General features: G+C 61.2%; 407 protein-coding genes, 1 tRNA gene and 19 pseudogenes. 230 read left to right on the top strand and 197 right to left on the bottom strand.

Features of this window, described 5'->3' with window-relative positions; all coding sequences use genetic code 11:
• Window positions 1-136 precede the first annotated feature (136 nt).
• From ACMHLQ_RS11165 to ACMHLQ_RS11185, 5 genes are all read left to right on the top strand, one after another.
• On the top strand, window positions 137-3,217 hold the full coding sequence (locus ACMHLQ_RS11165; RefSeq protein WP_415404869.1) for an ABC transporter transmembrane domain-containing protein: 3,081 nt from the start codon (window positions 137-139) through the stop codon (window positions 3,215-3,217).
• Window positions 3,214-4,119, top strand: a complete 906-nt coding sequence (locus ACMHLQ_RS11170; RefSeq protein ID WP_415404870.1) for a lysostaphin resistance A-like protein — start codon at window positions 3,214-3,216, stop codon at window positions 4,117-4,119. Before ACMHLQ_RS11165 ends, ACMHLQ_RS11170 begins: the two co-directional genes overlap by 4 nt.
• A gap of 57 nt (window positions 4,120-4,176) precedes the next feature.
• Complete coding sequence (accD, locus tag ACMHLQ_RS11175; RefSeq protein WP_415404871.1) at window positions 4,177-5,103, top strand: acetyl-CoA carboxylase, carboxyltransferase subunit beta; 927 nt, start codon at window positions 4,177-4,179, stop codon at window positions 5,101-5,103.
• Window positions 5,100-6,380 carry a bifunctional folylpolyglutamate synthase/dihydrofolate synthase gene (locus tag ACMHLQ_RS11180; protein WP_415404872.1) on the top strand — a complete coding sequence of 427 codons (1,281 nt, stop codon included), beginning with the start codon at window positions 5,100-5,102 and terminating at the stop codon, window positions 6,378-6,380. Before accD ends, ACMHLQ_RS11180 begins: the two co-directional genes overlap by 4 nt.
• 138 nt (window positions 6,381-6,518) lie before the next feature.
• The gene (locus ACMHLQ_RS11185; protein ID WP_415404873.1) at window positions 6,519-7,100 is read left to right on the top strand and encodes a hypothetical protein; all 582 of its coding nucleotides are present in this window, start codon (window positions 6,519-6,521) and stop codon (window positions 7,098-7,100) included.
• An 11-nt stretch (window positions 7,101-7,111) separates the two neighbouring features.
• On the opposite strand, the gene zapE is transcribed toward ACMHLQ_RS11185, so the two are convergent.
• Window positions 7,112-8,167, bottom strand: a complete 1,056-nt coding sequence (gene zapE, locus ACMHLQ_RS11190; RefSeq protein ID WP_415404874.1) for a cell division protein ZapE — start codon at window positions 8,165-8,167, stop codon at window positions 7,112-7,114.
• 136 nt (window positions 8,168-8,303) lie between these two features.
• On the opposite strand from zapE, the gene ACMHLQ_RS11195 reads away from it, so the two are divergent.
• Complete coding sequence (locus ACMHLQ_RS11195; RefSeq protein ID WP_415404875.1) at window positions 8,304-9,545, top strand: MFS transporter; 1,242 nt, start codon at window positions 8,304-8,306, stop codon at window positions 9,543-9,545.
• A 1-nt stretch (window position 9,546) separates the two neighbouring features.
• Here ACMHLQ_RS11195 and ACMHLQ_RS11200 read toward each other — a convergent pair whose 3' ends face one another.
• From ACMHLQ_RS11200 to mbfA, 7 genes and pseudogenes are all read right to left on the bottom strand, one after another.
• Entirely contained in the window at window positions 9,547-10,461 is a 915-nt protein-coding gene (locus ACMHLQ_RS11200; protein ID WP_415404876.1) for an alpha/beta fold hydrolase, read from the bottom strand.
• Window positions 10,458-11,367 (bottom strand): annotated as a pseudogene (locus ACMHLQ_RS11205) (ornithine cyclodeaminase family protein). Before ACMHLQ_RS11205 ends, ACMHLQ_RS11200 begins: the two are co-directional and overlap by 4 nt.
• Window positions 11,364-11,984 carry an HAD-IA family hydrolase gene (locus tag ACMHLQ_RS11210; protein ID WP_415404877.1) on the bottom strand — a complete coding sequence of 207 codons (621 nt, stop codon included), beginning with the start codon at window positions 11,982-11,984 and terminating at the stop codon, window positions 11,364-11,366. Before ACMHLQ_RS11210 ends, ACMHLQ_RS11205 begins: the two are co-directional and overlap by 4 nt.
• Window positions 11,981-12,430 (bottom strand): YaiI/YqxD family protein, encoded by a 450-nt coding sequence (locus tag ACMHLQ_RS11215; protein WP_415404878.1) that lies wholly within the window; start codon window positions 12,428-12,430, stop codon window positions 11,981-11,983. The genes ACMHLQ_RS11210 and ACMHLQ_RS11215 overlap by 4 nt, the downstream gene beginning before the upstream one ends.
• Entirely contained in the window at window positions 12,427-13,257 is an 831-nt protein-coding gene (gene fghA / locus ACMHLQ_RS11220; protein ID WP_415404879.1) for an S-formylglutathione hydrolase, read from the bottom strand. Before fghA ends, ACMHLQ_RS11215 begins: the two co-directional genes overlap by 4 nt.
• Window positions 13,258-13,352: 95 nt before the next feature.
• Window positions 13,353-14,276: an AEC family transporter gene (locus ACMHLQ_RS11225; protein ID WP_415404880.1), complete on the bottom strand. Its 924-nt coding sequence runs from the start codon at window positions 14,274-14,276 to the stop codon at window positions 13,353-13,355.
• Window positions 14,277-14,304: 28 nt separating this feature from the next.
• Complete coding sequence (gene mbfA / locus ACMHLQ_RS11230; RefSeq protein ID WP_415404882.1) at window positions 14,305-15,279, bottom strand: iron exporter MbfA; 975 nt, start codon at window positions 15,277-15,279, stop codon at window positions 14,305-14,307.
• Between the two features lie 139 nt (window positions 15,280-15,418).
• On the opposite strand from mbfA, the gene ACMHLQ_RS11235 reads away from it, so the two are divergent.
• On the top strand, window positions 15,419-16,036 hold the full coding sequence (locus tag ACMHLQ_RS11235) for a TetR/AcrR family transcriptional regulator (RefSeq protein ID WP_415404884.1): 618 nt from the start codon (window positions 15,419-15,421) through the stop codon (window positions 16,034-16,036).
• 76 nt (window positions 16,037-16,112) lie between these two features.
• Window positions 16,113-17,771: a Y-family DNA polymerase gene (locus ACMHLQ_RS11240; RefSeq protein ID WP_415404885.1), complete on the top strand. Its 1,659-nt coding sequence runs from the start codon at window positions 16,113-16,115 to the stop codon at window positions 17,769-17,771.
• Window positions 17,772-17,794: 23 nt separating this feature from the next.
• Here the strand turns inward: ACMHLQ_RS11240 and ACMHLQ_RS11245 are convergent, their stop codons facing one another.
• Entirely contained in the window at window positions 17,795-18,376 is a 582-nt protein-coding gene (locus ACMHLQ_RS11245) for a HupE/UreJ family protein (RefSeq protein WP_415404887.1), read from the bottom strand.
• Window positions 18,373-18,894, bottom strand: a complete 522-nt coding sequence (locus ACMHLQ_RS11250) for a hypothetical protein (RefSeq protein ID WP_415404889.1) — start codon at window positions 18,892-18,894, stop codon at window positions 18,373-18,375. Before ACMHLQ_RS11250 ends, ACMHLQ_RS11245 begins: the two co-directional genes overlap by 4 nt.
• Before the next feature lie 376 nt (window positions 18,895-19,270).
• Between ACMHLQ_RS11250 and ACMHLQ_RS11255 the strand changes: the two genes are divergently transcribed.
• Window positions 19,271-19,966 carry a hypothetical protein gene (locus tag ACMHLQ_RS11255; RefSeq protein WP_415404891.1) on the top strand — a complete coding sequence of 232 codons (696 nt, stop codon included), beginning with the start codon at window positions 19,271-19,273 and terminating at the stop codon, window positions 19,964-19,966.
• Window positions 19,967-20,017: 51 nt separating this feature from the next.
• A complete protein-coding gene (locus tag ACMHLQ_RS11260; protein ID WP_415404892.1) occupies window positions 20,018-22,804 on the top strand; it encodes a VWA domain-containing protein in 2,787 nt (928 codons plus the stop codon).
• Window positions 22,805-22,863: 59 nt separating this feature from the next.
• Here ACMHLQ_RS11260 and ACMHLQ_RS11265 read toward each other — a convergent pair whose 3' ends face one another.
• The 3 genes and pseudogenes from ACMHLQ_RS11265 to rrtA form a co-directional block, all read right to left on the bottom strand.
• Complete coding sequence (locus tag ACMHLQ_RS11265) at window positions 22,864-23,373, bottom strand: prepilin peptidase (RefSeq protein WP_415405271.1); 510 nt, start codon at window positions 23,371-23,373, stop codon at window positions 22,864-22,866.
• Between the two features lie 15 nt (window positions 23,374-23,388).
• Window positions 23,389-23,606: pseudogene (locus tag ACMHLQ_RS11270) on the bottom strand (prepilin peptidase); the annotation flags it as partial.
• Between the two features lie 4 nt (window positions 23,607-23,610).
• Window positions 23,611-24,255 carry a rhombosortase gene (gene rrtA / locus ACMHLQ_RS11275; protein WP_415404893.1) on the bottom strand — a complete coding sequence of 215 codons (645 nt, stop codon included), beginning with the start codon at window positions 24,253-24,255 and terminating at the stop codon, window positions 23,611-23,613.
• 192 nt (window positions 24,256-24,447) lie between these two features.
• Between rrtA and gspG the strand changes: the two genes are divergently transcribed.
• Genes gspG through ACMHLQ_RS11320 form a run of 9 tightly spaced genes read left to right on the top strand, consistent with a single transcriptional unit; the run spans window position 24,448 to window position 29,622 of the window.
• Window positions 24,448-24,834, top strand: coding sequence for a type II secretion system major pseudopilin GspG (gspG, locus tag ACMHLQ_RS11280; protein ID WP_415404894.1), 387 nt, complete (start codon window positions 24,448-24,450; stop codon window positions 24,832-24,834).
• Window positions 24,822-25,136, top strand: coding sequence for a prepilin-type N-terminal cleavage/methylation domain-containing protein (locus ACMHLQ_RS11285; protein ID WP_415404895.1), 315 nt, complete (start codon window positions 24,822-24,824; stop codon window positions 25,134-25,136). Before gspG ends, ACMHLQ_RS11285 begins: the two co-directional genes overlap by 13 nt.
• 17 nt (window positions 25,137-25,153) lie before the next feature.
• Entirely contained in the window at window positions 25,154-25,300 is a 147-nt protein-coding gene (locus tag ACMHLQ_RS11290) for a hypothetical protein (protein WP_415404896.1), read from the top strand.
• 29 nt (window positions 25,301-25,329) lie between these two features.
• On the top strand, window positions 25,330-25,686 hold the full coding sequence (locus ACMHLQ_RS11295; RefSeq protein ID WP_415404897.1) for a hypothetical protein: 357 nt from the start codon (window positions 25,330-25,332) through the stop codon (window positions 25,684-25,686).
• Window positions 25,683-26,303, top strand: coding sequence for a type II secretion system protein GspJ (locus ACMHLQ_RS11300; RefSeq protein WP_415404898.1), 621 nt, complete (start codon window positions 25,683-25,685; stop codon window positions 26,301-26,303). The genes ACMHLQ_RS11295 and ACMHLQ_RS11300 overlap by 4 nt, the downstream gene beginning before the upstream one ends.
• On the top strand, window positions 26,300-27,226 hold the full coding sequence (gene gspK, locus ACMHLQ_RS11305) for a type II secretion system minor pseudopilin GspK (RefSeq protein ID WP_415404899.1): 927 nt from the start codon (window positions 26,300-26,302) through the stop codon (window positions 27,224-27,226). The genes ACMHLQ_RS11300 and gspK overlap by 4 nt, the downstream gene beginning before the upstream one ends.
• A gap of 35 nt (window positions 27,227-27,261) precedes the next feature.
• A complete protein-coding gene (gene gspL / locus ACMHLQ_RS11310; RefSeq protein WP_415404901.1) occupies window positions 27,262-28,383 on the top strand; it encodes a type II secretion system protein GspL in 1,122 nt (373 codons plus the stop codon).
• A 1-nt stretch (window position 28,384) separates the two neighbouring features.
• The gene (gspM, locus tag ACMHLQ_RS11315; RefSeq protein WP_415404902.1) at window positions 28,385-28,882 is read left to right on the top strand and encodes a type II secretion system protein GspM; all 498 of its coding nucleotides are present in this window, start codon (window positions 28,385-28,387) and stop codon (window positions 28,880-28,882) included.
• The gene (locus ACMHLQ_RS11320; protein WP_415404903.1) at window positions 28,879-29,622 is read left to right on the top strand and encodes a hypothetical protein; all 744 of its coding nucleotides are present in this window, start codon (window positions 28,879-28,881) and stop codon (window positions 29,620-29,622) included. The genes gspM and ACMHLQ_RS11320 overlap by 4 nt, the downstream gene beginning before the upstream one ends.
• A 10-nt stretch (window positions 29,623-29,632) precedes the next feature.
• Here the strand turns inward: ACMHLQ_RS11320 and ACMHLQ_RS11325 are convergent, their stop codons facing one another.
• Window positions 29,633-30,157, bottom strand: a complete 525-nt coding sequence (locus ACMHLQ_RS11325; RefSeq protein WP_415404904.1) for a hypothetical protein — start codon at window positions 30,155-30,157, stop codon at window positions 29,633-29,635.
• 159 nt (window positions 30,158-30,316) lie between these two features.
• On the opposite strand from ACMHLQ_RS11325, the gene ACMHLQ_RS11330 reads away from it, so the two are divergent.
• From ACMHLQ_RS11330 to ACMHLQ_RS11345, 4 genes are read left to right on the top strand one after another with little or no spacing between them, the layout of a single operon-like run.
• The gene (locus ACMHLQ_RS11330) at window positions 30,317-31,132 is read left to right on the top strand and encodes a hypothetical protein (RefSeq protein ID WP_415404905.1); all 816 of its coding nucleotides are present in this window, start codon (window positions 30,317-30,319) and stop codon (window positions 31,130-31,132) included.
• Window positions 31,122-33,065 carry a type II secretion system secretin GspD gene (gspD, locus tag ACMHLQ_RS11335; protein ID WP_415404906.1) on the top strand — a complete coding sequence of 648 codons (1,944 nt, stop codon included), beginning with the start codon at window positions 31,122-31,124 and terminating at the stop codon, window positions 33,063-33,065. The genes ACMHLQ_RS11330 and gspD overlap by 11 nt, the downstream gene beginning before the upstream one ends.
• 2 nt (window positions 33,066-33,067) lie before the next feature.
• Window positions 33,068-34,525 carry a GspE/PulE family protein gene (locus ACMHLQ_RS11340; RefSeq protein WP_415404907.1) on the top strand — a complete coding sequence of 486 codons (1,458 nt, stop codon included), beginning with the start codon at window positions 33,068-33,070 and terminating at the stop codon, window positions 34,523-34,525.
• Window positions 34,522-35,739: a type II secretion system F family protein gene (locus tag ACMHLQ_RS11345; protein ID WP_415404908.1), complete on the top strand. Its 1,218-nt coding sequence runs from the start codon at window positions 34,522-34,524 to the stop codon at window positions 35,737-35,739. The genes ACMHLQ_RS11340 and ACMHLQ_RS11345 overlap by 4 nt, the downstream gene beginning before the upstream one ends.
• A gap of 17 nt (window positions 35,740-35,756) precedes the next feature.
• Here the strand turns inward: ACMHLQ_RS11345 and paaK are convergent, their stop codons facing one another.
• Both paaK and paaI read right to left on the bottom strand, forming a co-directional pair.
• Window positions 35,757-37,058: a phenylacetate--CoA ligase PaaK gene (gene paaK, locus ACMHLQ_RS11350; protein WP_415404909.1), complete on the bottom strand. Its 1,302-nt coding sequence runs from the start codon at window positions 37,056-37,058 to the stop codon at window positions 35,757-35,759.
• Entirely contained in the window at window positions 37,055-37,489 is a 435-nt protein-coding gene (paaI, locus tag ACMHLQ_RS11355; RefSeq protein ID WP_415404910.1) for a hydroxyphenylacetyl-CoA thioesterase PaaI, read from the bottom strand. The genes paaK and paaI overlap by 4 nt, the downstream gene beginning before the upstream one ends.
• Before the next feature lie 113 nt (window positions 37,490-37,602).
• Here paaI and ACMHLQ_RS11360 point away from each other — a divergent pair, with 113 nt between their 5' ends.
• Window positions 37,603-37,950, top strand: a complete 348-nt coding sequence (locus ACMHLQ_RS11360; protein WP_415404911.1) for a DUF2794 domain-containing protein — start codon at window positions 37,603-37,605, stop codon at window positions 37,948-37,950.
• Between the two features lie 95 nt (window positions 37,951-38,045).
• Here ACMHLQ_RS11360 and ACMHLQ_RS11365 read toward each other — a convergent pair whose 3' ends face one another.
• The 3 genes from ACMHLQ_RS11365 to ACMHLQ_RS11375 all read right to left on the bottom strand — a co-directional run bounded on the left by ACMHLQ_RS11365 (window position 38,046) and on the right by ACMHLQ_RS11375 (window position 40,667).
• Window positions 38,046-38,825 carry a C40 family peptidase gene (locus tag ACMHLQ_RS11365; RefSeq protein WP_415404912.1) on the bottom strand — a complete coding sequence of 260 codons (780 nt, stop codon included), beginning with the start codon at window positions 38,823-38,825 and terminating at the stop codon, window positions 38,046-38,048.
• Window positions 38,822-40,201: a leucyl aminopeptidase family protein gene (locus ACMHLQ_RS11370; RefSeq protein WP_415404913.1), complete on the bottom strand. Its 1,380-nt coding sequence runs from the start codon at window positions 40,199-40,201 to the stop codon at window positions 38,822-38,824. Before ACMHLQ_RS11370 ends, ACMHLQ_RS11365 begins: the two co-directional genes overlap by 4 nt.
• Window positions 40,202-40,277: 76 nt before the next feature.
• Window positions 40,278-40,667 (bottom strand): hypothetical protein, encoded by a 390-nt coding sequence (locus tag ACMHLQ_RS11375; protein WP_415404914.1) that lies wholly within the window; start codon window positions 40,665-40,667, stop codon window positions 40,278-40,280.
• A gap of 159 nt (window positions 40,668-40,826) precedes the next feature.
• On the opposite strand from ACMHLQ_RS11375, the gene ACMHLQ_RS11380 reads away from it, so the two are divergent.
• From ACMHLQ_RS11380 to ACMHLQ_RS11390, 3 genes are read left to right on the top strand one after another with little or no spacing between them, the layout of a single operon-like run.
• Complete coding sequence (locus ACMHLQ_RS11380; protein ID WP_415404915.1) at window positions 40,827-41,477, top strand: carbonic anhydrase; 651 nt, start codon at window positions 40,827-40,829, stop codon at window positions 41,475-41,477.
• A gap of 38 nt (window positions 41,478-41,515) precedes the next feature.
• Window positions 41,516-42,493 (top strand): sodium-dependent bicarbonate transport family permease, encoded by a 978-nt coding sequence (locus ACMHLQ_RS11385; RefSeq protein ID WP_415404916.1) that lies wholly within the window; start codon window positions 41,516-41,518, stop codon window positions 42,491-42,493.
• A 4-nt stretch (window positions 42,494-42,497) separates the two neighbouring features.
• Entirely contained in the window at window positions 42,498-42,809 is a 312-nt protein-coding gene (locus tag ACMHLQ_RS11390; RefSeq protein ID WP_415404917.1) for a P-II family nitrogen regulator, read from the top strand.
• 268 nt (window positions 42,810-43,077) lie between these two features.
• Here the strand turns inward: ACMHLQ_RS11390 and ACMHLQ_RS11395 are convergent, their stop codons facing one another.
• The 4 genes and pseudogenes from ACMHLQ_RS11395 to ACMHLQ_RS11410 all read right to left on the bottom strand — a co-directional run bounded on the left by ACMHLQ_RS11395 (window position 43,078) and on the right by ACMHLQ_RS11410 (window position 47,592).
• Complete coding sequence (locus ACMHLQ_RS11395) at window positions 43,078-43,284, bottom strand: hypothetical protein (protein ID WP_415404918.1); 207 nt, start codon at window positions 43,282-43,284, stop codon at window positions 43,078-43,080.
• Window positions 43,285-43,617: 333 nt separating this feature from the next.
• Entirely contained in the window at window positions 43,618-45,231 is a 1,614-nt protein-coding gene (locus ACMHLQ_RS11400) for a DUF4139 domain-containing protein (RefSeq protein WP_415404919.1), read from the bottom strand.
• A 98-nt stretch (window positions 45,232-45,329) separates the two neighbouring features.
• Window positions 45,330-46,353 (bottom strand): annotated as a pseudogene (locus ACMHLQ_RS11405) (aspartate-semialdehyde dehydrogenase).
• 66 nt (window positions 46,354-46,419) lie between these two features.
• Complete coding sequence (locus ACMHLQ_RS11410; protein ID WP_415404921.1) at window positions 46,420-47,592, bottom strand: MFS transporter; 1,173 nt, start codon at window positions 47,590-47,592, stop codon at window positions 46,420-46,422.
• A gap of 109 nt (window positions 47,593-47,701) precedes the next feature.
• On the opposite strand from ACMHLQ_RS11410, the pseudogene ACMHLQ_RS11415 reads away from it, so the two are divergent.
• Window positions 47,702-48,828, top strand: a pseudogene (locus ACMHLQ_RS11415) (DUF3095 domain-containing protein).
• On the opposite strand, the gene ACMHLQ_RS11420 reads toward ACMHLQ_RS11415, so the two are convergent.
• From ACMHLQ_RS11420 to ACMHLQ_RS11430, 3 genes are all read right to left on the bottom strand, one after another.
• Window positions 48,825-49,592, bottom strand: a complete 768-nt coding sequence (locus ACMHLQ_RS11420) for an HpcH/HpaI aldolase family protein (protein WP_415404922.1) — start codon at window positions 49,590-49,592, stop codon at window positions 48,825-48,827. The pseudogene ACMHLQ_RS11415 and the gene ACMHLQ_RS11420 overlap by 4 nt on opposite strands.
• A gap of 167 nt (window positions 49,593-49,759) precedes the next feature.
• Window positions 49,760-50,464: a winged helix-turn-helix domain-containing protein gene (locus tag ACMHLQ_RS11425; RefSeq protein WP_415404923.1), complete on the bottom strand. Its 705-nt coding sequence runs from the start codon at window positions 50,462-50,464 to the stop codon at window positions 49,760-49,762.
• Window positions 50,436-50,717: a hypothetical protein gene (locus ACMHLQ_RS11430; protein WP_415404924.1), complete on the bottom strand. Its 282-nt coding sequence runs from the start codon at window positions 50,715-50,717 to the stop codon at window positions 50,436-50,438. Before ACMHLQ_RS11430 ends, ACMHLQ_RS11425 begins: the two co-directional genes overlap by 29 nt.
• Window positions 50,718-50,882: 165 nt before the next feature.
• Here ACMHLQ_RS11430 and ACMHLQ_RS11435 point away from each other — a divergent pair, with 165 nt between their 5' ends.
• The 4 genes from ACMHLQ_RS11435 (at window position 50,883) to ACMHLQ_RS11450 (ending at window position 54,908) form a co-directional block, all read left to right on the top strand.
• Entirely contained in the window at window positions 50,883-51,389 is a 507-nt protein-coding gene (locus ACMHLQ_RS11435) for a hypothetical protein (protein ID WP_415404925.1), read from the top strand.
• A gap of 134 nt (window positions 51,390-51,523) precedes the next feature.
• Entirely contained in the window at window positions 51,524-52,159 is a 636-nt protein-coding gene (locus ACMHLQ_RS11440; RefSeq protein WP_415404926.1) for a ribonuclease HII, read from the top strand.
• A 112-nt stretch (window positions 52,160-52,271) separates the two neighbouring features.
• On the top strand, window positions 52,272-53,372 hold the full coding sequence (locus tag ACMHLQ_RS11445; protein WP_415404927.1) for a site-specific DNA-methyltransferase: 1,101 nt from the start codon (window positions 52,272-52,274) through the stop codon (window positions 53,370-53,372).
• 141 nt (window positions 53,373-53,513) lie between these two features.
• Window positions 53,514-54,908, top strand: coding sequence for an adenylate/guanylate cyclase domain-containing protein (locus ACMHLQ_RS11450; protein ID WP_415404928.1), 1,395 nt, complete (start codon window positions 53,514-53,516; stop codon window positions 54,906-54,908).
• On the opposite strand, the gene ACMHLQ_RS11455 is transcribed toward ACMHLQ_RS11450, so the two are convergent.
• A complete protein-coding gene (locus ACMHLQ_RS11455; protein ID WP_415404929.1) occupies window positions 54,885-55,790 on the bottom strand; it encodes a LysR family transcriptional regulator in 906 nt (301 codons plus the stop codon). The genes ACMHLQ_RS11450 and ACMHLQ_RS11455 overlap by 24 nt on opposite strands.
• Window positions 55,791-55,911: 121 nt before the next feature.
• Between ACMHLQ_RS11455 and ACMHLQ_RS11460 the strand changes: the two genes are divergently transcribed.
• The 5 genes from ACMHLQ_RS11460 to ACMHLQ_RS11480 are packed head-to-tail and all read left to right on the top strand — an operon-like array spanning window position 55,912 to window position 60,732.
• Entirely contained in the window at window positions 55,912-56,511 is a 600-nt protein-coding gene (locus ACMHLQ_RS11460; protein ID WP_415404930.1) for an amino acid synthesis family protein, read from the top strand.
• A 21-nt stretch (window positions 56,512-56,532) separates the two neighbouring features.
• Window positions 56,533-57,285 carry an alpha/beta fold hydrolase gene (locus tag ACMHLQ_RS11465; protein ID WP_415404931.1) on the top strand — a complete coding sequence of 251 codons (753 nt, stop codon included), beginning with the start codon at window positions 56,533-56,535 and terminating at the stop codon, window positions 57,283-57,285.
• The gene (locus tag ACMHLQ_RS11470) at window positions 57,272-58,186 is read left to right on the top strand and encodes a flavin reductase family protein (RefSeq protein WP_415404932.1); all 915 of its coding nucleotides are present in this window, start codon (window positions 57,272-57,274) and stop codon (window positions 58,184-58,186) included. The genes ACMHLQ_RS11465 and ACMHLQ_RS11470 overlap by 14 nt, the downstream gene beginning before the upstream one ends.
• Window positions 58,187-58,196: 10 nt before the next feature.
• Window positions 58,197-59,231: an LLM class flavin-dependent oxidoreductase gene (locus ACMHLQ_RS11475; RefSeq protein WP_415404933.1), complete on the top strand. Its 1,035-nt coding sequence runs from the start codon at window positions 58,197-58,199 to the stop codon at window positions 59,229-59,231.
• 19 nt (window positions 59,232-59,250) lie between these two features.
• A complete protein-coding gene (locus tag ACMHLQ_RS11480; RefSeq protein WP_415404934.1) occupies window positions 59,251-60,732 on the top strand; it encodes an aldehyde dehydrogenase in 1,482 nt (493 codons plus the stop codon).
• Window positions 60,733-60,737: 5 nt separating this feature from the next.
• On the opposite strand, the gene denD is transcribed toward ACMHLQ_RS11480, so the two are convergent.
• On the bottom strand, window positions 60,738-61,709 hold the full coding sequence (gene denD, locus ACMHLQ_RS11485) for a D-erythronate dehydrogenase (RefSeq protein ID WP_415404935.1): 972 nt from the start codon (window positions 61,707-61,709) through the stop codon (window positions 60,738-60,740).
• A pseudogene (locus ACMHLQ_RS11490) lies at window positions 61,706-62,583 on the bottom strand (NAD(P)-dependent oxidoreductase). The gene denD and the pseudogene ACMHLQ_RS11490 overlap by 4 nt, the downstream one beginning before the upstream one ends.
• Before the next feature lie 115 nt (window positions 62,584-62,698).
• On the opposite strand from ACMHLQ_RS11490, the gene ACMHLQ_RS11495 reads away from it, so the two are divergent.
• Genes ACMHLQ_RS11495 through ACMHLQ_RS11510 form a run of 4 tightly spaced genes read left to right on the top strand, consistent with a single transcriptional unit; the run spans window position 62,699 to window position 67,029 of the window.
• Window positions 62,699-63,442: an SDR family oxidoreductase gene (locus ACMHLQ_RS11495; RefSeq protein WP_415404936.1), complete on the top strand. Its 744-nt coding sequence runs from the start codon at window positions 62,699-62,701 to the stop codon at window positions 63,440-63,442.
• Window positions 63,439-65,238, top strand: a complete 1,800-nt coding sequence (locus ACMHLQ_RS11500; RefSeq protein ID WP_415404937.1) for an IlvD/Edd family dehydratase — start codon at window positions 63,439-63,441, stop codon at window positions 65,236-65,238. Before ACMHLQ_RS11495 ends, ACMHLQ_RS11500 begins: the two co-directional genes overlap by 4 nt.
• A gap of 17 nt (window positions 65,239-65,255) precedes the next feature.
• Complete coding sequence (locus tag ACMHLQ_RS11505; RefSeq protein ID WP_415404938.1) at window positions 65,256-66,098, top strand: fumarylacetoacetate hydrolase family protein; 843 nt, start codon at window positions 65,256-65,258, stop codon at window positions 66,096-66,098.
• The gene (locus tag ACMHLQ_RS11510) at window positions 66,091-67,029 is read left to right on the top strand and encodes a 2-hydroxyacid dehydrogenase (protein ID WP_415404939.1); all 939 of its coding nucleotides are present in this window, start codon (window positions 66,091-66,093) and stop codon (window positions 67,027-67,029) included. Before ACMHLQ_RS11505 ends, ACMHLQ_RS11510 begins: the two co-directional genes overlap by 8 nt.
• A 6-nt stretch (window positions 67,030-67,035) precedes the next feature.
• Here ACMHLQ_RS11510 and ACMHLQ_RS11515 read toward each other — a convergent pair whose 3' ends face one another.
• Together ACMHLQ_RS11515 and ACMHLQ_RS11520 are read right to left on the bottom strand one after the other, a co-directional pair.
• On the bottom strand, window positions 67,036-67,533 hold the full coding sequence (locus ACMHLQ_RS11515) for an SRPBCC family protein (protein WP_415404941.1): 498 nt from the start codon (window positions 67,531-67,533) through the stop codon (window positions 67,036-67,038).
• Window positions 67,526-67,879: an ArsR/SmtB family transcription factor gene (locus tag ACMHLQ_RS11520; protein WP_415404942.1), complete on the bottom strand. Its 354-nt coding sequence runs from the start codon at window positions 67,877-67,879 to the stop codon at window positions 67,526-67,528. The genes ACMHLQ_RS11515 and ACMHLQ_RS11520 overlap by 8 nt, the downstream gene beginning before the upstream one ends.
• 54 nt (window positions 67,880-67,933) lie before the next feature.
• On the opposite strand from ACMHLQ_RS11520, the gene ACMHLQ_RS11525 reads away from it, so the two are divergent.
• Window positions 67,934-69,022, top strand: a complete 1,089-nt coding sequence (locus tag ACMHLQ_RS11525; protein ID WP_415404943.1) for a mandelate racemase/muconate lactonizing enzyme family protein — start codon at window positions 67,934-67,936, stop codon at window positions 69,020-69,022.
• Window positions 69,023-69,317: 295 nt separating this feature from the next.
• Here the strand turns inward: ACMHLQ_RS11525 and ACMHLQ_RS11530 are convergent, their stop codons facing one another.
• Genes ACMHLQ_RS11530 through gpmI form a run of 3 tightly spaced genes read right to left on the bottom strand, consistent with a single transcriptional unit; the run spans window position 69,318 to window position 73,307 of the window.
• A complete protein-coding gene (locus ACMHLQ_RS11530; protein WP_415404944.1) occupies window positions 69,318-70,658 on the bottom strand; it encodes a S41 family peptidase in 1,341 nt (446 codons plus the stop codon).
• A gap of 7 nt (window positions 70,659-70,665) precedes the next feature.
• Window positions 70,666-71,799 carry a murein hydrolase activator EnvC family protein gene (locus ACMHLQ_RS11535; RefSeq protein WP_415404945.1) on the bottom strand — a complete coding sequence of 378 codons (1,134 nt, stop codon included), beginning with the start codon at window positions 71,797-71,799 and terminating at the stop codon, window positions 70,666-70,668.
• The gene (gene gpmI, locus ACMHLQ_RS11540) at window positions 71,796-73,307 is read right to left on the bottom strand and encodes a 2,3-bisphosphoglycerate-independent phosphoglycerate mutase (RefSeq protein ID WP_415404947.1); all 1,512 of its coding nucleotides are present in this window, start codon (window positions 73,305-73,307) and stop codon (window positions 71,796-71,798) included. Before gpmI ends, ACMHLQ_RS11535 begins: the two co-directional genes overlap by 4 nt.
• Window positions 73,308-73,430: 123 nt before the next feature.
• On the opposite strand from gpmI, the gene ACMHLQ_RS11545 reads away from it, so the two are divergent.
• Complete coding sequence (locus ACMHLQ_RS11545) at window positions 73,431-73,937, top strand: DUF3291 domain-containing protein (RefSeq protein ID WP_415404948.1); 507 nt, start codon at window positions 73,431-73,433, stop codon at window positions 73,935-73,937.
• A 122-nt stretch (window positions 73,938-74,059) separates the two neighbouring features.
• On the opposite strand, the gene ACMHLQ_RS11550 is transcribed toward ACMHLQ_RS11545, so the two are convergent.
• The gene (locus ACMHLQ_RS11550) at window positions 74,060-77,032 is read right to left on the bottom strand and encodes an error-prone DNA polymerase (protein WP_415404949.1); all 2,973 of its coding nucleotides are present in this window, start codon (window positions 77,030-77,032) and stop codon (window positions 74,060-74,062) included.
• A gap of 203 nt (window positions 77,033-77,235) precedes the next feature.
• Here ACMHLQ_RS11550 and ACMHLQ_RS11555 point away from each other — a divergent pair, with 203 nt between their 5' ends.
• From ACMHLQ_RS11555 to ACMHLQ_RS11565, 3 genes are all read left to right on the top strand, one after another.
• On the top strand, window positions 77,236-77,703 hold the full coding sequence (locus ACMHLQ_RS11555; protein WP_415404950.1) for a DUF1203 domain-containing protein: 468 nt from the start codon (window positions 77,236-77,238) through the stop codon (window positions 77,701-77,703).
• Between the two features lie 68 nt (window positions 77,704-77,771).
• The gene (locus tag ACMHLQ_RS11560; protein WP_415404951.1) at window positions 77,772-77,951 is read left to right on the top strand and encodes a zinc-finger domain-containing protein; all 180 of its coding nucleotides are present in this window, start codon (window positions 77,772-77,774) and stop codon (window positions 77,949-77,951) included.
• An 80-nt stretch (window positions 77,952-78,031) separates the two neighbouring features.
• The gene (locus tag ACMHLQ_RS11565; protein ID WP_415404952.1) at window positions 78,032-78,613 is read left to right on the top strand and encodes a DUF2459 domain-containing protein; all 582 of its coding nucleotides are present in this window, start codon (window positions 78,032-78,034) and stop codon (window positions 78,611-78,613) included.
• 8 nt (window positions 78,614-78,621) lie between these two features.
• Here the strand turns inward: ACMHLQ_RS11565 and ACMHLQ_RS11570 are convergent, their stop codons facing one another.
• The gene (locus ACMHLQ_RS11570; RefSeq protein WP_415404953.1) at window positions 78,622-79,371 is read right to left on the bottom strand and encodes a methyl-accepting chemotaxis protein; all 750 of its coding nucleotides are present in this window, start codon (window positions 79,369-79,371) and stop codon (window positions 78,622-78,624) included.
• A 104-nt stretch (window positions 79,372-79,475) separates the two neighbouring features.
• On the opposite strand from ACMHLQ_RS11570, the gene polA reads away from it, so the two are divergent.
• Both polA and ACMHLQ_RS11580 read left to right on the top strand, forming a co-directional pair.
• Window positions 79,476-82,265 carry a DNA polymerase I gene (polA, locus tag ACMHLQ_RS11575; RefSeq protein WP_415404954.1) on the top strand — a complete coding sequence of 930 codons (2,790 nt, stop codon included), beginning with the start codon at window positions 79,476-79,478 and terminating at the stop codon, window positions 82,263-82,265.
• Between the two features lie 17 nt (window positions 82,266-82,282).
• Window positions 82,283-82,705 carry a hypothetical protein gene (locus ACMHLQ_RS11580; protein ID WP_415404955.1) on the top strand — a complete coding sequence of 141 codons (423 nt, stop codon included), beginning with the start codon at window positions 82,283-82,285 and terminating at the stop codon, window positions 82,703-82,705.
• Window positions 82,706-82,952: 247 nt separating this feature from the next.
• Here the strand turns inward: ACMHLQ_RS11580 and ACMHLQ_RS11585 are convergent, their stop codons facing one another.
• Both ACMHLQ_RS11585 and ACMHLQ_RS11590 read right to left on the bottom strand, forming a co-directional pair.
• Entirely contained in the window at window positions 82,953-83,531 is a 579-nt protein-coding gene (locus ACMHLQ_RS11585; RefSeq protein WP_415404957.1) for a hypothetical protein, read from the bottom strand.
• Window positions 83,532-83,899: 368 nt separating this feature from the next.
• The gene (locus ACMHLQ_RS11590; RefSeq protein WP_415404958.1) at window positions 83,900-84,637 is read right to left on the bottom strand and encodes a hypothetical protein; all 738 of its coding nucleotides are present in this window, start codon (window positions 84,635-84,637) and stop codon (window positions 83,900-83,902) included.
• A 291-nt stretch (window positions 84,638-84,928) separates the two neighbouring features.
• Here ACMHLQ_RS11590 and ACMHLQ_RS11595 point away from each other — a divergent pair, with 291 nt between their 5' ends.
• Window positions 84,929-85,561, top strand: a complete 633-nt coding sequence (locus tag ACMHLQ_RS11595; RefSeq protein WP_415404959.1) for a hypothetical protein — start codon at window positions 84,929-84,931, stop codon at window positions 85,559-85,561.
• 443 nt (window positions 85,562-86,004) lie between these two features.
• Here ACMHLQ_RS11595 and ACMHLQ_RS11600 read toward each other — a convergent pair whose 3' ends face one another.
• The 3 genes from ACMHLQ_RS11600 to ACMHLQ_RS11610 form a co-directional block, all read right to left on the bottom strand.
• On the bottom strand, window positions 86,005-86,232 hold the full coding sequence (locus tag ACMHLQ_RS11600) for a DUF2798 domain-containing protein (RefSeq protein WP_415404960.1): 228 nt from the start codon (window positions 86,230-86,232) through the stop codon (window positions 86,005-86,007).
• A gap of 75 nt (window positions 86,233-86,307) precedes the next feature.
• Window positions 86,308-87,060: a hydroxypyruvate isomerase family protein gene (locus ACMHLQ_RS11605; protein ID WP_415404961.1), complete on the bottom strand. Its 753-nt coding sequence runs from the start codon at window positions 87,058-87,060 to the stop codon at window positions 86,308-86,310.
• Window positions 87,061-87,095: 35 nt separating this feature from the next.
• Window positions 87,096-87,797: an SDR family NAD(P)-dependent oxidoreductase gene (locus ACMHLQ_RS11610; protein WP_415404962.1), complete on the bottom strand. Its 702-nt coding sequence runs from the start codon at window positions 87,795-87,797 to the stop codon at window positions 87,096-87,098.
• A gap of 295 nt (window positions 87,798-88,092) precedes the next feature.
• Between ACMHLQ_RS11610 and ACMHLQ_RS11615 the strand changes: the two genes are divergently transcribed.
• Together ACMHLQ_RS11615 and ACMHLQ_RS11620 are read left to right on the top strand one after the other, a co-directional pair.
• The gene (locus ACMHLQ_RS11615; RefSeq protein WP_415404963.1) at window positions 88,093-88,503 is read left to right on the top strand and encodes a hypothetical protein; all 411 of its coding nucleotides are present in this window, start codon (window positions 88,093-88,095) and stop codon (window positions 88,501-88,503) included.
• A 13-nt stretch (window positions 88,504-88,516) separates the two neighbouring features.
• A complete protein-coding gene (locus tag ACMHLQ_RS11620) occupies window positions 88,517-89,464 on the top strand; it encodes a GGDEF domain-containing protein (protein WP_415404964.1) in 948 nt (315 codons plus the stop codon).
• Between the two features lie 161 nt (window positions 89,465-89,625).
• Here ACMHLQ_RS11620 and ACMHLQ_RS11625 read toward each other — a convergent pair whose 3' ends face one another.
• On the bottom strand, window positions 89,626-90,201 hold the full coding sequence (locus tag ACMHLQ_RS11625) for a DUF1285 domain-containing protein (protein WP_415404965.1): 576 nt from the start codon (window positions 90,199-90,201) through the stop codon (window positions 89,626-89,628).
• A gap of 68 nt (window positions 90,202-90,269) precedes the next feature.
• Here ACMHLQ_RS11625 and ACMHLQ_RS11630 point away from each other — a divergent pair, with 68 nt between their 5' ends.
• From ACMHLQ_RS11630 to ACMHLQ_RS11645, 4 genes are read left to right on the top strand one after another with little or no spacing between them, the layout of a single operon-like run.
• On the top strand, window positions 90,270-91,277 hold the full coding sequence (locus ACMHLQ_RS11630; protein WP_415404966.1) for an AAA family ATPase: 1,008 nt from the start codon (window positions 90,270-90,272) through the stop codon (window positions 91,275-91,277).
• Window positions 91,274-92,155 carry a DUF58 domain-containing protein gene (locus ACMHLQ_RS11635; protein WP_415404967.1) on the top strand — a complete coding sequence of 294 codons (882 nt, stop codon included), beginning with the start codon at window positions 91,274-91,276 and terminating at the stop codon, window positions 92,153-92,155. Before ACMHLQ_RS11630 ends, ACMHLQ_RS11635 begins: the two co-directional genes overlap by 4 nt.
• The gene (locus ACMHLQ_RS11640; protein ID WP_415404968.1) at window positions 92,152-94,917 is read left to right on the top strand and encodes a DUF4159 domain-containing protein; all 2,766 of its coding nucleotides are present in this window, start codon (window positions 92,152-92,154) and stop codon (window positions 94,915-94,917) included. The genes ACMHLQ_RS11635 and ACMHLQ_RS11640 overlap by 4 nt, the downstream gene beginning before the upstream one ends.
• Window positions 94,914-96,956 (top strand): hypothetical protein, encoded by a 2,043-nt coding sequence (locus ACMHLQ_RS11645; RefSeq protein ID WP_415404969.1) that lies wholly within the window; start codon window positions 94,914-94,916, stop codon window positions 96,954-96,956. Before ACMHLQ_RS11640 ends, ACMHLQ_RS11645 begins: the two co-directional genes overlap by 4 nt.
• Here ACMHLQ_RS11645 and pbpC read toward each other — a convergent pair.
• From pbpC to ACMHLQ_RS11660, 3 genes and pseudogenes are all read right to left on the bottom strand, one after another.
• Window positions 96,953-98,901: pseudogene (gene pbpC, locus ACMHLQ_RS11650) on the bottom strand (penicillin-binding protein 1C). The gene ACMHLQ_RS11645 and the pseudogene pbpC overlap by 4 nt on opposite strands.
• A gap of 38 nt (window positions 98,902-98,939) precedes the next feature.
• Window positions 98,940-102,545 carry an alpha-2-macroglobulin family protein gene (locus ACMHLQ_RS11655; protein WP_415404970.1) on the bottom strand — a complete coding sequence of 1,202 codons (3,606 nt, stop codon included), beginning with the start codon at window positions 102,543-102,545 and terminating at the stop codon, window positions 98,940-98,942.
• Window positions 102,536-104,323, bottom strand: coding sequence for a PAN domain-containing protein (locus tag ACMHLQ_RS11660; protein WP_415404971.1), 1,788 nt, complete (start codon window positions 104,321-104,323; stop codon window positions 102,536-102,538). Before ACMHLQ_RS11660 ends, ACMHLQ_RS11655 begins: the two co-directional genes overlap by 10 nt.
• A 149-nt stretch (window positions 104,324-104,472) precedes the next feature.
• Here ACMHLQ_RS11660 and ACMHLQ_RS11665 point away from each other — a divergent pair, with 149 nt between their 5' ends.
• Window positions 104,473-106,650, top strand: a complete 2,178-nt coding sequence (locus ACMHLQ_RS11665; protein WP_415404972.1) for a response regulator — start codon at window positions 104,473-104,475, stop codon at window positions 106,648-106,650.
• Here ACMHLQ_RS11665 and yaaA read toward each other — a convergent pair.
• The 3 genes from yaaA to ACMHLQ_RS11680 all read right to left on the bottom strand — a co-directional run bounded on the left by yaaA (window position 106,638) and on the right by ACMHLQ_RS11680 (window position 109,851).
• On the bottom strand, window positions 106,638-107,408 hold the full coding sequence (gene yaaA / locus ACMHLQ_RS11670; RefSeq protein ID WP_415404973.1) for a peroxide stress protein YaaA: 771 nt from the start codon (window positions 107,406-107,408) through the stop codon (window positions 106,638-106,640). The genes ACMHLQ_RS11665 and yaaA overlap by 13 nt on opposite strands.
• Window positions 107,409-107,437: 29 nt before the next feature.
• The gene (recQ, locus tag ACMHLQ_RS11675) at window positions 107,438-109,480 is read right to left on the bottom strand and encodes a DNA helicase RecQ (RefSeq protein WP_415404974.1); all 2,043 of its coding nucleotides are present in this window, start codon (window positions 109,478-109,480) and stop codon (window positions 107,438-107,440) included.
• An 83-nt stretch (window positions 109,481-109,563) separates the two neighbouring features.
• Window positions 109,564-109,851: a YggT family protein gene (locus ACMHLQ_RS11680; RefSeq protein ID WP_415404975.1), complete on the bottom strand. Its 288-nt coding sequence runs from the start codon at window positions 109,849-109,851 to the stop codon at window positions 109,564-109,566.
• 123 nt (window positions 109,852-109,974) lie between these two features.
• On the opposite strand from ACMHLQ_RS11680, the gene ACMHLQ_RS11685 reads away from it, so the two are divergent.
• The 6 genes and pseudogenes from ACMHLQ_RS11685 (at window position 109,975) to ACMHLQ_RS11710 (ending at window position 114,955) form a co-directional block, all read left to right on the top strand.
• Window positions 109,975-110,544 (top strand): acyl-CoA thioesterase, encoded by a 570-nt coding sequence (locus ACMHLQ_RS11685; protein WP_415404976.1) that lies wholly within the window; start codon window positions 109,975-109,977, stop codon window positions 110,542-110,544.
• Window positions 110,545-110,557: 13 nt separating this feature from the next.
• Window positions 110,558-111,070, top strand: coding sequence for an AAA family ATPase (locus ACMHLQ_RS11690; RefSeq protein WP_415404977.1), 513 nt, complete (start codon window positions 110,558-110,560; stop codon window positions 111,068-111,070).
• Window positions 111,071-111,144: 74 nt separating this feature from the next.
• The gene (locus ACMHLQ_RS11695; protein WP_415404978.1) at window positions 111,145-112,557 is read left to right on the top strand and encodes an MFS transporter; all 1,413 of its coding nucleotides are present in this window, start codon (window positions 111,145-111,147) and stop codon (window positions 112,555-112,557) included.
• Window positions 112,527-113,455 (top strand): annotated as a pseudogene (gene mepA, locus ACMHLQ_RS11700) (penicillin-insensitive murein endopeptidase). Before ACMHLQ_RS11695 ends, mepA begins: the two are co-directional and overlap by 31 nt.
• A complete protein-coding gene (locus ACMHLQ_RS11705; RefSeq protein WP_415404979.1) occupies window positions 113,428-114,261 on the top strand; it encodes an esterase-like activity of phytase family protein in 834 nt (277 codons plus the stop codon). The pseudogene mepA and the gene ACMHLQ_RS11705 overlap by 28 nt, the downstream one beginning before the upstream one ends.
• Before the next feature lie 64 nt (window positions 114,262-114,325).
• Window positions 114,326-114,955 carry a queuosine precursor transporter gene (locus tag ACMHLQ_RS11710; RefSeq protein WP_415404980.1) on the top strand — a complete coding sequence of 210 codons (630 nt, stop codon included), beginning with the start codon at window positions 114,326-114,328 and terminating at the stop codon, window positions 114,953-114,955.
• 241 nt (window positions 114,956-115,196) lie between these two features.
• Here ACMHLQ_RS11710 and ACMHLQ_RS11715 read toward each other — a convergent pair whose 3' ends face one another.
• Complete coding sequence (locus ACMHLQ_RS11715) at window positions 115,197-115,586, bottom strand: STAS/SEC14 domain-containing protein (protein ID WP_415404981.1); 390 nt, start codon at window positions 115,584-115,586, stop codon at window positions 115,197-115,199.
• A 77-nt stretch (window positions 115,587-115,663) separates the two neighbouring features.
• Between ACMHLQ_RS11715 and arfB the strand changes: the two genes are divergently transcribed.
• Window positions 115,664-116,086: an alternative ribosome rescue aminoacyl-tRNA hydrolase ArfB gene (gene arfB / locus ACMHLQ_RS11720; RefSeq protein ID WP_415404982.1), complete on the top strand. Its 423-nt coding sequence runs from the start codon at window positions 115,664-115,666 to the stop codon at window positions 116,084-116,086.
• Here the strand turns inward: arfB and ACMHLQ_RS11725 are convergent.
• The gene (locus tag ACMHLQ_RS11725) at window positions 116,083-116,262 is read right to left on the bottom strand and encodes a hypothetical protein (RefSeq protein ID WP_415404983.1); all 180 of its coding nucleotides are present in this window, start codon (window positions 116,260-116,262) and stop codon (window positions 116,083-116,085) included. The two genes, arfB and ACMHLQ_RS11725, sit on opposite strands and share 4 nt — an antisense overlap.
• Window positions 116,263-116,362: 100 nt before the next feature.
• On the opposite strand from ACMHLQ_RS11725, the gene ACMHLQ_RS11730 reads away from it, so the two are divergent.
• On the top strand, window positions 116,363-117,370 hold the full coding sequence (locus ACMHLQ_RS11730; RefSeq protein ID WP_415404984.1) for a DMT family transporter: 1,008 nt from the start codon (window positions 116,363-116,365) through the stop codon (window positions 117,368-117,370).
• Here ACMHLQ_RS11730 and ACMHLQ_RS11735 read toward each other — a convergent pair.
• The 3 genes from ACMHLQ_RS11735 to pncA all read right to left on the bottom strand — a co-directional run bounded on the left by ACMHLQ_RS11735 (window position 117,367) and on the right by pncA (window position 120,255).
• Entirely contained in the window at window positions 117,367-118,083 is a 717-nt protein-coding gene (locus ACMHLQ_RS11735; protein WP_415404985.1) for a hypothetical protein, read from the bottom strand. The two genes, ACMHLQ_RS11730 and ACMHLQ_RS11735, sit on opposite strands and share 4 nt — an antisense overlap.
• A 128-nt stretch (window positions 118,084-118,211) precedes the next feature.
• Window positions 118,212-119,504 (bottom strand): nicotinate phosphoribosyltransferase, encoded by a 1,293-nt coding sequence (gene pncB / locus ACMHLQ_RS11740; RefSeq protein ID WP_415404986.1) that lies wholly within the window; start codon window positions 119,502-119,504, stop codon window positions 118,212-118,214.
• A gap of 154 nt (window positions 119,505-119,658) precedes the next feature.
• The gene (pncA, locus tag ACMHLQ_RS11745) at window positions 119,659-120,255 is read right to left on the bottom strand and encodes a bifunctional nicotinamidase/pyrazinamidase (protein WP_415404987.1); all 597 of its coding nucleotides are present in this window, start codon (window positions 120,253-120,255) and stop codon (window positions 119,659-119,661) included.
• Between the two features lie 87 nt (window positions 120,256-120,342).
• On the opposite strand from pncA, the pseudogene ACMHLQ_RS11750 reads away from it, so the two are divergent.
• Window positions 120,343-121,274: pseudogene (locus ACMHLQ_RS11750) on the top strand (rhodanese-related sulfurtransferase).
• Window positions 121,275-121,303: 29 nt separating this feature from the next.
• On the opposite strand, the gene ACMHLQ_RS11755 reads toward ACMHLQ_RS11750, so the two are convergent.
• Window positions 121,304-122,518 (bottom strand): MFS transporter, encoded by a 1,215-nt coding sequence (locus ACMHLQ_RS11755; RefSeq protein ID WP_415404988.1) that lies wholly within the window; start codon window positions 122,516-122,518, stop codon window positions 121,304-121,306.
• A gap of 127 nt (window positions 122,519-122,645) precedes the next feature.
• Between ACMHLQ_RS11755 and ACMHLQ_RS11760 the strand changes: the two genes are divergently transcribed.
• From ACMHLQ_RS11760 to ACMHLQ_RS11780, 5 genes are all read left to right on the top strand, one after another.
• A complete protein-coding gene (locus ACMHLQ_RS11760) occupies window positions 122,646-123,485 on the top strand; it encodes a flagellar motor protein MotB (RefSeq protein WP_415404990.1) in 840 nt (279 codons plus the stop codon).
• Window positions 123,486-123,588: 103 nt separating this feature from the next.
• Window positions 123,589-124,893, top strand: a complete 1,305-nt coding sequence (locus ACMHLQ_RS11765; protein WP_415404991.1) for a flagellar hook protein FlgE — start codon at window positions 123,589-123,591, stop codon at window positions 124,891-124,893.
• 44 nt (window positions 124,894-124,937) lie between these two features.
• Entirely contained in the window at window positions 124,938-126,392 is a 1,455-nt protein-coding gene (gene flgK, locus ACMHLQ_RS11770) for a flagellar hook-associated protein FlgK (RefSeq protein ID WP_415404992.1), read from the top strand.
• A 2-nt stretch (window positions 126,393-126,394) separates the two neighbouring features.
• Window positions 126,395-127,402: a flagellin gene (locus tag ACMHLQ_RS11775; RefSeq protein ID WP_415404993.1), complete on the top strand. Its 1,008-nt coding sequence runs from the start codon at window positions 126,395-126,397 to the stop codon at window positions 127,400-127,402.
• 5 nt (window positions 127,403-127,407) lie between these two features.
• Window positions 127,408-128,499, top strand: coding sequence for a flagellar basal body P-ring protein FlgI (locus tag ACMHLQ_RS11780; protein WP_415404994.1), 1,092 nt, complete (start codon window positions 127,408-127,410; stop codon window positions 128,497-128,499).
• An 850-nt stretch (window positions 128,500-129,349) separates the two neighbouring features.
• Here ACMHLQ_RS11780 and fliP read toward each other — a convergent pair.
• Genes fliP through fliF form a run of 4 tightly spaced genes read right to left on the bottom strand, consistent with a single transcriptional unit; the run spans window position 129,350 to window position 132,599 of the window.
• A complete protein-coding gene (gene fliP, locus ACMHLQ_RS11785; protein WP_415404995.1) occupies window positions 129,350-130,075 on the bottom strand; it encodes a flagellar type III secretion system pore protein FliP in 726 nt (241 codons plus the stop codon).
• A gap of 4 nt (window positions 130,076-130,079) precedes the next feature.
• On the bottom strand, window positions 130,080-130,373 hold the full coding sequence (locus ACMHLQ_RS11790) for a FliM/FliN family flagellar motor switch protein (protein ID WP_415404996.1): 294 nt from the start codon (window positions 130,371-130,373) through the stop codon (window positions 130,080-130,082).
• Window positions 130,357-130,965 (bottom strand): hypothetical protein, encoded by a 609-nt coding sequence (locus ACMHLQ_RS11795; protein ID WP_415404997.1) that lies wholly within the window; start codon window positions 130,963-130,965, stop codon window positions 130,357-130,359. The genes ACMHLQ_RS11790 and ACMHLQ_RS11795 overlap by 17 nt, the downstream gene beginning before the upstream one ends.
• Window positions 130,965-132,599, bottom strand: a complete 1,635-nt coding sequence (fliF, locus tag ACMHLQ_RS11800; RefSeq protein ID WP_415404998.1) for a flagellar basal-body MS-ring/collar protein FliF — start codon at window positions 132,597-132,599, stop codon at window positions 130,965-130,967. The genes ACMHLQ_RS11795 and fliF overlap by 1 nt, the downstream gene beginning before the upstream one ends.
• A gap of 121 nt (window positions 132,600-132,720) precedes the next feature.
• Between fliF and fliL the strand changes: the two genes are divergently transcribed.
• The 10 genes from fliL (at window position 132,721) to ACMHLQ_RS11850 (ending at window position 142,580) form a co-directional block, all read left to right on the top strand.
• Complete coding sequence (gene fliL, locus ACMHLQ_RS11805; protein WP_415404999.1) at window positions 132,721-133,209, top strand: flagellar basal body-associated protein FliL; 489 nt, start codon at window positions 132,721-132,723, stop codon at window positions 133,207-133,209.
• 9 nt (window positions 133,210-133,218) lie between these two features.
• Window positions 133,219-133,593 (top strand): hypothetical protein, encoded by a 375-nt coding sequence (locus tag ACMHLQ_RS11810; RefSeq protein WP_415405000.1) that lies wholly within the window; start codon window positions 133,219-133,221, stop codon window positions 133,591-133,593.
• Window positions 133,593-134,198 carry a MotE family protein gene (locus tag ACMHLQ_RS11815; RefSeq protein ID WP_415405001.1) on the top strand — a complete coding sequence of 202 codons (606 nt, stop codon included), beginning with the start codon at window positions 133,593-133,595 and terminating at the stop codon, window positions 134,196-134,198. Before ACMHLQ_RS11810 ends, ACMHLQ_RS11815 begins: the two co-directional genes overlap by 1 nt.
• Window positions 134,199-134,265: 67 nt before the next feature.
• The gene (motA, locus tag ACMHLQ_RS11820; RefSeq protein ID WP_415405002.1) at window positions 134,266-135,135 is read left to right on the top strand and encodes a flagellar motor stator protein MotA; all 870 of its coding nucleotides are present in this window, start codon (window positions 134,266-134,268) and stop codon (window positions 135,133-135,135) included.
• A complete protein-coding gene (locus ACMHLQ_RS11825) occupies window positions 135,135-137,453 on the top strand; it encodes a hypothetical protein (protein WP_415405003.1) in 2,319 nt (772 codons plus the stop codon). The genes motA and ACMHLQ_RS11825 overlap by 1 nt, the downstream gene beginning before the upstream one ends.
• A 71-nt stretch (window positions 137,454-137,524) precedes the next feature.
• On the top strand, window positions 137,525-138,238 hold the full coding sequence (locus tag ACMHLQ_RS11830; protein ID WP_415405004.1) for a transglycosylase SLT domain-containing protein: 714 nt from the start codon (window positions 137,525-137,527) through the stop codon (window positions 138,236-138,238).
• A complete protein-coding gene (gene flhA, locus ACMHLQ_RS11835) occupies window positions 138,231-140,327 on the top strand; it encodes a flagellar biosynthesis protein FlhA (protein WP_415405005.1) in 2,097 nt (698 codons plus the stop codon). Before ACMHLQ_RS11830 ends, flhA begins: the two co-directional genes overlap by 8 nt.
• On the top strand, window positions 140,324-141,094 hold the full coding sequence (locus tag ACMHLQ_RS11840; protein ID WP_415405006.1) for a flagellar biosynthetic protein FliR: 771 nt from the start codon (window positions 140,324-140,326) through the stop codon (window positions 141,092-141,094). Before flhA ends, ACMHLQ_RS11840 begins: the two co-directional genes overlap by 4 nt.
• Window positions 141,091-142,176, top strand: coding sequence for a flagellar type III secretion system protein FlhB (gene flhB / locus ACMHLQ_RS11845; protein ID WP_415405007.1), 1,086 nt, complete (start codon window positions 141,091-141,093; stop codon window positions 142,174-142,176). Before ACMHLQ_RS11840 ends, flhB begins: the two co-directional genes overlap by 4 nt.
• A gap of 2 nt (window positions 142,177-142,178) precedes the next feature.
• The gene (locus ACMHLQ_RS11850; protein ID WP_415405008.1) at window positions 142,179-142,580 is read left to right on the top strand and encodes a hypothetical protein; all 402 of its coding nucleotides are present in this window, start codon (window positions 142,179-142,181) and stop codon (window positions 142,578-142,580) included.
• Between the two features lie 6 nt (window positions 142,581-142,586).
• Here the strand turns inward: ACMHLQ_RS11850 and ACMHLQ_RS11855 are convergent, their stop codons facing one another.
• The 9 genes from ACMHLQ_RS11855 to ACMHLQ_RS11895 are packed head-to-tail and all read right to left on the bottom strand — an operon-like array spanning window position 142,587 to window position 147,138.
• Window positions 142,587-143,072 (bottom strand): flagellar basal body-associated FliL family protein, encoded by a 486-nt coding sequence (locus tag ACMHLQ_RS11855; protein WP_415405009.1) that lies wholly within the window; start codon window positions 143,070-143,072, stop codon window positions 142,587-142,589.
• A 9-nt stretch (window positions 143,073-143,081) separates the two neighbouring features.
• Complete coding sequence (gene flgH / locus ACMHLQ_RS11860) at window positions 143,082-143,792, bottom strand: flagellar basal body L-ring protein FlgH (protein ID WP_415405272.1); 711 nt, start codon at window positions 143,790-143,792, stop codon at window positions 143,082-143,084.
• Between the two features lie 38 nt (window positions 143,793-143,830).
• Window positions 143,831-144,244 carry a flagellar basal body P-ring formation chaperone FlgA gene (flgA, locus tag ACMHLQ_RS11865; RefSeq protein ID WP_415405010.1) on the bottom strand — a complete coding sequence of 138 codons (414 nt, stop codon included), beginning with the start codon at window positions 144,242-144,244 and terminating at the stop codon, window positions 143,831-143,833.
• Window positions 144,244-145,029 carry a flagellar basal-body rod protein FlgG gene (flgG, locus tag ACMHLQ_RS11870; RefSeq protein ID WP_415405011.1) on the bottom strand — a complete coding sequence of 262 codons (786 nt, stop codon included), beginning with the start codon at window positions 145,027-145,029 and terminating at the stop codon, window positions 144,244-144,246. The genes flgA and flgG overlap by 1 nt, the downstream gene beginning before the upstream one ends.
• A 10-nt stretch (window positions 145,030-145,039) precedes the next feature.
• Entirely contained in the window at window positions 145,040-145,759 is a 720-nt protein-coding gene (locus tag ACMHLQ_RS11875) for a flagellar hook-basal body complex protein (RefSeq protein ID WP_415405012.1), read from the bottom strand.
• Between the two features lies 1 nt (window position 145,760).
• Entirely contained in the window at window positions 145,761-146,030 is a 270-nt protein-coding gene (locus ACMHLQ_RS11880; RefSeq protein WP_299140038.1) for a flagellar biosynthetic protein FliQ, read from the bottom strand.
• 1 nt (window position 146,031) lies between these two features.
• Window positions 146,032-146,316 carry a flagellar hook-basal body complex protein FliE gene (gene fliE, locus ACMHLQ_RS11885; RefSeq protein WP_415405013.1) on the bottom strand — a complete coding sequence of 95 codons (285 nt, stop codon included), beginning with the start codon at window positions 146,314-146,316 and terminating at the stop codon, window positions 146,032-146,034.
• A 26-nt stretch (window positions 146,317-146,342) separates the two neighbouring features.
• Window positions 146,343-146,735 carry a flagellar basal body rod protein FlgC gene (gene flgC, locus ACMHLQ_RS11890; protein WP_415405014.1) on the bottom strand — a complete coding sequence of 131 codons (393 nt, stop codon included), beginning with the start codon at window positions 146,733-146,735 and terminating at the stop codon, window positions 146,343-146,345.
• 10 nt (window positions 146,736-146,745) lie between these two features.
• Entirely contained in the window at window positions 146,746-147,138 is a 393-nt protein-coding gene (locus tag ACMHLQ_RS11895) for a FlgB family protein (protein ID WP_415405016.1), read from the bottom strand.
• 82 nt (window positions 147,139-147,220) lie between these two features.
• Between ACMHLQ_RS11895 and ACMHLQ_RS11900 the strand changes: the two genes are divergently transcribed.
• On the top strand, window positions 147,221-148,588 hold the full coding sequence (locus tag ACMHLQ_RS11900) for a FliI/YscN family ATPase (protein ID WP_415405017.1): 1,368 nt from the start codon (window positions 147,221-147,223) through the stop codon (window positions 148,586-148,588).
• Between the two features lie 109 nt (window positions 148,589-148,697).
• Here ACMHLQ_RS11900 and ACMHLQ_RS11905 read toward each other — a convergent pair whose 3' ends face one another.
• The 6 genes from ACMHLQ_RS11905 to ACMHLQ_RS11930 form a co-directional block, all read right to left on the bottom strand.
• Window positions 148,698-149,486: a DUF1217 domain-containing protein gene (locus ACMHLQ_RS11905; RefSeq protein ID WP_415405018.1), complete on the bottom strand. Its 789-nt coding sequence runs from the start codon at window positions 149,484-149,486 to the stop codon at window positions 148,698-148,700.
• Between the two features lie 6 nt (window positions 149,487-149,492).
• Window positions 149,493-149,894 (bottom strand): flagellar biosynthesis repressor FlbT, encoded by a 402-nt coding sequence (gene flbT, locus ACMHLQ_RS11910; protein ID WP_415405019.1) that lies wholly within the window; start codon window positions 149,892-149,894, stop codon window positions 149,493-149,495.
• On the bottom strand, window positions 149,891-150,268 hold the full coding sequence (gene flaF / locus ACMHLQ_RS11915; protein ID WP_415405020.1) for a flagellar biosynthesis regulator FlaF: 378 nt from the start codon (window positions 150,266-150,268) through the stop codon (window positions 149,891-149,893). Before flaF ends, flbT begins: the two co-directional genes overlap by 4 nt.
• 71 nt (window positions 150,269-150,339) lie before the next feature.
• Entirely contained in the window at window positions 150,340-151,659 is a 1,320-nt protein-coding gene (locus ACMHLQ_RS11920) for a flagellin (RefSeq protein ID WP_415405021.1), read from the bottom strand.
• Between the two features lie 207 nt (window positions 151,660-151,866).
• A complete protein-coding gene (locus ACMHLQ_RS11925) occupies window positions 151,867-152,226 on the bottom strand; it encodes a flagellar biosynthesis protein FlgN (RefSeq protein ID WP_415405022.1) in 360 nt (119 codons plus the stop codon).
• Window positions 152,216-152,497: a rod-binding protein gene (locus tag ACMHLQ_RS11930; protein WP_415405023.1), complete on the bottom strand. Its 282-nt coding sequence runs from the start codon at window positions 152,495-152,497 to the stop codon at window positions 152,216-152,218. Before ACMHLQ_RS11930 ends, ACMHLQ_RS11925 begins: the two co-directional genes overlap by 11 nt.
• Window positions 152,498-152,613: 116 nt before the next feature.
• Here ACMHLQ_RS11930 and ACMHLQ_RS11935 point away from each other — a divergent pair, with 116 nt between their 5' ends.
• The gene (locus tag ACMHLQ_RS11935) at window positions 152,614-154,740 is read left to right on the top strand and encodes a flagellar hook-length control protein FliK (protein ID WP_415405024.1); all 2,127 of its coding nucleotides are present in this window, start codon (window positions 152,614-152,616) and stop codon (window positions 154,738-154,740) included.
• Between the two features lie 6 nt (window positions 154,741-154,746).
• Window positions 154,747-155,409, top strand: coding sequence for a flagellar hook capping FlgD N-terminal domain-containing protein (locus ACMHLQ_RS11940; protein ID WP_415405025.1), 663 nt, complete (start codon window positions 154,747-154,749; stop codon window positions 155,407-155,409).
• Here ACMHLQ_RS11940 and ACMHLQ_RS11945 read toward each other — a convergent pair.
• The 5 genes from ACMHLQ_RS11945 to ACMHLQ_RS11965 form a co-directional block, all read right to left on the bottom strand.
• Window positions 155,406-156,725: an NAD(P)/FAD-dependent oxidoreductase gene (locus tag ACMHLQ_RS11945; protein WP_415405026.1), complete on the bottom strand. Its 1,320-nt coding sequence runs from the start codon at window positions 156,723-156,725 to the stop codon at window positions 155,406-155,408. The genes ACMHLQ_RS11940 and ACMHLQ_RS11945 overlap by 4 nt on opposite strands.
• Window positions 156,722-157,540 carry an ABC transporter permease subunit gene (locus ACMHLQ_RS11950; protein ID WP_415405027.1) on the bottom strand — a complete coding sequence of 273 codons (819 nt, stop codon included), beginning with the start codon at window positions 157,538-157,540 and terminating at the stop codon, window positions 156,722-156,724. Before ACMHLQ_RS11950 ends, ACMHLQ_RS11945 begins: the two co-directional genes overlap by 4 nt.
• Entirely contained in the window at window positions 157,537-158,412 is an 876-nt protein-coding gene (locus ACMHLQ_RS11955; RefSeq protein ID WP_415405028.1) for an ABC transporter permease subunit, read from the bottom strand. The genes ACMHLQ_RS11950 and ACMHLQ_RS11955 overlap by 4 nt, the downstream gene beginning before the upstream one ends.
• On the bottom strand, window positions 158,409-159,536 hold the full coding sequence (locus ACMHLQ_RS11960) for an ABC transporter ATP-binding protein (RefSeq protein ID WP_415405029.1): 1,128 nt from the start codon (window positions 159,534-159,536) through the stop codon (window positions 158,409-158,411). The genes ACMHLQ_RS11955 and ACMHLQ_RS11960 overlap by 4 nt, the downstream gene beginning before the upstream one ends.
• 62 nt (window positions 159,537-159,598) lie before the next feature.
• On the bottom strand, window positions 159,599-160,681 hold the full coding sequence (locus tag ACMHLQ_RS11965; RefSeq protein WP_415405030.1) for a polyamine ABC transporter substrate-binding protein: 1,083 nt from the start codon (window positions 160,679-160,681) through the stop codon (window positions 159,599-159,601).
• A gap of 147 nt (window positions 160,682-160,828) precedes the next feature.
• Between ACMHLQ_RS11965 and ACMHLQ_RS11970 the strand changes: the two genes are divergently transcribed.
• Window positions 160,829-162,226, top strand: a complete 1,398-nt coding sequence (locus ACMHLQ_RS11970; protein WP_415405273.1) for an aspartate aminotransferase family protein — start codon at window positions 160,829-160,831, stop codon at window positions 162,224-162,226.
• Here ACMHLQ_RS11970 and ACMHLQ_RS11975 read toward each other — a convergent pair.
• Window positions 162,210-163,376 (bottom strand): M24 family metallopeptidase, encoded by a 1,167-nt coding sequence (locus tag ACMHLQ_RS11975; protein ID WP_415405031.1) that lies wholly within the window; start codon window positions 163,374-163,376, stop codon window positions 162,210-162,212. The genes ACMHLQ_RS11970 and ACMHLQ_RS11975 overlap by 17 nt on opposite strands.
• Before the next feature lie 181 nt (window positions 163,377-163,557).
• Here ACMHLQ_RS11975 and ACMHLQ_RS11980 point away from each other — a divergent pair, with 181 nt between their 5' ends.
• The 5 genes and pseudogenes from ACMHLQ_RS11980 to ACMHLQ_RS12000 form a co-directional block, all read left to right on the top strand.
• Entirely contained in the window at window positions 163,558-164,658 is a 1,101-nt protein-coding gene (locus tag ACMHLQ_RS11980) for an ABC transporter ATP-binding protein (RefSeq protein ID WP_415405032.1), read from the top strand.
• 80 nt (window positions 164,659-164,738) lie between these two features.
• Window positions 164,739-165,847: pseudogene (locus ACMHLQ_RS11985) on the top strand (extracellular solute-binding protein).
• A gap of 84 nt (window positions 165,848-165,931) precedes the next feature.
• Complete coding sequence (locus ACMHLQ_RS11990) at window positions 165,932-166,219, top strand: DUF1330 domain-containing protein (RefSeq protein WP_415405033.1); 288 nt, start codon at window positions 165,932-165,934, stop codon at window positions 166,217-166,219.
• A gap of 3 nt (window positions 166,220-166,222) precedes the next feature.
• Window positions 166,223-167,860: an ABC transporter permease gene (locus ACMHLQ_RS11995; protein WP_415405034.1), complete on the top strand. Its 1,638-nt coding sequence runs from the start codon at window positions 166,223-166,225 to the stop codon at window positions 167,858-167,860.
• 11 nt (window positions 167,861-167,871) lie between these two features.
• Window positions 167,872-168,750 (top strand): annotated as a pseudogene (locus ACMHLQ_RS12000) (ABC transporter permease); the annotation flags it as partial.
• Between the two features lie 99 nt (window positions 168,751-168,849).
• Here ACMHLQ_RS12000 and ACMHLQ_RS12005 read toward each other — a convergent pair.
• Both ACMHLQ_RS12005 and ACMHLQ_RS12010 read right to left on the bottom strand, forming a co-directional pair.
• Window positions 168,850-170,217 (bottom strand): lytic murein transglycosylase, encoded by a 1,368-nt coding sequence (locus ACMHLQ_RS12005; RefSeq protein WP_415405035.1) that lies wholly within the window; start codon window positions 170,215-170,217, stop codon window positions 168,850-168,852.
• 58 nt (window positions 170,218-170,275) lie between these two features.
• The gene (locus ACMHLQ_RS12010; RefSeq protein WP_415405036.1) at window positions 170,276-170,995 is read right to left on the bottom strand and encodes a helix-turn-helix transcriptional regulator; all 720 of its coding nucleotides are present in this window, start codon (window positions 170,993-170,995) and stop codon (window positions 170,276-170,278) included.
• Between the two features lie 94 nt (window positions 170,996-171,089).
• Between ACMHLQ_RS12010 and ACMHLQ_RS12015 the strand changes: the two genes are divergently transcribed.
• Complete coding sequence (locus tag ACMHLQ_RS12015; RefSeq protein WP_415405037.1) at window positions 171,090-171,782, top strand: glutathione S-transferase family protein; 693 nt, start codon at window positions 171,090-171,092, stop codon at window positions 171,780-171,782.
• Here the strand turns inward: ACMHLQ_RS12015 and rnr are convergent.
• The 5 genes and pseudogenes from rnr to dapE all read right to left on the bottom strand — a co-directional run bounded on the left by rnr (window position 171,779) and on the right by dapE (window position 176,192).
• On the bottom strand, window positions 171,779-174,031 hold the full coding sequence (rnr, locus tag ACMHLQ_RS12020; protein WP_415405038.1) for a ribonuclease R: 2,253 nt from the start codon (window positions 174,029-174,031) through the stop codon (window positions 171,779-171,781). The genes ACMHLQ_RS12015 and rnr overlap by 4 nt on opposite strands.
• Before the next feature lie 32 nt (window positions 174,032-174,063).
• Window positions 174,064-174,411: a TIGR04282 family arsenosugar biosynthesis glycosyltransferase gene (locus ACMHLQ_RS12025; protein ID WP_415405040.1), complete on the bottom strand. Its 348-nt coding sequence runs from the start codon at window positions 174,409-174,411 to the stop codon at window positions 174,064-174,066.
• Window positions 174,366-174,611 (bottom strand): hypothetical protein, encoded by a 246-nt coding sequence (locus tag ACMHLQ_RS12030; RefSeq protein WP_415405041.1) that lies wholly within the window; start codon window positions 174,609-174,611, stop codon window positions 174,366-174,368. Before ACMHLQ_RS12030 ends, ACMHLQ_RS12025 begins: the two co-directional genes overlap by 46 nt.
• Before the next feature lie 17 nt (window positions 174,612-174,628).
• On the bottom strand, window positions 174,629-175,051 hold the full coding sequence (locus ACMHLQ_RS12035; RefSeq protein ID WP_415405042.1) for a GNAT family N-acetyltransferase: 423 nt from the start codon (window positions 175,049-175,051) through the stop codon (window positions 174,629-174,631).
• A pseudogene (gene dapE, locus ACMHLQ_RS12040) lies at window positions 175,048-176,192 on the bottom strand (succinyl-diaminopimelate desuccinylase). Before dapE ends, ACMHLQ_RS12035 begins: the two are co-directional and overlap by 4 nt.
• Window positions 176,193-176,435: 243 nt before the next feature.
• Between dapE and ACMHLQ_RS12045 the strand changes: the two are divergent.
• Window positions 176,436-178,037, top strand: a complete 1,602-nt coding sequence (locus ACMHLQ_RS12045) for a Hint domain-containing protein (protein ID WP_415405043.1) — start codon at window positions 176,436-176,438, stop codon at window positions 178,035-178,037.
• On the top strand, window positions 178,034-179,113 hold the full coding sequence (locus ACMHLQ_RS12050) for a Hint domain-containing protein (protein ID WP_415405044.1): 1,080 nt from the start codon (window positions 178,034-178,036) through the stop codon (window positions 179,111-179,113). The genes ACMHLQ_RS12045 and ACMHLQ_RS12050 overlap by 4 nt, the downstream gene beginning before the upstream one ends.
• Here the strand turns inward: ACMHLQ_RS12050 and ACMHLQ_RS12055 are convergent.
• Together ACMHLQ_RS12055 and dapD are read right to left on the bottom strand one after the other, a co-directional pair.
• Window positions 179,110-179,475: a hypothetical protein gene (locus tag ACMHLQ_RS12055; RefSeq protein ID WP_415405045.1), complete on the bottom strand. Its 366-nt coding sequence runs from the start codon at window positions 179,473-179,475 to the stop codon at window positions 179,110-179,112. The two genes, ACMHLQ_RS12050 and ACMHLQ_RS12055, sit on opposite strands and share 4 nt — an antisense overlap.
• Window positions 179,468-180,295, bottom strand: a complete 828-nt coding sequence (dapD, locus tag ACMHLQ_RS12060; protein WP_415405046.1) for a 2,3,4,5-tetrahydropyridine-2,6-dicarboxylate N-succinyltransferase — start codon at window positions 180,293-180,295, stop codon at window positions 179,468-179,470. Before dapD ends, ACMHLQ_RS12055 begins: the two co-directional genes overlap by 8 nt.
• A 121-nt stretch (window positions 180,296-180,416) precedes the next feature.
• On the opposite strand from dapD, the gene ACMHLQ_RS12065 reads away from it, so the two are divergent.
• The 10 genes from ACMHLQ_RS12065 to ACMHLQ_RS12110 all read left to right on the top strand — a co-directional run bounded on the left by ACMHLQ_RS12065 (window position 180,417) and on the right by ACMHLQ_RS12110 (window position 189,701).
• Entirely contained in the window at window positions 180,417-181,259 is an 843-nt protein-coding gene (locus ACMHLQ_RS12065) for a TIGR00730 family Rossman fold protein (protein ID WP_415405047.1), read from the top strand.
• A gap of 177 nt (window positions 181,260-181,436) precedes the next feature.
• Window positions 181,437-182,435 carry an ABC transporter substrate-binding protein gene (locus ACMHLQ_RS12070; protein ID WP_415405048.1) on the top strand — a complete coding sequence of 333 codons (999 nt, stop codon included), beginning with the start codon at window positions 181,437-181,439 and terminating at the stop codon, window positions 182,433-182,435.
• A gap of 58 nt (window positions 182,436-182,493) precedes the next feature.
• On the top strand, window positions 182,494-183,267 hold the full coding sequence (locus ACMHLQ_RS12075) for an ABC transporter ATP-binding protein (protein WP_415405049.1): 774 nt from the start codon (window positions 182,494-182,496) through the stop codon (window positions 183,265-183,267).
• Complete coding sequence (locus ACMHLQ_RS12080; protein WP_415405050.1) at window positions 183,264-184,139, top strand: ABC transporter permease; 876 nt, start codon at window positions 183,264-183,266, stop codon at window positions 184,137-184,139. The genes ACMHLQ_RS12075 and ACMHLQ_RS12080 overlap by 4 nt, the downstream gene beginning before the upstream one ends.
• The gene (locus tag ACMHLQ_RS12085; RefSeq protein WP_415405051.1) at window positions 184,139-185,404 is read left to right on the top strand and encodes a cytosine deaminase; all 1,266 of its coding nucleotides are present in this window, start codon (window positions 184,139-184,141) and stop codon (window positions 185,402-185,404) included. The genes ACMHLQ_RS12080 and ACMHLQ_RS12085 overlap by 1 nt, the downstream gene beginning before the upstream one ends.
• Entirely contained in the window at window positions 185,401-186,798 is a 1,398-nt protein-coding gene (locus tag ACMHLQ_RS12090; RefSeq protein ID WP_415405052.1) for an FAD-binding oxidoreductase, read from the top strand. Before ACMHLQ_RS12085 ends, ACMHLQ_RS12090 begins: the two co-directional genes overlap by 4 nt.
• A 3-nt stretch (window positions 186,799-186,801) precedes the next feature.
• Window positions 186,802-187,383 carry an NAD(P)H-dependent oxidoreductase gene (locus ACMHLQ_RS12095; RefSeq protein ID WP_415405053.1) on the top strand — a complete coding sequence of 194 codons (582 nt, stop codon included), beginning with the start codon at window positions 186,802-186,804 and terminating at the stop codon, window positions 187,381-187,383.
• 1 nt (window position 187,384) lies between these two features.
• Window positions 187,385-188,011 carry an NAD(P)H-dependent oxidoreductase gene (locus tag ACMHLQ_RS12100; protein ID WP_415405054.1) on the top strand — a complete coding sequence of 209 codons (627 nt, stop codon included), beginning with the start codon at window positions 187,385-187,387 and terminating at the stop codon, window positions 188,009-188,011.
• Window positions 188,008-188,928, top strand: coding sequence for an isopenicillin N synthase family dioxygenase (locus ACMHLQ_RS12105; protein WP_415405055.1), 921 nt, complete (start codon window positions 188,008-188,010; stop codon window positions 188,926-188,928). Before ACMHLQ_RS12100 ends, ACMHLQ_RS12105 begins: the two co-directional genes overlap by 4 nt.
• Entirely contained in the window at window positions 188,925-189,701 is a 777-nt protein-coding gene (locus ACMHLQ_RS12110; protein ID WP_415405056.1) for a creatininase family protein, read from the top strand. The genes ACMHLQ_RS12105 and ACMHLQ_RS12110 overlap by 4 nt, the downstream gene beginning before the upstream one ends.
• Before the next feature lie 3 nt (window positions 189,702-189,704).
• Here ACMHLQ_RS12110 and ACMHLQ_RS12115 read toward each other — a convergent pair whose 3' ends face one another.
• The 4 genes from ACMHLQ_RS12115 to ACMHLQ_RS12130 form a co-directional block, all read right to left on the bottom strand.
• Window positions 189,705-189,917, bottom strand: a complete 213-nt coding sequence (locus ACMHLQ_RS12115; protein WP_415405057.1) for a hypothetical protein — start codon at window positions 189,915-189,917, stop codon at window positions 189,705-189,707.
• Window positions 189,918-190,031: 114 nt separating this feature from the next.
• Window positions 190,032-191,207 carry a 23S rRNA (adenine(2503)-C(2))-methyltransferase RlmN gene (gene rlmN / locus ACMHLQ_RS12120; RefSeq protein WP_415405058.1) on the bottom strand — a complete coding sequence of 392 codons (1,176 nt, stop codon included), beginning with the start codon at window positions 191,205-191,207 and terminating at the stop codon, window positions 190,032-190,034.
• A gap of 171 nt (window positions 191,208-191,378) precedes the next feature.
• Complete coding sequence (locus ACMHLQ_RS12125; protein ID WP_415405059.1) at window positions 191,379-191,945, bottom strand: carboxymuconolactone decarboxylase family protein; 567 nt, start codon at window positions 191,943-191,945, stop codon at window positions 191,379-191,381.
• Window positions 191,946-192,080: 135 nt separating this feature from the next.
• On the bottom strand, window positions 192,081-192,563 hold the full coding sequence (locus ACMHLQ_RS12130) for an invasion associated locus B family protein (RefSeq protein ID WP_415405274.1): 483 nt from the start codon (window positions 192,561-192,563) through the stop codon (window positions 192,081-192,083).
• Window positions 192,564-192,798: 235 nt separating this feature from the next.
• On the opposite strand from ACMHLQ_RS12130, the gene ACMHLQ_RS12135 reads away from it, so the two are divergent.
• Window positions 192,799-193,791, top strand: a complete 993-nt coding sequence (locus tag ACMHLQ_RS12135) for an asparaginase (RefSeq protein WP_415405060.1) — start codon at window positions 192,799-192,801, stop codon at window positions 193,789-193,791.
• Between the two features lie 112 nt (window positions 193,792-193,903).
• Here the strand turns inward: ACMHLQ_RS12135 and serB are convergent, their stop codons facing one another.
• Window positions 193,904-194,782: a phosphoserine phosphatase SerB gene (gene serB / locus ACMHLQ_RS12140; protein WP_415405062.1), complete on the bottom strand. Its 879-nt coding sequence runs from the start codon at window positions 194,780-194,782 to the stop codon at window positions 193,904-193,906.
• 159 nt (window positions 194,783-194,941) lie between these two features.
• Here serB and ACMHLQ_RS12145 point away from each other — a divergent pair.
• The 4 genes and pseudogenes from ACMHLQ_RS12145 to ACMHLQ_RS12160 all read left to right on the top strand — a co-directional run bounded on the left by ACMHLQ_RS12145 (window position 194,942) and on the right by ACMHLQ_RS12160 (window position 199,399).
• Window positions 194,942-196,080 (top strand): annotated as a pseudogene (locus ACMHLQ_RS12145) (phosphoserine transaminase).
• 91 nt (window positions 196,081-196,171) lie between these two features.
• Complete coding sequence (gene serA, locus ACMHLQ_RS12150) at window positions 196,172-197,767, top strand: phosphoglycerate dehydrogenase (RefSeq protein ID WP_415405064.1); 1,596 nt, start codon at window positions 196,172-196,174, stop codon at window positions 197,765-197,767.
• A gap of 70 nt (window positions 197,768-197,837) precedes the next feature.
• Window positions 197,838-198,581 carry a Stf0 family sulfotransferase gene (locus tag ACMHLQ_RS12155; RefSeq protein ID WP_415405065.1) on the top strand — a complete coding sequence of 248 codons (744 nt, stop codon included), beginning with the start codon at window positions 197,838-197,840 and terminating at the stop codon, window positions 198,579-198,581.
• An 80-nt stretch (window positions 198,582-198,661) separates the two neighbouring features.
• Window positions 198,662-199,399 carry a metallophosphoesterase family protein gene (locus tag ACMHLQ_RS12160; protein WP_415405066.1) on the top strand — a complete coding sequence of 246 codons (738 nt, stop codon included), beginning with the start codon at window positions 198,662-198,664 and terminating at the stop codon, window positions 199,397-199,399.
• Between the two features lie 8 nt (window positions 199,400-199,407).
• Here the strand turns inward: ACMHLQ_RS12160 and tdh are convergent, their stop codons facing one another.
• The 3 genes and pseudogenes from tdh to ACMHLQ_RS12175 all read right to left on the bottom strand — a co-directional run bounded on the left by tdh (window position 199,408) and on the right by ACMHLQ_RS12175 (window position 202,285).
• Window positions 199,408-200,445, bottom strand: a complete 1,038-nt coding sequence (gene tdh, locus ACMHLQ_RS12165; RefSeq protein WP_415405067.1) for an L-threonine 3-dehydrogenase — start codon at window positions 200,443-200,445, stop codon at window positions 199,408-199,410.
• Window positions 200,445-201,629, bottom strand: coding sequence for a glycine C-acetyltransferase (locus ACMHLQ_RS12170; RefSeq protein WP_415405068.1), 1,185 nt, complete (start codon window positions 201,627-201,629; stop codon window positions 200,445-200,447). The genes tdh and ACMHLQ_RS12170 overlap by 1 nt, the downstream gene beginning before the upstream one ends.
• Window positions 201,630-201,725: 96 nt before the next feature.
• Window positions 201,726-202,285: pseudogene (locus ACMHLQ_RS12175) on the bottom strand (helix-turn-helix domain-containing protein).
• 96 nt (window positions 202,286-202,381) lie between these two features.
• Between ACMHLQ_RS12175 and ACMHLQ_RS12180 the strand changes: the two are divergent.
• On the top strand, window positions 202,382-203,563 hold the full coding sequence (locus tag ACMHLQ_RS12180) for an acetyl-CoA C-acyltransferase family protein (protein WP_415405069.1): 1,182 nt from the start codon (window positions 202,382-202,384) through the stop codon (window positions 203,561-203,563).
• On the opposite strand, the gene ACMHLQ_RS12185 is transcribed toward ACMHLQ_RS12180, so the two are convergent.
• The 3 genes from ACMHLQ_RS12185 to ubiE all read right to left on the bottom strand — a co-directional run bounded on the left by ACMHLQ_RS12185 (window position 203,560) and on the right by ubiE (window position 206,852).
• A complete protein-coding gene (locus ACMHLQ_RS12185; RefSeq protein WP_415405070.1) occupies window positions 203,560-204,444 on the bottom strand; it encodes a hypothetical protein in 885 nt (294 codons plus the stop codon). The genes ACMHLQ_RS12180 and ACMHLQ_RS12185 overlap by 4 nt on opposite strands.
• Before the next feature lie 64 nt (window positions 204,445-204,508).
• Complete coding sequence (gene ubiB, locus ACMHLQ_RS12190) at window positions 204,509-206,041, bottom strand: 2-polyprenylphenol 6-hydroxylase (protein ID WP_415405071.1); 1,533 nt, start codon at window positions 206,039-206,041, stop codon at window positions 204,509-204,511.
• A gap of 64 nt (window positions 206,042-206,105) precedes the next feature.
• Window positions 206,106-206,852: a bifunctional demethylmenaquinone methyltransferase/2-methoxy-6-polyprenyl-1,4-benzoquinol methylase UbiE gene (gene ubiE / locus ACMHLQ_RS12195; RefSeq protein ID WP_415405072.1), complete on the bottom strand. Its 747-nt coding sequence runs from the start codon at window positions 206,850-206,852 to the stop codon at window positions 206,106-206,108.
• Window positions 206,853-206,941: 89 nt separating this feature from the next.
• Between ubiE and mutM the strand changes: the two genes are divergently transcribed.
• Together mutM and ACMHLQ_RS12205 are read left to right on the top strand one after the other, a co-directional pair.
• The gene (gene mutM / locus ACMHLQ_RS12200) at window positions 206,942-207,793 is read left to right on the top strand and encodes a bifunctional DNA-formamidopyrimidine glycosylase/DNA-(apurinic or apyrimidinic site) lyase (protein WP_415405073.1); all 852 of its coding nucleotides are present in this window, start codon (window positions 206,942-206,944) and stop codon (window positions 207,791-207,793) included.
• A 73-nt stretch (window positions 207,794-207,866) separates the two neighbouring features.
• Entirely contained in the window at window positions 207,867-208,643 is a 777-nt protein-coding gene (locus tag ACMHLQ_RS12205; protein WP_415405074.1) for an enoyl-CoA hydratase, read from the top strand.
• 15 nt (window positions 208,644-208,658) lie between these two features.
• On the opposite strand, the gene ACMHLQ_RS12210 is transcribed toward ACMHLQ_RS12205, so the two are convergent.
• A complete protein-coding gene (locus ACMHLQ_RS12210) occupies window positions 208,659-208,844 on the bottom strand; it encodes a hypothetical protein (protein WP_415405075.1) in 186 nt (61 codons plus the stop codon).
• A gap of 165 nt (window positions 208,845-209,009) precedes the next feature.
• On the opposite strand from ACMHLQ_RS12210, the gene rpsT reads away from it, so the two are divergent.
• The 9 genes from rpsT to ACMHLQ_RS12255 all read left to right on the top strand — a co-directional run bounded on the left by rpsT (window position 209,010) and on the right by ACMHLQ_RS12255 (window position 218,512).
• Window positions 209,010-209,273, top strand: coding sequence for a 30S ribosomal protein S20 (gene rpsT / locus ACMHLQ_RS12215; protein WP_415405076.1), 264 nt, complete (start codon window positions 209,010-209,012; stop codon window positions 209,271-209,273).
• Window positions 209,274-209,769: 496 nt separating this feature from the next.
• Window positions 209,770-211,131: a chromosomal replication initiator protein DnaA gene (dnaA, locus tag ACMHLQ_RS12220; protein WP_415405077.1), complete on the top strand. Its 1,362-nt coding sequence runs from the start codon at window positions 209,770-209,772 to the stop codon at window positions 211,129-211,131.
• 180 nt (window positions 211,132-211,311) lie between these two features.
• Window positions 211,312-212,430, top strand: coding sequence for a DNA polymerase III subunit beta (gene dnaN / locus ACMHLQ_RS12225; RefSeq protein WP_415405078.1), 1,119 nt, complete (start codon window positions 211,312-211,314; stop codon window positions 212,428-212,430).
• Between the two features lie 62 nt (window positions 212,431-212,492).
• Window positions 212,493-213,593: a DNA replication/repair protein RecF gene (recF, locus tag ACMHLQ_RS12230; protein ID WP_415405079.1), complete on the top strand. Its 1,101-nt coding sequence runs from the start codon at window positions 212,493-212,495 to the stop codon at window positions 213,591-213,593.
• Window positions 213,590-214,210 carry a LysE family translocator gene (locus ACMHLQ_RS12235; protein WP_415405080.1) on the top strand — a complete coding sequence of 207 codons (621 nt, stop codon included), beginning with the start codon at window positions 213,590-213,592 and terminating at the stop codon, window positions 214,208-214,210. The genes recF and ACMHLQ_RS12235 overlap by 4 nt, the downstream gene beginning before the upstream one ends.
• Window positions 214,211-214,289: 79 nt before the next feature.
• Complete coding sequence (gyrB, locus tag ACMHLQ_RS12240) at window positions 214,290-216,707, top strand: DNA topoisomerase (ATP-hydrolyzing) subunit B (RefSeq protein WP_415405081.1); 2,418 nt, start codon at window positions 214,290-214,292, stop codon at window positions 216,705-216,707.
• Window positions 216,707-217,396, top strand: coding sequence for a nitroreductase family protein (locus ACMHLQ_RS12245; protein WP_415405082.1), 690 nt, complete (start codon window positions 216,707-216,709; stop codon window positions 217,394-217,396). Before gyrB ends, ACMHLQ_RS12245 begins: the two co-directional genes overlap by 1 nt.
• An 84-nt stretch (window positions 217,397-217,480) precedes the next feature.
• Window positions 217,481-218,050 carry a hypothetical protein gene (locus ACMHLQ_RS12250; protein ID WP_415405083.1) on the top strand — a complete coding sequence of 190 codons (570 nt, stop codon included), beginning with the start codon at window positions 217,481-217,483 and terminating at the stop codon, window positions 218,048-218,050.
• Window positions 218,051-218,170: 120 nt separating this feature from the next.
• A complete protein-coding gene (locus ACMHLQ_RS12255) occupies window positions 218,171-218,512 on the top strand; it encodes a DUF2853 family protein (RefSeq protein WP_415405084.1) in 342 nt (113 codons plus the stop codon).
• Between the two features lie 228 nt (window positions 218,513-218,740).
• Here the strand turns inward: ACMHLQ_RS12255 and ACMHLQ_RS12260 are convergent, their stop codons facing one another.
• The 5 genes and pseudogenes from ACMHLQ_RS12260 to tsaD form a co-directional block, all read right to left on the bottom strand.
• Window positions 218,741-219,139, bottom strand: a complete 399-nt coding sequence (locus tag ACMHLQ_RS12260) for a DUF1761 domain-containing protein (RefSeq protein WP_415405085.1) — start codon at window positions 219,137-219,139, stop codon at window positions 218,741-218,743.
• 60 nt (window positions 219,140-219,199) lie between these two features.
• A complete protein-coding gene (locus tag ACMHLQ_RS12265; protein WP_415405086.1) occupies window positions 219,200-219,619 on the bottom strand; it encodes an EVE domain-containing protein in 420 nt (139 codons plus the stop codon).
• Window positions 219,616-219,891, bottom strand: coding sequence for a YciI family protein (locus ACMHLQ_RS12270; RefSeq protein WP_415405087.1), 276 nt, complete (start codon window positions 219,889-219,891; stop codon window positions 219,616-219,618). The genes ACMHLQ_RS12265 and ACMHLQ_RS12270 overlap by 4 nt, the downstream gene beginning before the upstream one ends.
• A 1-nt stretch (window position 219,892) precedes the next feature.
• Window positions 219,893-220,858, bottom strand: a complete 966-nt coding sequence (locus ACMHLQ_RS12275) for an NAD(P)H-dependent glycerol-3-phosphate dehydrogenase (protein ID WP_415405088.1) — start codon at window positions 220,856-220,858, stop codon at window positions 219,893-219,895.
• A pseudogene (gene tsaD, locus ACMHLQ_RS12280) lies at window positions 220,855-222,038 on the bottom strand (tRNA (adenosine(37)-N6)-threonylcarbamoyltransferase complex transferase subunit TsaD). Before tsaD ends, ACMHLQ_RS12275 begins: the two are co-directional and overlap by 4 nt.
• On the opposite strand from tsaD, the gene ACMHLQ_RS12285 reads away from it, so the two are divergent.
• From ACMHLQ_RS12285 to ACMHLQ_RS12305, 5 genes are all read left to right on the top strand, one after another.
• On the top strand, window positions 221,947-222,333 hold the full coding sequence (locus ACMHLQ_RS12285; RefSeq protein WP_415405360.1) for a hypothetical protein: 387 nt from the start codon (window positions 221,947-221,949) through the stop codon (window positions 222,331-222,333). The pseudogene tsaD and the gene ACMHLQ_RS12285 sit on opposite strands and share 92 nt — an antisense overlap.
• Window positions 222,318-222,701: a uroporphyrinogen-III synthase gene (locus ACMHLQ_RS12290; protein WP_415405089.1), complete on the top strand. Its 384-nt coding sequence runs from the start codon at window positions 222,318-222,320 to the stop codon at window positions 222,699-222,701. Before ACMHLQ_RS12285 ends, ACMHLQ_RS12290 begins: the two co-directional genes overlap by 16 nt.
• A gap of 99 nt (window positions 222,702-222,800) precedes the next feature.
• A complete protein-coding gene (locus ACMHLQ_RS12295) occupies window positions 222,801-224,135 on the top strand; it encodes a COG4223 family protein (RefSeq protein ID WP_415405090.1) in 1,335 nt (444 codons plus the stop codon).
• A 13-nt stretch (window positions 224,136-224,148) separates the two neighbouring features.
• Window positions 224,149-225,618, top strand: coding sequence for a heme biosynthesis protein HemY (locus tag ACMHLQ_RS12300; protein WP_415405091.1), 1,470 nt, complete (start codon window positions 224,149-224,151; stop codon window positions 225,616-225,618).
• A gap of 136 nt (window positions 225,619-225,754) precedes the next feature.
• Window positions 225,755-226,864, top strand: a complete 1,110-nt coding sequence (locus tag ACMHLQ_RS12305; RefSeq protein WP_415405092.1) for a polysaccharide biosynthesis/export family protein — start codon at window positions 225,755-225,757, stop codon at window positions 226,862-226,864.
• 94 nt (window positions 226,865-226,958) lie between these two features.
• Here the strand turns inward: ACMHLQ_RS12305 and ahcY are convergent, their stop codons facing one another.
• Together ahcY and ACMHLQ_RS12315 are read right to left on the bottom strand one after the other, a co-directional pair.
• Window positions 226,959-228,347 carry an adenosylhomocysteinase gene (ahcY, locus tag ACMHLQ_RS12310; RefSeq protein WP_415405093.1) on the bottom strand — a complete coding sequence of 463 codons (1,389 nt, stop codon included), beginning with the start codon at window positions 228,345-228,347 and terminating at the stop codon, window positions 226,959-226,961.
• A gap of 85 nt (window positions 228,348-228,432) precedes the next feature.
• Window positions 228,433-228,726: an S-adenosyl-L-homocysteine hydrolase gene (locus tag ACMHLQ_RS12315; protein ID WP_415405094.1), complete on the bottom strand. Its 294-nt coding sequence runs from the start codon at window positions 228,724-228,726 to the stop codon at window positions 228,433-228,435.
• Window positions 228,727-228,797: 71 nt separating this feature from the next.
• Between ACMHLQ_RS12315 and ACMHLQ_RS12320 the strand changes: the two genes are divergently transcribed.
• On the top strand, window positions 228,798-229,394 hold the full coding sequence (locus ACMHLQ_RS12320; protein WP_415405096.1) for an HD domain-containing protein: 597 nt from the start codon (window positions 228,798-228,800) through the stop codon (window positions 229,392-229,394).
• A complete protein-coding gene (locus ACMHLQ_RS12325) occupies window positions 229,391-229,876 on the top strand; it encodes a GNAT family N-acetyltransferase (RefSeq protein WP_415405097.1) in 486 nt (161 codons plus the stop codon). The genes ACMHLQ_RS12320 and ACMHLQ_RS12325 overlap by 4 nt, the downstream gene beginning before the upstream one ends.
• A gap of 101 nt (window positions 229,877-229,977) precedes the next feature.
• Here the strand turns inward: ACMHLQ_RS12325 and ACMHLQ_RS12330 are convergent, their stop codons facing one another.
• Entirely contained in the window at window positions 229,978-230,532 is a 555-nt protein-coding gene (locus tag ACMHLQ_RS12330) for an ActR/PrrA/RegA family redox response regulator transcription factor (protein ID WP_415405098.1), read from the bottom strand.
• A gap of 85 nt (window positions 230,533-230,617) precedes the next feature.
• Window positions 230,618-231,238: an SCO family protein gene (locus ACMHLQ_RS12335; protein ID WP_415405099.1), complete on the bottom strand. Its 621-nt coding sequence runs from the start codon at window positions 231,236-231,238 to the stop codon at window positions 230,618-230,620.
• 74 nt (window positions 231,239-231,312) lie between these two features.
• Here ACMHLQ_RS12335 and regB point away from each other — a divergent pair.
• From regB to trxA, 8 genes and pseudogenes are all read left to right on the top strand, one after another.
• Window positions 231,313-232,711 (top strand): annotated as a pseudogene (gene regB / locus ACMHLQ_RS12340) (sensor histidine kinase RegB).
• An 86-nt stretch (window positions 232,712-232,797) separates the two neighbouring features.
• On the top strand, window positions 232,798-234,312 hold the full coding sequence (locus ACMHLQ_RS12345; protein WP_415405100.1) for a PAS-domain containing protein: 1,515 nt from the start codon (window positions 232,798-232,800) through the stop codon (window positions 234,310-234,312).
• Window positions 234,313-234,356: 44 nt separating this feature from the next.
• Window positions 234,357-234,830, top strand: coding sequence for a tRNA (adenosine(37)-N6)-threonylcarbamoyltransferase complex ATPase subunit type 1 TsaE (gene tsaE, locus ACMHLQ_RS12350; RefSeq protein ID WP_415405101.1), 474 nt, complete (start codon window positions 234,357-234,359; stop codon window positions 234,828-234,830).
• On the top strand, window positions 234,823-235,842 hold the full coding sequence (locus ACMHLQ_RS12355) for an aminoglycoside phosphotransferase family protein (RefSeq protein WP_415405102.1): 1,020 nt from the start codon (window positions 234,823-234,825) through the stop codon (window positions 235,840-235,842). Before tsaE ends, ACMHLQ_RS12355 begins: the two co-directional genes overlap by 8 nt.
• On the top strand, window positions 235,818-236,510 hold the full coding sequence (locus tag ACMHLQ_RS12360; protein WP_415405103.1) for a nucleotidyltransferase family protein: 693 nt from the start codon (window positions 235,818-235,820) through the stop codon (window positions 236,508-236,510). The genes ACMHLQ_RS12355 and ACMHLQ_RS12360 overlap by 25 nt, the downstream gene beginning before the upstream one ends.
• Complete coding sequence (addB, locus tag ACMHLQ_RS12365; protein WP_415405104.1) at window positions 236,503-239,433, top strand: double-strand break repair protein AddB; 2,931 nt, start codon at window positions 236,503-236,505, stop codon at window positions 239,431-239,433. Before ACMHLQ_RS12360 ends, addB begins: the two co-directional genes overlap by 8 nt.
• Window positions 239,430-242,762 carry a double-strand break repair helicase AddA gene (addA, locus tag ACMHLQ_RS12370; RefSeq protein WP_415405105.1) on the top strand — a complete coding sequence of 1,111 codons (3,333 nt, stop codon included), beginning with the start codon at window positions 239,430-239,432 and terminating at the stop codon, window positions 242,760-242,762. Before addB ends, addA begins: the two co-directional genes overlap by 4 nt.
• 38 nt (window positions 242,763-242,800) lie before the next feature.
• Window positions 242,801-243,121, top strand: a complete 321-nt coding sequence (gene trxA / locus ACMHLQ_RS12375) for a thioredoxin (protein WP_415405106.1) — start codon at window positions 242,801-242,803, stop codon at window positions 243,119-243,121.
• Between the two features lie 32 nt (window positions 243,122-243,153).
• On the opposite strand, the gene ACMHLQ_RS12380 is transcribed toward trxA, so the two are convergent.
• The gene (locus ACMHLQ_RS12380) at window positions 243,154-244,068 is read right to left on the bottom strand and encodes a hypothetical protein (RefSeq protein WP_415405107.1); all 915 of its coding nucleotides are present in this window, start codon (window positions 244,066-244,068) and stop codon (window positions 243,154-243,156) included.
• A 101-nt stretch (window positions 244,069-244,169) separates the two neighbouring features.
• Between ACMHLQ_RS12380 and hslV the strand changes: the two genes are divergently transcribed.
• Together hslV and ACMHLQ_RS12390 are read left to right on the top strand one after the other, a co-directional pair.
• A complete protein-coding gene (gene hslV / locus ACMHLQ_RS12385) occupies window positions 244,170-244,727 on the top strand; it encodes an ATP-dependent protease subunit HslV (RefSeq protein ID WP_415405108.1) in 558 nt (185 codons plus the stop codon).
• A complete protein-coding gene (locus ACMHLQ_RS12390; protein ID WP_415405109.1) occupies window positions 244,724-245,761 on the top strand; it encodes an aldo/keto reductase in 1,038 nt (345 codons plus the stop codon). The genes hslV and ACMHLQ_RS12390 overlap by 4 nt, the downstream gene beginning before the upstream one ends.
• A 56-nt stretch (window positions 245,762-245,817) precedes the next feature.
• Here ACMHLQ_RS12390 and ACMHLQ_RS12395 read toward each other — a convergent pair whose 3' ends face one another.
• Window positions 245,818-246,192, bottom strand: a complete 375-nt coding sequence (locus ACMHLQ_RS12395; RefSeq protein ID WP_415405110.1) for a DM13 domain-containing protein — start codon at window positions 246,190-246,192, stop codon at window positions 245,818-245,820.
• A 136-nt stretch (window positions 246,193-246,328) separates the two neighbouring features.
• Here ACMHLQ_RS12395 and hslU point away from each other — a divergent pair, with 136 nt between their 5' ends.
• The 3 genes from hslU to ACMHLQ_RS12410 are packed head-to-tail and all read left to right on the top strand — an operon-like array spanning window position 246,329 to window position 250,032.
• Window positions 246,329-247,636 (top strand): ATP-dependent protease ATPase subunit HslU, encoded by a 1,308-nt coding sequence (gene hslU, locus ACMHLQ_RS12400; protein WP_415405111.1) that lies wholly within the window; start codon window positions 246,329-246,331, stop codon window positions 247,634-247,636.
• Window positions 247,637-247,690: 54 nt separating this feature from the next.
• Entirely contained in the window at window positions 247,691-248,788 is a 1,098-nt protein-coding gene (locus ACMHLQ_RS12405; protein ID WP_415405112.1) for an alpha/beta hydrolase, read from the top strand.
• On the top strand, window positions 248,788-250,032 hold the full coding sequence (locus ACMHLQ_RS12410; protein ID WP_415405113.1) for an MFS transporter: 1,245 nt from the start codon (window positions 248,788-248,790) through the stop codon (window positions 250,030-250,032). Before ACMHLQ_RS12405 ends, ACMHLQ_RS12410 begins: the two co-directional genes overlap by 1 nt.
• Here ACMHLQ_RS12410 and ACMHLQ_RS12415 read toward each other — a convergent pair.
• The 3 genes from ACMHLQ_RS12415 to ACMHLQ_RS12425 are packed head-to-tail and all read right to left on the bottom strand — an operon-like array spanning window position 250,015 to window position 252,292.
• Window positions 250,015-250,605 (bottom strand): Smr/MutS family protein, encoded by a 591-nt coding sequence (locus ACMHLQ_RS12415; protein ID WP_415405114.1) that lies wholly within the window; start codon window positions 250,603-250,605, stop codon window positions 250,015-250,017. The two genes, ACMHLQ_RS12410 and ACMHLQ_RS12415, sit on opposite strands and share 18 nt — an antisense overlap.
• Window positions 250,602-251,594 carry a murein transglycosylase A gene (locus ACMHLQ_RS12420; protein ID WP_415405115.1) on the bottom strand — a complete coding sequence of 331 codons (993 nt, stop codon included), beginning with the start codon at window positions 251,592-251,594 and terminating at the stop codon, window positions 250,602-250,604. Before ACMHLQ_RS12420 ends, ACMHLQ_RS12415 begins: the two co-directional genes overlap by 4 nt.
• 38 nt (window positions 251,595-251,632) lie before the next feature.
• Complete coding sequence (locus ACMHLQ_RS12425) at window positions 251,633-252,292, bottom strand: Tim44/TimA family putative adaptor protein (protein ID WP_415405116.1); 660 nt, start codon at window positions 252,290-252,292, stop codon at window positions 251,633-251,635.
• Window positions 252,293-252,407: 115 nt separating this feature from the next.
• On the opposite strand from ACMHLQ_RS12425, the gene ACMHLQ_RS12430 reads away from it, so the two are divergent.
• Together ACMHLQ_RS12430 and secB are read left to right on the top strand one after the other, a co-directional pair.
• Window positions 252,408-252,875: an FxsA family protein gene (locus tag ACMHLQ_RS12430; RefSeq protein ID WP_415405117.1), complete on the top strand. Its 468-nt coding sequence runs from the start codon at window positions 252,408-252,410 to the stop codon at window positions 252,873-252,875.
• 58 nt (window positions 252,876-252,933) lie between these two features.
• Complete coding sequence (gene secB / locus ACMHLQ_RS12435) at window positions 252,934-253,422, top strand: protein-export chaperone SecB (protein ID WP_415405118.1); 489 nt, start codon at window positions 252,934-252,936, stop codon at window positions 253,420-253,422.
• Window positions 253,423-253,463: 41 nt separating this feature from the next.
• Here the strand turns inward: secB and dnaQ are convergent, their stop codons facing one another.
• From dnaQ to ACMHLQ_RS12455, 4 genes are read right to left on the bottom strand one after another with little or no spacing between them, the layout of a single operon-like run.
• Window positions 253,464-254,150: a DNA polymerase III subunit epsilon gene (dnaQ, locus tag ACMHLQ_RS12440; protein WP_415405119.1), complete on the bottom strand. Its 687-nt coding sequence runs from the start codon at window positions 254,148-254,150 to the stop codon at window positions 253,464-253,466.
• Entirely contained in the window at window positions 254,143-254,736 is a 594-nt protein-coding gene (coaE, locus tag ACMHLQ_RS12445; RefSeq protein ID WP_415405120.1) for a dephospho-CoA kinase, read from the bottom strand. The genes dnaQ and coaE overlap by 8 nt, the downstream gene beginning before the upstream one ends.
• Entirely contained in the window at window positions 254,733-255,563 is an 831-nt protein-coding gene (locus ACMHLQ_RS12450; RefSeq protein ID WP_415405121.1) for a shikimate dehydrogenase, read from the bottom strand. Before ACMHLQ_RS12450 ends, coaE begins: the two co-directional genes overlap by 4 nt.
• Window positions 255,564-255,578: 15 nt before the next feature.
• Window positions 255,579-256,178, bottom strand: a complete 600-nt coding sequence (locus ACMHLQ_RS12455) for a Maf family protein (RefSeq protein WP_415405122.1) — start codon at window positions 256,176-256,178, stop codon at window positions 255,579-255,581.
• A 408-nt stretch (window positions 256,179-256,586) separates the two neighbouring features.
• On the opposite strand from ACMHLQ_RS12455, the gene hemJ reads away from it, so the two are divergent.
• The 7 genes from hemJ to ACMHLQ_RS12490 all read left to right on the top strand — a co-directional run bounded on the left by hemJ (window position 256,587) and on the right by ACMHLQ_RS12490 (window position 263,913).
• On the top strand, window positions 256,587-257,036 hold the full coding sequence (gene hemJ, locus ACMHLQ_RS12460; RefSeq protein ID WP_415405123.1) for a protoporphyrinogen oxidase HemJ: 450 nt from the start codon (window positions 256,587-256,589) through the stop codon (window positions 257,034-257,036).
• Between the two features lie 125 nt (window positions 257,037-257,161).
• Window positions 257,162-258,433 (top strand): transcription termination factor Rho, encoded by a 1,272-nt coding sequence (rho, locus tag ACMHLQ_RS12465; RefSeq protein ID WP_415405124.1) that lies wholly within the window; start codon window positions 257,162-257,164, stop codon window positions 258,431-258,433.
• Window positions 258,434-258,455: 22 nt separating this feature from the next.
• The gene (gene mnmE, locus ACMHLQ_RS12470; RefSeq protein ID WP_415405125.1) at window positions 258,456-259,739 is read left to right on the top strand and encodes a tRNA uridine-5-carboxymethylaminomethyl(34) synthesis GTPase MnmE; all 1,284 of its coding nucleotides are present in this window, start codon (window positions 258,456-258,458) and stop codon (window positions 259,737-259,739) included.
• Complete coding sequence (gene mnmG / locus ACMHLQ_RS12475) at window positions 259,705-261,612, top strand: tRNA uridine-5-carboxymethylaminomethyl(34) synthesis enzyme MnmG (protein WP_415405126.1); 1,908 nt, start codon at window positions 259,705-259,707, stop codon at window positions 261,610-261,612. Before mnmE ends, mnmG begins: the two co-directional genes overlap by 35 nt.
• A 44-nt stretch (window positions 261,613-261,656) precedes the next feature.
• Complete coding sequence (gene rsmG / locus ACMHLQ_RS12480) at window positions 261,657-262,220, top strand: 16S rRNA (guanine(527)-N(7))-methyltransferase RsmG (protein ID WP_415405127.1); 564 nt, start codon at window positions 261,657-261,659, stop codon at window positions 262,218-262,220.
• Entirely contained in the window at window positions 262,213-263,022 is an 810-nt protein-coding gene (locus tag ACMHLQ_RS12485) for a ParA family protein (protein WP_415405128.1), read from the top strand. The genes rsmG and ACMHLQ_RS12485 overlap by 8 nt, the downstream gene beginning before the upstream one ends.
• A gap of 3 nt (window positions 263,023-263,025) precedes the next feature.
• Window positions 263,026-263,913, top strand: a complete 888-nt coding sequence (locus tag ACMHLQ_RS12490; RefSeq protein ID WP_415405129.1) for a ParB/RepB/Spo0J family partition protein — start codon at window positions 263,026-263,028, stop codon at window positions 263,911-263,913.
• Here ACMHLQ_RS12490 and hemW read toward each other — a convergent pair.
• The 3 genes from hemW to rph are packed head-to-tail and all read right to left on the bottom strand — an operon-like array spanning window position 263,910 to window position 266,369.
• Window positions 263,910-265,055 carry a radical SAM family heme chaperone HemW gene (hemW, locus tag ACMHLQ_RS12495; protein WP_415405130.1) on the bottom strand — a complete coding sequence of 382 codons (1,146 nt, stop codon included), beginning with the start codon at window positions 265,053-265,055 and terminating at the stop codon, window positions 263,910-263,912. The genes ACMHLQ_RS12490 and hemW overlap by 4 nt on opposite strands.
• Window positions 265,048-265,659, bottom strand: coding sequence for an RdgB/HAM1 family non-canonical purine NTP pyrophosphatase (rdgB, locus tag ACMHLQ_RS12500; RefSeq protein ID WP_415405131.1), 612 nt, complete (start codon window positions 265,657-265,659; stop codon window positions 265,048-265,050). The genes hemW and rdgB overlap by 8 nt, the downstream gene beginning before the upstream one ends.
• Window positions 265,656-266,369: a ribonuclease PH gene (gene rph / locus ACMHLQ_RS12505; protein WP_415405132.1), complete on the bottom strand. Its 714-nt coding sequence runs from the start codon at window positions 266,367-266,369 to the stop codon at window positions 265,656-265,658. The genes rdgB and rph overlap by 4 nt, the downstream gene beginning before the upstream one ends.
• Before the next feature lie 97 nt (window positions 266,370-266,466).
• On the opposite strand from rph, the gene hrcA reads away from it, so the two are divergent.
• Together hrcA and ACMHLQ_RS12515 are read left to right on the top strand one after the other, a co-directional pair.
• Window positions 266,467-267,537, top strand: a complete 1,071-nt coding sequence (gene hrcA, locus ACMHLQ_RS12510) for a heat-inducible transcriptional repressor HrcA (protein WP_415405133.1) — start codon at window positions 266,467-266,469, stop codon at window positions 267,535-267,537.
• A 3-nt stretch (window positions 267,538-267,540) separates the two neighbouring features.
• Window positions 267,541-268,104 (top strand): nucleotide exchange factor GrpE, encoded by a 564-nt coding sequence (locus tag ACMHLQ_RS12515; RefSeq protein WP_415405134.1) that lies wholly within the window; start codon window positions 267,541-267,543, stop codon window positions 268,102-268,104.
• A 34-nt stretch (window positions 268,105-268,138) separates the two neighbouring features.
• Here ACMHLQ_RS12515 and mutS read toward each other — a convergent pair whose 3' ends face one another.
• Window positions 268,139-270,769: a DNA mismatch repair protein MutS gene (gene mutS, locus ACMHLQ_RS12520; protein WP_415405135.1), complete on the bottom strand. Its 2,631-nt coding sequence runs from the start codon at window positions 270,767-270,769 to the stop codon at window positions 268,139-268,141.
• A 123-nt stretch (window positions 270,770-270,892) separates the two neighbouring features.
• Between mutS and ACMHLQ_RS12525 the strand changes: the two genes are divergently transcribed.
• A complete protein-coding gene (locus ACMHLQ_RS12525) occupies window positions 270,893-273,148 on the top strand; it encodes an NADP-dependent malic enzyme (RefSeq protein ID WP_415405136.1) in 2,256 nt (751 codons plus the stop codon).
• The gene (locus ACMHLQ_RS12530; RefSeq protein WP_415405137.1) at window positions 273,148-274,026 is read left to right on the top strand and encodes a ribokinase; all 879 of its coding nucleotides are present in this window, start codon (window positions 273,148-273,150) and stop codon (window positions 274,024-274,026) included. The genes ACMHLQ_RS12525 and ACMHLQ_RS12530 overlap by 1 nt, the downstream gene beginning before the upstream one ends.
• Here the strand turns inward: ACMHLQ_RS12530 and msrA are convergent.
• Complete coding sequence (msrA, locus tag ACMHLQ_RS12535) at window positions 274,023-274,682, bottom strand: peptide-methionine (S)-S-oxide reductase MsrA (RefSeq protein ID WP_415405138.1); 660 nt, start codon at window positions 274,680-274,682, stop codon at window positions 274,023-274,025. The two genes, ACMHLQ_RS12530 and msrA, sit on opposite strands and share 4 nt — an antisense overlap.
• 124 nt (window positions 274,683-274,806) lie before the next feature.
• On the opposite strand from msrA, the gene ACMHLQ_RS12540 reads away from it, so the two are divergent.
• Entirely contained in the window at window positions 274,807-275,511 is a 705-nt protein-coding gene (locus tag ACMHLQ_RS12540) for an HAD family hydrolase (RefSeq protein WP_415405139.1), read from the top strand.
• Here the strand turns inward: ACMHLQ_RS12540 and ACMHLQ_RS12545 are convergent.
• The gene (locus ACMHLQ_RS12545; RefSeq protein WP_415405140.1) at window positions 275,504-276,721 is read right to left on the bottom strand and encodes an argininosuccinate synthase; all 1,218 of its coding nucleotides are present in this window, start codon (window positions 276,719-276,721) and stop codon (window positions 275,504-275,506) included. The genes ACMHLQ_RS12540 and ACMHLQ_RS12545 overlap by 8 nt on opposite strands.
• 116 nt (window positions 276,722-276,837) lie before the next feature.
• On the opposite strand from ACMHLQ_RS12545, the gene ilvA reads away from it, so the two are divergent.
• The gene (gene ilvA, locus ACMHLQ_RS12550) at window positions 276,838-278,064 is read left to right on the top strand and encodes a threonine ammonia-lyase IlvA (RefSeq protein ID WP_415405141.1); all 1,227 of its coding nucleotides are present in this window, start codon (window positions 276,838-276,840) and stop codon (window positions 278,062-278,064) included.
• On the opposite strand, the gene ACMHLQ_RS12555 is transcribed toward ilvA, so the two are convergent.
• Window positions 278,061-278,393 (bottom strand): Hpt domain-containing protein, encoded by a 333-nt coding sequence (locus tag ACMHLQ_RS12555; protein WP_415405142.1) that lies wholly within the window; start codon window positions 278,391-278,393, stop codon window positions 278,061-278,063. The genes ilvA and ACMHLQ_RS12555 overlap by 4 nt on opposite strands.
• 151 nt (window positions 278,394-278,544) lie before the next feature.
• On the opposite strand from ACMHLQ_RS12555, the gene ACMHLQ_RS12560 reads away from it, so the two are divergent.
• On the top strand, window positions 278,545-279,840 hold the full coding sequence (locus tag ACMHLQ_RS12560) for a PP2C family protein-serine/threonine phosphatase (RefSeq protein WP_415405143.1): 1,296 nt from the start codon (window positions 278,545-278,547) through the stop codon (window positions 279,838-279,840).
• Here the strand turns inward: ACMHLQ_RS12560 and ACMHLQ_RS12565 are convergent.
• Window positions 279,828-280,265, bottom strand: a complete 438-nt coding sequence (locus ACMHLQ_RS12565; protein WP_415405144.1) for an NUDIX hydrolase — start codon at window positions 280,263-280,265, stop codon at window positions 279,828-279,830. The two genes, ACMHLQ_RS12560 and ACMHLQ_RS12565, sit on opposite strands and share 13 nt — an antisense overlap.
• A gap of 78 nt (window positions 280,266-280,343) precedes the next feature.
• Here ACMHLQ_RS12565 and ACMHLQ_RS12570 point away from each other — a divergent pair, with 78 nt between their 5' ends.
• The 8 genes from ACMHLQ_RS12570 (at window position 280,344) to ACMHLQ_RS12605 (ending at window position 289,570) form a co-directional block, all read left to right on the top strand.
• Entirely contained in the window at window positions 280,344-281,330 is a 987-nt protein-coding gene (locus ACMHLQ_RS12570) for an Hsp33 family molecular chaperone HslO (RefSeq protein ID WP_415405145.1), read from the top strand.
• Window positions 281,275-281,922, top strand: a complete 648-nt coding sequence (locus ACMHLQ_RS12575; protein WP_415405146.1) for a CoA pyrophosphatase — start codon at window positions 281,275-281,277, stop codon at window positions 281,920-281,922. The genes ACMHLQ_RS12570 and ACMHLQ_RS12575 overlap by 56 nt, the downstream gene beginning before the upstream one ends.
• On the top strand, window positions 281,895-283,061 hold the full coding sequence (locus ACMHLQ_RS12580; RefSeq protein WP_415405147.1) for a CCA tRNA nucleotidyltransferase: 1,167 nt from the start codon (window positions 281,895-281,897) through the stop codon (window positions 283,059-283,061). The genes ACMHLQ_RS12575 and ACMHLQ_RS12580 overlap by 28 nt, the downstream gene beginning before the upstream one ends.
• A gap of 164 nt (window positions 283,062-283,225) precedes the next feature.
• Entirely contained in the window at window positions 283,226-285,070 is a 1,845-nt protein-coding gene (locus ACMHLQ_RS12585) for an ABC transporter ATP-binding protein (protein WP_415405148.1), read from the top strand.
• Window positions 285,067-286,899: an ABC transporter ATP-binding protein gene (locus ACMHLQ_RS12590; RefSeq protein WP_415405149.1), complete on the top strand. Its 1,833-nt coding sequence runs from the start codon at window positions 285,067-285,069 to the stop codon at window positions 286,897-286,899. The genes ACMHLQ_RS12585 and ACMHLQ_RS12590 overlap by 4 nt, the downstream gene beginning before the upstream one ends.
• 39 nt (window positions 286,900-286,938) lie before the next feature.
• Window positions 286,939-288,168 (top strand): class I SAM-dependent RNA methyltransferase, encoded by a 1,230-nt coding sequence (locus tag ACMHLQ_RS12595; RefSeq protein WP_415405150.1) that lies wholly within the window; start codon window positions 286,939-286,941, stop codon window positions 288,166-288,168.
• Window positions 288,169-288,180: 12 nt separating this feature from the next.
• On the top strand, window positions 288,181-288,957 hold the full coding sequence (locus tag ACMHLQ_RS12600) for an ion transporter (RefSeq protein WP_415405151.1): 777 nt from the start codon (window positions 288,181-288,183) through the stop codon (window positions 288,955-288,957).
• Between the two features lie 115 nt (window positions 288,958-289,072).
• Window positions 289,073-289,570, top strand: a complete 498-nt coding sequence (locus ACMHLQ_RS12605) for a L,D-transpeptidase family protein (protein ID WP_415405152.1) — start codon at window positions 289,073-289,075, stop codon at window positions 289,568-289,570.
• 141 nt (window positions 289,571-289,711) lie between these two features.
• On the opposite strand, the pseudogene ACMHLQ_RS12610 reads toward ACMHLQ_RS12605, so the two are convergent.
• A pseudogene (locus ACMHLQ_RS12610) lies at window positions 289,712-290,221 on the bottom strand (CAP domain-containing protein); the annotation flags it as partial.
• A 173-nt stretch (window positions 290,222-290,394) separates the two neighbouring features.
• Between ACMHLQ_RS12610 and ACMHLQ_RS12615 the strand changes: the two are divergent.
• On the top strand, window positions 290,395-290,988 hold the full coding sequence (locus ACMHLQ_RS12615) for a L,D-transpeptidase (protein WP_415405153.1): 594 nt from the start codon (window positions 290,395-290,397) through the stop codon (window positions 290,986-290,988).
• A gap of 138 nt (window positions 290,989-291,126) precedes the next feature.
• Window positions 291,127-291,306 (top strand): hypothetical protein, encoded by a 180-nt coding sequence (locus tag ACMHLQ_RS12620; protein WP_415405154.1) that lies wholly within the window; start codon window positions 291,127-291,129, stop codon window positions 291,304-291,306.
• A gap of 69 nt (window positions 291,307-291,375) precedes the next feature.
• Here the strand turns inward: ACMHLQ_RS12620 and hemH are convergent, their stop codons facing one another.
• Both hemH and ACMHLQ_RS12630 read right to left on the bottom strand, forming a co-directional pair.
• Window positions 291,376-292,437 carry a ferrochelatase gene (gene hemH / locus ACMHLQ_RS12625; RefSeq protein WP_415405155.1) on the bottom strand — a complete coding sequence of 354 codons (1,062 nt, stop codon included), beginning with the start codon at window positions 292,435-292,437 and terminating at the stop codon, window positions 291,376-291,378.
• A gap of 55 nt (window positions 292,438-292,492) precedes the next feature.
• A complete protein-coding gene (locus tag ACMHLQ_RS12630) occupies window positions 292,493-293,311 on the bottom strand; it encodes a methyltransferase domain-containing protein (RefSeq protein WP_415405156.1) in 819 nt (272 codons plus the stop codon).
• 21 nt (window positions 293,312-293,332) lie between these two features.
• On the opposite strand from ACMHLQ_RS12630, the gene ACMHLQ_RS12635 reads away from it, so the two are divergent.
• From ACMHLQ_RS12635 to ACMHLQ_RS12650, 4 genes are read left to right on the top strand one after another with little or no spacing between them, the layout of a single operon-like run.
• Window positions 293,333-294,058: a ComF family protein gene (locus ACMHLQ_RS12635; protein ID WP_415405157.1), complete on the top strand. Its 726-nt coding sequence runs from the start codon at window positions 293,333-293,335 to the stop codon at window positions 294,056-294,058.
• A 37-nt stretch (window positions 294,059-294,095) separates the two neighbouring features.
• Complete coding sequence (grxC, locus tag ACMHLQ_RS12640; protein ID WP_415405158.1) at window positions 294,096-294,353, top strand: glutaredoxin 3; 258 nt, start codon at window positions 294,096-294,098, stop codon at window positions 294,351-294,353.
• On the top strand, window positions 294,354-295,184 hold the full coding sequence (locus ACMHLQ_RS12645) for a carbon-nitrogen hydrolase family protein (protein ID WP_415405159.1): 831 nt from the start codon (window positions 294,354-294,356) through the stop codon (window positions 295,182-295,184).
• A gap of 5 nt (window positions 295,185-295,189) precedes the next feature.
• Entirely contained in the window at window positions 295,190-295,639 is a 450-nt protein-coding gene (locus tag ACMHLQ_RS12650; RefSeq protein ID WP_415405160.1) for a MarR family winged helix-turn-helix transcriptional regulator, read from the top strand.
• Here ACMHLQ_RS12650 and ubiG read toward each other — a convergent pair.
• Window positions 295,626-296,378: a bifunctional 2-polyprenyl-6-hydroxyphenol methylase/3-demethylubiquinol 3-O-methyltransferase UbiG gene (gene ubiG / locus ACMHLQ_RS12655; protein WP_415405161.1), complete on the bottom strand. Its 753-nt coding sequence runs from the start codon at window positions 296,376-296,378 to the stop codon at window positions 295,626-295,628. The two genes, ACMHLQ_RS12650 and ubiG, sit on opposite strands and share 14 nt — an antisense overlap.
• A gap of 49 nt (window positions 296,379-296,427) precedes the next feature.
• Between ubiG and pip the strand changes: the two genes are divergently transcribed.
• The 6 genes and pseudogenes from pip to infB all read left to right on the top strand — a co-directional run bounded on the left by pip (window position 296,428) and on the right by infB (window position 303,627).
• Window positions 296,428-297,399: a prolyl aminopeptidase gene (pip, locus tag ACMHLQ_RS12660; RefSeq protein ID WP_415405162.1), complete on the top strand. Its 972-nt coding sequence runs from the start codon at window positions 296,428-296,430 to the stop codon at window positions 297,397-297,399.
• Window positions 297,396-298,172 (top strand): ABC transporter substrate-binding protein, encoded by a 777-nt coding sequence (locus ACMHLQ_RS12665; protein ID WP_415405164.1) that lies wholly within the window; start codon window positions 297,396-297,398, stop codon window positions 298,170-298,172. Before pip ends, ACMHLQ_RS12665 begins: the two co-directional genes overlap by 4 nt.
• A gap of 136 nt (window positions 298,173-298,308) precedes the next feature.
• Entirely contained in the window at window positions 298,309-298,884 is a 576-nt protein-coding gene (rimP, locus tag ACMHLQ_RS12670) for a ribosome maturation factor RimP (RefSeq protein WP_415405165.1), read from the top strand.
• Complete coding sequence (gene nusA, locus ACMHLQ_RS12675; protein WP_415405166.1) at window positions 298,884-300,503, top strand: transcription termination factor NusA; 1,620 nt, start codon at window positions 298,884-298,886, stop codon at window positions 300,501-300,503. The genes rimP and nusA overlap by 1 nt, the downstream gene beginning before the upstream one ends.
• Before the next feature lie 22 nt (window positions 300,504-300,525).
• Window positions 300,526-301,166, top strand: a pseudogene (locus ACMHLQ_RS12680) (RNA-binding protein).
• Window positions 301,153-303,627, top strand: a complete 2,475-nt coding sequence (gene infB / locus ACMHLQ_RS12685) for a translation initiation factor IF-2 (protein ID WP_415405167.1) — start codon at window positions 301,153-301,155, stop codon at window positions 303,625-303,627. The pseudogene ACMHLQ_RS12680 and the gene infB overlap by 14 nt, the downstream one beginning before the upstream one ends.
• Window positions 303,628-303,957: 330 nt before the next feature.
• Here the strand turns inward: infB and mutT are convergent, their stop codons facing one another.
• From mutT to ACMHLQ_RS12700, 3 genes are read right to left on the bottom strand one after another with little or no spacing between them, the layout of a single operon-like run.
• The gene (gene mutT, locus ACMHLQ_RS12690; protein ID WP_415405168.1) at window positions 303,958-304,356 is read right to left on the bottom strand and encodes an 8-oxo-dGTP diphosphatase MutT; all 399 of its coding nucleotides are present in this window, start codon (window positions 304,354-304,356) and stop codon (window positions 303,958-303,960) included.
• Window positions 304,353-305,579, bottom strand: a complete 1,227-nt coding sequence (gene argJ, locus ACMHLQ_RS12695) for a bifunctional glutamate N-acetyltransferase/amino-acid acetyltransferase ArgJ (RefSeq protein ID WP_415405169.1) — start codon at window positions 305,577-305,579, stop codon at window positions 304,353-304,355. The genes mutT and argJ overlap by 4 nt, the downstream gene beginning before the upstream one ends.
• Before the next feature lie 3 nt (window positions 305,580-305,582).
• Window positions 305,583-306,422 (bottom strand): peptidylprolyl isomerase, encoded by an 840-nt coding sequence (locus ACMHLQ_RS12700; RefSeq protein WP_415405170.1) that lies wholly within the window; start codon window positions 306,420-306,422, stop codon window positions 305,583-305,585.
• A 175-nt stretch (window positions 306,423-306,597) separates the two neighbouring features.
• Here ACMHLQ_RS12700 and secA point away from each other — a divergent pair, with 175 nt between their 5' ends.
• The 3 genes from secA to ACMHLQ_RS12715 all read left to right on the top strand — a co-directional run bounded on the left by secA (window position 306,598) and on the right by ACMHLQ_RS12715 (window position 311,993).
• Window positions 306,598-309,297, top strand: coding sequence for a preprotein translocase subunit SecA (gene secA, locus ACMHLQ_RS12705; RefSeq protein ID WP_415405171.1), 2,700 nt, complete (start codon window positions 306,598-306,600; stop codon window positions 309,295-309,297).
• A 109-nt stretch (window positions 309,298-309,406) separates the two neighbouring features.
• Window positions 309,407-310,417 (top strand): hypothetical protein, encoded by a 1,011-nt coding sequence (locus tag ACMHLQ_RS12710; protein WP_415405172.1) that lies wholly within the window; start codon window positions 309,407-309,409, stop codon window positions 310,415-310,417.
• A gap of 22 nt (window positions 310,418-310,439) precedes the next feature.
• Window positions 310,440-311,993, top strand: a complete 1,554-nt coding sequence (locus ACMHLQ_RS12715) for a phosphate ABC transporter substrate-binding/OmpA family protein (RefSeq protein WP_415405173.1) — start codon at window positions 310,440-310,442, stop codon at window positions 311,991-311,993.
• Window positions 311,994-311,997: 4 nt separating this feature from the next.
• On the opposite strand, the gene radC is transcribed toward ACMHLQ_RS12715, so the two are convergent.
• The 4 genes from radC to dnaK form a co-directional block, all read right to left on the bottom strand.
• A complete protein-coding gene (gene radC / locus ACMHLQ_RS12720) occupies window positions 311,998-312,747 on the bottom strand; it encodes a RadC family protein (RefSeq protein ID WP_415405174.1) in 750 nt (249 codons plus the stop codon).
• A gap of 106 nt (window positions 312,748-312,853) precedes the next feature.
• Window positions 312,854-313,366 (bottom strand): GNAT family N-acetyltransferase, encoded by a 513-nt coding sequence (locus ACMHLQ_RS12725; RefSeq protein WP_415405175.1) that lies wholly within the window; start codon window positions 313,364-313,366, stop codon window positions 312,854-312,856.
• Between the two features lie 141 nt (window positions 313,367-313,507).
• Window positions 313,508-314,659, bottom strand: coding sequence for a molecular chaperone DnaJ (gene dnaJ / locus ACMHLQ_RS12730; protein WP_415405176.1), 1,152 nt, complete (start codon window positions 314,657-314,659; stop codon window positions 313,508-313,510).
• Between the two features lie 78 nt (window positions 314,660-314,737).
• Window positions 314,738-316,648: a molecular chaperone DnaK gene (gene dnaK / locus ACMHLQ_RS12735; RefSeq protein WP_415405178.1), complete on the bottom strand. Its 1,911-nt coding sequence runs from the start codon at window positions 316,646-316,648 to the stop codon at window positions 314,738-314,740.
• A gap of 190 nt (window positions 316,649-316,838) precedes the next feature.
• Here dnaK and ACMHLQ_RS12740 point away from each other — a divergent pair, with 190 nt between their 5' ends.
• Window positions 316,839-317,438 (top strand): alpha-ketoglutarate-dependent dioxygenase AlkB family protein, encoded by a 600-nt coding sequence (locus ACMHLQ_RS12740; protein WP_415405180.1) that lies wholly within the window; start codon window positions 316,839-316,841, stop codon window positions 317,436-317,438.
• Here the strand turns inward: ACMHLQ_RS12740 and ACMHLQ_RS12745 are convergent.
• Together ACMHLQ_RS12745 and ACMHLQ_RS12750 are read right to left on the bottom strand one after the other, a co-directional pair.
• Window positions 317,435-318,463 (bottom strand): fatty acid desaturase, encoded by a 1,029-nt coding sequence (locus ACMHLQ_RS12745; protein ID WP_415405181.1) that lies wholly within the window; start codon window positions 318,461-318,463, stop codon window positions 317,435-317,437. The genes ACMHLQ_RS12740 and ACMHLQ_RS12745 overlap by 4 nt on opposite strands.
• Before the next feature lie 253 nt (window positions 318,464-318,716).
• Window positions 318,717-318,851, bottom strand: coding sequence for a hypothetical protein (locus tag ACMHLQ_RS12750; RefSeq protein ID WP_415405183.1), 135 nt, complete (start codon window positions 318,849-318,851; stop codon window positions 318,717-318,719).
• A gap of 17 nt (window positions 318,852-318,868) precedes the next feature.
• Here ACMHLQ_RS12750 and ACMHLQ_RS12755 point away from each other — a divergent pair, with 17 nt between their 5' ends.
• On the top strand, window positions 318,869-319,726 hold the full coding sequence (locus tag ACMHLQ_RS12755; RefSeq protein WP_415405184.1) for a delta-class carbonic anhydrase: 858 nt from the start codon (window positions 318,869-318,871) through the stop codon (window positions 319,724-319,726).
• Window positions 319,727-319,732: 6 nt separating this feature from the next.
• Here ACMHLQ_RS12755 and ACMHLQ_RS12760 read toward each other — a convergent pair whose 3' ends face one another.
• The gene (locus ACMHLQ_RS12760) at window positions 319,733-320,371 is read right to left on the bottom strand and encodes a class I SAM-dependent methyltransferase (protein ID WP_415405185.1); all 639 of its coding nucleotides are present in this window, start codon (window positions 320,369-320,371) and stop codon (window positions 319,733-319,735) included.
• Window positions 320,340-321,164 (bottom strand): ABC transporter permease, encoded by an 825-nt coding sequence (locus ACMHLQ_RS12765; RefSeq protein ID WP_415405186.1) that lies wholly within the window; start codon window positions 321,162-321,164, stop codon window positions 320,340-320,342. The genes ACMHLQ_RS12760 and ACMHLQ_RS12765 overlap by 32 nt, the downstream gene beginning before the upstream one ends.
• Window positions 321,165-321,282: 118 nt before the next feature.
• Here ACMHLQ_RS12765 and cysQ point away from each other — a divergent pair, with 118 nt between their 5' ends.
• The 9 genes from cysQ to ACMHLQ_RS12810 all read left to right on the top strand — a co-directional run bounded on the left by cysQ (window position 321,283) and on the right by ACMHLQ_RS12810 (window position 331,480).
• Window positions 321,283-322,080: a 3'(2'),5'-bisphosphate nucleotidase CysQ gene (cysQ, locus tag ACMHLQ_RS12770; RefSeq protein WP_415405187.1), complete on the top strand. Its 798-nt coding sequence runs from the start codon at window positions 321,283-321,285 to the stop codon at window positions 322,078-322,080.
• Entirely contained in the window at window positions 322,080-322,880 is an 801-nt protein-coding gene (locus ACMHLQ_RS12775) for a 3-deoxy-manno-octulosonate cytidylyltransferase (RefSeq protein ID WP_415405188.1), read from the top strand. The genes cysQ and ACMHLQ_RS12775 overlap by 1 nt, the downstream gene beginning before the upstream one ends.
• Window positions 322,877-324,127 (top strand): glycosyltransferase family 2 protein, encoded by a 1,251-nt coding sequence (locus tag ACMHLQ_RS12780; RefSeq protein WP_415405189.1) that lies wholly within the window; start codon window positions 322,877-322,879, stop codon window positions 324,125-324,127. Before ACMHLQ_RS12775 ends, ACMHLQ_RS12780 begins: the two co-directional genes overlap by 4 nt.
• A 114-nt stretch (window positions 324,128-324,241) precedes the next feature.
• Complete coding sequence (galU, locus tag ACMHLQ_RS12785; protein ID WP_415405190.1) at window positions 324,242-325,135, top strand: UTP--glucose-1-phosphate uridylyltransferase GalU; 894 nt, start codon at window positions 324,242-324,244, stop codon at window positions 325,133-325,135.
• 15 nt (window positions 325,136-325,150) lie between these two features.
• Window positions 325,151-326,134 carry a UDP-glucose 4-epimerase GalE gene (gene galE / locus ACMHLQ_RS12790; protein ID WP_415405191.1) on the top strand — a complete coding sequence of 328 codons (984 nt, stop codon included), beginning with the start codon at window positions 325,151-325,153 and terminating at the stop codon, window positions 326,132-326,134.
• A gap of 16 nt (window positions 326,135-326,150) precedes the next feature.
• A complete protein-coding gene (locus tag ACMHLQ_RS12795) occupies window positions 326,151-327,293 on the top strand; it encodes a glycosyltransferase (RefSeq protein ID WP_415405192.1) in 1,143 nt (380 codons plus the stop codon).
• A 72-nt stretch (window positions 327,294-327,365) separates the two neighbouring features.
• On the top strand, window positions 327,366-328,352 hold the full coding sequence (locus ACMHLQ_RS12800) for a glycosyltransferase family 2 protein (protein ID WP_415405275.1): 987 nt from the start codon (window positions 327,366-327,368) through the stop codon (window positions 328,350-328,352).
• Entirely contained in the window at window positions 328,349-330,046 is a 1,698-nt protein-coding gene (locus ACMHLQ_RS12805) for a beta-1,6-N-acetylglucosaminyltransferase (protein ID WP_415405193.1), read from the top strand. The genes ACMHLQ_RS12800 and ACMHLQ_RS12805 overlap by 4 nt, the downstream gene beginning before the upstream one ends.
• Window positions 330,047-330,052: 6 nt before the next feature.
• A complete protein-coding gene (locus ACMHLQ_RS12810; protein WP_415405194.1) occupies window positions 330,053-331,480 on the top strand; it encodes a sulfotransferase family 2 domain-containing protein in 1,428 nt (475 codons plus the stop codon).
• 60 nt (window positions 331,481-331,540) lie between these two features.
• On the opposite strand, the gene ACMHLQ_RS12815 is transcribed toward ACMHLQ_RS12810, so the two are convergent.
• The 20 genes from ACMHLQ_RS12815 to ACMHLQ_RS12910 form a co-directional block, all read right to left on the bottom strand.
• A complete protein-coding gene (locus ACMHLQ_RS12815) occupies window positions 331,541-332,005 on the bottom strand; it encodes a PTS sugar transporter subunit IIA (RefSeq protein ID WP_415405276.1) in 465 nt (154 codons plus the stop codon).
• Between the two features lie 38 nt (window positions 332,006-332,043).
• Window positions 332,044-332,607 (bottom strand): ribosome hibernation-promoting factor, HPF/YfiA family, encoded by a 564-nt coding sequence (gene hpf, locus ACMHLQ_RS12820; protein ID WP_415405195.1) that lies wholly within the window; start codon window positions 332,605-332,607, stop codon window positions 332,044-332,046.
• A 229-nt stretch (window positions 332,608-332,836) separates the two neighbouring features.
• A complete protein-coding gene (gene lptB, locus ACMHLQ_RS12825) occupies window positions 332,837-333,595 on the bottom strand; it encodes an LPS export ABC transporter ATP-binding protein (protein ID WP_415405196.1) in 759 nt (252 codons plus the stop codon).
• Window positions 333,595-334,083 (bottom strand): LptA/OstA family protein, encoded by a 489-nt coding sequence (locus ACMHLQ_RS12830; RefSeq protein ID WP_415405197.1) that lies wholly within the window; start codon window positions 334,081-334,083, stop codon window positions 333,595-333,597. Before ACMHLQ_RS12830 ends, lptB begins: the two co-directional genes overlap by 1 nt.
• An 8-nt stretch (window positions 334,084-334,091) precedes the next feature.
• Window positions 334,092-334,688: a hypothetical protein gene (locus ACMHLQ_RS12835; RefSeq protein ID WP_415405198.1), complete on the bottom strand. Its 597-nt coding sequence runs from the start codon at window positions 334,686-334,688 to the stop codon at window positions 334,092-334,094.
• A gap of 10 nt (window positions 334,689-334,698) precedes the next feature.
• Window positions 334,699-335,667: a KpsF/GutQ family sugar-phosphate isomerase gene (locus ACMHLQ_RS12840; RefSeq protein ID WP_415405199.1), complete on the bottom strand. Its 969-nt coding sequence runs from the start codon at window positions 335,665-335,667 to the stop codon at window positions 334,699-334,701.
• A complete protein-coding gene (locus tag ACMHLQ_RS12845; RefSeq protein ID WP_415405200.1) occupies window positions 335,664-336,278 on the bottom strand; it encodes a ribonuclease D in 615 nt (204 codons plus the stop codon). The genes ACMHLQ_RS12840 and ACMHLQ_RS12845 overlap by 4 nt, the downstream gene beginning before the upstream one ends.
• A 42-nt stretch (window positions 336,279-336,320) precedes the next feature.
• Entirely contained in the window at window positions 336,321-337,004 is a 684-nt protein-coding gene (locus ACMHLQ_RS12850; protein ID WP_415405201.1) for a PaaX family transcriptional regulator C-terminal domain-containing protein, read from the bottom strand.
• A gap of 64 nt (window positions 337,005-337,068) precedes the next feature.
• On the bottom strand, window positions 337,069-339,084 hold the full coding sequence (paaZ, locus tag ACMHLQ_RS12855; protein WP_415405277.1) for a phenylacetic acid degradation bifunctional protein PaaZ: 2,016 nt from the start codon (window positions 339,082-339,084) through the stop codon (window positions 337,069-337,071).
• Window positions 339,085-339,093: 9 nt separating this feature from the next.
• Window positions 339,094-340,158 (bottom strand): 2Fe-2S iron-sulfur cluster-binding protein, encoded by a 1,065-nt coding sequence (locus ACMHLQ_RS12860; RefSeq protein ID WP_415405202.1) that lies wholly within the window; start codon window positions 340,156-340,158, stop codon window positions 339,094-339,096.
• A complete protein-coding gene (paaD, locus tag ACMHLQ_RS12865; protein ID WP_415405278.1) occupies window positions 340,155-340,616 on the bottom strand; it encodes a 1,2-phenylacetyl-CoA epoxidase subunit PaaD in 462 nt (153 codons plus the stop codon). The genes ACMHLQ_RS12860 and paaD overlap by 4 nt, the downstream gene beginning before the upstream one ends.
• Window positions 340,616-341,338, bottom strand: a complete 723-nt coding sequence (paaC, locus tag ACMHLQ_RS12870; protein ID WP_415405203.1) for a 1,2-phenylacetyl-CoA epoxidase subunit PaaC — start codon at window positions 341,336-341,338, stop codon at window positions 340,616-340,618. The genes paaD and paaC overlap by 1 nt, the downstream gene beginning before the upstream one ends.
• Complete coding sequence (gene paaB, locus ACMHLQ_RS12875) at window positions 341,335-341,619, bottom strand: 1,2-phenylacetyl-CoA epoxidase subunit PaaB (protein WP_415405204.1); 285 nt, start codon at window positions 341,617-341,619, stop codon at window positions 341,335-341,337. Before paaB ends, paaC begins: the two co-directional genes overlap by 4 nt.
• A 5-nt stretch (window positions 341,620-341,624) precedes the next feature.
• On the bottom strand, window positions 341,625-342,089 hold the full coding sequence (locus ACMHLQ_RS12880; RefSeq protein ID WP_415405205.1) for a DUF3291 domain-containing protein: 465 nt from the start codon (window positions 342,087-342,089) through the stop codon (window positions 341,625-341,627).
• Entirely contained in the window at window positions 342,086-343,063 is a 978-nt protein-coding gene (gene paaA / locus ACMHLQ_RS12885) for a 1,2-phenylacetyl-CoA epoxidase subunit PaaA (RefSeq protein WP_415405206.1), read from the bottom strand. Before paaA ends, ACMHLQ_RS12880 begins: the two co-directional genes overlap by 4 nt.
• 4 nt (window positions 343,064-343,067) lie before the next feature.
• On the bottom strand, window positions 343,068-344,270 hold the full coding sequence (gene pcaF, locus ACMHLQ_RS12890; RefSeq protein WP_415405207.1) for a 3-oxoadipyl-CoA thiolase: 1,203 nt from the start codon (window positions 344,268-344,270) through the stop codon (window positions 343,068-343,070).
• 112 nt (window positions 344,271-344,382) lie between these two features.
• On the bottom strand, window positions 344,383-345,666 hold the full coding sequence (locus tag ACMHLQ_RS12895; RefSeq protein WP_415405208.1) for a TRAP transporter large permease: 1,284 nt from the start codon (window positions 345,664-345,666) through the stop codon (window positions 344,383-344,385).
• A gap of 13 nt (window positions 345,667-345,679) precedes the next feature.
• Window positions 345,680-346,207 carry a TRAP transporter small permease gene (locus ACMHLQ_RS12900; protein WP_415405209.1) on the bottom strand — a complete coding sequence of 176 codons (528 nt, stop codon included), beginning with the start codon at window positions 346,205-346,207 and terminating at the stop codon, window positions 345,680-345,682.
• A gap of 77 nt (window positions 346,208-346,284) precedes the next feature.
• On the bottom strand, window positions 346,285-347,265 hold the full coding sequence (locus tag ACMHLQ_RS12905; protein ID WP_415405210.1) for a TRAP transporter substrate-binding protein: 981 nt from the start codon (window positions 347,263-347,265) through the stop codon (window positions 346,285-346,287).
• A 202-nt stretch (window positions 347,266-347,467) separates the two neighbouring features.
• Window positions 347,468-348,160 (bottom strand): GntR family transcriptional regulator, encoded by a 693-nt coding sequence (locus tag ACMHLQ_RS12910; protein WP_415405211.1) that lies wholly within the window; start codon window positions 348,158-348,160, stop codon window positions 347,468-347,470.
• A 183-nt stretch (window positions 348,161-348,343) separates the two neighbouring features.
• Here ACMHLQ_RS12910 and ACMHLQ_RS12915 point away from each other — a divergent pair, with 183 nt between their 5' ends.
• From ACMHLQ_RS12915 to ACMHLQ_RS12955, 9 genes and pseudogenes are all read left to right on the top strand, one after another.
• Complete coding sequence (locus tag ACMHLQ_RS12915; RefSeq protein ID WP_415405212.1) at window positions 348,344-349,087, top strand: SDR family NAD(P)-dependent oxidoreductase; 744 nt, start codon at window positions 348,344-348,346, stop codon at window positions 349,085-349,087.
• A gap of 24 nt (window positions 349,088-349,111) precedes the next feature.
• Complete coding sequence (locus ACMHLQ_RS12920; RefSeq protein WP_415405213.1) at window positions 349,112-349,423, top strand: cupin domain-containing protein; 312 nt, start codon at window positions 349,112-349,114, stop codon at window positions 349,421-349,423.
• A gap of 210 nt (window positions 349,424-349,633) precedes the next feature.
• Window positions 349,634-351,094 (top strand): UbiA family prenyltransferase, encoded by a 1,461-nt coding sequence (locus ACMHLQ_RS12925; protein ID WP_415405214.1) that lies wholly within the window; start codon window positions 349,634-349,636, stop codon window positions 351,092-351,094.
• A 6-nt stretch (window positions 351,095-351,100) separates the two neighbouring features.
• Window positions 351,101-352,408: an FAD-binding oxidoreductase gene (locus ACMHLQ_RS12930; RefSeq protein WP_415405215.1), complete on the top strand. Its 1,308-nt coding sequence runs from the start codon at window positions 351,101-351,103 to the stop codon at window positions 352,406-352,408.
• Window positions 352,405-353,157, top strand: a complete 753-nt coding sequence (locus ACMHLQ_RS12935) for an SDR family NAD(P)-dependent oxidoreductase (protein ID WP_415405216.1) — start codon at window positions 352,405-352,407, stop codon at window positions 353,155-353,157. The genes ACMHLQ_RS12930 and ACMHLQ_RS12935 overlap by 4 nt, the downstream gene beginning before the upstream one ends.
• A 10-nt stretch (window positions 353,158-353,167) precedes the next feature.
• Complete coding sequence (locus ACMHLQ_RS12940; protein WP_415405217.1) at window positions 353,168-354,103, top strand: NAD-dependent epimerase/dehydratase family protein; 936 nt, start codon at window positions 353,168-353,170, stop codon at window positions 354,101-354,103.
• Window positions 354,104-354,132: 29 nt separating this feature from the next.
• A pseudogene (locus ACMHLQ_RS12945) lies at window positions 354,133-355,212 on the top strand (NAD(P)/FAD-dependent oxidoreductase); the annotation flags it as partial.
• A gap of 247 nt (window positions 355,213-355,459) precedes the next feature.
• Complete coding sequence (locus ACMHLQ_RS12950) at window positions 355,460-355,786, top strand: GtrA family protein (protein ID WP_415405218.1); 327 nt, start codon at window positions 355,460-355,462, stop codon at window positions 355,784-355,786.
• Window positions 355,779-357,395: a hypothetical protein gene (locus tag ACMHLQ_RS12955; RefSeq protein ID WP_415405219.1), complete on the top strand. Its 1,617-nt coding sequence runs from the start codon at window positions 355,779-355,781 to the stop codon at window positions 357,393-357,395. The genes ACMHLQ_RS12950 and ACMHLQ_RS12955 overlap by 8 nt, the downstream gene beginning before the upstream one ends.
• A 38-nt stretch (window positions 357,396-357,433) precedes the next feature.
• On the opposite strand, the gene ACMHLQ_RS12960 is transcribed toward ACMHLQ_RS12955, so the two are convergent.
• Window positions 357,434-358,792, bottom strand: coding sequence for a DUF2793 domain-containing protein (locus ACMHLQ_RS12960; RefSeq protein ID WP_415405220.1), 1,359 nt, complete (start codon window positions 358,790-358,792; stop codon window positions 357,434-357,436).
• Window positions 358,793-359,071: 279 nt separating this feature from the next.
• Between ACMHLQ_RS12960 and ACMHLQ_RS12965 the strand changes: the two genes are divergently transcribed.
• Together ACMHLQ_RS12965 and ACMHLQ_RS12970 are read left to right on the top strand one after the other, a co-directional pair.
• Window positions 359,072-359,329: a hypothetical protein gene (locus ACMHLQ_RS12965; protein ID WP_415405221.1), complete on the top strand. Its 258-nt coding sequence runs from the start codon at window positions 359,072-359,074 to the stop codon at window positions 359,327-359,329.
• Between the two features lie 126 nt (window positions 359,330-359,455).
• Window positions 359,456-362,008: a glycosyltransferase gene (locus ACMHLQ_RS12970; RefSeq protein ID WP_415405222.1), complete on the top strand. Its 2,553-nt coding sequence runs from the start codon at window positions 359,456-359,458 to the stop codon at window positions 362,006-362,008.
• Here the strand turns inward: ACMHLQ_RS12970 and ACMHLQ_RS12975 are convergent.
• Window positions 361,950-362,795, bottom strand: coding sequence for an ABC transporter permease (locus ACMHLQ_RS12975; protein ID WP_415405223.1), 846 nt, complete (start codon window positions 362,793-362,795; stop codon window positions 361,950-361,952). The genes ACMHLQ_RS12970 and ACMHLQ_RS12975 overlap by 59 nt on opposite strands.
• 149 nt (window positions 362,796-362,944) lie before the next feature.
• Here ACMHLQ_RS12975 and ACMHLQ_RS12980 point away from each other — a divergent pair, with 149 nt between their 5' ends.
• Together ACMHLQ_RS12980 and ACMHLQ_RS12985 are read left to right on the top strand one after the other, a co-directional pair.
• The gene (locus ACMHLQ_RS12980; RefSeq protein ID WP_415405224.1) at window positions 362,945-364,504 is read left to right on the top strand and encodes a capsule biosynthesis protein; all 1,560 of its coding nucleotides are present in this window, start codon (window positions 362,945-362,947) and stop codon (window positions 364,502-364,504) included.
• 16 nt (window positions 364,505-364,520) lie between these two features.
• The gene (locus tag ACMHLQ_RS12985; protein ID WP_415405225.1) at window positions 364,521-365,174 is read left to right on the top strand and encodes an ABC transporter ATP-binding protein; all 654 of its coding nucleotides are present in this window, start codon (window positions 364,521-364,523) and stop codon (window positions 365,172-365,174) included.
• Here the strand turns inward: ACMHLQ_RS12985 and ACMHLQ_RS12990 are convergent.
• Together ACMHLQ_RS12990 and ACMHLQ_RS12995 are read right to left on the bottom strand one after the other, a co-directional pair.
• On the bottom strand, window positions 365,171-365,797 hold the full coding sequence (locus tag ACMHLQ_RS12990; protein WP_415405226.1) for a hypothetical protein: 627 nt from the start codon (window positions 365,795-365,797) through the stop codon (window positions 365,171-365,173). The two genes, ACMHLQ_RS12985 and ACMHLQ_RS12990, sit on opposite strands and share 4 nt — an antisense overlap.
• Window positions 365,798-366,259: 462 nt before the next feature.
• Window positions 366,260-369,799, bottom strand: a complete 3,540-nt coding sequence (locus ACMHLQ_RS12995; RefSeq protein WP_415405227.1) for a calcium-binding protein — start codon at window positions 369,797-369,799, stop codon at window positions 366,260-366,262.
• Window positions 369,800-370,240: 441 nt separating this feature from the next.
• On the opposite strand from ACMHLQ_RS12995, the gene ACMHLQ_RS13000 reads away from it, so the two are divergent.
• Together ACMHLQ_RS13000 and ACMHLQ_RS13005 are read left to right on the top strand one after the other, a co-directional pair.
• Window positions 370,241-375,055: a S8 family serine peptidase gene (locus tag ACMHLQ_RS13000; RefSeq protein WP_415405228.1), complete on the top strand. Its 4,815-nt coding sequence runs from the start codon at window positions 370,241-370,243 to the stop codon at window positions 375,053-375,055.
• Window positions 375,056-375,198: 143 nt separating this feature from the next.
• Window positions 375,199-378,192, top strand: coding sequence for a M10 family metallopeptidase C-terminal domain-containing protein (locus tag ACMHLQ_RS13005; RefSeq protein WP_415405229.1), 2,994 nt, complete (start codon window positions 375,199-375,201; stop codon window positions 378,190-378,192).
• A gap of 84 nt (window positions 378,193-378,276) precedes the next feature.
• On the opposite strand, the gene ACMHLQ_RS13010 is transcribed toward ACMHLQ_RS13005, so the two are convergent.
• The 3 genes from ACMHLQ_RS13010 to ACMHLQ_RS13020 all read right to left on the bottom strand — a co-directional run bounded on the left by ACMHLQ_RS13010 (window position 378,277) and on the right by ACMHLQ_RS13020 (window position 382,251).
• Entirely contained in the window at window positions 378,277-379,362 is a 1,086-nt protein-coding gene (locus tag ACMHLQ_RS13010; RefSeq protein WP_415401072.1) for a hypothetical protein, read from the bottom strand.
• Between the two features lie 61 nt (window positions 379,363-379,423).
• On the bottom strand, window positions 379,424-380,143 hold the full coding sequence (locus ACMHLQ_RS13015) for a Stf0 family sulfotransferase (protein ID WP_415401074.1): 720 nt from the start codon (window positions 380,141-380,143) through the stop codon (window positions 379,424-379,426).
• Window positions 380,144-380,361: 218 nt separating this feature from the next.
• Entirely contained in the window at window positions 380,362-382,251 is a 1,890-nt protein-coding gene (locus ACMHLQ_RS13020; protein WP_415401075.1) for a polysaccharide pyruvyl transferase family protein, read from the bottom strand.
• A 343-nt stretch (window positions 382,252-382,594) separates the two neighbouring features.
• Here ACMHLQ_RS13020 and ACMHLQ_RS13025 point away from each other — a divergent pair, with 343 nt between their 5' ends.
• Together ACMHLQ_RS13025 and ACMHLQ_RS13030 are read left to right on the top strand one after the other, a co-directional pair.
• Entirely contained in the window at window positions 382,595-385,192 is a 2,598-nt protein-coding gene (locus ACMHLQ_RS13025) for a glycosyltransferase family 2 protein (RefSeq protein ID WP_415401076.1), read from the top strand.
• Complete coding sequence (locus tag ACMHLQ_RS13030; RefSeq protein WP_415401077.1) at window positions 385,185-386,345, top strand: glycosyltransferase; 1,161 nt, start codon at window positions 385,185-385,187, stop codon at window positions 386,343-386,345. The genes ACMHLQ_RS13025 and ACMHLQ_RS13030 overlap by 8 nt, the downstream gene beginning before the upstream one ends.
• A 7-nt stretch (window positions 386,346-386,352) precedes the next feature.
• On the opposite strand, the gene ACMHLQ_RS13035 is transcribed toward ACMHLQ_RS13030, so the two are convergent.
• From ACMHLQ_RS13035 to ACMHLQ_RS13045, 3 genes are read right to left on the bottom strand one after another with little or no spacing between them, the layout of a single operon-like run.
• Window positions 386,353-387,270, bottom strand: a complete 918-nt coding sequence (locus ACMHLQ_RS13035) for a glycosyltransferase family 2 protein (protein WP_415401078.1) — start codon at window positions 387,268-387,270, stop codon at window positions 386,353-386,355.
• 2 nt (window positions 387,271-387,272) lie between these two features.
• A complete protein-coding gene (locus tag ACMHLQ_RS13040; RefSeq protein ID WP_415401079.1) occupies window positions 387,273-388,286 on the bottom strand; it encodes an NAD-dependent epimerase/dehydratase family protein in 1,014 nt (337 codons plus the stop codon).
• Window positions 388,287-388,301: 15 nt separating this feature from the next.
• Complete coding sequence (locus tag ACMHLQ_RS13045) at window positions 388,302-389,633, bottom strand: UDP-glucose dehydrogenase family protein (protein WP_415401080.1); 1,332 nt, start codon at window positions 389,631-389,633, stop codon at window positions 388,302-388,304.
• A 170-nt stretch (window positions 389,634-389,803) separates the two neighbouring features.
• Here ACMHLQ_RS13045 and rfbC point away from each other — a divergent pair, with 170 nt between their 5' ends.
• The 4 genes from rfbC to rfbA are packed head-to-tail and all read left to right on the top strand — an operon-like array spanning window position 389,804 to window position 393,180.
• Window positions 389,804-390,364 (top strand): dTDP-4-dehydrorhamnose 3,5-epimerase, encoded by a 561-nt coding sequence (gene rfbC, locus ACMHLQ_RS13050; protein WP_415401081.1) that lies wholly within the window; start codon window positions 389,804-389,806, stop codon window positions 390,362-390,364.
• A gap of 3 nt (window positions 390,365-390,367) precedes the next feature.
• On the top strand, window positions 390,368-391,408 hold the full coding sequence (rfbB, locus tag ACMHLQ_RS13055; protein ID WP_415401082.1) for a dTDP-glucose 4,6-dehydratase: 1,041 nt from the start codon (window positions 390,368-390,370) through the stop codon (window positions 391,406-391,408).
• 9 nt (window positions 391,409-391,417) lie between these two features.
• Window positions 391,418-392,281 carry a dTDP-4-dehydrorhamnose reductase gene (rfbD, locus tag ACMHLQ_RS13060; RefSeq protein WP_415401083.1) on the top strand — a complete coding sequence of 288 codons (864 nt, stop codon included), beginning with the start codon at window positions 391,418-391,420 and terminating at the stop codon, window positions 392,279-392,281.
• A gap of 14 nt (window positions 392,282-392,295) precedes the next feature.
• Window positions 392,296-393,180, top strand: a complete 885-nt coding sequence (gene rfbA / locus ACMHLQ_RS13065) for a glucose-1-phosphate thymidylyltransferase RfbA (RefSeq protein ID WP_415401084.1) — start codon at window positions 392,296-392,298, stop codon at window positions 393,178-393,180.
• A 9-nt stretch (window positions 393,181-393,189) separates the two neighbouring features.
• Here rfbA and ACMHLQ_RS13070 read toward each other — a convergent pair whose 3' ends face one another.
• The 4 genes and pseudogenes from ACMHLQ_RS13070 to ACMHLQ_RS13085 all read right to left on the bottom strand — a co-directional run bounded on the left by ACMHLQ_RS13070 (window position 393,190) and on the right by ACMHLQ_RS13085 (window position 399,724).
• On the bottom strand, window positions 393,190-394,608 hold the full coding sequence (locus ACMHLQ_RS13070) for a mannose-1-phosphate guanylyltransferase/mannose-6-phosphate isomerase (RefSeq protein ID WP_415401085.1): 1,419 nt from the start codon (window positions 394,606-394,608) through the stop codon (window positions 393,190-393,192).
• Between the two features lie 163 nt (window positions 394,609-394,771).
• The gene (locus ACMHLQ_RS13075) at window positions 394,772-395,896 is read right to left on the bottom strand and encodes an ABC transporter permease (protein ID WP_415401086.1); all 1,125 of its coding nucleotides are present in this window, start codon (window positions 395,894-395,896) and stop codon (window positions 394,772-394,774) included.
• A 3-nt stretch (window positions 395,897-395,899) separates the two neighbouring features.
• Window positions 395,900-398,649 (bottom strand): annotated as a pseudogene (rbbA, locus tag ACMHLQ_RS13080) (ribosome-associated ATPase/putative transporter RbbA).
• A 4-nt stretch (window positions 398,650-398,653) separates the two neighbouring features.
• Complete coding sequence (locus tag ACMHLQ_RS13085) at window positions 398,654-399,724, bottom strand: HlyD family secretion protein (protein ID WP_415401087.1); 1,071 nt, start codon at window positions 399,722-399,724, stop codon at window positions 398,654-398,656.
• A 280-nt stretch (window positions 399,725-400,004) separates the two neighbouring features.
• Here ACMHLQ_RS13085 and ACMHLQ_RS13090 point away from each other — a divergent pair, with 280 nt between their 5' ends.
• On the top strand, window positions 400,005-400,889 hold the full coding sequence (locus ACMHLQ_RS13090) for an MBL fold metallo-hydrolase (protein ID WP_415401088.1): 885 nt from the start codon (window positions 400,005-400,007) through the stop codon (window positions 400,887-400,889).
• A 17-nt stretch (window positions 400,890-400,906) separates the two neighbouring features.
• Here the strand turns inward: ACMHLQ_RS13090 and ACMHLQ_RS13095 are convergent, their stop codons facing one another.
• Together ACMHLQ_RS13095 and ACMHLQ_RS13100 are read right to left on the bottom strand one after the other, a co-directional pair.
• A complete protein-coding gene (locus ACMHLQ_RS13095) occupies window positions 400,907-401,374 on the bottom strand; it encodes a ClbS/DfsB family four-helix bundle protein (RefSeq protein WP_415401089.1) in 468 nt (155 codons plus the stop codon).
• Window positions 401,375-401,433: 59 nt separating this feature from the next.
• Window positions 401,434-402,279 carry a universal stress protein gene (locus ACMHLQ_RS13100; protein WP_415401090.1) on the bottom strand — a complete coding sequence of 282 codons (846 nt, stop codon included), beginning with the start codon at window positions 402,277-402,279 and terminating at the stop codon, window positions 401,434-401,436.
• A gap of 124 nt (window positions 402,280-402,403) precedes the next feature.
• Between ACMHLQ_RS13100 and ACMHLQ_RS13105 the strand changes: the two genes are divergently transcribed.
• On the top strand, window positions 402,404-403,336 hold the full coding sequence (locus ACMHLQ_RS13105) for a DnaJ C-terminal domain-containing protein (RefSeq protein WP_415401092.1): 933 nt from the start codon (window positions 402,404-402,406) through the stop codon (window positions 403,334-403,336).
• Between the two features lie 4 nt (window positions 403,337-403,340).
• Window positions 403,341-403,640: a chaperone modulator CbpM gene (locus ACMHLQ_RS13110; protein ID WP_415401093.1), complete on the top strand. Its 300-nt coding sequence runs from the start codon at window positions 403,341-403,343 to the stop codon at window positions 403,638-403,640.
• Between the two features lie 16 nt (window positions 403,641-403,656).
• Here the strand turns inward: ACMHLQ_RS13110 and ACMHLQ_RS13115 are convergent, their stop codons facing one another.
• Window positions 403,657-404,313, bottom strand: coding sequence for a hypothetical protein (locus ACMHLQ_RS13115; RefSeq protein WP_415401094.1), 657 nt, complete (start codon window positions 404,311-404,313; stop codon window positions 403,657-403,659).
• A gap of 54 nt (window positions 404,314-404,367) precedes the next feature.
• Between ACMHLQ_RS13115 and ACMHLQ_RS13120 the strand changes: the two genes are divergently transcribed.
• The gene (locus ACMHLQ_RS13120; RefSeq protein WP_415401096.1) at window positions 404,368-405,075 is read left to right on the top strand and encodes an endonuclease/exonuclease/phosphatase family protein; all 708 of its coding nucleotides are present in this window, start codon (window positions 404,368-404,370) and stop codon (window positions 405,073-405,075) included.
• Here ACMHLQ_RS13120 and ACMHLQ_RS13125 read toward each other — a convergent pair.
• The gene (locus tag ACMHLQ_RS13125; protein ID WP_415401097.1) at window positions 405,065-405,904 is read right to left on the bottom strand and encodes a universal stress protein; all 840 of its coding nucleotides are present in this window, start codon (window positions 405,902-405,904) and stop codon (window positions 405,065-405,067) included. The two genes, ACMHLQ_RS13120 and ACMHLQ_RS13125, sit on opposite strands and share 11 nt — an antisense overlap.
• 57 nt (window positions 405,905-405,961) lie before the next feature.
• Window positions 405,962-406,435 carry an Hsp20/alpha crystallin family protein gene (locus ACMHLQ_RS13130; protein ID WP_415401099.1) on the bottom strand — a complete coding sequence of 158 codons (474 nt, stop codon included), beginning with the start codon at window positions 406,433-406,435 and terminating at the stop codon, window positions 405,962-405,964.
• 151 nt (window positions 406,436-406,586) lie between these two features.
• Between ACMHLQ_RS13130 and ACMHLQ_RS13135 the strand changes: the two genes are divergently transcribed.
• The gene (locus ACMHLQ_RS13135; RefSeq protein WP_415401101.1) at window positions 406,587-407,768 is read left to right on the top strand and encodes a hypothetical protein; all 1,182 of its coding nucleotides are present in this window, start codon (window positions 406,587-406,589) and stop codon (window positions 407,766-407,768) included.
• Window positions 407,769-407,795: 27 nt separating this feature from the next.
• On the opposite strand, the gene ACMHLQ_RS13140 is transcribed toward ACMHLQ_RS13135, so the two are convergent.
• The gene (locus ACMHLQ_RS13140; protein WP_415401102.1) at window positions 407,796-408,470 is read right to left on the bottom strand and encodes a helix-turn-helix domain-containing protein; all 675 of its coding nucleotides are present in this window, start codon (window positions 408,468-408,470) and stop codon (window positions 407,796-407,798) included.
• A 161-nt stretch (window positions 408,471-408,631) separates the two neighbouring features.
• On the opposite strand from ACMHLQ_RS13140, the gene ACMHLQ_RS13145 reads away from it, so the two are divergent.
• On the top strand, window positions 408,632-409,393 hold the full coding sequence (locus ACMHLQ_RS13145; protein WP_415401103.1) for a response regulator: 762 nt from the start codon (window positions 408,632-408,634) through the stop codon (window positions 409,391-409,393).
• On the opposite strand, the gene ACMHLQ_RS13150 is transcribed toward ACMHLQ_RS13145, so the two are convergent.
• Window positions 409,360-410,910: a PAS domain S-box protein gene (locus ACMHLQ_RS13150; RefSeq protein ID WP_415401104.1), complete on the bottom strand. Its 1,551-nt coding sequence runs from the start codon at window positions 410,908-410,910 to the stop codon at window positions 409,360-409,362. The two genes, ACMHLQ_RS13145 and ACMHLQ_RS13150, sit on opposite strands and share 34 nt — an antisense overlap.
• Window positions 410,911-411,050: 140 nt before the next feature.
• Window positions 411,051-412,217: a site-2 protease family protein gene (locus ACMHLQ_RS13155; RefSeq protein ID WP_415401105.1), complete on the bottom strand. Its 1,167-nt coding sequence runs from the start codon at window positions 412,215-412,217 to the stop codon at window positions 411,051-411,053.
• 158 nt (window positions 412,218-412,375) lie between these two features.
• Here ACMHLQ_RS13155 and ACMHLQ_RS13160 point away from each other — a divergent pair, with 158 nt between their 5' ends.
• Window positions 412,376-413,413 carry a sodium:calcium antiporter gene (locus ACMHLQ_RS13160; protein ID WP_415401106.1) on the top strand — a complete coding sequence of 346 codons (1,038 nt, stop codon included), beginning with the start codon at window positions 412,376-412,378 and terminating at the stop codon, window positions 413,411-413,413.
• 23 nt (window positions 413,414-413,436) lie between these two features.
• On the opposite strand, the gene adhP is transcribed toward ACMHLQ_RS13160, so the two are convergent.
• Entirely contained in the window at window positions 413,437-414,465 is a 1,029-nt protein-coding gene (gene adhP, locus ACMHLQ_RS13165; RefSeq protein ID WP_415401107.1) for an alcohol dehydrogenase AdhP, read from the bottom strand.
• A 128-nt stretch (window positions 414,466-414,593) separates the two neighbouring features.
• Between adhP and ACMHLQ_RS13170 the strand changes: the two genes are divergently transcribed.
• Both ACMHLQ_RS13170 and ACMHLQ_RS13175 read left to right on the top strand, forming a co-directional pair.
• Entirely contained in the window at window positions 414,594-415,091 is a 498-nt protein-coding gene (locus tag ACMHLQ_RS13170; RefSeq protein ID WP_415401108.1) for a hypothetical protein, read from the top strand.
• Window positions 415,088-416,806: a PHA/PHB synthase family protein gene (locus ACMHLQ_RS13175; RefSeq protein ID WP_415401109.1), complete on the top strand. Its 1,719-nt coding sequence runs from the start codon at window positions 415,088-415,090 to the stop codon at window positions 416,804-416,806. The genes ACMHLQ_RS13170 and ACMHLQ_RS13175 overlap by 4 nt, the downstream gene beginning before the upstream one ends.
• On the opposite strand, the gene ACMHLQ_RS13180 is transcribed toward ACMHLQ_RS13175, so the two are convergent.
• On the bottom strand, window positions 416,791-417,156 hold the full coding sequence (locus ACMHLQ_RS13180) for a phasin family protein (RefSeq protein ID WP_415401110.1): 366 nt from the start codon (window positions 417,154-417,156) through the stop codon (window positions 416,791-416,793). The genes ACMHLQ_RS13175 and ACMHLQ_RS13180 overlap by 16 nt on opposite strands.
• Before the next feature lie 103 nt (window positions 417,157-417,259).
• Here ACMHLQ_RS13180 and ACMHLQ_RS13185 point away from each other — a divergent pair, with 103 nt between their 5' ends.
• Complete coding sequence (locus ACMHLQ_RS13185) at window positions 417,260-419,806, top strand: cation-translocating P-type ATPase (RefSeq protein ID WP_415401111.1); 2,547 nt, start codon at window positions 417,260-417,262, stop codon at window positions 419,804-419,806.
• Between the two features lie 2 nt (window positions 419,807-419,808).
• Here ACMHLQ_RS13185 and ACMHLQ_RS13190 read toward each other — a convergent pair.
• A tRNA-Leu gene (locus tag ACMHLQ_RS13190) sits at window positions 419,809-419,895 on the bottom strand.
• Window positions 419,896-420,099: 204 nt separating this feature from the next.
• Here ACMHLQ_RS13190 and ACMHLQ_RS13195 point away from each other — a divergent pair.
• Window positions 420,100-421,080: a complex I NDUFA9 subunit family protein gene (locus tag ACMHLQ_RS13195; protein ID WP_415401112.1), complete on the top strand. Its 981-nt coding sequence runs from the start codon at window positions 420,100-420,102 to the stop codon at window positions 421,078-421,080.
• Here ACMHLQ_RS13195 and ACMHLQ_RS13200 read toward each other — a convergent pair.
• Window positions 421,077-421,880: an undecaprenyl-diphosphate phosphatase gene (locus ACMHLQ_RS13200; protein WP_415401113.1), complete on the bottom strand. Its 804-nt coding sequence runs from the start codon at window positions 421,878-421,880 to the stop codon at window positions 421,077-421,079. The two genes, ACMHLQ_RS13195 and ACMHLQ_RS13200, sit on opposite strands and share 4 nt — an antisense overlap.
• Before the next feature lie 217 nt (window positions 421,881-422,097).
• Between ACMHLQ_RS13200 and ACMHLQ_RS13205 the strand changes: the two genes are divergently transcribed.
• The 4 genes from ACMHLQ_RS13205 (at window position 422,098) to gltB (ending at window position 429,428) form a co-directional block, all read left to right on the top strand.
• Window positions 422,098-423,540 carry an NAD(P)-dependent oxidoreductase gene (locus ACMHLQ_RS13205; RefSeq protein WP_415401114.1) on the top strand — a complete coding sequence of 481 codons (1,443 nt, stop codon included), beginning with the start codon at window positions 422,098-422,100 and terminating at the stop codon, window positions 423,538-423,540.
• A 208-nt stretch (window positions 423,541-423,748) separates the two neighbouring features.
• A complete protein-coding gene (locus ACMHLQ_RS13210) occupies window positions 423,749-424,204 on the top strand; it encodes a GFA family protein (protein WP_415401116.1) in 456 nt (151 codons plus the stop codon).
• Window positions 424,201-424,902, top strand: a complete 702-nt coding sequence (locus ACMHLQ_RS13215; RefSeq protein WP_415401117.1) for a hypothetical protein — start codon at window positions 424,201-424,203, stop codon at window positions 424,900-424,902. The genes ACMHLQ_RS13210 and ACMHLQ_RS13215 overlap by 4 nt, the downstream gene beginning before the upstream one ends.
• Window positions 424,899-429,428, top strand: a complete 4,530-nt coding sequence (gene gltB, locus ACMHLQ_RS13220) for a glutamate synthase large subunit (RefSeq protein WP_415401118.1) — start codon at window positions 424,899-424,901, stop codon at window positions 429,426-429,428. Before ACMHLQ_RS13215 ends, gltB begins: the two co-directional genes overlap by 4 nt.
• A gap of 75 nt (window positions 429,429-429,503) precedes the next feature.
• Here gltB and ACMHLQ_RS13225 read toward each other — a convergent pair whose 3' ends face one another.
• The gene (locus ACMHLQ_RS13225) at window positions 429,504-429,761 is read right to left on the bottom strand and encodes a hypothetical protein (RefSeq protein ID WP_415401119.1); all 258 of its coding nucleotides are present in this window, start codon (window positions 429,759-429,761) and stop codon (window positions 429,504-429,506) included.
• Between the two features lie 167 nt (window positions 429,762-429,928).
• Between ACMHLQ_RS13225 and ACMHLQ_RS13230 the strand changes: the two genes are divergently transcribed.
• From ACMHLQ_RS13230 to ACMHLQ_RS13250, 5 genes are read left to right on the top strand one after another with little or no spacing between them, the layout of a single operon-like run.
• Window positions 429,929-430,579, top strand: coding sequence for an SGNH/GDSL hydrolase family protein (locus ACMHLQ_RS13230; protein ID WP_415401120.1), 651 nt, complete (start codon window positions 429,929-429,931; stop codon window positions 430,577-430,579).
• A gap of 37 nt (window positions 430,580-430,616) precedes the next feature.
• A complete protein-coding gene (gene mtgA, locus ACMHLQ_RS13235; protein WP_415401121.1) occupies window positions 430,617-431,342 on the top strand; it encodes a monofunctional biosynthetic peptidoglycan transglycosylase in 726 nt (241 codons plus the stop codon).
• 58 nt (window positions 431,343-431,400) lie between these two features.
• Entirely contained in the window at window positions 431,401-432,066 is a 666-nt protein-coding gene (locus ACMHLQ_RS13240) for a glutathione S-transferase family protein (protein ID WP_415401122.1), read from the top strand.
• Between the two features lie 60 nt (window positions 432,067-432,126).
• A complete protein-coding gene (queG, locus tag ACMHLQ_RS13245) occupies window positions 432,127-433,170 on the top strand; it encodes a tRNA epoxyqueuosine(34) reductase QueG (RefSeq protein WP_415401123.1) in 1,044 nt (347 codons plus the stop codon).
• Between the two features lie 25 nt (window positions 433,171-433,195).
• Window positions 433,196-435,187, top strand: coding sequence for a hydantoinase/oxoprolinase N-terminal domain-containing protein (locus tag ACMHLQ_RS13250; protein WP_415401124.1), 1,992 nt, complete (start codon window positions 433,196-433,198; stop codon window positions 435,185-435,187).
• Between the two features lie 40 nt (window positions 435,188-435,227).
• On the opposite strand, the gene ACMHLQ_RS13255 is transcribed toward ACMHLQ_RS13250, so the two are convergent.
• The 9 genes from ACMHLQ_RS13255 to ACMHLQ_RS13295 are packed head-to-tail and all read right to left on the bottom strand — an operon-like array spanning window position 435,228 to window position 454,047.
• On the bottom strand, window positions 435,228-437,066 hold the full coding sequence (locus tag ACMHLQ_RS13255) for a hypothetical protein (RefSeq protein ID WP_415401125.1): 1,839 nt from the start codon (window positions 437,064-437,066) through the stop codon (window positions 435,228-435,230).
• Window positions 437,063-438,952, bottom strand: coding sequence for a hypothetical protein (locus ACMHLQ_RS13260; protein ID WP_415401126.1), 1,890 nt, complete (start codon window positions 438,950-438,952; stop codon window positions 437,063-437,065). The genes ACMHLQ_RS13255 and ACMHLQ_RS13260 overlap by 4 nt, the downstream gene beginning before the upstream one ends.
• Window positions 438,949-439,341, bottom strand: a complete 393-nt coding sequence (locus tag ACMHLQ_RS13265; RefSeq protein WP_415401127.1) for a hypothetical protein — start codon at window positions 439,339-439,341, stop codon at window positions 438,949-438,951. Before ACMHLQ_RS13265 ends, ACMHLQ_RS13260 begins: the two co-directional genes overlap by 4 nt.
• Complete coding sequence (locus ACMHLQ_RS13270) at window positions 439,311-440,855, bottom strand: hypothetical protein (protein ID WP_415401128.1); 1,545 nt, start codon at window positions 440,853-440,855, stop codon at window positions 439,311-439,313. Before ACMHLQ_RS13270 ends, ACMHLQ_RS13265 begins: the two co-directional genes overlap by 31 nt.
• Window positions 440,852-442,882: a hypothetical protein gene (locus tag ACMHLQ_RS13275; protein WP_415401129.1), complete on the bottom strand. Its 2,031-nt coding sequence runs from the start codon at window positions 442,880-442,882 to the stop codon at window positions 440,852-440,854. The genes ACMHLQ_RS13270 and ACMHLQ_RS13275 overlap by 4 nt, the downstream gene beginning before the upstream one ends.
• A gap of 4 nt (window positions 442,883-442,886) precedes the next feature.
• On the bottom strand, window positions 442,887-446,876 hold the full coding sequence (locus ACMHLQ_RS13280; RefSeq protein ID WP_415401130.1) for a hypothetical protein: 3,990 nt from the start codon (window positions 446,874-446,876) through the stop codon (window positions 442,887-442,889).
• Between the two features lie 28 nt (window positions 446,877-446,904).
• Entirely contained in the window at window positions 446,905-450,081 is a 3,177-nt protein-coding gene (locus tag ACMHLQ_RS13285) for a hypothetical protein (RefSeq protein WP_415401131.1), read from the bottom strand.
• Between the two features lie 43 nt (window positions 450,082-450,124).
• A complete protein-coding gene (locus ACMHLQ_RS13290; protein ID WP_415401132.1) occupies window positions 450,125-450,661 on the bottom strand; it encodes a hypothetical protein in 537 nt (178 codons plus the stop codon).
• Complete coding sequence (locus ACMHLQ_RS13295) at window positions 450,625-454,047, bottom strand: DUF6603 domain-containing protein (RefSeq protein WP_415401133.1); 3,423 nt, start codon at window positions 454,045-454,047, stop codon at window positions 450,625-450,627. Before ACMHLQ_RS13295 ends, ACMHLQ_RS13290 begins: the two co-directional genes overlap by 37 nt.
• Window positions 454,048-454,219 lie beyond the last annotated feature (172 nt).

Consider the following 454,219-nt stretch of genomic DNA (forward strand, 5'->3'; position numbering starts at 1 on the left):
AATAGCCATTGGCCCAAGCGCCTGCAAGCGCCGCGCGCGGTTGTAATGGCCCCTGCCCGGCACTAGGTTTCCCGAACGGCACGCGCCCGGTTGTATTGGCAACCGTCTGACAGGGGGTGGCCGAGCAGGACTTGCCATGGATTCCACCCTATTCGCTTTCATCTGGAAGCATTCGAAACGCGATCAGTTGATGTTGCTGGCGCTGACAGTCGTTACCTTCCCGTTCCTTTACGTGACGCTGGAATTGCCCAAGCGGATCATCAACGACGCCATTGGTGCGACCGACAACACCGTTGATGTGTTCGGGTTCGAAGTGACCCAGATCCAGTTCCTGCTGGCCTTGTGTTTCGGCTATCTGGGTGCGGTGTTGGTGCATGGCCTTCTCAAGATGCGCCTGAACACGATGAAGGGTGTCACGGCCGAGCGGCTGCTGCGCCGTTTCCGGTTCCAGCTGATCAGCCGCATGTTGCGCTTTCCCCGCAGCTATTTCCGCTCGACCAGCCAGGGCGAGTTGGTGAGCATGGTCACATCCGAAGCCGAGCCGATGGGCGGGTTGATGGGCGACATGGTGGCCCAGCCGGTGTTCCAGGCGGGGCAGATGCTGATCATCCTGGTCTTCCTGTTCCTGCAATCGGTGTGGTTCGGGATCGCCGGGATTGCGCTGATCCCCTTGCAGGCGTGGCTGATCCCGCTGCTGCAACGCCGTATCAACCTGCTGAACAAGGACCGGATCAAGCAGGTCCGCGCCTTTTCCGCCGAGATCGGGGAGAGTGCGGCCGGTATCTCTGACCTGCGCACCAATGGCGGCCTGCGCTACCGTTTGGCGCAGTTCACCGACCGGTTGGGCCGGATTTTCGAGCTGCGGTTCAAGATCTACCAGCAGAAGTTCTTTATGAAGTTTCTCAACAACTTCATCACCCAGCTGACCCCGTTCTTTTTCTATTCCGTGGGTGGGTATCTGGCCATCCGTGGCGACATCACCGTCGGCGCCCTGGTGGCCGCACTGGCCGCCTACAAGGACCTGTCGAGCCCGTGGAAAGAGCTGCTGACCTATTACAACCAGACCCAGGATATGGGCCTGCGCTGGGAGATCGTGACCGAGCGATTTGCCCCCCGCGACATGGTGGACGAGGGGCTGTTTGACGGGCAGCCCGAGACGATCCCGCATTTGCAGGGCGATATCGTTCTGGACAATGTCACCGTCCGCAACGCCGACAACACGCCCATTCTGGAACGCATTGATCTGACCATCCCACAAGGCGCGCGCGTGGCCGTGCAGGCCAAGAACCAGACCGAGCGCACGGCGCTGGCCGAATTGCTGACGCGCGAGGTGCTGCCCGCCCGTGGGACGGTCACCATGGCGGGCCATGATCTGTCAGAGCTGCACCAGGCCGTGATCTCGGCCCGGATCGGCTATGCCCATTCGCGCCCCTACCTGTTTGACGGCACGCTGGGCAGCAACCTGTTGATGCCGCTGATGACCAGCCCGAAATCCCTGACGGACGACACCTTGGGGCGTGACCGTTTCCTGACCGAGGCGCGCCGCTCGGGCAACAGCCTGGACCGTGTGGACGGAGACTGGGTCGATCCGGCACTGGCCGGCCTCAAGGACAGCGATGACATCCGCCAGTGGTGGTTTGAACTGGTCGAGGCGATGGGCATTGACGAGTTCATGTTCCGCCGCATGCTCAACAGCCGGATTGATGCCCAGATGCACCCGGCACTGGCCAAGGCCATTGTCGATCTGCGCCCCGCCGTCGAGGAATGTCTGCGCGAAAAGGAACTGATCGACGTTGTGTACCGGTTTGATCCTGACGAGTTCAACCCGGCGGTGCCTTTGGGCGGCAACCTGCTTTTTGCCTCGCCCTCGCGCGATATCAGCCAGCAGGGCCTTGCGTCGGATGCGCGGTTCATCAACCTCGTCTTCGAACATGGGCTGGCCGAACAGGGCATCGCCATCTCGCAGACCCTGATCGAAACGCTGCACCAGACCTTTGGCCGAGACGGCACGAGCCACCCGCTGTTCACCGCCCTCAACATCGAAGAAGAGATGTACGAGCAACTGGTCGACATTGCCGGGCGCCGCCGGGAACGCGGCGACGTGGCGCTGACCGATGACGAATTTGCGCTGCTGCTGACCGTGCCCTTTGCCTTTACCGCAGAACAGATCGGCCCGGCCTTTCCCGACAGCTTCAAAAAGGAAATCGTGCAGATCCGCAAAACCAACGGGGTGGCGTTGCGGGCCCAGACGCAGAACTTTTTCACCCCGATCGAGTATGACAACTACCTGCCGCGCCTGACTTTGCTGGAAAACGCGCTTTATGGTCGGATTTCCATGGTGGCTGGCACCAAGGGCGAGCTGATCGAGGACATCGTGGCCGAGTTGCTGACCGACAAGGGCCTGCGCCGTCTGGTGGCCGAGACGGTGTTTGACATTCCCACCGGCCTTGGCGGCACCAACCTGCCCACGATCTTTCACGAGCGCGCGGCCTTTTCCCGCGCCGGGATCAAGCGCCCGGATGTTCTTGTGCTCGACCGTGCGCTGGCCAGCCACAGCGCGGATGAGCGGCGCAAGACCCGCACCGCCCTGCGCAGCCTGTTGCCCGAGGCCACGCTGATCTTTCTCGAAGAAAAGTTCGAGAACCCGGATGCCTATGATCTGTTTGTCGAGATCAAGGATGGCGGCATCGATGGCGTGCATAAAAATGGTGATGACGAGGAGGGCGACGATCTGAGCCGCAAGGTGCGCGCCATTTCCAAGGCCGACCTGTTTGCGGGCATCGACGCGCGCAACCAGCGCCTGCTGGCCTTTGCCGCGCAGTGGTACGAGGCCGCGCCGGGCCAACGCATCTTTTCCATGAACGAAAAGGCGGATGCCGCCTATCTCTGCGTGGCGGGGACGGCGGTGCTGAGTTACGATTCAGAAGATGGCGAGGATCGCCCGGTGACCACGGTCGAGCCGGGGCGGTTGATCGGCGATCTGTCGATCATTCTGGACGAGCCGCGCCAGTTGCACCTGACCGCGCAGACCGACGTGACCTTTCTGCGTATCGGGGCAAACGAATTCCGCGCGGTGCTGGAAAACGACCCGAGCGTGCTGATGAGCCTGTTGCACACTGTTGCGGGCCACCTGACCGGGGCGGCGGACCTGTTGCGCCAGGCCAATGTGTCGATCCCGCAGGAAGAGGGGCCGCCCGCCCCGCCGATTGACGCGTGAGCGTCTGGTCCTTCGATTACCGCCCCCATGCGGGCTTTGTTGCGCCTGCGCGTGCCGCGCCGCAATTGTGGCGGTTGATGCTGGGGCTGGTTCTGGCCGCGGGCATCTTTCTGGCGCTGAGCCAGATGATTTTCGGCACGCTGTTCAGCCTGATGGAGCCGGAAACCGCCCGCGCCATCAGTGCGGATGGGCAGATCGGGCAGACCGCCAGTGGCATGCTGATCATCCTGTTTCAGCTGGGTCTGTTGGGGGTCAGCGCGGGCCTTGTCGTGATCATGGTGCACAAGCGCCGCCCCCTGTCCCTGATCGGCCCCCTGCCGCTGGCCCTGCGCCAGTTCGTGGCGGTGGTGATCGGGATGGCCCTGCTGACCGCCGCGATCTGGGTTTTACCGCCTTATGATTTTGGCGAGCCGTTGGTGCGCAACATGGAACTGGGCCGCTGGCTGCTGTTGCTGCCCTTTGCGCTGGCGGGTGTGCTGGTGCAGACCGGGGCCGAAGAGGTGTTCTTTCGCGGCTATATCCAGCAGCAACTGGCCGCCCGGTTCCGCTCGCCCCTGGTGTGGATGATGGTGCCTGCGGTGCTGTTCGGTCTGGGGCATTACCTGCCCGACAGTGCAGGCAGCAATGCGGGCACGATTGCGATCTGGGCCACCGTCTTTGGCATCCTGATGGCGGACCTGACGGCGCGGGCCGGCACGCTGGGCCCTGCCATGGCGGTGCACTTTGCCAACAACATCTCGGCCATGGTCCTGACCTCGGTTCCCGACGAGATGTCGGGCCTGGCCTTGTACGTCCTGCCCTTTGGTATTGCGGACGAAGCGCAGATGGCGGTGTGGCTGCCTGTCGACTTTGGTTTCATGCTGGTCAGCTGGCTGGTGGCCCGCGTCGCGATCAGGGCCTGATTGCATTTGGCCCGCGCCCGGATTATCTGACAGTCAGATGCGCAGCAGGAAGCCTACATGAACTGGATCACCAATTACGTCCGGCCCCGGATCAACTCGATCTTTTCGCGCCGCGAAACCCCGGACAACCTGTGGACCAAGTGCGATGAATGCGGCACCATGCTGTTTCACCGCGAGTTGTCGGACAATCTGAATGTCTGCACCAACTGCAATCACCATATGGGCATCACCCCGCGCGACCGGTTCACGGCCCTGTTCGACGGTGGCATCTTTACCCAGGTCGAGGTGCCCGCGCCTGTGGTGGACCCGCTGCAATTCCGCGATCAGAAGAAGTATCCCGACCGCATGAAGGCCGCCCAGAAGGGCACGGGCGAAGAAGAGGCGATGCTGGTCGCCGCTGGCGAGATCGGGCGCACGCCCATCATTGCCGCCGCGCAGGACTTTACCTTTATGGGCGGGTCGATGGGCATGTATGTCGGCAACGCCATCATCGCCGCCGCCGAAGAGGCGGTGAAGCTGAAGCGCCCCCTGATCCTGTTTTCCGCCGCCGGTGGCGCGCGCATGCAGGAGGGTATTCTGAGCCTGATGCAGATGCCCCGCACCACTGTCGCCGTGCAGATGTTGAAAGAGGCGGGCCTGCCTTACATCGTTGTCCTGACCCATCCGACCACGGGTGGCGTCACCGCGTCCTATGCGATGCTGGGCGATGTGCACATTGCCGAACCCAACGCGCTGATCTGCTTTGCCGGGCCGCGCGTGATCGAACAGACCATCCGGGAAAAGCTGCCCGAGGGGTTCCAGCGCGCCGAGTACCTGCTGGATCACGGGATGCTGGACCGCGTGACCACGCGCACCGAGATGCGCGACGAGCTGATCGGCATCACGCGGATGCTGATGGGTCTGCCCCCGGCGGTCAAAGGCGATTTGCCTGCCCCCGAGGTTGACGCGACCGAAGACGCTGAAGGCGACGCGCCCGCACCATGACGACACCCACATCCGACGCCATCCTTGCGCGGATGATGGCGCTGCACCCCAAGGTCATCGACCTGACGCTGGACCGCGTGTGGCGCCTGCTTGACGCCCTCGGCAACCCGCAGAACGATCTGCCCCCCGTGATCCACATCGCGGGCACCAATGGCAAGGGATCGACCCAGGCCATGATCCGTGCAGGGCTGGAGGCTGGAGGCCACCGCGTGCACGCCTACACCTCGCCCCATCTGGCGCGCTTTCACGAGCGGATCAGACTGGCGGGCACGCTGATCTCGGAACCCGACCTGACGGCGATGCTGGACGAGTGCTATGCGGCCAATGGTGGCGATGACATCACCTATTTCGAGATCACGACCTGCGCCGCCATCCTGGCCTTTGCCCGCACCCCTGCGGACTACACGCTGCTCGAGGTTGGCCTGGGCGGGCGGCTGGATGCGACCAATGTGATCGACGCGCCTGCGCTGACCGTCATCACGCCGGTGTCGATGGATCACGAGGCATTTCTGGGGGACACGCTGGCCGCCATCGCAGGCGAAAAGGCCGGGATCATCAAGCGGCGCGTGCCCTGCATCATCGGCCCGCAGGACGCGGCCGGGATGGACGTGATCGAGGCGCGCGCCGCGCGTCTGGGCGCCCCCGTTCTGGCCTATGGGCAACACTGGCATGCGAGCCCCGAGCGGGACGGGATGATCTATCAGGACGAGGTGGGGCTGCTGGACCTGCCCCGTCCGGTTCTGCCGGGCGATCACCAGATCCAGAATGCCGGGATGGCGCTGGCCGCCCTGCGCCACCTTGGCTGTGACGAGGCGGCCTGCCTTGCGGCGGTGACACGTGCCGAATGGCCTGCGCGGATGCAGCGCCTGCGCAGTGGGCCGTTAGCCGATATGGCGACTGACAGCGGGGCAGAGCTGTGGCTGGATGGCGGGCACAACCCGGCGGCGGGCACGGCCCTGGCCGCGCATCTGCGCAGCCTGCCCAAGCGGCCCACCTACCTGATTTGCGGGATGCTCAACACCAAGGACGCGCGGGGTTACCTTGCCCCCCTGGCCGAGGTGGCGGACGGGCTGACGGCCCTGTCGATCCCCGGAGAGGCCAACACCTTGCCTGCCGCTGACACGGCCAAGGCAGCAACGGATGTGGGCCTGACAGCGCAAGAGGCAGAGGACGTGGGCGCGGCCCTTGCAGCCATCCTGACACACACGCCACATGCCCGTGTGTTGATCTGCGGATCGCTGTATCTGGCCGGTGCAGTGTTGCGCGAAAACGCCTGATCGCGGGCAATTCGCCCCTTTCTACCCCTAGTAGACGCCACAGTATGTTGACCGGATACCGTCCGATTTGCTATATTTTGTGGAACAGAAGCCCGTGAATACAGGCGTATTACGCGGGTCAGCTTTGGGGGAAGCAGTATGTTCAGTCTTGGCAACAAGGCCGACCGGCAGGGTGAGCTGGACGCGCCGACCGAGGATACATCCTCATCCAACATCAAGATGCTGCTCATTGCGGTGGCCTTTCTGACGGTCACGATCGGGCTGATCCTGCTGCAACCCGGCACCGACCCTGACACTGTGACCGACTTTGCCGAAACCACACCGACACTGGATGTCGAGGAGGACGCTGGGGCGGGCGAAGTCAGCCGGTCCGATGCCTCCCTGTTGCAGATCGAAACGGTGTCAGCCTCCGAAGCGGTGAGCCGCCAGTTGCGCCAGCCGATCCGGCTGACCGACACAGATGCCAGCCGCAGTGACCTGCGCAGCCTGACGGCGGTGGTGCTGGCGGATTTCGGGCATGTGGTGACACAAGGCGACCGCTTGCATGCGCTGCTGGTACAGGCCCTGACCGAGGGGCAGTCGAATGCCTATATCGATGCGTTGCTGAACACGGCGGCGGCACGGGGAGAGTTCGAACCGCCACGTCAATTGGAGATGTCATCGGGGCGGCTGGATACGGAAACGCTGTTGATTGCCCTCGTGCGCTACGCGCGCGGCTAGGGGGTGGTGGGCTAGGCCGCCCAGTCGTCGCTTTGCATCTCGCGCAGGCGGGATGCGGTGCGTTCGAATTCAAACGTCCCCTCCCCTTCCAGATACAGCATTTCCGGCAGCGCGGCGGCAGAGGCGATCAGGCGCACACGCGCCTCATAAAGCGCGTCGATCAGGGTGACAAAGCGCTTGGCCTCGTTGAAATTGCTGCGCGAGAGACACGGGATGTCGTCGATCATCAGCACCTTGCAAGCATCCGCGACGGCCAGGAAATCGGCTGGCCCCAGTGGCTTGGCGCAAAGGTCGAAAAAGCTGGCCCGCCCCACCCCGTTGCTGAACTGCGGGATGGTGACCGTGCGCCCGGTCACTGTCAGGTCAAGCGGGCGGGCATCGGCCCCGGCGAGGTCAGTCCAGATCGCGTCCATCTGGGTGCGGGCAGTGCCGCCGAGTGGCGTGAAGTATGTAGGGCTGCCGGTCAGCCGGTCCTGCCGGTAATCGGTGGGCGAGGCGAGTTCGCGCACCACCATCCTGTCCTTGAGCAGCTCGATGAAGGGCACGAACAACTGCCGGTTCAGCCCGTCCTTGTAGAGGTCATCGGGCACGCGGTTTGACGTGGTCACCACCACGACACCGGCGGCAAACAGCGCCTCGAACAGGCGGCCCACGATCATGGCGTCGGTGATGTCGCTGATCTGCATCTCGTCAAAGGCGAGCAGGCGGACAGAGGCGGCCACGTCCGCTGCAACAGGTGCGATGGCATCGTCCACGCCGCGTTTGCGGGCAGCGTGCATGGCGGCGTGGATTTCCTGCATGAAGGCGTGGAAGTGGACGCGCCGCGCCGGTGCCTCGACATGGCTGACAAAGAAATCCATCAGCATGGATTTGCCCCGCCCCACGCCGCCCCACAGGTACAGCCCCTTGGGCGGCTCGGGCGCCTTGCGAAACAGAGAGCGTTTCACAGGCTCGGCCAGCGCGGCGCGAATGCGCTCGAATTCGGGCAGGGCAGCCGTTTGTGCGTCGTCGTGCTTGAGGTCGCCAGCGGCCACAAGGGCCTGATATTCGGTCATCAAATCGGTCATTCCCACGTTGGTAGCGCGCCCGTTCAGCCGTGGGAAGGTGCGATGGTTCAGCGTTTGTTATGTGACGCCAAGAATTCCTGATTTGACGGCACGCCCCGGCCCCGTACTGTCGGACCCATCAGGCAGGAGAGCCCTCATGCAAAGCCGCACGTCGCTGTTCACCCCCGTTTTGATCGTTGGGTGTGTCATCATCATGGTCAGCTTTGCGGTGCGTGCCTCCTTTGGTGTGTTCCAGATCCCGATTGCCGAAGAGTTCGACTGGGCGCGGGCCGAGTTTTCCATGGCCATTGCCATCCAGAACTTGGCCTGGGGCATTGGCCAGCCGATTTTCGGCGCGATTGCGGAAAAGATCGGGGACCGCAAATCGATTGTCATGGGGGCACTGGTCTATGTGGCGGGGTTGGTTCTGTCGGCGGCCTCTACCACGCCTCTGGAACATCAGCTTTATGCGTGGCTGATCGGTTTTGGCGTGGCAGGCACCGGGTTCGGCGTGATCCTGGCCGTGGTTGGCCGCGCCTCGACGGATGAAAACCGCTCGATGAGCCTCGCGATCACGGCGGCGGCGGGTTCGGCCGGGCAGGTGTTTGGCGCGCCCGTGGCGGAATGGCTGATGTCCATCATGAGCTGGCAAAGCGTCTTTCTGATCTTTGCCGGGGCGATCATGGCGTTGCTGTTCACGCTGCCCCTGATGCGCGTGCCCCCCATGGCCAGCAAGGCCGAGCTGGAGGAGAGCCTGGGCGAGATTCTGGTCAAGGCGTTTCGCGATCCGTCCTATACGCTGATCTTCCTCGGGTTCTTTTCCTGCGGCTATCAGGTGGCGTTCATATCCGCGCATTTCCCGGCCTTTGTGACCGAGCTGTGCGGCCCGATCATGCCTGGTGGGACGTTGGACAGCATGGGTATCTCGACCACCTCGGCGCTGGGGGCCGTTGCCCTGTCGCTGATCGGGCTGGCCAATATTGCGGGTACGTTGCTGGCCGGGTGGGCAGGCAAGCGGTTTCCCAAGAAATACCTGCTGGCGGGTATCTATGTGGGCCGCACCATCGTGGCCGCTGTGTTCATCATGTTCCCGATCACGCCCACATCCGTCATCCTGTTTTCGGTGACCATGGGCACGCTGTGGCTGGCGACCGTGCCGCTGACCAGCGGGCTGGTCGCCCATATCTACGGGCTGCGCTACATGGGCACGCTTTATGGTATCGTGTTCCTGTCGCACCAGTTGGGATCGTTCCTGGGCGTGTGGCTGGGCGGGCGGCTTTATGACCTGCGCGGAGACTACACGCTGGTCTGGTGGATCGGTGTCGGCATCGGAGCCTTCAGCGCCATTGTCCACCTGCCGATCCGCGAGCGCCCGCTGGGCCAGCCTGCCCCGGCCTAGCTTAGCCGCGCGAGGTGCGGAACGCCTCGATCACCTGATCGGTGTGGGTGTAGGTCAGCCCGTGCGCTGCGCCTTCGATGACCACCTGCTGTGCCTGCGGGTTCCATGCCGCTAGGATATCCTTGCTGGCCAGCGGGATCACCTCGTCCGCGTCGGCCCAGATCGCCAGCACGGGCACGCCCGCCGCAGCGATGGTGCGGTGCTGATCCTCGAGCGGGGACCGCAGCAAGCCGCGCAGGCTGGCCAGCACGGCGGGAAAATAGCCCCGTCGATCCGTCTCTGCATGTTGCAGCGCGTTGATGCCCTCGACGCTCGATGGCAAATCCTGTTCGCGCCGCAGCCCCTTGCGCAGCTCGAACGGGTAGGCCAGCAGAAACAGCCAATCCCCGATCACGGGCACATCGCGCACGAGCCGCAGCTTTGACCCCGCGATCTGGTGCATGCCTGCGGGTGCCAGCAGCACCAGCTGTTTGACCAGCCCGGGGTGCTGCGCGGTGAAATGCGCAGCAATCGCCCCACCCATGGAATAGCCCAGAACCGTCAGGTGCCCCTGCACCTTTTCGTGGCTCAGCAGGTCGGTCAGTTGCTGGACAAAGAACGCGCCATCCTGCGGGCCGCTGACCCGGTCCGACAGCCCGCGCCCATAGAGGTCATAGACCAGCACCCGGAACCCCATCAGCGCCAGCCCCTTGGCCATCCCGCGCCAGACGAACGAGGGCGTTGTCAGTCCATGGATGCACACGGCCACGGGCCCCCGCTCGGGGCCAAGCCATTCGTAATGCGTGGTGCCCTGGGACAGCAGGGCGAACTGGCCCGACGCGTCCTTGCGCGCGCGTTCGTCCACACCGCTGCGCATCCATTCGATGGTCAGCGGGATGGCGATCAGCCCCAGCAGGATCAGGACGGCCCACATCATTGCGCACGCCACCGGTCGAGGATGTAGCGGCTGGTCATCAGGTCGAGATGCGCGCCCCCCGTTCTTGAACAGGGTGATATCATCGTCCGCGCGCCGGAACGCGCCGAGGTCGTAATAGTCCGCCTGCAAATGGTCGCGCGTGATCGTCCCCGCCTCGAGCGGGATCTTGATTTCGCCGATATGTCCCACGGTGGTGTCATAGCTGTCGACAAATACGCGGGATCTCAGCAGGGCCGCATCGTCGACCTCGCGCATGTCGGGGCGGTAAGCGCCGATCAGGTCCACATGCTGACCCGGGCGCAGCCAGTCGCCTTTGATCAGCGGTTCGGTCGACATGGTGGCGGAGGTGATGATGTCGGCGGCCTGCACGGCCTCGGCCAGATCGTCCGCGACGGCCATGCCGGGGCAGTCGCTGACCATGGTGTCGGCATTGGCGCGGGTGCGGTTCCAGAGCGTGAATTGCGCGTGGGGGAAAGCCGCCGAATAGGCGCTGTGCAGCGCCCGGCCCACGGTGCCTGCCCCGACGATCAGGATGTTGCGGCTGTCGGGCCGGGCCAGACGGCGCGCGGCCAGCAGGCTGTCGCCTGCCGTCTTCCACTTGGTCACAAGGTGGAAATCCACAATCGCCTCGAGCGTGCCGTCGCTGTCGGAATAGAGGTTCACCCCGCCATTGATCATCGGCGCGCCACGCTGCGGGTTGCCGGGAAAGACCGTCGCGGTTTTCACCGCCATGCCCAGACCGTCGATCCATGCCGCGCGGCTGAGCAGCGTGTCGGGATCGCGATAAAGGAACGTATCGCCGATCTCGGCGCGTGGCAGGTCGTGCCCGGCGGCCAGCGCATCGGTCAGGCCGATCCAGTCCAGCAGCGCCTCGCCTTCGGCAAAGGGGATGAAGGGAAGGTTCATGCGGCCTCTTGTTCTGTCAGCAGCCCTTCGGCCACGAGGCGGTCGGCCCAGCCTTGTGGTCCGTCGAACAGGTGCGTGCGCCAGCCCCGCGCATCTGCGGCGGCGATGTTGTCGGCGCGGTCATCGGTAAAGATGAGGGCATCGCCAGACAGGCCGCTGGCCGCCTCGAGCCCATCGTAGATCGTGGCATCCGGTTTGATCACCTGCATGTGCCCCGAGATGAAATCGCGGTCGAACTGGCGCAGGAACGGGTAATGCGTGGCGGCGTAGTCATAGCTTTGAATGCCGAAATTCGTCAGCGAGAACACGGGAACACCCTTGGCCTGCAAGGCCCCCATCAGCCGCACCGAATGGTCGATGGCGGGCGAGGCCATTTCGATCCAGCGGTCGTGCCACATGCGGATTTCATCGCGCCAAGCGGGGTACTCCTCGGCCGCGGCATAGATCGTGTCGGTGAAATGGTGCCCCATATCGACCTTGTCGTTCATGCCGTGCAGATCGACCTCGGCAAACATGGCGCGGCGCCGGTCTTCGCCAATGACGCTGTCGTAGAACCGTTCGGGTTGCCATTCGATCAACACGTTGCCGATGTCGAAAACCACTGCCTTGATCGTCATCTCTGTGCCGCCCTCAATTCGCGTTCCAAGGCCTCCAGAAAACGCGATCTGTCGGCCTTGGTAAACCCTTTGCCGCCGCCTTGGCGGAAGGGGTCGGCGGCGCGCAGGTCGGCCATCAGGTCTCGGGTGGCGAGCACGTTGCCGATATTGGCCTCAGTCAGCGCCTCGCCGTTGTGTTTGAGAACGCGGGCCCCGGCGGCGACGCATTTGGCCGCCAGCGGGATGTCGCCCGTGATCACCACGTCCCCCGCGCCTGCCCGGTCGGCGATCCACATATCGGCCACGTCGGGGCCCGCATCGACGATCACATTCTCGACCAGCGGGTTCTGCGAGGGGCGCAGGCCACCGTTCGAGACGACCTTCATCGCGACCCTGTGGCGGGTGGCCACCTTTTCCGCCTCGGCCTTGACCGGGCAGGCGTCGGCGTCAACGTAGAGCGTGGTCACGCCCAAAGCGCCTCTGCGTGAAAGTTCACGTGATCCTCCATGAAGGTCGAGACAAAGAAATAGCTGTGGTCATAGCCCGGCTGCATGCGGAACTGCATCTGCTGGCGGCGCGCGGTGGCGGCCTCGGCCAGCGCCTCGGGCTTGAGCAGGTCAATGAACTGGTCCTTCGTGCCCGTGTCGATCAGCATCGGCCCGTCAAACCCGTTTGCACGCATCAGGACGGTGGCATCGTGGGGCGACCATGTGGCTTCATTGTTCCCCAAATATGCAGAAAGCTGCTTGCGCCCCCAGTCACTGGCAGTGGGATTCACGATGGGCGAGAAGGCAGAGACGGAGCGGTAGCGCCCCGGCAGCGACATCGCCATGGTCAGCGCGCCGTGCCCGCCCATGGAATGCCCGGTGATCCCTTGCCGGTCCATGTCGAGCGCGAACTGGTTGCCCAGCAGCTCGGGCAGCTCCGTCGTCACGTAGTCCCACATCTGGTAGTGCGCGGCCCAGGGCTCTTCGGTCGCGTTCACATAGAACCCTGCCCCCTTGCCCAGATCATAGCCGTCATCATCGGCCACATCCTCGCCCCGCGGCGAGGTGTCGGGGAACACCAGCGCGATGCCCTGTTCGGCGGCCCAGGCCTGCGCGCCCGCCTTGGTCATCGCGTTTTCGTGGGTGCAGGTCAGGCCGGACAGATACCACAGCACGGGCACGGGGCCATCCTGCGCCTCTTGCGGCAGGAACAGGCCAAAGGTCATGTCGCAGGAACAGGCGGTCGAGGTGTGGGTATAGACGCCTTGCGTCCCCCCAAAGCAGGCGTTTTCGGATTGGGTTTGCATAGGCGTATCCTTTCGTTGCCCCATCGCTACCCGGCCCGCGCGCGTGCGGCAAGATTCGGGCGCGTGCGGGGCAGGTATTTCTGCTTGGACAGCGGTCAGCTGATCCACGCAATCACGGCTGTGAGTGTGACCACGCTGAGGGCTGTCGAGACGAGGATCGCGGCAGACACCCGCTGCGGGGCCACGCCGTAATGCTGGGCGAGCATGTAGATGTTGCCCGCCACCGGCATGGCCGCGCAGGCGATGATCATGGCCGCCCCAAACGGTTCGACCCCGAACAGGAACAGCGCGGCAAAGGCGACAAAGGCCGGGTGCAGCACCAGTTTGCAAAAGCTGAGCCAGCCCGCGATCTCGATCCGCTCGGTCGATTTCGAGGCCAGCGAAGCACCGATAGCAAAGAGCGCACCGGGGGTGGCGGCCCCGCCAAGGATGCTGAGAAAATCGTTCATCGGCGCGGGGATCGGGATCTGGAAACCGGACCACAGCAGCCCCAGCGTCATCGCCACGATCATCGGGTTCTTGACCAGGCCAGTGCCGATGGTGCGCAGGATCGACAGCGACATCCGCCCGTCCCGCCCCACGGTGATCAGGATCACGATCAGGCTGGAAAACACGATCAGGTCCGTGGCCAGCACCAGCATGACGGGGCCGATAGCCTGCGGGCCAAACAGCAGCGCCAGCATGGGCAGACCCAGAAACCCGGCATTGCCGATGACCGCGCATTGCGCCTCGACCGCCGTTGTCTGCACGTCGAGCCCCCGTAGATAGCCCACGATCGAAGCGATGGCATAGACCACGGCGGTGCCCCACAGATAGGCGGCGACAAGCCGGGTGTCCCAGACCTGCGCCAGCTCCAGATTGGCAGCAAAGCGAAAGATCATCGCCGACAGGGCAAAGTAGAAGACGAACTTGGTCAGGTAGGCTGTCGCCTCTTCGGTAAAGAAACGCGTGCGCCCCGCCCAATAGCCAAGGCCGATCAGGGCGAAAAAGGGCAATGTCTTGAACAGGATCGGCAGCATGCATCAGGGATAGCGCGTGCCGCGCGCCCTATCCACTGCCGATCAGCACTCCGGCCGCAAAAACAAGTGCGCCGCCCACGACAACTTGCAGGGTGGCCCGCCAGAACGGCGTGTCCATGTACTTGTTCTGGATCCACGCGATGGCCCAAAGTTCGACAAAGACCACGAGGATGGCCGTAATCGTCGCCGTCCAGAAATCGGGGATGAGGTAGGGCAAGGCGTGGCCCAGACCGCCCACGGTGGTCATGATGCCCGAGGCAAAGCCGCGCTTGACCGGCGAGCCGCGCCCGGAGAGCTCGCCATCATCCGACGCCGCCTCGGTAAAGCCCATGGAGATGCCCGCGCCCACGGAGGCGGCGAGACCGACAAGGAACGTGGTCCAGGTGTCCTGCGTGGCAAAGGCGACGGCAAAGATGGGCGCGAGGGTCGAGACCGATCCGTCCATGAGGCCTGCAAGGCCCGGCTGGACGTAGGTCAGGATGAACTGGCGCTTGTTCTTGTCATCCTCGCGGTTGCGCGTGTCCTCATCGAGATGTTCGTTTTCCAGCGTCTCGGCCGTGCGTTCATGCCCTGCCTCGGCAGCGGCCAGATCGCCCAACAGCTTGCGCGTGGCCGCGTCGCTGGTGCGGGCCGCAGCGGAGAGGTAGAAACGTTCGGCGTCCCGCTCCATCGCCTCGGCTTCGGAGCGGATGCGATCCAGCGACAGGTTTTCGACCAGCCAGACCGGCCGGCGGGCGTAATAGCCCGACACGTGTTCGCGCCGGATCAGAGGGATGACATCGCCAAAACGGACGCGGTGCAGATCGATCAGGCGTTGGCGGTGCGTGTCCTCTTCGGCGGCCATGCCGTCAAAGATCGCGGCACTGGCCGGGTAGTCCGCGCGCAGCCGTTCGCCGTAGCCGCGATAGATGCGGGCGTCATCCTCTTCGGATGAGATGGCAAGGGCCAACACCTCTTGTTCCGTCAGGTCGCTGAACCTTTTGCGCTGGGTCGAAAATCGCATGTTTGCTCCACCAGTTTAGAACGATTCCAAGTCATGATGGCCCGACTGACACAAGTTGCAAGCGGGCTTTTGCGATTTTTCTTATCGAAACTGAACAGATCGGTTTATATTGTTGCTCACTCCTTAGGCAGGCCACGTAATGAATGACGCTACCCCCATAGTCCGCAAGGGCCGCAAATTTGACCAGGTGCTGGAGGGCGCGCGTGCGGTTTTCATGGCGGACGGCTTTGAAGGGGCGAGTGTGGACGACATCGCGAGGGCGGCAGAGGTCAGCAAGGCGACGCTGTACAGCTACTTTCCCGACAAGCGGCTGTTGTTCATGGAAGTCGCCAACATGGAATGCGCCCGGCAAAGCCAGACGGCTGTCGACACCATCGACAAGAGCCAGCCGCCGCGCGAGGTGCTGTGCCAGGTCGGGCGGCAATTCCTGAGCTTTATCACCTCGAAATTCGGTCAACAGGTGTTTCGCATCTGCGTGGCGGAATCAGATCGCTTTCCCGAGATCGGGCGGGCGTTCTACCAGTCCGGCCCGCAGCGGATGCGCACGGTGATGGGGGCCTATTTCCAGGAAGCGGTCGAGCGCGGCGAGTTGAAGATCGACGACCTGACGCTGGCCACCGACCAGTTTGGCGAGCTGTGCAAGGCCGACATCTGGCCGCGCCTGATGTTCGGGGTGATCGACAGTGTCAGCGATGAGGATATCGACCGGGTCGTAGATGCCGCCGTCGAGACGTTCCTGGCACGCTACGGCGCCTGATCCCTTTACGTGATGACTCGACTCGGGGTGGCGACTCGGCGTATTCAAGGTGGGAACAAAATGTGAACATTTTGAGATGCCCGACCGTCGTATCCTGTCCCTGTGGTTCCCGCGTCTGGGGGCCGAACGCCTGATCCGGCGTCAGCCGGTGCTGGCGGATCAGCCGCTTGCCGTGGTGCAGGAACAGCAGAACATGCAGCAGATCACGTCGCTGAACGGTGCCGCGCAGGCCTATGGACTGCAGGTCGGCCAGCCCGTGCGCGATGCCCATGCGATGTGTCCGGGCCTGCTGACCCATCCCCGCAGCCCGGCCGGAGAGTTGCGGTTTCTCGAGGCCCTGCAACGCTGGGCGGGCAAGTTCAGCCCCTGGGTCGCGCCCGAGGATGGCGATGCGCTGGTGGTTGATCTGACGGGCTGTGCGCATCTGTTCGGGGGCGAGGCGCAACTGATGCAGGTGGTCGAGGATGATTGCACCGATCTGGGCCTGAGCGTGCTGATGGGGCTGGCCGACACCCGTGGGGCTGCCTGGGCGCTGGCCCGGTTTGCCGGGCGCACGACGGGGTCGGACCGCACCGGCGACGCCATTGATCAAGAGGCGCGGGCCACCCGGTCGCGCGCGGGCAAGCGGCGGCACTGGACCAGGGGCGGGGCCGCCCCGGCTGTGCAGACCCGTGCGGGCAGCACCCTGCGCATTGCCCCGCCGGGGCAGACCTATGGCGCGCTCAGCCCTCTGCCCATTGCGGCGCTGCGGCTGGAACCCGAGATCGCGGCGCAACTGGCCCGCCTGGGGCTGCGCCGGGTGGGCGACCTGCTGGGCCAACCCCGCGCCGGGCTCGCGCGGCGGTTCGGGCGGGGGCTGGTGCTGCGATTGGATCAGGCGATGGGCAGCGCGCCCGAACCTGTGTCGCCTGCCAAACCGCCAGACCATTTTGCCGTGCGCATGACCCTGCCCGACCCCATCGGGCTGGCCGAGGATGTGATGGCGGGCATCGACAGGCTCCTCCCCCGCCTGTGCAAGGCGCTGGAGGAGAAGGGAAAGGGCGCGCGGCGGGTGGCGTTGCAGGCCTATCGCAGCGACCACGGCGTCGAGATGATCGAGGTCGGGCTGGCGCGGCCCAGCTTTGATCCCCACCGTATCCGCCCCCTGCTGGAAATGAAGATCGAAGAGATTGATGCCGGGTTCGGCATCGACATGCTGCGGCTGGTGGCCGTGCAGGCAGAGGCCGTCCATGACGTGATGGCCGTGGGGCATCTGCAGGCGGGCGCGGCGGTGCAGGCGCGGCTGAACAATGCCAATGCGCTGGACGATCTGATCGGGCGGCTGGGCGCGCGCGTGGGGCTGGACGCGATCCGGCGGCTTCATCCCGCAGACAGCCACATCCCCGAAAAATCGCATCAGGTTCTGGCCGCGGCCTGGTCAAAACCGCAGGACGGCCCGTGGCCCGCGCCCAGCAATCCGCGCCCGTTGCTGATGTGGTCGCCCGAGCCGGTGCATGCCCCCGCCGTCCCGCAGATGCCCGAAACCTTCCGCTGGCGGGGCCGCGATCTGACCCGCCTGCGCGCCATCGGGCCGGAACGCATCGCGCCCGAATGGTGGCTGGACGACCCCAACTGGCGCTCTGGCACGCGGGATTACTGGGTGACGGACACGGTCGACGGCCAGCGGCTGTGGCTGTTCTTTGGCCATGGCGGAGCGATGTCGCCCGGCTGGTTCTGCCAGGGCAGCTTTGCCTGAAGGTTACGCCGCAGCACGACAGATCAGGCCATCAGCCCCGCGCGCGTGACCACGTAAAAGAGCGCAAGGACAGAGATCGCAACCAAGACAGCCACGTGCACACCCCGTTCCACACGGGCCCCCAGCACGGTCTGCACGCCAAACGAGACGACCCCGGTGGCAACCACGATCATCAATTGCCCCAGTTCGATCCCCAGATTGAAGCTGAACAGCGACCAGACAAGTTGCGGGCTGTCGGGCCCGAGAATCCGGCTGAGCATGAGGGAAAAGCCAAAACCGTGGACAATCCCAATTCCGAAATACACCGCTGCCGCGCCCGATTTGCCCCTGAGCGCGCTGACAGCGGTATAGATCATGGACAGCGCAATGGTTGTTTCAACCGCCGGAATGAAAAGCGGCCACGCGGGCTGCAGCCCAAAAACGGTCGTGCCCAGTGTAATCGAATGCCCAAGCGTGAACGCAGTGACCAGAATGGCAAGCTGTCGCCAGGCAATGGCCCCTGCCGTCATCGTCCCCAGCGTCATCGCAACCACGAGGGCCATGTGGTCGATCCCTTCGACGATATGGCGCACACCCTGCTCGAGATAGAGAACGAACAGCGTCACGGTCGTGCGATCCAGAAGGAGGGGGATTGCAATTGACCGGGCATGTTGAACTGCACGTCATCCCCGCCCCGCAGATCAATCACGTGGTTGTCGATGTCCACATCCGCCGGGAATTCGGGATACCCCGCCAGCACTCTCAGTGCGCCCCCCGCATCCGGTGGCAGACTGATCGCCATTTCGACCCAGGCTTCACCAAAGGCAGGATCAAGCTGTGCGCTGGCCCGCGCGATCGACCTTTGCGCGCGCGTTTCACTGTCAAAGGCGTCCTGCGGCATACGCCCGATAATGCGATAGGCGCGCAAGCGCCCCGGGTTTGCGCCAGCCCCCCGATACCACAACAAGGACTTGCCCAGCCGTGCGGCAAACGCCTGTTTGTTCTGCGCGACAGCCTCGAGCGACAGCCACAGCCCGTAGGTGTCGTCGAATGTCTTGCCTGCATACAGAAATGGGGTCGCGACGGTCGTCTCTGCATCGACATCGGCTGGTGCGACGTCGGCAAATGCGAGGCCCAAAGGCATGCGCACATAGGCCGTGCCGCCGGACGAGATCCCCGGTCAGAACGATGCTGCGCACCTTGGTCCCGTCAGAGAAGTGCGCATGAGCCAAACTGGCTTGCAGCAGGCCGAATAGCAGGCAAATGGCCGCGAGATACCACAGTTTCCTACTGAAATTGAGTCGCGCTGTGATTCGAACCGGATTGATAATGAAGGGTGTTGTCATGAAAGTTTCAAAGAATGTCTTGGTTTCGAAAAGTAGTGAGAAGTATTTGTGAATACGTATTTTTTAACCAGAGCGCGAACATATTTGAATTGCATTTAAGCAAAAAGACCTTGTTTCAACCGCCAGTTTCATCAACCATAATGAACAGTTATTGTTATTAATCATAGGTAGGCCATGCTGTCGAAGGCCGTTTCATTCCTGTGCGCGGCGACAATTTCAGTTGCCCCGATATACGCATCCGCATGCGGCACAGCGCAAACGGATTTTGTCCAGGTGTCGGTCGGCACGCTGGACGGTGGCGAGCGTACCTATGACAGTTACCGCTTGATGGCCGATGGCACGCTGCACCGGGCCGTATGGTCCAACTACGGCGTACTGATCGGAGTGGCAGCGGGTAAAGCACCAGACCAGGCCTCGTTCAAATCTGCAGAGCGCGCGGTGCGCGGCGCACGTTCAGGCTTTGCCGGATTTGGCGGCGCCAGCGGTCGCCCGGGGCAGATCCTTGATGCCGTGATCTACAAGAACGGCAAAAGCGGCCGCCAGGTAGAGCGCAACTCAGTCCCCGCTCGCCTCACGGCCCTTATCGGTTATTGGCAGGATGCCGCACCCCTGAGCACACCCGATGCGGGGACGTATGTGTGGACCAATCCGTCCAGACCCGATGGAACCAATCGCGACTTAGATCTGTCGCAAGACTGCGAAAGCCCCGTTGCAAGCGCAATTGATGCTGCCATGGGAACGGGCAAGATCGCCGTCAAAATCCGTAACGATGCCGGAACATTTACGTCCGGCAGCAATGCCAACCGCAGTCAGTTCGGTGCTTACACCGCTGACGACATGATCCGTTTCGGGGTCGTGCAAACCCGCTGAGGACGGGAACAACAGACTATTTTTATCTACCAACTAGGAAGGACTTGAATAATGCGTTTCAATTTCAAAAAAGCGGTGCATGTCACCGCCAGTGCAGGGGCTATTCTCGCCTCGTTGGCCATGCCGATACACGCAGCAGATCACTGGCTGTCTGGCGTGACGATACAATCCAGCAGCGGTGGTACTTTCAACCTCAAGGCGGGCGAGTTTGCGCTTGAAAGTCTCACCCTCGGAGATAGCAGTGATGCTGTTTTCGACATTACCATTTCGCTTGAGGAAGATCCGCAGGGCGACGACGATTACAAGGCCGATGGCGGCACGGCAGATGCCGAGCAAAAGGTGTTCGAAGCCAAGATCGAAGAGTTTGCCAGGGCGGTCTTTCAGTCGACGAACGGAGCGCACAAAATCGGCAAGGTCACGATGTTCCGCAAAGGCGAGCAGTCGACCATTGCCGATGTCCGTTGGGACAAGGATTGCGCTGCCGACAACGGGCCCTACGCCTATCCCAGCACATTTGGCGTGGCGGGCGGTTACATTCACATGTGTACCACATGGGCCAACGCACCCACGTCGATGAACACGACGGCAGGCGGCGGCCACACACTCGCGCACGAGTGGGGCCACTATGCCTACGGCCTGTACGACGAATATGCCGAACAGCAATGTGGTGTTATCCGCCGTACGTTTGGTCTGTGTGGGCCACGTCCACGCGCCGATGACACCGTGGCAATCCCGTCGATCATGAACAACCAGTGGCGCGCTGCAACGGACCGCGACTATCTGGAGTTCTCGACGTCCAACATTGCGCCCTACAACTCGATCCTCGGATCCAACGCACACAAGCGGGTGTTTGGTGAATCGAACTGGGATACGCTGGTGCGTGATCCCAAGACGGACCCCAAGCACAGCTATCTGCCAACGCGGACGCGCTACACCACGCTGACGGCGCCGACGTCGCCCAACTTTATCGTCAACGACAATGAATCAACGGCCCTGTCCGCACTGGATATCATCTGGGCGGGTGATCAGGTCGTCGAATTGATGATCGACGATTCCGGTTCGATGGGCGGCACACCGATTGCCAATGCGATCACGGCCGGCAGCCTTTTGGTTGGTCAGCTGACACCGGGCCAGACGGCCGTGGGTGTTGGTCGCTTTGATTCATCGGCCAGCCAGGCCTATCCCATCACGGATATCCCGGATCCTGACACCGGCGTTCGCGCCGCAGCACAGGCCGCGATTGCAGCACTGCGCGCAGGCGGTGGGACCAATATCGAAGGTGCCGCTCTGACCGCTCTGAACCAGACGCAATCCTTCCAGGGCGGTACACGCCCCTCGGTTGTGTATCTGCTGACGGACGGGCGCAGCTCGGTCAATCGGTCGACTGTGATCAACGCCTACAAGGCCGCAAGTGTCCCGCTGATCACGTTCGGCTTTGGCTCGAATGTCGACACCGGCCTGCTGACCGCACTGGCGGATGGCACGGGTGGGCGCTTCTTTAACTCGCCAACAACCTTGGCCGAGATCCAGCAGGCGTTCATCGCGGCCAATGCGGCGTTCTCGTCCACGGTTCTGGTCGCATCCAGCGCCAGTTCAGCGGCGGCATCCAGCACGACAACACAGTCCATCCCGCTGGATTCAACGCTGGCCACGTCCAACGTGACCGTCACTTATGCCGCACCGGAGTCCGACATTTCGCTGGCGCTGCTTGACCCTTCGGGCACGGCAACCGGTGTTATGTTCAACTGTGAGGGCACAAGCGAAGTGTCGTGCACGGGCGAAGTCGACGTCTCGGCCATCGGGGCGGGTGACTATACGCTGAACATCACCAACAACACCGGCACCGCCAAGGATGTAGACACGCTGATCGCTGGTTCGCCTACAGGCGCGTCGCCCTATGATGTGGCGGTCGAGTTCAGCAACGTGAACTATCCGGATGCGTTTTCGATCTTTGCTACCGTGACACAGGGGCCGTCGATTGCCGGTCTGGACGTCGTGGCCGAAGTGACGAAACCGGACAATACAGTCATCTCGGTTCCGTTGCTGGATGATGGTGTTGGATCGGACCTTGTTGCGGATGACGGAACGTACACGGCCGATGTGGCCTATGACCAGAACGGCATCTACAACAGCGTTGTGACCGCGTCGAACGCCGCTGGGAATGCGACAACCACCTTTGAAGGTATTGCCGTGGCCCTGGCGGAGAACGGGGAAGGCATCGTGCCGACACCGCGCAACATCTCGGAAAACTTCACGCGGACCGGTGCAGCCACAGCCGTGGCAAGCAACGTGCTGGCTGACGATCACACCAATGATCCGACGGCACCCGCACTGTGTTCCGCCGTGGCCGATGACAACATCGACGTCACGGGCCGTATCGATGCGGCGGGCGATGTGGATTGCTTCTTCTTCACACCGTCGAGCACAACGAGCGATCTGATCGCACGTGTGACAAGCCTTGCCGCAGGCATGGACCCTGTTGTGACCGTGTTTGACGCGACAGGGACAACGCAGTTGGCACAGTTCACTCTGAGTTCCTCGGCCAACTCGCAATCGGGCGCTGTTGCGACAGTTCCGGCGAGTGCGTTGAACGCAGCCGGGCACGTTGTGACCATCGCACATAGCGATGCAACCGCTGATATGGGGACCTATGCGCTGTCCGTTGGTCCTGTGCTAGCCTCTGACGTGGCCGAAGCGGCTGATGGTGGTGGCACGACTCCGCCAACAGATCCGGCGACGCCGACCACCGATACCGGTGGTGCGCTTGGCCCATGGTCGGTTCTGTTTGGTGCCCTGCTGGCCCTTGTCGGCCTGCGCCAGCGCCGCCGCATGTCGTGACGACATCGCACTGACATGATTGAGTGGGGCGGCATCCTGTGCCGCCCCTTTCTTTTGATCTAAATCCCCAGCACCCAGATGCCTGCCGCAGCAAGGCAAAGCCAAGCCCCGAATGGTGTGGCCGCCGTTGATCGCAGGCTTTGCCCCTTGCGCCAAGAGCCGATCGCGGCCCCTGCCAAGGCACCGATGGCAGCAACCAGCGCGATCATCGGCAACGCGGCCGCACCCATGGTCAGGGCCAACCCGCCAAACAGCAGCACATCACCAAATCCCAGCCCTTCGCGACCACGCCACAGCCAGTAGGACCAGCGCACGATCAGGGCGATACCCAGCCCGACGGCCATGTCCATCATTGCCGCCCATGCCGTCAGCCCCGGTGTCGTTGCCGCAACTGCAAACCCGGTTGCATAGAGCACCAGCATCAGCGGATCAGGCAGGCGGTAGCGCGTCGCGTCGCACAGGGCGAGGCCCGCTAGCACCCACAGGAACGCCGTGCCCAGGATCAGATCGACATATGTCTCTGCCCGCCACATCGCCACCAAAGGAATGAGGGCGCAGCCCACCTCCATCCCCCACAGGCGCCACGAAATCGACGTGCCGCACCCGGCACATGCCCCGCCAAGCCACGGCCAGGAAAAGAGCGGGATTTTTCCGGCCATGGCAGGACGCGCTGGCAGGATCGGCATCGTGACGGGGTTCGCACACTATCCTCGCCCCGTGGCCAGCGATCCGCCACCAGTGCGAGGTGCGAACCAACCGCCGCCCCGATAAGGCACAACCAGATGATCAAACCGACTTGCATGCGGTCAGAGAACGTAGCTGGCAGTGGCCACAACGTAGATCGCAATGGCGGTCAGGCGCAAAGGCCCTGTTCCGGTCGCCGCGAGGCTACCCCCCAAGGCCCCCAGTGAGTGAGATAGGACAGACACAGTGCCCTTGATCGCTTCATTCGCACCCGGCACCGGCCCCACCCAGGCTTCGTACCCGATTTTGGTCAACAGGCAGCCCAGAACCACAGCGGAAAACCAGCGCGGCCCGGTTTGCGCCATGACCAGCCCGCCAAAGGCAAAGACACCGTGTGTGATGCCGGAAAACCCCACATAAGAGACGTCAGCCGGTTGAAAGATCAAAAGGCCCACCGAAATCACGGCACCCGACATCAGGATGGCGCGGGCCAGCCCGCGCCCCGTCAGGATCGGCCACAGTGTTGCACAGATCAGGCCCAAGCCAGCGATGTTGAGATAGGTGTGCTTGGGGCTCAGATTGACCAGATGCGCACCGATCATCCGCCAGATTTCCCCACTCAGAACCTCGGCGCGATGCAAGGCAAACGTGCGGCGTGCCGCATCCCCGAAAACCTCGACAAAAGCCATCAAGAGCGCCAGACCAACCGCCAGCCCGATGGCCGTCAAAAGAGTTGCATCGCGCAGAGCCTTTTGGGTAGTCTTCATGGCACCAGTTAACGACCAAAAAGCTGATTTGTCATGCAATTTTATGGATTTCGCGGGCGCAGCGCCGTCTCGCGAGAAGGTTTCAGACGTCACTGGATTGCTGTTTTCACCGGCCTCACGATGCCCGGACTTTTGGTTCAGAAACACGGATCACGTCCGCGGCGGGACGCCGGGTTTTCGCTGCTTGAACTCATGGTGGTCGTGGTCATCCTGTCCATCCTCGCACTGGTCATCGTGCCGCGTGTCATCGACCGCCCTGACCAGGCGCGGGTTGCCCGTGCAAACTCCGACATCGCGGCGTTGAAGTCAGCCATCGAACTCTACCGCCTCGACAATTTCCGCTATCCGACAACCGAACAGGGCCTCGCGGCGCTGGTGACGCGCCCGAGCACCGATCCGGCCCCCAGCAACTATGCAGCCAACGGGTATATCGAGCGGGTGCCAAGCGATCCATGGGGCGGTGCCTACCAGTATCTCGAACCCGGCGTGCATGGCCCCTTTGATGTGTTCACCTTTGGTGCGGATGGCGTGTCTGGCGGGGATGGTTCCAATGCGGATATCGGGTCATGGGGCGAATAGGTGGCACGCACGACGCAGGCTTTTCCCTGATCGAACTGGTCGCGGTCGTTGCGGTTCTCGCCGTGTTGTCGGTAAGTGTCGCCCTGACCACCGGCCGCCCGCGCGACGAGGGACAGAGCGATGCGGCCCAATTTGCCCGCACCTTTGCCAACCTTCAGAACGCGGCGGTGCTGAAAGGCCACGCTACGGGGCTCGACCTGGGTGTGGGGGGTGGCAAACTCTGGCCGCATCTCCACAGGATCAGCACCACTATGTTCCAACCGCTGATCCCGTCGTTCTGGCAGGCGAGGTCCGATACCTGATTGATGGTACGCCCCTCTTGGCAGATGCGCCGGACGGCCGGATCGATCTGTATTTTCTGGCCGACGGGCGGTCACATCCAATCGAGGCCTCGTTCATCGGCGCGCATGGGATCACGCTGTGCCGCTCGGATGGGTGGAGCCCGGTGGAATGCGGCGCGCCATGACATGTGGGCGGGCCAGCACAAGTCGCGGCGTGAGCCTGATCGAGCTTGTCGTGGCCGTATTGGTTTTGTCCATGGCAACGGTCGCGGCCTTCCAGACCATGGATGTGTCCCGCCGCGCCATTGGCGGAGAAAACCCGCGCATCCTTGCCTTGCAAGTCGCCGCCAACAGGGCGGAAGAGGCGAAACTCTATGGCGCCTTGGCCGCGCGCGCCCTGCCGGATACGGTTCCGTTTGGGCCGTTTGAATGGTCGGTTGCCACAGACGAAGTCCCGACCGAGGTCGGGCTGGTCGAGATGACGGTCACCGTGGCGACACCGGGCCAGCCCGGCGCCGTTCTGGTGGTTTACGTACCGCCAACACCCCAGACATCGGATCCGCCGCAGTGACCGCGCCTATCCCGAATACGCGGGCGCGACAGGCTGGCTTTACCCTCATCGAATTGGTCGCCGTGCTCGCGATCTTTTCCATGGTCTCCCTGATGGGGCTGCAATCCATCACCTCGCTTGTTCGCAGCCGTGACCAACTGGTCGAAGTTCAGGACCGTTCGGAAGCATTGGCCTATGTGCTGACCCTGTTGCGGTCTGATCTGCAACATGCGGTTGCCCTGCCGTTTCAGCCACCCGGAGGCGCGGCAGAGGGCGCATTGGTGCATGATCGCGCCGCATTGCGCATCACCACCGCAGGACGTGGCAGTGCGCCGGGGGCGGTCGAAAGCGGCATGATCCGCGTGATCTGGCGACATGATGCAAGTGCCGCGACTTTGACCCGGCAAGTCTGGCCCGGGCTCGCTCCGGCCAACAGCAGCGCGCGCGGTCCCGAACAGGTTGTTCTGAGTGATGTGCGCGGGGTGACAATTGCCAGCTATTCCCGCGATGACAAAGCATGGCGCGCGGCGTTTGGTGCTGATGAGGGCCTGCCAAAATCCTCCCTACCCGACGCGGTAGAAGTCACAATTGAAACAGACGCACCACACCCATTGCGCGTCGTGGTGGCCAGACCATGAGCCGCGCCACACACTCAAAGGGGATTGCCCTGATCAACGCCCTTGTGATTGTCGGGGCGATGTCCGCGATCATGGTCTTTGTCACCCGTCAGACAGTCGACAGTCACGCCCGCGTCCTCACCATGCAGACCGGTTTGCAATCCAGCTTGTATATGGATGCGATGGAGCCCTTGTTGCCCGTCCTGCTGGAGGAGGACTGGGAAGACGACCCGACCCGCGATGATCTGACGGATGTCTGGGCACGCGAGGATTTCACAGTGCCCATTGGTCGCGGGATCGGTCAGGCGCGGATTCACGATTTGCAAGGTCGCTTCAACATCAACTGGTTGACGGATCTCGCGGACACAGAGGCGCGTACCGCCTTTGATCGGCTGATAACCGATCTTGGGCTGTCACCCGCGCTGGGAACCGCGATTGCGGGCTTTGTGTCGCCTGAAGGCCCTGCAAATGCCGCCACTTACCAGAACCGCGCGTCACCCATTCAGACACCAAACGGGCCGATCCGCGTGATCACGCAGTTGCGCGCTGTTGCAGGCATGGATACGTCCGACTTCGAGCGTCTGCGCCCCTACATCGCGGCCTTGCCAGCGCCATCGGATTTGAACGCGAACACGGCCGCACCCGAGGTTTTGGAGGCGCTGTTCCCTGGACTGAACGAGGCGAGCGTTGCGCGGATTGCGCAGCAACAAAGGGCTGATCCTTTTGCCGGGATCTCGGGCTTTGTCGCGGCCTTGGGCCGGGCAACGCCCAGCGCGACCCAGCCGGGGTGGCCGCTCGATCGCGTGGATGTCAAAACATCCTGGTTTCACGCCCGTCTCAGCGCAGAGGTTGACGGAACACCACGGCAAAGGCACATCTTTCTCAATCGGCGGAACGACAGTGGCGAGGTGTCCGTCGCATTCGTGATAGAGGGACAATTGTGAGCAGGTTTCGCCGGACACACCCACCATTTTGGCACGTGGCGCGCGGACCGCGCCCGACGGGTCCGCATATTGCGCTGATCCCGGGAGAAGACGCGCCGCTTGTTCCGCTGGACTTGCCCTCGGGACTACGGGGTGCCGCGCTGGCGCGCGTTGCCCTGCGCCAGGTGCGGGATTTGCTGGGGCGTCCGGATGGTGCGGATGACGTGCGCCCATACGTGCGCAAAGGTGCACCTGTGACATCCGCCCTTGTCATCGACCGCGCGGTCGCCGACGCGCATGGCGCACAAGGCACTGCGGATACGCAAGCGATCCTGCCGGACTATCTGGCGCTGCCCGCCGCCGAGGGTCTTTGGACGTTGGAGGCCAATGGCGCGCGCATCATCGCCCGCCTTGGCGTCGGGGATGGGTTTGCGGCAGACGTGCCTTTGGCCCTCGCGCAGCTGAACAGCGCCGTTGTCCGCGATGCACCGCCCCAGGCGGTGTTGGCGCGTGAAACATTGCCGACCGAGGTCATGGCTTGGCTGCAAGAACACAAGATCACCGTCGTGCCGTCCGTGGACGCACTGGGCAGCGACGTGCCGCGCCCCAAACTGCTGGAACATGGAGAGCTGGGCCTTGATCTCATGCGCGACCCGAACGCGGACCGCGCCGCCTTGTCCGCGCGGCTGCGTGTGTGGCGCGTGCCAGCCGTCTTTGCGGTGCTTGCGACAGTCTGCTGGGTCGCCACCATGTATCTGTCCACACGGGCATTGAACGCACAGCATGAACAGTATCAGACCGCAGCCATCACGCTGGCACGCGAGAGCCTGTTGCCAACGGGACCCATCCTTGATCTGCGCACCCAGGTATCGCGCGCGGTGGCGGCACGCCAATCGTCGGAACCGGACCAAGCGCAGGAAACCTCGGTCATCGAACTGTTTGCCGCTGTCGCACCGCTGCTCGATGCCGCAACGATTACGCGTGCGAGTTTCCGCACGAACAGCGGCCTTTCAATTGATCTGTCCGTGCCCAGCTTTGCCGCCCTCGACGTGCTGGTCGAACGATTGCGCGCCGCGGATATCGACACCCGTCTTGCACAATCGGCCGCTGGCGATGTGCGCGCCGATGATGGGCAAATGACGGCAGGCGTGATCGCAACGCTTGTGGTGCGGCCGTAGAATGTGGGGGGCGCTCATCTCTTCGCTCGCCGAACTCAGTCGGCGTGAGCGTGCCCTGCTTGCCCTTCTGGCAGGCGTCGGCGTGCCCGTCGCCTGTGTCTTTTTGCTGGTCCTGCCCATGATGCAATCCCATCAGCGCGCGCAGGATCGGCTGGTCGAGTCAACACGGCTGTACGACTGGGTGCAGGTTCAGGCATCACAATGGGGATCGGTCGCGCCTGCAGACACTGCGGCGAAACCCCAACAGCCCGTCATGGGCGTCAGTGACATCGAACAGCGCCTGATCTCTGCCGGTCTGCGCAGCGATGTCACCGAACTCTCGCGCAGCGATACCGGTGCGATCCGCTTGCGCTTTGACGATGTGAGTTTTCTGGCGGCAATGCGATGGATTGATGAGGCCAGCCAAAGCTGGGGATACAGCCTGGCGGAATTCGAGGTTGAACGGCGCGACGGGCCGGACCGGGTTGCGCTGAGCCTCACGCTTGGGGCCGGTTCATGAGGGCTGTCCTGATCCTTCTCGGCCTTTGCCTCGGGCTTGTCATCGCGCTGCCGTTTGGGGTGCGCATGTCACATATGCGGGCTGTGGCCCCGGATTGGATACCAGCGGCCGCCGCGTCAATCACGGACGACAGCCGCATCGTCGCGGGGACATGGAACGCGGCTATTCCCGGCCTGCCCCTCGCACTCCAGTGGCGGCTCGTTCCGGACAGTCCTTTCACGGCTGACCTCACGCTCACCGGGCCCGCCACAACGATGCGGGCGCAGGCCCTGTGGCCGCCAAATGGCGAGGTGATTGCACTGTCGGACATCCGGGGACAGATCGGCCTGGAAAGCTGGGCGCGAGATGCGCAGTTGAGCATCGAGGGAGACATCAGCGTTCAGGACGGCAGCGCCAGCGTACAGGTCTCAGATGGTCGCCTGCGGCGGCTCGCCGGGCAGGTGCGTGCGACCGGGTTGGTCTTTGACGGCGTGGAGATCGGGCTGGTGACCGCCGAGATTGTGCCGGACGCTATCGGATGGCAGGCCCCATTGGTGCTGAACGGCCCGACCTTCGAAGGGACCGGCACGTTGCAAGGACGATATGCAGAGCCAAACCTGTACATCGCGCTGGCTCTGGCGGCGACGGGGGACGTGCCGGACAACTGGCGCGCCTTTCTGGACACGTTCGGGAGCAAGACCGAAACGGGGTGGACCATCGAACAACGCATCGACATGCGTCGCCTTTTGCCAACACCCTAGTACGAGAACGTCAGGACTTGCCGTAATTGGCAAGGGTATCCTTGATGGCCTTGCGCCGATTGGCCATTGCCCCGGTTGAATCCAGTTCAGGATGGCTTTTGAGCATGCGCTCCATCGCAGAAAGTGCCGTCTTCAGCGACGTCTCGGTTGCGGCGTCAAACGGGCCTTGCTGCAGGCGGGCGCGGGCAAATTCATGTTCTGCGGTGCCACGGACGGCCAAGGCAGATGCCTGCAGCGCACCCCCACTTTCCACCGAGACCAAATGGGCTTGTTGCGAGGCTTTCTGGTAGTTGTTTCCGCGCAGCAATGCGTGGGCGTATTCCAGCCGCAAACGCCCTTCGGCTTGCGTTGCAGAATAGCGCTTGAGCATCGTTTCATAGCCTCGCACCGCACGGTCAAAACGCCCTTCTTCAAGCGCTGTGCGTGACGCGACATATTCTGATTTGAAACCTTTGGATTGCGTGCCCGTCGGCATGTCGCATGCCGCCAGAATGAACAAACCGGCAAAGCCGATTTTCATCAAATACCTGCTCATCTGCCTACCTCGCGTTCGTTTCGAACTTGCGTTTATCTTGCTTTAATTTTGGGCCGGTTATACGATTAAATCAAATTTTATCAAAGGGACCGCATCCAGTTAGAATAACATGCTGTGGTAAATAGAACGCAGCTGGACGGCGGCGGAGCAGTTGAATCGATGGCGTTTTTTTCGCGTCTCGCACTCTTTTCATCCAGTGCGGCCTTCGCATTTACGGCGGCCTTGCTGGCACTCGAACTGTCCCATGCACAATTGCGCACACCAGTAGAGTTACGCGAGACGGAACGCGTTGCTGCAATGACGCCGCATGTCTCGACTGATACAGCCATGACCGTATGGCCCGCCCTATTCGGAGAGCCGCAAGCCGATCTGCCCCCCGAAGCGCCGATTGCTGCGGCAACCAATTACACCCTGTCCGGGCTGGTCATCGGGGATCAACAAAGCTGGGCGATGGTATCGGACGGGCAAACCACATCCCTGGTGCGCAGCGGCCAAACCCTGAGCGGCGGCGAAACCGTTTTGCAGATCGAAACCGAGGGGGTGCGTATCGACCGCAACGGCAACGTGCTGATGATCGGGTTTTCCGATGACATCCAGGGACAAGCGACAGCGCGCATTTCACCAGATGTGATCGACAGCCAACGCGCTGATCTGACAACTGAATTTGACCTGTCTACCTTTAACCGCAGCGATTTCCTGCGCGTTCTGGGTCGCGCGGGTGGTGTCGAACGGGTCACACGCGACGAAGGTCCGCCCGTGATCGACATATTATGGGTCCGTCCGGGGCAGCTTTACGATAGGATAGGATTACAAAAAAACGACACAGTTGTGAGCATCAACGGAGTTTCAGCAGGCGATGTTTCGGCATTAACAGCTCTTTCCAATACTATTCTCGATGGCTCGGAAATTGTGTTTGAAATCGTCCGCGCAGGCGCTCCGCGGACCTTGAGGGTGGCATTGAGCAATGAGAATTAAGCTGTGGATTTTCGCCGCGCTTTTTGTGTTGGCTGGGACACTGCAAGGCAAGGCGCAGATCGCGCTGGATATGCGTGACGCGAATTTGCGTGATTTCGTAACCATCGTGGCACAGGCCACGGGGCGAAACTTCATTCTCGACAATCGGGTGCAGGGCACTGTGACCGTCATTGCCCCGGATACGGTCAGTCCGGATGCAGTGTATGAAATTTTTCTGCACGTTCTGGAATTGAACCAGCTCACCATCGTCGAGGGCTCTGAAACCGACCGGATCGTTCCACTGGGCGTTGCCAGTCAACTGACCCCGCACAATCGTGCCGCGACACTGGGCGGCGCGTTTGAGACGCGGGTGATCACGGTCAACAATGCGCCGCTCAATGAATTGGTCGAAGTCATTCGGCCACTCCTGCCCGCCGAGGCATCGCTCAGCACGGTGCCTGCCACCGGGCAACTGATCCTGTCGGACCGGCGCGAGAACATCAATCGCATCATGCGTCTGGTGGCACGGCTGGACGCCCCCCGCCAAAGCCAGATTGAAACGATCCGCGTGCGCAACGGGTCAGCGCCTGACATTCTGGCAACGATCCAGGCGCTCGACATCACCCCGCCGGGGTCAAGCATGTCGGCCGATGCCCGCGCCAACACGTTGATCGTATCCGGCAGCAGCGATTTCCGCCAACGTGTGCGCGAGGTGGTGGACCGTCTGGACACCCCGCAGCGTAGCATCACCACCTATGTCGTGCGCCTGAACTACGCGGACGCCTCGGACCTTGAGGGCGTCATACGCCAGAGTTTTGGCGGGGCTGCACCAGGAGAAGGCGGAGCTGCCGGAACGACAGGCAACGTGAGCATCGTGGCAGAGCCAAGCCAGAACGCCCTGGTGATCACCGCACCCAGCGACCAGATGGATTCCATTGTCGGCTCGATCCAGGCACTGGACCGACGCCCGGCACAGGTGCTGATCGAAGCGGTCATTTTCGAATTGTCGGTCGAAAACTTCTCGGATCTGTCCGTGCAGTTCGGCGCACTGATCAACGATGCGGTTGTGGGCGGCGTCGAATTTTCCCTTCAGGGCCGTCCGACGTTGACCGGGTTGGTCAGCTCCGTCTTGGGCGGGCAAGCGCCGGGCTTTGGGTCGGGCGGGACAATCGGCGCAGCAGATGCCGAAGGAAACGGACGATTTGCCGGATTCCTCTCGGCCCTGACCAGCCAAAGCTCAACGCGGCTGCTGTCCACACCGTCCATCCTGACCCTGAACAATCAACCGGCTGAAATCATTGTCGCCCAGAACGTACCCTTCGTGACGGGCAGCTTTGCGCAGGTCGGCGAAAGCGCTGTACCGGATCAGCCGTTCCAGACCATTCAACGCGAGGACGTTGGCCTGACCCTGCGGGTAACCCCACAGATCACACGGGATCGCACGGTGCGCATGGAGATCAGCCAGGAGGTGTCGAACCTCACCAACTCCGCCTCTGCCGCAGGCAGCGAGATCACGTCAAAGCGCCAGTTGTCGACCAATGTGCTGGTGCGCGACCGTCACGTGATCATTCTGGGTGGCCTGCTGGAAAACGGGTCAGGCGCAGTTGGTCAGAAAGTACCGGGCCTCGGCGACTCCAAACTGGTGGGCTGGATGTTCCGGGGGCGCAATGCCTCCAAATCGCAACGTGTGCTGCTGGTGATGCTACGGCCCCGCATCATGGAGTCCGATGCCGAGGCGACGCGGATCACACGGCAGGTCGCCAACCAGGCCAAGAAGATCGCTCAATCCACGGCACCTCTGGACGATGGCCAGTTCCCGTCTCAGGTCCAGCAGGGCTTTCCCTTTGACGGCGCGGACCTGAACCAACCCTTCGATGCCGGGTTCATCGACGGCTATGCGCGCGAAAAGCAATTGCCGCCCTTGCCATCGCGGCTGGAATTCAAGGCGAACTAGCGATGGCGGCATCGCGACTGCCCTTTGCCTTTGCGCGTGACCATCAGGTGATCGTCGATGCCGGATCGCTGTATTGCGGGCCGGATGCCTCGATCACCGGTATGCGCGAAGCGCGCAGACGCACCGGCGAAACCCTTGATGTGACCCGGGTATCGGCCGAAGACTTCGCACGGCAGTTGTCCGTCAACTACAACACATCGAACGAGGATGCGCCGGGCGATCAGGAACTGACGTTTTCCCTGGAAGACGGCGAAACACCCAGCAAACAGGCCCGCGACCTTCTCGAGAATGAGGCGGATGCACCCGTCATCCAATTGGTCAATCAGGTGCTGCGCAGGGCCGTGCAGGCCGGATCGTCGGACCTGCATGTCGAACCGCACGAGGCGGGCATTCGGGCCCGCATGCGGGTGGATGGATTCCTGCGCACCGAATTTGATCGCTCGGATGTGCCGGTGCGACGGGTGGTGTCCCGCCTCAAGGTCATGGCCGGTCTGGACATAGCAGAAACGCGCCTGCCCCAGGATGGGCACATTGCCGTGCGCATGGGCGGGCGGGCCATCGACATCCGCGTGTCCACACTGCCCGGCAACCACGGCGAGCGGGTCGTGATGCGCCTGCTTGACCGATCCGAGGGCTTGATGCCTCTGGACCAGTTGGGGCTGCTACCTGAGCAGATCACACAACTGGAACAACTGGCGGCACGTCCCAACGGTATCATACTGGCCACCGGTCCGACGGGCAGCGGCAAGACCACGTCGCTTTACTCCCTGCTCAAGCTCGCCAACAGCGAAGAACGCAATATCGTGACCGTCGAGGACCCCGTCGAATACGACTTGCCCGGCATCAGCCAAACCCAGATCAATGCCGAGATCGGGATGACCTTTGCCGCTGGCCTGCGTGCCACCCTGCGGCAGGACCCCGACATCATCCTTGTCGGCGAAATTCGCGATGCGGAAACAGCCAGCACGGCTGCGCAGGCGGCCTTGACCGGGCACCTTGTTTTTTCGTCCCTGCACGCAAACGGATCGACGGCCGCGATCACCCGCCTGCGCGATCTGGGCTTGGACGACTACCTGATCTCGTCCACCTTGCGGGGTGTCATTGCGCAACGGCTGTTGCGCCGCCTGTGTCCTGACTGCCGTGTACCTGCTGCACCAAATGCGCAGGAACGCGCGCTGTTCACTGATCTTGGCATGGCCGTGCCTGACCAGGTGTTCACCGCAGGCTCGGGATGCGTCACATGCGATCATACCGGGTTCAACGGGCGCGTTGGCATCTTTGAAACCGCAACGGTGAGCGATGAGATGCGGCAAGCCATCTCGGAGGGCAAGTCAGAGCAAGCGCTGCTGGACCTTGCCGTAACGCCCCGGGAAACCCTTTTGGGGCGGGCGCTGCGCGCTGTTGAACAGGGGCAGACAACGATTGCCGAAACGTTGCGGGTGGTCGGAGACCGGGTGTGAGGGCCTTTGCCTACAACGCGTTCACGGTCAGCGGAAAACGCCGCAAGGGCACCATAGTTGCAGAAAGCGAGATCATGGCCGCCAAGGCGCTGCGCGATCAGGGCCTGTTCGCGGAAGAGATCAGCGCCAAGACCACAGCGCCGCGCAAATGGGCCATCGGGTCGCTATTTCGGCCAAAGGTCACGGACAGCATGCGCGCCGTGTTTGTGCGACAAATGGCGGTGCTCTTGTCGTCAGGCATCTCCGCAGAACAGGCCCTCGAAACAGTCCATAGCGCAGGCGGTATGCCCGCAATCGAGGCTGCCGCCGCACATGCCACGGCCGCATTGATGGATGGCGCGCCGCTCAGTGAGGCGCTGGCGCGTTCGGGGGCCGGTTTTCCTCCGTTCATTCTGTCGTCCATCCGGGCGGGCGAAACAGCGGGCGAGTTGCCCATCGTGTTCGAGACACTGGCCGATTATCTGGAAGAGGCGGGCACCGACAAGGCGGCCCTGTCCACGGCACTGATCTATCCCGCTTTCGTGGCCAGCGTTGCGCTGCTGGTCTGCGGGGTTCTCATGATCAATGTCGCCCCCGAGATCGTTGCCATGTTCGAAACGTCCGGTCGCCCCCTCCCTCCGTTGACCCGCGTGGTTCTGGCCATCACCGGCTGGATCGAAACCTATTGGACAATGCTGGCCGGTGGGTTTGCCAGCCTGTGCCTTGCCATTGTCATCCTTGGGCGCCGCCCGTTCTGGCGCGACAGGTGGCATGGCCTGGTGCTGCGCATGCCGCTGTTCGGGCGCTACGCCCGGATGAGCGAGGCGGCGCAGTATTTGCGCACCCTCGCGCTTGTGATCGCCAGCCGTCATCCAGTTGTGGACGCTGTTGAAAACGCGGCCCAGGTGCTCAGAATCCAGAAGTTTCGGGACGAGGCCAAGGCGACGCGCATAGATGTCGAAGCCGGGCAAAGCATGAGCGAAGCCATGCAGAAGATGACACTGATCCCGCCGGTCTGTTGCCAGTTGATCCGCGCGGGCGAGCAATCGGCCCGCCTGGCCCGCATGACAGAACGCGCCGCCGTCCTGGTCGAAACATGGGTCAGCAACGATCGCAAACGCATGATTGCCCTGCTTGATCCGTTGCTGATGATCGTTGTCGGTGTTCTGGTCCTGGTGATCGTCCTGGCCGTCTTGCTGCCGATCTTTGACCTTCAGGCTGTCGTTACCAGCTAGTCAGAACTGCGCAGCCGCTACCGTTTGTCCACGATCCGCACGGCCTTGCCTTCGGAGCGCGCGACGCCGCCAATTTCGGCCACATCAACCGCAACGGATATCCCGACGACCTGTTTGATCTGGCTCGCAAGGGCCTTGCCAGCCGCCGCGCGCGCGTCCGCCGCCGTATGCCCGCCCGTCGCCTCGCACAGCACGCGCATCTGGTCCATGCGGTTAGGTTTGGTCAGCTCGATCTGGAAATGCGGGGCAAGGCCGGGCGTGGCCATCAAGCACTCCTCGATCTGGGTGGGAAAGACATTCACCCCGCGCAGAATGATCATGTCATCGCTGCGCCCGGTTACCTTCTCCATCCGCCGCATGGACCGCGCCGTACCCGGCAACAAACGCGTCAGATCGCGGGTGCGGTAGCGGATGATGGGAAAGGCTTCCTTTGTCAGCGAGGTGAACACCAACTCGCCCACCTCCCCCTCTTTCACTGTTTCGCCCGTGTTAGGGTCGATAATCTCGGGGAAAAAGTGATCTTCCCAGATGTGCAGCCCGTCTTTCGTCTCAACGCACTCCATGGACACACCGGGTCCCATGACTTCGCTCAGGCCATAGATGTCAACGGCGTGCATGTCGAACGCCTCTTCGATTTCGCGGCGCATCGCGTTGGTCCAGGGTTCGGCACCAAAGATCCCAACTTCGAGCGAACTGGCGCGCGGGTCGAGGCCCTGCGCGTTGAATTCATCGAGGACAGAAAGGGCGTAGGACGGGGTGACCGTGATGCCCTTGGGTTTGAAATCCTCGATCAGGCGCACCTGGCGGGGCGTCATCCCGCCCGAGATCGGCACGGTGGTGAGGCCCAGCGCGTCAGCGCCCAGATGGATGCCAAGACCGCCGGTGAACAGGCCATACCCGTAGGCGTTGTGCAGCAGATCGCCCGGCTGCATGCCTGCCGCGCGCAAGGAGCGCGCGACCACATCGCCCCAGTGCCTCAGGTCATTTTCGGTATAGCCAACCACGGTGGGCTGTCCCGTGGTGCCCGAGGATGCGTGGACCCGTTTGACCTGATCACGAGGTACGGCAAACATGCCGAACGGGTAGTTGTCGCGCAGGTCCTGTTTGACCGTGAACGGGAATTTCGACAGGTCTGCCAATGACTTGAGGTCATCGGGATGCACGCCCGCGCTATCGAAGGCGGCCTTGTAGTGGGGCACGTTGGCATAGGCGTGGGCCAGTGACCATTTCAGGCGCTTCAGCTGCAGTGCCTCGATCTCGTCCCGGCTGGCAATCTCGATCGGGTCGAGAGTTTTGCGGTCTGGCGTGAGATCTTTCATGTCTTGTCCTCGTCAAAGTGCTGGCCCGGGATGGTGCGCGACAGGCCGCGAAACAGGGCGATCTGGCGCCCGCCGCGCCCGGTCACGGCGACGTCATAGGTGCCCGAACGCCCCTGGCGCGCGACCTCGACGGCCGTGGCGGTCAGGGTCTCATCCGCCTCGCCGGGCGCGAGGTAGGTGATCTGGTTCGATTGGGCGACGGTGAGCGCGTTATAGGTGTTGCAGGCAAAGGCAAAGGCGCTGTCGGCGAGGGTAAAGATCAGACCGCCGTGGCAGATACCGTGCCCGTTCAGCATGTCGGCGCGCACGGGCATGGTCAGGGTGGCCGTGCCGGGGCCGATATCGGTGATCGTCATGCCGAGCGCCTGGCTGGCCGTATCGGTGGCCCACATGGCATCTGCGCATCTGATCGCGCGGTCCTGAGGGGTCATTCCTGCCTCACATGTTTCCAATTGGCGGGATGCTGCCCTGATTTTGTAACGCTTTCAAGCGTTGTGGACAGGAGGCCCTTGAATTGTCATCCAGACGCGGCAACTGTGAGGCCATGACGCTGCATACGCCACCCCCGTCCAATTCCCGCGAAATGCCCAGCCCGCAAGTGGCGTTCCACCGCACCGAACTTGGCGTGATCCTGTCGCTGTACGGACGCATGGTGGCGGCGGGCGAATGGCGCGACTATGGCATTTCCTGCCTGCGCGAGGTGGCCGTGTTTTCAGTGTTTCGCCGGACGGCTGAAAACCCGCTGTACCGGATCGAGAAGCGCCCCAAGCTGCGCGGACGGCAGGGCATGTATGCGGTGATCGGCATGGACGGCCAGATCCTGCGCCGCGGGCATGACCTGAAGACCGTGTTGCGCGTGCTGGAACGCAAGCTGATCCGCGCGGTGGAGTGATCCAAAGGGCCGCTTGCGCGGACGCTATCTATTTTTGCTGACGAGAGGGCTTTGCCCCCTCGAGCTCCCCCAGGATTTATTGGAACAGAGAAGCGTCAGAGGCGTTTGTGGTGCGTGACGGGTCCGCCGCCCTTGGCTGCAATACGTGCGAGGGCCGGTGCGATGGGTTCTTCCACCGTGGACATGTGAAACGCATTGGCGTGGATCATATGTGTCGCGGACGTGACCAGCGCCACGTGCCCGCTCCAGAACAACAGATCACCCGGCTGATAGCTGCCGTCGGTGATGGGCGTTCCAAGCGCGACCTCTTGCTGGTCGCTGTCGCCCGGACAGGCATGGCCTGCAGTCAGGAGCGCGATCTGGACCAGGCCGGAACAATCGATGCCCGCGCGCGTATTCCCGCCCCAGAGGTAGGGTGTGCCGAGAAACAGGCGGCCCGTGGCCACCGGGTCGCCGGTTTTTGCCGGAACGGTTGTCAGTTGTGCCTTCGGCACGTGGCCCAGATGGGTTTCGATGAAGTCCGCCGTGTCGGACAGCGCGGTGAGCGTGGCACCGAAACTGAGGGCTGCCGTTTCGGGGGATTTGATCGACGCCTGGGCATAGGCATGTGCACCGGGTGTGGCGACCATATGTGTGGCCGTGCTGCGCGCACTCAGGCTGTCTGTCGGGACAAAGCCGATATAGCCGTCGTGATCAGCCCGGATGTAGCTGTGCGCCTCGACCGCACCGAGGACGGTCACCGCGGCACCGGCCAGCAACTGTCGGTCACGCGCACCGTTGGGTTGGCGCAGCAGGTCGACATGCGCACATGCGATCTGGGCGGGTTGATGCCCATCCACCAGCGCCGGGTCCGGAATGCTGCGGGCGTCTGTCACAGGCCCAGCGCCTCTGGCAAAGCGGCGAGCAGGGCGCGCGTGCCGCTGCCCACTCCGCCTTTTGCGCGGGCGGGCGCGTCGCTGGGCTGCCAGCCGTAGATATCGAAATGCATGTATCGGCTTTGGCTTACGAAGCGGCGCAGAAACAGGGCGGCGGTGATTGATCCGGCAAACCCGCCCTTGGGCGCATTGTCGAGATCGGCGATGCCGAGTTCGATCATGGATTCGTAAGGCGTGTGAAAAGGCATGCGCCAGACCGGGTCGGCCTGTGACACCGCCGCCTGCTCGAGCGCGGCGGCAATGTCGGTGTCATCGACATAATAAGGCGCGAGATCAGGGCCAACGGCCACACGGGCCGCGCCCGTAAGTGTGGCCATTGAAATGATCAGGTCAGGCTCCCCCTCATCCGCGAGGGCGAGAGCATCGGCCAGAACCAGGCGCCCCTCGGCGTCGGTATTATTGATCTCGACCGTCAGGCCCTTGCGCGATGTCAGGATGTCGCCGGGCCGAAACGCATTGCCCGACACGCTGTTTTCCACCGCTGGGATCAACACGCGCAACTGCACGTCGAGGCCCGTCGACATGATCATATGCGCAAGACCAAGGACCGAGGCCGCGCCGCCCATATCCTTTTTCATCAGACCCATGGAGGCGCCGGGCTTGAGGTTCAGGCCGCCGGTGTCGAAACACACACCCTTGCCCACCAGCGTAAGGCGCGGCCCCGTGCTGCCCCAGGACATGTCGATCAGGCGCGGCGCGCGATCTGCGGCGCGGCCCACGGTGTGGATCATGGGAAAGTTCTGCGCCAGCAGATCGTCACCGGTGATGACCGTGATCTGCGCGCCGTGCTGTGCGGCGAGATCGCGTGCGGCGGCTTCCAGATCGGGCGGGCCCATATCCGATGCAGGCGTGTTGATCAGCGTCCGGGTAAGCGCCTCGCCTTTGGCAATCGCCTCGATCCGGGCGACATCCAGCCCGTCGGGCGCAACCAGCTTGGCCGCCATCGGTGCCTGATCCTTGTAGCGTGCGAACCGATAGGTGGCGAGCAGCCAGCCCAGCGCCTCGACGCTGAGCGCGTCATTATCCAGCGTGCTGGTCAGCGCATAAGTGCCCGCAGGCAGACGCGACGCGCCCGCGGCAAGATGAAACCGGCCCCGGGCCCGCGACTTTGCCGAGCCATAGCCGATGGCCGCCACTGCGATGCCATCCGCGCCCGGACAGGTCAGTGTTTGACCAATCGCGCCGGTGAACCCCTGCGCCCTGACCCAAGCCTGCGTGCGGGCATCCAGCCCCTCGATCCAGGCGGGCACATCGCGTTCGTCCAGCAAATGCAGTGGTATGGCGGTCGGGTCGGATGCGGCAAAGGCCAGCGTCATCTTGGGCACCTTTTGTGTCGTGATGCCGGTGAGCCTAGCCCCTTTGCCCGCCGCCGCAAGTGCGGTTTGGCGCGCTTTAGATGGTGATGTCCTGCAATTCCCAGATCGCGGTCAACGACCCCTCGCCCGTGCGCATCATGCGGCCCAGCGTGGCGGACAGCGCGACCTGATCGCGCGACAGAGTGCACGCCATGACGTCACGGGCCACTTGCGCCAGCACATTCATGCCGATCTGCTCCGCAATCGCGATCAGCGAGCGGCTGGACTTGTATAACTCATCCAGATCACCGGCGCGATACAGCCGATCGCAATGGGCCATGCGCAGCGCCAGCTCTTCCATTGCGCGGCACACAACGTCCTCTGCGTTCACCGGATCCATCTCGGAGTACAGCGCGTCAAGCCTGTTGTGATCGACCACAACAGGTTCGGCCAGCCGAATTTGCGTTACCTTTGTCAAAACACTCACCTCATTACACCCCTTGTCGTGCGCCCCCACGGCCCGGACAGGTGTGACACCGCAACCTTCCCAAATCGTTAGGGCGGTTTGGTCTTTTTGCTCGAATTTAGCGACAATTCCCGGTAACCACCCCCCTTAACGACGTTCCGGGACGGGCTGAACCACACCATGCACAGAATCAAACCTCTTCCTACCTTCCTTTTGCAGCGGTACCAGGGCTGGAAGGCCACGACCTATACAGAGAACAGCGCATGGTATCGCAGGCTTGCCACCGAAGGGCAGCGCCCGCGGGCGATGGTCATTTCCTGCTGCGACAGCCGGGTGCAGGTAACGTCGATCTTTGGCGCGGATCAGGGCGAATTCTTTATCCACCGCAACATCGCAAATCTCGTGCCGCCCTATGAGCCCGATGGCGATCACCACGGCACATCCGCCGCCGTGGAATATGCGGTCAACGTCCTGAAGGTGGCGCATATCGTGGTGCTGGGCCATTCGCGCTGCGGCGGTGTGCAGGGCTGTATCGACATGTGCGAGGGCCGCGCGCCCGAGCTTGAGGAAAAGACCAGCTTTGTGGGCCGCTGGATGGACATCCTGCGCCCGAAATTCACCGAGGTCGCCGATATCGCCGGCCCCGAGGACAAGGCGCAGCGGCTGGAACAACTGGCGGTCGTCACGTCGATGGAAAACCTGATGACCTTCCCCTTTGTCGAAGAGCGGGTGAACAACGGTTCGCTCAGCATCCATGGGCTGTGGACGGACATCGCCGAAGGCGGGATGAGCCAGTTCATGGGCAAGACGCAGGATTTCGTTCCCGTCTGAACGGGACTTAGCGCATTACATCGCAACAAGGGGTGCCGATGGATCAGATCCTCAGCCTGGCCGCAACAAATCTGCTGTCGCCGATCATCCTCAGCTTTGCCCTGGGTGTGGCCGCCGCACTGGCACGCTCCGATCTGAACATCCCCGAGGCGGTGGCCAAGGGCATGTCGATCTACCTGCTGTTCGCCATCGGGTTCAAAGGCGGGGTCAGCGTGGCCGATCATGGGCTCGACGCGACCCTGGGGCTATCCTTGCTGGCGGGGATCGTGTTGTCGGCGGTTCTGCCGCTGATCGCCTTTGCGCTGTTGCAGGTGTTGGGCAATCTCAGCCGCCTTGATGCGGCGGCTGTCGCGGCCCACTACGGCTCGATCTCGATCGTGACCTTCGTGGCGGGCACATCCGTGCTGGACGGCAGCGGGATCGCGGCCGAAGGGTACATGGTCGCCGTCGCCGCCGCGATGGAGGCCCCCGCCATCCTGTCCGCCCTCTGGCTCATCTCGCGCGGGGGCGATTCACGGCGCATGGACGGCGAGTTGATCCGCGAGATCATGTTGAACGGGTCCATCGTGCTGCTTGTCGGCAGCTTCTTGATCGGCTGGATCACCGGGGTGGATGGCCTGACCAAGATCGAGGCGTTCATTGTCTCGCCGTTCCAGGGCGTGTTGTGCCTGTTCCTGCTGGATATGGGGCTCGTCGCGGGGCGTGGCCTGCGCGGCGGGTCCGGTGTGCTCAAGCCCGGCGTGCTGGCTTTTGGCATGGTGATGCCCTTGGTCGGGGCCACGCTTGGGCTGGGCACGGGGCTGTTGCTGGGCGTCAGCACGGGCGGTATCGCGCTGTTCATGGTGCTGTCAGCCTCGGCCAGTTACATCGCCGTGCCTGCCGCCATGCGCGTGGCCGTGCCCGAGGCGAACCCATCCATCTATCTGACCCTGTCGCTCGGGGTCACTTTCCCATTCAACCTGACGCTGGGCCTGCCGATCTATGTGGCCGTGGCCAGTGCCGTGACAGGAGGATAACCGCATGAAAACCCATCAGGCCAAACGCGTCGCCATCATCATCGAACAGGTCATGCAAAGCCGCCTGACCGATGCCATGGCCGAAACCGGTGTCACCGGATGGACCATCCTGCCGGTGCTTGGCGGGTCAGGTGCGTCCGGGGAATGGAGCCGCGAAGGCCAGGTCACCCGCGCCGGCGGCATGGTGCAGGTGGTTTGTGTGATCCGGCCCGACCGGCTGGATGCGCTGCTTGAGGCGGCCTTCAGCGTGGTTGACCGGCATATCGGGATCGTTGCGATTGGCGATTGCGAAGTGGTGCGGGCCGAACGGTTCTGACCACCGCCCCAACGTGAAAAGGGGTGACGCGTCACTTGCGACGCATCACCCCAACCACTCGTTACCCCACTCCATCCGTGCGCCACGCACCTCAACGCTGGTTACTCACTCGCGCACGGATATTCGGATCGGGCCGGTCCCGCAGGGGGCCCTGTTGTTCTTGCCTGTGACAAACCTTTTGCAATGCAGTCCTGTCCGATCCCGACACGCGGCCCCCCAGCCGTGGTCAATCATCGCTGCGCACGTCCCCATCGGGGCGGCGCACATGTCATGCAAATTGAGGCTGGCGTCCTGCCATCAGGTGACGTGGTTTCCCAAACCGCGTCTTGGCGCGCTTTTGCAGCGCCGGGCGGGCGAGGTCGTCAGCGAACAGTGTCGCGACTTCCTGCCGTGTCACGCGCGGTTTCTTTTCGCCACCGCGCGCTGTCTTTTGAACGTCTGATCCACCAATCAGTTCCAACATCCAATTCATCATCCCACTCACCTCAACTTTGTTGCCAGCCCCCTGGCTGGTGTCTTGTTGTCCAGCCCCCGGCTGGTCTTCGATCCGACCCCCGGCCGTTTCGATGAAGACAGGTATGACAGCCGCAAATTACTAATTTCTTGCGGTTTCAGAGGCAGTTTTCATGATTGAATTAACACCCTAAATAATGATTTTAATTCAGTGGCTTAGGTAGAAAAAAGAGATTGATAAAACTGTATTCAGGTGGATTTACCGGGGTCAAAGGTTGCTCGGTCAACATTTTTGTTAAGCCGATGGCAACCACGATCCGGCCAAAACCGGCATTTTTCGGCGGAATCGATGCTGCTACCGCAGAATCATGTCCTCGGGCCATGTCATCCGCGTTTCCAGCGCAATGGACTGCGTTGCTCCAGCGTCCAATTCAAGCTGCCATTCCAGAATGCCGCGCCGATCATCCACCGCGTCGATATCCGGAGCAGGTGTTGCGGACCACTCGATGACCAGGTCCTCCTGCTCGGAAAAAGGCACCGCATCGCGCAGCGCGACCTCCCATGTGCGATCCGTCAGGTTTTCGACCTCGATGCGCACAGCCTGGGTTTCCTCGTTCGAGCGGGTGATGATGCCGCGATCCCCCTCGTTCCGGTTCAGCACGGTGCGTTTGATGCGCAGCCCGTCGATGGCGCCAAAGAAGATGTCCGCCTCGGCATTGGGCGGCAGCGCGTCGAGGCTTGAGCCACCAACAAGCTGGTCCTCGACATAAAGGATCGTTTCACCCGGCAGCAGAATCTCGGGCGAGGTGTTTTCAAAGCGGACCTGACGGAAGGCCGTGTCGTCGAACCTGGGCGTCGCCCGCGCCGACAGAGCGGCATCAAAGCGGAGCGTGTCGAGCGCCACGCGAATGCGTTCGCCGCCCGCAGGCACCGATACCGGTGCGGGCAGCGTGTAGGTAACGCCGATCCCATCAAAATCCGCAGCGGCAGCGACCTCTTCGACGATGACCGGAGATTCCAGCATCACTTCGGCGGGCGCGGCCATATCCATGGTGGCAGAGCCGCGCAGACGCATCGTCTCGGCCGGGTCTTCGATACGGCGGCGCAATGCGGGCAAGCGGCTGGGGCTGGTTTGGCCGCTGGGTTGCAGGGTCGACAGGCTCAGGCGGACATCCGTCCAGTCCTCGTTCGAGAATTGATCAATCATCACCGCGCGCTCGATGCGCAGCGTGTCGTCGTTCTCCAGGTGCATGGTGTAGAGCGGGCGCCAACTGACCGCGTCGCTGAAATAGCGAACCGTGACGTCAGCCGTTGTTGCCTCGGGCACATTGACATCGACGGACAGGGTTGCGGGCTGCGTGTTCGAGGGGGTGACAGCGTCCAGCGCGGCTTGCGCCTCGGCCACAGCAAATTCCAGGTCGTCACGGCCCTGACGCAGGGCGCGGGCTTCGGCCTCGGCTGCGCGCATGGCGCCGCGGGCCGCCGTGCCGTCGCTGGCGATCAACTGGCCGATGGCGCGCAGGGTGTCGACATCGGTGGCCGCATCATCCGGCAGGGTGATCCCGTTCAGAAATCCGATCTGATCCTGCGCGGCCTGCGCCTTGGCCAGGGCCAAAGCGATGGCATCATCCCGTGCCGCCAAGGCTTCGACCGCCGCGTCCAAGGCATCCTTTGCCGCGATATAGGCCGGCGTGCGCGGCGCGCGATACGGGGTATCGGGGCGTTCATTCCACGTGCGCGACAGAATGCTGGCACCAGTGACAGAGATGTCGATGGCATCCGCGTCTATCTCCGGGTCCATGTCTGTCAGGTGCAATGTGTGCGTACCCGCGCTCAACCCGACCGTCCCGCCACGGGTGACAATCGCACCCTCGGCATAGGCCGTCACGGCCAAGGGCGGCGCGGTCACGGTGAACGTATCGGCAAGGGCGGGAAACGGCAGCAGGGCAATCAGAAGGGCGAAACGCATGAAAACACCTTTGGGTTACATGCGCCCAGTCTGCACCGCACGGGGCAAAAGAAAAGGGGCCAGTTGGCCCCTTGTTCCCCGCATGTCGCGTGTGGGCCTCAGCCCTTTTTCAGCACCCGCTGGCCCAGCAGCTCGGCAATCTGCACCGCATTGAGGGCCGCGCCCTTGCGCAGGTTGTCACTGACGCACCAGAAATTCAGACCGTTGTCGATGGTCAGAATCCTGCCGGATGCGGCTGATGAACGTGGCATAATCGCCTGCGCATTCGATGGGCGAGACATACCCGCCGTCCTCACGCTTATCGATGACCATGATGCCGGGCGCCTCGCGCAGGATGTCGCGCGCTTCGTCCTCATCGAGGAAATCCTCGGTCTCGATATTCACCGCCTCGGAGTGGCCGACAAACACAGGCACACGCACGCAGGTGGCCGTGACCTTGATCGAGGGATCGACGATCTTCTTCGTCTCCACCACCATCTTCCACTCTTCCTTGGTCGACCCGTCTTCCATGAAAACGTCGATCTGCGGGATCACATTAAAGGCGATCTGCTTCTGGAACTTCTTGGGTTCCACCTCGGATGTGGGGTTGTAGATGGCCTTGGTCTGATCCCACAACTCGTCCATCCCCTCCTTGCCCGCACCGGACACGGATTGGTAGGTGGACACGACAACGCGCTTGATCGTGGCGCGGTCATGCAGGGGCTTCAGGGCCACAACCATCTGCGCGGTCGAGCAGTTGGGGTTGGCGATGATGTTCTTCTTGGCATAGCCCTCGATCGCATCGGCATTCACCTCCGGCACGATCAACGGCACATCAGGGTCGTAGCGGTAAAGCGACGAGTTATCGATGACGACGCACCCCGCCTTGGCGGCGATGGGCGCGTATTTCTTGGTCGCGTCAGAGCCGATGGCAAACAGCGCCATGTCCCAGCCCGTGAAATCGAACGTATCCAGGTCCTTCGTCGTCAGCGTCTTGTCACCAAACGTCACTTCCGTCCCCAGCGAACGGCGGCTTGCCAGCACGGCAATCTCGTCCACAGGAAACTGGCGCTCGGCCAGGATGTTCAGCATTTCGCGGCCCACGTTACCGGTGGCGCCCGCGACGACGACACGATACCCCATATTCGACTCCTTTTCGGGTAGGTGAGGGCGCTTTATACCCAAAGCCTCGCAGGGGAAAGGGCCGCGTTAGTCCGTGCTGTCACGGCTGAGTGTATAGATCGCCAGACCAAGCAAAAGCGCCACACCGAAGAAGGCAAAGATCGCGACATAGGGCGCGGCGGGGTCCGCCCCGGCGGTGGCCGTGTGGATGCGGCCAGAGACGAATTGCATCACGCCAACCCCGCCGATCCCGAACAGGTTCATCAACGTGACACCGCGCCCGGTCAGGTGCGCCGGGAAAAAGCTGCGCGCGTGGGCGATGATGACCGGAAAGCTGGCGCCGACAAAGCCGATGGCCACCATCAGCGCAATCGCCGCCCAGGCATGTGCGCCGATCCAGAGGGCCAGCGCCAGTGTCGCCATGGCCGTGGCCACGTTGCCGCCAAAGACCACCCATTTGCGGGTGCCCAGCAGCCGGTCCAGCGGGCCATAGGCAAGTGTGCCAAGGATCATCGCCACGCTCATCAACAGTGTGGCGACGCCGATCTGCTGCGTGGACATTGCGAACACATCGCGCAGATAGGGGCCGATCCAAAGGCCCCGGATGCCCGCGATAGGCGCGTAGTTCACGAACATGATGGGAAAGATCACCCAGAGGGCGGGCATCCTCAGCAGATCCATCAGCGACCCGGTGCTGTCACCCTGCGGCTTGGCCGGATCGCGGACGGTGGCAAGGCAGCCCAGCGCCACCAGCCCCGTGACCGCCGCCAACACCCACATCGCGTTGCGCCAGCCGATGGTGTCTGCGGCCACGGCCATCGGATAGGACGAGATCAGGTTGCCCACCGTCCCTACGCCGATCATCACGGCCGCCAGGGTGGCAAAGCGGGTCGGGTCAAATTCGCGGGCAAAGATGTAGAAACTGGCCATCAGAACCGGGGAACACCCGATCCCGATCAGCGTCATCGCGGCATGGATATAGAGCGGCCCCTGCGCCACGGCGAACAGGGCGGCGCCGCCCGCCCCGCCGATCAGCAGCAACCATCCAGAGGTGCGGCGCGGCCCAAGTGTGTCCAGCGCCCAGCCCACGGGGATTTGCATCGCGGCAAAGGCCAGAAACCAATAGCCCGAGGCGGTGGCCAGCACATCAGGCGCAATGCCCAACGCATCCTGCAATGGCGCTGCCAGCACGGCGAGGAAGGCACGAAAGAACTGGCTCAGCACATAGGCCAGCCCCAGCAGGATCAATCCGGTTTTCATGAAGTCTCCACCCTTCGCGCCTTGGGTGACATGGGCGGCGCGCACGTGCAAGTGAGATTGCCCGGGACGGTTCCCATGATAGGGTCGGCACGGGAAAGAGGTGCGTGACATGTTTTACGATCAATTGCCGCGACAGGTCGCGTTTTCAGATCTGGCCGACCCTGCGCTCTATACCGGCCTGCCTGATGACTGGATTGTGGGCACCTCTGACATCGTCGGCTCGACCGCGGCCATCGCGGCGGGCAAGTACAAGGTGGTGAACATGATCGGGGCGGCCGTGATCTCGGCCCAGATCAATGGCGCGGGGGAACGCGCCTTTCCTTACGTGTTCGGCGGGGACGGGGCGGCCTTTGCCCACCCACCGGAATATCGCGATCAAGCCGCCGAGGCGCTGGCCGCCGTACAGGTCTGGGCGCGCGAGGAGTTCGATATGGGCCTGCGCGTCGGCCTGTTCCGGGTGGCCGATATCCGCGCGGCGGGGTTTGACGTGGCCGTGGCGCGCTATGGCGTGTCGGACGGCGTGGACTATGCCATGTTTTCCGGCGGCGGGGTCAGCTGGGCCGAAGAGCAGATGAAGGCGGGTGTGGACACTATTCCAGAGGCACCGCCAGGTACGCAGCCCGACCTGACGGGCCTCAGTTGCCGGTGGAGCCACATGAAAGCCCAAAGCGGTACGATCCTGTCCCTGCTGGTTCAGCCAGGCGCGGGCGTGGACAGCGCGGCATTTGCATCCGTCGCGCAATCGGTGCTGGATATGGTGGCCCATCTGGATCGCGGCGGGCACCCGTCACCCCCCGAAGGGCCGGGCACGGGCTGGCCGCCCCCGGTGCTGTGCTCGAGGCACATGCCAGCCGGGGCAACATGCCGTTGGCCAAGCGGCGGCGGCAGATCCTATTTGAAACGGCCATCGCCTGGGTGCTGCTAAAAACTAAGATCAAGCTGGGCGGCTTTGACCCGGCCCATTATCAGCGCACGGTTGGCGCAAATGCGGATTTCCGCAAATTCGATGACGGGCTGAAAATGACGCTCGACTGCGATGCGGACACGGTTGAGCGGCTGCGCGCGCTTCTCGACGCGGCGCGCGCGGCGGGCACGGTGACCTATGGCATGCACACACAAGACGAGGCGATGATGACCTGCATCGTGCCGTCCATCATGGACGACAGCCATGTGCACTTTATCGACGGGGCGGCGGGGGGCTACACGCAGGCCGCGATGGGGATCAAGGCGGGCTAGCCCTTCCACCTCTTGGCAAGGGCCCGCAGGCTGTTTGCAAGGATCAATAGATCGAGGCCGGTGGCCACGAACCGCGCACCCCAGTCGAGGCAGTCCTGCGTGAATTCAGGCGTTGTGGCCAGCACACCGGGGGCCTTGCCCGCGGCTTCGATCTTGGCGAATGCGCCCCTGATAGTGGCCTGTACCTCGGGATGGGTCAGCTGACCCATATGACCCATATCTGCCGACAGGTCAGCCGGGCCGATGAACACACCATCAATGCCCTCGACGGCAAGGATGTCGTCCAGCGCGGCCAGCCCGGCGCGGTTTTCGACCTGCACCAGCAGGCAGATCTGGTCATCTGCCGTGGGGCCGTAATCTGTGATCGCGCCAAAGCGGCTGCACCGCGCGCCGGAATAGCCCACGCCACGCCCGCCAACGGGCGGATAGCGCACATCATGCACCAGTTGCTGCGCCTGTTCCGCGCTTTCGACCATGGGCACAAGCACGGTTTGCGCGCCCGCATCCATGACCTGCTTTATGATCCACGTCTCGCCACTGGGCACGCGCACGGCGGCATGGCTGTCGGAGGCCTCGAGCGCCATGAGCTGCATGCGCATTCTCGAGATGTCGTAGGGGGTGTGTTCGCCGTCGATCAGCAGCCAGTCGAACCCGGCCGTGCCCGCGATTTCGGTGGCCAGCGGATCGCCCAGCGACAGCCAGCAGCCAATGACGGTCTCTCCGTTCCTGATGGCAGCCTTGAACGGGTTATGGGGTGCGGGCATGTCGGTGTTCTCCTGTCTTTTGCGCACCCTATCCGCGTGCGCCGCCAGATGGCCACCTCAGAAATGAGGCGCATACGCGCCACGTGATGTTTTGCATCTGCCTCCGGCAGCCGCGTTTGTGCCTCCGGCGGGGATTTTTTGGGAACAGAGAAGGAAAGGGCCAGCGCCTAGAGCACCTTGATCACGTCCTTTTCCACGGCGAGCATGTAGCCGCGCCGCGCGATGTTCTTGACCAGAAGTTCGCTGACGATCTGGTTGCCCAGCGTATCGCGCAACCGCTTGATCCGTGTGGCCCCTGCCGCCTCTTCGCAATCTGCGGCACTGCGCCCCGATATAATGCCCTCGATTTCCGAGCCGGACAGTACATCATCGTCCATCCGCGCCTCGGCTAGGATGCTCATCGTTTCCATGGCCGCATCCGTCAGTTTGAAGCCGAGGTTATTGAGGTAGACGGTGTTTTCCTCGCGGCTGATCAGCAGGGAATTGACCTGGATGCCCGCCCGCTCGATCTGGGCCATGCGGCGGTTGAAGCCGACCAGAAGGACAAGGAACACAAGCGCTGCGATCATCATGCCGGTGGCAAAGACCAAGAGCACAAAGATCACGACGCGGTAGCTGGCCAAGGTGTCGGAAAACGCGGTGCCGGACTGGGCGAGGATTTCCAGCAGCTTGATCTCGGCCTGGCTGGTGAGGTCGGCGTTTTCGATGAACATCCGCTCGACCCGCGCATCAAAGGCGCCCGCATCCGGCAGGGTCAGGAACAGCAACAGCGCCGCAAGCAGCAACAGCGCCACGATGCCCGCAATGCCGAACGCCACCAGCCGTCCACCGGTGCGCCGCATGTCAGAAGCGGAGGTAGTAGGATCCTGCACTGGCTTTCCTTTGGTCGAGACCTTCCGGCCCAAATACGGACAGAACCTGCAACAATGTCCAGCCTTGTGCGGCAAGACGCGATTGCAACTGGCTGGCCGCGGATGAGGCCGCGCATTGGCCGGACACCTGCGCCACACCGTAATGCAGCCGCAGCGGATTGTCCTGTTTTGCCTTGTAGTCGGCATAGCATTGCGCCTGTGCCGTACCCGCAAGGGCAAGGGACATCGCAAGAGAAAGGGCGATCTGTTTCATAGGGGCGAGAGTGGGCCGAAAAACCGGGATATTCAATAACAGGAAGGGGTTGAGGTGGATGATATTCGATAACGGGAGGCTGTTATTGCCTGTCTGAAAGGGGGCGGCCCAGGTTGGTGTCATCGCCAACACACTGGCCTGCCACTTCTGAAAGGACTGCCCCCAATGACACGTCGCATCCACCGCACTTTCATCGCTGCCATCGCTGCCGCATCCATCGCCATCACCGGATTTTCGGCCGCGCCAGCCCGCGCCGGACAGGACGAAGTGGGGGCAGCCCTTGCCGCCTTGCTGGGCCTCGCCATCGTGGGTGCCGTGATCAAGGACAAGCGCGACGATCGCAAGGAACGTCACGCCGCCCCCCAGCCACAGGTGCACAAGCCACATCACAAACCCAACCACATCAAGCGGCACAAACAGCATGCGCACCCAAAGCCACTGCCCCACCGCGTCAGCCGCAAGCTCTTGCCGCAGCGCTGCCTGTTCAACCTGCCCAATGACAACGGGCGTTACCTGAACGTCTTTGGCCAGCGCTGCCTGAACCGCCACTACCAGCACGTCGCCAGCCTGCCGCAGCAATGTGGCCGCCGCGTCTGGACCCAGCGCGGTGCGCGCTTTGGCTACGCCGCGCGGTGCCTGAACAAGCACGGATACCAATTGGCCCGTCACTAAGAGCGGGACAAGCGGCGACCCCATAGGTCCCCTGAGGGGTCGCCAAACTGGAGAGGGCGGTGTTCGGGCACCGCCCTTTTTTGCGCGATGCAGCGCCTTTGGTGGCACGGGGCGTTTGCACTTTCGCGCGGAAAATGGCTTGTGCCTCGGGCAAGGGTTTCAGGAACAGGCGGGTGGCCGTGCCGGATTTTTCACATGAGTTGCAGATCGGTGGCCGCGTCGCAGGCGTTGACGAGGTCGGGCGCGGCCCACTGGCCGGTCCGGTGACGGCGGCGGCCGTCATATTGGACCCGACGCGCATTCCCGAAGGCCTGGACGATTCCAAGAAGTTGAGCGCGCGCAAGCGCGAGGCCCTTTGGGAAGAGATCATCGCCACGGCAGAGGTGTCCATCGCCCATGCCAGCGTCCACGAGATCGAAGTGCACAACATCCTGCGCGCCTCGCACCTCGCGATGCTGCGGGCCGTTCAGGGGCTGCGCGCACCACCCGATCACCTGCTTGTCGATGGCACGGTGCTGCCCCCCGGTCTGAACATCCCGGCAACGCCGTTGGTCGGCGGCGATGGGCGCTCCTTTTCCATCGCGGCGGCCTCAATTGTGGCCAAAATATGTCGCGATCGGATCATGGTGGATTTGGCGCAACAGCATCCCGGCTACGGCTGGGAGACGAACATGGGTTACGGATCAAAAAAGCACATGACCGCTCTCCAAAATCTCGGGGTGACCCCACACCATAGACGTTCGTTCAAACCCGTCCACAATATGTTGTGACAAGTATTTTTCTTAAGTGACTGATTCAAAAAAGAAATTGACCGCGAATCGGCTATGACTCATCTTGGCTGCAACCAACGAGCACAAAAAGTGCCGGGGACAGAGGCAGACGATGACGAAACATGTAAAGGGCGCCGAGGCGCTTCCCTTGAACCAAATCCTTGCGGGTGACTGCATTGATATCATGAACAGCCTGCCTGCGGGTTCGGTTGATCTGATCTTTGCCGATCCGCCCTATAACCTGCAGTTGAAGGGCGAGCTGCATCGCCCTGACAATTCCAAGGTCGATGCGGTTGATGATCACTGGGACCAGTTCAACTCTTTCCGCGCCTATGACGATTTCACGACCGCCTGGCTCAAGGCCGCGCGCCGTCTGCTGAAGCCCAATGGCGCGATCTGGGTCATTGGCAGCTATCACAACATCTTCCGCGTTGGCGCATCTCTCCAGAACGAAGGGTTCTGGATCCTCAATGATGTGGTCTGGCGCAAGTCGAACCCGATGCCGAACTTCCGCGGCAAGCGCTTTACCAATGCGCATGAGACGATGATCTGGGCGGGCAAGTCCGAGGCCAGCAAATACACCTTCAACTACGAAGCGCTGAAGGCCCTGAACGAAGGCATCCAGATGCGCAGCGACTGGGTTCTGCCCATCTGCACCGGCCGCGAGCGTCTGAAGGACGAAGCGGGCGACAAGGCGCATCCGACACAAAAGCCCGAGAGCCTGCTGCACCGCGTGCTGGTTGGCTCGACCAATCCGGGTGATGTCGTGCTCGACCCGTTCTTTGGCACGGGCACCACCGGGGCCGTCGCCAAGATGCTGGGCCGCGAATACATCGGGATCGAGCGTGAAGCCGCCTATCGCAAGGTGGCCGAGGCGCGCATCGCCAATGTCCGCAAATTCGACAAGGAAGCGCTGACCGTCTCCGCCTCCAAACGCGCCGAGCCGCGCGTGCCTTTCGGCCAGCTGGTCGAACGCGGCATGCTGCGCCCGGGCGAAGAGCTCTATTCCATGAACAAGCGCCACAAGGCCAAGGTGCGCGCTGACGGAACGCTGATCGGGGACGATATCAAGGGCTCGATCCACCAGGTCGGCGCCCACCTCGAGGGCGCGCCCAGCTGCAACGGCTGGACCTACTGGTCCTTCAAACGCGAGGGCAAGACAGTGCCAATCGACGTGCTGCGCCAACAGGTGCGCGCCGAAATGCACGACTAACACTTTACCGAACACCGCCAGGTGCCTGCGGCCTTGACCCAAGGCTAAACAATAGGCACTGCACCTATGCCCCGCCTTTTTTGGCGGGGCTTTTTTGTTGCCATACCCTACATAGGTCACAGACCAGCAAGAGGGACGCACATGGCCGACATCAGCGACACGGGCACGGCGGTCGGATCGCGCACGGACGAAAACCCGCTGCCACAGCATCGCCATGCGCAAGAGGCCCTGGCCCGCAACAAGCGCGAAGGGATGGACCTGGCCGTCAAGGCACGCATCGCCGCCTTGTCCGTCACGGCGCTGCTGCTGGTTTTTCTCAATCCGAACTGGGATGTGCTGTGGTATCAGTTTCTGCTGTTCTGCCTGGTGCTGGTGGGCCTAGCCCAACGCCGGGTCGGGCGGGTCGGCCAGTCGCGCGCCGAGCTGGGGCTGTTGTTTGCCGACCTGCTGCTGATGACGACGGCGCTGCTGGTGCCCAACCCCCTGAACAACGAACAGGTGCCCACCGCGCTGATCTACCAGTTCGAGGTGTTCCAGTACTTCTACGTCATCCTCGCCGCCGGGGTGCTCAGCTACTCGTGGCGCACGATCATCGCCATCGGGAACTGGACAACCGCGCTCTGGATGACGGGCGCGGCCTGCGTGTGGTGGTTTGGGTGGAAAGACCCGCAAGTCTCTGCGGTGGCAGAAACGATGTTTCCTCATATCCCCGGTCTGGGCACACAGATGGACCCAAATCTCGTCCATTGGGATCTGCGCATTCAAGAGGTCGTCGTGTTCTTCCTCGTGGCGGCGATCCTTGCCGTCACGGTGCGCCGCTATCAGAACCTCGTGCTCGACAGTGCCGAAATGGCGCGCGAACGCACCAACCTTGCACGCTATTTCTCGCCCTCCATGGTCGAGGAATTGTCGGTCAAGGATGAACCCCTCGGCCAGATCCGCAGCCATGATGCCGCCATCCTCTTTGTCGACATCGTGGGCTTTACCGCCTTTTCCAATGGCCGCCCCGCCGAAGAGGTGATCGACACGCTGCGCGCCTTTCACGCCCGCATGGAAAGCGAGGTCTTCGCCCATGGCGGCACGCTCGACAAGTATCTCGGCGACGGTCTGATGGCGAGCTTTGGCACTCCCCTGCCGCAAGAGGATGACGCGGCGCGCGCCGTGGCCTGCGTGCGGGCGATGGCGGACCGGATGGCGGCGCTGAACGCCACGCGGCGGGCCGATAACCTGCCCGAGATCGACGCGCGCTTTGGCTTGCATTTCGGTCAGGTCGTGCTGGGGGACATCGGCGCAAACCGCCTTGAATTCGCCGTTCTGGGCGACACCGTGAACGTGGCCAGCCGGCTCGAGGCGATGACGCGCAGCCTCGACGTGCAGGCGATTGTCAGCGACGCGGCCATGGTGGCCGCAAACGCCTCCACCGGCTTTCGCCGCGCGCCCGATCAGCAGGTGCGCGGGGTGGCCGAACCCCTGGCCGTCTGGGTGCTGGACGCACCGGGCACCGCGCAGATCTCAGAAAGGCAGGCAAGCCTCTGACGCGGCGACCTCGCCGACCAACCAGTCGGCAAAGGTTTTCGGCAAATCCGAATGCGCAGCCGCGTCGCGTGTCACATGATAGCCGTCACTCGCCGCGACCTTGTGCGGAGAGACGGGCACCAGCGTGCCATCCTGCACGCAGGGCGCCGCAATGGTCGTGCTGGCCAGAACAATCCCCGCCCCGGCGCGCGCCAGATCCACAGCCATGCCATAGGACTCAACAAAGACAGACGGGCTGACCGCGCCCTCGTACCCATGCACCCGTGCCCAGTCCTGCCAACTGTCCGACGTGCCCACGACCTGGATCAGCGGATGGTCACAGATGGCGTCCGGTGACAGCCCGCCCTCGGGTACAGGGCCAACAAGGCGCGGGGCCGCAAACAGCCCGATCTGATTGCGCCCCAGCAGGGTCGAATTCGGCCGGGCCGAGGCAAGGGAATCAAACCTGATCTCGACATCCACATCCAGCTTGGCAAACTCGTCCGGCCACACCTTGGTCATCAGCCGGATCGCCACATCGCTGTGCCGCGCGGTGAACGCCTGAAGGCGGGGCACGATGTACCACTGCGCAATGCTGACACTGGTGGCGACGGTCAGCACATTGGCCCGTGTGCCCACATCGAAACTGTCCGTCGCCCGGCGCAGCGATCCCAGCGCATCCGCAACTGTGGGAACCAGCTTGCGCCCCTCATCGGTCAGGGCCAGCCCGCGATGCTTGCGCTCGAACAGCACACAGCCCAGACGCACCTCAAGCGAATGCACCTGCTGGCTGACCGCCGATTGCGTCAGCCCCATCTCCTGCGCGGCACTGGTAAAGCTCAGATGCCGCGCCGCGCTTTCGAACGCGCGGAACCAGTTGAGCGGTGGAAGGGATCGGCCCATGCTGTTCCAACCTTGCCATAAGTCTGACTAATGGCATTGACCCCAAATTGCTAAATTGTCAATTTTCACGGCCCGTCGCAGTGTTTGGTCGCTTGATAAACCCAACAAAAGTGCGCGTCCCATGCCCCTCGACATCCGTAAAATCGTGACCTTTGACGAAGAGACCCATGTCGAAGGCTTCAAAAAGGCGCAGACGCCCTGGCGCATGTTTGCCGTTGCGGCTGTGGTCACGAACCCCTGGGCCGGGCGCTTTGTCGAAGACCTCAAGCCCGAGATCATGGATTACGGCCCCAAGCTGGGCGCGCTGATGACCGACCGCATGATCGCGCTGGCGGGCAGCGGTGACGCGATCGAGGCCTATGGCAAGGCCGCCGTTGTCGGCGTGGATGGAGAGATCGAACATGCCTCGGCCCTGATCCACACATTGCGCTTTGGCAATTTCTACCGCGAGGCGGTGGGGGCCAAAAGCTATCTTGCCTTCACCAACACGCGCGGCGGCCCCAATGCGCCCATTGCCGTGCCGCTGATGGACAAGAACGATGCGGGCCGCCGCTCGCATTACCTCACCATCCAGTTCGCCATACCGGATGCACCGCGCGCGGACGAAATCGTGATCGTGCTGGGTGGGGCCACGGGCGGGCGTCCCCATCACCGGATCGGGGATCGCTATCAGGATTTGAAAGACCTCGGCCATGACGTCGACAACCCTGCCTCGGTCTGATCTGACCCCATCGCTGGCCGGGTGGACGGGTGGCGCGGGGGCCCCCTGCTGCTGATCCACGGTGTCGGTTTGCGGGCCGAGGCGTGGGCGCCCATGCTGCCCCACCTCACCGCGCAGTTCCGCGTGACAGCCCTTGATCTGCCGGGCCACGGCCACAGCGCAGCCCTGCCAGACAAGGCGACGCTCGCCGACTTCACCGACAGCATCGCCGAGGTCCTGAACGCACCGACCTATGTCGTCGGTCATTCCATGGGCGCGCTCATCGCCATGGACATGGCCGCGCGCCACCCCGAACACGTCGCGGCCATCGCACCGCTCAACGCGATCTTCCGCCGGTCCGTCACCGCCCGCGCGGCGGTGCAACAGCGCGCAGCAGACATCGCAGGCGGCAGCCAGCCCGATCCATCCGCCACGCTCGACCGCTGGTTCGGGCCACAGCCCACCGGCCCGCTGCAATCGGCCAGGGACAACTGCGCCGACTGGCTCACCTCCGTCGATCCGCGCGGCTACGCCACAGCCTACCGCGTCTTTGCCGAAGAAGACGGCCCCGCCGACACCGACCTCGCGCGCATCACCTGCCCCGCCCTGTTCGTCACCGGCGCGGACGAACCCAACTCAACCCCCGCCATGTCACAGGCGCTGGCGGCCCATGTCCCCAACGGACAGGCCACCATCCTCACCGAGGCGCGGCACATGATGCCAATGACCCACGCACAGGACGTCGCCGCCCTGCTTTGCGCATTCTTTCAAAGGCACAGCCATGCCACCGCTTGACCCTCAGGCGCTGCGCCAGGCCTTTGGCAGCTACATGACGGGCGTCACCATCGTCACGGCCCGCGCCGCCGACGGCACGCCCGTGGGGTTCACCGCCAATTCCTTCACCTCTGTCTCGCTTGACCCGCCCCTGCTGCTGGTGTGCCCGGGCACCCATCTCTCCAGCTTCGAGACGTTCCGCACCTGCACCCACTTCGCGGTCAGCATCCTGGCCGAGGGACAGGACGAGATTTCGAACACCTTCGCCAGCTCCAAAGGCACCCGCTTCGACGCCGTGGCCTGGACGCCGGACACGAACGGCGTGCCGCTGATCGACGGGGCCGTGGCCACCTTTTCCTGCAACACGCACAGCTGCGCCCCGGCGGGGGATCACGTCATTCTGGTCGGTCAGGTCAGCGCCTTTGCCAAATCCGGCAAGCCCGGGCTGGGATACGGGCAAGGCGGGTACTTTACCTTGGCCAAGGAACGCATGGCCCAAGCGGCGCCAGACCGGCCAACCCACGTGGGCGCGATCATCGAACGTGACGGCGCATTGGTGGTGCAGGGCGACGCCGGCGCACGGACCCTGCCGGGCATGACGCTGGCGCACAACACGGCTGCGCGCTCGGCCATGGCCGCACATCTTGAGGCGCAAGGGCTGACGGCAGAGATCGGGCGCGTCTATTCCGTCTTTGACGACGCCAACAGCGGCGAAAAGTTCATCTTTTTCACCGCCACCCTGCGCGCACCCTCCGCCGCGGCGCAGTGCATCCCGCTGGATCACATCCCGCACACCCAATGGCCCTCGCCCGCCATCGCCACGATGATGGCCCGCTACCACCGGGAACGCGCGAACAATCAGTTCGGGCTCTATATCGGCGACAGCGAGGCCGGCGACGTCCACCCCGACACCCGAACCTGAAAGGCCAGCCATGGAGTTTTCCCTTTTCGCACATATGGAACGGCTCGCACCCGAGCAGGACCACCAACAGCTCTACGCCGACTTCCTCGGCCTGTGCACCATGGCGGACGAGGGCGGGATGCGCGCCATCTGGACGGGGGAACATCACGGGATGGAATTCACCATCGCCCCCAACCCGTTCATCACCATCGCCGACGTGGCGCGGCACACCAAACAGGTGAAACTGGGCACGGGCACCGTCGTCGCCCCGTTCTGGCACCCGATCCGGCTCGCGGGCGAGGCGGCGATGACAGACGTGGTCACCGGCGGGCGGCTGGAACTCGGCATCGCGCGCGGCGCCTATTCCTACGAATACGAACGGATGATGCCCGGCATGGACGCCTGGGAGGCGGGGCAGCGGATGCGAGAAACCACCCCGCTCCTGCGCAAGCTGTGGGAAGGGGACCACCCGCACGAGGGCGACTTCTATGCCTTTCCCGCCACCAGCAGCGCGCCCAAACCGGTGCAGGACGGCGGCCCGCCCATCTGGATCGCCGCACGCGATCCCAACAGCCACGCATTCGCCGTGCAGAACGGGTTCAACGTGCAGGTCACCCCGCTCTGGCAGGGGATGGAAGAGATCACGACGCTGATGGGCCGCTTCAACGACGCCTGCGCCGACTATGACGGGCCGCGCCCCAAGGTCATGTTGCTGCACCACACCTATGTCGCCTCGGACGATGCCGACACGGCCCGCGCCGCCGACGAACTCAGCCGGTTCTACAACTACTTCGGCGCATGGTTCCAAAACAAACGGCCCGTCAGCCAAGGGCACATCGATCCGCTGTCAGATGCGGATATGGCAGGCAACGCGATGATGGCCCCCGACAACATGGCCCGCGATCTGACCATCGGCACGGCCCAGGAGGTGATCGACCAGATCAAGCGCTACGAGGATCTGGGCTATGACGAATACTCCTTCTGGATCGACAGCGGCATGTCCAATGAACGCAAGCGCGCCTCGCTGGATCGGTTTATAAACGACGTCATGCCAGCCTTTGCCTAAGTCAGAACAGGATACGGACATGCCCAACCTCCCCCATTACGACCTGTTCATCGACGGCGCCTGGTGCGCCGGGGCCGATGGGCAGATCATGCACAGCACGAACCCCGCCACGGGTGAAACATGGGCCAGCTTCGACTGCGCCGCCCCCGCGGATGTGGACCGCGCCGTTGCCGCGGCCAAGCGTGCGCTGGATGACCCCCAATGGCGCGACATGACCCAAACCGCGCGCGGGCGGTTGCTCTACCGCCTCGCCGACCTGATCGAGGAAAACGCCGAACAGATCGGCACCGCCGAAACCAATGACAGCGGCAAGCTGCTGGCCGAAACCGCGTCGCAAACCAAATATGTCGCCGCCTATTACCGCTACTACGCGGGCCTCGCGGACAAGATCGAAGGGGCCGTTCTGCCCATCGACAAGCCCAACATGCACGTCTTTACCACCCGCAAACCCATCGGCGTCGTGGCCGCCATCGTGCCTTGGAATGCGCAGATGTTCCTGACCGCGACCAAGCTGGGGCCAGCCCTTGCGGCGGGGTGCGCGGTGATCCTCAAAGCGTCCGAGCTTGCCCCCGTCCCGATGCTGGAATTCGCGCGGCTGGTGGAACAGGCCGGTTTTCCCAAGGGGGTCGTCTCGGTGATCACAGGGGACGCGGCCAATTGCGCCATCCCCCTCACCCGCCACCCCGATATCGACCGCATCGCCTTTACCGGCGGGCCCGACACCGCGCGCCACGTCATCCGCAACTCGGCCGAGAATTTCGCCGTCACCTCGCTGGAACTGGGCGGCAAATCCCCCATCATCGTGTTCGAGGATGCCTCGCTCGAGTCCGCCGTGAACGGCCTGATCGCGGGGAACTTCGGGGCCTCGGGCCAGTCTTGCGTGGCCGGGTCACGCGGGATCGTGCACCGCGCGATCCTGCCCGAATTGCTCGCCCGCATTTCCGAACGCGCCACATCCATCATCGTCGGTGATCCGCTAAACGCCGATACCCATGTCGGCCCGCTCTGCACCCTTGCCCAGATCGAAACGATCGAGGCGACGCTGGAAAAGGCCCGAAGCCAGGGCGCAACCATCCACTTTGGCGGCATCCGCACCCCGGACCGCGCAGGCACCTACTTCCAGCCCACACTTGTGGAATGCGCGCATCCCGACACCGAAACGCTCAAGGTCGAGATGTTCGGCCCGGTCATGTCCCTTTTGCCCTTCGACACAGAAGAAGAGGCGATTGCCCTGGCCAATGACAGCGACTTTGGCCTCGGCTCGGGCGTGTTCACCGAAAACCTCGCCCGGGCGCACCGCGTGTCCGACCGCATCCGCTCGGGCATCTGTTGGGTCAACACCTACCGCGCCGTATCGCCCATCGCGCCCTTTGGCGGGCTGAACCAGTCAGGCTATGGGCGCGAGGCAGGGACCGAGGCGATCCTCGACTACACGCGCACCAAAACCACATGGATCGACACCTCGCCCGAACCGATGGCGAACCCGTTCGTGATGCGCTGAGCGGGTCAGCGGCCCGGCAGGTCCTCGGCCACGTAGACGTCGATGATCTCGCGGAACGAGGTCTCGGCGGTGAACCCCAGGGCCAAGGCACGTTCGGGCAGAAAATCACGCGGCCAGCCGTCGACGATCTTGGCGATGGCGGCATCGGGCTGCGGTTTGATCAGGGCCACGACGTTATTGCCCGCCACCTCGCGCAGCGCCTCGATCTGTTCGGCCACGGTGCAACTGATCCCCGGCAGGTTCAGCGCGCGCCGCCCCTGCAAGCGCTCCGTGTCTAGCGTCCCCGCATGGGCCAGAAACCCCGCCGCCGACCGGGGCGAGGCATGCCAATGCCGCACCGTGTCCTCGACCGGCAGCACCGCCTCGACCCCGTTCAAAGGCTCGCGAATGATGCCCGAGAAAAAGGACGAGGCCGCCAGGTTCGCCTTGCCCGGCCGCACACAGATTGTGGGCAGACGCAGCGACATGCCGTCGATAAACCCCTTGCGGCTGAAATCCTGGATCATCAGCTCGCACGCCGCCTTCTGCGCGCCATAGCTGGTCTGGGGCGAGGTCAGGAATTCATCCCCGATCTTGTCCGGGTACGGCCCCCCGAACACGGCGATGGACGAGGTAAAGACCACACGCGGCACGTAATCCCCACCGGTGGCGCGATGCTGCGCGCGCAACGCCTCAAGGAAATGCCACATCGGGATCATGTTCGTCTGCCAGCCCAGATCGAAATTCGTCTCTGCCTCCCCCGACACGATGGAGGCAAGGAAATAGATCAGATCAAACCGTTCCGCCGCCAGCGCCGCGCCCTCGGCAGCAACCGACAGGTTGCCCACCCGGCGATCCGTGCCCGCGCCACCCTCGGGAAAGGCGATGTCGTGCAGGGTCAGCGCAACGGGCGCACCGTCCAGCCCCTCGGCCTCCAGCTTGTGGGCCAGCTTCTGACCGACCATGCCGCCACCGCCCAGAATAAGGACCCGTTTCATGTGTCCATCCCGTTCTGCGCGCGCAACTCAAGATACAGGCCCGAATGGTCCTGATCCGCACCATCCATATGCTCAACGAAATGAGCGAACCGATCCCGCACCCCTTGGGTCATGGGCAGGGACAGGCCCGCTGATTCGGCTTCGACCAGCACATTGTCCAAATCCTTGAGCTGAAATTTCGAGAGTCCGCCAGGCACGAAATTTCCGGTCGTCATCCGCTCTCCGTGCTGCTGCAAAATTGTGCTGTCGGCGAATCCCCCTTCAGCGCGGCGCGCAGGGCGGCAGGGTCTGCACCGCCCTCTTCGGCCAGCAACATGGCCTCGGCAACAGCCCCGATTGTGACGGCAACAATGGTCTGATTGCACAGTTTGCTCAGCTGCCCGGTGCCCGACGGGCCGACATGAACCGGGCGGCCCATCACCTCCAGCACAGGCACGGCGCGGGCAAAATCCTCGGCCCCGCCACCGGCCATGATGGCAAGCGACGCGCCCTCTGCACCCTTTGTGCCACCGGACACAGGCGCATCCAGATGGGTGACGCCAACGGCGGCCAAGGCTTCGGCCTGCGCGCGCGCTTCCCCAGGTTTTGTTGACGACATGTCGATCCACAACGCCCCCGCAGCCAAGGCCCAGGACACCTCTTCGATCACGGCCAGAACGGTCGGGCCATCGCTCATCATGGTGATGATGATATCGGCATCCGTCACCGCGTCGGATGTGGTCTCAACCACGCGCGCACCATGGGCGGCCAGCGGGTCGGCCTTGGCTTTTGTCCGGTTCCAGACGGTGACCGGCACGCCCGCCTCCGCCAGATTCCGCGCCATGGGAAAGCCCATCAAACCCGTGCCCAAAAGGGCCACCTTCTCAAACGCCATCGCGCATCCTCCCAAATTGCCGTGACGTCTGGTCAACAGTTACGCCATGTCCTACGCTAACACCAAAACGCAGGCCACGGGCCAGCGCAACACCTGATCAGGATGGGGGGACCACATGGGCCGTTTAGACGGAAAGCGCGCGCTTGTGACCGCGGCAGGCCAAGGGATCGGCCGCGCCAGCGCCGAGGCGATGGCCGCAGAAGGGGCGCAGGTCTTTGCCACGGATGTGAATGCCGACCTGCTCGCAGACATGCCCGCAGGCATCGAAACCTTTGAACTCAATGCGATGGACGCCGACAGCATTGCCGCAGGCGTCGCCCGTGCGGCACCGGATGTGCTGTTCAACTGCGCAGGCTTCGTACACCACGGCGACGTGATGACGGCCACGGATGACGAATGGGACTTCGCCTTTGACCTCAACGTGCGCTCGATGTTCCGCACCATGCGCGCGGCCCTGCCCGGCATGGTCGACCGCGGCACCGGGTCGATCATCAACATGTCGTCCGCCTGCTCGTCCGTGATCGGCGCGCCCAACCGGTTCATCTACGGCACGACCAAGGCCGCCGTGATCGGCATGACCAAATCGGTCGCGGTCGACTACGTCACCAAAGGCATCCGCTGCAACTGCATCTGCCCCGGCACGGTCGAAAGCCCCAGTTGGCACGACCGGGTCAAGGCGCTGGGCGAACAGGTCGGCAGCTACGAAGAAGCGCTCAAACAATTCGTGTCACGCCAGCCCATGGGCCGCGTGGCCACCGCACAGGAAATCGCGGCACTGGTCGTCTACCTCGCCAGTGACGACAGCGGTTTCACCACAGGACATCCCCACATCATTGACGGAGGCTGGTCAGGCCAATGACCAAGAAAATCGGAATAGAAGACCTGCGCTCGCGCAAATGGTTCATGAACCCGGACAACCCGGAAATGACCGCACTCTACCTCGAACGCTACCTGAACTACGGCCTGACACGGGAAGAGCTGCAATCAGGCAAGCCGATCATCGGGATCGCGCAGACCGGCAGCGACCTCAGCCCCTGCAACCGCCACCACATCGAACTCAGCAAACGCGTGCGCGACGGCATCATCGCCGCCGGCGGCACGTGCATCGAAATCCCGGTGCACCCGATCCAGGAAACCGGCAAGCGCCCCACGGCCATGCTGGACCGCAACCTCGCCTATCTCAGCCTCGTGGAAACCCTGTTCGGCTATCCGCTGGACGGTGTCGTATTGACCATCGGCTGTGACAAGACCACGCCTGCCCTGCTGATGGCCGCCGCCACGGTCAACATCCCGTCCATCGCCCTGTCGGTCGGCCCGATGCTGAATGGCTGGTTCCGGGGCAAGCGTACCGGCTCCGGCTCCATCGTATGGCAAGCCCGCGAAATGATGGCCAAGGGCGAGATTGACGAGGAAGGGTTCATGGAACTCGTCGCCTCCTCCGCCCCCTCGGTCGGCTATTGCAACACCATGGGCACGGCGACCACGATGAACTCTCTGGCCGAAGCGCTTGGTATGCAACTGCCCGGCGCCGCCGCCATCCCCGCCCCCTACCGCGAGCGTGGGCAGATCAGCTACGAGACCGGCAAGCGCATCGTTGACATGGTGTGGGAAGATCTGCGGCCCTCCGACATCATGACGCGCGAGGCGTTCGAGAACACGATCGTCATCAACTCCGCAATCGGTGGGTCGACCAACGCGCCCATCCACCTCAATGGCATTGCCAAGCACCTCGACGTGCCGCTGACCAATGACGACTGGCAGAACGTGGGCCACGACGTGCCCTTGATCGTCAACATGCAGCCCGCAGGTGAATATCTGGGCGAGGATTACCAGCACGCAGGCGGTGTGCCTGCCGTCATCGGCGAGTTGATCGCCGCCGACATGCTGCCACACCCCGACGCAATCACCGCCAACGGCAAGACGATGCGCGAGAATTGCGGCAATGTCCGCTCCGAAGACAACAAGGTCATCCGCACGGTCGCAGACCCGATGAAGGAACACGCGGGCTTCATCAACCTCAAGGGCAACCTCTTTGACAGCGCGATCATGAAAACATCCGTGATCTCGCCCGATTTCCGCGCGCGGTATCTGTCCAACCCCGACGATCCCGAAGCGTTTGAGGGCCGTGCCGTTGTCTTCGACGGCCCCGAGGATTTCCACCACCGCATCGACGACCCGGCCGAGAACATCGACGAAAACTGCATCCTGTTCATGCGCGGCGCGGGCCCCAAGGGCTATCCCGGCGGGGCCGAGGTCGTGAACATGCGCGCGCCCTCCTATCTGCTGAAAAAAGGCATCGACGCGCTGCCTTGTGTTGGTGACGGGCGGCAATCGGGCACCTCTGGCAGCCCCTCGATTCTCAACGCCTCGCCCGAGGCGGCGGATGGCGGCGGGCTGGCGCTCCTGCAAAACGGCGACCGCGTGCGGATCGACCTCAAGAAATGCACCGCCGACATGCTGATCGAACCCGCGGAACTCGCCGCACGCGCCGTCGCGCTGGCCGATGCTGGCGGCTACGGCACGCCCGACAGCCAGTCACCATGGCAGGAGATTTTCCGCGACCGAGTGGGCCGCTTTGACGAGGGCATGACGCTGCGCGGCGCTGCCGACTACCAGGACATCTCGCGCAGGCACATGCCACGCGACAACCACTAAGCAAGGAATTTGAAGACATGAAATTGGTACGCTACGGCAACCCCGGCCAGGAAAAGCCTGGCCTCATCGACGGCGACACGGTCCGCGACCTGTCCGGCGAAATCGACGACATCACCGGGGCCACGCTGGACGACGCGACGCTCGACAGATTGCGCGCACTCGACCCCGCCACCCTGCCCGAAGTCTCCGGCGCCCTGCGCCTCGGCCCCTGCGTCGGCAACTTCGGCAAGTTCCTGTGCATCGGCCTCAACTACTCCGACCACGCCGCCGAAACCGGGGCCGACATCCCCGAACACCCCATCCTGTTCTTCAAGGCGAACTCGGCCATCGTCGGCGCACATGATGACGTGGTTATGCCGCGCGGCTCCACCCACACCGATTGGGAGGTCGAACTGGGCGTGGTGATCGGCACCACCGCCAAATATGTCTCCAAGGAAAACGCGCTGGACCACGTCGCAGGCTACTGCATCGTCAACGACGTCTCCGAACGCCACTACCAAACCCAACTGACGGGCCAGTGGACCAAGGGCAAATCCTGCGACACCTTCGGCCCGACGGGTCCGTACCTCGTCACACGCGACGAAATCCCCGACCCGCAAAACCTCGCCATGGCGCTGGATGTGAACGGCAAGCGGATGCAGACGGGCAACACCGCCACCATGATCTTTACCGTCGCCGAAATCATCGAACACCTCAGCGGGCTGATGACACTGCACCCCGGCGACATCATCACCACCGGCACGCCTCCGGGCGTCGGCATGGGGATGAAACCACCCACCTACCTGAACGTCGGCGACGTCATGGAACTCGAAATCGAAGGGCTGGGCCGCCAGCGCCAGGAGGTAAAACAAGATGCCTGATCTGCTGCAAATCGGTGGGATCACCGACGCCATGCGCGACCGCCTGACGCCCCATTTCACGATCCACAAACTCGGCGACGGCGACTACCCCGCCGACGCGATCACCCACATCGCGACCAACGGCCACGATGGCGTGCCCGCCGACATCATGGCGGCCTGTACCAACCTCAAAATGGTCAGCGGCTATGGCGTGGGCTACGATGCGGTCGACACCGACGCCGCCGTGGCGCGCAACGTGATCGTGACGCACACGCCCGACGTGCTGAACGCCGAGGTCGCCTCGACCGCCGTCATGCTCATGCTCACCAGCTTCCGCAACTTTCTGGCCGACGAGGCGCACGCACGGTCGGGTGCATGGGAACGCGATGGCAACGCACCGCTCTCGCGCAGCGCGGACAACCGGCGCGTCGGCATCCTCGGCCTCGGCCGCATCGGGCAGGCCATCGCGGACAAGCTGGCGCCGTTCAACCCCGACATCCACTACCACACCCGCAGCCAAAAGGACGTGCCTTACACCTATCACGACACGCTCAAAGGCATGGCCGAGACGGTCGAGGTGATCATCTGCATCACTCCCGGCGGCCCCTCGACCAACAAGATCGTCAATGCCGAGGTGATGGAGGCGCTTGGCCCCGACGGCACGCTGATCAACGTCTCGCGCGGCTCCGTGGTGGACGAGGAGGCGATGGTCGCCGCCCTGCAATCGGGCAAACTCGGCTACGCCGCGCTTGATGTGTTCGAGGCAGAGCCAAAGATCCCCGACGCGCTCAAAACCATGTCCAACGTGGTGCTGTTGCCCCATGTCGGGTCGGGCACGCATGAAACGCGCGCGGCCATGGGCGACCTTGTGGTCGACAACCTGATCGACCACCTCAAGACGGGCAAGGTGCGCACCCCGGTGCCGGAATGCGCGCACCTGAACCCGGCTTAGGGCACGTCAGCCCGCCTGCAACTCGGCAAGGATTTCGTCGATGATCGCGAAACCACCTTGCCAGCCGCCGCCCATCTTGCCCACCATCTCGGCAAAGGCGGCGGTTTCGGCTGGCGTCGCTTCGAACGGTTCCCAGACCAAGGTCAGCAATGTCTTGTCGCCCTCATCTGCAAACGTCACGGTGGTCAGCACCTGCCGGGGCCAGTCCGGCATCATCGGGTTGGCAATTGCGGCCCATGCGGCATCGGCAGACGACTGGACAAAGACCAGCCGTTCCTCGGCGACGACATCCTGAAATGTCATCACGCTCAGATCGCGCATGCCCCGCATCGCCATCTCGTTGCGCCATGTGCCACCGGGGCGCAGATCATAGCTGCGGATTGTCGTCTCGCATCCCGGTCCGTACCAGCGGTGCAGCAGTTCGGGGTCCGTCCATGTCCGCCAGACCAGCGCGCGCGGGGCATCGAACCGCCGTTCCAGAACGAGTTGGGGTGTGTCAGTCATGGCCCTGGTCCTTCTCACTTGCTTTCAATTCTTCGAGCAGCTTGTCCAACTGCCCGAAACTCTCTGTCCAGAACGCCTCGAACCCGGTCAGCCAGCCGACGGCATCGGCCATGGGCTGCGCCTTGAGGCGCGCGGGGCGCTTTTGCTGGTCCACGTCGCGTTCGACCAATCCGGCCTTTTCCAGCACCTTGAGGTGGCGCGAAATGGCCGGCTGGCTCATGTCGAAAGGCGCGGCAATCTCGGTCACCGATGCCTCTCCCTCTGCCAGGCGGCGCAGGATGGCCCGGCGGGTCGGGTCCGCGAGGGCGCCGAAAATCTCGTTCAATGCGTCTGGTGATTCTTCCATAACACATACGTTATATAACTATTACCTTACGCACAACCCAAGGAAGGTCGGCCCATGACCAAAATCACCAATGTCACTGCCCGCCTGTTCGAGGTCCCGCTGGATGAGGTGCTGGTGGACGCCAAACATGGCGATCACTTTCACTTCCACCTGATCACGGCCACGGTCACGCTTGAGGATGGGCGCACAGGCACCGGCTACACCTACAATGGCGGGCGCGGCGGGCACGCAACGGCCGCCATGATCACCCATGATCTGGCCCCGTTTCTGATCGGTCAGGACGGCGACAATGTCGAGGCGCTGACCGACGCGATGGACTGGCACATGCACTATGTGGGCCGGGGCGGCATCCTGTCCTTTGCCCTGTCTGCCGTCGACATCGCGCTGTGGGATGCGCGGCTGAAAGGGGCCGGGCAGTCTCTGGTGCAGGCGGCAGGCGGCGCGTCGGACCGGTGCAGATGCTATGCGGGCGGCATTGATCTGGGCTTTGACCTGCCCAAGCTGCTCGACAGCATCCAGACCTACCTCGACCGCGGGCACAACGCGGTCAAGATCAAGATCGGGCAACCGACCGAGGCCGAAGACCTCGCGCGGATCACCGCAGTGCGCGACCTGATCGGCCCCGACATCACCTTCATGGTCGATGCCAATTACTCGATGACCGTGGATCAGGCGATTTCCATGGCCAACGCGTTCAAACCGCTCGACATCACCTGGTTCGAAGAGCCGATCGTCCCCGACGCCTTCGAGGATTACGCCACCATCCGCAAGGCCACCGGCGTGCCCGTGGCGCAGGGCGAAAACCTGCACACGATGTTTGAGTTCGAACGCGCCATGCCGCATGTGGATTTCATCCAGCCCGATGCCTCGAACTGCCTCGGGATAACCGGTTGGTTACAGGTCGCGAAAATGGCGCAGGATGCGGGCGTGCCGGTGTGCAGCCACGGCATGCAGGAATTGCAAGTCTCGCTGGTGTCCAGCCAACCCCATGGCGGATGGCTCGAGGTGCACAGCTTTCCCATCGACCGCTATACGACGCGGCCCCTGGTGGTGCAGGATCACCTCGCCGTGGCGCCGGATGTCCCCGGCATCGGCGTCACCTTCGACTGGTCACAACTCACCCCGCACGAAGTCACGCTGTAGGGTGGGCACTCTGCCCACCACGCCCGTGAAAATTAACGCAAACGCAACACAGGTTAACGGCCCACAGTTCCTTAACAAAACATGACCGCACATCGCGGTTTTGGCCGACGCAAAAACGTACAGTTTCTACATCAATCTGCGCAGAATCGCGAAATCACCCCCAAAACCGCCCGTTTCAGCAGGCGCAAAATGCACAGTTTCACTGCCAAAATGCGCAATTCACCCCCAAACGAAAAAGCGCACGGTAGGTTAACCCCACCGTGCGCCCCGTTCACACCGCTCAAACGCGGATATGTTAGTCAGTCGGCCCCAACGCGTTCAGACCCTTGAGGATGTCGATGGCATAGGCCAGCTGATAATCCTCTTCGCGCAGCGCTGCTGCCGCCTCGGCCTTGGCACGATCTTCCTCGATCTGGCGGATCTCATCTTCGCTCAGCGAGTCGTTGTTCAGGCTGCCACGCAGGTCCGCTTCGGAGCGTTGACCAACCGCGCTCGCGGGCTCATCCTCTTCCTCTTCAACGGGGCGGCGGCGGGGCTGTTCCACCACGATGTTCGGGCTGACACCCAGCGACTGGATCGACCGGCCCGAGGGCGTGTAGTAGCGCGCCGTGGTCAGGCGCATCGCACCCTCGCCGCGCAGGGGCATAACCGTCTGCACGGAGCCTTTGCCAAAGCTCTTGGTGCCCACGACGATGGCCCGGCGGTGATCCTGCAGCGCACCCGCCACAATCTCGGAGGCCGAGGCCGAACCGCCATTGATCAGCACCACGATCGGCTTGCCTTCGGCGAGATCACCGGGCGTTGCGTTGAAGCGGTCGCCATCTTCGGGGTTACGGCCACGGGTCGACACGATCTCACCCTTCTCGAGGAAGGCGTCGGACACACGGATCGCCTGCGTCAGCAGACCGCCCGGGTTGTTGCGCAGATCAAGGACAAAGCCGTTGACCGCGTCCATCCCGCCAAGGCCATCCACCTCTTCCTTGAGCTTGGAAATCAGGTTGGGTGTCGTCTTGTCGTTGAAGGTGGTCACGCGCAGCACTACGGTGTCGCCCTGGGTGCGACTGCGCACCGCCTGCAATTCGATGGTGTCGCGGATGATAGACACATCAAAGGGCTCGGTTTCGCCCTCGCGCACAACGGTGATGATGATCTCGGACCCGACCGGCCCGCGCATCCGCTCCACCGCCTCATCGAGGGTAAAGCCGAGCATGGAATCGCCATCCACATGGGTGATGAAATCGCCCGCCTCGATACCCGCTTCGGCGGCGGGCGTGCTGTCGATGGGCGAGACAACTTTGATAAAGCCTTCTTCCTGCGTGACCTCGATCCCGAGGCCGCCAAACTCACCGCGCGTCTGCACCTGCATCGCGGCGGCATCGTCAGGCGACAGATAGCTCGAGTGCGGATCAAGCGAGGTCAGCATGCCGTCAATGGCCGCCTCGATCAGCTCACCGGGTTCGACATCCTCGACATACTGGCTGCGAATGCGCTCAAAGATGTCTCCAAACAAGTCCAGCTGCTCGTAGACGCTGGCATTGTTGGCGCTTTCCTGCGCCAGCAACGGGCCTGCGATCTGGGTTGTGGCAATCACACCCGCAAGGGTGCCGCCAATGGCTGCCATAGCAAATTTTTTCATTTCCTGCTTATCCATCCTTGTCGGTGCCAAACCACGTCAGGGGGTCCAACGGCACGTTATCCTGTCTGACTTCTATATAGAGCGTTTCCGAGGCCGCAGCGCCACCCCCTTCACCACCTGTTGACAAGGCTGTGCTGTCGCCCTGCCCCGGCAAACCGCCCATAAGGCCCAAAGGGGTGCCTGCTGCGATGATTTGCCCCGTCTCTCCATAGGTCACACCCATCCCGGCCAGTACGATCATCGTGCCCGGGCGCGGCTCGACTATGGTCACGTTGCCAAAGTCCAGCAAGGGCCCGACATAGCGCAGCGTTGCCGCCGTGGGCGAGGTCACCAGCGCACCCGGACGGGTGGCCAGCAAGATCCCCGGGCGCGTGATACCAGCTGCATCGGGCTCTCCGGCACGGCGCAGGATCAAACCCCGCGCAGGCAGCGGCAACGTGCCGATCCGGTCGTCAATGCTGGGCGGAGTCCAGCCCGCATCGTCCGTCGCGATGTTGGCCAGCCCGGTCGAAAACGCATCCAGCGTCTCGGACGAGGCAATCAGGATCGCGGTGCGCACCGGGTCTTCGGTAAAGCGCACGGGCAGATCGGTGCGGTTGGCCATCGCCTGGTTGAGGGCGGCGCGGGCGGTCTGCACTTCGCCCAGGCCCTTTTGCAGTTGCGCGGCGGCCTGGTCCTGCAACAGGCGCAGCGATTCCACATCCGACAGATCACGACGCAGCCGTTCGGCGCGCTGGTTCAGCGCAGGCGTCAGCTCCGCCAGCAGCATGCCCGCGCGCGCCGTGCCATTCGGACCGCCTGGATGCAGGAAGGCCGTCGGTGCCTGGCCAGGTGTCAGGGTCTGAAGAACCGCCAGCAACTGCGCGATCTCTGCATCCCGCGCGTTCAACTGCCCGCGCAACTGCGTCTCGCGGATCGCGGCGCGGCGCAGGCCCGCCCGCATCGCTGACAGGCCCGCCTCATAGGCTTGCACGGTTTGGGTCAGGGCGCGCACCCTGTCGCGGGCACTCTCCGCCTCGCTCAACTGGATCGACGCCGCCTCGAGCTGTGCGCCCGCATCCCGCGCCAGCGCGCCCGCGTCCTCTTGGGCGGCCAAAGGTGCGGCGATCAAACACAAGGCGATGGCAACGAGGTACCTCATGTAATCAGGCTGTGCCCCGTCATCTCTTCGGGCTGGTCGAGCCCCATAAGCTGCAGCACCGTGGGGGCCAGATCGGCCAGCCGCCCGTCTTTCATCTCTCCCTCGGCACCGACCAGCGCGACGGGCACCAGGTTGGTCGTGTGCGCCGTGTGCGGGGCACCGGTGTCGGGGTCGATCATGGTTTCGCAATTGCCGTGATCGGCAGTGACGATCATCGCCCCGCCTGCGGCCTCAAGCACAGGCAAGACGCGGCCCAAGCCTGTGTCCACGGCCTCGCAAGCGGCAATGGCCGCCTCCAGATCGCCGGTGTGGCCGACCATGTCCGGATTGGCATAGTTCACAACGATCAGGTCATACCCCGCCTCGATTGCCTCGATGAAACGGTCTGTGACCTCGACCGACGACATCGCCGGCTGCATGTCATAGGTGGCCACGCTGGGCGATTTGGGCATGGCGCGGTCTTCGCCCTGCTCGGGCTGTTCCTCGCCACCGTTCAGGAAAAAGGTGACGTGCGGGTATTTCTCGGTCTCGGCCAGTCGGAACTGGCGCAATCCAGCCTTGGCCACCCACGCGCCCAGCGTGTTGATGATCTCGGGCTTGGGATACATCGTGGTCATGTAGGCGGCGTGATCCTTGGAGTAATCCGCCATCCCCATCAAACCCGCCCAGTCCGGCCGACCCTCGGGGGCAAAGGCGTCAAAGCCCGGATCACCCAGCGCCGCCATGATCTCGCGCGCGCGGTCGGCACGGAAGTTCAGGCAGAACAGCCCGTCCCCATCCTTGGCCCCCTTGTAGCCGTCCATGACCGTGGCCGGGATGAATTCATCCGTCTTGTCATCGGCATAGGCGTTCTCGACAGCGTCCCTCGCGGTGGTCGTCACGGGGCCGTCCGCACGGGTGATCGCGGCATAGGCGGTTTCCACGCGGTCCCAGCGATTGTCCCGGTCCAGCGCGAAATAGCGCCCGCTCAGCGTGACGATGCGCGCGCCTGCGGGCAGGGCCTCGCTCAACTCCGTCAGGTAGTCGAGGGCCGATTTCGGGGGCACATCGCGCCCGTCGGTGATTGCGTGGATCAGCACGTCCAGCCCCGCATCGGTGCAGGCCTTGGCGGCAGCAACCATGTGGTTGAGATGCCCGTGCACGCCGCCGTCTGACACGACGCCCATCAGATGGGCGCGTCCGCCCTTGTCCTTGATCGCGGCGATCCAGTCGACCAGACGCGGGTTGTGGAAAAAGCTGCCCTCTTCAATCGCCAGATCGATCTGGCCAAGGTCCATGGCAACCACACGACCCGCGCCGATATTGGTATGGCCCACCTCTGAATTGCCCATCTGCCCGCGCGGCAGGCCCACATCGGGGCCGTGGGTGATCAGCGTGGCGTGGGGGCAGGTGTCCATGATCCGGTCAAAGGTCGGCGTGTTGGCCAGAGCGGGGGCGTTGCCCTCTTCCTCATTGCGCAGTCCCCAACCATCGAGAATGCACAGAACAACGGGTTTGGGTGCGGACATCTGGGCAAAGACCTTTGATTGCAGCGTTTGGCGACTTCTACCGCGCCCGGTGCGCATATGGAAGAACGGTTGCCTTACCATGCGCCGCATCTAGGGTGGGTGCAGAAAATCGGGGGGCACATCATGAGCGAACATATGCTGGTACACCTGAACGTGGTGCGCCCCATCGGCCCGTTCGATATCTCGCACCCCAACGCGCAATACTTCTTTGGGCAGTTGCCCAAGGTGTTTGCGCAGGCCCGTGAAGATGACGGGATGTACTGGCACAACCACGGCGCCCGCACGGCGGATGGCCAGTATCTCGAGATGGACGGGCTGATCGCGCACCGGTCGGACAGGACAGAGGACAACCTGTTCATCCTGACAATGGCGGGCTGGCGGGATGTGGCGGCCATGCACCGCTTTGCCTATCGCGAACCGCTGCACCGGGACGGGATGAAGGCGCTGCGCGACTGGGTGGACCGGTCGCAAGGGGCGACGATGGTGTTGTGGTGGGCAAAACGCGGCACGCGCGTGTCGCTGGACGAGGCATGGGAGCGGTTGCAGATGCTGCGCGAAAATGGCGTGTCCGAACAAGCGTTTACACTGCAGGAACGGTTTCCGCCTCCCGACCAGCGAAACGGAGACTGACTCAGTCTCCGGCTGTTTTCCGACGCGGAAAACTGCACAGCACCAACAGTTGCGCACCTGGAAAATGCGCCATTTTCCAGCCGTTTTCCGCGTCGGAAAACGTTCCACTCATTCCGGGCCCCTCAATCCGGGGTGCCCCGTGTGAAACTGATCTTGGACAAATCCGGTGCCGCGCGCGCATCCTGTGCAACCTGGGCCGGCACGGCCCCCGGCGTCAGGATATGGCGCAAAAGCGCCACGGGATGCGCGCGCAGGGTCAGGCGGGTCGAGACGTAATCCTCGACCACCTCTTCGCCCAGCGTCATCTCGGGCAGCAACGCCGCAGGCTCATCCACCACCTCGCCGTCGATATCCGCAGCAAACAGGGGCAGGCCCGGCCCCGGCGCCAGCGCCTTGGCCTCCCACAGGGCGTCTCGGCGTCCCGTGCCGATGGCGGCAAAACCGTCCGCCTCGGCCAGACGCACCAGCACATTCGGCCCCAACCCCGCCCGACGCCACACATCGCGCACCGATTGATAGCCGTTGCCACGGGCGGCGGTGATCCAGGCCGCGTCCTCCTCGCTCAGCCCCTTGATCTGGCGAAACCCCAGGCGCAGGGCCAATCCACCCTGCCCGTCCGGCTCCATCACGTTGTCCCAGAAGCTGGCATTGATGCAGATGGGGCGCACCACCACACCGTGCTCGCGTGCATCCCGCACGATCTGGGCGGGCGCGTAAAACCCCATGGGCTGCGCATTCAGCAGCGCACAGGCAAAGATGCCGGGATGATGGCACTTGATCCAGCTCGAGGCATAGACCAGCAGCGCGAAACTGGCCGCGTGGCTTTCGGGAAAACCGTAAGAGCCAAATCCCTCGATCTGGCTGAAACAACGCTCCGCAAAATCGTCGTCATACCCGTTCTTGCGCATGCCCTTCAGAAACAGGGTGCGGAATTCACTGACGCTGCCGTGCTTCTTGAACGTCGCGAGCGAGCGGCGCAAACGGTCCGCCTGATCAGGGGTGAACCCCGCGCCGACAATGGCGATCTGCATCGCCTGTTCCTGAAACAGCGGCACGCCCAGCGTCTTGCCCAGCACCTGGCCCAACTCGTCCGAGGGAAAACTCACCTCCTCCTCTCCATTCCGGCGGCGAATATAGGGATGCACCATGTCGCCCTGGATGGGGCCCGGGCGGATGATGGCAACCTCGATCACGAGGTCATAGAAATTGCGCGGGCGCATACGCGGCAGGAAATTCATCTGCGCCCGGCTTTCCACCTGGAACACCCCGATGCTGTCGGCCGCGCACAGCATGTCATAGACGCGCGGATCCTCGGGCGGCAGCGTGGCGAGGGTGTAGTCGCGCTGATGATGCATCCTGAGCAGATCGAAAGCCTTGCGGATGCAGGTCAGCATCCCGAGGGACAGCACATCAACCTTGAGGATGCCAAGCGAGTCGATGTCATCCTTGTCCCAGCAGATGACGGTGCGGTCCTCCATCGTGGCGTTCTCGATGGGCACCAACTCGTCCAGCCGCCCCTCGGTGATGATGAACCCGCCCACATGCTGGCTGAGGTGGCGGGGAAAGCCGTTGATCTCATACACCAGCTCAATCGTCTGTTGCAGGCGGCGGTCGCGGAAATCGAGGCCGATCTCGGCCATCCGCTCCGCCTCCAGCCCCTTGGTGGAAAAGAACCCCCAGAGCTGCGAGGACAGCGCCGAAATGGTGTCTTCGCTCAAACCCATGGCGCGGCCGACCTCGCGGATGGCCCGCTTGCCCCGGTAATGCACGACCGTGGCGCACAGACCCGCGCGGTGACGGCCATAGCGTTCATAGATGTGCTGGATCACCTCTTCGCGCCGCTCGTGTTCGAAATCGACGTCGATGTCGGGCGGCTCGTCCCGGGCCTCGGACACGAAACGCTCGAACACCATGGTGCCCATCTCGGGCGAGACGGACGTGACGCCAAGGCAATAGCAAACCACCGAATTGGCCGCTGATCCGCGCCCCTGGCACAGAATGCCCCGGCTGCGGGCAAAGTGGACGATGTCGCGCACGGTCAGGAAATAGGGTTCGTATTTCAGCTTGGCGATCAGGGTCAGTTCGTGGCGCAGCAGGGTCTGGGCCTTGTCCGGGGCACCTGCGGGATAGCGCCATTTCAGACCCTCATAGGCCAGCCGTTCCAGCCGCTGACCGGGGGTTTCATCCTCCGTGATCTCGGACGGGTATTCATAGCGCAACTGGTCGAGGGAAAAGTCGAGGCGGGCGGCAAGCGCGCCCGCGCGGTGCACGGCCTCCTCGTGCCCAGCAAAGATGCGCAACATCTCGGCCTGCCCCCGGAGCCGCCCCTCACCATTGCTGAGGGCAGCGCGGCCCAGCGCGTCGACCCGGCATTTGAGGCGCACCGCGCAAAGCACATCCGCCAGTTTGCGCCGCGCCCCATGATGCATGCGCGGCCCGGCCGAGGCCATGGTGGGCAGGCCCAGCCGGTTGGCCTGATCGGTGATGCGGTCAAAGCGCTGCGTGTCACGGCCATCATAACGGGGCACCATCATCACATGCATTTTCCCGCCAAAGCGGCGCGTCAGCCGCTGCGCTGTTTGCGTCCAATCACCCGCGCCGCCCGGCACCCCCTGCGCCTGTGGCCAGAGCAACAGGTGCAGACCGCGCGCAAATTCCTCGAGGTCTGCGAGTTGCAAATCACACTGCCCCTTTTCCGCCCGCAGCCGGCCGGCGGAAATGATACGACACAATGATCGCCACCCCTCGCGGTTTTCCGGCAGCACCGTGATCGGGGGCGCATCGGAAAAGACCAGGCGCGCGCCCGGGATCAGCCGCGGCGTGACGTTCAGCACCAGATGCGGCGGGTCGGGGATGTGATCGGGTTTCGGCGGGCCAATCAGGCCATAGGCCCGGTCAAACGCGCGCCGTTCCTCGACCATGCGCGCGATGGCCTTGGCCTCGGTATGCGCGCGCACGATCCCCGCCACCGAGTTGTCATCGGCGATGGCAATCGCCTCCATCCCCAAAACGGCGGCACGGTTCATGTATTCCTCGGGGTGGGAGGCCCCGGTGAGGAAGGTGAAATTCGAGGTGATCGACAGTTCGACAAACATTGGATTGGCAGATTCGGCAGCGGCAGGCCGCCAGTATATTCACTTTTTGTTCTCATTTGAACTGCCCGTCTTTTCTGGGGGCTCTGCCCCCGGCCTGCGGCCTCCCCCGGGATTTTTTCAGAACAGAGAAGGAAGCGGGTTGCGCAAGGTTCGGGTCGAGTGGTCCGCCCGATGCAGGCAGGATGCGGGAAAGGAGAGATGACATGACAACATTCACTGCCCTGCCCACCGAAACCGCCGCCGCCTATCGCGCGGGCGCACCGGACGCCTTTGGCAACCCACCCGAGCGTACACGCAGCACCGGCCCCGGCAACCCATGCCGTCACTGCCTGTGCAACATCCCCGAAGGAGCCGAAATGCTGGTGCTGGCCCACAAGCCGTTTCAAGGCACGCACCCTTACGCCGAGGTCGGACCCATTTTCCTGTGCGCCGAGGACTGCGCACGCGGCGGCGGCACCGATCTGCCCGAGATTTTCACCACCTCGCCCGACTACCTGATCAAGGGCTATTCGGCAGAGGATCGCATCGTCTATGGCACGGGTGCCGTGACACCCACACCCGAGATCGCGTCGCGTCTGGATGCGATATTCGCCGATCCAGCCGTCGCCTACATCCATGTCCGTTCGGCCCGCAACAACTGCTACCAGGCGCGGGTCGACCGCGGCGACTAGGCTCTTGTCTGACCGCCCGCCTTGGCCCATAACAGCGCCTGCACTGCGCCACAGCCAAGGACCGACACATGCCCATCGACGCGCCCGAAATCAAATATGTCGACAGTCACCGCGTGGCCTGTGACGGGGGCGAAGGGGCGCTGGGACACCCCCGCGTCTGGCTGCAGATCCCCGAAGACACCGGCTGGGTCGAGTGCCCGTATTGCGACTGCAAATACATCCACCGCGAGGGTGAGGGCAGCGCCTGATCCGCTGGGTCACGCGCGGCCTGATCGGCCTGTGCGTTCTATGCCTCGCCTATCTTGGTGCTGCAGCCATCGGCGGCCTCGTGTCGAACGGGGTCAAGGCGCAGCATGGTCCGCGAGACACCGTGACCGTGCTGTTGATCAATGGCCCCATTCACTATGACATCCTGCTGCCCGTCCACGTGGTACGGCACAACATGCCCTGGCTTGCCCAGCACGGCATTGCGCTGGATCATCCGGATGTGCATTGGGTGCTGTTCGGTTGGGGCGCGCGGGATTTCTACACCTCGACCGGCAGTTACGCAGACGTGTCACCCCGTGCGATCTGGCGCGGGATAACCGGCGACAGCGCCGTCATGCGTGTCAGCGTGGCCGGGGCGCTGGGTGGCACGTGGCCTGCGGTCGAGGCGGACGCCGATCAACTGGCCCGGATGCTCGATGGGATCACCGACAGCTTTGCACAGGGCGCGGCCACGGCGGCCCTTGATCACCCCGGCTTTTCCGAGTTTGACCGTTTCTTTGCCGGCAAGGGGCGGTTTCACCTGTTCAACACCTGCAATGTCTGGATCGGCGACATGATGCGCCGGGCCCGCATCCGCTTTGGTGCGTGGACACCTACGCCCTACGCGGTCACGCTGGCAACGCATCGTTATCACCCGCCCTGATGCAACCGCTAATCCTGCATGACCGAGCGGATCAGCGCATCGACCTTGTCCTGCACCTGCGCATTGGCCTGTTCGATCTTTTCCGACAGTTCCCGGATTTCCGACGCGATGATGGCAAAGCCGCGCCCCTGTTCGCCCACATGCGCCGCCTCGATCGAGGCGTTGATGGCGATCAGGCCGACATTCTGTGAAATGTCACTGATCTCGCTCAGCGCGGCCCGCGCCTCGGTGCCCGTGTCCTGGGCTGTAGCCTTGCGTGCGTGGCGTTCGTTGTGCAGATCGGCGCTCAGCCCGTTGACCAGCTTGGCAAAGTGACGATTGAAGTCGGTGGCCGCAAACCGGGTCACCTTTTTCATGTGATCGACAGTGTTGGTGCCAGCCTTGTAGTTCTGCGTCAGGCCGGTGATCGCCTCGACAAAGCGGCGCATTACATCCACGCTGTCGGGCATGGTGCTGGCCGATTGGCGCAACCAGTCGAGCGCATCGCGATCAATGCCGGGTTCCGGCCCACTGCCGGTCAACAGGCGCAGTGCGATCTGTAAACCGGGCAGGGCGCGGTCAATGCCCGAAATCACGGTTTCCTCGTCCGTCTCCATCTCTTTCACAAGGCCCAGCGCGCAATACAGCGCCACGCGCGCCGAATGCGAGCGCAGCATATCGACCGCCCGCAACAGCTCGATCCGGGCGGCGACCCCCGTGGCCCCGGACTGCTGACCCAAAACGTCAGTAATATCGCCCAATGTCGTGTTCATGTTCATGCCCGCGACACTGCCAAAAACTGCTTAACAAACGCTTGTGCTTTCCCCCTTTGGGGATTCATGGCACATCATCCGAACACGCATATCTCAGGGGAGCACAGCACATGGCGTTCGACAAAGGGTGTCACCTGCATCTGATCGACGGCTCGGCCTTTATCTTTCGCGCCTATCACGCGCTGCCGCCCCTCACGCGCAAGTCCGATGGGCTGCCCATCGGGGCTGTCAGCGGGTTCTGCAACATGCTGCACCGCTATGTCGAAGGGAACAACGGCCCCGATGCCCCCACCCACGTCGCCGTGATCTTCGACAAGGGCAGCCACACGTTCCGCAACGACATGTACGACCTCTACAAGGCCAATCGCGAGGCGATGCCCGAAGACCTGCGTCCGCAAATCCCCCTCACCCGCCGCGCGACCGAGGCGTTCAACATCGCCTGCAAGGAGAAAGAGGGATACGAGGCCGACGACATCATCGCGACCCTTGCCGTGCAGGCCCGTGCCGCCGGTGGGCGCGTCACGATCATCAGTTCTGACAAGGACCTGATGCAGTTGGTTGGTGACGGGGTCGAAATGCTGGACGCGATGAAGAACAAGCGCATCGACCGCGACGGGGTGCACGAAAAGTTCGGCGTTTACCCCGAACGCGTGGTCGATGTGCAGGCGCTTGCCGGTGACAGCGTCGACAACGTGCCCGGCGCGCCCGGGATCGGGGTCAAGACGGCCGCCCTGCTGATCAACGAATACGGCGATCTCGATGCCCTGCTGGAACGCGCGGGCGAAATCAAGCAGCCCAAGCGCCGCCAGACCCTGATCGACCATGCCGAGCAGATCCGCCTGTCCCGCCGCCTGGTGCAACTGGACGAAGAAACCCCGCTCGACTTCACCCTCGACGACCTCGAGGTGCGCGACCCGATCCCGGATCAGCTGATGCCGTTCCTCGCCGAGATGGAATTCCGCACCCTGACCAAGCGCATTGCCGACCAGCTTGGCATCGACGCGCCCGAGATCAAGGAACCCGCCGCCCCCGAGGCCGCAGATGCCCCCGAAGCGCCGAGTTTCGAGGATGCCACCTACGAACACGTGCAGGACGCGGCCGCGCTGCAAACCTGGATCGACCTGATCTATGAACGCGGCTATGTGGCCGTCGATACCGAAACCACCGGCCTTAACGAAATGACCGCCGGGCTGGTGGGTATCTCGCTGGCGGTGAACCCGGGCCACGCCTGCTACATCCCCCTCACGCACAAACAGGGTGGTGATGATCTGTTCGGCTCCGATGACCTGGCCGAGGGGCAAATGCCGCTGGAGGCAGCGCTCGAGATGCTGAAACCCGTGCTCGAGGATGACAGCATCCTCAAGATCGGGCAGAACATGAAATACGACGCCAAGATCTTTGCCCAGATCGGCATCACCGTCGCCCCCATCGATGACACCATGCTGATGAGCTATGCGATGCACGGCGGGCTGCACAATCACGGCATGGACACGCTGTCCGAACGCTATCTGGGTCACACACCGATCCCGATCAAACCGCTGCTCGGCTCGGGCAAATCGGCGAAGACCTTCGACCAGGTTCCGCTTGAGGATGCGGTGAAGTACGCCGCCGAAGATGCCGATATCACCCTGCGCCTCTGGCAGCAGTTCAAGCCGCAACTCCACCGCGCGCAGGTCACCAAAGTCTACGAAACCCTCGAAAGACCCATGGTGCCCGTGCTGGCCGCAATGGAACGGTCGGGCATCAAGGTCGACCGCGATACGCTGTCGCGCATGTCCAACGCCTTCGCGCAAAAGATGGCCGGGCTCGAGGATGAAATCTACGAACTCGCGGGGCGCAAGTTCAACGTCGGCTCGCCCAAACAGCTTGGCGAAATCCTGTTTGACGAGATGGGGATCGAAGGCGGCAAGAAGGGCAAGACCGGGGCCTACGCCACCGGCGCCGACGTGCTCGAGGACCTTGCGACGGAACACGAGCTGCCCGCCCGCGTGCTGGATTGGCGGCAGCTGTCGAAACTGAAATCGACCTATACCGACGCGCTGCAGGACCACGTCAACACGGACACTGGCCGCGTGCACACGTCCTACTCCATCGCAGGGGCGTCCACGGGGCGGCTGGCCTCCACCGACCCCAACCTGCAAAACATCCCGATCCGGACCGAGGAGGGGCGGCGCATCCGCGAGGCGTTCGTGGCCGAGCCGGGCAAGACGCTGGTTGCGCTGGACTATTCCCAGATCGAACTGCGCATTCTCGCCCACATCGCCAAGATCCCCGAGCTGAAACAGGCCTTTGACGACGGGATCGACATCCACGCGCTCACCGCCTCGGAAATGTTCGACGTGCCGCTGGACGAGATGACGCCGGAGATCCGGCGGCAGGCCAAGGCCATCAACTTTGGCGTGATCTACGGCATCTCGGGCTTTGGCCTCGCGCGCAACCTGCGCATCCCGCGCGGCGAGGCGCAGGGGTTCATCGACCGCTATTTCGAACGGTTCCCCGGCATCCGCACCTACATGGACGACACCAAGGCGTATGCCAAGGAACACGGTTATGTCGAAACCCTGTTCGGGCGGCGCATCCACACGCCCAACATAGGGGCCAAGGGCCCGCATGCCGGCTTTGCTGCCCGCGCCGCCATCAACGCCCCCATTCAGGGCACGGCAGCCGACGTGATCCGACGCGCCATGATCCGCATGCCCGCCGCCATCGACGGGATTCCCGCCGCCATGCTGTTGCAAGTGCATGATGAACTGTTGTTCGAGGTCGAGGACGGCGCGGTTGACGATCTGATCAGCGCGGCGCGCGACGTGATGGAAGGGGCCGCCGACCCGGTGGTGCATCTGGACGTGAAGTTGACGGTGGATGCAGGACAAGGGCAGAATTGGGCAGAGGCGCATTGACCCCAAGGAGGCCGACGATGTCCATGATGCCCGCACCCGACGACCTGAGTTTCCGTGACCGGTTCGAAGCGGGGCTGGTCCCGCCCGCCGACTTCAACCACCGCGCTCACCTGCTGCTTGCCTATGTCTACCTCTGCGAAGGGCCGGTGGAACATGCGATGCCCCGGATGCGCGCAGCGATCCAGGGCTTCCTGAACCGCAATGGCGTACCGGACGGCAAATACCACGAAACGCTCACCCGCTCGTGGCTGATGGCGGTGGCCTATTTCATGGACAAGGCGCACCCCGCGACGTCCTTCGACCGCTTCCTGCGGCAAGACGCGCGCCTGCTCGACACACAGATCATGTTGACGCACTACCGCAAGGACACGCTCTTCTCAGACGCCGCGCGCGCCGCTTTCGTTGCACCGGACCTGCATGCGATCCCCGCAGGGGCGTGAGTTTAGGTGCTGGGCGAACACGCATGTAGTGCGGGTGAAAGAGGGTTAGGGGTGGCGATCACCTCTTGATCAGCTGATGACGGAACGCTGGGCTTCTTGCGACCATTCGAGTTGAGCGAGGTAGTGACCACTGTCAGCCCGAAGCGGACGTCCAAAGGGGTCATTCATTGCTTGGACAATTCAGCCTGACAACGCGCGCAGCCAATAAGCTTTCATCGCACTCTTGGTTCTGCCACAGCATAGACTGCTACGCGTCTAACCATTTCCACGCTATCGCGCCAAGGTAGTTTCCGCTTTCGACCGCGTTCACGGTAATGCGTTTTGGACCGTAACCATCGGCTTTGCGGAACTTCCGGTACGCTCTTCGGTTTCTGGCAAGCCTGACCAAGCCGGACAGGGTAAGTACCAAGAACTCGCCCTCACCCTTCAATGGGAGAGTATCCACGCTCTGCCAGCCCGAAGCCAAAGCCTCCTCTACCATCTGGTACGGATTGCGACGCTTTGGAAGTGAGTGTTTCAATAGAACATGTCCCTTTTCTAATGCATGGAACATAGTTGTCCCAATGCGCGCGCACAATCCGGGGTTACCTGACAGACCAGTTTGGCCGAGCCCAGCCCGAAGCGGTCGTTGAGGCAGCGCAACAGACGCATTAACAACAGCGAAACAAAGGAGCGATTCCGGTGCGAGAAAAGGTTGTCTTTTCTGCAACTCTTTTTTGGGGATGTTGCTCCTCCCCCTGAGTTGCAAAACTTCAAAACGTTCTTTGTTCTTTGCGCTGTTGTTGCGGCCATGTTCCTTACAGGCTTTTTCCGAAGGAAGTGACAATGGAGTTCGGTACCGGCATTCGATGCTTTTGGTCGGTTGACCCGGCCAACCCAAAGCGGACGTTCATCTGCGGATCCTGTGACGACGGATTGCGGACCAGTCCGTCATTCAAAATTTTGTTTCTTTTCCGATAACTGGTTCAAGCCAAACTCTGATTCTCTCGTAGAACGCCAAGACACAGCCAGTGAAGACCACACCGAGGATGTCCCAGAGAGTTACGTTCTCTTGGAAAAAGGTCGCGACAACTATGATCACGAAGATAGCTATTTTTGCACGTTTCGTCATCGGTGGGTAGTCTAACAGCATTTCACTGATTTAAACACCTCATGGTTCCTCGGCAGCCCGAACCGGACATTGGTTCTGACGGTTTAGTTCCAACCGAAAACCACTCCATAGCTTAAGAGAGCGAAGACACGAAGTGTTGGAAACGCCAAAAGCAAGAAGCCAAGAAGAAAGAACGAAGAAATCCAGACGCGCACCTTGTACATAGTGAAATTCAGCGCTCGAAATCTCATGTACGCAACGTCCTTTGCTAGCTTTGGCGCAACATCAAATACCGGAATTGTCATGGGCCATACCACTCGTGGATTCGACCAAAGCATGTGTGCAAAATCTGTGAAGTCCAGGTAGCCCGTCGACATCATTACTTCTGGAAAACCGTCATCTGTATCGTGCTCGCCATGATCTGCCGTTGTGTAGAATTCTTCCATCAAGGCATGAAAATCGCTTTCAAGTTCCCCAGGGTAATTGGGGTTGTCCCAAGACTGCTCATCGTCAATTTGAGCATGATGTAGATCCAAAACCTCTCGAAAATTGGCTTTGGCTAGGACTGGCGTTTCGGTTGAAGTGGCCTGAGAAACGAAAAACTGCTGATTTGGTTGATCTTGTATTTCCTTTGGGCAAAAGGCTGTGAACAATAGGGATGCTATGCCCAAGCTACAAAGGCCAAAATACGTGAAGTAGAGATTCGACGCCGAGATCTCATTGTCTGCGGTTTCACCAATGTCCGACTTCAGAAATTGAGGAAACTGAAAGACCACTTCGGTCTGTTCGTTGAAAAGCAGAAAAATTCCGATTAAAGGCACCAAGGTAGTCAAGCGTACCATGGGAGTTGTTCCAAGCTTAGCAAGCTGAGACCAGGTAACAATTCTGGACAGTTTGACGTGCCTTGTTCCCATTTTTGTAAGTCTCATCAACCGTTTTTCTCCGCCAAGACACCCATTTGCTGTTGGTGTCATCCCCTGCCAAAAACCGGTTCTGTGGGGTGTCAAAACATCAGTTTAGTGTATGCTAAAGCTTGTCAACCGAGTGGATGCAACAGGGCGGTGCCGGCCTCGACAATACTCGTCGTAAGGGCGATCATAAGCATGAAAAGGAAGTAATGGCCATTTTGCTTTATGGTCAGCATCGCCAGAGAGGTTCCTGATGTGGAGAAACATGGTGGTCAAAGAAATGAAGGACCTACGGAAGTTCTTGTTTGTATCGTTGGTGATAGTTACGGACAGCCGAACGGACTAAGCGAGGAGCAACAGTACGAAGTCTTCAAATCGCATGTCGAGAGGGAATTCTCCAAAACGTTTGAGGAAGTCGACGTTGCTCCCGGATATTCAGTTCCGGCGTTCGCAACGATCGTTCAAGTATTGTCTGATTATTGGCCACTACTTGTTGCAACCTTCTTCCTGGCAAAGCCTGTAGCAGAAAATCTGGAGGTTTGGGGAACTGTCGCCAAAGGTGTAAGGAAGTTCTTTACAAGATCCGACGTTGTTTTGGGTAGGAATGCGGCAGCAGCGTTAGCACTAGAGGCTGTCTTTGATGACATGGACGGCATCCCAAAGACGCTCGTATGTACTCGATATTTCTGGCGAGATCGAAGGTTCGAGGAAGAAGACCTCTCTGGAGATAAAGTAATTCAGGAAGGGCCTAGAACCGAGTACCTCAGCATGGCCATTCATTTCTTCAGAATTCGCGCTGATGGGGTCGAGTTCGAAGTTAAAGTGGACGGCAAGTCTGTCCAAACAAAAAGGATCTAGGTCCAGTGTGATTAGGCCGGAGCGAGTAACAGCACGATACATCAATGTTTAAGCCAATTCGCAATTTTGCAAAATCCGCTTCCTGCGCAAAGCCGTCTTAAGTTCGAGCCTGTCGCGTACCGGGTGGGTGACGAACGCACCTGCTACCGTATCTCGACACACAACCTGAATTCGGTGTGACCCGCCCCGAACAAGACCGCGTTCACGCACCAACGATGTGGTCCCTTCTGCGGCAGCGGGCCTGCGCGCCTCTTCTGGCGGCACCCCCCAAAATCCCGCATTTCATGAAAACCGCGCCCCGTCGCGCACCATGGTGCGTTTCGCATGGTTAACATCGGCCACCAGACCGTGCGCAGCGATAACCGCTTGATACAGCGCCGAAATCACAAACGGATTGATATCTCGTATACCCGGCGAACAGCCTGTCCCCGCGGGGACACATCCTAGTCAGGGCGCGTCATGGCCGCCACGAGGCGACGTGCAAGGGGTGCTACGAACAGCACAATGGGAAAGGCGACGGCCCAACTGGGCAGCCATCCCCCGACCCACTGGCCCAGAAACCCGGGCACGAGGCCGATGGCCAGCACGGTCGAAATGCCGGACACCAGAAACGACATCATCCCGCTCAGCAGGAAACCAAAGGCGATGTGGGCGTAGCGGGCAGGGATCATGGGCGGCTTTCCTGTAACTCTCGGCCCAGACCTAGTGTCGCTGTGCAGAACTGAAAAGTGCACAGGCGCACAGCCTTACCGCATCCAGCCCAGCCCGCGTTCGGTATGGCCATTCGGGGTGTATTCGGCGCTGACCCAACCGTCATACCCGCTTGCATCTATCGCGTCGAACAGGGCGGGAAAGGGAACCTTGCCGGTGCCCGGTGGCGTGCGCCCGGGCGAGTCGCCGATCTGGATGTGGCGGATCAGCGGGCGCATGGCCTGAAACGTGCCCAGCGCATCGCCGGTCATCTCTTGCGCATGGTAGCTGTCGTATTGCAGGCCCAGATTGGGGGTGTCCACCGCCTCGATCACCTCGGCGGCGAGGTCAAAGCTGGACATGAAATAGCCGGGCATCGCGCCCTCGTTCAAAGGTTCAAGCGTCAGGCACAAACCGTCCGGCAGGTTGGCGGTGGCCCGCCTGAGGTTGGCAATCAGGGTTGCCTTGGCCTCAGGGCCGCTGGCGTCCCCGCTCATCACATGGATCAGTCCCGCGCCCAGCGCTTGTGCATAGCGCACGGCGCGGCGCATGTCGTAGTCAAACCGCGCTTCGCCCCCCGGAATGGCCGCAAAGCCGCGCGGGCCGCCGGTGTAATTCGGGCCCGGTGCGTTCAACAGCACCATCTCCAAGCCGTTGCGCTGCAACGCTTTTAGCGTGTCGGGCGCGGGTACTTCATAGGGGAACAGCACCTCGACGCCGGTGAACCCTGCCTCGGCCGCGGCATCGAACCGGTCGAGATAGGGCAGCTCGGCCCACAGATGTGTCAGGTTGGCAGCAAATCGCGGCATATGCGGAACCTAGCCCGCACCTTGCCGCTGCGCCATCAAAAGGTCTCGACCCAAGGGCGCAGTGTCAGTTCGTTGCTCCAGGTCGAGCGGTGCTGGGCGATCAACTGCATATAGGCAGTGGCGATGGCGTCCGGGTCCAGCATCTTGTCGGTGCCGTCATCGATGCGTTCGGTGCGGGCCGTGTTGGAAATGCCGCCGTCGATATTGACCCAGGCCACATGGATGCCCTTGGGGTGCAATTCGCGGGCCATGGACTGGGCAAGGCCGCGTTGGGCGAACTTGCCCATGGCAAAAGGGGCGGACTGGGCAAAGCCCTTCACCCCCGCCGAGGCACCGGTAAAGAGGATGGTGCCGCGGCGCCCGTCCTGCTCGGCCTGGGTGAGCATGATCCGCGCGGCGGCCTGCCCCATCAGGAACGACCCGAATGCGGTGATTTCAATGGCGCGCCGCACCTCTTGCGCGTCCAGATCGGTGACCGGGCCACGCTGACGGGCGGAGGGGTTGTAGATGGCAACGCTTAACCGATTGTTAAGACTTTCGAACAGCGCATCGACAGAGGCCGGGTCACTGCCGTCGAGGGCGACCGTGCGGGCACCGGTTTCAGCGGCGAGGTCGGCCAGCTTGTCCGTGTTTCTGGCGCCCAGAACCAGATCATGCCCGCGCGCGTGCAATTGTCGGGCAAGAGAGGCCGACAGGCCGCTGCCTGCCCCGATGATAAGAGCGGTGCCTTGGGTCATGAGGTGTCCTCCGGTTGGGGCGCGGTTTGTCCGCCTTGGGAGAGGATGCAAGAGAACAGAGGAGAGAGCCAGCGGAGGAGATGCACATCTGGTGTGCAATGCTTGGCAGTTGGTTGGTGTTGGGTGTGTCGGGAGGGGGTTTTGGGAAGTTTGTTAGAGGCTGCTTCGAGCCCAACGTACTAAAATGCCGCTAGATGGCGAACGGCGGCTTTACTTTGCCCAACCTGATCGGCGATCATCATGGCACGGAGCGAGAAGCTATTTTGAACCAGGTTGCAAGAAACATGCGGACAACATGATATTCGAATCAAATGATCCAAACATCGCGCTGGCAGCGCTAGAGATGTCAATGAGGATCGATGATTTCAGCGTTCAATTCGCACATAAAAACGACGTCCATTTTTGGCTTAGATTTGAAGACTTCAATACTCCAGATGTCGTGATTTCTGATTTCTTCTTTGGGGAACTTTCAGATGGTGAGTTGGCATTGATTCTGGAAAGCGCAGTTAGATCTTTGGATAACTCGGCTACGGAAAAACTCATCTTTTTTGATATAGAGCCGGGCAGAATTACCGATACCAGAATGGAGAACTTAAGAATTTCTACGATCGTGGACCAAGCAGCCGCACTGAACGCACAGCTCGTAACCGCGATTTCTGAAAAAATCGAAAGAGGCAAACGAAACCTGGTTTTCAAGTTAAGCTGAGTAATGACCGTACATGAAAGAAATTTTCGAGACTTTCAGAAGCCTTACAATTGCGATCATTGGCATTGTAGTCGCAATATCGGCGGACACATTGATCAAGTCTGTACTTCCAGAGTACGCTCAATTCCGAAAATCTGTTGATGAAAACCCCATCCTATGGGTTCTGTTGGCCGTCGCCGTCGGCTTGCTACTTACTTACCTCGGCCACAAATCCACGGAACAAAAGATAGAAGGTCTTGACGCAACGTCCGAACTGCAATCCGCGCGGATTGCTGATCTCCAAGAAATGCTGACGGAGGAACGGCGTCGAAGAGGAGTTGATCCTCTAACGGGTCTCCCTAATCAATTTCGCTTTGAGACGGAACTGGACGAACTAATTTCAGACAATAACAGAAGGTCTAACTTCACCCTAGTTTACATTGACTTGTTTGGACTTAAGACGGTGAATGATACGCAAGGAGACGAATTTGGGAGCCGCTACATTCAGTCTTTTGTAAAGATTATTTCCGATGCGATGTACAAAAAAGAGAAGATGTTTCGGATAGGGGCAAGAGCTGAATTCTCCACATCGTCAGCGGAGATCTACAGGTCTCGAGATGGGGGAGATGAGTTCTACTTGCTACTCGGCGCGGATGAGATGGGCGCGTTGTTTGCTGTTAGGCGAGTTCTTTCTGATGTGATTTCAGCAAAGAAATCTCTGCTATCGGCGTCTCAAAATCCGACAGCGGAACCGCTTGCAATGAAGGTTGGTTTTCGTGGCGGTGTTATCGAAATGGCCGATTATGAAACACGAGCAGCACTCGTTGAGGAAGCCAAAGCAGCCCAGCTTCATACGCGTCTGGGAGATCTGCCCAACGCGCCATCAAAGTACGTTGTTACAGGCACACCACCTGATAAATTAAGTGATACCGCGAAGAAAGTGCTACGCGAAATCGATGAAGTTATTGACAGTCAAACTTGAATGAAAAATTCGCTCGAATGCGGACATTGGCGCAGCCGCAGCAAACTGGTGCTTTGTCCCGCACTCCTGTCGATCAACGTTCAAGATAGGCGTCCAATTCTGGCTTTTTCCTACCCGGCATGCGCAAAGGCTATGTCTCCCTGTCCCTCACCACCCCAACCCTACGGCAACTCCTCCGACGGGATGATCCCAAAGAACTCCCCTGACGACCACACGCCGAACCAGTCGTCGTGATGCACCCCCAGATCGACAAGCCGGTAAAAGCTCTTGCGGTCGATCAGCGCCTCGAGGTCGGCGCGGATCAGGATGTAAGGCGCGGGTTCGCCCGTCTCTGCGTCCCGCTCGACCCTTATCGGATGGTCGGGGCCTGCGACGGCCACATCCCCCACATGGGTGGTGAAGGTCAGCACCTGTGCCTTCCCCTCTCCGCTCGGTTCGAAATCCTGCGCCACAAAGGGCGCGTCATCTACGGTGATCCCGACCTTTTCCACCGGCGTGACGAGGAAATACTTCCCCTCTTCCCGCTTGAGAATCGATGAAAACAGCTTGACCAGTCCGGGCCGCCCAATCGGCGTGCCCTGGTAAAACCACGTCCCGTCCCGTGCGATCCGCATGTCCAGATCGCCGCAAAACGGCGGATTCCAGAGGTGTACAGGCGGCAAACCGCGTGTTTTTGCAGCAGTGATCGACGCCACGAGCCCTTCGGCATCCGGTGTCACGGTTTTTTGTCCACTCATATGTTTTGCCATTCCATCCTGAGGCAATAGGTTGTGAGATAGCATATATTCCGAATGAAAGAGATGTCATGACCGACGCAGAGGACCTTGTTGCCGAAATCGAAGCGCTTGGGGGCAAGTTGGCGCAAGCCAAAGCCTCGATCACACGGCGGTTCATCGGGCAGGAGCGGGTGGTTGATCTGACCCTCACCGCCCTGTTGTGCGGCGGGCATGGCCTGCTGATCGGTTTGCCGGGTCTGGGCAAGACGCGTTTGGTCGAGACGCTGAGCACGGTGATGGGACTGGATGGCAGCCGGATCCAGTTCACGCCTGACCTGATGCCGGCCGATATTCTCGGCTCCGAAGTGCTGGACACGGCCGAGGATGGCAGCCGGGCCTTCCGCTTTGTGCCTGGCCCTGTGTTTTGCCAGTTGCTGATGGCGGACGAGATCAACCGCGCCTCGCCCCGGACCCAATCGGCGCTGTTGCAGGCGATGCAGGAAAAGACGGTGACCGTGGCCGGGCAGGACCGCCCCCTTGGCGTGCCCTTCCACGTGCTGGCCACGCAGAACCCGATTGAGCAGGAGGGGACCTATCCGCTGCCCGAGGCGCAGCTTGACCGCTTCCTTGTGCAGATCGACGTGCTCTATCCCGACCGGGACACTGAGCGTGACATTCTGGTCGCCACGACCGGGACGGAGGATGCGGAATCGACGCAAGTGTTCTCGGGCGACGAATTGCTGGCGGCACAGACGTTGCTGCGCCGGATGCCGGTGGGCGACTCGGTGGTCGAGATGATCCTTGATCTGGTCCGCGCCTTCCGCCCGGGTGAGGTGGATGCGTCGGACAAGGTACGTGAGACGGTGGCCTGGGGGCCGGGGCCGCGCGCGGCGCAGGCCCTTATGCTGGCGGTCCGTGCGCGCGCGCTGTTGCAGGGCCGGTTGGCCCCATCCGTCGAGGATGTGATCGACATGGCCCGCCCGGTGCTGAGCCACCGCATGGCGTTGAACTTTGCCGCGCGCGCGCGCGGTGACAGCCTGGCCGATCTGATTGACGAAACGGCGGCGACCCTCAGCCGCCAAGAGGCTGCGGCGTGATCACACCCCTTGCCCTGCGCGAAAAGGCCGAGACGCAAGCCGCACGCCTGCCCGCCCTTCTGGCGCGGGCCGAGCATCTGGCGGGCGCCGTTCTGCTGGGTGACCACGGGCGTCGCCGCGCGGGCATGGGGGATGATTTCTGGCAGTACCGCCCGGCCCAAGTCGGCGACAGCCGCCGCATGATCGACCACCGCCGCAGTGCGATGGGCGATGTACAGTTCGTGCGCGAACGCGAGTGGCAGATTGCGCAATCCGTGATGCTGTGGGTCGATCAGGGGGCGGCGATGCGCTTTGCCTCTTCCGACGCCTTGCCGACGAAATCCGAAAGTGCGCGGGTGCTGGGCCTGGCTTGTGCCATCCTTCTGATCCGCGGCGGCGAACGTGTGGGCCTGACCGGCACGCGCCTGCCGCCCCGCCGGGGCAATGCGCAGATCCTGCGGCTGGCCGAGATGTTCACCGAAGATGCCGAGCATGACTATGAACCCCCCGAGCACCGGGCGATGATCCCCCATGCGCGGGCCGTCTTCATCTCGGATTTCATGGGCGATATCGCGGCGGTGCGCACTGCGCTGACCAAGGCCGCCGACCGGGGTGTGCGCGGCGTGTTGCTGCACGTACTCGACCCGGCAGAGGAAGCGTTTCCCTTTCGCGGGCGCACCGTGTTTGAAAGCGTGGGCGGCACGCTGGAGCATGAGACGCTCAAAGCGTCCGAGTTGAAAGACCGCTATCTGGATCGTCTGGCCGCGCGCAAGGCCGAGTTGCAGCAGCTGTGTTCCGTTGCGGGCTGGCAATACGGGCTGCACCACACCGAAACCTCGGCGCAGGCGGGCCTTTTGTGGCTGTGGCGCGCGCTGGATGGCGGGAGGGCGCGGACGTGACCATTTTCGGCCCTATCGGATTTGCCGCGCCATGGTTGCTGCTGGCCCTGATCGCCCTGCCGATCCTGTGGCTGATCCTGCGCGCCATTCCGCCCGCACCCATTCGCCAACGCTTTCCAGGCGTGGCGCTGCTGTTGGGTTTGCAGGATGACGAGGCGGTGTCGGACCGCACGCCCTGGTGGCTGCTGTTGCTGCGGATGCTGGCCGTTGCGGCGATGATCATCGGCCTCGCTGGCCCTGTGCTGAACCCCGAGGATGACGGACAGGCGGGCAGTGGCCCCTTGCTGATCGTGATGGATGGCAGCTGGGCCGGGGCCGCGCGCTGGCCGCGCCAGCTGGAGGGCGTCGAGGCCGAATTGCGCCGTGCGGGTGCTGCGGGGCGCGAAGTGGCGCTGCTGCATCTGGCACGCCCGAGTGCTGCGGTGTTTCAGGCGGCCAACACGGTGGCCGCGCGCCTGCCCGGCCTGACACCTGCGCCCTGGCAACCGGCGAATGCCGATGCCTTGCAGACATTCCTGCCCGACGGCGGGTTCGAGACGGTCTGGTTCAGCGACGGTCTGGACTATGTCGATCGCCCCGCCCTGCTTGCGACACTGGAGGCGCGTGGCCCCGTCCGCGTGACCCAGGCCGTGGCGGATGTGGTGGCCCTGACCCCTGCGCGCTATGTGGATGGGCTTGTGGAACTTACCGCCATCCGCTCGGTTCCCGGCGACGAACGCGGCGTGACCGTGCTGGCCCAGGGGCGCGACCCCGCGGGCAATGCCACGACACTTGCCACCGCGAATGCAGTCTTTGCCGCCGGAGAGTTGACGGCAGAAACCGCCCTGTCCCTGCCCGCAGAACTGCGCGCCCGCGTCACACGTTTCGAGGTGCAGGGCGCACGTTCTGCCGGGGCTGTCACCTTGGTCGATGACAGCCTGCGCCGCCGCGAGGTTGCGCTGATTGCGGGGCGCGAGGGGCGCGAGGGCCTCGAACTGCTGTCCCCGCTGCACTACCTCGAACGCGCGCTTGCACCCTCGGCCGATCTGCTGCGCGGCGCATTGAGCGACGTGTTGCCCGCCAACCCGGATGTGATCGTACTCGCCGATGTGGCCACCCTGTCCGATGGCGAGACCGAGAACATCGCCGCGTGGGTCGAAAACGGTGGCCTGCTGGTCCGCTTTGCGGGACCGCGTGTCGCCGCCAGCGACATCAGCCGCATTGAGGAAGACCCCCTGATGCCGGTCCGCCTGCGCTCGGGTGGGCGCAGCGTAGGTGGCGCGATGAGTTGGGGGTCGCCCAAGACCCTTGCCCCGTTCCGCGAAGGTTCGCCTTTCTTTGGTCTTGCCCTGCCCGGCGATGTCGAGATCACAGCGCAAGTCATGGCACAGCCCGACCCGACCCTGGCCGAACGTGTGATTGCAGAACTCAGCGACGGCACCCCGCTTGTCACCCGCAAGCGCAGCGGGCAGGGGCAGATCGTACTGTTCCATGTGACGGCGAATGCGGAATGGTCGTCTTTGCCGCTGTCGGGTCTGTTTGTCGAAATGCTTGAACGGCTCGCCATCTCGTCGGCCAGCGCCAGCCCGAGTGCGGAGGATCTGGACGGTACGATCTGGACGCCGCAGGTGGTGATGAACGGGTTTGGCACCCTCAGCGATGCGGGTGCGCGTCCCGGTGTGCCGGGGCCCAAGCTGGTCAGCGATCCGGCTGGCCCCGACCTGCTGCCCGGCGTCTATGTCTCTGGCGAGCGCAGCCTTGCCCGCAATGTGTTGACGCCCGATGCGACGCTGACAGCCGCGACTTGGCCGAACCGCATTCAGGTTTCGGGCCTTGCCACTGCGCCCGAGCAACCGCTGGGTGGGTTGCTGCTGGCGGCGGCGATTGCGCTGTTGCTGGTGGATGTGATCGCCTCGCTCGCCCTGTCGGGGCGGCTGACCGGGGGCGTGCGTGCCAGCCGCACGGCGGCCATCGGTGCGGCCCTGTTCCTCGCCCTCCCAACGCCGCAGGCGCAGGCGCAACAGGACGCGGATGCGCAGGTCGCTGCCGCCTCTGAGGTTGTGCTGGCCCATGTGCTGACCGGCAATCGTCAGGTGGATGAGGTGGCCGATGCGGGCCTGCGCGGCCTGTCGGACACCCTGTTTTTCCGCACATCGGTCGAGCCTGCGACGCCCATCGGGGTCAATCTGGAAACCGATGAACTGGCGTTCTTTCCCATCCTGTACTGGCCCGTCACCCCCGACCAGCCGCGCCCCTCGCGCGAGGCCTATGCCAAGCTGAACGACTACCTGCGTTCGGGCGGGTTGATCCTGTTTGACACGCGCGACGGCGATGTTGCGGGTTTTGGCGCATCCAGCCCCAACGGGCACAAGTTGCAGGACCTTGCCGCCCCCCTGGATGTGCCCGCGCTGGAGCCGATCCCGCGTGATCATGTGCTGACCCGCACCTTTTATCTGCTGCAGGAGTTTCCGGGCCGCCACACCGACGGCGAATTGTGGGTCGAGGCCGCACCGCCCGGCGCCGAGCAGGTCGAGGGGATGCCCTTCCGCAACCTCAATGACGGGGTCACACCCGTGGTGATCGGCGGCAACGACTGGGCCGCTGCCTGGGCTGTGACACCGGGCGGACAGGCGATGCTGCCCGTAGGCCGTGGTTTTGGCGGTGAGCGGCAGCGCGAGCTGGCCTACCGCTTTGGTGTGAACCTCGTGATGCATGTGCTGACAGGCAATTACAAAAGCGATCAGGTCCATGTGCCTGCCTTGCTGGATCGGTTGGGCCAATGACCGGAACAATCCTCTTTGACCCGCTGGTGCCTTGGGCGGTGCTGGCCATCCTTGCCGCCCTGGTCGTGGCGGGCGTTGTGCTGGCCCTGATGCGCGGCCTCAACGGGTGGGCCTTGCGTGGCATGGCCGGGTTGATCGTGCTCGCCGCCCTGTCCGGCCCCGCCTTGCAACAGGAAGAGCGCGCGCCCCTCAGTGACATCGTGATCCTGGCCGAGGATCAAAGCGCCAGCCAGCGCCTGCGCGACCGCCCCGATCAGTCGGATGCCGCCGCCGACGCGCTTGAGGCCGCGCTGATTGCCCGCGAGGGCACAGAGGTGCGCCGCATCACCGTGCCGGACGGGGATGAGGATGCAGGCACCCGCCTGATGACCGCCCTGTCGGACGCGCTGGCCGAAGAACCCCGCGCCCGTGTCGCGGGCCTGATCGCCATCAGCGACGGGCAGGTGCATGACGCCGATCTGCCCATTGACCTGCCCGCGCCTCTGCATCTGCTGCTGAGCGGGCGCGAGACGGATTGGGACCGCCGCCTGCTGGTCAAGAACGCCCCCGCCTTTGCCATCATCGGCGAACCCGTCACCCTGACCCTGCGGATCGAGGATAGTGGCGCCGCGCCCACCGATACCGGCCTTGCACCACTCGACATCTCGGTCGATGGCGCCCCGTCCCAGCGGTTCAACGTGCGCATCGGCGAGGATATCGAACTGCCCGTGACCCTGCCCCATGGCGGGCGCAACGTAATCCAGTTTTCCGTTCCGGAAGCCGAGGGAGAGCTGACCGACCGCAACAACACCGCCCTGATCCAGATGAACGGCGTGCGCGACCGGTTGCGCGTGCTGCTGGTGTCGGGCGAACCCCATGCGGGCGGGCGCACCTGGCGCAACCTGCTGAAATCCGACAGCTCGGTCGACCTTGTCCACTTCACCATTCTGCGCCCGCCGGAAAAGCAGGACGGCGTGCCGGTGGGCGAATTGTCCCTCATCGCCTTTCCCACGCGCGAGCTGTTCCTTGAGAAGATCGACGATTTCGATCTGATCATTTTTGACCGTTACAAACGGCGCGGCATTCTGCCTGCGCTCTACCTCGACAATGTGGCGCGTTATGTCCGCGATGGCGGCGCCGTGCTGGTCGCTGCGGGCCCGGATTTTGCCAGTGCCGACAGCCTGTATCGCTCGCCCCTTGGGTCGGTCATGCCCGCCCAGCCCTCGGCCCGCGTGTTGGAAGAGGCCTATCGACCCACCGTGTCCGAAGTGGGCAAGCGCCACCCCGTGACCACCGCCTTGCCCGGCGCCGGTGATTGGGGCCGCTGGTTGCGGCAGGTGGATGTAGAGGCGCGTTCTGGCAATGTCGTGATGCACGGTGTCAACGAGCGGCCCCTACTGGTGCTCGACCGGGTTGAGGAAGGGCGCGTGGCGCTCCTCGCCTCCGACCATGCGTGGCTGTGGAACCGTGGCTATGAGGGCGGCGGGCCGCAGCTGGAACTGCTGCGCCGTCTGGCCCACTGGATGATGAAGGAACCCGAGCTGGAGGAAGAGGCCCTGACCGCCACCGCCACGGGCCAGTCCATGCGCATCCTGCGCCGCACACTGTCAGAATCCGTGCCACCCGTGACGGTGACCGGCCCCGATGGCAGCGTCACCCAGCTTGAAATGACCGAGGCCCAGCCGGGGCAGTTCGAGACCCGCTTTGACGGGCCGGAAATCGGGCTTTACCGCCTTGAGAACGGAGATCAGAGCACGGTGATCGGCCTTGGCCCTGCCGCGCCTAAGGAGTTCGAGGCGACAATCGCCACCGATGCCGTTCTGGGCGAGCGTGTGGCCGCGACCCGTGGCGGTGTGCTGCGTCTGGAAGAGGGCACGCCCCGCATCCGCACCGTGCGCGAAGGGCGCCCGGCAGCCGGGCGCGGCTGGATCGGGATCACGCCGCGTGGCGCATACGAGACGCAGGATGTGCGCCAGATGGCGCTGCTGCCGCCCTGGCTGGTGCTGCTGCTCGCCGCCGGGTTCATCACCGCCGCGTGGCTGCGCGAAGGACAGCGCTAGGGGCGCAGCTCGACCGCGACACGGGCGGACCGGCCCGCTGCGTCGATCACCGCAATGTCGGAAAACCCGCGATCCAGCGCGCCGATGCTGATGTGACGGTTGCGCACTCCGGACATCACAGGCGCGCCGTTCAGCAACACGGTCAGCGGCAATGCACCCCCTTCGACTTTCACCACCGTATCGGACTGCGCGAGGACTGCGCCATTGGGCGGGAAGGCAACGGCGGGCCCCTTGGTGCCGGGCCGCGCCGCACCGAACCGGCGCAGGGGTGCAGGCAGCTCTGCCGTGGTCAGCATCAGCGTGTCGGCGGGGGGCGGTGGTGGTGGAGTGTAGTTTTGCTTCAGCCGCCCGAATGCCTCGAACAGGATGGGCGCGGCGTGATCCCCGCCAAAGGCACCGGGCACAGGTGTGCCATCGGGCCGTCCCATCCAGACGCCGATCACGTGCTGCCCGTCATATCCAATGGCCCAGGCGTCGCGGTGTCCGTAGGACGTGCCGGTCTTGTAAGCCAGCCCCGCGACCGCACCTGCAGGCGGGGGATGTCGCGCAGGGTGTCCCCCACCTGCCACGCCGCACGGGGCACGATGATCTGCGCGCCTGTGGTTTGTTCGGTGGGCCTGTCAGACAACGCCGTGACGTGTCCCAATTGTGCCAGGCCCGCATAGGTCCGCATCAGATCCTCGAGGCTCAGGCCCACGCCACCCAGAGCCACCGCGAGACCGGGCTTGCCGCCGGGCAGTTCCGGTGCGGCCCCAAGGCTGCGCAGGGTCGCCATCAACCGCTCGGGTCCCAGCGCCTCGGTCAGGGCCACGGGGGGGATGTTCAGCGATTGGGTCAGAGCGGCGCGCGCGGTCACGTCGCCACGAAAGTGACCGTCGAAGTTTTGCGGGGCATAGCGCCCGAAGCGCGTGGGCCGGTCGGCAAAGACGGTTTCGGGATGCGCCAGACCCCGGTCAAAGGCCAGCGCATAGATCAGCGGCTTGAGCGTTGATCCGGGTGAGCGCTTGGCGCGGGTCATGTCCACATATCCCAACGCGCCCTGCGCATCCGTATAGTGCGGGGCGCCGACGCGGGCGATGATCTCTCCGCTTTGGTGGTCGGCCACCATCAGCGCCATGGACACACCTGCCGCCTGCCCCGCAGCATGGGTGCGCACGAGGGCTTCCATCTGCTGTTGCAAGCCTGCCCTGAGCGATGTGTCAAAGCGCGCGGCAAGCGGATCATCGCGCCGCAGCGCATCCGCCAGATGGGGCGCCAGGCGCGGCAGGGGCCGCATGGCGCTGGGCACATCTGCGGCCACCGGCGCGGCCCCAACACGGGCCAGCACACGGTCGCGCGCGGCGCGGGCGGCATCAGGGTTGCGGTCGGGCCGGCGCGCTTCGGGGGCTTGCGGCAGGGCAACGAGCAGCGCCGCCTCGGCAGGCGACAGGCGCGCGGGTTCCTTGCCGAACCACAGGTAGGACGCGCTGCGCACCCCCTCGATCCGCCCGCCATAGGGCGCGTGTTGCAAATACAGCCGTAGGATCGCCGCCTTTTCCATGCGACGTTCCAGCGCCCAGGCCACCCGCATCTGCCGCAGCTTGCCGCGCAGGATGCCGGTGCCCGAGTTTTCCAGCAGGCGCGCGGCCTGCATGGTGAGGGTGGAACCGCCCGACACCACCTCGCCCGCGCGCACGGCCTGCGCCACGGCGCGCGCCATGGCCCATCCATCCACCCCCGTATGCTGACGGAACCGCTTGTCCTCGTAAGCGATCAGCATGGCGGTGAAGTCCGCATCCACCGGCCCAAGGGCCAGCCGCACACGCCCGTCCTCGACCGCAAAGGCGCGCATGAGGTGCCCGTTGCTGTCGCGCATCTCAGTCGAGGTTTCGGCCAGCGTCGCGGGCAATACCGTGCGCTCCACCCAGCCGTCCCAGACCGCGTGCAGCGTGGCGGCACAGAGCATCGCCGCCGCAACGGCAAAGAAGGGGCGGTGCGTCAGCCTCACTCGCTCACCACGGTGCGCCCGGTGTCGGTGACGGCGCGGTATTCGGCGCGGTACATATCCTCGACCAGCGCAGCGGGGTGGTGGAAGTCGCCGGGGCTAACGGCGCGGGCGATATAGGCCAGCTCGAACGGGTCCGCCCCGCGGTGGTCTACGGCGGCCAGAAAGCGGTCGGCGCGGAATTCGGCATGTTCGACCGGGGCCGGTTGCAGCCAGTCGAGGCCCCGCACATCGCCTGAGCGCAACAGGTTGGGATTGTCGATCTCGATCCCCGCTGGCAGCGGATCGTCCACCATCAGGCGCGCGCCAACCGTCTCGAAAGGCTGTACGCGCAGCACGATCACGCGGCGTTCACCGACGCGCCACGGGCCATCGACCGCTTGACCATCCAGGTCATAGGCCGTGCGCGTGATGCTGTAGCCATAGCCACCCGCCTCGGGCGCGATCAGGGGCACGCCATAGGTCGTCAGCGTGACGTCCTGCGGGGTGCCGGACACGTTGCGGATGACCGAGGTGGCATCGCCCGCTGCGCGGCTCTGCACCACGGGGCCGGGTGCGGGTACGTCATCCACGGTCAGCGCCGCCGGGCCGGTGCCACTGCGCAGTGCCTGGGCCGCCATCAGGACCTGCGCAGCCTCTTGGGTCGAGTACCGCCCGGCGCGTTTCGTGATGCTGTTCGACAGGCGCGCGCGGTCGATTCGGGTGCTGCCCGCCTCTGCCGCCAGATGCAGCAGGCCCGCCGCGTCGCGCAGGGCGGTGCCGTAGTCATCGCGCCACCGTGCGGTGCCGTCTTTCCCTTGGAGCGCCAGTTCTTCGGCCAGTCCAAACATCCGGTCGGCGCGTGTCTGTTCCCCATAGCTCGCCAGTGCTGCGCCCAGTTGCGCGCGCGCCAGCGGGGTCGAGAACGCAGCGCCCTTGGTGTCCGCGTAATAGCGCAGATCGCCCATAGATGCGGCCCCTTCGCGGGCCAGCACCATCATGGCATAGGCGATATCCTCGCCCCCTGTGTCAAAGTCGGGCGCGTAGTTCACCCGGTTGCGCAGGTTATCCAGCGCGAGGCGCAGGGCGTTGTCGGGCACGGTGTACCCTTGGGTGCGTGCCCGGCTGAGGAAGTCGGTGACATAGGCATCCAGCCAGAAATCCCCCGACTGCGCGCGCCACAGGCCAAAGGCGCCGTTGCTTGCCTGACGGGTGAGGACGCGGGTGATCGCGCCGTCGATCCGTTCCTGCACGTCGCCGATCCCGGCAGCATTCGCCGTTTGCGGGACGTAGAGCAGGGGCAGCGCGGCCGAGGTCACCTGTTCTGTACAGCCATAGGGGTAGCGATCAAGCTGGCGCAGCAGCCCCGGCATGTCGAAGCGCGCAAGCGGGCCTGCCGCCAGCGTGGCGCGCGCCGTGTCGCTGCGCAGATCGGCCAGCACGTTATCGTCAAAGGTCAGCGCCTCGCCCACGCCAAGGGTGAAGCGGCGCGTGGTGGCGGTTGTGGGATCGTTGGCGCGGACACCCAGTGTCAGCGCCTTGGTCAAGACGGTGCCGTCTGGGGTGGTCAAAGCCACGTCAATGCTGTGATCACCCACCTCCCGCGCGCCAAGGGGCAGCATAACGCGCACCGTGCCGCCCTCGGCGATGTCGATCTGTGCGGGCGCTTGCCCGACCTCGATCCCCTTGGCGGAAACGGTCAGTGGCATCACACCGGCGTCACCGCTGGCATGGACAAATTCCAGCATCATCCGGCTGCTGTCCCCCGGCGCGAGGAAGCGTGGCACGGCGGCGGAGATAACCACCGGATCGCGGGCCAGCACCTCGGTGTCCGCCTGCCCGACACCTTCATCGGACCACGCCACCGCCATCAGGCGGATCGTGCCGTTGAAGTTGGGGCGCGGGATGGTGATCCGTGCGGTGCCGTTTGGTTCGACAGCAACAGGGCCAGAAAAGGCGGCCATGACCGCCTCGGTCGGTGGCGGGCCTTGCCGTTGCATGCCGTTGGCCGCATCCCCGCCCGAGCGTACTGCGCCCATGGCACCGCCGCCGTCGATCAGGCGGCCATACATGTCGCGCAACTCCACCCCCAGACGCCGCTGGCCGAAATAGTGGCCTTGCGGGTCTGGCGCGTCGAACCCGGTGAGGTTCAGGATACCCACATCGACCGCGGCGAGCGTCACGTAGCCTGCCCCGCCGTTCAACCCGTCGACGCGCACGGTCACCTCGGTTTCGCCCGCCTGTCCGCCTGTCGCGGTCGGCGCGTCGATGGACACGGCCAGCGCCTTGTCGCCCGGATCGACTGCGGCATGGGCCAGCCCCAGTGCGCGGGTCGGGCCGAATGCTTCACCGCCCACACCACGCAGGACGGACGCGGTGACATAGGCGCCCGTGCCCCAGTCTTCGCCCACCTCGAGCGGGATCGTGTTTTCGCCCGCAACCACAGGCACCGCCTGACGAGAGATCACGCCGCTCGACAAGACCGACACCATCGCGACCCCGTCAAAGGCGGGCACGATGCGCAACTGCGCGGTGTCGCCGACCTGGTAGCGTTCCGCGTCCAGCGACAACTCCAGCCGGTCGGGCGTGCTGCTGGCATCGGTGCCGCCATACCATCCGGCGGAAAAGCCGACGGAACTGGCCGTGTAGGCCCCGCCCTGCGCCTCGACCACCAACTCGTAGTCGCCCCATTCGGTGGCGACGTCGAGGGACTGTGGCGCTTCGCTCAGCACCGCCTCGCCGCGCGCAACGCGGATGCGGCGGGTCACCGGCTCCCAATTCCAGTTGCCGTAAAGCTGATACCACTGATAGCGCGTCTCGACCTTGTTCACGGTCCACTGCACCGGCATGTCGGCAGGTGCGCCGACGGCCACAAGATCGAAGGTCGCAGTGCCCCCTTCGGGCAGCACATCGTCAAAGCCGGGTTTGATCCCGATCACCGCCCCCTCGGGCGCGACGGGGCGGGTCAGCGACCGTTCGACCGGGCGGCCACCGCTGTCGGACACGCGCACCGTTGCCACGGCCTCCAGCAGCACGCCTTCGGCCTCGACCTGCGGCAGGGTCAGCGCCACACGCGCGCGCCCCTCGGCATCGGTGCGCCCGCCGTCGAAATACCTGCGTTGCGTCGAAAACGGCGCGTCATGGCGGCCAAAGGCATAGCCCGGCCAGTCCGCGATCCCGTCGCGGCGCTGCACCCGCACGTCGCCCTCGACCGACAGATCGGCACCGGGCGCGCCAAACAGATAGCGGGCATCGACTGTGACGCTGGCGGGCGCAGTCAGGCTGAGCGCGGTGTCGGCCATGGTCAGTTCCACGTCGATGCGGTCCGGGATAAAATCCTCGACCAGCACCGTGTCGGACGCGAGGGGTGGGGCGTCCAGATCGCCCTTGATCTCGATCCGCCATGTGCCGCGTGGGGCGCTGGCCGCGAGCGGCATGGACAGCACGTGGCCCCCCGCCTGATCGGCGGTGTTGGTGGTGCGGCTGTACTCGACGCCATCGGGGCGGCTGAGGATGGCCGTGAGCGGCAGGCCCGCCACGGCGCGTGTTTGCGCATCGCGGGCCAGGGCGGTTGCGTGGATGGTGGCGCCGGGGCGATAGGCGCCGCGATCCGTGGTCAGGAACACATCGATGGGGGTGCGGGCGGTCGCCCCTCCACCCCGCGATCCGACAGATCAAAGGCCGGGTCGGTCAGCGGCAGGAACACAAAGTCATCGCCTGTGTCCACCTGCAACAGTGCCGGTGCTGCGGCCCCGCGCCCCCGTGTCAGGCCCGCCGCGAAACTGGCAAAGCCTTCGGCATCGGTGCGCGCCTCGCCCAGAACAGCGTTGGCGCGGGACAAGAGCTGCACACGCGCGCCCTCGACCGCGCCCGCATCACCCAAGGATCGCACGGCGGCGGTCAGCCCGTCGGTGCCCTGCCAACTCGACACGCCGAGATCGGACAGCACAAACCACTGCGCCGCATCCAGCACGCCGTAGTCGTCATTTCCGGCCTCGCGCGCGGTCAACACGTAGACGCCCGGCGGCTGGTCACCCAGCACATCGCCCAGGGGCAGGCGCGTGCGCATCTCCTGATTCAGGGTGTTCTGCACCTCGCCCGTGCCGCGCCAGATCTCTTCCGCGATCTCGTCGCGGAACTGCTCGACCTGCCATTGCGACAGGGGCCGGCCAAAGAAATCGCGGCGCAGGGATTGCACCAGATTGCGGTCGCTGACCCGGCTGAGCACCAGATCGACCTCGTTCAAGTTGACCGTATCGACGGGGATGCTGGCCCCTGCGTTGCGCGGCAGCACATAGCTGCGCCCGGGAAAGCGGACAACTGGCGCGCGGTCACGGACATAGAGCGTCAGGTCCACATCCTTGTGCAGCACTTCGCCATCGGCCGCAGGCAGGCCCGCGCGCAGGGTCAGGCGGTAGCGTTCGCCGTGGGTCACGCCATCGACACAGAGATCACTGCCGTCGACCTGCACCACCAGCCCGCGCGCCTCTGTCCGCACGAAGGGGTCGTAGTCGACGCCCGCCTGCACCAGCGGGTCGGAGAACGCAGCGCAAACGCGCGGCGCGGCACTGTCACTATCCACACGGGTGTCGACGACGCGGAAGCCGTATTTGGCGATGGCCTCGTCCAGCGCGGTGGCGATGTCATCGCGCGGCTGGATTTGCTGGGCAAGGCGCAGCGCCGTGACCTTGTCGCGCCCGCGCCCGTTGACCTCGAATGCCTCGCCAAGCGCGTGCAGGGCGCTGGCCTGTCCGCCCGGCGTATCGGCGCGCAGATAGCCGTTGATTGCGGCGGGCACTGCGTCCCGCCGCGCCTCGCGCCGCACCCGGGACGAGACCGTGTCGTTCAGACGCAAGGCGAGGTAGGCATAACGGGTCCACAGATCAGGCGCATCCGAAAGGGCCACGGCGGCACCTGTCCAGCGCAGGGCCTGCGCCCGGTCCCCCTGTTGCCAGGCGGCGCGCGCGGCCTCGGTCAGGGTCGCGACCGTCTCCGCGTTGACCGGAAACCGGGTGCCCATGCCTGCGGCCAGACGATGCGCGGCGTCGCGATCCACATCGGAGAGTTTCAGCCAGTCGGCTCGCTGTGCGGCCGCGTCCGCCAAGGATGGCGAGGCGTCAATCCGCGCGGCAGACAGTGCACCGACATACGGCTCGCGATCAGTGATTGCGGATTTGGGAAAACAGGCATTCGAGCGGGTGTTGAAGGTGAAGGCGACGCATTGATCATCCGCGCTGCACGCTCTCTGGCAGGCATCAAATGTCGTGTCGAAGAGGGCCGTGCGATCCGCCCCGTAAAAGTCCATGTCCTGCGTCAGCACATAGCGCTGATCGGGAATGAGGGACTGGGCAGAGACGGCGGCAGACCAAACAATGCAGAGGCAGGACAACAACAATCGGCGCATGGCGCATCTCCGAACAGAACTGGACAAGGGTCGGGATCAGCCTGCCACGCCGCATGCAGCGCTTGCAAATGTTTCGAGGGCCCGGGTTAAGGTCATCTTCACCATACTCGTGACATATCCCGCAGAGGTACATTTGGCGGAGTACGGGAATGAGCCTTGCAAACAAGCTGGCTGAGGAACGGCGCGGGCGGCTCGCGGCGGAACGGCTGCTGGAGCTCAAACAGGCGGAACTGTCGGCGGCAAATCGAAAGCTGGGCAAACACGCCGCGGCCCTGCAAGGCGAGATCGTCGAAACCCGCGCCGAAGTGGCCACTGTCAAAACCGAAAACGAGCGGGTCAAGACCGAGTTGGGGCAAGCCAACCAGAAGGTCGAGATTGCGGAACGGCGGCTGTGGCACTCCGTCCAGACCATCACGGACGGCTTTGCGTTCTTCAACTCCGATAACCAGATGATCGCGGCCAACAGCGCCTATCTGGTCATTTTCGGCGGGCTGGAGATCGTGAAACCGGGGGTGAACTATGTCACTCTGCTGCAAGTGATGACCGAAGAGGGGATCGTGAACACTGGCAGCCTCGCCCCCGACGACTGGCGCCAGATGATGACCGAACGCTGGATGCAACCGCAGCCCGAACCGATCACGATCCGGATGTGGAACGACCAGTATGTGAAGCTGGTGGACCGGCGCGGGCAGGGCGGAGACATCGTGTCGCTTGGCCACAACATCACCGAATCCGTCGAGTACCAGATACAACTCAAGGCCGCCCGGGCCGAGGCCGAGGCTGCAAGCCGGGCCAAGTCCGCCTTTCTCGCCAATATGAGCCACGAGATCCGCACGCCCATGAACGGGGTTGTGGGCATGGCTGAACTGCTGGGCGATACAGGGCTGAGCGAGGAACAACAGCTATACGTCGACACGATCAAGAATTCGGGCGAGGCGCTGCTTGTCATCATCAACGACGTGCTCGACTATTCCAAGATCGAAGCGCAGAAGCTGCAACTGCACCCCGAACCCTTTGACCTCGAGCGCAGCATTCACGAGGTGATCATGCTGCTGCAACCCTCGGCGCGGGACAAGAACCTGACGCTGCTGGTGGATTTTGACCTGTTCCTGCCCACCGCCTATATCGGCGATCCTGGGCGTATCCGGCAGGTGTTGACCAACCTGATGGGCAATGCGGTCAAGTTCACATCGGAGGGCCACGTGCTGGTCCGCGTCACTGGCGTGCCGGACCCCGACAGCGGACAGGCCGACGTGACAATCGTGATCGAAGACACCGGCATCGGCATCCCGGAGGACAAGATCGACCACATTTTCGGCGAGTTCAATCAGGTCGAAAACGAACGCAACCGCCAGTTTGACGGCACCGGTCTGGGCCTCGCCATCTCGCAACGCCTTGTCGCCCTGATGGAGGGTGAGATGTGGGTGACAAGCGAGGACGGGGTCGGCTCCTGTTTCGGCTTCCGCATCCCGCTTGCGCTCAGCGATTCCGACCTGCCGGAACATCCGCCCGTGCCCGACGGGCTGCGCCGGGTCTTGGTCGTCGATGATATCGAGGCGAACCGCACCATTTTGCGCCGCCAGCTGGAGCAGATGGGACTGGGTGTGGTCTGTTGTTCGAGTGGCGCGGAGGCCCTGGAAAACATGACCGACATCGATCTGGTTCTGACCGACCACAACATGCCCGAGATGGACGGGCTGGAACTGGCGGATGCGATGCGCGCGGCGGGGCATGACACGCCGATCCTGCTGCTCAGCTCGAACCCCAGTTTTGCCGCCAACGATCCCGGTGCCGCGCATCTGCACGCCATCATGCAAAAACCCGTGCCGCGCGCCGACCTGTTTGCCCGCCTGCAATCCGTCGGCCCGCTGGTGGATTCACAGGCACCGCTTGCCCCGGTCCAGCGGCGCAAGATGCGGGTGCTGGCGGCCGAGGACAACAAGACCAATCAGCTGGTGTTCGGCAAGATGGTCAAGGGTGCCGAGATCGAATTCGTCTTTGCCAATAATGGCCTTGAAGCGGTCGAGAAATTCGAGAGTTTCAAGCCCGACCTGATCTTTATGGATATCTCGATGCCCAAGATGGACGGGAAAGAGGCTGCCACGAAAATCCGCGAGATCGAGGCCAAATCAGGTGGTCATGTGCCCATCGTGGCCCTGACCGCGCATGCCATGGACGGGGACGATCAGGGTATCCTTGCCTCTGGCATCGACCACTACCTGACGAAACCGCTGCGCAAGCCGGAAATCCACGGCAAGTTGCGCGAGATGTGCCCTGAAGAGGCGTTGCCCCCCTTCGCAGAAGAGGATGACCGTCAGGCCGGGTAGGGCCGCACAAAGACCAGTCGCGCCTCATCCGATGCATCGGGCTGAAACACATAGCCATCCGCGTCAAAGGCTTTGACGCCGTCCATATCGCGCACCTGGTTTTGAACGATGTGGCGCGCCATCGCGCCGCGCGCCCGTTTGGCGAAAAAGCTCACGATTTTCGGCCCCGCCCCTTTGTCCTCCATGAAGACAGGCGTGACGATCCGGGGTTTCAGCGCCTTTTCAGGCACCGCGCCAAAGTATTCCTGGCTGGCGCAATTCACCAGAACATGCGCATCCACCGCCTCGGCCTGCGCATTCAGCGCCTTGGCGATGTCAGTACGCCAGTAGTCATAGAGCGACTGACCCCGCCGTGTTTTCAAGCGGCTGCCCATCTCCAGCCGGTAGGGCTGGATCGCATCCAGAGGACGCAGCAAACCGTAAAGCCCGGACAGAATGCGCAGATGATCCTGCGCATAGGCGGTTTCGTCCTCGCTCAACGTCGCCGCATCGAGGCCCTGATAGGTGTCGCCCGCAAAGGCGAGCATCGCGGGGCGCGTCACCTCGGCCCCGGGCGCATCGGCAAAGGCCTGGAACCGGTCACGGTTCAGGCGCGCCAGATCGTCGCTGAGGTCCATCAACGCCTTCAGCTTGCCCAGCGTCAGATTGCGCGCCGTGCGCGCCAGCCGCACCGCGTCGTCCTGCATCGCGGGCGCTGTCATCTCGACCGCCCGTTCCGCCCAATCCAGCCGCTTGGCCGGAGAAATCACCACCAACATGTGCCTACCCCCAAAGTCCGAAAAATGATCTAGCCCGCGTCCCGCAGCACGTCCAGAAAGGCGGGGCCAAAACGTTCCGCCTTGCGATCCCCCAGCAGCCGTTCCAGCGCCGCATCATCCGCCGTGCGCAGCTGCGCCACCTTGGCCAGTTGCGAGGCCGAACAGCTGAGCGGTTTGTCAGTCCCGTCGCTGCCGCGCGCCAGTTCGGCCTGCACCGCCAGCAACTGATCATAGATCGTGGCCGCCGAATGCCCCGCCAGCTTGCGCCGGGTCGGGTGCAGGGCGGCGGCCTCGCCATTGATCACTTCGAGGAAGGCATCGCCGAACTTCTCCAGCTTTTTTGCGCCCACACCACTGATCTGCGCCATCTGGTCGAGGTTGTTGGGCCGCCGTTCTGCCATCTCGATCAGGGTGCGGTCTGGAAAGATGACATAGGCTGGCACTTTGGCCGCCTCGGCCAGCCCGCGCCGTTTCGCCTTGAGCGCGGACAGCAGCGGCGCGTCCTCTTCGGACACCATCGCCTTGACCACGGGGCGGCGTTCGGCGGATTTGATCGTGTCGCGCCGCAGCGTGATCTTGGCCTCGTCCCGCAGGATCGGCAGGGCCGCATCCGTCATGCGCAGCGCGCCGTAGCGTTCGGGATCAGGGCGCACGAGGTCGTGCCCCATCATCTGCCGGAACACCGCCTGCCATTGCGGTTTGGTATATTCCTTGCCCACCCCGTAGGTCGGCAATTTGTCGTGCCCGCGCTGGCGGACCTTGTCCGTTTCGATCCCCAGCAGGATGTCGATCAGGTGGCCCGCGCCAAACCATTCTTCGGTGCGCAGCATTGCCGACAGGGCCTTGCGCACGGCCGTCGTCCCGTCGAACACCTCGGCCGGGGCATCGCACAGATCGCAACTGCCGCAGGTCACTTCGGCCTCGCCGAAATAGCCCAGCAACGTCTTGCGCCGACATTCCAGCGCCTCGGCCAGACCAAGTAGCGCGTTCAACCGCCCATGATCCGCAGTGCGCCGTTCGGGTGGGGCCAGCCCCTCGTCGATCTGGGTGCGCCGCAGCTTGATGTCATCGGGGCCGAACAGTGTCAGCGTTTCGGCAGGCGCACCATCGCGCCCCGCGCGCCCGATTTCCTGGTAATACGCCTCGATCGACTTGGGCAGATCAGCGTGGGCGACCCAACGGATGTCGGGCTTGTCCACCCCCATGCCAAAGGCGACCGTGGCCGCCACGATCAACCCGTCTTCCTGCTGGAAGCGGCGCTCGGCGATGCGGCGGTCGTCGGCCTCCATCCCGCCGTGATAGTGGATCGCCGCGTGCCCGGCCTCGCGCAGCGCCTGCGCCAATGTTTCCGTCTTGGCCCGCGTGCCGCAATAGACGATGCCCGACTGCCCCTTGCGGGCGGCGGCAAAGTTCAGGATCTGCGCGCGCGGCCCGTTCTTGGCGGCAAAGGCGAGGTGGATGTTGGGTCGGTCAAAGCCGCGCAGGAAACTGCGCGGTTGCTGCCCGTCAAACAGCTTTTGGATGATCTCGACTTGGGTTTCCGCATCCGCCGTCGCCGTGAACGCGGCCAGTGGCACGTCCAGCGCGCGGCGCAATTCGCCGATGCGCAGGTAGTCGGGGCGGAAATCATGGCCCCACTGGCTGACGCAATGCGCCTCGTCCACGGCGATCATGTTGACCCCGATGCGGCGCAACATGCCCATGGAGGACCCCGCCGCCAGACGTTCCGGCGCGATATAGAGCAGTTTCAACTCGCGCCGCTCGAGCGCTTCCCACACGGCGTCCGTTTCTTCGGGCGTGTTGCCCGAGGTCAGCGCGCCTGCGTTCACCCCGGCCTCTTGCAGCGCGCGCACCTGGTCGCGCATCAGCGCAATCAGCGGAGAGATGACCACCGTCACCCCCTCGCGCATCAGCGCAGGCAATTGAAAACAAAGGGATTTACCGCCACCAGTGGGCATGATGGCCAGGGTGTTTTCCCCCGCCACCACGGCATCCACGATCTCTTCCTGCCCGGGGCGGAATCCGTCGAACCCGAATACGTCCTGCAACAGCGTGGCAGCGCTGGTGGCCATGTCGTGAAAACCCTGTCAAATTTTATGTAGTCTGCTCGTTGGATACAGACTCACATTTTAACAGGCCGTGAACAAGCCCAAGATCAGCGTAATCCGAACAGTGCGGGTAGGATGATCGACTGCAGGGCGATGACGCAGACAAAGGCGACCAGTGGTGCCAGGTCCAGCGGGTGCGTGTCGGGCATGTACCGCCGGATCGGGCGGTAGATCGGTTCCAGCAGCCGGTTCAACCCGGTCCAGATCTGACCCACAATCGGCTGGTGCATGTTGAGCACCTGAAAGCTGATCAGCCAGCTCATGATGATGTGGACGATCATGATGACGTACACAACGCTCAAGATCAGTTGCAGCAAATCGTAGATAACCAGCATCGTCGGGTCCTTTTTGGTTTTTCCAGACCTAAGCCGACGGGCCACGTGGCGCAAGGTCACATGGCCGCACCTCTTGACCTTGTGCGGCAGCGCAGCATCTAGAGGTACAAAGGAGTAAGTTGAATGTTCCCCTTCATCCGCCTGTTCAAGGACGTGTTGATCGCCCGCCGCCAGCCACAGATCGGGCTGACCGATGTGCATGTGTCGCATCACATGGTCTGGCCCTGGGATCTGGACGGGTTCCTCGAGTTGAACAACGGGCGCGCCCTGACCCTTTATGATCTGGGTCGCCTTGGCATGGCCTGTCGCACGCCGTTGGTGGATGCGCTCAAGGCCAATCGCTGGGGCCTGACCATGGCGGGGTCTTCGGTGCGCTATCGTCGCCGCCTGCGCGCGTTCGAGCGGTTCGAAATGCGCAGCCGCGCGGTGTGCTGGGACGACAAGTTCACCTATATCGAGCAGTCGATGTGGAAGACGAATGGCGAATGCGCCAGCCACGTTCTGTATCGTTCGGCTGTAACGGACAAGAACGGCATCGTCACGCCTGACCGCTTGCTGGAGGCGATGGGCCTTGATGCCAAATCACCGCCTATCCCCGACTGGATCGCCGCGTGGATCAGTGCCGAGGCGCTGCGCCCTTGGCCGCCTATGCAGGACGATGCCCCGGCACCCATCCTGAAATCCGTCGCCTGAGGCTGTGGGGTTCATGCCCCGCCGTATCCTGATCACCGGCTGTTCGGGTGGCGGCAAGTCCACCCTGATCGACGCCCTCGCTGAACAAGGCTACGCGACTGTCCCTGAACCGGGGCGGCGCATCGTGGCCGAGGGCCGCGCGCTGCCCTGGGTTGATCCCGCCGCCTTTGCGCGCCGCGCGGTCGAGATGGCCCGCGCCGATCTGGAGAAGGTGCGCGCAGACATCACCTTTTTCGATCGCGGCCTGATTGATGCCGCCGTTGCGTTGGCCCACAGTGGTGGTGCGCCGATTGCGCAGACGCTGGGCGCAACGCGGCCCTATGACAGAACCGTCTTCCTCGCCCCGCCCTGGCCGGACATCTACCGGCAGGACGCTCAGCGGCGCCACGACCTGCGCGCCGCGACGGAAGAGTATGACCGGCTGACAACGGCCCTCACCACTTTGGGCTACTACGCCGTCCTGCTGCCCAAGGTGCCGGTGCAAGACCGCCTTGCCTTCGTGCTGGCCCACATCGCCGACGCCTGAGCGGACAAACCTTTCCTTGCCACGCCGCCCATGGCCTGCTTTGGTCCCGACAACAAAAAAAGACGGGATCGGGAATGGACATTGCGGGCACGGCAGGCGTGAGCTTGCAGAAACGTATCTGGGGCTGGATGTCCTTTGATTGGGCGACGCAGCCCTTTTACACGCTTGGCCTGACCTTTGTGTTCGGGCCCTATTTCGCTGCCGTCTCGATGGGTTATTTCGAGGGGCAGACGGACAATGCGGAGGCAGCGGCGGCGTCCTCTCAGGCGTTGTGGTTCTGGGGTCAGACCATCGCGGGGTTGTTCATCGCCTTTACCGCCCCGCTGATCGGGGCTTATGCGGACAGCACCGGGCGGCGGATGCCGTGGATCTGGGGCTTTGCCATCCTCTATGCCGCCATGACATGGGCGCTGTGGTGGGCGCTGCCGGATGCCTCCACCCTGTTCCTGATCCTCATCGCCTTCAACGTGGCGCTGATTGCAGCCGAATTCATGCTGATCTTTGTCAACGCGATCCTGCCGTCGCTGGGCACCAAGGACGAGATCGGGCGCATTTCCGGCAACGGGGCCGCCATCGGCTATTGGGGCGGGGTGACATCGCTGTTCATCATGCTGCTGCTCTTGGCCGAGAATGACACGGGCAAGACCCTGATCGGCCTTGATCCCCTGTTCGGTCTGAACGCAGGCGAGCGCGAGGGGACACGATCCGTCGGCCCGTTCATTGCGGCCTGGTTCATCCTCTTCATGATCCCGTTTTTCCTGTGGGTGCGCGAACCGCGGCAGGCCAACCGCACGGGCGGCGTGTCAGACGCGATGCGCGACCTCAAGCAATCCCTGCGCGGGGCGGTCAAGCGCCGCTCGCTGCTCAACTTTCTCATCTCGTCCATGTTCTACCGCGATGCGCTGAACGCGCTTTACTCCGCAGGCGGTGTCTATGCCACGCTGGTGCTGGGGTGGAGCATCATCCAGATCGGTGTCTTTGGCATCGTCGGGGCAATCACGGCGGCCGTGGCCACGCAAGTGGGCGGCATTTTCGACGCGCGCCTTGGCCCGAAGCCTGTGATCAAGGTGTGCTGCTATGTGCTGATCGCGGTCTGCATCGTCATCGTTGGCATGAACCGGGAAACGCTGTTTGGCGTGGTCGCCATCCCCGAAGGCTCTGCCCTGCCTGACATCGTGTTCTATGTTTGCGGCGCGGCCATTGGTGGTGCGGGCGGCGCGATCTATTCGGCGTCCCGGTCCATGATGGTGCGCCACACCCATCCCGAACGGCCCACCGAAGCCTTTGGGCTCTTTGCGCTCTCGGGCAAGGCGACCGCCTTTCTGGCCCCGTTCCTCATCGGTCTATTTTCCACGCTGACAGGCAATGCCCAATTGGGTTACATTCCTGTCATCGCGCTCTTTGTTCTCGGCCTCTTCCTGTTGCGTTATGTGAACCCCGAAGGAGACCACGCCACATGGTCAAAATCCGACGTTCCCTTGCCCTGATCTTTTCCCTGCTTCTATGTGCCTGCGCCGGAGGTGCGGGCACGGATATTGACGGCACCCCGACCCCGGATGTGGATCCGGCGACCCTGCAAAACATCGCCAAGGGGCAGTTCGGGGCCAAGCGCCGCGCCTCGGCGCAGAACGCACTGCCGCTGGGCAGCTACGCCAAGGGATGTCTGGCCGGGGGCGCGCAACTGGCCGAAACCGGCCCCACATGGCAGGCGATGCGCCTGTCGCGCAACCGCAACTGGGGGCACCCCGAGCTGGTGGATTACGTGCAGGACCTGTCCCGCAAGGCGGCCGCGCAGCCGGGCTGGGCGGGCCTTTATGTCGGGGACATGAGCCAGCCGCGGGGCGGGCCCATGCTGACCGGCCATCGCAGCCACCAGATCGGGCTCGATGCCGACATCTGGATGCTGCCCGCGCGCAACCTGACCCTGTCTGCGGCCGAGCGCGAGAGCATCTCGTCAATCTCGACTCGTCGGTCGAACGGGGCCTACACCAATTCCAACTGGACGCGCGCGCATCACGAGATCATCAAGGCCGCGGCCTCGGACAATCGTACTGCGCGTATTTTTGTCTTTCCCGGCGCCAAGGTGCAGATGTGCAAGGACGCCAAGGGCGACCGGTCGTGGCTGCGCAAGGTGCGGCCCTGGTGGGGGCATCACTATCACTTCCATGTGCGGCTGAACTGCCCGCGCGGTGCGCGCGGCTGTGTCGATCAGGCGGCCCCGCCCCCGGCGATGGCTGCGCTGATGCGCAAGAGTGGGTGAACAACATCCTCAACCCGCCACCGCCCAAGCCGCGCGATCCGAACGCGCCTGCCGCCAAGCCTCGCCGCGAATTGCGCGTGGCCGACCTGCCGCAACAATGCGCTGGCGTCCTGGCCTCGCGCTGATCCTCGCCGCCACTGGTGCCAGCGCCGATCCGCTTACCCATGTGCGGACGATCCCGCTGGCGTCTGGGCTGGCAGGTTTTGGTGGTTTGTCCGCGATCGAGATGCGCGGCCCCGACCGTGCCATTGTGCTTTCGGACAGGGGGCAGGCCTTTGCCCTCGTTCTGGATCGCGAGGCGGAGAGCGTGACCATCACAACCGCCGCCCAGCCGCAGCCGCATCGCGACAGCGAGGGGCTGGCCTATGCCGGTGATCAGCTGTTTTTCAGCTACGAGGGACCGGCCGAAGTCGTCGCACAAGACGGCACCACGCTGCCCTCGCACCCGGACTTCGCCACCTACCATCCCAATGGCTCGCTCGAGGCGCTGGCGGCGGATGCCGATGGGACGCTTTACACTCTTCCCGAACGCTCGGGCGACGTGGCGCGCGCCTTTCCCGTCTACCGCTTCCAAAACGGCCAGTGGGACGTACCCGCACGCCTGCCCCGCATCGGCCCGTTCCTGCCCGCGGGGGCAGATATCGGGCCTGATGGTCGGCTTTTTGTTCTTGAGCGGGCGTTTACGCCGCTGGGGTTCCGCAGCCGTATCCGCACGCTTGACCCGAATAACTGGGAGGCGCCCGCGCAAACGCTGTTGAAAACCCGGGCGGGCCAGCATGACAACCTCGAAGGACTCGCGATCTGGCAATCCGGCAGCGGCGCGACCTGCCTCAGTATGGTGTCCGACAACAACTTTCTGTCCGTCCAGCGCACCGAAATCGTAGAATACGCCCTCACGGAAACGCTTGCGCCGGGCAAAACCTGCGACTAAGACCCGCGCGTCCGGCATCCCGCTGGGCCAAGTCGCCGCAACCTTGCAAAAACGGGCACATATTATGACACGCGCGCACCTTCCCGGCATCATTGCCATGGCCATCATCGTTGTGGCCTCCAACATCCTCGTCCAATACCTGTTCGGCAACTGGCTGACATGGGGGGCGTTCACCTATCCGCTGGCCTTCTTGGTGACGGACATCATGAACCGCGTCTATGGCGCAGGTCCGGCCCGCACGGTCGTCTTTGTCGGCTTTATCGTGGGCGTGTTCTGTAGCCTCGTGGGCACACAGATCATGGGTGAATTCGGCCCTCTGGTCACCTTCCGCATCGCCATCGGCTCGGGCCTTGCGTTCCTGACGGCACAACTGCTCGACGTGGGCATCTTTGCCGCCCTGCGCAAAGGCGCGTGGTGGAAGGCGCCCCTGGTCTCGACCATTGTGGGCAGCACGGTGGACACCGCGCTGTTCTTCTCCATCGCCTTTTCGGCCTCGCTCGCCTTTATCGAGCCGGGCAATGACGTGTCCTGGGCCGGTGAAATCCTGCCGATCCTGGGCTTTGGCCCCGCCGCACCGCTCTGGGTGTCGCTCGCCATTGCCGACTGGGCCGTGAAACTCACGCTGGCGCTTATTGCATTGGCACCTTTCCGGTGGGTGACCGCACGCGCAGGGACTCCGGCGGAAATGCGTTGACTTTTGTCCCGGCTGTGCAAAGCTGAGGGTGAGTTCAACAAATGAAAAGGAGGTGATCCAGTGTCAAGAAAGGTATTGGAGCGAGGTGTCGGAACAGCTTGGGAGGCCGCCCGCTAGGGCAACCCCACGCGGCGAGGGCCGCCAAGTTGGTCGGATGATCTAACCGACGCAACCTCCGAAACATTTCGAGAAGGGCCGCCTGATTAGGCGGCCCTTTTTTGGTGACTCAGGATAATGGAAATCAGGCCGCGATCGCTTTGGCCCCCAGCGCCTGCCACGCCGCTGCCTCATCTTCGAATGTCTCTGCGTTCACTGGCAGTATTCTGTCCATGAGCGCGATCATCTTGTCCGCCCTGTCCGGTGCGCCGACCACCACATAGCGATCCACGTTGCTAAGTGCCTTGAACCGGCTTTTGATCACATCCCAGTCCCAGCTTGCGCCGAATTCGGACCCTTCAAACCTGTCAAAGATCATCAGCATGTCGATCTTGTCATGGTGGGCATCGAAGGCTGTGTTCATGTACTCGGCCATGTCCTCCATGGCGTCGTCAGTGATTTTTCCGGTGAGGCGGAACGCGTACAAATCTGCGCGGTCCGTTGCGATCTGGGTAATGCCTTGTGTCTTCAACATCGTCATTCTCCATGATTTTTGCAGTTCACGGGATCAACGCACTTCCACCGGAACAGGTTCCGTGGGATGGAAGGATCATGCTGCAGGTCAATGACGACATCACGATCCAGGACTGGGAGCTGAGCGAGCAATTCGTGCGCGCCTCGGGCCCCGGCGGGCAGAACGTGAACAAGGTTGCTACGGCAGTCGAATTGCGCTTCGAGGCGGCGCGCTCACCGTCTTTGCCCGGTCCGGTCAAGACCCGGCTCAAGCGGCTGGCCGGGCGGCGCTGGACCCTCGAGGGCGCGCTGATCATTCAATGTGATGAGACCCGCAGCCAGGCACGCAACCGAGAGATTGCGCGTCAGCGGCTGGTTGATCTGATCCGCAAGGCGCTGGTCGCGCCCAAACGGCGGATAGCGACACGGCCGACGCTGGGATCTAAAAAGCGTAGGCTGAAGGCGAAAAAGGTTCGGGGCGAGGTCAAGGCCATGCGTGGCCGCGTCGACCCGACGGATTAGCTGAGCGACAAGAGGTCGATGGCCGACCGGGCCGAAGTCGTGTCGTCATATTGCGGCGCTTGAAATCCAACGCTCAACGGTGCGGTATGCGCCCGCGTCACGCTGTGGGACTGGCCGCCACAGGCCGCGACTATGCTGGCTGCGACAAGGGTTGCGGTCAAAAAAATACGTTTCACTATTCTGTCCAATACATCTGATTTGACTTGTATTGATCACAATATGATCCCCGATTGTGGCGCTGGTGGGGCAATTGTTCGGGAATAAGGGACAATTTGCATGTTCCTCTCAAGATTGGTCTCGCCATCTGTTTGGCAATGGCTGCGTGACAGTGCCCTCAAACACCGTAGGGTGGGCGATATTGCCCGCCATCCCTTTCAGGACATCATGCGCCCCACCGACCGCCCCGGCCTTGCCATCCTTCTCAGCCTGATGGCGCTGACCCTATTTGACGCGATGGGGTTGGTGATCAAGCATCTGTCGGCCAATTATACCGCTGCCGAGCTGTCGGCCTGGCGCAATCTGTTTGGCATCATTCCGGCCCTGATCGCCCTGTCCTTGTCGCGCAGCTGGCATACAGCCGGGCGGCCCCTGCGCATCCGCCAGTGGAAGCTTGGCCTGGCACGCGGTGCGGTCGTGACCCTGGCACAGCTGTGTTTCTATCTATCGCTGGGCCAGATGGCCTTTGCCACCGCCTCGACCATCACCTATGCCAACGCATTGTTCATCACCGCCCTGTCAGTCCCTCTGCTGGGCGAGCGGGTCGGCTGGGTACGGTGGGGCGCGGTCATTATCGGCTTCGTCGGTGTGATCATGGTGATGCAGCCCGGGTCGGATGCCTTTGACACGACAGCCTTGTTGCCGCTTGCTGCTGCATCTCTTTATGGCCTTGTCACGGTGCAGGCCCGCATGATGGACGACGACGTTCCCAGTCCGCTGGTCAATCTTTATTCTTCGATGGCCGCGTTGGTGGGGGCCTTTCTGATCGCGCTGGCCTTTGGTGGGTTTACCCCTATCCACAGCTGGGCCGACTTGGGCTGGATCGTCGCGATGGGCGGGTTTGGCGGCACGGCGGTGCTTCTGTTGGTGGTCAGCTACCGCATGACCGAACCCAGCAACCTCGCCCCGTTCAGCTATTTCGGCATCCCGCTGGCCTTTGTGCTCGGCTGGATGTTCTTTGGCGAAGCGCCGTGGGATGCGCTGTTCCCCGGCGCGTTGCTGATCTCGGCGGGCGGGTTGATGATCATCTGGCGCGAACGGCGGCGCAAACAGGCGCTGTTAGCCTAAAGCAGCGAGATCGTGGAGCGCGCCGATGTCGCCTCGCGCGACAGCTTTGACGTTGCGCCAAGGTGCCAGTCGAGGCCGGTCTGACCGCGCTGCGAGGCCTCTTGCAGATTGCCGTGGGCGGTTTCGGCCCGCGTGATGGTGCTGGTCAACGCCTCTGCGATCTGGGCGCGGCTCTGGCGGATGGCTTCTACGCCAGCTTCGTATTCATCGGGTGAAATCGCGCCCGTGTCCTGCCGCATCTTGAGGTCTGCCAGTTCAGCGTCCTGCTCAGCCAGCAGTTCGGGCAGGGACAAATCCAGCGCCTCCATCTGCCCGTTCATGCCGCGAATGCTGCGCACCAGTGCGTTTGCCGACACCAGTTCGACCCGTGCTGCGACCTCGCGTTCGCCCTTGGCCCGGCCAATTGCAGCCCCTGCCAGACCGCCCGCCGCGGCAGCGGCCACGCAATTCTTGCCATTGCTGGACGACACGACGACCAGCCCACAGCCAACCAACGCCCCCGTTGCTGCGCCTTTTATGGTCGAACGGCGCACAAGGTCAGCCGCCATGCGATTCAAGGCCTCTGCCTGATCTGCAATTTCTGCTGCATCCACATCCTGTTGCTGTACCGCCAGCATAGGTGCATCCAGCCGCGTGGCGTGCTGCGTGCCAAGGGCGCATCCGCCCAAAGTCGCCACCAGAAGTGCCGAAGTGATGAAAGAAGAATGCGCCATGTGTTCTGCCCGTTGTCTTGGTGTTTAGCTGTTTCAGGGGCAGTTACGGATCAAATGTGGTCGATATTGGGCAATTGTCGAAAAAATGGAAACAACCCGGCGATGTCGCGCAAATTCAACCGCAGGTCTCAGACAACGACGTCCAGCGCGGCCTGTTCCCCCACACCAAAGACCCGCTTGTACCGCGCGATTTCCGGCTCCGGCCCCATCGCCTTGTTCGGATTGTCCGACAGTTTGACCGTGGGCTGCCCATTGGCCGACACCGCCTTGCAGACCAGCGAGAACGGCGCAAGGCGGTCGTCCTTGGTCAGCCCTTTGAAGTCATTGGTCAGCATCGTGCCCCAGCCGAATGACACCTTTACCCGGCCCGCAAATTGCTGATGCAATTCGATGATCTTGCCCGCATCTAGCCCGTCTGAGAAAATCACCAGCTTTTCACGCGGGTCTTCGCCGCGCTGCTGCCACCACTTGATCGCGATCTCGGCCCCTGTGGCCGGGTCACCGCTGTCGATGCGAATGCCGGTCCACCCGGCCAGCCAGTCCGGTGCATTGTCGAGGAAACCTTGCGTGCCATAGGTGTCGGGCAGGATGATGCGCAGGTTGCCGTCATGTTCATCGTGCCAGTCGCTGAGCACGTCATAGGGTGCGCGTGCCAGGGCCGCGTCATCTTGGGCCAGCGCGGAATAGACCATGGGCAATTCGTGGGCATTGGTGCCGATGGCCTCGAGGTCGCGGTTCTTGGCAATCAGGCAGTTCGAGGTCCCGGCAAAGGCCCCTTCGAGCCCCTCACCCATGGCCTGCACGCACCAGTCCTGCCACAGGAAGGAATGGCGCCGCCGGGTGCCGAAATCCGCAAGGCGGAGGCCTTCCTGGCCGCGCAAACGCTCGATCTTTTCCCAAAGCTTGGTCATGGCCCGGGCATAGAGCACCTGCAACTCGAACCGGCCCATGTCGTTCAGCACGGCGCGCCCGCGCAACTCCATCAGCACGGCCAGCGCCGGGATTTCCCACAGCATGACCTCGGGCCAGGACCCCTCGAATGTCAGCTCGTACTGATCGCCGCGCCGTTCCAGATGGTAAGGCGGCAGGCGCAGATCCTCGAACCAGTCCATGAATTCGGGCGTGAACATCTGCCGCTTGCCATAGAAGGTGTTGCCGCGCATCCAGGTGCTTTCCCCCCGGCTGAGCGAGAGGGAGCGGATGTGGTCGAGCTGCTCGCGCAACTCGCCCTCGTCGATCAGGTGGGCGAGGGGGACGTGTTTGGACCGGTTGATCAGAGAGAAGGTGACCTGCGTATCCGGCTTGTTGCGGAACACGGATTGGCACATGAGCAGTTTGTAGAAATCCGTGTCGATGAGGGACCGTACAATCGGGTCGATCTTCCATTTGTGGTTCCACACGCGGGTGGCAATATCGACCATGACTGATTTCCTTAGCTGGCTTGGTGCTTTGTGCCTCAGGTGCGGGGCAACCTGCAAGCGGGGCGGAGACTGACACAGTCTCCGGCTGGTTTCCGACGCGGAAACCCGCGCGACCCAAACCCTGTGTCAGGGTTTCGCCGTGATCCGTGTCGGATCACGTGAGCGTCACGCCTGCGCTGACCATCCCGTCACGCGCTGCCGCCAGCGACCCGTCAAGATCAATCGCCCGGCACAAATTCATCTGCACCGTGACATCAAACCCCAGCTTGGCCGCATCCACCGCCGAAAAATTCACGCAGAAATCCGTGGCCAAACCCACCAGCGTCAGCGCCGTGATCCCGCGTGTGCGCAGATACCCGTCCAACCCGGTGGGCGTCGTTTGATCGTTCTCGAAAAAGGCGGAATAGCTGTCGATGGCGGGCCGATAGCCCTTGCGCACGATCATGTCGGCGCGGTCCGCGTTCAGACCTTTGTGGAACTGCGCGCCTTGTGTCCCTTGTACGCAGTGATCCGGCCACAGCACCTGGCTGCCGTATGGCATGTCGATCATCTCGTAAGGTCCACGGCCGTCATGCGAGGATGCGAACGAGGCATGCCCGCCCGGGTGCCAGTCTTGCGTCAGCACCACAGCCTCGGCCTCGCCCATCAGCGCGTTGATGCCAGCCACGATCTCGTCCCCGCCCGGCACCGCCAACGCGCCCCCTGGGCAAAAGTCGTTTTGCACGTCGATCACGATCAGGGCGTGGGTCATGGCTCGGCTCTCCTCGATGTCCTTGCCCCAACATCGCACCCCGCCGCCCCCTTGCACAAGGGCACCCCCATCGCCTATCTCGCGGCCATGTTCACCATTGCAGCCCTCTATCACTTCACCCGCTTTGACGATCCCGCGGCCCTCAAGGGCCCGCTGGCGCAGCTGTGCTGCACCAATGACGTCAAGGGATCGCTGTTGCTGGCCCCCGAGGGGATCAACGGGACCATTGCGGGACCGCGCGCTGGCATCGACGCGGTGCTGGCCCATATCCGTGCCCTGCCCGGCTGCGCCGATCTGGAGTGGAAGGAAAGCCACAGCCCCACGCCCCCTTCGGCAAGATGAAGGTCCGCCTCAAGCGCGAGATCGTGACCATGGGCCAGCCCAATGTCGACCCCGCCGCGCGCACGGGTCACTATGTCGAGGCCGCAGACTGGAACGAGTTGATCACGCGCGAGGATGTGGCCGTGATCGACACCCGCAACGATTACGAAGTTGCAATCGGCACCTTTGACGGCGCCATCGACCCGAAAACCGCCAGCTTTGGCGAGTTCCCCGCCTGGTGGGAGGAAAACAAGCACCGCTTCCATAACAAGAAGGTGGCGATGTTCTGCACGGGCGGCATCCGCTGCGAGAAATCCACGAACTACCTGTTGGGTCAGGGGGTCGAGGATGTTTATCACCTCAAGGGCGGAATCCTGAAATACCTCGAAGAGGTGCCTGCCAACCGCAGCACATGGCAGGGCGAGTGCTTTGTCTTTGACGGGCGGGTCAGTGTTGGCCACGGGCTCGAGGTTGGCCCGCATCTGCTGTGCCATGCGTGCCGTCGCCCCATCCTGCCTTCGGATCGCGATCACCCTGACTATGAACAGGGCGTGGCCTGCCATCACTGCGCGCACGAGACGTCTGACGCGGACAAGGCCCGCTTTCGCGAGCGGCAGAAGCAAGTGGCTTTGGCGCGGGAGCGTGGCACGGATCACCTGACCGGCCAGATGGTGCCGGACAAGGATCAGCCGCGCTAAGGGCCCATCCGGTCGCGCAGGTGGTCGGCTCAGGCCGGTTGCATCGCCCGGCGCGGACGGCTTCGCATCAATAGCCAGACCATGATCGCGATGTTCAGCCCATTCCACGCAATGCCATTCCAGAATGCCATCTGGTAGCTGCCCGTCACGTCATAGATCCAGCCCGACAGCCAACCGCCCAGCGCCATGCCCATGATCGTCGCCATCAGCACAAAACCGACCCGCGCGCCTGCCTCGCGCGCAGGCATGTACTCCCGCACGATCACCGCATAGCTGGGGACAATACCGCCTTGGCTGAGGCCAAAGATCAGGCTGACCACATAGAGCGAAATCAGCGCATCTGACGGCAGGTAAAGCGCCAAAGCGATGGCTTGCAGAACCGACCCCAGCAGCAGGGTTTTGACCCCACCCAACCGATCTGCCAGCAGGCCCGACACCAGCCGCGACCCGACGCCGCCCAGAAGCATCAGCGATAGCATCTCGGCGCCCACCGCAGGGCCGTATCCCAGATCGACGCAATAGCTCACGATGTGGACCTGCGGCATCGACATCGCCACGCAGCACCCGACCCCGGCCAGACCCAGAAGGCAGGCGAGGGCAAAGGGCGACAAGCCCGCAGAGCGCGCATTGGCGATCGAGGTCGCCTCGGCCATGTCATGCGCGCTTTCGGAGACTTGGCGGCGCAAGGCAAAGGCCAGGGGGATCACCACAACCAGCGTCGACAGCGCCAGTACCATGTAGGCGGCGCGCCATCCATCTTCGGCCAGAATGTCGGCAAGCACGCGGGGCCAGATCGCGCCGGACAGGTAGTTGCCGCTGGCGACGATGGCCATCGCGATGCCGCGCCGCTTCATGAACCAGTGCGAAATGTCGGCGATCAGGGGGCCAAATCCGACCGAGGTGCCGAAACCGATCAACAGTTGCGCCAGCGACAGGGCCAGGATCGACCCGCTTGCCATAGCAAGACCATAACCAGCCGCAATCCCGATGCCGCAGGCCACAAGCACGCGCGTCACGCCCCACCGATCCACCGCGCGGCCCACGGCAAAGTTGCCCACCGCGAACCCGACCATCGTCAGCGTGTAGGGCAGGCTGGCCTCTGCCCGGCCGACGCCGAATTCAGCCTCGACCGCGGGCATGATCACGATGATCGCCCACATGCCGACATTGGCCACCATGGCGATGATCAATGTCAGGACAAGCCGGATCCAGGAATAGGTGCTGTCATGTGCGCTGGCGGTCATGGGTCCATCTGCGCCTGTTCGCCGCCCGGGCGCAAGCCAAGGTTTAGTTCCGGACAATTCTAACTGTTAAGCGCGGGGTAAGACGGCATGGATATACCTGTGCCTGGGTGAAATTGAGGTGTGGGATATGAGCGCGCAAGCCAATGCGCGGCCTATCATCATCAAGCGCAAGAAAGTCATTGGTGGCGGTGGTCATCATGGCGGTGCGTGGAAGGTGGCCTATGCGGACTTCGTGACCGCTATGATGGCTTTCTTCATGTTGATGTGGCTGCTGAATGCAACGACCGAAAAGCAACGCAAGGGGATTGCGGATTACTTCTCGCCGACGATCCCGATCAACCGGGTGTCCGGCGGCGGGGATGGCAGCTTTGGCGGCAACTCGGTCTTTTCCGAAATGACATTGCCACAGAACGGCACCGGCGCGTCGTCGCAGCGCCCCACGGAATCGCAGCAAGCGCGCGGCGAAACGGGGATGTCCGATACGGGCGACATCACGGCTGCGCAGGACGAGGTGTTCGAGTCCCTCGAGGCGAAGCTGATTGGCCACGGCGGTGAATCCAAGGTGATGGACAATGAGCTTCAGCACATCACGACGCGGCTGACGGATGAAGGGCTGGTGATCGAGGTCTTTGCACTGGATGACACGCCGCTGTTCGAGGCTGGGACGGATCGCCCTTCTGCCCTGTTGCGGGATATCGCACGGCTGATCGCCGATTCGGCGCGCACCGTGGAAAACGGAATTGCCATCGGCGGCCATGTAGAGGCGCAGCCCATTGTTCTGGCCCAAAGCACCACGTGGGAGATGTCCATGGATCATGCGACTGTCATGCGTCAGTTGCTGGAACAGTCCGGTGTCGCGCCACGACGGGTCAAGCGCGTGACGGGCCATTCGGATCGTGAACCCGCTGTCAGTAACCCGATGGCGATCCGCAACAACCGGCTCGAGATCGTCTTGCTGCGCGAATAATGCCCCGCCTCGAATAGGTCGGATTTTATATGTTAGTCTGACGTTAAGCAGGCGCGCCTATCTGTTGACCCAATTCGGGTTGATACAGCAGAAAGGCGTGTCCATGACCATCTCTTCGTCGCTCAACGCAGGTGTTGCAGGGCTACAATCGAACGCGACGCGGCTTGCGTCGATTTCAGACAATATCGCGAACTCCTCCACATACGGGTACAAGCGTGTTCAGACGGATTTCCATTCGATGGTGATTTCGTCTTCGGGGTCGGCGTCCTACTCGGCCGGTGGCGTGCGCGCGACCAACTCGCGCCTGATCGACCAAAGCGGGTCATTGGTGTCAACCTCGAACGCCACCGATCTGGCCGTGCGCGGGCGGGGCATGCTGCCGGTCGCACAGGCCACCGATGTCGAAAACGACAACGGAAACAACCAGATGTATCTGACCACGACAGGTTCTTTCCGCACGGATGCGGAAGGGTACCTGCGCTCGGATTCCGGCCTTGTCCTGCTCGGGTGGCCTGCCTTGCCCGATGGAACGGTGCCAACATTCCCGCGTGACACGTCCGCAGGGCTCGAACCGGTCCAGATCAACGTGAACCAGTTTTCCGGCGAGCCGACCACCAAAATGTCGCTGGGGGTGAACCTGCCAGCCACCGACACGGATTCGGGCAGCCCCGGGGAAATCCAGTATCTGTCGGTTGAATACTTCGACAACCTGGGCACGTCGGAAAACATCAATATCAGCTTTACACCCACCGTGCCGGCCAGCGGGTCATCCAATGAATGGACGGTGCAATTGACCGACTCGGCACTTGGGGGTGCGGTGGTTGGCGAATATGTGCTGACCTTCGATGACAGCCGCACGTCCGGCGGCACACTGGCATCTGTTACGACCACCAGCGGCGGGGCCTATGATCCGGCGACGGGCAACATAATCATCAATGCCGAGGGCGGCCCGCTTGAAATCAATATCGGGATGCTGGGCGACAGCGACGGTATCACGCAACTGTCCGACAGCTTTGCGCCGGTCTCCATCTCCAAGGACGGCTCGCCCGTGGGCAACATGACCAATGTGGAAGTGGACGCCAACGGCTTTGTCACGGCGTTCTTCGACACGGGTATCAACCGGACGATCTACCAGATTCCGCTGGTGGATCTGCCAAATCCCAACGGTATGGTTGCGTTGGATCAACAGACCTACCTGCCTTCGCCCGAAAGCGGCAGCTTCTTCCTGTGGGACGCGAGTGACGGTCCAACAGGTGACATCGTGTCTTATGCCCGAGAGGAGTCGGCCGTGGATGTCGCAGGCGAATTGACGGCGATGATTCAGACACAGCGGGCCTATTCCTCCAACGCCAAGGTCATCCAGACAGTGGATGAAATGCTGCAGGAAACCACCAACATCAAACGCTGATCAGCGTGATCGCGTAGCCCACTGACAAAGCGGAAGGCTGTTTCATGTCAATTACAAGTGCACTGAATTCCGCAATGTCCGGGCTGCGCGCCGCCAGCCGCGCCTCCGAGCTTGTTTCAAACAACATCGCAAATGCGAGCACGCCAGGCTATGCGCGGCGCACCCTCTCCATATCCTCGAACATGACTGGAGATTTCGGTGGAGTGCGTATCAACGGTGTGCAACGCCATGTTGATGCGCAGATCATTTCCGATCGGCGCCTGTCCGGTTCGGAGTTCGGCTACCGATCCGCAACCACGAATTACATGAACCGGATCGAGGATCTTGTAGGGACCCCGGACAAGCAAGGGTCACTCTCTGCCCGATTGGCGGATTTTGAAAACAGCCTGATCACCGCTGGCAGTCGCCCTGACGCAATCGAGCGGCTGAGCGCCGCCGCACTCGGTGCGAGCGATTTGGCCAAGTCGATCAACACCGTTGCTGATGGGATACAGGATGCACGATCGGATGCGGACCGAAACATCGCCAGTCAGGTCACGCGGCTTAATGATACGTTGAAGGCTGTCGAAGCGGTCAACGTCAAGATTACAGCAGCGAACGCGCGCAGTGTCGATGTGTCCGGATTGCAGGATCAGCGACAATTGCTGATCGACGAGATATCCGAAATGGTGCCCGTACGGGTCGTTGACCGAGACCACGGAACAGTCGCGCTCTACTCCACAGGCGGTTCGATCCTTTTGGAAGGGCGCGCCTCTGAAATCGGATTTGAACCGGCCAACCTGGTCACCCCCTACATGTCGGTGGGTGACGGCACTTTGTCCGGGCTCACCATCAACGGATACCAGGTAAACACGTCGTCCGCGTCGGGCCGGTTACACGGTGGCACACTGGGAGCCCAATTCGAAATCCGCGATGAACTGGCACCCGAAGCGCAAACACAGATCGACGCGCTTGCGCGCGATCTGATCGAGCGTTTTGAGAGCGCCTCAGTCGATCCATCGCTGAACCCTGGCGATCCTGGACTGTTCACTGACGAAGGTGCGGCATTGGATGCAACCCAAGAACTTGGCCTCGCCAATCGACTGGAACTGAACGCACTGGTCGACCCCAACCAAGGCGGAGAAAGCTGGCGCATGCGCGATGGTCTGGGGGCATCCACGCCGGGCAACGCCGGCGACGCGACATTGCTGAACGCCTTGGCGGATGCACTGACAGATCAGCGTGTGCCAAACTCCGGCGCCTTTGGTCCGGCTGCATTTTCTGCAACTGATCTGACGGCCAGCCTGTCGTCACAGCTTGGTTCGGATCGCTTACGCGAAGACCAAATGCTCAGCTTTGCATCCACACAATTCTACGAGCTGACGCAACTTGAATTGGCGGGTGGCGTCGACACGGATGTCGAATTGCAAAACCTGATGGTCATTGAGCAGGCCTATGCAGCCAACGCCCGCGTGATCGAAACTGTCGATCAGATGTTCGACACCTTGATGAGGATCTGAAGATGAGCAGCTTTTCACTCGGCGACTTGGCGCAGACCTTCATGCTGCAACGGCGCGGCGCGGCCCTCAAGGCCGAGATGACACGCCTGAATGAAGAACTGGCCACGGGGCAGGTCAGTGACATCAAGTCTGTTCTTGCAGGTAATGTCAGCTATCTGACGGACATCGAAAGCGATCTCAAAACGCTCTCGGGCTTTCGCGTCGCGACGACCGAGGCCAAGCAGTTCGCCGACGGTGTCCAGATTTCTCTGGAGCGTGTGGATGCCAGCGTCGCGACGGTGGGCGCGGCCTTGATTTCCGTGTCGTCGAGCGGTGTCGGACCGGTCATTGATCAGATGTCGCAAGATGCCGAAACTGAACTGGCGGCCATTGTCAGCACCTTGAATGCAAGCAGTGGCGGGCGATCCCTGTTTGCTGGCAACGCATCGGATCAAAGCCCCTTGGCAGGTGCAGATGTGATCCTGGCTGGTTTGCGGGCCGCGACCGCCGGCGCACTTACCCCTGAGGACATCGTCGCCGCCGCTGATCAATGGTTCGACGATCCCGCAGGTTTTTCAGCAACGGCGTATGGAGGGTCGGACAATGACATCGCTCCATTCCGGCTCGGCAATGGGGAGAGTGTGTCTGTTCAGTTGACCGCAGATGACAAGGTGTTTCGCGACATTCTGAAAAACGTGGCCATTGCGGCCATCGCCAGCGACTCCAGTTTCGGGCTCAGCGCAGAAGCGCGACGAGACTTGTTTCAGGACACTGGCGCAGAGGTGTTCAGAGCGCAGGCCGACTTGACCGCGACCCGCGCGAATGTCGGCTCGGCACAAGCCAGGATCGATGAGTTGGAGACGCGCAACGCAACCGAAGAAACCGCCTTGCTCTACGCAAAGGGCGCTTTGTTGCAAGCCGATCCCTATGAAACCGCTACCGAACTGGAGGCAGTCCAATTTCAATTACAAAGCCTGTACACCGTCACCGCACGCATGTCCGATCTCACCTTTGTGAATTTCATCCGATGAGGTTGATGGGCGCCTGTTTGGTAGCATTCCTGCTTGCGCAGGCGGCCATTGCGGGCCCCGTACGTATCAAGGACCTCGTCGAGTTTGACGGGGTGCGGGGGAACGACCTCGTTGGTTACGGACTTGTTGTTGGTTTGGATGGAACGGGTGATGGGTTGCGCAACGCGCCCTTCACCGAAGACATCATGACCAACATACTCGAGCGGCTTGGCGTCAATGTCACGGGAGAGCAGTTCAGGCCCAAGAACGTGGCAGCCGTGTTTGTGACCGCAACTCTCCCGGCCTTTGCCCGGGCGGGATCACAGATTGACGTGACGGTGTCAGCTATCGGCGACGCAAAGAGCCTGTTGGGTGGTACGTTGATCATGACACCTTTGAACGCAGCGGACGGTGAGATCTATGCTGTGTCGCAAGGCACGATTATTGCGGGTGGCGCCGTCGCAGAGGGTGATGGCGCGCGTGTTACGCAAGGTGTCCCGACGGCCGGTGTGATTCCGTCCGGCGCTCGAGTCGAGAGGGAAATCGATTTCGAATTGAGCAGCCTGACAGACATGCGACTTGCATTGAGGGAGGCCGACTTTACAACGGCTGCTCGGATCGAAACCGCCATAAATGAAGATTTCGGGCGGCGCGTTGCGACTATGCTTGACTCCGGAACCGTTAGTTTGAACGTCCCGCAAACACGTATGCGATCCGTTGCACACGCCTTGGGGAGAATTGAAAACATCTCGGTCGAGCCTGAGCGTAAAGCGCGTGTCGTGGTCGACCAACGCTCCGGTACGATTGTTATGGGGGACGACGTGCGCATCTCGCGCGTTGCGGTCTCGCAGGGCAATCTCACCCTCAGGATCCAGGAACAGCCTCTGGCGGTGCAACCAAATCCGTTCGCGGAAGGCGCCACAGTCGTTGTCCCGCGCACGACGGTGGACCTTCAAGACGAAGATGGCACAGGCCTGGCGGAAGTGCCCGAAGGGGCATCCCTGTCAGAGGTAATCGCAGGGCTCAACGCTTTGGGTGTCGCGCCGCGGGACATGATCGACATTTTAAAAAGCATCAAGGCTGCGGGCGCACTCCATGCGGAGTTTGTGGTGCGTTGATCGTTTGGCCGTGTGATGCTCCGCACAGACATCGCACATTCTCAGGTAAAGTTTGAACTGCACCGATAGCATGTTGGGCGGAATGTAGGCCGGTTTTGACCGTTCGCTTCGGTGCGTCTGCGCCCGAGCGGACTAGAGACGGGACCTTTTTTGATTGGTGCGAAAACGATGGTCGAGTGGCGTCACCTACATCAAGACCCAAGCGGGTAGGCTATACTTGTGCATCGTCATCGACCTGCGCCCGCACCGTGTCGTTGGACTCCTCCCGGCAGATGTACTTCCTGCTTCGCTTGCCGGGCTATGGGATCGGCCTGATCCCGCATGACAATGGGCCTGGCGTCCCAAGCGCTGCTGACGGCTAAATTGCGACGCTAGCCCACTAGCGAAGCTAAGGTAGACTCTGATCGAGGGCCATAGTTCACCAGAAAAGGTAGTGGCCGTTGATCCCTCGCTACCATGAGCCAGAGCCAAGTATCAGCCGACGCAAGAGTTGCCCTGACAATACTGTTGCCTGCAGCTCCTTTCGGCTCTCCAACGAGACTGGATCAGGCCCCTGGCAGGGTCGACCTCCGATGACACGCGAAGGGCTGTCTTGGAGTGCATCGCGCTGTTCAGTAACCAATGCTTTAAGCCAAGAACAACGGCCTGCTGTTGCCTATTGAATTCGAAGCCATACAGCAAACACGGGACACCGCGGGTGTCTGGAAAACCCGGGGCCTCAAACGCTCCCTATGTGCGCCACCTTCTATGGCGGAGTTAACCTCGAAAACATAGAAGGCATTGTTCACACAAGCACCGATAGTCGTGACACAGTTTAAGAAGAAGATCAGCTCGGGGATGCCGCTGGACGTCAGAAGTAACTGCGAACAAGACTGCCGGCAATCAAGCTCCATCCGTCGGCGACAACGAAGAAGGCGAGCTTGAATGGCAAGGAAACAATAGCGGGCGGCACCATCATCATACCCATGCTCATCAGCACGGCCGCCGCCACAAGATCGATGATCAGGAAGGGCAGAAATATCAGGAAGCCGATTTGAAATGCGCGCGAAATTTCGGACAGCAGGAAACTGGGAATCATCACAGACAATGGTGCGTCTGGGCTCAACTCCAACCCTTGTGTATCCGGTCGAAGATCCGCCATTGCGGCAAATGTGTCGCCGTCCAATCGGGCCGTCATGAAAATGCGGAAAGGTTCGAGCGTGCGGACAAACGCGACATCAGGGTCGATCTGTTCATTGGTGAGCGGCTGCAAGCCGTTTGTCCACGCCTCCATGAAAACCGGCTCCATCACGAAGTAGGTCAGGAACAGCGCAAGGCTCACGATCAACATATTGGGCGGGGATTGCTGCAACCCGATGGCTTGCCGCAAGATCGACAATACGGTCACGAGGAATGGAAAGCAGGTCACCATGATCGCCAAGCCTGGGGCAAGGCTCAGCACCGTTATCAGTGCAATGAGCTGCAATGTGCGCGCGCTCAGTGATCCCTCATCCCCAAACGATATGGCGACGTCTTGCGCCCAGACCTGCGTGGGCAGCAGGCAGACCACTGCCAGCAGGATCAAACGCCATTGCATGGGTTTAGACGGTTGCTTCGAGGTCAAGAATTTCTGTCAGCCGCACGACCAGTTGACCGTCATCGCTGCCTTCGGCCTCTTCCAGCGTGCCGCGTGCAATCAACTTGTCTCCGACAAACAAGTCGACCGGATCGTCTATACGCTTGTCCAGTGTGAGGACTGCATTGGAACCCAGCATAACCAGATCGCGAACCAGCGGGCGCGCGCGCCCGACCGAGACCGTGATTTCAATTGGAACGGCCGTGAAGGGATTGTGCGTATCTGAGGCCAGTGTCTGTGTATTAGGCAGGTCTGTCATCGGGCACCTCTGACGTTTGGGTTTGGAAGTAGGCAGTGACGGCCGACCGTATGTCTGTGACGACCTTGTCGAGATTGAGTTCGGTTTCTGCTTCACCCAGGCGAAGGACGACCTGCGCCGGCGACATCAACGGATCGACGATCAGGATAAAGGGCGATTGCACTTCACCTGCAAGAATACCGCGCACAGCGTCCTCAGCCTCGGGCGCAATGGCGATTTCGATGGGCCGGTCCAGAGCTTCGCGCGACATTGAGGTGATCTGTTCGCGGATGTGCGCTCCAAGGCTTACCTTGGCAATTGTCGGCAGAACCGTATCCACAACCTGCTCCAAAATGCTTTGAACAGACCCGTTCAGCGAGGCGCGGAGTTCATGGTACTCGAATGAAGCGGCTTGCAGGCTGGCGGCAAGTCCGCTCGACACGTGCGTCAGCGTGTCAGCCTGCGCCTTGACTGCATCGTCCCAGCCCGCTTGATAACCATTCTCGAAGGCTTCAAGTTTCAGGTCTTCTATTTCTTCATCACCCCTGGACGGAGCCGGGGCCTTTGCAGGCTTCAGTGTGCCAAAGTCCTCGAACAGGTGCGCCGCCGACATCACGCACGCTCCTCAGTGTCTTCCAGCCAACTGCGCAAGATTTCGACAGTTTCTTCCTGACGATCGCCGATCATCGCGCGTAGCCGGTCCACCGGATCAGCCGGTATCGCTGGGGCGTCATCTGACCCACCGAAGTTCAGAGACGGGAGATTTGGCAACTCGTCTGAGTCCGAAGCGAATTGCATATCAGCGAAGCCGTCAGTTACATCCGCAACTTCGCCTGTCAAAGCAGGTGTTTGCGCCAAGTCTTGGCCGAGGTCTGCGGGTGGAAGGCTGATTGGCAACCCTTGTTCAGATGACGGACGGGACAGGACCGGACGCACAACGAACAACCCCAGAACCAATGCAACGATCGCTAGAATCGCCATCTGTATCGCGGACATCACATCCACTTCAAAGAGATCCATGAGGGAGGATTGCGCCTCCGTCCCGGCTGGCGCGACTGACTGCAAGGCCATGGATTTGATGGTGATGATGTCGCCCCGGCTTTCGTCAAACCCAACCGCAGATGCCACAAGTTCGCGCAATGCCTCCAACTCGGTTTCGGAGCGTGTCGCGTTGCTTTCGCCTTCGGATGGGTCCGCGACGACCTCGTTGACCAGAACAGCAACCGTAACGCGTTTGACAGCTCCGGCAGCGCGCACAACCGCACGCTCGGTTTCTGAAACCTCGTAATTGATCCGCTCGCGCGTTTCCGAGTTTTGTGACGACGCGCTGTCGCCGCCTGCACCGTCACCGTCCGGCAGATTTGAGGCGACTGTGACGTCGCCATTGCCAGCTTCGTTCGAATTGCTCGTGCGTTCTTCGGTATCTGTGCTGATGACCACGCGGCTTTCGGGATCGAACCGGCGTTCCCGGATTTCCTCTGTTTCCGTCACAGTATCCACACTGACCTCGACAATCGCGTTGCCGTAGCCAACCCGCGCTTCCAACAGGCGCTCGACGCGCTCGCGCAACATCTGCGCCTTGTCATCCGCACCGGCGCTGGGCACGGAGTCTTCGGCCGCACCGACAATAGATCCATTGGCATCAATGACCGCGACATCGTCCGGCGACAGGCCAGCCACGGCGGAAGCAACGAGGAACCGAATGGATTTGGCCTGCGCTGCGGTCAGACCGGACCCATTGGGAGTCACCGACACCGAGGCCGTCGGGGTCACGCTGCGTTGGAATGGGTTCGAACCGGTCGAGGCGATGTGCACGCGGGCCATGCTGATATGCGGGCTGGACACGATTGTACGAGCCAGTTCCCCTTCTTTCGCGCGCCAATATGCGGCGTCAAACATCTGCGACGTGGTGCCAAAGCCAGATAGAGTATCCAGCAATTCATACCCCCGGCTGCTGTTTGCGGGCAGCCCTTCGCTTGCCAGGGTCATGCGCAATTGGTCGCGGTCCTTGGCGTCCACGAAAATAGAGCCGCCCCGGACTTCAAATGCGACGCCGCGCTGTTCAAGGGACCGCACAACCTCACCTGCGGCACCATTTTCCAGGCCTGCGTACAACAACGTCATCGATGGTGCCGTGGCGATTCGGGACATGGCGAGCACCGCAAGGAAAACGGCCACGGTCGCTGCAACAACCGTTATTTGCCGCCGAACATCCAAACCCATCCAAACATTCAGTAATTGCTGCACAATTGCCTCCGTCCTGTCGCACGTTCTGCGCGACGTTGACCAAGCAATGACCGATCGGCCTTAACAATCGGTTAGTTGATCTGTGGCAATAGTCATTTTGACATCAGCAGATGGATCGAAAATGACCGATGCAGTGGCAGAAGCCCCACCCGAGGCTGCAAAGACCTCGAAAATGCCTTTGGTACTTGGCCTTGTCGCCGCCCTGTTGGGGGGTGGCGGAGGCTTTTATGCTGCGTTTTCCGGTATGATCCTCGCGCCTGATTCTGTTGAACACGAACCTGGCAGCGTTGATGCACCTGATGCATTGCCAGACGTGGCATTCGTGTCAGTCGACCCGATGATCGTGTCCCTCAGCCCGGCGGCCCAGGGTCGCCATCTTCGGTTTCGCGCGCAATTGGAAGTCCCGTCGAAGTATGCATCTGACGTCGAGTCAGTGCTGCCAAGGGTTGTCGATGTCTTGAACGGGTATCTGCGCGCGCTTGAGACTCGCGATATCGAAAGTGCTTCTGCTTTGACGCGCCTGCGCGCGCAGATGCTGCGACGTGTTCAGATCGTGACGGGCCCGGGCCGCGTCAACGACCTGCTGATTATGGAATTCGTGCTGAACTGAAGGTGAGATATGGATTTGATTGCTGATATCCTTTTGGCGGCTGGCGCGATCGGGGCCGGTTTCTATTGTTTTGTGCTTGGGCGGCGTCTCAATCGTTTCAACAACCTCGAAAAGGGTGTTGGCGGGGCGGTGGCCGTCTTGTCCGCCCAAGTCGATGACTTGACCAAGATGCTGGCCGCTGCACAGAAAACAGCAGCCTCATCCGCAGAAACGCTTGGCGACCTGACCCAGCGCGCCGAGCAGACTTCAAAACAGTTGGAGCTGCAAATGGCGTCGCTGCACGATGTCCCAGCCGCCAATCACCAACCACCACCAACCAATCCGCAAACCCCGATGCCCCCAAGCGAACCTGTGTTCACACGACGCAGTGCGGGGGGCCGGTAATGGGTAAAGTTCGCAAGAGAAACAGAGGGTTGGCCGCACGCGGATCGGTATTGCTGATCGCTTCCCTTTTGATTGGTTCGGCGGGTATTCGGGTTGCAATAGGTGCGGGCAGCGCGATTGCGGACGGGCAGCTTGGTCAACAATTCGTTCTGCCCATGGGCACTCAGCCGATGGAAAAGGAGCCGAGCCCAGACAGGCCACAAATCAAGTCACTTCTGGAAGCTCTCCAAAAGCGCGAGGCAAGGGTATCTCGTATCGAAGCTGAGCTGGACATGCGCGCGAAGGCGCTCGATGTCGCTCAAGTTGAGATCGAACGGCGGCTTGACGCGTTGGAGCAGGCGGAGCAGCGGCTTGGTGCGACGCTGGCCCATGCTGAAACGGCTGCAGAAGACGATGTTGCACGCCTGACGACTGTCTACGAGAACATGAAGCCAAAAGATGCCGCGGCCTTGTTCGGCGCAATGGAACCTGAATTCGCCGCTGGCTTTTTGGCCCGTATGCGCCCGGATGTGGCAGCCAAGGTGATGTCCGGCCTTGAGCCTCAAGCCGCCTACTCCATCAGCGCAATTCTGGCAGGACGAAACGCACGCGCACCAAAAAGCTGATCCTCTCACAGGCTTTGTTAACCGCTATCTGAGAAGGTGCACGCAACGCTATTGAGGGAGTCTTAATATGGTCGGCATCATCGGGATCGTTACCATCTTTGTCATGGTGTTCGGCGGCTATCTTGCTGCCGGTGGCAAAATGGGGATCATTCTAAAGTCCCTTCCTTTTGAAATGACGATGATCTTGGGTGCCGCAATCGGTGCCTTCTTGATCAGCAATTCGATTGCAGAGGTCAAACATACCATCAAGGACTTGGGCAAAGTCTTCAAAGGGCCGAAATGGTTGCATGAAGACTATAAGGATCTATTGTGCCTTTTGTTTGAGCTCATTCGTTTGGCGCGGCAAAACCCGGTCGCAATCGAAGAGCATATTGAAGATCCGGAAAACTCGTCGATCTTCTCGCGATATCCCAAAATCGTCGCGGACAAAGAAGCGACAGCTTTGATCAGTGACACGATGCGATCTGCGTCAATGAATTATGATGATCCGCACCAGGTCGAAGAGGTGCTGGAAAAGCGTATGGACGCCAATATGCACCACGCTTTGCACTCAAGCCACGCATTGCAAACTGTCGCGGACGGATTGCCAGCGCTTGGCATTGTCGCCGCGGTTCTCGGCGTTATCAAGACGATGGCATCAATCGACCAACCTCCTGAAATTCTGGGTAAACTGATCGGTGGCGCCCTTGTTGGAACATTCCTTGGCGTGTTCCTGGCCTATGGTTTGGTGGGCCCGTTTGCGTCCAAGGTCAAAGCCGTCGTTGAGCAGGATGGACATTTTTATCAGCTCATTCGCGAAGTACTGGTCGCCAATCTTCACAATCATGCGACCAACATCTGCATTGAAGTCGGTCGTCAAAACACACCTTCGCATTGCCGTCCCTCCTTTTCCGAGCTGGAAGAGGCGTTGAAAGCCGTAAAACAGAGTGCTGCTTGATGCTTCGTTATCTTGCATTGGTTTTGGTTGTCCTTCCCGGGGCAGTCTGGTCGCAGACAATCAATGTTCGCTCAGGAGCGCATGAGGGGTTTGCAAGACTGGTCCTTGACGCGCGTCCGGGCACACAATGGGATATTGAAAACTTGGAGCGTGGCGCGCGATTAACCATACCAGGCCACACATCCGGCTTCGATACGTCTCGCGTTTTCGACAAGATAGACAGAAGCTTTGTCTCGTCCGTCTCAGCGGACGAAACCAGCATCACCCTTGAATTTGCGTGTGACTGCGTCACCGACGTCTTTTCCGAGGGCCCGCGCATGATCGTGATCGATGTGTCGGTAGAACCTCAAACAACAGCGGCGACGACGGTCGATCCCGACGTCGATCTGGCCTTGAGATTTGTTGGCTCTCAAGAGTTGCGGTTCGAAGCGTCGACTTCTGAATCCGCCCGACCGTTTTCAGTCATCTCTCAATCGACCACTGAGAAAGATGCCATTTCTGTTTCTGATTTTGAGCAGCAGACGGTTGAAAGTCAGACGCCATCAAACATCCTGTTAGATGATTCAAATACAGCTCGCCTGCAACAAACCCAGCAAAACCTGTTGGAGGGTATCAGTAGAGCCGCAACTCGCGGCATTCTGAAGCACTCGAACCAAAATGTTGAATTGCCAACTATCAGGCAGAAGCCACAAGTTGATGTCAGTATATTCGACTCATCAGCGACTCCGGCTCTCCCTCAGAATATCGAGACTGCAATTGGCGGAAATCTTAGGGTTACCACTAGTTCGGATATTCCCAGTACTGGTGACGACGACTTTCTGACTTCGACCACGCTTGGCGTGCGCTGTATCGATCCAGCATTGGTTGCTGTGCAGGATTGGCAGGCAGATACAGGCTTTGTTCGTAAAATTGCGACCTTACGATCAACACTTTTTTCTGAATTCGATAGGCTGGACGAAAACACCGCAATTGAATTGGCAAGGACATATTTACATTATGGTTTTGGCGCTGAAGCTGAACAGGTTCTGTTTATCAATACGGACTTGGCTCAATCCAACAAGCCATTGATTGGACTGGCGCGGATCATGGAATATGGTCACAGTCTGAACGCCGACTATCTCAGCAATTTTGTGGATTGTGATACAGACGTTGCGCTTTGGGCAATTCTGGCAATGGAGTCGATAGACCCATCTCGCACGATCAACACGAAAGCTGCATTGCGCGCACTTAGCGCGCTACCGATGCACCTACGCAGCTTCATCGCACCGGAACTCAGCCGCAGGATTTTGGAGTACGGGGATGAGACAGGCGCAGCCGCGGCTCTGCGCAGTTTGGAAAGGACTGCGGTTCCGCTCACACCTGACGCCAACCTCGCCAAGGCTGACCTCGAGATGTCTCAAGGTGCCGTCGATCAGGCGCAACAGCGTTTGGCCGATGTTGTCACGTCCAACGCGGAACAGTCAGCCGAGGCTCTCGTGAAGTTTGTCGAATCTCATTTGGACGCTGACGACGAGATTGATGCGGATGTTGCAACTTTGGTTGAAGCTTACGCGATCGAGATGCGCGATGATCCGATTGGTGCTGATTTGCGAAAGGCGCACGTCGTGGCCCTTGGTAAATCCGGTCAATTCTCTGCCGCTTTCGATGCTTTGTCGCGCGTTCGCGCCAGGGATGCCGACGCACAGGATGGTACACTTCGAAGCCTGATTCTCGAGACGCTTACCAAGAAGGCAGATGACGCCGAATTTCTGGATCATGCATTTGAGCAAATGGTCACTGCACCTGAAACAATTTCTCCAAAAGTCAGATTTCATCTGGCACAGCGGCTGTCAGCGTTGGGTTTCCCTGAGCAGGCGGAAACTATTCTGACAACGTCACCTCAACCCGTTGGCACATCGGAGGTTAGGTTGCTCAAAGCTCAAATTTCGTTGGATTTGGCGAGGCCGCAGGAGGCGCTGGCGCACCTGTATGGGCTGAACATGGAAGAGGCTGATCGGTTGAGAGCGACCGCAAAAACTCAAATAGGTGATTTCGATGCAGCCCATTCGATTTTTTCCGAGGCTGGAGATAGGGAAGGCGCACAGCGCACAGCATGGCTGGCGCGTAACTGGTCAGAATTGATGGAAGAGGAAGCGCCGGTTTTCGGGGCGGTATCACGTGTTGCTAAGAACGAGTTGGAGGATCCGCTCGAGCTTGATGGTATGCTGAGCCGAGCAGCGGCTGCGATATCGGAAAGCGCAGATGCGCGGGAAATCATTGAAAATCTGTTGCAGTCAGAAGCCCTTGGTGAGGGATCAGGCGAAGGATTTGTAAACTGAGTTTCGGTTACGAAATTTAAAGGCACAGGCACGTATCGTTGCTTCGTCACAGAACGTGATGAGGACAAAACGTGAAAATACGTATCTGCACTTTTGGCAAGTTTGCGCGCTGTTCAGCCGTGGCTTTGGCCATTACTTTCCTTGTTTCACTTACATCAGCGTCTGCAACACCGGATCAAGTGTGTGACAGCGCTGCTCTGGCGGCGTCAGAAGAAACCAAGGTGCCGCTCGACGTTTTGCGAACGATCACACGAACGGAAACAGGTTTGCTTCGGCTTGGAAGGTTGCAGCCCTGGCCATGGACTGTGAATATAGAGGGTGAAGGCCATTGGTTTCAGACCGAGGCAGAAGCCCAAGCGTTTGTTTTCGAACACTTCAAACGAGGTATCCGCAGCTTTGATATCGGCTGCTTTCAAATCAACTATAGATGGCACAGTCAGGCATTCAGATCGATTGAAGAGATGTTTGATCCGGCTGCAAATGCGGTTTACGCAGCCCGGTTCTTGTCAAAGCTCCATGCCGAATTTGGAGCATGGACGTCGGCCGCAGGCGCCTATCACTCACGAACACCCAAATACGCCCGAACATACAAGACCCGCTTCGCAGAGGTTCATGCCGGACTGCCACCCATGCATGTCGGTGCGCGCACTGCGACAACACAACAGACGAATGTCTTGTCGGTTTTTCACCGATTGCACACGTCCAAGCAACGCGGTTCGCTCGTTCCATTGAGCCTCGATCCCCACGGTTCACTCTTTCCAAGCGAGGGTGCTGCGAATGGATAGGCGACAAACCAGCCTGAGCGCGAGCGCGTTCTTCAACCCGACCGTTCTCTTGGCCGTCGCATTGATGGCCATCATTGTCATGATGATCCTGCCGATGCCTCCTTGGGTGCTCGACGTCGGGCTGGCCGCCTCGTTCGCGCTGGCCATTCTGATCTTTACGATCACGCTTTTTATCGAACGGCCTTTGGATTTCTCGGCTTTCCCGACCATCCTTTTGGCATCCTTGATGCTGCGGCTCTCACTGAACGTGTCATCCACCAAACTGATAATCGGCCAGGGGCACACGGGCACACACGCCGCCGGTGATGTCATCCAGGGGTTTGCGCAATTCATCATGGGCGGCAGCGTTTTTTTGGGGCTGGTGGTGTTTTGCGTGCTCTTGATCGTGAATTTCATGGTGATCACCAAGGGTGCGACGCGGATGGCCGAGGTTGGCGCGCGATTTGCCCTTGACGGGATGCCCGGCAAACAGCTTGCCATTGACAGCGACATGTCCGCTGGCGCCATCACCCATCAGGAAGCCAAATCGCGCCGCGAACTTGAGCAGGCCGAGACAACCTTCTTTGGATCGCTGGACGGCGCGTCGAAATTTGTCAAAGGCGACGCAGTTGCGGGATTGCTGATTACGCTGCTCAACCTTGTCGCTGGTTTGATCATGGGTATCGTCGTCCATGGCATGCCATTAGGCGATGCATTTGAGACATATTCAATTTTGACCGTCGGCGACGGTTTGGTGTCGCAAATCCCGGCCGTAGTGATCTCGATCGCCTCCGCTCTTTTGCTCGCGCGGGGTGGCGCCAAGGGTGCAACCGACTTGGCAGTCTTCAGCCAACTCGGCAAACACCCGGCGGCGCTGGCGACAGTCGCGGTTTTGATGGCGATGCTTGGCCTGTTTCCCGGGTTGCCCTTTGCCCCATTTATGTTTGGCGGGATCGGCCTGGCAACGGCCGCGTTTTTCATCCGAAAGAGGGTGAAGGCCGAGGAAACGGACCTTCCAGAGGTGTTGGAACCAGATACGGGCCCGGCTGAAAAGTCGCTCGGGGATGTTCTTGAACTGGATGACATCCATGTTGAGTTCGCGCCGGACCTGGTGAACATGGTATTGGATCCAGGAACCGGTCTGGACGCACGCATCGCCAATATGCGCACGCATGTGGCTTCGGTCTTTGGGTTGATCCTGCCGGAAATCCGGCTTACCGACAATGCAGGGCTCGATACCGGCGTCTATGTTCTGCGCATCCAGGGCGTGGAACAGGCAAGAGGTACGTTGAACGCAACCGATATCCTCGCACTTACACCGGACGACAGTACAAACCTGCCCGCCGGGCAGGACACGACGGAACCGGTTTACGGCGCGCCGGCCCGTTGGATTGCACGCAGTGATCAGGAGACTGCGGCGCTCTCCGGCCTCACGATGGTGACTCCGAACGAGATTCTTGCGACGCACTTGCTGGAAGTTGTGAAACGCAATTTCAGCCGTCTGCTGACACTCAAATCTCTGCGGCGCCTGCTCAATGAGATGACAAACATCACGGATCCAGCGCGCGCCGAAGCAAATCGCAAGATGTTGGACGAGCTGATCCCCGACAAGGTGCCAATTGATGTGTTGCACGCCGTGCTGCGTTTGCTGTTGGACGAACAGGTGTCCATCAGGAATTTGCCACTCATTCTTGAGGCGACGGCCGAAGCGCGCGGGGTAAATGCCCAGCCAGAAGCCATCTGCGAACATGTGCGTCAAAGGCTGGGTTTCCAACTGGTTGCCGAGATGCGCCGGGCCGACGGAAGCCTGCCCTTGGTGCAACTGGCACCGGAGTGGGAGGATACGTTTGCCAGCTACCAAGTCGATGCAGAGCGGGGCCTGGATGTCGCGCTTCCCCCTGACTTGTTCAATCGGCTGGCAGACAACATGTCCGAAAAACTCCACGATGTCGGAGAGCAAGGTGTTTATCCGGCCGTCGTGACCAACACGCGACGACGCAGGTTTGTAAAAACGCTGATGCGCGCCAAGGGGATATCAAACCCGGTTCTGTCATTCGAGGAAATCGGCATCGATGCGCGCCCAGCCCTTGTCGGTGTTGTGGCGGCGTGACGGCGGCGGGTGAGTTCCTGAGCCTCATGCAAGGCCAGCTGTGGTTGGGGTTCATCGTCTTTCTGCGCGTCGCGGCCACCGTTTCCCTGTTGCCGGGTTTTGGCGAACAGTCCGTGCCGATGCGCATCAAACTCGCGATCGCACTGGCATTTACTCTGATTGTTGCACCTGCACTCACTGTTGATCCGCCACCCTCTTCAGTCGGCACATTGGCTCGGCTTGTCCTCACCGAAACTCTTGCAGGTGTCCTGCTTGGGTTGGGTGTCCGGCTGTTCATTCTTGCCCTTCAGACCGCTGGTGCGATCGCAGCACAATCCACATCGCTGTCACAAATCCTTGGCGGCGCTGCAATAGAACCGCTGCCTGCGATGGGCTACGTTCTGACCGTTGGCGCGGTCGCCCTCGCCGTCATGGCCGGGCTGCACGTCAAAGCCGCGCAGCTCTTGATCCACTCCTATGTGCTTTTGCCGATGGGATTCTTTTCCGGTGGCGGCGATGTGGCCGATTGGGGCCTCGCGCAAGTGGCGCATGCCTTTGAACTGGCCTTTGTTCTGGCCGCACCCTTCGTCGTGATGTCGGTGCTGTACAACCTTGCACTTGGCGTCATCAACAAGGCCATGCCGCAACTGATGGTCGCCTTTGTCGGCGCGCCGGTGATCACACTTGGTGGGCTGTTCCTCTTGTTTCTGGCTGCACCCACAATGCTTGGCATCTGGTTGTCTGCATTGGACGGGTTCATGGCAGATCCTTTCGGGGCACAACCATGAGCGGAGAGAGCGATGATACCGACAAGTCATTTGATCCGACGCCGCAAAAACTCCTGGAGGCGCGGAAAAAGGGCGAGATTGCCCGTTCGGTTGATCTGCAAACAGCCGCTGGTTACGCGGGCCTGACAATCGCGTTCATGGCCCTGGGCGCGCAGGCTGTGATGTCTTTCGGCACGCAGATGCAGGTGCTGCTCGACCAAGCGGCGGAACTGTCGGATGTCATGTTCTCCGGTTCGCCTTCTGCGATCATGGGGGGCGTCCTGTGGCAAGCCACACTTTCACTCTTGCCGATTTTCGTGCTTCCCGGTCTGGCCGTACTCGGCGCGATTCTGGCACAACGCGCCTTCGTTGTTGCGCCATCCAAGCTGGAACCCAAGCTTTCCCGTATCTCCATATTGCAGAATGCAAAGCAAAAATTCGGACGCGGAGGATTCTTCGAGTTTGGCAAAAGCTTCGTGAAGCTTATGATTTACTCGACCGTGCTGGCCCTGTTTCTGAACGCCCGCCTGCCAGAGATGGTGTCAGTCATGCACAGCGCACCCGGCATTGTCGTGATGCTCTTGGCCGAGCTTTGCATCGCGTTCCTGCTGGTGGTCGTGCTCGTTTCAGCCGCACTTGGGGCCATTGATGCCGTCTGGCAGCATCAAGAACACATCCGCAAGAACCGGATGTCGCGCAAGGACATCATGGACGAAAACAAGAATTCTGAAGGCGACCCGCATCTCAAGCAGGAACGCCGCGCACGGGCGCAGGCCATCGCCGCCCAGCAAATGATGGCGGATGTACCGACGGCCGATGTCATCATTGTGAACCCGACCCATTATGCTGTCGCGCTGCAATGGGCACGGAGTGAAGGCACGGCGCCTGTCTGCGTTGCCAAAGGGGTCGATGAGATTGCGTTGCGCATCCGCGAGATTGCGACGGAAGCCGCCGTACCAATTCATAGTGACCCACCAGCGGCCCGTGCATTGCACGCCACAACAGAAATCGGTGCCGAGATCGCACCCGAACATTATCAGGCTGTTGCCGCCGCCATCCGCTTTGCCGACAACCTGCGCGACCGCGCACGCAAGGGCCTTTGACCATGGACCTCGATCAACTCAAGGCTTTGTCGTCGCTGAAATACCAGCAAAGCCAGCAGACACTTGCAAAGATCACCGCCAGGGAAGCGGAGCTGCGCGCCGAACTTGACCGCATGCGGAGCCTGGTGGTCGAAACACAGTCACAGCCGCCCGAACATGCGCAGATGCGCGCGATCGGGGCAGACGTGATCTGGCTGACATGGGTTGGACAGGTGCAGAAACAACTGAACATCGCGCTGGCCCAGGTCCTGGCGCAAAAGGAAAGGCATATGGCGTCTCACAAAGAGGTCCATGGCAAGAAACTGGTCGCCGACCAACTGGCCGCCGACCACGCCGCCGAGCGTAAAAAAGAGATGCAGGAAAAGAGATTGCAGACCGCAATCGACGGGACGCTGATGCGCTAACTGCCGTCAATAATCCTGACGCGCGATTTCTATGATCAACACATCCGTGATCCCGTCGCCCATGTCTTTCTGGGCGACCTCGCGCAAGGCGCCACGCAGCACGGCAAGATTGTTTGCGTTGGTAAACGCACCGTCAAAGCCGCCCACATTGGCGTGATCAAACAACACCTGCAGGAAGGAATCGCGCAACTTGGGCTCTCGCGAGTAAATCGCATCCTTCGCCCCGGCGGGGACTTCGACGCTCAGCGACATCACAACCAAGCCCTCGACGGCGTCACCCTTGACGATCGGCACAACAAACTGATTGCTCATCTTGACGTATTCGCGATCAAGATTTGGCCCCGCATCTTCGTTGCTCGACTCGACTTTCACCTTTTCGGCGTCGGCCGACATTTCGGGTTCGACAGGGGCGGGACGCAGAAAGATACCTGCGCCCACGCCCGCGCCTGCGCCAACGAGTAGCAGTACCAAAGGCAGCAATTTCTTGATCATGTGATCCTCCTAAAACGGCAAGACTACGTCCAGAATTTGCTGTCCGACGCGGGGTTGCTGAACATCTGTAATTTGCCCACGCCCGCCATAGGACACCCGGGCAGAGGCGATCTTGTCATAAGTGATTTCGTTCTGGCGCGAGATGTCTTCGGGCCGGACATATCCGGAAACCAGCAACTCCCGCATTTCGAAATTCACCCGCAGTTCTTGCGAGCCGGCAATCGACAACACACCGTTCGGCAAGACATCCACGACAGTGGCCGCTACGCGCAAGGTCAACTTCTCCTTCCGCTTGACGGATCCGTCACCGCTGGAACTGCTGTTGGAATTGATGGAGACCAAATCCGAACTCGACGCCCCATCCGGCAGCTTTTCATCCAGACGCTGCGGCAAGCCCGCCAGTTGCGGAATGCCAAGCGACTCCGAACCGCTGCGCGAGCGATCGGACTCATTGGATATCTCGGCCTTTTCGTCAATCTCGATGACAACGGTCATTATGTCACCCTGATTGACCGCCCGTCGATCACCAAGAAGCGAACCACGTTGCCCGCTCCAAAGTGATGCTTGCGTCAAGGCCGTTGGCTCCTCGATGACAGCAGGAAGAGCTGTGGTGATCATGGCCGAATGCTCACGTGTTTCCAACGGGTTGGAGAAAGATGGAGCCTTGCCGATATGATCACCGCGCCCACATGCAGACACTGCGACGCATATTGAAAGCATCAGGAGAATGGGTCGTGTTTTACCAAGAGTGCCGTCTGTCATTGGGTCACCTTTACTGAGCCATCCGCCTGCACAAACCCAAAAAGGGTCGCACGCGAACTGAGGTTCATGATGCGCACGCGGTCGCCGATGCCGCCACGTTCGAGCGCGCGTCCTTCGGTACTGATGGCCAAACCGCTGGCTGTGAAGTGGATCGCAACAATCTGGTTGCGATTGATGAGTGCTGGCGGCCCGATCCCCTCGAACGGGATTGGACGCCCCGCATAAAGTGCGATCCGCGCCTCTTGGCCTGCGACATCGGAGATACGGTCGAACATGCCAGGCTGAACACCGCCCTGAACGGTCAGGTCAGCCGTTGTGATCAGCGTCCCTGGGCGTAGCGTGCGTGTGGGTGTGACAACGTCAGCAACAGCCGCGGGCGCGCAGAAAACAAAGGCGATAAACCACCGCATCAGCGAATCTGCGTCATGGCACCCATCATCTGATCAGCGGCAGAAATGACTTTGGAATTCATTTCGTACCCCCGCTGAGCAGCGATAAGGTCGGTGATTTCACGCACAGCATCAACGGAACTGTCTTCGAGATAGCCCTGGCGCAACGTCCCCAGACCATCGAGGCCGGGGGTCGAGACAATAGGCGGACCCGACGCTTCGGTCTCGACAAAGAGGTTGCTGCCCAGCGCTTCGAGACCCTTGGCATTGGTGAATCCGGTCAGGTTGAATTGCCCGATCAACTGACCCGCGGCTTCTTCGGCAAAATAGGCATACACCTCGCCATCCCCGTTGATCGAAATGGTGCGCGCATCTGCGGGGATCACGATTTCGGGGGCAACCGGATAGCCATCTGACGTGACAATCAGCCCTTCGCCAGTACGCTTCAATCCGCCGTCTCGCGTATAGGCGGTTTGACCGGAAGGCAGCGTAACCTCAAGGTATCCGCCCCCATCGATAGCCACGTCCAGATCGCCACCCGTCGCGGCCAACGACCCTTGGGCCAAGTGTATAGATACGGCGGCCGGGCGCACGCCCAGTCCCAGTTGGACGCCGGTCGGCAACACTGTCCCATCCGATGCGTTTATGGCACCGGGGCGGGTCATTTGCTGATAGTGCAGATCGGCAAATTCGGCGCGACGGGCGTTGTACCCCGTCGTGCTCATGTTCGCGAGGTTGTTGGAGATCGTCTCAACCCGCATTTGCTGTGCAAGCATCCCCGTGGCCGCAATTTTGAGAGCGCGCATCAGTGTCTCCTTATTGAGATTTCAACATGGCATCCATCGCACGACGGACACGTTCATCTTCGGAGTCGAGAAAGCTCTGGCCCATTTCGTAGGCCCGCTGGACTTCAATCATCCGCGCCAGTTGCCCAATCGGGTCAACGTTCGAACTCTCAACAAAACCTTGCATGACCCGCGCAATATCTGACGGCTCAAATCCGTCTTCTGCGCGAAACATCACCCCGTTCTCACGGATCATGCCAAGTGTACCGGTTGGCTGAACCAATCCGATTTGACCGACCAGGGCACCGTCGGCACTCATCGTACCATCGGGCGATACCGTGATCGTGCGTGCGTCCGGCGGGACAAAAACAGGCGCGCCACCCGCATCGAGAACACGGTAACCGTCATTCGTGACGAGGTCCCCCTCGCCATTCGGAGTAAAACTGCCGGCGCGCGTCAACCGCTCGCCCTGCGGCGTTTCGATCAGAAAGTACCCCTCCCCCTCGATCGCAAAATCAAACGTGCCACCTGTCTGGTTCAAGGCTCCTTGTTCAAAGGATGTCTTGCGCACGTTCCCGTGGCCCATGGACAAGGAAGCACCGCCACGAATTCCACTTACATATTCGGAAAACACCACGCCTTCCTGCCGGAACCCTGTGGTTGCGCTGTTGGCGATGTTGTTCGCAACAACCTGCATTTCGCGCATGAGGCCCGATTGCCGTGTCAAAGTGATGTAGCCAGTGCTGTCCAACTTAACCTCCGATAATCAGGGGAATGATGCGGTCATGAAAAAACGACACCATGGTCTGGGTCATGAACCCCATCGACATCCAGAACACGACCATGATGGCCGCAAGTTTGGGCACGAATGTCAGCGTCATCTCCTGGATAGAGGTCAGAGCCTGCACCAGACCAATCGACACGCCCGCCACAAGGGCGACTGTCAAAATGGGGATGGATACGATGACCGCCACCCACAGACCTTGCCGCATCGTGTCGAAAAAGATGACCTCGTTCAGCATCTTAAACAGGCATCCGCAGGATTTCCTGATAGGCTTCGACCACCTTGTTCCGGACAGTCACCGCAGTTTCGACGGCAAGTTCTGTTTGCGCCAGGGCCTGCACAAGTGCATGCGGGTCCGCGTCACCAACCATCGCCTGCTGCGCCACCTGTTCGCCTTGTGCGAGCGTTTCGGCGAAGTCCATGGCCATACGCCCGAACATGCTGTCACCTGAGGCATCACTGGGCTGTGTTGCCGGACGGGATGCGGTGTAATTCTGTACTGCGGACAGGGCTGCTGTATCCATTCTGGATCTCCTTTTTTGTGCGACGCTTAACGGCGCAACAATTGCATCAGACCGGACGACATTTGCCGGGCCTGCTCGAACATTTTGAGGTTTGCTTCATAACTGCGCTGTGCTTCGCGCGCGTCCGCGAGCTCGATCAGCAGGTCGACATTCGAACCATCATAGTGCCCGCTGTCGTCCGCCATCGGGTGCGATGGATCGAACACACGCTCAAGCGGGCGATCGTCCAGCGACACACGCCCAACTTCGACATTCGAAACTCCACTACCTGCGGCAAACGCAGTCTGAAACGGGATGGTTTTTCGCCGATATCCCGGCGTGTCCGCGTTGGAGATGTTTTCGGACAAGTGCCGCAGGCGCGACGATTGCGCCTGCAACCCGCTGGTCGAAACCGACAACGCTTTGGAAAATTCACTCATGCGTTACCCTTTATTGACGGCCAAGGCTGGCGCGCGCGATGTTCAACGCTGATTTGTAGATCGCCAGAGAACGGTCGTGCTGACGCTTGGCGTCCGTTGCTCGCAACATTTCGGATTCGATGGACACCGTGTTGCCGTCCGGTGCGGCAAAACTCCGGTCTTCGGTCATTAATCCGTCAACACCCTGTTGCACGGCACCATGCAAATGCCCGGGTCGCGTGGCGCGCTGCATCGTCGCCCCATTTTCCTTGGGCGCGTAGATTTCCTGGAAACTGGGCAGATCACGTCCGACATATCCGGGCGTATCCGCGTTGGCCACGTTCTGAGCAACAACCGCCTGTTTCTGGCCTGCATGGACGGCCATTGCGTAAGCCGTTTGAAAAATAGTCAGATTCTGGAACATCGGGGCTTCTCCCTCGAGCAATTTCAATCAAGGCTTAACCGTGATTCCTTTAAAAACTGTTTGCAGCCATCTGGAGGATCCGATGCAGCAAGCGGCGCGTTTGAAATCATTGAACAAACACCTTTCCGGTCTTCAGGTCGCTCGCAGACTGGGGCGCGTGATCGGCGTTCAGGGCGGGATGCTGTCGGTTACGGGTCTGGATCAGGACGCACGCATCGGGGACCGCGCTGAAATCACGCGTCGGGATGGCAGTGTTCTACATGGGGAAGTTGTCCAATTGACCCCTTCCGGCGCCATCGTTTTGCCAGACTCGCCCGTTGCAGGTATTGCGCTTGCTGATCGTGTTGTACTGGATCGGAACGCGGGCATCGCGCCGGATATGTCGTGGTTGGGCCGGATCATTGATCCGGACGGAAACCCGCTCGATGGCATGCCGTTGACGGCCGGGCTTGCACCCCGCGCACTCTTGTCACAGCCCCCCGCTGCGGCAACCCGACGCCCTTTGGGCCAACGGCTCGACACCGGGCATGTCGTCTTTGACACGATGTTGCCGATCGTGCGCGGTCAGCGGATCGGGTTGTTCGCGGGGTCCGGTGTCGGCAAATCCAGCTTGATGGGTCGCCTGGCGCAAGTGATGACAGCCGATGTGGTGGTGATCGCCATGATTGGGGAACGCGGGCGCGAGGTGCGGCATTTCGCAGATGACGTTTTGGGTGAGGCCGGGCGCAAACGCACAATTCTGATAGCAGCCACATCCGATCAATCGCCGCTTGTTCGGCGTCGATGTGCATGGACAGCCATGGCTGTTGCAGAGCATTTTCGCGATCAAGGGCTGTCGGTGTTGCTGCTCGCGGATTCGATCACGCGATTTGCAGAGGCACATCGTGAAGTGGCGGTGGCAGCGGGTGAGGCGCCAGTCTTGCGCGGCTTTCCGCCATCCACGTCCCACATGATCATGTCTCTATGTGAACGCGCCGGTCCGGGTGCGCATGACCAGGGCGACATCACGGCCGTTTTCAGCGTGCTGGTTGCCGGATCGGACATGGATGAACCGATTGCTGATATCTTGAGGGGGGTCTTGGACGGCCACGTCGTTCTGGACCGCACCATTGCGGAGCGGGGGCGATTCCCGGCCGTAGATATCCTGCGCTCCGTTTCGCGCAGCTTACCGTCTGCGGCCTCCGAAGAAGAGAATGAAATCATCGCACAGATCAGGCGACACATGAGCGTTTATTCACAAAATCAAATGATGATATCTGCCGGTCTTTACTCCGCGGGTGCGGATCCAGACATCGATGCAGCCATGCAAATCTCGCCAGCCATCGACGATGCAATGACACTTACACATGCGCAGGGATGCGCACACAGTTTTGATCAACTGAAACTCGTTCTTCGCAGGGCCGGGGCAGGTATGGGCGGAAAGGGTAAGTTGACGCCCATGCGCCATTGATGATCCTCTTTGTGCCGGACTTTCGACGCGGTCGACTAGAAGTATCCGGCGACCTCGTTGACCAGAGCATGCCGCCTTTCCGGCAGCTACGCCACTTCGACATCTAATGTCATGTGCTAAGAAGCGTCAGCGCAATCGCAGCACCTGACGCACCTGCACCGCCCTCGTTCAATTGAGACCGTGCGAGAAATGTCGTGATCAACCTGTCCAGGTTGTCGCTGTCAAGAAATTCGGCCGGGTCAGAGACACCAAAGATACTTTCGGTTCGATCCTGAAAAACAGCCAGCTGCTGGTCGATGTCTTGCTGGCCGAACGAAGAAGGCAGACCTAGGGCCGTCTCGAACAACGTGCGCAAAGGCGGTTGCCCCATGATCGTGAACCATTTCTGCGCTTCACTACCAGACTCACCAACCACATCGCTCAATGTGCGCTCTGCATAAAGCGCAATACGCATCGTCTCGTCCTGCGCGCCCGTGGCAACTTCGAAACTGTTGGCCTGGTACTTCTCAATGATTTCATCAGCAAAACCTGGGCGAAGCACGCCGCGTAGTTCGCCCGGGCCCAAACCAAACGCCTCGGAAAAGTCGCGATAGCGACTGTCCGTAAACCGGTTGGCCAGTGCATCGTCCGCTGTTGTGCCGTCGCTGAGCATTTTTTCGATGAAAAAACGGTTGTCGATATCGTCTTGCAAGCCGAAGGCGCCCAAGGCGACCGTCAACATTTGTCGGTCGGATACCAGTTCTTCCGCTGTGGTGACGGACGCGATCTTTTCAGCAAACTGATCCGTTTCCCGCTTGAGCTGAGCAGATTGATTGAAGGTCGCCAACTGCTGGTCGTAGGTTCGCTGCAGGAACTGCCAACCGACAAGGCCAGAGGATATCAAGACCGGCTGATACATGGGAATTCAGGCTCCCGCAGCCAACAGGCGTTCTTCTCGAGGCAGCAAAGTGCGCAGAGCTTTTAAGCAGCGATAGTGGTCGTCTTGCACCAAAGCTGCAGAGGCCATGTCCAGATGCTTGCGACTGTCATGGTCGATAAAGACCTGGCTCAATTCCTCGATATTGCGCAGCAATGATCTGCGGGCTTCTTCCTTGCTCGCGTCGCCGGACAGGACCAATTGGACCGCGTAACATACCCGCCGCACAGGTGTTTTGGCATCTTCTGGATGGATGGCATCGCGCAATCGCAAGATATGCGCATCGGGCGTCATGATGGCCAGTCGGCTGCGCCGATCTCCATTCTCAATTACGGCACCGTTAATCAAGACCCGCTCTTTCGGGCTGAGCTTTAGGATGAGTCCGCTCATGTGATGGCGCCTTCCGTTTTTAGGCCGCGTAGGATGGCCATGTTGATTTCCAGAAGCGGCAGGACCGACGCTTTTTCCTTCAGAACCCGGCGCGTGTGCTGGCTGGTAAACTCACCAAGGTAGACGATGCGTGCCTTCAGCTCATTGGGCAGAGGGTTTTCAGGGTCCGCCACGTCAACGACAAGGGCGGTCCAAAGCTTCTGATTGATGTGCAATGCTTCAGCGAGGCCTGGAAAATTTGCTTTCCGATCAACGGCGCGGTCCCGCAGTTGCTGTGTCACGCGGCCAATCACTTCGTACTCTGCCCGACGATCACTACGGGTGGAGACTGCGTTTTCCGCGTATCCGCGCATGGCCTGAGACGTTGCGTTCACACTGTCACCTGTTCAAATTCGAAGAAGGGTTGAAGTGGCGAGGCGCTGGTTCAGCGCCTCGCCTCGTTGGCTTAACGGAACAGCGACAAGATCGTCTGCGGCGCCTGGTTGGCAATCGAGAGCGACTGCACGCCCAGCTGCTGCTGGGTCTGCAAGGCCTGCAGACGCGCCGACACTTCTTCCATGTCCGCATCAACAAGCGACCCGATGCCGGATTTGAACGAGTCCGTCAGGTTACTGACAAACTCGGACTGTGTTTCAATCCGGTTTTGCACGGTACCAAAGGACGCGGCAGCACCAATCGACTGCTCGATCAAAGCATCAATTGTTGTCAGGGCGGCCGCAGCATCCGAATTTGTGGTCACGTCAACATTTGCCAGAGCGCCAAGGCCACCGGAAGACGCTGTCGAGCCGGGTGTACCGCCGTTCTGGAACACCGCACCGACATCAACGTCTGCTGCGGTCGCACCAGTCGAGAACGTCAGAGTGTTGTTCGCAATATCGACAGACACTGCATAGCCATCCGCACTGTCGGTCGCGGCCTCAAAGAATGCGCTCAGCTGGTTTGCGAGGCCATTGATGACATCGGCTTGACCATCTTCAGAACCAGCGACGAACTGGAAGTCACGACGACCTGTTGCCGAGCTGCCATCGGCAGTGTTGATCGACAAGCCATCCAGGGTCAGCTGGTAGCTGTTGCCTGCAGAGACGGCGCCAAAGCTGACCGTGACACTGTTACCACCCGTGACCGTTTCTGATGTGACCGGGTCGGTGGCGGCCGCAGCAAAGCCGGTGTTTGTCGCCGCCACTTGGATCGCTTCGTTCGCCAGAGGCTGGGTAGACGCGCCTGTACCGAAGGCCTGAGCAGTGACCGGAGTTGTCGTCGACAGGTTTTGACGAACCACGTCAATTTGACCTGCTGTCACCGTGCCACTGTTGTCGCGGTTCAACGACGACAGAATTTGGACATTGTCGGTGCTGGAGCCGTCGATCAGGTTCAGACCATTGAACTGCGCTGCGGCAACGACCGAACCGATCTGGTCGGTCAGGGACGTGATGTCTTGCTGGATCGCGTCGCGGTCGACATTCTCTTCCTGCGCGGCAACGATGCGACCCTTCACTTCGTTCAGCAGGTCGGTGATGGTTTCCGACGCATTTGCGGCAACCGCCACCGTACTTTCGCCCAGCGACAGGCTTTCAGACACCGCTTTGAAGCCTGCGACATCCGATTCCATCACCTTGGAAATTGCCCAGACGGCGGAGTTGTCTTTTGCGCTGGACACCGACTTACCCGTCGAAATCTCGCTTTGGGTCATCGCCAGGTTTTTGTTGATGGATTTCAGTGTTTGCAGCGCAACCATTGCGCTGTTGTTCGTAAGAATGCTCGACATGTGCATTTCCTTTTGTCACGGCGCTTTGCGCCAGGGTTTACGTCCCGCCCCTGTGGGACAGACCAATTGCCGTTCTGACAAATGCACACCCCCGTGACTGGGGTCATGCGCCACCCGAATTGAGTGCCCGGGCAACATGACCCTCATATACCTAATGGAACCCTAAGGACCGGCAGCGCATATGCATCGGATTTGAATCAACACAGTTCATGCACGTTTTTCGACTGATCCATTGCTGCGCACATCGACCGTCCGCTTTTTTCCGAAAGAGTCGTAAGTATCCAAGGATTGCCGCACCCGCCGGATCGCGGCCAGGCGCCGTGCGACCGATCGCACACCATCCAGTGCTGAATCGAGCAAGGCCTGATTCCGCTCGACCTTGGCTTGCAGCCCTTCGAAATCCGAACGCTCCTTGAACTCGATGCGATTGAGTGCGTCGATCAACCCTTCTTTGCGCTCAAGCAAACGGGCAACATCTTCAAGGTTGCCTTTCAGAAGTGCCGCCCGTTCTGCATCCAGAAGGTCATCCAGTGAATCGATTGTGTTCTGCAGATCTTCACGTGTCATTCTGGCGCTCCTTCAAGGCATCAAACAGGCTTTCGGCCAACCCCAACCCACCGGATTTGACGATTTCCTCGGCCTGCGCCTGAACGAGAAAAGAGGCGAAATTGTCCTCTCCCGCACCGCCGCCGAACCCTTCTCGCGCTTTGCCGAAACCCGCTGATTTCAGCATCTCGGCCAGAAACGTGGCCTCGAGCTTCTGAGCCGCAGCACGCAGTGCCGCATCCCGGCCAGACGGTTTTGGCGCAAGTTCAGAATGTATCGACCCAATCTCCATGGGTAATTCCTTTCAATTCGAATGATTTTCCGGATCATGCCGGATCATCGGTAAAGAACCGGTAACCATCGATGACCCATGGTGCGCGTAACGTGGAAGAAATCCCGGAGACGCGTATGAACCTCGACTTGATAACCGGCACGTCCGGAGCGGCCCAACCGTCCAAGCCGGTGCTGCCTGCTCCAGAACAGGGTGAGGGGTTTGCAGATTTTTTTCTGAACGCGGCGGCGTCTGATCAAGAGGCGGAAGCGACCGCAATGACGCTGGCGGACGAGGCGCAAGCAAACGAAGATGACCTTGGTTCAGATAACAGTGTCGAGGGTCGACATCGTGACGCTCATCCGGACACCGTCGCGCCAAACGCGCAGCCGACAAAGTCGTTCCAGACCGAGCAGCCGCGAGGCTCCACCGCCGACGAGGCACCCACGGGGACTGGCACAAAAGCCAATCACGCCGATGGTGGGACACACACGACATATCCCCGCACGGATCGCGGGATCGCCAGCACGCCGGCGGCACTGTTTACCGGTGTTCAAAACGATCGGGCGACGGTCATTCGGGTGACAGGCAAACCGCAAGACAGGGTGCCTGCAAATCGTGGCGCGACAGCACCTTCCGGCCCTCGGCTAGAAGTTCCTGCAAACACGAGCCATCCTGTGGCAACACCAGAGGTGGCGTTACATTCTGCTTCAGTAGTTGAATCAAACACCGCCAAAGGATCTGAGCTTACCAAATCGACACCGCGGGCCGGCCTTGCGGAAGTGTCACCTCGACACTCACACGCGCCATCACGCTTCGGTGCAATGATGGGAACTCATGCTCCAGACGCTGTCGACAGCGCGGCGTCCAGCACCACCAGCAGTGTCAAAGTCATCACTGTCCACACCATCGTGGAGCAAACACAGCCACAACGCGCTGACGCGCAGGCAACATCAACGTCTGTCGATACTGCAGAACACGTCAAAAATGTATCCGTTCACCACGTGGGCGCCAAAAACCCGATCGCTGGACAGGCGCCTACCGCAACTGACAAAGCGCCCAGCACCCAAGGGGAGAAGAACAAACCATCTGCGGCGACAACTGCCTTGGCTGAGGGTGACCAGCCCGAAGGCCCATCGCACGGTAAGAAGGTGGACAGAGTTGAAATTTCCCCATCCGTTGCGCCAAAAGTGAAATCAGGTAACCAACCGGTGGCTTCGCAAAATCCGCGTGTTAACGCAGTCAGGCCGACGACAGTGTCCTTTGTGCCGGATGCTGCAAAGGCCGATTTGCAGGCTCAGACAATCGTGTCCCAGTACAGCGAACGCGTCAGGTCAGACCCTGCAGGTTCGGCTCAAGCCAAAGTGCCGGCGAGCGTACAACAGATCGCCACACAATCGATTGTCGATCGGCACCTCAATGGTCAAACGGCAACCCTGATCACCGAAGGAACACAGCGCGGCGGCGGCAACGAGGCATCCACGATGCCCCCAACCACATTGAGCGTGGCAGAGGCTGCGCCCAAGGGCCAAAAACCCAATAGGTTGTCCACACTTTCCGTATCTCAATTCGCGATATCAGCCCACCATCCCAAATCGGAACAGCAGCACCCAGCGCTCGTGCGCGGGGATCAAGCTGCAGATGGTGCGCCCCTAACAATCTGGGGCAAGTCGGATGTCCGTCCGGTTTTGAGCGCGCGCACAGCCGTGAAACCCTTGGTTCAATTGCCCCAAACCCGCGTGGAGGGCAGCGCGCGCGCTGACACACCTTTCGATGCACCCAGCGAGATCGTCTGGGATGTGCGAGGCTCCAATCTGGCTACGCCTACGACACATCTCGCCCCCCTGACCAAGGCCGAGATGCCCCCTCACATTCCCCGCCAGATCGCCGAAGCGATCCACCGATCCCCGGAAAAAACCGTCGAAATCGCGCTGAACCCGGTCGAACTGGGCCGCGTTCGCATGGTGCTGAGCGCCACCGACGCGGGCATAAGCGTCAGCATTCTCGCCGACAGGCCAGACACCCTCGATCTGATGCGGCGCAACATCGATGACCTCGGTCAGTCCTTTGCCGAGCTGGGGTACGAGGATGTGTCCTTTTCGTTCGAACAAGGCAATCATGCCGAAAACAGCGACAATACGGGTGATCCGCCGGACACCGATATGACCACGCTCGAGATGCCTAGCGGGCACCCTTCTGCACCGGCCGCACCCAATCCACCCCGGCTTTCCATCACGCCTGAAGGCGTCGACATGAGGTTTTAGTGACAAATGGACATACTTTCTGCAACCAACGCCGCCAGCACGACGACCACGTCTTCAAGTGGCAGCAATGCCAGCGTTCTCAGTTCGGACTTCGAGGTGTTCCTGAAAATGCTGACCGCACAGGCAGAGTATCAGGACCCGCTGGAGCCAATCGATTCATCAGAATATGCCGCTCAACTGGCGCAGTTTTCGATGGTAGAGCAACAGGTCACAACCAATGACCTGATGGAGCAGATGTTGCAGGCATTGGGTGCAAACGACATGTCGGGGGCTGCGAACTGGATCGGTATGGACGCTTTGGTGTTTGGGCCTGCAAAGTTCGACGGGGACCCCGTGACCATCGCGCCCAACCCACCCATTGCAGCTGATGAAGTGTCGTTGATCGTCACAAACGCACAAGGCACGGAAGTTCAGCGTATCGCATTGCCGCTTGGGGCAGAGCCCTATGACTGGACCGGCACCAAGGCCGATGGCACCGCGTTCGCACACGGCGAGTACACGTTCGAGATTGAAAGCAAGGCAAATGGTGAAATCCTGTTGACCGAACCGGCGCTCACCTACTCGCGTATCACCGAGGCCAGGATCGAAAACGGATCGACGCTGCTGGTGCTGGACAGCGGCTACATGATCGCAGCCAACAACGTGACCGGCCTGCGCGAAGGCGCTTAGGGTTTCAGGTCACTCAGATGGAACGCACCGTATAGCGGCGGCATGATCATCCTGCGGAACGGCCCAAACGGGAACCGGCGGGCCGGATCTTGCATACCCGCAGGATAAAGATCGGGCGTGTGCCCAAGTGCAAGCTCAGCCAATATGCGGCCCGCATAGTTACCCATCGCCACGCCGTTGCCATGGTAGGCAAACCCCGCCAACAGGTGCGGGGCGCCTGGCACCACGCCTGCAAATGGCAACATGTTGCGTGCAAGGCAGACCATCCCCGACCAGCTATGCGTCACCTCGACACCGCGCCATGCCGGGAACATGCGCCGAAAATCCTGCAACACGCGGTGACGGGCCCGCGCCTCGGCCCGCGCGGATGAAAACACCCCACCCCGCATACCGAACAGAAAGCGCCCGTCAGGCATCAGGCGAAAGTAGTGCAACAGCTTGCGGGTATCGTAAGCCATCTGGCCCGTTGTCCACCCTTGCGCCTGCTGCTCGGCTGCGGTGATAGGGCGTGTGACAAGCACCGTGGATTGTGCTGGCATATAGCGGGTCGCCATCCAGTCGGGCACGTCTTCGCTGGAGTATCCGTTCGTGGCCAGAATGATCCGGTCAGCGCGCACCGTCCCTCGCTTGGTCACCACGTGGGTCCCATCAATCTGCGTCACCGCGCTGTTGTCAAAGCATCGCGCACCAGCCGCCCTGGCCGCATCAAGCAAACCTTTGACCAGCTTTGCGGGGTTCAGGCCAAACCCGATCGGAATGGTCATCGCGCCGTGAAACGGGCCAGACATCCCTTGCGTGTGCAACTCATCGCGCGATACCAACTCTGGCATCACCCCGTAGTTCTCCTGCACACGCGCGGCATCTGCCTCGAACTCCAGCATCTCGCGCGCACGGTGAGCCAGACATGTTTCGCCAACCGAATGGCGCTCCACGTCCAGGTCCAACTCGGCAATCAGCGCTTCGACGGATCGCACAGCCTCGACCTCGGTACGCCGCCATTCCAAACGCGCCGCACGACCATAGGTCTGATCGATGGCACCATCAGATGCCATGCCGCCGCCAAGACAACAAAAGCCACCGTTCCGCCCGGATGCGCCCCAACCCATGCTGTTGGCATCGAGTAGGACAACGGACGCACCCGCGCGCGCCAGATGCAAGGCCGCTGACAGGCCTGTGAAACCACCCCCAACGATTGCGACATCGCATGCGACGTCACCCTGCAATGTCGGATTGGATGCAATGTCGACGGTGTTATCCCACCAGCACCCTGTCCGTGGCCCCGGCCCATAGGCGTAATCGGAAAAGATGCGCCTCATGCTGCGCGCGCGGCGGCCTGTTCATCCCGCTTGGCCCGCACCGCCGCCTGCTTGCTGGCCAGGGACGCAACGATAACCCCAATGGTCACCAAGCCGATCAAGATGGTGCTGAGCGCGTTGATCTCCGGGCTCACCCCCAATCTGACCGAAGACCAGATCTTCATCGGTAGCGTGGTAGCGGATGGTCCGGAGGTGAAGGATGCAATCACAAGGTCATCGAGGCTGAGGGTGAAGGCCAGCAACCAGCCCGAGATGACCGCGGGGGCAATGATGGGCAAGGTGATCAAACGGAAGGCTTCAAAGGGGGATGCGCCAAGGTCAAGCGCGGCTTCCTCCAACGACCGGTCAAAGGTGACAAGGCGCGAGGACACGACGACCGACACGAAACACATCGAAAACGTGGTGTGGGCCAACACGATGGTCAGAACACCCCGGTCAAGCCCGATGCCAATGAACAGCAACAACAGGGACAGGCCCGTGATCACTTCGGGCATGACCAGCGGGGCGTAAATCATGCCGGAAAACAGGGTGCGCCCAAAGAAGCGACCACCACGGATCAGCACATAGGCCGCCATGGTGCCCAGAATGGTCGCGATGGTCGAGGAAATCACCGCCACCCGCAAGGTAACCCAGGCGGCATCCAGGAACGCCTCGTTCCGCAGCAACTCGCCATACCATTTGGTCGAGAAACCGGCCCAGACCGTCACCAGCTTGGACGCGTTGAAACTGTAGATCACAAGGATCAGCATCGGCACGTAAAGGAACACAAAGCCAAGCGTCAGCGACACGACATTGAAGGGCGACAAGCGGTTCATTGATCAGCCTCGGCCTGGCGCTGTTCGTTGCGCTGGAACAGCACGATGGGCACGATCAGGATGAGCAGCAGGATAACCGCCACCGCACTCGCCACCGGCCAGTCGCGGTTGGAAAAGAACTCTTCGAACAGCACTTTGCCGATCATCAATGTGCCAGAACCACCCAGCAGGGATGGGATCACGAATTCGCCCAAGGCCGGAATGAAGACGAGGAAACAGCCCGCGATGATGCCGTTCTTGGACAGCGGAATCGTCACTAACCAAAAGGCTTTCAGCCGTGAGCAGCCCAAATCCTCAGCCGCCTCGATCAGTGATCCGTCGAGGCGATCCAGCGCGGAATAGATCGGCAGGATCATGAATGGCAGATAGGTGTAGACGATGCCGATATAGACCGCCGTGTTGGTGTTCAGGATGGTCAGCGGCGCGTCGATGATCCCGATCCACAGCAGGAACTGGTTCAAAAACCCCTCGCCCGACAGAATGCCGACCCATGCGTAAACCCGGATCAGGAACGAGGTCCAGAATGGCAAGATCACCAGCATCAGCAATGTGGGCCGCCATTGTTCGGGTGCGCGCGCCATCGCGTAAGCCATTGGATAGCCGACCAGCAGGGTCAGCAGGGTCGAAATCAGCGCGATCTGGAGCGAACTCAGATAAGCCTTCCAGTACAGATCATCCTCGGTCAGAAAGATGAAATTCTCGAAGTCGAGTTGCGACAGCATGGTCCAGATGCCGTCCTTGGCCGTGGGCGTGTAGGGCGGAATGGCCAGCGCGATGTCGGACAGCGAAATCTTGAACACCACGGCGAAAGGGATCAGGAACAGTGCCAGCAGCCAAAGATACGGCACTGATATGAGGAAAATGCGCCTCATTTCTCCAGCAGCACCCCGGCGGTCTTGGTCCAACTGACCCAAACATTGTCTTCCCAAGTGATATCACGGCGCGACAGGCGGCGTGTATTGGCGGTCTGCGCCTTGATGATCTGACCGCCCGGCAATTCCACATGGTAGGTCGACAGATTGCCCAGATAGGCAATGTCCAGAACCTTGCCCGACAGCAGGTTTTCAACGCCCTCAGGCTTGGCAGTGTGAATGGCCACCTTTTCAGGGCGCACTGCCAGATGCGCAGTTTGCCCATCCGAGAATGCGATGTCCGACGCGGCGGTAACGGGCGTTTGCCCCGCGGCAAAGGTCAGGTCAAACGCGCCGGGGCCCGAGGCGCTGACCTGTCCGGCGATGATGTTCACGTCACCGATAAAGTCGGCAACATAGACAGAATTTGGCGCTTCATAAATCCGGTCGGGCGTGGCGACCTGCATGACCCGCCCCTCGTCCATCACCGCAATCCGGCTGGCGACGGTCATCGCCTCTTCCTGATCGTGGGTGACGATCACAAATGTCGTGCCCGTCTTTTCCTGGATGTCCATCAGCTCAAACTGGGTCGCCTCGCGCAGCTTGGCATCAAGCGCGCCCAGCGGTTCGTCCAACAACAGCAATTTGGGTGCCTTGGCCAGTGACCGCGCCAAGGCAACGCGCTGACGCTGTCCGCCTGAAATCTGGTGCGGCTTGCGACGGGCGAACTTCTCCAGCCGCGTCAGCTTCAGCATCTCTTCGACGCGGATGGCAATCGCGGCCTTGTCCTTGCTTTCGCGGCGCAGACCAAAGGCGATGTTGTCCCAGATGCTCAGATGCGGAAACAGCGCGTAAGACTGGAACATCATGTTCACGGCACGCTTGTTCGGCGGCACCCGCGCGATGTCACTGCCCGCCAGTTCAATCGACCCTTCGCTGGGTGTTTCGAACCCCGCCAGCATCCGCATCATCGTGGTCTTGCCACAGCCCGATGGCCCCAGAAGCGCAAAGAACTCGCGTTCGAAAATGTCGAGTGTCAGATCGTCAATCGCCGTGAAATCGCCAAAGCGTTTGGTGACATTGCGAAACCGAATCAGCGGTTTCTCTGCCGGGTCGTCCCAGGGGGCGAAAACAGTCTCTGCCAAGGGGAATTCCGTCTAAAATGAGAAAGGGCGCGGAGGTGTCCCCGCGCCCAGAAAACCGGGTATCAGGTGCCCGATTTGATCTTGGTCCACATCCGCGTGACCGTACGCTGGACGCGCGCCGGATAGGGTGTGGTTGTGTACAGGTTTTCCAGCGTCGCCTCATCAGGGTAGATCGCCGGATCGCCGATCACGTCCTCGACCAGGAACTCCTTGGAGGCCGCATTGCCGTTGGCGTAGTAGACGTAGTTCGACGCGGCCGCCATGTTCTGCGCATCCATGATGAAGTTCAGGAACATGTGCGCGCCTTCGGGGTTGGGCGCATCTGCCGGGATTGCCATCTGGTCAAACCACATCAGCGCACCTTCGCTGGGTGCGTTATAGGCAACCTCGACGCCATTCTCGGCCTCGGCAGCCCGGTCGCGCGCCTGCAGGATGTCACCTGACCAGCCAAAGGCCACGCAGATGTCGCCATTGGCCAGCGCATTGATGTATTCCGAACTGTGGAACTTCTGGATGTAGGGGCGCACGCCCAAAAGGATCGGCTCGGCCTTGGCCAGCACATCGGGGTCATGGCTGTCGGGGTCTTCACCGATGTATTTCAGGGCTGCCGGAATCATCTCGGTCGGGGCATCAAGGAAATGCACACCGCAGGCGGCCAGCTTTTCCATATTCTCGGGGTTAAAGACCAACTCGAGCGATCCGATGGGTGCATCTTCACCCAAAATCTCCTGCACCTTGCCAACGTTCACGCCGATGCCGGTGGTGCCCCACATGTAGTTGATCGAATATTCATTGCCGGGGTCGTACTGGGCGGTCCGCGCCTCGACCACATCCCAGAGGTTTTCGGCGTTGGGCAGCTTGGACGCATCCAGTTTCTGAAACGCGCCGGCGGAAATCTGGCGTTGCAGGAACGTACCCGAGGGCACAACCACGTCATACCCGGACGAACCCGCCAGCATCTTGGTTTCCAGCACTTCGTTGCTGTCAAACACGTCATAGATCAGGTCCAGGCCAGTCTCTTCCTCGAACTTGGTCAGCAACTCTTCGTCGATATAGTCGGACCAGTTGTAAACCCGCACTTCATCCGCCAGTGCAGCGCCGGTCAGGGCAACGGCTGCGGCCGTGCTCAGCATCATCTTTTTCATGGTGTACTCCCGTTGAGTGCCCGGTTTTCCGGGTCAGCCCACATGAAAACAAGTTTTGTGCCAGCCGTCCAGCCAGATTGCATCTGGCGGATTGACGGGACGCGCGTTGCCCATATTGTCAGCACGTTCTCTAACCCCGAGGTATTCATGCCCGCGATCACCAACCACCTGCCCACATCCGAGCTGCAAGCCCTAGATGCCGCGCATCATATGCACCCCTTCACCGCGGGCGGAGAGCTGGCCGAAAAAGGCGCGCGCATCATTACCCGGGCCAAGGGCGTGTTTCTGCATGACAGCGAGGGGAATGAAATCCTCGACGGCATGGCGGGGCTGTGGTGCGTGAACATCGGCTACGGACGTAGCGAGTTGGCCGACGTGGCCGCGCGCCAGATGAAGGAACTGCCCTACTACAACACCTTCTTCCAGACGACCCACGTGCCCGCCATTGCGCTGGCCCAAAAGATCGCGGAACTCGCGCCGGGCGACCTGAATCACGTGTTCTTTGCTGGATCGGGGTCAGAGGCGAACGATACAAACATCCGCATGGTCCGCACCTATTGGGCGATCAAGGGCAAGCCGACCAAGACGATGATCATCAGCCGCAAGAACGCCTATCACGGATCATCTGTCGGATCGGGCAGCCTGGGTGGCATGACCCCGATGCACGAACAGGGCGGCCTGCCCATCCCCGACATTCACCACATCAACCAGCCGAACTGGTGGGCCGAGGGCGGTGACATGACGCCCGAGGATTTTGGCGTCGCACGGGCGCAGGAACTCGAGGCCGCGATCCTTGCCCATGGCGAAGACCGTGTCGCCGCATTCATCGCCGAACCGATCCAGGGCGCGGGCGGGGTCATCATTCCGCCCAGCACCTATTGGCCGGAAATCCAGCGCATCTGTGACAAATACGAAATCCTGCTGATCGCGGATGAGGTCATTTGCGGCTTTGGCCGCACCGGTAACTGGTTTGGCAGTCAGACCCTGGGGATCAGGCCGCACATCATGACAATCGCCAAGGGGCTCAGCTCGGGTTACCAGCCCATCGGCGGGTCCATCGTGAGCGACGAGGTGGCCGAGGTCATCGGCTCGGGCGAGTTCAACCATGGCTACACCTATTCCGGCCACCCTGTCGCCTCTGCCGTGGCACTGGAAAATCTGCGCATTCTCGAGGAAGAGAACGTGCTGGATCACGTGCGCGATGTGGCGATGCCCGCCCTGCACGAGATGTGGCACGGGCTGGCCGATCATCCACTGGTGGGCGAGACCACGATTACCGGCATGATGGGGTCAATGGCCCTGACACCGCACAAGGACAGTCGGGCCAAGTTCGCCATGGACGCGGGCACCGCAGGTTTCATGTGCCGCGAACGCTGCTTTGCCAACAACCTGGTGATGCGCCACGTCTATGACCGGATGGTCATCTCTCCCCCGCTGGTCATCACACCGGAGGAAATCGCAGAACTGGGGCGCCGGGCACGGACCGCACTCGACGAGTGTTACGCCCAGCTCAAGGATGGGGATATGCTCAAGCCTGCTGCTTGACGATCATCCCCCGTGGGCGATCACACAGGCACTCCGCCGGACCATCCTCGGTGATCCGGATGCTTTCGGTGATCGCCAGCCCCCAGCCGTCCATCCACAGGCCGGGCATGAAGTGGAAGGTCATGTTGGGCTGCAACACAGTGTCGTCCTCGGCGCGGAACGACATCGTGCGCTCGCCCCAGTCCGGGGGGTAACTCAGGCCGATGGGATAGCCACAGCGCGCCGTGCGCTCGATCCCGATCTTGTTCAATGAGGCGTTCAGCGCAGCCGCCACATCACGGGTTTGATTGCCCGCGCGGGCCGCATTCAAGCCGGCCTCAAGCCCTTCGATCACCGCCTCTTCCGCGCGCTTCATCTCGTCCGGCGGGTCGCCAAGGAAGACGGACCGGCACAAGGGCGCGTGATAGCGGCGATAGCATCCAGCGATTTCAATCGTCGTCGCCTCGCCCTTTTCGAAAGGGCGGCCATCCCATGTCATGTGCGGTGCGGCGGCATCCGCCCCCGAGGGCACCAAGGGCACGATGGCAGGATAGTCACCCCAATCGTCGCCCACCCCGCGAATGGCATCGCGAAAGGCGTCGGCCACCACCTCGTTCTTGGGCACACCCGGCGCAATGCGCGCGGCCATCCCGTCCACAACGGCTTCGGAAATGCGCGCAGCCTTGCGCATATGCGCAACCTCGACCTCGGACTTTACCGCACGACACCAATTGGCAAGGCCCGTGGCATCGACCAGGTTCAGATCGGCACCGGCCAGCACGGCATAGGCCTGCGCAGAGAAGTAATAGTTATCCATTTCGACACCTACACGGCCCCGAAGGTACTGCGCGGCATCCTCCATCGGGTGGCGCTCAGACGTTTGAATGAAGTGTTCCGCATAGCCCACAGCCCTGTCCGGGGCCATCCACATGGTGCGATGCGCCCCTGCGACGTCTTGCAATCGACCCCACCACAACGGGTCAGCGTCATGGGTAACGATGACGCCCTGATGCACATAGAACGACCAGCCGTCATAGCCTGTCAGCCAGCACATGTTGGACGGATCCGTGATCAGCAAACAGTCCAGATCGGCGCGCGCCATGGCCGCGCGGACCTTGACCAAACGTTCGCGGTATTCGTCCTCGCCAAATGCAGGTTTCCTGATTCCCATCACGCTTCCCTTCACAAACTGGCAGCACAATTGCCCAAACCCGGCTGATTTTGCAGTGAAATCGACCAGATTGTGCAGTGAGACGCGTTTTTCACACCTTCGATGTTGCAACACGATGGCCGTGCAGTTTTAGTTGCCGCAACTGGCAGTCAACTGCCGGACATAAAACGGGGAGCCAGACTTGGCTGATACTGCAACTGACCAGGCGTTCGTCGAATTCGAACGCGTGCAGAAGAGTTATGACGGCGAAATCCTCGTCGTCAAAGATCTCAACCTTTCGATGCCCAAAGGCGAATTCCTGACAATGCTCGGGCCGTCTGGTTCCGGCAAGACCACCTGTCTGATGATGCTGGCGGGATTCGAAACGGCAACGCATGGCGACATCCGTCTGGGCGGCACGTCGATCAACAACATCCCCCCGCACAAGCGCGGGATCGGCATGGTGTTCCAGAACTACGCGCTGTTTCCGCACATGACGGTCGCGGAAAACCTCAGTTTTCCGCTGGAGGTCCGCAAGATCAGCAAGTCCGAGCGCGAGGAAAAGATCATGCGCGCCCTTGGCATGGTGCAGATGCAGGATTTTGCCGGGCGCCGGCCCGCGCAACTGTCCGGCGGCCAGCAACAGCGGATCGCCCTGGCCCGCGCGCTGGTGTTCGAACCCGAACTGGTGCTGATGGACGAACCCCTGGGTGCGCTCGACAAGCAGTTGCGCGAAACCCTGCAATTCGAGATCACGCGCCTGGCCCACGATCTGGGGATTACCACGGTCTACGTGACGCATGACCAGACCGAAGCGCTGACAATGTCCGACCGCGTTGCCGTGTTCGACGATGGCCGCATTCAGCAGCTGGCCCCGCCAGACGCCTTGTATGAGGAACCGCAAAACAGCTTTGTCGCGCAGTTCATCGGCGAGAATAACACGCTCATGGGCGCCATCGAAAAGATCAAAGGGGACACCTGCGAGGTGCGCCTTGATGATGGCAGCATCATCGACGCCAAACCGATCAACGTGACCGAGGTTGGCCAGCGCACCCGCGTGTCGATCCGCCCCGAACGGGTGGAGATGGACAAGGCGCGCCTCAACCCCGACGCACACACGCTCAAGGCCGAAGTGCTGGAATTCATCTACATGGGCGATATCTTTCGTACACGACTGCGTGTTGCCGGAAACGACGAATTCATAATCAAGACACGCAATGCCCCCGACCAGATCCGCCTGACCCCAGGAACGCAGATCGACATCGGGTGGATGCCGCAAGATTGCCGGGCGCTCGACGCCTGAGCACGTCAAGAAGGCTGGGGCGAAGCCCGTTGTCCCGCCTTCCACACTCAAACACGGGCTTAAATAGTGGGAGTAATACCATGAAAATGACCAAGACACTCTTGGCCACAACGGCGCTGACGGTCGCGTCGGGCACTGCCTTTGCCGACGGCCACATGGCCAGCGATATGACACTTGTCAGCTGGGGTGGCGCATACCAGTCCAGCCAGCAGAACGCCTATGTTGCGCCATATATCGAAAACAACCCCGGCGTCACCGCCGTTTGGGACGAAAGCTCGGCCGAAGCCGTGGCCAAACTGCGCGCCATGAACGAAGCGGGCAACGTCACGTGGGACGTCGTTGACGTTGTGGCCGCCGACGCGATCCGCCTTTGCGACGAAGGCCTCGCGCTGGAAATCGACGCGGACGAGCAACTGGCAGCCGCACCCGATGGCACATCTGCTTCGGACGACTTTGGTGACCTGCTGGTCTCCGACTGCTTCATCCCTCAGATCGTGTACTCGACCACATTCGGCTACCGCACTGACCTCGTGGGCGACACACCCCCACATCCGTCTGCGCCGTGTTCGACACCGAAGCCTATCCCGGCAAACGTTCGCTGGAAAAGCGCCCGATCAACAACATGGAATGGGCGCTGCTTTGTGACGGTGTGGCCAAGGATGACGTCTATGACGTTCTGGGCACAGCCGAAGGTCAGGACCAGGCCCTGGCCAAGCTCGACACCATCAAGGACGACGTGATTTGGTGGTCCGCCGGTGCCGACACACCCCAACTGCTGGCAGATGGCGAAGTCATCATGGGCTCGACCTATAACGGTCGCCTGTTCGCAGCGATCGAAGAGCAGAAGCAGCCCATCGGCATGCTCTGGGACGCGCAGGTGTTCGACCTTGACGGTTGGATCATCCCCACGGGCCTGAGCCCCGAGCGTGAAGCCCGCGCACTGGACTTCGTCAAGTTCGCAACAGACACGCAGCGTCTGGCGGATCAGGCCAAGTACATCTCGTACGGCCCTGCACGCGCATCGTCCGCACCGCTGGTCGGTCAGCACGCATCGCTGGGCATCGACATGGCGCCACACATGCCAACCGATCCCGAAAACGCCAAGAACACGTTCCTCTACAACTACGAGTTCTGGGCTGACTACCGCGATGACATCGACGCCAAATTCCAGGCGTGGCTGGCTCAATAAGATCGTAGGGCGGGGCTGACCCGCCTTACCCAAGACCAGGTGGGGCGGGTCCGCTCGCCCCACATCTCAAATCCGGAGACGACGATGCCCAAAGGTTACATCATCGGCCACATCACCGTGAACGATCCCGAGGCGTACAAAGAGTACATCGAAAAGGACACGCCGATCCTGTTGCGCATGGGCGCCGTTCCCATCGTACGTGGAGGCCAGGCTCAGGTGATGGAAGGCGAAACCCAAAACCGCCACGTTGTCTTTGAATTCCCGTCCTATCAGGCCGCGCTCGACGCCTATGACGACCCCGAATACCAAGAGGTGGCCAAGATCCGGCACCGCACCGCCACCAGCACCATCCTTGTTGTGGAAGGCGTCTAGACCATGGCCGAAGTAATGATGGCCGCTGACGGCACGCCCCTGAAACGCAGTCTTGCCCGCGCCCTGCGCCGCCAGAAACTGCGCGCGCTTGCGCTGATCGCACCGCTGCTGCTGTTCGTGCTGATCACGTTCATCGTGCCCATTGCCTCGATGCTATTCCGGTCCGTCGAAAACGAGATGGTTGCCAACACGCTTCCCTACACGGTCGAGGCGCTGGCAGAATGGGACGCATCACAAGACGCGCTGCCCTCCGAAGACACCTTTCAGGCCATGTTCTTCGACATGTTCCTTGCTGCCGAAGCCAAGCGCCACACGCGGCTCGGCACCCGCCTGAACTACGAAACCACCGGTCTTTCGTCGCTGTTCCGCCAGTCCGGGCGCAAGCTTGATGATGTGGCCGACATCTCTTACGAACCGCTCGAGGATCTCGACAAGGGATGGGACGACGGTGAGACGTGGTATGCCTTGATGAACGCGCGCGGAGAGGCCGACGACGCCCTGATGCGCGACCAACGCAACCGCGTCGCCCGACTGACCGATACCGAATCCCGCGGCGACGTGAACTTTGCCCCCGACGCCGAAGTCGCCGCGCTTCTGCCGCTGGCGGCGCGCGAATACACAGCCTGGGCCATCTACGTCGCAACCCAGTCGGGCCGTGATCCTGCCGCCCGTGACCCGTGGGAGGCTATCGCCCCCGCCCTTGTCCTTGACCTGCAAACCGCCGATCTCGGTGGCTATTCCGGTCCGGCGGCAGAGATGTTGCGCACGGCACAGGCCGCCAACCTGCCGGTTCCAAACTTTGCCGACGCCTTTGCGGACATGGACGAAGACTGGGCAACTTCCAAACCTTGGCAAACGATCCAGACCCACTCCAGCAAGTTCACCAGCGGTTACTTTCTGAACGCCGTAGATGCGCAAAAAACGCCTGAGGGCGTCGCCTGGCAGCCCGAAGACAAACAAATCCTGATCAAGCTGTTCGGGCGCACGATCTGGATGTCACTCCTGATCACCGCGTCCTGCATCCTGCTCGGCTATCCCATCGCGTGGTTGCTGGCGAACCTGCCGATGCGCAAGGCAAACCTGCTGCTGATCCTCGTGCTGCTGCCCTTCTGGACATCGCTGCTTGTGCGCACATCCGCGTGGAAGGTGATGTTGCAACAACAGGGCGTGATCAACGACGTGCTGGTCTGGATCGGCCTTGTGGGGGACGCCAACCGCTTGATCATGATCAACAACCAGTTCGGCACTATCGTGTCCATGACGCACATCCTGCTGCCGTTCATGATCCTGCCGATGTATTCGGTCATGCAGACGATCCAGCCCAGCTATCTGCGCGCTGCCAAATCACTCGGCGCCACCAACTGGACAGCCTTCTGGCGGGTCTACTTCCCGCAATCGGTGCCGGGCATCGGCGCGGGATCTATCCTCGTCTTCATCCTCGCCATTGGCTATTACATCACACCCGAAATCGTCGGCGGCACCAAGGGCGTGTTCATCTCGAACCGCATCGCCTACCACATCTCGTCCTCGCTCAACTGGGGCCTCGCGGCCGCACTCGGGTCGATCCTGCTGGCAGCAGTGCTCGTGCTCTACTGGGCCTATGACAAGATCGTGGGCATCGACAACGTCAAGCTGGGATAACGCACATGGGCCTTCCTCCATACGCCACGCTGGGTCAGCGCATCTGGTACTACAGCTTCCGGGTGATCTGCGGGCTGATCTTCTTCTTCCTCGTGGCGCCCATCGTCGTGGTCATGCCGCTGTCGTTCAACGCACAGGACTTTTTCACGTTCACGCCTGAAATGCTGCGTCTCGATCCCGCAGGCTACTCGCTCAAACATTACGAGGATTTCTTCACCAACCCGCAATGGCAGTTGGCGATGAAGAACTCGCTGATCATCGCCCCCATCGCGACGATCATCTCTGTGTCACTTGGCACACTGGCCGCCATCGGCCTCTCACAATCCCACGTTCCGTTCAAAGGGGCGATCATGGCGATCTTGATCTCGCCCATGATCGTGCCGCTGATCATTTCGGCCACCGGCATGTTCTTCTTCTACTCGTCCCTCGGCAACTGGATGGAGGGCACCTTGGGCCTCGACAAAGGGTTCGTGGGCTACGTCAAGGTGATCCTCGCCCATGCCGTCCTCGGCATTCCCTTCGTGATCATCACTGTCACAGCCACGCTCGTCGGCTTCGACCGCTCTCTCACACGGGCCGCTGCCAACATGGGGGCCGGGCCGGTCACGACCTTCTTCCGCGTGCAGATGCCACTGATCCTGCCAGGCGTGATCTCGGGCGGCCTCTTTGCCTTCATCACGTCATTTGACGAGGTGGTCGTGGTGCTATTCGTCGGGTCGGCCAGCCAGAAAACCTTGCCCTGGCAAATGTTCATCGGCCTGCGCGAACAGATCAGCCCGACGATCCTTGCCGTGGCGACAATCCTCGTCGTGATCTCCATCGCCCTGCTGACGACGGTGGAACTGTTGCGCCGCCGATCCGAACGGCTGCGCGGGATGAGCCCGGGCTAAGGCTGCTCATCTTCATCTTGCCAGAAAAACTCCGGGGGAGGCCGAAGGCCGGGGGCAGAGCCCCCTAAATGATAGTGTCGCCGCAAGGCGTCCTTTGGATCACCGCAACCGCTCCAGCAGACTCAGCGACGCATAGCCGTCCTGGTCCAAACCCTTCGACCGTTGAAAGCTGCGCACAGCCTCGATCGTCTTAGGGCCGATCTTGCCATCGACCCCTTGGGTGCTGAAACCCGCACCCGTCAGGCGGCGCTGCATTTCCTTGCGCTCGGCAAAGGTCAGCGCGCGGTCGCCACGCGGCCAATCTGCCTGAATGGCAGGGCCGCCCTTGATCCGATCACTCAGGTGCCCGACGCCAATCACATAGGCATCCGCCGCGTTGTAGCGTTCGATGACAGAGAAGTTTTTGAACACCATGAACGCCGCGCCCTGCCCACCCGCGGGCAACAGGATCGATCCTGCACCATAGTTCGGCACTGCGCGGCCATCCATCCCCACAACGCCCAGATTGGCCCATTGTGCCGGGCTGCGCTTCACCTTGCGATTGGCCGAGGCATAGTCGAACCCGCGCGGCAGTTTGACTTCAACACCCCAGGGCTGCCCTGTGACCCACCCAAAGCCGGCCAGGTAAGCCGCCGTCGATGCCAATGCGTCTGTAGGGTCGTCCGACCAGATGTCCCGTTTGCCGTCGCCAGTAAAGTCGACAGCGTGGTCGAGGTACGAGGTCGGCATAAACTGCGTGTGCCCCATCGCACCAGCCCATGAGCCCGTCATGCTGCGGGGGCGGGTATCGCCGCTTTGCAGGATCTTGAGGGCCGCGATCAACTGCCCCTCAAAGAACTTTCCGCGTCGTCCGTCATAGGCCAGCGTCGCAAGGCTTTGCACCACATCGTTCTTGCCGCGATAGCTGCCGTAAGCGCTCTCAAGGCCCCACACAGCGACGACGACCTCCTTTTCGACACCATATCGTTTTTCAATCGCTTCCAGCTTGCGACGGTGCTGACGCAGCGCCGCCTTGCCATTCTTGATCCGGCTGTCGGACGCGGCACTGTCGAGGTATTCCCAGATCGTCTTGGTGAACTCGGATTGGTTGCGGTCGCGTTTGATCACGTCCGGGTCATAGCGCACACCTTCAAAGGCCCGGTCATAAGTCGACCCGCTGATACCTTGCACGATGGCACGCCCGCGAAATCCCGTGATCCAGCGCTGAAACCCGGCATCCTCGGCCGTCTTCGGAACCGCTGGCGGCGCAGGCTCCGCGACCGTTGCGGGGCGCGTTTGCGGGCGTGTCACTTGCACGGGTTCAAAGGTCAGAACAGACCCCGGATTGGCCCGGCTTACCGTATCGTTCACGGGTCGGATTTCTGGTCGGATGGATTGGGCGATCGGCTGCGCCGTCGCAATGGATCCAAGGATCAGGGCGCTGCTCAACGCCCCAAGGGTGACTGCCCACCGCATATGTTGCCTCATTGGTCGCTTGTTTCGCGTTGTTTCCAATTTAGCGACAGTTCGCTTTTCAGGAAAGGGATCAATCCGCCTGGGCGCGATCCTTTGCCACTTCGTGCGTTTCTGCCCGAATGCGCGCCAGATGATCACGCAGCAGGGATACGCGATGCGGCCGGAAACTTTCGTCCGTGACACTCAGCGTATCCATGCGGTCCAATCGAAACACGCGAAAGTCCTGCCGCAGGTGGCACCAAGCCAGCAGAACATTGGTGTTCTCCATGTAAACGATGCCAAGTGGCTTGACCGCCCGCTCGGTCTGATCCCCCTTGGCGTCCTGATAGGCAAAGCGCACGCTGACCTCATCCCAGGCCGCCTGTCGCAGCTTGGCCACGTCGATGCGTGGCGGTTCGGGGCGCCAGTAGCGGCGCGCATCCAGCACCGCGTGTTTCAGCCGGTGCGCCTGTTTGGGGGGCACCCGCGCCTGTATTTTGGCCAACGCCGAGGTCGCCGCCTTGGCCAATGCAGGATCGGCAATCACCGCCACATCGCGCAGCCCCAGAACAAGGGCCTCCAGCTCGTCATCCTCAAACCCCAGGGGGGGCAGGGTCGCATCCTCGATCAGGGTAAAGCCAAACCCGGCCTCCCCATCAATCACCGCCCCCAGACCGCGCAATTCATCAATATCGCGGTAGATCGTGCGCAGCGACACGTCCATTTCATAGGCCAGTGACTGCGCCGTCACGGGCGGTGAAAGGCGGCGCAGCGTTTGCATCAATTGGAACAGTCGGTGTGTACGTGTCATGCCTTCACCCTAGCACATGTCCTGCCAGTTATTGACAGCAGTGCGGCGTATCTGGACGGCAGATGTTTCGATGGATGATTTGATGGAGGCAAAGATGCTCACACTGGTTACCTATCCCCCCGCATTTGGTCAGCCCAGCGGCAGCCCGTTTTGCGTAAAGGCCCTGTACCTGCTCAACCTCTCTGGCCTGCCATGGCAGCGCAAGGACACCCCCGATCCCCGCAACTGGCCCAAGGGCAAGCTGCCCGCGCTGTGGGTCGATGACGAAATCATCGGCGACAGCGACAACATCCGCGCCTGGCTGGAAGAACACGGCGCGCGGTTTGACGAAGGGCTAAGCGATCTGGACCGCGCCACATCGCGCGCCTTCATCCGCATGGCCGAAGAGCACATGTATTTTCACCTGGTCATGGATCGCTGGGGCGACAAGGCCGTTTGGCCCCTTGTTAGAGACACATATTTCGCGACAATCCCCACTGTCGTCCGCAAATTCATCACCCGTGGCATCCGCCGGGTCCTGCTGCGCGGCATGGATGCACAGGGCCTTGGCCGCCTTACAGCGGGCGAGCGGTTGGAACGGATCGAGCCGGATTTGGAAGCCATCACTCACCGGCTGTGGCAAGGGCCGTTCCTGTTCGGGGCCAAACCCACGGCCGCCGATGCCAGCGTTGCGGCGATGCTTGGCGCCATGGCCGCGACACCCGGCGGTACAGCCCTGTCGCGGCGGGTCAAGGAGGACCCGATACTGGTGGAATACATGGGCCGCGTGGCCGCAGCCCTGGGCTAGCGCCGCCGGCTCACCTTGCGCTTGACCTTGTCACCGCGCCGCTTGGATTTCACCGCCTTGCGGCGCGGGCTGCGTCCCGCAGGTGATTGGCGCCCCTTGGGCAAGGATTTTCCATCCAGTGCCAACAGCTCCAGCGCGATCCCACCCGTCACCGGCACCGCCTCGGCCAGCCGCACCGTGGCGCGCTGGCCCAGACTGATCGTCATGCCTGTGTCCGAGCCCATCAGCGTGTTGGCCTCGCGATCAAAGTGGAAATACTCTGCCCCGATGGCCCGCATCGGCACCAACCCGTCGGCGCCGCTGTCGTCCAGCTTGATGAAAATGCCGAACTTGGCAATTCCCGCGACGCGGCCCTCCATCTCATCCCCGACACGCTCGCTCAGATAGGCAGCCAGATAACGATCCGTCGTATCCCGCTCGGCCATCATCGAGCGTCGTTCGGTGTCAGAGATATGCGTGCCCGTCTTTTCCAGCGTTTCGATATCCTCGGGGCGCAGCCCGTCATTACCCCAGCCATGGGCCGAGATCAGCGCGCGATGCACGATCAGGTCGGCATATCGCCGGATCGGAGAGGTGAAGTGCGCGTAGTTCTTCAGCGCCAGCCCGAAATGGCCGAAATTCTGCGGCCCGTAATAGGCCTGCGTCATCGACCGAAGGGTCGAGATGTTGATCAACTCGGCATCGTCCGTACCCGCGGCTTGCGACAGCAGACGGTTGATGTGCGATGTCTTGAGGACCTGACCCTTGGCCAGGTTCAAACCGGCGGCATTGGCGGTTTCGCGCAAAGATTCCAACTTGTCTGGCGACGGTTCCTCGTGAACGCGAAAGAGCAGCGGAGACTCCTTTGCGATCAGGGTCTCGGCTGCGGCGACATTGGCCAGCACCATGAACTCTTCGATCAGGCGATGCGCATCCAGACGATCCTTGAAACTGACCGAGCTGACAGTGCCGTCGTCTTCCAGAACAATCTCGCGTTCGGGCAGGTCCAATTCCAATGGCTGGCGCAATCTGCGCGCCTCGACCAATGCGGCATAGGCTGCATAAAGCGGCTTCAAAACAGGCTCTAACAAGGCCGAAATACGCTCATTCGGCGCACCGTCTATCGCGGCTTGCACCTCTTCATAGTTCAGCGACGCGGGCGAGCGCATCAGACCACGATGAAAGCTGTGCCCGATCTTTTGCCCCTGCGCGTCGATTTGCATGCGCACGGCGATACAGGCGCGCGGCACCCCTTCGTGCAACGAACACAGATCCCCCGACAAGCGATCCGGCAACATCGGCACAACCCGGTCGGGGAAGTAGGTCGAGTTGCCGCGCTTCCGCGCCTCCCGATCCAGCGCAGAGCCGGGCGTGACATAGGCGGCCACATCGGCGATCGCGACCCAGATGACGTGACCGCCAGAATTCTTGGGATCATCATCCGCATGGGCGTAACAGGCATCGTCATGATCGCGCGCGTCCCATGGATCAATGGTGATCAACGGCATCTCGCGCAGATCTTCGCGCCCCTTCAGACCTTGCGGTTTTTGCGCATCCGCTTCGCCAATGACGTCGTCGGGGAAACTGTCGGGAATGCCGTGTTCGTGGATGGCAATCAGGGACACGGCCTTGGGCGCAGATGGGTCGCCCAACCGTTCGACAATGCGAGCGCGCGGCAAGCCGATGCGCGATTTGGGCCCGGCCTGTTCGGCCTCGACCAATTCACCATCCCGGGCACCCGCCGTGGCGTCCGAGGCGACCATCCATTCCTTGTCGCTGCCCTTGTCGATGGGCACGATCCGCCCGCCTTCCGCCCCTTTGCGGAAAATGCCCAGCAGGCGGCGCGGGTTTGTCCCGATCCGCCGGATCAGCCGCGCCTCGTAGTGATGATCATCGGCTTGCACCAGCGTCAGGCGCGCCAGAATGCGGTCACCCGCACCAAGGGCAGGGTCAGAGGCACGCGGGATCACGAGGATTTTCGGCTCAACGCCCGTCCCGTGCCACTCCATCGGACGCGCAAACAGATCGCCGTCACCATCTGGTTCCGAAACCAGCAAAACACTGACGGGTGGCAGGCGGTCCGGGTCCTGATAGGTCTTCTTGCGCTTCTCGAGGTGCCCTTCTGCCTCCAGCTCTTTTAGCAGCCGCTTGAGGTCGATCCGCGCCGCGCCCTTGATGCCAAAGGCCTTGGCGATGTCACGCTTGGCGGTAAGGGTCGGATTGGCGGCAATCCAGTCGAGGATTTCAGGTTTGGTCGGGATACGCGTCATGGAATCTGAGGTAGCACGGGGGCCACGGGGCGTCATCGCAAATCGTCGACCGTATCCACATCCGCAAGGGTTTGAACATAAGCCACCCGATTGGCACCCAGCGCGGCCACACTATCGGCCAACGCGTGAGAGGTTGACCACCGCACGCCATCCAGCGCGTTTATCCGCAGTTTAGAGCCTGTTTTGACCCCAATCAGCCAGTAGCCACCATCAGGCGCAGGGCCGAACACCGCATCATGCTTACCGAGCGCTGAAAACGCCTCCGCCACAAATTGGCGTGTAATTCCCGGAATATCCGCACCGATCACGCACACAGGCCCACCGGCCGCGCGCATCATGCGCACCATCCGGTCACCAAGGGTGCCACCCCCTGGGGCCACCGCATGAAATGACGGGGCCAGACGCGGCTGGTCGGCCCGTCGATGTCGGGGGCAACGGCCAAGACGACCCGCCACCTTGGGTCTTCGATCCTGCGCAGCAGCCGCGCCACCTGATGCCGGAACCACCACGCCGCCGTGACCATACCAATGTCCCGCCCCAGGCGCGTTTTGACACGGCCTGGGCGTGGCACTTTCAGCATGATGACGAGGGTTGGCCTCAAAGGGCCCGTTCCATGTCACGGTGGGGAATGCCTGCGTCGTCATAGACCGGGCCAAACGCTTCAAAACCCAGCTTTTCGTAGAAAGACAGCGCATGCGTCTGCGCGCCCAGCTTGGCCTTGGTCAGGCCGGGTTGGGCACGGGCGACGTCCAGACACGCCTCGATAATCGCAGCACCGAGCCCCGTGCCACGCCCCTCTTTCAACACGCAAACACGCCCGATCTTGGCCATGTTATCGGTGACAAGAATGCGGGCGCAGCCCAACGGCGCGCCGTCGAGTGTTGCAAGCACATGCAGTGCCTCGCCATCCCGGCCATCCACTTCCTCGGCTTCGCTCACACCCTGTTCCTCGATGAAAACAGTGCGCCGCAAGGCGAGGCAGGTGGCGATGTCATCGGTCTGCGAAATCACCCAATTCATGCGAAATAGTCTCTCAATATGCGCGCATAGATGGATTTGAGCTGTTGGATATGTGCGATGCGCACATGCTCATCCACCTTGTGCATCGACTGCCCGACAAGGCCAAATTCGACCACAGGACAGTGATCTTTGACAAAGCGCGCATCAGACGTGCCGCCCGACGTGCTGAGGACCGGGGCAACCCCCGTCTCGGCCTCTACCGCGCGGGCGACGAGGTCGGACAGCGGGCCGGGCGGCGTCAGAAAACTCTCGCCAGACACCTTGATGCGCACCGCGATGTCGACGTCAAAATCCGCTGCAACCTCATCGGCCTGTGCCTGCAACCACTCTGACAGACTCTGCCCGGAATGCAGATCATTGAACCGGATGTTGACGGCGGCACTTGCCTGCGCCGGGATTACGTTGGTGGCCAGATTGCCCGTATCCACCGTCACAACGGCCAGGGTCGATGGATCAAAGTGATCGGTCCCTTCGTCCAGCGTGTGGCTAGCCAATTGATCCATCAGGCGCATCATCGGGTTCAGCGGATTTTTGGCGCGGTGCGGGTAGGCCGAATGCCCCTGCACCCCGGTCACGGTGAACCAGGCCGTCATTGACCCGCGCCGCCCGATTTTCATCATCTCACCCATGGTGTCGGGGCAAGTGGGCTCACCCACCAGACAAACACTCATCTGTTCACCTGCCCGCGCCATTTGGTCCAAAAGGACAGTCGTGCCATCCTGCGCATCCCCTTCCTCGTCCCCTGTAATCGCGATGATGATGGCACCATCAGGGGGGTGTCGCGGGCAAGATCCACAGCAGCAGCAACAAAGGCCGCAACGCCGGACTTCATGTCTGTGGTGCCGCGGCCATACATGATCCCGTCCGTAACTTCGGCGCCAAAGGGCGGCCTGGTCCAGGCGGCCGCGTCCCCCACAGGCACCACATCGGTGTGACCGTTGAACCCGAAGGTACGCGGATGCCCCTTGTCACCCCAGCGTGCGAACAGATTGCGAATGCCCCCGCGATCGGCCCAGGTGCATGCAAACCCGGCCTCCGACAACAGGTCATGCAAAATGTCGAGCGCCCCTGCATCCGCAGGTGTCACCGACGGGCAGCGCACCAATTCGGCAGTCAGGGCAACGGGATCAACGGGCGGCATGCAGGCTCCTATCCTCAGGTTGTGGCGAAAAGGACGCGATTCCAGCCTCTTGCCGCCACAAGAGAGTTAACAGGCCATTAATTCCTGTGCTAGGGTCGGGACAATAATATGACCCGAGGCAGGGCATCAGCAGTTCGGTCGCCAACGTGCGGCCACCTTTGTGCGAAAAACAGCACGACTTGACGCGCGGACCAACCGCGCGCGCTGAAACCGTTCTGCCGTCTACATTGGGGTGGGCAGGATATGGTAGCGGCATCGGAACTTCCGATCGAAACGGTGCGCGAAGGCGTGGACGCCACACAAATGGCGAGCACGATCTTCGGCAATGGCGTGCAGGTTGTCTCGGCATCCTACACAGGCGACATCGACAGCGCCGGCATCTACACGGACGGGAATGCGACATCGCCCGGCGTGACACCGGGCGACACGGGTGTGATCCTGTCGACGGGCAATGCCGAGAGCTTTACCAACTCGTCAGGATCGTCCAACCAGTCCAACAGCACCTCGACCAACACCTCTGGCCAGAACAACAACAGCCAGTTCAACGCAGCCGCGGGCGCGCGCACCTATGATGCGTCCTATCTGGATGTGGATTTCATCCCGACAGGCAACGTGATGACGATGCAGTTCACGTTCAGCTCAGAGGAATACCCGGAATTCCAGAACTCCATCTACCAGGATTTCGTCGGCGTCTGGGTAAACGGGCAATTCGTGGAAATGGACGTGGGCAACGGGGACACCGACCCCGGCAACATCAACACGACCAACAACATCAACATGTATGTCGACAACACCAATGACGACTACAACACCGAGATGGACGGGTTCACCATCACGCTGAGCCTGACGATGTTCGTGACGCCCAACGTGGTCAATTCGATCCGGATCGGTATCGCGGATGTCAGCGACAATCGCTACGACTCGAACCTCTTGATCGCGGGCAATTCGGTGCAAACCAGCCTTGTCGCGATTTCTGATGATGTGAACGTTTACCCGGACGGAACGACCTCGTTCAACGTGCTCAACAATGACATCAGTCAAACCGGCTCAACGCTGACGATCACGCATATCAATGGGCAACCCGTCAGCTACGACCCGCTCACCGGGATAGGAACCACGATCACCCTGCCGACCGGGCAGCAGGTCACGATTGGCCCCAATGGCCTGCTGACCGTGGTCGGTGACGGGGACGAAGAAGACTTCAACTTTACCTATACAATTACCGATGGAGTCGACACCGACACCGGGTTTGTCAACGCCACGTCCATCCCCTGCTTTGTTGCGGGCACTCTGATTGCCACGCCAGATGGCGATGTGCCCGTGGAAACGCTGCAACTGGGCGATCTGGTGATCACGCAAGATGACGGCGCACAACCGCTGCGTTGGATCGGAACCCGTGAGGTCAAGGCCGAGGCCGACTTTGCACCAGTCCTCATTCGCGCGGACACATTCGGAACGCATGGAAATGTCATGGTGTCCCCGCTGCACCGGGTGCTGATCCGCGATTCACTGGCCGAGTTGCTGTTTGGAGAATCCGAGGTGCTGGTGGCGGCCAAGGATCTGGTGAACGACCGATCCGTTACGCGGAAAACAGGTGGCCATGTCACATATGTCCACCTGATGTTTGACCGCCATCAAGTCGTCTTTTCCGAAGGTCTGGCGACCGAAAGTTTCTTGCCCGGACCGCAAACCACAAAGAGTTTCGAAACGCAGATCGTGGACGAGATTTGTGCGATTTTCCCGGAGTTGGACCCACAAACGGGCGATGGATACAGCCCGTCAGCGCGGCGCACTCTGCGAGGATACGAAGCCGACCTGTGGCGCAAGGCACGGACTGCCGCGTGAACTGGATCGGCCTCACCGACCATGAAGGCGGGCGCTTTGCCCCCTCCGGGCTGGGCCCGGATCCCACCGAGTTGCCTACGGGCACCCTGATGGAACGCGGGACCCTGATGTTTGAAACGCAGGTGGCTGGGCACGTGCGCCCGCATGACCTGCTGGGCATGACACAGCATCTTCCCTGGGCGCGCGAGGTGATCTTTCGCGCGATCCCCGGTGGCGGCATTGCGATGGTGCAGCGCAACGATGACGACATCACACATGCGGCCATCCGCTGGGTCGGCGACGGGCGCGCCCACACCCTGCGCGTGACTTATGCGTGGGACGCGCCGTCGGGTTGGGCACGGCTGGCCCTGGAACAGCCAGAACGCGCCCGCGTCGTGACAAATCGCGTTCATGCGCCCAAACCGCTGCGGGCCGAAATCCTGCGCGACATGATGTTGGGTAAAGGGGCGCGAGCACTGTCCAAAGAGGTGCTGTTCGGGGCCGTCGCCTCTGATATTGCGCCCATCGGCCCGATGCCCAGCCTGCATCCCGCCACACCTGTGGCGACCCCAACCGGCTATCGCGCCGCCGGTGACTTGAATCGTGGCGACACGGTTGTCACCAATACGGGCGCCATCGTGCCCGTCCTGCACAGTGTGCGCCAAACTGTTCCAGCGCGGGGCAGCTTTGCCCCTGTGCGCCTGCATGCCCCTTACTTTGGCCTGACGCGCGACATCGTCGTCGCCCCCGAACAGCGCCTTGTGCTGCAAGGGTCCGAGGTTGAATACATCTTTGGTCAAGAGGCTGTGCTGGTGCCCGCCCGACATCTGGTCAATGGCTATGCCGCGACTTGGACAGCGCCCAGCGCGGTTGCCGACTACGCGCAGGTTGTACTGCCTGGCCACGAGGTTCTGATCGCGGCTGGCTGCGCTTTGGAAAGTCTCTATATCGGGCGTATTCGCCGACAAAAGGACCGTCTGAACGCAAGCGTTCTGGCCCATGTGCCCAGCCGCTTGTTGCCCGAACACGCGCGGCCCATCCACCAGGTCCTCCGCCCGTTCGAGGCGATCACCCTGATCGACCAACGCGCCGCCTAGGCGTCGTCTTCGTCGTCCTCATCTCCGAAGAACGGGGTCATCTGCGCGACGATCACGGCGTTTTCGTCCAGCGCGCGCTGCATCAATGCACGCTCATCATCGCCAATCTCGTGCCCCTCCGCCTCACGCTCGGCCAATGTGCCGTAGCCCGAGACATCCAGCGGCGCGGTGTCGGCCTGTTTGAGCAGCGCCACGGTTTCGCGCACGGCCTCCGCCTCGTCCACACCGCTGGCAAAACACATCAGCGCCGCGCCCGTCGCGCCATCGGGCAGCCCATCGCCTTCCTTGCGCCCGATCTGCACCACGAGGGTGTAGACCTGCTGGCGCGACGGCTTCTTGGGCTTGCCCGCCTTGTCAGTCACGCAACAGCTCGTTGATTGATGTCTTGGAGCGGGTGCGCTCGTCCACGCGCTTGACGATGACGGCGCAATAGAGGTTCACGCCGTTCTTGGACGGCATCGACCCTGCGACGACAACCGAACCCGAAGGCACTTCGCCATACATGACCTCGCCGCTTTCGCGATCCACGATCTTGGTCGACTGGCCGATGAACACGCCCATGCCCAGAACCGAGCCTTCGCGCACGATGCAGCCCTCAACCACTTCGGAACGGGCCCCGATGAAGCAGTTGTCTTCGATGATGGTCGGGCCCGCCTGCATCGGCTCAAGCACACCGCCGATGCCCACGCCACCCGACAGGTGCACGTTCTTGCCGATCTGGGCACAGCTGCCCACGGTGGCCCATGTGTCGACCATCGTGCCCTCGTCGACGTAAGCACCGAGGTTCACAAAGGACGGCATCAGCACAACACCGGGCGCGATAAAGGCCGACTTGCGCACCACGCAGTTCGGCACCGCACGGAAACCCGCCGTCTTCCATTGGTTGTCGCCCCAGCCCTTGAACTTGCTGTCGACCTTGTCCCACCAGCCGCCGCCCTGAGGACCGCCATCCTGCTGTTCCATGTCCTTGATCCGGAACCCCAGCAAAACGGCCTTTTTCGCCCACTGGTTCACATGCCAGTCGCCGCTGTCCTGCTTTTCCGCCACGCGCAGTTTGCCGCTGTCCAGCGCGTTCAGCGTGTCCTCGATCGCGTCGCGCGTTTCGCCGGTCGTGGCTGGTGTGATCGTGTCGCGGGCGTCCCACGCGGCTTCGATTGCGGTTTCAAGCTGAGCGTTCGACATACCCGTTCCTCCAAATTTGTCGCGGCGCTTAGACAACAATCCCGGCCTCCTTGCAATCACATCTGGGCAAGGGGCACGGACCGCGCTACGCCTTGGGACAGCCCTCAAGGAGCACGTGAATATGAAAGACGACCGGCACAGCCCATTTCGTGACGCACATATGGACCGCAAGGCGGCAGAGGGTGTGCCCGACACGCCCCAGACCCGCTCACCCTCTTATGGCCTCGCCTTTGCCGATCCGGAATTCCTGTGCCGCGACGAATTGCGGCCCGTACGCCTGCAACTGGAACTGCTCAAACCCGAGATGTTGATGAACGAGGCGGGGATCGAATCCACCATCGTTCTGTTCGGCGGTGCCCGCATCCCCGATCCCGTCAACAAGGACAAGGCGCGCACCCAGACCCTCGCCGACCTGTCGCATTTCTATGACGAGGCGCGCACCTTTTCACGGCTCATGACCGAGAAATCCATTGCCAGCGGCGGCACCCAGAATGTCGTTGTCACAGGGGGCGGCCCCGGCGTGATGGAGGCGGGCAATCGCGGCGCCTATGATGCCGGTGGCGCCTCCATCGGGCTCAACATCGTGCTGCCCTTCGAACAGGCGCCCAACGCGTATGTCACGCCCGACCTCAGCTTCAACTTCCATTACTTTGCGATCCGCAAGATGCACTTTCTCATGCGCGCCCGCGCGATCTGCGTGTTCCCCGGCGGGTTCGGCACATTGGACGAGTTGTTTGAGTCCCTGACCCTGATCCAGACCGGGCGGATGGAGCGCGTGCCCTTCCTGCTGTTTGGAAAGGCGTTCTGGGAAAAGATCATCAACTGGGATGCGCTGTCGGATGCGGGCACAATCTCGGCCGATGACCTGGATCTGTTCCGCTTTGTCGATTCTGCCGAAGAAGCTGTTGAAATCCTCGACAACTGGGGCCCGACCGAGAAACGCGGCGAGGTACCAGGCCGCTGATCTTGCGTATGTGACGGCGGCCCAAGCGGCTTTTGTCCAGAAAAGAGGCAAACAGGGCGCTTGTGCCCGTTTGATGCGCACGATTCGCGCGTTGCGTGTATACTGCAAACATATGTGTTCCCAAGACACAGCCCGCCCCGAACACTGACCAAGTTTCACGAAGCGGAGGTTTGAAGGATGCAGAAATTGTTTGCAGTCGGCGCGGTGTGCGTCGCAGCCACAGGCGCGTTTGCCGATGGGCACGCCAAGAAGGTGGTGTTTGCCACGAACTGGCTGGCGCAGGCCGAACACGGTGGGTTCTATCAATCGGTCGCCGACGGCACCTATGCCGCCTGCGGTCTCGACGTCGAAATCATCCCAGGCGGCCCCCAGGTGAACAACCGCGCGCTGATGCTGGCAGGCAAGGTCGATTTCCACATGGGCGGCGACATGCTGCAAGCCTTCAACGCGGTCAAGGAAGGGATCCCCGTCGTCATCGTCGGCGCCACGTTCCAGAAACACCCGCAGGTCATCATGGCCCACCCGGGCAAGGCCGAGACGTTCGCAGACCTCAAGGACCTCACGTTGCTGATCGGCGACAACGGGTTCACGAGCTACTACCAGTGGATGATCAACGCCTACGGCTTTACCGCTGAACAGCGCGAACCCTACACTTTCAACCCCGCCCCCTTCATCGTGGACGAGACCAAGGCGATGCAGGGCTACCTGTCGTCCGAACCCTACCTGGTCGAGAAAGAGGCCGGGATCAAAGCGGACGTGTTCCTGATCGCAGATGCGGGGTTCTCTTCATATGCGACGACCATTGAAACCATGGCCTCGACCATCGAGGAAAGCCCCGAAGCGGTCGAGTGTTTCGTCGATGGGTCCGCCAAGGGGTGGTACAACTTCCTCTACGGTGACAACGCTGCGGCCAAGGAACTGATCCTCGCCGCCAATCCGGACATGTCCGCCGACAAGATCGAATTTGCCATCAACATGATGAACGACCGCGGAATCGTGGATTCGGGCGACGCGCTTGAATCGGGCATCCTGACGATCAACCCGGACGTGGTTGCGGACTTCTATCAGAAGATGGTCGATGCCGACGTGATCGAGGATGGGCTGGACATCGCGGCCGCCTACACCACAGACTTCGTGAACAAGGGTGTGGGCATGGACCTGAAACCCGCAAACTGATCTTGATATTCCGGGTTGGCGGCGCTGCGGCCAGCCCGGACGGGAAAGAAGCCCAGTCATGCAAGACATCACAACGCGCTCGGACGTGCTGCGAGTGGAAAAGGTCGACAAGACCTTTCATGGCGGCGTCGTAGCCCTGCAAGGGCTGTCGCTGGACGTGCGCACGGGCGACTTCATCTCGCTCCTTGGTCCCTCGGGCTGCGGCAAATCCACGGCGCTGCGGCTGATTGCGGGCCTCTTGTCCCCCACCAATGGGCGCATCACCTGGACGGGCGATCACGGCCCCGGCGATCTGGGCGTGGTGTTTCAAGAGGCGACGCTGATGCCTTGGGCCACAGTCGCGCAAAACGTCTGGCTGCCCTTTCGGCTGCGCGGCATGACCTACAATTCGGTCAAGGACGAGGTGCTCGAGGCGCTGCGCCTTGTCGGCCTCGAGAAGTTCCAGAACTCCTATCCGCGCGAGTTGTCGGGCGGAATGAAAATGCGCGTCTCCATCGCGCGAGCCATGGTCACCCGGCCCCGGCTGATCCTGATGGACGAACCCTTTGCCGCGCTGGATGAAATCACGCGCTTTCGCCTCAACAACGATCTGCTGGCGCTTAAAGAAAAGATCGGCTGCACCGTCATCTTTGTTACGCACTCGGTGTTTGAATCGGTGTTTTTGTCGGATCGCATCATCGTCATGGCCGCCCGCCCGGGCCGCGTGATCCGCGAACTCGAGGTTGGCGCGCCCTATCCCCGGGACGAGGCGTTTCGCACCTCTGCCGACTATGCCGCCTATTGCCGCGAAGCGTCGGACGCGCTGCACGAAGCGATGGGGGAACCGGCATGAGCCTGACAGACAGCAAACCCATTCCCGCACCACCGACCGACGCCGCCCCCCTCGACGCTGAGGAAACCAACCGCCTGCGCCGCGCCCGCATGGACCGGATTGGCAAATGGACGCTGCCCGTTGTTGTCCTTGTCGTCATGCTGGTCCTCTGGGACCGGATCGTGGCGTGGAACGACATCCCCCACTACATCCTGCCCGGCCCCGGCCTCGTGTTCGAAACCCTGATCAAGGACTGGGCGATCTTGTTTGACGCCTTGTTAGTGACTGTTCAGATCACATTGATGGCCCTCGCCGTCGCTGTTCTGGGCGGTGTCGGCCTTGCCATCCTGTTCACTCAATCGCGGTGGATGGAGATGTCGTTTTACCCCTATGCCGTCATCCTTCAGGTGACGCCCATCGTCGCCATTGCGCCGCTGATCTTTATCTATGTCGACAGCCGCATCGCGGGCCTGCTCCTTTGCGCGTGGCTCGTCGCGTTCTTTCCGGTGCTGTCCAACACGACGCTCGGCCTCAACTCTGCCGATCACGGATTGCGCGATCTGTTCCGCATCTATGGCGCGACCCGCTGGCAACGGCTGCGTTACCTGCAACTGCCCTCCGCGCTGCCCTACTTCCTCGGCGGGCTGCGCATCGCCGGGGGCCTGTCGCTGATCGGGGCTGTGGTGGCGGAATATGTGGCGGGCACCGGCGGCATCGGCTCGGGCCTCGCCTTCCGTATTCTCGAGGCCGGGTATCGCCTGAACATCCCGCGCATGTTCGCCGCCCTGATCCTGATCGCGGCCACGGGCGTCATCATCTTTGCCTGTCTGTCCTACCTCAGCCACATGCTGCTGCGGAAATGGCACGAAAGCGCGCTGAAGCGGGACGGATGATGGATTTTAGAACGCTGCCCGATGGCCCCATTTGCCTGAAGAACGTCACCGTGCCCGGTCACCTCATGGGCGCGGCAAGCGATCTTGTCACCTGCGATCTGTCCATTGCCGACGGCCAGATCGCGCCCGGCGGCGGCACACCGATCGAGATGGGCGGGGCCATGGTGTTCCCGACCTTCATCGACATGCACACGCATCTGGACAAGGGGCACATCTGGGGGCGCGCGCCCAATCCCGATGGTACTTTTCCCGGTGCGCTCAGCACCGTCAGTGCCGACCGCGTCGCCAACTGGTCGGCAGAGGATGTGCGCACAAGGATGCAATTCGCCCTGCGCTGCGCTTATGCCCACGGCACAGGCGCCATCCGCACACATCTGGATTCGATCCCGCCGCAGGACGATATCAGCTGGCCCATCTTCAAGGAACTGCGCGCAGACTGGGCGGGCCGCATCGCCCTGCAAGCTTCGTGCCTGATCGGGTGTGACCGGATGGAACTGGACGGTGCCTTCCGCCACACCGCCGATCTGGTGGCCGATGCGGGCGGTGTTCTGGGCATGGTCGCCTATCCCGTGCCCGACCTTGCCGAGCGGGTCGAGGGATTTCTGCGCCTCGCCATGGACCATGGGCTTGAGGTCGATTTCCACGTCGACGAGACCATGGATGCCAGCAGTGAAACACTGCGTCTGATCACAGAAACAGTTTCTAAATTAGGCTTTTCTGCCCCCGTCACCGTCGGCCATTGCTGTTCGCTGTCCACGCAAGACGAGGCGCGCGCGCTCGACACGCTTGATCTGGTGGCGCAGGCCGGCATCAATGTCGTGTCACTGCCCATGTGCAATCTCTACCTGCAAGACCGGCATGCAAACCGCACTCCACGCAACCGGGGCATCACCCTTGTTCACGAGATGAAGGCGCGCGGCATCAACGTCTCTTTCGCCAGCGACAACACACGCGATCCGTTCTACGCCTATGGCGATCTCGACATGCTCGAGGTGATGCGCGAGGCGACGCGGATCGGGCATCTGGATCACTCCGACCCGGACTGGAGCAAGGCGTTCCTGACCAACCCGGCCAAGGCCTGCGGCTTCGATACCCCCTCGCTCAACCCCGGCGCGCCTGCCGATCTGGTGATCTTCAAGGCGCGGTCTTGGACCGAACTTTTCGCCCGCCCGCAATCGGACCGCATCGTGTTGCGCGCAGGCAAGGCGATTGACCGCACCCTGCCCGACTACGCCGAACTCGACCACCTTATGGAGGCCACATGACCGACATCGCCGCAGCCAAGGCCGCCCTGTCCCACCTCGATATCGGGGACAGCGCCGCCAACATCCGCGCCTCGAGCCGTGACTTTTTCTGGTACTCGCCCGTGCTGAAAACCCGGCTGGACCACGTGGTCGCCGATTTCGTTGTGCGCCCGCGCGACGAGGGCGAGGTGATCGACGTGCTCAAGGCCTGCTATGCCCACAATGTCCCCGTCACGACACGCGGCGCGGGCACCGGCAACTACGGGCAAGCCATGCCGCTGGCGGGCGGCTGCGTGATGCACCTCAAACACATGGACAAGGTCAAAGAGGTGCATCCGGGCCGCGTTATCTGCGAACCCGGCGTGCTGCTGAAGGACCTTGATGCCCATTGCATCGCGCAGTCTGGCCAAGAAATCCGCATGTTCTCCTCCACCTGGGCGACGGCCACCATCGGCGGGTTCATCGCCGGGGGATCGGGCGGCGTCGGGTCCTGCACATGGGGGTCCCTGCGCGATCTGGGCAACATCATCCGCCTGCGCGTCATCACGATGGAGGAAGAGCCCCAAGTGCTCGACTTCACCGGCGAGGAACTGGCCCGCGTCAGCCACGCTTATGGCACCAACGGCATCATCACCGAGATCGAGATGCCGCTGGCCCCCGCCTATGAGTGGGTCGAGATGTTCGTGACATCCAAGGACTTCGGCGCGGCCATGGCGCTGGCCAGTGACCTCGCGAATGAGGATGGGATCCTGATCAAGCTCGCCAGCTTGTACGAGGCACCGACCGCGCACGCCTATTTCCAGCGGGTCAAACCGCATGTCAGCGACGACGACCACCTGCTCGGCCTCATGGTCGCACCGCAATCGATGGACGGGTTCCTGACGTTCCTCAACCGGCGCGAAGGCATGTCGCTGATCTACCGCTCGGACGATCACGATTGGGACCGCGGGCCGGGCCGCGTGTTCGAATATGGCTGGAACCACACGACGCTGCGCGCGCTCAAGGTCGATCCGTCGATCACCTATCTGCAAGTACGCTACGCCTTCCCGGATCACATGGATCTGGTCGAACGGATGCGCACCGAATTCTCGCCCGAAGTGCTGCAACACCTCGAAGCGATCCGGATGGAGGGCAAGGTGGGCTTTGCCGGTCTGTCCCTCGTCAAATTTACGAGCGAGGAGCGGCTGGACGAGATCATCCGCATCCACGAGGACGCAGGCGCGCTGATCTTCAACCCGCACCGCTACACGCTTGAGGAAGGCGGGCGGCAGACGGTCGATGATCGGCAATTGCATTTCAAGCAGCAGGCTGATCCCAAGGGCCTGTTGAACCCCGGCAAGATGATCGCGTGGGATGACCCGGACTGGGGCTATGACCGGATGTACGCCTATCCCAAGCTGCAAGTGGCGGAGTAGGCGATGGCCCGTGCGCTGGTCCTGTTCGCCCATCCCTGCCCCGAGAGTTTCTCGGCCGCGCTGCACACAGCGACAGTCGACGCGCTGACCAAAGGCGGGTGGGAGGTGGACGATTGTGATCTAAACGCCGAAGGGTTTTCCCCCGTTCTGACCGAGGCCGAGCGGCGGGCCTATCACGACGAACCCAACAACATCGCGCCGGTGGCCGACTATGTGGACAGGCTGCGCGCGGCGCAGGCGCTGGTCATGGTCTTTCCGGTTTGGAACTTTGGCTATCCCGCGATCCTCAAGGGCTTTCTCGACCGCGTCTTTCTACCCGGTGTGTCGTTCAAACTGGTGGACGGCAAGGTGCAGCCGAACCTGACCAACATCCGCAAGCTGGCGGCCGTGACGACTTATGGCGGCACGCGGATGCGCGCGATCATGGCGGGCGACCCGCCGCGCAAATCGGTGCGGCGCGCGGTCTGGCACGTGTGTCGCCCTGACACCATGAAATACCTCGCGCTATACGATATGAACCGGGCAACGGACGCCCAGCGCGGCACCTTTCTCAACCGCGTTACCCATGAGATGGAGGCACTGTGACATGAAGGCGCTTGTCGTCTACTGCCACCCAAGGCCCAACAGCTACACCGCCGCCGTGCGCGACACGGTGATGGACCGCCTGTCCGATCACGGGGCCGAGATACGGCTGATCGACCTTTACGGCGCCGGTTTCAACCCGGTCATGACCGCCGACGAGCATGAGGCATATGAGGACGAAACCGCAAATACCCGCGGGTTAGAGCCACATATTGTCGATCTGCAATGGTGCGACACGCTGATCTTTGTCTATCCGACCTGGTGGTACGGGATGCCTGCTGTGCTCAAGGGTTGGCTGGATCGCACCCTCGTGCCGGGGGTTGCCTTTCACCTGCCCAATGAGATGCACAAGAACATCCAGCCGGGCCTGCCCAACATCACCCGCCTCGGCGTGTTCACCACCTGCGGGGCCAGCCGGTGGCTGACATTCATGATCGGCTCGCCCGGGCGACGCACCCTGCTGCGCGGCTTTCGCCTGATCTGCGCGGGCCGGTGCAAGACGACCTTCGCTGCGCATTACTCCATCGACAGCTCGACAGCGGAAAGCCGCGCGGCTCACCTTGCCAAGGTCGCGGCAAAGATGGATCGTTTCATCGGCCCCAAACCCACCCGACAGGAGGCGCGCGCATGATCCCCCTTATCGACTGGGCACAGAACGACGTGGACCCCGCTGGCTTTGCCGCCGAAGTGGGCACGGCCTGCCGTCACACCGGCTTTTTCGTGCTGCACAACCACACGGTGCCGGAACAATTGCGGGCAGATGTCTTTGCCCAGTCAGACGCGTTCTTTTCCCTGCCCCGTGCGGAAAAGGCCAAGGTGTCGATCCTGAACACGCCGCATTTTCGCGGTTGGGGCAAACCGGGCGATGAAAGCCTGGATGAAAACAGCCCGCTGGTCGACAGCAAGGAGACGTTCAACATCGGCTTTGACCTGCCTGCCGACGATCCCCGCGTTGTGGCCGGTGCGCCCTTTCGCGGGGTGAACCAATGGCCCGATCTGCCCGGTTTCGCCGACACGATGCTGGCCTATTACGATGCGGCACTGGCGCTTGGCGTCGCGATCCACCGCGCCTTTGCGCGCGACCTTGGCCTTGATCCCGACCACTTTACATCTGCCTTCGATGGTCCGCTGGCCGCGTTGCGCCTGCTGACCTATCCGCCGGGCACTGGAGCAAAGAATGAGATCGGGGCGGGCGCCCACACCGATTACGGGGCAATCACCCTGCTGATGACCGATGGCGAACCGGGCTTGCAGGTTCAGCCACGGGGCGGCGACTGGATCGACGTGCCCCATGTCGAGGGCGCGTATATCGTCAACATCGGTGATTGCATGATGCGCTGGACGAACGACATCTACGTCTCGACTCCGCACCGCGTGTTGCCGCCCAAGCGCCAACGCCGATCGGTCGCGATGTTTATCGAGGCAAACCCCGACACGATCGTGCAGGCCCTGCCCGGCACGGGCACGCCCAAATACCCGCCGATCCGCGCCGCCGATTACCTGATGTCCCGGCTTGATGCGACCTATGCCCCCAAGGAGGTCTCATGACCCGACGCCTCGATTGGGCCGACTACCGGTTCGCGGAATTCCACGACATCGACCCGATGGACACCATCGCGATCCTGCCCACCGCCGCCATCGAACAGCACGGACCACACCTGCCGGTGGGTACGGACACGATGATCGCGACGGGCATGCTCGACCAGTTGCGGGCCACATGCCCCGACGATCTCGACATTCGCATCCTGCCCACGCAAGTGGTGGGCAAGTCCAACGAACATCTCTGGGCGACGGGGACATTGACGCTGACAGCGGCCACGGCGCTACAGGCGTGGACGGAAATCGGCCTGTCCGTCGCGCGCGCAGGGGTGCAGAAAATCGTGATCGTGAACAGCCACGGTGGCAATCTGGATCTCGTCTCGATCCTCAGCCGCGAATTGCGGGTGCGGGCGGATATGCTCGCCGTGAAATGCCAGTGGGGCGGTTTTGGCACGCCGGAGGGCATGTATACCGACCATGAAAAGGCCCACGGCATTCATGGTGGGGACGTGGAAACGTCTCTGATGCTGGCCTTTCGGCCCGAAACGGTCGTCATGGGTGCGGCGCGCGACTTCCGCTCGACCGCGGAACACACGGCCATCTCTCCCATTGGCCCGATCAGCTATGGCTGGATCGCGTCCGATCTGTCGGATGCAGGCGTCGTTGGTGACGCCAGTCTGGCCACGGCCGAGAAAGGGCAAGCCACAGCCGCCCATCAGGTCGCGGGGTTCATCGACCTGCTGCGCAAGGTCAAAGCCACGCCGCTGTTTAATAAGAGCTAAGGCTCAGGCCGACAGCTGGGCGGGCAGGGTGCACACGGGAACACGGTGCGGCAGTGTTTCGACAACGTCGCCCGCATCAGTCTCGCGAATGCCATAGCCATACCCGGCCAGACGATGTTTCCATTCACGACGCGACAACGCCTTGCTGCGTTCACGGGAAATGAGATCAAGGACCTGCGCTTCGACAAAGCTGTCCTGAGAAATGATAATCGACATAATATTCACTCCAATCGGATTTCTAACTGGAGCGACCTTTACCGGGCAGCATGGCACCAATCGTTCACGATCTGGAAATTATTGGGGCCAATTGTGGCAATCCGGGGAACAGTCTCAGGACAGGCCCGCCTCGGCCGCGATCTGTTTGCGGGACTTGCGCGCGCGTTCCGTGGCCGATTTCAACTGACCACAGGCGGCCATGATGTCCTCTCCGCGCGGGGTGCGGATCGGGCTGGCATAGCCTGCCTGGTAGATGATGTTGGCAAAGGCACGGATGCGGTTGTTCGAGGACCGCGTATAGGGCGCGTCGGGCCATTCGTTGAAGGGGATCAGGTTGATCTTGGCCGGAATCCCCTCGATCAGCTTGATCAGGCGATGCGCATCCTCATCACTGTCATTCACACCGTGCAGCATCACGTATTCAAAGGTGATACGTTCCGAGTTGCTGACTTTGGGATAGGCGCGCAGGGCCTCCAGCAGTGCCTCGATATTCCAGCGTTTGTTGATCGGAACCAGTTTGTCGCGCACCTCGTCCGTCGTGGCGTGGAAGGACACAGCCAGTTGGCAGCCGATCTCTTCGGCTGTGCGCGCAATCTCGGGCACCACGCCCGAGGTCGACAAGGTGATGCGACGGCGTGACAGTTGAATACCTTCGGCATCCATCGCGATCTTCATCGCGTCGCGCACGTTCTCGAAATTATAGAGCGGCTCGCCCATGCCCATCAGCACGATGTTGGACAACAGACGCGTTTCATCCTTGGGCGCACCGGGTGTGGGCCATTCGTCAAGGTCGTCGCGCGCCATCATCACCTGGCCAACGATCTCGCCCGCAGTCAGATTGCGCACCAGCTTTTGCGTACCGGTGTGGCAGAAGGAACAGGTCAGCGTGCAGCCCACTTGCGAGGAAATGCACAAGGTGCCGCGCCCTTCCTCGGGGATGTAGACAACCTCGACCTCGTGACCGCCCGCGATGCGGACCAGCCACTTGCGGGTGCCATCCTCGCTGACTTGCTTGGACACGACTTCGGGAATCTCGATCACGAATGCCTCTGCCAACTCGGCGCGATAGGCCTTGGACAGGTTCGTCATCACGGCAAAGTCGCGCACGCCCCACTGGTAAATCCACTGCCAGATCTGCCCGACCCGCATCTTGGCCTGCTTTTCAGGCGTGCCATGGGCGATCAACACCGCGCGCATGGCATCGCGGGTCAACCCGACAAGGTTGATCGGTCCCTCCGGCAGTTTGCGGGGGATCGTCAAAACATCCTGCGTGATCGGCGCGTCAGCCATGGCATAGGTCCAAACAAAATCGGGTGATGCGCCCCTATATAGGAAAAGCGCGGGCAATCAAAAGGATTCGCCCGACAAGAAAAAGAGCAGCGGCCCGAAACCACTGCTCCTTCATCTTGCCAGATAAACTCCGGGGGGCCCGAAGGGCGGGGGCTGGCCCCCTCCCCGGTCTCACTCTGCCGCGACGGCCTTCGGCTCCCACGCGAACGGGGCAAAGGCCGCATCGGTCGGCGTGTCAAAGATCGCGTTGGTGAAGTTCGACATGACCTTCTGGGCATAAATCAGGATCGTATCCAGGATCGCGCGTTCGCCGTAACCGGCAGCCTCAAAGGCGGCGATGGCGTCGGCACCGGGGCGACCATGCGTCTCGCGGATGGCGAGGGTGAAAGTGCGCAGCGCCTCCAGTTTCGCAGGCAGCGGCGTCTCGTCACGCAGGGCGTTGACGATATCGTCGTCAACCTTCTCGCGCTTGGCGATGCCGGTGTGGGCGGGCACACAGTAGTGACATGTGTTGGCGACATTGACCGCCATCCACACCACCGTGCGCTCTTCGGGGGTAAAGGCTGTGCCTTCAATCGCAAGGCGGTGCAGATGCTGGTAGCCCTCCAGCAAGCCGGGGCTTTCCGCCATCACACCATGCAGGCTCGGCAAACGGCCAAAGGCCTTGATCGAGTTTTCCAGCAAGGGCTTTGAGGCGTCGGGGGCAGTGTCGAGGGTGTGGACAGTCGTGGTGGCCATGTCAGGCTCCTCTGTGGTTGGGATACCATGCCACCTAATGTGGAACCGAATAGTTCCAAACTATCATGATAAGCAAAGGGGCCGTGCACCGCTGCACAGCCCCTCCCTGTTTCGTGATTTTCTGTAACGGCGGCGTTACCCGCCGCAGCGCCCTTCGGCATCCTCGACCGCGGCGGTAAAGCCCAGCAGCGAGAACGTGTCCTTGGTCGTCGTGCCACGGCTTGAGATGCCGGTCACAATGGCATCTGCGCCACGCTTCATCGCGGTGACGATCTTGGCATCATCCGCGACGGTCGCGGGCCAGGCCCATTCACCTTCGGTGAACAGCTCGAATTCGTTTCCGCTGATGTTGACGTTGACTGTCGATCCCGACCGGAACGGATAGCCACCGGTAAAGGCCACCTGCCCCTGCGCACCGGCACTGGGGCGATAGAACACCATCAGCAGGATTTGACCACGCGTCGCGGCTACGACACGGCCCTCGCGGGTGTTCACGGTCTCCTTGGGTGTTGCCACACCCCAGCACTCTGTCGGATTGTCTTCGACAAAGACGCTCCAATCCGTTTTGGCCGCCACACGGTTCGTGCTTTGATCCTGCGCAAAGGCCGCACCCGACATCAGCGACAACGCGCCGATGGCAATCGCCACACCCCTGAAAATTCCAGTCTTTGTTCCCATAGTCACAGCCTCCAAGCTGTCCAAACCTCAACACCTGCTCCGCCCCAGGGTGCGCCATTTTCAGCGCATTCTCTTGCAAGGGCGGCATTTCTTCTCGACAAGTGGCACATTAGCGCGAAACGCGCGACGCAGGAAAGATGAATTGGCGGGATTTCGCGCAGTTGTGAGGGAAAATATGACACATCCGGCCCATGGCGCCGTCACACTTGCCGAAATCTGGCGCGGTCCCTTCCTGGAAAGCGCACATTTGGGCCATGCCGTGGTCTGCGACGACACGGGCCAGATCGTGCAGGCGTGGGGCGAACCGGACAGTGTTGTGCTGCCCCGATCATCGGCCAAGATGGTACAGGCCCTGCCGCTGATCGAAAGCGGTGCGGCCTCCGCCCATGGGCTGACATCCGAGCATTTCGCGCTGGCCTGCGCCTCCCATCAGGGGGCCGCTATTCACACCGAAAAGGTGGGCGCGTGGATGGATCACATCGGGCGCGTTGACGATGATTTCCGCTGCGGGCCGCAGGTGTCACGCGACGATGATGTGCGCAATGCCATGATCCGCGCGCACGAGTCCCCTTGCCGCATCCACAACAACTGTTCCGGCAAGCACGCAGGCTTTCTGACCCTTGCCAAGCACCTTGGCGCAGGGCCCGATTACGTCGACCCGACCCACCCCGTGCAACAGGCCTGCCTCGAGGCATTCGAGCGGATGACGCAGGAAACCTCTCCCGGCTTTGGCATCGACGGGTGTTCCGCCCCCAACTACGCCTGCACATTGCACGGCATGGCGCGCGCCATGGCGGCCTACGCGGTCGCGGATGATGACAGCCCGCAGGGCGCGCTGCGCAATGCCATGGCCGCACATCCCGACCTGGTCGCGGGCGAGGGGCGGGCCTGCACCCGCCTCATGCGCGCAGCAGGGGGTAAGGTCGCGCTGAAGACAGGTGCGGAGGGGTATTTTGTCGCCATCCTACCCGATCAGAAGATGGGCGTGGCGCTCAAGATCACCGATGGTGGCACCCGTGCCAGCGAATGCGCGATTGCGCAGATCCTCGTCAAACTCGGCGCGCTGGACCCCAACCACCCGGACGTGCTGGCCTATACCAGCGGATCAATCCGAAATTGGGACGGCCTCGAAACCGGCCATCTGCGCGCCGCGCCCGCGCTGCTCTAGGGCGGACGACACGTCCGCCTTACATTTTTCTTCAGCGCACTTTGTTCGATGTCGGCGGGGCGGAGGACACCTCCGCCTTACGCTTTGGCCGCAGCAGGCCCCATGACCACGGTCAGGGCGTGACGAATTCCGATTGCGCGTAACCTTGCAAGAACAACAACGCCGTCAGATCACCAAAATTCACACGCACATCGCACTGGGCCGCCACCGCCGGTTTGGCGTGCAGGGCGACCCCCATGCCAGCCCGGTGCAACATACCCAGATCATTGGCCCCATCGCCCACGGCCAGCACGTCACCTTCGGCAATGCCAAGCCGCGCGGTGATGTCGACCAACGCATCCACCTTGGCCTGCTGTCCCAGGATCGGCATGCCGACCTCGCCCGTCAGCGTGCCGTCCTGTACCAGCAGCGTATTGGCCCGGTTTTCGTCAAAACCCAACTGGCCCGCCACTGCCGAGGTAAAGGCGGTGAAACCGCCCGACACGAGCGCGGCATAGGCGCCATTCGCCTTCATCGTCGCCAACAGAACGGGGCCGCCGGGCATCAGGGAAATCCGGGTCTCCAACACGTCGGAGATAACCGTCTCAGGCAATCCTTGCAGCAGGCCAACGCGCTCGCGAATGGCCGCTTCGAAATCCAGCTCGCCGTTCATGGCCCGCGCTGTGATGTCCTTGACCCGGTCACCCACACCAGCCACGTCAGCCAGTTCGTCAATGCATTCCTGCTGGATCATGGTGCTGTCCATATCCGCCAGCAGCATCTTTTTCCGGCGCCCTTCGAAGGGGAGGATGACCAGGTCGACGCCGAGTTCCTGCAGATCCGCCCACACGTCCCAACGATTGTCCGGCATGGCGGCCAGCGTGAACGCCGCCGCCTCATCAACCGCCAACCATTGTGCATCCCCGCCACCCCAGGCGTTGCGCAAGTTCTCGACCAGGGCCGGGGCGAGCGATGGACGGGCGGGTTCAGTTAAAAGAGTACAAACAAACATCAAGCCAAGTTTCCGAAAGGCGACGGCAATGTCGCAATTAATGGGTCAAGCGGCGCTATAGCCCCCAATCCCTGCTTGCACCACCCCGGCCCGGCCCGTAGATGCGTCCGTGGGACACCCTTCCCCAACGAAGGGCGATTATCTGTAAGGATAGCAGCAATGGCTATGACTGAACCGGCAACGCGGCCGGCGAATCCGCGTTTTTCTTCTGGCCCCTGTGCCAAACCCCCACACATGATCTGACCGCTCTGGCTGACGCGCCGCTGGGCCGCTCGCACCGCGCAGCCGTTGGCAAGGCCAAGCTGAAGCAGGCGATTGACGACACCCGCGCGATCCTTGGTGTGCCGGACGACTACCGGATCGGGATCGTCCCCGCCTCGGACACCGGTGCTTACGAGATGGCGATGTGGTCGCTGCTGGGTGAACGCCCTGCCGAGATGGTGGCCTGGGAATCCTTTGGCGCGGGTTGGGTGACCGACGTGGCCAAACAGCTCAAGATCGCACACACCGTTCACACCGCTGAATACGGTGAGATTGTGGATATGGCCGCGCTGAACTATGACAACGACGTCTGTTTCACCTGGAACGGCACGACCTCGGGCGTGCGCATGGCAAGTGGCGACGCGATCCCAGCCGACCGCGCCGGGTTGACCCTGTGCGATGCGACCTCGGCCGCTTTCGCCATGGACCTGCCCTGGGACAAGCTGGATGTGACCACGTTCAGCTGGCAAAAGGTGCTGGGCGGCGAAGCGGCCCACGGCATGCTGATCCTGTCGCCCCGCGCGGTGGAACGGCTCGAAAGCTATACGCCCGCATGGCCCCTGCCCAAGATTTTCCGCCTGACCAAGGGTGACAAGCTGATCGAAGGGATTTTCGTTGGTGAAACGATCAACACCCCGTCGATGCTCGCGGTCGAGGATTACCTGTTCTCGCTCGACTGGGCGCGGTCGGTCGGTGGCCTGCAAGGGCTGATCGCCCGTGCCGAAGCCAACGCACAAGCGGTCTGGGATTTTTGCGATCAGCATGACTGGATCGACAACCTCGCCGTCGACCCTGCCACACGGTCCACCACCTCCGTCTGCCTCAAATTCACCGATGACCGGATCACCGATGGCGCCGCCTTTGCCAAGGCCGTCGCCAAACGGCTCGCGGATGAAAACGTAGCGCTGGATATCGGCGGCTACCGCGACGCCCCTCCGGGTCTGCGCATCTGGTGCGGCGGCACGGTTGAAACGGCGGACATCCAGGCGATGCTGCCCTGGCTTGCACACGCGTTCGAGGCCGAAATCAACGGCTGATCGTAAGGCGGAGTTCACTCCGCCTTTCAAATTTCCCAATCCCGTAAGGCGGACGTGTCGTCCGCCAGCCGACATTCAAAGGACCACCGTAATGGCCCCCAAAGTACTCATCTCCGACAAACTGTCGCCCGCCGCTGTCCAGATTTTCCGCGATCGCGGGATCGAGGTCGATTTCGAACCCGATCTGGGCAAAGACAAGGACAAGCTGGCCGAGGTCATCGGCCAATATGACGGCCTCGCCATCCGCTCTGCCACGCGTGTCACACCGACGATTCTGAAGAACGCCAAGAACCTCAAGGTTATTGGCCGCGCAGGAATCGGCACCGACAACATCGACAAGGATGCGGCCAGCAAAAAGGGTGTGATCGTCATGAACACGCCTTTTGGCAACATGATCACCACCGCCGAACACGCCATCGCCATGATGTTCGCCGTCGCCCGCCAAATTCCCGAGGCCTCGACCTCGACCCACGCGGGCAAGTGGGAAAAATCCAAATTCATGGGCACCGAGCTGACGGGCAAGACCCTTGGCGTGATCGGCGCAGGCAACATCGGCGGCATCGTGTGTGACCGCGCCCGTGGGCTCAAGATGAAAGTGCTGGCCTTCGACCCCTTCCTCGGCCAGGAAAAGGCCGACCAGATGGGCGTCGAAAAGGTCGAGCTTGAGGATCTGATCAAGCGCGCCGACTTCATCACCCTGCACGTCCCCAAAACCGAGCAGACGGCCAACATGATCACCGCCGAACGCATCGCGATGATGAAACCCGGTGTGCGGATCATCAACTGCGCGCGCGGTGGCCTCGTGGACGAGGCCGCCTTGGCCGAGGCTCTGAAATCAGGCCATGTGGCCGGTGCGGCCTTTGACGTCTTTGCCGAAGAACCGGCCAAGGAAAACGCCCTGTTCAACCTGCCCAACGTTGTGGTCACGCCCCACCTCGGCGCCGCCACGACAGAGGCGCAGGAAAACGTCGCCCTGCAAGTGGCCGAGCAGATGGCCAACTACCTCCTGACCGGTGCCGTGGAAAATGCGCTCAACATGCCTTCCGTGACGGCGGAAGAGGCCAAGGTCATGGGCCCTTGGGTCAAACTGGCGGGTCACCTGGGCAGCTTTGTCGGTCAAATGACAGATGAACCGATCAAGGCGATCAACATCCTCTATGACGGGTCTGTGGCCGAAATGAACCTCGAGGCGCTGAATTGCGGCGTGATCGCGGGCATCATGAAACGCGCCAACCCGGACGTGAACATGGTCTCGGCCCCCGTGGTCGCCAAGGAACGCGGCATTCAGATTTCGACCACAAATCAGGACAAATCGGGCACCTTTGATGGCTACATCAAAGTGACCGTGGTGACGGACAAGCGTGAACGCTCGGTCGCGGGCACAGTGTTCTCGGATGGCAAACCACGCTTTATCCAGATCAAGGGCATCAACATCGATGCCGAGATCGGGGCCAACATGCTTTATACCACGAACGAGGACGTGCCAGGCATCATCGGCCTGCTGGGCAACACGATGGGCAAGAACGGCGTGAACATCGCGAACTTTACACTGGGCCGGTCGGCTGTTGGCGGCGAAGCCATCGCGCTGCTTTATGTCGATCACCCTATCCCGGGCGATGTGCTGAACACACTGGACAGCACGGGCATGTTCACCCAGGTCAAACCGCTCGAATTCGACGTGGCCTGACGCACACACCGGGCGGGGCGCAGGACACCTGCGCCTTACCACCTTTACAAAACACCTGTAGGGCGGCGGCATGACAGTGCCCGCCGCCTATTTCATCTGCACCTCTCCGCGCAGCGGCAGCACGTTGCTGTGCACCTTGCTGCGCGACACGGGCGTGGCCGGGCATCCGAAATCCTACTTCCACCGCCCGACGCTCGAGGCGTGGCGCGCGGGCCTCGATCTGCCTGCCGACACGCCCCTGCCGGACATCATCGAAACCGCGCGCATTGCGGGGCAGGGCGCAACTGCCCTTTTCGGCCTGCGGCTGCAACGGCACAGTGCGGCGTTCTTCCTTGATCAACTGCGCGCACTGCACCCCAACCTGCCCACGGACACAGCGCGGATCGAGGCGACGTTCGGAGAAACCCGCTACATCCACCTTACGCGTCAGGACAAGGTGGCTCAGGCCGTCTCACTGATCCGGGCCGAGCAAAGCGGGCTGTGGCACCGCAATGCCGACGGGTCAGAGCTGGAGCGGACAGCACCGCCTGAGGCGCTGCACTACGACCACGACGCCATTGCCGATCAGATCGCCGAATTCGAACGCTTTGATGCGGAATGGACCGCCTGGTTTGCCGACCAAAACATCACACCGCTGGTGATCACCTATGACGACCTGTCCCGTGATCCCAGCTCCGAACTGAAACGCGCATTGACCCATCTGGGCCTGCCCCAATCCCATGCGGCACCGGTCACACCCGCCGTCGCGAAACTGGCAGATGACACAAACCGCGCATGGATTGAACGCTATCGGTCCGCGCAGCCTAAAACATAGGGGCGCAGGACACCTGCGCCTTACATCCCCTGCACCAAACCGTTATGGCGAACGCACCCACAGCAACGTTTGGCCACCCCATGTCCGCACCCATCTACGCCATTGGCGATATCCACGGCCAAATGGCCGAACTTGACCGTGTCCTGCACCTGATCGACAGCGATGGCGGCCCAGAGGCCAGCATCGTGTTCCTGGGCGACTACACCGACCGCGGGCCAGACAGCCGCGCCGTGCTCGATACCCTGATTGCAGGCCGTGATGCCGCGCGTAGTTGGACCTTTCTCAAGGGCAATCACGACCGGATGTTCGAATGGTTCATGCAAACGCCGCTGCAGCACGATCCCTATCTGATGGTCGAGCTCTACTGGATGCACGAACGGCTTGGCGGTGAAACAACACTGGCCTCTTACGGGGTCGACGCAGGCGGCCGGCGCCGGGAAAAGAATGTGCACGCGGACGCGTTGGCCGCGGTGCCGCAAACCCACATCGACTTCCTCAAGGGTCTGCAACTCACCCATTCCGTGGGCGATGTGATGTTCGTACATGCAGGCATCCGCCCTGACGTCCCGCTCGATCAACAGACCGAGGAAGACCTGCTGTGGATCCGTCAGGAATTCCACAATCACACCGGCCCGCATCCCAAGCTGATCGTACACGGGCACACCCCGACGGATGCGGCGACGCATTACGGCAACCGGGTCAACCTCGACACCGGCGCCGGTTATGGCAAGCCACTGACCGCTGCGGTGTTCGAGGCGGGCAAGGTCTGGCGGTTGACCGACACAGGCCGCGTGGCACTGGAACCGATGGCGGGCTGAACCCCGCCTTACCGCCAGTCCAGAACGACCTTGCCGGATGATCCGGACTTCATCGTGGCAAAGCCCTGTTCAAATTGCGCTACGGGAAAGCGGTGGGTGATCACTTTGGACACATCCAACCCGTTCTGCAGCATCGCGATCATCTTGTACCAGGTCTCGAAAATCTCGCGGCCATAGACGCCCTTGATGGTGATGGCCTTGAACACGATCCGGCTCCAGTCCACAGGGCTTTGGCCGGGCGGAATCCCCAACATCGCAATACGCCCGCCCATGGTCATCGCCTCGACCATCTGGTGGAGTGCAGCCTGATTGCCCGACATCTCGAGGCCGACGTCAAAGCCCTGCGTCATCTTGAGATCAGAGACTGTTTCGGCCAATTCCCGCTCTGCTACATTCACCGGCACCACATCCGCGACACGGCCCGCCAGCGCCAGACGATCCGGGTTCACATCCGTGATCACCACATGACGCGCACCCACGTGCCGGGCCACGGCCGCCGCCATGATCCCGATTGGGCCAGCCCCGGTGACCAACACATCCTCGCCAATCAGATCAAAGCTGAGGGCAGTGTGCACCGCGTTGCCCAGCGGGTCGAGGATCGCCCCGATGTCATCCGAAATCTCGTCTGGCAACGGCACCACATTGAACGCGGGCAGGCGTAGGTACTGGGCAAAGGCGCCCTGCTCATTCACCCCGATGCCGCGCGTCGCCGGGTCGAGGTGAAACTTGCCCGCACGGCTCTGGCGCGAGGTTTTACCGATCAGATGCCCCTCGCCCGAACAACGCTGGCCAAGCGCCAAACCCTCAACGTTAGAGCCGATTTCGACGATCTCACCCGCAAACTCGTGCCCCGTGATCAGCGGCGTTGGCACGGTGCTGGCAGCCCACGCATCCCAGTTCCAGATGTGAATGTCGGTGCCGCAAATCCCGGTCTTGTTGACCTTGATCAATACGTCATCCGGCCCGATCTCGGGCACGGGCGCCGTCACCTGCCACAGCCCTTCGCGGGGATGCGTCTTTTCCAGCGCAATCATTTCGTTGTGCATCACAAGACCCCCACGGCCCTGCCCGCCACCTCAAAGGCGGCGAGACCCCGATCCAGGTCATCGCGGCTGAGGGCGGCGTTCATCTGCGTGCGAATGCGCGCCTGCCCACGCGGCACGACGGGGAAGAAGAAGCCCGAGACATAGACGCCCTCGTCAAACAGCCGCGCCGCCATGTCCTGCGCCAGTTGCGCCTCGCCCAGCATGACGGGAATGATCGGATGTTCGCCAGGCAACAGCTCAAACCCCAGCCACGTCAGCCCCTCCCGCCAATAGGTCGCATTGTCGAACAGTTGCGCGCGCAGGGCGTCACCCTCTTCAACCAGCCGGATCGCCTCGATCCCGGCCGCAACGATGGACGGGGGCAAGGAGTTGGAGAACAGGTAGGGCCGCGCACGCTGCCGCAACAGGTCGATCACGGGTTGCGGCCCGGCAATATAACCACCAATCGACCCGCCCAGCGCCTTGCCCAGTGTCCCGGCCAGAATGTCCACATCAACGCCTGCATGGGCGGGCGTGCCTGCGCCCTTCGGCCCCATGAACCCCGTCGCATGACAGTCATCGACCATCACCAGCGCCCCGAAATTCCGGGCCAGTGCCGTAATCTCGGGCAGCTTTGCCAGATAGCCATCCATCGAAAACACGCCATCGGTCGCAATCATGACATGGCGCGCGCCATCCGCTTTGGCGCTGCGCAATTGCGTCTCGAGGCTGTCCATATCGCTGTTGGCGTAGCGATACCGCTTGGCCTTGCACAACCGGATACCGTCGATGATCGAGGCATGGTTCAACGCATCCGAAATGATCGCGTCCTCGGGGCCCAAAAGCGGCTCGAACAGGCCACCATTGGCGTCAAAACAAGCGGCAAACAGGATCGCATCGTCTTTACCCAGAAAGCGGGCCAGCCGCCCCTCCAATTCGCGATGCAGATCCTGCGTGCCGCAGATAAAGCGGACCGAGGCCATGCCAAACCCGTGGCTGTCCATCGCCCCATTCGCAGCCGCAATCAGGTCGGGATGATCGGCGAGGCCCAGGTAATTGTTGGCACACAGGTTCAGCACCTCATGCCCGCCCACATCGATCCGTCCGCCCTGGGGCGAGGTGATCATGCGTTCACGCTTCATCATCCCGTCCGCCTCGATCTGGGCAAGGGTGTCGGTGATATGGCTCAGAAACGCGTGGGTCATGTCAGAATCTCCTATGCGGAGCAATCTAACATCCCGGATGAAATTCCGAAATAGAGGAATTCATAATTGCGGACAAAAATCCGTTACATCGGAAATCTACGCGTCCTGCACCACCAAAAACGCGCGGGCAGGTCGGTCCGCTTCGATCCGATGCGGCACATCAGCGGCATAGCGGGCCGTATCACCCTGCGCGATCTTCTCAACCGCGCCGCCACTGGTCACCACAAGCTTGCCTTCGATCACCGTCAGATGCTCGCGCGCGCCGCGCCGATGCGGCTGACTGTCCAGCACACCGCCTTCGTTGAACCGCAGCTCGTACACCTCATGCCGCCCCGCATCCTCGGGTGGTGACAGAATGCGGATGGTGCAACCCGCACCGCGGTTCTCGATACTCGGCACATCGGCGGTGCGCAGCACCTCGATCCGTTCCGCCGCGCCCTCATCCAACAACCCGGCAAAATCCACCTGCAAGGCGCGCGTCAGGTTCCAAAGCGTCGCTATGGTGGGCGAGGATTCCCCCGCTCGATCTGGCTGACCATCGACCGGCTCACGCCCGACAGTTTCGCCACTGCATCCAGCGATAGCCCCTGCACCCGCCGCGCCTCTTTCAGGCGGGCGGGCAGAAGGGACAAGATTGCGTCAGTTTCATCCGTCATGACGGAGAGATGGCCGTGCCGTTGCGTCGAAGTCAAGCCATGGGGCTGACTTTGCCGACCACCCCGGCCATATCAAAGCAAAGGGAGAGAGGCATCATGACCCAAGACATCGTTATCCTTGACGGCGCGCGCACCGCCATCGGCACATTCGGCGGATCGCTTGCCGGGACCGCCCCCATCGACCTGGGCACCGTCGCGGCCAAGGCAGCGCTTGAGCGCGCCGGCGTCGAGGGCGGGCAGATCGGCCACGTTGCCTTTGGCCACGTGATCAACACCGAACCCCGCGACATGTATCTGTCCCGTGTGGCGGCCATGCAGGCAGGTGTGCCGGACACGACACCGGCGATGAATGTGAACCGCCTCTGCGGCTCTGGCGTGCAGGCGATTGTCAGCGTAATTCAGTCTCTAATGCTGGGCGATGCGGACTTTGGCCTCGCTGGCGGGGCCGAGAACATGTCGCGCTCGCCCTTCGTCATTCCCGACCAGCGCTGGGGCGCCAAGATGGGGGATGTGCGGACACTCGACATGATGCTGGGCGCACTCAACTGTCCCTTTGGCACCGGCCATATGGGTGTGACGGCAGAGAATGTCGCCGCAGAACACGGCATCACCCGCGCGGCGCAGGATGCCTTTGCCATGCAAAGCCAGGAACGCGCCGCCACCGCCATCGCGGATGGACGTTTCGCCAGCCAGATCACCCCGGTCGAGGTGCGCGTGAAGCGCGACATGGTGAATTTTGAGTTCGATGAACACCCCAAGGCCACCAGCCTTGACGCCCTTGGCGGTCTGCGCCCGGTGTTCCAAAAGGACGGCTCGGTGACCGCCGGCAACGCCTCGGGCATCAACGACGGCGCTGGTGCGGTTGTGCTGGCGACGGCAGATGCGGCGGAAAAGGCGGGCCTGACACCCAAGGCACGCGTGTTGGGTTATGCCCATGCCGGTGTGCGCCCCGAGGTGATGGGCATCGGCCCGATCCCTGCCGTGCGCAACCTGCTCGACCGGACAGGGCTGTCGCCCGAAGACTTCGACGTGGTTGAATCGAACGAGGCCTTTGCTGCCCAAGCGCTCGCAGTCTCAAACGACCTCGGCTTTGATCCGGCGCGTGTGAACCCGAACGGGGGTGCAATTGCGCTGGGACACCCGGTTGGGGCAACAGGCGCAATCATCACGGTGAAGGCGCTGTATGAGCTGGAACGCATCGGCGGGTCCAAGGCGCTGATCACCATGTGCATCGGCGGCGGGCAGGGCATCGCATTGGCCATCGAACGGACAGTCTAGTCGGCGGGCTTCGCGCGTTTGGCCTTGAGCGCGCGCGCCTCTGTTCGGCATGCTTGTAGCCGCGCGTCCAGGTCAGTATTGCGCAGGGATTCGTCACTGCCCGGCATGCGCAGCATCAGGCAGTAGCTGGCAAGGTCGATGTATTGAACGAACGCCTTTTCGTAGGATTCAAAGGCGGCGTTGTCCGTCTCATCCGCGGGTCGGTCGGTGGCATCAATCAACATTCCAAGATGCGGCAACTCCAGCAATCTGGCCCAGGCGCTGTGTGATATTTCGCGTTCGTCCTGGTAGGGTTCCCGTTCCGCAATCAGGTCCCGCGTCAGCTTGTTGTCCGCCTCGTCCTGCGATTGCAGCCGCGACACTTCAAGGTAGTGATCGCGATACTCCTCGATCAGACCCTTGAGGAACCGGTTGCAAAAGAAAATCGGCCCTTCGAGCCCTTTGTAAAGATCCGGAAACCCCTGTTGCGTCGCCCGTTTGACGTTATGGAGCAGAATCACCGCATCCGGCAGAGTCCGCATCCGTTCGCCATAGGTCTTGGCCGATTTGTGGGCGGTGATCAGAAAGCGGCTGCGCTCAACCGTGTTGTAGACGGTTTTGAAATCTTCGAGCAGTTGCGCGTAATAGGCGTTCTGCGCCTCGATGGCTGTTTTGCGGTCGTCCCAGGCATCAAACAGCTTTTTGACGATGCCGCCCAGAATCCCGCCAAAGGCAAGCGCAAGGCCAGCCGACCCGACCGCAACCAGCAGCCGCGGCCCGTCCTCACCCCCGTTCGTGTGTCGATAGACCGCCGCCCAAAGCGCGATCCCGACCACAAAAGCGCAGATGATCCACAGAAAAACAGGCAAGGCGGATTTTGCCGGGCGGTTGGGCGTATACATGCCCCGCTCTCCAATTGATTTGATCCAATGGTCGGCAGCTTAGCATGATTCGATGGATCGACGGTCAGAGCACCGCTTCGATCAGCGCCAATACGCCTGCGCCCAGTGCCGTTCCAGCAAGGCCCGCCAGCACGATCCAGCGCCAGAAGCCGCGCCGTTTGGTCGGTTGCGGGTTGGATTGCGCGATCAGCGCCGCCTCGACCAGACCGGGCAGACGCGGGCCAAAGCGGGTCAGCACGCGCGCAGTCTTGTAAAGGTCGGTGACAATCGCCTTGGGCCCGATGGATTTCTGGATGTAGTCGGTGACGACGGGCGAGGCGACCTGCCAGATGTTGATGTTGGGATTGAGGCTGCGCGCCACCCCTTCGACCACCACCATGGTGCGCTGCAGCAGGATCAGTTCAGTCCGGGTTTCCATGCCGAAGCGTTCGGTGACTTCGAACAGGTAGTTCAGCAGACGGCCCATCGAAATCTTGGACGCGTCCATGCCAAAGATCGGCTCGCCCACCGCGCGCAAGGCACGGGCGAATTCGTCCACATCCTTGTCGGCAGGGACATACCCGGCCTCGAAATGCACCTCGGCCACGCGTTTGTAATCCTTGCGGATAAAGCCGAACAGAATCTCGGCATAGACGCGGCGGGTGTATTCGTCGATATGCCCCATGATCCCGAAATCATAGGCGATGATATCCCCATTCGCGGCGACCTTGAGGTTGCCCTGGTGCATGTCCGCGTGGAAGTACCCGTCGCGCAGCGCGTGCAGCAGAAACAGCCGCAGCACCCGTTCGGACAGGTCGATGCGGTTGTGCCCGGCGGCATCAATCGCGGCATTTTCGCCCATGGGGACACCATCGGCCCATTCCAGCGTCATCACCCGGCGGGCGGAATGTTCCCACCTGATCTTGGGCAGCGTGAAACCTTTGTCATCCTTGGTATTGGCCGCGAACTCTCCGGCGGCGGAGGATTCGAGGCGCAAGTCCAGTTCGCCCTGCACCACGCCGTCGAAGTGTTCGATCACCTCCATCGGGCGCAGGCGGCGCGCGCCGGGGGCAAAGATTTCGACGATGCGCGCGGCGAGGTAGAAGGCATCGACATCTTTCTTGAAGGCGCGTTCGATGTTGGGGCGCAGTACTTTGACCGCCACGGCGTCCCCTTCGTCCGCGAGCCGGGCCTTGTGCACCTGCGCGATAGAGGCGGCGGCAACCGGTTCGCTGAATTCGGAAAAGATCGTGTCGGCGGGCAGGCCCAGCTCTCGCTGCACCTCGGCCTTGGCCTCTTCGATGGAAAACGGCGGCAGCTTGTCCTGCAAGACGCGCAATTGCACGGCCAGTTCGTCGCCGACCACGTCGGGGCGGGTCGACAGGACCTGACCGAATTTGATGTAGGCCGGGCCAAGGGCGGTCAGCGCGCGAGTCGCGGGCGGCATGGACGGGTCGCCCTTGTAGCCGAGAAAGCGGAAGGGTTTGCCCAGCGCCTTGGCGACAAAGCGCAAGGCGGGGGGCGCCTCGAACGCGTCGAGCACGACGTTCATCGCGCCGGTGCGTTCCAGCGTGGCACCCGTGCGCACGAGGCGGATGATGTTGTGGGGCCCCCTCATTGGGGTGTCCCCGCGGGGACACTTGTAGTTAACAGCGCGTTAACCACAACTTGTTGATAAAACATCAGATTTTCCACCCCGAATGGAGTGCCGCCACGCCCATTGTCAGATTGCGATACTTGGCGTTCTCGAAGCCGGCCTCACGCACCATGGCAAGGAACGTGTCCTGATCCGGGAACTTGCGGATGCTTTCGACGAGATACTGATAGCTGTCGCGATCACCGGCAATCACCTGACCCATGCGCGGAATGACGTTGAAGCTGTAAAGATCGTAGAGCTTTTGCATCCCCTCATTGGGCAGTTGCGAAAACTCGAGCACCATCAAGCGGCCACCGGGTTTGAGCACACGGTAGGCTTCGTTCAGCGCCTCTTGGGGGCGGGTCACGTTCCGGATGCCAAAGCTAATCGTGTAGACGTCGAATGTGTTGCCCTCAAACGGCAGGGCCATCGCATCGCCCACCACCCAGTCGAGGCTGTCCGCCATCTTGTCGGCCTCGGCGCGCTTGCGCCCTTCGATCAGCATCGGCTCGGTCAGGTCGAGCACGGTGGCATGGCCATGACCGGCACGCTTCAGGAACTTGAACGAGATGTCGCCCGTGCCACCCGCCACATCGAGCAGCTTTTGACCGGGGCGCGGGGCCAGCCAATCCATCATCGCCTCTTTCCAGATGCGGTGGATGCCCACGCTCATCACGTCATTCATGATGTCGTATTTGCTAGCGACCGAGTTGAACACACCCTGCACGCGCCCGGCCTTTTCACCCTCGGGGACGGTTTCGAATCCGAAATGCGTGGTCTTGTCATCACTCATGGAAAGGCGTCTTTCTGTTCTGTCAGGCCTTGTTATAGGCCGCTGGCGGGCATACACAACGTAGCCCTTTTGACGCAGGACAATGTGCCATGCCCGAACTGCCCGAAGTTGAAACCGTTCGCCGCGGTCTGACCCCCGCGATGGAGGGGGCCGTGATTGCGCAGGCGGATGTGAACCGGCCCGATCTGCGCTGGCCCTTTCCTGACGGCATGGCGGAGCGGTTGAGCGGGCAGCAGGTGCTGGGCCTGCGGCGGCGGTCGAAATACATCTTGGCCGATCTGGCCTCGGGCGAGACGCTGTTGATCCATCTGGGCATGTCCGGGCGCATGCTGGTGTCGGGTGATCCGCTGGGACAGTTCGCGCATGAGCATCCACAGGCCGAGAAACACGACCATGTTGTGCTACACATGGACAATGGCGCGCGCATCACCTTCAACGATCCGCGCCGCTTTGGCGCGATGGATCTGATGGAGACGGCAACGGCAGATCAGCACAAGCTGCTGGCGGTGTTGGGGCCAGAACCGCTGGGCAATGATTTCCACGAAAGCCACCTGATTGACGCCTTTGCGGGCAAGAACACACCGGTCAAATCTGCCCTGCTGGATCAGAGAATCGTCGCGGGATTGGGCAATATCTATGTGTGCGAGGCGCTTTATCGCGCAGGCATCGCACCCACGCGCAAGGCCGGGCGGATCGCCAAACCGCGTGTGGCCGCGCTTGTCCCGATCATCCGCGACGTGCTGGCCGAGGCGATTGAGGCCGGCGGATCGAGTTTGCGCGATTTCCGCCAAGCCGATGGAGAGCTTGGATATTTCCAGCATCGGTTCGACGTATATGGGCGTGAAGGGGAACCCTGCCGTACCTCGGGGTGTTCGTCTGTCATTGCACGTGTGGTGCAGTCGGGGCGGTCGTCGTTCTACTGCAAGTCGTGCCAGACCTAGGCCAATCATGGCTTGAAACACGGGCGCGCCGTGATAATGCTCGGCCCTCAACGGCAACAGTGAAAGCAGACCCATGGCCTATGAGACGATCATCGTCGAAATAGAAGACCACATCGCGAAGGTGACCCTAAACCGGCCCAAAGCGCTGAATGCCCTCAATGACCAACTGATGAGCGAGCTTGCCGATGCGATGGGGGCCGCACAGGCCGACAGCAAGGTCCGCTGCATCGTCATCACCGGCTCGGAAAAGGCATTTGCCGCCGGGGCCGACATCGAGATGATGAAGGACAAATCCTATGTAGAGGTGTTTTCCGAGGATCTGTTTGGCCCGGAAACCGATGCCATTGTGCGCGTGCGCAAACCCGTGATCGCCGCCGTGTCCGGCTATGCGTTGGGCGGGGGCTGCGAATTGGCGATGATGTGCGATTTCATCATCGCGTCCGACACGGCCAAGTTCGGCCAGCCCGAGATCAACCTGGGCGTCATGGCCGGGATCGGCGGCACCCAGCGCCTGACCCGCGCGGTAGGCAAGGCCAAGGCGATGGATATGAACCTGACGGGCCGTTTCATGGATGCCGAAGAGGCGGAGCGCTCAGGCCTTGTCAGCCGTGTTGTGCCCGCCAAGAAGCTGATGGAAGAAGCGATGGGCGCGGCCGCCAAGATCGCCGAGAAGTCGATGATTTCGACCATGGCGGTCAAGGAGGCGGTGAACCGGTCCTTCGAAGTGCCGCTGCGCGAGGGTCTGCTGTTTGAACGCCGCGTGTTCCATTCCCTGTTCGCGACAGAGGATCAGAAGGAAGGCATGGCTGCCTTCCTTGAAAAGCGCGAGGCGCAGTTCCGCGATCGTTAGGGTTGGGCGAACTGCCTAGGTCTGGTTGGCGCCGCGGATTTGACGGATCGAGGCGCGGATCTTGCGCCAGTTTTGCGCCTCGCCTGTTTTGCCCGCTGCGGATGCGGCCCGTTCGCGCTGTGCAACTTCGGCCTCGGCCTTGTCACCATGTGCGCGGTAAAGGGCGTGCGCGTATTGAGAAGTCGCCATTGGATTGATCATGTCATCCTCCTTCGGTGAAACTCGATATGCGATCATAACACGTCACATCAGGGCGGATCGATTCGTCAGCGTGCGATTGCCGAAACCGGCGTTGACTCTGCTCGGCAAAGCGCCTACCTGAGCGGCTTCTGAAACTACCGCACCAATAGATTGGGACGAGATAACATGGCAAATTCGCCTCAGGCCAAGAAGCGGGCCCGTCAAAACGAAAAACGCTTCCAAGTGAACAAGGCGCGTCGTTCGCGCATCCGCACCTACCTGCGCCGCGTCGAAGAGGCGATTGCCTCGGGCGACAAGGACGCAGCGGGCGCAGCGCTCAAGGCGGCACAGCCCGAATTGATGCGCGGTGTGACCAAGGGTGTCTACCACAAGAACACGGTTGCGCGGAAAATGTCGCGCCTATCTGCACGTGTAAAAGCGCTCGGATAACAACCACAGAGTGTTGCTGAAAAGCGTCGCAGTTTTGCGACGCTTTTTTTGTTTTTTCCATGAAAACAAGGGCCGCAGCGATTCTTGTGGGTGTCAATATTTAAGTTCTATGGACGGCCCGCAGACGAACTTGCTACCACCTTTCTTGCGATTAGGAATCGCCTGGGGGGACAGGCCGACCGGATGCGCAGCACGTTGTTGCGTAGGCGGGTGGAACGGGGAAAACGAATACGTGTGACCCGTATTTGGTGCACAGCATGCGCGTGCTGATTGCCGACCTGTCGACATATTTGGTGTGCGGACGGCACGTAGCGTCATGTTTCGACTCGGTCGAGATCGTGGCGGGGTGTCTAATCTGTAAAAAACCGAACGGACCGAACTCGCCCCTGTGAGGGGGCGGGGTGGCAACGGTTCGCCTCGAGATGGTTGGGACAGGCATATCCGACGGGCCAAAGATCGTTGGACATTGGGATGAAGAAGGGATGGTTGAGCGCGCATGACACAACAAGAATGGGGACAGCTGAGACAACGGCTGCTCAAAACCGTAGGCCAGAACAACTATACAACATGGATCGAGCCACTTGAGTTTCGCGAGCTGCGCGACGGCATTGCCACATTCCATGTGCCGACAAATTTCATGGGCAACTATGTCAGCCAGAACTTCTCTGACCTGATCCTGCACGAGATGAAGGCCGAGGATGACAGTGTCCGCCGCCTGAGTTTCTCGGTCCCTGCCAACGGACATGCGCGGCCAAGCGCGGTCGAAGCCCCAAGCCCGGCCTCTGCGCCCGTGAACGGCGCATCGGCGCAGTCCGCCCTGTCTGCAGCGCCGCTCGACAAGCGGTTCACCTTTGACAGTTTCGTTGTGGGCAAACCCAACGAGCTGGCCCATGCCGCTGCCAAACGTGTGGCCGAGGGTGGTCCCGTCACCTTCAACCCGCTGTTCCTTTATGGTGGGGTTGGCCTGGGCAAAACGCACCTCATGCACGCCATCGCATGGGAGTTGCAGACCCGCCGCCCCGATCTGAACGTTCTGTACCTGTCCGCCGAACAGTTCATGTACCGCTTTGTTCAGGCCCTGCGCGACCGCAAGATGATGGATTTCAAATCCATCTTCCGCAGCGTTGACGTGCTGATGGTCGACGATGTGCAGTTCATCGCTGGCAAGGACAGCACGCAGGAAGAGTTCTTTCACACCTTCAACGCGCTGGTGGATCAGAACAAGCAGATCATCATTTCTGCCGACCGCGCGCCCGGCGAGATCAAGGACCTGGAAGATCGCGTGAAATCCCGTCTGCAATGTGGTCTGGTCGTCGACCTGCATCCCACCGATTACGAACTGCGCCTCGGCATTCTGCAGTCCAAGGTCGAACAGCAACAACTGGTCTATCCCGACCTCAAGGTCGAAGCCGGTGTTCTGGAATTCCTTGCCCACCGCATTTCCACCAATGTCCGCGTGCTGGAAGGGGCGTTGACCCGTCTGTTCGCCTTTGCCTCGCTGGTCGGGCGCAAGATCGACATGGATCTGACGCAGGATTGTTTGGCCGATGTGCTGCGCGCCTCGGAACGCAAGATCACGGTCGAGGAAATCCAGCGCAAGGTGTCCGAGCACTACAACATTCGTCTGTCCGACATGATCGGCCCCAAGCGTTTGCGCAGCTACGCCCGACCGCGCCAGGTGGCGATGTATCTGTGCAAGCACATGACAGCCCGATCCCTGCCCGAGATTGGCCGCCGGTTCGGCGGGCGCGATCACACCACGGTCATGCACGGTGTCAAACGGATCGAAGAGCTGCGCCAGCAGGACGGTCAGATTGCCGAAGACCTCGAATTGCTGCGCCGGTCTCTCGAAGCCTGATCCTGCCGCAATTCCATCACATGGGAGCGTCCTTTGCGGCGCTCCTTTTGCTTTTGGGCCCTGATGTCTTGACGACCTGCCGCGTGCGTTGGACAAGCAATAAAATGCTTGTGATGCTGGCAGGTTGGGCTAGGGTGCCCATCCCGGTATCGGGCCAAAAAGCTGGTGGGGAGACGGACCATGAAAATCAGTGTCGAACGCGGCGTGTTGCTGAAAGCCGTGAGCCAAGCCCAATCGGTGGTCGAACGGCGCAACACGATCCCGATCCTTGCCAATGTTCTGATCGAGGCCGAAGGGTCTGACGTGACCTTCCGCGCGACCGATCTGGATATCGAGGTGGTCGACAAGGCCCCCGCGCAGGTGGAACGGGCCGGGGCCACAACCGTGTCCGCCACTACGCTGCACGAGATCGTGCGCAAGCTGCCCGATGGCGCGCTGGTGTCGTTGACTGCAGACAGTGCGGCAGGTCGTTTGACGGTCGAGGCCGGGCGCTCGAACTTTTCCCTCGCAACGCTGCCCAAGGAAGATTTTCCTGTCATGGCGTCCTCTGAATATGCCTCGAACTTTTCGGTGGCGGCGGACAAGCTGCGCCGTCTGTTCGACAAGTCCAAGTTCGCGATTTCCACGGAAGAGACGCGGTACTACCTGAACGGTGTCTATATGCACGTCGCCGATGGGGATGACGGCAAGGCGCTGCGCTGTGTGGCGACCGATGGCCATCGTCTGGCCCGCATCGACAGCGATCTGCCCGAGGGCGCCACCGACATGCCGGGCGTGATCGTGCCCCGCAAGACCGTGGGCGAGTTGCGCAAGCTGCTGGACGATGACGAGATGCAGATCGCCGTATCTGTATCCGAGACCAAAGTGCGCTTTGCCACGCCCGAGATCACGCTGACCTCCAAGGTCATCGACGGCACCTTCCCGGACTACACGCGCGTGATCCCCGTGGGCAACACCCGCAAGCTGGAAGTCGATGCGTCCGACTTTGCCAAGGCTGTGGACCGTGTGGCAACTGTGTCTTCGGAACGCTCGCGCGCGGTCAAGTTGCAGCTGGACGAAGACCGCCTGGTCCTGTCCGTGAATGCGCCTGACAGTGGTGCCGCCGAGGAAGAGCTGGCCGTCGCCTATGGCGACGAGCGGCTGGAAATTGGCTTTAACGCCAAGTACTTGCTTGAGATCGCAAGCCAGGTGGACCGCGAGAATGCGGTGTTCATGTTCAACTCGTCCGGTGACCCGACCCTGATGCGCGAAGGCAATGATCTGTCGGCTGTCTATGTCGTCATGCCGATGCGCGTTTAAGATTTTTCGGCGAAGAATCTTGCCTCCGGCGGGCATATTTCTGGAACAATGAAGGGCTGGCGATGGCGCTGCATCTGACATCGCTGACCCTGTCGCATTTTCGGTCGCACAAGATCGCCCGCTTGTCTGTCGATGCGCGGCCCGTGGCGATCTACGGGCCCAACGGTGCGGGCAAAACGAATGTCCTTGAGGCTGTGTCGCTGTTTTCGCCCGGGCGCGGTTTGCGCCGGTCATCCGCCGAGGACATGACGCGCCGTCCCGAAGCGCTGGGCTGGAAGCTGTCGGGCGTGTTGCAGTCGCTACATCAGGTGCACGAGGTCGAAACATGGTCCGAAGGTGGGGCCGCGCGGCAGGTGCGTATTGACGGGAAGGCTGCGGCACAGACGGCATTGGGACGCATATCGCGGGTGCTGTGGCTTATCCCGTCCATGGACCGCCTGTGGATCGAAGGGGCCGAGGGGCGGCGGCGGTTTCTGGATCGTATGACGCTGAGTTTCCTGCCTGATCATGCGCAGGTGTCGCTGGAATATGACAAGGCCATGCGTGAGCGCAATCGCCTGCTCAAGGACATGGTGCGCGATGCCCATTGGTACGCTGCGCTCGAGTTGCGGATGGCGGAGACGGGGGCGGCGATCCATGCCAACCGCTTGCATGCGCTAACCGAGTTGGCAGAGGCGCAATCCGGTGCGCAGACGGCCTTTCCCGCCGCTGATCTGACGCTGGAGCCCGGAGAGTTGGGGATGCCTGACACGGTTGAGGCGTTGCGCGATGCGCTGGCGGACAACCGTTCCCGCGATCTGGCGGCCGGGCGGACGCTGATGGGGCCGCATCGCGCGGATTTATACGGCGTCTATGCGGCCAAGGGGGTCCCGGCCAAGGACTGTTCGACGGGCGAGCAGAAGGCGCTGCTGGTGTCCCTGATCCTTGCCAATGCGCGGGCGCTGGCGCGGGATTTCGGCGCGCCGCCCCTGTTGTTGCTGGACGAGGTGGCGGCCCATCTGGATGCTGATCGCCGCGCGGCCCTGTATGACGAGATTTGCGCGCTGGGGGCGCAGGCGTGGATGACAGGCACGGATGCCGACCTGTTCGACCATCTGGGGGACCGCGCGCAATACTTGCACGTGACCGAAACGGATGGGGTGAGCGAGGTTGCTGGCCCGTGACCCTCGCCCCCTGGGACATCGCCCTATATGCGGGCGCGTTGCTGGTTTTGTTTCTGACGCCCGGCCCGGTCTGGGTTGGCCTGATCGCGCGCAGCCTGTCGGGCGGGTTTCACGCCGCCTGGCCCCTTGCGCTGGGTGTCGTTGTCGGGGACGTGTTGTGGTCGCTGCTGGCGATCTTTGGGATCACGTGGATCCTGTCGGTCTATGGTGGGTTCCTTGAGGCGTTGAAATGGGTGGCGGCGGGGATATTCCTGCTGATGGGTGCGCTGGTGATCCGCGGCGCGGACAAGGCGATCATTACCGACACCCGTCTGACGCGACCCGGCATGTGGGCGGGGTTTCTGGCCGGGCTGGCGGTGATCCTGGGCAATCCCAAGGCGATCCTGTTCTACATGGGCATGCTGCCCGGGTTCTTTGATCTGACGCGGCTGACGGCCCTTGATGTGGCTGTGATCGTCGCATTGTCGATGGTCGTTCCGCTGCTGGGCAACCTCGCCATGGCGCTGTTTATCGACCGGGCGCGGCGCCTGATGTCATCGCCGCGCGCCTTGCGCCGGATGAACGTCACGGCGGGCATTTTGCTGATCTGCGTGGGCCTCGTCATCCCCCTGACCTGAAACGCAAAATCTTGTGTCATCTACGTGACATTCCCCCTGAAAACCGTATATTTTGGGGAACATACGAAGGGGCCGACACATGGCAGATAACGAGCAAACCCCCGAAGAATACGGCGCGGATTCTATCAAGGTTCTCAAAGGCTTGGAAGCGGTACGTAAGCGTCCAGGCATGTATATCGGCGACACCGATGACGGCAGTGGCCTGCACCACATGGTCTACGAGGTTGTCGACAACGGGATCGATGAGGCGCTGGCCGGTCACGCAGACGCTGTGACCGTCACAATTCATGCGGATTCCAGTGTTTCGGTCAGCGACAATGGGCGCGGGATTCCTGTGGGTATCCACGAGGAAGAAGGCGTGTCTGCGGCTGAGGTCATCATGACCCAACTGCATGCGGGCGGGAAATTCGACAGCAATTCGTACAAGGTCTCGGGCGGTCTGCACGGGGTCGGCGTGTCGGTTGTGAACGCCCTGTCGGTCGAACTGGATCTGCGCATCTGGCGCGACGGCAAGGAACACGTGGCGCGCTTTGCCCATGGCGACACGGTCGAGCATCTGAAGGTGGTCGGCGACGCGGGCGGACGTACCGGGACGGAAGTGCGGTTCCTTGCCTCGACAGACACGTTTTCGAACCTTGATTATTCCTTCGAGACGCTGGAAAAGCGGCTGCGCGAACTGGCCTTCCTCAATTCCGGTGTCCGCATCATCCTTGTGGACGAACGCCCTGTCGAGCAGCTGCGTTCGGAGCTGTTTTACGAAGGCGGTGTGAAAGAGTTCGTCAAGTATCTTGATCGGTCGAAGTCGTCTGTCATGGAAGACCCGATCTTTATCACCGGTGAGCGGGACGAGATCGGTGTCGAGGTCGCGATGTGGTGGAATGACAGCTATCACGAGAACGTCCTGCCATTTACCAACAACATCCCGCAGCGCGATGGCGGCACGCATATGGCGGGCTTTCGTGGGGCGCTGACCCGCACGATCAACAACTATGCCCAGGCCACCGGCATCGCGAAAAAGGAAAAGGTGAGTTTCACCGGCGACGATGCCCGCGAGGGGCTGACCTGCGTGCTGTCGGTCAAGGTGCCTGACCCGAAATTCAGCAGCCAGACCAAGGACAAGCTGGTGAGTTCCGAGGTGCGCCCGGCGGTTGAGGGGCTGGTGAACGAGAAACTGGCCGAGTGGTTCGAGGAGAACCCGAACGAGGCCAAGATCATCGTCGGCAAGATCATCGAGGCCGCACTGGCCCGCGAGGCGGCGCGCAAGGCGCGTGACCTGACGCGGCGCAAGAACCCGATGGACATGAATTTCCTGTCGTCCAAGCTTAAAGATTGTTCCGACAAGGACCCGGCCAATACCGAGATTTTTCTGGTCGAGGGCGACAGCGCCGGTGGCTCTGCCCAGACGGGCCGCGACCGCAAAACACAGGCCATTCTGCCGCTGAAGGGCAAAATCCTGAACGTGGAGCGTGCCCGCTTTGACCGGATGCTGGGCAGTCAGGAAATCGGCAACATGGTCATGGCGCTTGGCACCGGCATTGGCCGGGACGAGTTCAACATCGACAAGCTGCGCTACCACAAGATCGTCATCATGACCGATGCGGACGTGGACGGCGCGCATATCAGGACGCTACTGCTGACGTTCTTCTACCGGCAGATGCCGGAGCTGATCGAGGGCGGATACCTCTATATCGCGCAGCCGCCGCTCTACAAGGTGTCGCGCGGCAAGTCCGAGGTCTACCTCAAGGACGAGGCCGAGATGCAGGATTACCTGATCCAGCAGGGCATCGACGGGGCCATGTTGCGCCAAGGCAATGGCGAGGAAATCATCGGTCAGGACCTCGTGCGCGTGGTCGAAGAGGCGCGGCAGTTGCGCCGTGTCTTGCAGGCCTTTCCCACCCATTACCCGCGCCACATTCTGGAACAGGCGGCCATTGCCGGTGCGTTCGTTCCCGGCGCGGTCGACAGTGACCTGCAAGCGGTGGCCGACAAGGTGGCCGAACGGCTGAACCTGATCGCGCTGGAATGGGAACGCGGCTGGGTCGGTCGGATCACGCAAGACAAGGGCGTGCGACTGGCCCGCATCCTGCGCGGTGTCGAAGAGGTGCGCACGCTGGATGGGCGCATGCTGCGCTCGGGCGAGGCGCGCAAGACGGGCACGTTCACGCAAAGCCTGCAGGACGTGTATGGCCTGCCCGCCACGCTGCACCGCAAGGACCGCAGCCAGTTGATCCACGGGCCGATGGACCTGCTGGATGCGATCCTGGCCGAGGGCGAAAAGGGGCTGTCGCTGCAACGCTACAAAGGCCTTGGGGAAATGAACCCCGACCAACTGTGGGAAACCACGCTGGACCCGGATGCGCGCACGCTGTTGCAGGTGCGGGTCGAGGATATGGCCGAGGCGGACGATCTGTTCACCAAGCTGATGGGCGACGTTGTGGAACCCCGCCGCGAGTTCATCCAACAGAACGCGCTGAGCGTGGAAAACCTGGATTTCTGATGTTCTCCAAAGACCAGCTTGAATACACGCAACTGCCTCTGCCAGACCGGCAGGATCTGGACGATGCAGAGATGCTGAAACGGGTCGAGGCGTTTCGCGATTTCATGGCCACGCGCCACACGGTACGCGACTACTCCACGCGCCCGGTCGATCAGGCGGTGATCGAGGCCTGCGTGGCCGCCGCCGGCACCGCACCCTCTGGCGCCAATCACCAGCCGTGGCATTTCGTTGCGATCAGCGACCCCGAGATCAAGAAACAGATCCGCGACGCCGCCGAAGAGGAAGAGCGCAAGTTCTATTCGGGCGGCGCCAGTGACGAATGGATCAAGGCGCTGGAACCCATCGGGACGAACGACCACAAGCCGCATCTTGAGGATGCGCCGTGGCTGATCGTTGTCTTTGCCCAGCGCTATGGCGTCTTTGATGACGGCACCCGGTACAAGAACTATTACGTGCCGGAAAGCGTGGGTATCGCGACGGGCATGTTGCTGACGGCCTTGCACACCGCCGGACTGGTGACACTGACGCACACGCCCAACCCGATGAAGTTCCTGGGCGACCTGCTGGAACGGCCCGATAGCGAAAAGGCCACGATGATCATTGCCGTCGGTCACGCGGCAGAGGACGCCACCGTGCCCTCGGTCGCCAAGATGAAAAAACCGCTGAACGAGATCCTGTCGATCCGTTAACCGCCTTCAGTTTTTCAATTCACTGCCCCATTCCTGCCGCTAACCCGCGTCACATTCTAGAAAAGCGGGAAATCAGGATCTGATATGGCACGCACACAGGACGTCTTTGCCGAGCGGCTTGCCCGGCTCGATCAAACGCACAGTCAACGGGTGCAGGCGCAAACCGCGACTGCACAGGCCCAAAGGGGCAGCCGCCCGGAATGGGTGTCGAACCTTGGCTATCCTGCTTCGATTGTCGGGGCCTGTATCCTTGGACTGATCACCGTGGTCATGTCGCGCTATGTGATGTTCCACCTGAACGGCGCACCCGATCCCGACGGGGATGCGGACATGACGATGCTGATCGACGGCGGTCTTGCCTTTGGCATCGCCTTCGTGTTGCGCAACGCCTTTCACATGACTGCCAAGGAACACCTGCTGGCCAAAACCGTGGGCATCTGGATCGCGCTGACCTGCATGCACAACCTCGTGCACGCCTATCCGACCGTCTGGTCGCATGCATTTTCGCCCGAATGGGTGACGCGCACCACCGACATGACCGAGCCCCGCTCGTTCTTCTTTCGGGGGATGACCTTCAGGATTGATGGCGGTGAGACGGACGCGCCCGAGGATACAGCGGCAGGCAAGCCGGAGATCAAGATCAACCGGTATTAATCCGCCTGTCCTGTCAGGGGGAAAAGCCCTGAAACATTTTCCTTTGTTTTGCCATCGGTGCTGAATTAACCTTGCGCGCAAGGCCAGATACCTTGGTCAAGTCCAACAGAAGGAAACAGCATGGGCAAACGGGACGAGCTAATCGCGCAATACGCGGACGATCTGAAAAACAAATGTGGCATGACGCCAGACATGGATCTGCTGACCAAGGTCACAATTGGGTGCGGTCCGGCCATCTACAACGCCGACGCCTCGACCGTTGCGGGCAGCCAGAAGTCCGAGCTTGAGACAGTCAAGAACAACTTCCTCGTCAAGAAACTGGGCCTCGTGGATGGTCCCGAGCTGATGAGCGCGATTGACAGCGTGATCGAAACCTATGGCAAATCCGAGCGCAACAAATACCGCGCCGTTGTCTACTACATGCTGACCAAGCATTTCGGCAAAGAGTCCGTCTACGGCTGATCTCTGCCACACATCTGAGATTTCGAAGCACCCGCAGGTTAAGCGGGTGTTTCTGTTTTGGATGCAATGCAACGCAGATTGCATTTGCCGAAAAGGCCCGTCACCTCTAGCTTGACGATGTCAGACCAGAACGGTCAGACCCTGATTCACGTACACGTTGGTGGCCCTTTGGGAGTGCACACCGGGGGTAAAGGGGTTCTGATCAAGGCTGGTCAGAACCCTTTTTTCCTAGAACAGCATCAGCACGGTCCCGATCACCGTACACCCGAAGGTGGCATAGCCGCCGTCGATCAGGGTCAACCGGAATGGGCGCGCACCGAAGGCGTAAAAGGTCGCGATCCACGGGGTGACCAGGAAAAGCCCCACGCCAAATCCCGACACCAGCCCTTCGCCCAGCGTGTCGATCCCGCTGAGCACAAAGACATGGCGCATCATGCCTGCGACCAAAATCGCACCGACAATGCTGGTGATGTAGGGCACCGGGTTTTTCTGATTTGCAGGCGCATCGCCCGCGTCATTCAGCGGCACGCCAGATGCGGCCATCCACGGTTTGGCCAGCACCGTGTACCATACGGCCCCGAACATGAAGCCCCCGATACCAGCCACGATCACTGCAAGAAATCCCATTGTTCCCTCCTTTGGCATTTTAGTGCCAAATTGCCAGAAACTTGGGAAAATACCTAATGCTTATGGCGACACGCCAGCCATTTCACAGACAATGCGCCATTCATCTGCCGTTACTGGCTGCACAGACAGGCGCGAATTGCGGATCAGCGCCATCTCGGCCAGCCGTTCGTCGCCCTTGACCATCTCGAGGGTGACGGCCGTCTGCACCGGCGCGATGGCCTTGATGTCCACGCATTCCCAACGTTCGTCATCTGTTGTGCTGTCGGGATGGGCCTCGGCAATCACCTCGACAATGCCCACAACCGCCTTTTCCGTCTGCGAATGGTAGAAGAACCCGCGATCGCCGACGGCCATATCCCGCATGAAGTTGCGCGCCTGATAGTTGCGCACGCCGTCCCATTCTTCGCCCACATCGCCCTTGGCGACCTGCTGGTCCCAGCTCCATGTGCTCGGCTCGGATTTGAACAACCAGTATTTCATGCCCCGATCACCTGTTTCCACGCGCTGATCGTGACCTCGCGAAACAGCCCGGCCTTGGCGTAAGGGTCATTGTCGGCCCAGGCTTGCGCCGCCTCCATATCCGCCACCTCAAGCACGATTAGCGATCCGCAGGGCTGGCCATCACCGTTCAGAAATGGCCCCGCCTGGCGGACCACGCCGGTGCTGTCCAGATAGGCGAGGTGGTCGGGCCGGTTGTCCATGCGCACATCCAGCGCCCCGTCTTTGTCCCAAGCCATCAGCGCATACAGCATCTCATTCCTCCTTGAGCGGGCGCGCCAGCAAGGTGCCAATCGCCGCTTTCATATCAATTTTCCGGTCCACCAGATCGGCCACCGTCTGGCACACAGGCAGGTCCAGGCCCCGATCCGTTACCACCTTACGCAAGGCGCGCGCCGTGCCTTCACCCTCGACCGTCACGGCCGCATCAAAGTCCGTTCCCGCGCCAAGGGCAAGGCCCAGCCGGTAATTGCGCGACTGATCCGAGGTGCAGGTGAGCGTGAGGTCGCCCAGACCGCTCAGCCCCATCAGCGTTTCCGGCTGCGCCCCGAATGCGGCCGCCAGTTGCTGCATTTCGCCAAAACCACGCGTCATCAACGCGGCCCGCGCACTGTCACCCAGCCCGGCGCCCATGACAGCACCACAGCCGATGGCGATCACATTCTTGAGCGCCCCGCCCAGTTCGGCGCCGGTCACATCCGTGGTGCGGTAGAGGCGCAGGGTGGGTGTCGACAGCGTTTCTTGCAGCGATTGCCCGACCAGCGGATCGCGGCAGGCCAGCGTCAGGGCCGTCGGCAGGCCGCGCGCGATGTCGGCAGCAAAGCTGGGGCCGGTCAGCACGGCCACGTGCTGTGCAGACGACAAGATCGCGGATGACCCAAGACCTGTCGTCACTTCGATGCCTTTGCTGCACGAGACGACGGTGTGCTGCGCAAGGTCGAGACCCAAGTCAAATTCCATGGCCATGAGGAAGCGCCGAAGCTTTTGCAAAGGAAGCGCAACGAGCAAGGTATCGCAGTCAAAAACAGTCTCTAACTTGGGACAAACCTGCAAATTCCGCGGAAATGGGGCGCCAGGCAAACGCCGTGTGTTCTCGCGCCTGCGCGTCATCTGCGCCACGTGATCCGCATTCCGCGCCCAGAGGAGAACAGGCTGAGTATGTGCCAGCGTGATCGCAAGGGCCGTGCCGAACGCGCCTGCACCGATCACCGCCACACTCATGCCTTGGCGCCCTTCTTGCCCGATCCCAGCATCGCCACGCTTTGCGTATCGAGCGGCATTCTGGGCCGCGCTGACAGGTCCATGCCATCTGGGGCGCGTATCTGCATCTGCTCGATCCCTGCAGCCGCGATCATAGCCGCGTTGTCAGTGCACAGCGAAAGGGGCGGGGCGAGGAATGTGGTGCCGTGTTGGGCAGAAACAGTCTCTAACAGGATACGAATGGACATGTTTGCAGCGACACCGCCAGCTACGCAAAAGGTCGGGTGTTGTGGGTTCAGCGCCAGATAGGTGGCCAAAGCGCGTGCGCTCTTGCCGGCCAGACTGTCCGCCACTGCCGCCTGGAACGATGCGGCAAGGTCCGCCTGATCCTGCGCGCGCAGCCCACCGGCCTTGGCCACCAGATCATCGCGGGCGCGCAGCACCGCCGTTTTCAGTCCCGAAAAGCTGAGGTCACAGCCCGGTTTGTTTGCCAGCGGCCTTGGAAAGGCAAAGCGCGTGGCGTCTCCATCGCGCGCGGACGCCTCAACAGCAGGCCCCCCGGCTGACCTAGACCAATCAGCCGCGCGACCTTGTCGAACGCTTCACCGGGCGCGTCGTCGATGGTACCCCCGAGCCGCTCGAACCGGTCCGGCCCATGGGCAATCAGGAACTGGCAATGCCCGCCCGACACCAGCAACATGAGGTAGGGAAACGCAACACCATCGGACAGGCGCGGCGTCAGCGCATGACCGGCCAGGTGGTTCACGCCATATAGCGGCTTGCCCGTTGCGGCCGCCAAGCCCTTGGCCGTCATCACGCCTGACACGACACCGCCGATCAGGCCCGGCCCACAGGTCACCGCGATGGCATCGACGTCGGCCAGCGCTGTCCCGGCGTGTTCCAGCGCTGCGGCGATGCTCACATCCAACCGCTCGGCATGGGCGCGCGCCGCGATCTCGGGCACGACCCCGCCGAACGCGCTGTGCAGATCGGTCTGGCCATAGACGACCGAGGACAGCACCTGCATATCCCCCGGAACCCCGCGCACCACGGCGGCGGCCGTGTCATCACAGCTGCTTTCAATTCCAAGGAAGGTGACAGGGCGATCCATGGCCATGTTCCGTTGCGCGATGGGCTGGGGCCGGGTAACACTTTGGGACGTGGCAAACAATGCATCCCACACGGCCATCCCGCTGATCATGACGCGCCCCTTGCCCGCGTCCGAGGCGTTCTTGCGCGATCTGCCTGCCGACCTGCGGGACCGGTTCGCCCCCGTGTTCAGCCCGTTGATCGACATCGTACCGTTGAACCCGCCAGATCCCATGGCATCTGCGGACGCTGCCATCTTTTCCTCGGCCAATGGTGTGGCCGCTGCACCGCCCGGCGATGGCCGCATTGCCTATTGCGTCGGGCCCGCAACGACAGTCGCAGCGCGCGCGGGGGCTGGAACGCGCGACAATGTGGCGCGACGGCGGATGAGTTGGTCGAGACGCTGACGCAAGAACGCCCTCTGGAGCGCGTAGTTCACATGTCGGGGCGTCACACGCGCGGCGACGTGGCCGGGCGCCTGACCAAGGCGGGCCTGAACGTGCAGCATATCGCACTCTATGATCAGCGGCTGTGTGCCCTGTCGGATCAGGCGAAAGACCTCATTTCAAGGGAAAACCGCGTGATCGTTCCCCTTTTCTCGCCGCGCACAGCCACGCAGTTTGCCCAGCAGGTGCCGCGCGTCGCCTCTGTACATGTGGTTGCGCTTAGCCCGGCGGTTGCCGACGCGCTTGGCGCTTGCCATTGGGCCGGCCTGACCACCGCCGCCTCGCCGGATGCCCGCGCAATGGGCGCTGCATTGGCTGCCTTGGTCTAGCCACGTCAATCCGCGGACATCGGGTTGAGGGGCGCGAGGGGGCAGAGTAGACTTTGGTGTGGTGCAAAGCCTGCACACGAGAATCGGAGGGGGAAGACCTTGGCCAAACGCAAAAGCCCGGATGAGGTGCCCCAGGACGACACCAAGAATGCTGTCATCGACGCGACAGCAGAAGAAGTAAGTGCCGAACCCGCCACAGAGGACAAAGCGACGGGCGATCAGGTGCCCGAGGTCGAGAGTGCCGAAGCAGACCCTACGGAGCTGTCCGACGCGAAGGCAGATACTGCCACGGATGGAGCGCCGAGCGAGGCAGATGCGACAGACGTGAAGGACGAGACGCCTGAGCCTGAGCCTGAGCCTGAGCCTGAGCCTGAGCCTGAGCCTGAGCCTGAGCCTGAGCCTGAGAAAGCGGCACAACCCGAACCGGCCACTGTCCAGCCTGAAGAAAAGAGATCCATTGCATTGCCCCTCATCTTTGGCGGTGTGATCGCGGCCATGGCCGGGTTCATCGCCGCGCGGGCCGAGGTGCTTGACCCGCTGTTGCCGCCAAGTATGCGCACGACCGCAGCCGACACGACATTGGCCAGTGACCTGGCCAGCGCGACGGAACGTCTGGCCGAGCTTGAGGCGACTGTCGCCAACCTGCCCGAACCCCAGGCACCGACCGAAGCTGCACCCGTCGACCTTGCGCCCATCACCAGCCAGATCGACGCATTGTCGACGCGGGTCGATGCGCTGTCTGGCCTGTCGGATCGTATCGACACGCTGTCGGTCGCGGTGGATGCATTGGCCGCGCGACCCATTCCCAGCGGCGAGGTGACCGTCCCGACCGAGGCCATTGATGCCGCCCTTGCCGAACTGCGCGCAACGGCGCAGGCGCAACAGGACGAGATTGATCAGTTGCTGGCCGATGCCCGCCTGGTAAAGGACGATGCAGAGGCGGCTGCGAATGCCACGCTGGCGCGCGCGGCTCTAACCCGCATCCTGTCAGCCGTGGATACTGGCGCGCCCTTTGCCGCCGCACTGGGTGATCTGGAACAGGCAGGGGCCGATGATATTCCCGACGCCTTACGCGCCGCTGCTGCGGACGGCGTGACACCGCTGGCCGACCTGCAGGCCGCCGCACCTGATGCCGCACGGGCGGCCCTGGCCGCGGCACGCGCCTCGGACACGGGCGGCGGTTTGGGCAGCTTCCTGCAGCGGCAGTTGGGCGCAAGATCGGTTGAGCCGCGCGAAGGGTCAGACCCCGACGCCATCCTGTCGCGGATCGAAGCGGCGGTGCGCGCCGGTCGCATTGGCGATGCCCTGGCCGAAGCCGAAACGCTGCCAGAGCCTGCGCGCAATGCACTTGGCCCGTGGTTGGAACAAGCGCAATCGCGCCACGATGCCGTCACTGCGGCGAACGCATTGGCTGAACGCCTGTCGGCACTCTAGAAGGGGCCTTTTTATGATCTGGTCATTGACAAAAATCGTTGTTTTCGTTGTGGCAGTGGCCGCGCTGGCGCTTGGCGCCGGTTGGCTGCTCGAGGCGCAGGGCGGGGTTCGCATCGTGGCGGCGGGGCAGGAATTCACCCTTGGGCCGCTGGAATCTGTTATCGCCTTTTTGGTGCTGGTCATCGCGATCTGGTTGGGCCTCAAGCTGTTGGGCCTGCTGGTGGCCACATGGAAGTTCCTGAATGGCGATGAAACTGCGTTGTCGCGCTACTTTGACCGCAACCGGGCGCGGCGCGGCTTTGATGCGCTGGCCGAGGGCATGATGGCGCTGGCCTCGGGCGAGGGGCGCGTGGCACTGGCCAAGGCGGAAAAGGCCGACAAATACCTCAACCGGCCGGAGCTGACGAACCTGCTGACGGCGCAGGCTGCCGAGTTGGCGGGCGACCGCAAGAAGGCGGAAGAGACCTATCGCAAGCTGGTGGAAAATGACGCGACACGCTTTGTCGGGGTGCGCGGCATCATGAAACAAAAGCTGGCAGACGGGGATACGGACACCGCGCTGAAGCTGGCGGAAAAGGCGTTTGCCCTAAAACCCAAGCACGAGGAAACACAGGACGTCCTGCTGAAGTTGCAAGCTCAGAACGAAGACTGGACAGGTGCGCGCCAGACCCTGTCGGCCAAGCTGAAGCACGGTACACTGCCACGCGACATCCACAAACGCCGCGACGCCGTGCTGGCGCTGAGCGAAGCGCGCAAGGTGCTGGCCGAAGATGAGACGATCGAGGCGCGCGAGGCTGCCATTCAGGCCAACCGCCTGTCGCCCGATCTGATCCCCGCCGCCGTGATGGCCGCCAACGGCTACCTTGAAAAGGGGCAAAAGAAATACGCAACGCGCGTGCTGAAAAAGGCATGGGAGGCGCGTGCGCATCCCGACCTCGCCGCTGCCTTTGCTGCGATTGAACCTGACGAAACGCCTGCGGCCCGGCTCAAGCGGTTTGTCCAGTTGACGCGCAGCCATGCGGAAGACCCGGAAACAAAGATGTTGCTGGCGGAACTGAACCTCGCTGCCGAGGATTTTCCAGCCGCCCGCCGCGCCCTTGGCGATCTGGTCGTGACCGATCCAACCACACGGTCCGTGACCTTGATGGCCGCGATTGAGCGGGGCGAAGGGGCCACCGACGCGGTCGTTCAGGGGTGGTTGGCCCGCGCCTTGACGGCACCGCGTGGACCGCAATGGGTGTGTGACAACTGTCACAACATTCACAGCGAATGGGCGCCGATCTGCGACAACTGCTCGGCCTTTGATACCTTGGCCTGGAAGCGTCCGCCTACCAGCGAGGTGGCCATGCCCGGCGGGACCGAAATGTTGCCATTGCTTGCCGGCAAGAGTTCGGCCACAAGCGACACAGCGGTCGCGGTGGTGGACCAAGGCGATGTCCTCGAGGCCGAAGATTTAGGAAATCCTCCGCCGAAAAGCGTCTGATTTCTTTATTTCTATTGTGATTGCGCAACGCTTTCAGTGATCTGTGGCGACGTGAAGACATTTTTTTAGGTTCGGCCCATGTTTCGGGCTACTGCTGCCAGAAACAATCCGCCCAAGCGGCAAGAGAGGCATGTTGATGCGAAACTCCATTCGCCTGTTTATTTCAGTGCTGTCCATTTTCGTTGTTGCTGCGTGCACTTTGCCGCGCGGCGCCGCCATCCAGGGGGAAGTGATCCGCAACCAGGACGATCTGGATGCCGCTTTCTCCGTTGTTCCCGTCACACGCAGCAGTATCGATCAGCTGCGCACATGGCCTGCCACGGGCTGGGCCGGGCACTATCACTGGTTCAGCGGCACCCGTGGCCCAAAATCCAACGTCATCCTTACCGGTGACCTGATCGACCTCGTGATCTGGGACAACCAGGAAAACTCCCTTTTGACGTCGAGCGCAGAAAAGCGGGTCGAGATGACCGGGCTTGTCGTATCACCATCGGGCACGATTTTCCTGCCCTATATTGATGAAGTGCGGATCAGCGGATCCACCCCGGATCAGGCCCGCCGCCTGATCGCGGATGAGCTGAAACAGGTGGTGCCGGACGCGCAGGTGCAACTGGCGCTGCAATCCGGCCCCGACAACTCGGTCGATGCGGTGCGTGGGTTCAACGCCCCCGGCAACTACCCCCTGCCCAACCGCAACTTTTCCCTGCTCAGCCTGATCTCGCTTGCAGGTGGCATTTCGCCTGACCTCGAAAACCCTCTGGTCCGGGTCATCCGTGGCGGCAACAGCTATGAAATCCGCGCCGACGTGCTGTTTGAGCGCGCATCGGCCAACGTGGTTCTGCGCGGCGGCGACAAGATCGTGGTCGAGGAAGACGAACGTTACTTTGTCGCTCTTGGTGCCACCGGGAACGAGACCATCGTGCCCTTCAACCAGGAAAACATCACGGCCATCGAGGCCCTGGCCCTGTTGGGCGGTATCAACGACAGCCGCGCCAACCCAAAGGCCATCCTGGTTTTGCGCGAATACTCTCGCAAGGACCTGCGCAGTGACGGGTCCGGCCCGATCAAGACGCAGGTGGTCTTTACCATCGACCTTACGTCGGCCGATGACATTTTTGCCGCGCGCAAGTTCCAGATCAATCCGAAGGACCTTGTGATGGCGACCGAAAGCCCAATTGGCTCGATCCGGACCGTGTTCGGCCTCGTCGGTTCTATCGTAGGTGTCAGCAACGCGGTCAGCGATTGATCTGACACCGCCCTGATCCAATAAAAAAGGCCCCGCTGCGGTTGCGCATGCGGGGCCTTTTCACATTAGGGCGGGGCGTGGCCCGCCGCGATCCTCAGTAGCGATAGTGTTCCGGCTTGAACGGCCCTTCGGGTGTCACGCCGATATAGGCGGCCTGCGCGCTGTCCAGTTGGGTCAGCTTTACACCGATCCGATCCAGATGCAGGCGGGCAACTTTCTCGTCCAGATGCTTGGGCAGGATGTAGACGTCGTTCTTGTATTCATCGCCCTTGGTCCACAGCTCGATCTGCGCCAACACCTGGTTGGTAAAGCTGGCGGACATCACGAAGGACGGGTGGCCTGTGGCGTTGCCGAGGTTCAGCAAGCGGCCCTCGGACAGCAGGATCAACCGATTGCCGTTCGGCATCTCGATCATGTCCACCTGTTCCTTGATGTTGGTCCACTTGTGGTTCTTCAGCGCAGCGACCTGAATTTCGTTGTCGAAGTGGCCGATGTTGCCGACGATGGCCATGTCCTTCATCTCGCGCATGTGCTCGATGCGGATCACGTCCTTGTTGCCGGTGGTGGTGATGAAGATGTCGGCGGTGTCGATCACGTCTTCCAGCGTTGTGACCTGGAAACCGTCCATTGCCGCCTGCAACGCGCAGATCGGATCAACCTCGGTCACAATCACACGGGCACCGGCACCGGCCAGCGACGCGGCAGAGCCTTTGCCCACATCGCCGTAACCCATAACCACGGCGATCTTACCGGCCATCATGGTGTCGGTCGCGCGGCGGATACCATCTACCAGCGATTCCTTGCAGCCATACTTGTTGTCGAACTTGGACTTGGTGACGCTGTCATTCACGTTGATCGCAGGGAAGGGCAACTGGCCCTCGCGCACCAGCTGGTACAGACGGTTCACACCGGTTGTCGTCTCTTCCGACACGCCTTTGATCTGATCGCGGATCTTGGTGAACCAGCCGGGGCTTGCCGCCATCCGTTTCTGGATTTGCGCCTTGATCACCGTTTCTTCCTCGGATGTGGGAACGGCAATGATCTCTTCCCCCGCTTCGGCACGTGCGCCCAGCAGGATGTACAGTGTCGCATCGCCGCCATCGTCGAGGATCATGTTCGGGCCGTCCTCGAACATGAACGACTTGTCGAGGTAGTCCCAATGCTCTTCCAGGGATTGGCCCTTGATCGCGAACACTGGTGTCCCGCCTGCCGCGATAGCCGCCGCAGCGTGGTCTTGCGTGGAAAAGATGTTGCACGAGGCCCAGCGCACGTCAGCGCCCAGTTCCACAAGCGTCTCGATCAGAACAGCCGTCTGGATCGTCATGTGCAGCGATCCGACAATGCGCGCGCCGCTCAGCGGCTTGCTTTCACCATACTCGGCGCGCAGGGCCATCAGGCCAGGCATCTCGGTTTCCGCGATATCCAGTTCCTTGCGGCCGAATTCGGCCAGCGCAATGTCTTTGACGATGTAGTCTTCGGCCATCCTGATCATCCTTATACTAAGTTGAGGATGCGCTATCAGGTTCTGCAACGCGGCTCAATGCGGCGTTGTCATCACAACCACGGGATCAGTTATCAAGGACGGCGATAAGCAAATCATCGGTGCGGGCAGGGGCCCAATCGTCGCCCTGCGCCACGACGCAGGCGTTCCCGTCGGCCAGGTATTGCACCAGCGTCCATGTGCCCGTCTCTTCAGATGCCCACATCTGGGCACGAGCCCGCGTGGCGCCATCCACAGGCGTCTCGCCGTACCAATCGATCAGTCCTGCCTCCATCTCGGCTGCGGACATGCACGGCGTCTCTGCAAACGCGGCGCTGGACAGGGTTACAAGAGTGATTGCGGTCAAAATTGCGGGTTTCATCACTGGCTCCTTCATGGAAAGAACAAGCAACGCCGACAAATGGTTCCAACACGGAACAGAAGGGGGCAGGCATGGCCAAACAATCACGCGCATGGCAACGCATGTTGTCGGGCCGTCGGCTTGACCTGCTGGACCCCACCCCGATGGATATCGAGATCGAGGATATCGCCCACGGCCTTGCCTTTGTCGCGCGCTGGAATGGGCAGACGCTGGGTGACTACGCCTATTCGGTGGCCGAACATTCGCTGCTGGTGGAAACCCTGTTTGGCCGCATCGCACCCAAGGCACCGGCGAAATGGCGGCTTGCGGCGCTGCTGCATGATGCGCCCGAATACGTGATCGGCGACATGATTTCACCCGTAAAGGCGGCGGTTGGCCCCGGTTACGGCGCGCTGGATGAACGGCTTGAGGCGGCGGTGCACATCCGCTTTGGCCTGCCGGCCAAGGTGCCCGCCACGATCAAACGGCAGATCAAAAAGGCGGACAAGATCAGCGCCTGGATGGAAGCCACGCAAATCGCGGGCTTTACCGAGGCAGAGGCGAACAAGTTCTTTGGCAAACCGGACACGACGCTGCTGAACGACCTCGCCATCGTTCTGCGCCCACCTCTTGAAACCCGCCGCGCCTTTACCGCGCGACACGCTGAACTGTTGGGACAATACACATGATCCACGTCCGCCCTGCGATTGCCCTTGATGCGCCCTCGATGGCACGCCTTCTCAACGTGATCATCGAAGAGGGCGGGACAACGGCCCTCACGACCAGAGTGACGGGCGATGACCTGATCGCGCGCATGAATGCCAATGACGGACGGGCCGCGTGGCACGTTGCGGTGAACGCAGGCGAAGAGGTTGTCGGATTCCAGTGGATTGATGCCGCCGACTACCTGCCCGCCGAAGCTGCCGAAATCGCAACCTTTGTTCAGGTCGGGCAAACCGGTCTCGGGATTGGATCGAAACTGTTCGATGCCACGCGCGCGGCGGCCAAGGCGATGGGCTATGGATGGATCAACGCCAATATCCGCGCCGATAACGAGGGCGGGCTGATCTACTACCAATCGCGCGGCTTTCAGGATTATGGGCGGATCGAAGGGTACGAGATGGCGAATGGCCAGATCGTCGACAAAATCCTCAAACGCTACGACCTCTGATCGTCAAAACGTAAAAAGCCGGCGCATCCCCGCACCAGCCCATTCTCTTGAGCTCAAATATCGTCGGGGGTCTGGGGGTGCAAAACCCACAGTCCGACACCTCAACGCGGCGAACGTTTCGCCAGGATGCGCTGTAATGTCCGGCGGTGCATGTTCAACCGTCGCGCCGTCTCTGACACGTTGCGGTCGCACAGTTCATAGACGCGCTGGATATGTTCCCACCGCACGCGATCCGCGCTCATCGGGTTTTCGGGCGGCGGCGGCAGATCGTCACCGGTGGCCAGCAGCGCATTGGTGATGTCGGTGGCATCCGCGGGTTTGGACAGATAGTCCGTCGCCCCGATCTTGACCGCGGCAACAGCCGTTGCAATGGCGCCATAGCCGGTCAGAACAACCACCCGTGCATCCGGGCGCTTGTCGCGCAGCACTTCGACCACGTCCAATCCGTTGCCGTCTTCAAGCCGCAGGTCGACCACCGCATAGGCGGGCGGGCGGGCCGTGGCGATGGCCTTGCCACCGGCCACGCTGTCAGCGGTCTCGATCTCGAACCCGCGTTTTTCCATGGCCTTGGCCAAACGCCGCAGAAACGGCTCGTCGTCGTCCACCAGCAAAAGGGTCTTGTCGGTGCCCAGTTCGGGCTGCACCGCTTCGGCCATCGCGTTCTCCAGTTCCCGTGTTTTTGTTTTTGGCTAGGGCTGAATATGGCGCGCAGGGCAGGGCGGGTCAAATTATTCCGCGTTTTCAGGCGTTTTCAACAAAGCATCCAACGCGGTCCGCCATGGCCTCGGCACTTACATCCCTGCGGAAAAACTCGACAAATCCATGCTCTGGCATCACGAGGTAGGTAAAGGTCGAATGATCCACGAGGTAGAATTCGTCCGACTTGTCATGCGCCTTGTAATAGGTGCGATAGGCCTTGCTGGCCGCATCCGTCTGTTCCAGCGATCCGGTCAACCCGATCATCTTTTCATGCAGGTTATAGGCGAAATCCCCGACCAGTTCCGGCGTGTCACGCTCTGGGTCGATGGTGATGAAAACGGGCGTCACCGACATACCGCGTTCGGCCAGGACATCCACGGCTTCGGCGTTGCGCGCCGTATCCAGCGGGCACACGTCGGGGCAGAAGGTGTAGCCGAAATAGATCAAGGTCGGTTCGGTGATGACATCCTGATCGGTCACGGTCTCACCTGCGGCATTAACCAGCTCGAACGGGCCGCCAATCTGGTTGCCATCGCCCGCAATCTGCGTTGCCTGACACTGGCCAAAGGCGGTATCCTCGCCCCCGCCTTGCGTGGCCCACCAGATACCCCCGATAAAAAGGGCAGCGACAAGGGCGGCAACGGGTGCGATGATGCGGGTCATGACAGTCCTCCGGGGCGGGTTTACCCCTAGCTAACAACCCCAGCCCCAAGTTCAATAAACGAAGTAGTGACACAATGGCGCAACCTGACTTTGGCCTGCTGACCGGCCAGCAACGTTCGAACTGGATCTCGCTTGCGCACCATGATCCTGTTGCGCTGGGTGGCCATTGTCGGCCAGCTGGTGGCGCTGACCGTGGCGCAACGGATGTACGGCCTCCAGCTCGAGTTGGGCCTGTGCTATCTGGCCGTTGGCGTATCGGTGATCGGCAACCTGATCGCCATCTTTGTTTTCCCTGAAAACAAGCGGTTGGCCGAATCTGAAAACCTGATGATGGTTCTGTTCGATCTGTTGCAGCTTGGGTTCCTGCTGTTCCTGACGGGTGGGCTGAACAATCCCTTTGCGTTGTTGATGCTGGGGCCGGTCACTATCTCGGCTGCTGTGTTAACCACGCGGTCCACCGTGTTGGTCGGGGCCACGGCCATCGTGATCGTCACGCTGCTGTCGGAGTATCATCTGCCCCTGCGCACTGATCTTGGGTACATCCTGCGCATCCCGGACCTGTTTGTCTTTGGCAACTGGATCGCGCTGGTGATCGCGATCTGTTTCATCGGCCTTTATTCGCGGCGGGTCACGTCCGAAATCCATTCGATGTCGGATGCGCTGTCGGCCACGCAACTGGCCCTGTCACGCGAACAGAAACTGACAGATCTGGGTGGCGTTGTTGCCGCTGCCGCGCACGAGTTGGGCACGCCGCTCGCCACCATCAAGCTGACCAGCGCGGAACTGATCGAAGAGCTGGATGACCATCCCGAACTGCGCGAGGATGCCGCCCTGATCCGCGAACAGGCCGACCGATGCCGTGACATTCTGCGGGACATGGGCCGCGCGGGCAAAGACGATCTGCATCTGCGTCAGGCCCCGCTGATGACAGTCGTGCAAGAGGCGGCCGATCCGCACACACATCGCGGCAAGATCGTGGAATACACCCACGACCCCGACGCCGGGGACGAGATTGACCAGCCCGCGATCCTGCGCAAACCCGAGATCATTCACGGACTGCGCAATCTGGTGCAGAACGCCGTGGATTTTGCACGCTCCACCGTCTGGATCGAGGCGCATTGGACCGCCGATCAGATCACGCTGCGGATCATGGATGACGGGCGGGGGTTTCCACCGCAACTTTTGGGGCGCATCGGCGATCCGTTTGTGCGCCGACGCAAATCGAGCGTCGATCGCCAGCAGCGCCCCGAATACGAGGGGATGGGCCTGGGTCTGTTCATCGCCAAGACTTTGCTCGAGCGTTCCGGCGCGGAGCTGACCTTTGCCAACGGGTCGGACCCTTACAGCAGCGACACGCCAACAGGCACCCATCTGGGCGCGATTGTCCAGGTCACCTGGCCACGGGGCAAGATTGATGCCCGCAGCGGTGAAAACGCTGTGCGACAGGGCCGCAATGAACAAATCCGGGCGTGAAACCTTTCCCTCGGCCAGCAGGGTTAACCCACTGTTAACCTAGTTCACGCATAACTGACCCGCAGTGGTGAAACAGGTGTCGGTGCATGTCGATTGTCGAGATGTTCATAGTACTCGGGTGCGCCGTCGCGTCCTTTGCGGTCGGTTTCCTGTACCTTGTGCGCACGCCATCGCGGACACCTGCCCTGTCACCCCAGACACCCGATGGCCTGCACTTTCTTTTCTGCGATCTGGATCTGGAACACGCCTCACAGCACGCGCGCGCCATCCTGCCCACAGAAAAGGCCGAAACGGATTGGCACGGGCTGCGGGCACGATTGATGTCACGCTTTCCCGGTTTGCCAGACGCGGACGCGCTGCGCGGTGTCGATACACTGACCCTGAATGCAGCAGGCGCGAATGATCGCGCGATCCTTCACCTCACCCGTGAGGACCCGATGACGCGGATCGTGATCGAAGATGACGATGCGGCCAGCGCCAGCAAGGCCCACGCGATCAAGTCGCTGGAGGCGGAACTGGACACGCTGCGCCTGGCCGCCACGGATGCACCCTACCCCATCTGGTTGGCCAATATGGATGGGGACATCCAGTGGCACAACACGGCCTATGCCACGCTGTCGGCGGTCGCCCGTCCGGACAAGCCGACCAGTTCCGAACCATTGTTCGTGTTCAAACCTCAGGATCTGAAAAGCAAGCGCACCGTGCGTGTCCCGGTCAAGATCGAGCATAACGGCGAGACCGAGTGGTATAACGTGACCGCGACCCGCGCGGGCGGAAACATCATCTACCACGCGGTCGATATCAACGCGGTCATTCAGGCCGAGGTGGCCCAGCGCAATTTCGTCCAGACCCTGGCCAAGACATTTGCGCAACTGTCCATCGGGCTCGCCATCTTTGATCGCAACGGACAGCTGGCGCTGTTCAATCCGGCGCTGGTCGATCTCACGTCCTTGCCAGCCGAGTTCCTGAGCGGACGGCCCGATCTGTTGTCCTTCTTCGACCGGTTGCGGGACAACCGCGTGATGCCCGAACCCAAGAACTACAGTTCCTGGCGGCAAGAGATTTCCGACATGATCGCCGCCGCCACCCACGGCAGCTATCAAGAGACATGGACGCTGGATACAGGGCACACCTACCGCGTCAGCGGGCGACCCCATCCCGATGGCGCAGTCGCTTTCCTGATCGAGGATATCACCGCTGAAATCTCGCTTACCCGCAACTTCCGGGCCGAATTGGAGCTGGGGCAATCCCTGATGGACACGTTCGAGGATGCGCTTGCCGTGTTTTCTTCGGCCGGGGTTCTGACCTTTTGCAACGCGGCCTATCGGAACCTTTGGAAGATGGACCCTGACAACAGCTTTGCCGACGTGACCATCGTGGACTCGATCAAGGAATGGCAAGCGCAAAGCGCGCCGGACCCCGCATGGGGCGACATGCGCGACTTTGTCATGAGGATTGGTGAGCGTGCATCATGGGAAGCGGAAGTGAGCCATAGCACTGAAGGGCCCTATACCGTCCATCTTGCCCCGATCGCCTCGGGTGCGACCGTGATCCGTTTCAGTGAAAAATGTGTGCAGGCCATCCAACCCGTCGACATCTAGGTCATTCTGCTTGCAGCGCCGGGGGATGCCGATAGTTTGACGGGATGACTGACTGCCCCCTGATCCTTGACTGGCCGGATGCCGACGCCACCGCCCGATGCGCCGTGGTGCTGGGCGCGCAGCTTGACCCGGGCGATGTCGTGTTGCTAAGCGGATCTGTGGGGGCGGGAAAGACCCATTTCGCGCGCGCCCTGATCCAGTCCATTCTGGATGTGCCAGAAGACGTGCCGTCGCCCACATTCACGCTCGTACAAACCTATGACACACAGCGCGGACCCTTGTGGCACGCCGATCTGTACCGCATCTCGACCGATACCGAAGTGGATGAACTGGGCCTTGTCGAGGCGTTCGAAGAGGCGATCTGCCTTGTCGAATGGCCGGATCGTCTGGGCCCCCTCGCGCCCAAAAAGGCCCTATCGATCGAAATTGACGCAACCCATGATATGCGCACGGCCCGCCTGACCTGGACAGATGCACGCTGGCCTGCGCGCCTTGCCCCAATGGTGCAACATGCTTGACCATATCGAAAACATCACCGCGTTTCTGGACGCCGCCGGATGGGGTGACGTGCCGCGTGAGCTCGTCGCCGGGGACGCCTCGAACCGGCGCTATGAGCGGCTGGTCCGGGATGGAAAATCCGTGATCCTGATGGATGCACCGCCTGAAAAGGGCGAGGATGTGCGCCCGTTTGTCCATATCACGGGATGTCTGCGCGACGCGGGGCTGTCTGCGCCCGAAGTCTACGCGCAGGACGAAACACACGGCTTCCTGCTGATCGAGGACCTTGGCGACGATCTGTTTGCCCGCGTGATGCAGGCCGATCCGTCAACCGAGGTCCCTTTGTACGAGGCCGCTACGGATGTCCTTGTGCACCTGCACCGCACCCCACCACCCGATTTGCCACGCTATGATGCCGACGTGATGACCAGCCTCGCGGCGCTGGCGTTCGATTGGTATCAACGGGGGGCCATCGGCAGTGTAGACCAGACGGCCAGAGCACGGTTTACAGATGCATTCCACAGCGCGCTTGCCCCGTTGGATGCGGTCGCGCCCGTCCTGATCCAACGCGACTATCACGCGGAAAACCTGATCTGGCTGCCACAGCGGGATGGGCCGAAACGCGTCGGGTTGCTGGACTATCAGGACGCAATGCTCGGCCATCCCGCCTATGATCTGGTGTCGATTGCGCAAGACGCGCGGCGCGATGTGTCAGCCAATCTGCAACAGATGATGGTTGATCGCTATGTGCGGGAGACCGGTGCAGATGCGCAGGCGTTTGCCGCCGCCTATGCCCTGTTGGGCACACAACGCAACCTGCGTATCCTCGGCGTCTTTGCCCGCCTGTCCCTGTCCTATGGCAAACCGCATTACGTCGATCTGATCCCCCGCGTTTGGGGACACGTTCAAACCAATCTGGCGCACCCGGCCCTCGGGCACATCGCGCCCCTGATCAACGACGCGCTGCCCGCCCCCTCACCCTCTGTCCTGCAAAGCCTCAAAGACCAATGCGCCACGATCCCCCTGCCCTGATGTTGTTTGCGGCCGGGTTCGGCACGCGCATGGGCGCGCTAACGGCGCATCGGCCCAAGCCCTTGATCCCCGTCGCCGGGCGGCCCCTCATCGACCACGCCCTGGCCCTGGCAAACGATGTCCACGCGGACCCGATTATCGCCAACGTCCACTATCTGCCCGAAATGCTCGAAGCGTATCTGGACAAATCGGCCGTTCAAACGATCCGGGAAGAACCGGACATCCTCGACACAGGCGGCGGGCTGCGCAATGCGTTGCCGCTGTTGGGCCGTGACACCGTGGTCACCCTGAATTCGGACGCCGTCTGGTCCGGCCCCAACCCCGTCGCCATGTTGCAAGACGCGTGGGAGCCCGAGCGGATGGACGCGCTGCTGATCTGTGTGCCGATGGCTCAGGTGCATGGCCGCCTGTCGGGCGGAGACTTTGACATCGACCAGAAGGGTCATCTGCACCGCGGCGGGTCGACGGTGTATGGCGGTGTGCAAGTCCTCAAGACCGAGCTGCTGCACGAGGTTGCAGAGACGGCGTTTTCGCTGAACGTGGTCTGGAACATGATGGCGGACAACAACCGTCTCTTTGGACTGCGCTATCCCGGTCATTGGTGCGATGTGGGCCATCCCGGTGGCATTGCCGAAGCCGAACAGATGCTGGCGGACACCCGTGTTTGAACCAGGCGAAACGCCACGCGTGTTTGGATGCGCCACTGGCGTCGATTTTCCCGCTGCCGTGATCCGCGGCCTTGAACAGCGCCTGCACGGGCAGCCGCCCGAGACGTGGGCACGGATCACCCTGTTCGTGAACACCAAACGCATGGCGCGCCGCTTGCGAAACCTGTTCGATGGGGGCCCGCCGCGTCTGTTGCCGCGCATCCGGATGCTTGGGCATCTGGACGATCTGTTACCCGGCCCACCGCTTCCCCCGGCCGGATCGGCGCTGCGTCGTCGGCTGGAACTGGTCACACTGACGAAACGCCTGATAGAACAGCAAACCAACGTCGCACCGGACACCGCAGGCTTTGACCTGGCTGACAGCCTTGCCGCGCTGATGGACGAGATGCAGGGCGAAGGGGTCAGCGCGGCCGATATTGCCAATCTGGATGTGACGGACCAGTCGGGGCATTGGGCGCGCGCACAGCAGTTCATCGGCATCGCCCAAAGCTATATCGACAGTACACGCGACGCGCCCGATCCCGAAGCACGACAGCGCGAAACCGTGCAGATGCTGGCGCAGCACTGGGCCGGGAACCCGCCCGATGATCCGTTCCTGATCGTTGGTTCCACCGGATCGCGCGGCACCACGCAATTGCTGATGCAAGCCGTCGCCAAACTGCCGCAAGGGGCCGTTGTGCTGCCGGGTTTCGATTTCGACATGCCCCATGTCTGGGATCAGATGGCCGCAGATGCCATGGGCGAGGATCACCCGCAGTTCCGCTTTCTCAAACTTGCGCAAGCGTTGGAGTTGCCGCCGACCGCAATCCTACCATGGTCCGACAACGTCCCACCCTCTGCCCCGCGCAACCGGCTGGTGTCGCTTGCCCTGCGCCCGGCCCCGGTGACCGACGCCTGGCGCAGCGAAGGGCCAAGGCTGGAGGGGCTGGAAGAGGCGACACGCGATGTTACCCTGATCGAAGCAGACACCCCGCGCGCCGAGGCCATCGCGATTGCCATGCGCCTGCGTCAGGCCGCCGAGACCGGGCAGCGCGCGGCGCTGATCACCCCGGATCGCATGCTGACACGGCAGGTAACTGCCGCGCTCGACCGGTGGAACATCTTGCCCGATGACAGCGCCGGAACACCGCTGCACCTGTCGCCGCCCGGGCGTTACCTGCGCCACGTGGCCGCCCTGTTTGACCGCACTTTGGATGCAGAGGCACTGCTGACCCTTCTGAAACATCCGCTGACGCATACCGGGGCGGATCGGAACACGCACCAGCTCAGCACGCTCAAGCTGGAATTGCGCATTCGGCGTGATGGCTTGCCCTATCCCGACCGCGCCGGATTGCTGCGCTGCGCGGCCAAGGACGACACCGAGGCATGGGCAGGCTGGGTGGCTGACACGATTTGCGGCATGCAGGTGCCGGGTGCCTTGCCCCTTTCCGATTGGGTCAACCGCCACATCGCACTGGCCGAGGCGATTGCCCAAGGCCCGGACGGAACCGACAGCGGCGAGTTGTGGCAAAAGAAGGCAGGCCAAAAGGCACGCGCCGCCATGCAGACGCTGGCCGATCAGGCGCAGTTCGGCGGGGCGATGACCGCCGCTGATTACGGCGCTTTGGTGGGGGGCGTCCTAAGCGGTGAGGAAGTGCGCGACCGCGATACACCCCATCCCAGCATCATGATCTGGGGCACGCTCGAGGCGCGGGTGCAGGGCGCCGACCTCGTCATCCTTGCCGGGTTGAATGACGGTACATGGCCGGAACCGCCCAAGCCTGACCCCTGGCTGAACCGCAAGATGCGCTTTGACGCCGGCCTGTTGTTGCCGGAGCGGCGGATCGGTCTGTCTGCCCATGATTTCCAACAGGCAATTGCCGCGCCCGAGGTGTGGCTGACACGTGCGATTCGGTCCGATGATGCAGAAACGGTGCCGTCGCGTTGGCTGAACAGGTTGCAAAACCTGTTGTCAGGCCTCGCATCCCAAGGGGCGCCGGATGTGTGGAGTGCGATGCAGGCACGGGGAAATATCTGGCTGGGCATGGCCCGACACCTCGACGCAAGCGCGGATGTCGCCAAGGCGCACCGCCCGGCACCCTGCCCACCCGTCTCTGCGCGCCCCCGCAAGTTTTCGGTCACCGAGATTCAAACACTCATCCGTGACCCTTACGCGATCTATGCCAAGCACTGCCTGCGCCTGCGCGCCCTCAGGCCGCTGGTACAAACCCCCGATGCATTGCTGCGCGGAATCCTGTCGCACGAGGTGATGGAGCGGTTCGTAAAGGCGACAGTGCAGGATTCCGACACGCTGACAGTCGACGCCCTGATGCACCATGCCACAGATATCCTGGCCACCGACGTGCCCTGGCCTGCCGCCCGCGCGCTGTGGTTGGCCCGGTTCCAGCGCGCCGCTGCCTGGATCGTCGAGACCGAGCAAACGCGCCAATCCATCGCAACACCGTCCCTGTTCGAAGAGCAGGCAACCGGCACGCTGCCCTTGCCGATGATCAAGACCACACTGACAGGTCGGGCGGACAGGATAGATGTGGACGAAGCGGGCGAGGTGATCCTGTACGACTACAAGACCGGCACGCCGCCCAGCAAGAACATGCAAAAACACTTCGACAAACAGTTGTTGATCGAGGCGGCAATGGTCGAGCAGGGCGGGTTCGAAGCCCTTGGCCCCCGCACCGTCAGATCGGCGCAATTCATCGGGTTAGGGTCGAATCCCAAGATAGAAGAGGCGCCCATTGCTGACGAGCCGACAGGCAAGGTGCTTGCTGAATTGGTTGGATTGCTCGGCGCGTATCTCGAGGGTGACAAAGGGTACACGTCTCGTCGCGCCCTCTACGAAGACCGTCAGGCGCGGGATTACGACCAGCTCGCCCGCTTTGGCGAATGGGATGTCAGCGCCATGCCTGTTCCAGAGGTATTGGAATGACCCCGATGCACGAAGCCACGCGCCGCCAGCAAGACGCGGCGCGGCCCATGGCCTCCACTTGGCTGTCGGCCAACGCGGGTTCAGGCAAGACGCGCGTGCTGACGGATCGCGTTGCACGCTTGCTGCTTGAGGGGGTGCAACCCCAACACATCCTGTGTCTGACGTATACCAAGGCCGCCGCATCGGAGATGCAGAACCGGTTGTTCAAACGCTTGGGCGCTTGGGCGATGCTGGATGACACTGCGCTGATCAAGGCTCTGGCAGATCTCGGACTTGATCGTGCCCCGAACGAGGATGATCTGCGCGAGGCACGCACACTGTTTGCGCGCGCCATCGAGACACCCGGCGGCCTCAAGATTCAGACCATCCACTCGTTCTGTGCATCTCTGTTACGGCGGTTTCCGCTCGAAGCGGGGGTAAGCCCGCAGTTTACCGAGATCGAGGATCGCGCTGCCGACCTGTTGCGCGCGGAACTTGTGGATCAAATGGCCGATGGACCGGACGCGCCTGTGCTGACGGCGCTGGCACGGCTTTACTCGGGCGAGGATTTTCTGAAACTGACCCGCGAAATTGTGGGGTCGGCCGAGCGCTTTACCGACCTGACACTCGATGATGCCCTTGCCCTGTTTGGTCAAGGCGCGGGCCTGACGCATGACAAAATCGCGCAAGACGCCATTGCGCCCGGCGATTGGGAGATGCTGCAAGAATTGATCCCGATACTGTTGGCGCGTGGCGGCAGCGATGCTGGTGTCGGGCGCAGCTTGCAAAAGATCGCGACGTTGGATGCCTCTGCCCTCGCGCATCTCAAGGCGGCATTTCTGACCCAAGCGGGTACGCCCAGGGCGCGTTTTCCAACCAAGGACACGCGAGAGATCGCAGCGCATCTTTTGCCGCAGCTTGAGGGCCTGATACAGCGGGTCGTTGACGCGCGCAGTGCTGCGTTGGCGTTGGAGGCTGCGGAAAGGGCCATGATCCTCCACCAGTTTGCCCGCCGTTTTGCCGACATGTACGCGCAGGCGAAACAGCGGCGGGGATGGTTGGACTTTGACGACCTGATCCAGAAGGCCCGCCAATTGCTGAGCGATGAGGCCGTTGCCGCCTGGGTGCTGTATCGGCTCGATGGCGGGATCGATCACATCCTTGTGGACGAGGCGCAAGATACCAGCCCAACCCAATGGGACGTGATCCGCAAACTGGCCGAAGAGTTTTCGAGCGGGGAGGGGGCGCGGGCGGACGTCACGCGCACGATCTTCGTAGTTGGCGACAAGAAACAGTCGATCTATTCCTTTCAGGGTGCCGACCCGCGCGAGTTTGATCGGATGCAGGCCGAATTCGGCTCTAAACTGGGTGAATCCGGCCAAACGCTGCACAGCAACACGCTTGATTATTCGTTCCGATCCTCGCCCGCGATCTTGCGACTGGTGGACACTGTGTTCGCAAACGCACCTGCGGCCGGATTTGGCGAGAACAAGCATATCGCCTTCAACACCGACTTGCCCGGCCGCGTTGATCTGTGGCCCGTCGTTCCCAAACCCGAGAAAGAGCCCGAGCAGGACTGGTTCGACCCCATTGATCGCCGCCACCCCGAACACCAGTATCGCATTCTGGCCGATGCCGTAGCCAGACAGATCAAGCAGATGATCGACACGGGCGTCGTGATCCCCGACGCAGCCGGGCCGCGCCCGATTCAGCCCCGCGACTTTCTGATCCTTGTGCAGCGGCGCGGCGGTGTGTTTTCCGACATCATCCGCGCCTGCAAAGAGGCAGACCTGCCCATCGCCGGTGCGGATCGCCTGAAGGTCGGCGCGGAAACTGCTGTCAGGGATTTGGGGGCCTTGCTGTCGTTCCTTGCCACGCCCGAGGATAGTTTGTCCCTTGCGACCGCGCTGCGTTCGCCGCTGTTTGGGTGGTCGGAACAGCAGTTGTTCACGCTGGCCCATCACCGCAAACACGATTTTCTCTGGCCTGCCCTGCGCGAAAAGGGGGACGAATTCCTTGAAACAGTCTCGATTCTACGCGATCTGCGCGACAGCACGGATTTCCTGCGCCCCTATGATCTGATTGAACGGATGCTGACCCGTCACGGGGGGCGCAAACGCCTGCTTGCCCGGTTGGGATCAGAGGCCGAGGATGGGATCAACGCTCTGTTGTCCCAGGCTCTGGCCTATGAGCGCAATTCTGTGCCCAGCCTGACCGGGTTTTTGACGTGGATGGAGACGGATGACCTCGAGGTAAAACGCCAGATAGACAGCGCCTCGAACCAGATCCGCGTGATGACGGTGCATGGATCCAAGGGGCTGGAGGCGCCCATTGTCATCCTGCCCGAATGTGGCAAGCGCGCCTTGCGCAATATGGACGACATCATCGAAATGGATGGCACGCCGGTCTGGAAGGTGGCCACGGCCCAACAGCCCGAGGTCATGGTCGAGCGGCTGGAAGAGATGAAAGACGCCCAGCGCGAAGAGTCGCTGCGTCTGCTTTATGTGGCTCTAACACGGGCGGAAAAGTGGTTGATCGTCGGGGCGTCCGGGGAACTGGACAAGAATGGTGACGACTGGCACCAGCGGGTTGAGGCCGCGATGCGCGACGGCGGAGCCGTTGATCTGATCACCCCGGTGGGTCAGGGCCTGCGGATGGAATACGGATCGTGGCAATTCGAGACTCCGCATGCAGCCGAGCAGGCAGAGGTGCATACGATGACCTTGCCCGCGCTTTATGCCCAAGATGCGCCGGACCTGCCCGAAGCGCCCCCGACCCTGTCGCCGTCTGATCTGGGTGGGGCCAAGGCGCTGCCCGGCGATGGGTTGGACGAGGAAACGGCCAAGACCTATGGCACGCTTGTTCACGCCCTGTTGGAAGTACCGCCGGGCGCATCGGATGATCGGATCGCACAGGTCACCCAGGCCTTCGACCTGACTGACCCCTTGAAAACCGAGGCGCTCGCCGAAGCCATGGCTGTGCGGAACACGCCTGACCTGGCCCATCTGTTCGGGCCAGATACGCTGGCCGAAGTTGCTGTCACCGCCCCGTTGCAGCACCGCCGCCTGCACGGCACGATTGACCGCCTGATCGTTACGGAAAACCGCGTTCTGATCGTGGATTTCAAGAGCAACCGGGTGGTGCCGGATTCGCCCCAAACCTGTCCTGATGGCATCCTGATGCAGATGGGCGCATACGCCGCCGCCATCGCACAGATCTATCCGGGCAAGGCCATCGACCTGGGAATCTTGTGGACACGCACCGGCCACCTGATGCCGCTGACGCACGAAATCGTGACGCAAGCGCTGTCTCGTGCGCAATATCTTGACGATGCACATGGGGCTACCTAGGTTGCGACCCTACGCTTGATCCTGGCAGGAGATGAACAATGGCGACCACGGCCGTAACCGACGCAACCTTTGACGCAGAAGTCAAAAATTCCGATGTCCCCGTTGTGGTGGATTTCTGGGCCGAATGGTGCGGCCCCTGTAAGCAGATTGGCCCAGCGCTCGAAGAGCTGTCGGTCGAATTGGCGGGCAAAGTGAAGATCGTCAAAGTCGACGTGGACACGAACCCGAATTCACCTGCCCAGATGGGTGTGCGCGGTATTCCTGCGCTGTTCATCTTTAAGGACGGTCAGGTCGTGTCGAACATGGCGGGGGCCAAGCCCAAGGCCGCCTTGATGAACTGGATCGTTGACTCCATCTAAACGCCGTCAGGGCGCCCAACACCTGGGTGCCCTCACGCCTCTACTGGCCACCCTGCGGCGGATAGTTTTGCCGCAATCTTGGCCCCGGCACTGTCATGGCCTGCATTGATGGCCATGTGCTGCCAGACCCACCAGACATATTTGGCATAGTCCAGAACATGGTCGGCGACGTTTTCGAACGCACCAGGGTATTGGCCATTGCGTGCCATGTGGTGAAAATCCGTTTGCCCAAACAGCACCGCGGGTTTGCCAAAGAACATACCGTCAAAAGCCACGCCTGACGTCTGTGTGACGATGAAGCTGCACCGGGGCAGGAACCTGTCGCGCCCACCCTTGTCGATGCGCAACAACGGGTCGGCAGATGCAAGCGCGTGCAGCTGCGCAACTTCGTCTGCGGCATACGTCTCCTTGGGATGCAGTGTCGCGATGATCTGTTGGTGCGGGCACGCGGCGCGTGTTTTGGAAATCATCTCGATCGGGCTGCAGGATTGGAATGACCGCTGTTCCGTCAGTCGACCCTGGAGGGGTATGTAGATGAACCCGTCATCGGCAATCTCGTTCAGCAGGTCACCGCAGATGCGTTTGCGCCAATAGCCGAAAAACCGGTCTGCCTCAGCCTCGGGGCATGTATCCGGGTCAAACTGCACCGTCGCCACGTCCCATTCCCAGCGCTTGTCTGATGGCTGAATTTGCCAGAACGGATAGTGATAGACCCTGCGAAACGTCAGGCAACGCGCGTTTGGCGGTGGTGTCATGTGGCACAGTCCATAGCCGCGACGCCCGATGGCCTTGAGCCGTTCCGCCGGGGTGTTGGGATGAAAGCCCACCTCGAAACCGGACCGTTCGAGAACCTGCACGATTTTCGAGATGAAATTGTGCCGCCCCGTAGCCGCGCTGTCGCGCAAGTCATCTTCGAGGTAGAAACGCACGCGTTTGGGCTGGGGCATGGCGACACCCTAGGGCCGGGCGTTTCGGGCGACAAGATGGGGACCTTGCCCCACCCGCGACCAAAAGCCATATACATTCCAGCAAACAAAGGAGGCCCCGCATGGCCAACGCAGACTTTCCCGGCTGGCACGGAACCACGATCATAGGCGTGAAAAAGGGCGGTGAGGTGGTGATTGCCGGGGATGGGCAGGTGTCGCTGGGCCAGACCGTGATCAAGGGGACGGCGCGCAAGGTGCGTCGCCTCAGCCCTGGTGGGTTTGATGTGGTTGCAGGCTTTGCCGGATCAACGGCGGATGCGTTCACCCTGCTGGAACGGCTGGAAACCAAGCTGGAGGCGACGCCTGGCCAATTGGCCCGCGCCAGCGTCGAATTGGCCAAGGACTGGCGCACCGACAAGTACCTGCAAAAGCTCGAGGCGATGCTGATCGTCACGGACGGCGCGGACATGTTCGTGATCACCGGCGCTGGCGATGTGCTGGAGCCTGAGCACAATGTCGCCGCCATCGGCTCTGGCGGGAACTATGCACTGGCCGCTGCGCGCGGATTGATAGACAGCGACCGTGACGCGGAAACGGTTGCGCGCGATGCGATGGCGATTGCCTCCGATATCTGCGTCTACACCAATGGAAACCTCACGGTAGAGAAGATCAGAAAATGACGGACATGGCGTACACCCGGCTTGGCAACAGCGGGCTGATTGTCAGCCGCATGTGCTTTGGCACGATGACCTTCAATCTTGGGTCCGACTGGCTGCCCGGCGTTGCCACTGTTGGACAGGACAGCGCCACGGAAATGGTCACCCACGCGCTGGATGCTGGCGTGAATTTCTTTGACACCGCCGATGGGTATTCGAACGGTGAATCCGAGGTGATCCTGGGCAAGGCGCTGGGCAAGCGCCGCAACGAGGCGGTGATTTGCACCAAGCTTGGGTTCCGTCAGACCGATCAGCTGAACGACGCCGGGCTCAGCCGCGGCCATGTGCTGAAACAGATTGATGGCAGCCTAGGGCGGATGGGCATTGATCACATTGACCTGCTTGTCCTGCACAAGACCGATTTCACCACCCCGATGGAGGAAACGCTGGCCGCGCTGCAGATTGCGATTGATCATGGCAAGGTGCGCTATATCGGATTCTCGAACTGGCCGGCATGGCATGGCGCGCGGGCCATCCAGTACCAGCGCGACAACCGCATGACGCCGTTCATCGCGGGCCAATACCTCTACAACGCCGTCGCTCGTGATGTTGAGCATGATGTGCTGCCGATGATGGCCGAAATGGGCGGCAGCCTGATGGCGTGGTCGCCGCTGGCGGGCGGGCTGCTGTCGGGCAAATACGATCCTGAGAAACTGGACGCGACCGAGGGCCGTCTTGCAATTGGCGGTGATTTCCTGGACGTCGATATCAAAACGGCGCACAACGCCATCTCTACCTTGACCAATGTCGCGCGGGCCCATGATGCACATCCGGCAACCGTCGCACTGGCGTGGATTCTTGCGCAGAAATCCGATCACACCGTGATTTTCGGGGCATCAAAGATGAGCCAGATGGAAGCCGCGCTGGCAGCGCCCGGCCTGACCCTGTCGGATGAACAAATCGCAGCCCTTGATGCCGCGTCCCCTCCGGGCAAGCTGTATCCCCATTGGTTTGACGCCATGATGCGGGATGAGGTGTTCACCAAGATCCTCGACTAAACGCAAAAGTGGCCGCGTGTGCAGCGCGGCCATTGTCTTGTCTTGCCTGGATGGGCTCAGTTCAGTTTGGCGACGCCCAGCGGCACGTTGAACTTTTCGCACCAGATCCAGACTTCGTTGTATTCGCTGGCGTCGATCCCGGCAGGGATGGCATAGCTGGACGCGCCCTTGTCCGATGTGAGGGGGCCCATCAGCGTATTCTTGTCATACCCGTTCTTGCCCAGCGCCACCTTGGGGTCGGGCGCACCGTCAAAGGTGAAGTCAGCCAACAGGTTGACCTGATTACCTGCCACCTCGGCCGTGCCGGTCGTGACGTGGTTGCTGGCGCCTTTGAAAGTCCCCAGACGGCCATGCCCACCTGCAAACAGCGAGGTTGCGGGCAGCGAGGCGAGGCCCAGGGCGGTGAAAGACAGGAATCTACGGCGGTTCATCTGGGATGCTCCCTTGGAAATTGTGACAAAGCCAACATGGCAGACTGTACCGTATATTGCAGCACCCCGCACGCGGACGTGAGCGTGGTTGCGTTTCTGTGATCAAAGGTTACATCGAAGCGCGAAGGAGAACTGCATGACCGACCTCACGCCCCGCGAAATCGTTTCCGAGCTTGACCGCTTTATCATCGGGCAGGCCGATGCCAAACGGGCCGTGGCCGTGGCCCTGCGCAACCGCTGGCGGCGCAAGCAACTGGATGATGATCTGCGGGACGAGGTCTATCCCAAGAACATCCTGATGATCGGCCCCACAGGCGTGGGCAAGACCGAGATCAGCCGCCGCCTTGCCAAGCTGGCGCGCGCGCCCTTCCTCAAGGTCGAGGCGACCAAGTTCACCGAAGTCGGCTATGTCGGGCGGGACGTGGAACAGATCGTGCGCGATCTCGTCGATGCCGCCATTATCGAGACCCGCGAACACATGCGTGACGACGTCAAGGCGAACGCCTACAAGGCCGCCGAGAACCGCGTGATCGAAGCGATTGCAGGCACCGATGCCCGCGATGGCACCCGCGAGATGTTCCGCAAGAAGCTGAAGGCGGGCGAGTTGGACGATACCGTGATCGAGCTGGACGTAGCCGATACGTCGAACCCGTTCCCGATGATGGACATCCCCGGCCAGCCGGGCGGCAACATGGGCATGATGAACCTCGGCGATCTGTTCGGCAAAGCCATGGGCGGGCGCACCACGCGCAAGAAACTGACAGTCGCCCAAAGCTACGACCTGCTGATCGGGGAAGAGGCGGACAAGCTGCTGGATGATGAAACCGTGACCAAGACCGCGCTCGAGGCGGTGCAGGAAAACGGGATCGTATTCCTGGACGAAATCGACAAGGTCTGCGCCCGCTCGGATGCGCGCGGCGCCGATGTCAGCCGCGAGGGGGTGCAGCGCGATCTGCTGCCCCTGATCGAAGGGACAACCGTCAGCACGAAACACGGACCTGTCAAAACCGACCACATCCTGTTCATCGCCTCCGGCGCATTCCACATTGCCAAACCGTCTGACCTGCTGCCCGAATTGCAGGGCCGTCTACCGATCCGGGTCGAGTTGCGGGCGCTGACCGAGGATGATTTTGTCCGCATTCTGGAGGAGACGGACAATGCCCTGACCCTTCAATACACCGCCCTGATGGCAACCGAGCAGGTGACGGTGACGTTCGAACCCGAAGGCATCCGCGCGCTGGCCCGCATCGCCGCCGAGGTGAACCAGAGCGTCGAAAACATCGGAGCGCGCCGCCTATATACCGTGATGGAGCGTGTGTTCGAGGAGTTGTCCTTTAACGCGCCGGATCGAGGTGGGGATCAAATCGTCGTCGATGCCGCTTTCGTCGAGCAGCACTTGGGCGAATTGGCGCGCTCGACCGATGTCAGCCGCTATGTCCTCTAGCCGTACGGCTCGGTGTCGGGTACATCCTGACTAACTGAACTGAACGGTGTAGAAATGCGGTGGACCATTTTCGTGTGTGTGCTGGCCCTTGTCGGGTGCAGTGACAGGACTGCTGCGCCGATTGTGCCGGACGCGCTGAACTATGGCCTGAACAAAACCGTGTTCATCGGCACAACCCGCGCCCTGAACGATGCGGGGGAGTTTGGGATCGGGCGTTCGACAACGCTGCGGCTGATGGAGGCCACGGTATCCATTCCACCGAACCGGGATCTGGGCACCGTATCGGATGGCTATGACAAACCCAAACTCGACCGCGACTTTGCACTGGCCGAACTTGGCGATTTTGCGGATCGCAACGATTTTGCCCGGCGCGTGGCAGGCGAGGTGGCGGCAAGATCATCGGATCGCCGCGAGGTGACAGTGTTTGTTCACGGCTTCAACAACAGCTTTTCGGACTCCGCCTTTCGCATGGCACAGCTGGCGCATGATCTGGAAATCCCCGGCGCGCATGTCAGCTATTCCTGGCCAAGTCGGGGCAACCCGCTGGGCTATGAATACGATCAGGACAGTGCGCTGTTTGCCCGCGATGGTCTGGCCGAGCTTTTGCGTGCGGTCCGAACTGCGGACCAACCGGACGTCATTGTCGTCGCCCACTCCATGGGCAGCGCCCTGGTCATGGAGACATTTCGCCAGCTCGAGATTGCCGACCCCGGTTGGGTCGGGCGCAATATTCGGGGCGTGATCCTGATGTCGCCCGACATCAACGTTGACGTATTCCGCAGCCAGTTCAGCCGCATTCAGACTGTCCCGGACCCGTTTGTGGTGATCGTGTCGCGCAAGGATGCCGTCTTGCGGGTGTCCTCGCGGTTGCGGGGCGAGAAATCGCAGCTCGGCAATATCCAGAATTCGGATGAGGTGGCGGATTTGCCGCTGACGGTTGTCGATGTGTCCGCCTTTTCGGATCGCAGGTCAGGCAACCATTTTGTCGTGGGCGGGTCGCCCGCGCTGATCCAGTTGCTGCGCCGGTCCTCTGATCTGGATCGTGAGTTTCTGCGGGGGCGCAGCGGTGCGACGGTGGTATTGCCAGGACAGCGGCGGGTATTGCTGAACTCACCAAGCGCCAGTCTCAACGCCAACGGAGATGCGCGTTAGTGAACAACAAGCTCCCCCGCACTGACCTGATTTCGTTCTTGGGGGACAACAAAAGCTGGCTGGCCGCAGGTGCATTGTTGACCCTGCTTTCGTCATTCGGTCAGACATTCTTCATCTCGATCTTTGCCGCTCGGATACAGGCCGACTTTGGCCTGTCGCACGGGGGCTGGGGTGGCATTTACGCGCTGGGCACGTTTGTGGCCGCCGCCGTCATGGTCTGGGCCGGTGGCTTGACGGATATGTTTCGGGCGCGTGCGTTGGGCATGGCCGTACTGGGCCTATTGGGCCTGTCCTGTCTGGCGATGGCATGGAATCCTTACGCCGCCCTCTTGCCCGTTGTGATCTTTGCGCTGCGGCTGACCGGGCAGGGCATGACCAGCCACATCGCGATCGTCGCCATGGCCCGCTGGTTCGTGGCCACCCGAGGCCGCGCACTGGCTGTTGCCACCTTGGGCTTTTCCCTGGGGGAGGCCATTCTGCCCCTGACATTTGTTGCGCTGATGACGGTGTTCGACTGGCGGATGTTGTGGGTGATTGCCGCAGGCATCGCCTTTGCCGGCATACCCATCCTCGCCGCGCTGCTGAAATCCGAACGCACGCCGCAGTCTATGGCCGACGAAAACCAGAGCACGGGGATGGAGACACGCCACTGGACCCGTCGTGAAACGTTGATGCATCCGCTGTTCTGGCTGATGGTGCCCGGACTAGCGGGCCTGTCGGCCTTTGGCACTGCGTTCTTCTTTCATCAGGCCTATTACGCAGAACTGAAAGGGTGGGCGCATATCTCTCTTGTTGCGCTGTTTCCCATTTACACGGTGGCCGGGATCGGTGCGATGATCCTGTCTGGCATCGCTTTGGACAGATTTGGGACGGCCCGCCTGATGCCGTTTTTCCAACTGCCTTTGGTGATCGCCTTCCTATTCTTTGCAGGGGCGGGCTCGCTATGGGCGGGCGCGGCCGGGCTGGTATTCTTTGCGCTGACGACCGGCGCAAATGCGACCCTACCCAACGCGTTTTGGGCTGAATTTTACGGGACGCGCAGCATCGGATCGATCAAGGCGATGGCGGCGGCAGTTATGGTCTTGGGGTCCGCCCTAGGGCCGGGGATCACGGGTGTGTTGATTGATCTGGGTGTCGATCTACCCGTTCAATACGTGGGTGTATCTATCTATTTCCTGATCGCGACCTTGTGCATGTGGATCGGGGTGCGCCGCGCGCGCCGCAGCCTACCGGGCTTTGCGTAAGTAAACGTAATAGGCGCCGCTGCCACCATGACGCAAATGCGCCTCGGTCACTTGCAAGACAGCCGATGACAGGGGCGGGGTTGCAAGCCATTGCGGCACCTGATGGCGCAGCACACCAAAGCGAACAGGGATCGGGCCGCCGTCATCGCGCTGTTTGCCTTTGCCCGTCACCACCAGAACCAGGCGTTTGCCCTGCGCTTGCGCGCGCAGAACAAAACGGGTCAAGGCAGGATGGGCGCGGTCCAACGTCATGCCGTGCAGGTCCAGCTTGCCCTCGGGACGCAACTTGCCCCGTTTCATCTGGTCGAACGCCTTGCGGTCCATCTGAACGGGTTGGCTGCGCACCTGATCGGAAATCGTGGGCGTCAATGAAACGCTGGTTGACGGGCGGCGCGCTGGCATCTCAACGGCCTGAGGCATCGTTACAAACGGAAGCGTCTTGCGTGGTTTCGGCTGGGGCGTGGTGACAAAGTCACTGGGATCGAGCGGTTTTTCAGGGTGCAGGCGGTCCGTCTTTTCAACAACCTTGCGCCACAACTCTTCTTCATCCGGGCGGAGTTTGCGGCGGCTCATATTGCGCTTTCCGGCAGCAGGGCATAGGCGCGCTGGATCGGCATCAGTACCATCATCCGGCCCGGATCGCGCAAACGGCCCGCGTCTCGCCCCGCCTTGTCACCGGTGCCAAAGAACACATCGGCGCGTTGCGCCCCCTTGATCGCCGACCCGGTGTCCTGCGCGATCATCAGGCGGCGCAGCGGGTTCTGGCCATCCTTTTCGATCCATACAGGCGCACCCAGCGGGACGAATTTGGGATCAACTGCAATGGACCGCATCGTGGTGATGGACCGGTTCATCGCACCCAGCGGCCCCCGGTCTGAGGGTACTTCGCTCACCTCACGGAAAAAGACGTAGGAGTTGTTGTGATAGAGCAGCTGTTGGCCATCGAATGGATTGCGCTTGACCCAGTTCTTGATCACCTGCGCGCTGACCTGATGGGCCGCGTAAGTGCCGCGCCGCACCAGTTCGGCCCCGATTGAGCGGTATTCGTGGCCGTTCGACCCGGAATAGCCCACGCGGATCGTCCGCCCACCCGGCAAACGGATGCGTCCGGACCCCTGGATCTGAAGAAAGAACAGCTCGACCGGGTCATCGACCCACGCGATTTCCAGGCCACGGCCATCCATAACAGACCCTTCCAGGATCTGGCGCCGGGTCAGCCAGGGCCGGTTGACGCGCGCCTCGGGCGGCATAGCGTAGACCGGATAGCGATAGCGGCTGCTGCGCCGCAGTGACCCATCCAGTTCGGGCTCAAAATATCCCGTAAACAGCCCCGCGGCCCCGTCTTCGATCAGAACGGGGCGAAAGAACAGTTCGAAGAACGCCCGCGGATCGGGATTTTGGGTGGCGTAAGCACATAGCGCCGTCCAATCGGGATCATTCATATCCCGGCACGTATTCTGGAACGTCGTCAGCGCGGCGGCGTGATCGTCATCGGCCCAGCCATCAAGGGCTGCAAAATCCATCACCGTATAGTGCACGTCGGCGCTCGCCCCACCTGTCATGGAGGCAAACGCACAGCACATACCGACAAATGATCGGATTACGCGTCTGTAGACACCAGTAGCCAATTCGGGTCGTCAGCCCCCATGGTTCGCGCAAAAGACCACGTGTCTTTCTGCTTTTTCACCTCGGTTAGGCTACCTTCTACGATATCTCCACCCTGATCGCGAACAGCAGATGTGAGTTCGGCTACGAATTTAATCGTCAGTTCTGCTTCGCTGGACTCCGGATCATAGGTCGCGTCGACAAGTTTCAGCTCGCGCACGCCGATAAATTCGGCCTCGATGGTCAGGCCCTGATCTTCGCGCGCGGCAACGCCGTCAACGAAAGACTCATAGACTTCTTCGGACAGGAACGGCTGGATATTGGCCAGCTCACCCTGCTCGTATCCCATCACGATCATCTCGTAGGCACCACGGGCACCTTGCAGAAAATCGGCGACGTTAAAGGAGGGTTCAATACGCTTCATCTCGGTCAGCGCGTGGGCGGCTGGGCTGTCTTCATCCACGTGATCCGTGATGTCGAGGTCGGGGCCGCCTTCGATCACCTCAAGATTTGGGCCGCCAAGACGGTCATTCGCCGTTTTTGGAACGGGGGGCTGTTCGAAACCTTCACGCGTCCCAAGCACGTTCTTCAAACGCAGAATCAGGAAAACGGCGATGCCGGCAAGGACAAGAAGCTGGATCAGCGGAGAGTTCATTCATACCTCGTTAAGCGGGCTCGGGTGGCATCGGCCACGTCCGTTCCTTATGTAGGTGCAAGGTGGCACCAAGTCCACCGCGAGGCCAGAATGGCCCATGGAAAGGAAGTCGCATATGTGGCTGTTTGTTGCTTTTCTTCTCGTCCCCCTGATCGAGATCGCGCTTTTCATTCAGATTGGCGGCGCGATTGGCCTGGGGTGGACCCTGCTGATCGTGGTCATCACCGCCGTGATCGGAACGATGCTTGTACGCGCGCAGGGCATTCAAGCCATGTCGCAGGTGAAATCCTCGTTTAACCAGATGCGCGACCCCAGCGAGGCCTTGGCGCACGGGGCGATGATCCTGTTTTCCGGGGCGCTGTTGCTGACGCCCGGCTTTTTCACGGATGCGGTTGGTTTTGCTCTGCTGGTGCCCGGTGTGCGGCTGGCGGTGTTCAAATGGGCGCGGTCGCGCATCAAGGTCACGACCTTTTCAAGCCACCCGCAGCCACCACAGCATCCGGACATCATTGATGCCGAGTATTCCGAGGTAAAGGCGGATCAGCGCAAAAGTGACGGACCATCCGAGTGGACCAAGCATTGAGGCTATCCGGCCAAGCTGTTACGAGAGGCAAATTCAATTTTCCGCCGGGAGTGATTTAATGGCCGAAGAAACAGAGACCCCACCAACCGCACCGCAGATGCGCGTGTTGGGTCAATTTGTCCGCGACATGTCGTTTGAAAACATCGTTGCACAAAAAGGCGCGTCGCCTGACGTTCAGCCCGATGTGCAGGTGCAGGTGAACCTGGATGCGAAAAAGCGCGCACAGGAAAACCAGTACGAAGCGTCGATCAAGCTGAACATCACCTCGAAAGACAAAGAGGGCGACACCGTTCTGTTCGTTCTCGAGATCGACTATGTCGGCCTGTTCTTCATCGACAAGGTGCCAGAAGACCAGATGCACCCATTCCTGCTGATCGAGTGCCCGCGGATGATTTTCCCGTTCCTGCGCCGCGTGGTCAGCGATGTGACGCGCGACGGTGGCTTCCCGCCGCTGAACCTCGAGAATATCGATTTCATCTCGCTCTATCGTAACGAGATTGCACGCCGCCAAAGCGACGCGGCACAGGCCGAAACACCGGTCAACTGATCACAAGACAAGGCCGCCCGGGACAATCGGTTCCGGGCCGCCTAGTTCGGCCACAGCGCCTTTTCCCCCAGTTTCGCAACAAAAGCAGCGTGCGCAGCGCGTTCGCTGTCGGATCCGCGTGGCGGCAACGCCTTGGGGCGGGGCGGGGGTGTCCAATCGCCATCACCTTGGGTGTCCGACGTGTTGCGCCCGGCAGTGGACAGACCAAAATCGGGCTGACGTCCGCCGATCAGCTCAAGATAGACCTCGGCCAGGATTTCACTGTCAAGCAAGGCGCCGTGCAGGGTGCGCGCGGAATTGTCGATCGCAAAGCGGCGGCATAAGGCGTCCAGCGACGCGGGCGATCCGGGGAAACGGCGGCGCGCAATGTCGAGCGTATCAATGGCGCGGTCATAGGGAATTGCGGGCAGTCCCATCCACTTCAGTTCCGCATTCAGGAACTTCATGTCAAAGGCGGCGTTGTGGATCACCAGCTTGGCATCACCGATGAAGTCCAGAAACTTCTGACCAAGCTCGGCAAATTTCGGTTTGCCGCGCAGAAAGTCATCACCAAGCCCGTGCACTTCGAACGCCTCTTGCGGCATGGATCGTTCCGGGTCGATGTATTCGTGGAACACATTTGCCGTCGGCACATGGCCAATCAGCTCAATCGCCCCAATCTCGACGATGCGATCCCCGCCTTCGGGGTCAAACCCCGTGGTTTCAGTGTCGAGAACGATTTCACGCATGTCCGGCCCTGTTCTTGATCTGCTCGATGATATGATGAACTTGCGCGCGGGCATGTTCAACTGTGTCAGTCTCGATAACGAAATCGGCGCGGGCGCATTTCTCGGCACTCGGCAGTTGTTTGGCACGGATGGCGAGGAACTGCGCATGGCTCATCGTGCCCCGCGCCATGACACGGGCCTCTTGCACATCGTCGGGGACATGAACGACTGCGACAGCGTCCATCGCCGCATCACCTCCCGTTTCGAACAGCAACGGAATGTCGAAGACGAGGATATCTGCGCTTGATGCCCCAATGAATTCGGCACGGTCCTGAGCGACCAGTGGATGCACGATCGCTTCGATACGGGCCAGTGCGGTTGGGTCATCAGAGATGATGCTGCGCAGCGCGTCCCGACTGACCGCGCCATCCCGGATTGCCGTCGGGAAAACAGCACCCATCGGGGCCACGGCCGCACCGCCCTTTGAATACAGGCGATGCACGGCAGCATCCGCATCCCACAGTGCGCACCCTTCCTCAACAAACATCTGGGCCGTTGTGGATTTGCCCATGCCGATGGACCCGGTCAGCCCCAGTTTGAATGTCATCGCAGGGCTGCGGCACGCGCGGCGCTGTCCACATCGGGGCGTTGACCGAACCAGCGCTCAAACGCGGGCACAGCCTGATGCAACAGCATGCCCAACCCATCGACGGTGACACATCCCGCTTCTTCGGCCACGGCCAGCAGATCGGTGCGAAGGGGGGTATAAACCAGGTCAGTGACCACCGTGCCCCGCCGCAATCCATCAAGGGGGACGCGCATCGCCTGCTTGCCAATCATGCCCAACGATGTGGTGTTGATCACCAAGGTGGATTCTTCGAGGATATTGCCGGCCTGCACCCAATCGACAACGGTCACGCGATTGCCGAAATCCTCGGACAACTTTTCGGCCCGCACACGGGTGCGGTTGGTCAACAGGATTTCGGGAACACCAGCATCCAGAAGGGACGCAACCACAGCGCGCGCCGCTCCCCCCGCACCCAGCACAGTTGCCGGACCAGCAGAAGGCACCCAGCCGGGCGCGCCCGCCTTGAGGTTTTCGAGGAACCCATAGCCGTCAGTGTTGTCCGCGTGGATGTTGCCATCCTTGCGAAAGATCAGCGTGTTGGCGGCACCAATCAAGGTCGCGCGATCCGTGACCAGATCTGCGATCTCGAGCGCAGCCTCCTTGTGCGGAATGGTGATGTTGACGCCGACAAACCCCGCCTTTGGCAATGTCCGCAACACAGTCTCCAAATCCTGGGCCGCGACATCCATCGGAACATAGTCACCCGCCAAGCCATAGGTCTTGAGCCAGTGGCGGTGCAGCTGCGGCGACTTGGAATGTGAAATGGGGGAGCCAATGACCCCAGCCAATGGTATTTTACCCGTCATCGTCTTTACCGTTGGTTATCCGTCGATCACACCACGAAGCGTGAGAAAGGCCAGCAGTTCCAGAAGTGGCATCCCAAGGACATGGAAATAGTCCCCGTCAATGCTGTGGAACAGCCGCACCCCCTCGGCCTCAAGTTGATATGCCCCTACTGAATGGCGAATGTCATCCCAATTTCTTTCGATATATCCGTCTAGATACTCATCCGACACATCCCGCATCCGCAATCGGACCTGACCGATGTGACGCCAGACCGGCTTGCCCTCGTGATAGACGACAGCGGCTGACAGCAACATATGCCGCTCACCGCGCATCGCACGCAGTTGGTTTCGCGCCTCTTCCGTATCCTTGGGCTTGGACAGCAGCGCATTGTCAAAGGCCAGAACCTGATCGCACCCTATGACAAAGGCATCCGGGTTCTTGTCGGCAATCTTGCGCGCCTTCATCTCGGCCAGGGCATCGGCGACATCGCGGGGCGGCGCGCCTTCGGCCAACAGCGCATCCTTGATCGCATCCTCGTCCACCCGCGGCCTTTCAATCGAAAAGGTCAGGCCCGCATTGCGCAGCAGATCCGCCCGGATGCTGGAGCCTGAGGCCAGAATGATGGGGGTATGCATGTGGGTAACCCTGTGAGCGATTGGCAGATGACTGGATGGAGGATTGTCTGGGCAATCCTGTCCTGGCGTGCAAGTGAGGAAACACCCTCACCTCACCCCTGTTTTGCAGTTTTCGTCCCATGAGGGGAAGGATAACGCCGGGTTTGTGAGTAACTGTCTGTATACAAGGTTATCCACACGAAACTCAGGGACAACAGGCCAGAAAATCACACATAACATTTTGATTTTAATCAAGTATCTGAAATCAGCCTTGTCTCTATGAACAACTGGCAGGCATCCGTGCACAAGCAGGATAACCCTGCCGTTAACCCGATAATCCACAGAAAATCACGCCCCTACAAAATCATCATCCTTTTCTCTTTATATATTTTATTTATTAGGGAAGGCCGAAGGTAACCGGAGTGTTCCATGATCGACCTGCTTGCTGGACTGTATCCCTGGATCAAGGCATTTCACATCATGTCAGTGATCGCGTGGATGGCCGCGCTGTTCTATCTGCCACGGCTCTATGTCTATCACACCGAACAGGTTGGCCTGGAGGGGGACACGCACGCGCTGTTCCAGACCATGGAATACAAGCTGCTCAAGGTGATCATGAACCCGGCCATGATCGCAACCTGGATCTTTGGTATCTGCCTTGCCCTGATCCCCGGGGTGATCGACTGGGGCGCCGTGTGGCCCTGGACCAAGCTGGTGGGCATTCTGGCCATGTCCGGCTTTCACGGATGGCTGGGCAAGCAGCGCAAAGCCTTTGCGGCTGGTGGGCCGGTCAAGACGGGCCGTCAGTACCGGATGATGAACGAAGTGCCGACGTTGCTCATGGTTCTGATCGTGCTGTCGGTGGTGGTGAAGTTCTGAAACCGTTGACTCCGCGCCGGACAGCGCCTATCTGCGGTGTCGCACCCCGTCCGGGGACCTGCACCTAGCTATGACATCTGACTGTGACTGAGGCGCCGATTTGCGTGCGCCCTGAGAGTATTCCCATGACCACTGAAATCCTAGCGCTTGCCGACCTCAAGGCGCAAAGCCCCAAAGACCTCTTGGCGATGGCCGAAGAGCTGGAAATCGAAAACGCCTCGACCATGCGGAAGGGCGAGATGATGTTCCAGATTCTGCGCGAACGCGCGGATGAGGGATGGGAGGTCTACGGCGACGGTGTGCTGGAGGTTGTTCAGGACGGTTTCGGTTTCCTGCGCTCGCCCGAGGCGAACTATCTTCCGGGCCCCGATGACATCTATGTCTCGCCCGAGATGATCCGTAAATATTCGTTGCGGACGGGGGATACGATCCACGGGATGATCAAGGCCCCTGACGATGCGGAACGCTACTTTGCACTGACAAGCGCCACGGCCATCAACTTTGAAGAGCCGGACAAGGCACGCCACAAGATCGCGTTTGAGAACCTGACGCCGCTATACCCGGATGAGCGGCTGACGATGGAGACCAACGATCCCGCGACGAAGGACCGGTCGGCCCGGATCATCGACCTTGTCGCGCCCATCGGGAAAGGCCAGCGGTCGCTGATCGTGGCCCCGCCGCGGACGGGTAAGACGGTTCTGCTGCAAAACATCGCCTCGAGCATCGAGAAGAACCATCCAGAATGTTATCTGATCGTTCTGCTGATCGACGAGCGGCCCGAGGAAGTCACCGACATGCAACGGTCGGTCAAAGGCGAAGTTGTCAGCTCGACCTTTGATGAGCCTGCAACGCGCCACGTCGCTGTATCCGAGATGGTGATCGAAAAGGCCAAGCGTTTGGTCGAACACAAGCGAGATGTTGTTATCTTGCTGGACTCGGTCACAAGACTTGGTAGAGCCTTCAACACTGTGGTGCCGTCGTCCGGCAAGGTTCTGACCGGTGGTGTGGACGCAAACGCATTGCAACGCCCCAAGCGGTTCTTTGGTGCGGCGCGGAACATCGAAGAGGGCGGATCGCTGACGATCATCGCGACAGCCCTGATTGATACCGGCAGCCGGATGGACGAGGTGATCTTTGAAGAATTCAAAGGCACGGGTAACTCGGAAATCGTGCTGGATCGCAAGATTGCGGACAAACGCGTGTTCCCCGCCATGGACATCCTCAAATCCGGCACACGGAAAGAGGACCTGTTGGTCGACAAGGTCGATCTGACCAAGACATTCGTGTTGCGCCGTATCCTGAACCCGATGGGCACGACCGATGCGATCGAGTTCCTGATTTCCAAGCTGAAACAGACCAAGACAAACGCGGAATTCTTCGACTCCATGAACACCTGACGCGCTGGCGGAGGGCGCAGCGATGGATACGATTTTTGCCCTTGCAACCGCGCAGGGGCGGGCGGGCGTTGCCGTTGTTCGAATATCCGGGCCGCAGGCTTTTGCCTGCGCCGAGGCGCTGGCGGGCGCGCTGCCTCCTCCGCGCAAGGCCGCTCTCCGGGGTCTGAAGGACAAAGCCGGAGAGGTCTTGGACCAAGCGCTGGTGTTGACCTTTGCCGGACCGGCGAGTTTCACCGGCGAAGATGTCGTTGAATTTCATCTCCACGGAAGTGTCGCGGTGATTGCGGCGGTTCTGCGGGCTTTGGCAGATACGCCTGCGCGCATTGCGGAGCCGGGCGAGTTTACACGCCGTGCCCTGGAAAACGACAAGATGGATCTGGCGCAGGTCGAAGGGCTTGGCGATCTGATCGAAGCGGAGACGGAGGCGCAGCGGCAACAGGCCTTGCGGACGGTATCCGGTGCCTTGGGTGAGAAGATCGAAGCCTGGCGCAGTGATCTGATCCGGGCAGCGTCGTTGATCGAGGTGACAATTGATTTTGCGGACGAGGATGTTCCGGTTGATGTGACGCCAGAGGTTCAGGCGTTGTTGACCAGCGTGCGCGACGACATTGAACGAGAACTAGATGGGTTCGCGGCAGCAGAGCGCATTCGTACAGGCTTTGAGGTGGCGATCGTTGGGCCACCAAATGCAGGCAAATCCACATTGCTGAACGCATTGGCCAGGCGGGAGGCGGCGATCACATCGCAATTCGCTGGCACGACTCGGGACGTGATCGAGGTTCGCATGGACCTCGCAGGCGTTCCTGTCACGCTTCTGGACACCGCAGGATTGCGCGATGGCCAGGATGAGGTTGAGGCTGAGGGGATTGCACGGGCGATACAGCGTGCGCGATCTGCAGACCTCCGTGTTTTTCTGTTGGAAGATGGGGATGATTTGCCCATTGAACCTGCAGAGGACGATTTGGTCTATGCGCCCAAGGCCGATCAACGCTCGGACAGTGTCTTGGCGATATCTGGAAAAACAGGGCAGGGCGTTCAAGAATTGATCGCCGAGGTTTCTGCTAAACTGAGTGCGCGCGCGTCAGGCGCTGGTTTGCTGACCCACGAACGCCATCGTAGCGCGATGGGGGCGTCGTTGAGCACTTTGGCGCAGGCGGCCCGTTTCGTTGGCGCAGGGTCAGAGCAATATGATATCGCGGCAGAAGAAATCCGGATCGCGATTCGATCCTTGGAAGCGGTTGTGGGCCGCGTTGACGTAGAAAACCTGCTGGATGAGATATTCTCCAGCTTTTGCCTTGGTAAATGATGGAGTGTTTCACGTGAAACAATTCGATGTCATCGTGATTGGCGGAGGTCATGCAGGCTGTGAGGCGGCACATGCGGCGGCACGCATGGGGGCTAAGACCGGACTGGTCACGATGAAACGCTCAGGTATCGGTGTTATGTCGTGCAATCCGGCTATCGGAGGCCTTGGGAAAGGGCACCTTGTCCGCGAAATTGATGCGATGGACGGTGTCATGGGCCGCGTCGCTGACGCTGCTGGCATTCAATTCCGCCTGCTCAATCGCAGGAAGGGCCCTGCTGTTCAGGGTCCGCGCGCGCAATCTGACCGCAAGGTGTACCAACGCGAGATGCTGGCGCTGACTGAAAATGCGCCGAACCTGACGGTTATCGAGGGCGAGGTTGTTGATTTCCAAATGTCCGGCGACGCGATCACCGGCGTCGTTCTGTCCGATGGTGCCGAGATTGATGCGCGCGCAGTCATCTTGACGACGGGTACGTTCCTGCGCGGCGTTATCCATATTGGCGACACATCCTATTCAGGGGGCCGTATGGGCGATCAAGCTTCGACGAGGCTTGCCGATCGGATCGACAGCTTTGGACTCCCGCTGGGACGACTGAAAACCGGTACGCCCCCACGTCTTGACGGTCGAACGATTGCCTGGGACAAGCTCGAACAGCAGGATGCGGATGAGACCCCGACGCTGTTCTCTTTCATGTCCAAACGCGCGCCGCTGCGCCAGGTTGCCTGCGGGATAACGCACACGAACGCCAAAACGCATGACGTGATCCGCCGTAATCTCGAGCGGTCTGCGATGTATGGTGGCCACATTGAAGGGGTTGGACCCCGGTATTGTCCGTCAATCGAGGACAAGATCGTGCGCTTTGCCGACAAGGACTCGCATCAGATATTCCTGGAACCAGAGGGTTTGGAGGATCATACGGTCTATCCCAACGGCATCTCGACCTCTTTGCCGACCGATGTTCAGGTGGAATACGTCCAGTCCATTTTCGGGCTGGAGAATGCCGAGATTCTGCAACCGGGTTACGCGATCGAATATGACTATGTTGATCCCCGCGCGCTGAATGCGGACCTTTCTTTGCGCAGTGTGAACGGTCTGTACCTCGCCGGGCAAATCAACGGTACGACAGGATATGAAGAGGCGGCGGCGCAAGGCCTCGTGGCGGGTTTGAACGCAGCCAGAGCGGTGCGCGGCGAAGATCCCGTGCAATTTCGGCGTGATCAAAGCTATATCGGCGTTATGATTGATGACCTGACGACGCGTGGTGTGACCGAGCCTTACCGGATGTTCACGTCGCGCGCGGAATTCCGATTGTCCTTGCGCGCCGACAACGCAGATCAGCGTCTTACGCCGCTGGGCATCGACATCGGCTGTGTTGCGGAGGAAAGGAAGGCCGTGTTCGGCCTAAAGCAGGAACAGCTGGCCGCTGGGCGTGCTGTCATGGACGCGGTGTCGTTTACGCCGAAACAGATTGCGCAGGTTGGTATTCGGATCAATCAAGACGGAACGAAGCGGACGCCTTTCCAGCTACTGGCCTTTCCTGACGTTGTATTTCCTGATGTTGCCAAACTGTCGCCAGAGCTTGAAAGCATCCCATCGGAGATTCAGGAGCAGATCGCACGCGACGCCCTTTATGCGAACTACATCGAACGTCAGCAAAAAGACGTCGAGAAGCTGCGCAAGGATGAACGGCATGTGATCCCCAGCACTTTTGATTACGAACAAGTGTCAGGGCTTTCGACCGAGTTGAAGACCAAGCTGGAACGGGTGCGTCCTGCGGATTTGGGCCAGGCTGCGCGGATCGACGGCATGACTCCTGCTGCTCTTGCGCTTATCCTTGGCCGTATTCGTTACCTGGAAAAGAAGTCCGCGTGATACATCCACCTGATTGGTATGACCGGAGTGTTTCACGTGAAACATTGGACAAACTTGCGCATTACGCAGAGCTGCTGCGCAAGTGGACGGTCAGGATCAACCTGATCGCAAAATCCACACTCGATGACGTCGAACACCGCCATATCTGGGATTCCGCCCAGATTTACACCGGTTTTGAAGGTGTGAGCGCCGATTTGGGAAGTGGCGGAGGCTTGCCCGGGGTTGTGATCGCCGTATTGGCACAGGGGGAAGGACGACAGCTTGACCTGACCCTCATCGAAAGCGATCAGCGCAAAGCCACTTTTCTGCGCACCTGCGCGCGGGAGCTTGATCTACCAATTTCTGTTGTGGCGAAACGTGTTGAGGAGGTCGCCTCAATCGGGGCAGCCATGATCACAGCCCGCGCGCTTGCTGATTTGAACCTTTTGTTGGGGTTCGCGCACCCTCATTTGGCGCCACATGGACAATGTGTATTCATGAAAGGCGCCAAATGGAGGGAGGAAATTGCCCGCGCACAGGAAAACTGGCGGTTTTCATATGAAGCGACCCCCAGTAAGACTGATGCACAAGCAGCGATCCTGACCATAAAGGATATCGAACGTGTCTGACCCCACACGACCACGGGCCCCCAAGATTATCTCTGTCGCCAACCAAAAGGGCGGCGTTGGCAAAACCACAACAACGATTAACCTTGCCGCGGCGCTTGTCGAGTTGGGGAACCGTGTTCTGGTCGTGGATCTGGATCCGCAAGGCAACGCGTCGACTGGTCTGGGCATCGAAATGGATGATCGGGAGTACACGACGTACGACCTGTTGCTGGAAGAGGTGGACCTGAAGAATGTCGTGCTGGCGACGAACATCGATGATTTGTTGATTGTACCGGCGACGGTTGACCTGAGCTCGGCCGATATCGAATTGATCTCGAACGAAAAACGCAGCTTTTTGCTGCACGACGCGCTGCGACAGCCGCAAATGGACAGCTATGCGCTGGATTTCATCCTGATTGATTGCCCGCCGTCGCTGAACTTGCTGACCGTCAATGCGATGATCGCGTCGCATTCTGTCCTGGTGCCGCTGCAAAGTGAGTTTTTCGCCCTCGAAGGGTTGTCACAACTGATGCTGACCATTCGTGAGGTGCGCCAAACCGGCAATCCCGATCTGCGGATCGAGGGCGTTGTGATGACAATGCATGATGCGCGCAATAACCTGTCGCAACAGGTCGAACAGGATGCGCGCGATAATCTGGGGGAAATCGTGTTCAAAACGCGTATTCCCAGGAACGTGAGGGTGAGCGAGGCGCCGTCCTTTGCGATGCCGGTTTTGTCATATGACAGCACGTCCAAAGGCGCGATTGCCTATCGCGACCTGGCAAAAGAGTTGGTTCATAACAACGCGACAATGGGGGCTTAGAACATGGCGAGTGGTGACAAGAAACGTGGGCTAGGCCGTGGGCTGTCTGCATTGATGGCCGACGTAACCGAAACGGAAAAGTCCGAAGCGCCGCGCAGTGCGGATCAGCAGATCCCGATTGAAAAGATACGTCCAAATCCAGATCAGCCGCGCAAACGGTTCGATGCCGCGCCGCTTGATGATCTGGTCGCGTCGATCAAGGAAAAGGGTGTTTTGCAGCCCTTGATCGTTCGCCCGGCAGGAGACGGATACGAAATTGTCGCGGGTGAGCGGCGATGGAGGGCGGCTCAGCAAGCGCAATTGCACAGCCTTCCCGTGATCATCCGGGATTTCACCGACACCGAAGTTCTGGAAGTCGCGATTATCGAGAACATTCAGCGTGCTGACCTCAATTCGATTGAAGAGGCGGCCGGCTACAAGCAACTGATGGATCGGTTTGGCCATACGCAGGAAAAGCTGGCCGAAGCCCTGGGCAAAAGCCGCAGCCACATTGCGAACCTGTTGCGGTTGCTGCAATTGCCGGACGTGGTGCAGGCCTTTGTCGTCGACGGATCGCTGAGCGCGGGCCATGCCCGTGCGTTGATCACTGCGGACGACCCTGAAAGTTTAGCGAAAAAGGTCATCGCTGGTGGGCTGTCAGTGCGCGCAACCGAGGCATTGGCGAAAAAGTCGATGGAGGCGAGCGACGACAACATCTTTTCCGGTGGTCAGAAGGCGAAAGCACCAACCAAGGATGCAGATACACGCGCACTGGAAAACGACTTGTCCGCCGCAACTGGTGTGAAGGTTACGCTGACTCACAAGCCAGACGGAGAGGCGGGCCAGTTGACACTGCACTACGACTCTCTTGAGCAGTTGGATGATCTGTGCCGCAAGCTGAGTACGGGCTAATCCGCCAATAGTGTGCGCAAGACACCGTTCAGCAGGGTAAAGCCTTGATCTGTAAGGGTCATTTGGCTGCCCGCTACTGTGATCATCTCAAGGTCGACCAATTCATCGATCCGTGCAACGCTCACTGGTCTGCCAGCTAGATCGGAATATCTTTTTAAATCAATGCCTTGCGATACTCTTAGGCCCATCATCAGGAACTCAACCGCTTGATCCTGGCCAGACAATGCCTCGCGCGTTTCCCGGTTGTCTTTGGTTAACCACGCTGCTGGCATACGCGCCTGTTCGGTCGCGTAGCGGGTTCCGTCTAGCGTCACGCGGCCATGCGCACCGGGGCCAATGCCGATGTAATCCCCATACCTCCAATAGATCAGGTTGTGACGGGATTCCGCGCCATCCTTGGCATGATTGGACACCTCGTAGCGGGGCATGCTGAACGCCGAACATATGTCCTGGGTTATCGCGTACATATCGGCAGACAGGTCATCATCCGGCAAACCGCGCAACGCGCCAACCGCATAACGATCCCCAAATGCTGTCCCGGCCTCGATGGTCAACTGATACAGAGACACGTGATCAAGGCCGAGGGACAAGGCCTGCTGCAACTCGGTCTCCCACTGTGATAGAGACTGATTTTGCCGTCCATACATCAGATCGAAACTGACTCGTTCGAACGTGTTTCGCGCGATATCAAAGGCGGCCAAACCTTCCGCCGCCGTATGCATCCGGCCAAGCGCCTTGAGATCGGTGTCGTTCAGCGCCTGAATGCCCATGGACACGCGGTTGACGCCAGCGGTGCGGAAATCGGCAAACCGCGCAGCCTCGACCGAGGTTGGATTGGCCTCAAGTGTCACTTCGAGATCGTTGGCGGTGGGCCAAGTGCGCTCGACTGTTCGCATGATGGCGTCCACGGTCGATGGGGCCATCAGGCTGGGTGTGCCGCCGCCAAAGAACACGGATTGCAACACACGCCCTTGCGTCTGCTGCCCGGCCTTGGCGATTTCCGATACCAGCGCGTCGCGCCATTGGTCGTGATCAACCGTGCGCGTGACATGACTGTTGAAATCGCAATAGGGGCATTTGGCGGCGCAAAACGGCCAGTGGATGTACAGACCGAAGCCGCCGTTTTGCCAATCTTCAGCCAAAGCAGCCCGCGATCAGTTTGGCAAAGCTGTCGGCGCGGTGGCTAATGGTGTTTTTCTCATCCGCAGGCATTTCGGCGAAGGTGCGGTCGTAGCTGACGGGCTGGAACATCGGATCATATCCGTGACCTAGCGCGCCGCGCACAGGCCAGACCAATGTCCCCTCGACAGTGCCTGCAAACACCTCTTCGTGCCCATCGGGCCAGGCGAGGACCAGGGTCGAACAGAAACGTGCCGTCCACGGCTGCGGTGCATTGCGCGCCACCAATTCGGAATGGGTGCGGGTCATGGCCATCATGAAATCCCGGCCATCCGGCGTTTCCGCCCAATCGGCAGTGTAGACACCGGGCGCTCCGTCTAACCCATCAACTTCAATCCCGGAATCGTCGGCGAGGGCAGGAAGGCCAGTGGCCTCGACCGCCGCGCGCGCCTTGATCCGTGCATTGCCGACAAAGGTGGTTTCCGTTTCTTCCGGTTCGGGCAATTCCATTTCGGCTGCACCGACAACCTCGACCCCGAAGGGCGCGAACAGCTGTTCCATTTCTTCCAGCTTGCCCGCGTTGTGGGTCGCCACAAGAATGCGTTTGCCGTCGAACCGTCGTGTCATGCAGAGGCCGCCAATTGCGCGGCCGCCAGTTCACCGACGCCTTTTTCAGCCAGATCCATCAATTGGTTCATTTGGTCGCGCGAGAAAACGGATCCTTCCGCGCTCATCTGGATTTCGATCAACTGACCGTCGCCGAGCATGATGAAATTGCCATCCACGCCGGCCTCGCTGTCCTCGGGATAGTCGAGGTCAAGCACCGGCTGGCCCGCATAAATCCCGCAGCTGACTGCCGCGACAGGAGAGATCAGCGGATCGCTGGTCACGTCACCCGCCTTCATCAACTTGTTCACGGCCAGGCGCAGCGCAACCCAACCCCCGGTGATCGAAGCACAGCGCGTTCCGCCATCGGCTTGCAGCACATCGCAATCGACGGTGATTTGCCGTTCGCCCAAGGCGACGCGATCCACACCGGCGCGCAATGCACGACCGATCAGGCGCTGGATTTCGACCGTGCGCCCACCTTGTTTGCCGGACGCAGCCTCGCGCCGCATGCGGGTGTTGGTGGCGCGGGGCAGCATGCCGTATTCCGCCGTCACCCAGCCCAGACCGGACCCCTTGATAAAGGGCGGCACGCGTTCTTCGATCGTGGCGGTGCACAGCACATGCGTGTCGCCCATCTTGATAAGGGCAGACCCCTCAGCATGTTTGGTGAAGCCCGTTTCGATTGAAACAGGGCGCATTTCACTTAACTCTCGACCAGAGGGGCGCATGTCATGTCCTTTTCGTTGCCCTGTCGGGATACCGCCCCGCCGGGTCCAAGGGCAACCCCGATTGACCTTTGATTTTCGAGGGCTTTAATACCAGACGATGACCAACACACAGAAACTCCTCGATGAAATGAACGAACGCTCGCGCGAGGTGTTTCGCCGGGTGGTCGAGGGGTATCTGGACTCGGGCGATCCCGTTGGCTCGCGCACCCTGACCCGTGATTTCAGCGAAAAGGTCAGTGCCGCGACGATCCGCAACGTGATGCAGGATCTCGAGTATATGGGCTTGCTGGGCAGCCCCCATGTCAGCGCCGGGCGTGTGCCAACCCAAATGGGGTTACGCATGTTTGTCGACGGTTTGCTGGAAATGGGCGTGCCGGACGAATCCGACCGGGAAAAAATTGATGCGACGCTTGGGTCGAACGAACGGGATGTGTCCGGTCTGCTCGACCGGGTCGGCTCTGCCCTTTCGGGTGTGACGCATGGTGCATCCCTGGTTTTGACGCCCAAGCGCGAGGCGCCGGTCAAGCATCTGGATTTTGTGCCGCTGGGCCCCGATCAGGCGCTGGTCGTTCTGGTGTTTGCAGATGGGCATGTGGAAAACCGGCTGTTTCAGCCGCCGCCGGGGCAAACGCCATCGTCCATGCGCGAGGCCGCCAATTTTCTGAACGCGATTATCGAAGGACGCACGCTGAGCGATATTCGCAAAACGGTGCAGCACGAGATTGCCATGCGGCGGCAAGAGATCGACACGCTGTCGCACGCGCTGGTGGAAAGCGGACTGGCCTCGTGGGAGGGGGACGGCGATACGCCCGAACGTCTGATCGTGCGGGGGCGGGCAAATCTGCTGGACGAATCGGCAGAGGCCGAAGACCTCGACCGCATCCGGTCGCTGTTTGATGACCTCGAGCGCAAGCGCGACATCGCTGAATTTCTGGACCTCACTCAGGACGGTGACGGTGTGCGCATTTTTATTGGTTCGGAGAACAAACTTTTCTCACTTTCGGGTTCCTCTTTGGTGGTTTCCCCATATATGAACGCGGATCGAAAGATTATCGGAGCGGTAGGGGTTATTGGACCCACGCGACTGAACTATGGCCGCATCGTTCCGATTGTAGATTACACAGCCCAGCTGGTCGGGCGCATGCTGACGGACCGCAGTGAAAGGTGAACCATGGCTGAGCCCAAGAACGATGATTTCCTGGATGATATCGATATTGCCGCGGACGAGGAATATGCCGAGGACATGGCAGAGATCGGTGAGGAAGAGCTGGAACTTGACCAGCTGCGCGCCGAACGTGACGAACTGAAAGACCGGTTCATGCGCGCGCTGGCTGACGCCGAAAACGCGCGCAAACGGTCGGACAAGGATCGCCGCGAGGCCGAGAATTATGGTGGGTCAAAGCTGGCCCGCGACATGCTGCCCGTTTATGACAACCTCAAGCGCGCGCTTGAAGCGGCGACAGATGAACAGCGTGAAGTGTCGGGCGCCCTGCTGGAAGGTGTTGAGTTGACGATGCGCGAGTTGCTGAACGTGTTCAAGAAACACGGCATCGAAGTAATCGCACCCGAAGTGGGCGATACCTTTGATCCGCAGCATCACCAGGCGATGTTCGAGGCCCCTGTGCCCGGCACTAAGGCGGGTGAAATCATTCAGGTTGCCGCCGAAGGGTTCATGCTGCACGACCGGTTGCTGCGTCCCGCGCAGGTCGGTGTGTCGTCTATGCCCGCAAGCTGAGATTTTGCATATTTGAAGAACAATGAAGACGCGGTCAGGACCTGGCCGCGTCTTTCAGTTTGTAGATCAGGTCGAGTGCATCTTTGGGTGATAACTCGTCAGGATGTAGGTCGCGCAGCATCTCTAACGCGGGGGATTCTGCCTGTTTTGGTGGGGGCGGTGCGGCTTGTGCTGAAAACAGTGGAAGATCGTCGATCAACGTCTTCTGTGTTGCGCCGCCTTCGCGCTCACCGGATTCCAATGCATCGAGAACGATGCGCGCCCTTGCGATGACGGCTGGGGGCAGGCCTGCCAATTGCGCCACCTGCACACCATAGGACCTGTCCGCTGCGCCGCGCCGTACCTCGTGCAGGAACACGACTTCGCCCTCCCACTCCTTGACGGCGACAGTGGCGTTTTCCACGCCGTCGAGCTTGCCCGCCAATGCCGTCATCTCGTGATAATGCGTGGCAAAGAGGGCGCGCGACTTGTTCACATCATGCAGGTGTTCAAGTGTGGCCCATGCAATCGAAAGCCCGTCATATGTCGCTGTTCCGCGCCCGATTTCATCGAGGATGACCAGCGCCCGGTCGTCGGCCTGATTGAGGATCGCGGCGGTTTCCACCATCTCGACCATAAAGGTCGACCGCCCCCGCGCCAGATCGTCCGAGGCGCCGACACGGCTGAAAATTTGGCTGACCAACCCGATATGCGCAGAGGTTGCGGGCACGTAGCTGCCCATTTGCGCCAGGATCGCGATTAGGGCGTTCTGGCGCAGGAATGTCGACTTACCGGCCATGTTTGGACCCGTCAGCAACCAGACGGCGGCACCATCCTGGGCGGTCAGATCACAGTCATTGGCGATGAAGGGTGCACCGCTTTGCTGCCGCAGCGCATGTTCAACAACCGGATGCCGCCCGCCGCTGATGTCGAATGCGCGCGAACTGTCGAGGGTCGGTTTGCACCAGTTCTCTGATACCGCGAGATCGGCCAATGCCAAAGCCAGATCAATCTCGGCCAATGCGCGCGCGGTTTGTGCAATCTGCGCCGCGTTGTCCAGAATGCGTAATTTCAGGCTTTCATAGAGACGCTTTTCAATCTCGAGCGCCCGTGCGCCCGCGTTCAGAATGCGCGTTTCAAGATCGGACAGATCGACAGTAGTGAACCTGACCTGATTTGCGGTTGTCTGGCGGTGGATGAACGTTTCGCTGAGCGGGGCGGACAGCATTTTATCGGCATGGGTCGAAGAGACCTCGATGAAGTATCCCAGCACGTTGTTATGCTTGATCTTCAGCGATTGAACGCCCGAGGCTTGTACATATTGCTGTTGCAACTGCGCGATGACAGAGCGCCCTTCGTCCCGCAATTGCCGCGCTTCGTCCAGATCGGCATCACAGCCGGGCGCGATGAAGCCACCATCGCGGGCCAACAGCGGCGGTTCGGCCACAAGATCGTTGTCTAGCCGATCAATTAGATTGACGTGACCATCAAGATCGTCAAACGCCGTGGACAGCAAGGATGGCAGATCATCGGGCGCTGTATCGAACAATTGTACCGCGCAGGTCAGCCCATTGCGCAGGGCCGCCATGTCGCGTGGGCCGCCCCGGTCTAGGGACAGACGAGACAGGGCGCGATCCATATCGGGCACGCTGCGCAGTTCGGTTCGCAATATTTGCGCAAAATCTGTGTGATCGACACCATACTGAACGGCATCCAGCCGGTCTGAAATCGTCTCTAACACACGGGAAGGGGAGCTGATCCTGCGTTCAAGCAACCGCGCACCGGCTGAGGTGACCGTGTGATCAACCACATCAAGCAGTGATCCCGCGCGCCCGCCCGACAAGGCCGAGGTCAGTTCCAGGTTTCTGCGCGTTGCCGCATCAATCTGCACCGTTTTCGATTGAGTATCCTGTTGGGGCGGACGCAGCAGGGGCAGATTGCCCTTTTGCGTGATCTCAAGATATTCGACGAGGGCACCCATCGCCCCAATCTCTGCCCGGCTGAACGTGCCAAAAGCGTCCAATGTGGCGACCTTGAACAGCGTGCTCACGCGATCAAGGCCGGCGGCACTGTCAAACGCCGCGCCGCCGAGCGTGGTCAGCGCGATGCCAAAATCGTCTGCAATCTCGCGCAACTCGGCCTCTTTGCTGTCGGACACAATCAGTTCGGACGGGGCGAGGCGCGCCAATTCAGGCCCTAACAAGGCCAAATCAAGCGCCATGACATGAAACGCGCCCGTGGAAATATCAACCCAGGCCAAAGCCCCTTGGCCGCGCACATCCGCGAACGCGGCGAGAAAATTGTGCCGCCGTGCCTCAAGCAGACTGTCCTCGGTCAGTGTCCCGGGCGTGACCAGTCGCACCACATCCCGCTTGACCACGGATTTCGAGCCGCGCTTTTTCGCCTCTGCCGGGTTTTCGAGTTGTTCGCAGACAGCCACGCGGAACCCTTTGCGGATCAGGGTCAGCAGATACCCTTCGGCTGAGTGGACAGGTACGCCGCACATCGGAATGTCGTCCCCGTCATGTTTGCCGCGTTTGGTCAGCGCGATGTCCAATGCCTCTGCCGCGGCAACGGCATCGTCAAAGAACATCTCGTAAAAGTCGCCCATCCGGTAGAACAGCAATGCGCCCGCATGGCGCGCCTTGATCTCGAGATATTGCGCCATCATTGGCGTGACTGACATTGCGGCCCCCGGCATTTGCCGCGCGACCTTACAAACAGGCGCGGGCAAGCGAAAGCCAAAGTCGATTGAGGCAGACGCCGCGCTGGGCTAAGAGGCCCAAGCGTCACGGGAGGACTACCGCATATGAGCAAGAGCAAGGTCACAGCCGAGGAAGCGCTGGCGTTCCACATGGAACCCACGCCCGGCAAGTTCGAAATCGCGGCCACCGTGCCCATGACGACGCAGCGCGACCTGAGTCTTGCTTATTCGCCGGGTGTCGCCGTGCCCTGCGAGGCGATCGCGGAAAACCCCGAATTGGCCTATGACTACACGAACAAGGGCAACCTTGTGGCCGTGATCTCGAACGGGACGGCTGTTTTGGGGCTGGGCAATCTGGGCGCGCTCGGTTCAAAACCCGTGATGGAGGGCAAGGCCGTTCTGTTCAAACGCTTTGCCGATGTGAACTCCATCGACATAGAACTCGACACCGAAGACCCCGATGCGTTCTGCAATGCGGTCAAGCTGATGGGCCCGACATTTGGCGGTATCAACCTTGAGGATATCAAGGCGCCCGAATGTTTTATCATCGAACAGCGTCTGAAAGAGGACATGGACATTCCCGTCTTTCATGATGACCAGCACGGGACGGCGGTGATTTGTGCCGCCGGGCTGATCAACGCGCTGCACATCTCGGGCAAAAAGATCGAGGATGTGAAGATTGTCCTGAACGGGGCAGGGGCCGCTGGCATCGCCTGTATCGAGCTGCTGAAATCCATGGGTGCGCGCCATGACAATTGCATCGTCTGTGACACCAAGGGCGTCATCTACCAAGGGCGGACCGAGGGGATGAACCAGTGGAAATCGGCGCATGCGGTCAAGACGGACCTACGCACACTTGAGGATGCGATGAAGGGGGCCGACGTGTTCCTGGGCGTGTCGGTCAAAGGGGCGGTGACGCCTGCGATGGTCGAAAGCATGGGGGATAACCCGGTGATCTTTGCCATGGCCAACCCCGACCCCGAGATCACGCCCGAAGAGGCGCATGAGGTGCGGATGGATGCCATCGTTGCCACCGGGCGCAGCGACTATCCCAACCAGGTGAACAACGTTCTGGGGTTTCCCTACCTGTTCCGCGGGGCGCTCGACATCAATGCGCGCGCTATCAATGACGAGATGAAGATTGCCTGCGCCCATGCCCTTGCTGCGCTGGCCCGCGAGGACGTACCGGACGAGGTGGCGCTCGCCTATGGCAAATCGCTCAGCTTTGGCCGCGACTACATTATTCCAACGCCATTCGATCCCCGTCTGATCCACCGTATTCCGCCAGCTGTCGCCAAGGCGGGGATGGACACAGGTGCTGCACGCCGCCCCATCATCGATATGGAGGCATATGAGCTGAGCCTGAAATCGCGGATGGATCCCACGGCAAGCATCCTGACAGGCATCAACACCCGTGCCCGCGCGGCGCAGGCCCGCATGATCTTTGCCGAAGGGGACGACCCGCGTGTGTTGCGGGCTGCCGTGACGTATCAGCGGTCCGGTTTTGGCAAGGCGCTGGTGGTCGGGCGCAACGACGATGTCAAAGCCAAGCTGGAAGAGGCGGGCCTGGGCGATGCCGTGCGCGAGTTGGAGGTGGTGAATGCGGCCAACACGACACATCTGGATGCCTACAAATCCCATCTCTACGACCGACTGAAACGGCGCGGTTATGATCGTCAGGACATTCACCGCCTTGCCGCGCGGGATCGCCACGTCTTTGCCTCGTTGATGCTGGCGCATGGGCATGGCGATGGCTTGGTCACTGGTGCGACCCGTAAATCGGCGCATGTGCTTGAGCGGATCAACCACGTGTTCGACGCGGATAACTCGAGCAAGGCGGCGGGCATAACGGCGCTGATCCACAAAGGTCGGATCGTGTTCATCGCCGATACGCTGGTCCATGAATGGCCGGATGAGGAAGACCTGGCAGACATCGCCGAACAGGCCGTGATCGTCGCGCGCAACATGGGGCTTGAACCGCGCGTGGCCTTTGTCAGCTTCTCCACCTTTGGCTATCCGGTGTCGGAACGGGCGGAAAAGATGCATCAGGCCCCTCTGGTGTTGGACCAGCGCGGCGTGGATTTCGAATACGAGGGCGAGATGACAGTCGACGTTGCGCTGAACGCGCAAGCGCAGGCGGCCTATCCATTCTCTCGCCTGACCGGGCCTGCCAATATTCTGGTTGTGCCGGCGCGCCATTCGGCCAGCATCTCGGTCAAGCTGATGCAGGAAATGGGCGGGGCCACGGTGATTGGGCCGATTCTGGCGGGCGTGGACGGGTCGATCCAGATCTGTTCGGCCGTTTCCACAGCCAATGACATCCTGAACATGGCCGTGCTCGCGGCGTGCAAGGTGGGCTGATGGCAGTCTGGAACCTCGGCTCGATCAACATCGACAACGTGTACCGGGTGCCGCATCTGCCTGCGCCCGGTGAAACGCTGAGCGCGGTTGAACACAGCCAGGGTTTGGGCGGCAAGGGCGCGAACATGTCCGTCGCCATTGCGCGGGCGGCTGCGCGGGTGACGCATATTGGCGCAGTGGGGGGTGAGGGCGGTTGGACCGTGGATCGCCTGATGGAATACGGCGTCGATACGCGCCACATCACGCGGATGGTTGGGCAGGCGACAGGGCACGCCAACATTGCCGTCGCAGAGGACGGCGAGAACCAGATCATTCTCTATCCCGGCACAAATCGTATGATCTCTGACGACCTGATCGGCGCGGCGCTTAGTGCGGCGGCTGCGGGTGACACGCTAGTGATGCAGAACGAAACGAACGGGCAGCGATACGCGGCTGAAATGGCCAGGTCGCTAGGTCTGGAGGTGGTCTATGCCGCCGCGCCCTTTGATGCGCAGGCGGTGTCGGACGTGTTGCCCTTTACCGATTTACTTGTTTTGAACGCGGTCGAGGCCGAACAGTTGCAGGCAGCTTTGGGTCAGGACCTGACGGCGCTGGGCGTGGACAATATCGTGGTTACGCTGGGCGGTGATGGATGCCGTTGGATCGACGTTTCTACCGGGTTAGAGACACATGTGCCTGCGATCCCGGTGACGCCCGTTGATACCACGGGCGCGGGGGACACGTTTACCGGTTACCTCGTCGCGGGCCTGGATCGTGGCATGCCGATGGAACAGGCGCTGCGCCTTGCGACCCAGGCGGGTGCCATCATGGTCACGCGGTTGGGCACGGCGGACGTTATCCCCGACCTCAAAGACATCGAAGACGCGCGTTTGGGTTAGCTGCCTGCGAACGGCGCGGCCGAGCCCCACAATTCCTTGACCCGTGCATCGCGTCCGCAGGCCTGGCGATAGGCCTTGTATGCACTCGCCTTCGATTTGGGACCAAAGCGGGTCAGGATGATCTTGGACTGTTTGTAGTAGTCCTGGTGGTAGCTGTCGGCGGGATAGAATGTGCTGGCCTGCAAGACCGGCGTGACGACTGTCTGTCCAAGGTCGGCTTGCGCGCTTGCCTTGGCGGCGTTTGCGGCATCGACCTGGGATGGCGTCGCAAAGACGGCTGTGCTGTACGTAGCGCCCCGATCACAGAACTGGCCCCCTGCATCCGTCGGGTCGATCGAGCGGAAGAACAGGGACAGCAGCGTGTCGACCTGAACCTGGGCCGGGTCATAGGTGATCTGCACCGCTTCCAAATGGCCGGTGCCACCTTTGACGACCTGTTTGTAGGTCGGATTTTCCACTGTACCGCCGGCAAAGCCGGACACGGCCTCTTTTACACCCTGCACTTTTTCAAAATCCGCTTCGACGCACCAGAAACAGCCGCCCGCCACGGTCAGCGTTTCAAGCTGTTGTGCGTGGCTGGTCTTGGCTTGTGCGAACAGGCCCAGGGCGATCGTCAGGCCGAGAGAAAGAGTTTTGGCGGTGCGCAGCGGTGTCATGGCGTATCTCCTTTGGCTGACAACCTTGCGCAAACGCGCCATCCACTCAACTCACAGGATGGCGAGGTCGCGCAGGCGTGATGTGGCGTTTACCATCGCTGCGCGTGGCGATAGCGTTTCGCGCATGACACGACGTATCGCGATGTGGTCCGGGCCGCGCAATCTATCGACGGCGATGATGTACAGCTTTGCCGCCCGGGGTGATTGCCGCGTGGTGGACGAGCCGTTTTATGCCGCTTATCTGGCGGAAACCGGTTTGGATCATCCAATGCGCGATGCGATTTTGGCCAGCCAGCCGAATGATCCGGGCAACGTCGCTGAAACGCTGATTTCGCCTGTGATAGAGCCGGTTTTCTATCAGAAACACATGACCCATCATATGTTGGCAGACTGGCCCACCGCGTGGATGGACCAGGTGCGCCATGTCTTTCTGATCCGCCATCCTGCACGTGTTGTCGCCAGTTATGCGAAAAAGCGTGAAGCGCCGACACTGGATGATCTCGGGTTCGTTCAGCAGGCGCGCATCTTTGCGGGTGTGAATGATCCGGTTGTCATCGATTCAAGTGACATCCGCGCAGACCCGGCAGGAATGTTACAAAAGCTGTGTGACCGGATTGATGTGCCATGGACGCCAAACATGCTGCGTTGGCCAAGTGGCGGACATGCAGCGGACGGCGTTTGGGCCGCGCATTGGTACGGCGCTGTTCGCGTCTCGACCGGATTCGACAAGGCGGAGCCCAATATGCCCCTGTTAGAGCCTGAATATGCGCGGTTGGCGGATGCGGCGATGCCCCATTACGAGGCGCTCGCCGCATGCAAGATCACTTGAGCCGACGATCGCGCGCGGCCAGCAGCTTCAGGCGCAGTGCGTTCAACTGGATGAATCCCGCGGCGTCTTTTTGATCGTAGGCACCCGCGTCGTCCTCGAACGTCACATGCGCTTCGGAATACAGGCTGTGATCCGACCAACGCCCAACTGTCCGCGCAAGGCCCTTGTACAGTTTCAGACGTACGGTGCCCGTCACATGTTCCTGGCTCTTGTCGATCAGCGCTTGTAGCATCTCGCGTTCGGGCGAGAACCAGAAGCCGTTGTAGATCAGTTCGGCATAGCGCGGCATCATCTCGTCCTTGAGATGGGCGGCGCCGCGATCCAGCGTGATCTGCTCGATCCCGCGATGTGCTTCCAGCAGGATGGTGCCGCCGGGTGTTTCGTAGATGCCGCGTGACTTCATCCCGACAAAGCGGCCCTCGACAAGGTCCAGACGGCCAATGCCGTGTTTGCCACCCAGTTCGTTCAGCTTGGTCAGAACCGCGGCCGGAGACATCATTTCCCCGTTGATAGAGACCGCATCGCCCTTCTCGAACCCAACTTCGATGAACTCGGGCTCATCCGGGGCCGCCTCGGGCGAGACGGTGCGCTGGTAGACGTAGTCGGGCGCATCCACAGCCGGGTCTTCCAGTACTTTACCTTCGGAGGACGTGTGCAGCAGGTTGGCGTCGACCGAAAATGGCGCCTCGCCCCGCTTGTCCTTGGCGATCGGAATCTGGTTCTTTTCGGCAAAGTCGATCAGCTTGGTCCGGCTGGACAGCTCCCATTCGCGCCATGGCGCAATGACCTTGATATCCGGGTTCAAGGCATAGGCGGCCAGTTCGAACCGCACCTGATCGTTGCCTTTGCCCGTCGCGCCGTGGGCGACAGCATCCGCACCTTCGGCGGCTGCAATTTCGACGAGGCGTTTGGAAATCAGCGGCCGCGCGATGGACGTGCCCAGTAGGTACAGCCCCTCGTAAAGCGCGTTGGCGCGGAACATTGGGAAGACGAAATCGCGCACGAACTCTTCGCGCACATCCTCGATATAGATCGCTGATGCGCCCATCATCTCGGCCTTGGCGCGGGCGGGCTCCAGCTCTTCTCCCTGGCCCAGATCGGCGGTGAATGTGACCACCTCACAGCCATATTCGGTCTGCAGCCATTTCAGGATGATCGAGGTGTCGAGGCCGCCGGAATAGGCCAGCACGACTTTCTTTGGTGCGCTCATCGTCTTGTGTTCCTCATCAGGTTTGGCTGGCGATAGCGCTTTTGCGCAACAGGGGCAAGATTGACCCAATCCATGTGCGCCGCTAGGTTAGTATGATTGCGAAAAGGGGTCAGCGAATGAGCTTTCAGGAAGGTGCACGTGCGGGCGAACGTGCGATGCGGGCTGTTTTTCCCCCGACGCCGTTGTTGCGCAACGACATGTTGTCAGCCCGCTATGGGGCCGATGTCTGGCTCAAGCGCGAAGATCTGAGCCCGGTGCGGTCCTACAAGCTGCGGGGTGCGTTCAACGCGATGCGCAAGGTGATGCAGGACGATGCGGTGTTTGTCTGTGCCAGTGCGGGGAATCACGCGCAGGGCGTGGCCTATATGTGCAAGCATTTCGGGGTGCGGGGCGTGATCTTTATGCCCGTGACCACGCCGCAGCAAAAGATCATGAAAACGCAGATGTTTGGGGGTGACCGTGTCGAGGTGCGGCTGACCGGTGACTATTTTGACGATACGCTGGCCTCGTCACAGGCGTTTTGTGCGGAGGCGGGCGCGCATTTTCTGTCCCCCTTTGACGATGAGGACGTGATCGAAGGCCAGGCATCGGTCGCGGTGGAGATTGAGGCGCAGTTGGGACACGCACCCGATCACATCATCCTGCCCGTGGGTGGGGGCGGTTTGTCGGCAGGCACGCGCAGCTATTTCGGGGATCAGGTGCACTACACCTTTGTCGAGCCAAGCGGGGCGACGTCCCTTGCCGATGCCGTGGCGGCCGGGGCGCCCGTGGACGTGTCGCCCATCAACACGTTCGTTGACGGCGCTGCCGTCGCCAAAATCGGGCAACGCACCTTTGCCCGGCTTGCATCTGTCGATCCGTCTGATGTTCTGGATATTGCCGAAGACCGCATTTGCACTACGATCATTGACATGTTGAACGTCGAAGGTGTTGTTCTTGAACCCGCAGGGGCCCTTGCCATCGAGGCGCTGGCGGATGTGGTGGATCAGATCAAGGGCAAGACGGTTGTGTGCGTCACCTCTGGTGGAAACTTTGACTTTGAGCGTTTGCCAGAGGTAAAGGAACGCGCCCAGCGGTATTCGGGCGTCAAGAAATACTTCATCCTGCGTATGCCCCAACGCCCGGGTGCGTTGAAGGATTTCCTGAACATTCTCGGACCCGAGGACGACATCGCCCGCTTCGAATACCTGAAAAAGTCGGCGCGCAATTTCGGGTCGGTTCTGATCGGTATCGAAACCCTCAGGTCCGAGAATTTCGACCGCTTCCTGGCTGCGCTGGATGCGGAGGGGTTCACCTATACCGACATCACCAATGACGAGACATTGGCCCAGTTCGTGATCTAGGCTGCCTGACCTTGCGACAGGCCCGCCATGAACGCGACCTTGGACGCGTCAAAACACTTCAGTATTTCGACAACATCCACAGACGCCGCATTGCCGGCGGCTGCCATTGCTTCGCCATCGTGACACAGCGCTGAAAAATCGGCGAAACCCAGATTTACAGCGCTGCCTTTCAGGCAATGCAGGTTCGCCTCGAGTTGATCGAGATCGATGTGCGCGCCCAGCTGATCCGTGATTTCAGACACTTCCTCGAGAAACAAGGGCACAACTTCTTCGAAGTCTTCCTCGCCAATCTCCGCGCGCAGGGTGTTCACACGTTGCCAGTCAATCATCGCTTGCCTCCGCCTAACCCGACGGGACGAAACACCAGACCGATTAAGAAAGTGTGACCGATAAAGGTTTAGGTAATCAGTTACGATATTTCATGCAGCGTTAAGCGGCGGACCCTAGATAAACGGCAAGCAGTCCGGAATAACCAATCTCATGAACGTAAAGGTCAAACCGTCGGAAACGGAACTCGTATCCGAAAGCGCGTCTTCCGGCGCGGATGCCTTGCATCGGGTGTTGATCGTCGATGACAGCCGCCTGCAACGCAAAATCCTGTGCAGTTCGGTCAAGCGTTGGGGGTTTGAGGTTTACGAGGCCGGGTCTGGCGAGGAAGCGATGGAAATCGCGCGGGATATCCAGCCTGATCTGGTGCTGAGTGACTGGATGATGCCGGGTATGAACGGCCTCGAATTCTGTGATGAGTTTCGCAAGATGTCCGGTGATCGGTACGGTTACTTCATCCTCCTGACCTCCAAAAGCGAAAAGAACGAAGTGGCGATGGGCCTTGAAGCCGGGGCGGACGATTTTGTCACCAAGCCTGTCGATGCCAACGAGTTGCGGGCACGGATCGCTGCGGGTGAGCGGATCTTGCGCATGCAGCGGGAACTGACCGAGAAGAACCGGCTTATCACGGACACATTGGGTGAATTGCAGCGGGTTTACGATTCGCTCGACAGCGACCTGATCGAGGCAAAGAAGCTGCAGCAATCGCTGATCCGCGAGCGGCACAAGTCCTTCGAGACGGGCGATGTATCGCTGATGCTGCGATCCAGCGGGCATGTGGGCGGTGATCTGGTCGGTTTCTTTCCTGCGGGCGCCGGGCATTTGGGCCTGTTTTCCATCGACGTCTCAGGACACGGCATCAGTTCGGCCCTGATGACGGCCCGACTGGCGGGATACCTGTCGGCGGCGGCGCCCGATCAAAACGTGGCCCTGCAGCGTGCGCCCGATGGCAGCTATTCCTTCCTGCCGCCCGAAATGGTCATTGAAACGCTGAACGATCTTGTCCTCGATGAGATGGAGACGGAGCATTACTTTACCCTCCTCCTTGCAGATGTGGACTTGGCCAGCGGGCATGTTCGCATGGCGCAGGCCGGGCATCCTCACCCCGCGATACAACGGCGTGACGGCACGATCGAACAGGACGGCACCGGTGGATTCCCGGTCGGCCTGATGTCGGGCATTTCGTTCCAGCAATTCGAGGCGCAGTTGAAACCGGGTGACCGCCTGCTCTTGCTGTCGGACGGGGTCACCGAATGCCCGAATGCCGAAGGCGAGATGCTGCAGGAAGAAGGCCTTGATACCATGATGACCGAATTGGCGGATGTCAGCGGCCCGGCATTTTTCGAGGCGATGTTGTGGAAGCTCGCGGAGTTTGCGGGCGACGACAGTTTTCCCGACGATGTGTCGGGTATTCTGTTTGAATATTCTGGCCCCGATCAGCCGAAATAGGCGGCCAGGAACATCCGGTCCCCATCGTTACCAAGCGCGAGGGCCGCGTGATCCGGATCCATCCAGATGGCGTGGTGATCCGGCTCTGGCGGGGTGCCGAGCGCCAAGGTGGGCCGGGCCACATAGATATGGCAGACCTTTTGCGCCCACTGGTCGTATTCCGGCATGAAGACAAACCGCTTGAACACGCCCAGCCGTCGCGGGTTGCCGATATGCCAGCCGGTCTCCTCGAACACTTCGCGGTGCAGCGCTTGCAGCGTGTTTTCACCTGGATCAATCCCACCGCCGGGCAGTTGAAAGTCTGGCGCGGGCCCATGCTGACACGTCAGCAAGACGCGGCCATCGCGTGGCAGAACGGCGTAGGCACCGGGGCGTTGCGTATAGATGCGGCCCGGTTCGGGCGGTGTTCCGATACGGCGGATCATGCGCGCCCTCTTTCAGTTTTGGTTCGCGGGCCTATATAGGGGCTCGATATGCCAATTCGTGGCGCCAAAGGAAACCCCATGACTCTTGGTTCGCAACTCGCGTGGGACGACACCGTCCTGCCCTTCCAACTTGATGCTTCCGATATCCGCGGACGCGTGGCGCGTCTGGACGGGGTGTTGGATGGTATCCTCAAACAGCACGACTATCCCCCGCAAGTCGAGGCGCTGGTGGCCGAGATGGCTTTGCTGACCGCATTGATCGGCCAGACGGTCAAGCTGCGCTGGAAACTGTCGCTGCAGGTGCAGTCCAAAGGGCCTGTGCGCATGATCGCGACCGACTATTACGGCCCCGAGAAAGAGGGCGATATCGCTCGTGTGCGTGCCTATGCCACCTATGATGCAGATCGTCTGACGGACGGTGCGCCGTTTGATCAGATCGGCGAGGGGTACTTTGCCATCCTGATTGACCAGGGTCAGGGGATGACACCCTACCAGGGGATCACGCCCATTGCCGGTGGGTCGCTTGCGGCCTGCGCCGAAGCCTACTTTGCCCAGTCCGAGCAGTTGCCGACGCGTTTCCAGCTCAGCTTTGGCCGGTCGGCCGAACCCGGTGTGGCCGAACGCTGGCGCGCGGGTGGCGTGATGTTGCAGCACATGCCCAAGGCATCGCCGTTGATGGCCAAGGGCGAGGGCAATGGCGATGTTCTGGCGGCGCAGGATTTGCTTGATGGCGATGCGTCCGACGACTGGTCGCGTGTGAACATCCTGCTCGACACGGTCGAAGAGATGGAGCTGATCGGCCCTCAACTGGCCCCCAGTGATCTGTTGCTGCGCCTGTTTCACGAGGAAACGCCGCGCGTCTTTGACACGCAGCCCGTGCGGTTTGGCTGTACCTGTTCCGAAGATCGCGTGCGGCAAAGCCTGTCGATCTATTCGGCGCGCGACATCGGCACAATGACCACGGATGAGGGGCGCGTGACTGCGGACTGCCAGTTCTGTGGTGCGCATTATGACCTCGATCCTGCGACTGTCGGGTTCGAGGCGGAAACCCAAACCGGTGAGTGACCTGATCACGCGTACCCGTGCGGCTTTGGCGCGCGCGGGTACGTCTTCTTCCGACTTTGATCTGAACCCCGGTGTGACCCTTGCGCCGGGGCGCAAGCTGCGCCCTGCGGCTGTCCTTGCCCCCATCATTGCGGGGCCGGATGGCTATGATCTGATCCTGACCAAACGGTCGTCGGCCCTGAAGCACCATCCCGGCCAGATCGCCTTTCCCGGGGGCAAGCAGGATGAGGGCGATGCCGATCTGGTCGCAACGGCCCTGCGCGAAGCCTGTGAGGAGATCGGACTGCCGGACAAACACATTGATGTCCTTGGCACCTTCGCGCCCCATGAGACGGTCACATCCTTTACAGTGACGCCCGTCGTTGCCTTGATCGGCCAAGATTTCGATGCCGTTCCTGAGGTGGGCGAGGTGGCAGAGGTGTTTCGTGTGCCGCTGGCCCATGTCCTTGACCCGGCGAATTACATCATCGAATCGCGCCGCTGGCGGGGTCAGCGCCGCGCCTATTATGCTGTTCCCTACGGGCCCTATTACATCTGGGGCGCGACCGCGCGTATATTGCGCGCATGGACCGAGCTGCTCCCCAAACCCTAGACCCTGGCACGCCATTTCTGGTTGACCCCAAGGCGCAGGCCCTGTGCCAGACGCTTGAGGCGGCTGGCCATGTTGCCTTGTTCGTCGGGGGCTGTGTGCGCAACGCGGTGTTGGGCGCACCTGCGTCCGATATCGACATCTCGACGGATGCCTTGCCCGATGCCGTGATGCGCATTGCCCAAGCTGCGGGCTATCGTGCCGTGCCCACGGGCATTGATCACGGTACAGTCACCGTGGTGATTGATGGCGCTGCGTTCGAGGTCACCACCTTCCGGCGCGATGTGGCGACAGATGGCCGCCGCGCCGTTGTTGCCTTTTCCACTGACGTGAGGGAGGACGCATTGCGGCGCGATTTCACGATGAACGCGCTTTATGCCGACCGGCATGGCGTGATCCTCGATCCGCTGGGTGGCCTGCCCGATGCGCGCGCGGGTCATGTGCGGTTCATCGAGGATGCGGTCCAGCGCATTCGCGAGGATTACCTGCGCACTTTGCGCTTTTTCAGGTTCCACGCTTACTACGGTGATGACAGTTGGGATGCCGACGCGCTTGCCGGGATTGCCGCGAATCTGGACGGGTTAGAGACCCTTTCGGCCGAACGCGTGGGCGCAGAGATGATCAAGTTGCTGGCTGCGGCGGACCCGGCGCCAGCCGTGGGGGTCATGGAACAAACCGGCGTTTTGGTGCGGGTGCTGCCCGGTGCCGTGACGACGTTCCTGGCCCCGGTGATCCACTTGGAAGGGCTGGTCGGCACGGCGCCTGACCCCCTGACCCGCCTTGCCGCGCTGGGCGGTGAGGATGTAGGCAACCGGCTGCGCCTGTCGCGCAAAGATCAAAAAACACTCGATTCGATGCGAGAGCTGAGCACGTCACCTTGGGGCGCGAAATCAGTGGGTCACGTTGGGGGCAAACGTGCAGGGATCGGCGCAATTCTGCTGCGCGCAGCGATGGCGAATTCCCCGCTGGATCGGCAGGTCGTTGACGATGTGACGACGGGGGCCAAGGCCATCTTTCCCATTGCGGCCAAGGATTTTCCGGACCTGTCCGGCCCCGATCTGGGCGCCAGGTTGAACGCGTTGAAAGTGGCCTGGCTGGCCTCTGACCTCACCATGACAAAAAACGATTTGCTGGCCTCGTGACTTTGCGGCGAAACGGCGCTATGTCATTTCTGAACACGGAGGGAAGCATCATGTTTCGCGGGATCTGGAACGACACCTGACATTGTCGCCGATCGTCTGAAGTGACGAAACGGGCCTTGGCCCGCGTCACGCACATGTTGCACTACATTTCTACGGATACCCCCATGTTCAAGTTCTTTGAAACGCTTGTCGACCCGTATACGCCCTACCCCGAAAGCGACACGCCACCGACCCGGCTGTGGCCGTTTCTGCGCGACTATTCCCGCCCCTTCGTCAAGGTGTTTGCCCTTGCTGCGGTGATGTCTGTCATCGTGGCGGGTATCGAGGTTGGCCTGATCTATTACATGGGTCGTGTGGTTGATCTGTTGGGGTCTTCGCCGGAAGTTTTCTGGCGCGATCACGGGACCGAAGTGATCGTGGTTGGTATCCTGATCCTGCTGGTCCGGCCCCTGTTGCAGGCCTTTGATGTGCTGCTGCTCAACAACACAATCCTGCCGAACTTTGGCACGCTGATCCGCTGGCGGTCGCACAAACATGTTTTGCGTCAGTCGGTTGGCTGGTTCGAGAATGACTTTGCCGGGCGTATTGCGAACCGGATCATGCAGACGCCGCCCGCTGCGGGCGAGGTCGTGTTTCAGGTGTTTGACGCGATTTCCTTTGCGCTCGCCTACCTGATCGGGGCGGCTGTCCTGCTGGCCGTGGCCGACAGTCGGTTGCTGCTGCCGCTCGCCATCTGGTTTGCGGCCTACATGTGCCTGATTGCGTGGACAGTGAAACGGGTTGGCCCTGCGTCGCAGGCGGCGTCGGACGCACGGTCGACAACGACCGGTCGTGTCGTGGACGCCTATACCAACATTCATTCGGTCAAGATGTTTGCGCATCACGACAACGAGCTGACCTACGCCAAGGAAGCGATCGAGCTGACGCGCACGACCTTCATCGCCGAGATGCGGTTGTACACCATCATGGATGTTGTGCTGGTCACCTTGAATGGCCTTTTGATTGTCGGAGTCGTGGGCTGGTCCATCGCGCTCTGGAGCCAGGGCGCGGCGAGTGTGGGCGTGGTGGCTGCGGCCACTGCATTGACCCTGCGCCTGAACGCGATGACGGGCTGGATCATGTGGGCGTTGACCACGTTTTTCCGTCAACTTGGAGTCGTCGCCGAAGGGATGGAAACCATCGCCCAGCCGATCACCTTGGTTGACCGGCCAGATGCAAAACCCTTGCAGATGGATCAGGGCGAAATCGTACTGGATCATCTGACCCACCACTATGGCCGGGGCAGTGGTGGATTGGCCGCGATCAACGCGACGATCCGGCCCGGCGAAAAGGTTGGCCTCGTCGGGCGCTCGGGCGCGGGCAAGTCGACCTTGGTCAAGCTGCTGCTCAGGTTCTATGACGCCGAAAGCGGTCGGATCATGATCGACGGGCAGGACATCACCCATGTGACCCAGGACAGTCTGCGCCTGAACATCGGGATGGTGCAGCAGGACAGTTCGCTGTTGCACCGTTCGGTGCGCGACAACATCCTCTATGGCCGTCCCGACGCCACCGAAGAGCAGATGATCGAGGCCGCCAAGCAGGCGCAGGCCCATGACTTTATCCTCGACCTGGTCGATCCACAGGGCCGCAAGGGATACGAGGCGCAAGTGGGCGAGCGCGGCGTCAAACTGTCGGGCGGTCAGCGTCAGCGGGTGACCCTTGCGCGGGTGATCCTCAAGAACGCGCCGATCCTTGTGCTGGACGAGGCGACAAGCGCGCTGGACTCCGAAGTCGAAGCCGCGATCCAGGACACGCTTTACCAGATGATGGAGGGCAAGACCGTGATCGCCATTGCGCACCGGCTGTCCACGATCGCACAGATGGATCGCATCCTTGTGCTGGATGACGGAAAAATCGTCGAGGATGGCAGCCACGACGCGCTTTTGGCGCGGGGCGGACTATATTCGGAGTTCTGGGCACGCCAATCCGGCGGGTTCATCGCAACCGATACCGAGGCTGCTGAGTGATCATTTCCGACTGGATCAATGCGTTCCGCCGCGCCGAGGGGCCACCGCCGACACAACTGTGGCCGTTTTTGCGCTGGTGTCTGTCCGGCGCGTGGCCCGCGCTGTGGTTGGCCGCGTTCTGTTCGGCGGCCGCGGGCGCGATGGAGGCGGGCACGGCGCTGATCCTGGGCCGTGTGATTGATGCCACTGTTGCGCTGGGCCCCGATGGGTTCTTTTCTGTCAGCAATCTGTGGCTGGTTGTCGGAGCGCTGGTGTTTTTCCTAATCGCCCGGCCGATCCTGTTCGGGCTGAGTGCTGCGACCAATGCAATCATCGTGCAACCCAATGTGAACCCTTTGGTGCTGTCGCGGCTGCATCGTTGGACGCTGGGCCAGTCGGTTACTTTTTTTGACGATGATTTTGCAGGTCGCATTGCGCAAAAGCAGATGCAGGCGGCGCGGGCGGTTACAGATGTGGTGTCGGAGTTCATCAACGTTGTGGCCTTTGCGCTGGCGTCGTTGATCGGTTCGGTGATCTTGCTGCTTGCGATTGACTGGCGCGTGGCGCTGGGGTTTGGCCTGTGGCTCGTCGCCTATTTCGCCCTGATCCGCTGGTATATGCCGCGTGTGCGCAAACGGTCGGCTGCGCGGGCTGCCGCGCGGGCGATGGTGTCCGGCCAGGTTGTCGACACCATCACCAACATCAAGACGGTCAAACTGTTTGCCCATGACGATCACGAGGATCAGGCGGCGCTGCATTCGATGGGCGCGTTTCGCAAGACAGCCGTGGATTTCGGCATTCTGTCTGCGGGGTTCCGGTTTTCGCTGATGGCGCTTGCGGGGTTGCTGCCTGTCTTTCTGCTGGGTGGAACGATCCTCATGTGGCAGCGCGGTCTGGCGTCGCCCGGTGATATCGTGGCCTCGGGCGCCATCGCCATTCGCATCGCGCAGATGACCGGATGGGTCAGTTTCACGCTGATGGCGATCTATTCCAATGTGGGCGAGATCGAGGATGGGATGCGCACCCTGACACCCCGCACGCGGGTCGAGGATGCACCCGATGCCCCGGCCCTGTCGCAGGTGCGGGGCGAGATCACCTTTGATCAGTTGGGGTTCAGCTATGGCCGTCAGACTGGCGGGATCGAGCGTATTTCGCTGACCGTGAAACCGGGGGAAAAGGTTGGGATCGTAGGTGCCTCGGGTGCGGGGAAATCGACGCTCGTATCCCTGCTTTTGCGTCTCTACAAGGCGGAAACAGGGCGCATTCTGATTGATGGGCAGGACATCGGCGACGTCACCCAGGACAGCCTGCGCGGCAACATTGGGATGGTCACGCAGGAAACGGCGATGTTCAACCGGTCGGCCCGTGACAACATCCTGTATGGTCGCCCGGATGCGAGCGAAGACGACATGATCGCGGCGGCAAAAAAGGCCGAGGCGCATGAATTCATCCTGGATCTGCAGGATCACAAGGGCCGCAAGGGATACGAGGCGCATCTGGGCGAGCGCGGTGTGAAACTGTCGGGCGGGCAACGTCAGCGGATCGCGCTGGCCCGTGCTATCCTCAAGGACGCGCCGATCCTTGTATTGGACGAAGCCACCAGCGCGCTTGATAGCGAGGTCGAGGCGTCGATCCAGACGGCCCTGACCCGCGTGATGGAGGGCAAGACCGTCCTTGCCATCGCACACCGCTTGTCGACGCTGACCGAGATGGATCGCATCGTCGTCATGGATGCCGGTCGGATCGTCGAGGAAGGGTCGCATGACACGCTTTTGGCCAAGGGCGGGCTCTATGCGCGTTACTGGCAGCGCCAATCGGGGGGCTTCATCAGCACCAAGGCTGCGGAATAGGGCTTTTGCCCGCGCGTCGGGGCGGTTACCCCGGACCGCATGACAACAGTGACAATAGAACGGCTGGGCCAGCAGGGCGACGGCGTGGCGCAAGGCCCGCTATTTGTGCCGCTGACCTTGCCCGGTGAAGTGGTGAGCGGGACGGTTGAGGGCGACACCCTGATCGACGCACGGATCGAGACCCCCTCGGCGGACCGCGTTTCCGCGCCCTGCCCACATTTCAAATCCTGTGGCGGGTGCCAGGTGCAGCATGCCAGCGACGACTTTGTTGCGCTATGGAAACGCGACATCGTGGCCACTGCGTTGCAGGTGCAAGGTGTCGAGACGGATGTGCGTCCGACGATCACCTCGCCGGACCGATCCCGCCGCCGTGCGACGTTTGCCGCGCGCCGCACCAAGAAGGGTGCCATGGTCGGGTTTCATGCGCGCAAATCCGATGCGATCATTCCTGTCCCGTCCTGCATTCTGGTTACCCCTGCCCTTGCCGCCATTCCGCCTATGGCCGAAGCGCTCGCCATAGCGGGCGCCAGCCGCAAGGGGCCGCTAAGCGTCACCGTTACTGAAAGCCTTGAGGGGCTGGATGTGGCCGTGACCGGGGGCAAGCCGCTGGATGGGCCGCTCCGCATCGCCCTGGCCGCGCAATGCGAGGCGTTTCGACTGGCGCGCCTGACCTGGGATGACGAGTTGATCGGTATGCGCGAGCCGCCCGCGCAGCGGATGGGCAGTGCCCGCGTTGTGCCACCGCCGGGCGCATTCCTGCAGGCCACCGCCCATGGGCAGCAGGTGTTGACGGATTTGGTGGCGGATATCGTGGGCTCTGCCAAATCGGTAATCGACCTCTTTGCCGGGTGCGGCACCTTTGCCCTGCCGCTTGCGGAACAGGCCGAAGTGACGGCTGTCGAGGGGGCACGGGAAATGGTTGACGCATTGGACGCCGGATGGCGGCAGGCGCAGGGCCTCAAGCGGGTGACCGGCGTGGCCCGCGACCTGTTCCGTCGTCCGATGCTGCCGGACGAACTGGCCCGGTTTGATGCCGCCGTCATCGATCCGCCGCGCGCGGGTGCTGCGGCGCAAATCGCCGAACTGGCGCAGGCCCGCATCCCCCGCATTGCGCATGTGTCCTGCAATCCGCAAACCTTTGCGCGTGATGCCAAAACCCTGTGCGATGCTGGATATGTGCTCGATTGGGTGCAACCTGTGGACCAGTTCCGCTGGTCATCGCATGTGGAACTTGTCGGTGCGTTCCAGTTGGACCATATGCGGGTCTAAAGGAGCGCACGTATGTTCAACCGTACCCGTCTGGCCGCAATTCTGGAAAGCGACCGCATCAGCAATCTGATCATAGCCGTTATCATTGTGAATGCGATCACGTTGGGGTTGGAGACGTCAAAGCCGGCCATGGAGTTTGCAGGCCCGCTGATCATCATGATTGATCGGCTGTGTCTGACCATCTTCGTGATCGAAATCCTGGCCAAGCTTTATGCCTATCGCTTTGCGTTTTTTCGCAATGGCTGGAACATCTTTGACTTTGTGATTGTCGGCATCGCGCTTGTGCCAAGTGCGGGTGGCCTGTCGGTGCTGCGGGCCCTGCGCATCCTGCGGGTGCTGCGCGTCATTTCGGTCGCGCCACGCCTGCGCCGCGTGGTCGAGGGGTTTGTGACCGCCCTGCCCGGCATGGGCAGCGTGTTCCTGTTGATGGCGCTGATTTTCTACATCGGTGCGGTGATGGCGACCAAGCTGTTCGCCGCCAGCTTTCCCGACTGGTTCGGCAATCTGGGCCTCAGCGCGTACTCGCTGTTCCAGATCATGACGCTTGAATCCTGGTCGATGGGGATCGTGCGCCCGGTGATGGAGGTGTATCCTTATGCCTGGATGTTCTTTGTGCCCTTCATCATGGTCACCACCTTTGCTGTGGTGAACCTGCTCGTTGGTCTGATCGTGAATTCGATGCAGGATGCCCATGCCGAGGAAACGAATGCGGCCACGGACAGCTACCGCGATGCGGTGATGCAGCGCCTTGAGGCGATCGAGGCCAAGCTGGACAAGCGCGACCCCTAAGCCACGATCACGCGCTGGTGATCGGCGCGATGTAAAATCAATCTATGCCACATCAGGCAATTGATGGTATTTCATTGCCAATTACAAAAAACCACCCGAGCGGGACAGGATTTCAATGAAGCGCAGACATCTTATGATGGGCGGCGCTGCGGCCTTGGGCCTCGGCGCGTGCACCCAAAGCAAGTTCAAAACCTATCGCGGCCCCGAAGTGACCTATGTCGTCGTCAACAAACAGGCGCGGCAGATGTATCTTTTGCACCATGACAAGGTGCTCAAGGATTACGAGATCGACCTCGGTTTTGCTCCGATTGGCGACAAGTTCTACGAGGGTGATGGCAAGACGCCCGAAGGCACGTACATCATTGACCGCCGCAATCCCAACAGCAAGTTTCACCTGTCGATCGGCATTTCCTATCCCAACGAACGCGACCGGGCCGAGGCGGCGGCGCTGGGCAAACCGCCGGGCGGAGATATCTTTATTCACGGCAATTCCAGCCCCTTCAAGAAAGGGACCGAGGATTGGACGTGGGGCTGTATCGCGGTTACCAACCGCGAGATGGAAGATGTCTATGCGATGGTGCGCAACGGCACCCCGATCCAGATCAATCCCTAACTCTTAGGTCGCCGGAGTCGTCGTGATGATCACGATGTCTTCTTCGGTCTCGTCCACTGCGGTGGCGTCGGTGTTCTCTTCGATCTCGGGCACGAGGCGCGAGGCCGACGGGTTGGCCGCGGGAATCAGTGGCGCGTTGTTGGGGTTGCCCATCACCATGGTCCACCAGATCTTGCCGTTGGATTCCTGGAACCACGCAAATCCCATGTCGCCTGCCTGCGGGGACAGGATCGTGCGCCGTGTATCGGGCTGTTCCATCCATGCCGCCAGCGTCTCAAGTTCGGTCTCGTAGGTTTCCGAGATGTTTTCGCCGACAAGGCTGCCCTTGTAGCCAACGCGCGCCAGGCGGTCGATGGGCGATGAGCCGTCCGATCCAAAGTGCCAGGGCCGGTTTTGCAAGGACATGTCGCGTGCATGGGTGGCCGCGGCGGCGTTCAGTTGCGGGTTCAGTTGAACCGCGGAAGCGCCTTGCGCGCTGCGCAGGGCATTGACCGAATCCAGCATACGGAACTGCAGCTTGGCCGTGTCATTGCCGCGAATTCGGTACAGTTTGGGAAGGGGGCGACCGTCTTCGCCAACTGTGGGTGCTTGTGTTGGCGTGCATGCGGCCAGTGCCAGAAGGCCAACCAGAAGAAACGAGAATAAACGCATGGGTCCTGCACATCACTGTTGTTGTTCAAAAGTCTCGATAGCCCGTCGCGCGTTGCATTACAAACGCACATCGGCGTGAAGCTGCGTGATGACATCTGTTTGATTTGCGAGTGCGTCTTTCGCGCAATATTGTCTGGCGCACTGGCAGGACCACACCTTTGGAGAGGCATTCAATGTCCAAGAAATCATTTGTCACACCTAGCCGCCGCGCCTTTTTGGCCGGTTCAGCAGCGCTGTTGGGGACACCCGCGATCGCACAGAATATCGCCGCTGGCCAAGCGTCGCGTGACCCGTCCCAGACCGTGCGTCGCAACATTTCCAGCTTTCGCACGCTGGATTGGCAGCCCTATTTTGACAACTTGCAGAATGGTGCGATCCTGGTCGATATCGACAGCCGTGCGGTGCATTACTGGAACCAGGAGCAAACGATCTACAAGCTCTATCCATCCAGTGTTCCGCTGACCGACGATCTGACCCGTCGCGGCCGTACCCGTGTGATTCTCAAGGATCCGTCGCCCGACTGGCGTCCGACACCGTCCATGAAAAAGCGGAACCCCGAATGGCCCGACTATATCGGCCCGGGCCCTGCAAACCCTCTGGGCTCCCGTTCGCTGCACCTCAGCTGGACCTATTATCGCATCCACGGCACCCACGATACGCGCAAGATTGGGCGCAAATCGTCGAACGGCTGTATCGGTCTGTACAACGAGCATATCGAAGAGCTGTACGAGATGGCGAAAGTCGGCACACAAGTGTTGCTAATTTGACGACATTGCAGCGGATCGGCGGCTAACCCTCTGAAACATGGTTTGCAATCTCACGGGATTGCTGTTTACACAGAGCTACGAGGTAAGTCTTGGGTGCGTTCCAGCTATGTTTGCTGGCGCGCTAATTTGGAGGTTACTATGAAAAAACTCGTTCTCGCTGCTGCTCTGACTGCTGCTGCTTCGACTGCATTTGCCGGCGCTCCTGCCGAACCAATCATCGAGGCACCTGTCATCGTTGAAGAAACAACAAGCTCGTCGGGCGGCATCATCCTGCCCCTGCTGCTGCTTGTTCTGGTTGCTGCAGCCGTTTCCGACTAATTGACGGAATTTTAAAACTAAAAAGGCGGCACTGATGTGCCGCCTTTTTTCGTTTCGGCAGGGCTTGGGTCAGTCAAGCCAGCCTTTGAGGTTCTCTTCGATCACTGTGTTCAATGCTTCGATATGCGCGTCATCATCGTTGAGGCAGGGAATGTAGGTGAAGTGTTCACCGCCCGCGTGCTCAAAGCTTTCCTTGATCTCTTCGTTGATCTCTTCGAGCGTCTCGATGCAGTCGGCCGAGAAGGCCGGGGCACATACGGCGATGTTCTTTTTGCCAGCTTCAGCCAGCCGCGCGACCTCTTCCACCGTATAGGGCTGTAGCCACTCTTCGGGGCCGAATTTGGACTGGAATGTCGTCTTGATATCCGTGTCCGCCCAGCCCAGCCGCTCCTTGAGCAGGCGCGTCGTTTTCTGGCACTGACAGTGATAGGGATCGCCTTCCATCAGGTAGCGAATCGGCACACCGTGATACGAACAAACGAGGATGTCGGGCCGCGTTTCCATCGCGCCATAGGCACGTTCGATGGATTGGGCCAAGGCCTCGATATACTTGGGATGCTGATAATAGGGCTCAACCGTACGCGTTGTCGGCTGCCACTTTTCCAGCATCATGGCGCGAAAGAATTCGTCATTCGCAGTGGCCGATGTGGCCCCGGCATAGTGGGGGTAAAGCGGGAAAAACAGGATCTTCTGGCACCCTGCCTCGACCATCTCGCGAACCTTGGACTTGGTCGATGGGTTGCCGTAACGCATGCAGAAATCAACCATCACCTGGTCGCCGTAGCGGGCATGCATGCCCGCCTTGATCTTGGCGGTCTGATCCTTGGTGATCGTCATCAGGGGGCTCTCGCCCGCCTCGTGGTTCCAGATGGATTTGTAGGCCGCCCCGGATGAAAATGGGCGCTTGGTCAGGATGATCAGTTGTAACAGCGGCTGCCAGACCCACGCGCTGTAGTCGATCACCCGCTTGTCGGACAGGAATTCATTCAGGTAGCGCCGCATCGACCAATAGTCGTAGTTGTCCGGCGTGCCCAGATTGGCCAGCAAGATGCCAACGCGCGCGGGCGGGATGGCCGGATGGTCATCGGCGGCATGCTCGGGGCGGACTGCGGTTTTGCTGGTATCAAGCATATCTGGCGTTTTCCTGTTGGTCAGTAGGCCTCAGATAAACGGTTTTAGGTGCAGGTCAATCTGGCAGCGGCGTTTCGTCCGACCCAAGGGCATCGGCAAGCCGGGCCTGTGCCGACCCCGGGCGTAGGGGTTTGGGTTGGCTGGCATCTGGTGCCCACCCGGTCAGCACAATCAATTCGAAGGTTGCGATGATCCCCCCATCGGTGCCGGGAAAGCTTTTGGCATAGATCTCTGCCGCCCGATCCAGGACGGCGCGCGGCGTTGGGGTCCGCAGCCGTGCGGCCATTGCATTTGTCTCGCCCATGGCGCGCAGGTCACGCATCAGATGCCACATTGATTTGTATTGCGCGCGCAATGGCACCGAATCCGCTACTGGCAACGCCAGACCGGCCCGTTGCAGCAAGGCCCCGAGGTCCCGCACTTCGGCCATCGGGGCGACCCGTGGCGATAGACCACCGCGCACGGCCACTTCCGCTTCGGCAAGGCAGCTGCGCAACTCGTGCAGCGTTTGACCACCAAGGGCCACGGCAAGCAACAGCCCGTCAGGCTTCAACGCCCGGCGGCATTGGATGAGTTGCCCCACGGGGTCGTTCGCCCAGTGCAGCCCAAGGCTGTGTATCACCACATCGTGATGGGATGGTGCGAGGGGCAGCGTCTCGGCCTCTGCCACGATGCGCGCACCCGCGATGCGATCCTGCCACAGTGACGGATAGGCAGCGACAATTCCCGGCGTCTGAAAGGATTTGTTAACCATCACCAGCCGATCCTCAACCTCATCCCGGGCCGCATGTTGCAGAAACAGGGCGGGTTCGTCCGCGCGGGCACGGTTGCGGGCAAGGGCGTGCAGATCGGTCAGGGGTGCGGGCTGGTTCATAGGTCTCAGGATAGGTGGCGCATGGGTCTATTACAAACAACACTGGCGGCCATCTACCCTCCGCGCTGCTTGGGTTGCGGATCGACTGTTGATAGCGATTTCGGTCTGTGCGGCGGATGTTGGGGGCAGACCGCGTTCATCGGCGGGGCCGCCTGCGATGGCTGCGGCACACCGTTGCCTGGCATTGTGGGCGAGGATGTCGTGCACTGCGATGCCTGCCTGAAAGCGCCCAAACCGTGGGATCACGGGCGCGCGGCCCTCGTTTACAGCGGGATGGGGCGCAAAATGGTGCTGTCGCTCAAACACGGAGATCGCCAGGAAATCGCGCGCCCTGCGGCGGGTTGGATCAGCATGGCGGCCCAGGATGTTCTGACCAAGGACACGCTGATCGCCCCGGTTCCGCTGCATTGGCTGCGGCTGGCCAAGCGGCGGTACAATCAGTCGGCCCTCATCGCCCGGCAATTGTCGGATCTGACCGGGCTGGATTGGTGCGCGGATTTGCTAGAGCGCACGCGGCGCACCCCGTCGCTGGATGGGAAATCCAGAAACGCGCGTGCCGAAATCCTGTCAGGCGCGATCCGTGTGAATGCGCGGCGCCGTCACCGCATCCAGAACAGGCCTGTTCTGCTGGTCGATGACGTGATGACCACCGGGGCCACACTCGCCGCCTGTGCCGAGGCATGTCGTGCATCCGGTGCAGATCAGGTGTGCGTGACAGTACTGGCGCGGGCTGTCAAAGACACCTAAGTCTGGGCAAACGCGATTTGCCGAAAGGACCAGGCACATGAAACCTGTGGAAATCTATACGTCACCGCTGTGTGGCTTTTGCCACGCTGCCAAGCGCCTGCTGAATGAAAAGGGTGTGGAGTATTCCGAGGTCGACGTGCTGAAGCAGCCCGACCGCAAGCCCGAGATGATCCAGCGCGCCAATGGGGGCCGTACTGTTCCGCAGATTTTCATCGGCGACACGCATGTGGGCGGCTGTGACGATCTCTTTGCGCTGGAACGTGCGGGCAAGCTCGACAGCCTGCTGGCCGCCTGAATGAAAACCGCGCTGCTGCAACTCACCTCGTCGGACGAGCCGGTGGCGAACTTGCCACGGACGGTCCAGATGGTGCGCGAGGCGTTTGATATGGGCGCGGAATTTGTCCTCACCCCCGAGGTCACGAACTGCGTCAGCAACAGCCGCACGCATCAGACGCAGGTGCTCGCCTTTGAAGAGGATGATGTCACCTTGTCGACGCTGCGCGATCTTGCGGCTGAACTGGGTATCCATCTGCTGATCGGTTCGCTTGCGCTCAAGACCGGGGATGCGGATGGCCGCTTTGCCAACCGCTCGTTCCTGATCGGGCCGGATGGCGACGTGCTGGCGCGCTATGACAAGATCCACATGTTCGATGTCGCAATTTCGAACACCGAGACGTTCACCGAGTCCGCCAACTATCGACCGGGTGACCAGGCCGTTCTGGCGCTGGCGTCCTTTGCGCCCGTGGGCATGGCCGTCTGTTACGACATGCGCTTTCCCAGATTGGCGGACGCCTTGGTGAGCGCGGGGGCGCGTATCCTGACCTACCCGGCGGCGTTTTCGCGTGTCACGGGTGCGGCCCATTGGCACAGTCTGCTGCGTGCGCGCGCCATAGAGGCCGGGGCATGGGTGCTGGCCCCCGCCCAGACAGGCACGCATCCCGGCGGGACAGAGAAGAAACGCCAGACCTTCGGGCACAGCCTGGCGGTCGATCCATGGGGCGAGGTCGTGCTTGACGCAGGGACGGCGCCCGGCGTTTATATCTTCGATCTCGACGTGGAGAAGGTGGCCGAGGCGCGCAGACGCATCCCTGCACGGGACAATGCGCGCCCGTTCGAGGGCCCCTAAGGTGAATGAGCACAGAGAAAAACGCATTGGCGATTTCGCTTTTTAGCGAGGTGCTGGCAGCGGACCAGATGGTGCGCAACCGGCTCAGCCGCGTGTTGCCCAAGGGCATGGAGATTTCCCACTTTTCCGTTCTCAACCATCTAGCCTGGCACGAGGGTGAGCGTAGCCCCGCGCAACTGGCCGAGGCGTTCAACGTCACCCGCGGGGCCATGACCAACACGCTCAATCGGCTGGAATGGTCGGGCTATGTGCACATTCGCCCGGATTGGGACGACGCGCGCCGCAAGATGGTCGCGATCAGCCCCGCAGGGCGGCGCGCCCGCGAACAGGCGCTAAGCGCGATTGCCCCCATGGTGGGTGATGTGATCGATTCCCTGGGCGAGGATCGCGTGCGCGCGACCCTGCCCATCTTGCGGGAACTGCGGACCAAGATGGGTCCGGTCAAGCCTGAGTAGGTTTGAGGCTGGCGGTCACGTAGTTCACGCTCAGATCGGTATCTGACAGTTTCCACGCCCATGTCAGAGGGTTGAACACGAACCCCTTGCGATCGACAGGGGTGAGGCCCGCATTGCTCATCAACTCGAACAGCTCGTCCGGCGTGATGAATTTCGACCATTCATGCGTGCCCTTGGGCAGCCAGCGCATCACGTGTTCCGCCCCGATGATCGCCATCATGTAGGATTTGGGATTTCGGTTGAGGGTCGAGCAGATGTGCAGCCCGCCGGGTTTCAACAATTGCTGGCAAGCGGTCAGATAGCCCAAAGGATCAGCGACATGTTCGACAACCTCCATGTTCAGCACGACGTCGAACTGTTCGCCTGCGGCGGCCATGTCTTCGGCCGTGGTGTGGCGGTAATCGATGGTCAGCCCTGACTGTTCGGCATGGACCTGGGCCACGGGAATATTCCGCTCTGCCGCGTCCGCGCCAACAACATCTGCGCCCAGTCGCGCCATGGGTTCGGCCAGCAGGCCACCGCCGCAGCCGATGTCCAGAATGCGCAGACCAGCAAAGGGGTCTGGACCGGTCAAATCACGGTCAAATTCGGCTGCGATCTGACTGGTGATATAGTCCAACCGGCATGGATTCAGCATGTGCAGGGGCTTGAACTTTCCGTTCGGATCCCACCATTCGGCAGCCATCGCCTCGAATTTAGCGATTTCTGATGGGTCAACGGTGGTTTGATGCGTTTGCATTTCGGTCTCCGTATGCTCATGTGCGTCTTAAGCCCTATGTAGGTCAGTAATGGACAAACACAGTGATCAAAAGCGCGCGGTGCAATATCTGTATCCGCCCATCGACCCTTACGACCAACGCATGCTGGACGTGGGACAGGGTCACCGCGTCTATGTGGAACAGTGCGGCAATCCGCGTGGCATCCCCGTCATCGTGCTGCACGGCGGCCCCGGTGGCGGGTGCAGCCCGGCGATGCGCCGCTATTTCGATCCCGAACACTACCGTGTGATTCTGTTCGATCAGCGCGGGTGTGGACGTTCGCGCCCGCATGCCTCTGTGATGAACAACACCACCTGGCACCTGGTCGATGATATCGAGATGATCCGCCGCACGCTCGAGATTGACGCGTGGATCGTCTTTGGCGGCAGCTGGGGCGCGACGTTGGCGTTGATCTATGCGCAAGCGCATCCGGCGCGTGTACGCCATCTGGTGCTGCGCGGCGTGTTCCTGATGACGCAGTCCGAGCTGGATTGGTTCTACGGCGGCGGTGCCGGCAAATTCTGGCCCGAGGTCTGGGCGCGGTTTGAAGGGATCGTGCCGGAGGACGAGCGCGGCGATCTGATAGGCGCGTATAACCGGCGGCTGTTTTCTGGGGATGTGGCGCAGGAAATCCGATTTGCCCGCGCGTGGTCGGCTTGGGAAAATGCACTGGCCTCGATCCATTCGACCGGGGCCGGGGGTGAGGCGCCGGGGGATTACGCCCGCGCCTTTGCAAGGCTCGAGAATCACTATTTCACCAATGCGGGTTTTCTGGAGTTCGACGGCCAGATCCTTGCCCATGCTGGCCGGATCAAGCACATTCCGGGCACGATCGTGCAGGGCCGCTATGACATGATTTGCCCGCCCGACAGCGCTTATGCCTTGTCCAAGACGTGGCCCAATAGCGATCTGAAAATGATCCGCAATGCCGGTCATGCCTTGTCTGAGCCCGGCATTTCGGCTGAACTGGTGCGCACCATGGACAGGATCGCAGGAAAATGACCCGGATCGACCGCCGCGCCCTCTTTGCATCTGGTGCCGCCGCAGCCTTGCTCGCGGCGACAGGCGTGTCGGCAACACCCCAACGGGGCGGGCGTTTGCGCGCCGCACTGTCGGAAGATCTGTTCGATCAGGCGGTGACGAGCACGGTCTATGACAACCTGACCGAGATTGGCGCGGATGGTACCTTGCGCGGTGAGTTGGCAACAGCGTGGTCATCCGATGCAGATGCGCGGCGCTGGCGGTTCACCCTGCGCGAGGGCGTGACGTTTCACGACGGGTCGCCATTCGACGCGGCCTCGCTCCAAAACCTGCCCTTGAGTATTGAGGTGATCAACACGCACACGGTCGAGATCGTGTTGGACGCACCCAATCCCAACCTGCCTTATCTGCTGGCCCATCCGGGCTACGAACTGCGCTCGGATACCGGATCAGGCACAGGTCTGTACGAGGTGCAAAAGCTGGACACCGGCCGCCACTTTATCGCCACCCGCGTTGATCAGCACTGGAAACAGGATGCCGGTTGGTTCGACAGTGTCGAGTTTGTCCATTTCAGCGCGGATGCCGTGCGCGCCGAGGCGTTGCGCGACGGGCTTGTGGACGTGGCAGATGTGGTGGCCTTGGACGCCTATGCCGATCCGCGTGATTTCCAATCCTTGCCCGACGGGCACACCACGACTCATATCGCGGGCCGCGCTATTTCCGTGCCTTTGACAGTTGGAAAAGCATGGCCGCTGGACAATCTGCGCATGGCGGAACGGTGGTGGATGGCCTGAGGGCTTGCAGACTCGGGGGCACATGCGTATACGCCCTTCAACAGCGGCGCGCTGGGGTCCACACCCGACGCTCCACCGGGAAACATCAACGGGCCGCGCGCCCGTTTTTTTGTGCCCGTTCCACATGTAGGACGATATGAACAACGACCTGATTGCCAAAGCCGCCATCGACCGCCGCCTGGCCGAGATCATCACCCCGGTGATCGAGGATCTGGGCTATGAGCTGGTGCGCGTGCGGCTGATGAGCGGTAAGGAATCAACGTTGCAGATCATGGCCGACAAGCCCGAGGGCGGGATTGAGGTCGATGATTGCGCCGCCATCTCGACCGCCGTCAGCGCGACACTGGATGTCGAGGATCCGATTTTGGATGCCTACACGCTCGAAGTGTCGAGCCCGGGCATCGACCGCCCCCTGACCCGCCTCAAGGACTTTGACATGTTCGAAGGGTACGAGGCCAAGCTGGAAACGGACGAGCTGATCGATGGCCGCCGCCGCTTCAAGGGCATTCTGGCAGGCGTCGAGGATGACGAAGTGCTGATCAACGTGGCCGAGGGCACGATTGGTCTGAAGTTCGATTGGTTGAGCGACGCGAAACTCGTCCTCACCGATGAGCTGATCAAGGAAATGCTGCGCCAGCGCAAAGCCGCGGGTGTGCTGAAAGAAACAGATTTTGACGAGATCGAGACCGAAGGGTCTGAGGAGGACAACTGATGGCCATTACATCCGCAAACCAGCTTGAGCTGTTGCAAACCGCCGAGGCTGTTGCCCGCGAAAAGATGATCGACCCGGCGCTGGTCATCGAAGCGATGGAAGAATCGCTCGCCCGGGCGGCCAAGTCGCGTTACGGCGCTGAAATGGACATTCGCGTGTCGATTGACCGCAAGACGGGCCGCGCGACCTTCACCCGTGTGCGCACCGTGGTCGAGGAAGAGTTGCTGGAAAACTATCAGGCCGAGTTCACCGTCGAACAGGCCAAGCAGTATATGGAAAACCCCGAGATCGGTGACACCTTTGTCGAGGAAGTGCCCCCGGTCGAGATGGGCCGGATTGCGGCACAGTCCGCCAAGCAGGTGATTCTGCAAAAGGTGCGCGAAGCCGAACGCGACCGCCAGTTCGAAGAGTTCAAGGACCGCGCAGGCACCATCATCAATGCGCTGGTCAAGCGCGAGGAATACGGCAACGTCATCGTCGATGTGGGCGCGGGCGAAGCGATCCTGCGCCGCAACGAAAAGATCGGCCGCGAATCCTATCGCCCCAATGACCGCATCCGCTGCTACATCAAGGACGTGCGCCGCGAACAGCGCGGCCCGCAGATTTTCCTGAGCCGCACCGCGCCCGAATTCATGGCCGAGCTGTTCAAGATGGAAGTGCCCGAAATCTATGACGGCATTATCGAGATCAAGGCGGTCGCCCGCGACCCCGGCTCGCGCGCCAAGATTGCCGTGATTTCCTATGACGGTTCCATCGACCCCGTTGGGGCCTGCGTCGGTATGCGCGGATCTCGTGTGCAGGCCGTTGTGAACGAGCTGCAGGGCGAAAAGATCGACATCATTCCGTGGAATGAGGATCAGCCGACCTTCCTTGTGAATGCGTTGCAGCCTGCCGAGGTTAGCAAGGTGGTTCTGGACGAGGAAGCGGGCAAGATCGAAGTTGTGGTTCCGGAGGAACAACTGTCCCTCGCCATCGGTCGCCGCGGTCAGAACGTGCGTCTGGCCAGCCAGCTGACCAACCTCGACATCGACATCATGACAGAGGCCGACGAATCGGCCCGCCGTCAGGCCGAATTCGAAGAACGCACCAAGCTGTTCATGGACAACCTGGACCTCGACGAATTCTTTGCCCAATTGCTGGTGTCCGAAGGGTTCACCAACCTCGAAGAGGTCGCTTACGTCGAGTTGGACGAGTTGTTGGTCATCGACGGCGTGGACGAAGGCACCGCGCAAGAGTTGCAGGCCCGTGCCCGCGACGTGCTCGAAGCGGCGGCCAAGGCTGCACTCGAAAATGCCCGCGCGCTGGGTGCCGAGGACAGCCTTATTGAATTTGATGGGCTCACACCCCAAATGATTGAGGCGTTGGCCAAAGATGACGTCAAAACCCTCGAAGATTTTGCAACATGCGCGGACTGGGAACTGGCCGGTGGTTGGACCACTGTTGACGGCGAGCGTCACAAGGATGACGGCGTTCTGGAACCCTTCGATGTGTCATTGGAAGAGGCACAGCAACTGGTGATGACCGCACGTATCCTTTTGGGTTGGGTCGATCCGGCGGATTTGGAGGCTGAGGAAGCCGAAGAAGAAGACGGTGAAACAACCGAGGAGACCGGGGCCTGATTTCAGGCCTCGGGGCAGCCTAATGGGACGCGGTGGCGCCTCAAAGGATCGGTCGGATGGACCTGAGCGCAAGTGCATTGCCACGGGCGAGGTGCAGCCGAAATACGGGCTGATCCGTTTCGTTGTGGGCCCGGATGCGCAGATTGTGCCTGACATTGCAGGCAAGCTGCCGGGCCGTGGTATATATGTGGCAGCGGATCGCGCCGCGCTGGACAAGGCCGTGGCAAAAAAACTGTTTGCACGGGGCGCCAAGCAACCAGTGCAAGTCCCTGGGGACCTTACGAACGAGGTCGAGCGGCAATTGGCACGCCGGGTGATTGATCTGATCGCCCTGTCGCGCAAGTCGGGCCGTGCGGTGGCCGGATATGAAAAGGTCAAAGGCTGGCTTCAGATGGAAGAGGCCCAAGTCCTGATACAAGCGGTGGATGGGTCTGGGCGTGGCAAGTCCAAGCTGAGCACGCCGCATTTTGGAACTTACATCGGCTGGCTGACAGCGGATGAGTTGGGTTTGGCGTTCGGACGCCAAACTGTGATACATGGGGCGCTCGCCTCTGGTGGACTCACGCAACGTGTTGTAGAGGAAGCCAACCGTTTACGCGGCGTGCGTGAAAATACGGTGGCATCGGCCGCCGGGAAGGATTGACGAGCTTTGAGCGATACTGACGGAAAAAAGACATTGGGTCTGCGCAGCGGCGCACGTCCTGGCAATGTGAAACAGAGTTTCAGCCACGGACGGACCAAGAATGTCGTCGTCGAAACGAAACGAAAGCGGGTCGTGGTGCCCAAACCCGGGGCGGCCAAGCCTGCGGGAACGGGTGCGGCTGGCGGTGACCCAAGCCGTCGCCCAGCGGGAATCACCGATGCCGAAATGGATCGTCGTCTGAAGGCCGTTCAGGCCGCCAAGTCGCGTGAAGTCGAGGAAGCCGCAAAGCGCGCTGCTGCCGAGAAGGCGCGCGAGGAAGAACGCGAGCGCCGCCGGGCCGAGATCGAGGCCAAGGAGCGCGAAGAGAAAGAGCGCGAGGAAAGCCTCAAGGCCAAGGCCGAAGAGGATGCCCGCAAGGCTGCCGAAGCCGCTGCTGCCGCCCAGGCTGCCGCTGCTGCGCCTGCTGAGGCACCTGCCAAGGCCGCTCCGCGTCAGACACAATCGCCTGCTGCCGCCCCGCGCAAGCAGGACCGCGAGCGCGACCAGCGCAACACCCGCGGCAAGGGTGGCGACGATGGTCGCCGATCCGGCAAGCTGACCCTGAACCAGGCGCTGTCTGGTGGTGAAGGTGGCCGCCAGCGGTCCATGGCCGCGATGAAGCGCAAGCAGGAGCGTGCCCGCCAAAAAGCCATGGGTGGTTCGGTCGAGCGTGAAAAGGTCACGCGCACCGTCAACCTGCCCGAGGCGATTGTCGTCTCTGAACTCGCCAACCGTATGGCCGAGCGTGTGGGCGATGTTGTGAAATCCCTCATGCAGATGGGCATGATGGTGACACAGAACCAGACCATCGACGCAGATACCGCCGAACTCATCATCGAAGAGTTCGGGCACAAGGTGCAGCGCGTCTCTGATGCGGACGTCGAGGACGTGATCAAGGAAGTTGTGGACGCAGAAGACGATCTGCAGCCACGCCCGCCGGTCATCACCATCATGGGCCACGTCGACCACGGCAAAACCTCGCTTCTGGATGCGATCCGGGATGCGAAGGTCGTCGCGGGCGAGGCTGGCGGCATTACCCAGCACATTGGTGCCTACCAGGTACAAACCGAAAGCGGCGCGCTGCTGTCGTTCCTCGATACACCCGGCCACGCGGCCTTCACCTCGATGCGCTCGCGCGGTGCACAGGTGACGGACATTGTTGTTCTGGTGGTTGCGGCGGATGATGCCGTGATGCCCCAGACGATCGAGGCGATCAACCACGCCAAGGCGGCCGAAGTGCCGATGATCGTGGCGATCAACAAGATCGACAAGCCTGCCGCCAACCCGGACAAGGTGCGCACCGACCTGCTGCAACACGAAGTCATCGTCGAGAAGATGTCGGGTGAAGTGCAGGACGTCGAAGTGTCTGCCATTACCGGCCAGGGTCTGGATGAGCTGCTCGAGGCGATTGCGCTGCAATCCGAACTGTTGGAACTGAAAGCCAACCCCGACCGCGCCGCCCAAGGTGCCGTGATCGAGGCGCAGCTTGACGTGGGTCGTGGTCCGGTCGCCACCGTTCTGGTTCAGACCGGGACACTGCGCCAGGGCGACATCTTTGTTGTGGGTGAGCAGTACGGTAAGGTCCGTGCCCTCATCAACGACAAGGGCGAGCGTGTGAAAGAGGCCGGGCCATCCGTGCCCGTCGAGGTTCTGGGCCTGAACGGCACACCCGAAGCGGGTGACGTTCTGAACGTGACCGAAACCGAAGCACAGGCGCGTGAGATTGCCGAGTACCGCGAGAAAGCGGCCAAGGACAAACGCGCGGCGGCCGGTGCGGCGACGACCCTCGAACAGCTGATGGCGAACGCCAAGGCGGACGAGAATGTCAGCGAGCTGCCGATCCTGGTCAAGGCTGATGTGCAGGGCTCTGCCGAGGCCATCGTTCAGGCGATGGAGAAGATCGGCAACGATGAGGTGCGTGTACGCGTGCTGCACTCGGGCGTTGGTGCGATCACCGAAACCGACGTGGGTCTGGCCGAAGCCAGCCAGGCGCCCATCATGGGCTTTAACGTGCGTGCCAACACATCGGCACGGAATACGGCGAACCAGAAGGGCGTCGAAATCCGCTACTACTCGGTTATCTATGACCTTGTCGACGATGTGAAAGCTGCTGCGTCAGGCCTGCTGAGCGCCGAGATCCGCGAGACCTTTATCGGCTACGCCGAGATCAAAGAGGTCTTCAAGGTGTCCAACGTTGGCAAGGTTGCGGGCTGTCTGGTTACGGAAGGTGTGGCTCGTCGATCCGCTGGTGTACGTCTGCTGCGCGACAACGTGGTTATCCACGAGGGCACACTGAAAACGCTCAAGCGCTTCAAGGATGAAGTGGCCGAGGTTCAGTCGGGTCAGGAATGCGGTATGGCCTTTGATAACTACGACGACATCCGTCCCAAGGATGTGATCGAGATCTTCGAGCGCGAAGAAATCACCCGTTCGCTGGACTGATTTTTACGGCATTAAGCAACAAAAAAAGGGGGCGGTGAAAACCGTCCCCTTTTGCGTAATCGGTACTACACCGACTTTCAGGCAGATTGTGATACCGGCGTTCCAGAGTAGTGAGCTCCGTCCACCCGTACTGTCATCCGACCATCCGGCAGCGTTTTCACATAGAAACCTTGAACCAAGATTGAAGTGCCCAAAGCGATCGTTCTCAGCATAACCTTCCTCCCCAAAAAAGAAGTTGTACTGACAATGTACGCGGATTGGTTAATAAGTCATCAACAATGTCATCGAAATGTTACCAAATGTGCGCAAAAAAACGTGCAACCGGTGAGATTATAGCCAATCACGCAGGATCGGGATCAGCGGAATATCTGCCGCTGGCATTGGATAAGACCTGAGTTCGGTTGGTTTCGCCCACTTCAACGTCTGACCTTCGCGCGATTGCGGTACACCTTCCCACTTGCGACAGGCAAACAGCGGCATCAGAAGGTGAAAGTCATCGTAGCTGTGGCTTGCGAAGGTGAGCGGTGCGAGACAGGATTCCCACGTGTTGATCCCCAGCTCTTCCTCCAACTCGCGGATCAGTGCCACCTCGGGTGTTTCGCCAGCCTCGACCTTGCCGCCGGGGAATTCCCAAAGGCCCGCCATCGACTTGCCTTCGGGCCGTTGCGCCAGCAAGACGCGGCCGTCCACGTCAATCAGTGCAACCGCGGAAACAAGGACAACCTTCACGACCGGTAGTCCGCGTTGATGTCGATGTATCCGTGGGTCAGGTCGCAGGTCCAAACGGTTGCGGCCCCAGTACCCATTCCGCAATCCACACGAATACGGATGTGATCGTTTTTCATATGCGCTGCGGCGTCCGCTTCGTCATAGGTGGGGCTGACCCAACCGTTTTCTGCCACCAGCACATCCCCGAACCAGATGGACAACGTGTCCCGGTCGGCGGGGGCGCCGGATTTGCCTACGGCCATGACAACGCGGCCCCAATTGGGGTCTTCGCCCGCAATCGCGGTTTTGACGAGCGGTGAGTTTGCGATGGACAGCCCGTGCACCTTGGCGCTTGCCGCATCGACAGCGCCGGTGACGGTGATTTCGACGAACTTCGTTGCTCCCTCACCGTCGCGGACCACTTGGTGTGCCAGGTCAAGCATGACCGAACCCAATGCCTCTTCGAAAGCCGCGTTGTCGGTGGCCTCTACCCCGCTGGCCCCGGTTGCCGCGACAAGCAGGCTATCGGACGTGGAGGTGTCGCTGTCGACCGTGATGCAGTTGAACGTGCTGTCGCACAGGCGGGATGTCATCGCCTGCAGCGCGCCTTGCTCCACAACGGCGTCGGTAAAGATGTAGACAAGCATTGTCGCCATGTCGGGGGCGATCATGCCACTGCCCTTGGCCACGCCCGCAATGCGCACGGTTTTCCCATCAACGGTGCACTCGGACGATGCGCCCTTGGCATAGGTGTCCGTGGTCATGATGGCCTGCGCTGCGTCTGCCATATCAGCAGGCGACAAACCGTCTACCAATTCGGCCAGCTTGCCCGTGATCCGTTCAAACGGCAGCGGCTCGCCAATGACACCAGTGGATGCGGTGAACACGCGGGCAGCGGGCAGGTCGGTTGCAGCGGCGGTGGCTTGTACGATGGCCTCGACAGCCGCAAGCCCATTGCGCCCGGTGAAGGCGTTGGAATTGCCAGCGTTCACGAGGATGGCCGCACCACTGTCGGACGGACCCCCAAGCTTGACCTGACAGTCCAGAACCGGCGCAGACCGGGTGGCCGACTTGGTGAACGTACCGGCAATCGTGGTGCCGGGGGCGCACACCGCCAGCATCACATCCGGACGACCGGCATAACGTACGCCCGCAGCCACGGCGGCAAAGGAGACACCGTCAATTACGGGCAGGTCTTGAAACCGCTCTGGCGCGAGCGGTGACCGCGGCAACGTGTCAGCCATGGATTATTCCACCAAAGTCAGATCTTTGAGCAGGGCCGGGTCGATTCCGGTCGCGCCGCTTTGGTCGATCTCGGCGCCTGATTCCAGTTCGCCGATATAGGCGGTCAACGCCTCTTCACGAACCTGGCCTTCCAACTCTTCGCGCATCTGCTCGAGCGGGGGGCGTTCCTGAACGCGGGTTTCGTTCAGAACGATGACGTGCCAGCCGAACTGGGTCTGAACGGGGTCAGACACCTCGCCCACCTCAAGCGCGATCACTGCCGCCTCAAAGCTGGGGACCATCGCGCCTGTTCCAAACCAGCCCAACTGCCCACCGTTGGGGCCAGAAGGTCCGGTCGATTTCTCGCGCGCGGTGGCTGCAAAATCTGCGCCACCTTCAATTGTTTCCTTGACGGCGTTTGCCTCTTCCTCGGTCGGAACAAGGATATGGGAGGCGTTGTATTCCTGCGTCGGTTCCGCCCCTTCGAACTGTGCGTCATATGCGGCCTGAACCGCCTCTGGCGTGATCGACGTTGCGAACAGGCGCTCCAGTTCCTCTCCGGCCGTCAGCGACCGGGTTTCATTCTCAAGCGAAATCTTGGCGCGTTCGGGCAGCTCGCCCTCAAAGGCTTGCGCCAGCAGGGTCTGCTGCACCAGCTGTTCGAGGATACCTTCGAACAGGACCTCATCGGGCAATTCCTGGAATTGGGCAGGCAGCGTGGCCCGCGCTACGATCATGTGTCCGATTGTGATATCCGTGCCATTTACGGTGGCGACCACGGTGCTGGCGTCCTGCGCCGAGGCAGGCAAGGCCATCGCGGCAACAAAGCCAAGCACAGGCAGGGAAAGGAGGCGTTTCATCATGGATCAGTCCTTGGGCTGTGCGCACGGCGGGCGCGCGCATTGACACGGTTTGGCGTGACCCTTACATCGCCCTATGGACGCGGCCTGGGCCGGTTTCTGCCCACCGTATCTATGGGCTTGGCGCGCGCCCGGCAAGCAGATGCTGCACAACATGAATTGATCGGCTGGAGAACGCATGCTCGGTTTCGGAACACTCACCAAAAAGGTGTTTGGCACCCCCAATGATCGCAAGGTCAAAGGCACGCGGCCCCTGGTGGAAAAGATCAACGCGCTGGAACCCGAATTCGAGGCGCTGAGCGATGAAGGCCTGAAGGACAAGACCGAAGCGCTGGCCAAACGGGCCATGGGTGGAGAGAGCCTGGACGATCTGCTGCCCGAAGCGTTTGCGAACTGCCGCGAGGCCGCCAAGCGGACACTGGGCCTGCGGGCCTACGACACCCAGCTTCTTGGCGCTATCTTTCTGCACCAGGGCAATATCGCCGAGCAGAAGACCGGCGAAGGTAAAACCCTCACAGCCACATTTGCATGCTACCTGAACGCGCTGACGGGCAAGGGCGTGCATGTCGTGACGGTCAACGACTACCTCGTGCAGCGTGATGCCGAATGGATGGGCAAGGTGTTCGGGGCATTGGGTCTGACCACCGGTGTGGCCATCGCGGGCATGGACGAAGAGGCCAAGCGCGACGCCTATGCCTGTGACGTGACTTACGCCACCAACAATGAACTTGGGTTCGACTACCTGCGCGACAACATGAAACCGTCCATCGACCAGATGGTGCAGCGCGGGCACAACTACGCCATTGTGGACGAGGTCGACAGCATCCTGATCGACGAGGCACGGACACCGCTGATCATCTCCGGTCCGCTTCAGGACCGTTCCGAGATGTATGTGACCATCGACGCGATCATTCCTCTGATCGAGGACGAACACTTTACCCTCGACGAAAAACAGAAGAACGTGACCTTCACCGACGAAGGCAACGAATTCCTCGAAGAGCAGTTGCGCGCACGTGGCCTGATCGAAGCCGAGGCGTCGCTTTATGATCCCGAAAGCACCTCGATCGTGCATCACGTCAACCAGGGCCTGCGGGCGCACAAGCTGTTTGCCAAGGACAAGGATTACATTGTCCGCGATGGCGAGGTTGTGCTGATTGATGAATTCACCGGGCGCATGATGGCTGGCCGCCGCCTGTCCGACGGATTGCACCAAGCGCTGGAAGCCAAGGAAGGCGTGCAGATTCAGCCCGAGAACCAGACACTCGCCTCGGTCACGTTCCAGAACTACTTCCGCCTCTACAACAAGCTGGCAGGCATGACCGGGACAGCGGCCACCGAAGCCGAAGAATTCAACGAGATCTACGGGCTGGGCGTTGTCGAAGTGCCGACCAACAAGCCCATCGCGCGGGTGGATGAAGACGACCAGGTGTTCCGCACCGGGCAGGAAAAGTACAAAGCCATGGTGGACGAGATCAAGGTCGCCCACGAAAAGGGACAGCCCGTGCTGGTCGGCACGACCTCCATCGAAAAGTCCGAGATGTTTGCCCAGATGCTGAGCGCCGAAGGGATCAAGCATAACGTTCTGAACGCCCGCCAACACGAGCAAGAGGCGCAGATCATTGCCGATGCCGGCAAGTTTGGTGCTGTGACCATCGCCACCAACATGGCCGGTCGCGGCACGGACATTCAGCTTGGCGGCAACGTCGAGATGAAAGTGCTGGAGGCGATCACTGCCGATCCCGAGGTGGACCCCGAAGAGGTACGCAGCCGGATCGAAGCAGAGCACGAAGACGAAAAGCAGAAGGTGCTGGCAGCGGGCGGCTTGTTCGTCATGGCCTCTGAACGCCACGAAAGCCGCCGGATCGACAACCAGCTGCGCGGTCGGTCTGGCCGTCAGGGTGACCCGGGCCGCACCTCCTTCTATCTCAGCCTCGAAGATGACCTGATGCGCATCTTTGGCTCTGACCGCCTCGACAAGGTGCTCAAGACGCTCGGGCTGGAAGAGGGCGAGGCGATTGTCCATCCGTGGGTGAACAAGTCACTCGAACGTGCGCAAGCCAAGGTCGAAGGCCGCAACTTTGACATCCGCAAGCAACTTTTGAAATTCGATGACGTGATGAACGACCAGCGTAAGGTTGTGTTTGGCCAGCGCCGCGAAATCATGGAAGCCGAGGATCTGTCGGAAATCACGTCAGATATGCGCGACGAAGTGGTGGATGACCTGATCGACAAGTACATGCCCCAGGGCAGCTATGCCGATCAGTGGGACACCCACGGCCTGTATGCCGCGGTGATCGAGCATCTGGGCCTGAATGTCCCCGTGATCGAGTGGTGCGACGAAGAAGGCGTGGATGATGAACAGATCCGCGAGCGCCTGATCGAAGCCAGCGACAAGCTGATGGCCGAAAAGACCGAAGCCTTCGGCACCGAGAACATGCGCAGCATCGAAAAGCAGCTGATCCTGCAGGCCATTGATGGCAAGTGGCGCGAGCACCTGCTCACCCTCGAGCATTTGCGTTCGGTCGTCGGGTTCCGCGGATATGCGCAGCGCGATCCGCTGAACGAATACAAGAACGAAGCGTTCCAGTTGTTCGAAGCGATGCTTGACAGTCTGCGCACCGAGGTGACGCAGAAACTTGCCCTGATCCGTCCCATGACAGAGGAAGAGCGGCAGGACATGCTGGCCGAGATCGCCGCCCAGCAACAGGCTGTGACGCAGACGGCAGAAGACAACGCGCCGCCTGCCCCCACTGCCGAAGCGCTCGAAAGCGGGTTTGACGAGAACGATCAAAGCACATGGGGCAACCCTGGCCGAAACGAGGCTTGTCCCTGTGGCTCTGGCAAGAAATTCAAGCATTGTCACGGGCGGCTGACCTAGGCCGCCTGCCCCATTCCTGCCCCAAAGACTCCGCACACCGGTCATAACCGGGCCCCTTTGCCGTGCGATTTGTATCCCTTGAACCAATCCGTGGAAGGGACATGGGACAATGCGGCATATGAAGGAAATCGTCACGGCTATTGGCACGCTCGCCATCGCCGTGGGTATTGGTTTCGTCATGCAAAGCGGCGAATCTGCGAAGGAACGGTACGGCAAGTCTGCCCGACCGGTCACAATTCCTGCGCCCGAGACCCCGGACGAAACATTGAACGGAAACGCGAGCGCCGACGTGCTGTTGCAGGTGCAAGAGATCGAACTGACCTCTGCCTCCGACACTTCGGCTGTGCCTGTTCCCGGCGGCGAGGCCAGCGTTCAGCGTGTGTCTGCCCCCTCGAACGCCGACGCACCACCGGTGCCCGACAATCTTCCGACCCCCGAAGGTTGCGAGATTGTAGCCACGGCGACGCCTGTCATCGGTGCGATGGTGAACCTCGCGCTTGATGCGCCCTGTGCGGCAAACGAGCGTCTGACAGTGCATCACAACGGCATGATGTTCACCGAAACGACGGACGAGGCGGGCAGCCTGTCCGTGACCGTGCCCGCGTTGACCGAACAGGCCGTGTTCATCATGGCATTCTCGGCTGGCGACGGCGCTGTTGCGCAGACTATGGTGCCCGAGATCACGCAATATGACCGCGTTGCCCTGCAATGGCGTGGACGCGCGGGTTTCGAACTGCATGCCCGCGAATTCGGTGCGGACTATGGCGAGAACGGGCACGTATGGTCCGGTGTTGCGCAGAATGCTGCCGGAATGACGACAGGTGAAAACGGCTTTATCATGCGATTGGGCGACACGTTGTCTGCCGAACCCTTGATGGCGGAAATCTACACCTTCCCCAGCGCGATGGCCGCACAGTCGGGCGTTATCGACCTGAGTGTCGAGGCCGAGGTAAACATGGAGAACTGTGGCCTCGAAATCGAAGCCCAATCGCTGGAAATGATGGTCGGTGGCCAGATGAAAACACAGGACCTGACACTGTCAGTGCCTGGGTGCGACGCTGTTGGCAGTTTTCTGGTGTTGAACAATCTTGTCTCAGACCTGAAAGTCGCCAGCAACTGACCGTTGCGACAAAGGGCACCTTATGGCTTGGGCACGTGCGGCGATTTTCGCCGCACTTTCTTTCTTGTGCACTGCGCTGGCCGCGCAGGATGTCACGCTGACCTCGCCCGATGGGCACGTCGAACTCAGCGGTACGTTGCTGGGCTTTGACGGTGAGTTTTACCGCATCGAAACGATCTATGGGGAACTGACGGTCGATGGGTCGGGCGTGCTGTGCGATGGCCCGGCCTGCCCCAACCTGCAGGATTTCGTGGCCGAGGTCAGTATCTCAGGCTCGTCCACCATGGGGTCGGTGCTGATGCCCGCATTGATCGAGGGGTTCGCGCTGCGCAATGACTACGTGGCGAACCGCAAGGCTGTCGGGCCCGCCAACTTTGTCTACGAACTGCGCGACGCTGCCACGGACAAGGCCGTGGCGCTGTTTTTCTTTCACGTCTCGACCACGGATGAAGGGTTTGCCGATCTGCTGGCCAATGACGCCGACATCGTCATGGCCTTGCGCGAAATTCGTCCCGATGAACGCCAGCGTGCGCGCGATGCAGGTATGGGGGACATGACCGACGCCAACCGTAGCCGTGTGCTGGCGCTTGATGCCATGGTGCCCATTGTTGCGCCGACCAATCCAGTGGATCAGATATCGCCGCAGGCCTTGGCTCAGGTCTTTGCCGGGCGGATCACGAATTGGCAGCAACTGGGCGGTGCCGATGCGCCGATTTCCCTTCATCTGCCGGGCGCGCGTACCGGTCTGGGCCAGACTGTCGAGGACGAGATCATGGACCCTGCCCGCATGGCGTTTGCCGAGGGGATCATCCGCCATGACCGTGCAGGCAATGTGGTGGATGCCGTGTTGCGTGACCCCTTTGCCATCGGCATCGCCAGCTACGCCGAGACGGGAAATACGCGCGCGCTCACGTTGACGGGATCCTGCGGCTTCTCTCTCAGCGCGGCGCGCGGAACGATCAAGACCGAGGATTATCCGCTTACCGCGCCCATGTTCCTTTATATGCCTGCCCGCCGACTGCCCAAGGTGGCGCGCGAATTCCTTGCCTTTACCCGGGGTGTGTCGGCTCAGAACATGATCCGGCGTGCAGGGTTCATTGATCAGGCCCCCGAAGAGATCTCGATCAATGATCAGGGGTACAGGTTTGCCAACGCGGTCACCTCTGCTGGCCCCGAGATCACCTTGGGTGAATTGCAGCGCATGACCCGGACGCTGTATGGCATGGCGCGGCTTACCACGTCGTTCAGGTTCGAGGCGGGGTCGGTGCGGCTGGATGCGCAATCACGCTCGAACGTTCAGCAATTGGCTCGTGCGCTTGAGCAGGGCAAGTACGACGCGCGCCAGATACTGCTGGTGGGTTTCAGTGACGGGGATGGGCCGTCGACCGCCAATCGGGACATCGCGCTGCGCCGGGCCGAGGCGGTAAAGCGTGCTGTGATGGCGGCCGCGGAGACGGCGAATTTTGAACGTATTCAATTGAGCGTGGATGCCTTTGGTGAGGCGCTGCCCATGGCCTGTGATGACAGTGCCTGGGGGCGGCAGGCCAATCGCCGTGTCGAGGTGTGGGTGCGCTAGAGGCTTAGAGGTAACCCTCGGATTTAAAGCTCAACTCGCGGGATTTTCCGACGATCAGGTGGTCGTGCAAGGTCAGCCCGAGGGCAGCGCAGGCCATTTCCATTTGTGCGGTCATGTCGATGTCGGATTGGCTGGGGGTAGGATCGCCTGACGGGTGATTGTGGACCAGGATCAGGGCAGAGGCATTGAGTTCCAGCGCCCGTTTTGCGACCTCGCGGGGGTAGACGGGCACGTGATCGACGGTGCCTTTTCCCTGCTCTTCATCTGCGATCAGGATGTTCTTGCGGTCCAGAAACAGGACGCGGAATTGTTCGGTTTCGCGGTGGGCCATGGAAGTGTGGCAGTAATCGACCAGCGCATCCCAGCTTGAAATTGCGTGCTTGTTCAGCACCTTGGCGCGCGCCAGCCGTTGCGATGCAGCCTCGACCACTTTCAACTCCACAATCACCGCATCGCCGACGCCCTTGACGCTACGCAGCCGCTCGACGGGTGCAGACACCACGCGGTTGAAGTCGCCAAACTCCGCCATCAGCAGATGAGCCAAGGGCTTCACGTCCTGCCGTGGGATCGCGCGAAACAGCACGAGTTCAAGCAATTCGTAGTCGGGCATGGCGCTGGCACCACCATCCATGAACCGGGCCCGCAAGCGTTTGCGGTGGTCGACCATGTAGGAGGGTGTCCGCCCCTTGGGAAGCGTGACCGGGGTGGCCTCGTCAAAGTCGAATGGCAGGGGTTGTTCCGCGAAATGGGTCATGCCCGCAGCATGCCCAGCCTTGGTTAGAAAAGGGTTAACTGTAACTTCCGAAAGGAGGCGAAACACACGTCAAAAAGTGTGCCCCCAATTGGTGGGCAGACCATGATCAGGCGACAGGACGCTCAAAAACAAACACGGCCTCGGTCACGCCATCGGTCGTTTCAATGCCGGTCTGGACAAAGCCTGTACGCTCCATCAACCGGCGTGACGGTGCATTGTTCACTTCTGCCCATGCGTTGATTTTTGCGATGCGCGTTGTGTCAAGCAAGAGCGCGACCGCGAGGGACACCGCGCGTGTGGCGTGGCCCTGACCTTGGGCCGTACGGGCGAGCGTGATGCCAAGTTCAGCGCTGGCCTGGTCAGTGGCCAGATGCAAACCCATGTCACCAAGGAGCGCATCCGTTTCGCTGTCGGCCACCGCGATCTGCGTCCAGTGGCCTGGGCGCAAAAGCGGCGTGATCGCGGATGCGTGTGTCAGGAAATGCGTGGCCTTTGCGTCATCCATCTGTTCCCAGCTTTGGAAGCGGGCGACGATGGGGTCGTTGCGGTAGGCCTGGAACGCCGCAAGGTCGCCGGGCGAAAGTCGACGCAAAGTGGTGGCGTGGGATGTCAGGCGCATGGGCCCAGTGTAGACCGAAGGATGGCGGAGTAAACGCCGCCTTACGCAGTCCGTCAGTAAGGCGGATCTTGATCCGCCCTGAATCGGTGTTGGTATCGCGCTGCACAGACGTGGGTAAGGCGGAGTTAACTCCGCCTTACGTCAGCCTTTCATCGAATCCCAAAAGGATTTTACGGAAGAGAAGAAGCTGGAGGATTCTGGGTTGTTCTCTTCGGACAACTCTTCGAACTCGCGCAGCAACTCTTTCTGGCGGCCGGTCAGGTTCACCGGTGTTTCGACCGCCAACTCGATGAACATGTCGCCCGCGCCGCCGCCACGCAGGGCAGGCATGCCCTTGGAGCGCAGCCGCATCTGGCGACCCGATTGTGAACCTGCGGGAATCTGCACCCGTCCGCGTCCACCATCAATCGTCGGCACCTCGATCGAACCACCCAGGGCGGCGGTGCCCATGCTGACCGGTACACGGCAGAACAGGTTTGTCCCGTCGCGTTCGAACAGTTTGTGTTCGGACACCTCGATAAAGATATAGAGATCACCCGAGGGCCCGCCGCGCATGCCGGCCTCGCCCTCGCCCGCAAGGCGGATGCGGGTGCCGGTTTCCACGCCCGCGGGAATATTGACGGAAAGCGCGCGGTCTTTTTCGACCCGGCCCGCGCCGCCGCAGGAGTTGCAAGGATTCTTGATGTGCTGCCCGAGGCCCTGACAGGTTGGGCAGGTCCGCTCGACCGTAAAGAAGCCTTGTTGCGCGCGCACCTTGCCCATGCCGGAACAGGTGGGACAGGTCGTGGGTTCCGACCCGCTTTCTGCGCCGGTGCCATCACAGCTGGTACAGCCCACGGAGGTCGGTACGTTGATCGTCTTTTGCAGACCCGCAAATGCGTCCTCTAGGGAAATGCGCAAGTTGTAGCGCAAGTCGGAACCGCGCGCGGCACGTCGTCCGCCACCGCCGCGCTGGCCACCCATGAAGTCGCCGAAAAGGTCGTCGAATACGTCTGAAAAGGCCGAGCCCATATCCGGGTGGTGGCCGCCAAAGCCGCCGCCTTGCCGTCCGCCACCGCCCATGCCGCCCTCGAACGCGGCGTGGCCAAAGCGATCATAGGCCGCCTTTTTTTCGGCGTCCTTCAGAACATCATAGGCCTCGTTTGCCTCCTTGAACTGCGCTTCGGCATTTGGATTGTCCGAATTGCGGTCGGGGTGCAGTTCCTTGGCCTTGGTGCGGTAACCTTTTTTGATTTCGTCGGCCGATGCGCCTTTGGAGACGCCAAGCACATCGTAGTAGTCACGTTTTGCCATGGATCATGTCCTTTGCTGGAACGTCTGAGGCCGGCCTGATCGGGCCGGCCTCGTGATTGGTTCCGTTTTCCACGTGGATCAGGCGCGCTTGTCGTCGTCCAAATCTTCGAACTCGGCGTCAACGATATCGTCGTCGGCATCGCGGGGTTCGTCGGCACCGGCTGGTTCGTCACCCGCTTCTTCTTGCGCCGACTTGTAGATCGCCTCGCCCAGTTTCATGGCCGATTCGGTCACGTTCTGGATGCCCGATTTGATCTTGTCCGCGTTTTCGGTTTCCAACTCGTCCTTGAGCGCGGCAATGGCCAGTTCGATCGCTTCGATCGTGGTCGGGTCGACCTTGTCGCTGTGCTCTTCCATCGACTTTTCGGTCGAGTGGATGAGGCTTTCGGCCTGGTTTTTCGCCTCGATCAGCTCGCGACGTTCCTTGTCCGCCTCGGCATTGTCCTCGGCGTCCTTGACCATTTGTTCGATGTCCTCGTCGGACAAACCGCCCGAGGCCTGGATCGTGATCTGCTGTTCCTTGCCAGTGCCCTTGTCCTTGGCGCCGACCGACACGATGCCGTTGGCGTCGATGTCGAAGGTCACTTCGATCTGGGGCATGCCGCGCGGCGCTGGCGGGATGTTTTCAAGGTTGAAGGCCCCGAGGATCTTGTTGTCGGAGGCCATTTCCCGTTCACCCTGGAACACGCGGATGGTCACGGCGTTCTGGTTGTCTTCGGCGGTCGAGAAAATCTGCGACTTCTTGGTCGGGATCGTGGTGTTGCGGTCGATCAGGCGGGTGAACACGCCACCCAGTGTTTCGATGCCCAAGGACAGCGGTGTCACGTCGAGCAGGACAACGTCCTTGACGTCGCCTTGCAGAACACCGGCCTGAATGGCGGCGCCCATGGCGACCACTTCGTCCGGGTTCACACCCTTGTGGGGCTCCTTGCAAAAGAACTTGGTCACTTCCTCGACCACGCGCGGCATTCGAGTCATACCGCCGACCAGCACAACCTCGTCAATGTCGCTTGCCGACAGGCCTGCGTCTTTCAGGGCTGCCTGACAGGGTTTCATCGAGGATTTGATCAGGTCACCGACCAGCTGTTCCAGCTTGGCGCGGGTCAGCTTCATCACCATGTGCAGCGGCTGACCGTTGCTGCCCATCGAGATAAAGGGCTGGTTGATTTCGGTCTGGTTCGCGCTCGACAGTTCGATCTTGGCCTTTTCTGCCGCCTCTTTCAGGCGTTGCAGCGCCATCTTGTCGGCGGTCAGATCAACGGCATGTTCCTTTTTGAACTCGTCGGCGAGGTAGTTGACGATGCGCATGTCAAAGTCTTCACCACCCAGGAATGTGTCGCCGTTGGTCGATTTCACTTCGAACAGGCCGTCATCGATTTCCAGGATGGTCACGTCGAACGTACCACCGCCAAGGTCATAGACCGCGATGGTTTGCGAGTTTTCCTTGTCGAGGCCATAGGCCAGCGCGGCGGCAGTCGGTTCGTTGATGATCCGCAGCACTTCGAGGCCGGCAATCTTGCCTGCGTCCTTGGTCGCCTGACGCTGGGCGTCGTTGAAATAGGCGGGAACGGTGATGACCGCTTGGGTCACGTCTTCGCCAAGGTAGCTCTCGGCGGTCTCTTTCATCTTACCCAGAATGAAGGCGGAGATTTGGCTGGGCGAGTACTTCTCGCCGCGGGCTTCAACCCATGCGTCGCCATTGCCGCCGTCAATCACGTTGAAGGGCAGGTTTTTCTTGTCCTTGGCCAGATCCGCGTCGTCGTTGCGGCGGCCGATCAGGCGCTTCACACCAAAGATGGTGTTGTCGGGGTTCGTCACTGCTTGCCGTTTGGCAGGCTGGCCGACGAGACGTTCGTTTTCGGTGAATGCGACGATGGACGGTGTTGTCCGCGCGCCTTCCGCGTTTTCGATCACGCGGGGCTGGCTGCCATCCATGATGGCGATGCAGCTATTTGTTGTTCCTAGGTCAATACCAATGACTTTGGCCATGTTTTCGATCCCTCATATCAGTTCAAGGCGATGACACGAGGCGGCGACCCGTTTCGGCATCGACGCCACGTATTGGATTGCGCAAGATCCCTTGCGCGCTGGGGCGTATATAAGGAGGGTCATTTGACGCTGCAACCGTTGGTACGGGGTGCAAAACACCAAAAATTGCACATAACGGGGGGATTGGGTTGTGAGAGCAACTATTCGCGGTTTTGACATCTACAAAGGGTGTTTGGACGCCGCTGCACAGGCAGATTTAGTGCGTGCCGTGCGCAAGCTTGCCGAGGCGGCGCCGATGTTTTCGCCGGAAACCCCGTATGGCAAGCCGATGTCGGTGCGCATGACCTCGGCCGGGACCGTGGGATGGTATGCAGATCGTCGCGGATATCGCTATGCGCCGCAGCATCCCAGCGGTGTTGACTGGCCCCCGATTCCCGATGCCGTGCTGGCGCTGTGGCGCGATCTGACGGGGCTGGCCCGCGACCCCGATTGCTGTTTGATCAACTACTACGGCGAGGCCGCGCGCATGGGCATGCATCAGGACAAGGACGAGGCGGATTTCAAATGGCCGGTGCTGTCCGTGTCGCTGGGGGATTCCGGGCTGTTCCGCATTGGCAATACCACGCGCGGTGGCAAGACCGAGTCGCTGTGGCTGGAGAGTGGCGATGTCGTCCTCATGTGCGGCGACGCCCGCCTGACCTATCACGGGGTGGATCGCATCCGCTTTGGCTCGTCCAGCCTGTTGCCCAAAGGTGGGCGCATCAACCTGACGTGCCGTGTGGTCACCTAGCCGTAGTGCATCCGCGCCTGGGCAAAGGACAACAGCCGCTTGGTCTTTTCATCCCAGAGGTGCAGGCGCACCGTGTTCAGGCTGTCGCGGATGGTCATACGATTGATCTTGGCCAGTTCCGCGTGATCCCGCAGCACCTGGGGCAGCCGGTAGAACGGCAGACGGCTGTAAAGGTGATGCACGTGGTGGATCCCGATATTGCCCGTCGCCCATTGCAGCACTGGCGGCAGCACATAGTGCGACGACCCATGCAGGGCAGCGTGATGCATGTGCCAATCTTCTTCCTCTTCCCAGTGCGTGTTTTCGAACTGGTGCTGGACATAGAACAGCCACACCCCCGCCGTCGCGGCCAACAGGGTCGAGGGGAGGAAGATGAGCAGAATGGGCATCCATCCACCAAAATAGAGGATCGTGCCAAGGCCAAGGATGATCCCGGCGTTCGTGACCATCGCACTGACCCAGTACTTCACATGCTCGGTAAAGCCGAGCGGCAGACGGTTTTGCAACAGGAACAGGTATCCCGGCCCAAGGCCAAAGAATACGACCGGGTTGCGATAAAGCCGGTAGAACAGGCGGTTGAGGCGGCTGAGCGCGTAGTATTCAGTGACCGTCAGCGTGTGCACGTCCCCGATCCCACGTCGCCCCAGATTGCCGGACCCGCTGTGGTGGATCGAATGCGAACGCCGCCAGACGTCGTAGGGCGTAAGGGTCAGCACACCGATCACCCGGCCCAGCCAGTCCGAGAGGTTGCGGCTTTGGTAGAACGAGCCGTGCCCGCAATCGTGCTGGATGATGAACAGGCGCAAAAGGAAGGCCCCGTTCAGCAGGCCAATCCCAAAGGTCAGCCAGTAGCTGTAGGACAGCGAGACCCAGGCCAGCGCCCAAAGCAGCACGAAGGGGCCGATTGTCACCCCCAACTCGAAGGATGAGCGTAGCGCGCTGGGCTCGCGATATTCAGAGAGGACCTTGATCCATTTTTGCGGGGAATCGGTATCGGTGATTGGCCGGGGGGACTGATCGAACATACGCCTGCTTATTGTCGTTGTTGGCCGACGCGATAGAGGTGTGCCCGTGCCTTTGCGCGCACGCTATCAGCTTTGTTCTTTCGATCCTATGACTGTTGGACCCGATCACGAAAACTTATCCCGGCAAGCGCGGGATTGGCGGTTCGGGCGGCCTCGCGCATCTGTTTTTTGCTTGGTTGACGGCCATTGGATGGGCACAGGCCCCACCGTGACACCTGTTTCAAATGGGCAACAACAGGGCTGTGCCATGCCGTCATGCCGCCGCCGTCTTCGCCTTATAGTAGTAGCGAGCATTGTGCCCGTCCGCTACTGTGTCCGTGCGCTTGGCATCATCGGGTGCGGCGCGATCCTGTTGCGCCGTTTGCGTGGCGGGGTCTGATTTGGACACAACCAATGAGGTTCACAATGACTTATTTTCGCGGTGTGGCGATTACCGTTGCCGTTGTTTCCAGTGTCAATGCAGCTGCGGCATCCGACACGCAAGGTGCTGTGGGGGATGATGTGATTGCAGCGCAGCGGACCGCGTTGGCCGCTGCGACGGATGGTGCGGGGTTCGGTCCGCAGTCCCCCCGCGACCTTGACACTCTGACCGGTTCAAACGCGCGCGTGTTCGAGGCTGCCCCGGCCTATACAGCGATGAACCTGTGCAACATCCACTTTCACGAAAGCGCCGAGCATAGGGGCGGTGAATTCACCTTGTATGCAGGTAATGGCGATGGTGCGGGCTATGGCACTGGCTTCAAGTATTCCGGCACGCTGAGCGCGGCGGAACTTGCGCCGTTCGGAGAGGAAATCGGTGTCACTGAACATGGCAGCCTTGTCCCGGGCGACACGATCGAGGTGCACTATGTCTTCAGCACGGCCCAGGTCGCGCCCGGTCCGACCCTTGGGTCTTGCCTGAGTGAGGCCATCAACAACCCGCAATTACGGGTCGAGACGCAGGTGATGGTTCTGGTCAATGATCCGGCGGCGCAGGATTTTCAGATGCTGGCCGAACACGCCGTGGTCGATGGGTTTCACCAGGCGCTGAACATTCCCGGTGACACGGGCACCCCCGTTGAATATGCCGGATCGACCACCGGGCCGGGATATAATGAAACCGGTTCCCCCTTTCAGGTGACGTGGAGCGTGCGGCCCGATGTGGTCAAGGTGAACATCGCGTCGGTCGGGGCCTGGCTGGAGGACAACGTGTTTGACGAGGATCACGCGCATGGCGTGCGCAATCTGGTCCTCAACCCGGATCTGATTGCTCCTATCGAATAGCTGCGTTTAGCGGTGTCGCAGACACACCCATGTCCATGTGACACCGCTGTCACGGTTGCTCTGCTGGATCGAGAGGGCGTTGGTCTGGAACTCGATGTCCAGGCCAGTGGCCTGTGCGGACCCTGCCAGTGCCGATACAGGGGCGGGGTGGTGTGTGCGGGGGCATGGGCCATGGCGCAGTGACAGTATGATCCGGCCATTATCTGCTAGCAAATCTGGCAATTGATGCAGGGCGGCGATGCGTTCCCTGGGCGACAGGTGATGCCAGACGCCACTGATCAGGATGGTATCGTATCGCACCCCGAGGTCTCGAACGCGGGCAAGGTGCGGTAACCGGTCGTCGATCCAAGTCTGCATAGCGACGCCAAAGCGTTCCTGCCCGAAGGCACGAAACGCCGCCACCGGTTCGACCGACGTCACAGTGATCCCCTGCGCTGCAAACCACGCGCCGCTGCGCCCGATCCCGGCCCCTATGTCGAGAAGGATCGCGGGCGCGCTGGGTAAGAGGTGAGAGACGGACCGCAAGATCTCGGCCTCGCTCAGGGCGCTGTAGGGTTCGGCCAGGATCGCGGCGTCAGCGATGTATTCATCAATGGCCGACATCGCCAAACCGTCAGCGGCGTGCGCCCCAGCTGATCGAGGCATGGCGACGGGTGTAGAATTCGCCCATCAGCCCCACCATGATCAGGACGATTCCAACCCAGAATGCGTACTCCCACGAGGAATAGCGCGGATTGTAGTTGATGAAGGTAAAGCCGCGCGACTGGTCAATGGCGTGAAACAGCGGGTTCCAGTCAAACATAGCCAGCATGAAACTGGGCAGCGTGTTGGCGACGAACATCTTGCCCGATGCGATCATGTTGGCGCGTTGGTAAACTTGGGTAAAGACGGACACGGCCGTCGGAAACCACGGCTTGATCGCCAACAACACAAGCCCGAGGGCGAAACCGGTGAACCACGCAAGCAAGAGCATACCAAAGGCGGGATAGGGCTGTTCCACCTCCACCGGGGTAAAGGCCACGTGGTAGATAAACAGGATCATGAACAGCGACAGCACCTGGATATAGAGCGCGCCAAGCCCTGCCGAACAAATCGACACAATGGTGTTCATCGGGGCGTGCAGCATCATCGGGCTTGCCGGCCCTTCGGACCCCACCACCGCGCCCAGCGTCTTGGTGTGCGTCATGTAAAGGAAAATGCCGGTCATGATGTAGAGCAGGAAATCGCCCCGGATCGCAGCCCCGCGCAGCCCGAGGATCGAGAACATCACGTAAAAAGCCATCACAAAGATCACAACCTGCAGCATGTTCATCGCAATCGCCATGAAGGCGTTGTTATGGGCCTTGCGCACAGAGCGGACGATCGAGTGATAAATCACCTCGAACATCGCCAAGGCGGTGCCAAAGCCGGATTGCGGCTTGCGGGTTGATTGAAACATAAGCGGTTCTGCCTCGACTAACGCGATGATCGCAGGGAATTCTTGCCGTTCCGTTAGCACCGCAGCATAAGGGGCGCGCATCACATTTTCAACAAATGCCCGTCCAAGGAACAATTTAATGAACTACGACAATTTGATCCCTGTGATCCGCAAGCTCGCCCTCGAAGCCGGTGACAAGATCATGGAGATCTACAACTCGGACGACTTCGACGTGAAGGTAAAGTCCGACGACAGTCCCGTGACCGCTGCGGACGAGGCGGCGGATGCCCTGATTTCCGCGGGTCTGCGCGCGGCGTTTCCCGATGTCATGCTGGTGACGGAAGAGCAGGCAGCGACGCACACGACCACCGGTGATACCTTCCTGATCGTGGATCCGTTGGACGGCACCAAGGAATTCGTCCATCGCCGGGGCGACTTTACCGTCAACATCGCGCTGGTCGAAGCGGGTGTGCCGACGCGTGGCGTTGTCTATGCCCCTGCCAAGGGCCGCATGTTCTTTACCCAGGCCGATGGCCAGTCGGTCGAGGAAACGGGCGCTTTGGACAAGGACAGCGTGGGCGAAGTGACGCCCATGCATGTGGCTGACAGCGACAACGCGGCGCTGATGGTCGTCGCCTCGAAATCCCACCGCGATCAGGCGACCGACGACTACATCAACAAATACGCTGTCAAAGACATGAAAAGCGCGGGGTCCTCGCTCAAGTTCTGCCTGGTTGCGACCGGGGAGGCCGACATTTACCCCCGCGTTGGCCGCACGATGGAGTGGGACACGGCGGCGGGTCATGCCGTTCTGTCGGGGGCCGGTGGGCACGTGGTGCGTTTTGATGATCACACGCCGCTGGTCTATGGCAAGGATGGGTACGCCAATCCGTTCTTTATCGCCTATGCGCCGGGTGTCGCGCTAAAGCCTGCCTGATGTCTGTCCTGATCGTTATCCCTGCGCGCTATGCCTCGTCCCGTTATCCAGGCAAGCCGCTGGTGCCGCTGAGCGGTGCGACCGGCGTGGCCCAGACGCTGATCGAGCGCAGTTGGCGCGCGGCCTGCGATGTGGCGGGCGTGGACCGTGTCGTGGTTGCAACGGATGATGATCGTATCAAGGATGCTTGCGACGGCTTTGGCGCCGAGGTCGTGATGACGTCAGACGCCTGTTTCAACGGCACCGAACGCTGTGCCGAGGCGCATGCAGCGCTGGGCGGTGGCTACGACATCGTTGTGAACCTGCAAGGCGACGCCCCATTGACCCCGGCCTGGTTCATCGAAGGGTTGGTCGACGGGCTGCGCGCGGCACCGCAAGCCGAAATTGCAACGCCCGTCCTGCGCAGTGATGGCGCGACGCTGAACGGGTTTCTGGACGACCGCAAGGCGGGCCGCGTTGGCGGCACCACGGCGGTGTTCGGGGCGGCTGGGCAGGCGCTCTATTTCTCCAAGGAAGTGATCCCCTACACCAACGCGTCATATGCGCCCGAGGATGATACGCCGGTCTTTCACCATGTCGGTGTCTACGCCTATCGCCCCGATGCTTTGGCGGCGTATCCGGGGTGGCCCGTGGGCCCGCTCGAGCAGCTGGAGGGGCTTGAGCAATTGCGGTTCCTGGAAAACGGCCGGCAAGTCCTGTGCGTCGAGGTAGAGGCCCGTGGCCGCCAGTTCTGGGAATTGAACAACCCCGAAGACGTGCCCAAGATCGAAGCGATGATGGCCGAGATGGGGCTGGAATGACCAACGTTCCGGTCAGCGTGGTGGTTGTCAGTCGCGACAGACCCGTCGCGTTGCGCCGCTGTCTGACCGGGTTGGCGCAGGTCCAGTACACACCGTTCGAGATCGTGGTCGTCGCCGACACCAAGGGATGTGCCGCCGTTGCCGGATCGCCCCTCGCGGGCAAGGTGAAGGTGATCGAATTTGATCGCCCCAACATTGCCGAGGCCCGCAATCTGGGTATCAGCCACGCTGCGGGCGAGATTGTCGCGTTTATCGACGATGACGCTGTGCCAGAGCCCAGTTGGCTGACCCAGCTTGTGGCCCCCGCAGCGCGTCCCCACGTGGCGGCGATGGGTGGTTTCGTGCGCGGGCGCAACGGAATTTCCTTCCAATGGCAGGCGCGCAGCATTGACGAGATGGGCGTGTCCGAATCGCTCGAGATGAACCCCAACCGCGCCACCTTGCTGACGCCGCGCGGCCGCCGTGGCACCAAGACGGAAGGCACCAATATGGCGGTGCGCCGCGAGGTGTTAGTTGAGCTGGAAGGGTTCGATCCCGGCTTTGCCTTTTATCTGGACGAGACGGATCTGAACCTGCGTCTGATGCGTGCGGGGCACACCACCGCCGTTGTGCCCATGGCCGAAGTGCACCACGGATTCGCCGCCAGCCCCCGGCGCCGGAAGGATCGCGTGCCAAGGGACCTGTTCGACATCGGTGCCAGCTGGGCCGTGTTTCAGCGCAAGTACCTGAAGGAACCCGAGCGCCGTGACCATTGGCGCGCCATTCGTGCGTCTGAACGGGTGCGCGTGATTGATCACATGGTGGCGGGTCGCCTGTTGCCGCGTGACGTGCGCTACCTGCTGTCACGGCTGGATCAGGGATATGGCCAGGGATTGATGCGCAAACGGGGTGGGGCGCAGATCACCGACAGCCCTGTATCCGCCTTCAAACCCATGCCGGTCACGGTGCGCGAGAGCGTGGTGCTGGCGGGCCGCATCTGGCAGCGCAGACGCCTGCGCGCCGAGGCGATCAAGCGGGTCAAGGCGGGCGACATCGTCACCTTGATTCTTCTGTCGCCCACGGCCCTCTATCACCACATCCGGTTTGACCCCGAAGGATTCTGGGAACAGAGCGGCGGGCTGTTTGGCCGGTCCGACCGGAGCGACCCATTGTTTCGCCTGCGCAGCTTCCACAATCGGATCAGGAAAGAGATCGCCCGCGTCGCGCAACAACGTATAATTTCGGCTAAATCTTGGGCAGGTGACTAATTCGATGGCGGCGAAGTTCCGCATTGAGGGTTTGGATATTCTTTCATCCCACACTAAGAGTAGGTCATATGCGAGGCGAACCCTGCTCTCAGCATAATTTAAATCGAGGATCCCATGCGTAAAAAAGTTACAAAAGCCATTTTCCCCGTTGCCGGTCTGGGTACCCGGTTCTTGCCAGCCACCAAGTCAGTGCCCAAGGAAATTATGACCTTGGTTGACCGCCCACTTATTCAATATGCCATCGACGAGGCGCGCGCCGCCGGGATCAAGGAATTCATCTTTGTCACATCCCGCGGCAAGGGCGCGCTCGAAGACTACTTCGATCATTCGCCCGTGCTCGAGCAAGAGCTGCGCAAAAAGGGCAAGACCGAACTGATGGATATCCTGAAGGATACCAACATGGACAGCGGCGCCATTGCCTATATCCGGCAGCACAAGGCGCTGGGTCTGGGCCATGCCGTGTGGTGCGCGCGTCGCCTGATCGCCAACGAACCCTTTGCCGTCATCCTGCCGGACGACGTGATCGCGGCGGAAACGCCGTGCCTGCAGCAAATGGTCGAAGCCTATGAAGAGACAGGCGGAAACATGGTCGCGGCCATGGAAGTGCCTCCGGAAAAGGCGTCGTCCTACGGTGTGCTGGACGTCAAGAACGACATGGGCCAGATGGTCGAGGTCAAGGGCATGGTCGAAAAGCCACCCGTTGGCGAAGCGCCGTCGAACCTGGCCGTGATCGGCCGCTACATCCTCAGCCCTTCGGTCCTGCGTTCTCTCAACCAGATGAAGGCGGGTTCGGGTGGTGAAATCCAGCTGACCGACGCCATCGCCCAAGAGATCGCTGGCGAGAACTCCGTTTACGGGTATCGCTTCCGTGGTCAGCGGTTTGATTGCGGGTCCAAGTCGGGCTTTTTGCAGGCAACCGTGTCGTTTGGCCTGGCGCGTGAAGAGCTGCGTGAAGATTTGCTGGGATACATCCGTGACGTGGTCCAAATGGACCAGGCCGCAGAATAGCACGGAGATTCCTTTGTGACCCATGTGTTGGTAACCGGCGGTGCGGGCTATATCGGCTCGCACGCGTGCAAGGCGTTGCGCGATGCCGGATTTGTGCCTGTGACTTATGACAACCTCGAGACCGGGTGGCAGGATGCGGTCAAGTTCGGCCCGTTCGAAAAAGGCGATCTGATGGACCGCGCCCGTCTGGACGCGGTGTTCGCGCAATATGCGCCCGTTGCCGTGATGCATTTTGCAGCCCTCAGCCAGGTCGGCGAAAGCATGAAGGAACCGGGGCGCTATTGGCGCAACAACGTTCTGGGCTCGCTCACCCTTGTCGAGGCTGCCGTGGCAGCGGGGTGTCTGGATTTCGTGTTTTCCAGCACTTGCGCCACCTACGGCGATCAGGACAACGTTGTTCTGGACGAAGACAGCGCGCAGCACCCGATCAATGCCTACGGCGCGTCCAAGCGGGCAATCGAGGATATTCTATCGGACTTCGAGGCCGCCCATGGCCTGCGCCACGTGATCTTCCGCTACTTCAACGTGGCGGGGGCTGATCCAGATGGCGAAGTGGGAGAGTTCCACCAACCCGAGACGCACCTGATCCCCCTCATGCTTGATGCCATCGCGGGCAAGCGGGATGGCCTCACCGTTTATGGCACCGACTACGACACGCCCGACGGAACGTGCGTGCGCGATTATGTCCACGTGTGCGATCTGGTGGATGCCCATGTGCTAGGCCTCAAATGGCTCAAGGATGGCAAGGGCAGTCGGGTGTTCAATCTGGGCACTGGATCGGGCTTTTCCGTGCGCGAGGTGATTGACCATTCGCGCGCTGTGACCAATCAGGCGGTGCCTTATGTCGATGGTGCGCGTCGCCCTGGCGATTGCACCAAGCTGGTTTCGGGGTCAAAAAGGGCCGAGGCTGAACTGGGCTGGCGGCCCACACGTTCGACCCTTGAAACCATGATCACCGACGCCTGGAGATGGCATCAAACTGGCCACTACGACACATAATTCCCCACCCGCACGCTTGCTGGACATCACCCGGCTGATGCGTCGGGCGGGCAAGGTGCTGACAGGGGTGGACCGTGTCGAGTGGGCCTATCTGCGCGCATTGCTTGAGGATCCTGTGCCAACCTTCGGACTGATCCGGGCCCAGTTGGGGTACATCCTGTTGGACCAAGCGGGGCTGCAAGATTTGGCGCCCGCGCTTGCCGGACCCAGCCCAGAGCAATCCGCAGATGCACACCGCACCCGTGTGTGGCGCCGCGCCCGGCGCCTGTCCATCAGCCGTGTGCCACCCGCGTTGTTGCCGCGCATGCTGCGTGGTGCACTGCCGTCGGGATTTGCATATGTGAATGTCGGCCATTCCAACCTGACCAAGCGGGTTCTGGACACCATGCGGTCCATCAATGCCCATGTCGCAGTGATGGTGCATGACGTGATCCCGCTGGATTTTCCCGACTTTCAGCGCGACGGGTCCGTGCCACCCTTCGCGGCCATGATCGAACGGGTCGGGGCGTGTGCGGATCTGTTGATCTACAATTCCCAGGACACACAGCAGCGCACCGAGGCGCATTTGTCCGCCCCACCCGCATCCATTGTTGCGCATTTGGGGACAGAGCATGTGGCGCCCACACCCGATGCCCTGCTCGGCGGATTACCCCCTGCGTCGCCGTTTTTCGTGTGCATCGGCACCATCGAGCCGCGCAAGAACCACGCTTTCCTTCTGGATGTGTGGGACGACATGGGTGCGGATGCGCCGGGTTTGATCATCGCGGGCAGCCGGGGCTGGAAGAACGAAGCCGTCTTTGCCCGGCTTGATGCCTTGCCATCCGACAGCCCGGTGCGCGAGGTTTCGGGGCTCAGTGACGGGGCACTTGCCGCCCTTGTCGAGGCATCCGCAGGCGTCCTGTTTCCCAGCCATGCCGAAGGGTTTGGCCTACCCGCCACCGAAGCGGCACTGCGCGGCGTTCCGGTCATTGTGAACGATCTGGATGTTTTCCGGGAAATCCTTGGTGATATTCCCGTTTACGCAAGCGTTTCAGATCGTTATCTGTGGATAAACAAGATCAAAGAGTTGGCCGAAGCAGTCCCGACCGCGCCGAAACCACCACAGTTTTTGCCCCCCACATGGGACGCGCATTTCAAGACTGTGTTAAGGTTGACCTGATAGGCGCAACATGGGCCGCACAAAGCGGCGGGTAGAGGAACGAACGTATTGGGCGCTTGGCAGTCATATCGGCTGAGGCTTCAGCGCAAGCGCTGGCGCATTCGTGCGTTTCGAAAGCGTCGCGAACTCAAACGTGTGGTCAATCGGACTGATCAGATAAGACCCAGCGACCTTCTGTGCTTTTCGACGCAACGTAACGAGGCGGTGCGCCTGCCTTATTTCCTGGAATACTACCGCGAGATGGGGATCAACCATTTCCTGATCGTGGACAATGACAGCACGGATGGGTCGGTCGACTATCTGGCATCGCAGCCGGATGTATCTGTGTGGTCAACCTCGGGCAGCTACAAACGATCCCGGTTCGGGGTCGACTGGCTGAACTGGTTGCAGATGAAGTACGGGCACAGCCACTGGAACCTTGTGGTCGATCCTGACGAATTCCTTGTTTATCCGTTCTGCGACACGCGCCCCTTGCGCGCCTTGACCGATTGGCTGGATGCGTCTTCGATCAAATCCTTCTCGGCCATGCTGCTGGACATGTACCCCAAGGGACGGTTGGACGAGCAGCCCTATCAAGCGGGGCAGAACCCGATCGAGATCGCGAGCTGGTTCGACAGCGGCAATTACACGATCTCCAAGAACAAGCGGTTTGGTAATCTGTGGATACAAGGCGGGCCGCGGTCGCGCGTGTTTTTCCCGGACACCCCTGAAAAGGCCCCGGCACTGAACAAGATACCATTGGTCAAGTGGGATCGCCGCTATGCCTATGTCAGTTCGACCCATATGTTGCTGCCGCGCGGCTTGAACCAGGTCTATGACGAGTGGGGCGGCGAAAAGGCCTCGGGCGTGCTGCTGCATGCCAAGTTCCTCGATACATTCAACACCAAGGCCGCAGAAGAATTGGAGCGCAAGCAGCACTATGCCGCGAGCGTGGAGTACAAGGCCTATGCGCAGTCCATGCGCGACGATCCCGATCTGTGGTGCAAGTGGTCTGAAAAATACATCAACTGGCGACAACTCGAGATTCTGGGCCTGATGTCCAAGGGCAACTGGGCATGAGTGTCGGGATTGTCATGTTGGTCCACACGGCGCTGGACCGGGCCGAACAGGCCGCGCGGCACTGGGCGGCAGGTGGATGCCCTGTCGTGATTCATGTCGATGCCGCCGTGCCCCGTCAGACCTACGCGGCCTTTACCAATGCCGTGGCGGACGTGCCCGCGATCAAGTTTTCCAAACGCTACCGGTGCGAATGGGGCACTTGGGGCATTGTCGCGGCAAGCCAGGCGGCGTCCGAGTTGATGCTGGCCGAGTTCTCGGATGTGCGCCACGTCTACCTCGCCTCCGGGTCCTGCCTGCCCTTGCGCCCGGTCGAAGAGTTGATCGAATACCTCGCCGACCGCCCACGCACGGATTTCATCGAAAGCGCGACAACAGCCGATGTCCCGTGGACCGTCGGCGGCCTTGATCAAGAACGGTTCACCTTGCGCTTTCCCTTTTCGTGGAAACGCCAGCGCGTCCTGTTTGACAAATATGTCGAATTGCAGCGTCGCCTGAAGCTGAAGCGCAAGATACCTGACGGCATCGTCCCCCATATGGGCAGCCAGTGGTGGTGCCTGACGCGCCAGACCCTGTCGGCCATCCTGCAAGGCCCGGATCGCAAGGAATACGACGCCTATTTCCGCCAGGTCTGGATTCCGGACGAGAGTTACTATCAAACCCTCGCGCGCCAGTACTCGACCAACATCGAAAGCCGCTCGCTGACCCTGTCCAAGTTCGACTTTCAGGGCAAACCGCACATCTTTTACGACGACCATCTACAATTGCTGCGCCGCTCGGACTGCTTTGTCGCGCGCAAAATCTGGCCCCATGCCAACCGGCTGTACGAGGCGTTCCTGACCGACCCTGCGGGCGCGATGAAACGGACCGAACCAAACCCCGGCAAGATCGACCGTATTTTCGCCAAGGCGGTGGAGCGGCGGACGCGCGGGCGGCCAGGTCTGTACATGCAAAGCCGGTTTCCGAACGAGGATTGGGAAAATGGCGTGACTGCCGCACCCTATTCCGTGTTCCAGGGCTTTACCGAGATTTTCGAGAATTTCGAGCCGTGGCTGGCCAAGGCCACGGGCGCGCGGGTGCATGGGCACCTGTTCCACCCGGACGTCGTCGAATATGCCGAGGGGCAGACGACACTGAACGGCGCGCTGAGTGGCAGCGCAAAGGCGCGCGACTATAATGCAAAGGCGTTTCTGACGAACCTGATCTGGAACACCCGTGGTGAGCGGCAGTGTTTCCAATTCGGGCCGGGCGATAATCAAAAGGTGAACTGGCGCATCGCAAAGGATCCGAACGCGCAGGTATCGGTGATTTCGGGCGCATGGGCAGTGCCGCTGTTCCGGTCAAACATGAACTTCCTCGATATCCGCAAAGAGGCTGCCCTGCTTCAGCGGATCGAAAGCGATCATCTGGATGTGCTGCGCTCGCCTTACGTCAAGGCGCGGGTGCGTATCTGGACGATGGCCGAATTCATCGAAGCACCGATGGAGCCATTGCAGGGCATTTTGGACGAGATCGGCCAGACACAGGCCCGCCGTTTGTCCGAAGTGCCCAAGATGGTGGATCTGACCGGGTTTGGCCAGTTCCTCCAAAACCTCAAGAACCAGGGGATGCATCCGTACCTCATGGGCGACTTTCCTGTGGCGCTGGGTCCGGAACCTGCGCAAGATCGCCACAGAAAACCCTATTTGGTGCGTTAACCCGTTATGGCCCAATTCGACTATTTCGTGGTGTTTGCAGAGATGCGCACCGGATCGAATTTTCTGGAATCCAACCTGAACGCATTTGACGGGTTGGCCTGCCATGGCGAGGCGTTCAACCCGCATTTCATTGGCTACCCCAACAGCAAGGACATTCTGGGGATCGACCAGGCGACACGCGACGCTGACCCCAAGCGGTTGCTGCGCGAGATCAAGAAGACACCGGAGCTGAGCGGGTTTCGTTACTTCCACGACCATGATCCCCGCATCTTTGATCGCGTCATGGATGACCCCAAATGCGCCAAGGTGGTGCTGACCCGAAACCCCGTGGACAGCTATGTTTCGTGGAAGATCGCGCAAGCCACGGGCCAGTGGAAGCTGACGGATGCAAAGGCGCGCAAGGACGGCAAGGCAGAGTTCGAGCCTGATGAGTTCGCCGCACACCTGGCCGCGCTTCAGGCGTTTCAGGTCAAGTTGCTGAACCGCCTTCAGACATCCGGGCAGACGGCTTTCTATGTCGCTTACGAAGATCTGCAAAGCCTTGATATCATGAACGGCCTCGCGGCGTGGCTGGGGACGGACAGCCGCCTTGATGGGCTGGACAAAAGCCTGAAGGTGCAGAACCCCAGCGCGCTGTCCGACAAGGTCAGCAATTTCGGTCAGATGACCGAGGCGCTGTCGGGTCTCGACCGGTTCAACCTGACGCGCACACCGAATTTCGAACCTCGGCGCGGCGCGGCCGTACCCACTTACTTTGCGAGCGCAACACAGCCGCTGTTGTATCTGCCCGTGCGCGGTGGCGTTGACGATCCGGTGCTGACCTGGCTGGCGGCCCTCGATGGGACCGAAGGTGGCGCGCCCGCGTCCAAGCTGTCACAGAACGATCTGCGTGATTGGATGCGTGGGCATGCGGGGCACCGCAGTTTCAGCGTTCTGCGCCACCCTGTGGTGCGCGCTCACGCGGTGTTTTGCCATCGGATCGTGAATATCGGGCAGGGGTCCTACGGTGGTATCCGCAACACCTTGGCCAAACGCTACCACTTGCCATTGCCGGCCGACCCAAGTGATCCGAGCTATGACAAGGTCGCGCATCGCGCGGCCTTCGCTGCATTTCTCGGGTTTCTGAAATCCAACCTGGCGGGGCAAACGGCGGTCAGGGTTGATCCTGATTGGGCCAGTCAATCCAAAACTGTTGAAGGGTTTGCAGAATTCGTGCTGCCGGATCGCTTGATGCGGCAAGAGACCTTGGCGCATGAACTGGCAGAGCTTGCAGCGGCGGTCGGGATCACGGATGCGCCAGCATTGCCCAGTGCAGCAGCCGATGCGCCCCATGCGTTGGCTGATATCTACGATGCTGAAATCGAAAGCCTGACTCGCGCGGCTTACGCGCGCGACTACTTGCTGTTCGGGTTTGACGACTGGACGCCTGTTTAGACAGGTCCACGCCACAGTGGCTCGAAACTCTGTCGGTTTCCTGGCCGGAAAATGGGTGTGTCAGGCGGCTTGTGCGGGTTTGGCTTCGTTCAGGATTGCGTAGATCGTGGACGCATCCGGGTTGGCGCGCAGCTTGGTGCAGATCGTCTGGTCGCGCAGGGTGCGTGACACAAGTGCCAGCGCCTTGAGGTGTTCGACACCGGCCTCTTCCGGCGCAAACAAGGCAAACGCGATATCGACCGGCTGGCGGTCAACGGCGTCAAAGTCGATTGGCTTGTCCAGCAACACAAACGCGCCCATGACATTGTCGATGCCATCAAGCCGCGCATGTGGCAGCGCCACGCCATGTCCCACGCCGGTCGGCCCAAGCGCCTCGCGTGCCATCAACGCCTCGACCACAAGGGCCGCGTTCATGTCATAGGCGCTCTGCACGAGATCACCGATCTCGTGCAGAAGCCGTTTCTTGGACGAGGCCGATGTCACTACCTTGACAGCCTCGGGTTTCAGAAGAGTTCCAAAATCCATTTTGCTCGCATCGTCGGTGCCCATGAGGCACCGATCCCTTACGGGTCAATCCAACCGATATTGCCGTCTTCGCGGCGGTATACGACGTTCAGCCCGTCTTTTCCCTCATTTCGGAACACCAGCACTGGTGCACCTGCCAATTCCATTTGCATCACCGCCTCTCCGACCGAAAGGGACGGAATGTTCGTCTCCATCTCAGCCACGATGATCGGTTGCAGGCTTTCGGGTTCATTTTCACCCGAATCCGCGTCAGAGGCGAGGATATACGAGGCTGCGCCCGAGAGTTCAACCGGCTGGGCGCGCTCCTTGTGATGGTCCTTGAGACGGCGTTTGTACCGGCGCAGCTGCTTTTCCATTTTCTCGGAACAACTGTCAAAAGCCGCATAGATTTCAGTAGCATGAGCCTTGGCCTGGGCCGTCAGGCCGGTCGACAGGTGCACTGTCGCCTCGCACACGAATTCATGTGCCGACTTGGAGAAGACCACATTGGCGTTTGTCGGGCGTTCGGCATATTTCTGCACCACGCCCCCCAATTCATCCCGTACATGGGTCTGCAGGGCGTCGCCGATGTCGATCTGTTTGCCACTGATTTGGTATTGCATATTGTCTCCTTCAGTTGGGTCCGCACCGACGACAGGACGGGCCACGGGTGTGGCCAGACGCAGGGTGTCAGATGTGCGGAAATGGCTGGGCTGGAACCGGATCGACCCAGCGCCAAAGTGGCGCACGGGGAGAGTTGCAGATCTGGGACAGCGTCAAAGCCATGTCTCCATTGCACGCCAAAAGGGCAGGTGCTGTCAATGAAAAGCGGCAAGCGTGGTTAGGGCCTGACTACTGAATGCGAAAGTTTTCGCCGAGGTAGACGCGCCGCACATTTTCGTTTTGCACAACATCTTGCGGGGTGCCAGACATCAGTACCTGACCGTCATGCAAGATATAGGCGCGGTCCACGATCTCGAGCGTTTCGCGCACATTGTGATCGGTGATCAGCACGCCGATGCCACGCTTTTTCAGGTCGGCCACAAGGCTGCGGATATCCCCGACCGAGATTGGATCAACACCCGCAAAGGGTTCGTCGAGCAGCAGGTATTTCGGATTGGCAGCCAGTGATCGCGCAATTTCCACGCGCCGCCGCTCACCACCTGACAAGGCAAGGGCGGGCGCCCGGCGCATGTGCTCGATAGAAAACTCGCTCAGCAATTCTTCCAGCCGTTCGCGGCGTTTGTGCCGATCCTTTTCGGTGATGTCGAGAATGGCGAGGATGTTGTCCTGCACGCTGAGGCCGCGAAAAATGCTCATTTCCTGGGGCAGATAGCCGATGCCCATCTGCGCGCGCCGGTACATGGGCAGGGCCGTCACATCCATGCCGTCCAGCGTGACGGTTCCACCCTCGGGCGAGACAAGGCCCGCCACGGCGTAGAACGTCGTTGTCTTGCCCGACCCGTTGGGGCCCAGCAGCGCGACAACCTCGCCCCGGTTCAGCTCCATCGAAAAATCGCGGATCACCAGTTTCTTGCGGTAGGATTTGCGCAGATGCGAGATCTTGAGACCGGACGATCCCTCCGCAACTTTCAGGTCGGGCTTGGCCATCAGTTGTTTCCGGTTTGCAGGATGGTCTTGACCCGGCCCTGCATCCGCGCGGTGCCATCGTCGAGGTTCACAGTCATGCGGTCGGCGCTGAGGGCGCTGTTGCCTTGGGTCATCAGCACGTCGCCGGTCATCACGATCAAACCGGTTTCGATGTCGTAATCGGCGCGTTGCGATTCGGCCGCGTCGGGGCCCGACACGAGGGTTACACCGCCCGTCGCCTCAAGCCGTTCAATCCCGGCCTGATTTTCCAGATAGGTCACCAGAACCCGCGGCGCAGACAGACGCATTTCGCCCTGCCCGATCACGACATCGCCGGTAAAGATCGCAACGCCCGTGTTCTGATCCACGTTCAATTCGTTGGCCGTAACCTCGACCGGGGCCGATGTATCCTGGCGTATCGTGCCGAACGCAACGTTCGTGCCTTGGGCGATGACGGGGGTTGAAACGCCCAGTAGGGCAACGCAGGCAATGGCACGCAGAAACGTCACGGATCGTATCACTCTTCTAAAGTCTTGGGGTCGTATATCAGTTTCACCCCGTTTGTGAAAATCAATTGGGCGTTTTCGTCGCCCTCTTCCCTCTGCAGCCGCATCTGTCCCGCGTTCAGCCGTCCGAAAAGACCGGTGCCGGCAACCGGGCCGGGCGATTCCACCACCAGCGTGTCGAACTCTGCCGCAAGCGCGTCGGTTGTCAGCTTGTAGCCAGATGAGGTCGTGATCACGACATTGCCCTCGAGCGCCGAAGTGTTGCTGACCATGTCGAATTGCCCGCGATCCGAAAACAGCACGACCCGCGTGCCCGAGGCGAGGTCGATCTGTGCCGACAGGTCTTCGGCCTCATTGTTCGAATCGCTGCGCGTGGCCATGGTGCCCGCCGCGATCGACACGCGATCCCCCGCGTCTGTGGTGCCGGAAAAGAAGGGCCCGGTGATCTGCTGGCCCTGCAACCGCTTTGCGATTTCGGTTTCGGCAAAAGGGATGGCCGCCATCGGATCGATATTGCGCGACAACAGGAACAGCGTCGACAACAGCCCAAGGGCGGTCAGCGGCAACAGCACCTTGAGCCAGGCGACCAGTCGCGAATAGCGGTCCATGCCATGTTCCTTAGCCCAGTCCCACCCGCAAGCAGTCGTGGATGTGCAGGATACCGCGTGGGATTGCGGGCCCATCCGGGGCGACGGCAAACACGCAGGTGATCTTGCGTTGGTTCATGAGGGCGACCGCTTCGACGGCCAGCGCCCCTGTGTGTATCGTTGTAGGGGAAGTGGTCATCACATCCGCCGCTGTCAAGCCAAGCAGCCCGTCCATGTGCCGCCGCAAGTCGCCATCGGTGATGATGCCCGCCAATGTCCCGTCGGTGTCCGTGACCCCGACAACGCCCAGGCTTTTCTGGCTGATTTCGATCAGCGCATCCGACATGGCCGTGTCGCGTGTGACCAGCGGCATAGCATCGCCTGCGTGCATCAGGTCCGACACGCGGCTGAGCTGCGCGCCCAGCTTGCCGCCCGGATGGAACTCGCGAAAGTGTTCGGCTGTAAAGGCGCGGTGTTTCATCAACGCCACGGCGAGTGCGTCACCAAGGGCAAGTGTCATGGTGGTCGAGATGGTCGGCACCACCCCTGTGCCACAGGCCTCGCCCAGATCGGGCAATTGCAGTACCACGTCGCATTGGCTGCCCAGACTGCTGTTCGGTGCCTTGGTGATTCCCAGTAGGGGAATGTCGAACCGCCGGGAAAAGGCGATCATGTTCGCAAGTTCCGGCGCCTCACCTCCGTTCGAGATGGCAAGCACGACGTCATTGCGTGTGACCATGCCCAGATCGCCATGGCTTGCCTCGGCTGGATGCACGAATTGGGCCGGTGTGCCGGTGCTTGCCAGCGTTGCGGCCACTTTGCGGGCGATGTGGCCGGATTTACCGATGCCAGTGACAATCACGCGGCCATGGGCGTTCAACAACAAATCCACCGCTTCGCGAAAGCTGGAATCAAGGCTGTCGGCCAGTGTGCCAAGCGCATCCGCTTCGGCCCGGATCACATCACGCGCAGTGTCTATGAAAGGGGTGTCGCTGCTCATGAGTGGGCGAAAATGTCAGTGTCGGGCCAGCCCGTCAGATCAAGGTTGGCGCGCATCGGCAGGAAGTCGAAACAGGCCTGCGCAATCTCCATCCGCCCCTCGCGGTTCAGCCGCTCGTTCAGCACCTCGCGCAGACGATGCAGGTACAGCACATCCGACGCCGCATATTCCAATTGCGCGTCTGTCAGCGTGTCGGCGCCCCAGTCGCTCGACTGTTGCTGCTTGCTGATGTCGATGCCCAGCAGTTCCTGCAACAGGTTCTTCAGCCCGTGCCGGTCGGTATAGGTGCGGATCAGACGGCTGGCGATCTTGGTGCAATAGACCGGGGCAGTCACCGCGCCAAAGGCGTTTTGCATGGCGGCGATGTCGAAGCGGCCAAAGTGAAACAGCTTGAGCACATCCGGATCGGTCAGCAGCTTGCACAGGTTCGGCGCCTCAGTCTGACCCAGCTTGATCTGGACGATATGGGCGTTGCCATCGCCACCTGACAGTTGCACGACGCACAGCCGGTCGCGATGCGGGTGCAGGCCCATGGTTTCACAGTCGATGGCGACAACCGGCCCCAGATCCAGATCGTCGGGCAGGTCAGAGATATGCAGGTGGTTTGTCATGTGCCCGCTATAGCGCCTGATGAGTCGTTGGGAAAGCGCGGTTTAGGCGGCTTTGATCGCATCCAGATCGGGCCGGGCAAAGCGAGTGAGCAGCTTGGTCACCAGCGCGCGACAGTCATGCCCGCGCCAGTCCGGCGAATGTGCGGCGCGCGGCAGGTCCGGATGTTTCAGCGTCAGCCTGCGCCACGCATGCACGATCATTACCCGCAGAACCGCGGTTTCCAGGGGTGTTGGTGTGATGTTTGTCAGTTCTGTGTCGATATCCATCAACACCGCGTGCAGGGATTTGTAGGCATCGCGCATGGTTTCCGTTTCAATCTGTTTGCCCAGCCACGGGGGCAGGTCCATCGGTGCAAGCTGCATGGCTCCGACGGGCAGGGGCGTATCATCACCGCACACAAACAGACGTTGGCCGATCTGCGCAAACTGCGCCGGGTCCAGATCGCTGCGCGCGTCTTGCGTGAGGATCACATAGGCCCCGCCCCCCATCACCTCGGGCGCGCCGTAAATGCGTGGACGGGCGGTGGCGCTGTCGCGTTTGCCGATATCCGTCAGGCTGTGCTGGCTGGTGCGCCCCTGCTTTTGCGAGGTGATCCAGCCGTCGCTGCGCAGCCGATGCAGGGCAACGCGGGTCGCTTCGGGTTTGATCCCGATGGCACCCATGATGCTGGACAAGGTCGGCCCTTCGAGGGGCTGTTCGGGCGCAAGATCGCCAAAAACAGTCACTAACAAGGACCAAACGCGCAATGGGCCAAGGTCTGATAAGGCGCGGATGGCTTGGGATTGTGCGTCAGTAGGCATTCATCGTCAGCAGCTCGTATTCGGCCACTGCCTCTTGGCTCTGGTTGGTCAGGGTTACGTGCCAGCGCACTTCGCCATACTCGTCGTTGCGCGGGGTCTTGGCCTTGACCGTCAGGCGCACCTTGATGCTGTCGCCGGCCTCGACCGGTTTCATGAACCGCAGATTGTCGAGCCCGGTATTGGCCAGCACGGGCCCGGGATCGGGTTGCACGAACAGCCCGGCGGCAAAGCTGAGCAAGAGGTAACCATGCGCGACGCGCCCCGGAAAGAACGGATTCGCCTTGGCCGCGTCGTCGTCCATGTGGGCATAGAACGTGTCACCGGTGAAATGGGCGAAGGTTTCGATATCCTCCAGCGTGACGGTGCGTGACGGGCTGTGCAGCGTGTCGCCAATGCTCAGGTCATGGAAGGGGCGCGTGAACGGGTGCGGTTTGTCGGTCGCCTCAGTCCCCCCAGGCACCCATTGGCCTGTAACGGCAGACAGGATGTTCGGGCTGCCCTGCACGGCAGTGCGCTGCATGTAATGGGTGACCGCGCGGATGCCGCCCAGCTCTTCGCCTCCACCAGCGCGCCCCGGTCCGCCGTGGATCATATGCGGCAGCGGTGCGCCATGTCCGGTCGCCTCTGCCATCGAGTCTCGGTTGTTGAAGTAAAGCCGCCCGTGGAAGGCCGCAGAGGCGAGAGTGATCTGACGCGCCGCGTCCGCATCATGGGTGATGACCGACGCAACAAGCGATCCCTTGCCGCGATTTAGCAATTGGGCCGCATGATCCAGATCGCGATAGGGCATGATGGTCGAAACCGGCCCAAACGCCTCAGTGTCGTGCACATGCGTCGCACTGTCCGGGTCTGCACAGTGGTAAAGCATGGGCGGCAGGAACGCGCCCTTGCTGCCCACCATCGCAAAATCTTCGGGGTCGCCAATGACACGTTCAGCCTGTGATCCGATACGCGTCGCCTTGTCCAGAACGTCGTTTTTCTGCGTGTTAGAGACCAGTGCGCCCATCCTGGTGTCTTTTTCCCGCGGGTCGCCAATGGTCACCTTGGACAACCGTGCCGATAGCGCATCAATCACGGCCTCGACTTGCGCCTGGGGCACCATGATGCGCCGGATCGCGGTGCATTTCTGCCCGGCCTTTGCCGTCATCTCGCGCCCGAGTTCCTTGATGAACAGATCGAATTCCGGCGTGCCGGGCATCGCGTCGGGCCCAAGGACAGAGGCGTTGAGGCTGTCCTGCTCTGCCGTGAACCGCACTGCGTTTGCCAGCAGGTTCGTGTTGGCGCGTAGGTGCAGGGCCGTGTTGGCTGAGCCGGTAAAGGTCACGACATCCTGGCAATCAAGGTGATGCAGCAGGTCGCCAACCCCGCCGGAGATCAGTTGCAGCGCACCATCAGGCAATAGGCCGCTGTCGAGCATCAGGCGCACGCAGGCCTCAGTCACATAGGAGGTGGCCGTGGCCGGTTTCACGATGGCGGGCATCCCGGCCAGCAAGGTCGGCGCGACCTTTTCCAGCATGCCCCAGACCGGGAAGTTGAAGGCGTTGATGTGCAGCGCGACCCCGTGCAGCGGCGTGCAGATATGGCGCCCGTGGAACAGGCCCGCGCGCCCCAACTGTTCGGTGGGTCCGTCCAGATAGACATGCCCATCCGGCATTTCCCGCCGCCCCTTGGAGGCAAAGACCAGCATCGTGCCGATGCCCCCGTCGATGTCGATCAGGTGATCAGACTGGGTCGCGCCGGTGTCAAAACTGAGGTCATAAAGAACTTGGCGGTGCTCGCGCAGGTGCAAGGCCAGCGCCTTGACCATTCGCGCGCGGTCATGGAACGTCATCGCTTGCAAGGCTGGCGCGCCGACGTCGCGGGCATGGGCGCGCATGGTGTGCACGTCGAGTGTGTCGTTGCCCGCCTCGGCGATCACATCGCCGGTGATGGCGCTGGCGATCGGGCGCGCGCCGGGGCCGGGCGCGATCCATTGACCGGCGGCAAAACTGTGAACCTGGCGCATCATCGCCCCCTAGTGTTGGTCATAGTCGACCGTCAGCGTGTCGCTGAGCGGATAGCACTGGCACGTCAGAACAAAGCCCGCCTCGACCTCGTAATCCTCGAGCGCGTGATTGGTCAGCATTTGATATTCGCCCTCGGTCACCTTGGCCTTGCAGGTGCTGCACACGCCCGCCCGACAGGCAAAGGGCGGATCCAGATTGTTATCCAATGCGGCTTGAAGAACACTGGTGTCCTTGGCCAATTTCAATTCGTGTGCAGTGCCATCGATCATGACCTTTGCCGTCGTATCGGTGGTATCTCGCGCGGCGGCGCTCAGCGCTTGTTTGGCCAATCGCCCTTGCTGACCCGCGCCGAAGAGTTCGAATTTGATCTGGTCCTTGGACAGTCCATGCGTCTCTAACGCGGCGGAAATCGCCAGCATCATCGGCTCTGGCCCGCAGATAAAGGCCATGTCTACACGTGCGATATCAATCCAGGATTTGAACAGGGCGGCGCATTTTTCCTGATCGACCCGCCCCGAGAACAGGTCGATATCCTGCCCGGTTTCAAGTACGTGGATAATCGTCAGGCGGCCCATATAGCGGTTCTTGAGGTCTTCCAGCTCTTCCCGGAACATGATCGTGTGCACGGCGTGGTTGGCATAGATCAGGGTGAAGGTGCTGTTAGGTTCGCGGGTCAGGACCGTTCTGAGGATCGATAAAACCGGCGTGATGCCCGACCCACCTGCAAATCCGAGGTATGATTTCGCCTTGTTAGGGTCGATTTTGGTGTGAAAATTGCCCATCGGCGGCATGGCGTGCAGCGTATCGCCGACCTGCAATTCGGTGTTGGCAAATGTCGAGAATGCACCGCCATCAATCCGCTTGATACCAACCTGCAACTTGCGATCATCAAGACCCGCGCAGATCGAATAGTTGCGCCGCAACTCCGTCCCGTCGAAATCCTGTCTGAACGTAAGGTATTGCCCAGGAATGAAGCGGAAAGCAGCGGCATCTTGCGGCTCGAGCGTCACTACCACCGCATCGCGGATGGTGTGGTGAATGTTGGTGACAGTCAGGGGATGAAACTGGGTCATATGCATTTGAAATAGTCGAAGGGTTCCAGGCAGTCGGTGCAGCGCCATTGCGCCTTGCACGGGGTCGATCCGAATTGGCTGATCTTTTCGACCGCTTGCGATTTGCAGTGCGGGCAATGCTGCGGCCCACCGGCGGGCTGGGGCGGGGCAATGCCGTAGGCTTCCAGCTTGGCCTTGCCCGCGTCAGACAGCCAATCCGTTGTCCAGGGTGGCGCAATTTGCCTTTTTAGAGACAGGTTTTCGATGCCCTTGGCGCGCATGGCCGCTTCGATCTCGAAGTTGATGATCGAGGTGGCGGGGCAGCCGGAATAGGTGGGGGTGACCGTCACTTCCAGTGTGTCGCCCTGCCACTCTACGTCCCGGATGATGCCCAGATCGACGAGGGATATCACCGGGATCTCAGGGTCGGGCACATCGGCCAGCCATTCCCAGACATCCGCAGTCGAGGGGCGGGTCATCACCATGACGCATCCGGATAGCTGCGGGGCAGCACCTGCATGGTGGTCAGCATATGCCCCAGATGTTCGGAATGGCGCGCGCCTGTCTTGCCGCCCTGATGGGCAAAATCGTTGTCGGGTCGGGCGAGCGTGGCCTCGGCCAAGGCGGCATGCACATGGGCATCGAACACGGGGCGCAGGGCGGCCATGTCTGTCAGGTCATCCGCGTCCGTCGTGAACATCTCGCCCACATAGGGCCAGAGCCGGTCGAGCGCGGATTGCATGCGTGTGTGGCTTTCGTCGGTTCCGTCACCCAATGCGATGACCGTGTCTGTGGAACGTTCGCGATGATATGTGACCTCTTTCACCGACTTTTGGGCGATGGCGCTGATCTCCGCATCCGGGTGGTCGCAAAGCGCGGTCAGAGCGGCAAGGTGCCAACTGTCGAACAGAAACTGCCGCATCATCGTGACGCCAAAGTCGCGGTTGGGCTGTTCCACCAGCAGCAGGTTCCGGAAATCCCACGCGTCGCGGTGATAGGCGAGGGTGTCGGCAGTGCGCCCCTGCCCCTCGCGTTCGGCGGCGAGGCCGAGCCAGAGTTGCGTTTGTCCGATAAGGTCCAGCGCTGTGTTGGCAAGCGCGATGTCTTCCTCAAGCGCGGGGGCGTGGCCGCACCATTCGGATAGGCGCTGGCCGAGCACCAGCGTGTTGTCCCCAAGGCGGATGAGACCGGGAATGCTCACATCGCACCTACGTCGTCGGGAATGTCAAAGAAGGTGGGGTGGCGGTACACCTTGTCATCCGCCGGATCGTATAGCGATCCCTTGTCGTCGGGCGACGATGCGGTGATGTCGGCGGCGGGCAGAACCCAGATGCTGACCCCTTCCTTGCGGCGGGTGTAGACGTCGCGGGCGTTCTGTATTGCGTGTTCTGCGTCGGTGGCGTGCAGGCTGCCGACGTGACGGTGGCTCAGCCCGTGTTGGCCGCGGATGAACACTTCGTAGAGGGGCCATTCGTTGGACATGTCGCCTACCCCGCTGCCATGGCGCAACGACGCCACTCTGATGTATCGACCGCGTCCCAACCAAAGGCATGATCGGAACTGCCGTTCGCTTGCAGGTGGCGCAATCGGTCCATGGCCTCGTTCAGGTCGGGTATGTGGCCATCGGCGACGGGCCACATCACGAAATGGGGTGTTTTCATCGGGACGAACCAGTTGGCGCCTTTCTCATAGAACCGGGCGTGCAGCGTGTTGAACACATAGTGCCCAAGGCTGGCCACATCGTCCCAGACGGAAAGGTTCGAGATCATCTCGGCGTCGCCTGGCACGGCGATATCGGTGGCATTGCCCGAATCTGATTTCATCCGCCAGACAAAGCCGGGGCTGCGTTCGGCCATGGCGTTCATGCGGTCGAGGTTGTCCATGAACTCCGCCATGCGGGGATCATCGGTGGGGTAGCGGGCGTAGCCGACATTGAGTTGAGCGAGTTTCATTCTGCGGCCACCTTTGCGCTGCGTTTCTTGGCCGTGTGGGCGAGCCGTGCCTCTCGCACCCATGCGCCGTCATCCCAGGCCTTTTGCCGGGCCTCGATGCGTTCTGTGCTGCATGGGCCGTTGCCTTTCAGCACGTCGAAGAACTCAGACCAGTCGGGTTGGCTGAAGTCATAGCCGCCCTTGTCATCGTTCCATTTCAGGGAGTCGTCAGGCACCGTGAGGCCGAGGTATTCCGCCTGTGGTACGGTCTGGTCGACGAACTTCTGACGCAGCTCGTCGTTGGAGTTCATCTTGATCTTCCACGCCATGGATTGTTCGGAATGCACGCTTTCCGCATCCGAGGGGCCGAACATCATCAGGGACGGGTACCAGAACCGGTTCAGCGCATCCTGCGCCATGCGTTTTTGCGCGTCGGTCCCGTTTGCCATCTTCATCATGATGTCAAAGCCTTGGCGCTGGTGGAACGATTCCTCCTTGCAGATACGCACCATCGACCGCGCATAGGGTCCGAAGGATGTGCGCTGCAACGGCACCTGGTTCATGATCGCCGCGCCATCGACCAGCCAGCCAACAGCGCCCATATCGGCCCATGTTAGGGTCGGATATGCGAAAATGGATGAATATTTCATCCGTCCATCCAACAGCATCTCGGTCAGCTCATCCCGGCTGACGCCCAGCGTCTCGGCAGCGCAATAGAGGTAGAGCCCATGCCCCGCCTCGTCCTGCACTTTGGCCAGAAGGATCGCCTTGCGTTCCAGTGTGGGCGCACGGGTGATCCAGTTGCCCTCGGGCAGTTGCCCCACGATCTCGGAGTGCGCGTGCTGCCCGATCTGGCGGATCAGCGTCTTGCGGTAGCCTGCGGGCATCCAGTCCTTGGGCTCGATCTTGTCACCGGCGTCGATGCGGGCCTGGAAGGCGGCGAGCTTGTCTGGATCGTCCTGCGTGGCCTCGGATTTGATCATCTGTGCATACATCGTCTCAAGCCCTTTCAAGTATCATGGCAACCCCCTGGCCCACGCCCACACACATGGTGCAAAGCGCGTAGCGGGATTTGGTGCGTTTCAGTTGGTAGGCGGCTGTCATCACGAGCCGCGCGCCGGACATGCCCAGCGGGTGGCCGATGGCGATTGCGCCGCCCTGGGCATTCACCCGCGGATCATCGTCGGCCACACCAAGGTCGCGCAACGTGGCGAGCCCTTGGGCGGCAAAGGCCTCGTTCAGTTCGATGACGTCCATCTGGTCGATGGTCAGACCTGCCCGCGCCAGCACCTTTTGCGAGGCGGGCACGGGGCCGATGCCCATTATGCGGGGTTCGACGCCCGCCGCATTCATCGCGACGATCCGCGCCATGGGTGCCAGGCCGTGCTGTTTGGCGGCATCCGCAGACGCGATAAGCAGCGCGGCTGCGCCATCATTCACGCCGGATGCGTTGCCTGCCGTCACTGTCTTGTCTGGCCCGTTTACACCCTTGAGCTTGGCCAGACGGTCGACGCCTGTGCCGGGGCGCGGGTGTTCATCGGTGTCAACGGTGATCGGATCGCCCTTGCGCTGGGGGATCGTGACGGGTGCGATTTCGTCGGCAAAGGCGCGCGCCTTTTGCGCGACGCTCCACCGGTCTTGTGATCGGGTGGCAAAGGCATCCTGATCTTCGCGACTGACATTCCAGTTGTCAGCCACATTGTCTGCAGTCTGCGGCATGGAGTCGATGCCGTACTCCGCCTTCATCTTGGGGTTCACAAAGCGCCAGCCGATGGTTGTGTCGTAGACCTGGTTGGCGCGACTGAACGCCGCCTCAGCCTTTGGCATCACGAAGGGGGCGCGGCTCATGCTTTCCACGCCGCCGGCGATGACCATGTCCAGATCGCCCGCCCTGATCCCGCGTGCAGCCATGCCAACGGCGTCCATGCCCGAGGCGCATAGGCGGTTGACCGTGATGCCGGGCACATCCGTGGGCAGACCTGCGAGCAGCGCGGCCATGCGCGCGACATTGCGGTTGTCCTCACCCGCCTGGTTGGCGGAACCGAGGATCACGTCATCCAATGCTGACCAATCCACGCCCGGATTGCGCGCCATCAGCGCGGCAATGGGCGCCGCAGCCAGATCATCCGTCCGGACCGAGGACAACGCCCCGCCATAGCGGCCAATCGGTGTGCGTTGCGCGTCACAAATGAATGCGTCCATCGGATCCTCCCTGCCCCATAAATAGTACGGGGCAGGATTCGACGCAATTTAAATGTTACTAAAAATCATACACGGCATATCATTTCGTAACGCTTTAGTGTGGTGCGAGAGATTACCCCCCAATGAGGCGGGGCAGTGTCAGTGAGATGGCTGGGACAAAGGTGATCAGCATCAGCGCAATCAGGATCGCGATGTAGAAGGGCCAGATCGTCCGCACCGCTTTTTCCATCGGCAGTTTGCCGACCGCGCAGCCCACGAACAGGCACGACCCGACAGGCGGCGTGCACAGCCCAAGGCCCAGGTTGACCAACAGGATCATGCCGAATTGCAGCGGGTCGATGCCAAGGCTGTTCGCGACGGGCAGGAAGATCGGTGTGCAGATCAGGATCAGCGCGGCCATGTCCATGATCATCCCGAGGATCAGCAGGACGAGGTTGATCATCAACAGGATCAGGATCGGGTTTTCTGTCAGGCCGGTCAGCAGGTCCACCGTCTTCATCGGAACGCGGTAGAAGGTCAGCATATAGGCAAAGGCCCCGGCGCAGGCGATCAGGATCATGACCATTGCTGTTGTGCGCACCGATTGTACGACGGCGATGCGAAAGTTGTCCCACGTGATCGAGCGGTAGACGATCAATGTGACGACAAAGGCATAGATCGCGCCGAAGGCACCGGATTCCGTCACCGTGAACACACCCGACAGCACACCGCCTACGATGATGACGGCCGTCAAAAGGCCGGGGATTGCGCCAAAGAACGCCATGGCAAGTGCGGTCCAGCCGGGAAACTTTTCGGCGCTGTAGCCGCGTTTGACCGCGACCAGATAGGCCGCGAGGGCGAGGCACAGGCACATCAGGATGCCGGGAACGACACCCGCCAGAAACAGTTTGGAGATCGAAAGGCCGCCGCCCGCAGCGATGGCAAAGATGATCATGTTGTGGCTTGGCGGAATGATTATCCCGGCGATCGAGGACGTGACCGTGACGTTCACGGCATAATCCGCGTCGTACCCCTTTTCCTTCATCACAGGGACGAGGATCGAGCCGAGCGCCGAAATGTCGGCGATGGCCGAGCCGGAGATGCCCCCGAAGAGCATGGAGGAGAAGACGTTGACGATGCCCAGACCGCCGCGCACCGCGCCGACGGCGGCAGAGGCAAAGCGCACCAGCCGCATGGCGATGCCGCCGTGGAACATCAATTCGCCCGCAAAGATGAAGAAGGGGATTGCCATCAGGGCAAACACGTTGATGCCGCTCACGATCCGCTGAAAGCCGATCATCAGGGGCAGCCCCTCGTACCAGAAGGCCGCGATGGCAGAGATACCCAGTGCAAACGCCACCGGTGTGCCGATCAATACGCAAACGGCAAAGATGCCGAGAAGAACCAGAATGCCCATGGTCGCCCTTTACCTATTCTATGCTGTCGCGACGATCATCGGCGCCGAGGAACAGGCGGATCAGATGACCGATGGAAAAGAGAAGGATCAAACCGCCCCCGACGGTGAGCGGTAGCGAGCGCAACCCCTCGGGCAGTTGGATCAGCGGGATCAGCGACCCCCATTTGAAGATCGTGAGCTGCGCACCGTACCACATCATCAGCGCGCCGAATGCGCCCATGACCAGATCGGTCACGACTACGAAAACGGTTCGTATGCGTGACGGTACGGCGCTGCGCACGATGGATACGGACAGATGCGTGTGTTCGTGAACGCCCACTGCGGCCCCAAGGAAGGCGATCAGCATCACCAACAGCAGGGCCACCTGTTCGACCCAGGTCGGTGTGGCGTTCAGCACGTAGCGGCCAAAGACCAGCCAGCCAAAGATGACCGTCAACACTACCAATGCAATTCCGGTCAGGATGCGGCACGTCAATGCGATCATATCTAGGATCGCCGTCATGCGCCGAACGGTCGGGTGAATGTGGGATGCATCGCTCATCTTTGGTCTCCCTCAAAAAAACGCCCGGCTCCTGACATGCGGAGCCGGGCGCTCTTATCCTTACATCACCTCAGGCGTCAGTCAGTGGCCTGAATGAGCTCGACCAGCGGACGCAGGTCGGGGTTCGTGGCGAAGTATGCCTCGTAAACAGGGGCCATTGCGTTCTGGAACGGTGCCTTGTCTGCCACTTCGTTGACCACGACGCCTGCGGCCTCGACTGCCTCGCGGCTGGCTGCTTCGCGTGCTGCCCAAAGGTCACGCTGCATCAGGGCCGATTCTTGTGCGGCTTCTGTCACGGCGGCCTGCATTTCGGGGGACAGCGCGTTGAACGTGTCCGTGTTGATGCAGATACACTCGGGGATGATCAGGTGCTGGGACAGCGAGTAGTAGCCCGCAACCTCGAAGTGACCTGTCGATTCGTAGGAGGGCCAGTTGTTCTCGGCCCCGTCCACAACACCGGTTTTCAGCGCCTGGTAGACTTCGGCAAAGGCCATGGGCGACGGGTTGCCACCCAGCTCTGCGATCATGCCGGTGAACAGGTCGTTGTTCATGACCCGGACTTTCATACCTTCGACATCTGCCGGGGTATTGATCGCCTTTTCGCCGTTGTAGAACGACCGCGCGCCCGCGTCATACCAGGCCAGGGGCACAATGCCCTTTTCCGCCATGCCGGCTGCGATGGCTTCCCCGCCCTCGCTGTCCAGAACGCGGAACATGTGTGGCACGTCCTTGAAGATGAAGGGCAGCGAAACAACGTTGGCCGCAGCCGCGATGGGGCCAATCGGGCCAAGGTTGAAGTTGCCGATTTCCAGACCGCCCAGGCGCACCTGTTCGATTGCGTCAGGCTGGCTGCCCAGCGTACCGCCGTGGAACATTTGCAGGGTGATTTCGCCATCGGTCTTTTCCGCCAGCAGTTCGGCGAATTTGTCCATGGCAACAGTGTTCGGATAGCCATCGACGTGGATGTTCCACCCGCGCCAATTGTCCGCAGATGCGGCACAACCCAGAACAGTCAGGGCGACGGCCCCGACCAGCGATTTCGTCAGATTTTGGAACATGATGTCCTCCCTTTGAGTAACGAACTCTCTCTCATTTGAACCCGGTATTGGCGCGGTTGGGGCGCTTGCGGCGTCCCCTGGCGTGTGCCGGGTCTCATTTATTGAGCATGAAAGAAGACTAGTATACCAGAATTGTCAACTGTGAAATCTGACCGTGTTGGCGAAGCGATGCCGGGGCACAGACAGTTGGCGTGCGGCGGCGTCAGGTATTGCGCTGTTCAAAGTAGTTCGCGTTCGAGGTCGAGATTTGTTCAATCGTATCATCCAGCCGCGACAGGTGGCGCATGCCGCTTTCCACCGCGCGTTCCGCATCGTGGTTCTTGACCGCTTCGGCGATGTCGCGGTGATCGGCCACCAGTTCGGGCATCCGATCCCCTTTTGACAGGCTGAGGGTACACAGGCGGTCGACCTTGGATTTTTCCGTCATGATGACGTCAAAGGCAAAATCGACCTGCCCAATGTTGCACAGAATCTTGTGAAATTCATAATCGAGCGCGCCAAAGGCATCGACATCCTGATCGAGAATCGCCTTGTCCTGGGCGGCAAGTGCCGCATCCAGTTCCGCCGCTCCTTGCGCGTCGCAGTGTTTGGCCGCGCGGCGCAGAACCTCTTGTTCAATCGCGGCGCGCACGAATCGCGATTTTGCGATTTCGCGGGAGGAGAACCGTTTGACCTCGGTCGCGCGCTGGGGCCGGATTTGCAGCAGATCAAGCGTGGCGAGCCGGTTGAATGCGTCCCGCACAGGCTGGCGCGACACGCCGAACTGGGCGGCTATGTCGGCCTCTGAAATCTTGTCGCCGGGTCTTAGCCGCAGAGACAGGATTTCCGCGTGGAGATGATCGAAAATGTCATCGACACTTGTGCGCCGTTCGCTGAGTTGTGTTGCTTGCGCCATTGCACGGCCTCCGTATCGTGTCGTTCCGGTGCTTCTATCGAAACTCTGACAAGAACAGAACCACGCGGGTGCGCGCGCTTGTCGTCGATCTGCATTTGACCGGAACGAACAGTGCAGATGACACTGGTATACCAGTTCAATGACTAGTATGCCAGTACAAGCGCAACCGAGAAGGAACAGCACATGAAACTTGCAGGACAATCCGCCATCATCACCGGTGGCGGCCGGGACATCGGCAAAGCCGCCGCGCTCAAGCTGGCAGCCGAGGGGGCCAGCGTTGCCATCAATTACCACTCCAGCAGCGAAGGTGCTGACGCCGCCGTTGAAGAGATTGTCGCCAATGGCGGACGTGCCTTTGCGATGCGGGGTGATCTGACCAAGTCCGAAGACATCGACGCGCTTGTGTCGAGAACCGTTGCCGAATTTGGCGGAATCAACATTCTGGTCAACAACGCGGGCGGGCTGATCGCGCGCAAGACCATTGCAGAGATGCCGTTGGACCACTGGAACGCGGTGATGGACCTGAACCTGACCAGCACGTTCCTGATGATCAAGGCCTGCCTTGCCCACATGAAAACGGGCGCAATCGTGAACCTCGCAAGCCAGGCGGCCCGCGATGGCGGTGGGCCAGGGGCAGTTGCCTATGCGGCGTCAAAAGGTGCGGTGATGACCATGACCCGCGGGCTCGCCAAAGAGCTGGGCCCGGACATCCGTGTCAATGCGCTGTGCCCGGGCATGATCGACACCGACTTTCACAATGTGCACACGCCCGATGCCGGGCGCCGGGGGTACGAAGCCGCAGCGCCCGTCAAGCGACAGGGCAATACCGACGACACGGCAAACCTGATTCTGTTCCTCGCCTGCGCGGATTCGGCATTCATTACGGGCGCCAATATCGACATCAACGGCGGTATGTTGTTTTCCTGACGCCAAAGTAGGGGGTTCCGTATCATGTCTGAGTTTCCAGTTGTCGTGACCGGGGAGAATGTGACCCGGCAGGTGCTGTCCGACCATCCCGACCTGATGGTTGTGGCGTTTCGATTCGGCAGTGAGGGTGCGATTGGCGCCCTCCACCATCACCCGCATGTGCAATCCACCTATGTCGAAAGCGGGCGATTCAGGTTTACTGTCGGCGATACCGAACAAGAGGTCGGCCCCGGTGACAGTTTCGTCATCCCCTCGGATGTCGTGCATGGCTGTGTGTGCCTGTCGCCGGGAACCCTGGTTGATTGTTTCACGCCCCGGCGCGAGGACTTTCTGTAGGTCAATACGCGATAAGCGGCTCCTGACCGATACGCTGCGCCAAAACTTGCCGCCCTCAAATGCCATTTGCTGCAAAAACGCATAGGCTTGCGCAAATTCAATACGCCCGGCCCTGGCCGATCACCAATGGCGTTTTGTTCTTGCGGCCAACATGCTAGGTCGCGTCGCACAGCGGGGCACAATCGCAGTGGATCAGGTTTGACGGGCAGTATGACAGGGCAGAGCGTTATGCGGGAACAGGGTGACCATTCCGTACCGTTGGTGTGCGACCTCGACGGGACGTTGATCGAAACGGACATCACGTTCGAACTGTGCCTGATGCATCTCAAGGCGCACCCGATCACCGGCTGGTGGTTTCTGCTGTCCGGGTTTCTGACGGACAAGGCTGCCACCAAGGACAAACTCTGTGCCGAGTATGGGGCCGCCATCTCGGTTGAACACCTGCCCTATTCCGATGTGCTCGAGCATGAGAAACTGGCCGGGTACGAGGATCGGGCGCTGGTTTCCGGCAGTGCCGATGCAGTCGTAAGGAATGTTGCGACCCGTTTGGGCGTGTTTTCGCACGTGCAGGGCAGCGACGAGACACGCAACCTGACCGGAGAGCGAAAGGCCGCTTACCTAAAGGAGGCCTATCCGCAGGGCTTCGATTACGTCGGCGATGGCAAGGTCGATATCGCGGTGTGGCGCGCGTCGCGAAACGCATTTGCCTACAACGTATCGGACGCAACCGTGGCCGCTGCGCAAGCCGAAGGTGTGGAACTGGAGCGTCTCAAGAAACGCCCCTCGGAATACGCGGCGCTGTTCAAGGCAATGCGCCCGCATCAGTGGACCAAGAACGCCCTTCTGTTCGTCCCGCCCATGCTCAACCTGGGTATGTTCGCACCTTTCTGGCTGCCCTACATGCTGCTGGGGTTGATCGCCTTTTGCATGGTGACCAGTGCCACGTATCTGCTGAACGACCTGCTGGATATCGAGGCCGATCGCGCCCATGCCACCAAACGCGCGCGGCCCTTTGCTGCCGGTACGTTGAGTATTCCGACCGGCTGTACGGCCATCGCCGCGCTGGGCATCATAGGCCTTGCGCTGGCCTTCGCGCTCAATGTGACGTTCGGATTGTCCGTGATCCTCTATGCCATTGTGTCGCTGGTTTATTCTTTCTCCCTCAAGAAGGTCGCGGTCCTGGACACGATCATACTCAGCTTTCTGTTTTGCTGGCGTGTTGTGGCCGGGGGTTTTCTGTTCAGTGTGCCCAATTCGGTCTGGTTCATGGTCGCCATCGGCTTCTTCTTCTTGTCACTTGCGCTGGGCAAGCGCGCGATCGAGCTGAACCGGGCCAAGTCCCGCGCGGTGGCGCCACAAGGCCGCGGCTATCGGCTCGAAGACCTCGAGGTGGTCAAGACGGCCGGGCTGTCGGCCAGCTTCGTCATGGTCGTTATCATCCTAATCTACGCGCTGTTGTCCCAAAGCACAGTGATCTCGCGCGATATCAGTGCGGTTCTGCTGGCGACGCTGTTTCTGTTTTGGCAGATCCGGTTCTGGCTGTTGGTGGGCCGGGACGAAGTGCATGACGATCCCATCATCTTTGCCCTCAAGGACAGAACCAGCACCGTTGTGCTGTTCGGCGTCTTGCTGGTCGTTTTGTTCGAGCAACTGATGCCAGGAGCGGTGTGACACGACATGGCACTGGCATGGGGAAGAGCACATCGGCTGTCGCATGACGAGCAGTATCCGCGATACCGCGATACCGCATTTGCGCCCGATGGATTGAATGGGCCCGTGACCTTCTTTGGTCGGGGCCGGTCCTATGGGGATGTTGCGCTGAATGACGGTGGCACGGTGGTGCGCACCGAGCGGCTGGACCGCATGATCGACGCCGATTGGGATACGGGCGTGATCCGCGCCGAGGCGGGGATGAGCATTGACCAGTTGTTGCGCATCAGTGTCCCGCGCGGTTGGTTCGTGCCGGTGACGCCGGGCACGAAATTCGTCTCGCTTGCCGGTGCGGTCGCCAATGACGTGCATGGCAAGAACCACCACGCCGTCGGCAGCTTTGGCGGGCATGTTCTGTCCCTTGAATTGCAGCGCAGCGATGGGCAGGTCCTGACGCTGAGTGCTGCGGAAAACAGCGATCTCTTTGCTCTGACCATCAGTGGTCTGGGGCTGACCGGCTTCATCGCGGCGGTCGAATTGCAGTTGGTGCCGATCTCGTCCCCGATGATGACGGTCGAAAACCTGCCCATGGCCAATCTTGAGGCCTTCTTTGCTCTCAGTTCGGAAAGCGCGGATTGGCCCTATTCGGTGGCGTGGGTGGATTGTTTTGCCAAGGGGGCCGATCTGGGTCGTGGCATTTTCACCCGGGCGCGGCACAGCCGCAAGGCGACAGCGTTGGTGTCGCATAAATCCGATGCCCGCCTGACCTGGCCTGTGGATGCGCCGGGCTGGTTGCTGAACCGGAGCACGATTTCCGCGTTCAACACCGCGTACCGCGCGCGGCCCGGTGCGAGGTTCCGCGGGGCACAACACTATGCGCCGTTTTTCTATCCGCTGGACGGGATCAATCACTGGAATCGGATGTATGGGCGGCGCGGGTTTTATCAGCACCAGTGCATCGTCCCGGCCGAAGTGGCCGAGCCTGCCATTCGCGCCTTGCTGGGCACAATTGCGGATGCCGGACAGGGATCATTCCTGGCCGTTCTGAAACAGCACCGCGCGGAAACCTCACCGGGTCGCAACAGCTTTTGCATGGACGGCACGTCGCTGGCGCTGGATTTCGCCAACAAGGGGGAGACGACCCGCGCCCTCTTGGCCGAGCTTGACAGGATCGCCCTAAGCCACGAAGGACGGATGTACCCCGCCAAGGATGGGGTGATGTCCGCGCAAACCTATCAGCGCTGCTATCCGAATTGGGGCGAGCTTGAAGCGGCCCGCGACCCAGCACTCAACTCTGCCTTCTGGCAGCGCGTAACGGAGACCATACCCGCATGACTGAGAAACGGTCTTTCACGCTATTGGTACTTGGTGGCACATCTGCCATCGCGCTGGGCTATGTCCGCGCGCGGGTGGACGACCTTGCGTCGGAAAGTCGCGCGATCAAGCTGATCCTGATGGGCCGCTCTGCCGAGCGTCTCGAGGTGGAAGCACAGCATTTCGCCGCCTTGGGTGTCGAGACGGAAACCAAGGTCGCCGATTTGTCCGGCGATGTTGACCTGCCCGACGACTGGCATATCGACGAAGCCTTTCTTGCCTATGGTCAGTTGACCGATCAGGACCGTGTGCAGGGCGAGAACGATTACCTGTCCGCGCAGCTGTCAGTGAATTTCAACAGTGCTGCGGCATGGCTGGAAACGCTGGCGCGTCGGTTTGAACGGCAAGGGCATGGTCAGTGCATCGTTGTGGGATCGGTCGCCGGGGATCGCGGGCGGCAGTCCAACTATGCCTATGGCGCGGCCAAGGCGGGTTTGGCCGTCTTTGTTCAGGGTATGCAGCACCGGTTTGCGGGCGCGTCCGACATTCGGTTCCTGCTGGTCAAACCCGGTTTTGTCGACACACCGATGACAGACCATATCGAAGGCAAGGGCGGGCCACTTTGGGCGACGCCAGACCAGGTGGGCCAGCACATCCTGAAGGCCGTGAAACGCGGCAAGTTGCAGCTATACACTCCGTGGTTCTGGGCCATCATCATGTGGATCATCCGCGCAGTGCCCAGTTTCGTGCTGCACAAGACCAAGCTGTAAAGGGAACAGTGTGACACGCAAGATTGTCATTACAGGAGCGGCTGGCCTTGTCGGCCAGAACCTTGTCACGCGGATGAAGGCGCGCGACGACATTGAGTTGTTGTGCATCGACAAGCATCCGCAGAATTGTGCGATCTTTCGTGACCTGCATCCCGAAGTCACGCTGATCGAGGCTGATCTCGCCCAACCGGGCGACTGGGCATCGGCCTTTGCCGGTGCAGATTGCGTTGTCATCAACCACGCACAGATCGGCGCGCTGACCGAAACCCCGTTTCAGGCCAACAATGTGCAGGCCACGGCCCATGTGCTGGACGCGATGAAGGCGCATAACATCGGGTATGCCGTACACATCAGCTCTTCGGTGGTGAATTCGGCGGCGGATGATTTCTACACCCGCTCAAAGACGGAACAAGAGCAGATGGTGCGTGACAGCGGTATCGACGCCGTCGTGTTGCGCCCGACGCTCATGTATGGCTGGTTTGATCGCAAGCATCTGGGCTGGCTGTCGCGTTTCATGCAAAGCAGCCCGGTTTTCCCCATTCCCGGGCGCGGTCGCTATATCCGCCAGCCGCTTTATGCGGGCGACTTCTGCGCGATTATCGAGGCGTGCATTGACACCCCGCGCCCGGGCGAGACATTCGATATCTCTGGGCGCGAAAAGATCTACTATGACGATCTGATCCGCATGCTCAAATACGCCTCGAACGGTCGTGCGTGGATCGTGTACATTCCCTACACCCTGTTCTGGATCATGATCAAAGCCTATGGAATGGTGTTCAAGGACCCACCGTTCACAACCACGCAGCTGGAGGCCCTGGTGATCCCGGAAGAGTTCGACATCATAGACTGGCCGGGTTTGTTCGGTGTTCAGGCGACACCCACGGGTCAGGCGTTGGAGGAAACCTTCCAACATCCCAAATATTCAAAGGTTGTTTTAGAGTTTTGAGCAAAGTTGCAGTAATCGGAAGCGGCGCCATGGGATTGGCTGCCGCTTACTATGCCGCCAAGGCGGGGCATCAGGTTGTCGTGTTCGAAAGCGATCCCGGCCCCGGCGGCATGGCGGCCCATTTTGATTTCGATGGTTTGAGCATCGAGAAATTCTATCACTTCGTCTGCAAGACGGATGCGCCCACATTCGAGATGCTGGACGAGCTGGGCCTTGGCGACAAGATGCGCTGGGTCGACACCAAGATGTCCTATTACATCGACGGCACAATCCATCCCTGGGGCGGCCCGTTTGCATTGCTGCGCTTTCCGCTCATGTCGTTTGTGCAGAAGTTCCGGTATGCGCTGTCGGTGTTCCGGCAGACAAAGAAGTCGCATTTTGACGATCTTGAGCATCTGTCTGCACGTGACTGGATCGTGCGCGACTGTGGGCAGGCGACCTATGATCTTTTGTGGAAACGCCTGTTGGAACTCAAGTTCTATGAGTATGCCAATGACATTTCCGCGGCGTGGATTGCGACCCGTGTGAAACGCATCGGCAACTCGCGCAAGTCGATGATGCAGGAAACGCTGGGTTACATCGACGGCGGCACACAGACGCTTGTGGATGGGTTGATGGACGGCATCAAGGCGATGGGTGGCGAGATCCATCTTGGTGCCCCGGTGGCCGAGGTCACCAGCGAGGCAGGTGGCGTAACCGGCCTGCGTGTCGGCGATGTGCACCACAGCTTTGATCACGTGGTTTCAACCGTGCCCACGCCCCTTGTCCGGCGGATGGTGCCCGGCCTGACGGGCGAAGAACACGACCGTTATGACGCCATCACCAATATCGGTGTGGTTTGCCTGCTGTTCAAACTGCGCAAACCGGTGACGGAGAATTTCTGGCTCAACATCATAGATGAAGGCATCGATATTCCGGGTATCGTCGAGTTCTCGAACCTGCGTCCCACCTCCGACACTGTTGTGTACGTGCCCTATTACATGCCCGTCACCAACGCCAAGTGGTCGCAGGACAATCAGGCGTTTCTTGACGAGGCGTTCGGCTATCTCAAGACGTTGAACCCGGACTTGCGCGACGATGATCTGATAGCCTCCAAGGCCGCGCGTCTGACCCATGCGCAACCGGTGTGCGAGCCCGGATTTGCCGCGAAAATCCCCCCGTTCAGACGTCGATCCGTGGTCTGCAAATCGCTGATACGTGTTTCTATTACCCAGAGGATCGCGGCATCGCCGAGAGCCTGCGACTGGGCAAGGAAATGGCCGAGGCCGTCGGGCCCTTGGGGGCTGCGTGAGCCAGTTCGTCAGGTTCCTGATCACCGGTGGCTGCGCTGCCTTGGTCAACATCGGCGCGCGCTATGTGCTGGATGTGTTCATGGCGTTCGAAGTGGCGGTGATCATCGCCTATCTCATCGCGATGGCCGTGGCCTATGTTCTGGCGCGGCAGTTCGTCTTTCCAAGATCCGAGGCGGGCACCGCCACTGAAAGCATGCGCTTTGTCATCGTCAATCTGGTGTCGATCTGCATCGTCTGGCTGACCAGTGTCGGGCTGGCCCGGGGCCTGTTTCCGGCGATCGGGTTCACCTGGTATGCCGATGACATAGCTCACGCAATTGGCGTCGCTGTTCCGGCCGTCACAAGTTACTTCGGCCACAAGTATTTCACGTTCAGGGGGCACAGTGTCTAAACCCGAAATTTTGGCGGCCACCTTCATATGGCTTTGTGCAGGCGGCGTTGTCGCCCTGTGTCTTGCGGCGATCATCATCGACTATAATGCGATGCCGTTCTGGGATTCGTGGGATGGGCTTGTGCGTTTCGTCCTGCAATTTCCCGATGCGCCTTTCGGTGAAAAGCTGTCGAGCCTTGTGGGGCAGCACAATGAGCACAGGTTTTTCTTCACACGCCTGCTGTTTCTTGCAGACAACGCGTTGTTCAACAGCTCATTCGTTCTGCTCTATGCCTTTAACGCAGTGATCCCGCTGCTTGGCGTCTGGATCGTTCTGAAATGCTGCGATGAAAAACGGCCCTTTGTCCGTGCGGTGATTGCCGCCATTTCCCTGTGCTTTGTGTACCATCTGTTTCAAAGAGAGAACTTTACCTGGGAGTTCCAGAGCCAGTTCTTCCTCGCTTACTATTTGCCGCTGCTGGGGTACTTCCTGATCATCCGGTTCTGGTCGCACAATCTGCTGAAGAATGCGGTCATGGTCGTGGTGATGGCACTGATGTCGGCGTTCACCATGGCCAATGGTGTGTTGTTTGCGCTGCCGCTGGTACTGCTTTTTGTCTGGCATAAAGAGACTCGGGCGACAGCGTTTGTCGCGCTACTGGTCCTGGTCGCCATTCTCGCGCTGTACCTCGTTGTCCTTCCATACACCAGCAACGCTGGCCATGGCAGTTTTACCAAGGACGTGTTGCCCAACCTTGGTCGATACATTCTGTACATCCTGACCTACATCGGCTCCCCCTTTGGCCAAGAAGTCTTCTTTGGGGCCGTCTTCGTCATCTGCTTTGTGCGTTTTGTCTGGCTGTCACTGGCCAGAGAGAGCATGATCGACCTGCGCAATGTGCTGCTGCTCTACATTCTGTTTTACGGCGCAACCGTGTCAGTCACAGGCATCGGTCGTGTCAATTTCGGGGTCGAGCAAGCCTTGGGCAGCCGCTACCTGACGCCGACGCTACTGGCCTGGCTGTGCCTGCTGGTCTTGGGGTTGCTTCGGATCAAGACAGACAAATGGCACCGCAGGATTTACTACGGGGCACTCCCGTTTTTGGCGCTGGTCGCGATTGTCACCCAAGTGGACAAATTCAAGGATGCCGGAGGACATGGGTTCGAGCGTGATACAGCCCGCCTTGCCCTTTACCTCGGCGTTCAGGATGAGGATGCTATCGAACGGGTTTATCCCGTTGCGGAGACGCCCATTGCTGTCTTTGCACGCGGTAAGGAAGTTGGCCTCAACTTCACCAAACCGATGGAAGCGTGGACCAGACTGGGCGATGACGCAACTGCAAGTGGCACCTGTCTGGGCAGTGTAGAGGACGTGACCGTTCTGGAAGACGGTGTCACAAAGATCACCGGATGGATCGTCAATCCGAACGTCGCCAAGCAACCGCCGACGCCGGTCTTTATGTCAAACGGCAAAGCGGTCGGGCTTGGCACGCGGGGCAAATACATCGGAAACAGCCAGAGTGAAGACGCCTTTAGCGGGTTCACCCTGTATGTTCCGGCCTCTGAAGTCGTTGATGATGGCGCAATTCACAGCGGGTTTGATGCACAAGCCTGCACGCTGCCTCTGTGATCTGCCATCTGTTCTTCAGTGGCTAGCGGGGGTCGGCATCACGCCCAGCGTCCCACGGCGACTGCTTGTATCGCCACGCCCGTCGCACTCACAGCGCTCAGCGCCTGAGCGGTAAAGCCCGCCCCACTTACGGCCTCTGCCGTTGCCCACAGTCCTGCGGCACCGCCCACGGGGCTCACCGTCACAACCGGGGCAGAAACAAAGGGCGCAGGAAACGTTTGTGCTGCCCCTTGCCCCGAAAACAGGGCGCCAATCGTGGTATTGGCGTCCACGCTCTCTTCGGGCATCCAGCAAATCTGCGTGCCATCCGCCAGACGCGCAAAGGTCCCGTTGGCATTGCTGCCCGTCTCGATGACACCGCCTGTCGGGATGCCGCCTGACAGGGACACTTCGGCAAGCACATTGCCATCATCAAACACGCGGCGCGCTGGTTTCAGACCTTGCGACGTCTCGTACTGGTGAAACATCTGGCCTGTAAGTGTCTGGTAAATCCGGTGGCGGCGGCCTGATGCACGTTGCGCCTGGATCAGGATGCCGTAGCGATCACCGCCATGGCCCGTCAGATCGTTGGCCCCATTGTCCACATCATTGAACCCGCCGATCCGGGTGCCCGTCAGCGTATCAACCGCCCCGCCAAAACTGGTCGAGCCAGAGGCAAGAACCGACGTGCCCGCCAGCAATGCGCGCCCGGCCGTCCCGTCTTCTGTGCCCGCTTGCACCGCGCTACCTGCCAGAACACCGTCCAGTGTCAGCATTCCAGCGCTGATGGTCACGTCAGAGCCGTCTGCAGCCAGCGAAAGGGGTGTCTGCCATTGCGCGCCATCTGCACTGACCTTGATGTCGAAATCCGTCGTTCCGGCCAAACCCATTTCTGCATGACCAACCCAGGCCGATTGGAACAGCATTGACGCTGTGTCGACATCCGCTGCCTTGTTCAGCTTGAGCTGGTGGCCCGCACCATCATGGGACAACAGCGTCGCATCCGATGCAACGGCCAGGCGATTCGTCGCGTCCGCACTCGTGTTCACACCCAACGCGTCCAGCGCACCTGGTGCACCGCCAAACGCGACCCAGTCAGTACCGGTAAACCGGCGCTGCGCATCTTCGTCCTTGTTCCAGGCGACCCAACCAACTGAAGGGTGGACAAAGTCCCACGCCGTCCCGTTCCAAACTGCAATCGCATTGGCCTGCCCGGCCCATGCCAACTCGGGAACATTGCCCAGACCGAATGCTGCACCAATGGCAGGCGTCGCGGGCGGGGTAATGGCATCAAACGTCTCGACCACAAGCTGCACAACCGCATCCAGCACCCGCAATGCTTCGTTATGGGTGACGTGTTTTTGCGCCTGAGAGGGCTGAATATAGGGCAGTGAAATCCGAGGAGATGTCTGCGACATGACAAGTTGTCCCGTTGTTGAGTACGATGCGGACCTTAGGCGGATTGAGGTTAACGATATCTGCCCCGCGCGGGCGGCATGGTCACATCTTGTTAAGGTTCACGTCATCTCGATCCGGGAGCCTTGATGCGGAACACGCCCCCTAAACATGGCGCTGACGGATATCCCGACGACTTCAAAATTCAGAAGGTCAGTTGCAAACAGGTCTTTTGTGCTGGTTTTTTGGGCGTGTTTGCGGCACACCGTTAGCCGTTGGTTTTAGGAGAGTAGGGTGATGGCATGTCAGGTGTTTGGGCACATCTCAAGATCACGGCGATGGCCGCTTTGACCACGCAAGCAATGGCATTCACGGGCGAAATCGTCCCGGGCGTGACCTGTCCTGCCATGCGCACGGATGCGGGCAAGACAATTGCGCTGTCCCACCTGCCCGGAGATTTCAAGATCGGCGATCGCGTAACGGTCACCGGCTCGGGCTTTGGTGGCTCCATGACGTGCCAGCAAGAAGTATTTTTGGTCGAGACCGCGACCGGCGCATAGTGGTCGCTGCACATATCTGGCCTGGTAAAACTTCAACCTGATATTGAAATCCTGTCATGCGGTAGTGTACCGCCTGCGGTATGGGGGCAAACCCCGGCGCCATGGGGGCGAAAAAAGGGGTTTTGAGTGCTTCAGCGCATCGTTCAGCTGTTCCACCGCTACGCGAGCCATCATGTCCGCCTGCAACGCCCCGGCTTTGCTCTCAGGGACCCTGAAGGCGGGCCTGCGGGGTTTGTCGACCGCATCACGGTGAATGCTGGGATGATCCTGATTGAAGGGTGGACAAGTGCGCGCGAGGTCGTCTTGCGCCTGGGTTCGCAGGAAAATCGGGTTGTCCCAACGTTGAAACGCACGGATGCCGCGCAGGCCCTCGGGTTGGACGTCGATGCTCCGCTGGGCTTTGCCATAGCAATGCCGTGGGTGGATCAGGTTGGCGCGCTTGAGTTGTTGTTTGATGGCGCCCAAGGCGTCGTGCACGATGTCCTTCTGTTCTCTGAACGGGAAAAGAGACTGGCGCGGCGGCGGATGCTGGCCCCCTTCATCAAAGACGCCGCGCGTGCGGTGCCTCATGTTTTGCGCTGGTATCGCCATCGTGACCCGGCTGCCCGGCAAGCGGTCAAGCGTATCCTGCGCCTTGGCCAGACCGAGCAGACGCGGCTGCTCGACAGCGCGGTTCTGAACCCTGGTTCGCCAGTTGAAACGGACGACACGCCGGTTTGCATCATCATCCCGATCTACAATGCGTTTGATCTGCTGGCTGAGTTGTTCGACCGTGTGACCCGCCACACCGACATTCCCTACCATCTCGTATTGATCGAAGACTGTTCGCCGGATGAACGCGTGCGGCCTTTCGTGCGCGACTGGATGGCCGGGCAACCCGAGGGTCGCGTTACCCTGATCGAAAACCCACAAAACAAAGGGTTCGTCGGATCCGTCAACTCCGGATTCGATGTTGCGGCAGAACGGGGCGAGGATGTGATCCTTCTGAACTCCGATGCGTTGGTGCCCGCCGACTGGGCGCGCCGCCTTTTGGCACCTATACGATCAGACGATCAGGTGGCCACTGTCACGCCCATGTCCAATGATGCAGAGATTTTTACGGCGCCGCGCATCTGCGAACGTGTGGACATCGGTCCCGGAGCCGTAGATGCAATCGACGCGCGTGCGGCCAGCCTGTCTGTCCGCCAACCGTGGGTCGAGGTGCCGACAGGGGTCGGCTTCTGCATGGCGATGGCACGCCGGTATCTGGATATGGTGCCCCATCTCGATACGGCCTTTGGCCGCGGCTACGGGGAAGAGGTGGATTGGTGCCAGAAAATCCGCGCCAAGGGCGGCCGCCATGTCGCCCAACCTGGCCTTTTTGTCGAGCATCGCGGCGGTGTCTCATTCGGTAGTGAAGCCAAGCTGCAAATGATCCTCGAAAACAACGACATGATCGCGCGCCGCTATCCCCACTACGACCGCGAGGTGCAGGAGTTTATCCGCGACGATCCTTTGGCAACCACTCGTCTGGCCCTTGGCGTCGCATCGCTCGCAGCGCAAGGTCACGGCCCTATCCCGGTTTACATGGCCCATAGCATGGGCGGCGGGGCAGAGATCTATCTGCAAGGCCGCATTGATCGCGATGTCGAGACCGTCGGCGGTGTCATCGTCCTGCGTGTGGGTGGCATGGTCCGCTGGCAGGTTGAACTGGTCACTGAACAGGGCGTGCAAGGTGGCGGCACCAACGAGTTCGATGCTGTTTTGCGCCTTCTGGAACCGCTTGAACATCGACACGTCATCTATTCGTGTGGCGTGGGCCACCCGGACCCTGCGCAGTTACCGGATCGCATAATGGCGCTGGCAGCGGGCAACGCCGAGCTTAGCCTGCTTATGAACGATTACTTCCCGCTGTCTCCGTCCTTCAATCTTCTGAACAGCGCCGGGGTGTTTGCTGGCGTGCCGGACGAAGGAGATGATGACAGTGCGCATCGGGCGCGCCGTCCCGATGGCAGCACGCTGCCTCTGGCTGACTGGCGTGCCGCGTGGCGCCCCGTGATGGCGCGTGCGGATGAGGTGCGCGTGTTCTCTGAAAATGGGCGCGATCTGGTCGTGGCTGCCTTTCCAGAGGCGGAAAACGCCGTGCGGGTCGTACCCCACGCATTGCCCCACGCAGTCCCCCGTCTTCCGCAAGCTGATCCGGAAGCGCCCCCCGTCATCGGCGTGTTGGGCAACATCGGCTTTATCAAAGGCGCAGGTGTACTGGCAGACCTCAGCAAGGTCGTTGATGCACACAAAGGGGTGTCGCTGGTGGTTCTGGGGATCGTCGATCCCGATTATCCCCTAGCCTCAAGCGCAACCATTCACGGCGGTTACAATGTCGCTGAACTGCCTGATCTTGTGGCACGGTATGGCATCACCGATTGGCTGATCCCGTCTATTTGCCCCGAGACTTTTTCATACACCACGCACGAGGCGCTCGCGACGGGCCTTCCCGTCTGGTCCTTCGATCTGGGTGCCCAAGGCGAAGCGGTGGCGCGTGCAACAGGTCAGGGAGCCCCGGGCGGTGTCATTGCACTGCCACCAGAGGGCATCGCGCCCAAGGGATTGCTGGAAATCTTGCTGAAACGTGATCCAGCCGCTAGCGGTTCAGCATCTCGCGGTGGAACTTGCGCAGAAACACCAGCCCAATCAGCATAAAGCCGAAAGCAATGCCGAACACGTAGGTCGGTGTGGCGTAGTCAGCGACGTAGTTGAAGTAAAACCCGCTACGCATGGTGCCGACGACATGGACCAGCGGATTGAACCACAAGTACCAGGCATAAGGTTCGGGCACAGAGTCGTAGATGAACAGAATGCCCGAGATGATGAACAACGGGCGCGTAAACACGCTCCAGACCTGCTGCCAGATCGGGAACATGGTGAACATGAAACAGTTGATCGCCCCGACACCAAAGCTGAGCGCGCCCACCATAGCAAAGGCAAGCATGATGGTGGGCAGATCTGGCGCTGTGCGTGTGTCAAAGATCATCACGATGCCGAACAGGACGACATAGGCCACCATCAGTTGCGTCATCATGTTGACGATAAAGCGCCCGATCATTGCGTCCACAAAAGTTACGCTCGGATAAGACAACAGGGCGCGCGAATAGTTCAACGAGCCTGCGATTTTGCCCGACACATCGATGAACATCAAAAAGGGCACGATCCCTGTCGCATAGAAGATCGGAAAATTTACGCCGATGGACGGCGAACGAAAGCCGAGCGAAAAGATCGCGGTCAGGATACCGATCGCCGCGACGGGTTCCAGAATGGCCCAGATGTAACCGCCAGGTGATTTACCATAAGACGTGGACATCTCACGCAGCACCAGCGCCAGAATGGTGCGCATGCTTGCAAAGCTGCGCTGAGCCTGCACAATACGCAGCTTTTCGCCGCTCTGTTTAGACGGGCGGCCGGGCAGGGGGGCGGCGGTCTGATCGGTCACGTGGCACTGTCCTTGTGGCTTGTGCGCTGCCTTGGGTTTGAGCCGCATGCCAAGCCTTGTCAACGGGCTGCGCTGATTTGTGGCTGGCCATTGCGCGTCAATGTGACTACCAAAGATCGAGATTTGTGGGACCAGAGTGGGAGCCGCGCGTGAGCGAGGACGCAACGAAACGCAACGCTGAAACACCTGTTGTGGATGCTGACAGCGCACCTGAAGCCGCTGTACCAAAGGGCAAACACAAGGGCGCAGCAGGTGGCAAACCGCGCGTGCTACGGGCCGATGCATCCGGTGACACGGCCTCTGCCAAGCAAAAAGGTCGTGCTGCGCGCGCCGCCGCTGCCGAGGCCAAAGCAGCCCAAGCGCCCGAAAAACAGGCAGACGCGCCCGCGCCAAACCAAAAACCCGATGCCGGGCAGAAACCAGCCGCTGTCGCCCCGCCCGCAGCGGCACCAGCGCCCACGCCCGGTCCAAAGCCGGTACCGCAACTGGCGGCCAAGCCTGCCGCAGCACCGCAACCCGCTCCTGCGCCGGCACCCGGACCCAAGCCTGGTCCACCGGTTGTGCCCGCACCGGGTGCGCCTGTGGCGCCGCCCGCTCAGGCCGCAGGACGCCGGGGCCGCCATTGGGCGGTTTTGTTCAGTTTTCTTATGCTTGTCGTCACGCCATCGTCCCTTGTCGCCTGGTACTTGTGGGATCGTGCCGCCGATCAATACGCCTCGACCGTCGGTTTTTCCGTTCGCACCGAAGAAGTCAGTTCGGCGATCGAATTGCTTGGCGGCATTACAGAGCTGTCCGGGTCAAGTTCGTCTGACACCGACATCCTCTATGAGTTCATTCAGTCACAAAGCGTGGTGGCCGATATCGACAATGATATCGATTTGCGCACCATGTGGTCCAAGCCCGACAATGACCCCTATTTCTCTTACGACGCTCCCGGCGCGATTGAAGACCTGGTAGATCATTGGAAGCGCAAAGTGCGTGTGTCGTATGACAGTGGCACCGGACTGATCGAGGTGCGCGCGCTGGCCTTTGACCCGGATGATGCACAAGCCATTTCGACGGCGATCTACGGCAAGAGCCAGGAAATGATCAACGCGCTGTCTGACATCGCCCGTGAAGACGCGATCCGCTATGCCCGGATCGAGCTGGACGCAGCCGTCGACCAGTTGAAAGAGGCGCGCGCCGCCGTCACGGCCTTCCGCAACCGAACGCAGATCGTGGACCCGAGCCAGTCCGTCGGCACTCAGACGGCCCTCATCGGCAACCTTGAACAACAATTGGCTATGGCCCTGATCGAGTTGGACCTGCTGTCGCAGACCACCCGTGATCAAGACCCGCGCATCGTGCAGGCCCAACTGCGCGTCCAGGTGATCGAGGAACGGATCGCCGAAGAGCGTCGCAAGCTTGGCATCGGGGACAATGCCCCCGAGGGTCGTGCATTTGCGGATCTTGTAGGCGAATTCGAACGCCTGCAGGTCGACCGCGAGTTTGCAGAGAACTCCTACACCGGGGCCCTTGCCGCCTATGAGGCCGCTCAGGCCGAGGCGCGGCGCCAAAGCCGCTATCTCGCCGCGCATGTTCTGCCGACACGCGCCGAACAGGCAAAGTTTCCGCAGCGTGACGTGCTGTGGGGCCTGTTCACCCTGTTCAATTTCCTTGTCTGGGGGATCTCTGTTCTGGTGCTCTACGCCCTCAGGGATCGTCGCTGAGGCGCGGTGGTCCGAGATGATCAAGCTTGAGAACCTGAGCAAGACCTTCATCCTCGAAGGACAGCGCAAGACGGTAGCCGATAACCTCAATGTAACCTTTCCCACGGGTCGGTCTGTGGCCCTGCTGGGGCGCAATGGCGCGGGCAAGTCGACGCTGCTCAAGATGATCTCGGGCAATATGGACCCGACCGAGGGGCGCATTCTGACCACTGGGACAATTTCTTGGCCAGTTGGGTTCGCCGGTGCTTTTCATGGTGAGTTGAGTGGAGCTCAAAACACTCGGTTTATCGCGCGCATCTACGGCGTGGACACGGATGAGATGGTCGAATTTGTCCGCGACTTTGCCAAGCTGGGCGGACATTTCCATCTGCCCATCCGCACTTACTCGTCGGGCATGCGTGCCCGTCTGGCCTTTGGCGTATCGATGGCTGTGGCTTTCGATACCTATCTGGTGGACGAGGTGACTTCGGTCGGCGATGCTGATTTCCGCCGCCGCTCAAGCGAGGTGTTTCGCGCGCGTATGGCCAATGCTGGTGCGATCGTTGTTACCCACTCGATGCCGATGGTGCGCCAGTTGTGTGACGCAGGCGCGGTGCTCGAGGACGGGAAACTATTGTATTTCGACAACCTCGAACACGCGATCGCGCATCACGAGCGCAATCTGGCTTAACTGACGCCTACATGTTCTTCCAGAACGTCTGACATGATCATCATCAGATCGCGGAAAACCAGGTTTTGGCGCGGCTTTTCGTCAGGTTCCGGAGTGTAGTTGGCGACCACGTACGGGTTTTCCTGGCCGAACGCAGCGAACAATTCCTCGTTCTCTGCCTCGAATGCAGCGATGATTTTCCGACGATTGTCTGGCCCAAGGTAATAGGGCGGGCGGCTTAAAAGGACACGATTGGCGAGCCGATAAACCTCTTGCTGTGCTGCATGCGACATATCCATCGCCTTGCTAAGTCGCATGACTTCAACGACGGCGCCGGGCACACTTTGGTTTTCGCGTTTAGAAATCTTCAAGGCGTCGGCCGGCAGGCCCAAGACGTTCAACATTTGCTCTATTGCCGGACCCGCTTCGTACTGCAGCAACGTGAGATTCGTCGTCATCGCCGTGCGCCAGTTGCTGATGCAATCCCAGAACGACATGTCAGGGTCGATTGTGCGAGGGTCCTCGACAAAATGCTGGATCAACCGTTTGAACCCGTTGTTGGGCTGTTTGGCCTTCTGGTTGTACATGGACAGCAGCATCGTGTCGGGCCGCCGCACTGTCGCGATCACCTGAATATCGTCCACATCCAGTGCCTGTTCGAATTTCGCAATCTGATCCGGCTTGCAGGAAAAGAACTCTTCGGACGAAATCAAAACGTTAGGCGTGTCCGCATGCGCAATTGCCTGGTTCAGGATGTCTGTCTCACGCTCAATATCGGGAAAGTCGCGCGTGGCAGGGTCCCGCATCCGCTTCATCGCGAAGGCGAGGCGATGTTGGGAGTGGTGAAACCAGTTTGTGCGCGGATAAGTCACGCCAAGGGCACTCAATTCAGCCCGATTTTCGTCAAAACATGTCTGAAGCGTGGTGGTCCCCGTTTTGTGGGCCCCCACGTGTATGAACAACTTACTCATAGACTCTTTGCCGCTTCCCGATAGTCACTCGATGGTTCGGTTTAGCGGCAACGCCTAACAGTTGCACAGGGGAAAAACCAGAGATGCGATGTCAGCTTTGAAGCAATTGTTAGGATCGCCGTTGCGTCCATCCCCTCAGAACACGTCAAAACCGATATCAAGCCCGTTCAGGCTGGTGATGCCTTCAAGCGTTACACTGTTGAAGCCGCCGAAACTGATCAACAGATCGCCATCTTCTACGCGCGCCATACCATTCAGCTGTGACATGGAAGGGGCTGTGCCACCAAACAAGTCGAGGTCGATCATCAACCGATCCGCCTGTTGGTTGAAGTCGCCGATCACGTCCTGGCCCTCGGTAAAGATGAACACGTCGTTGCCACCACCACCGACCAGAAAGTCGCCGCCTTCATCACCTTTGAGCGTGTCATTGCCAAACCCGCCATACAGCTCGTCGCGCCATGTGCCGCCTTCGAGGCGATCATTGCCGCCACCGCCATAGAGTTTGTCTTGCCCGTCGCCGCCATACAGAACGTCGTCGTTGTCTCCGCCCGACAGGCCATCATTGCCGTGTTCGCCATAAAGCGTGTCATTTCCACCATCGCCAAAGATCAGGTCGGACCAGCCGCCACCGTGCATAACGTCATGCCCGCCGCCGCCTTCCAGACGGTCTCTTTCCAGACCGCCCTCGAAAAAGTCGTTGCCGTCGCCGCCGAACAAACGGTCCGCACCGTTTCCACCCAGCAGGGTGTCTTCGCCCGTGCCACCCTCGATGACGTCGTTGCCGTCGCCGCCAGCCAGCACATCGTGCCCGGCATCTCCCCAGAGTTGATCCGACCAGGTGCCACCGTCGAGGCTGTCATTGCCTTCGCCGCCGTACATCCGGTCACGGCCTGTGCCGCCCAGCATCGTGTCATTGCCGTTGCCGCCCCACATCTGTTCGTCGCCATCGCCACCGTCCATAAAGTCGTGATCGTTTTCGCCATACAGCACATCGGACCAACTGCCCGCGATCATGGTGTCATTGCCAAATCCGCCCCACATGAAGTCGCGCCCGATGTCGCCCTGCATCAGGTCGTTACCTGCGTTGCCGCGCATCTGGTCATTGCCGTGTTCACCGTTCAGTGTGTCATTGCCGTTCCCGCCGCTCATCTGGTCGTTGCCCTGACCGCCGTTCAGCAGATCAGCGCCATCATCGCCCCAGAGCGTGTCGGCCCACCAGTCGCCATTGATCGTGTCATTGTCAGCATTGCCCGACAGAACATCGCGCCCGTCCCCGCCATTCAGAACATCTGCACCGGTGCCTCCGGACACGATGTCATCGCCAGCGCCACCATAGAGCGTGTCGCCGCCCGCATCGCCAAGCAGAGTGTCTGACCAGGACCCGGCCCAGATGATGTCGTTGCCGTTCCCGCCAACAAGGCTGTCGCGGCCTGCATCGCCGTAGATCAGGTCATTTCCGTCCCCGCCCACAACGGTGTCAAAGCCACCGAGCGCGCGTACAGTATCGTTACCGGAAGTGCCCGACAGGTTGTCGCCGCCGGGTGTTCCCATGATGTCGCTCGATGGGGGTGGGGTCGAACCCAGTATCAACAGGCCTTGGGTTGCCAAGGTCTGCGCGGTAAAGGCGCGCCCGTCGGCTGTGTAGATCTCAAGCGTTTCGCCGCCAAAGGTCAGCCTCGCCCCACCGGTGATTTCGGTCACCGTGATTTCGTTCACATTGCGCAATCCGAAGGCGCTGAGGTCCAGAACATCCGAGCCGATGTAAAAGTCGGTGATGATGTCGGTATCGCCATCCTGGGTCAGGATGAATGTATCGCGCCCGCTGCCACCAGACAGTGTGTCGCGCCCGTCGCCGTCAATGATCGTGTCGTCTCCGGTGCCACCGATGATGCTGTCATCATCCGTGCCGCCATCGATCTCATCGTTGCCAATCCCACCGTCCAGAGTGTCATTGCCCGTCCAGCCGCGCATGGTATCGTTGCCACTGCCGCCCTCGACAACGTCGCTGCCTGTACCGGCCTCGATCAGGTCGTTGCCGCTGCCGCCATCAATGATGTCGTCGCCACCGCTCGCGATCAGGGTGTCATTGCCCCCTTCGCCTCGAAGAACGTCGCGGTTGTTCGATCCGGTGATCCTGTCGGCACCACCTGTACCGGTCTGCTCCTGCACACGCTGCTCAACCGGCATGTGGCTCAGTTCCAGCGCCGACAGGCTACGGAATTCGGCGGCAGTGATCCGCTGCCCGTTGTGGGACAGGATCACGATTTCCTCGTTCTGGTAAGTGACACGAATGCCGTTGGACAGCGAATTCAGCGTGAGCTGATCCATGTTGCGCAGAAAACTGAAGGCCGACAGGTCGATCCGATCCTGCGCCATGTTGAAGTCATAGATATAGTCGATGTCGCCATCGGCGCTGAGCACGAAGATGTCGCGCCCGTCGCCGCCGGTCATCCGGTCCACACCCTCGCCATCCATCAGGATGTCGTCGCCTGCGTTGCCGCGCAATGTGTCGTTGCCACGGCCACCAGACAGGATTTCGCCCCGACTGGTGCCGTCCATCGTGTCATTGCCATTGCCGCCGGTCTGCGTTGCGTCGAGTGTGCCGGGATCGACAGCAAACCGTGTCACGCCCGCCTCGGTCGCACTGGCCACGACAATCTCGATCCGTCCGCCGGTGAATGTCGCGGTCAATGCGCTGATGTTGTCCAGCGTCGTTGTCAGGCTGTCGGCCAGAGTTTCCAGGTGCAAGAGCCGCCCGCCGGGCAACAGCGCCAGCAGGCTGATCCCGTCATCCGCGCCACCCGCGACCACAAAGACCTGATCACCCACGGTAACCACGTCCATTGCAGTGATGCCTTCAAACCGGGTGTCGCGCCCGTCGATCACGTGATCCGTCACCGTCATCGTCCCGTCGGAGGCGACGGACACGACGGTGATCGAATTGCTGTCAGCCGCGCCCAGCAGGGCGTAGCCCGTGCCATCCACCTCGGTCGTGACAAGGACGGTCGGGTTGGCAATGGGCAGATTCCCACTGAGTGCATCCAGGCGGTCGGCGGCGACGGCGGTGCCATTGCTGCGCACCTCAATCGTGGACAGTGCGTTGCCAGCGCGGTCCGCTGCAATCAGGAATGCCTTGGTGCCAACGGTGACCTGCGCCAGTGCGGTCGTGTCGGTGCCGGTCTGGTTTTCGCCCAACGGCAGCGTGTCGACTTCGGCCAAACGGCCATTGCTGTCGACTTCCCAGCAGGTGATGCCGGGCGCTTCGGCGTCGGTGGTAAAGATCAGGCGCTGACCGCCGATTTCGACCACCTCTACGGCGGCAAAGTTCTGGTTGTCCGCATTGCGCACGGTGACGCTGCCGCCAAGCTGACCATTGTTGTTGATCTCGAACCCCAACAGGCCAGAGGCGGCCTGCCCATAGTAGCCCATGACTTCGCGCCCGCCGATTTCGAACTGGACCAGCTGGGGCGCTTCGCCCGCTGTGCTGCCACCAATCCACGCGCGGTCAACGCTGCGCAGGGCGCCGCCCAATTCCAGAACGCTGATGCCACCGGCCCGCGTCGTGGCGTAGATGCGCGGCGTTCCATCGACCCAGTGCACTTCCAGATCGGTAATGTTGGAACTATAATCCTCGGGACCAAAAACGGTCGTTTCGATATATTGCAGATAAGACACTCAAAAACCCCATACTCACACACCCAGTGTTGGGGGTGGTATGACGGGGGAGAGTGCGGCGAGCGCGGAGGCCTGGTGGCCGAATTGGGGCGCTTAGCGACGGTTCGTTTCAAATCCAAAACGACGCTGAAAGGGCCCGTTTACCTTCTGCAGAAGACTGATTCGATTCGCGAACACGGTCGAGTCGAACTGTCGATGCGCGCGCCAGCACTGCTGCCAATGGGCATCAAAAACTCGGCAGGTTCCCGCTGCAATGGGGGTTAACCTTACCTTAATGTATGTGAATCGGCCCACATGAGGCGTTGATTTCATAGTGATGATGAGTCAAGCTGACTGCATATTTTAGGGGCATTTCCGCCCGTTCAGTTCTTTGATCGCTTAATTTAGCCATTTTAGGTTGCCGGGGGGCAGGCGATCAAAGTCATTAGAGGAGAAGAGCGCATGAAAGATGCAGCTTTCGATACTGACTTCGCCGCTGAGACATTTGATAGTTTTGGCAAACCAGTTCTTCCAAACGAAAACATGGAAAGCGCACCCGACGCAGAAGCGATGGACGTCACCGTCGCAGAAGCTGCCGGAACCATGGTCGAGGGCGGCCAGAAGATCGACGCCATCGAAGCCAACACCGAGACTCGCGACTGGGATTGGTCCGACATGGACTCCATCGTTCTAGGCGATGCGGCCAAGACGGCAGTGACCGGTCTGGTGTTCCTGCCCAAGACGCGCGACGCGATTTCCGAGAACATGGGCAACACGACGACCGTGCCGCCCGTCTTCTCTTTTACATCCGCGACGCCAGTCAGTGATGACGGCGCTTACGGTGACCTCACTCTGCTGGTGCCCAGCGACGCACTCTATGGCAACCAGTGGCACCTGAACCAGCCATCCGGTGTACTGTTTGATCTGGGTGATCTTCAGACGATCTGGGATGAGTATTCCGGTGCGGGTGTCGAAGTTGCGATCATCGACGATGGCGTGCAGCGCAGCCACGAAGACCTCGATGACAACTACAGCAGCGTCAAAGACTGGGATTTCTTTGACAACGATACCGACCCTACAGGGGTGAATGGCAACAACCATGGTACAGCCGTGGCGGGGATTATCGGCGCCAACCTGAACAACATCGGTGTTGTCGGTGTTGCGCATGGTTCGACGATCTTTGGCTTCCGGGTGCAAACAAGTGGGTCGCTGCCCAGCCTCTATGACCTGTTCCTGGATCAGATCAACGATGCGATTGAAAATGCGTCGGGTGAAATCCAGACAGCTGGTGTCAACCGCGAAGCCGATATCGTGAACATGAGTCTTGGCACACAACTGGGCACCAACCAGTTCGACACCGAATTGCCAACGCCGTCGCTGATGAATGATCTCGACAGCTCCATCGATTTTGCTGCCGCCAACGGTCGCGGTGGTCTGGGCACGATCATGGTCAAGTCGGCTGGCAACGGTCGCTCGTCCAACCACGATGCCCAAGCCTCGGAATGGAACGCGAATGAACACACCATTTCCGTTGCTGCCGTTGATCAGAGCGGCTTTGTTTCCAGCTACTCTACTCACGGCAACAACATCCTGATCTCTGGCTTCGGGACACCCGGGCAGGTCTGGACGACAGACCGCATGGGTTCAGAAGGGTACGTATCCGGTGGTGCGACGCCAAACTACACCGGAGGGTTCAACGGCACATCCGCTGCGGCGCCAATGGTGTCGGGCGTGATTGCCCTCATGCTTGAGGCGAACAGCAGCCTTGGCTGGCGCGACGTCCAGGAAATCCTGGCCTATTCGGCGCGCCATGTGGGCACGGCCATCGGGTCGGGCACATCGGGCAGCGAAGAGTACGCGTGGTCCTTCAACGGCGCGAGCAACTGGAACGGCGGTGGTTTGCACCACTCTAACGACTACGGCTTTGGTCTGGTCGATGCCTTTGCAGCTGTCCGTCTGGCCGAAACGTGGCAAACATCGCACACGTCGGCGAATGACTCTACCGAGTTTGAGGACATTCTGAACACCACTCAAACCCTTACTGGCGGAAACGCCGCGAACGATTTCGCGATCACCTTTACCTCGGGCATCAGAATCGAGTTCATCGAGATCGATATCAACTTCACTGAATGGTACGATCTGGGCGATCTGGATATCGAGCTGATCGCACCCGACGGGACTGTCGCCCACATCATCGACAATATCGGTGAAAACGATGGTTCGTCGGCGGGTGGCTTCACCGGCCGGTGGGAGTTCATGACCCCTCAATTCATGGGGATGACCGCCACGGGCAACTGGACATTGCGTATGCGCGATAGCGACAGCAATACGGTGTCCCCAATCACGATCAATGACATCGACATCACCGTACGCGGTGCAGGTGGGTCAGAGACCGAAAACGCCACGTTCATCTTCACGAACGAGTTTTCGGACTATGCCGGCAGCACGCACTCGACCTCTGCCTTTGCTGGCGGGTCAACTGGTGTTGACACGATGAACGCAGCGGCGGTGACGTCGAACTCCACCGTCGATCTTTTGAACAACAGCGGGAACATTGATGGTGTCGCCATTACCGGCGTGTCGCACATCGAGCGTGTGTACACAGGCGACGGTCAGGACACCATCATCGGTGACAGCTTTGGCAACTACCTTGATGCAGGTCGCGGTAACGACTCTGTTTCGGGCGGCAGCGCAGGCGAAAGCATCTATGGTCGCGCCGGCAATGACATCCTGGATGGCGGTGGCGGCACCAACTTTGTCTACGGTGGCGATGGCAACGACACCATGATCGGTGGCAACATCGGCGATGACAACATGTACGGACAGGACGGCAACGACACGTTCCGCTACATCAGTGGCGTTGCTGGTAATGCGCAGGAATACGCGCAAGGCGGCAACGGATCAGACAAGATCCAGCTGTTTGACACCGGCACCTATGACTTTACCGCAGGTGGTACGATAACCGGGTTCAACGTCTTCTCGATCGAAGAGATCGAATTCTTTGCCAACGGCAACAACCAGGACAAAGAGATCATCCTGAGCGACAAGGAATTCCAGGGCGGCTTTGCCTTCGCCACGGATCTGCTGATCGACGGGAACGCCTCGGGTGGTTCCGACGATACCATCCGCATCATCATGAACCACGGCAACGTCATGGACATGTCGATGTGGCAGTTCCAGGATTGGTTCGGCGCATCGGAAATGGATGACAACGTCGACCGCATCATCGTGGAAGGCAGCAGCGGCAACGATACGATCACCGGGTCCAGCAAGGATGACGAGATCGATGGCGGTGCCGGTGTCGACAGCATCATGGGTGGTGACGGTTCCGATATCCTGCGCGGTGGCGCGGGCTCGGGTGACATCATCAACGGTGGCCTTGGCAACGACATCATGTTCCAGGTCAACGGCGAAGGGTCCGACCTGTTTGATGGCGGCAGCGGCAGCGATACGCTCGACTGGTCCGGCATGACGATCGGCACGTTCTTTGATTTCAACGCAGACACCTATGCCTACTCGCTGGGTGGCACGGCGCGCGACTTCAAGAACATCGAGCATGTGATCGGTGGATCGGGCAGTGACACGTTCATTGCAACGTTCCTCGGAAACGGGACCAGCATCGATGGCGGTGCCGGTGTTGATCACCTCGATCTGTCATCCAACGCTGCGAACATCTCGGTGAACCAACGTGTGTTCGATATCGACAATGGGTATTCGTTCAACGGTGGTGCGTTCCAGAGCATGTGGAGCAACCTGGAAAACCTGACCATCTTTGCCAACGTGGCAGGTACGGTTCTGGGTAACAGCGTGAACAACGTCCTGACGGGATCGAGCTATGACGACATCCTCAACGGCAACGCGGGTCGCGACACGCTGATGGGTCTTGCCGGCGCTGACCTGTTCATTCTGGACAGCAACGAAGGCTACGACGATATCGATGGCGGCACCGGTGTCGACACGGTCGACATCACTGCTCTGAACGGCATTGTCTTTGACCTCGCTGGGGAAACCTACGGCGTTGCGGGCTCTGCGTTTGTCTTCGACCTCAAGAGCATTGCCAACGTCACCTCGCGTCTGGCCAATGGCGACGACGTGTTCATCGGCAGCGGAACAGCCAACGTCATCAACGCAGGCGGCGGCAATGACCGGTTCGACAATGTGGGTGGTGGCGACACGTTCAATGGTGAGCTTGGCAATGATACGGTGACCTTCGTTTCCGGCTGGGGTACCGACACCCTGGATGGTGGCGCCGGCATCGACGTCCTCGACTTCTCGGGCATTGCGGCTGGTACTGGTGTCATCGGGATCGACCTTGACGGCGGCTACTCCTTCAACGGTGGTGGACAGTCAGGTACATGGTCGAACTTTGAAAATGTCATCGGTTCCGTCCGCGACGACAACATCGTGGGCAACGATCTGAACAACGATCTGCGCAGTGGTGACGGCAACGACACCATCAACGGTGGTGACGGTAATGACACCATCTACGGCGAAAGCGGCAATGACCGTCTGCTGGGTGGCGAAGGCGACGACTTCATCGCTGGCGGGTCGAATGGTGACACCATCCGCGGTGGTCTGGGTGACGATACAATCATCGGGGGCGGCGGTGCCGACCAGGTGCTGTATACCGGCCTGTCCTCGGGTGTCTTTGTCAGCCTTGAATCCGGTATCTCCGGTGGTGCCGGTGGTTCGGACAGCCTGTCGAACATCGAAAACGTGTTCGGGTCCGGCCATGCCGACATCATCTACGGCAGCAATGCCAAGGGGAACCGTCTGGAAGGCTCGAACGGCGATGACAAGCTGTATGGTCTGGATGGTCGCGATACCCTGCTGGGCGGCAACGACAACGACAGCCTGTATGGTGGTGACGATGTCGACCGTCTGCTGGGTCAGTCGGGCAATGACCGCCTTGATGGTGGTGCCGCGACAGACTTCCTGACCGGTGGTTCGGGCGCTGACACGTTCATCCTGTCCGACATTGCCCACACAGGCGTCGGCCGGTTCAACCGTGACGAAGTCCGCGACTTCTCGACCGCCGATGGTGACGTGATGAACGTCTTCCTGGTGGACGCGGACTCGACAGTTGGTGGCAATCAGGCCTTCACCTTTGCCGGTACGTCCTTCACCGGTACGGCGGGTGAGCTGATCCTGAACAACTACACCTTCAGCGGTGTGGATGTGACCATCGCCTCGATGGACGTCGATGGTGACGGCAATGCCGATGGTCAGATCTACATGGTTGGATCGGGCATCACGATCGCTGACTTCGTGCTCTAAACCACACAGTCACAACAAAAGAACAAGAGCGGCCCCCATGCGGGGCCGTTTTTTCGTTGCAAGTGTCGACGAAGGATTGATCCGGGCCGGGCACATGCTCCAAGGTGCAGCGGAGTTCAACTCATTTCAAAAGGTTGTGTAAAGTGCTGGATCAAACGAATTACGAAGAAGACATTGCGTCCGAAGAGGTTGAAGCCCCGAAGTCATTTGATGACCTGATCGCAGCCCTGGCAGCAGACGCTGGCGTAGATGCCCAGGGCACACTGGACCTCTTGTACCTGTCCGAAGACGCAGCCGATGCGCTGGATACGCCCATGTTGGGTCGCACCCTTCAGACATATCACGTGCTCGACATTCCCGACTTTGAAGGCGAAAGCGAAGACTTCGCCATCGAGACGATCAGCCTGCGCGATGCAGTGACCTATGACGGCCCGACCACCTTCGAATTCAAACCCAACCTGCAGGCCTTTGACGTCGTGGTCGATCTGGCGCCGCTGGCCGATGTTCAAGACCTCACCACATTGCCAGAGCGCGATACTGAATGCGGATGCCCCTGCGCACTGTGCGATCACGGTGCGTTTACTGCCGCCGATCTGGGGCTGAACGCGTCAACCGTGGGCGGCACGGGCGATGATCAGATCGACGGCGTGCTGAGCGGTGTGCGCTGGACACCCGGCCTGACCATCACCTTCAGCTTTCCACAACTGTCGACCGACTACGGCACAGGCTATCCGGGCAATGCCAACAACGAGGGGTTCGCCCCCACGACCGCAGTCCAGCAGGCGTTGATCCGCGCAGCACTCGAAGGCGAGACGTGGTTCTCGTTCGAAGGGTTCACGCTCGCCAATGTCGTTGATCTGGGCAACAGCGCGGATGGCATGATCCGCTCTGCCTATTCCACGGATGCGGGTGGGTCGGCTTACGCCTACTATCCGAATTCGGGAAATACGGGGGGCGACATGTGGTTCCGCCCGCAGGCGAACCCGACGGACTACTACCACTACGAAAACCCGATCCTCGGATCGACCTCGTGGCGGTCCACCCTGCACGAGATCGGTCACGCGCTTGGCCTAAGCCACGGGCACACGGCCAATGGCGGCTTCAACGCGCTGCCCGAGGAGTACAACCATCACGAATATAGCCTGATGACCTACTACAGTTGGGAAGGCAAAGGCGCGGGCGGTTACACCAACACGCAGTGGAGTTTCCCGCAGACGTTCATGATGTCGGATATCGCGGCGTTGCAGCACATGTATGGCGCTGACTTTACGCTGAATGCGGGCGACACGGTCTATACCTTCGATCCTCTCACAGGCCAGATGTCGATTGACGGCACCGGGCAGGGGACACCCGGCGGCAACAAGATCTTCCTGACCCTTTGGGATGGGGACGGCATCGACACCTATGATTTGTCGAACTACGACACGACGCTGATCATCAACCTGCAAGCCGGCGCCTACTCCGAGTTCTCGCAAGAGCAACTGGCCAATCTGGGTGGTGGACCGAACAACGGCTATGCGAGCGGCAACGTCTACAATGCGCTGATGTACCAGGGCGACACACGCTCCCTCATCGAAAACGCCAAGGGTGGCTCGGCAGCGGATTCGATCACCGGCAACCAGGTCAACAACAAGCTGGAAGGCAACGGCAACCACGATGCGCTGACAGGTCTGGCCGGGGATGACACCCTGCTTGGTGGCGCCGGCGACGACCTTCTGTTTGGTGACGAAGAGTATGTCTATACCGGATCGGGCCAGTACATTGATGATGGCAGTGCCGGTAACATCAACATCGGGTCGGCCGTGTCCCTCAATACGTTCTTCACCAATGACGAAGATGCGTGGAATGTCGGCGGTGTCGTGCCAACGGATGTGATCGAGCATGCAGGCTACGCACCTTATGTCACCGTTGCGAGCACGGGCACCGGCACAGGGCGCTTTTACTCGTTCACCATCCTGAGCGATTTGACCCGCGTTATCCTCGACATCGATGGGGCCGACTTTAACGAAGGGTCTCCCAATGATTTCGACAGCTACCTGCGCGTCTTTGATTCTGCCGGAAACCTGATCGTCTTTAACGATGATTCTTCGACAGCCCTGGGCGCGGGTGGCAGTGTGTCGGGCACAGACAGCTACATCGATCACGTGTTTGCCACCGCGGGCACCTACTACGTCTCGGTAGGGTCGTTTTCCAACGTGGACATCGTGCCGCTGGGCGGCACCTTTGCCATGTCGATTTCCGTTTATGGCGGTGTTGACGCGGCGCTGACTTCTGCGGGGGGCACCATCAACGGCAATGACAGCCTGGATGGTGGCGACGGCAATGATGCCCTGTTCGGTGGGCGCGGCAACGACCGTCTGATTGGCGGCAACGGTGAAGACACGCTGAACGGCGGCGCCTTCAACGACACGCTCAAGGGCGGCTACGGCGATGACACGCTTGATGGTGGCAACGGCTTTGACCAGGTGGTCTACACAGGTCAGACCAGCCGTGTGATCCTCAACCTCGAGGCGGGCACAGCGATCGGCGCCGCAGGGTCCGACACGATCCTCAACGTCGAAAACGCGTTCGGGTCCAGCTTTGGCGATATCATTTACGGCACCAATGCCCATGGCAACCGCATCGAAGGGTCGTCAGGCAATGACCGCCTTTACGGCTTGGATGGGCGCGACACGATCCTTGGTGGCAACGACAACGACTCCATCTACGGCGGCAACGATGTCGACAAACTGTTGGGTCAGTCGGGCAATGACCGTCTGGACGGTGGTGCAGCGACAGACTTCCTGACCGGTGGCAGCGGCGCGGACGTGTTCGTGTTCTCGGATGTCTCGCACACAGGTGTTGGCCGTTACAAACGGGATGAGGTGCGCGACTTCAGCACAGTTGAAGGTGACGTCATCGACCTGAGCGGCATTGACGCCAACACTGGCTTTGGCGGCAATCAAGGCTTCAACGTCGTGTCCAACTTTACCGGCACCTCGGGCGAATTGACGATCAAACAGTACACGTTCTCTGGCGTCGACGTTTCGATCATCTCGATGGACATCGATGGCGACGGCAAGGTCGACAGCCAAGTCTATGTTGTTGACGTTGACGGCACAGGTATCTCGGCGGCGAATGGTGACATCATTCTGTAACGCCAGCGACTGCAGAAACGAAAAAGGGCGGCCCATACGGTGCCGCCCTTTTTTCGTTGCAGTGTTCGGTAAACGCCGCGTAGGTCAGTCCATCGCGACGCTGCCACCATCTTCGTCTTCCAGCGCTTCGGCTGCTGCCGCGTCGGCCTTTGCCTTGCGCAAGCGTTGCTCGCGCGTTTCGGCAAGGGCCGCACGAATGACAGCGCGCAGCGGCTCTGTTTCCTCGGGGGTCAGAGCTGGCCAGGTTTCGACGGGTGTGGCTTTGCTGGTGCTTGGCGGTTTCAGGAACTCGGCAGTATCGAACTGTGGAAACGCCTTGGCTAGCCAGCGATTTGTCTCAACCGAGTCGTCGTAGATGGTTTTGACCAGCTCTGGTGTGAGGAAGGTGTAATTGTACACATCGTCGTTTTGCCGGGACATCCGGGACAATTGCATGATCGCGGATGAAGGCAGGTTTGCCTTGGGATCCTTGGCGACCTTGCGGTACTCGTCGCGGCAATAATAGATGGCCGACAACCCTTTGAGACCGATCTTGTGATTGGCCTGCTGCATCTCTTCCATCTTGATGTCGACGCCCAGCAGATTGTGACAGAAGTGTTCGACAATCCCCATTTTCTTGGCAGCGCTGGCAAAAGGCAGGCAGACAACTTCGCAATCATGCGCAGCCTGTTGCCATGTCTCCACGATCTCGCGGTAGTCCGCAATCTTGCGGCCGGTGCTTTGGTAAAAGTCCGCCATGCTTTCATCCGTCGCACCAAAGCGGGCGAGTTGGTTATAGCCGGATTCGACATATTCCCACTGCGGCCGGATATACATCACGATGCTGCGGCGATGGTTCGGGAACAGCTTGCGCAGCTTGGCGGCTGTGACCATCGCAAGATGGCCGCGGAATGCTTCGGATGACAGCACGATGTTCGGCGCGTCGGACGCCGCCACTTCCGCTGCCAGGTCTTCCCACGATCCGCCCGAAGGATTGAATTTGGCCGGGTCATAGAGCTCGTATGCCAGATTGTGGTGTCCACGCATCCGCTTGGCCAACCGCGCCTGCCCTGCCTTGGGGTAGACGATCCCGTGTGGCGCAAACGTCTCAGGGAAATCCGCTAACGTCCGTTGGATGGCAGTCGTGCCGGTCTTGGGGAAGCCGACGTGGAGGATAATGTGTTGTGTCATATCTGGCCGTCGTTCTCAAAAGAGGCGGATAGTGCAGCCGCAGGCCGCTTGATTGCATAGATCAACGCGCGATTCCAGACAACAGAGCCGAATTCGCGGATTTTTGCTCTAAACTGTTCTCGTCCGAGCGTTGGGACAGCATGTGTACGAAACGCTCTGACCATTCCGAATTGATGCTGCTGTGCTGGCTTTCGACAATGGGAATGTCTGGGCGGCGCGCACCCACGGCGCGCGGCAGGCCAAGCGCCTTGATCAATGCCTTGGTTTCCTTGGCAGGGTCACTGATGAATTGCTCGTGAATGACCACATGGGGGGACACGCCGTTCTTTTCGAAGTACTGGCGCCATTGCTCTTTCTGCTCAAGCACCTGCATCAGCTTGCTGTAGATACCGTCAAAGTTGAACTTTGGAGTCTGCCAAGCCGGTTGCGTATAGATGAATGATCCCGTTTGCGCGGCGATTTCCCAGGATACGGCCTGACCAACCACGTCTGCGCGCTCGATACGCACCCACTGACTGCCCCGGAACCAGGTGTGCAGCTTTTCCGTCGGCAGGGCAGAGAGGTGTGACCAGTGCATCTTGATCGAAAAGACGCCATTGCCGCTGGTGCGTCGCGAGACGAGATACGACAGCGTATTCCAGTGCGACGTTGTGCCCGCCCGCTCTTGCCAACTCGCCCAATGGGCGGGGTTGAGGTATTCCAGCGGCAATCCGGCGCGAAATGTCTGATACAGGTTCGAGCAGACAAAGTGGCTGCCGCACCGCGGCGTTGTCGCAAACATCAGCTTTGTTTTCAGCTCGGCGCCTGGTGTGGCGAAATCATAATCTTCCGACCGGGTCGGCTGATAGATGCGATTTCGTTTCTTTCGCGCCAGAATGCGTGCTGATTGCCGCTGAAGCGACTCGGCACTGCGTTGGGGTTTGGCGCGATTTTCCTCGGAACCAGTCATAACAAAATACTCGCACGACACGCCCAAGTGGTGCCACCTGAAAATTCACGTCAATCCGCGTCGTCAAACGCTTTTGCGGCCTTTTTCATTTTGGGCAGGACCTTGAACGGTGCAACTTCAGCCAGCTTGCTCAGGTTGATCTTGTTCCCGATGGGTACAAAATTCTCCTCCGGCAGGGTGGCATCGCTGATGATGTCCAGATCGCTCAGGTCAAAGGCCGGCTTGGGATCGTGGATGCCCACGGACGCAAAGTAGTCTTTGAACTTGATCCCGTCCCCATGCACCTGCGCACGCGAATTGGTCACGGTCGCCAGCATGGCGGGCAAACCGTAGGCCTGCGCAATGATGACACCATGCAGTGACGTTGACACGATACGCTCGCAATGCAGCATCTCGGTCAGGAACTCTTCGATCTGGTGATATCCCAGGCGGCGGATGCCGATCTGGCGAATGGCAGGATCGAACTGCAACGGCGCTTCTTCGTGCTGGTAGTGCAGGATCAGGCCTGTCTTGTGCGTCTTTTCCACGTTGGGGCGGAAGATTGTCGGCAGGAACCACGCTGCGTCGCCATACACCTCGTCGCATTTACCGCCACAGCGCAACACGAGGTCGCGCGTGTAAGGACCGCGAACAGAGCGGTAATCAGCCTCGGGATCCAGTTGATCCTCTTCATGCGGAGAGCCCGCACCCCACACCTGGCATCCAGCCTTTGCGAACTTGATGATCGACCCGATCGGGTAGATGCCCGTGCCACGCTGCGCGTATTTCGGCGGAATGCCTGTCAAACCTTCGACGACATATGGGTTGATGATGTCGCCCAGGTTGCCGGGATAGGGTTCTTCCCACCAGAAGATGTTGGCGCGTTTTTCGTCAGGGATTTTCCGCTTTTCCGCGCGGCGGTCGAGGTCATAGCGGAACAACCGGCTGCGGCAGAAATTGATCATCGTCTGATGCTCGGTTTCCTCGACCAGCTTGAACAGGTCATCGGCCTTTTTCCAGTCATGCGCTTCCAATGCGCGCAGCAACTCGAACCGTAGCGCATAGGGGCGCAGTTCGGGGATCTTGCGACCGGCGTTCAATTGAGACTTGAGGCCCTTGGTGTCGTTGGCCCGCATTAGCAGGTCCAGCAATTTGACGAACGAGATATAGTCAGACGGATTGATCTTGATCAGGTAGCGGAACATCGCTGCCACCATCGACCTGTTGCCTGCCTTGGCAAAGCTGTTGATCATCTCTGTCACGACGATCTTCTGTTGATCGGGTGCCAGGCTGCGGGGCGTGTGTTGTTTCACCTTGCCCTTGAATTCATTCACATTTCCGCTGTCGCCATGTTTGAACAAGGCGCGCGAGATGTCTTCGTCGCCGGGGCGCGCGATGTCGCGCGGCGACAACATCAACAGACGCAACTGTGCAGAGGAGGTGCGGAACGCTTCTTCGAGAATGTAGTCGTCTGTGAATGGACCCTCGTGCGTACGGTCGATTTCGCGGCAGTCTTCGAGCAACTGGATCGTGTCCGGCGTGTATTTGAACAGCAGGTAGCCGGGGTGAAAGCTGCGTGCCAGGCCGCCCGGATTGTACTGCGGCAGGTACTTGAAGCTGCGCGCGAACAGGGCCACGTCAAAGTCGCCCTCGGCAAGGCTGTTGGGGGAGCCGAGCAGGACGCTGTCCACGTCCAGCCACATGATGGCGGACTTATGCTTGTGCAGCATTTCTCGGTAGAAAGAGACCTTGCGGCGGCAGATTGCTGCCCAATCCTCACCGTCGTGAATGTTGATCGGGACGATGTCATGCACGACGCCGAACTTGTCACACTGCGCGCGCAACTCGCCTGCTTTTTCCTCGTAATATCCGCCAGTTGTGTAAAAACTGACAACCGTCAGCGGTGTTTCGGGAACCGGTGTAGCGCTTGTGCCAGATAGATTGAAAAATGGAATTCTCATACTCAATGCCCCCGCATCGTCATGTTTGCGCTCGCAGTCAGCTGTCGTTAGCCTACTACCGTCACGTAACTATGACATGCAACCCTCGTCTAATTTTTGCTCAGTTGGCCGCCTACGACCAAAAAAAACGTACCAAAATGCCTTAACCTGCCCCGAACATACAATGGCCGGTGCTTGTGGCCAAGATGCGAACGCTTTAGCATAACGGTCAGATAATGGAACATATTGAAGTCCAGCGACGGCGGCTTTCTACCGAGGCGAGCATAATCCCCCTTAACTTGTTGATTGTTTGATTGTTTCGTGAATTTTGTGACTGAAAAAACTGACTGACTGGATACAAATCGTGACCACCCCCTCCGTTGACGTCACCGTCGTCACTCCCGTCTTCAACTGTGCTGCGTACATCCTCGATTGCATCGAGTCCGTGGCACGTCAGACCGGCATTACAGTTCAACATGTCCTCATCGACGATGCGTCGACGGACAAGTCGCTGCAGGTGATTAAAAAAGCAGCAAAGAAATACACGCATATCGAATTAATTCCGCTAAGTGAAAACGTCGGACAGGCCCGCGCCCGCAACGCAGGGCTCGACGCGGCCCGGGGCGAGCAGGTTCTGTTCCTTGATGCGGATGACATGCTGCATTCTGAAGGGGCTGTGGCGGAAGTGCTGGCAAATGCGCGGCAAAATCAGGCCGACCTCGTCCACTTCCAGTACCTGCGCTATTTCACGGGCGAAGAGGATACGCTGGACCCAGCCGTCAACGCACTGACCGGGATCGTCGTGCAGGGCGAAACGGCCCAGTCTTTTCCCACCATCATGAACAATACATCCTGCTGGCAGATGATGTACCGACGTGCGTTCCTCGATGATCGCGGTCTGCGGTTCTCGGATCGTCTGCGCCAGCGCGAAGATCGCCCGTTCTTTACTGACTGTATCCTGCAGGCCGAACGGATCAACGTGTGCCAGACGCCGGTTGTTCGCTACCAGGTCCGCAAGGACTCGACCATGCGGACCATGAACGAAGAACAGCTGGCGATGTTCAACACGCATATCGAAGTGGTTGGCCAGACCATGGCGGCACATGCCGCCGGTCCTGAAAACGCGACCCTCGCGCGCGCCAACATGCTCTACTACATGAACGTGGTCTTCAACTACTGGCGTCCCTTCCTGCTCAAGCGCAAGATTTGGGCGAGCGACGAGGCCCGCGGTTTTTTCGATGCCTGGAGCAAGGCAAGCTGGCCCACCCATGATCTGTGGCAGGACGCGGTCATGGGAAACATGTCCGAAGATCACCAAAAATCCGGCTTCTTCGACGTGTTGGCGTTCCTGCTTACGCGGCGCGAAGACAAGCTGGCGCATCGCCTGTTGCAAGAGGGCCGTCTGAGCGTTGGCGAGATGGAGGCATTGCACCGCCGCCGGTTCGAAGACGGTGCTCAGCCGCGCAAAGGTTTCCAGCTGAGCGATGAGGCATTGGCCCGCTTTTGCACTGCCAAGCCGCCCCGCATGTCCGCGCCCCTGATATCCGGGGTTGGTATTGCTCTGCCACGGATTGTTCTGCACGTCGGCAGCACGAAAACAGGATCGTCGGCGCTGCAGAAGTTTTGCGAAATCAACCGCTTTGATCTGCTACGCAATCACGGTGTCTATTATCCGTTCTTCGGTCTGGAAAATGGTCGGGGTGCGCGTGCGCATCGCACGTCCGGGCACGCCACTCTGATCGAATACGTCATGCACAACAGTCCCGACTGGCGCGGGCGTTTGGGGGCCGAGCTGCAACAGCTCGACCGGGTGCCGGATACTTTGCTGATCTCTTCGGAAAACATCGTCTCGAGCAGGTTCTGGCAGGGCGGTGCCGTTGTGGATGCACTGGCGCGCGCCTTTCGTGAGGACCAGGTGTCGATCATCGGCTATCTGCGAGATCCGTTGGATTGGATCGAGTCGATGTATCTGGAAAGCGTCAGCAGCCCCGGCATTCGGTATCAGCACGATATCGAGACATTCTGCGATGAACAGGAAGCTGCGGGCCTGCTGGATTTCAAAGGCATCTATGACCGTTTCGTAGCTGCGTTTCCGGGCATGCCGGTCCGGTTCCGTCCCTACGAGGCCGTCGCTGAAACCAAGGGCGGCACGATCAACGACTTCTTCCGCCTGATGGGCCATCCGCTGGATGATCTGGATCACTACACACAACCGGGCCAGAGCGAACAGAACCGCTCGGCGCCACGGGCTGCATTGCCGTACATCCGGGCTGCCAACCGCTTGCCCATGTCGCGCACGGCAAGCATCGACACCGCCCGCGCCCTGATCGATCTGGTCCGCGACCGCATCACGGATGACACGCCCCGCCGTGGGTTCATGCCATTGGCGTTGGCACACAACCTCGCCTTGCAATACCGGGGGCGGAATGCGCATTTCTTTGGCAGTGATGCGGTGCACAGGGAAAAGCCGTCAGCGCTGGAATTCGGGCGCGAGGACGTGGTGCCTGTTGATATGCTCGATGCATTCACATCCGTTCTGGCACAGACCAGCAGTCACAGCGATCCTGAACCGCGCAAGACGGTCGAACCGGCACCGGATTGGAAGAACCTGACCGTGCAAAAGGGTTTCCGCGCCTATGTGAATGCCCAAAAAGCGCTGGAGAAAGACAGGCCGAACGCGGCGCGTGCAGACAGGCTCGAAACTGCGAACACCCTGTTTGAAAGCGGGTTGTTCGACTTCGGGCACTACCTGAACCAGCATCCCGAAGCCGAAGAATATCCTGGCGGCCCGGTGTTCCACTACGTGGACAACTGGAAATCGCTGATGCCCGAACCGAACACCGCGTTCTCAACTAGGGATTACCTGATGCTGAACGCAGATGTGGCGAATGCCGGCGTCAATCCGTTCCTGCACTATGTGTCCTTTGGCCAGAACGAAGGGCGCAAGCTCTCGGATGAGTGACGCGAGCCTTCCAGACATCAGCGTCGTCATTCGCGCCCATGACCCGGACCGTTTTGATACGCTGATCCGCGCCGTGCGTTCTGTTCACAACCAGCGGAACGCCGGGCGGATCGAAATCGTGCTGGAAACGTCGAACTTTCCCGATCCATTGATGTTGCAGGACTTTGTCGACGAGCCGTCCGCCAATGTCACGCTGAGCCACTACAATATGCCCCACGCCGGGGACAGCCGTGTCGATCTGATGCGCCACGGGGTGCGCGCTGCGCGGGCGCCCGTGCTTTCCTTTCTCGACTTTGACGACACACTGCATCCCATGGGCCTTGGGCGGCTGCATGCGTCCATGACGGATCAGGGCGCGGCGAATATCGTGATCGGCAATATCGACCTTGTGCGCACGGATACGACGGGCAAGACGCGCCGCGTTCAGTATCACAGTGCGCGGCCCAGCCTTGTCAGCCTGTTGCGCCGCAACTCTGTTCCGATCCACTCCTACATGATCCGTACCGATGTCGCGCGCCGCGCTGTAGCCCGCGTGCCCGCGCTGATCTTGTTCGAGGATTACGCCTTTCTTCTGGCCGCGATGGAGGAGGGGCACGTGTCGTTCCTCCAGCCCTTCCGGTCTGTTGGCAACTACAACATCACCGACAACCCGGCCGAGAAGTACAGCGACGTGTCCGACTTTTCCTGGCAGGTGATCGAACGGTTTACCGAAACGCTGCAAGTGCCGATTTCGGTGTCCGAGTTGAAGGACACAGGGCAGGGCGCAACCAGCCAACGGGCGCTCAACGCGATGATCGATGCGTTGCCAGAGGTCAAAGCGGCCCATGTTCAAGGCCTCGTGGAAACGGTGCCGATTGCCCCGGCGGTGCGTCGCCACAGCCAGGGGGCCGTGCACACCCGCCCGCTGATCGTGTCGGGTTGGGTCTGTAACACCGATGCCCCGGATCAAATCCTGTGGGGCGTCTATGCCCTGACGTCGCGTGGCGATTACATCCACATCTCAAGCCGGGATGACAGGCCGGACGTTGCGGCGCATCTCGAAGTCGAAAACGGGCCATACGGCTTTTCCGACGTGATCGACACGGGCGAGGTGGTCGCTGTCTACGCGGTCATCCGCAACCGGAAAAAGCAGCTGCCATTCTTCGAGGACTGACGTCGCCTCAGATCCGACCGGCGAAGGCCAACATGTGTAAAATTCTGTCCGCTGCCGCCGTCTGCCGATAAAGCCCCAGTTTGGCCGGAGTGACCCGTCGCAGCCTGGGTGTGGCACGCCATGCGATCATCTGATCCAGCAACGCCGCGCATTCCGGTCTCAGCGTGTCGCGCGATTGATCGAGTGCGGACAGATTGCAATCGATCCATCCGGCAAAGACGCGCCCGTGCAGTTGTTTGACCCGGTCCATGCGCCGGGCCACGCTGGCACCCATCGCGTTGTCCGCGTGCTGGCGGTAATAGAGCCCCGGTTCGGGATCGTTGATGATGTGCAGGCCCGCACCCGCGCAAATCTGATAGACCCACCAGTCATGAAATGGCACACCGCACTCGGTGGCAGTGGCAAGGCTGGAGCGCACAACCGCCGCCCCTTCCGGGGGCAAAACGATTGTGTTCCCCGCCAGAACGTTTTGCACCAAGGCATTGCCGAACTCAAAAGGGCGGCGGTGCAACCGTGAGGGCCCCTTTGGGACAAGGTTGGCATCCGTGTGGATCGTCCTACTGGCATAGACACCACGCCCGCCGTCCACAGTACCAAGTCGGTCGACCGCGCGCGCCAGTTTGTGGGGCATCCACACGTCGTCCTGATCGGAGAATGCGATCCATTGCCCCGCCAGTTCCGGTCGCGCCAGCAGCGACAGGAAATTCGCGGCACTGCCTGCGCCCGGCCCCTCTTGCACCAGCCGCACGCGGCCCGGATGCGCGGCGGCAAAGCGCTCGACAACATCGCGGGTCGTGTCGGTCGATCTGTCGTCACTGACCCAGAGTTGCCAGTCGTCATGGTCCTGCGTGAGAAAGGACTGGAGCTGTTGGTCCAGATACTTGGCGCCGTTATGGGTTGCCAAGAGGATGTGCACCGTCGCCACGGCTACACACCGTAATAGTCGCGATACCACGCAACGAATGCCGCGACACCTGTTGTCACGTCGGTTTTCGGCGCATAGCCGGTCAGGTTGCGCAACAAGGTGCCGTCGGCCCATGTCGCCGGAACGTCACCTGCCTGCATGTCCATAAAGTTTTTCTGTGCGGTCTGGCCCAAAGCGCCTTCCACGGCCTCGACAAATTCCATCAGCGGAACGGGCGCGCCGTTGCCGATGTTGACCACACGGTGCGGCGCGACGGGCGACAGGCTGTCACTTTCAACGGCCGCACCGTCTGTATCCAGTGCAGGGGGTACGGCGTCGATCAGCAGGCGGATGCCCTGCACAAGATCGTCAATATAGGTGAAATCCCTGCGCATATCCCCGTGATTATAGATGTCGATCGGTGTGCCTTCCAAAATCGCCCGGGTGAATTTGAACAGCGCCATGTCCGGCCGCCCCCACGGGCCGTAGACGGTAAAGAAACGGAACATCGTGATCGGGATGCCATAGAGGTGCGCATATGAATGGCCCATCGCCTCGTTCGCCTTTTTGGTGGCGGCATAGAACGACATCTGGGCATCTGCCTTGTGCGTTTCGGCATAGGGCATTTCCGTGTTTGCGCCATAGATGGATGAGGTCGAGGCCATGAGAAGATGTTGGCACGGGGTGGCGCGCACAGCTTCAAGCAGGTTGAAGGTGCCGATCAGGTTGGCCTCGACGTAAGACTGCGGGTTGTCGATGGAATAGCGCACCCCAGCCTGTGCCGCGAGGTGGATGATCACATCCGGTGCTTCGCGCGCGACCAGATCGTGCAGTACGCCGGGGGCCTCGAGCCGATCGTTCACGGCGCGAAAGCCGGGGGATTGCAGCAACTGCTGCTGACGGCGTTGTTTCAGGGTGACGTCGTAGTAGTCGGTCAGCGCGTCAAAGCCGACGACCTCGAAACCATCGGCCAAAAGGCGCTTGGCCAGGTGAAACCCGATGAAACCGGCAGAACCTGTGACCAGGGCTTTTGGCATTGTGACGCTCCTGGCTTAGCTGTCGGGTTCCGCCACCCAGCGCGTGCGACCAATGCTGTCATAGGCGGTAAAGCCCGCGCGCTTGGCGTCCTTGAAGGAATAGATGTTGCGCAGATCGGCCATGTGCGGTGTCGCCATACGACGTGCCAGCCGCTTGAGGTCAAGCGCGCGGAATTCGTTCCATTCGGTCAGGATCACGATCAGGTCTGCATTCTGTGCAGCCTTGTAGGCGTCTTCGGACCATTGCACACCGGGCAGCAGCGCCTCGCCCTCATGTTTGCCTTGCGGGTCAGTCACGCGGACCTTGGCACCTGCACCCAGCAGCGCTGGCACGATGGTCAGCGCGGGCGCGTCGCGCATATCGTCCGTGTTGGGTTTGAACGTGACGCCAAGCACCGCAACGGTCTTGCCCGCCAGACCGCCGTCACACAGATCAAAGATCTTGTCGATCATCCGCCGCTTTGTCTCTTCATTGACCTTGATCACCGTCTCGGTGATCTGCATGGGCACGGCGTGTTCCTGCCCGATGCGGGCCAGCGCCTTGGTGTCCTTGGGAAAGCATGATCCGCCATAGCCAGGACCCGCATGCAGGAACTTGTTGCCGATGCGCCCATCAAGGCCCATGCCCTTGGACACTTGTTTGATATCGGCGCCAGTGCGCTCGCACAGCGCCGCGATCTCGTTGATAAAGGTGATCTTGGTCGCCAGGAACGCGTTGGCGGCGTATTTGATCATCTCTGCGCTTTCCAGGTCGGTCGTGACGATGGGAAAATCGCGCAGAAACAGGGGGCGGTAGATGTCGGCCATGACGTCGGCTGCCCGTTCGGTCTGAACGCCGACGACAACCCGGTCGGGTTTCATGAAGTCGTCGATGGCCGCACCCTCGCGCAGGAATTCGGGGTTGCTGGCCACATCGAAATCAAGATCGGGATTGGCCTTGCGCACGACCTGTTTCACCTGCCGGTTGGTGCCGACAGGCACCGTCGATTTGGTGACGATGACAACGTAATCCTTGGCCAGCATCGCAATCTCTTCGGCGGCAGCCATAACATAGGTCAGATCGGCGTGCCCGTCGCCGCGCCGGGTCGGTGTGCCCACGGCGATGAACACCGCCCCCGCCCCATCAATCGCGCTCGCCAGATCAAGGGTGAACGACAGGCGGCCCGCCTCGACATTCTTGGCCATCAGCGCATCAAGGCCGGGTTCGTAGATCGGAACCTCGCCATTTTCCAGCTTTTTGATCTTGCTGGCGTCCTTGTCGACGCAGATCACCTCATGCCCGAAATCAGAGAAACACACCCCCGAAACAAGACCCACATACCCGGTCCCAATCACTGCAATCTTCATCTGACTTCCCTTTGGGCAATACACCTCCGTTGTGAGAAAGAATTGGCACGGGTGCAAGCAAAGATCACCGACAATGCGGCCCATGCAACCGGCTGGCCCAAAGGTGGACACATCCCGGACCAGTTGTTAAGCAGCGTCAAAGTGCAGGCACGCAGGCAAAGGCAGGGCAGATGAAGATCGAAACGACGCCGTTGTCCGGAGTGATCGTTATCACCCCGAACCGCTTTTCTGACGACCGCGGTTTTTTCTCGGAAAGCTACAGCGCACAGGCCCTTGCAGCGCAGGGGGTCACGATCCCTTTTGTGCAGGACAACCATTCCTTTTCACGCGCAGTTGGCACAGTGCGCGGCCTGCATTTTCAGGCACCGCCCCATGCGCAGGACAAGTTGGTGCGCTGCGGACGCGGGGCCTTGTTTGACGTGGCCGTCGATATCCGGCGTGGATCGCCAACCTACGGGCAATGGTTCGGCACGACCCTCAGCTTTGAAAATGGGCGCCAGTTGCTGGTGCCCGCCGGGTTTGCCCACGGCTTTGTCACGCTGGAGCCTGATACCGAGATTATCTACAAATGTTCGGACTATTACGCCCGCGAGACCGAAGGCGCGATCCGCTGGGATGATCCCGATATCGGCATCGACTGGGGCGATGTCGCCGCGCCGGTCCTGTCGGACAAGGATGCGGTCGCCCCGGCACTTGCCGACCTCGACACCCCGTTCACCTATGAGGGTTAAGACATGAAACTGTTGGTGACAGGCGGCGCCGGCTTTATCGGTTCGGCGGTTGTGCGCCAGGCCGTCGGACAAGGACATGAAGTGATCAATGTCGATGCGCTGACATACGCGGCGTGTCTGGACAATGTCGCATCCGTGGCCTCCAGCAACCTCTATTCCTTCGAGCATGCGGATATCTGCGACTGGGATGCGATGGTGCGCATCTTTGACACACACCAGCCCGATGCGGTGATGCACCTTGCCGCCGAAAGCCATGTAGACCGGTCCATCGACGGACCCGGCGCATTTGTGCAGACCAACGTGACAGGCACCTACACATTGCTCGAAGCCGCGCGGCGGTATTGGCAGGGGCGTGACCAGTTCGACGGATTCCGGTTTCATCACATCTCGACCGACGAAGTGTTCGGATCGCTTGGCGCGACCGGGCAATTCACTGAAAGCACACCCTACGATCCGCGCAGCCCCTATTCGGCGTCCAAAGCGGCCTCGGACCATCTGGTGCGCGCGTGGGGCGAAACCTATGGTCTGCCCATTGTGCTGACCAACTGCTCGAACAACTATGGTCCGTTCCATTTCCCGGAAAAGCTGGTGCCGGTCATCATCCTGAACGCGCTGGCGGGCAAGGAGCTGCCGATCTACGGCGACGGGTCGAACGTGCGCGACTGGCTTTATGTCGAGGATCATGCCGATGCTTTGCTGACAGTCCTGCAAAAGGGCGAACTCGGGCGCAGCTACAACATCGGCGGTGAGAACGAGCGCACCAACCTGGAATTGGTTCAGACGCTCTGCGCCATCCTTGATGAAAAGCGTCCCAAGGCGAGCGGGTCCTATGCCGATCAGATCACGTTTGTAGATGACCGTCCGGGCCACGACGCGCGCTATGCGATTGACCCAACGCGGATGCAGACCGAACTGGGCTGGCGCCCTTCGGTAACGGTTGAAGAGGGGTTGGCCCGCACGGTCGATTGGTATCTCGACAACGAAGACTGGTGGCGAGCTCTGCAATCCCGCGATGGCGTGGGCCAGCGCCTCGGCACGGGCTGAGGGACACACATGCGCATTCTCGTCTTTGGACATAGCGGACAGGTTGCGACCGAATTGCGCGCACTTGCCGGGGCAGATATCGACATTGCGACCCTCGACAGGGATGCGGCAAACCTGATGGACCCGGCGGCGTGCGCGGATGCCATCGCGGCACATGCACCGGATGCGGTGATCAACGCGGCGGCCTACACGGCTGTCGACAATGCCGAAGATGACGAGGAAACGGCGCACCAGATCAACGCGATCGCCCCCGCGGCCATGGCCCAGGCCTGCGCGGCGCGCGACATCCCGTTTGTTACGATCTCGACTGACTATGTGTTTTCCGGCGATGGCACTGATCCCTGGGCGCCAACTGACCCAACCGGCCCCAAAGGTGCCTATGGCCGCACCAAGCTGGCGGGAGAGGACGCGGTCGTTGCAGCCGGAGGCCGCTATGCCATCCTGCGCACGTCCTGGGTGGTGTCGGCCCACGGCAAGAACTTTGTTAAAACGATGCTGCGCCTGGGTGCCGAGAAAGAGGCGTTGACGATTGTCGATGATCAGATCGGCGGGCCGACGGGCGCGGCCGAGATTGCGCAAGCCTGTGTGACCATCGCGCAAGGCCTTGCACGTGACCCGTCCCTGTCCGGCATCTATCATTTCGCGGGTGGACCAGACACGAGCTGGACAGACTTTGCCCGCGAAATCTTTGCGCAAGCGGGCTTGCCGTGCGCGGTGACGGACATCCCATCGTCGGAATTCAAACAACGTGCCACACGGCCCCTGAATTCGCGGATGGATTGCACTTTGACGACAACAGCATTCGGCATCGCACGGCCCGAATGGCGCGAGAGCCTCAAGACCATTTTGCACCAACTCCAGAACCAGACCTAAGCGGAGCCGACGCCATGACCCAATCCAAGCAACGCAAAGGGATCATTCTGGCAGGTGGCTCTGGCACGCGGCTGTATCCGATCACTGTCAGCGTCTCGAAACAACTGCTGCCGATCTACGACAAGCCGATGATCTATTATCCGCTGACCGTCCTGATGCTGGCCGGTATCCGCGAGATCGCGATCATCACCACGCCACAGGATCAGGACCAGTTCAAACGCGCGCTTGGCGACGGTAGCCAATGGGGTATCTCGCTGACCTATATCGTGCAGCCCAGCCCGGATGGCCTGGCACAGGCTTACATCCTGTCCGAGGATTTCCTTGACGGCGCACCTTCAGCCATGGTGCTGGGGGATAACATCTTTTTCGGGCATGGCCTGCCCGAATTGCTGGCCGAGGCGGATGCGCAAACCACGGGTGGCACGGTGTTTGGCTACCGCGTGGCTGATCCTGAACGCTACGGCGTTGTGGCCTTTGACGCGCAGGATCGCGCCCAGCAGATCATCGAAAAACCGGCGGTGCCGCCGTCGAACTATGCGGTGACGGGCCTCTACTTCCTTGATGCCGAAGCGCCTGCGCGGGCCCGGCAAGTCGAACCCTCTGACCGAGGGGAGCTGGAGATCACCACCCTGCTCGAAGGGTATCTGCACGATGGTGCCCTGACCGTGAAACGCATGGGGCGCGGCTATGCGTGGCTTGATACCGGCACGCATGGCAGCCTGCTGGATGCGGGCAACTTTGTGCGCACCTTGCAAATGCGGCAAGGCCTGCAAACCGGCAGCCCGGACGAAATCGCCTACGGCCAGGGTTGGATCACGCCGGAACAGTTGAACGAACGCGGTCAGATCTTTGCCAAGAATGACTACGGGGCCTATCTGCTCGGCCTCACCAAGCAATAGGGCGGCGGGTCAGTCGCGCGCGTAGCGGTCTTCGTAGCGCACGATGTCGTCCTCGCCCAGATAGCCGCCGGTTTGCACTTCGATCAGGGTGATCGGCAGTTTGCCGGGGTTTTCGATGCGGTGCACGGTGCCCAGAGGCACGTAGACGGATTGGTTTTCCGACACCAGCTGCACGTCATCACCGATGGTGACCTGCGCGGTTCCCTCGACCACGATCCAGTGTTCAGAGCGGTGGTGATGGCTTTGCAGGCTCAGCGCAGCACCGGCATGGACATAGATACGTTTGACCTGAAACCGATCACCCACAACCAGGCTTTCGTACCAGCCCCATGGCCGGTAGGTGCGGGCCTGTTCGACGGCCTGTGGCGCATCGCGCGTTTTCAATGCGGTCACCGCACTGCGCACCTGTTGGGCATGCGATCTGTCCGCAACCAGAACCGCGTCGTTCATGGCGACGGCGACGATGTTTTGCAGCCCGATCCCCACCAGTTCGATCCCATCGCTTTCTGTGCGCAGCAGGCTGTTCTCACACGCAATGGCGGTGGCTTGGGTCGAACAGGCGTTGCCGTTCTCATCCTGCGGTGTTTCGCGCCACACAGTGTCCCAGTCCCCCAGGTCCGTCCAGTTGCCGCCAAATGGCATGACCGCCAGATTGTCGAGCTTTTCCATGATGGCGTAATCGACCGAGATATCCTCCACCGGCTCCCATGGGGCTGCGGCAAGCCTGGTGAACCCAAGGTCGAGGTCGGACCCGTCGACCGAGGCGGAGACGCCAGTCAGCATATCGGGAGCGTGTGCCTTATATGCCTCCAGAATGGTTTGCACCGAAAACAGGAACAGCCCGGCGTTCCACAGGAAATTGCCAGCCTCCAGCATTGCCTGTGCCCGCGCCTCATCCGGTTTCTCGACAAAGCGGGCAAGGGGGCTGGGCTGATCGGCTGATTGCGCATCCGCGGTCAGCTCAAGGTATCCATAGGCGGTTTCGGCACGGGTTGGCTGTATGCCGAAGGTCACGACCTTGCCCGCACGTGCTGCAGGTACGGCTGCGGCCACGTTGGCCTGAAAGGCGTCGATGTCGGGGATCAGATGATCTGAGGGCACGATCAGAACCAACGCTTCGGGGTCCTCGCGTGCGATGGCCAGGACACCCGCAAGGACAGCGGGGGCAGTGTTGCGCGGCGCGGGTTCGATCAGGATGGCCTTGGGCGCCTGGGCGACTTGCGCCAACTGCTCGGTCACCACAAAGCGCAACGCGTCACCGGTCACAATCAACGGCGCGGCAAAGTCTGGGCCAGCGAGGCGCCGGGCCGATGCCTGAAACAGGCTTTCCTCACCAGCGAGGCGGGCGAACTGTTTGGGGTAGGATTGGCGCGACAGTGGCCAAAGCCGCGTGCCGGACCCACCACAAAGCACAATGGGGTAAATCATGTCATTGGTCCGCCTCGTGATCCCGCGCGCGACGGGCCTATGAGGCGACTATAGCAACTCAAAGGGCGAGGTCATCTTGAAACTGTGCAACGGCGGGTTGAAGCGACTTATCGGCAAACGGATCGCCGTTTGCGCGGGCGGTTTTCCAGCGACCCGTGGCCCATTACTTGGTGACAGAGATCGAGCGGCGGAACAAAAGCAGGCTGGCGACGAAAAACACCGACCCGAGGGCCCCCACTGTCAGGAACTCGGGCCATACGGCATCCAGACCGGCACCGCGAAAGATCACGGCCTGTGCGAATGACATGTAGTGGCGCGAGGGCAGTAACCAGGTGAAAGGTTGCACAACCTCCGGCTGGCTCTCGACCGGGCTCATCCCACCCGACAGCATCATCATCGGCAGGATGACCATCAGCATCAGCAAGGCAAACTGCGCCATGGTCTTGGCGATAGTGCCGAGGAAAATTCCGATGGCGGCGGCAGCAAACAGGTAGATGACCGTCCCGTTCAGCAACAACAGGCGAGACCCGGCGACAGGCACGTCCAAGGCCCCCTCGACCACGAAAATCATCGACGCAGAAAATGCGACGAGGATGATCAGTCCATTGGCCCACACCTTGGCCAGGACAATCTGGAACGCGTTCAGAGGCATCACGAGAAGATGTTCAATTGTCCCGTGTTCCCGTTCGCGCAACAGTGCGGCCCCCGTCAGAATGACGGTCAGCATGGTCAGTTGATCCAGCAACCCCACGACTGCGTTGAACCACGCTTGCGTGCCGTTGGAATTGAACGCACGGCGTTGAACCAACTCGACCACGGCCTCTTCCTCCTCATCGTTGCGGGTGGCAAACCGCATGACCTCCTGCGTCACGATGTTCTGGATGTACCCCGCCCCGAGGCTTGCCTGTAGAACGGCAGTCGCGTCGATATTGATCTGGATTTCAGGCTGCAGGCCCTTGCGAATATCACGTTCGAAATCCGGAGGGATGGCCAGCACGAACATGTAGAGCCCTTCGTTCATCGCCGTCTCGACATCGCGTGCGTCAATGGACTGGGGCGCGCTGAAATACGGAGGATAGAGCGCGGTTTCCAGGCGGCGCGACAGGGTAGAGCGGTCTTCGTCCACAATGGCGACGGATGCGTTATTGACGTCTTCGCCAAGGCCGGTCGCCTGCTGGTAGATGCTGAAGCTGAAGGAATAGATGATGAAGGCGACCATGATGAGGTCGCTGAAAACGCTCCCCAGTTCCTTGATACCCAGCCACCAAATGTTGAGCGTGCTGCGCATCCCTCAAGCCTCCTGTTTGCGGAGGAACAGGGCAGCTGCCAGAACAAACACCGGGGCAAAGATGGCCAGGGCCAACAGATCGTTTGCGAGGTCCTCGAAATGCAGCCCCTTGGTGAAAGCGCCGACACTGGCCTGCATGTAGTAGGTGCTGGGCCATAAGGTGCCCATCACCCGCGCGCCTCCTTCAAGGGTCGAGACCGGCTGCAACATCCCCGAGAATTGTACCGTCGGCAGGACCGAGAGGATGGCAGCCGCAAACACGGCGGCAACCTGGCTTTTGGTCATTGAAGAAATCAGCAGCCCGTAGCCGGTGGATGCCATGACATAGAGCAGGGCAGAGAGGCTGAGTGTGGTAAGGCTGCCTTTCAGCGGCACCTGCATGACAAACACCACCAACAGCGTCAGCAGCGCAAAGTTGATCATGCCGATCCCGACATAGGGCAGCTGTTTGCCGATCAGGAACTCCAGGCGACTTGTCGGTGTCACGTAGAAGTTGGTGATTGTGCCGATTTCCTTTTCACGCGCGATACTGACCGCCATCAGGATCGCCGGAAACAGCATCAGCAACATCGCCGGAATAGACGGGCCCATCGCATAGATGCTTTCAAAGGACGGGTTGTAGAGAAATCGCGGCTCGACAGACAGCAGGCTGGCGGCGTCGGGATCTTGGCCTGCGGCCAGGGCCAGGTTGGTCAGGAACGCAGCATGGGCACCGGAAACATACCCCTCGATTGTGCCGGCACGTGACACGTTGGCCCCATCGATCCAGGCAGACACCTCGGGCGTCTCACCCTTTTTCAGGTCATGCCCAAAGCCGGGGGGATTTCGATCGCCAAGGTGATCGTGTTGGCGATCAGCTGCTCTTCGAGGTCGGTCCTGCTGAACAGTTCGGGCTGTTCGACAAAGTACCGTGACCCCGAAAAGTTTCGCAGGTAGTCCCGGCTTTGCGGTGTCTGATCCAGATCCAGCGCGGCGTAGGTCAGGTCTTCGACGTCCTGGGAAATGCCATAGGCCATCACGATCAGAAGGATCATGCTGCCGACAAAGGCAAAGGCCAGCCTGACCGGGTCCCGCATGACTTCGACCGTTTCGCGGTAGCTGTAGGCAAGGGCGCGCGAGGGGCTGAACCCCCAACCTTGGGTGGGCGCGGTTTTGCTGCTTTCAGCAATCGCGAGTGTTTTTTGGTCCGCAACGACCGTTTCGGCATCTGCGGGCGGCTCAATCGCCTCTTCGATGTAGCTGATGAATGCGTCTTCGAGGTTGGCCGCCTGTTTGGTTTCCACAAGGTGATCGGGGGCGCCGTAGACCAAGACCTTGCCCGCGTGCATCAATGAAATCCTGTCACATCGCAGCGCTTCGTTCATGAAATGGGTTGATATGAACACCGTGACCTTGTCGCGGCGGGACAACTCGATCAGCAGCCGCCAGAAATCATCGCGCGCAACTGGATCAACGCCCGATGTCGGCTCATCCAGGATCAGCATTTCAGGCTCGTGAATGATCGCGACAGCAAGGGACAGGCGCTGACGAATGCCCAGTGGCAAGCTTGCGGCCTTGGCGTGCATGTCCTCGCGCAGTCCAAACCTGTCGAGCAAGGTGTCGATCCGCGCGCCGGTCTTTTCCGGCGGCAGATGGTACAGCCGGGCGTGCAGTCTGAGGTTCTGAACCACGCTCAGCTCGCCATAAAGCGAAAAGGCTTGCGTCATGAACCCCACGCGCATCCGGGTGTCGATGTCGCGCGCATCCAGTTGCTTGCCGAACAGATAAGCCTCGCCTTCGGACGCGGGCAGTAGCCCGGTCAGCATCTTCATGGTCGTGGTCTTGCCGCAGCCGTTCGAGCCGAGAAACCCAAAGATTTCGCCCGCCTGAATTTCGAAGCTGACATGGTCGACGGCTGTGAAATCCCCGAACTTGCGGGTCAGATCCCTGGCGACAATGGCGGGTTGCGTGTCGTTGACATCCAGTGGCGGGATATCGAGGCCTTCGCTGTCATGGCGTTTTTCCTCGGGCAGCAGCGCGACAAAGGCGGCATCAAGGTCGGCCGCCCCTGTCTTTTCCTTCAACTGCGCAGGTGTCCCGGTGTCCAGGATACGCCCCTCATCCATTGCGATCAGCCAGTCAAAGCGTTCGGCCTCGTCCATATAGGCGGTCGCGACCACAACGCTCATCGCCGGTCGCTCCAGCCGTATCGTGTCGATCAACTGCCAGAACTGGCGCCGCGACAGGGGATCAACGCCGGTCGTAGGTTCATCCAGAAGCAACAGGTCGGGATCGTGGATCAGGGCGCAGCACAGCCCCAGCTTTTGTTTCATGCCCCCCGACAGCTTGCCGGCGGGACGGTCGAGGAACGCATAGAGGTCGGTCGCCTTGGTCAACCGCTCGATCCGCATTTTGCGTTCCGCGCGGTCCTGACCGAACAGTTTGCCGAAGAAATCCAGGTTCTCCCGTATGCTGAGTTCCTGATAGAGGTTCTTGCCCAAGCCCTGCGGCATGTACGCAATCCTTGGGCCGACCGCGTTGCGGTGACGTACATCGCGCATGTCGCCACCAAGGACACTCAGATCGCCATTTTGCATTTTCCGCGCGCCCGAGATCAGACCGAGGAGCGTGGATTTGCCAACGCCGTCGGGCCCAAGCAAGGCAGCCATGCAACCCGCCGGAATGGTCAGCGACATGTCTTGAAGCGCACGCACTTTCCCGTAGGCGTGGGTCACACGTTCCAGTCGGGCAACGGGTGGTTTTTCGCCAAACATCGTATCAGTTGCTGGCGGATGCGGGCATGACGGGGACAAGGTTCTGCAGATGCTCCGGCCAGTCCGGCAGGGGGCCTTCTCCGCTCAAGCGGACATAGGCGACGCCGCGCACGCCCGTCTTGATCTGTTCGATGTAGTTCTGAACCAGTTCCGAAGCCGCGCGCACCTTGACCCGGAACACCAGTTTGTCGCGTTCCTCGGATGTCTCGACTTGCTTGGGCGTGAACTGGGACTCGGGCGACACAAAGCTGACCGTGGCGGGAATGGCGAATTCCGTAATGTCCAGCTTGATCCGTGCCTCGCTGCCCACTGCAACGCGAAAGGCTTGGGAGGATGGCAGGAAGATTTCCATGTAGACGTCGTTGAGATTGACGAGGGTCACGACCTTACCGCCGCTCGCCAGCACCTCGCCTGGTTCAGCTAGACGGTACAGCACGCGGCCAACCGCAGATGCGGTGAGGATGCTATCGTCGATCTGTGTCTCGATCTCTTGTGCGAAGGCACGCGCCGCATCGACGCCCCGGTGTTGCGAGACGAGATTGGCCTTGGCCGCCACAACGTTGGCGCGCGCGACATCGCGTTCGCTGACGCTGATGTCATACGTTTCTTGCGACGCGACCTGCCGTTCGACCAGTGCAGAGACGCGCGACATTTCCTGTTCGGCCAGAACCAGTTGGGCCTGCGCCTGCGACACCGATGCTTCGGCTGCGGCCACCTGACTTTGCGCGCTTGCGATGTCGGCCTGAGCGCCGAGCAGTTGTGCCTGCAACTGCGCAGTATCGATCACGGCGATGGGTTGGCCCACGTCAACAAGGTCACCCTCCTGCACCATGATCTCGCTGACGCGCCCGGCAATCTTTGTAGTGACATCGACCTGAACCGCTTCGATCCGTCCATTCCCCGACACGATGCCGTCGGACAAGGTGTTGGCCGATGTGGGCAAGATCGGGAGGTGCGCAATCCGATCCTGCAGCCCGAGGATGGTCGGATTGTCCGTCTCGACCGAGGCGAGCAGATAGGCGCCGACCCCGCACACGACCAGCACGCCGCCCACCAGAAGTGTCCAATTTTTCATGTCGGGCATTCCCCATTTGCTGCTCAACCAAGGGGGCTTTAGCAAACTGGCGATTGCGCTTTGTTGACTTTGATCAATCGCTGGCAGCCACCCCAGCCACAAAGTCAAATCCGGGCAAGTGGGCCGGGTTCGGATTGATGTGCGTCAACGCGGTTCAGTCGCGGTCATTTACGCTCAATTCAGTCTCAAACAAGACGCTTTGGGACCAATGTGACCAAGTCACCGACGCTGTCGGCAGGGTCGTTTAAGACACGGGCCCAAAGCAATCATGGGGATTGATATGACTCAGTATCCGGTACAAGTGCAGGTCCATCCTGACATCGAATCCTTTTTCGACCCGCAGACGAATACCATCAGCTACGTGGTGATGGATCCGAACTCCACGTCTTGTGCCGTGATCGATTCCGTCATGGACATCGACTATGCCGCCGGGCGCATCACCTATGCGCATGCTGATGAAATCATTGCCTATATCCGGAAGTACAAGCTTGATCTCGAGTGGTTGATCGAAACGCATGTCCATGCCGATCACTTGTCCGCCGCGCCTTACATCCAGTCGAAGCTGGGCGGCAAAATCGGAATCGGTGATCGGATCACCATCGTTCAGGACACGTTCGGCAAAGTGTTCAACGAAGGGACGGAGTTTCAGCGCGATGGCTCGCAATTCGATCGCCTGTTCAAGGATGGTGACACCTACAGAATCGGCAGCCTGACGGCCTTTGCGATGCACACGCCCGGGCACACGCCTGCGTGCATGGTACATGTGATCGGCGATGCGGCCTTTGTGGGGGATACGTTGTTCATGCCTGATGGCGGGTCGGCACGCGCGGATTTTCCGGGCGGGGATGCGGGCGCGCTTTATGATTCCATTCAGAAGGTGTTGGCCCTGCCGGATGAAATGCGGCTGTTCATGTGCCATGATTACGGGCCTGGTGGGCGGGACATCATGTGGGAGACCACGGTCGCAGAGGAAAAGGCCGAAAACATTCACGTCGGCCAGGGCGCGACGCGTGATGCGTTTATCAAGTTGCGCACCGCGCGCGATGCGACGCTGGACATGCCGTCGCTGATCCTGCCGTCCTTGCAAGTGAACATGCGTGCGGGCGCAGTCCCGACAAACGAAAGCGGCAAGCCGATGCTCAAGGTTCCGATCAACGCGATCTGAACGTGATAGACAGCCAGTTACGGGTCGTCGGGAAAGGCCCGCATCACGGAGCGAATGAATTTCGCCGCAGACCGGAAATGGCTGGCGCCCGCCGCCTCTGCCCATCTACCGGGGGTCCACGTGTTCCGGGCACCCTGCATGGGCGCCGCGTACAGATCGGCCTCGCTCTTGCTGTCGATGAATTCCATCAACAGCTGCGTCTGATCCTCCAGCAGGGCCTTTGCGGCCTCCCAGTCCAACCCGGCTTGCCGTTGCCGCAGATCGGCGTTGTAGCGTTTGAGGTCGCTCCACTTGTAGCCCTCGGCGGGAAAGAACACCTGCTTTCCTGCCTGGCCGTCCGCATACCAGCCCAGGAACAAGCCAATCCAATGTGCCCGGTGCCCGATCGTGTCCTTGATCGACACGCCGTCCAGACTTTGCGCCGCGTCCGAGGCATTCAAACCGGCAATAAGCTGGGTGAGCTTGCCGTACTCCTTCAACGTCATCTTGATGAGGTTTTCTTTGTTTTCAGCTGCCAATTTGCATTCCCTCCGGGCCTTGGGCCTCAGTGCGCCATGAGAACGGGCAAGCGTGTCTGCGCCATCATCGTTCGCGTTGTTCCGCCAAAGACGGCCTGGATCATACGGGCATGCCCATAGGCGCCCATGACCACCAGATCCGCCCCTGCTTCGATGGCGCGGTCCTGAATGCATTTGCCGATTTCCTGCCCGCCGCTGGGGTATTGCGTCAGCGTGACATGGCAGCCGTGATGGCTGAGCCATGAGGCTATGTCGGTGCCGGGGTCCGCACCATCCTGGTCGGGGCTGGTGACCGGGTCAAAGCACCCGATAACGACCTCGTCCGCACCTTTCAGATACGGCAAGGCGACATGGGCTGCGCGCGCCGCTGCCGCGCTGCTGTTCCATGCCACAAAGACCTTGGCGCGGGGACTCGAGGGGGACCCGTTCAGCATCAACCCGGCGGGGGACTGGAACAGGACACCATAGGCCGCCTCTCGCTCAATCTCGGGCGCGTCACGCAAATTGGGCGCCAGGCAGGCCACATCGCTGACCCGGGCCTGACGTGCGACCGCGGCAGACAGTTCGCTTGTCACGCACATGACGGACTGGACGCTTCCAAAGGTACCGCTGCGCGAGAGCAATGTATCGATATCATCCCTGCGTTCGGATTGTGCGCGGCGGGACTGGTTCAGCGTGTCGGCCCAATGATCGGGGATGTCGATCGATCCGTAAGGCAATGCGCCAAACGAGCCGATGGGCAGCGTCGGCGTCCGCGCAAGAAGAAGGCAGCTAAGGTGCGTTTCCGTTTCCAAAGCCGCCTCGGCCTGTGCCGAAATGGCCTCGTCTGGTGTGTCCTGATCAATCACGAACAGGGTCGTTGTGCGTTGCATGTTGGCGCTCCGGTTTCCTGGTCGCCACACTGGCGCAATTGCCTCGATCACAAATGACATGGATCAATCGCGATGCGGTCTGTTCTGGCAAAATCCGCGCCACATCAGGTGTCGGACAACAGCAATGGATTTCAAAGACTACTACCGGATTCTTGGCGTTGCCCGGGATGCATCAACAGATGACATCAAGCGGTCGTTCCGCAAGAACGCGCGCAAGTATCACCCGGACATCGACAGCAGCGCGGATGCAGAGGCGAAATTCAAGGATATCAACGAAGCCTACGAGGTTCTGAAGGACCCGGAAAAGAGGGCCGCCTACGATCAGTTGGGGCAAGACCCGCATGGCGGTCACGGCAGCTTTCGCCCTCCACCGGAGTGGGAAGGCGGGTTCCAGTTTTCCGACAGCGCTTACACCGGCGATGGGGCCTTCAGCGACTTCTTTGAAACCCTGTTCCGACGTGGACCGGGCGGTCGGGCCGATATGTATCAAGGGCCCGGTGCAGATACGCATGCAAAGCTGGAAATCAGTATCGAAGACGCCTATCACGGCGCGTCCCGGACACTGTCGCTGCACGCACCCGTTCTTGGCCCCGACGGGCAGGTGACTGTGCAAGACCGGACCGTGACGGTCCACATCCCGAAAGGGGTCAGCGAGGGGCAGCACATCCGGCTGGCCGGTCAGGGCGCGCCGTCCTTGGGGGCCGGACAGGGTGGCGATCTGTTTCTGGAAATCACCTTTGCCGCCCATCCGATCTACCGACCTGAAGGGCGCGATCTGTACCTCGAACTTCCCATCGCACCTTGGGAGGCCGCGCTGGGCGCAAAGGTCGTGATGCCAACTCCGGGCGGCAAGGTTGACCTGCAAATTCCGAAAAACGCGCGCACGGGTCAGAAACTCAGGCTGAAGGGAAAGGGCCTGCCGGGGCCGGTGGCTGGCGATGTCTATGCCACGCTGAAAATCGTGAACCCCAAGGTTACGACAGCCCAGGCACGGGCCCTCTTTGAACGCATGAGCCAGGAAATTCCGTTCGATCCGCGCGCGCATCTTGGAGGATGAAGTTATGAAGAAAGCCGAGCACGCATCAGACATTCTTGAGGCCCTGTCGTTGCAGGAACTCTGCCGGTTTTGTCAGGCTGATGAAGAGTGGGTTGTCGAACTGGTCCAATACGGTGTGCTTGAACCGGTAGGGTCGTCTTCGGACAACTGGCACTTTCGGGGGCGCAGCATCGTGCGGGCCAAAAAGGCGCAGCGCCTGAGCCGTGACCTTGGCATCAATGTTGCCGGAATCGCACTTGTTCTGGAGTTGATCGAGCAACGGGATTTGGCACGCCGCGCCCTCGCGCGTCTGAACGCACTTTAGGGGCGTATCGGGCCGACTACTTTCTCAGGCGATCCTTGTACTTGCGGTACAGGCGTCTGTTGTGCCGGATGAACTGTGTCAGGCTGCGCCCCAGAACCCCGGCATAACTGTGTTTGACATAGATGTACCCCGTGACGGCCGCGACCAGGGCGCCCGCCGTGTTGATCATCAGGTCGCCCATGGTGTCATCCAAGCCCGACTTTTGCATGTTGAGCCCGAACAGTTGGTCCATGGCATATTCGAACACTTCCCACATCGCCCCTGCGGTCATCGCAACGCAAAACGTGATGAACGCAAGGGCTGATGGCGGTGCCGCGAACCTGTCGCCCTCAAACAACATGAAAACGAACAGGAACCCGGTCAGCCCAAGGCCGATCGCGGCGGCCCCGTGCAACACAAGGTCCCACCACCAGACCCGTTCGTAGAAATCCAGTGCCTCGCCCATGAAGACCGAGGCAAAGATGAAGATCGTCGTCGCCAGAAGAAACGGAAGCGGAAGGGACAGAGACCAGCGCGCCGCCAGAAGAGGCGGCAACAGCGACAGACCCAAAGTGGCCAGACTGACAAAGGCAAGGTCCCACCGGGTGGCGGCAAAGGCGGCGAGCGCGGCGGCCAGCAACAGTGCCCAGATCGCCAGCATCAGCGGACCGCCGGTTTTTGCCAAGGATCGCATGTGCGTGTTCCTCCCACCATTCAAAGTTGCAGGGTTCGAACCCATATAGGGACCATGAAAACATCACTCCGCATCGCCAGCTACAATGTGCGCAAGGCCCGTGGTCTGGACCAAAGGCGGAACCCCGAGCGGACGTTGCAGGTCATCAATGATTTGGGGGCGGACATCGTCCTTCTGCAAGAGGCGGACAAACGGCTTGGCCCGCGCAAGGCTGCGTTGCCCCGTGACATGATCGAACGCGAGACGGATTTCTCGGTCGTGGACGTGGCCCACAACGATGTCAGCCTCGGCTGGCACGGCAATGCAATTCTTGTTGCGGATCACGTCGAATACGCGGGCATTGAACGCCTGTCCCTTCCCGGGCTTGAGCCGCGTGGCGCGGTGCGCATTGACGTCGCCATTGGGGCGGGGCTGAGCATGGTTGCCACCCACCTTGGTTTGCGCCGCAAGGATCGGCGCGCCCAGTTGGATAGGATCAACGCCGCGGTGGCGCACAAGACGCACGTTGCCATCGTCGGCGACTTTAACGAGTGGTCGGACAAAAAGGGGCTGGAACCTCTGGCGTCGCGGTTTGCCGTTCATGCGCCGGGCAAGACCTTTCATGCCTCACGGCCCGTTGCCGCGCTTGATCGCATTGCGCTGAGCCATGGTGTCGAGATGCAGAATGCGGGCGTGGCGCAGACCGGCCTGGCGCGGCAGGCATCGGACCATCTGCCGATCTGGTCGGACATATCAGTGCCGCCTGTCACACCTACTTGCTGAACATCACGGGCAGTTGCGCATCGCGCAACAGCGCATAGGTCGTGGCGCCGATCACAAAGTCATAGGCTTTGGAGTGCCCGAATGCCCCGGTCACAATCAGATCGGCCCCCTTTTCAAAAGCGACCTGTTTCAACACCTCGGCGATGTCCTTGTCCCTCGCGTCGCGTTGTTCCAGCGTGGTCTTGAGGCCGTGCCGCGAAAGCGCCTCGGACAACGCGATCCCGCATGCATCTTTCAGGGCATCCCGTTGCGGGCTTGCGACGCGCAGCACTGTAACTGTCGCGCCTGGTGTGGCGAGGCTCAGCAGATCATGTGCGGCCCGGGCGGCCTCTCTCGTGTCGCTCCATCCGAGCAGGATGTTTTCGCCAACGATGTCGCCCTCGTACCCCAATGGCACAACGATGACCGGTCGCCCGCTTTCCCTGATCACCCGCACCTGGCTGTCGCGCTGATCATAGCGGTCATTCTCTGGGTCAGCATGCGCCATGATCACAAGGTCCGCGGCTCTCGCGCTCTCGACCAACCGCTCGGCTGCCGACGCATCCTCGGCCCGCACCAGTCGGAACTCGCTTGGGAAGTCTTCATTCGCCGTGTGCTTGGTGAACACCGCCTTAATCTGTTCCGCTTCTTCCCGCTGGCTTTCGTTGAAAGCGGAAAAGGCGGGCTCGGGAATGTGCATGGCGATGCCGGGATAGATCAGGACGGATTGCAGGGTGTGCAGCCCAACCAGATGCGCATCATGCGCGCGGGCCAGGGGCACGGCCAGCTTCATCAACGTCTCTGCATGCGCGGGCGTCGTCAGGCAAACGAGAAGGGTTTTGATGCGCATCGCACTGCTCCTGTCGGGGACGTGAATTGAGGGGCGAACCGGGCGCCCCTTCAGCTTTCAGCTTTTTTTGATATCAATCTTGCGCATGTCCACGGTTGCGGGCTTTTGGATACGCACCTTCAGAATGCCGTTCTCGACATGGGCCTCGACGGCGTCGTCATCAGGTGTGAACCCAAGCGCGATCTGCCGCCGAAAGCTGCCGTAGCTACGCTCGATCAGGCGGTAGTCGTTTTCGCTTTCCTCGTGCTCGGAACTCTTTTCGCCCTTCAGGATCAACACGTCGCCTTTGATCGCGGCCTCGATGTCGTCTTCCTTCACACCGGGCACTTCGGCGCTGATCTCGACCGCGCCATCGGTTTGAACAACGTCTATCGCGGGCATGACCGCAGCCTGAAACCCGCCCCCCAGGTCAGGCATGGGAAAGCCGGTCCGGAACTGATCAATGAGGCGGTTCATCTCTTTCTGGAAAGACGGGAAAAATGGGGAGTCACCAAGTTCTGAGCGCTGATCTGGCAGGGGATGGCGTGACATCGCAAGTCTCCTTTCTGGGTGTCAGACACGGACATCGTGTCATCCCCAGTCTGCACCGGAACGTGGCCCCCTCGATTGATCGCGATCAATCGAGGGGGTCGTTGCCGGGATAGTCTGGACTCATTGATTTCACGGCCCAAAGGAGCACGCCATGCGCCAATCTGCACTTGTGTCGAGCATTGTCATTTCCATCTCGATTTGCACCGCTGCATGGTCCGAGACCACGACCGCAACAACGGGGGATGACACGTTCTTTGCCGGAGGTGTGGTGACCGAACCCATCGAAACGCTGGGCGACACCTTTGTCTCGGCCCGCAAATCGGATGTGCGCGGCCGCGCGTCGGGGGATCTGCATGTCACAGGCTATGACGTGACTGTTGCGGCTGACACGCGCGAGGACCTTTATGCATTTGGGGGCACTGTTGTTGTCAGTGCAGCAGTTGGTGAGGATTTGACCGCCGGAGGATTCTCGGTGCGCCTGGGCACAGGGTCCGAGACCACTGGAAACGCGCGCCTGTTCGGTAACACCGTGACGGTCGATGGCCCTGTCGAGGGGGCGCTGACCGTGACCGCGCGCGATGTGGTGCTGAACGCCCGGCTTGGGTCGGATGCGCGGATCGTGGCGCAAACCATCTCCTTTGGCCCCAACGCAGAAGTTGCCGGAACGCTGACCTACAGCACGCAAGACAGGATCGCCGTGCCCGAGCGCGTCGCACCAGCCAACCGCGTCGTGTTCGATCCGTTTTCCGGCAAGACCGCGCGTGATGAACTGGCCAACTGGCGCAAGGATCTGCCAATGCTGCCGACCTTCGCGTCGGTCTTTGCCGGGTTCGTCATCTCGCTATTGTTCTTTGTGGCCCTGGGTGCAGTCATGTTGTCATTCCTGCCCAAACCGTTGGAAGCCATGAGACAGACGATTGCAAAGGGACCGGGCCAAACACTGCTGTTGGGCGTGATCGGGTTATCCATGCTCTTTGGGACTGTGCCGATCACGGCATTGACCATCATCGGCCTGCCATTTGTGCCCATCGCCCTGCTCGTGATCGTCGTGGCGTGGACATTGGGCTATGCGTTGGGGGCTTATAGCGTTGCACTGCGGATCTGGTCTGGGCTGGGCGGCGACGCGGACCCGACCCATATCCAACGCCTGATCGTGTTCGCCGCCGCAATCAGTTTCATCGCACTGCTGAACTTTATCCCGTTCGTCGGCTGGGTGGCCAATTACACGCTTGTCCTGCTTGGGATCGGCGCCATGACTCATGCGGTTTTTCAATACCTTGTCGGCAACACAGGGCCCGTTCTGGAGGCGGACTTGACCCTGATGGATGGCTAGGCCGAGCCGGCATGCGCGGGCATCAGGTCAGTCGTCGTCGCCGCGCGACAGGTTCAGCAACGCGTCCGGGCGCAGAAAGATGACCGTGTGATTGTTCTCGATTGCGATGATCTGGGACTTGCGCAGCTGTGTCAGCGCCCGGCTGACCGTTTCTGTCGTGAGGCCGAGGAAATCCGCAATATCCGCGCGGCTCATCGGCAGAACGACCTGGGTGTATGCGCCCAGCCTCTGGCCGACGCGGGCGGACAGCACACACAGGAACGAGGCCACCTTTTCCGCCGCTGACTTGCGCCCAAGCATCATGAAATGGTCCTGCATGGCACTGATCTCTCGCAGTGCGGCCTGCAAAAGCGATCGGTGCAGCGCTGGATCGCCATCGCCGGTCTCCAGTGCGGATCTGCGATAGGGCTGCAGCCGCGTTTCAGTCAAGGCATCACAGTCAGTATGATAACGCCCCTCGGACGGAAAGCCGACAATATCGCCGGGGTAGCCAAAGGCGATGACCTGGCGGCGGCCGTCTTCCAGCAGGCGGGTCAGGCGCAGGACACCGCTGTTGACTTGATAAAGCCAATCGACCTCATCGCCTTCATAATATAGGTAGGACTTTGATTTAAGGCGTTTTTCGGTGGTGCGCTGTGCGTTGGGTGTGACGACATAGAAAGGTTTCGTATCGAAGTGGTCGCTCGGTATCGTGACATACATCTTGGTCGGCCCCCTGAGTGATCTGGAGCCATAGTGACCTATCGATGTATCGCGAATGGGCACACGCGCGCCGGGAATTGTATCATTTTGTATGAGGCATCGCAGACACCTCCCGACTCGTGCTAGTCTGAAACTGCCCCGCCTGCTTGGGAGACTGCCTCGTGCCTGCTCAGACCATACTTGTCGTTGATGATGATCCGAGGGTTCGGAACCTCTTGCGCAACGTGCTTGAGGATGAGGGTTTTGCCGTCGTTGAAGAAGAGAGCGCGATTGGCGTTATGCGCGCGCTGAAACGGGGCCAGGTCGATTTGGTCACGCTGGATATTCACCTTGGCGCGGACAACGGGATCGAACTGGCGCGAGACATCCGGCGGACATCGCGCCTGCCCATCATCATGGTCACGGGCAAGGATGATGTCATTGACCGGGTCGTCGGCCTGGAAGTCGGTGCAGACGACTACATCACCAAACCGTTTCACGTCCGCGAGGTGACTGCGCGGGTCAAGAGCGTCTTGCGCCGGACCCTTGATGTTCAGACGCCTTATGGGGTGGGCGTGGGCGATCAGCCGCCCGTCAGCCAACTCAGCTTTGACGGCATGATCGCAACGCCGGATCGGTTGGAACTGCTGGACCGTGCCGGTCAGGATTGCGGACTGACCAGTGGTGATTTCAAACTGTTGAATGTCTTTCTCGACCGCCCCAAACGGGTGCTGTCGCGTGATCAACTGATGGATTTGACAGGTGGCATCGAATGGACCCCGCTGGATCGCACCATCGACAATCAAGTCGCGCGCCTGCGCAAAAAGATCGAGCGTGACCCCTCAAAACCCCAACTGATCAAGACGGTGCGTGGCATCGGTTACGTGCTGGTCTGCGACGTGCGTCAGGTTCACCTATCGCCATCGCCCGCCAAGAGCGCCTGAAGCCGTAAGGCAAGGTTGGACTGGCGATAAGGTTTGTGCAGGATTTCGTGTTCCTGCCCCTTGGCCATGGCACCCGTGACAACGTCACTCGCGTAACCGGATGTCAGCAGGACCTTGGTGTCGGGGAATTCGGATGCAACCTTGGCGGCCAGATCGTAGCCGTTCAACGTGCCCGGCATGACGAGATCGGAAAACACGATGTCGATATGGGCGCCGTCCGCAAGCATGGCATATGCCTCGTCTCCGCTCGCCGCCTCTTTGGTGTTGAAGCCGAGATCGCGGATACGTGCGATGGACAGTTTGCGCACCTTCGGATTGTCCTCGACAACCAGAACGGTTTCACCCCTGCCCTGGGGTGACTGCGCGCGTTGCTGCTCGGTGTCGTCCTCATCCTCGCCGTCGATAGACGCCGCCATGGCGGGAAAATACAGCCCAAAGCTCGTCCCGTGACCCAACTCACTATACAGCGTGACATGACCGCCTGATTGGCGGACGAACCCGTACACCATGGCAAGGCCCAGACCCGTACCACCGCTGTCGGCCTTGGTTGTAAAGAAGGGTTCGAAGGCGCGGCGCTGTGCTTCGATGCTCATGCCTGCCCCATCATCGCTGACCGACAATCGCACATACTCGCCGGGCTCCATGTCCGTCTCTTGCGCCATGTAGGTGTCGTCAATGGTGACATTTGCGACCGACACCAACAGCTCTCCACGACCGCCCATCGCGTCGCGGGCATTCAATGCAAGGTTCATCAGGGCCGACTGCAATTGCACGGGGTCGACAAGGACAGGGCTAAGCGGGTCGCCGAATTCAGTCTTGATGCGGCAGTTCGCGCCCAATGTGCGTTTCAGAATGGACAGGGTCTCTTCGCACAGGCTGCGCAAATCGGTCACGCGCGGCTTGAGGTGGCTTTTGCGTGCAAAGATCATCAGGCGCGCGGTCAGGTCCGCGCCGAGGGTGGCGGCATCCAGCGCGTCCTTGATAAGTGCGATCTGCCGGTCGGTTGGCCCGCGCATCTCCATCAACTCAAGGTTCCCGATGACCACGGTCAGCAGGTTGTTGAAATCATGTGCGATCCCGCCTGTCATCTGCCCGATGGCATCAAGACGCTGCGACCGGGCCAGGGCCTGTTGCGTGGCATTGCGCATCGTCAGGTCACGCAGGATACCGATAAACAGCGGCGCGCCATCGACATCGGCGCGCGCGACAGACAGGTGCAGGGGAAACACCGATCCATCCTTGCGCTGCCCCTCGACATCGCGGCCGACGCCGATGATCCGTTCCTCGCCCGTTTCGAGGTGATGCGACATGAACCCATCATGCAGATCGGCAAGCGCTCTGGGCATCAGCACATTCACGCTTTGCCCGATCAACTCATCACTGTCGTATTGAAACAGGCGATGCGCCGCCGGGTTCGTGCGGAGGATAACCCCAGCGGCGTCCGACACGACAACTGCATCGACAGTCACATCGAGGATTGCGTGCAACAGGGCACTGTCTTGTGCCGGGGTATCCATTGGTATCTTTCGTTTCCTGTGCGGCGTCAGGATGCTCATGTCTGGGGCGAAACCGAATTGATCCTGGTCAAGTGGGCGCCTCAAATGCGTGCTCTGAGCCTGAAAAGCTCTATTCGGCTGGGTACAAACGCTGCTTGCACCTACGAAGGTTGGCGCGTGACTGATTGTTGCCCTTCATCGTCGCGCGGCTCGCCATGGCGCAACAACCTGTCCGACAGGTTCAGAAACCGCGTCAGGTCAGACAGGGAAATGACGCCGACAAGCTGGCGGCCCTTGACCACCATGTATTTGCGGCACCCGCTGCCTGATATCTGCTTGAACAACGCCTCGATCGTGACATCGGGGGAAATGGTGCTGGCGTCCTCAAGACCGGCAAAGACGTCGCCGACCTGCGTGTTGGTCCAGTTTTCGCGATCAATGTCGGCCAGCACCTTGGGGTCCATATGGCCCAGCAAGACGCCGTTTTCGACCACGGGCACAAAGCTGACATTGCGGCCCAACATGATGCGATTCACAAATTCATCGAGCGACGCGTTGGGATCGACGGTGATCGGATCGGATTGCATCAGGTCGCCCACGGTCTTGTTTTCAAATGCGACCTTGGCCAATTGCTGTTGATAGCTGGCCCGCGCAGCCCCCAAGATGAAAAGCCCGATCATGATGTTCCACAGCCCGGTCATCAGACCACCCTGGAACAGGGCCAGCACACCCAGACCCATCAGGGCATATGCAAATATCGCGCCCGATCTTGCCGCGGTTGCTGTGGCGCGCAGCACGTCGCCGCTGCGGTGCCACAAGAGCGCGCGCAGGATGCGCCCTCCATCCAGGGGAAAGGCGGGCACGAGGTTGAACACCGCGAGAACAACGTTGATCAGGGCGAGATAGGACAGAACCTCGGTCAGCGCCGTTGCGCCCGTCACAATCAGCGACACCTGCATCGATATCCATAGGCTGAGGCCCAGACACAGGCTCATCACCGGCCCGGCCACGGCGATCCAGAACTCGACGCGTGCCGATTGCGGTTCGGCTTCCAACTCGGCCACGCCGCCGAACAGGAACAGCGTGATGTTCTTGATCGGCACACCGAACCGGCGCGCAACCAGCGAGTGGGCCAGTTCGTGCAGCACCAGCGACGCAAAGAAGCACAGCATCGTGACCAGCGCCATGACCAGATAGGTCGCCACATCCCGATCCGGCAGAGCAGTGGGGAAATAGTGGCGCGACAATGCCCAAGTGATCAACGCCGCAATCAAGAGCCAACTGGGGTCGACCTTGATGTCAAAGCCGTTGACGTTGAGCAATTTCACAGCATGAGAAAACATGGAACGCCTCGTATCTGCAGGCAGTTTATCCATGCGCGGCATGCGTTTCGTTGATTTTGCTCAATCGTGTCGGCGCGGGCCGCCGAGATCGCGGTGTTGACCAATATCAATACGCACGGCCACGGTGGCCATAGACCTGTTTCATGCAGATCCCCGACACACCCTTTGCCATAAGTGTCGTCGCGTTCGCACTGTCTGCCGGGTGCGTTTGGGTTGCGGGTGCGCGTCTGGCTTATCTGGCAGACACGCTTGCGGATCGCTTTAACCTCGCCAAATCGCTGATGGGCCTGTTGATCCTTTCGCTGGCGACATCCCTGCCCGAAGTCGCGACCACGCTGTCGGCGGCCATTCAGCAATCCCGTGACCTTGTCCTGAACAACCTGTTTGGTGGCATTGCCCTGCAAACCGCTATTCTGGCCATGTCCGATTTCGTGGCCAAAGGGGCGATCACGAACTACCCGCGCAAGGCCAATCACGCGCTCGAGGCGACGTTGCTGGTCTTCCTTCTTTCGGTTGCCCTGATCGTCATCAACATTGGTGAGACGTTTGCCGTCGCCGGAATCGGGTTTGGCACTGTTATCATCGCCCTTGTCTATGGCGGTGCGATCTGGCTGCTGCGCCGCTATGACGGATCGAATGACTGGGTGCCCGTCGATCTGCCCGATCCCGAGCCTTTGCCGTTCCCGGCGCCTTACGGTCTTGCGGGCCAAAGCGACCGAAGCCTCGTGTGGCAGGCTGTTGTGGCCTGTCTGGGCATCCTTGTCTTCGGATTGCTTTTGGTCGTGTTCGCAGATCGCATTGCCGCGCAATCCGGGCTGGGCACCAGCTTTGTCGGGGTCACGCTCCTGGCTGCGGCGACGTCCTTGCCCGAGTTGACCACCAGCATCACGGCTGTCCGGCTTGGCGCTTACACGATGGCGATTTCCAACATTTTCGGCAGCAACCTCATCATGCTGGTGCTGGTGTTTCCGGCGGACATCCTGTTTCGCGGCGGGCCAATCCTGCGGGATACGTCGGCCACCGTCGGGCTGTCGCTGTCTTTTGGTATCGCCGTGACATCCATCTATCTGATCGGTCTGATCGTGCGCCGCAAACCCAAGGTGGGCCCGTTCGGGCTGGATTCCGTTATTGTGCTGATCCTGTTCCTGGCCAGTCTGATCGCCTACTATCAGGCACGCTGACCAAGGTCGGGTAGCCGTGTCAGCTACCCGTCGATGTCCAGAACCACGCGCCCGTCAATCTGTCCGGCCTTCATCCGGTCAAAGATCGCGTTGATGTTGTCCAGCTTGTCCCATGTGAATGTGGTTTGAACCGACCCATCCGCCGCAAATGTCAGGGCTTCGGTCAAGTCCAGGCGCGTCCCCACAATCGAGCCGCGGATGGTGAGCCGTTTCAGAACAACGTCGAAAATGGGCAAGGGAAAGTCGCCGGGTGGCAGACCGACAAGTGACATGGTGCCGTGTCGGCGCAACATGCCCGTGGCCTGGGCAAACGCCTTGGTCGACACGGCTGTCACCAGCGCGCCATGCACGCCGCCCAGTTGTTTGGTCACCTCGACCACCGGGTCGGTGTCGCGCGCATTGATCACCTCGTCCGCCCCAAGCCGCTTTGCCAGGGCCAGCTTGTCATCGGCAATATCGACCGCGACCACATGCATGCCCATCGCCTTGGCATACTGCACCGCCATGTGTCCCAGCCCGCCAATGCCCGAGATGGCGACCCACTGGCCGGGCCGCACCTCGGTTTCCTTCAAGCCCTTGTAAACCGTCACCCCGGCGCACAGCACGGGCGAGGCTGGCCCGAATTCCAAGCCACCCGGGATCAGGCCGACATAGTTGGCATCCGCAGCCACGTATTCGGCATAACCGCCATTGACGGTGTATCCGGTCATTTGCTGGCTCTCGCACAGCGTCTCCCAACCGCCAGCGCAATGTTCGCACCGCCCGCATGTGGTATGGAGCCATGGGACACCGACCCTGTCCCCTTCCTTGAGATGCGTCACGCCCGCACCGATTTCGGCCACTTCGCCGACACCCTCGTGGCCGGGGATAAAGGGCGCCGTTGGTTTGACGGGCCAGTCGCCTTCCGCTGCGTGCAAGTCGGTGTGGCACACACCACTGGCACGCACGCGCACCAGAACCTGCCCGGGACCGATGCTGGGCACAGGCACCTGTCGAATGTCGAGGGGCTTGCCAAGGCCGGGGACAACAGCGGCTTTCATGGTGCGCGTCATGGGCGTTTCCTTGTCAGGGGTTGTTCAGACGCATGACTAGCGATGCGGGCCACTGCGCGGATTGACAAATCTCAAGCTGACCGGCCTGCGAAACGGTTAATCGAGGCTGAGCGCAGCGGAGCAGGCCAGTGACCCAGACAGCCGAGATCATATGCTATTCCAAGACCGGGCAATCGCGTGCCCTGGCAGACCGGATTGCCGTCGCCATCGAGGGGCACCTGCAGATCGTCACAACCCATTGGTATCACTGGCCCTTCCTCAGTTGGTTGACAGCGGGGCGTGATGGGTATCGGGGCGCGCCAGCCCCATTGAATGAAAGCGTGCACCTGCCCGGCCCCGATGGCCTCGCGGTTGTGGTCGGGCCGGTCTGGGCAGGAAAGCCAGCGGCGCCGGTGAACACCGTGATCGACCGCTTGGTTGATGCGGATGTGCGGGTGGCCGCCGCCCTGACATGCGCCGATGCCAAGGAAAGCACGGCACCGCTTCAGGTGCTGGAACGTCGGCTTGGCCGCCCGTTGATTGCGCAATTGATCGTGTCGAACAAACGTGCCGACGACCCAGACACCGCCGCCCGGCTCAAAGCGTTCACCCTGCATTGCGGCGTCGGGACGGAGTGGCAGGGATGAGTGACACAGTGATCCGGCCACAGGCACGCCCGGCCTCTGCCTCGGACAAAGAACAGCGTACCACGCCGCCCAAATCCGCGGACCAGAAGTTGCACGCGACCCTAGCGCGTCTGACCGGGGGTCTTTCGCCCGCCGCCCTCATGGTCGCGTGGACGGATTGGGCCGCGCATACGGCCCTGTCACCCGACCGGCAGCGTGCCATGCTGTCTGCGGTGGGCGAGGGAATGGGAACCGTTGTGATGTCCGACCCCGGCGCGCAAAGCGATCCGCGGTTTGCTGACCCGTTGTGGCAATTGCCGCCCTATTCCTTCTATCGCGATACGTTCCTGGCCACACAGAACTGGTGGCAAAAGGCGCTGGCGCCTCTGCCGGGCCTCGATCCCAAACATCAAAGAGCCTTGGAATTCTACGCGCGCCAGGCGCTGGACATGGTCAGCCCCTCAAACTTTGCACTGACCAACCCGGTTGTCCTGAACCGTGCGGTGAAGACCGGGAACGCCAGCCTTGCGCAGGGCTGGCAGCACTGGCTGGATGACGCTGTGACCACGGCAACCGGCAAGCCGCGTGATCTTGGGCCGTTCAAGGTTGGGCAGACACTGGCCATCACCCCCGGCGATGTCGTGTACCGAAACCGGCTGGTCGAGTTGATCCGCTATCATCCCACGACACCCGATCTGGCCCGCCCCCCGATCTTTATCGTGCCTGCGTGGATCATGAAGTATTACATCCTCGATCTTTCGCCCGAAAACTCGATGATCGCCTATCTCGTCGCGCAAGGCTTCGAGGTGTTTACCTTGTCGTGGAAGAACCCGGGCAAGGAAGACGCCGATCTTGATCTGAACGACTATCTCAGGCTGGGCATTTCCGAGCCGCTGGCCTGGATGAAGGCCGAACATGGCATCCCCCAGGTGCACGCGGTTGGGTACTGCCTTGGCGGGACGCTGCTGGCCATTGCCGCTGCGGCGGCCGGTGGGACGGACACGGATACCCCGTTTCACACGCTGACGCTGCTGGCCAGCCAGACCGACTTCACCGAACCGGGCGAGTTGGGCACGTTCATGAGCGAAGCACAGGTCGCCTACCTGGAGGACTTGATGGCCGATCAGGGCTATTTGGAAGCTCGGCAGATGGCGGCGGCCTTTCAGATGCTGCGCCCCGCTGACCTGATCTGGAGCCGGGTGATCCGGCACTACCTGCTGGGCGAGCGCACGTCGCTCAACGACCTCATGGCGTGGAATGCGGATGCAACGCGGATGCCCGCGCGCATGCACACCACCTACCTGCGGTCCCTGTTTCTGGAAAACGGCCTTGCCAATCGCACCTACCGTGTCGACGGCAAACGCGTGTCTCTGACCGACATCCGCGCACCAGTCTATTGCCTCGCAACAGAGACGGATCATGTGTCGCCGTGGCGGTCCGTGTTCAAGCTGTTGGCGTTGACCGACACGGATGTTCGGTTTGTGCTGACGAATGGCGGCCACAATGGCGGTGTGCTGTCAGAACCGGGTCACAAGCGTCGCCACTTTCGCGATCTGGACAAGACCGAAGGCACCCGGTTCGTCGGGCCGGATGCGTGGTTTGATGCACAGGCACCCAAGGATGGATCGTGGTGGCCCGACTGGACGACATGGTTGCACGCCCATTCAAGCCGTGGCGCAGTCGAAGGGGATTGGACCGCCCTCGACCCTGCGCCGGGACACTACGTCTTTGACTGATCTGCCGCTTTGGCCTGGATGTCAGCCATGGTGTCGGAACAGAACTGAACGATCTTTCCGGTCTCGTTCTGGTAGTCGTCGATGGCCTTCTGAAGAAATGTCGCCTGGATGTGCTGGACATCGCCCATGTTCTTGGCGTGCAGCAATTCATGCTGGGTTTTCACGTCTTCCTTGACCCGCTCGGCCACGAAATGCAGCCATTCCGCGCCAAAGTCGCTCATGGTTTCGACCCATTTTGTGCCCAGCCACGAGAGTGATCCCAAGCCCGCCATCTGGACGTCAGTCAGCGACTGAAAAACCTTTTCCGGTTCCACAGATGCGCTGGTCTCTGATTTTTGTGATTTTGTCATTGTTGGTGCTCCTCTCTGATGTGCCCGAGTTTCAACCAGAACGGGGTTGGGCGCATTGACATTGATCAACACCTGCGAGGTCGGTCGACCGCATGAAGTGCGCATGGAACACGCATCAAAGCTGAGCGGTTTGAGCGCGCAGGAAGCAGCCCAACGGCTGGACGTGCATGGCCCGAACGAAATGCCGCGGCTGCCGCCGGTGCCCTGGTGGCGTACCGCCGCACGGCAGGTGGCGAGCCCTTTGATTCTAATCCTCGTGCTGGCGGCCGGGTTGGCCGCCCTGCTTGGTGAAACGATAGACGCGGCGGTGATTGTCGCCGTTGTCGTTTTGAACGCCGCCTTGGGATTTGTTCAGGAATGGCGGGCCGAACGTGCGCTGGCCGCTCTGACCGACATGCTTGATCCATCCGCGATTGTGCGCCGCGACGGGCAAGAACACCGTATTCCGGCGCGGGATATCGTGCCCGGCGACATCCTGATCCTGACTGCCGGGGATCGGATAGCAGCGGATGGTTCCCTGCTGATCTCGCGCCAGGCCGAGATTGACGAAAGCGTGCTCACGGGCGAATCCGTTCCCGTCTCCAAATCGCCGGGGCAAGGGATATCTGCCGGGACATCCATGGTCCTGGGCAGCGCAGAGGTCGAGGTGACCGCGACCGGGCCGGACACGGCTTTTGCAGAGATTGCGCAGCTGACAGGCGGTATCGACCGACGGCCCACCCGGTTGCAGATCGTGCTGGGCCGCCTGGCCCGATGGCTGGGGATCGTTGCGATTCTGATCGGTGCTGGCGTTGCACTGCTTGGGGTGTTGGCGGGGCAGGACATGTTCGCGATGGTTCTGACAGCCATCTCGCTTGCGGTTGCGATGGTGCCCGAAGGTCTTCCCGCGGTGGTGACGATCACTCTGGCGCTTGGGGCCGGGGCCATGGCACGCAAGAACGCGTTGGTGCGGCGCATGCAGGCTATCGAAACCCTTGGCGCGGCGACGGTGATTTGCACGGACAAGACCGGCACCCTGACCGAGAACCGCATGGTGGCAACGCATCTTTGGGCGGCAGGTGGTCTGCATGACATCCCGGCATTGGGTGCTGCCGATGGCGCGGGTCTGTATGCGCGGATCGCGACGGTTGCGGGCATCTGCACACATGCCACGCGTTCCATCGATGCAAGCGGCATAGAACATTCAGTTGGTAGCCCGACCGAGGTTGCCCTGCTCGAGCTGGCGTTGCGCATCGGTGATGTGCCCGCGGGGGACGCGCTGGCCGAGGTGCCGTTTTCCAGTGAGCGCAAGCGCATGTCGATGCTGTTTGACGGGCCAGGCGGACGTCGCCTGTTGCTCAAGGGCGCGCCTGAGGTTGTCCTGCAACGCGCCTCGCACGTCGCCTGGCAGGACGCGGATGTGGCCATGACGAACGCGCGGCGAAAGGATCTGACGCAAGCCTATGAGGCGCTGGCCGCCCAAGGGCTGCGTGTTATCGCGCTGGCTGACCGGGGCGCCGTGGGCGAGGACATCGAAGAGGACGATCTGTGCCTGCTAGGGTTCGTGGGTCTGATGGACCCGCCCCGCATGGAGGTGGCAGGTGCCATTGGGCGCGCGCGGGATGCCGGCATCCGCGTGATCATGATCACGGGCGACAGTCCGGTAACGGCGCGCACCATTTCGCAAGACCTTGGTATTCCCGTCCAACAGGTGTTGACGGGTGACGCCCTTGGCACGCTGACGGATGTGCAGCTGACCGAGGCATTGCGCAGCGATGTCCTGTTCGCCCGCACTCGCCCTGCCGACAAGTTGCGCATTGTTCAGGCGTTGCAAGCCAATGGCGCGGTGGTGGCCATGACGGGCGACGGCGTGAATGACGCGCCCGCGCTCAAGCGCGCCGATATCGGTGTCGCCATGGGCCAGCGCGGAACGGACGTGGCGCAGGAGGCGGCGGATGTCATCCTGCTGGACGACAACTTTCGCACCATCGTCAACGCGATTGACGAGGGGCGGCGGCAATTCTTGAACATTCGGAAATTCGTGCGCTATTTGCTCAGCTCGAACGCGGGCGAAGTGGTCGCGCTCGTGGCAAACATCCTGATCGGCGGCCCCCTGATCTTTCTCGCCACACAGATACTGTGGATGAACCTCGTGACGGACGGCGTGACGGCTGTTGCCCTCGGGCTGGAAAAGGCCGAGCCCGGTCAGATGCACCAGCCCCCGCGTGACCCGGACAGCCCGATCCTGGGGCGCTCCGGCGTATTGCTGATCCTTGCGTTCGGGACTTACACGGGATGCGCCAGCCTGTTCCTGTTCTATACGTTTCTGCCCGTCGATCCTGCGGTTGCAAACACGCTGGCGTTTACGGCGATGGTGGTGTTCGAGAAGATGTCCGTCTTTGCATTCCGCTCTCTGAAGACACCGGTCAGTCGCATCGGCTGGCTGTCGAACCGGTTTCTGATCCTCGCCCTGATCGTGACGCTGGGGCTACAGGTCGCTGCGGTGTATCTGCCGGGCTTGCAGATTTTGCTGCACACAGTGCCGTTGCAAGGCGAACACTGGCTATGGATTGCGGGCCTGTCGCTGCCACTGCTGATCGTGCCCGAGGCGATCAAATGGGCACGCGCGCGCCATAGTCCGCAGCAGCCAGTTGTTATCAAAGAGGGGTGAAATGGTGCCCAGAAGAGGACTCGAACCTCCACGTCCATACGGACACTAGCACCTGAAGCTAGCGCGTCTACCAATTCCGCCATCTGGGCACGGGTTGGTGTTGGGGCGTTTAAGCGCAGTGGCGGGGGGTGTCAATCCGATTCTGGCGTTGGTTCGTGTTGTGGCGGCAGGTGCCTTCGGCGAGGATTTTTCGGGAACAGAGAAGCCAGCCCCGCCCCGCGCCAAATTGGCGTCTTGTCTGTGTTTGGGGCGGGCGGTAGATACATTCAGGTTTCATGCGCAAGGAGCGGGTCATGTCCAAGCTGGTCACCATCTATGGCGGGTCGGGGTTTGTCGGGCGATACATCGCGCGGCGCATGGCCAAGGCCGGTTGGCGTGTGCGCGTGGCCGTGCGTCGCCCGAACGAGGCGATCTTTGTCAAACCGTATGGCGTTGTGGGCCAGGTCGAGCCTGTGCTGTGCAACATTCGGGATGATGCTTCGGTGGCGCAGGTCATGGCCGGCGCTGATGCCGTGGTGAACTGTGTGGGCATTCTGGCAAAAAGCGGCAAGAACACCTTTGACGCCGTGCAGGCGGAAGGTGCAGGCCGTATTGCCCGCATCGCCGCCGAGCAGGGTGTTTCGCACATGGTGCACGTGTCTGCCATCGGGGCAGATACCGAAAGCGACAGCGATTATGCGCGCACCAAGGGTGCTGGCGAAGCTGCGGTCGTGGAACATGTGCCCGGTGCCGTGATCCTGCGCCCGTCTATCGTGTTTGGTCCCGAGGACGGGTTCTTTAACCGCTTTGCAGGCATGTCGCGCATGGGGCCGGTGCTGCCTGTGGTCGGTGCGGATACGATGTTCCAGCCGGTTTATGTGGATGACGTTGCCAAGGCGGCGGAATTGGCGCTGACCAGCGATGTGGCCCCCGGTGTCTACGAGTTGGGCGGTCCGGATGTGCGCAGCTTTCGCGATCTGATGGCGCTGATGCTGGACGTGATCCGGCGGCGACGCGCCGTGGTGAACATTCCATTCCCTGTCGCTGGCCTGATGGGCTTTGGCTTTGACATGGTGAACGCGCTGACGCTTGGGCTGATCCCGGCGCAGATTACACGCGATCAGGTGCGCAACCTGCGCAAGGACAATGTCGTGGGCGCGGATGCGATGGGCTTTGCCGATCTGGGGATCGCGCCGGTGGCGATGGAATCGGTGCTGCCTGACTACCTCTGGCGCTTCCGCCCGTCGGGTCAGTATGACGCGATCAAGGAAAGCGCCAAGAACCTGCGCGCCTAGGTATAAGCCCAGATCAGCAGGCCAATCCCCAGGACCACGCGGTAGATCACGTAAGGTGTAAAGCTGACGCTGCGCAAAAGGCGCATCATCAGGACAAGTGCGCCCAATGCGGCGAGGAAGGCGAAGGCGGCGGCGATGCTGGCGTCGCGCATCAGGGCCCAATTGGCATCCCCGATGACATCAAGGCTCAGCACGAGGCCCGAGGCCATGATCACCGGGATTGACATCAGCATGGCAAGTCTTGCGGCCCCTTCGCGCCCGTAGCCAAGTTTGCGCGCGGCGGTGATGGTGATGCCCGAGCGTGACGTGCCGGGGATCAGGGCGAGGCATTGGGCGAGGCCCATGAGGGCTGCGTCCTTGAGGGTCCACCGCTCGGCTGTGCGTTCGGTGTCACCGGTCATGTCGGCCCAGTACAGGACAAGGCCAAAGATCAGCATCGTCCATCCGATCACGGCGACGGAGCGCATGGCCTCGTCCAGCCCGGTGACCTTGATGACCAGACCCACTGCGACTGCGGGAATCGTTGCAATGATGAGGCAGAGGGCGAGGAACGCGCCTGGTGTGTCGACCTTGCCCCGCGCCAGCCGTCCGAGACCGTGGGCGGCGATCCGCACATCGGTCCAGAAATAGAGGATGACGGCCAGCAAAGTGCCCACATGGACCGCCACGTCAATGGCCAATCCCTGATCTGGGGTGCCCGTGAGTGAGGGCAACAAGATGAGGTGGCCAGACGAAGAAATCGGCAAGAACTCAGTGATGCCTTGGACAACGGCAACAACCAGAAGTTGGAAAAGAGTCATGACTGCGCGTTCCTCGTGATACTCTGTTAGTACAAGTCTCTGATTCTGAACGCAAAGCCAGAATATATGTCCGAATCGGACACATATTTACTAACGGCTGGTTGCTTGTGCGCGCGCAACAGTAAATAAATCTTAAATTATGTCAGCATCTATGACTTTTATTCCGCCAGAACATGTCGTAGACCGCCCGCAAGAACCCAGTGGGGAGGAGCGACACATGGCCGAGCAACCGATGTTGAAATTCGTGAAGATCGAACGTGACATGCCGGAGAAGCGTGCGGCTGAGGTGCGTCGTGAGGATTTCAATGAGATTTATGCGGAGTATGCCGAGGCCAAGGCGCAGGAGCAATCCAGCCGCTGTTCGCAGTGCGGTGTGCCGTATTGCCAGAGCCATTGCCCACTGCACAACAACATCCCCGACTGGCTGCGCCTGACGGCCGAGGGGCGGTTGCGCGAGGCTTATGAGGTCAGCCAGGCCACCAACACCTTCCCCGAAATCTGTGGCCGTATCTGCCCGCAGGACCGTCTGTGCGAAGGCAATTGCGTGATCGAACAGTCGGGACATGGCACCGTCACCATCGGGTCGGTCGAGAAATACATCACCGATACCGCGTGGGATCAGGGCTGGGTTCTGCCCATCAAGCCAAGCATGGAGCGGGCCGAATCCGTGGGTATCATCGGCGCGGGCCCCGGGGGCCTTGCCGCCGCGGATGTGCTGCGCCGTGCAGGCATTCAAGTGACGATCTATGACCGCTACGACCGTGCGGGCGGCCTGCTGACCTATGGCATCCCTGGCTTCAAGCTGGAGAAGGATGTGGTCATGCGTCGCAACGAGCAGTTGGAACTGGGCGGCGTGACCTTCAAGCAGAATTGCAACGTGGGTGACGACATCAGCTTTGCCGAGATTCGTGACGCCCATGACGCGGTTATCATCGCAACGGGTGTCTACAAAAGCCGTGATCTTTCAATGCCTAACGGTGAAGCTGAGGGCATCGAAAAGGCGATTGATTTCCTGACGGCGAGCAACCGCAAAAGCTTTGGCGATGCGGTCGAGGATTTCGACAGTGGCCGCCTGAATGCGGAAGGCAAGAACGTCGTGGTCATCGGCGGTGGCGACACCGCGATGGACTGCGTGCGCACGTCGATCCGGCAGGGCGCGACGTCGGTCAAATGCCTCTATCGCCGGGACCGCGCCAACATGCCGGGATCGCAACGTGAGGTGCAGAACGCCGAGGAAGAGGGCGTGGTGTTCGAGTGGCTGAGCGCGCCCAAAGGGTTCACCACCGATGGCGACAAAGTTGCGGGCGTGATGGTGCAGAAGATGCGCCTTGGCGCGCCGGATGCGACAGGCCGTCAGGCCCCCGAGGTGATCGAAGGCGCCGACTATGTCGAAGAGGCCGATCTGGTCATCAAGGCACTGGGCTTCGAGCCCGAGGCGCTGCCGACCCTATGGGATCAGCCCGAACTGGAAGTGACCCGCTGGGGCACGGTGAAGGCGGAGTTCACGACCGGCAAGACGGCGATGGACGGTGTCTATGCGGTGGGTGATATCGTGCGCGGCGCGAGCCTGGTTGTGTGGGCCATCAAGGATGGGCGCAACTGTGCAGAGGCCATTCTGGAGCAAATGAATGCAACGGCCCAAGTGATCGCCGCCGAGTAGTGGACGGACCAAACTGCGCAGTTTCACCAGCAAATTGTACATTTTGAAACCGGCCAGAATCACCGGATTTTGGCCAAAATCACGAAACTGCGCAGATTGCCCCGAAAAATGTACGTTTTGCATCCGGGCGCAGAACTGAAGAGAAAATGAACAACCCAGGTCAACAATGCTGACCTGAAATGCCTCAACCGGTAAAGGAACGGTAAACATGGCGGACGACAAAACAACGCGGAGTGGAGGGTGCATGTGCGGGGCTGTGCGCTTTGACGCGCGCAATGTGCCGTCGACTTACGGTATCTGCCATTGTCCGATGTGCCGCCGCTGGACGGGGTCCGCCCTGCTCGGGGTCGATATGAAGACCGAAGACGTGACATGGCACGGTACGGACAACATCGCCGTGCGCGCCAGCAGCGCATGGGCTGAGCGTGCCTGGTGCAAGACCTGCGGTACCAACCTGTATTTCCGCCACACCAAACGCGACAAGTGGTTCGGTTATACCGAATTGCCGCTTGGCCTGTTTGACGATCCCGGTCGCTTTACCCTCAGCCACGAGATCTATGTCGATCAAAAGCCCGCCAGCTTTGCCTATGTTGGGGAGGGCCACAAACAGTTGACCCGCGCCGACGTGGTGGCGGCGAACCCTGATGTGGATGACACCGCATGATCCGTTTTTTGATGCCCATCGTACTGCTGTTCGGCACGGCAGCCCACGCGCAGGATGGCAGCCGGTTTTATCCGCCCGCAGGCTGTACCGAGCAGTTGACCATCCAGTCGCGTGGCTGTCAGGTCGACAATATCTGGACCTGCGAGGCGGACGCCCCCGGCGACAGCTGGCGCATGGAGTTCGGGGTGGATGGCCCCCGTTTCGTATCGCGTATCGACAGCGAAACGCAGTGGGTGGAATCCTATAACCTGTTCCCCACCCAGCGCCGCGTGCTTGTGCAGCCCTCGGACGATCCGGCAAGCCTGACCGAGTTGCTGGCCACGGGCATCGACACCTATGATTTTCTACAGCGTGCCCCGGACCGGGTGGTGCGCGTTGTCGGCTTTGACCGTTTGACCGGCGAAGAGGTCGTGATTGATGGCGAGCCGCTGCTGGTCACCGCCTTTGACGCCCGCCACGAAAGCACGAGCGGGCCGTTCCTGGAAGTGACCGGGACCGAATATGTGTCGGTTCGTCATCGCCGTTTCATCGCGGGCACCTATTCCGGCACCCATGAGGGCGAGCCGTTCGAGGAAGACAATTCGCCCGTCGATTTCATCTATCCGGGCGAGCCCGGCTTTTTCACCAAGACACCGCTTTACGATTGTGAGGCGTCCATCGCCAGCTATCGCCCGACTGTGAAAGGATCTGACCAATGACCAAATATGACGCCGATTGGGTACGCCGCGAGGACGCCAAGCGCACGTTCATGGCCGAAAATGGTCTTTATTCCGAGGCTGAAGAGCATTCATCCTGTGGCGTGGGTCTGGTTGTGTCGGTCGATGGCACGCCCAGCCGTCAGGTGGTCGAAAACGGGATCAAGGCGCTGAAGGCGATCTGGCACCGTGGCGCGGTCGATGCCGATGGCAAGACCGGCGATGGCGCGGGCATTCACGTGCAGATCCCGGTGCCGTTCTTCTATGACCAGATCGAGCGGACCGGCCACACGCCCAACCGCGACCAGTTGATTGCCGTGGGCCAGGTGTTTCTGCCCCGCACGGATTTCGGGGCGCAGGAAACCTGCCGCACAATCGTGGAAACTGAAGTGCTGCGCATGGGCTATTACATCTATGGCTGGCGCCACGTGCCGGTCGAGATTGCCTGTCTGGGCGAAAAGGCCAATGCCACCCGCCCCGAGATCGAGCAGATTTTGATCAGCAATTCCAAAGGTGTGGATGAAGAGACGTTTGAGCGTGAGCTGTATGTCATTCGTCGTCGGATCGAGAAGGCGGCCTTGGCCGCGCAGGTGCCTGCGCTGTACATCGCGTCGCTGTCATGCCGGTCGATCATCTACAAGGGCATGATGCTGGCCGAGCAGGTGGCGGAGTTTTACCCCGACCTGATGGATGAGCGGTTCGAGAGTGCCTTTGCCATTTATCACCAGCGTTATTCCACCAACACTTTCCCTCAGTGGTGGCTGGCCCAGCCCTTCCGCATGCTGGCCCATAACGGCGAGATCAACACGCTGAAGGGCAATCTGAACTGGATGAAGAGCCACGAGATCCGCATGGCCTCGGGTGCCTTTGGCGACATGGCCGAGGACATCAAGCCCATCGTGGCGAGCGGGTCGAGTGACAGCGCCGCGCTGGATGCGGTGTTCGAGGTGCTGGTGCGTGCGGGTCGCAATGCGCCGATGGCCAAGACGATGCTGGTGCCCGAGTCGTGGTCCAAGCAGGCGGTGGAGCTGCCGCAGGCGTGGCGCGACATGTATTCCTACTGCAACTCGGTGATGGAACCGTGGGATGGCCCTGCCGCCCTTGCGATGACCGATGGCCGCTGGGTGTGTGCGGGTCTGGACCGGAACGGGCTACGCCCGATGCGTTATGTCGTGACCAATGACGGGATGGTCATTGCCGGGTCGGAAACCGGTATGGTGCCCCTAGAAGAGGCCAATGTGGTCGAAAAGGGTGCGCTGGGGCCGGGCCAGATTCTGGCCGTGGATATGGCCGAGGGCAAGTTGTTCCACGACACCGAGATCAAGGATCAACTGGCCGCCTCGCAGCCCTTTGGCGACTGGGTGGGCAAGATCAAGGACCTGGAATCCGATCTGTCCGGTGTGATGGAAAAGCCGGTGTTCACGGGCGATGCGCTGCGCCGCCGTCAGATTGCGGCCGGGTATACGATTGAAGAGCTGGAAAACATCCTGGCCCCCATGGCCGAGGACGGGAAAGAGGCGCTGGCGTCGATGGGGGATGATACCCCCAGCGCGGTGTTGTCCAAGAAGTACCGCCCGCTGTCGCATTTCTTCCGCCAGAACTTTTCCCAGGTGACGAACCCGCCCATCGACTCCCTGCGCGAGTTCCGGGTGATGAGCCTGAAGACACGGTTCGGCAACCTCAAGAACGTGCTGGACGAAAGCAGCGCACAGACCGAGATCATCACGCTGGACAGCCCCTTTGTGGGCAACAGCCAGTGGGACGAGATCACCGCGCATTTCAACGCCGATCTGGTCGAGATCGACTGTTCGTTCGAGGCGGGCACGGGCGCGCTGAGCGCCGGTTTGGCCCGTATCAGAGACGAAGCGGAGGATGCCGTGCGGTCCGGTGCGGGGCATATCATCCTGACCGACCAGCATTCCGATGCAGGCCGCGTGGCGATGCCGATGATTCTGGCGACAAGTGCCGTGCACAGCCATCTGACCCGCAAGGGCCTGCGCACCTTCTGTTCGCTGAACGTGCGCAGTGCCGAATGCATCGACCCGCATTACTTTGCCGTGCTGATCGGCTGTGGTGCGACCGTGGTCAACGCCTACCTCGCCGAGGATTCGCTGGCTGATCGCATTGATCGGAGCCTGATCGACGGGACACTGACCGAGGCGGTTGCGCGCTATCGCAACGCGATTGATCAGGGTCTGCTCAAGATCATGGCGAAGATGGGGATTTCGGTTGTCTCGTCCTATCGCGGCGGTCTGAATTTCGAGGCTGTAGGCCTGTCGCGCGCCATGTGTGCGGAATACTTCCCCGGCATGACCAGCCGTATTTCGGGCATTGGTGTCACCGGCATTCAGTCCAAGGCCGAAGAGGTGCATCGCGCAGGCTGGGAGGGCACCAACGTGCTGCCCATCGGCGGTTTCTACAAGGCGCGCCAGTCGGGTGAGACGCATGCCTGGGAAGCGACCAGCATGCACATGATGCAGATGGCCTGTAACAAGGCGTCTTACCAGCTGTGGCAGCAGTATTCGGCCAAGATGCGGTCGAACCCGCCGATCCACCTGCGTGACCTGATGGACATCAAGCCGCTGGGCGCGCCTGTGCCGTTGGAAGAGGTGGAAAGCATCACGTCGATCCGCAAACGCTTTGTCACGCCGGGCATGAGCTTGGGCGCGCTGAGCCCGGAGGCGCACAAGACGCTGAACGTGGCGATGAACCGGATTGGGGCGAAGTCGGACAGTGGCGAGGGCGGAGAAGATCCCGCGCATTTCCACCCCGAGCCCAATGGCGACAACCCGTCGGCCAAGATCAAGCAGGTGGCGAGCGGTAGATTTGGCGTGACCGCCGAGTACCTGAATCAGTGCGAAGAGCTGGAGATCAAGGTTGCCCAAGGCGCCAAGCCCGGTGAGGGTGGCCAGTTGCCCGGCATGAAGGTCACCGACCTGATTGCGCGTCTGCGCCATTCGACCAAGGGTGTGACGCTGATCAGCCCTCCGCCGCACCACGATATCTATTCGATCGAGGATCTGGCGCAGCTGATCTATGACCTCAAGCAGATCAACCCGCGCTGCAAGGTGACGGTCAAGCTGGTGGCATCAAGCGGCGTCGGCACCATTGCGGCCGGTGTCGCCAAGGCCAAGGCCGATGTGATCCTGATTTCGGGGCACAATGGAGGCACCGGGGCGTCGCCTGCGACCTCGATCAAATACGCCGGTCTGCCCTGGGAAATGGGCCTGACCGAGGCGCATCAGGTGCTGTCGATGAACAACCTGCGTGAGCGGGTGACATTGCGTACCGACGGGGGCCTGCGCACTGGGCGCGATATCGTGATGGCGGCGATGCTGGGGGCCGAAGAATACGGCATCGGCACTGCGGCGCTGATCGCCATGGGCTGCATCATGGTGCGCCAGTGCCAGTCCAACACCTGCCCCGTGGGCGTGTGTACGCAGGATGAATCGCTGCGCGAAAAGTTCACCGGCAATGCGGACAAGGTGGTGAACCTGATCACCTTCTACGCGCAGGAAGTGCGTGAGTTGCTGGCGCAGATCGGTGCCCGGTCGATGGACGACGTGATTGGCCGTGCGGACCTGCTGGCGCAGGTGTCGCGCGGGTCGGCCCATCTGGATGACCTCGACCTCAACCCGATGCTGATCACCGTCGATGGGGCCGCCGACATCGTCTACAACCGCGACAAGGACCGCAACGCGGTGCCCGACACGCTGGATGCACAGATCGTGCGGGACGCGGCGCGGTTCCTTGAGGATGGCGAGAAAATGCAGCTGTCTTACGCGGTGCAGAACACGCACCGGACGGTTGGCACCCGCACGTCGAGCCATATCGTGCGCAAATTCGGCATGCGCAACACGTTGCAGCCGGATCATTTGACGGTGAAGCTGACTGGCTCTGCTGGCCAATCCCTGGGGGCCTTTGCGGCGCCGGGGCTAAAGCTGGAAGTGTCGGGCGATGCCAATGACTATGTGGGCAAGGGCCTGTCGGGGGGCACCATCGTGGTGCGCCCGCCCATGGCCAGCCCCATCGTGGCGGCGGAAAACACCATCATCGGCAACACGGTGCTGTATGGCGCGACCGACGGGTTCCTGTTTGCCGCAGGCCGCGCGGGCGAGCGGTTTGCCGTGCGCAATTCGGGCGCGCAGGTCGTGATCGAGGGCTGTGGATCGAACGGGTGTGAATACATGACCGGCGGCGTTGCCGTGATCCTGGGCGAGATCGGCGCAAACTTTGGCGCGGGCATGACCGGGGGTATGGCGTATCTGTACGACCCCGAGGGCAAGGCCGAAGCGTTGATGAACATGGAAACGCTGGTGACCTGCCCGGTGACCGTGGATCACTGGATGGGGCAGCTCGAAGAGTTGCTGGAGCGGCATTTGCGCGAGACCGGCAGTGTCAAAGCCGCCGATATCCTGCAGCACTGGGACACCGAACAGCACCATTTCCTGCAGGTCTGCCCCAAGGAGATGCTGGTGCATCTGCCCGCGCCGCTGAGCCTGGAGCAGGGGGCTATTCCGGCCGAGTGAGCCTGGAGTGCATTGAAAGCGGGCCGGGATTGAGTTCCTGGCCCTTTTTCATGTGCAGGCAGGACCGAAAGAACTCTATCTCGCGAACTGGTGCTGGGCGTCTTCGTCGCGCCTTGCGATCATCTTGCTCGCCTTGTCGCGGCTGCCCACATGGGTATTCTCGGCCAGCACGTCCGCAACGCGGGTGGGCATTGTCCCCAGCTTGTTGGCGATCACGTGATCCGCGTCGCCGGACCATTTGAGGACCCAGACAAGGGCGGCATCTGTGGTGTTCAGCACCCGGAATTGCGGTGCGACGGCGCCGGATTGGGCGCGTGTGAGTTCTTCAATCATCTCCGATCTCCGACATGGTGTTAAGAGTGTGAGCACCTTGAACCATAGCAGAATCGCTTAATTTCTGTTAGCCATTAACACTTTGTAATTGATTAGAGTTTTCTGATTTTTTGGTGAATAGATCGTGTATGGCTGGCCCTGTCGCCGTGGGGCCATATCTATGGGCCATGCGGGTTCTGTTCCTTTGTCTGTGCATGATGGCCGCGCCCCTTGGGGCGGAGCCGTTGCGCGTGCTGGCCATCGGGGATTCCATCATGGCCTGGCACAAGTGGACGGGGCGCGACATCCCGTCGGTGATGGGTGCGGTGCTGCGGGCCGATGTCGAGAATGACGCGGTTGCGGGGTCGCGGTTTTCCAACACCTCGCGGCTGGGGCGTGCGGCAGGGTTTGACGTGCGCGCGCAGTTTCGTCGGGGCGCGTGGGACGTGGTGCTGATGAACGGCGGGGCGAATGATTTTCTGAACGACTGCCGGTGCCGGGCTTGCGACGCCGTGCTGGATGGGCTGATCGATGCCGAGTTGCGCGGTGAGGTGCCTGCGTTTGTTGCGTCTGTTCTGGGCACGGGCGCGCGGGTGGTCTGGATGGGGTATTACGCCAGCAACCGGTCGGGTCAGTTCACGGGGTGCCGCCCCTATCTGGTGGAATATGACGCGCGCCTTGCCCGGCTGGCTGCCGAGACGCCGGGCCTGACCTTTGTCGATTCAGAGGATGCGCTTGATCCGCAGGACCGGTCGCTGTTCGCCTTTGACGGTATCCATCCCTCACCCGAGGGTGCGCGCCTGATAGGCACATATCTGGCGCAATCGTTGGCGCGGTAGTTCACAGATCGCGCATCGGCCCCTATAGCTTGGGGGGATGGCAAAGAGCAGTAAAAAGACCACCAAAACATCCAAGGCCAAGCGCCGGTTTCGACCGGGACGCTGGCTGTTGCGCTGGACCTTGCGCGGGGTCAGTGTGGTGTTCCTGATCGCTGTGGCGGCGACGCTGCTGTGGTCGGTGCTGAACCCGCCCACGACCTTTTACATGATGCAGGAATCCCGCCGGTTGGGCGGTGTGGACCACGAGTGGGTCGATATGGACGAGATTGCGCCGATCATGGCGCGCGCCGCCGTGGCCGCCGAGGATGCCAATTTCTGCCTGCACTGGGGCCTCGACGTCGTGGCCATCCGCCGCGCCATTGACGAGGGCAGCAGCCGGGGCGCGTCGACCATTTCGCAGCAGGTGGTCAAGAACGTGTACCTCTGGCACGGGCGATCCTGGACCCGCAAGGTGATGGAGGCGGCGATGACCCCGCTGGTCGAGGCGCTGTGGTCCAAGCGCCGTATCCTCGAGATGTATCTGAACGTGGCCGAGTTCGACGAGGGCGTGTTTGGCATCGAGGCCGCATCGCGTCATTACTTCGGCGTTGGCCCCGATGCGCTGAGCAATGTGCAGGCCGCGCGCCTTGCAGCCATCCTGCCCAATCCCAAGGGGCGGTCGGCCAGCAATCCGTCATCCTACGTGCGCAAACGCGCCAGTTCGATCCTGGACGGAGCGGCCACGATCCGCGCGGATGGGCGTGCGCGCTGTTTCCAGAGTTGAAAATCCACCCTCTAAGGTGCATGGATGCCAGACCGTATTGCATGACCCCGGATTGACCATGGCCCGACTGTTTCACGTTCCCCTGTCCCCCTTTTGCCGCAAGGTGCGCCTGAGCCTTGCGGAAAAGAAGATCGAGGTGGAGCTGGTCGAGGAGCGCTATTGGGAGGCGGACCCGGATTTCCTGCGCCGCAATCCGGCCGCCAAGGTGCCTGTGCTGCGTCTGGACGGGATCATGATGGCCGAGAGCGCGGCAATTTGCGAATACATCGAAGAGACGCGGCCCGAGCCGTCCCTGATGCCCAGCGATCCGGCTGCCAAACTGGAGGTGCGCCGCCTTGTGGGCTGGTTCGATGACAAGTTCCATCACGAGGTGACGTCCAAGCTGCTCTATGAGCGGGTGAACAAGAAGGTGATGGGCCAGGGCTTTCCCGACAGCCGGAACGTCAAGGACGGGGCCAAGGCGATCAAGTATCACCTCGACTACATGACCTGGCTGCTGGATCACCGCCGCTGGCTGGCGGGGGACGTGATGACGTTGGCCGATTTTGCCGCTGCGGCTCATTTGTCGTCCTTGGACTACATCAGTGACGTGGATTGGAACCGGTCGGAGGTCGTCAAGGACTGGTATGCCAAGATCAAGTCGCGGCCCGCGTTTCGCTCGATCCTGGCGGATCAGGTCTCGGGCTTTCCACCGCCGCGCCACTACAATGACCTCGATTTTTGAATTTGGCGTTGGACTGGGGCGCTGCCCCAGACCCCGTGGTATTTTTGGTCAGAAGAAAACATGGGCCTGAAACAGCAGGTCATAGCGCGCGCCCTTGAGGAAGGGTTTGTGATGGCGCGGGTGTGCCGCCCGGATGCGGTGCCTGATGTTGCGGATCGATTGGCCGCATTTGTGGCCGAGGGCTATCACGGGCAGATGGGCTGGATGACCGAGCGGATGCATTGGCGCGGCAACCCTGCGGCGCTGTGGCCCGAGGCGCGGTCGGTGCTGATGCTGGCCGAGAGTTATGCGCCCGCGCATGATCCACTGGCGGTGCTCGAGCGCCCCGACTTGGGCGCCGTGTCGGTCTATGCGCAGGGGCGTGATTACCATGACATCGTCAAGAAACGGCTGAAGCGTCTGGGGCGCTGGTTGATCGAGACGGCAGGGGGTGAAATCAAGGTGTTCGTGGATACCGCCCCGGTGCCGGAGAAGGCGTTGGGGCAGGCGGCGGGCCTTGGCTGGCAGGGCAAGCACACCAATCTGGTGAGCCGGGATTGGGGCAATTGGGCCTTTTTAGGGTCTGTTTTTACCACATTGGAGCTGGAACCGGACGCAGGCGAAGTTGATCATTGCGGGTCCTGTCGTGCCTGTCTGGACGTGTGTCCGACGGATGCGTTTCCGGCGCCTTACCGTTTGGACGCGCGGCGGTGCATTTCCTATCTGACGATTGAGCATAAGGGACCTGTGGAGGTCACGCTGCGCCCGCTGATGGGCAATCGGATTTATGGCTGTGATGATTGTCTGGCGGTGTGCCCCTGGAACAAGTTTGCCGTTGCCGCAAGCGACATGCGCTATCTGGGCGCGGTTGGTGCGCCGCCCTTGGCGGAATTGGCAGCGTTGGATGATGCGGCTTTTCGCGCGCGGTTTTCCGGATCGCCCATCAAGCGGATCGGGCGGGATCGGTTTGTGCGCAATGTGCTGTATGCCATCGGGAATTCGGGGGATATGACGCTGGTGCCTGTTGCGCAGGGGCTGGTTGAGGACGCTGATGCCACAGTCGCCGACGCTGCGCGCTGGGCGGTGACGCGTTTGGGCGCGACGGGTCGCGAACGGGCGCTGTAGGCAGGCCGAAAACAAGGGGACGGGCATGGCCATATTGCTGGGCGTCGATACGGGCGGCACCTATACGGACGCGGTTTTGATCCGGGACGAGGAGGAGGTCTTGGCCCGCGCCAAGGCGCTGACCACGCGCCACGATCTGGCCGTGGGTGTGGGCGAGGCGGTGCGGGCGGTGCTGGCCGCATCCGGCGTTGCCTCGCATGACGTTGCGATGGCGTCACTGTCCACGACCCTGGCCACCAATGCGCTGGTCGAGGGGCAAGGCGGTCGCGTGGCGCTGATCTACATCGGGTTTCGCGCGCAGGATCTTGAGACGCAGGGGTTGGCGGACGCCTTGGCGGGTGATCCGGTCTGTGTGCTTGCGGGCGGACATCTGCATGATGGAGCGGAGGCCGTACCGCTGGACGAGGCGGGGCTTTTGGCCTTTTTAGAGACACATAAGGACGATGTGAGCGGCTTTGCCGTGGCGGCTCAATTTGCGACCCGTAACCCCGCGCATGAGCAGCGTGCGATGGAGATGGTGCGCGCTGTGACGGGGCGGCCCGTGTCCGCCAGCCACCAGTTGTCGGCCAAGCTGGGCGGCCCCAAGCGGGCGCTGACCGCAGTGCTGAATGCCCGGCTGATCGGGATGATCGATGCGCTGATCGGCCGTGCCGAGGGCGAATTGCGTGCCCTTGGGATCGAGGCGCCCATGATGGTGGTGCGTGGGGATGGGGCGCTGATGTCGTCCGCGCAGGCTCGTGCCCGGCCCATCGAGACGATCCTGAGCGGGCCTGCGGCCTCGATCGTGGGGGCGCGGTGGCTGACGGGGGCGGATCATGCGCTGGTCAGTGACATTGGCGGCACGACGACGGATGTGGCGATGCTGCGCGATGGGCGTCCCGCGATTGACCCGGACGGCGCGCGGGTTGGCCCCTATCGCACGATGGTCGAGGCGGTGGCGATGCGCACCACGGGGCTGGGCGGTGACAGCGAGGTGCATTTCGTCGGTGAGGGCCTGCGCGGTGGTGTGACGCTGGGCCCGCGCCGCGTGGTTCCGGTGGCGTTGCTGGCGCATGAGGCACCTGATGTGGTGCTGGCGACGCTGGAGGCGCAGTTGCGCAGCAGCACGCCGGGAGAGCATGACGGGCGGTTTGTGCGGGCGGTTCCGGGTGTGCAGGCCGATGGCCTTGCGTCCCGTGATGCGGATCTGCTGGGGCGGATCGGGGGCGGTGTGCACCCTATGGGTGACGTGCTGCGCACCCGGATGGAGCAGGGGGCGCTGAAGCGCCTGGTGGCGCGCGGGCTGGTGCAGGTGTCGGCACTGACGCCGTCGGATGCGAGCCACGTGCTGGGGCGGTTGGAGGCGTGGGACGTGTCGGCGGCGCGGATGGCCTGCCGGTTGTTCGGGCGTCGGCGCACAGGTGCGGGCGAGGCGCTGGCGGCAGAGCCGGAGCGTCTGGCGCGGATGGTGCTGGATCAGTTGACCCATCAGACCGGGCTGGCCCTGTTGCAGGCCGCGCTGGCCGAGGAAGGGTTGGACGAGGGGCTGGCGACCCATGTTCTGATGCAGAAAGGGTTGGGCGGTCATGCCGGTTTCCTCAAGTTAGAGACTGGTTTGGCAGTGCCTGTTGTCGGTTTGGGCGCTTCGGCGGTGACATACTACCCGGCGGTGGGCACGGAGATGGGGACCGAAATGATCCTGCCCGCTGACGGGGGTGTCGCGAATGCCATTGGCGCCGTGGTGGGCCGTGTTACGATGCGCCGCAGCGGGACGGTCACTGCGCCGAGCGAGGGCCGCTACCGCGTACACCTGGAGACGGGGCCAGAGGATTTTGCCGCGTCAGAGGCGGCTTTGGCCCGGTTAGAGACTGTATTGCGTGACGATGCGACCGGCGCAGCACAGGCAGCGGGTGCCGAGGAGATTGATGTGCGTGTCACGCGGGACATCCGCACTGCGCAGGCCGAGGCCCGCGAGGTGTTTGTCGAGGCGACGCTGACAGTCGAGGCCGCCGGGCGTCCCCGCGTCGCCGTGGGGTAGGTCGGGCAGGTGGCGGTGGATCACGTGGATTGCGCGGCGGTCAGGGTTTGCGGGCCCAGATACCGCTGTTGGGCGTAAACAGGTTCTGGCCCGAGACAAAGAGCGTACCGTCCCAGCTGACCACATTTGTGCCTTCGGGTTTCGGGGTGACCTGCACGCCGGGGACGGGTGTGTCCTGCAACCATGTTCCATTCTGATCGACCCGCCAGAGCGCAAACGGTGATGGCGTTTTAATGGAGTTCACATCGTTCACCGGAAGAAGGTAGATGTGCCCGGTCTGGACGGCGTTGGTGGGGCTGACAAAGCCGCACGGTTGGGGCGGGCTGCTGGTTGTCGTCCAGTTTGTACCATCGCTGGACCGGCTGCACAGCATCGGCTGAGGTGAGTTGTCGCTGGTTGTGCTCTGGTCAAATACCCAGAACTCTCCATTCATCCATTGCAGGTTTGTGAGACCAATTGCGCTGGATCCCGTGCCCACCTGTTCCCATTGGGCGGCGCCAACCGGAAGCCTCATGATGGTCATGCCGTCTGCGTTCATCACCAACGCACAGAGCGCGCTATCCCCGTCTGCACAAATCGGTGCGCCGGCGCCGGTCATCGTTCCTGACGGGAATGGCGGCAGTGGCGTCCAGGTGATGAAATCCATTGTGCTGAACAGTGCGAGGCCGCCTGTTGTCCGGTTGAACCCGGACAGGTAGGTCATCACACCCGAAACCGGTGCGGTGTAGACGATCGGAAGCTGCCCCAACAGCGGGAATGTCGCGCATGTGGTCCAATTCATCCCGTCTGCGGACAGGTAGAGCCCTGACAGCCCCGAGCTGTTACCTTGCGTCGTCGCGGCGGCGATGCCTGCGTGGGTCGACAGCAGCATAGTGCTGTGGGCCTGGGTGTCGGGGCCGGGATTGACCTGCACCCAATCAAACCCCGTGACAGGCGCGGGCTGGGTTGCGCTGGTGGATGCGACCGTGGCCGGGTTGGTGGCGGTGAAGGTGAAAACGCTGTTGACCAGCAGGGGAAACTGCGCTGTGCCAGCCGCAAAATCGACGGGCTGCGCCGTAGCGCCCGGCGTGGTTGTCACCGTTCCGGCCGTTGCGCTGGCTGTTGTCCAGTCGAGTGTTGCGCTGGGCATGACTGTCGGGTCTGTCGAGACCGTGACATTGAAATCGGTGATGGTCGGTGGCGCGATGGACACGATGGTTTGTTGCGTGATCTGCGCCTCTTTGGACGATCCGGGGCCGGACTGGGCCAGCAGCGTGAAGACCGTGGCCTGTTCCAGCGGATCGTCGATGTCGTAGCTGCCCGAACTGGGCAGGGGTTGGGACGGCTCGTTCTTGACGTTGCGGATAACCTTGCCGTTGTATTCAAGTGCAATGACGGCGCCGAGCGACGCCTCCCAGACCAACTGGGGCTTTCCGCCGTATTCGACGCTGTTGTGCGGGTTGGCATAAAACGCGGTGATCGCCAGAGGCGGCCAGGTTTTGTTGAGGCTCGCCGGAGTCTCGTAATGGGTTTTGTCGGGTCCGACCTGTTCCATTTTGACGTCCGAGGTGCCGGGACTGTTGTTGACGGTTATGTCGTTGATGTCGAATTCCAGACCTGTCGGCCCGACCTTACCATCGGCTGGCGTGTCGGGCGTCATGATAAAGATGCCACCGTTCTGACGTGCGCTCCAACCCTTGGGGCACTGGATGGTGACCGAGTTGAAGTTGTTGGCGAGGGATAGCGGCAGGCTGCCCGGCTGCAACGTGTATTTGAGCGACGTTACCTCGATCATATACTTGGTCGCGTTGGTCACGGTAAACGCCAGCGACAGCGTTTCGCCGCAACGCGGATTCGTGGGCGTTGCCGTCATCGCCATGGTCAGTTTGCCGGTTGTCATATGTCGTCCTTTTCGCTTGTCGGAAGGTTGCATGCCCAGAGGCCACCGCTGTACAAACTCAGGTTGCGCCCATCGACGGTGAACAGGACACCGCCATACTGCGCCACGCTGAGAAGATTGCTGTTCAAACCGGTTGAAATGTAGTTGTCGGTTGTTGGTTCATCCCGCGTCCAATGCCCAAGGCTGTCGATCCGCCAAAGGGTGAAAGGCGTTGTGTGCATGTCCTTGCCCGGAGAGATGAAGATGCAGATCTTGTCGTCAAAGACGGTCGCCTTCAGGCCCGAGTAGCCTTGGACCGCGTCGGGAATGTCATGTTTCGTCCAGGTGCGCCCATCCTCTGAGCTGTGCACAGAGAGTTCCGGGAAAATGTATGTGAGGCTCCCGATGGCCCACAATTTGCCGCCCATGAAGTGAAAGCTGGTGGAATGGCAGTTGGGCAGGTTTGTGCTGCCCACACGTTCCAGGGTTTGCATTTGGTCGGTTGACGTCCACATCGCGTTTTCGCTGTCTGCCACCGCAGTGTTGAAGATCCATGCCGTTCCCTTGTCGTCGAAGGTGATGGCGGCCGGGTGTATCTTGGACCCCGGCGGTTTTGGCATGACAGACCACGTTTCCAGATCGTGCGAGCCGTAGATCGTCCAGTCGGTGCCTGCGGCATTTGGCGCCGAGATGAATGTCATTCCGTCGTTCGCCGCAAAATAGATGGCATAGACCCAGTTGATTTCCGGGAGCGTCTTGATCCTGTGCCAGTGGACGGCGTCCTTTGTGACCCAAAGCTTGCAGAGCGACCCATACCTCTCTGCCTGGTTCAGCATGCCCAAGCCGTGGGCGGTTTCGTATAGTGCGCACATCCAAGGGCTATCGATTGGAGCATTGCCAACCGGAGCCCAGGAAAAGGGGTCTGGCGCTACGGTTTTCGAGACTGTTGCCGTGGTTTCGGACACCGGGTTCGTGGCCGTCAGCTCAAACGTCGTGGGCACGAGGACGGATGTTTCAACGCTGCCTTGGCCGACGTCCACGGGCTGGGATGTGCCGCCCGGGTGTGTCGTAAGCGTGGCCTGCGTTGCGCTGGTTGTTGTCCAGTCGATGGTTGCGTTCCAGATATGCCTGGTCTTGGTTTCTGCCAGGTCCAGTTTCATGGTGGCGCTGGGTGCCTCGATGGGCACGGTGAACTGCTTTTGCAGTTCAGGTGTTGCGTTGGCGGGTGCCCCGTCTTTGGCCGTAACGGTGATCACGGCGTGTTTGGTCATGTTGTCGATGCTGTAGTTGCCGGAACTGTGCAACGGCGTTCCGGGATGACCCTTGATGTGGTTGTAGGTGGTGCCGTTGACGTCCACCGTGATCGAGGCCCCGACCGACCCTGTCCAGTAGATCGTTGTTGATCCCCCATAAGGTACGGGCAGGGGGTCGGCGTAGACGTCTGTCAGCGAAAGCGGTGGCAGGACCTTGTCCAGCGGGAAGGTGCGTTTGTATTCTTGCGGTGTCTCGCCGGCCAGGGCGGCTGTGCTGGTCACTTTCACCTGCGCCACGCCGGGTTCGTTGTTCACCTTGATGTTCAGGATGTTGAACTGCAGCCCGTCCTTGCCGAGCTGCCCGTCACAGGGCGTTTTCGGCTTGGCGGTAAAGACGTTGTCCGCTTGTTCGAATGTCCAGCCTTCGGCCCCTGTGATCTGCAGGTGATCGAATTTTTCGGCGAGCCCATCGGGGAACCGCCCCTTGGCCAGTGTCATCTTGATTTCAGATACGGCGATGGCCACTGCGCCGGGAAAATCGACTGTGAAGTACAGGTCGAGCGTTTCGCCGCATTTGGGCGCTGCCGGGTTGGCCGTCATGCCCAAGGTGAGGGTTGGTGGCGTTGCGTCGGTGCCGTCCTTGCGTGGTGTCATGTGTTGCGCATCCAGATACCGCTGAGTGATGTGTTTGAGTTGAACGACGCAAACAACGTGTCCTTGTAGACGGCAATGGCGATGCCACCGATGGGCCCCGTCGGCAGGGCGTAACCGTTGGGGATGGCCGGGTCCTGCGCCCATGCGCCCGTCGCATCCATTTGCCAGAGGGCCAGCGGCAGTTTCTTTTTGAACACAGGGCTTGAGGCCATGAAAAGGCACAGCTTGCCCCGGAAGACCTGTGGATTCGGGCTGGGCAGCCCCTCCCAATTCGGGTTGCTCTCCTGCGTCCAGGTGATGCCGTCCGGGCTGGACCACACGTGGTAGAGTTGAGTGCTTTGCGCGTCCCGGCCGCCGATCAACCAGATCTTGCCCGCAAACCACGCCATTGATGGGCTAAAGCAGGGGGGCCGCACACCTTGCTTGCCAGTTTTGTCCAGGTCTTGAGCCCGTCCTTGGAACACCACACCTCGTTCTGTGTGCTGGTCGCCCCGAAGACAAAGACATCGCCCGTTGGCGCGGTGACGATGCTGGCATCGGGAAAGATGGATGTGGCCCATGGTGCCGTTGGGGGTTGCGTCCAGGTTTCCAGATCGGTGGAGGAGGTCAGCATGATCTGCCGTGCGTGCGGCGCGGGGCCGGTCACGGCGATGTTCCTTGTCATCGTTATGGCCGCGTTGTTGCGCGCCGTTGTGCCGATGGGCTGTTCCAGTTGTTGCGGGGGGTTCCCGCTCTGCCCGCCAATTTGTGCGATGGGAAAGGCGACGTCGATCCAGTCCATGCCGTTTTCCGAGAAAGCCGCGCTAACGACCGAGATGGACAGCAGCCCGTTTGGCATGGCCTGAACAAAGTGCGGTTCGCTCGGGCCGCCATTGACCTTTGTCCACCCCATGGCGGGGGGCGTCGCGGTTACTGTTGCGTGGGACGGGGCAGGGTAGGCCGGATTTTCCGCTGACAGGGTAAAATCGGTTTGCACGGCAATCGGCGTCTGGAACGTGCCGCTGTGCGGATCGACAAAGCGGTACACTGCCGCGAGCGAATTGGACAGCGTTGCCGATGTGGCGCTGGCGGCGGACCAGTCGATATCGACATGCGGTAGGGTGCCGGGCGTGGCACTGACCGTGGCCGTCAGCGTTTCGATCCGCGCGACGGACAGCTGCAATTGCACCTGTTTGCGCAAGGTGCGCGGGCTGCCCGAACCGGGATTGTTGGCGATGACTGTCACGGTCTTGTCCGTGGTCAGATTGTCGAAACTGTAGCTGCCGGTCGCGGGCAGCGGATCGCCTGGTTGCCCCTTGACGTGCCTGTGCACCTGCCCGTCGAAATCCAGTGTGATGGTTGCGCCGGGCGTCGCCTTCCAATGGACTGTGCCGCTACCGTCGTAGTCGATCAGGTTGGGCGTGCCATAGACGTTTTCGAGAAAGAAATCCGGCGGTGCCTTGTTCACGCCCACGGTCAGCTTGCCGATCCGCCCGTTCGGCCCGGTGGTTTCGGTCAGAACAAAGGGCACCGGCCCGCCCGGCTGGTCGTTGACCGGGATGCTCGAGATCACGAACACCACCGAGTTTGCGGTGATATTGCCGTCTTGGGGCGTTTGGGGTTTGACCGTGAAGATACCCGGCGACGAGGACGGACCAAATGTCCAGCCGGGCGACGCCTTGGTGACCACGTTGCTGAAACCATCAGATAGGTCTTGGGGGAACCGCCCGTTTTGCAGATTGATCTTGAGCTCTTGCAGGTCAATGGCCGCGTTGGTCGGGTTGGTCACACTGATCGAGATGGAGGCGCTGCGGTCCGCCTGGATCGGGTTGGGAATGGTGGAGAGCGCATAGTGCAGCAAGGTTGATTGTGTGCCCTGTGCAGCGGCAAGGAGAGGCGCGCGGCCATAAGCGTTTTCGGTCATTGTTTTGCGCTTTCGATCGAGGGGCAGTACATCCAGATACCGCCAGGGCCCGGCGTTGCCGGTTCGGGATCATCTGCAAGGCCGTTCATCTGCCCGACTGTGTCGACAAAGATCACGCCATTGAACTGCGCGATCTGAATGGTTCTGACGGTGATGGGTGGGACGATCAGGGGCAGGTCATCCTTTGGAGGATCCCGCCTGACCGTGTTGTCCGGCTGGATGCGGGTCAGGACAAGCGGATAGCCAAAGTAGTCATCACGCGCGGTGTCGCCATCCATGAACACGGTGTTGAGAACCGTTGCAGCGTCGTCGCCGATGGCGACCAGTTGTGCGCCAGGTTTACCCGCCAGTTCGAGGCCATCGACCTGTGTGATCACACCATCGCTGTCTTCGGTCATGACAATTGTGGCAGGGGGCGTGTTGCCTGTGAATTTCGAGGCGGTGAACCACATCTTGCCGTTGATCCAGTTGAGCGATTGCCCAACCACATTCGCGTCGATCGTCGCATCCTTGAGCGCGGTCGTCTCGGTCCAGGTTTTCAGGTCCTCGGTCTTGAACAGGCGAAAGGTTGTGCTGTCTGCGTCGTTGACGGAATGGCATGCGGCCCAGACATGCCCCTTTGGATCTACGCCCATGCATCCGGCGACTGCGATGTCCTGCTGTTGAGGCAGGTCCAGCGGCGGCGCCTGAACCCATGTTTCCAGATCGTCGCTGTACCACATGCCAAACGTGAAGTTCGGATCGAAGAGGGTCGAGCACAAGAACACCCGATCCTGAAAGGCAAAGGCCGAGGTTTGCGGCAGCGTATCGGTTGTAAAGGCACCTACTCCTTCGAACCCTGCTGTTGCGCTGGCCCAGGGTGCCGGGGCCTTGTGCGTTGTCCAGGTCATGCCGTCTGTCGAGGATGACACGCGGGCCTGGCTGGCGTCGTCTGTGCACATCTCGACACTGCACAGCCGCTTGGTCGTTGCGGTCAGCGCACTGACATCGGTGTTGGGCGATGGGCCGACGCGAATCCACGTGTCTGTCGGTGGGCAGAAGTCGACCGCATAGTCCGTTGGCTGGGCCGAGTCCGGGTTTTCAACCTCGACCTTGTAGGTCGTGGGAAACAGCCGTGGGATCGGCGTGTCCGGTACCGTCAGACACCCGTTTTCGTCGAGGGCCGTGGGATCGACCTCGATCTCGAGCGGATCGAGGTCGGGACCGCTGATGACCATGCGTTGCACGCTTTGGGGTTTCACCCTGAATTGCGTGGCGGGTTGGCCGCCCGGCGTGGCCTGCGTCAGCGCCTCGGCGTGCACGAGGGTGGCCGGACACAAGGCCACCGTGATCTGTTTCTCTTGTCGGTCGTGAGTGCCGTCGGCCTTTTGCCCGGTAGCGATGACAGTGATGACCGTGCTCTTTTCCAGCCCCTCGAGCAGGTAGGACCCCTGTGCCGCCAAGGGCCTGCCCGGCATATCCTTGACGGTTCTGATCGTCTTGTCCGGCAGGACGATTTCAATGACAGCGCCATGTGTGGCCGACCAGGTGAGCGTTGTGTCGCCAAGATAGTCGACGTCCGGCGGGTCTGCGACCAGGTTGTTGAGCGCGAGGGGCGGCGTTTCCTTGGTCAGTTGGGTCGTCCATGTGCCCAGCCGCGCGGTGTCCGGGGCCGCGCTGTGTTCCGTGACGGTGACCGGGGTTGGGCCGCTTTCGTCGTTGACGTGGATGTTGCCGATGTCGAATTCCAGACCATCCGCCCCGATGGCACCCGCCGCCGCGGACAGCGGGGCGATGTGGAAGGCCCCGCCCTTTTGCGTGATCTTCCAGTCCTCGGGATGGTTCAGGTGCAGATCGGAGGTGTCATTGGTCAGGGCCGTTGCCAGTGGCCCAACCACGATTTGAAAGTCGATCCGGGATACATGGATGATGGTGTCGGTCTGGTTCGACACGCCAAGGGTCAGCGTAACGTGTTGCCCGCACAGCGGTGGCATCGGGTTGACGTTCAAGCCATAGCTCAGCCGGGTTGCGCTGCCTTCGGTGTTCAAGGCATCACTCCTTTCCGTCCGGTTTGAAGGACAACCACCCCTCCATCAGTGCGGGCGGCGCTGAATCAAGCCGCGCCTCCTGCCCGGCCTTGACCAACGATTTGATCGTGTAGGCGGGGTCTGTCCCCGGCGCGGTTGGGGCGGTGAGCTGTGCCCAGCTCCAGTCGCCATGGCGTTCGGTCGGGTAGGGGATGCGCACCTGTTCTGTCTCGCTCAGCACCGGGCCGGTGCGGAAGGTGAGCGCGAATTGCCCCATGGCCGGGCTCACGAATGTATCGGGCAGGGACACGACGCGCGTGGGCAGGATGCCGGTTGTCAGGTGCACATCGCCGCGCGGGTCCAGCAGCATGGTCAGGGTCGTGTCGCCGCCGTCAAAGGCGGCCTTGAGGTAATTGCCCGGCGCAATCGGCGTGATGTAGGGCGGTGTCGCGGGCGCCTGTCCTTCGGGCTCGTGTACGGCGTGGAAGGCGGCGTAGTTGTCGTCGATGAAGTACCCCATCAGCCCGTCGTCATAGAGGTTCAGACTGCCCATGCGGATCTGCCATTGCAGCGCTTCCAGGCCGGTGCCCTGCTGTTGCAGCGTGTCGCGCCAGCTTTGGTTGACGTAAGGCAGGCCATCCAACTCAAGCCCCAGTTTGCAGCGCACGAGCGCAAGTGGCCGCCCGATCAGCACCGACAGGTTCTGATCCTTGCGCCCGCCCAGCGGGTCCACCGTCCATTGCGTTTCATCAACGCAGGACAGGAAGTTGCGCAGCCCGGCCCCCTGATCGTTACGGCCCATCAGCCCGGCGACGAACCCCTTGAGGTGGGTATCCTTGATGTTGTCCGGATCAAGTACCGCACCGTCACTGCCCGGCGCAGGCAGCCAGCTGAGGCTGTGGCCACCTCCCAGATCGGCCAGCTCGATCAATTCCCCAAGCGCGACGCCGCTGGCGTCATAGACGTTTATCCCCCGGTCCAGATGGTTGGGAATGATCCAGCCACAGACCGGGTTCACACCCGCGCTTTGCCCCAGAATGTCGTTGTCATTGCTGGCGGACAGGAAATCAAAGTTCAGGCGGGCCGGTTGTGGAAGCCGCGGTTGCAGATAGACCGATTGCAAGAGGTCAGGTGTGCTCACCTTCTTGTTCTCGGCGGGCAGCAGGCCCGCACCGCAGAGCGGGCGAAAGCCCAGGCCGCCGCCCGTGTTGCCCTGAGCCTTCATCAGATCGACCGTCTGGCCGAAGGCGTCGATCACCAGCAGCGAACTGAAGGTCATGTACCCGCCCCGCACCGGAAAGAAGAACGGATCGCCCATGCCGAAGCGGATCGGCTGGTCGCCTTTTTGCGGATCGGGGGTTTCATTGTATTCGGCGCCGATCACCGGGGCGATGTCGGGATTGGGCGGATTGCCCGGATTGACCGAGCGCATGACCATCGCATCCGTCAGCCCCATGAGGCGTTGGGACAGGAAATTCATGTCGCCCACTTTGTCGATCAGCGCCTCGACCGCCTTCAGCCCGGCCTCGGGCGCTTTGGCTGTGGTCAGGTAGTGGTGCAGCCGCGAGATGAGCGCGAAATTGGCCTGACCGGTCAGGAAGGTGCGCCCCTGATACCCTTGCGGAGTCTGGATCGGGTTGTCGCCTGTCCAGTTGTAATCGGTGCCGTCAAAGGCCCAGTTGTCGAGGTCGAAGCCCCAGTTGTCGCATTGCTCTCCCGGCGCTGATTTGCCCGTGTTCGTGCTGTTGAGCGTTGGATAGAACTGCATGTCCCATTGCAGGTAAAGCGGTGACCACGCCTGTTGCCAGGGGGCATAGGCGAAGGTTTCGGTGATGGCGGGCACCCATGTGCCGCCGTGCGAAGTGACCGGCGCGGAAAAGTCCGTGATCGCGTCTGCCAGTGCGTCGATCTGCGCCTGACTGCCTGCGCCGTTGTTAACGACGGCCACGATCGTGCCCGCGTTTTGCGGATCGGCGAGGAAGGTTTCCGTGACCAGTGCCGTCACCCCGGATTGGACGGGTGCAGGCAGGTTTGCATTGCGCACTGTCGGGATTTCGCTGGCGAATGCGGTGGCAGGCGTCACATCCGTCGGGTTCGCCACACCCGAGATGATGCCAGTGGCCGCCTGGGGTTCCGTGCGGCAGATCAGGGTATCGCTCCACCCGGTGCCGGCGAGGTATTTGGGGTGCTGTGTCTTTTGTTTGGCCGAGGCTTGCAGCCCGGCGACCATCACCACCGGATCCGCGGGGGCGTGGAAGGGGTTCGCGCTTGACGCTTTGAGGGTCCACTGGCTGGGGTCCAGCTTGAGCGTGTTGAGCGCGTAATCGGCAATGCTGATCGGGTCGGTCGGGCCAGGCAGTGCCGCCGCACTGGTGGCGACCGCCTTTTGCTTGGCCGCGACGTCCTGATAAAGGCCCTGCTGGGTCGGATCGAGGTTGTCCTTGAGGTTCTTCAAGACGGTCTGGGGGTCGCTGACCCATTGTTGCCAATCGGAGTCCGTCTTGCTGCGTTCGTGTTTCCACCACGTCGCAAAGAGCGACCATTTCATCGACTGCAATTGCCGCAATGCGCTGTCCAGCGCGACCTGATCCGCGTTCAGCTTGGCCAACTGGTCAAGTTGCGTCGGTGTCAGCGGAGTCGCGGGCGGCGGGGCGGGCGCGGCGCTGAGACCCGCAAAGTCGGAATCTGCGGCAGGCACGATCTCCCACCGTGTACCGCCCGGTTCGGTGGAAAACTGCGCATCGTGGATCTTGGTTTCCAGTTGCGCAGCGCCATCGGCCTGGTCGAGCAGTTTGAGCGCGTTGAAGTTCAGCGCCTCGAGTTCCTGCACCTCGAGCGTGCCGAGATCGGCAGAGGCGGCTTGCGATTTGACCAGCGCGGACAGGGCGTCGGCGGCGGTGTTGCCAATGCAGACCGTCATGCCCTTTGTGCTGGAATTCGCGCGCGGCGGGATGTTGACGTTTGTCCATGACACCGAATGGATCATGCCGTGATAGAGACTGGAATTCGGCATCTCTGCCGCCGTGGTGGGCGGGGTGTCGACGGCCCAGTTCAGATCGGCCATCAGGTCAGTCCAGGCGTCTTCGGGATCGCTTGCACTGCTCCAGGCGCTGCGTGTGCCGCTGCAATCATCGCCCCAGTGCACCACCGGGCCATAAAGCGGATCGGCAGAGGGGTCGGAGTACCAGCCGATGACCTGATAGGTCAGCTCGGCCCCTTCGGCAAAGGGCACCTTTTGCGTGCCGTTCTGCGATCCCAGATCGTCATAGATGCTGAACACGTTCTCGGTGCCCGGTTGCGAGGCGTGAAAGCTGAGCTCGCCCGGACCCACGGCGCGCAGGAACAGGTCGGTGCCCGCCGCACCGCTTTCGCCCTGCCACGCCGACAGGACGCGGGACACGCCGATATTGGTCTGCTTGATGTCGCCTGCCACGCTTGTCGTGGGATCGACAAAGGGGGATTTGCCGTCGTTCAGGCTGATCTCGTCCGAGGTCAGGATCCAGCTGGTGGTGGCGCGGGGTGCGTTTGTGGCGGTGACCGGATCAAAGCGGGTGACCAGCCAGCGGTTGGGCACGAGGGGAAAGCAAATCTCGGGGCTTGGCGTGATGTCGACCTTGGGCGCGCTTGTGTAGCCGTGCCCCGGCGCGATCATCCGCACGGCGCTGACTGCCCCCTTGCTCAGGTCGGCCACGGCCAGCGCGCCGGACCCGCCGCCGCTGGTGATGGTGACCGTGGGCGGCACCACATAGCCCGAGCCGGGATTGATCAGATCAACGGCAGAGACACCCCCGCCGGTCACGGTGGCCGCGCCGGTCGCGCGGATTTGCGTGCCGTGGACAAGCGCCTTGGGCAGGGCCCAGTGCAGGTGAATGCCGATCCCCGGTTTCTGGCCCAGTTCCGAGGGCGCAGGCAGCGGGTCGGCGAATTTGTCGAGTTGGGAAAAGTCGACAAGGCCACGATACCACGTCTGTTGTCCAAGGACGGCGCCGTTGACCAACAGCGCCTCGACGGCCATGGGGACAAGCAGGGGGATTGGCTGGGCATCAGTAGTGTCCCTTCGGTGTCATGGGGGCGGCCACGGCCTTGGGATCGGGCTGATTCTGGAAAATCATCTGTTCGGGCGCACGCACCATCTGGATGGCGAAGTCCGCCGCATCAAAGGGGGCGGGCAGGCTGCCGCCATAGGCCGTTGCCAGTTTCGCCGACAGCGCGGCGGCAAGGGCGGTTGTGTCGAGCACCGGTGCCACGGCGGTTGCATCACGGTAGTATTGCGTGATGTCGATCGAGGCTGAGCCGATTATGTCCCCGATGGGTTTGGAGGGGCTGTCCGACACCCAGCGCAGATCGACGATCCCGCCATCCTCGTGGCCAAAGGCCAATTGCTCGTGCGGCTCGCCCAGTTGGACCCAGGCGGGTGGTTCCGGGAACAGGACCAGCATCACATCCGGGGCCAGCCGGTCGATGCGCAGCGGCTGCATCGGATCGCTTGGCGTCGGGTTGGTGCCCCCGGCGGCGAGTGTCGAGGTGCGGTAGCCCTTGATCTCGAGCCCGGGCCAGCCGGACACCACGGATGAGCGCAACAGGAACCCGGCCACCGGCACGCCCGGATTGGGCGCGGGATTGGTCGGGGTTTGCCCCACCAGCCGGGCACGGGTCTGGACCATCTCCTGCTGTGTGGCATCCACCAGCAGATCGTAGTTCAGCGTCTGGTACAGCACCTCGTGCCCGTTCTCGAGGCCCACGCTCAGCGCGCCGTCCACCAGTGCCTTTTGATAGTTCGGATCGACATAGAAATAGCGCAGCGACTCGGTCGGTAATGCGCGGGTGTCGGGCACCATCTGGGCAAAGGGCAGGCCCATCATCAGGCGCAATTCGCCCAGCCACTCGACCACGTAAGACAGGGCCGAGGGGGCCGGATCACCCAGATCGGTGCCGTTCATCTTGACCAGCAGCGCGGCAATGGCGGGCTGTGCCAGCAGCGATTGCAGGGCCGAGATCACGTTTGCAGGGGGCGGTGCCGGGGCCGCTAGCGTGTCGACACCTGTCTGACACCCAGAGGGTAGGTCCACATCCGCCTGCCCGAGTGTTGGCGCGATATTGGCGGCGAACGTGCTGGTCAAATAGTCCATTACTGCGTCGGACAGCAGGTCGGCCTCCAACAGCTTTTCCAACTCGGCCACGGTGGCGGCGTCATCCTTGGTCAGGTCCGGGCTGGGCAGATATTTTTGCAGTACGCTGTTGGGCGTCGCCTGAATGCGTGCCAGCAGCGTGTTGGTCAGGGTGATCCCCTGTCGACGCCATTCGCGCAGTTGCGTGGCAAAGTTCTGATCTGACAGCGCCAGGAGGCGGCCCGCCTGCCATCCCGCCGCATAGGATTGATCGAACAGGCCCGTGGTGTCGTCATAGACCATGGCCGCGCTTGCATTGTCCCACGCGCTGTCGATGGCAAGTGCCGGCACGGGCAGCGGTGCGAGCGGCCCGCGATACCACGCGAAACTGTCGACGCCCGACCGTGTCTGGTATTCGAGCGCGGTATAGCCTGCGTTCAATGCACCCTGAACGGCCGTTGCGGCAGCCGATCCGTCACCCGGCCCGGGATCGGGCAGGCGCAGCAACAGGTTGTCCTTGGTCGCGCCTGCGTCCCCTGCCGGCGCGGCTAGGTTTTCCATCAGATCGCGGAAATTCCCCGCCTCTGACAAGCAGTAGAACGACCAGGAATAGAGCGAGACGAGCCGCACGTTTTCCACGGTTTTCCCGGTGACAGGATCGGTGGGCCACTGCGGGGCGGTGCCCATGAAATCCTCCCACCCCTCGAACGAGACGAGGTGCGCCTGCCAGCGCGCCCGCGTGCGCGCTGACGCCGCCGCGCCGCTGCCGCCACCGCCTGAAAACGTGATTGTGGGTGGGGCGGAATAGCCGCTGCCGGGATTGGTCAGCGTGATGTCCGTGACCTGATCGCCGCTCAGGATTGCGATTGCCGTGGCGCCGGACCCACCGCCGCCCGTGATCGTGACATCGGGAGCGGTGGTGTACCCCTGGCCCGTTGCGGTCAGGGTCAGTTCGGCCACGGGCCCCGGCCCCGGAGATGGAAAGCGGTTGCCAACCACGGTACCGAATTCGGTCACACCGCTTGCCGTGCCGGTTTCCTTGTCTACGACCGGCACGTCGCGCACGTGGGCAAGCCAGCGCGGTTCCACATCCGAGCTGTCAAAGCGCGGCACGAGGCGGGTGAACGTGGCGGTGTCGATGTCAATGACACGGCCCTGCACACCGCGCGCGGCTGTTGCCGTTGCACCGCTGCCATCGCCACTGATCGTGACATCTGGGTCGCTTGTGTATCCGGTGCCCACCTCTGTCACGGTTGCGCCAACGATGACGCCATCGCTGATCGTCGGCGTGACGGTCGCACCCGTGCCGCCGCCGCCCTTGAGGGACAGCGTGGCGTTGGACGGATAGCCAGAACCGGCCTGAGTGATGGTCACGGATTGCACAGCGCCGCCCGATACCTCGACCGACGCAGCAAAGCCGGTGCCGCCCCCGGAGAGAGTGAGGGTTGGGGCCGTGGTGTATCCGCTGCCCCCTGCGGTCACCGAAACCGCTGTGACAACGCCGCTGGCAATTGTGGCATCCGCCGCAGCACCCGAACCGCCGCCCCCAGCCAGCGTGATCGTGGCCGAGGTGTATCCGCTGCCGCCATCTGTGATCGTGAGGGCCGTGACCTGATCCAGCATGTCCTGCAAGTCGGGCGTGCCGATCTGCGGGCCCATCGTGCCGGGTGGTGGCGACAGGATTTGCGAGGCGCGGCAGGTCGTCAGGCCCTGGGCCAACTCGTCCTCCTGCACCAGCAGGACACCGAGGTAGGGTGTGTCATTGTCGGTGGCGGTCAGCGGACGCTCCCACGGCATTGCGCCGCCTGTGAGCGTGACCGAAGCGAGGTTCTGATCAAATGCTCCGACCTGACCGGAGGGTGGGAAAACGGCGTGAACATCCGCCGGGTCCATTGCAAAGCGGGGTGCGGCCACTGCCACCGTCTGTGTCAGGGGCAGCGCGCCGGGGAACGCCGTGTTGGGCAATGCCGTGCCCCCGTCAGCGACATTGGTGCTGGCCACTGTCTGCTTGATCGAGATGTTGTACATGCCGCCATGCATCGCGGGGATGTGCCGGTTGAAGAACTGGATGTCCCCGAGTGGCAAAGGCCCTGCCGCGCTTGGTTTCGTCATGTCAGGGACCTCCGCAGGTCGGTTGGTGTCTTGCAACGGATCATCACGCCACTTTGCCCAGCATGGGCGCCCCCGCGAAACAGGTCGGGATGGCGTCGACAAAGGGCTGCATGTCGCCATCTGTGCCCGCGTTCAGCCCCGCCGCGCCCAGGGCGTTAAAAATGTCGGTGCGCAAGGCCACCACGGTGCTGTCTGCCGCTGTCTTGGCAATCGTGCCAAGCGAGGTTGCATCCACCGTGGGCGCGTTGGTTTGCGCCGTCTGCGGCAAGGGCAGCAGGTCGTTCTGCGCCGCTGCGGGATTAATGGGGTCGGTCGCGAGGTTAGCTTGCGGAATCGGCGCAGGCCCTGTCATCGGATGCTTTTTCGGGCTGATGCCGCTCAGGCCCGTCATGCGCCCGTCCAGGGTTCTGGCCTCGGCCTTGGGGGTTGTGCCGGGGGCAATGGGCACGCCCCACAGCGCCTCGGGCACGGACTTGGTCGCGATGTCCCAGTTCCAGTCGGTGTCGATGTCCAGCACCGTCTTGGTGTCGTCATAGACGATGCTCAGGTCCAGCACCGAGCTGGTGCAGTTGATGCCCATGGGGCGCACGCCGACATAGTAGCCGTCGCTGCGGGCGCAGGCGGGATAGGTCGCGCCTGCCGGGGCGGGGGTGTGATCGTGTCGGGTGGGTTCAGCGTTGGCGGGGCCACAGGCGTGGGTGTACCGGGCCCGGTCAGGTTGAGCGACGTGAGCGGCCACGCGGTTTCCACATCAAAGGCAAAGTCGCCCGCCCGCACCATCCACACACCGTTCTGATCCTTGGCCGGCACCTGCCCGCCCGTGATCCTGAGCGTGACCACGTTTTCGAACGGCACGCTTGCCCCGACCGCCGCCGCCTGCATCATCGGGTGCGGGTTTGCGGCCTGTGCGGTGTTGTTCTGCGGCAGCAGCGCGGTGAAGTCGTCCCACGCGACATAGCCACCCGTTTCGTTACGCCTTGCGCCAAAGGACACGGTGAACGAGGCAACATACAAATGGACACGGGCCTGCCCGCCGGTGGGTGGCCCCCACAGTTCGAGGTCTGCACCGACTTCGGCCTTGATGGTGGTTTTGGTGAACAGCAGGTTCACCCGCACCGACACGCCGATGCTGACCCCGACATTGGCGAGATAGGCAAACGGTTTCCACTGGATCAGGAAATCGGCATGGGCCGTGAACCACGCCCTGATCGGCCCGGAATGGAACTGGATGTCCAACCCGCCACCGCCCATGATGACCGAAGGTGTCAGCGCGAAATAGGCTGTGCCCGTCACGGTCACATCGGTCGAGACTTTCCAGTTGAACCCGAGGCGGGGTTCGTCCGGGTACCAGGCCGGTTTCTTGAAATAGGACGAATATCCCCCGACGGTCAGCACGAAATCCCCGGCATGGGGGCTGGGATCGAACCAGACGAAAAAGGCAAAGCCGCCGGTCAGTTTGCAATCCTTGGTCAGCACATAGGAATTGGGCGTGATCTGAAGCGTTGCGCCCAACTGGCCCTGGGCCGGAATGAACAGCACTTCGAGGCCCAGTTCGACATAGGCAAAGACTTCATCGCCCTCTTGCGGCAGCTTGATCCGGGACAGGCCCAGAACCGCCACTTCGAATGTCTTGCCGAACTCGATGACCAACAGGGCGTTGGACTTGATTAGCTCGTAGGACGTGAATTGCACGCCCGCTGCGAAAAAGTTCACGCCTTGCGCGGGGGGGATGTATTCCTTGAGCGCCTCGAGGGCCTTGGCGGGGTCCGGTGTCTTGCCGCCCAGCTTTGAGGCGTCCGAAAGGCCCGCGACCAGTGGAAAGTCCTGCACCTTGTCCTGTGCCGGGACCTTCAGCGCGCGATTGTAGCCAAAGCCGCCGCTGACGCCGGTGACAAAGAAGAAGCCCGGACCGCCAATGGTCGCATCCACCAGCGCAAAGACGAAAAGCGATGGATGCCCTTTGACCTCGGCCCATGATCCCATGGCCGACACGGTCCACTTGTCCCCGACCTTGACCAGCGCCTGACCGTTGTACTCGGCGACCTTGTTGCCATCCACGACAACTTCGTCCTTGAACAGCCCGCCGCTGATGTCGACCGATCCGGTCTTCATCGTGAAATCGAGACCTTCAAGCCCGAGCGTGTAGTCGCTGATCGTTCCGGGCGTGCGCAGTGGAATGCCGACGGAGAGCTGCTTCAGTTCCACTTCCAGCTTGGACACCGTCACCTTGGCGTCAAACAGCAGACCAAGGTCGAGATCCTTGTTCGGCTGTTTCCATTCCAGCCCGAAGGTCTTCAGGAACAGCGGCCCGAAACTGCGCTGGATCGGCAGGATCACCTTGTCTGCCGGTTTGTCCTTTTGATCAAAAAGCTGGAAGTTGACCTCGGTCGGGTTGGCCGGGTCCGAAACCCATGCCAGCGCCGCCGAGAACTCGGGCGCAACCGCCTGCTTGTCCGCGCCATCGGTTTTGGCCGGTGCCTTCTTGGTCGTGTCCTTCTTGTCGCCCGAGGACAGCAGGTTGGCAGCCACCGGGTTGCCAGACGCCCCCTTGGTCACATTGCCGACTGGCAGCCCAAGTTTGTCGACGCGCAGCGCGCCGCCCCATGGCACCGGTTTCAGGTTGCCGAAATCAAGCGAGACGTAAAACCGCGGCTCGACCCCGCCAAGCGTCACGCCCTTGACCGAGGCCAGTGGCGTCTTTTCCGCGCCGTTGTAATCCAGCCCGAGGCTGACCAGTTCCAGCCGGGGCTTGAAGGTGGGTGTGGTGCCGGTTTCGCGCACGACAAACAGGGTGACGCCCGGTGATGGCACGGTGCCTTTGGGGTCTGCGCGCTTGATCCAGTTGTTCTTGTCGCTTTCGCCGGTCAGCCATTTACCGACCTGCAGTTTCATCACGTTGGGCTTTTTCTTGGCAGGTGTCGGGGCGGCGATCGCGCCCTTCTTCTTTTTCTTTTCGCCCATGACCTGGATATCGGGCACGGTGACGCGCAGCCCGTAATCCGTGGCCGTCTTTTTCAGCACATCCTGCGAGGTGACATAGACCCCGCCATCGCGGATCTTGGCGATGGGTTTCTTGTTGCTGGCAAGCGCCTTGAGGCCCTCGGCCAGCACCCATTCGGCGCAGGCCTTGGCCGAGGTGAGGCTGAGCAGAGTTTTGAAAGCCCCGAAACTGTACGACCCAGCGGCCTGGGCCACGCTGGCCTTGAGCGCACCCAGATCAACCAGAATGTCACCGACCTTGATACCCGTTGAGGGAATGGGCTTGGCGAGGATGGCGGCGACCTGTGTCTCGGCCAGCACCGGATCCATCCAGTTTGACAAGGTGCCCAATGCGGCGCCCAAGCCTTGCAGCGTCTTTTGCGTCGATTGCGGCGACGGGGGCGTCATTTGCAGGAAATTCAGCTCGAAACTCGGGTCGGAGGTGAAGGTCACCAGCCCCTTGAACTCCAGCCCGTCAAAGGTTGCGGCCCCGGCCTTGAAACTTTGGGTCGAGCTGAGATCGAAGGCGACCGTGATGGGATCTTTCGTGCTGCCTGTCACCACGATTGCCGAGGTGAGGGGCAGTTCGAACAGGGGGATCGTGGCCCACAGGTTTGCCGTGATCGGCTTGCCATCCGACATCGCGTGAAACAGGCCCAGCGCAACCACCGAACTGGGGCTGGTCGTGTCGCTGGGCAGCACCACGTAGACCGGTGTTTCGTTGTCTTCGTACTTGATCTGATACCAGTCGTTGCCGTCCGGGCTGACATCCGATTTCTCGCCCAGCACATCGCGCAGCAGGTCGAGGATGGCATCCCTGTTCTGCGGAATCCCTTCGATGTAGGTGACAGGGTTCTCGAACCAGTCAAGGTTGAGGGCCAGATCATTGCCCGTCCTGGTCAGCAGCCCGACCAGAACGCCAATGTCCGCAAGTCGCGGATCAAGAGCGTCGGACGGGAACGAAAGCCCCGATGCGGAATTGTTCAAATCAGTCTTTCGGCCAACCCCACTATCATGGCGTGACCGACCTCCCCAGGTTCAATTCATCAACGCTTGCACATTTGTCCCTCACCCGTCCACCAATAGTTGTACAATCAACAAGTGGTCTCTTTCGGTCATCGGGTGTGGGCCAAGCTCATGGGTGCGCCACGCGGTGTTC

The organism is Tateyamaria algicola (assembly GCF_047715485.1).
Taxonomy (GTDB): Bacteria; Pseudomonadota; Alphaproteobacteria; order Rhodobacterales; family Rhodobacteraceae; genus Tateyamaria.

Excerpts from the sequence above, each read along its gene's own strand:
- ACMHLQ_RS11165 (WP_415404869.1), top strand. The coding sequence starts at position 137 with ATGGATTCCACCCTATTCGCTTTCATCTGGAAGCATTCGAAACGCGAT.
- accD (WP_415404871.1), top strand. The coding sequence starts at position 4,177 with ATGAACTGGATCACCAATTACGTCCGGCCCCGGATCAACTCGATCTTT.
- ACMHLQ_RS11180 (WP_415404872.1), top strand. The coding sequence starts at position 5,100 with ATGACGACACCCACATCCGACGCCATCCTTGCGCGGATGATGGCGCTG.
- ACMHLQ_RS11185 (WP_415404873.1), top strand. The coding sequence starts at position 6,519 with ATGTTCAGTCTTGGCAACAAGGCCGACCGGCAGGGTGAGCTGGACGCG.
- zapE (WP_415404874.1), bottom strand. The coding sequence starts at position 8,167 with ATGACCGATTTGATGACCGAATATCAGGCCCTTGTGGCCGCTGGCGAC.
- ACMHLQ_RS11195 (WP_415404875.1), top strand. The coding sequence starts at position 8,304 with ATGCAAAGCCGCACGTCGCTGTTCACCCCCGTTTTGATCGTTGGGTGT.
- ACMHLQ_RS11200 (WP_415404876.1), bottom strand. The coding sequence starts at position 10,461 with ATGATGTGGGCCGTCCTGATCCTGCTGGGGCTGATCGCCATCCCGCTG.
- ACMHLQ_RS11210 (WP_415404877.1), bottom strand. The coding sequence starts at position 11,984 with ATGACGATCAAGGCAGTGGTTTTCGACATCGGCAACGTGTTGATCGAA.
- fghA (WP_415404879.1), bottom strand. The coding sequence starts at position 13,257 with ATGCAAACCCAATCCGAAAACGCCTGCTTTGGGGGGACGCAAGGCGTC.
- ACMHLQ_RS11225 (WP_415404880.1), bottom strand. The coding sequence starts at position 14,276 with ATGCTGCCGATCCTGTTCAAGACATTGCCCTTTTTCGCCCTGATCGGC.
- mbfA (WP_415404882.1), bottom strand. The coding sequence starts at position 15,279 with ATGCGATTTTCGACCCAGCGCAAAAGGTTCAGCGACCTGACGGAACAA.
- ACMHLQ_RS11235 (WP_415404884.1), top strand. The coding sequence starts at position 15,419 with ATGAATGACGCTACCCCCATAGTCCGCAAGGGCCGCAAATTTGACCAG.
- ACMHLQ_RS11240 (WP_415404885.1), top strand. The coding sequence starts at position 16,113 with ATGCCCGACCGTCGTATCCTGTCCCTGTGGTTCCCGCGTCTGGGGGCC.
- ACMHLQ_RS11250 (WP_415404889.1), bottom strand. The coding sequence starts at position 18,894 with ATGCCTTTGGGCCTCGCATTTGCCGACGTCGCACCAGCCGATGTCGAT.
- ACMHLQ_RS11255 (WP_415404891.1), top strand. The coding sequence starts at position 19,271 with ATGCTGTCGAAGGCCGTTTCATTCCTGTGCGCGGCGACAATTTCAGTT.
- ACMHLQ_RS11260 (WP_415404892.1), top strand. The coding sequence starts at position 20,018 with ATGCGTTTCAATTTCAAAAAAGCGGTGCATGTCACCGCCAGTGCAGGG.
- ACMHLQ_RS11265 (WP_415405271.1), bottom strand. The coding sequence starts at position 23,373 with ATGGAGGTGGGCTGCGCCCTCATTCCTTTGGTGGCGATGTGGCGGGCA.
- rrtA (WP_415404893.1), bottom strand. The coding sequence starts at position 24,255 with ATGAAGACTACCCAAAAGGCTCTGCGCGATGCAACTCTTTTGACGGCC.
- gspG (WP_415404894.1), top strand. The coding sequence starts at position 24,448 with ATGGTGGTCGTGGTCATCCTGTCCATCCTCGCACTGGTCATCGTGCCG.
- ACMHLQ_RS11285 (WP_415404895.1), top strand. The coding sequence starts at position 24,822 with ATGGGGCGAATAGGTGGCACGCACGACGCAGGCTTTTCCCTGATCGAA.
- gspK (WP_415404899.1), top strand. The coding sequence starts at position 26,300 with ATGAGCCGCGCCACACACTCAAAGGGGATTGCCCTGATCAACGCCCTT.
- gspM (WP_415404902.1), top strand. The coding sequence starts at position 28,385 with ATGTGGGGGGCGCTCATCTCTTCGCTCGCCGAACTCAGTCGGCGTGAG.
- ACMHLQ_RS11320 (WP_415404903.1), top strand. The coding sequence starts at position 28,879 with ATGAGGGCTGTCCTGATCCTTCTCGGCCTTTGCCTCGGGCTTGTCATC.
- ACMHLQ_RS11325 (WP_415404904.1), bottom strand. The coding sequence starts at position 30,157 with ATGAGCAGGTATTTGATGAAAATCGGCTTTGCCGGTTTGTTCATTCTG.
- ACMHLQ_RS11330 (WP_415404905.1), top strand. The coding sequence starts at position 30,317 with ATGGCGTTTTTTTCGCGTCTCGCACTCTTTTCATCCAGTGCGGCCTTC.
- gspD (WP_415404906.1), top strand. The coding sequence starts at position 31,122 with ATGAGAATTAAGCTGTGGATTTTCGCCGCGCTTTTTGTGTTGGCTGGG.
- ACMHLQ_RS11340 (WP_415404907.1), top strand. The coding sequence starts at position 33,068 with ATGGCGGCATCGCGACTGCCCTTTGCCTTTGCGCGTGACCATCAGGTG.
- paaK (WP_415404909.1), bottom strand. The coding sequence starts at position 37,058 with ATGAAAGATCTCACGCCAGACCGCAAAACTCTCGACCCGATCGAGATT.
- paaI (WP_415404910.1), bottom strand. The coding sequence starts at position 37,489 with ATGACCCCTCAGGACCGCGCGATCAGATGCGCAGATGCCATGTGGGCC.
- ACMHLQ_RS11360 (WP_415404911.1), top strand. The coding sequence starts at position 37,603 with ATGACGCTGCATACGCCACCCCCGTCCAATTCCCGCGAAATGCCCAGC.
- ACMHLQ_RS11370 (WP_415404913.1), bottom strand. The coding sequence starts at position 40,201 with ATGACGCTGGCCTTTGCCGCATCCGACCCGACCGCCATACCACTGCAT.
- ACMHLQ_RS11380 (WP_415404915.1), top strand. The coding sequence starts at position 40,827 with ATGCACAGAATCAAACCTCTTCCTACCTTCCTTTTGCAGCGGTACCAG.
- ACMHLQ_RS11385 (WP_415404916.1), top strand. The coding sequence starts at position 41,516 with ATGGATCAGATCCTCAGCCTGGCCGCAACAAATCTGCTGTCGCCGATC.
- ACMHLQ_RS11390 (WP_415404917.1), top strand. The coding sequence starts at position 42,498 with ATGAAAACCCATCAGGCCAAACGCGTCGCCATCATCATCGAACAGGTC.
- ACMHLQ_RS11395 (WP_415404918.1), bottom strand. The coding sequence starts at position 43,284 with ATGATGAATTGGATGTTGGAACTGATTGGTGGATCAGACGTTCAAAAG.
- ACMHLQ_RS11400 (WP_415404919.1), bottom strand. The coding sequence starts at position 45,231 with ATGCGTTTCGCCCTTCTGATTGCCCTGCTGCCGTTTCCCGCCCTTGCC.
- ACMHLQ_RS11410 (WP_415404921.1), bottom strand. The coding sequence starts at position 47,592 with ATGAAAACCGGATTGATCCTGCTGGGGCTGGCCTATGTGCTGAGCCAG.
- ACMHLQ_RS11420 (WP_415404922.1), bottom strand. The coding sequence starts at position 49,592 with ATGCCCGCACCCCATAACCCGTTCAAGGCTGCCATCAGGAACGGAGAG.
- ACMHLQ_RS11430 (WP_415404924.1), bottom strand. The coding sequence starts at position 50,717 with ATGAAACAGATCGCCCTTTCTCTTGCGATGTCCCTTGCCCTTGCGGGT.
- ACMHLQ_RS11435 (WP_415404925.1), top strand. The coding sequence starts at position 50,883 with ATGACACGTCGCATCCACCGCACTTTCATCGCTGCCATCGCTGCCGCA.
- ACMHLQ_RS11440 (WP_415404926.1), top strand. The coding sequence starts at position 51,524 with ATGGCTTGTGCCTCGGGCAAGGGTTTCAGGAACAGGCGGGTGGCCGTG.
- ACMHLQ_RS11445 (WP_415404927.1), top strand. The coding sequence starts at position 52,272 with ATGACGAAACATGTAAAGGGCGCCGAGGCGCTTCCCTTGAACCAAATC.
- ACMHLQ_RS11450 (WP_415404928.1), top strand. The coding sequence starts at position 53,514 with ATGGCCGACATCAGCGACACGGGCACGGCGGTCGGATCGCGCACGGAC.
- ACMHLQ_RS11455 (WP_415404929.1), bottom strand. The coding sequence starts at position 55,790 with ATGGGCCGATCCCTTCCACCGCTCAACTGGTTCCGCGCGTTCGAAAGC.
- ACMHLQ_RS11460 (WP_415404930.1), top strand. The coding sequence starts at position 55,912 with ATGCCCCTCGACATCCGTAAAATCGTGACCTTTGACGAAGAGACCCAT.
- ACMHLQ_RS11470 (WP_415404932.1), top strand. The coding sequence starts at position 57,272 with ATGCCACCGCTTGACCCTCAGGCGCTGCGCCAGGCCTTTGGCAGCTAC.
- ACMHLQ_RS11475 (WP_415404933.1), top strand. The coding sequence starts at position 58,197 with ATGGAGTTTTCCCTTTTCGCACATATGGAACGGCTCGCACCCGAGCAG.
- ACMHLQ_RS11480 (WP_415404934.1), top strand. The coding sequence starts at position 59,251 with ATGCCCAACCTCCCCCATTACGACCTGTTCATCGACGGCGCCTGGTGC.
- denD (WP_415404935.1), bottom strand. The coding sequence starts at position 61,709 with ATGAAACGGGTCCTTATTCTGGGCGGTGGCGGCATGGTCGGTCAGAAG.
- ACMHLQ_RS11495 (WP_415404936.1), top strand. The coding sequence starts at position 62,699 with ATGGGCCGTTTAGACGGAAAGCGCGCGCTTGTGACCGCGGCAGGCCAA.
- ACMHLQ_RS11500 (WP_415404937.1), top strand. The coding sequence starts at position 63,439 with ATGACCAAGAAAATCGGAATAGAAGACCTGCGCTCGCGCAAATGGTTC.
- ACMHLQ_RS11505 (WP_415404938.1), top strand. The coding sequence starts at position 65,256 with ATGAAATTGGTACGCTACGGCAACCCCGGCCAGGAAAAGCCTGGCCTC.
- ACMHLQ_RS11510 (WP_415404939.1), top strand. The coding sequence starts at position 66,091 with ATGCCTGATCTGCTGCAAATCGGTGGGATCACCGACGCCATGCGCGAC.
- ACMHLQ_RS11515 (WP_415404941.1), bottom strand. The coding sequence starts at position 67,533 with ATGACTGACACACCCCAACTCGTTCTGGAACGGCGGTTCGATGCCCCG.
- ACMHLQ_RS11520 (WP_415404942.1), bottom strand. The coding sequence starts at position 67,879 with ATGGAAGAATCACCAGACGCATTGAACGAGATTTTCGGCGCCCTCGCG.
- ACMHLQ_RS11525 (WP_415404943.1), top strand. The coding sequence starts at position 67,934 with ATGACCAAAATCACCAATGTCACTGCCCGCCTGTTCGAGGTCCCGCTG.
- ACMHLQ_RS11530 (WP_415404944.1), bottom strand. The coding sequence starts at position 70,658 with ATGAAAAAATTTGCTATGGCAGCCATTGGCGGCACCCTTGCGGGTGTG.
- ACMHLQ_RS11535 (WP_415404945.1), bottom strand. The coding sequence starts at position 71,799 with ATGAGGTACCTCGTTGCCATCGCCTTGTGTTTGATCGCCGCACCTTTG.
- gpmI (WP_415404947.1), bottom strand. The coding sequence starts at position 73,307 with ATGTCCGCACCCAAACCCGTTGTTCTGTGCATTCTCGATGGTTGGGGA.
- ACMHLQ_RS11545 (WP_415404948.1), top strand. The coding sequence starts at position 73,431 with ATGAGCGAACATATGCTGGTACACCTGAACGTGGTGCGCCCCATCGGC.
- ACMHLQ_RS11550 (WP_415404949.1), bottom strand. The coding sequence starts at position 77,032 with ATGTTTGTCGAACTGTCGATCACCTCGAATTTCACCTTCCTCACCGGG.
- ACMHLQ_RS11555 (WP_415404950.1), top strand. The coding sequence starts at position 77,236 with ATGACAACATTCACTGCCCTGCCCACCGAAACCGCCGCCGCCTATCGC.
- ACMHLQ_RS11560 (WP_415404951.1), top strand. The coding sequence starts at position 77,772 with ATGCCCATCGACGCGCCCGAAATCAAATATGTCGACAGTCACCGCGTG.
- ACMHLQ_RS11570 (WP_415404953.1), bottom strand. The coding sequence starts at position 79,371 with ATGAACATGAACACGACATTGGGCGATATTACTGACGTTTTGGGTCAG.
- polA (WP_415404954.1), top strand. The coding sequence starts at position 79,476 with ATGGCGTTCGACAAAGGGTGTCACCTGCATCTGATCGACGGCTCGGCC.
- ACMHLQ_RS11580 (WP_415404955.1), top strand. The coding sequence starts at position 82,283 with ATGTCCATGATGCCCGCACCCGACGACCTGAGTTTCCGTGACCGGTTC.
- ACMHLQ_RS11590 (WP_415404958.1), bottom strand. The coding sequence starts at position 84,637 with ATGGTACGCTTGACTACCTTGGTGCCTTTAATCGGAATTTTTCTGCTT.
- ACMHLQ_RS11595 (WP_415404959.1), top strand. The coding sequence starts at position 84,929 with ATGGTCAGCATCGCCAGAGAGGTTCCTGATGTGGAGAAACATGGTGGT.
- ACMHLQ_RS11600 (WP_415404960.1), bottom strand. The coding sequence starts at position 86,232 with ATGATCCCTGCCCGCTACGCCCACATCGCCTTTGGTTTCCTGCTGAGC.
- ACMHLQ_RS11605 (WP_415404961.1), bottom strand. The coding sequence starts at position 87,060 with ATGCCGCGATTTGCTGCCAACCTGACACATCTGTGGGCCGAGCTGCCC.
- ACMHLQ_RS11610 (WP_415404962.1), bottom strand. The coding sequence starts at position 87,797 with ATGACCCAAGGCACCGCTCTTATCATCGGGGCAGGCAGCGGCCTGTCG.
- ACMHLQ_RS11615 (WP_415404963.1), top strand. The coding sequence starts at position 88,093 with ATGATATTCGAATCAAATGATCCAAACATCGCGCTGGCAGCGCTAGAG.
- ACMHLQ_RS11620 (WP_415404964.1), top strand. The coding sequence starts at position 88,517 with ATGAAAGAAATTTTCGAGACTTTCAGAAGCCTTACAATTGCGATCATT.
- ACMHLQ_RS11625 (WP_415404965.1), bottom strand. The coding sequence starts at position 90,201 with ATGAGTGGACAAAAAACCGTGACACCGGATGCCGAAGGGCTCGTGGCG.
- ACMHLQ_RS11630 (WP_415404966.1), top strand. The coding sequence starts at position 90,270 with ATGACCGACGCAGAGGACCTTGTTGCCGAAATCGAAGCGCTTGGGGGC.
- ACMHLQ_RS11645 (WP_415404969.1), top strand. The coding sequence starts at position 94,914 with ATGACCGGAACAATCCTCTTTGACCCGCTGGTGCCTTGGGCGGTGCTG.
- ACMHLQ_RS11660 (WP_415404971.1), bottom strand. The coding sequence starts at position 104,323 with ATGCGCCGATTGTTGTTGTCCTGCCTCTGCATTGTTTGGTCTGCCGCC.
- ACMHLQ_RS11665 (WP_415404972.1), top strand. The coding sequence starts at position 104,473 with ATGAGCCTTGCAAACAAGCTGGCTGAGGAACGGCGCGGGCGGCTCGCG.
- yaaA (WP_415404973.1), bottom strand. The coding sequence starts at position 107,408 with ATGTTGGTGGTGATTTCTCCGGCCAAGCGGCTGGATTGGGCGGAACGG.
- recQ (WP_415404974.1), bottom strand. The coding sequence starts at position 109,480 with ATGGCCACCAGCGCTGCCACGCTGTTGCAGGACGTATTCGGGTTCGAC.
- ACMHLQ_RS11680 (WP_415404975.1), bottom strand. The coding sequence starts at position 109,851 with ATGCTGGTTATCTACGATTTGCTGCAACTGATCTTGAGCGTTGTGTAC.
- ACMHLQ_RS11685 (WP_415404976.1), top strand. The coding sequence starts at position 109,975 with ATGTTCCCCTTCATCCGCCTGTTCAAGGACGTGTTGATCGCCCGCCGC.
- ACMHLQ_RS11690 (WP_415404977.1), top strand. The coding sequence starts at position 110,558 with ATGCCCCGCCGTATCCTGATCACCGGCTGTTCGGGTGGCGGCAAGTCC.
- ACMHLQ_RS11695 (WP_415404978.1), top strand. The coding sequence starts at position 111,145 with ATGGACATTGCGGGCACGGCAGGCGTGAGCTTGCAGAAACGTATCTGG.
- ACMHLQ_RS11705 (WP_415404979.1), top strand. The coding sequence starts at position 113,428 with ATGCGCTGGCGTCCTGGCCTCGCGCTGATCCTCGCCGCCACTGGTGCC.
- ACMHLQ_RS11710 (WP_415404980.1), top strand. The coding sequence starts at position 114,326 with ATGACACGCGCGCACCTTCCCGGCATCATTGCCATGGCCATCATCGTT.
- ACMHLQ_RS11715 (WP_415404981.1), bottom strand. The coding sequence starts at position 115,586 with ATGTTGAAGACACAAGGCATTACCCAGATCGCAACGGACCGCGCAGAT.
- arfB (WP_415404982.1), top strand. The coding sequence starts at position 115,664 with ATGCTGCAGGTCAATGACGACATCACGATCCAGGACTGGGAGCTGAGC.
- ACMHLQ_RS11730 (WP_415404984.1), top strand. The coding sequence starts at position 116,363 with ATGTTCCTCTCAAGATTGGTCTCGCCATCTGTTTGGCAATGGCTGCGT.
- ACMHLQ_RS11735 (WP_415404985.1), bottom strand. The coding sequence starts at position 118,083 with ATGGCGCATTCTTCTTTCATCACTTCGGCACTTCTGGTGGCGACTTTG.
- pncB (WP_415404986.1), bottom strand. The coding sequence starts at position 119,504 with ATGGTCGATATTGCCACCCGCGTGTGGAACCACAAATGGAAGATCGAC.
- pncA (WP_415404987.1), bottom strand. The coding sequence starts at position 120,255 with ATGACCCACGCCCTGATCGTGATCGACGTGCAAAACGACTTTTGCCCA.
- ACMHLQ_RS11755 (WP_415404988.1), bottom strand. The coding sequence starts at position 122,518 with ATGACCGCCAGCGCACATGACAGCACCTATTCCTGGATCCGGCTTGTC.
- ACMHLQ_RS11760 (WP_415404990.1), top strand. The coding sequence starts at position 122,646 with ATGAGCGCGCAAGCCAATGCGCGGCCTATCATCATCAAGCGCAAGAAA.
- ACMHLQ_RS11765 (WP_415404991.1), top strand. The coding sequence starts at position 123,589 with ATGACCATCTCTTCGTCGCTCAACGCAGGTGTTGCAGGGCTACAATCG.
- flgK (WP_415404992.1), top strand. The coding sequence starts at position 124,938 with ATGTCAATTACAAGTGCACTGAATTCCGCAATGTCCGGGCTGCGCGCC.
- ACMHLQ_RS11775 (WP_415404993.1), top strand. The coding sequence starts at position 126,395 with ATGAGCAGCTTTTCACTCGGCGACTTGGCGCAGACCTTCATGCTGCAA.
- ACMHLQ_RS11780 (WP_415404994.1), top strand. The coding sequence starts at position 127,408 with ATGGGCGCCTGTTTGGTAGCATTCCTGCTTGCGCAGGCGGCCATTGCG.
- fliP (WP_415404995.1), bottom strand. The coding sequence starts at position 130,075 with ATGCAATGGCGTTTGATCCTGCTGGCAGTGGTCTGCCTGCTGCCCACG.
- ACMHLQ_RS11790 (WP_415404996.1), bottom strand. The coding sequence starts at position 130,373 with ATGACAGACCTGCCTAATACACAGACACTGGCCTCAGATACGCACAAT.
- ACMHLQ_RS11795 (WP_415404997.1), bottom strand. The coding sequence starts at position 130,965 with ATGTCGGCGGCGCACCTGTTCGAGGACTTTGGCACACTGAAGCCTGCA.
- fliL (WP_415404999.1), top strand. The coding sequence starts at position 132,721 with ATGACCGATGCAGTGGCAGAAGCCCCACCCGAGGCTGCAAAGACCTCG.
- ACMHLQ_RS11810 (WP_415405000.1), top strand. The coding sequence starts at position 133,219 with ATGGATTTGATTGCTGATATCCTTTTGGCGGCTGGCGCGATCGGGGCC.
- ACMHLQ_RS11815 (WP_415405001.1), top strand. The coding sequence starts at position 133,593 with ATGGGTAAAGTTCGCAAGAGAAACAGAGGGTTGGCCGCACGCGGATCG.
- motA (WP_415405002.1), top strand. The coding sequence starts at position 134,266 with ATGGTCGGCATCATCGGGATCGTTACCATCTTTGTCATGGTGTTCGGC.
- ACMHLQ_RS11825 (WP_415405003.1), top strand. The coding sequence starts at position 135,135 with ATGCTTCGTTATCTTGCATTGGTTTTGGTTGTCCTTCCCGGGGCAGTC.
- flhA (WP_415405005.1), top strand. The coding sequence starts at position 138,231 with ATGGATAGGCGACAAACCAGCCTGAGCGCGAGCGCGTTCTTCAACCCG.
- flhB (WP_415405007.1), top strand. The coding sequence starts at position 141,091 with ATGAGCGGAGAGAGCGATGATACCGACAAGTCATTTGATCCGACGCCG.
- ACMHLQ_RS11850 (WP_415405008.1), top strand. The coding sequence starts at position 142,179 with ATGGACCTCGATCAACTCAAGGCTTTGTCGTCGCTGAAATACCAGCAA.
- ACMHLQ_RS11855 (WP_415405009.1), bottom strand. The coding sequence starts at position 143,072 with ATGATCAAGAAATTGCTGCCTTTGGTACTGCTACTCGTTGGCGCAGGC.
- flgH (WP_415405272.1), bottom strand. The coding sequence starts at position 143,792 with ATGCTTTCAATATGCGTCGCAGTGTCTGCATGTGGGCGCGGTGATCAT.
- flgA (WP_415405010.1), bottom strand. The coding sequence starts at position 144,244 with ATGCGGTGGTTTATCGCCTTTGTTTTCTGCGCGCCCGCGGCTGTTGCT.
- flgG (WP_415405011.1), bottom strand. The coding sequence starts at position 145,029 with ATGCGCGCTCTCAAAATTGCGGCCACGGGGATGCTTGCACAGCAAATG.
- ACMHLQ_RS11880 (WP_299140038.1), bottom strand. The coding sequence starts at position 146,030 with ATGCTGAACGAGGTCATCTTTTTCGACACGATGCGGCAAGGTCTGTGG.
- fliE (WP_415405013.1), bottom strand. The coding sequence starts at position 146,316 with ATGGATACAGCAGCCCTGTCCGCAGTACAGAATTACACCGCATCCCGT.
- flgC (WP_415405014.1), bottom strand. The coding sequence starts at position 146,735 with ATGAGTGAATTTTCCAAAGCGTTGTCGGTTTCGACCAGCGGGTTGCAG.
- ACMHLQ_RS11895 (WP_415405016.1), bottom strand. The coding sequence starts at position 147,138 with ATGTTCCAGAATCTGACTATTTTTCAAACGGCTTACGCAATGGCCGTC.
- ACMHLQ_RS11900 (WP_415405017.1), top strand. The coding sequence starts at position 147,221 with ATGCAGCAAGCGGCGCGTTTGAAATCATTGAACAAACACCTTTCCGGT.
- ACMHLQ_RS11905 (WP_415405018.1), bottom strand. The coding sequence starts at position 149,486 with ATGTATCAGCCGGTCTTGATATCCTCTGGCCTTGTCGGTTGGCAGTTC.
- flbT (WP_415405019.1), bottom strand. The coding sequence starts at position 149,894 with ATGAGCGGACTCATCCTAAAGCTCAGCCCGAAAGAGCGGGTCTTGATT.
- ACMHLQ_RS11920 (WP_415405021.1), bottom strand. The coding sequence starts at position 151,659 with ATGTCGAGCATTCTTACGAACAACAGCGCAATGGTTGCGCTGCAAACA.
- ACMHLQ_RS11925 (WP_415405022.1), bottom strand. The coding sequence starts at position 152,226 with ATGACACGTGAAGATCTGCAGAACACAATCGATTCACTGGATGACCTT.
- ACMHLQ_RS11930 (WP_415405023.1), bottom strand. The coding sequence starts at position 152,497 with ATGGAGATTGGGTCGATACATTCTGAACTTGCGCCAAAACCGTCTGGC.
- ACMHLQ_RS11935 (WP_415405024.1), top strand. The coding sequence starts at position 152,614 with ATGAACCTCGACTTGATAACCGGCACGTCCGGAGCGGCCCAACCGTCC.
- ACMHLQ_RS11940 (WP_415405025.1), top strand. The coding sequence starts at position 154,747 with ATGGACATACTTTCTGCAACCAACGCCGCCAGCACGACGACCACGTCT.
- ACMHLQ_RS11945 (WP_415405026.1), bottom strand. The coding sequence starts at position 156,725 with ATGAGGCGCATCTTTTCCGATTACGCCTATGGGCCGGGGCCACGGACA.
- ACMHLQ_RS11950 (WP_415405027.1), bottom strand. The coding sequence starts at position 157,540 with ATGAACCGCTTGTCGCCCTTCAATGTCGTGTCGCTGACGCTTGGCTTT.
- ACMHLQ_RS11955 (WP_415405028.1), bottom strand. The coding sequence starts at position 158,412 with ATGAGGCGCATTTTCCTCATATCAGTGCCGTATCTTTGGCTGCTGGCA.
- ACMHLQ_RS11965 (WP_415405030.1), bottom strand. The coding sequence starts at position 160,681 with ATGAAAAAGATGATGCTGAGCACGGCCGCAGCCGTTGCCCTGACCGGC.
- ACMHLQ_RS11970 (WP_415405273.1), top strand. The coding sequence starts at position 160,829 with ATGCCCGCGATCACCAACCACCTGCCCACATCCGAGCTGCAAGCCCTA.
- ACMHLQ_RS11975 (WP_415405031.1), bottom strand. The coding sequence starts at position 163,376 with ATGGGAATCAGGAAACCTGCATTTGGCGAGGACGAATACCGCGAACGT.
- ACMHLQ_RS11990 (WP_415405033.1), top strand. The coding sequence starts at position 165,932 with ATGCCCAAAGGTTACATCATCGGCCACATCACCGTGAACGATCCCGAG.
- ACMHLQ_RS11995 (WP_415405034.1), top strand. The coding sequence starts at position 166,223 with ATGGCCGAAGTAATGATGGCCGCTGACGGCACGCCCCTGAAACGCAGT.
- ACMHLQ_RS12005 (WP_415405035.1), bottom strand. The coding sequence starts at position 170,217 with ATGAGGCAACATATGCGGTGGGCAGTCACCCTTGGGGCGTTGAGCAGC.
- ACMHLQ_RS12010 (WP_415405036.1), bottom strand. The coding sequence starts at position 170,995 with ATGACACGTACACACCGACTGTTCCAATTGATGCAAACGCTGCGCCGC.
- ACMHLQ_RS12015 (WP_415405037.1), top strand. The coding sequence starts at position 171,090 with ATGCTCACACTGGTTACCTATCCCCCCGCATTTGGTCAGCCCAGCGGC.
- rnr (WP_415405038.1), bottom strand. The coding sequence starts at position 174,031 with ATGACGCGTATCCCGACCAAACCTGAAATCCTCGACTGGATTGCCGCC.
- ACMHLQ_RS12030 (WP_415405041.1), bottom strand. The coding sequence starts at position 174,611 with ATGCTGAAAGTGCCACGCCCAGGCCGTGTCAAAACGCGCCTGGGGCGG.
- ACMHLQ_RS12035 (WP_415405042.1), bottom strand. The coding sequence starts at position 175,051 with ATGAATTGGGTGATTTCGCAGACCGATGACATCGCCACCTGCCTCGCC.
- ACMHLQ_RS12045 (WP_415405043.1), top strand. The coding sequence starts at position 176,436 with ATGGTAGCGGCATCGGAACTTCCGATCGAAACGGTGCGCGAAGGCGTG.
- dapD (WP_415405046.1), bottom strand. The coding sequence starts at position 180,295 with ATGTCGAACGCTCAGCTTGAAACCGCAATCGAAGCCGCGTGGGACGCC.
- ACMHLQ_RS12065 (WP_415405047.1), top strand. The coding sequence starts at position 180,417 with ATGAAAGACGACCGGCACAGCCCATTTCGTGACGCACATATGGACCGC.
- ACMHLQ_RS12070 (WP_415405048.1), top strand. The coding sequence starts at position 181,437 with ATGCAGAAATTGTTTGCAGTCGGCGCGGTGTGCGTCGCAGCCACAGGC.
- ACMHLQ_RS12075 (WP_415405049.1), top strand. The coding sequence starts at position 182,494 with ATGCAAGACATCACAACGCGCTCGGACGTGCTGCGAGTGGAAAAGGTC.
- ACMHLQ_RS12080 (WP_415405050.1), top strand. The coding sequence starts at position 183,264 with ATGAGCCTGACAGACAGCAAACCCATTCCCGCACCACCGACCGACGCC.
- ACMHLQ_RS12085 (WP_415405051.1), top strand. The coding sequence starts at position 184,139 with ATGGATTTTAGAACGCTGCCCGATGGCCCCATTTGCCTGAAGAACGTC.
- ACMHLQ_RS12090 (WP_415405052.1), top strand. The coding sequence starts at position 185,401 with ATGACCGACATCGCCGCAGCCAAGGCCGCCCTGTCCCACCTCGATATC.
- ACMHLQ_RS12095 (WP_415405053.1), top strand. The coding sequence starts at position 186,802 with ATGGCCCGTGCGCTGGTCCTGTTCGCCCATCCCTGCCCCGAGAGTTTC.
- ACMHLQ_RS12100 (WP_415405054.1), top strand. The coding sequence starts at position 187,385 with ATGAAGGCGCTTGTCGTCTACTGCCACCCAAGGCCCAACAGCTACACC.
- ACMHLQ_RS12105 (WP_415405055.1), top strand. The coding sequence starts at position 188,008 with ATGATCCCCCTTATCGACTGGGCACAGAACGACGTGGACCCCGCTGGC.
- ACMHLQ_RS12110 (WP_415405056.1), top strand. The coding sequence starts at position 188,925 with ATGACCCGACGCCTCGATTGGGCCGACTACCGGTTCGCGGAATTCCAC.
- ACMHLQ_RS12115 (WP_415405057.1), bottom strand. The coding sequence starts at position 189,917 with ATGTCGATTATCATTTCTCAGGACAGCTTTGTCGAAGCGCAGGTCCTT.
- rlmN (WP_415405058.1), bottom strand. The coding sequence starts at position 191,207 with ATGGCTGACGCGCCGATCACGCAGGATGTTTTGACGATCCCCCGCAAA.
- ACMHLQ_RS12125 (WP_415405059.1), bottom strand. The coding sequence starts at position 191,945 with ATGGCCACCACGACTGTCCACACCCTCGACACTGCCCCCGACGCCTCA.
- ACMHLQ_RS12130 (WP_415405274.1), bottom strand. The coding sequence starts at position 192,563 with ATGTCGGGTGCGGCCTTTGCGCAGGATCAAAGCACGAACCGTGTGGCG.
- ACMHLQ_RS12135 (WP_415405060.1), top strand. The coding sequence starts at position 192,799 with ATGACACATCCGGCCCATGGCGCCGTCACACTTGCCGAAATCTGGCGC.
- serB (WP_415405062.1), bottom strand. The coding sequence starts at position 194,782 with ATGTTTGTTTGTACTCTTTTAACTGAACCCGCCCGTCCATCGCTCGCC.
- serA (WP_415405064.1), top strand. The coding sequence starts at position 196,172 with ATGGCCCCCAAAGTACTCATCTCCGACAAACTGTCGCCCGCCGCTGTC.
- ACMHLQ_RS12155 (WP_415405065.1), top strand. The coding sequence starts at position 197,838 with ATGACAGTGCCCGCCGCCTATTTCATCTGCACCTCTCCGCGCAGCGGC.
- ACMHLQ_RS12160 (WP_415405066.1), top strand. The coding sequence starts at position 198,662 with ATGTCCGCACCCATCTACGCCATTGGCGATATCCACGGCCAAATGGCC.
- tdh (WP_415405067.1), bottom strand. The coding sequence starts at position 200,445 with ATGCACAACGAAATGATTGCGCTGGAAAAGACGCATCCCCGCGAAGGG.
- ACMHLQ_RS12170 (WP_415405068.1), bottom strand. The coding sequence starts at position 201,629 with ATGACCCACGCGTTTCTGAGCCATATCACCGACACCCTTGCCCAGATC.
- ACMHLQ_RS12180 (WP_415405069.1), top strand. The coding sequence starts at position 202,382 with ATGACCCAAGACATCGTTATCCTTGACGGCGCGCGCACCGCCATCGGC.
- ACMHLQ_RS12185 (WP_415405070.1), bottom strand. The coding sequence starts at position 204,444 with ATGTATACGCCCAACCGCCCGGCAAAATCCGCCTTGCCTGTTTTTCTG.
- ubiB (WP_415405071.1), bottom strand. The coding sequence starts at position 206,041 with ATGAGGGGGCCCCACAACATCATCCGCCTCGTGCGCACGGGTGCCACG.
- ubiE (WP_415405072.1), bottom strand. The coding sequence starts at position 206,852 with ATGAGTGATGACAAGACCACGCATTTCGGATTCGAAACCGTCCCCGAG.
- mutM (WP_415405073.1), top strand. The coding sequence starts at position 206,942 with ATGCCCGAACTGCCCGAAGTTGAAACCGTTCGCCGCGGTCTGACCCCC.
- ACMHLQ_RS12205 (WP_415405074.1), top strand. The coding sequence starts at position 207,867 with ATGGCCTATGAGACGATCATCGTCGAAATAGAAGACCACATCGCGAAG.
- ACMHLQ_RS12210 (WP_415405075.1), bottom strand. The coding sequence starts at position 208,844 with ATGATCAATCCAATGGCGACTTCTCAATACGCGCACGCCCTTTACCGC.
- rpsT (WP_415405076.1), top strand. The coding sequence starts at position 209,010 with ATGGCAAATTCGCCTCAGGCCAAGAAGCGGGCCCGTCAAAACGAAAAA.
- dnaA (WP_415405077.1), top strand. The coding sequence starts at position 209,770 with ATGACACAACAAGAATGGGGACAGCTGAGACAACGGCTGCTCAAAACC.
- dnaN (WP_415405078.1), top strand. The coding sequence starts at position 211,312 with ATGAAAATCAGTGTCGAACGCGGCGTGTTGCTGAAAGCCGTGAGCCAA.
- recF (WP_415405079.1), top strand. The coding sequence starts at position 212,493 with ATGGCGCTGCATCTGACATCGCTGACCCTGTCGCATTTTCGGTCGCAC.
- gyrB (WP_415405081.1), top strand. The coding sequence starts at position 214,290 with ATGGCAGATAACGAGCAAACCCCCGAAGAATACGGCGCGGATTCTATC.
- ACMHLQ_RS12245 (WP_415405082.1), top strand. The coding sequence starts at position 216,707 with ATGTTCTCCAAAGACCAGCTTGAATACACGCAACTGCCTCTGCCAGAC.
- ACMHLQ_RS12250 (WP_415405083.1), top strand. The coding sequence starts at position 217,481 with ATGGCACGCACACAGGACGTCTTTGCCGAGCGGCTTGCCCGGCTCGAT.
- ACMHLQ_RS12255 (WP_415405084.1), top strand. The coding sequence starts at position 218,171 with ATGGGCAAACGGGACGAGCTAATCGCGCAATACGCGGACGATCTGAAA.
- ACMHLQ_RS12260 (WP_415405085.1), bottom strand. The coding sequence starts at position 219,139 with ATGGGATTTCTTGCAGTGATCGTGGCTGGTATCGGGGGCTTCATGTTC.
- ACMHLQ_RS12265 (WP_415405086.1), bottom strand. The coding sequence starts at position 219,619 with ATGAAATACTGGTTGTTCAAATCCGAGCCGAGCACATGGAGCTGGGAC.
- ACMHLQ_RS12270 (WP_415405087.1), bottom strand. The coding sequence starts at position 219,891 with ATGCTGTATGCGCTGATGGCTTGGGACAAAGACGGGGCGCTGGATGTG.
- ACMHLQ_RS12275 (WP_415405088.1), bottom strand. The coding sequence starts at position 220,858 with ATGAGTGTGGCGGTGATCGGTGCAGGCGCGTTCGGCACGGCCCTTGCG.
- ACMHLQ_RS12285 (WP_415405360.1), top strand. The coding sequence starts at position 221,947 with ATGGCCATGTTCCGTTGCGCGATGGGCTGGGGCCGGGTAACACTTTGG.
- ACMHLQ_RS12300 (WP_415405091.1), top strand. The coding sequence starts at position 224,149 with ATGATCTGGTCATTGACAAAAATCGTTGTTTTCGTTGTGGCAGTGGCC.
- ACMHLQ_RS12305 (WP_415405092.1), top strand. The coding sequence starts at position 225,755 with ATGCGAAACTCCATTCGCCTGTTTATTTCAGTGCTGTCCATTTTCGTT.
- ahcY (WP_415405093.1), bottom strand. The coding sequence starts at position 228,347 with ATGGCCGAAGACTACATCGTCAAAGACATTGCGCTGGCCGAATTCGGC.
- ACMHLQ_RS12315 (WP_415405094.1), bottom strand. The coding sequence starts at position 228,726 with ATGAAACCCGCAATTTTGACCGCAATCACTCTTGTAACCCTGTCCAGC.
- ACMHLQ_RS12320 (WP_415405096.1), top strand. The coding sequence starts at position 228,798 with ATGGCCAAACAATCACGCGCATGGCAACGCATGTTGTCGGGCCGTCGG.
- ACMHLQ_RS12325 (WP_415405097.1), top strand. The coding sequence starts at position 229,391 with ATGATCCACGTCCGCCCTGCGATTGCCCTTGATGCGCCCTCGATGGCA.
- ACMHLQ_RS12330 (WP_415405098.1), bottom strand. The coding sequence starts at position 230,532 with ATGGCCGAAGCGGTGCAGCCCGAACTGGGCACCGACAAGACCCTTTTG.
- ACMHLQ_RS12335 (WP_415405099.1), bottom strand. The coding sequence starts at position 231,238 with ATGACCCGCATCATCGCACCCGTTGCCGCCCTTGTCGCTGCCCTTTTT.
- ACMHLQ_RS12345 (WP_415405100.1), top strand. The coding sequence starts at position 232,798 with ATGTCGATTGTCGAGATGTTCATAGTACTCGGGTGCGCCGTCGCGTCC.
- tsaE (WP_415405101.1), top strand. The coding sequence starts at position 234,357 with ATGACTGACTGCCCCCTGATCCTTGACTGGCCGGATGCCGACGCCACC.
- ACMHLQ_RS12355 (WP_415405102.1), top strand. The coding sequence starts at position 234,823 with ATGCTTGACCATATCGAAAACATCACCGCGTTTCTGGACGCCGCCGGA.
- ACMHLQ_RS12360 (WP_415405103.1), top strand. The coding sequence starts at position 235,818 with ATGCGCCACGATCCCCCTGCCCTGATGTTGTTTGCGGCCGGGTTCGGC.
- addA (WP_415405105.1), top strand. The coding sequence starts at position 239,430 with ATGACCCCGATGCACGAAGCCACGCGCCGCCAGCAAGACGCGGCGCGG.
- trxA (WP_415405106.1), top strand. The coding sequence starts at position 242,801 with ATGGCGACCACGGCCGTAACCGACGCAACCTTTGACGCAGAAGTCAAA.
- ACMHLQ_RS12380 (WP_415405107.1), bottom strand. The coding sequence starts at position 244,068 with ATGCCCCAGCCCAAACGCGTGCGTTTCTACCTCGAAGATGACTTGCGC.
- hslV (WP_415405108.1), top strand. The coding sequence starts at position 244,170 with ATGGCCAACGCAGACTTTCCCGGCTGGCACGGAACCACGATCATAGGC.
- ACMHLQ_RS12390 (WP_415405109.1), top strand. The coding sequence starts at position 244,724 with ATGACGGACATGGCGTACACCCGGCTTGGCAACAGCGGGCTGATTGTC.
- ACMHLQ_RS12395 (WP_415405110.1), bottom strand. The coding sequence starts at position 246,192 with ATGAACCGCCGTAGATTCCTGTCTTTCACCGCCCTGGGCCTCGCCTCG.
- hslU (WP_415405111.1), top strand. The coding sequence starts at position 246,329 with ATGACCGACCTCACGCCCCGCGAAATCGTTTCCGAGCTTGACCGCTTT.
- ACMHLQ_RS12405 (WP_415405112.1), top strand. The coding sequence starts at position 247,691 with ATGCGGTGGACCATTTTCGTGTGTGTGCTGGCCCTTGTCGGGTGCAGT.
- ACMHLQ_RS12415 (WP_415405114.1), bottom strand. The coding sequence starts at position 250,605 with ATGAGCCGCCGCAAACTCCGCCCGGATGAAGAAGAGTTGTGGCGCAAG.
- ACMHLQ_RS12420 (WP_415405115.1), bottom strand. The coding sequence starts at position 251,594 with ATGACAGGTGGGGCGAGCGCCGACGTGCACTATACGGTGATGGATTTT.
- ACMHLQ_RS12425 (WP_415405116.1), bottom strand. The coding sequence starts at position 252,292 with ATGAACTCTCCGCTGATCCAGCTTCTTGTCCTTGCCGGCATCGCCGTT.
- ACMHLQ_RS12430 (WP_415405117.1), top strand. The coding sequence starts at position 252,408 with ATGTGGCTGTTTGTTGCTTTTCTTCTCGTCCCCCTGATCGAGATCGCG.
- secB (WP_415405118.1), top strand. The coding sequence starts at position 252,934 with ATGGCCGAAGAAACAGAGACCCCACCAACCGCACCGCAGATGCGCGTG.
- dnaQ (WP_415405119.1), bottom strand. The coding sequence starts at position 254,150 with ATGCGTGAAATCGTTCTCGACACTGAAACCACGGGGTTTGACCCCGAA.
- coaE (WP_415405120.1), bottom strand. The coding sequence starts at position 254,736 with ATGACATTCAAACTGGGGCTGACCGGGTCCATCGGCATGGGCAAATCC.
- ACMHLQ_RS12450 (WP_415405121.1), bottom strand. The coding sequence starts at position 255,563 with ATGACGGGTAAAATACCATTGGCTGGGGTCATTGGCTCCCCCATTTCA.
- ACMHLQ_RS12455 (WP_415405122.1), bottom strand. The coding sequence starts at position 256,178 with ATGCATACCCCCATCATTCTGGCCTCAGGCTCCAGCATCCGGGCGGAT.
- hemJ (WP_415405123.1), top strand. The coding sequence starts at position 256,587 with ATGATCGACCTGCTTGCTGGACTGTATCCCTGGATCAAGGCATTTCAC.
- rho (WP_415405124.1), top strand. The coding sequence starts at position 257,162 with ATGACCACTGAAATCCTAGCGCTTGCCGACCTCAAGGCGCAAAGCCCC.
- mnmE (WP_415405125.1), top strand. The coding sequence starts at position 258,456 with ATGGATACGATTTTTGCCCTTGCAACCGCGCAGGGGCGGGCGGGCGTT.
- mnmG (WP_415405126.1), top strand. The coding sequence starts at position 259,705 with ATGAGATATTCTCCAGCTTTTGCCTTGGTAAATGATGGAGTGTTTCAC.
- ACMHLQ_RS12490 (WP_415405129.1), top strand. The coding sequence starts at position 263,026 with ATGGCGAGTGGTGACAAGAAACGTGGGCTAGGCCGTGGGCTGTCTGCA.
- rdgB (WP_415405131.1), bottom strand. The coding sequence starts at position 265,659 with ATGACACGACGGTTCGACGGCAAACGCATTCTTGTGGCGACCCACAAC.
- rph (WP_415405132.1), bottom strand. The coding sequence starts at position 266,369 with ATGCGCCCCTCTGGTCGAGAGTTAAGTGAAATGCGCCCTGTTTCAATC.
- hrcA (WP_415405133.1), top strand. The coding sequence starts at position 266,467 with ATGACCAACACACAGAAACTCCTCGATGAAATGAACGAACGCTCGCGC.
- ACMHLQ_RS12515 (WP_415405134.1), top strand. The coding sequence starts at position 267,541 with ATGGCTGAGCCCAAGAACGATGATTTCCTGGATGATATCGATATTGCC.
- mutS (WP_415405135.1), bottom strand. The coding sequence starts at position 270,769 with ATGTCAGTCACGCCAATGATGGCGCAATATCTCGAGATCAAGGCGCGC.
- ACMHLQ_RS12525 (WP_415405136.1), top strand. The coding sequence starts at position 270,893 with ATGAGCAAGAGCAAGGTCACAGCCGAGGAAGCGCTGGCGTTCCACATG.
- ACMHLQ_RS12530 (WP_415405137.1), top strand. The coding sequence starts at position 273,148 with ATGGCAGTCTGGAACCTCGGCTCGATCAACATCGACAACGTGTACCGG.
- msrA (WP_415405138.1), bottom strand. The coding sequence starts at position 274,682 with ATGACACCGCTGCGCACCGCCAAAACTCTTTCTCTCGGCCTGACGATC.
- ACMHLQ_RS12540 (WP_415405139.1), top strand. The coding sequence starts at position 274,807 with ATGACACGACGTATCGCGATGTGGTCCGGGCCGCGCAATCTATCGACG.
- ACMHLQ_RS12545 (WP_415405140.1), bottom strand. The coding sequence starts at position 276,721 with ATGAGCGCACCAAAGAAAGTCGTGCTGGCCTATTCCGGCGGCCTCGAC.
- ilvA (WP_415405141.1), top strand. The coding sequence starts at position 276,838 with ATGAGCTTTCAGGAAGGTGCACGTGCGGGCGAACGTGCGATGCGGGCT.
- ACMHLQ_RS12555 (WP_415405142.1), bottom strand. The coding sequence starts at position 278,393 with ATGATTGACTGGCAACGTGTGAACACCCTGCGCGCGGAGATTGGCGAG.
- ACMHLQ_RS12560 (WP_415405143.1), top strand. The coding sequence starts at position 278,545 with ATGAACGTAAAGGTCAAACCGTCGGAAACGGAACTCGTATCCGAAAGC.
- ACMHLQ_RS12565 (WP_415405144.1), bottom strand. The coding sequence starts at position 280,265 with ATGATCCGCCGTATCGGAACACCGCCCGAACCGGGCCGCATCTATACG.
- ACMHLQ_RS12570 (WP_415405145.1), top strand. The coding sequence starts at position 280,344 with ATGACTCTTGGTTCGCAACTCGCGTGGGACGACACCGTCCTGCCCTTC.
- ACMHLQ_RS12575 (WP_415405146.1), top strand. The coding sequence starts at position 281,275 with ATGACCTCGATCCTGCGACTGTCGGGTTCGAGGCGGAAACCCAAACCG.
- ACMHLQ_RS12580 (WP_415405147.1), top strand. The coding sequence starts at position 281,895 with ATGGACCGAGCTGCTCCCCAAACCCTAGACCCTGGCACGCCATTTCTG.
- ACMHLQ_RS12585 (WP_415405148.1), top strand. The coding sequence starts at position 283,226 with ATGTTCAAGTTCTTTGAAACGCTTGTCGACCCGTATACGCCCTACCCC.
- ACMHLQ_RS12595 (WP_415405150.1), top strand. The coding sequence starts at position 286,939 with ATGACAACAGTGACAATAGAACGGCTGGGCCAGCAGGGCGACGGCGTG.
- ACMHLQ_RS12600 (WP_415405151.1), top strand. The coding sequence starts at position 288,181 with ATGTTCAACCGTACCCGTCTGGCCGCAATTCTGGAAAGCGACCGCATC.
- ACMHLQ_RS12605 (WP_415405152.1), top strand. The coding sequence starts at position 289,073 with ATGAAGCGCAGACATCTTATGATGGGCGGCGCTGCGGCCTTGGGCCTC.
- ACMHLQ_RS12615 (WP_415405153.1), top strand. The coding sequence starts at position 290,395 with ATGTCCAAGAAATCATTTGTCACACCTAGCCGCCGCGCCTTTTTGGCC.
- ACMHLQ_RS12620 (WP_415405154.1), top strand. The coding sequence starts at position 291,127 with ATGAAAAAACTCGTTCTCGCTGCTGCTCTGACTGCTGCTGCTTCGACT.
- hemH (WP_415405155.1), bottom strand. The coding sequence starts at position 292,437 with ATGCTTGATACCAGCAAAACCGCAGTCCGCCCCGAGCATGCCGCCGAT.
- ACMHLQ_RS12630 (WP_415405156.1), bottom strand. The coding sequence starts at position 293,311 with ATGAACCAGCCCGCACCCCTGACCGATCTGCACGCCCTTGCCCGCAAC.
- ACMHLQ_RS12635 (WP_415405157.1), top strand. The coding sequence starts at position 293,333 with ATGGGTCTATTACAAACAACACTGGCGGCCATCTACCCTCCGCGCTGC.
- grxC (WP_415405158.1), top strand. The coding sequence starts at position 294,096 with ATGAAACCTGTGGAAATCTATACGTCACCGCTGTGTGGCTTTTGCCAC.
- ACMHLQ_RS12645 (WP_415405159.1), top strand. The coding sequence starts at position 294,354 with ATGAAAACCGCGCTGCTGCAACTCACCTCGTCGGACGAGCCGGTGGCG.
- ACMHLQ_RS12650 (WP_415405160.1), top strand. The coding sequence starts at position 295,190 with ATGAGCACAGAGAAAAACGCATTGGCGATTTCGCTTTTTAGCGAGGTG.
- ubiG (WP_415405161.1), bottom strand. The coding sequence starts at position 296,378 with ATGCAAACGCATCAAACCACCGTTGACCCATCAGAAATCGCTAAATTC.
- pip (WP_415405162.1), top strand. The coding sequence starts at position 296,428 with ATGGACAAACACAGTGATCAAAAGCGCGCGGTGCAATATCTGTATCCG.
- ACMHLQ_RS12665 (WP_415405164.1), top strand. The coding sequence starts at position 297,396 with ATGACCCGGATCGACCGCCGCGCCCTCTTTGCATCTGGTGCCGCCGCA.
- rimP (WP_415405165.1), top strand. The coding sequence starts at position 298,309 with ATGAACAACGACCTGATTGCCAAAGCCGCCATCGACCGCCGCCTGGCC.
- nusA (WP_415405166.1), top strand. The coding sequence starts at position 298,884 with ATGGCCATTACATCCGCAAACCAGCTTGAGCTGTTGCAAACCGCCGAG.
- argJ (WP_415405169.1), bottom strand. The coding sequence starts at position 305,579 with ATGGCTGACACGTTGCCGCGGTCACCGCTCGCGCCAGAGCGGTTTCAA.
- ACMHLQ_RS12700 (WP_415405170.1), bottom strand. The coding sequence starts at position 306,422 with ATGATGAAACGCCTCCTTTCCCTGCCTGTGCTTGGCTTTGTTGCCGCG.
- secA (WP_415405171.1), top strand. The coding sequence starts at position 306,598 with ATGCTCGGTTTCGGAACACTCACCAAAAAGGTGTTTGGCACCCCCAAT.
- ACMHLQ_RS12710 (WP_415405172.1), top strand. The coding sequence starts at position 309,407 with ATGCGGCATATGAAGGAAATCGTCACGGCTATTGGCACGCTCGCCATC.
- ACMHLQ_RS12715 (WP_415405173.1), top strand. The coding sequence starts at position 310,440 with ATGGCTTGGGCACGTGCGGCGATTTTCGCCGCACTTTCTTTCTTGTGC.
- radC (WP_415405174.1), bottom strand. The coding sequence starts at position 312,747 with ATGACCCATTTCGCGGAACAACCCCTGCCATTCGACTTTGACGAGGCC.
- ACMHLQ_RS12725 (WP_415405175.1), bottom strand. The coding sequence starts at position 313,366 with ATGCGCCTGACATCCCACGCCACCACTTTGCGTCGACTTTCGCCCGGC.
- dnaJ (WP_415405176.1), bottom strand. The coding sequence starts at position 314,659 with ATGGCAAAACGTGACTACTACGATGTGCTTGGCGTCTCCAAAGGCGCA.
- dnaK (WP_415405178.1), bottom strand. The coding sequence starts at position 316,648 with ATGGCCAAAGTCATTGGTATTGACCTAGGAACAACAAATAGCTGCATC.
- ACMHLQ_RS12745 (WP_415405181.1), bottom strand. The coding sequence starts at position 318,463 with ATGTTCGATCAGTCCCCCCGGCCAATCACCGATACCGATTCCCCGCAA.
- ACMHLQ_RS12755 (WP_415405184.1), top strand. The coding sequence starts at position 318,869 with ATGACTTATTTTCGCGGTGTGGCGATTACCGTTGCCGTTGTTTCCAGT.
- ACMHLQ_RS12760 (WP_415405185.1), bottom strand. The coding sequence starts at position 320,371 with ATGCCTCGATCAGCTGGGGCGCACGCCGCTGACGGTTTGGCGATGTCG.
- ACMHLQ_RS12765 (WP_415405186.1), bottom strand. The coding sequence starts at position 321,164 with ATGTTTCAATCAACCCGCAAGCCGCAATCCGGCTTTGGCACCGCCTTG.
- cysQ (WP_415405187.1), top strand. The coding sequence starts at position 321,283 with ATGAACTACGACAATTTGATCCCTGTGATCCGCAAGCTCGCCCTCGAA.
- ACMHLQ_RS12775 (WP_415405188.1), top strand. The coding sequence starts at position 322,080 with ATGTCTGTCCTGATCGTTATCCCTGCGCGCTATGCCTCGTCCCGTTAT.
- ACMHLQ_RS12780 (WP_415405189.1), top strand. The coding sequence starts at position 322,877 with ATGACCAACGTTCCGGTCAGCGTGGTGGTTGTCAGTCGCGACAGACCC.
- galU (WP_415405190.1), top strand. The coding sequence starts at position 324,242 with ATGCGTAAAAAAGTTACAAAAGCCATTTTCCCCGTTGCCGGTCTGGGT.
- ACMHLQ_RS12805 (WP_415405193.1), top strand. The coding sequence starts at position 328,349 with ATGAGTGTCGGGATTGTCATGTTGGTCCACACGGCGCTGGACCGGGCC.
- ACMHLQ_RS12810 (WP_415405194.1), top strand. The coding sequence starts at position 330,053 with ATGGCCCAATTCGACTATTTCGTGGTGTTTGCAGAGATGCGCACCGGA.
- ACMHLQ_RS12815 (WP_415405276.1), bottom strand. The coding sequence starts at position 332,005 with ATGGATTTTGGAACTCTTCTGAAACCCGAGGCTGTCAAGGTAGTGACA.
- hpf (WP_415405195.1), bottom strand. The coding sequence starts at position 332,607 with ATGCAATACCAAATCAGTGGCAAACAGATCGACATCGGCGACGCCCTG.
- lptB (WP_415405196.1), bottom strand. The coding sequence starts at position 333,595 with ATGGCCAAGCCCGACCTGAAAGTTGCGGAGGGATCGTCCGGTCTCAAG.
- ACMHLQ_RS12835 (WP_415405198.1), bottom strand. The coding sequence starts at position 334,688 with ATGGACCGCTATTCGCGACTGGTCGCCTGGCTCAAGGTGCTGTTGCCG.
- ACMHLQ_RS12840 (WP_415405199.1), bottom strand. The coding sequence starts at position 335,667 with ATGAGCAGCGACACCCCTTTCATAGACACTGCGCGTGATGTGATCCGG.
- ACMHLQ_RS12845 (WP_415405200.1), bottom strand. The coding sequence starts at position 336,278 with ATGACAAACCACCTGCATATCTCTGACCTGCCCGACGATCTGGATCTG.
- paaZ (WP_415405277.1), bottom strand. The coding sequence starts at position 339,084 with ATGCGCCAGGTTCACAGTTTTGCCGCCGGTCAATGGATCGCGCCCGGC.
- ACMHLQ_RS12860 (WP_415405202.1), bottom strand. The coding sequence starts at position 340,158 with ATGACCCAGTTTCATCCCCTGACTGTCACCAACATTCACCACACCATC.
- paaD (WP_415405278.1), bottom strand. The coding sequence starts at position 340,616 with ATGACCCGCCCCTCGACTGCGGATGTCTGGGAATGGCTGGCCGATGTG.
- paaB (WP_415405204.1), bottom strand. The coding sequence starts at position 341,619 with ATGTCCAACGAATGGCCCCTCTACGAAGTGTTCATCCGCGGCCAACAC.
- ACMHLQ_RS12880 (WP_415405205.1), bottom strand. The coding sequence starts at position 342,089 with ATGAAACTCGCTCAACTCAATGTCGGCTACGCCCGCTACCCCACCGAT.
- paaA (WP_415405206.1), bottom strand. The coding sequence starts at position 343,063 with ATGTATGCACAGATGATCAAATCCGAGGCCACGCAGGACGATCCAGAC.
- pcaF (WP_415405207.1), bottom strand. The coding sequence starts at position 344,270 with ATGGACGCATTCATTTGTGACGCGCAACGCACACCGATTGGCCGCTAT.
- ACMHLQ_RS12895 (WP_415405208.1), bottom strand. The coding sequence starts at position 345,666 with ATGGGCATTCTGGTTCTTCTCGGCATCTTTGCCGTTTGCGTATTGATC.
- ACMHLQ_RS12900 (WP_415405209.1), bottom strand. The coding sequence starts at position 346,207 with ATGAGCGATGCATCCCACATTCACCCGACCGTTCGGCGCATGACGGCG.
- ACMHLQ_RS12905 (WP_415405210.1), bottom strand. The coding sequence starts at position 347,265 with ATGTTCCAAAATCTGACGAAATCGCTGGTCGGGGCCGTCGCCCTGACT.
- ACMHLQ_RS12910 (WP_415405211.1), bottom strand. The coding sequence starts at position 348,160 with ATGGCGCAAGCAACACAACTCAGCGAACGGCGCACAAGTGTCGATGAC.
- ACMHLQ_RS12915 (WP_415405212.1), top strand. The coding sequence starts at position 348,344 with ATGAAACTTGCAGGACAATCCGCCATCATCACCGGTGGCGGCCGGGAC.
- ACMHLQ_RS12920 (WP_415405213.1), top strand. The coding sequence starts at position 349,112 with ATGTCTGAGTTTCCAGTTGTCGTGACCGGGGAGAATGTGACCCGGCAG.
- ACMHLQ_RS12925 (WP_415405214.1), top strand. The coding sequence starts at position 349,634 with ATGACAGGGCAGAGCGTTATGCGGGAACAGGGTGACCATTCCGTACCG.
- ACMHLQ_RS12930 (WP_415405215.1), top strand. The coding sequence starts at position 351,101 with ATGGCACTGGCATGGGGAAGAGCACATCGGCTGTCGCATGACGAGCAG.
- ACMHLQ_RS12935 (WP_415405216.1), top strand. The coding sequence starts at position 352,405 with ATGACTGAGAAACGGTCTTTCACGCTATTGGTACTTGGTGGCACATCT.
- ACMHLQ_RS12960 (WP_415405220.1), bottom strand. The coding sequence starts at position 358,792 with ATGTCGCAGACATCTCCTCGGATTTCACTGCCCTATATTCAGCCCTCT.
- ACMHLQ_RS12965 (WP_415405221.1), top strand. The coding sequence starts at position 359,072 with ATGTCAGGTGTTTGGGCACATCTCAAGATCACGGCGATGGCCGCTTTG.
- ACMHLQ_RS12985 (WP_415405225.1), top strand. The coding sequence starts at position 364,521 with ATGATCAAGCTTGAGAACCTGAGCAAGACCTTCATCCTCGAAGGACAG.
- ACMHLQ_RS13000 (WP_415405228.1), top strand. The coding sequence starts at position 370,241 with ATGAAAGATGCAGCTTTCGATACTGACTTCGCCGCTGAGACATTTGAT.
- ACMHLQ_RS13010 (WP_415401072.1), bottom strand. The coding sequence starts at position 379,362 with ATGACACAACACATTATCCTCCACGTCGGCTTCCCCAAGACCGGCACG.
- ACMHLQ_RS13015 (WP_415401074.1), bottom strand. The coding sequence starts at position 380,143 with ATGTTTGCGACAACGCCGCGGTGCGGCAGCCACTTTGTCTGCTCGAAC.
- ACMHLQ_RS13020 (WP_415401075.1), bottom strand. The coding sequence starts at position 382,251 with ATGAGAATTCCATTTTTCAATCTATCTGGCACAAGCGCTACACCGGTT.
- ACMHLQ_RS13030 (WP_415401077.1), top strand. The coding sequence starts at position 385,185 with ATGAGTGACGCGAGCCTTCCAGACATCAGCGTCGTCATTCGCGCCCAT.
- ACMHLQ_RS13040 (WP_415401079.1), bottom strand. The coding sequence starts at position 388,286 with ATGCCAAAAGCCCTGGTCACAGGTTCTGCCGGTTTCATCGGGTTTCAC.
- ACMHLQ_RS13045 (WP_415401080.1), bottom strand. The coding sequence starts at position 389,633 with ATGAAGATTGCAGTGATTGGGACCGGGTATGTGGGTCTTGTTTCGGGG.
- rfbC (WP_415401081.1), top strand. The coding sequence starts at position 389,804 with ATGAAGATCGAAACGACGCCGTTGTCCGGAGTGATCGTTATCACCCCG.
- rfbB (WP_415401082.1), top strand. The coding sequence starts at position 390,368 with ATGAAACTGTTGGTGACAGGCGGCGCCGGCTTTATCGGTTCGGCGGTT.
- rfbD (WP_415401083.1), top strand. The coding sequence starts at position 391,418 with ATGCGCATTCTCGTCTTTGGACATAGCGGACAGGTTGCGACCGAATTG.
- rfbA (WP_415401084.1), top strand. The coding sequence starts at position 392,296 with ATGACCCAATCCAAGCAACGCAAAGGGATCATTCTGGCAGGTGGCTCT.
- ACMHLQ_RS13070 (WP_415401085.1), bottom strand. The coding sequence starts at position 394,608 with ATGATTTACCCCATTGTGCTTTGTGGTGGGTCCGGCACGCGGCTTTGG.
- ACMHLQ_RS13075 (WP_415401086.1), bottom strand. The coding sequence starts at position 395,896 with ATGCGCAGCACGCTCAACATTTGGTGGCTGGGTATCAAGGAACTGGGG.
- ACMHLQ_RS13085 (WP_415401087.1), bottom strand. The coding sequence starts at position 399,724 with ATGAAAAATTGGACACTTCTGGTGGGCGGCGTGCTGGTCGTGTGCGGG.
- ACMHLQ_RS13090 (WP_415401088.1), top strand. The coding sequence starts at position 400,005 with ATGACTCAGTATCCGGTACAAGTGCAGGTCCATCCTGACATCGAATCC.
- ACMHLQ_RS13095 (WP_415401089.1), bottom strand. The coding sequence starts at position 401,374 with ATGACGTTGAAGGAGTACGGCAAGCTCACCCAGCTTATTGCCGGTTTG.
- ACMHLQ_RS13100 (WP_415401090.1), bottom strand. The coding sequence starts at position 402,279 with ATGCAACGCACAACGACCCTGTTCGTGATTGATCAGGACACACCAGAC.
- ACMHLQ_RS13105 (WP_415401092.1), top strand. The coding sequence starts at position 402,404 with ATGGATTTCAAAGACTACTACCGGATTCTTGGCGTTGCCCGGGATGCA.
- ACMHLQ_RS13110 (WP_415401093.1), top strand. The coding sequence starts at position 403,341 with ATGAAGAAAGCCGAGCACGCATCAGACATTCTTGAGGCCCTGTCGTTG.
- ACMHLQ_RS13115 (WP_415401094.1), bottom strand. The coding sequence starts at position 404,313 with ATGCGATCCTTGGCAAAAACCGGCGGTCCGCTGATGCTGGCGATCTGG.
- ACMHLQ_RS13120 (WP_415401096.1), top strand. The coding sequence starts at position 404,368 with ATGAAAACATCACTCCGCATCGCCAGCTACAATGTGCGCAAGGCCCGT.
- ACMHLQ_RS13125 (WP_415401097.1), bottom strand. The coding sequence starts at position 405,904 with ATGCGCATCAAAACCCTTCTCGTTTGCCTGACGACGCCCGCGCATGCA.
- ACMHLQ_RS13130 (WP_415401099.1), bottom strand. The coding sequence starts at position 406,435 with ATGTCACGCCATCCCCTGCCAGATCAGCGCTCAGAACTTGGTGACTCC.
- ACMHLQ_RS13135 (WP_415401101.1), top strand. The coding sequence starts at position 406,587 with ATGCGCCAATCTGCACTTGTGTCGAGCATTGTCATTTCCATCTCGATT.
- ACMHLQ_RS13140 (WP_415401102.1), bottom strand. The coding sequence starts at position 408,470 with ATGTATGTCACGATACCGAGCGACCACTTCGATACGAAACCTTTCTAT.
- ACMHLQ_RS13150 (WP_415401104.1), bottom strand. The coding sequence starts at position 410,910 with ATGGATACCCCGGCACAAGACAGTGCCCTGTTGCACGCAATCCTCGAT.
- ACMHLQ_RS13160 (WP_415401106.1), top strand. The coding sequence starts at position 412,376 with ATGCAGATCCCCGACACACCCTTTGCCATAAGTGTCGTCGCGTTCGCA.
- adhP (WP_415401107.1), bottom strand. The coding sequence starts at position 414,465 with ATGACGCGCACCATGAAAGCCGCTGTTGTCCCCGGCCTTGGCAAGCCC.
- ACMHLQ_RS13175 (WP_415401109.1), top strand. The coding sequence starts at position 415,088 with ATGAGTGACACAGTGATCCGGCCACAGGCACGCCCGGCCTCTGCCTCG.
- ACMHLQ_RS13180 (WP_415401110.1), bottom strand. The coding sequence starts at position 417,156 with ATGACAAAATCACAAAAATCAGAGACCAGCGCATCTGTGGAACCGGAA.
- ACMHLQ_RS13185 (WP_415401111.1), top strand. The coding sequence starts at position 417,260 with ATGGAACACGCATCAAAGCTGAGCGGTTTGAGCGCGCAGGAAGCAGCC.
- ACMHLQ_RS13195 (WP_415401112.1), top strand. The coding sequence starts at position 420,100 with ATGTCCAAGCTGGTCACCATCTATGGCGGGTCGGGGTTTGTCGGGCGA.
- ACMHLQ_RS13200 (WP_415401113.1), bottom strand. The coding sequence starts at position 421,880 with ATGACTCTTTTCCAACTTCTGGTTGTTGCCGTTGTCCAAGGCATCACT.
- ACMHLQ_RS13205 (WP_415401114.1), top strand. The coding sequence starts at position 422,098 with ATGGCCGAGCAACCGATGTTGAAATTCGTGAAGATCGAACGTGACATG.
- ACMHLQ_RS13210 (WP_415401116.1), top strand. The coding sequence starts at position 423,749 with ATGGCGGACGACAAAACAACGCGGAGTGGAGGGTGCATGTGCGGGGCT.
- ACMHLQ_RS13215 (WP_415401117.1), top strand. The coding sequence starts at position 424,201 with ATGATCCGTTTTTTGATGCCCATCGTACTGCTGTTCGGCACGGCAGCC.
- gltB (WP_415401118.1), top strand. The coding sequence starts at position 424,899 with ATGACCAAATATGACGCCGATTGGGTACGCCGCGAGGACGCCAAGCGC.
- ACMHLQ_RS13225 (WP_415401119.1), bottom strand. The coding sequence starts at position 429,761 with ATGATTGAAGAACTCACACGCGCCCAATCCGGCGCCGTCGCACCGCAA.
- ACMHLQ_RS13230 (WP_415401120.1), top strand. The coding sequence starts at position 429,929 with ATGCGGGTTCTGTTCCTTTGTCTGTGCATGATGGCCGCGCCCCTTGGG.
- mtgA (WP_415401121.1), top strand. The coding sequence starts at position 430,617 with ATGGCAAAGAGCAGTAAAAAGACCACCAAAACATCCAAGGCCAAGCGC.
- ACMHLQ_RS13240 (WP_415401122.1), top strand. The coding sequence starts at position 431,401 with ATGGCCCGACTGTTTCACGTTCCCCTGTCCCCCTTTTGCCGCAAGGTG.
- queG (WP_415401123.1), top strand. The coding sequence starts at position 432,127 with ATGGGCCTGAAACAGCAGGTCATAGCGCGCGCCCTTGAGGAAGGGTTT.
- ACMHLQ_RS13250 (WP_415401124.1), top strand. The coding sequence starts at position 433,196 with ATGGCCATATTGCTGGGCGTCGATACGGGCGGCACCTATACGGACGCG.
- ACMHLQ_RS13255 (WP_415401125.1), bottom strand. The coding sequence starts at position 437,066 with ATGACAACCGGCAAACTGACCATGGCGATGACGGCAACGCCCACGAAT.
- ACMHLQ_RS13260 (WP_415401126.1), bottom strand. The coding sequence starts at position 438,952 with ATGACACCACGCAAGGACGGCACCGACGCAACGCCACCAACCCTCACC.
- ACMHLQ_RS13265 (WP_415401127.1), bottom strand. The coding sequence starts at position 439,341 with ATGGCGTGGTTTGCGGGCAAGATCTGGTTGATCGGCGGCCGGGACGCG.
- ACMHLQ_RS13270 (WP_415401128.1), bottom strand. The coding sequence starts at position 440,855 with ATGACCGAAAACGCTTATGGCCGCGCGCCTCTCCTTGCCGCTGCACAG.
- ACMHLQ_RS13280 (WP_415401130.1), bottom strand. The coding sequence starts at position 446,876 with ATGGCCGTCGAGGCGCTGTTGGTCAACGGCGCCGTCCTTGGACAACAG.
- ACMHLQ_RS13285 (WP_415401131.1), bottom strand. The coding sequence starts at position 450,081 with ATGACGAAACCAAGCGCGGCAGGGCCTTTGCCACTCGGGGACATCCAG.
- ACMHLQ_RS13290 (WP_415401132.1), bottom strand. The coding sequence starts at position 450,661 with ATGGGCATCAACTGCACCAGCTCGGTGCTGGACCTGAGCATCGTCTAT.